Consider the following 449,989-nt stretch of genomic DNA (forward strand, 5'->3'; position numbering starts at 1 on the left):
GGCCGCGACGACCCCGGCGGCGACGGCACGGCCCCTTCCGGCGGGCTCGGGGAGGGACGGCGACGCGGCGGGCGACACGACGCCGAGTCTACGACGCGCTCGCGGCCCACCCGGCACGAACGCGACCACGGCCCCCGGGGCGAAGGAGACCACGGCGCGCGGTCCGCGGCCTCTCCCGGCACGCACGCGCCCGGTCGACCCGCCGGTAGCCTGCGGCCATGGGAGAGAGCCCGCTCGTCGTGGACACCCCGGAGGAGGCCGCGGCGCAGGAGCGCGCGCCGCTGCTCGTCCGCCGGCCGGTCGAGGCGCTCCTCGACGCCGCCGGCATCGGGTCGGGTCCGATCGAGGCGCGGATGATCGGCGACGGGCACTCCAACATCACGTACCTGCTCTCCCGCGACGGTGCCGACGTCGTGCTGCGCCGCCCGCCGCGGCCGCCGCTGCCGCCCAGCGCCCACGACGTCGTCCGCGAGGCGAAGCTGCTCCAGGCGCTCGAGGACCGCCCGGTGCGGACCCCGCGGGTGCTCGTGCTGGAGGAGGACGAGTCCGCGCTCGGCGTCCCGTTCTACGTCATGGAGCAGGTCCACGGCGACGTCATCGGGAGCACGCTGCCGAAGCGCTTCGCCAGCGACGCGGCGAAGGACCGGATCGTCGACGAGCTCGTCGACGGCCTCGTCGAGCTGCACGCCGTCGACTGGCAGGGCGCAGGGCTGGACTGGTTCGGCAAGGGCGACGGGCGCTACCTCGAGCGGCAGCTGCGCCGCTTCGGCGGCCTGTGGGAGCACAACGCCACGCGGGCGCTGCCCGAGGTCGAGGAGGCCGCCGCATGGCTGCGCGACCACCTGCCGGTGCAGCGGGAGTCCACGCTCGTCCACGGCGACTACCGCCTGGGCAACGTCATGTTCGGCGCGGGCCCCGACGCCGGCCCGGGCGGCGACACCGTCCCGCACCTCGCGTCGATCTTCGACTGGGAGCTCTCCACGATCGGCGATCCCCTCGCCGACCTCGGGTACCTGACGGCGAACTACGCCGAGGCGCACCTCGACTCCGGTCCCCTCGCATCGATGTCGGCCGTCACCGCCGAGGACGGGTTCCCGAGCCGCGCCGCGATCGTCGAGCGCTACGCCGCCCGCTCGGGTCGCGACGTCGACGACATCCGCTGGTACCAGGTGCTCGCGGGCTGGAAGGCGTGCGTGTTCCTCGAGGGCTCGTACAAGCGCCACCTCGCGGGCGCGGGCGACGACCCGTTCTTCGCCTCGCTGGACGAGGTCGTCCCGGCGATCGCGCGCTACGCCCTCTCGATCGCGCACGCCTCGTGAGCGGTCCCGAAGGGACGGGCGCGGGGCCCGTCGACACCACAGCCGCGAACCCGGGCGGCGTGAAGCCCGTCGACGCCCCGGGGGCGGACGCGGGCGGCGCACGCCCCGTCGACACCACCGGCGCCCTGCCCGCGACGGACGACGCCGGTCGCGCCGCCGCCGCGGAGGAGGCCGAGCGGGCCGCGGCCGGCGACCGGCCCCGTGGCCTGCTGATCGACTTCGGCGGCGTGTTGACGTCGAACGTCTTCGAGGCGTTCGGCGACTTCGCCGCCGCGGAGGGTCTGGAGCGCGACGCCGTCGCCGACCTCTTCCGCACCGACCGCGAGGCCCGCGGGCTGCTGAAGGACCTGGAATCGGGCGCGATCGACACCGCCGCCTTCGGCCCGCCGTTCGCCGCGAAGGCCGGGCTGGCCCCGGAGCGCGCCGAGGGCATCGTCACGCGGATGTTCTCGGCCCTGCGGCCGGACGAGGCGATGGGCGCGGCCGTCCGCGCCGCGCGCGCCGCCGGGATCCGCACGGGCCTGATCTCGAACTCCTGGGGCGACGGCATGGTCTACGACGACGCGCTGCTGGCCGAGGCCTTCGACGCCGTGGTGCTGAGCCACGAGGTGCGCCTGCGCAAGCCCGCGCCGGAGATCTTCACGATCGGAGCGGAGCGGATCGGCCTGCCGCCGGAGGCCTGCGTGTTCGTCGACGACCTGCCGTTCAACCTGCCGCCCGCCGAGGCGCTGGGCATGCAGACCGTGCTGCACCGCAGTGCGGAGGAGACGGTTCCGGCGCTCGAGGCGCTCTTCGGCGTGCCGCTGCGCTGAGAGCGACGCCGCCGTCCGGACGGCCACGGGCCGCCCGAAGGCGGCCCCAGGCGCTGTACGTCGGGCCGCGCGGGTGACCCGACCGGTCAGTCGCGGGTGCCGCGGCCGTAGAAGAACCGCGCCACGCGGCCCAGCAGGCGGAAGGAGCGGCCGTTGTAGGGGTAGACCTGCGGCTCCTTCTTCAGGTGGTACTTCGAGATCACGATCGTCTGGGCGCGCGCGTACTTGCGGATGCCGGCCGCACCGTGGCGGGCGCCGAGGCCGGAGTCCTTCCACCCGCCCATCGGAGCCTCGAGCGCCGTGTAGCCAATGAGGGCGTCGTTCACGTGGACCGAGCCGGCCTCGATGCGGCGGGCGATCTGCTCGCCCTTCGCGATGTCCTTCGTGAAGACCGACGCCATCAGGCCGTACGGGCTGTCGTTCGCCAGACGGATGGCCTCCTCCGTGTCGGCCACCTTCATGATCGGCAACGTCGGCCCGAACGTCTCCTCCGTCATGCACTCCATGGAGTGGTCCACGTCGGTGAGGACGGTCGGCGGGTACCACCAGCCCTTGCGGTTCGGGTCCGGGTCGCCGCCGGCGACGATCGTGGCGCCCTTGCGCCGCGCGTCCTCGACGTGCTCGGTCACCGTGGCGACCTGGCTCTCGATGGTCAGCGCGCCGACCTCGGTGGCCCCGGGGCCCGTCGGGCGCTCGTTGCGCAGGGCCTTGGCCTTCTTCGCGACCTTCGCGACGAACTCGTCGTACACGGGGGCCTCGACGTACACGCGCTCGACCGAGATGCAGGTCTGGCCGGTGTTGAACATGCCGTAGAAGAGCGCGTGGTTCGCGGCGCGCTCCAGGTCGGCGTCGGCGCAGACGATGAACGCGTCCTTGCCACCGAGCTCGAGCGAGCACGGGATGAGCCGCTCGCCGGCGCGCGCGCCGATCCGCCGGCCGACGGCGGTCGAGCCGGTGAACATGATCATGTCGACGACGTCGAGGATGGCCTCGCCGAGGACGGAGCCCCGGCCGGTCAGGACCTGCATGACGCCGTCCGGCAGCCCGCACTCTTTCAGCGCCCGGGCCATCAGCAGCGAGGTGAGCGGCGTCTTCTCCGCCGGCTTGAGCAGCACGCTGTTGCCGGCCATGAGCGCCGGGATGCAGTCGCCGAAGCCGTTCGTGAACGGGTAGTTCCACGGGGCGATGACACCGACGAGCCCGACGGGCGCGTGGCGCGTGATGACCTTCTTGCCCTTCAGGAGCGGCGAGGAGACCTTGATCTTCTCGTCGGCCAGCAGCCCCTCGGCGTGGTCGGCCCAGTGCCCGAACGCCGCGGCGGCGTACATGACCTCGGCCATCTGGGCGTCCTCCCAGGCCTTGCCGGTCTCGGAGACGATCGTGGCGACGAGCTCGTCGGAGTGCTCCGTCACCCACTTCTGGGCACGCCGCATGACGCGGGCGCGGCCCTCGAACCCGAGCGCCTCCCACGCCGGCTGGACCGCGCGGCCGCGGGCGGCGGCCCGCGCCGCGGCCTCCGCGCCCAGCTCGTCGACCCAGGCGATCGTCTCGCCCGTCGCCGGGTCGATGACCGGCTTCTGCTCCGCCTTCGGGGCGGTCGCGATCGTCGTGGCGGGACCCTCGGCCCCGGCGGACGCCTGCTCCTGGGTGCTCATGGGGCAACACTAGCGCCTACGGGCGGGTAGCGAGCGCAAACGTGACGCCGCCGTCACTATTGGGGCCGGCGAACGCAGTCGGCCCGCACATCGAGGACGCACGGGCCGAAAATGCTGCGGGTGCGGCGGCCGGAGCCGCCGCGGGAGGACTCAGTCCTCGATGGTGACCGAGCGGATCTCGATCGGGGTGACGGGGCGGTCGCCCGGACCCGTCTGCGTCGTGCCGATCTTCTGGACGACGTCCTCACCGCCCGAGACCTGGCCGAAGGCGGTGTGCTTGCCGTCGAGCCACGGGGTGGCGTCGGCCGTGACGATGAAGAACTGCGAGCCGTTCGTGTTCGGGCCGGCGTTCGCCATCGCGAGCGTCCCGCGCACGATCTTGTGCTCGTTGATCTCGTCCTCGAACTGGTAGCCCGGGCCACCGGTGCCGGTGCCGTTGGGGCACCCGCCCTGGATCATGAAGTCCGGGATCACGCGGTGGAAGATCAGGCCGTCGTAGAACCCGTCCTTCGCCAGCTTCTTGAAGTTCTCGACGGTCTTCGGCGCGTCGGCGTCGAAGAGCTCGAAGGCGACGTCGCCCTCGCTGGTGCTGATGGTGGCGGTGCTCACAAGGCTCCTCCAGGGGTCGGTGTGGAAACCACAGCCGTCGACCCTAACGGGCCGCCGGATGCGCCGGGCGTACGCGCGTCTGCGCGACCCCGGCGCGGGTGAGGCGTGCGGCTAGCGCGTAGCCTTGATCTCGCGGATCGTGAGGGCCGCCGGGCTGCCCGGGGTGTCCGTCACGAGCACGAGCACGTGCTTGTACTTGCTGGCGCCGGAGTCCTTCAGGGCGATCACGTTGTCGCCCTCCTTGAGCTTCGTCTCGCCCGCAAGCGGCTCCCAGCCGTCGCTGGCCGCATCGAACGGCAGCGTGGAGCGCTTCGTGCCGAGGACCTTGACGGTCGCGCCCTTCGTGCCGGACACCACGTTCACGTTCTTGAGCTTCGTGGCCGGGTCGAAGTCCAGGACGTAGCCGAACCCGCCGACCTCGCCGGGCTCCAGCTCGACCTTCCAGCTCGAACCGGTGGAGCCGTCGATCGCCTTGGCCTCGTCGCCCTGATCGGCGACGACGTTGTTCGGGTCGTAGATGCTGCCCTGGCCGGCGGCGAAGACGACGGGGCCGGAGACGGGGGCCGTCTCCTCCGCCTTCTTCTTGTCCTCGGCGGCCTTCTTCTCGGCCGCCTTCTTGTCGTCGGCAGCCTTCTTCGCGGCGGCCGCAGCCGCAGAGGCAGCGGCGGCGTCCGCGCCGGCGTCCGTGGCGCCGCCGCCCGAGGGGGCCGGGCTCGGCGTGGCGGCACCCGTGTCGCCCGCGTCCAGGTCGGGGGCCGTGTCGTCCGCCAAGTCGTCCGCACCGGACGTGTCGAGGTCGGACGTGTCGGGCGCCGGAGCCGTGTCGGGGATGCTCGCCGTCGGGGCCGGGTCCGTCGCCGGCGGGGTGGCCGGGGGCGTCGCCGCCGGGGCCTGGGCGACGGGGGCGGGCGTCGTCTCGCTCGGCACGTTGGCCGCCGAGCGCGTGTCACCGCGCAGGGCGGCGTAGGACGCGGCGGCGGCGCCGCCCGCGAGCAGGACCGCGAGGGCCACGACGAGACCCGCGGCGCGCAGGCCCGGTAGGCGCTGGCTGGGCTCCGTCATGCGCACGCCGCAGTTCAGGCACCACTCCTGGTCCGTGGAGCAGACCGTCCCGCAGCGGTCGCACGCGCGGACCATCGTGCCCGCGGCGGCGTCGGGCGTCTCCTGGAGCTGCTTCTCGTCGGGACTTGTCACGAAACGCATGTTACCCGGCCGGCGAGCGCCGATGCGCCACTGCGACCTTCGGTGCACGCCGTATGAACGCCACTCCGGCCCGAGAAGCCCGGGCCGGGGCCCGTCCCCGCCCTCACGGGTGGACCGGGCCGCGACGACGTCCGACGCGCTCCGGCCCGAGAAGCCCGGGCCGGGGCCCGTCCCCGCCCCCTACGCGCCGAGCAGGCGCTCCGCGCGCAGACGCCCGTCGGCCGCGGCGTTGATCGCCTCGACCGCGCCGTCGGCGTCGGACGCCGGGACGGTGGCCAGCGCGAAGTGCTCGAGCACGGAGACGTCGCGGACGGCCTCGCCGTCCAGGCCCGTCGTGCCCGTGATGCCCTCGACCACGTCGCGGATGCGCAGCCCGTCGACGGTGCCCGGCACGAGCACCAGGCGGACGCCAGGCTCGTCGGCGCCGTGGTTGATCTGGGGCTTGCGGCCGCGGCGCGGCTTCTGGCGGCGCGGGCCGTCGTCGACGGCGGGGGCGTCGGCCTCGACGACCGCGGCGGGCTCCTCGACCGCGACCTCGGGCACCGCGGCCTCCGGGGCCTCGGCGGCCGTGACGCCGGCGGCGGCGTCCTTCGCCTTCGCGGCGGCGGCGGCGTGCCGGTCGCCCGTCGGCGTCGTGGCGCCCTCGGCCCACGGGGTCATCGGGATGCCGACGTGCTCCTCGATCGCCTCGCGCTCGCGGGTCTGCTTCGGCTCGACGAACGTGATCGCCCGGCCGGAGGCGCCCGCGCGGCCGGTGCGGCCGATGCGGTGGACGTACGTGTCGGGCGAGCGGGGGACGTCGTAGTTGACGACGTGGGTGACCGTCGAGATGTCGAGACCGCGGGCCGCGACGTCGGTGGCGACGAGGATCGGCACGCGGCCGCCCTTGAACGCGAGCATCACGCCGTCGCGCTGGCCCTGGGAGAGGTCGCCGTGCAGGGCGCGGACGTTGTTGCCGCGGTCCTTCAGCAGGCGGTACAGGCGGTCCGTACCGATCTTCGTGCGGCAGAAGACGATGGCCTGCCGCGGGCGCTCCGCCGCGATGACCTCGGCCAGCATCTCCGGCTTGTCCTTCGTGGCGACCTCGACGTAGAACTGCTCGACGCTGTCGACCGTGAGGTTGTCGGACTTGACCTTCACGTGCTCGGGCTCGTAGAGGAAGTTGTCCGCGAGCTTGCGGATGGGCGGCGCCATCGTGGCCGAGAACAGCGCGGTCTGGCGGCTGGACGGCGTGCGGCGCAGGATCTTCTCGACGTCCTCGAGGAACCCGAGGTCGAGCATCTCGTCGGCCTCGTCCAGCACGACGAAGCGGCACGAGCCGAGCTGCAGCGCGCCGCGGTCGATGAGGTCGAGCACGCGGCCGACGGTGCCGACGACGACGTGGGCGCCGGAGCGCAGGCGCGAGATCTGCTCGCGGATCGGCGCGCCGCCGAACGTGGCGACGACCTCGACGCCCTTGCGCGCCCCGAAGCCGCGGATGGCCTGCGTGACCTGGATGCAGAGCTCGCGCGTCGGCGTGAGGACGAGCGCCTGCGTGTCGCTGTCGGACGGATCGACGTACTCCACGATCGGCACGCCGAACGCGGCGGTCTTGCCGGAGCCGGTCTGGGCCTGGCCGATGACGTCGCGGCCCTCGAGCATCGGCGGCATGCCCTGCGCCTGGATCGGGCTGGGCTTCTCGTAGCCGATGTCCCGCAGGGCCTCGAGGACGGGCTCGGAGAGGCGGAGATCGGCGAACGAGGTCATCAGCCGTGAATCCTAGGGCGTGACGGGGCGCGACACGGAATGCCATGCGCGTGGATCGACGCGGAACGGGTAACGACGCCCGTCGGCCGCCGTCTCGACCCGGGTCGGCGACCGACGGGCGCGGTCGTGGCGACCGGGTCTCCGGGTCGATGGTCGCCGGCTCCTGCCGCCGGTAGCCTGGCCCGCGTGACCGAGGTCCTCACCCCCGACGGCGCCTGGACGCTCGACGACGGCGTCCTGCGGATCGTGCCCGGGCACGGCCGCAAGGTGCACAAGCTGCGCCGGTCCCTCGGGGAGCTCGCCGTCCCCCTCGAGGCGATCTCCGGGATCGCGTTCGAGCAGGGCCGCAAGTCCGGCCGGCTGCGCCTGCGGCTGCGGGACGGCGCCGACCCGTTCGCGCAGGTCACGACGAGCAAGCTGACGGCCGAGAGCGACCCCTACGGCCTCGCGGTGGACCGCGACGCGTTCGCCGCCGCGGGCTACCTCGTGGACGAGGTCCGGCACGACCGCGCCGCGGCCGGGGTGCCCGACGGCCCGGCCCGCGAGTACCTCATGCCCCCGCCGGCCGTGCCCCTGACCGCGACGGCCGGCGACGGTGCGGTCTCGTTCGACGGCACGACCGTGCGCATCGAGTGGACGGAGTGGGCCGAGGACTCGAAGCTCGCTGCCGGCACCCAGGTCCTGGGGATCCATGCCATCGAGGGCGTGGAGTGGACGCCGATCATGGGCCTGACGAACGGCTCGCTGCGGTTCCGCCGCCGGGGCGTCCTGCCGATCGCGGCGAAGAACGACCTCGCGTGCGTCACCTGGGGGATCCTCCGCGAGGGCGGCACGACGTCCCTCGTGGCCGCGGCGATCGCGGCGCGCCTCCCGCATCCCCACACCGCGTCGGCGTCGCCGCCGGCCGAGGAGCCCCCGAACGCCGCGGGGCCCGGCACGGCGCAGGCGACGGAGGACGAGCACGACGCCGTGATGCGCCGGCTGCGTGAGCTCGGCGACCTGCACCGCGGCGGCGTGCTCGACGACGCGGAGTTCGCCATGGCCAAGCAGGCCCTGTTGCGGCGGCTGTAGCCCGGCCCGGGGCGCGGCGTCGTCCTCGGCCGGTCCGCCGGTCGCCGCCGCGCCGCGCGGCGGCGTGTCAGCCGACGTCGAGGACGAGCTTGCCCGTGGTGCGGCGCTCCACCAGCGCGCGGTGGGCCTCCCCCGCCTCGGCCAGCGGCCAGCGCCCGCCCACGTGCACCCGGACCTCGCCGCGCGCGGCACGTTCGAAGAGGTCGAGCAGCGGGGCGCGGAAGCGACGCTCCGGGTCCTCCAGCGTGTGGAAGAGCCAGAACCCGATCACGGAGCGGGAGTGCCGCAGGAGGTGGCCCGTGCGGACCTCGTTCTGCTCCTTGCCCGCGATGCCGCAGACGACGATCCGCCCGAACGGCGCGAGCGCGCGCAGCGACGCCTCGAAGACGGGGCCGCCCGACATGTCGATCACGACGTCGACGCCGCGTCCGCCGTTCGCCTCCCCCAGCCGTTCCGTGAGGCCCTCGGGGTCGGGGTCGACGGCGACGTCCGCGCCGAGGTCGAGCGCGACCTGCCGCTTCTCCGCGCTCGACGCCGTGGCGATCACGCGGCCCGCGCCGAGCGGCTTGGCGAGCTGCACGGCCAGCGACCCGGTGCCGCCCGCCGCGGAGTGCACCACGACCGTCTCGCCGCCCTCGAGCCGCCCGCAGGTGCGGTGCAGGTGCCAGGCGGTGAGGCCCTGGACCAGCAGCCCGAGTGCCTGGTCGTCGGGCAGCCCGTCCGGCAGCGGGACGCAGCGGGCCTCGGGCACGACGGCCCACTCCGCGTAGGCGCCGCCGCCCTGGGTCAGCGCGACGACACGCTCGCCCGAGTCCTCGCGCACGCCCACGACCTCCTGGCCGGGGACGAGGGGCAGGTGCGCCTTCTGCACGTACTTGTTCTCGCGGGTGTGGGTGTCGGCGAAGTTCACGCCGATCGACCGCACGCGCACGAGGACCTCGCCGGGGCCCGCCGTGGGCCGCGGGATCTCCTCGTGGACGAGGACATCCGGCCCGCCGAACTCGTGCTGGCGGATCGCGTGCATCGTCGGCGCCGTCATGGGCGGGAAGCCTAGAGCGCGGACAGCGTCCCCGGCCGGTCGCGGTGATGGCCCGGCCCCACCGTCGCGTGGGCGGACCGGCCGACCTCGTGGAGCCGGCCGCCGCGGAGCTCGAGGACGCGCCCGAACGCGTCGAGCCCCTCGCCCGCGTGGGTGACGACGAGGACCGTGCGGCCCGCCGTCGCGCGCAGCACGTCGTCGAGCACGGCGGCAGCCGTCGGCGGGTCGAGCATCGCCGTCGGCTCGTCCAGGAGCAGCACGTCGGCGGGCGAGGCGACGGCGCGCGCGAGCCCGAGCCGCTGGCGCTCGCCGCCGGAGACCGCGACGCCGTCCTCCCCCACGAGCGTGTCGAGGCCCGCGGGCAGCGCGTCGAGCCAGCGGCCCAGGCCGGCGGTCCGGAGCGCGGCCTCGATGCGGGCGTCGTCGGCGTCGGGCGCCCCGATCCGCACGTTCTCGCGCACGGAGGTCGCGAACAGGTGCGCGTCCTGGCCGGCGAGGCGGACGTGGGCGCGGACGTCCCCGGGATCGGCGTCGGCCAGGGGCACGCCGCCCAGGCGGACGTCGCCCTCGTCGGCGTCGGCCAGGCGGGCCAGCAGCGTGGCGAGCGTCGACTTGCCCGCGCCGCTCGGGCCGATCAGCGCGACCCGCTCCCCGGGTTGGAGCGTGAGGGCCACGTCGTCGAGGACGAGCGGTGTGCCGGGGCCGCCGGGGCGGTGGCGGATCCCGCTGGCTTCGAGGGCGCCCGCGGACGGCAGCGGCACCGGGTGCTCGGGAGCGTCGGCCAACAGCGGCGGCCCGTCGACGACGGCGGCCAGGCGGGCGCGGGCACGGTCGATCGCGACCGCCCGCATCGCCGCCTCGGGCAGCGGCAGCGCGAGGTCGCCGGCCCCGAGCGCCAGGAGCACGAGCGCGCCGAGGAGCACGAGGGACAGCGCGCCGTCCGCCGCCGCCTCCGCACCGAGCAGGAGGACGAGGGCGACCGTCAGGCCCGTGGCGAGGGTGACGGCGGCCTGGCCGACGGCCGCGGCCCGCGCGTGGCGGCGGTCCAGGCGCCCCAACGTCCGCGAGGCCCCGACGAGCCCCCGCTCGCGCTCCGGTCCGCGGCCGCGGACCGCGAGCTCGGCGCCGTGGGCCAGCGCGTCGTCGAGGTCGCGCGCGAGCTCCGCGCGAGCCGCGCCCTGCGGCCCGAGCGCCCCCCGTGCCATGCGCCCCGCGACGGCCGGGGCGGCGACCCCGGCGACGAGCAGCCCGGCGCCGAGCGCCAGCCCGGCGGCCGGGAGCACCGCGGCGGCCCCGAGGACCGCGAGCGCGCCGCCCACGGCCGCGGCCACGCGCGGCAGCACCACCCGGGGCCCCTGGTGCTGCAGCTCGTCCACGTCGGTCGTGAAGCGGGTCAACAGGTCGGCGCTCCCGGGCACCCCCGGCGCCCCGACGCGGCGGGCGATGCGCCGGTACCAGCGCACCCGGGTGTCGCCGAGCTCGCCCAGCGCGCGGGCGTGGGAGGACAGGCGCTCGGCGTAACGCGCGTGCGCCCGGACGAGGCCGAGCGCGCGCACGACGACGATCGCGCAGAGCAGCGCCAGCACGGGCGGGCGCTCGGCCGCGCGGGTCACGAGCCAGCCCGAGGTGGCGAGCACCGCGAGCGCGGCGACGGCACCGAGCACGGCGAAGGCGACGGGGCGCCAGGCCGGCGTGGGCGGCGCGCCGGGCGCCGCGGCCGGCGGTCCGGGCGCAGCGGCGCGCGGCGCCGGCGGGACGACGGTGGCGCCCACGCCCCGATCCTCGGCCGCGGTCGCCGCCCGTCGCTCCGCCCCGAGGTCGACGACGACGTCGCAGCGGGCGGCGAGCTGCGCGTCGTGCGTGGCGACCACGACGGTCCGCCCGGGCGCGGCAGCGAGGATGGCGTCCGTCGCCCGCACGGACGCGGCCGCGTCGAGGTGCGCCGTCGGCTCGTCGAGGAGCAGGAGCGGCGCGCGGGAGGCCAGGACGCCGGCGAGTGCCAGGCGCTGCGTCTGCCCGGCCGAGAGGGGGCGGCCTCCCGGGCCCACCACGGTCGCCAGCCCGTCGGGCATGGTCGCCAGCACCGGCCCGACGCCGACGGCGTCGAGCCACCGGCCCAGGCGCTCCGCCGCGCCCGCGCCGTCCCGCGCGCTCCCGTCCACGAGCGCCTCGTCGAGCCGGCCCGCCGGCAGGCCCGGGCGTTGCGGCAGCCACGCGACGCGTGCCCACCAGGCATCGACCGGGACGTCGCCGAGGTCCGTCGTGCCGCAAGCGACGGCGCCGTCGTCCGGGTCGCGCAGCCGGCCGAGGAGCGCGAGGACCGTCGACTTGCCGACGCCCGACGGCCCCACGAGGGCGACCGTGCGGCCGGCGGGCAGCACGACGTCCAGCGGCGCCAGGGCCGCCGGCCGTCCCGCGCCGCCGGCGACGGTCGCGCCGGACAGGCGCAACGCGCTCGTCGCCGGGTCGGGCGCCGGGAGCGCGCGGCCGTCCGCGGGTCGGCGCGGCTCGGGCTCGTCGAGGAACGCGAGCACCCGCGCGGCGGCGGTCGCCCCGTCCTCGGCCGCGTGGAAGCGCTGGCCCGCGGTGCGCAGGGGCGCGTAGACCTCGGGCGCGAGCAGCAGGACGAACAGGCCCGTCTCGAGCTCCATGTGGCCCTCCGCCAGCAGCACGCCGACGGTGGCGGCGGCGATGGCCGTGCCGAGCATGGCGAGGAACTCGAGGACGTAGGCCGAGAGGAACGCGACGCGCAGCGCGCCCATCGACTCCGCCCGGTGGCGCTCCGAGACCGCGGCGAGGGTGGCGACCTGGGCGTCCTCCCGGCCGTTGGCGCGCAGCGTGGGCAGGCCGCGCACGACCTCGAGGAAGTGCGCGCCGAGGACCGCCGTGGCGTGGCGGCGCTCCCGGGCGTGCTCGGCGCTCGCCCGGCCGACGAGCACCATGAAGACGACGACGACCGGGATCGTCACCGCGAGCAGCGCGCCGACGACGGGTGCGCGCCAGCCGATGACGGCGACCACGGCGACGGGCACGCCGGCGGCCAGGGCGAGCGCCGGCAGGGCTTTGGCGTGGTAGTCCGCGAGCGCGTCGACGCCCTCCACCGCGGCGGCGGCGATCTCGCCGCGACGGGCACCGGGCACCGCGCCCGAGCGCCCCGCGAGCGCCTTGTGGGCGATCCGCGCGCGCAGCTCGTGCGTGGCGTGCTCCGCGGCGCGGCGGCCCAGCAGCTCGGTCCCGCCCGCCAGCGCGGCACGGGCGACCGCGGCGCCGAGGACGAGCAGGAGCGCCCCGTCCCAGGCCGGCGCGCGGCCGTCCGCGACGTCGCCGACGACCGCGGCGATGCCCCATGCCTGGACGACGACGGCGGCGGCCCCGAGCGCGCCGCAGGCCACCGCGAGCGCGACGAACCGGCGGGCGGGCGCGGAGAGCCCGAGCAGCCGCCGGTGCAGGGCCTTCGCCGCGGCGCGGTCGTCGCTCACCGCAACTCTCCGAGGGTCCCCCGGGCGGCGCGGGCCACCGCGGCGGCGATCCCCCGCCGCGGCCCGCCCTCTGGGGCCATGAGGAACCGCAGGTACGCGAACGCGAGGGCGCCGAGCAGCGCGGGCACGAGCACGAGGGCGATCACGAGCATCCACGTCAGCGTCGTGTCGCCCGCGGCGGCGGTCGCCAGGTCGACGCCACCGGGGCCCGCGATCGGCGTGGGGAACAGCACGGCGAGGACCGTCGCCAGGCCGCCGCCGGTGACGGCGGTGCCGGCCAGCAGCGTCCGGCCGGACCAGCCCGCGCGGGCGAGCGGCACCAGCGCCACGAGCCCGAGGACGGTCACGGCCGCGAAGACGACCACGAGCGGGCCGGACGCGTCGAGCCCCGGGGCGGCGTCCAGCAGCAGCGCCCCGGTAGCCGCGAGCACGAGCCCGACCGCCACGAGTGCCCCCGGGAGCAGCGAGAGCCCCTCGCGCGACGCGGGCACGCGCAGCCGCAGGAACGCCATCCCCATCACCCGGCAGAGGGCCACGAGCGCCAGCCCGACCACGACCGTGACGGGCGTGAGCGCACCGAGCCCGGAGCCGCTCGCGTTCCCCAGGTCGCCCGTCAGCGCCGCCGCCCAGAAGACGCCCCACCCGAACGCCGTCACGGCGCTGGCGGCGACGATCGCCCCCGTAGCGCGCCGCTGGGTGGTCGGGCTGGCGTGCTCGATCAGCTCGATGGCGCCGTGGCGCACCATCACCGCGCCGACGAGCACGACGAGCGGCACGTACAGCCCCGACGTCCACGCGGCGTACCAGCCCGGGAAGGCGCCGAGCGTCGCGGCGACGGCCACAATGAGCCACACGTCGTTGGCCGCCCACGTCGGTCCGATCGCCCGCAGCGCGGTGCGGCGGTCCGTGCGACGGACGAGCATGCCGACGCCGAGGTCGGTGCCGCCGAGCACGAGGTAGAGGCCCCAGACGAGGCCGAGGAGGACGAACCAGGTGCTCTGGAGCGCGGAGGGATCCATGGTGCTCATCGCCTAGTAGGTCAGGGCCAGCGAGCCGGTCGAGGTGCTCGCGTTCCGGTCGGGCTCCGCCGGGCGGTCGGACTCGGGCTCCGGCAGGCCGGCGGCGAGCTCCCGCCGCAGGCCGCGCCCGGCCACCGCCACGGTCACGAGGTAGATGCCGAGGAAGACGACGAGGCTGAACGCCACCGCCCCGGCCCCGACGGTCGAGCCGGCGTCCTCCGTCTTGAGCAGCCCCTGGATGATCCACGGCTGCCGGCCGCCCTCGCGCAGGAGCCAGCCCCCCACCTGGGCCACGAACGGGAGCGCGACGGCCACGGTCGCGACCTTCAGGAACCGCGGCGACGTCGCCAGTCGGCCCCGGCGGATCGTCCACAGGCCGAAGCCCATGAGCAGCACGAGCACGGAGCCCGCGCCCACCATCAGCCGGAAGCTCCAGTACATGAGGGGGACGATCGGCGTGTAGTCCCCCGGCCCGTACTCCGCCTCGTACTGGCGCTGCAGGTCGTCGATGCCCTGGAACGTCGAGCTCAGGGAGAGGTCGTTGATGAGCGAGAGCCCGCCGGGCAGCTCGACGTTGAAGAACGGCTCGCCCGGGTCCTTGTGCAGCCGTCCGACCGCGAAGAGCGAGAAGGGCGCCGGCGACGCGGTCTCGTAGAGCGCCTCGGCGGCGGCCATCTTCATCGGCTGGCGCTCCACGGCCCGCACCCCCTGGAAGTGGCCGGCGACGAGCCCGAGCGAGCCGGCCAGCAGGCCGACGGTGCACGCGAGCGTCGCCACCTTCGTGAACGCGGCGGTCTCGCGCCCGCGGCGCAGGTTCAGCGCCGCGATCGCCAGCACGATCACGCTGCCGGTGAGGAGCGCGGTCAACACGACATGGGACACGGTCAGAGCCACGTCGACGTTGAGGAACACGGACGCGACGTCGGTCAGCTCCGCCCGCCCGTCGACGATCTCGTAGCCCCGCGGGCCCTGCATCCACGTGTTGGCCGAGAGGATCGCCCAGGCCGAGATCACGGTCGCCGCCGCGACGATCCAGATGCAGGCCAGGTGGGTCCGGCGGCCGAGGCGGCCCCAACCGAAGATCCACAGGCCGAGGAACACCGACTCGACGAAGAACGCCGCCAGGCCCTCGAGGGCGAGGGGGGCGCCGAAGATGTCGCCCGCGTAGGTCGAAAAGCCCGACCAGTTCATGCCGAACTGGAACGTCTGGAGGATGCCGGTCACGACGCCGACGCCGAAGCAGACGACCATCGCGCGGGCGTAGTACTTCGTGAGCCGCAGCCAGGTCTCGTCGCCCGTGCGGTGCCAGCGCCACTGCATCACGGCGACGAGGAACGTCAGGCCGATCGACGCGGCCACGACGGAGTAGTGGATCAGCGTGGTCAGCGCGAACTGCCAACGCGAGAGGTCGACGGTCATCGCGTCGTCCTGCCGGGGATGTGGAGCACTCGGGTCACCTGTCTGCCGTCCGGCCCCTGGGCAGGGGCGGTGTGCGGGACGGGCGTCGTGACCCTGGTCGCCGAGCGGGAGCGACCACGTGCAATCGTAGCAGTGGATGCCGCTGGCGCCCACCCTTCGCCGGGCCTCGGACGGGCCCGACGCGCCCGCCCTGCTCGAGGCCGTCCGGGCCGCCGCGCTGCTCGGCTGGCTCTCCGTCGTGGCCGTCCTCGTCGGGCTGGCGATCGGGCTGCCCGTGGCGCACGACGAGCTCGTGCTGGGGACGACGGTGCTCGCCGCGGTCGGGCACGCCGGGCTGGGCCTGCTGCCGTGGGCGCGGCTCCTGCCGACCGCCCGCGGGCGCCTGCTCCTGAACCTGTGGTCCGCGGCGCTCGTGGCGGGGGTCTGCGGGCTCGTGCTGACGGCCGGGGGGAGCTCGCGGCTGGACCTCCTGTTCTTCCTCGTGGTCCCGTTCCTCGCGATGGTCCACGACGGCCGGCGACTCGCGCTGTGGCTCGCGGCGGCCGCGGCCACCTACGTCGCCTCGACGCTCCTGACCACCGACCCCCTCCCCCGCTCCGAGCTCGTCCTCCACGCACTGCTGCTCGTGGCCTCCGGGGCGCTCGGGCTGCAGCTCGCGGGGGCGATCCGGCGGCAGACCGTCGCGCGGGTCGAGGCGATCCGCCGGGCGGAGCTCGAGGGGGCGATGCTCGCCGAGGGCCACCACCGGGTGAAGAACTCCCTGCAGGTGGTCGCCGACCTGCTGCTGCTCGGCCGGCCCGACGACACCGACGGGACCGCCGGCGCCGCGGCCGGTGCGGCGTTCGACCACGCCGCGGCCCGCATCCGCTCGATCGCCGCCGTCCACGACGTGCTCGCGGAGCGCCGCGGCGGCCGGGTGCCCGCCGACGAGCTGCTGCGGGCGGTCGTCGACGCCGCGCACCCCGGCGCGACGACGCTCGACGTCGACCCGGTCACCCTCGTCTTCGGGCGCGCGCAGAACCTCGGCGTCGTCGTCAACGAGCTCGTGACGAACGCCCATGAGCACGGCGCGGGGACGGTGGCCGTGCGGCTGCGCCACGACGCGGACGCGGGCCGCGCGACGCTCGAGGTGCAGGACGCCGGGCCGGGCCCGTCCGACGCGGCGTGGGCCGATCCGGGGCTCGGGCTGCGGCTCGTGCGCCAGGTCGTGGAGCAGGGGCTGCGCGGCCGGATCGAGCGGGGCGACGCAGGCGTCGTCACGGTGCGCTTCAGTACGGACGACGATGCGCATCCTGGTCGCTGAGGACGATCCGATCATCGCCCTCGGCCTGGGGCAGCGGCTGCGGCGCCTCGGGCACGAGGTCGTGGGCCCCGCGGGCCGCGGCGCCGACGTGCTGCGCCTGGCCCGCGAGGAGTCCCCCGACGTGCTGCTGATGGACGTGGACCTGGAGGACGCCAACGGCCTGGACCTCGCGGAGCAGCTGACCGCGCAGGGGCCGCGGCGGCCGATCGTCGTGCTCACCGGCCTCGAGGCCCCCGAGCTCGTCGACCGCTCGATCGCCTCGGGCGTCGAGGCGTTCCTCACCAAGCCCGTCGACGACCGCCAGCTCGACGCGGCGCTGCGCCTGGCGCTGGCCCGCCACTCCGAGCACGAGGCCCTCGTGGCGGAGGTCACCGACGCGCGCCAGGCGCTCCTGGACCGCAAGGTCGTCGAGCAGGCCAAGGGCCTCCTGATGCGTGCGATGGAGATCGACGAGCCGACAGCGTTCGCGCGGATCCGCCGCACGGCCCGGGACCGCAACCTGCGGCTGGCCGACGTCGCGCGGTCGATCGTGGAGCAGAAAGCCCTCCTGGAGAAGGAGTAGGCCCGCACCACCGGGGGTACGGTCGGCCCATGCAGAGCTGGGACATCACCGCCCTCGACGGCTTCCCCGGGCCGCCGCAGATCCTGTCGACCACGGACGAGACCCGAGCGATCGCCCTGGGCCTCGCCGCCGGCGAGGTGATGGCGGAGCACCAGGTGCACGAACGGGCCTGGGTCGTCGTGGTCTCCGGCGAGGTCCGCTTCACCGACGCGGAAGGTCGCGAGGTCGCCGGTCGCCCCGGGGTCGTCTTCGAGCTCGAGCCCCGCGAGCGGCACGCGGTGGCCGCGACGAGCGACGCCCGCCTCCTCCTGCTGCTCGCGCCCTGGCCGGGGAAGGGTCACCCGGGGGCCATGACGCTCGACGAGAAGGCGAACGCCCGCGACCGGGCCGCGGAGAAGGCCGCCCCGGACACCCCCGCACCCCCGGCGTGACGCCCCGCGCGCCAAGGCACCGCCGCGCGCCGGGCGTACGCCAGCCCCTAGGGTTCGCCCCATGACCATCACCGTCGTCGGTTCCATCGCGTTCGATGGGCTCGAAACCCCTTCCGGCGTCCGCGAGCGGATCGCCGGCGGCGCCGCCTTCCACTTCGCCCAGGCCGCGTCCTTCTACACGGACGTGCGCGTCGTGGGTCCCGTCGGCGACGACTTCTCCGACGAGGACATGGCCCTCCTGGCCACGCGCGGCACGAACACGGACGACGTCGAGCGGATCGCCGGGGGCAAGACCTTCTTCTGGAAGGGCAAGTACCACGACGACCTCAACACGCGCGACACGATCACGACGGAGCTCAACGTCTTCGAGACGTTCGACCCCAAGCTCTCCGACGCGAGCAAGGCGTCCGAGGTCCTGTTCCTCGCGAACATCGTCCCCGGCCTGCAGCGCGCCGTCCGCGCCCAGTGCGAGGCGGCGAAGTGGGTCGCCCTGGACTCCATGGATCTGTGGATCGACATCATGCGCGCCGACCTCGTCGCCGCGATCGGCGAGGTCGACTGCCTGATCCTCAACGACGGCGAGCTCCAGCAGCTCACCGGCGCCCGCACGACCTACGCCGCCGCACAGGCGATCTTCGGGTGGGAGAAGGCCCCCTCCGCGATCATCGCCAAGCTCGGCTCCTACGGCGCCACGCTCTACACGAACGACGGCGGTGGCTTCACCGTCCCCGTCTTCCCGCTCGAGAACGTCGTCGACCCGACGGGTGCGGGTGACACGTTCGCCGGCGGCGTCGTCGGCTACGTCGCCGCGCGCCTGGCGAAGGACCCGGGGCTGAAGGTCGACCGCGACGTCCTCGCCGCCGCCCTGATCCACGGCACCGCGACCGCGTCCCACAACGTCGAGGCCTTCGGCGCCGAGAAGCTCGCCGACCTGCCGGGCAGCGAGGTCCAGGCCCGCGTCGACCGTCTCGTCGAGCTGACCCGCTCCCCCGACGCCACGATCGAGCTGCGCGCCTAGCGCGCGGCGGCGCCATCGCGCGCCGCCCAGCACGACGAAGGGCCCGCGTCTCGCGGGCCCTTCGTCGTTCCGGGGCCGGCCGCCCCGTGGCGCTCAGCGCTTCGAGCGCGTCGCCGCGGGCTGACCGCGCACCTGCTCGGGCGTGATCGGCCGCAGGCGCGGGTAGGTCGAGGACGAGCCGTTCACGACGAGCGGCTCCTGCGCGACGCACGGCGGCCCGCCGAGGCCCGGCGCGTCGAGCAGCCCCGTGAGCAGGCCGGAGGGGTTGCCCGTGTGGTCGCACGCGAAGGACGGGTTGCGGCCCGTGCCGGCCAGCTCGAGCTCGCCGGGCCGCGGGTACGGGCTGTAGCGGTTGTTCGGGTTGCGCTGGCGGGCACCCGAGATCGTCTCGCCGTTGATCGGCGCGGCGATGCGCAGGTAGGACCGCTGGACGCCCTTGGAGTCCGGCGCCGTCGCCTGCGTGGCGGCCCCCGCGTTGGCGAACGTCACCGCGACCTCGCGGCGGTAGAGCTTGAGGAACTGCGCGATCGGCAGGAGCTCCTCCGACGCCGGCTCGAGGCCGTCGGAGACGGGACCCACGGCGTCGAGGATCCGGCGCAGCGCGGGCATCCCGGTCTGCACCTGACCGAGCACCGGCCCGAGCTCCACGAGCGTGCGCTCGAGCTGCGGGGCGAGCACGCCGAGCTGCTGGAGCGCCGGGCGGACGAGCGGGGTGACGGGGCGCAGGTCGTCGATCGCCGGCTGGGCCGTCCGCGTCGTGACCGTCGCCGTGCGCATGAAGCGCCGCGTCTCCTGAAGGAACGTCGGCAGGACGCGCAGGGTCTCGCGCAGGTCCGGGGTGATCCGCGCCGTCGTCTCGAGGAGCTGGCGCCCGCCCTGGGTGATGCCCTGGATGGCGCCCTCGCGGCGGCCGATCGCGGCGAAGGTCGCCCCGAAGTCGCGGGTGCCGGACTGCACCTCGGCGGACTGGCGGTTGAGGATGTTGAAGAGGTTGTCCGCGGAGTCGGCGGTCGGCGCGAGCTGCGCGATCGTCGTGTTGACGTCCTTGCCGCGGCCGTCCGTGGCCTTCGCGAACGAGGTGATCACGCGGCGCAGGTCGCGGCGGGTCGGCGCGTCGAACGCGTCGAGGATCTGGTCCAGCTCGACGGGATCCGTGACCTGCTTGGCCGGGATCCTGCCGCCGTCGCGGATGAACGCCCCTCGCCGGATCGCGTCCTTGCGCGAGCCGAAGGAGAGCGCGACGAACGTCTCGCCGATCAGGGTCTTCGTGCGGAGCGTCGCCTTCGTGTCCTTCGGCAGCGGCGCGTACTGCGGGTCGATCTTCATCAGCGCGCGGGCGCCTGTGGGGCTGCGCTCGATCTTCGTGACCTTGCCGATCGTCACCCCGCTGACGCGCACGTCGGCGTAGCTGGCGAGCTGCGAGCCCTGACGAAAGACGGTGGTGACCTCGTACGGCTTCGCGCGGATCGGCACGGGACCGCCGAAGCTCGTCCACAGGAACAGCAGCAGCCCGAAGCAGGACAGCGCGAAGCCGACCATGATCGCGATCTGCAGGGGATGCGGGCGGTTCTTGTTCACTTGCAGATCCGCAGTCCGCCGAGGAGGTCGGTGACCGGCCGCAAGAGGTCGATCCCGCTGAGGGAGCTGCAGGAGAGCAGCAGCTGTCCCCGCCACTGGGCGCCGTTGGCGTCCTGCGTGGAGAAGATCGAGTTCGTGTTGTGCGCGAACCACCCGATGTAGTACGAGTAGCCCTTCTGGGGCCCGGGCGGGTCGTAGCCCAGCACGTTCACGACGTGCTGGAGGACCTTCGCGCTGTCGTCGAGGTCGCGCAGCATCGGCCGCAGCGTGTTGACCGACGTGCGGACGCTCGACAGCGGCCGGCGGCCCTCGACCGCGAGGCGGCGGACGGGGCGCAGGTAGCCGGGCAGGTCCCGCAGCAGCGGCTCGAACTCGGGCAGGGCGCGAGTCACATCCTTGATCGCCGGGCGCAGCGCCTTCGACGTGGGGTCGACCTCGTCGAAGAGGTCGCCCGTGTTCTCGATCGCCTCGTCCGTCAGCGCGAGCGTCGAGGGCAGGGCCGCGAGCGACTGCTTCAGCTCGCGGTCCCGCCCGGCGAGAGTGCGCAGGGTGACGGCGGCGCGGTCGAGCGTGTCGCCGACGGCCTGGTCGTGGCGCCCGAGCGTGGTCGACAACCGGCCGAGGCGCGAGACGGTGTCCGACAGGGCCGCGCGGCGCGCGCTCAGCACGCCCAGGACCTCCGTCGTCTGGCGCGCCGTGGGCTCGCCGAGCCGGAGGATCTTCTGGAACGTCTTCGCGTTGCCCTTGAAGCCCGTGGACGTCGCCTGCAGCAGCTGCTGGAAGTACGCCCGCGTGTCGGCGTCCAGCGACTGCAGGACTTCGTCGAACTGCACCTGCGACGTGGACTGAATCTGCGGGAGCGTGCCGCCGTCCTTGACCTTCGGCTTGCGGGGCGAGCCGGGGTCCAGCTCGATCGTCATGTCCTGCAGGCCGGTGCGCGGGCGCAGCATGACGGTCGCGTCGCGGTGCACGGAGGGCAGCTTCTTGCGCTCGATGCGCATGGAGACCTTGGCGTGCCCGTCGACGAGCGTCACCCGGTTGATCTCGCCGACCGAGACACCGGCGACGGCGACGGCCTGTCCCTGCCCCGGCGTCACGGCCTGGGCGGAGGAGAAGTTCGCGTTGACCTCGTAGACGTCGTCCCACGGCAGCGGCAGGCGCTGCTTGTCCAGGATGTAGGAGCCCACCACGACGGAGCCGAGGACGGCCGCGACGATCACGATCACCGTCACCCACTGCTGGCGCAGCGCCATGCGGAGGGTCTTCATCGCTCCGGCTCCCCCGACATCGCGGCCGAGGCGGCGGCCGCGGCCCCGGGGTCGGCGCGGACCGACCCGCCGTCCGGCGCGGCGTCCTTCTTCGGCGCCGGCCGACTCTTCCTCGACGGCGCCGCCGGCTTCGGGGCCGCGTCCTTCTGACCCCGGCCGTCGGGCGCGGCCGCCTCCGCGCGAGCCCGGCGGGCCGCCTCGCGCTTCGCGGCGCCGTCCTTCGCCCGGTCGTCCTTCGCCCGCTCGTCCTGGGCCCGCTCGTCCTGCGCGGCGCCGTCCGTCGCGCTGTCGTCCTTCGCCGCGCCGTCGGCCGGGGCCGCGCCGCCGGCCGGGGCCGCGCCGCCGTCGGCGGCGGTGCGCTCCGGACCGAGCAGCGAGCGCAGCGTCTTCTCGATCTCGCTCAGGCGCCTGCCGCCCTCGTCGAGGCCCTGGACCGTCTCGATGCTCTGATCCGCGACGGCGGTCAGCGCGTCCTTGTCGACGTTCACGGAGCGGGTCGTGCCCTGGAACGGCTGCATGCGGGCGTCCAGGGACGGCACGGGCTGCGTCTCGCACGGCACGTCGGGGCGCAGCGGCGGGTAGGTCGTCGGGGTCGGGGTGGAGCCGACGGGCGGCTTCTCCGCCACGGCCTGCACCGCCCCGCCACCGTCGTTCGTCGTGATGAGCTGGTTGCCCAGGCCGAGCAGGTAGCGGACCCACGGGCCGTTGGCGTCGAAGTTCGTGGTCGACGCGCCAAGCCCGGTGAACGTGTCGCCGAGCTCCTCGTAGACCTTGAGGTTCGTCGTCAGGTCCCCGTCGGGCACGACGGAGTTGAGGATCGGCAGGATGTTGTCGCTCACGCACTTCGCGACGGGCCGCAGGTCGTCGGCGAGGGTGCCGAGCGGATCGGCGACGGCGCTGAGCGCGCCGAGCGTCGGCCGCAGCTCGGCCGTCAGGCCCTGCACGTCGCGGGACTCCGCGAGCGAGAGCAACGAGCGCAGGCCGGGGTTGGCGACATCGAGGAACTGCGGCAGCCGGCGCACGAGCGGGCGGGCGTCGCGGACGAGCGCCCGGGCCTCCGGGATGCCGTCGATGATGCGCGTGAGCTGCGGCATCAGGCTGCGCGTCGTCGTGTCGAGCGCGACGATGGAGGAGCGCAGGTCGGACTGCGCCTCGGCGAACGTGTCGAACGTCCGGCGCCCCTGGCGGATCGTCCCGCGCAGCCCGTTCTCGTGGACCTGCAGGTTCTGGAGGACGCCGCCGGCCTCGCGCACCACCGTGGCGAGGTCGCCGTCCGTGTTGCCGCGCACGGCCTCGGAGACCGTGGTGATCTCCGTCAGCGCGGGCGGTGCCGCCTTCAGCAGGCGGTTGAAGGCCTTCGCGCCCCCGCCCTGCAGCCCCTGACCGAACGCCTTCAGCGTCTGCTGGAAGTTCTCGCGGGTCTCGGCGTCGAACGCGCTGAACACCTCGTCCGAGGCCACGGCGATCGTCACGGCCCCCGGCGGGATCGCCCGGTCGCCGAGCGGCTTCGCGTCGGGGGTCCCGGGCTGCACGTCGAGGAAGAAGTTGCCCTCGAGGAACAGGCGCGGGCGGATCTTGACCGTCGCGTCGCGCCGCAGGACGGGCGCGTTCTCCTTCAGGTCGACCGTGATCCGGGCGAGGCCCGGCCTGTCGGGCACCGTCTCGATGGCCTTGACCGAGCCGATGTCCACGCCGGCCACGCGGACCTTCGTGGCCTCGCCGACGCGCAGGGCGCCGGCGTCGCGTGCCAGCACCTGGAGCTGCGGCGGTCCGCCCCACGGCATCGGCCCGCCGAAGACGAGGTAGAGCGCGAGGAACGCGAGCAGCAGCGTGACGAGGCCCCAGCGGACGTTCTGCCAGACGATCTGCTTGTAGGACTTGTGCCGGACGCGCCGGCGGCGGCCGAAGAGGCTCATCGGGGACCCTTCGGCGTGCCGGCGGGGGCGGACGTGCGCGGCAGCGCGCCCGAGCTCTGGCCCGGGACGCGGCCGATGACCTTGCCCGGCCGGAACGGCTCGGTGCCGACCGCGCAGCCGCCGGCGCCGTTCGGGCCCAGGTCGTTGTCCGGGTACACCTGGTACTTCAGGTTCGGGTCGGCCTCGGGCGACCGCAGCGTCTGCGGCAGCGAGAGCACGAGCCCGATCCGCAGCCAGTTGCCGTTCTCGTCACCCGCGCTGCCGGCGCTCGTGGCGTTGCGGGCGAACAGTCCGACGTAGTTGCACTTCGTCTGCTGGGGCGTGACGAGCTGGAGCGTCGGCACGAGCTCGGCCGCGATCGGCGGGATCATGGTCAGCGAGTCCTGCGTCGTCCGGCGCTGCAGCGCGGCGTCGACGGAGCGCAGGGTGCCCGTCGTCTCGACGCCCAGGACCGGGGCCTGCTGCAGGACGGGGATGCCGCGGACGGCGACGCGATGCAGCGCGCGGACCGTCTCGGGCAGCTGCTCGACCCCAGGGCGCAGCTCCTGGGCCAGGTCGGCGGCGTCCCGCAGCACGGGCGCGACCTCGCGCGAGGCCTCGCGGATCTCCTGCTCCGTGCCCGGCGCCTGGCGGATGATGGACGCCAGGGACGGCGACTCCGCCGCCACGGCGTCGAGGGTGCGGCGCGCGCCCGTGATCAGGCGCCCGAGGTCCGGCGTCGACGGCAGGACCGCCTGCGTCGCGGCGTCGAGCCCCGTGACGAACTGCGCCAGCTCGGTGGTCGGGTCCGAGAGCGTCTTGAGGAACTGCGCCGAGGAGAGCAGGACGGGCGGGAACGCCACGATCGCCTCGTTCAGGTCGGCGCCGCGGCTGGCGACGCCGTTGGCCGACTCCTTCACGACCTGCCGGAACGACTTGCGGAGGTTCGCGTCGAACAGCCCCGTGACCTCGTCGAGGTCGACCGACGCGCTCGTCTGGTCCTCCCGGATGCGTCCGCCGCTGGCGAGCGTGCGCGAGCTGTTCCCCGGGGTCAGCTCGACGAACTTCGACCCGATGATGCTCTTCGGGCGGATGCGCAGCGTGGTGTCGGCCGGCAGCTCGCCGACGGCCTGGTCGAGCTTCATCTCGACCCGGGAGACGAAGCGGCCGCCGGGCTTCTTCACCGCGCTGATCTTCGAGACCTGGCCGACGCGCTTGCCGCCGATGCGGACGTCGACGCTCGTGGTCAGCTTCTTCGCGTCCCGGACCTCGGCCGTCAGGTCGTAGGTCGTGATGAACGGCAGGCCCTTGTTCGCGTTGTACGACAGGACCACCGCCACGAGGGCGATGAGGACGGTCGCGGCGCCGATCAGCACGGGGCTGCCGGCGAGCGACGAGCGGCGGCGCTTCTTCATCGTCCGGCCTCCTTCGGGGCGGCGAGGAGCGGTAGGCCGGCGTCGTTCGCGGGCGCGGCGGGCGTCGCGGTGGGGGCGGCGTCCGGCGTCGCGCCCGTCGAGGCGTCGGCGGAGGAGCCGTCCGGTCCGGCCTTCCGCTCCTGCTCCTCGTCCGCCTCGGCCTGCGCCTTCGCACGCTTCCCGACGAGCCCCTGGTAGCTCTTGAGCTGCGTGGCGCTCAGCGCGTTGTCGCCCGTGGCCTCGGCCGAGAAGGTGGCCTCGCAGCCCTGCTGCGGCACGACCGCGGCCAGCAGGCACGGGGTCAGGATGAGGTTCGCGGGAACGTAGTGCGAGACCTCGTCCTTGCGGGCGGTCGCCATCACGACGTTGAACACGAACCGCGCCAGGTTCTCCGGGACGCCGTTGTCGCTCAGGCTGCGGTTGAGGTCGCCGGCCAGGGGGACGAGCGGCGTCAGCGACGCCACCGCGGTCTGCAGGCGGTCGAGCTCGGGCTGGGAGCGCTGGAGGATCGGCACGCCGATGTTCGCCGTGCGCGCGAGCTGCCGCAGCGCCGGACGGGCGGCGTCGGAGAGCGGGCCGAGGTCACCGGAGAGCGTGCGCAGCGCGGGCGACGCCTGCCGCAGCGAGACGAGCGTCGGGGTCACGTCGCCCGAGAGGTCGCGCAGAGACCGCAGCGCCGGCTCCATCTCCCGGAGCGTGGGAGGCAGGTCGCGGATCGCGCGGTCGAGCTGCACGCGGTAGTCCGAGGTCACCTTGAGCACGTCGGCGCTGGCCTCGAACGTGCCGGTGAGGTCGTCCTCGCGCTCATTGAGCTCCGTGAGGATCTCGTCGCTGGCCTCGACGATGCGCCCGAGCGCCTGACGGTCCTGGTTGAGGACCTCGAGGGTGCGCTTGGCGTACTTCAGCGTCGGGTTGGCCCGGCGGATCGTGTCGTCGAGCTCCTTGCCGCGGGTGGCCAGGCCGGCGCCGAACTCGTTCAGCAACAGCTGGAACCGCACGTTCGTGGGCTGGCCGAGCATCGCCACGACGAGGTCGAGGTCGACCGGGCTGCTCGTGTTCTCGATCGGCAGCGTCGGGGCGTCCTGCCCGCGGCGCTTCGCCAGCACGGGCGCGCTCGGCTTGCCCGGGTCGCACTCGACGTACTTCTCGCCGATGAGGGACTGCGGCAGGATCGTGCAGTCCGCGTCCTTGCGGAAGGGCGCGAAGTCGTTCTCGACCTCCATCGAGATCAGCGCCTTGCGGTCCTTCGTCAGCGTGACCTCGGCGACCGTGCCGACGGTGGCGCCCGCGACGCGCACGTCCTGCCCGGCGTTGACGAAGGACGCGTTGTCGAAGATCGCGTCGATCCGGGTCGTGCCGGACTCGACGCGGCCGTCGTCGCCCCCGCACCCGGCGAGCACGGCGGCGAGGACGCTCCCCGCCAGGAGGCTGCGGCGGACGGGCATCACGGGGTCGCGTCCGCCTTGACCGCGTTGCGACCGCCGAGCGGGACCTGGTTCGGGTCGCAGCGACCGCTGTGGCCGGCCGGGTTCGGGTTCGACCCGTCCGGGTGGGTCTGGGCGCCGGCGCCCGGGCAGCGGTTCGTCATCCCGGTCTGCGGCGCCGAGAGGCCCGTGCCGAGGATCGGGGCGAGCGTGTCGAGCAGGCCGCCGAGGATCGGGCTCAGCAGGTCCGGCAGCGCGGTGGCGTTCAGCGTCGGGGCGATGCGGGCGTAGTGGCCGTTGGCGTCGTAGTAGCCGCCGGCCTTGCCGCCGAATCCGGTGAGCAGGCCAGAGGACAGGTCAGGGGCGTAGCGCCGGATCTCCGTGAGGATCGGCGTGAGGCCGGTCAGCGCGCGGCCGATCTCGCCGAACGCGGGGACGACCTGGTTCGCGAGCCGCGGGGTGCGCCCCAGCGTGTCCGAGAGCGCGGGCAGGCTGGCCCGCACGTCGGTCAGGAGCGGGATGGACTGCCGGGTCAGCGGCTCGGCCAGGCGCAGCGTGCGCGCCAGGCGCGGCGCGACCGGGCGCACCTCGCGCAGCAGCGGCCGGGCCTCGTCCAGCAGCACGCGGGTGCTCGCGAAGGTCGTGTTGGCGCGGCGGAGGAACTCGGGACCGCGCTGGATGGTCCGGCGCAGCGCCTCGCGCTCGGCGGCGGTCGCCTTGAGCGTGACCGCGGTGGACTCCAGGCCCCGCTCGATGTCGTCCGTGTTGTCGGCCAGCGTCGAGGAGACCGCGGCGGAGCTCGTGACGAGCCGCTGCAGCGCGGGCTCGTCGGACTGCAGCTCGTCGATGGTCTGTCGCGTCTGGGCCAGCGCGGGCGAGAGCCGCTCGAGCGTCTGGTTCGTCTCCTTCTCCGCCCCGGACAGCGCGCGGGCGCCGCCGCGGACCAGGGTCTGGAGGTAGCGGCGGCCCTTCTCGTCGATCGCGTTGAGGACCTGGTCGATGTCCGTCGCGGAGCGCGTGTCCGTCGCCTCGATGACCCCGCCCTCCTCGATCCGGGGCGCGTTGTTCGGCCCGGGCTCGAGGACGACGATGCGGTTGGCGATGCTCGAGAGCGCCGTGTTGCGGAGGATCGCCCGGGTGCCGCGGTGCAGCGGCCGGTAAGCCCGCTCGTCGATCTTCAGCACCATCTCGGCCTGGCCGTCGTCGGCGAGCCGGACCGCAGAGACCGTGCCGATGGTGGCGCCGCCGACGCGGACCTGGTTGCCCTTCACCGTCTGGCCGGCGTCCTCGAACCGCGCGACCACCGTGTAGGGGTCGGCGCGGCCGTTGTACAGCACGACGGCCGCCGCGACGGCGGCGACGAGCACGAGCACTGCGGCTATGCGTGGAAGCGATCTCTTCACAGAACAAGCGTGGACCGCGGGAGTGATCCTCCTCACGCTCCTGCCCCTCGGCGCGAGGAATATACGGTCCTGCTCGGCGGCGACGCAACTGGGAACACCGGCCCCGCAGGCCGTTTTCCGACCCGGAGTAGACCGGAACGGCGTGAACCGCTACGCATCCGTAGGTCCAGTGGGGGGCTGGACATGCGTCCGAAGGACTAGTCTCAGCCCCATGCCCGTGCTCTCCGACGTCACGATTCGCCAGTTGGTGACGGACGATCGCCTCCGGATCACCCCGTGGGACGACACCATGGTCCAGCCCGCGTCGGTCGATCTGCGGCTCGGCCGGTCGTTCCGGGTCTTCCATAACCATCGCGTAACGTCGATCGACCTCGCGGACCCGCCGGAGAACCTCACGGAGCAGGTCGTCTGCGAGGGCGACGAGCCGTTCGTCATCCACCCGGGCGAGTTCGCGCTCGGCCGCACGGAGGAGTGGGTCGAGCTCCCGGACGACATCGTCGCCCGCATCGAGGGCAAGAGCTCGCTCGGCCGCCTCGGCCTGATCGTGCACGCCACGGCCGGCTTCTGCGACCCGGGCTGGAAGGGCACGCTGACCCTCGAGCTGGCCAACCTGACGCGCGTGCCGATTCTGCTGCGCCCGGGCCTGCCGATCGCACAGCTCTCCTTCATGACGCTGGACCGCGCGGCGGCACGGCCCTACGGCCACCCCGACCTGGGTAGCCACTACCACGGCCAGGTCGAGGCCACGGAGTCGCGGTACGAGGGCGGGCCCGCCCGCACCCGCTGAGCCGGCGTTCGCCCCGCGCGCGTCAGGCGCCGCGAGGCGAGCCGTTCACGGTGGAGGCGAGGCGATGGACGCCCGCGTCCATCTCGGCCGCGACGATGCGGGTCGGGAGGCCCAGCTCGTCGGCGATCGACCGCGTCGGCAGCCCGCCGTAGATCGCCAGCACCACGACGGCGCACTGGCGATCCGACAGGTCGGGAAGCACCCCGGCGCCCGCGGGCGCGCTTCGGCGGCGGGCGATCGACCGACGCGTCACGGCGCCGAGGAACGCCGTTCCGACCTGACCCGCCCGCGGCCCCTCCGGGCGGGCCCTGCCCGCGAGGGACAACCCGGCGTCCTCGACCGCCCGGGTGGCCGCCGTGCCCGTTCCGAGCACGGCCCGCGCGATCCGTTGCGCCCGGCGGCAGTACCGGTCCGTGAGCTCGCTCAACGCGTCGGGCGTGTTGGCCCGCAGCAGCTCCTCGTCGCTCAGCGCGTCGAGCGGCGGGGTCGTCGAGGAGGGGGAGGGTGGTACCGAAAGGGACATGCGGACCTCTGGTTGCTCGTACTACGCATCACCAGAAGTCACGTCGCGATGCTCGTCGTGCGAAACGAACCGCGCGGGGGCGCCCTCGTGTTGAACGCTACTCCTCCGACACCGGGCTGTCGAGGCCCGGGGGGTCGTCGACGAGGTCCGTGGGCCCGAGGACGAAGACCTCGCACATCATGTCGGGGCTCTGTTGGTTGCCGCTCATGAAGCCGACGACCGGTCGGCCGGTGGCGTCCTCGACGACCTGCTCGAAGCGGTGGCGCATCATGTCCTGGAACGCCACCCGTTGCTCGATCACCGCGGAGCCGCGGCCGCCGGCGAGCAGCGTCTCCTCCACACGACTGAACCCCCCGCGCAGGACGCACACCACGAGGTCGTCGGAGTAGTAGCTCTTCACGCGCGTCGGTCCGCGCCCGTAGAACTCCTTCAGCAGGGCGACGAGACCGTCGGAGATCGCGGTCAGGACGTCGCCGTGCGCCTGCTGGGTGGACGTGGTGTTCATCGGCGGACCTCGCTCGCGGACCTCGGGGGGCGGTGCACGCCGCCCGGAGCGACGCGCGGGCCGGAGCTGGGGCCGGCTTCCCCCGCCCTATACCCCGTCTACCCCTGGTCCTTCAGCTCCCGCTTGAGGACCTTGCCGGTGGGGTTGCGGGGCAGCTCGTCCAGGAAGTGGACGTCGCGCGGCACCTTGTAGCGCGCGAGGTTCTCCTTCGCGTACGTGCGCACGGCCTCCTCGTCGAGCGCCGCGCCCTCCTCCAGGACCACGAACGCGCGGAGGCGCTGGCCGAACTCGTCGTCCTCCACGCCGATCACCGCGGCCTCGGCGATGTGCGCGTGCCCGGCCAGCAGCTCCTCGAGCTCGCCCGGGAAGACGTTCTCGCCGCCCGAGACGATCATGTCGTCGTCGCGGCCGTCGATCGTGAGCAGGCCGTGCTCGTCGAAGTGCCCGACGTCGCCCGACGACATCAGGCCGTCGATGAGCGCCTTCGTGCCGCCGCCGGTGTAGCCCTCGAACGGCATGGCCGTGCCGACGAAGACCCGGCCCGTCTGGCCCGGGGGCACGTCCTTGCCGTGCTCGTCGAGGATCCGCACCCGGGAGCCGGGCACGACGGGGCCGACGGTGTCCGGCGCGCGGCGCAGGTCGTGCGGGCCGGCGATCGTGGCGATCGCGACCTCCGTCGAGCCGTAGAGGTTGTAGAGGACGTCGCCGAGCGTGTCGAGCGTGCGGGTGGCGAGCGCCCCGCCGAGCTGCGAGCCGGCGACGAAGACGATCCGCAGCGACGAGAGGTCGTGCTTGCGACCCGTCTTGTCGTGCGCGTCGAGCAGCCGGCGCAGCATCACGGGGACGACGACGAGCCCCGTCGCGCGGTGCTCCTCGATGTCGCGCAGCGTGCCCTCGGGGTCGAACCGGTGGCGCAGGACGAGCGTGGTGCCCAGGCCGACGGCGATCAGGCCCTGAAGCAGGCCGACGGCGTGGAACATGGGCGTCGGCAGCACCGTGACCTCGCCGCCGCGGAACGGCACGCGGGAGAGCGGGCCGCCGAACGGGGCCAGCGACTTGGGCTGCTGGCGCGCGGCGCCCTTCGGCGTCCCCGTCGTGCCGCTCGTGAGGATGATCAGCGTCGCGTGGCGGCTCGGTGCCGCGGGCGTCGTGCGGGCGCCCGTCGTGGCCAGCCCCCGGAGGGTGTCCTCCCCCGCGTCGTCCGGATCGGTCGTCCACGCACGGAACCGGCCCGCCGGCGCGTCGACGTCCTGCACCACGGACGCGAACTCCTCGTCGTACACGAGGACCTGGACACCCTCGCGCTCGGCGACGGCCTTCAGCTGCGGGCCCGAGAAGGACGTGTTCATGAAGATCGCCTTCGCGCCGAGCTTCACGCACGCGAAGAGGGTCTCGAGGAACCCGACGTGGTTGCGGACCATGATCCCGATGCCGTCACCCGCGGAGACGCCGGCGGCGGCCCAGGCGTTGGCGATGGCGTTCGTCCGCGCCTCGAAGTCGCCGAAGGTCGTGGCACCGCGTTCGTCGATGACGATGTTGCGCTCGGGGGTGCGCGAGACCGAGAGGGCGAGGATGGCGCCGAGCGGTCCGAGCCGGCGGTACGCGGAGAGTCCGGCCTTCGCCGTGGCCGGGCTGTTGATGCGCAGGATGCCCGCGCGGGTGCACGCGGCGAAGAACGCCGCCTCCTCGGCCACGCGGCGGCCGATGACGGTCGGCAGGGTGATGGCGGAGGCCAGGGGACGCGGCGACATCGCGCCAGCGTAACCGGACGGGTGGGGGGTCGTCGCGCGAACGTGACGCGTCGTCACGTTCGGATCGGGAAAAGCGCCGTGAGCAGGCTTGTATACCGGCGCGACGACGGTTGGCGCCGTGGGGCATAGACTGGATCCTGCAAGCGGATTGAGAGATCGAGGAGTCCCATGAGCGAGACCCAGGAGCGCGGCGGCGACGCGGCCGTAGCCACGGACCAGCAGACGCTGACCGTCGTCGACAACCGGACGGGGAAGCAGTACGAGGTCCCGATCAGCGACGGCACGGTCCGCGCCATGGACTTCCGTCAGATCAAGACCGGAGACGACGACTTCGGCCTGATGACGTACGACCCGGCGTACACGAACACCGCGTCGTGTCGGTCGTCGATCACGTTCATCGACGGCGACAAGGGGATCCTCGAGTACCGGGGCTATCCGATCGAGGAGCTCGCCGAGAAGGCCACGTTCCTCGAGGTCGCCTACCTCCTGATCTTCGGCGAGCTGCCGACGACGGACGAGCTCGCGGAGTGGACGCACGCGATCACGACGCACACGTTCGTGCACGAGAACGTGAAGTCGTTCGTCGAGGGCTTCCGCTACGACGCCCACCCGATGGGCATGCTGCTGGCCTCCGTCGGCGCGCTGTCGACGTTCTACCCCGAGGCCAAGGAGATCAAGGACGAGCAGCTGCGCTACGAGCAGATCGTCCGCCTGATCGCCAAGGTCCCGACGCTCGCCGCGTTCGCGTACCGCCACGCGAAGGGCATGCCGTACGTCTACCCGGACAACGACCTGAACTACGCCGAGAACTTCCTCGGCATGCTGTTCAAGATCGCCGAGCTGAAGTACCAGGCCGATCCCCGGATCGCCAAGGCGCTCGACGTCCTCCTCATCCTCCACGCCGACCACGAGCAGAACTGCTCCACGTCGTCCGTGCGCGCGGTGGGCTCCTCGCAGGTCGACCCGTACTCGGCCGTCACGGCCGGCATCGCGGCCCTCTACGGCCCGCTGCATGGCGGCGCCAACCAGGCCGTCCTGGAGATGCTCCAGGAGATCGGGACGGTCGAGAACGTCCCGGCCTACATCGAGTCGGTCAAGTCGGGCGACAAGAAGCTCATGGGCTTCGGTCACCGGGTCTACAAGAACTTCGACCCGCGCGCCAAGATCATCAAGAAGGCCGTGGACGACGTCTTCGAGGTCACGGGCGTCAGCCCGCTGCTCGAGGTCGCCCAGGAGCTCGAGCGGATCGCGCTGGAGGACGACTACTTCGTCAAGCGCAAGCTCTACCCGAACGTCGACTTCTACTCCGGCCTGATCTACGAGGCCCTCGGCCTGCCGGTCGAGATGTTCACGGTTCTGTTCGCCATCGGCCGCACCCCGGGCTGGATCGCCCAGTGGCTCGAGATGGTGCAGGACAAGGAGCAGAAGATCGCCCGCCCGCGGCAGATCTACACGGGCGAGCGCACCCGCTCGTACGTGCCGATCGACGACCGCAGCTGAGGCACCGCCTCCGCAGGACCGGCGCGGCGACCTACGTCGCGCCGCACCGCGCCGCCCGGGACCGCCGGGCGGCGCTGCTGCACCCCGTGCGGATCGCGCCGCGCGTCGCCGGGGCCGCGCTCCTCGCGCTCGTCGCCTGCCCCGCGGGCGTCGTCGCGTGGATCCTGGCCCTCCTCACCGGCCGGCTGCCCTCGCCCCTCGCCCGCCTGCTGACGGCGACGCACCGCCACTACGCCCGACTGAACGGCACGGTCTACCTGCTCACGGACGAGCAGCCCCCGCCGCTGCGCCGCCGGCGGGGTAGGCACGCCGTCGACCTGCACGTGCCCGTCGGGGCCACGCCGCGCGGCCGTCGTGACGCGCTCCGGCGCCTGCGGGCCGTCCCGGGGATGGTCGTCCTCGACGTGGCCCTCGGCGCCCTGGTGCTCCCCTCCGCGCTGCTGGGCTGGCTGCTCGTGCTCGCGACGGGCCGGCTGCCCGCCCGGCTGCACCGCACGATCGCCCTGGGCACCTCGTACCACGCCCGCAGCGGTGCCTACCTCTCGCTGCTGACGACGGTGCGCCCACGGCTGCGTGAGCGCCACCCGCGCACCGGGCGGCGCGTGCCGCCGGGATCCGGCGGCGTCTGACGGGGACGCCGTCGGTGCACGGCCGTGATCGTTTCTGATCGGTATCGGGGTTGTGTGACCCATCCCGACCGTTCGTGTGACCGCGGTTGCCCAGCGGGACGCGCCCGGGGAGGACGATCGGTATGTGCTCGTACCCCTCCACGACGGAACGACCGTGATCGTCCGTTCGATCGCTCCCGAGGACGCCCCGCTGCTGCGGCGCTTCCACGCGACGCTGTCGGAGGACACGGTCCGCAACCGCTTCCTGAGCGCCAAGCCGCAGCTCAGCCGCAGCGACACCCGCTACCTCTGCAACGTCGACGGCCAGGACCACGTCGCGGTCGTCGCCTTGGACCCCCAGCGCCCCGAGGTCATCCTCGGCGTGGCCCGCTGGGTGCGCTACCCCGACCAGCCGGCGCGCGCCGAGGCCGCCTTCGTCGTCGCCGACCGCGCGCAGGGCACCGGCCTGGGCAGCGCCCTGGCGATCACACTCGCCGACCTCGCCGTCGAGCGCGGCGTCGAGGAGCTGACGGGCTCGATGCTCTCCGGCAACCTGCAGTCCGAGGGCCTCTTCCGCCGCATGGGCGGCGACATCACCGTGCGCCGCCAGGGCATCACGAACGACGTCACCACGACGCTGCCGCCCCACACGGGTCGCGTGGAGCGCCTCGTCCACCGGCGCCGCATGCGTCCCGGCCGCCGCACCACCGTCGTGCGCGCGCGGCCCCGCAGCGCCGCCCACGCGGCGTAGGCCGCGGCACCCCCCCTCACGGGCGGGCCGCCCCGCGGGCCATCGGGCGGTCGTAGCGCGCCATGGACCGCGGCGAACCCGCGCCGACGGCCGCGGTCGGCGTGCCGGTCCTACGCCGGGATGAGCAGGCGCAGGTCCGTCCCGCGCGCCCGCAGCCAGGCCGACGGCTCGCGGTAGTCGGGCACGTGCTCCTGCAGCAGCGCCCAGAAGGTGGGGCCGTGGTGCGGGTGGACGAGGTGGCAGGCCTCGTGCCAGACGACGTAGTCCAGGCACGCCTCGGGCGCGAGGACCAGCCGCCACGAGAGGCTGATCGTGCCCGTGCTGGAGCAGGAGCCCCAGCGGGTCCGGGTGTCCGTGATCCGCAGCCGGGAGTAGCGGGCGCCGATCGCCGCGACGGCCGCTTCGAGCCGCGGCGCGGCCTCGGCGCGGGCGCGGGCCCGGTACCAGGCGGTCAGCGCCGCGCCCCGCTGGGCGGCGTCCTCGGGGACGAGCAGCGCGTCGCCGTCGCGGCGGACGCGGGAGCGGCCGGGTTCGGGCCGCAGCTCCAGCACGCGGCCGAGGTACGGCAGCCCGAGGGCGGCGGAGTCGGCCGCGCGTCGGCGTCGGTCCTCGAGCGCCGCGACACGCGGGGCGATCCAGCCGTCGAGCTCGCGCAGCGCGCGCTCGGCCTCGGCGACGGTGCCGCGGGCCGGGATCGTGACGATCAGCCCGCGGTCCGGGTCGACGCGGACCGTGATCCGCCGCGCGCGGCGCGAGCGGCGGAGCGTGTACGGCCGCGGGGCGGAGGGCCGGCCCTGGGGGCCGGCCGCCTGCTGGCTCAGGCGTCGCCCTTCGCGGAGCCGCCCGTGGCCGGGGTGTCGCCGGGCGTGCCGCCCGTGGGGGCGCCCGGGTCGGGGACGGCGCCGCCGGACGCCTGCTCCTGCGTCGGGACGGGCGGCTGGACCGGGTGGGCCTCCGTGGCCGGCGCGTTGCCCGCGGCCGGGCCCGTGCCGGAGGGACGGTCCGCGTCGGTGCGCGCCGGCGCGCCGTGGCCGGCGTCGGCGGCGCGGCCGGCGTTCGTCTCGGCGACGCGGTCGACGGCGCCCTTCAGCTTCTCGGCGCTGCCCGTGAGGCGCTCGCCGTACTTGCCCTTCGTGGCCTTGTCGGCCGCCTGGACGCTCTTGTCGATGGCCTGGTCGATCTTGTCGCCGTGCTGGCCGGCCAGGTTCTTGGCCTTGCCGACGAGCTTGTTGAAGTCCACCATGTCGCGCTCCGGGGGTTCGGGTTCGATTCCAGGGTCCCGCCCGCCAGACCCTAGCGGCCGGCGGTAAGGATCCCCTGTGCTCGGGGACCCCTACCCACCGAGGGTGGGGGCACCACATCGGGCCGCGGATCCGCCTGTGCGACCGGCCGGACGGGGCCGCGACGACACGGGGCAGCGGCCGCGACGACCGCGGGGCCCGCCGGGGGACGCCCCGGCGGACGCGGGCGCGCTCAGGCCTGGGCGGCGACGCCCTGGGGGCCCGCGGGGGCCTCCGGGGTGCGCTCCCACGGGCGGTGCAGGCGCAGCGTGGAGAGGATCGCGCGCGTCGCCGGGCTGCGGTTCATCGTGATGAAGTGGATGCCGGGCGCGCCCTGGGCCAGCAGCTCGGCCGCCTGCAGGGTGGCGTACGAGATGCCGAGGCTCTTGATCGCGTCGGGGTCGTCCTCGCGCGCGTCGAGCTCGCGGCGGTAGCCCTCCGGGATCCGCGCGCCGATCTTCTTCAGGAACCCGCGGGACTGCCCGATCGACGTGATCGGCATCAGGCCCGGGATGACGGGGACGTCGATGCCCTCGTCACGCAGCCGGTTGACGAACGAGAAGTAGTCCGCGTTGTCGTAGAAGATCTGGGTGATCAGGAACTTCGCGCCGGCCTCGACCTTCGCCTTCGCGGTCTGGACGTCGTCGTCGTCGTGGCGGGCGTCGGGGTGCGGCTCGGGGTAGGCCGCGCCGCCGACGGCGAAGGGGAACTCCTCCGCGATCAGCGCCGTGAGCTCGGGCGAGCTGCCGAAGCCGCCGGGGGTGGGCGAGAACTTCTCCTCGCCCCCGGGCGGGTCGCCGCGCAGGGCGAGCACGTTGTCGATGCCCGCGTCGCGCATCTGGGAGAGGACGGTGCGGATCTCGTCCTTCGTGGCGCCGACGCACGTGAGGTGCGCCATGGCCTCGAGCCCGTGCTCCACGCGCAGGTTGCGCACGACGTTGATCGTGCGGTCGCGGGAGGAGCCGCCGGCGCCGTAGGTCACGGAGACGAAGGACGGCTGCATCTCGCGCAGCGTCTCCAGCGCCTCGTGCAGCAGGACCTCGGACTCGTCCGTCTTCGGCGGGAAGAACTCGAACGAGAACGTCGGCTCGTCCGACGTCTCGATGATCTCGTCGATGCGCATCGCCGTGGATGGTATGCGGCCGACGGATCGACGGCGAGCCGGCCCACCCGTCGCGCGAAGACCGCTACGCCCTCCGGCGGACCGCTCTACGCCAGGCGGAAGCGGTCGGGCTCGGCGTCGACCTTCACGACGCGACCCGTGACCTCGAGGTGACGGAGGAAGCAGAGCATCTCCGTCAGCAGCCAGGTGCCGTTCTCCGCCGTGATCTCCGTGCCGAAGACCAGCGGTGCGATCTCGACCGCCGTCAGCGGCTCGCCCGCGGCCAGCGCCTCCTCCGTCGCCCGCAGGCGGTCGGCCACGAGCTCGCGGTTGGCGCGGATGTGCCCCTCGACGTCGGTGAACGTGCGGCCGTGGCCCGAGAGCACGAGGCGGGCGTCGAGATCCTCGACCCGGTTCAGGGACTCCAGGAACTCGCCGACGGGGTCGGGCGTGTAGCCGAAGTCGAAGAACAGCGAGACGCGGCCGAGCAGGTGGTCGCCCGAGATCAGCATCCGCCGCTCGGCGTTGAAGAGGGAGACGTGGGAGGGCGCGTGGCCCGGCGTCTCGACCGCCACGAAGGGCCCGAGGTCCGTCGCGATCTCGACCCCGTCGACGAGGTCGTGGTCGACCTGCAGGCCGCCGGCGATCCCGATGTCCTCCGTGCGCACCTGGTCCGAGGCCTGCCGCACCACCGGCTCGGGCACGCCGGACTGCAGGGCGATCTCGACGCGCCGCTCCCAGTAGCCCTCCGGGTTGGCCAGCCACTTCGTCAGGTGCTCGTGGTCCGGGTGGCACCAGACCTCGGCCCCCGAGCGCAGCACGATCGGCGTCGTCTGCCCGCAGTGGTCGACGTGCGCGTGGGTCAGCACGACCTGCCGGACGAGCTCGAGGCGCAGGTGGACCATGTCCATCGCCCGCTCGAGGTGCGCCAGCGAGCCCGGCTGGTGCATCCCCGTGTCGAAGAGGACCACGCCGTCGCCGGCGGCCACCGCCCACGCGTTGCCGTGCGGCACGCCGGGCCACGGCAAGGGCAGTCGCAGCCGCCACACCCCGGGGATGACCCGCTCGCCGCGGCCGAGCTCCTTCGCTGCGCGCCCGCTGGTCATCGCGGAGACCGGGGCGAGGGGACGTGCTGCGGACGGACCATGGGACGAAGCACGTTACCTCTAGACTCGGCCACGGACCCCACGGCGCGGCGCACCGCCGCGCCTCGCGTCCCGCAGACCGTGGCGAAGAAGCGCAAGCAGAGCAGGAACCGCTCCCCGGCCCCGGCGCTCCCCGAGCTGCCGACGGTGCCGTACACGAGCCCCGACGGGCGGATGACGCTCGACCTGCGCTGCGCGATGACGCCGAAGACGCGCACGCTCTACGCGCAGACCGTCGGCGGCGAGGTCGGCCAGGCCGCCATGACCCGCGAGGACGTCTGGCACCGCGCCGTCGAGTTCCTCTTCGAGCGGCTCGTCGTCGGCTGGAGCGTCGACGACGTCCCCACGACCGGGCAGAAGGCGCTCATCGCCCGCTTCCGGGTGGCGAGCGCCGAGGAGCGGACGTGGATCCGCACCGTCCTGCGCGAGCACCTGACGGAGTGGTTCCCCGAGATGCAGGCGCCCTAGCGGTCCGGCCTCCCGGCCACCGCGCGAAGCGCTCCTGCGCCGCCCAGCACCCCGCGGACCGTCGTCCCCTACCCCACCCGAACCGAGGCCCCCGTTGCCGCACTCCTCCCCCGCCCTCGACGACCAGGACGACGACGCGGTCGTCGCCTCGGAGCTCGACGCGGGAGCGTTCGCCGACCTCCTCGTCGGCTACTGCCTCGAGCCCGAGCCCGGCGACCAGGTGCTCATCCGGTCAACCGACCTGGCGGCCCCGCTGCTCGTCGAGCTGCAGCGTGCCGTGCTCCAGGCCGACGCCTGGCCGCTGCTGCGCGTCGAGCTGCCGGGGCAGACGGAGTCCTTCTACCGCCACGCGAAGGACCGCCACCTCGACGGCGCCTCGCCGCTGGGGCTGGAGGAGGCCCGCCAGGCCGACCGCTCCCTGTCGATCCAGGCGCCGGAGGACACCCGCGCGCTGGCCGACATCGACCCCGAGACGCTCGCCCGCGCCGCCCGCGGTCGCCACGAGTCGCGCGAGCTGACGCTGTCGAGCCGCTGGGCGACGACGCTGTGGCCGACCGCCGCACTGGCGGAGCAGGCCGGCATGTCGCTGCGCGAGCTCGCCGCGTTCGTCAGCCGCGCGACGTTCCTCGACCGCACGGACCCGATCCGCGCGTGGACGGGCCTGCGCGACTTCCAGGCGCGGCTGATCGAGCGCCTCGACGGCGTGGAGGAGCTGCGCATCGTCGCCGAGGGCACCGACCTGACGCTGAACGTGGCCGGCCGCACGTGGGTCAACTCGGACGGGCGGCGCAACATGCCCTCGGGCGAGGTCTTCACCGGGCCGCTCGAGGCCAGCGCCACCGGGACGATCCGCTACACCGTCCCGTCCTCTCCCGCCGGCGTCGACGTCGCGGGGGTCGAGCTGACGTTCCAGGACGGGGTCGTGGTCGCCCACGGTGCCGACACGGGCGCGGACTACCTCGAGCGCGCGCTGGCCACGGACGACGGGGCCCAGCGCCTGGGCGAGGTCGGCATCGGCACGAACTTCGGCATCGACCGCGCGATCGGCGTGATCCTCTTCGACGAGAAGATCGGCGGCACCGTCCACACCGCGCTCGGCCGGTCCTACCCCGAGACGGGCGGGACGAACGAGTCCGCCCTGCACTGGGACCTCATCTGCGACCTGCGCCACGGCGGCAAGCTGCTGGCCGACGGCGAGGTGCTCCAGGAGGACGGGCGCTTCGCGACGCTCTAGGGGCGGCGGTCGCGCCGCTCAGCCGTCGGGGCGCCCCGGCCCGTCCGACGGCCCCGGCGGACCGCCCTCGCGGCCCGCGTCGAGCCGCTCCCCGAGCTCGTCGACGATCAGCAGGTCGCGGCGCAGGCGGCGGGTGCGGTAGGCCGCCCGGCCGACCATGTGGGCGGCGACGGGTGCGGTCGTGAGCTGGAAGACGGCGACGAGGACGAGCGTCGTGATGTCGAACTGGGTGCGCAGGCGCAGCCCCACGCCGATCAGGACGAGCAGCAGGCCGAGGACCTGCGGCTTCGACGCGGCGTGCATCCGCGAGAGGACGTCGGGGAACCGCACGACGCCGACGGCCGCCGCGAGGGAGAGCGCCGCGCCGCCGAGCAGGCAGATCGCCGCGAGCACGTCGAGCACGGTGGTCATCGCGGGCCACCCGCCGGGGTGTTCGTGCCGTCGTCGCGGCGCTCGGGGGTCGGCGTCGTCAACGGGCCGGAGGCCGCGGGCGCCCCGCCGGTGCTCGCCCCGGGCTCGGGGTCGTCGTCGCCCAGGCCCGCGCCGAAGCGCGCGATCGCCACGGAGCCCACGAAGCCCAGGAGCGCCAGGACGGCGAGCACCGGGAGCGTCGTGCCGTGGCGGCCGTAGGCGGCCTCGAGCCCGATGCCGCCGATCGCGCAGGAGAGCAGCACGTCCATCGCCACGGCGCGGTCCAGCGCGGACGGGCCGCGCACGACGCGCACGATCGACAGCACCGCGGCGAGCGCGAGCATCGTGGCGGCGATCCACAGGACGACGGTCATCGCGGAGCCTCCGGGTCGCCGGGTGCGCCGGTGGTCGACGCGGAGGTGACCGCCGCCGAGGCCCCGAGCGGCCGCGCCGCCCGGTCGCGGGCGAGGGCGTCGCGGTCGGCGGGCGAGCCGAACGCCCGGATCATCCGGGCCTCCGTCTCGCGGGCGCGGGCCCGCTCGCGCTCGACGTCGGCCCGGTCGCGTACCCCGATGAGGTGCAGGTAGAGGATCGGTCCGGTGCGGTCGACCTCGACGACGAGGCTGCCGGGGACGAGCGAGAGCACCTCGGCCACCAGGGTGAGCATCAGGTCGGAACGGGTCACGAGCTCGACGCCGATGACGGCCGTCGGGGCCTCCTGGTCGCGGCGGAAGGCGAGGCTCGCGACGCCGACGGACGCGCGGACGATGTCCCACGCGAAGCGCAGCAGGAACCGCAGGACGGGGATCGGCCGGGGACGCCCCTCGATGGCGATCGGCGGCAGCGGGAACAGCGCGATCGCGACGAGGGCCACGACCAGGCCCGACGCCACGAGGCCCGGGCTGATCCGGCCCCAGAGGAGCAGCCACAGGACGACGAGCCAGACGACGCTGACGGGCTGGAGGATCCAGGCGCCCCGGGCGGGACGCCGCTGCACGCGCCGCGTCGGGCTCACGGAGTGCCTCCCTCGGCGGGCTCGAGCACGCGGCCCCGGGCGTCCGTGGGCCGGTCCGTGCCGTCGCGGGGCACGGCGACGGTGCCGCCGTCCGTGCGGACCGTCGCGGCGGGCGCGACGGCGTCGACGTAGCCGTCGCGGTCACGCAGCTCGACGGCGGCGCGATCGGTCAGGTCGGTCAGCGGGCCCGCGACGACGGTGAAGGAGAGCCCGAGCACGACGAGCGCGGCGGTCGCTCCCGTCATGAGCCGCGGCATCGCGCCGCCGCGGCGGATCTCGCGGCCGCCGAGCGTCGCGCCGGGGACCTCGCCGACCGCAGCGGCCGGCACGTGCGCCGGGGCGCTGGCCACCGTGCCCGGCATCGCCACGCGGGGTGCGCGCCAGAACACGCGGCTCCACGCCTTGCCGACCGCGTAGAGCGTGAGGAGACTGGTCAGCACGCTCCCGAAGACGAGGATCCACGCCAGCGCGGTCCCGTCCTCACCACCCGCCTCGATCAGCGCGAGCTTGCCCAGGAACCCGGAGAAGGGTGGGATCCCCGCCAGGTTCATCGCCGGCAGGAAGAACAGCACGGCCAGCAGCGGTGCCGTCTTGGCCAGTCCACCCACCCGCTCCGTCGAGGTGCTGCCCGCGGTCCGCTCGATCATGCCCGCGGTCAGGAAGAGCGTGGTCTGGATCGTGATGTGGTGGATCGCGTAGAAGATCGCCCCGGAGAGCCCGAGCTGGGAGCCCAGGGCGACGCCGAAGATCATGTAGCCGATGTGGCTGACGAGCGTGAAGGACAGCATGCGCTTGACGTCGGTCTGCGCGACCGCGCCGAGGATGCCCACGACCATCGTCAGCAGCGCGACGACCATGAGCGTCGCCGCCACGCGCTGGTCGTCCGGGAAGAGCAGCGTCTCCGTGCGGATCACCGCGTAGACGCCGACCTTCGTCAGCAGGCCGGCGAACACCGCCGTCACCGGGGCGGGGGCCGTCGGGTAGGAGTCCGGCAGCCACGCCGACATCGGGAAGACGGCCGCCTTGATGCCGAACGCGAGCAGCAGCGCCAGCTCGAGGACGAGCTTCACGTTCTGGTCGAGATCGCGCAGCCGCAGCGACAGGTCCGCCAGGTTCAGGGTGCCCGTGGCGCCGTAGACCAGCCCGATCGCGGCGAGGAACAGCAGCGAGGAGAGCAGGCTGACGACGACGTACGTCGTGCCGGAGCGGATGCGCGAGGCGGTGCCGCCCAGCGTGATCAGCACGTAGCTCGAGACAAGCAGGATCTCGAAGCCGACGTAGAGGTTGAACAGGTCGCCCGCCAGGAACGCGTTCGAGATCCCGGCCGCCAGCACGAGGTACGTCGGGTGGAAGACCGCGAGCGGGAGCCCGCGCTCGTCGTCGGCGGTGCCCTGGCCGTAGGAGTAGATGAGGACGCAGAGCGTGACCGCGGCGGAGATCGCGAGCATCAGCGCCGACAGGCGATCGGCCACGAGCACGATGCCCACGGGCGGCTGCCAGCCGCCGATCGCGGCGACCTGCGGCCCGTGCCGGTCCGCCGCGACCAGGAGGATCACCGCGATCGCCAGGACGGCGGTGAGGGTGGTGACGCTGATCGCGCGGTTCAGGCGCGGCAGGCGGGTGCCGATCGCGAACTTCGCGCCCGCCGCGAGCAGCGGCAGGACGACGGGCAGCGGGACGAGGCCCGAGACGTCGCTCATGCGTGCTCCCGCCCGATCGCGGCGTCGTCGGCCTTCGACGGGGTCTCCTCGACCGCGGCCTGGGCGTCCTGCGCGGCCTCGAGGTCGGCGTCGGCGCCCGTGTCCTCGGGCTCGGACTCGCGACGGTTGGCGACGAGCCGGTCCTCGACGTCGTCCTGGACCTCGTCGTTGCCCTGCAGCTGCCAGGAGCGGTACGCGAGGGCGAGGAGGAAGGCCGTCATCGCGAACGTGATGACGATCGACGTCAGGATCATGACCTGCGGGATCGGGTCGGCCATCTCGTCCTTCGGCCCCTGCCCGATGATCGGCGCCTCGCCGGCCGCGCCGCCCATCGCCAGGATCATCACGTTGATGCCGTTGCCCAGCAGCGCGGCGCCCAGCAGCACGCGGGTGAGGCTGCGCTCGAGCAGCAGCACGACGCCGCCGGCGACGAGGACCCCGACCACGACGGCGAGGACGGCGCTGACGCTCATGCGCGCTCCTCTCGCGTCGGGGCGGAGGCCGCGGCCGGGGCGGCGGTCGCGGACGCCGGGGCGCGCTCGACGGTCGGGCGGGGCGTGTGGGTCTCCTCGTCGACCTGGCGGTCGATCTCGGACCCGAAGCTGCGCAGCACGTCGAGGACCACGCCGACCACGACGAGGTAGACGCCGACGTCGAAGAGCGTCGAGCTGTAGAGCTTGAGCGTGCCCAGCACGGGGATGTCGAGGTACCAGGAGCCGCCCTGGAGGACCGCGTCGCCCACCACCGCACCCGCCAGGGCGGTGCCCGTGGTGACGACGAGGCCGATCCCGATGAGCAGGCCGGCGCCGACCGGGGCGGCCTCGCCGAGCTCGTAGCGCCCGCCGGCGAGGTAGCGCACGGTGAAGGCGAGGCCCGCGACGATGCCGCCGGCGAACCCGCCGCCCGCCAGGTCGTGCCCGGCCCACAGCAGGTAGACCGACAGCACCAGGATGGTGTGGAAGATCAGCCGGACGACGACCTCGAGCAGCAGGGAGCGCCGCTCGGGAGCCAGCGTGTTCTCCGCCACGAGCCAGCCCTGCGCCCGGCGGGCGACGCCGGCCCCGCGGGCGGGGTGCTGGCGGACGGCCAGCGGCGAGCCAGGGGTGGCGGCCGCGGGCGAGGCGAGCGCCTCGGCGTGCGGGATCGCCCAGACGGGGGAGTCGGACGACGGGTCCGACAACCGCGGCGCGCCGCGCGAGCGGCGGCGCAGGAAGATCAGGCTCGTCACCCCGGTGGCCGCGACGACGAGCACGGCGATCTCGCCCATCGTGTCCCAGGCGCGCAGGTCGACGAGGGTCACGTTGACGATGTTGTTCCCGCCCGCCAGCGCCGAGGCGGCGGCGAAGAGCTCGGAGACGGGGACCGCCTCGCGGGCGCCGGCGACGACGAGCGTCAGCAGCGCCATCAGCGTGCCGACGGCGATGCCGACCGCGAGGTGCACGCGCCGGCGCCCGAGCCCGGAGACCGTGCCCGTGAAGTGCGTGGGCAGCCGCCGCAGCACGAGGACGACGACCACGAGCGTGAGCGTCTCGACGAGGAACTGCGTCAGCGCCAGGTCGGGCGCCCCGTGCAGCGCGAACAGCGTCGCGACGCCGTAGCCGACGACGCCGCTGAGGACGACGGCCTTCAGCCGCCGGCGGGAGCGGAGCGTCAGGATCGCACCGGCGACGATCAGGAGCGCGATCGCGCCCTGCTGCGGCCCGTCCCACAGGCGCACGTCGACGTCCCACGGCCGGCCCAGGATGAGCGCCGTGATCATCGCCGCGCAGAGCACGACGAGGATCGTCATGAGGTACACCGGCAGCGAGCCGGACTGCGTGGCGCGCGCGGCCCCGACGGAGACGCGCTCCGTGCCGCGGACGAGGCCGACGTAGACCGTGCGCGCCTCCGGGATCCGCAGCCGCGGCGCGGCGACGGCCGGGCCACCCGCCCCTCCGCCGCCCACGGCGACGCCCGTGGCGGCGGCACCCGTCGTCACGGCACCGGTGAGGGCCGCGTCGCCCGCCGCCCGCGCGGCCGCCAGGATCCGCCGCTGCCCGAGCACGATCGCCGCGCCACCGGCGAGGGCCAGGAGCGAGAGCCCAAGCGCCGGGCCGAACCCGTGCCACGCCGCGAGGTGGAGCTTCTCGGGCAGCGCCGAAGGGACCGTGTCGGCGTAGCGGCCGACGAGCGGGTCGATGGCCGAGAAGGCCAGGCCGAGCACGAGACCGCCGGCGGCCAGGAGCGCCGGGGCCGCCTCGAAGCCGAGGTCGCCGCCCGCGCAGCGACGGTCGGGCACGTCGGCCTTCGTGGCGAACGCGCCCCACCAGAACCGCCACGCGTACGCGGCGGTCAGCGCGACGCCGACCACGATCAGGACGAGCACCGCCACGTCGACGCCGTCGCCGTGCAGCAGCGCGTCGAACGCCGTCTCCTTCGCCGCGAAGCCCGCGAACAGCGGCACGCCGGCCATGGAGGCCGCGGCGAGCCCGCCGATCACCGCGAGCCGTGGCCGGGCCCGGCCGAGCCCGGAGAGCACCCGCAGGTCGCGGGTCCCCGTGGAGCGGTCGACGATCCCCACGACGAGGAACAGCGCCGACTTGTAGAGCGCGTGGGCGAGCAGCAACCCGATCCCGGCGAGCGCGACGTCGCGCGAGCCGTGGCCCACCAGCACCATCAGCAACCCCAGTTGCGAGACCGTCCCGTACGCGAGCAGGAGCTTGAGGTCGTGCTGGCGCAGCGCGCGGGCCGCCCCGAGCAGCAGCGTGCCGCAGCCGAGGACGAGGAGGGCGATCCGCCACGCCGCGAGGTCGGCGAAGGCGGGCGCCAGGCGCGCGACGAGGTAGACGCCGGCCTTCACCATCGCCGCGGCGTGGAGGTAGGCCGAGACGGGCGTCGGGGCCGCCATCGCGCCGGGGAGCCAGAAGTGGAACGGCACGAGCGCCGACTTCGACAGTGCCCCGACCAGCAGCAGCACCACGCCGACGGAGACCGCGGTGCCGCCGGGCGGGTTCGCCACGATCTCCGAGATCCGGTAGGTGCCGGCCGCCTGGCCGACGATCACGGCGCCGACGAGCATCGCGAGCCCGCCGAAGGTCGTGACCATCAGGGCGTCCATCGCCGCGCGGCGCGCGCCCTGCCGGTCGGCCGCGTGGCCGACGAGCAGGAAGGAGAGCACCGTCGTGAGCTCCCAGAACACGTAGAGGAGCAGCAGGTCGTCGGCCAGGACGAGGCCGAGCATCGCCCCCGCGAAGGCGACGAGCACCCCCGCGAAGCGCCCGAGGCCCGCCTCGCCCGCCCCGAAGTACCGCGAGCAGTAGACGAGGACGAGACCACCCACGCCGGCGGCGACCAGGGCCATCAGGAGCGACAGCGCGTCGAGGCGGAAGGCGAGGTCCAGGCCGAGCGTCGGCACCCAGGAGTGCACCTGCTCCACCGTGCCGCCGCCCGTCACCCCGGACGTCTGCGTCGCCGCCCACGCCGCGGCGCCGAAGGGCACGAGCGCGAGCAGCAGGAAGGCGCGCCGACCGAGCGCCGAGACGAGCCACGGGGCCAGGAGGGCCGCGACGCCGTGCGCCGCCAGGACCGCGATCACCGGGGCCCCCACGCGTCCGGGCAGGGGGATCCGCGGCGTCCGTACGGGCGTCGCTGGAGGGCCTGCACCAAGAGGCCATGGTCGCAGACGCCGACGCCCCGGCGCGGCCCCGCGGGCCCGCCGTCCACCCTCGCACGAGGTGCCGGGAGCCGAGACGGACGGCGTGGCGAGGGCTATCGTGCCCGCATGGATCCCGCGCTCGGCACCGTCCGCTCCCTGCACCGGTTCCCGGTCAAGTCCATGCGCGGCGAGACGCTGGGGCGCGCGGCCCTGGACGAAGCGGGCCTCGAGGGCGATCGCGCCTGGGCGCTCCTGGACCGCCTGCGCAACTGGGCGTCGGCGAAGACGAACCGCGGCCGCTGGCGGCTCGTCGACGGCATGCTCGACCTGCGCGCCGAGACCGCCGGGGACGGGGCCGTCGTCGTCACGCTCCCCGACGGCCGCACCGCCGTCGCCGGCACTGCGGACGGCGACGCGCTGCTCTCGGAGCACCTGGGCCGCGAGCTGCGGTTCGACCGGGGCGACCGCGGCTACCGCTGGGGCCGCCACCACGACGCCGCGCCCCTGCACCTCGTCACGTCCTCGACGCTGGGGGCGCTGGCCGACGACGACGGCACGCCGCTGGACCCCCTGCGCCTGCGCGCGAACGTCGTGCTCGACACCCCGCCCGGCGCGCCGGAGTTCGCGGAGGACGGCTGGGTCGGCCGGCGGCTGCGGCTCGGCGGGGCGCTGCTCCAGGTCGCCGAGGCGACGGGGCGCTGCGTGATGACGACGCGGGCGCAGGGCGACGAGGTGCCGGCCGGGCCGACGGTCCTGCGGCGCATCGGGGCACGCAACGGCGCGAACGCCGGCGTCTACCTCGCGGTCGTCCGGCCGGGCGAGGTCGCCGTCGGCGACGCGCTGGTGCCCGCCGACGCCTGAGCCGGGCCGCCCGTCGCGCCCGCGGACGCCTGAGCCGGGCCCGCTGGGATACTCGCCCCGATGCCTCCCGTCGGTCGCACACGACTCACCCACGCCGAGCGCCGGGCCACGATCCTCGACGCGGCGGCGCGCGTGATCGTCGACCGCGGCGTGCAGGGCTTCCGCCTGCAGGACGTGGCGGACGCGGCCGGCGTCTCCCAGCCCCTCGTCTCGTCCCACGTCTCCTCCCGCGACGAGCTCGTCGCCGAGGCGTTCGTGCGGGCCGACGAGCGCGAGCTGCAGGACGTGGAGGACGACGTCAGCGCCGCGGCACCGGGCCGGGACGCCGTCGTGCTCTTCCTCCGCCGCGCCACGATCCCGGATCAGCAGTCGAACTCCGACGGGCGTGAGCTGTGGAGCCAGGTGACGAGCCGCTCGCGGTTCTCCCCCGTCGTCCGCGAGGCGGTGCGCGCCCGACAGGGCGCGTGGGTCGCGGCGCTGGCCGCGACGCTGCGCGCCGGTCGCGGCCGGGACGTCCCCGACGGCCTGGACGTCGACGCCGTGGCCACGCTGCTGATCACGATCTCCGACGGCCTGGGCCCGGCGCTGAACGGCGGTCTCGTCGACGCCGACGCCGCCACCCGGGTGCTCGACGACGCGCTCGACGCCGTCCTGCGCTGAGCCGCGTCGACGCCGTCGGCTGCGTGCGCGCTCGCACGCCTAACTGATGCGCGCATCAGTAACGTGATCGTCATGTCCACGACCACGGCGATACCCAGCAGCCCAGCGGTCGCCGCGCTGCGCAGCCCCGGCGTGGCCCGGCTCCTCCTGCTGTCCCTGGTGGCCCGCGCGCCAGAGGCCGTGATCGGCCTGCTGTTCCTCCTCCGCGCCCGCGACCTGGGCGGCTCCTACGCCCTGGCCGGCGGGGTCTCCGCCGTCGCCGGCGTCGGCATGGCCTTCGGCGCTCCGCTGCTCGGCAAGGCGATCGACCGCCTCGGCCAGCCCGTGGTGCTCGTCTGCAGCGTCACGATCGCCAGCGTCACCGCGCTGGTCGCCGGCCTGCTGCCGAACTCGAGCCCCGCCTGGATCCTGCTCCCCTTCGCGCTCGTCTCGGGCGCGTTCCAGCCGCCGATCGCGCCCTGCCTGCGTGCCCTCTTCGGCCACATCGTGCCCGACCCGACGGTCCGCCACGCCGCGCTCGCGGTCGAGGCGTCGACGCAGGAGATCACCTTCATGGTCGGCCCGCTGGTCTTCATCAGCCTGATCGCCGCGCACGACCCGGCGCTCGGCCTGATCGCCGCCAGCGTCGCCCTCTTCCTCGCCACCGTGCTCTTCGCCCGCTCGCCCGAGTCCCGCGCGATGCCCGCGACCCGCGAGCGGCGCTCCGCCGGGGCGAGCCCGCTCAAGCGCGCGTCGATCCGCACGCTCCTCGCCATCACCACGGGCATCGGCTTCACCTTCGGCGCGGCCGAGGTCGCGATCAGCGCGAGCGCGGAGGAGGCCGGCCGCCCCGCCGCCCTCGGCCTGCTGCTCGCCGCGTACTGCATCGGCAGCCTCGTGGCGGGCCTGTGGTCCGCGCATCACGGCCCCGCGGCGTCGCCGATCCGCACGCTGCTCGTGCTGCTCGCCGCCAGCACCGTCGGCCACGGCCTGCTGGCCGTCGCACCGAACCTGTGGACCGTCGGCGCCGTCCTCGTCGTCGCCGGCGCGGCCATCGCCCCGCTGTTCGCGACGGTCTACGGCCTGTGCGGCAAGCTCGCCGCGGAGGGCACCGTGACTGAGGCCTTCACGTGGCTCGGCTCCGGCATGTTCGCGGGCGCGGCGTTCGGTGCCGCGGCCGCCGGCGGGCTCGTGAGCCTGACCTCCCCCGCCGCCGCGTTCGCGGCCGCGGCTGCGGCCACCGGCCTCGCACTGCTGGCCGTCACCGTCACCCGGGACGCGCTGCGCCCGGGCGCCGACGCGGCACGCGCGGCCGCCTAGGCGTTCCGCCGGCCCCGCCCCGCACCCGGGGCTGGGCCGGCCGCGCGGGCCCGGCCCCCGGCCGGCCCGTGGCTCAGCGGCCGCGCCCGGCCAGCCAGGCCCGCTCGATCCGCCCGAGCTCGCTGTCGGGCTCGCCGTCCATGAGCCACTCCCGCACGATGCGGTGGTAGTTCAGGCGGGCATCGAGCTGCGCGCAGACGGCGATCGCCATGCCGCCGAGGCGGAGGCTCCAGACGTACTCCGCGGGCACGGTGGCCCGGCGGACCTTCGCCCAGTGCGGGGCGCGCGGGTCCGAGACCTCGAAGACCATCGTCGCGACGTCCTCGGGCACGAGGTGGGCGACCTCGTCGTCCATCGCGAACCACACGAGCTTCTCGGCGATCTCCATCGCGTCCTGCGCGGTGAAGCCGATGCTCGGCGGGATCCAGCGCACGTCGATCATGTGCTGCAGGAGCGCCTCGCCGTCACGGGCCATGCAGAGCCGGATCGTCTCGGCCTGCAGCTCGACCATCTCGCGCGAGATGCGGTGGAAGAGCCCGAAGTCGAGGAACGCGACGCGGCCGTCGGCGAGCAGGATCGAGTTGCCCGGGTGCGGGTCGGCGGAGAACTGCCCGTCACGCCACACGCTGCCGTAGTAGAAGCGGAAGACGATCTCCGCGAGGCGGTTGCGCTCCTCCTGGTCCTTGCCCTGCCAGGCCTCGAAGCCCTCGCCCTGCACGAACTCGGTGACGGTCACGCGCTTGCCGCACAGCTCGGTGGCGACGCCGGGGACGACAACGAACGGGTGGCCGCGGTAGAGCCGCGCCATCGAGCGCTGGTTCTGCGCCTCGAGCTCGTAGTCGAGCTCCTCGATCGTGCGCTCGCGGATCTCGTCGCCCACCGCCTGCACGTCCATGCCGGGCGCCACCGCCTTCGCCAGCCGCAGGATCAGGCCGAGGTTCTGCAGGTCGGAGCGGACGGCGACGTCGATCCCGGGGTACTGCACCTTGACCGCGGCGACGTCCGTCTCCCAGCCGCGCGGCTTTTCGTGCAGCCGGGCACGGTAGACCTGACCGATGGACGCGGCACCGATCGGCGTCTCGTCGAACTCGGCGAAGACGTCCGTGAGCCCCTGCCCCATGTCGGCCTCGATGACCCGCTTCATGTCGCGGAACGCGACGCTCGGGGCCATGTCGCGCAGCTTCGCGAGCTTGCGCTGGAACTCCTCGCGGTGCTCCGGCGGCACCAGCCCGACGTCCATGAAGCTCAGGACCTGGCCGACCTTCATGGCCGCGCCCTTCATCGTCCCGAGCACGTCGACGATCTGGTCCGCCGTGCGGAACTGCTGCTCCGACATGCGCTGGGAGCGCTCCTCGTCCGTGCGGCCGAGGTTCGTCACGCGCGTCGCACCCTCGCGCGCCGCGACGCCGGCGGCGAGGCGGCCGAGGGACGCCGCCCGGCGGTAGCGCCCGGTCGGCATCACCTCGGTGCGCTCGTCGCCCTCGACGCCGGCCTCGTCGGGTCGCCGGCGCCGGCTGCGTCGTTCGGCCATGGAGCGATCGTACTCCGGGTCGGACCGGGCCCCCTTCGCCCTACACCTGCTACTGCTCGTAGTGCTCGACGGTGTCCGCGTCGCGGACGTTCGCCTCGTCGGGGTCGCGGCCGGCCTCGCGCAGCGCGCGGCGCTGGCGCAGCAGGTCCCAGAGCTGGTCCAGGCGCACCTGCACGCGCTCGAGCTCGGCCTGCTCGTCGTCGGTGAGGCCGCGCCCGCCGTGGTCGGCGTGCTCGCGCAGCTCCTTCTCGCGCGCGACGAGCTGCTCGATGCGGTCTTCCTGCGGCTGATCGGGGTCCTGGGCCATGGGGGTCTCCTACGTGGGGTGGGGCGGGTGCTGAAGCGGGCGGCGCCGCGTCTCAGGGGCGGCGAACCTTGCTGCCGGGGACGAGATCGTCAGCCCCCGAACGTGGCGGTGACGATCTCGACCCGGCCACAGGTCTCAGGGGCGGCGAACCTTGCTGCCGGGGACGAGATCGTCAGCCCCGTCCGGCCAGCGGATCCAGCACTTCGTGCCGCCGTCGTAGTCGGCGGCCTCGAGGACGAGGCGCACGTCGTGCTCCTGGGTGATGCCGTCGTCGTCGGGCAGCGACACGATCACGGGCGCGTCGCCCTCGGGGTCGAGGCCGCGCCAGACGCGCACGAACGGGTTGTGCTCGCGCTCGTGACCGATGGTCGACGGGCGGTTGTGCCCCGAGACGACGACGGTCTCGTCCGGCAGCTCCAGCAGCGTGTCCATGATGGACGAGCGCAGGTCCTCGAAGGTCGTGTGGCCCGGGGCGCGCACGCCGGCGACGGACTCGCGGAAGAGCGTGTCGCCCGTGAAGACGTGGCCGTGGCCGACGAAGCTCAGCATGCCGGCGGTGTGGCCGGGCGTCGCCACGGCCTTGAGCTCGAGGTCGTCGCCGATGCGGATGACCTCGCCGTCCTCGATGTTCTGGGTGAAGCCCGTGACGAACTCCTCGGCCAGGGGCTGCTCGAACGCGTGGATCATCACGTCGACGCGGCCGACGCGGTCGAGGATCTCCTCGAGCTCGGAGACGTGGTCGTAGTGGTGGTGCGTGAGGAGCACCGCCGCGGGCGTCATCCCGTGGCGCGCCGCGGCCTCCATCATCTTCGCGGCGTCGGCGCCCGCGTCGACGAAGGCGCAGGGCCCGCCGGGGAACCCCACGACGTAGGAGTTGCCCACGAAAGCGGGGATCTCGATGCGTTCGACGACGAGGTCGGCCATGCCCCGATGCTCGCATACGCCGGGGGTCGGTCCGTGGCGACCGCGGTCGGCCGGCGCAGGGGTCGAGCGCCGCGGCCGAGCGCCGGCCCGCCGGCGAGGCGTGACGGGTGCCGGCGGTTGCGCTGGGTACTCTCGCCCCATGGCCAGCCTGCTGCACACCTGTTACCGCATCGGCGACATCGATCGGTCCGTGGCGTTCTACTCCGCGCTGGGCTTCGAGGAGATCCGCCGCTCGCCCGTCGGCGACTCGGCGACGAACGTCTTCATGGGCCTGCCCGGTGACGGGCCGCGGCTCGAGCTCACCTACAACCACGGCGTCTCGGAGTACGAGATCGGCACGGGCTACGGCCACATCGCCGTCTCGTCCGCCGACCTCGACGCCACGCTCGCCGAGCTGGCGGAGCAGGGCATCACCCCGGAGAAGCCGCCCTACCGCGTGAAGCAGGGCGGCTCGCGCCTGTGCTTCGTCCGCGATCCCGACGGGTACCGCATCGAGCTGCTCGAGCGCACGAACGACTGATGGCGACGCCGTCGCGGGACCTCGCCGCGCGCCGCGCGGTCGTCGACCTGGGCTCGAACACGTTCCGCATGGTCGTCTTCGCGGTCGACCCGACCCGCGAGGTCGCGGCCCTGCCCGGCGGCGCGTGGCGCCAGACGGCCGAGCTGTACGAGCCCGTGCGCATCGGGGCCGAGCTCGGCCCTGACGGCGCGCTGCAGCCCCGCGCGCTCGGCCGGGCGTTCACCGCGATCCAGCTGTTCGACCACTTCTGCCGGGCCCACGGCCTGACGTCGGAGCGCATCGACGCCGTCGCCACGAGCGCGATCCGCGAGGCGCCGAACCAGGCCGAGATCCTGGAGGACGGCCGCGCGCAGGCGCTGCTGAAGCCCCGGGTCATCAGCCAGGCGCAGGAGGCCGCCTACGGCCACCTCGCGGCGGTGAACTCCACGACGCTCTCGGACGGCGGCGTGCTCGACATCGGCGGCGGCTCGATGCAGCTCGTCCGCACCCGCGACCGCCGCGCGGCCGACGCCCGCTCGTGGCGGCTGGGCGCGGTGCGCACGACGGAGACGTTCCTGCCGGGCGACGGCCCCGCGAGCAAGCACGGCCTCAAGGCGCTGCGCAAGCACGTGGAGGACGAGCTGCTGCAGGCCCCGTGGGTGGAGGACGTCGGGGACCGGCTCGTGGGCGTCGGGGGCGCCGTGCGCAACCTCGCCACCGCGGTCCAGCACCGCCACGGCTCGACCGACCTGGGCGTGCAGGGCGTCCGCGTCTCGCGCGACACCCTCGAGGCGCTCGTCGACGACCTCGCCGCGATGTCGCCGAAGGAGCGCGGCCAGGTCGACGGCATCAAGCCCTCCCGCGGCGACGTCATCCTCGGTGCCGCAGTCACGATCGCCACCGTCCTGCGGGTCACAGGCATCGAGGCGGTCGAGGCCACGGAGTTCGGCCTGCGCGAGGGCGTGTTCCTCGACCGCCAGCTCGAGGGCGTGCACGGCGACACCGGGCTCGCCGCCTACCCCGACGTGCGCGAGGCGTCCGTGCGCAACCTCGCCGCGCGCTACGACGACGACGTCGCGCACTCCGCGCACGTGGAGCGCCTGGCGCTCGAGCTCTTCGACGGCTTCGCCGCCGCGGGCGTCGGCGACGGCGACCCCACGGAGCGCGGGCTGCTCTCCGCCGCCGCGGCGCTGCACGACATCGGCATGGCCATCGGCTACGACGACCACCACAAGCACGGCCGCTACCTCGTCGTGACGAACGGCCTGCCCGGGTTCTCGCCCGCCGAGACCGCCCTCGTGGGTCAGGGCATCCGCTACCACCGCAAGGGCAACCCGACGATGGGGCCGTTCCGCGCGCTGACGGAGAAGGACGACGAGGCCCGCCTGGGCCGGATGGCCGCGCTCCTGCGGCTGGCCGAGGGCATGGACCGCGGGCACGACGGGGCCGTCCGCTCCGTCACCGTCCGGCGCGAGGGCGACGACGTCGTGCTCCACATGGCCTGCGGCCCCGACGGCGCCCCCGTCGCGCGCTGGGCGGCCGAGGGGCAGGCCGGGCTCGTGCGCCGGGCGTTCGGCGTCGGGCTGACCGTCACGGAGTCGGGCGCCTGAGGCACCTAGAATGGACCCGATGAGCCCGGGTCCCACCATCCTCGCGCGCGGCCCGTGGGCCCCGGACGAGGTGCGCTACACCTGGGCCGCCGAGCCGTTCGTCGCAGACCGCGAGCAGACGGACGCCGCCGACGCCGCGATCCAGGCGCTGAAGGACCACGACTCGCCCAGCCACGACGGGGTCTCGACCCGGCTGGCCGCGCACCACGTCGACGCGGAGGGCCGCCTGCACCTGGAGCTCGAGCCCGTCCGCTGGGCGCTGCGGCTGCTCCCGGAGGGTGCATCCCGCTCCATGACCGGGCAGTGCGTCGTCCGCGACCACGACGGCCGCTGGCTCGCCGGCCGCCGCGCCGACTGGGTGGCCACGTGGGCGGGACGCTGGACGCTCGGGGCCGGCGGCGCCGTCGACCCCGACGAGTCGCCCATGCACACGCTCGAGCGCGAGCTGCAGGAGGAGTGGAGCGTGCGCGCCGAGCGCCTGCAGGGGCTGTCCCTCGTGCTCCTGCCCAGCGACATGGTGATGTTCGTCGGCGTCGCCTGGCTGCCCGCGGGCGCCGAGGTCACGCGCGACCCGGAGCACGACCTGCACGAGTGGTGGCCCGCCGACGTCGACGCCTGGCCCGACCACGCCGAGCCGACGCTGCGCGGCATGGCCCGTGCCGTCCAGGACCTCTCGTGAACAGCCTCGGCCGCATCCCCGAGGGCTCGACCGGTGGGCGCCTGCGCACCCTCGCGCCGTCGTTCCGGACGATGAAGTGGCTGTCGTTCCTGCACTCCGCGATCTACCTCGGCCTGCTGGCCTGCTGGCTCACGGGCTCGGCCCCGGGCCTGAAGACCGCGCTGGGCTGGGGCCACGGGTGGGGCTGGATCCTCATGTGCGTCCTGACCCTCGCCGCCCTGCGGGCCCGCGTGATCCCGCTCTGGCTCGCGGGCTGCGTCGCGGTCATCGGCGCGGTCGGCCCGTTCGTCGGCTCGATCGGCTTCGTGGTCGAGCAGCGCCGCCGCGAGCGCGCGGCGGCGGCGTAGCGCGGGAGCCGGCCGAGGCGGGCCGTGCACGGCCCGTTTCGTGTGGTAGCGGGGCGACTCCGCGCCAGAACCGAGGTGCTAGGTTCGATGTCTCATGGCAACAGGCACCACGGTCCAGGTCATCCTCCCGCAGATGGGCGAGTCCGTCGCTGAGGGGACGGTGCTGGAGTGGCTGAAGCAGCCCGGTGAGCAGGTCTCCGAGGGCGAGGACCTCGTCGTCATCTCGACGGACAAGGTCGACGCCGAGATCCCCGCCCCCGCCTCCGGCGTGCTCGTCGCGGTCCACGCGAACGAGGGCGAGACCGTGCAGTCCGGCTCCGTCGTCGGCGAGATCGACGTGAGCGGTGCAGGTGGCGGCGACGCGGGCGGCAGCGCGGGCGGCGATGCCCCGTCCGCGGGCGACGGCGGTCCGAGCGAGACCGCTCCGAACGACGCCTCGGAGGCCGGCGCGGTCAGCGACGGCGACCAGAAGCGCGACGACACGAGCGCCCCCGGCGGCGGCGAGCTCGTCAACGTCGTCACGCCGTCGGCGGGCGACTCCGTCACCGAGGCGACGCTGCTGGAGTGGCTCGTCGAGGAGGGCGCCGAGGTCAACGAGGGCGACGACCTGCTCGTCGTGTCGACGGACAAGGTCGACATGGAGCTGCCCTCCCCCGCGTCCGGCGTGCTGGAGAAGAAGCTCTTCGGCGACGGCGACACGATCCACCCGCAGGAGGTCATCGGCCACGTCCGCGCCGGCGCCCCCGCCGCGGCGTCCGCCGACGCGAGCAAGGGCCCCGACAAGCCCGCCGCGGTCCCCGTCACCGAGTCGGCCAGCGGCAACGGCACGTCGAACGGCGCCGCCACCGTCCCGGACGACCTGAAGATCACCCCCGTCGCGGCCCGCGCGGCCGGCGTCGAAGGCGTCGACCTCTCCGGCGTGCGCGGCACGGGCCCGCAGGGGCGGATCACGAAGGACGACGTCCTCACCGCCAAGGCCAACGGCGGCCGCTCCTCCGCCGAGGTCAAGAAGACCCCGATCCGCGGCGGCGCCTCCGCGCTGGCCCGCGGGATGGAGGAGTCGCTGACCGTCCCGACGGCCACGTCCTTCCGCACCATCACGATCACGACGCTCGACGGCCGCCGCAAGCAGCTCAAGGCCGCCGGCGAGAAGGTCTCCTTCACCCACCTCATCGGCTACGCCATCGCCCGCGCGGCGACGGAGCAGATGCCGGTGATGGCCCACACGTACGAGAAGGACGAGGACGGCAACCCCGTCCTGATCGACGCCGGGCAGGTCAACCTCGGCATCGCCGTCGACGTCGAGCGGCGCGGCAAGCGCACGCTGATGGTCCCCGTCATCAAGGACGCGGGGCGCCTGAGCTTCCGCGGGTTCCTCGACGCGTTCAACGACCTGATCGCCAAGGCGCGCGACAACAAGCTCACGGGCGACGACCTGCAGGGCGCGAACGTCCAGCTCACGAACCCGGGCGGCATCGGCACGATCGCCTCCGTCCCGCGCCTCATGGCCGGCAACGGCACGATCGTCGCGACCGGCTCCATCGCCTACCCCGTCGGCCTCGGCGAGGTCGGCGAGCTCATCGGCGCCGAGAAGGTCATGTCGATGACCTCGACCTACGACCACCGCATCATCCAGGGCGCCCAGTCGGGGCAGTTCCTGAAGACCGTCGAGGAGTACCTGCAGGGCGAGCACGAGTTCTACGAGCGCGCGTTCGCCGACCTCGGCGCCGCGCTCGGCCCCGCGATCGAGAAGCCGCAGCCCAAGCTCGAGGGCCTCGTCGGCTCCGGCGCCGGCCAGGCCGCGACGCAGGTCGCCCAGGGCGGCGCGCCGTCGATCGAGCTGCTGCAGGCCGTCCAGGCCGCGACGTCGCTCATCCGCGCCGTCCGCTCGCACGGCCACCTGCTCGCGCACCTCGACCCGCTCGAGGCGCCGTCGGACAAGACCCCGGAAGAGGTCGCGCGCCAGGTCGGCATCGACCTCGAGCAGCTCGGCCTGTCCGAGGAGCTCATGCGCCAGATCCCGGCGTCGATCCTCCGCACCTTCGTGCAGGGGGACACGCTCGCCGACGTGCTCCCGCAGCTGCGCGACACGTACTGCGGCACGGTCGCCTACGAGGTCGAGCACATCTCGGACAACGACCAGCGCGTCTGGCTGCGCGAGAAGATCGAGTCCGGCGAGTTCAGCCAGCCGCTCTCCGCCGAGAGCAAGAAGGGCCTGCTCTCCCGCCTGATCCAGGTCGACACGTTCGAGCGCTTCATGCAGAAGGCCTACCTCGGCCAGAAGCGCTTCTCCATCGAGGGCCTCGACATCACCGTCCCGGTCATCGACGAGCTGATCCACCTCGCGGGCGCCCGCGCCGGCGCCCAGGAGGTCATCATCGGCATGGCCCACCGTGGCCGCCTCAACGTGCTGGCCCACAACCTCGGCCGCCCGTACGACGCGCTCTTCACGGAGTTCGAGGGTGGCTCGGTCATCGCCGCCGCGAAGACCGTCACGCAGGACCTGCAGGGCGGCACCGGCGACGTGAAGTACCACCACGGCGCGTCGGGCCGCTACGAGCTGCCGAACGGCAAGTCCATCGGCGTGGTCCTCGAGTCCAACCCGTCGCACCTCGAGTTCGTCAACCCCGTCGTCCTCGGCGCCGCCCGCGCGGTGCAGACGGACCGCGGCCAGGCCCACGGTCCGCGCGACGAGGACGTCGCGCTGCCGATCATCCTCCACGGCGACGCGGCCTTCCCGGGCCAGGGCGTCGTCGCCGAGTCGCTGAACCTGCAGGCGCTCGAGGGCTACCGCGTCGGCGGCTCCGTGCACCTCATCTGCAACAACCAGGTCGGCTTCACCACCGACCCGACGGACTCCCGCTCCACGCGCTGGTCGTCCGACCTGGCCAAGGGCTTCGACGTGCCGATCATCCACGTCAACGCCGACGACGTCGAGGCGTGCATCAACGCCACGCGCCTCGCCTTCGCGTTCCGCCAGGAGTTCGGCCACGACGTCCTCATCGACCTCATCGGCTACCGCCGCTACGGGCACAACGAGTCCGACGAGCCGGCCTACACCCAGCCGCTCATGGCCGAGACGATCAAGCAGCACCCGCGCGTCTCCGAGATGTACGCGGAGCGCCTCGTGTCCGAGGGCGTCCTCACGAAGGACGACGCGGACGGCCGCCGCCAGGCCGTCAACGACAACCTCACCGAGCTGCACCAGAGCGTGAAGCGCAAGGTGAAGGAGTGGCAGGAGGCCGGCGGCACGATCGACACCTCCGCCACCGGCACGTACCTCATGGACCGCTCGCGGTCCGAGGAGCCCGTCACGAAGGTCGACAAGGCGACGCTGCTCGAGCTGAACGAGGCGCTCCTGACGGTGCCCGAGGGCTTCGAGTGGAACCAGAAGCTCAAGCGCCAGCTCGACAAGCGCCGCGAGGCGCTCGGGCCCGACGGCGGCATCGAGTGGGCCCACGCCGAGGCGCTGGCCTACGCCTCGCTCGTGAAGGAGGGCGTGCCCGTCCGCCTGACGGGTCAGGACTCCGAGCGCGGCACGTTCTCGCAGCGCCACCTCGTCCTGCACGACGCGAAGACCGGCGAGGGCTACGGCCCGATCCGCCACATCCCCGGTGCGCAGGCGCCAATGGAGCTCTATAACTCGCCGCTCTCGGAGATCGCCTGCCTGGGCTTCGAGTACGGCTACTCGCAGGAGGCCCCCGAGGCCCTCGTCCTGTGGGAGGCCCAGTTCGGCGACTTCGTCAACGGCGCCCAGGTCATCATCGACCAGTTCATCGTCTCGGGCCTGGCGAAGTGGGGGCAGACGTCGCGCCTGACGATGCTCCTGCCGCACGGCTACGAGGGCGCCGGCCCGGAGCACTCGTCCGGCCGCGTCGAGCGCCTGCTGCAGCTGGCCGCCGAGGGCAACATCCGCGTCGCGAACGTCACGACGCCGGCGCAGTACTTCCACCTGCTGCGTCGCCAGGCGCTCATCGAGAAGCCGCGCCCGCTGGCCGTCATGACGCCGAAGTCGCTGCTGCGCCTGCCCCAGGCCCGCAACCGCATCGAGCACCTGTCCGAGACCCGGTTCTTCCCGGTCCTGGGCGAGCCGGGCGTCGACGCCAACGCGGTCACCCGCCTCATCCTCTGCACCGGCAAGGTCTTCTACGACCTGCGCCAGCACGAGATGCGGCAGAACAACCCGCAGGTCGCGATCGGCCGCATCGAGCTGCTGTACCCCTTCCCGGAGGAGGGCCTGCGCGACCTGATCGGCGCGTACCCGAACCTGCGCGAGGTCGTGTGGGTCCAGGAGGAGCCGCGCAACATGGGCGCCCGCGCGTTCATGTCCCCGCGCCTGCAGCAGATCCTGCCCGACCACCTGGCCATCGGCTACGTCGGTCGCCCGGAGCGCGCCTCCCCGTCCGAGGGCTACCCGGCCGCCCACACGATCGAGCAGAACCGGATCGTCAAGACCGCGCTCGACGTCTCGGCACCGGTGTCGCAGTTCCCGAAGCGGAGCCCCGGCAACCGCTAGGAGCCCGGGCGGCGCACGCCCGGCCGATTCGCAGGACCTTCGAACGCCCGGCCCCGCCGGGCGTTCGGCGTTGCGGGGAGCGCCGGCGGCGCCAGGCCTTCGCGCGTTCAGTCGGCGGCGCGGCCTGCCGGCCGCTCGAGCGCGGTCAGCTCCCGGTCGAACGCCTCGATGCGGGCGGTGTCGGCGTAGAAGTCGTCGTGGTCGACGATCCGACCCCACCGCGTCCGGAGGACCAGCACCGTGCGGTTCTCGTAGATCCGCCGCCCGTCGGGTGCGTCGGCGTGGTCGTCGAAGCGGACCATCAGGGTCATCGCCCACGGCGGCCCGCTGAGCGCGAGGCCTTTGATCTCCCCCTGGATCCCCGCGGCCGTGAAGGCCCGCAGGAACCGGTCGATCTCGTCCCGGCCGACCCAGTCGCCCGCCCACCGGTGCGTCCCCGGGGCGAAGTGCAGCGTCGCGCCGGGCGCGTACGCGGCCAGGAGCCGCGAGTGGTCCCCGGCGTTCAGGGCCGCGACGTCGCGCCGGAACTTCACGAGCAGCAGCCGGGGCAGCACGGCGCGCGCCGCCACGGCAGCAGCGGCTCCGGCGGCGAACCTCTTGCGGGACATACGGACTCCTCGTGGGTCGCAGACCGGCGCAGCGTACAGTGCATCCGTCTTGATGGGCAATGGCCGCCAACGACGGGGCGGCCCCGCCACCGTGCCGCCCGCCCCGCCGTGCGACGATCGCTCCATGGTTTGGGTCCAGCGCACGGTCAGCCTCCGCCCCCGCCCCCGGGGGTTCCACCTCGTGACGGACGAGATCGAGGGCGGGATGCCCGAGCTTGCGGAGGTGCGCGTCGGGCTGCTGCACGTGTTCCTCCGCCACACCTCCGCGGGGCTGACGCTGAACGAGAACGCCAGCCCGGACGTGCGGCGCGACCTGCGCACGTGGTTCGACGGCGCGGTGCCCGAGGACTACGCGTGGACGCACACGCTCGAGGGCCCGGACGACATGCCCGCGCACGTGAAGGCGACGCTCGTGGGGCCCGACCTCACGATCCCCGTGAGCGACGGGCAGCTGGCGCTCGGCACCTGGCAGGGCATCACGCTCTGCGAGCACCGCGACCGCGGCGGCTCGCGCGAGGTCGTGCTGACGCTGACAGGGACCGACGAGGACTGACGACGCGCCGCCGGCGCTGACGGGCACCGGCCGGGCGGAGGGACCGCCAGACGAACCCACCGCAACCCCGACGCCACCCCTGCGTCGCGCCGGCGGGCCGCTTCCGCCGCTACCCCTTCGTCGCAGCGGCCAGGTACTTCACGAGCGCGTCGAGGTCCTCCGCCGGGAGCTCGTCGTAGCGGTCGGGCATCTGGGCGCCGGTGAACCCGGGCGTCGCCTCGGCCTGGGGGTCGACGATGCCCTCGCGGATCTTCGCCTCGTCCTGGTCGGTCAGGACCGCGTCGAGGTCCGGGCCGATGCGGCCCGTCGCGCCGGCGTCGGCCAGGCGGTGGCAGCCCGCGCAGCCCTCGTCCTCGAACGTCTTGCGGCCTCGCCCGCCGAGCACGCCGAGCGCCTGCACGGCGGATGCGCCATCCGCCCCGCCGCCCCCGTCGGCGTCGCCCGAGCCGCCCTCTCCACCCGAGCCGTTCGCCTCACCCGAGCCGCCGTCCCCGCCCGCGCCGGACTGCGTCGCCGCGGTCGTCCCCGAGCCGGACCCGGCGTCGTCGCCGCCCTGGCCGACGCCGAGGATCGCCCCGCCGAGGACGAGCGTCACGAGGACGGCGAGCAGCGCCCGCACGCGCCCGCCGGTCATGCGGCCACCCCCGCGCGGTCGTCCGTCGCGGGTCGCGAGGGAGGAGGCGAGAACAGCCGGTCCCGGGCGACCCAGGCGCCCGCGAGCGTCAGCACGACGGCGAGCACCTCGGCGACCACCGTGAGGATGGCGCGGGAGTCGTAGCCCGACTCGAGGAACCCGAACAGTCCGGTCGTGCGCGTGAGGACGATCGCGACGAGCGAGCCGACGCTGATCGCCAGGGACGAGAGGACGAACGCCGCCGGCCGGCGCGCGAGGAGGATCAGGACGCACGCCAGCGAGGCGACCGCGTTGACGAGGAAGAGCGGCCCGATGACGTCGATCTCGGAGTAGCCCCGGTGGTACAGGTGGGCGTGCTCGTAGCCGCCGACGGCGACCGCGAGCGCAGCCGCGCCGAGCAGCGCGGTCGCCGCGACGGGCAGGTCGCGGGCGGCGAGCCAGGGGGCGGGTCGGAGGAGCGGGCTCGTCATCGACGCCTACGCTAGCCGCGCCGCGGGCCGACGACCAGGGACCATCGTCGTAGTCCTTGCCCGCCGGCCGCTCCCCCGGGGCCGCGCCGCACCGCGCCACGCGGGCGATGCGGCCCGGCCGCGTCGCCGCCCCCGACCTCGGCCGGTCCCCGTCCGACGGAGGCGCGTCGCGGCCCGGCACCGCGTAGCATCCGGCAGCCCATGGCTCCCGACGCTGATTCCTCCCAGACGACGACCGCCACGGTCCTTCGCGCCACCGAGCGCCAGGTGCGGCTGCAGCTCGAGGGCGGCCGCGAGGTCACCAAGCGCGTGACCGTCCCCGCCGACGTCCGTGAGTCCATCGCGGGCAAGTCCGTCCCCGTCGTGGTGACCGGGACCGGCGAGCGCGCCCGCGTCGAGCTCGGCGAGGACTGGCTCGAGGCCGCGGGCGGCAAGGCCCCCGCGAAGCGCAGCCGCTCCCGCGCTGCCGCCAAGAAGGACGCGCCCGCCGCGAAGCCGGCCGCGAAGCAGGACGACGCGCCCGCCGAGAAGGCGCCCGCGAAGACGTCGACCCGTCGCCGCGGCGCGAAGAAGGACGACGCCCCGAAGGCCGACGACGCGCCCGCCGCCAAGGCCGACGCCGCCGCGAAGACGGACGACGCCGCGAAGGCCGACGACGCGCCGAAGAAGCGCACCCGCAGCCGCAGCAAGGCCGCCGCGCCGCAGGCCGCCGTCGCCCCGCCGGCCGAGCCGGAGGCCGCCGAGGTCGTCGCCGTCGAGGCCGAGGCCGCGCCCGCCCAGGACGCGCCGAAGGACGACGCCCCGAAGAAGCGTTCCCGCTCGCGGTCCCGTGGCCGCGGCAAGGCCAAGACCGCCGCCGAGCCGAACACGGACGACGCCCCGCAGGCCGACGCCCCCGCCGCAGACGCCGCGCCGGCCGCGCCGTCCGCCGGCGAGGTGCCGACCATCGCCGAGACGGCCGCCCAGGCGCCGCCGGCCCCCGCCGTCGCGGTCATCGACCCGGCCACGGTGCGCGAGCGCATCGCCGGCGCGGTCGAGCTCGTCCGCGCCGCCCGTCGCTAGCCGCCCCGCCGCCGCCTCGCGCGGCGGCACCTGGCCCGGCGGCGTGCGCTCGCGCGGCGTCGTCCGGGTCCGACCCGGGTGCGGTCAGGTCCGTCAGCTCGCGCGGCGCGCCCGCGCCGCGCTCCGCCCGCGGCCCGCGATCGCGCGGTCGCGGATGCGCCGCACGAGCCGCAGCTCGTCGCGGACGTCCATGCCCCCGTGGCTGCTCTCCCCGGTGTGCCGCAGGACGGCGTCGTCGACCTGCTCCGACGTGACCGGCTCCAGGCGCCGCACCGGCAGCGGGGTCTCGACGAGCTCGCCGTCGCGGCGGCGCTGGATCTGCACCACCCCGGCGCCCTCGCGACAGGCGACCGCCTCCTCGAGCACGCCGTCGACGAAGAGCAGCCCGGCGTAGTCGTCCGCCGTCCAGCCGTCCGAGAGGCGGCCGCTGCGGATCGCCTCGCGGTAGACGACGCCGCGCTCAGGCTGCTGGCGGGCGTGGACGGAGAGGGTGCCCGGGACGAGCCCGAGGCCGTCGATCGGCTCCGGGCGGCCGGACGACGTCGAGACGCCGCCGTCCATCCAGCACATCGCCCCGGCGCTCAGGCCCGCCAGGACCGTGCCGCGGCGGTTGGCCTGCAGCAGCAGCTCGGCGACCCCGTGGGCCCGCCACAGCGCGAGCAGGTTGCGCATGGAGCCGCCGCCGACGTAGACGATGTCCTGGCTCAGGATGAGCCGGTCCAGCGGCTCCTCCAGCTCGTCGAGGTGGAAGAGCGAGAGGATTCGCGGGCGGCACGGCCACGAACCGAACACACGGCCGAAGCGCACGATCTGGTCCTGCGGGTCGCCGCTGGCGGTCGGCAGGAAGAGGATCCGCGGGCGGGCCACGGAGGCGAGGGAGAGGATGTAGGCGTCGAGCTCCGGACGCCCCGGCTCCATGGTGAAGCCGCCCCCGCCCATGCAGAAGACGGGGCCCGCGGGACCGCTCACGCCGCCACGGCGCGCGCGGCCGCCCCGGGGTCCTCGCCGACGAGCGGGCCGTCCGTCGCGCCCGACGCGGCGAACGGGTCGGGCGCGGCCCGCAGGAGACTCGGCCCGTCGTCGTCCGCCCGGTCCCCCGTGCGCTGCTCGCCGAGGTAGCGGGCCTCCATGCGGCGCTCGTGCACCTGGCCGCGCCGGCCGAGGCGCACCTCGTAGGCGGTGGCCTTCGGCTTCGACGTGATGACCTCGTCGAGGCGGTCGCCGACGAAGCTCAGCGCCGCGCCGTCGTCCACCCCGAAGCCCGCCTGCAGGCCCGTGGAGACCATCCCCCGGTAGGCCGCGCGCCGCTCGGGCTCGCCGTCGTAGTGCACGCAGTTCGAGTACGGCAGCAGGCCCAGGCCGCGGACGCGCTCGCTCGGGCCGTGGAACGCCGTCACGGAGTCCGTGAACCAGCACAGCGAGCCCGCCGACAGGCCACAGAGCACGACGCCCTGCTGCCACGCCCGCCGCAGCGTGCGATCGAGCCCGTGGGCCCGCCACGCGCCGAGCAGGCTCTTGAGCGAGCCGCCGCCGACGTAGATGACGTCCTGCGAGAGGAGGTGACGCTCGAGGTCGCCCTCGACGGAGCCGGCGCTCGTGTCCCGCCGGAAGAGCGAGACGTGCGACGGTTCGCTCCGCCCCGCCCCGAATCGTCGGTAGAAACGGACGACGTAGTGGTCGGCGTCGCCCGAGGCCGTGGGCAGGAAGCAGATCTTCGGACGTTCGGCGCCGGAGAGCTCCAGCACGTAGTCGTCCATGAGCGGGTTCTTCGGTTCCATCGAGAACCCGCCGCCTCCGAGAGCGACGATGCGTGGGGGTCGGTCGGTCACACCCGGAGCATGCTCCGGCGCGACGGCCGCCGGGGGGTCCAGTTGTACGAGGTCCACGCGCCGGACCCCTCCCGCGTGGAGGGTGCTGTACACGCGGGCGAACGGGCGGGGCGGCGTGCTGTCCGAACGGCGGCGCCCTCGAGCGGCCCTAGCCCGTGACCTCCGCTGGCCCCTCGGGACCGAGGCCGCCGAGCAGCAGGTCGATCTGCCGGCGCGCCAGGCCGTCCCAATCGCCCGTGGGCAGGAGGGGCCGGGAGAGCAGCGAGGCCGCGACGATCAGGTCCTCGGGGGTCAGATCCGCCCGCAGCTCGCCGGCCGTCGTGCCCCGCTCGAGGAGCTCCCGCAGCGCCGTGCGCACCCCGGCCTGACGCTCGCGCGTGGCCGCGGTGAACACGGCGGGCCCGCCGTGGAGCGGGAGCACGAACCGCTCGCGGTCGCGGAGCGTGGCCAGGAAGAAGCCCCGGATGCCTGCGAGCGCCGGACCCGGGTGAGCGGCGGCCGCCCGCGCGTTGTCGAGGGCGATGCCGAAGGAGCGGTGGACGAGCGCGCCCAGCAGCTCCTCCCGGGTGGCGAAGTGCCGGTAGAGCGTCCCGACCCCCACGCCCGCGTGCTCCGCGATGGCGGCCATCGGGACCTTCTCGCCGTCGCGCCGGACGAGCTCGGTGGCCGCGTCGAGCACCCGCTCGCGGTTGCGGAGCGCGTCCCTGCGCGGTGGGCGGGGTGTGTCCGACACGTGACCGCATCATCGCAGCGGCTTGCGCCGGGCTCCCGTCCGGAGTACGGTCCGTTTAAGCGGACGAATTCGTCCGCAACGACACCGAGGACGACGAGTGGCTACCACCCCGGGCAGGACCGACACGACCGACGCGCGGCGCGACGCGACCCACGACGGGCGCGACCGGACGGCCGGCCGATGAGCACGCTCCCCCAGGACGACGGCGTGCGTGGGCTGGAGATCGCCCGGCCCGACGACCCCACGCTGCCGCACCTGGCCGTCGTGGGCGACACCTACACCGTGCTGCTCTCGGGCGAGCAGACCGACGGGCGCTTCGCGATGATCGACATGCTCGTGCCCCCGGGTGCCGGCCCGCCGCCGCACCGCCACGCCTTCGAGGAGTGCTTCCGCGTCCTCGAGGGGACGATCGAGGTGCGATTCCGCGACGAGCCGCCGGTGGAGCTGCAGACCGGCGAGTCGGCCAACGTGCCGGCGAACGCCCCGCACAGCTTCCGCAACGCCGGGGACGTCCCCGCGCGCCTGCTGTGCACCGTGGCCCCCGCGGGCCTCGAGCGGTTCTTCGCGGAGTTCGGGGATCCCGTCCCGACCCGCACGTCGCCGGCGCCCGAGCTCAGCGCGGAGGAGCGCCAGGAGCGGCTGCAGCGAGCCGTCACGCGTGCCCCGGACTACGGGATGGAGCTCCTGCCCCCGCGCACCCCGGAGGAGGCCTAGCGGCGGCGGCGCCGGGCGGCCGAGCGCGGCGGCGTCGATCGCATGTGCTCGCGCACCGGCTGCAGCAGCCCCGCCAGCGTCTCGACGTCCTTCCCCGAGAGCGGCTGGAACAGCATGCGGCTGACGACCTCGGCGTGACCAGGCAGCACGCGCTGCACCCGTTCGCGGCCGGCGTCGGTGATCGTGACCGTGACGCTCCGCTCGTCCTCGGGGGACGGCGCCCGGGTGACGAGACCGGCCTTCTCGAGGAGGCCCGCCTGGTAGGTCAGGCCGCTGCGGCTGTAGACGACGCCGTCGGCGAGGTCGGTCATCCGGTGGCTGCCCTCCGGCGCGCCGTTCAGGCGCGCCAGGAGCTGGAACTGCACGTAGCTGAGGTCGCCCGCCTCGCGGAGCTGCTGCTCGATCGCGTGGCGCAGCAGGTCGACGACCTCGATCAGCGCGAAGTAGGCACCGAGCTGGACGGGGTCGAGGAGTGGCGGCGATTCGGCCATGCCCGCAGTCTACGTACTTCGAATTCGATCTACTTGCTTCAACATCAAAGCAGTGCTACGGTTCCCACCAGGTGCTTCGAACTCGAAGCACAAGGACCCCACCACGAGAGCAGGCTCCCCATGAAGGCAGTGCGATTCCACGACTTCGGCGACACCGAGGTCCTCCGCTACGAGGACGCGGAGCGGCCGACCCCCGGTCCCGGTGAGGTGCTGCTGCGGGTCGCCGGCTCGGCGTTCAACCCCGTCGACGACGGCATCCGGGGCGGCTACCTGCGCGAGGTCTTCCCCGTCACGCTCCCCCACACCCCCGGCATCGAGGCCAGCGGCACGGTCGACGCGCTCGGCGAGGGCGTGACCGGCGTGGCCGTGGGCGACGCCGTCGTCGCGTTCCTGCCCATGACGGCCGCCGGCTCCGCCGCGGAGTACGTCGTGGCCCCGGCCGACGCCCTGGCCCCGGCGCCCACGAGCATCCCGCTCGCCGACGCCGCGGCCCTGCCGATGGTCGGCCTCACCGCGTGGCAGGCGCTCTTCGACGACGCCGGGCTGACCGCGGGGCAGCGCGTGCTGATCAACGGCGCGGGCGGTGCCGTCGGCGGCTACGCCGTGCAGCTGGCCAAGGGGGCGGGTGCGCACGTGATCGCCACCGCCAGCCCCCGCAGCGCCGAGCGCGTCCGCTCCGCCGGGGCCGACGAGGTCATCGACCACACCGCCAGCGAGGTCACGACGGACGAGCCCGTCGACGTGCTGCTGAACCTCGCGCGCATCGCCCCCGAGGAGCTCACGGCGCTCGCCGCCCTCGTCCGCGACGGCGGCGTCGTCGTCAACACCGTGCCGACGATCCCGACCCCGGCCGACGAGGCCCGCGGCGTGCGCGGCGTCGGCGTGTTCGTCCGCGGCGACGCGGAGCGGCTCGCGCGGCTCACGGCGATGGTCGACCGCGGCGAGCTGCGCGTCAACGTGGCCGAGCGGGTGCCGCTGGCCGAGCTGCCGGGGGTCCACGCCCGGGCGGCCGCCGGCACGCTGCCCGGCAAGGTCGTCGTCGTGCCGCCCACGGCCTGAACCGCGCGCGGACCGACAGGACCGGTGGGCCCGGCGCTCGCGTCGTGCGAGCGCCGGGCCCCCTGGGCTCAGCCCGCCTGCGAGATCCGGTCGCGCTTGGCGAGCCGGCGCTGCAGGAGCACGTTGCCGAGCATGAGCAGCAGCACGAGCACCAGCAGCATCGTCGAGAGCACGTTGACCTGCGGCGGCACGCCCTGACGGGTGGCGCCGAAGATGAACAGCGGGAACGTCTGGGTCTGCCCGGCGTTGAAGCTCGTGATGACGTAGTCGTCGATCGAGAGCGCGAACGCCAGGACCGCCGCCGCCGCGACACCCGGGGCGATCATCGGCAGGGTCACGCGGAAGAACGTCGTGACCTCGTTCGCCCCGAGGTCCCGTGCGGCCTCCTCGATGTGCGGGTCCATCCCCTCCAGCCGCGACTTCACGGTCACGACCACGTAGGAGATCGAGAACATGATGTGCGCGAGCAGGATCGTCACGTAGCCCGTGCCGATGCCGAGCACGAGGAACATCGCGAGGAGCGAGGCGCCCATGACGACCTCGGGCGAGGCCATCGGCAGGAAGACGAAGAAGTCCGCCGAGGTGCGGCCGCGGAAGCGGTGACGCACCAGGGCGATCGCCAGCAGCGTGCCGAGCATCGTCGCGGCGATCGTCGTCAGGACGGCGATCGAGAGCGAGTTCTGCAGCGCCTTCGCCAGGTCCGGGTTCTGGAACGGATCCCCCCAGTGCTTCAGCGTGAAGCCCTGCCACTCGAAGTTGAACCGTCCCTGGTTGTCGTTGAACGAGAAGACGATCATGAACAGGATCGGCGCGAGCAGGAACGTCAGCGCCAGGGCCGTCCACAGCCCGAGCGCGAGGTTCCGGCCGCGGCCGGTGTCGCCGCGCGGGGAGCGCGGCGTGGCGGAGTCGTCGACGCCCGGGACGTGCGGCGTCACCGGGTCGGTCGGCTTCTGCGGGAGTGCCTCGGTCGACATGCCTCAGCCCGCCAGTTCCGTCAGGTTCTTCGTACCGAGCACTCGGCCGTACAACGCGATGCCCAGCAGGATCACGCCCATGAGGATGAAGCTCAGCGCCGCCGCGGACGGGTAGTCCAGGACGTTGAGGAACTTCGATTGGATGACGTTGCCGATCATCGTGGTGTTCGAGGAGCCCAGGATCGACGAGTTGATGTAGTCGCCGCACGCCGGGATGAACACGAGCAGCGAGCCGGCGAAGATGCCCGGCACCGCCAGGGGCAGCGTGACCTTGCGGAACGCCGTGAAGCGGCTGCAGTACAGGTCGCTCGCGGCCTCGATCAGTCGGCGGTCGATGCGGTCCAAGGTCGCGTAGAGCGGGAGGACCATGAACGGCAGGAAGTTGTAGGCGATGCCGAAGACGACCGCCTTGCCCGTGGCGAGGAACTGCCCGCCGTCCGAGACGATGCCGAGGTCCTGCATGCGGGCCACGGCCCAGCCCTGGTCGTTCAGGATCAGCTGCCACGACGCCGTGCGCATGACCTGCGAGACGAAGAAGGGCAGGATCACCAGCAGCAGCAGCAGGCCCTTGAAGCGGCCAGCCTTGTAGGCGATGAAGTACGCCAGCGGGAAGGCGATGATCAGGTCGATGATCGTCGCGAGGCCCGCGTAGCCGATCGAGCGCAGGAACTGCGTGTGGTAATCGCGGACCGCGTCCGCGTAGGTGGAGAAGCTCCACGTGAGCTCGAAGCCGACCTCTGGGTCACCGGACATCAGCGAGACGCTGATCTGGTTGAAGATCGGGACGGCGAAGAAGACGATGAGCCAGACGAGGCCCGGGGCGGCGAACCACCACGGGATCATCTTGCGGCGCAGGGAGAGCGACACGGTCAGCCCCCCGTGACCTTGGCCATGGCTTCGTACATCGTCTGTTCCTCGCTGGTGGAGAGGGAGGGGTAGAGCTTGAGCCGCTTCCGGACGTCGTCCGGCGGGAAGATCAGCTCGTTCTCGGCGATCTCCGGATCGCTCTTCTCGAGGATCGGGCGGATGCCGTCGACCGGGCTGATGTAGTTGATGTACGCGCAGAGCTTCGCGGCGATCTCCGGCTCGTAGAGGAAGTTCATCATCGTCTCGGCGGCGTACGGGTGCGCGACCTTGGCGGGCAGCATCAAGTTGTCCGTGAACGTGATGCAGCCCTCCTCGGCGTAGGCGAACCGCAGGTTCGGGTTGTCCGCCTGCAGCTGCACCATGTCGCCCGAGTAGGCGAGCACGATCGCGACGTTGCCCTTCGTCAGGTCCGTCGTGAAGTCGTTGCCGGTGAAGCGCCGGAACTGGCCCTTCTCGTTCTGCTCCGCGATGTACTCGATCGCGCCGAGCATGTCGTCGAGCGTGGCCTTCGCCGGGTCCTTGCCCTGCATGATCAGCACGGTCGACGCGCTGTCGTAGGGCTCGGTGAGCATCGTCGTCTTGCCCTTGTACTTCGGGTTGAAGAGCTCCTTGATGCTCTTGATCTCGCCCCCCGTCGCCCGGATGTCGTAGCCGAGCGAGACGGCGCCGGACTGGAAGGGCAGCGTGAACTGCCGCTCCGGGTCGTAGCCGATCGACTGCAGGTTCGGGACGAGGTTCTTCGCGTTGGGGACGTTCTTCTTGTCGTACGGCGAGACGAACCCGGAGCGCACCCACTTCGCGGCCATCGGGTCCGTGAGGACGACGATGTCGCGGCCGATGTTGCGGCCCTGCGTGAGCTGCTGGCGGACCTTCCCGAAGAACTCGTTGTTGTCGTTGATCTCCTCGACGTACTTGACCTTGCCGCCGAACTCGCGGTCGAAGTCCTTCAGCACGCTCTTGTCCATGTAGAGCGGCCAGTTCGCGAAGACCCAGTTCCCGATCGGGACTTTCGGGTGGTTGACCCGCTCCGCCTCGGCCCGGAGGGCCTCGACGTTCTTCGTGGCGGTGCCCGTGATGCCGCAGGCCGAGAGGAAGGAGCCGAGGCCGCCGGCCAGGAGCATCGCGCCGGCGGAGCGGCCGACGAAGCTGCGCCGCGAGCTGCGCTGCGCGAACGCCGTCTCGAGCGACTCCTCGAGCGCGCGCTCGGCGCGGGCTCGATCCTCACGCACCGGCCGTCTCCCCTTCCACGACGAACGTCTGACGGGCGTCCCACGAGACCTGGACGTCCTGGCCCGGGCCGAACGTGCCCTTGGAGTTGCCGACGAGGTTGGGCTCGATGACCGTGAGCTCCTGGCCGCCGGCCGTCTTCAGCGCGTACTGGAGCGAGACGCCGAGGAACGTCGCCTGCAGCACCTTCGCCGGGAGGACGTTGTCGTGCTCCGGCGGGGTCTGGTCGGCACCCCACAGGCGGACCTTCTCCGGGCGCACGCCGATCGCGACGGGCTGCTCGCCCTTCAGGTTCCACATCCGGTTGCGCAGCAGGCGCAGGGCGTGGCCGTCGCTCGTGCGAACGGTCGAGAACTCGTCGGCACCACCCTGCTCGACGGTCACGGGGATGAGGTTCGAGGTCCCGAGGAAGTTCGCGACGAACGGGCTCTCGGGGCGCTCGTAGAGGTCCTCGGCGGAGCCGGCCTGCTCGATGGCGCCCTTGTTCATCACGGCGATGGTGTCGGCCATGCTCATGGCCTCCTCCTGGTCGTGCGTGACGTGCACGAACGTGATGCCGATGTCGCGCTGGATCCGCTTGAGCTCGTCCTGCAACTGGCGGCGCAGGCGCAGGTCGAGCGCGCCGAGCGGCTCGTCCAGCAGCAGGGCGCGCGGGCGGTTGACGAGCGCGCGGGCGAGCGCGACGCGCTGCGCCTGGCCGCCGGAGAGCTGGCCCGGCTTGCGCTTGGCGAGGTGGCCGAGCTGCACGAGCTCGAGCATCTCCTTCGCGCGCTTCTTCGTCTCGTGCTTGTCGACCCCGCGGCGCTCGAGGCCGAAGGCCACGTTCTTCTCGACCGTGAGGTGCGGGAACAGCGCGTAGGACTGGAAGACCGTGTTGACCTCGCGCTTGTGCGGCGGGAGCTGGGTGACGTCGTCACCGGCGAGCAGCACACGCCCGCTCGTCGGCAGCTCGAAGCCGCCGATCATGCGCAGCGTCGTCGTCTTGCCGCAGCCCGACGGCCCGAGCAGCGCGTAGAACTTGCCCTGCTCGATGTCGAGCGAGAGGTCGCCGATCACGACGTGGTCGCCGTAGCGCTTGTGCACGCGTTCGAGGCAGATGTCGCGCTGCTCGACGCTGCCGGTCGCGGCGGGATGTTGGGTGGTCTCGGGGACCGTCGTCATGGGACCTCCTCGGCACGGGGGCCGGTCGATGGTGCGGATCCGGAGGGGAGCTTCGTGGAACGACCTCGCTCCCGGACCTGCCATGCGGATAAACCTCGGGTCGCCCCTCTGGACGTTGCCCGCAGGCTCTCGCGCAACCTACGGGGCGTGCGACGTGCAGGGCGTCAGAGGGTTGACGCGGCCGTGCGACACACCGTCGCGCGCACGGGGTACAGGGCCCCACGCCCCGTCGAGGGAGCCGACGGCGGGGCCGCCGTCCGCACCCCGCGGGACCCGCGCCGAACGGGACCCGCAACGCGAGCGCTGCTCGCGGCGGACCGGGCTCGCCGGGGCCGGGGGGCCCGAGCCCTAGAGGGCGCGGTGGACGATCTCGCCGTCCACCACGGTCAGCAGCACCTCGTCGGCGAGCAGCTCCGCCGCCGGCACGTCGGCGGGGTCGTGCGCAAAGACGGCGATGTCGGCGTCGAGGCCGGCGCGGAGGACGCCGCGGCGGTCCTCGTCGGCGGTGGCCCGGGCGGCGTCGACCGTGTAGCCGCGCAGGGCCTGCAGGCCCGTGAGCGCCTGGTCGTCGTAGGGTGCGCGGCCCGGCTCGTGCGGGTTCGCGCGCAGGCGGGCGCTCGCCATGCCCTCGCGGGCGTCGCAGCGGGCGACGGGCCAGTCCGAGCCCAGGGTCACGAGCGCCCCCGACTCGAGCAGCTCGCGGGTGCGGAACGCACGGTCGCAGCGATCGTCGCCCAGGCGGCGCGACCAGTTGTCGGAGCGGTCGGGCGCCAGGTCCATCATGTGCTGCGTCTGCATCGAGGCCGTGACGCCCTCGGCGGCGAACCGCGGCAGGTCGTCGGGCTGGATCGTCTCGACGTGCTCGATGCGGTGCTGCGCCACGCCGGCCGGGCGCGGGCCCGCCTCGCGGTAGGCCTCGAGCGCCTCGTGCACCGCGCGGTCGCCGCACGCGTGCGTGACGCACTGGAACCCGGCGTTCGAGAAGAACTTCACCGCGTCGCGGTAGAGCTGCGGGTCGGGCCAGAACGGAGCGGTGCCGTCGCCGTTCACGTCCGGCTCGAACAGCCAGGCGGTACCCGAGTCGATGACGCCGTCGATGAAGAACTTCGCCACGCCGCCGCGCCAGCGCCGGCCGCGGCCGTCGCGGTGGGCGGCGAGCGACTCCCACTCCTCGCGCGGGGTGTCGGGGTGGATCCAGAGCGGCGCGATGATCCGCGTGACGAGGTCGCCGCCCGCCTCGAGATCGCGCAGCGTGGCGTGGGTGGCGGGCGAGCCGTCCATCGCGTGGGTCGTCGTGATGCCGAGCGTCGCCAGGCGGCGCAGGTGGGCGACGTAGAGCGCGCGGCGGCCCTCGTCGGCGAGCGGCGGCATGGCGCCGCGGACGATGTCGACGGCGGGCCACTCGCGCAGCTCGCCCGTCGGGGTGCCGTCGGGGTCGCAGACGATCTCGGCCTGCTCGGCGAACGTGCGCGGACCGTCGACGCCGGCGATCTCCAGCGCCTTCGGGGTGGCGACGGCGGTATGCAGGTCCATCATCAGGAAGAACCCGGGCGCGCCGCCCGTGGCCTCGACGAGTAGGTCGCCGCGCACCCCCGCCTCGCCGAAGACGTCGTAGCCCAGACCGAAGCCCAGGACCCACTCGCCGGGCGCGCAGCGCTCCGCCTCGGCCGCGATCAGCCGGCGGACCTCGTCGAGGCTGGTGACGCCGAGGAGGTCGGCGCCGCGCGCCTGCTCCGCCCCCATGAACGGGTGCATGTGGCTGTCGATCAGCCCGGGCACGACCGCCGCGCCGCCGAGGTCGACGACCTCCGTCTGGGAGCCGACCAGCGCGCGGATCTCCGCGTCGTCGCCGACCTGGACGATGCGCCCGTCGGCGATCGCGATCGCGGTGGCGGTGGGGCGCGCGTCGTCGAGCGTGCGGACGCGGCCGGAGACGAGGGCGAGGTCGATCTGGGTCATGGGGCTCCGGGGGTGGGTGTTCGTGGGGGGGGGACGGTCAGTCGGCCGGGCGCGGCGGATCGTCCGCCGGGTCCTGCGACACCGGGTAGTACGCGGTGATGTTCCCGGTCTGCGACCACACGCCGGGCGGCAGCGGGCGCTCCTCGGTCGGGGTCGTCGCGACGTAGACCTTGCGCAGGGTCTCGTGGACCCGCCAGACGGTGCGGTCGCCCGCGCGCAGCGTGCCGACCGTGCCGGGGGCCAGCTCGAGCGTCGGGCCGCCCTCGTTCTCCACCGTCGCGCGGCCGGAGACGACGACGAACACCTCGTCGACCTCGACGTCCGTGGCGACGCCCGGGGTGATCTGCCAGATCCCGTGCTCGACGAGGACGCCGCCGGCGTGGAGGTGCTCCTCGAGCGTCAGGGCCGACGTCTCCGGCGTGCCCTCGACGACCTGCTCCGGGTCGAGCGCGAGCGGCTCGAGGACCGCGGTGGCGACGTCCACGGCGAACGCCGGGTCCTCGCCCCGGACGTAGCGCACGTCCACCTCCCCCGTCTCGACGCCCTCCCCGAGGTCACCGAAGAGAGGCTCGTCGCCCGCGCTCACGAGTCGAACCCCAGCCCGAGGCGGTCGAGGGTCCGGAGCCACAGGCCGCGCTTGCCGCTGCGGTCCTCGGCGGCCATGCGGTTGCGGGTGATGGCGATGCCGACGCTGCGCAGCGGCTCGGGCGGGAACGGCGTGGGCTTCTCCCGCACGTACCGCAGACGGGTGGCCTCGGTGTCGCGGCCGTCGACGAGGTCGAGCGCCACCCGGCCGCCGAAGCGGGTCGCCGCCACACCCAGGCCGGTGTAGCCCGCGGCGTACGCGACCTTCCCTCCGTGGGTCGTGCCGAAGAACACGGAGAAGCGGCTGCAGGTGTCGATCGCCCCGCCCCAGCGGTGCGAGAAGCGCACGCCCTCGAGCTGGGGAAAGGCCGTGACGAAGTGCTGGGCGAGGCGGCCGAAGGTCTCGTCGCTCTCGTCGTGGCGCGCGGCGACGGGGCCGCCGAAGCGGTAGACGGCGTCGTAGCCGCCCCACAGGATCCGGTCGTCGGCCGTCAGCCGGTAGTAGTGGAACTGGTTCGCGTCGTCACCGATGCCCTGGCGCCCCTCCCAGCCGATCGACGCGCGTTGCTCCGGGGTCAGCGGCTCCGTCATCAGCACGTAGTCGTAGACGGGGACGATGTAGCGGCGCAGCTCGCGCACGATCGGGGCGAACGCGTTCGTGCCCAGGACGACGCGCCGCGCACGGACGCGGCCCTGCGCGCAGAGCACCTCGACGCCGTCGGGCGTCTCGCGCAGGTCCTCCGCGCGGGTGTGCTCGTGGATCCGCACGCCGGCGTCGAGCGCCGCACGGCGCAGGCCGAGCGCGAGCTTGCCCGGGTGCACGAGGGACGCGCCAGTGCGGTCCCAGACCGCGCCCTGCACGACGGGCGAGTGCAGCTGGGCGCGCGCAGCCTCGCGGTCGAGGACCTGCACCTCGTGGCCGTGGGCCCGCAGCAGCTCTGCGTGCTCCTCGAGCTCGTCCGTGCCGGTGGTCGGGTCGAGGATCACGTCCATCTCGCCCGTGTGCTCGAGCTCGCAGTCGATGCCGAGCCGCTCCACGTCGGCGCAGAGGTCCGCGTGGTTCTCCAGGCCGAGGCGCTCCAGCGTCGCGAGCTCCTCCGGGAATCGCGCCAGCCCGTTGGGGAGCCCATGGGTGAGGGACGCGACGCAGAAGCCGCCGTTGCGGCCCGAGCCGCCGAAGCCGCAGGTCTCGCCCTCGACCAGGACGACGTCGCGGGTGGGGTCGTCGCGCTTGGCGTGCAGCGCCGCCCAGAGCCCGGTGAACCCGCCGCCGACGATGCAGAGGTCCGCCGTGACGTCGCCGACCAGCGCGGGCTCCGGGGTCGGCCGCTCGATCCCGCCGTGCTCCTCGTCGAGCCAGAACGACCGGGGGATCGCGTCCGCGAAGGAGGCGCGGTGGGCGGCCGTCGGGGCGGAGCGGGGCCAGGGACTCATCGCCCGGGACGCTAGTGGGCCGCGACGGCCTGTCCGCCGCACCTGCGACAGGGCGTCCGTACGCCCCGGGGGCACGCGACGCCCTGTCGCACCTTGCAGAGGATCTCCACCCGCCCCCGGCCGTGCCTTACGCTTTTTCAACCATGCGCGTGATCACCGCCACGACCCCTCCCCCGTCGCCCGCGCGCGTCAACGCGCCGCGCCGGGCCCCGCTGCGCGTCGGCGCCGTCCAGCACCGCTGGCACGCCGACCCGGCCGACCACCGCGCTGCGCTCAAGGGGGGCATCTCGCTCGCCGCCGCCGAGGGCGCGCAGGTCGTGTTCCTCCAGGAGCTGACGATGGCGCGCTACTTCGCCGACGTCCGCCCCGACGGTGCGCCGGACGCGACCGCGGAGGAGCTGCCGGGCGGCCCGACGCACCAGTTCGCCCAGATGGCGGCGCAGAAGCACGGCATCCACGTGCACGCCTCGGTCTTCGAGCGCGCGCCCGGCGAGGACGGCCGCGGCTACAACACCGCCTTCCTCGTGGCCCCGGACGGCTCGCTCGTCGCCCGCACGCGCAAGCTCCACATCCCCGTCACGGCCGGCTACTACGAGGACGAGTACTTCCGCCCCGGCCCCTCCGACGGCGACCCGTACCCCGTCGTCGCGCTCGGCGACGAGCTCTCGGACGCCCACGTCGGCCTGCCCACCTGCTGGGACCAGTGGTTCCCCGAGGTCGCGCGCGCCTACTCCCTGAACGGCGCCGAGATCGTGGTCTACCCGACCGCGATCGGCTCGGAGCCCGACCACCCGGACTTCGACACGCAGCCGCTGTGGCAGCAGGTCATCGTCGCCAACGGCATCAGCAACGGCACCTTCATGGTCGTCGTCAACCGCATCGGCGACGAGCGCGTCACCCGCGCCGACGGCACCACCACGGGCAACGTCTTCTACGGCTCGTCCTTCATCTCGGACCCCTACGGCCGCGTGCTCGCCCAGGCGCCGCGCGACGAGCCGGCCGTGCTCGTCGCCGACCTGGACCTGGACCAGCGCCAGGACTGGCTCGACCTCTTCCCGTTCCTCGCCACGCGCCGCCCGGACACGTACACCGAGCTGACGGCGCCGGTCGTCGAGCCCGCGTCGGAGAAGGCCGCGGGATGAGCACGGGCGGCGCCGCCGGCGCAGCGGCCACCCCCGCGTGGCGGATGCCCGCCGAGTGGGCGCCCCACGAGCGCACCTGGATGGCCTGGCCGTCGTCGGGCTACACGCTGGGCGAGACGGAGGCCGACGCCGAGGAGGCCCGCGCCGCCTGGACCGCCGTGGCCCACGCCGTGCTCGAGTTCGAGCCCGTGAGCATGGTCGTCGACCCGACCGCCGCCGCGCTGGCGGCCGAGCGGCTCGGCCCGAAGGTCCCGCTCGTGCAGGCTCCGCTGGACGACGCCTGGATCCGCGACATGGGCCCGACCTTCGTGCTCGGCGCCGACGGGCAGCTGGGCGCCGTGGACTGGACCTTCAACGGCTGGGGCGGCCAGGGGTGGGCGTCGTGGGAGCACGACGCGCGCGTGGCCGCCGTGGTCGCGGACGCCGCGGGCGCCGAGCTCGTCGACTCGCCCCTGGTCAACGAGGGCGGCGGCATCCACGTCGACGGCGAGGGCACGATCCTGCTCACCCGCACCGTGCAGCTCGACGAGGGCCGCAACCCGGGCTGGGACGAGGCGCGCGTCGAGGCCGAGCTGCGCCGCACCCTCGGGATCGAGAAGGCGATCTGGGTCCCCCGCGGCCTGGCCCGCGACTACGAGGAGTTCGGCACCCGCGGCCACGTCGACATCGTCGCCACGTTCGCGTCGCCCGGCGTCGTCCTCGTGCACCACCAGACCGATCCGCGGCACCCCGACCATGCGGTGACGGCCGAGGTGGCGGCGCTGCTGCGCGAGGAGACGGACGCCCGCGGCCGCCGCCTCGAGGTGATCGAGGTCCCCGCTCCCGCGTTCCTCGCCGACGAGGAGGGCCCGGTCGACTACAGCTACATCAACCACCTCGTCGTCAACGGCGGCGTGATCCTCTGCGGGTTCGGCGAGCCCGAGGCCGACGCCCGGGCGAGCGCGATCATGGAGCGGGCGTACCCGGGCCGGCGGATCGTCCTCGTCGACGCCCGCCCGCTGTTCGCGCGCGGCGGCGGCATCCACTGCATCACCCAGCAGCAGCCGCGGGCCTGAGGGCCGCGGTCGCGTCGAGGCGGGCTACCCTGCCGACCGTGACCGCGAGCCCCGCCGGCGCGCCCGGGGATGTGCTCCCGCAGGCGCGCATCCTCGCCGCGGCGACCGGGCAGATCCGCCGGGGCGGGGTCCGCGAGGTGCGCGTGCAGGCGGTCGCGGCCGAGGCGGGCGTGTCGACCCCGCTCGTCTACCACTACTTCGGCAACCGGGCGGGGCTCGTGCGGGCCGCGCTGACGGCGGCCGTGGCGGACGCGCCCGACCCGGCCGCGTCGGCGAACGCATCGCCGCGGGAGCGCCTCGTCGCGCTGCTCGCGGGCGGGGTCGACGACGCTCCCGAGCGGCGCGAGGCGGCAGCGATGCGGAACGAGCTGGCGGCGTCGGCGCTGTTCGACCCGGAGCTCGGCGCGCTGCTCGCGACGGACACGGCGAGGCGGGAGGCCTCGGTCGTGGCCGCGCTGCGCGACCACGCGACGGCGAGCCACGAGGGCGACGAGGCAGCCGTCGTCGCCCGGGGGCTGGTGGGTCTGGCCGACGGGCTCGTCGAGCGGTGGCTCGGCGGCCTGCTCGCCGCCGACCGCCTCCGTGCGCTCGTGGGGCGGGCGGTCGACGCCGTGGTCGCGCGATGAGCGCCCCGGCGCCCGACCGGCAGCCCGAGGGGCGCCGCGCGTTGCTCGACGCCACCGCGGCGCTCGTGGCGGAGCAGGGCGTCCGCGGGTTGTCTCCCCGGGCCGTCGCTCGTCGTGCCGGCACGACGGCGGCGCTCGTCTACTACCACTTCGGCTCGCCCGCCGGCCTCGTCTCCGCCGCGCTGCACCACGCGAACGAGCAGGCCCCGTCCGTCACGCGCCTGCCCGGCCCCCCGGCGGGCCGGCACGGCCGCGACGCCCTGGTCGACGCGCTGGAGGCCGAGTTCGACGACGACCCGCGGGTGCGGAGCCTCAACGCGATCTGGAACGAGGTGGGCGCGCTCGCCGCGTTCGAGCCCGCGCTTCGCGACGACCTGCGTGCGGTCACCGACGCGTGGAAGGCGACGGTCGCCGCGGCGATCCGACGCGGCGTGGCCGACGGCTCGGTCGCCCCCGACGTCGACGCCGACGAGGCGGCCGAACTGCTGACGGGCGCGGTTGACGGCCTGAGCCAGCGGTGGCTCGCCGGCGCGCTGACGGCCGACGAGGCGCGCGTGGCGCTGCGGCCGCTGCTCGACGCGTTGGTCCCGGCGGGCTGAGCCGACGGATCGACGGGAGCGCGGGCGGGGCCGGTGAGGGCGGTGCGGCACGTGGGCGCGCCGGAGCCACACCGTGTCCGGGACCGGTACGACACCGTGTCGCGCCCATTCGGGTGGGCAGCGGACGATCTGCCCTTTACGCGGCTTGCTGATGCGGGCATCATGTGCGCGTGACCACGGCAGACGCGTTCCACGCCAGCCCCCCGCCGCTCGCCGCGCCCGCCGTCCGGATCACCGTGCGCCAGGCGCTCGACCTGCCCGTCCTGCGGCGCGGGCTGCCCGACGTCGTCGCGGGCGAGGCCGGGCTCGACGGCCCGATCCGCTGGGTCCACGCCGGCGAGGTCGCCTACATCGCCTCGCAGCTGCGCGGCGGCGAGCTGCTGCTCACCACGGGCATGGGCATCGGGCGCAAGGCCGTCGACCAGCGGCGCTTCGTCGCCACGCTCGCGGACCTGGGGCTCGCCGCGCTCGTCATCGAGCTGGGGTCGACCTTCGGCGAGCTCCCCGACGCGCTGGTCCAGGCCGCCCGGCACCACGGCCTCACGCTCGTCGCCCTCACCCGCGAGGTCCCCTTCATCCTCGTGACGGAGGCGATCCACACCGAGATCGTCAACGCCCAGTACGCGATGCTGCGCCGCGGCGACGACGTGCAACAGCGCCTGACGGAGCTGCTGCTCGCCGGGCAGGGGATCCCCGACGTGCTGCGCGCGACGGCCGAGATCATCGGCAACCCCGTGTTCCTCGAGGACGGTGACGGGCGCCTGCTCTACCACGCGGGCGCGGTCACGGAGGGCATCGACGCACTCGACGCGTGGAAGGCGTCGAGCCGGCCGGGCGGCCGTGCGCCGTGGCGGGCCGGGCTCGCCTCGCCCGTGCCGATGGGGCCCCACGGGCCGGCGGGACGCCTGCTGGTGCTGCCCGTCGCCGGCCCGATGGACGAGATCGCCGAGGTCGCCCTGCAGCGGGCCGCCGGCATCGTCGCCCTGGCGCTCCTGCGCGCGCGGCAGGAGGAGGAGCTCGTCGCCCGCGAGCGGGGGAACTTCCTCGCCGACCTGGCCGAGGGCCGGATCGCGGGGGCGCACGCGGAGCGACAGGCGGTGTCCATCGGCTTCCGGGCCTCGGGCGAGCTCGTGCTCCCCTTCGCCGCCGAGACGGCCGGCGCCGCCCGCGACGCGACCTGGGGTCTCGTGCTGCGCGACGTCGGCAACGAGCTCGAGGCCCACGGCCACTCGGTCCTCACAGGCCAGAACGAGCGCGCCGGGCAGCTGCTCGCCCTCGTCGGCCTGCGTGAGGCCGGCGCGCGCGAGGCGGTCGCCGACGCGTTCGCCCGCGCCCTGCGGACCGCCACGGACCGCCGGCTCGGCACGGACGAGGCGCGGATCGCGGTGGGCGAGCCCACCGCGTGGCGCGACGTCGGCCCGGCCCTGCGCCTGGCCGCGGAGACGGCCGCGAGCGCCGTGGCCCTGCCCCCGGCCACGTGGCACGACGTCCGCACGCTCGAGCTGCAGCGCCTGCTCTGGCACTGGCGCGACGACCGTGAGCTGCGCGACTTCGTGCGCCGCCGCCTGGGGCCCGTCCTCGAGCACGACCGGCGGCGCAAGCACCAGCTGCTGCCGACGCTCGAGGCGCTCTGCGCCGGCGGCTGGCGCAAGGCCGAGGCCGCCCGGATGCTGCACCTCAACCGGCAGGCGCTGTACAACCGCCTGGCCCGGATCGAGGAGCTGCTCGACGTCGACCTGGCCGACCCCGAGCAGACGCTGACGTTGCACCTCGCGCTGCGGGCGCTGCCGCACGTCGACCCCGAGGCGTAGTCGAACTCTCAGGAAGCTCTCAGCGTCCTCTTCGGTCCCTCCGATGGTCCGTGGGCATGCTGGGGTCATGATCCGCTCGTTCAAGACCAAGACCGCCGCGCTCGCGACGATCGGCGTCCTCGGCATCGGCGGTGGGGCGTACGCCGCCACGTCCGCCTCGAAGGCCCCGACCCCGCTCACCGGCTCCATCACCGACAGGGCGTCCGCCGCCGCCGTGGCGAAGTACCCGGGCAGCACGCTCGTCGGCATCCAGAGCCGCCCCGACGGCACGTACGTCGCGCAGGTCCGCAAGACGGACGGCACCCAGGCCGTCGTCGCGCTCGACAAGGAGTTCAAGGTCACCGCCGCCCGCGAGGGCGGCCGCAGCTTCGGCGGGACGGGCGGCTTCGGCGGGCGCGGCGGCGGCCCCGGCCACGGCGGCCCGGGCCGCGGCCTCGACACGGCTGCACTGGCCAAGACGCTCGGCGTGACCGAGGACAAGCTGCAGGCCGCGATCGCCAAGGTCCGCCCTGCCGCCAAGGCCGACCGGAGGGACGAGCTCGTCGCCGCGTTCGCCAAGGCGCTCGACGCGAGCGAGGCCGACGTGCAGGCCGTCTTCGACGACGCCGCGAAGAACGGCGGCCCCGGCCGCGGCTTCGGCGCCCGGGGCGGCGGGTCGGACATGATCGCCGCGCTCGCGACGAAGACCGGCAAGTCCGAGGACGACGTGCGCAAGGCGCTCCAGGCCGCGCGCCCCGACAAGGGCGAGCGCCTCGAGGAGCTCTCCGCCGCGCTGACGAAGGAGCTCGGCCTCGACGCCGCCAAGGTGCAGGACGCCCTCGAGGCCGCCCGCCCCGCCGGGCGCCCGTAACGCCCCCGGGTGGCCGGCGCAGCGCGTCGCCGGCCACCCGTCCGGACCGCAGAGTGGACACCTCTGCCTAATGCCTATAGGCTGTGCCCTATGAGCAATAGCGCACCGTCTCCCGCCGGCATCGTCCGCGTCTCCCTCTGGGGCGCTGTCAACGCCTACCTCGTGCCCGAGGACGACGGACTGACCCTCGTCGACACGACCATGAAGGCGGGCGCGGCGCGCCTCGTCGCGGCGTCCGAGCAGCTCGGTCAGCCGATCCGGCGCGTCGTGCTCACCCACGCGCACGACGACCACGTAGGCGGGCTCGACGCGCTCGTCGAGCGGCTCGGCGACGTCGAGGTCCTCATCTCGACGCGCGATGCGCGACTGCTCGCCGGCGACCGCACGCTGGACCCGGACGAGCCGCAGTCGAAGCTCCGCGGCGGCCTGCACGGCGCGAAGACCGCGCCGACCCGCACCCTGGAGCACGGCGACCGTGTGGGCTCGCTGCGTGCCGTCGCCGCTCCGGGGCACACGCCGGGCCAGCTGGCGTTCCTCGGCGAGCGCGACGGCACGCTGCTGTGCGGCGACGCCTACGCGACGATGTTCACCGTCGCCACCTGCGCCCGGGCCGCCAAGCGGTTCCCCCTCCCGGGCCTGGCGACGTGGCACAAGCCCACGGCGCTGGAGTCCGCCCGCGCCCTGCTCGCCCTCGCCCCCGAGCGGCTCGCGCCGGGGCACGGTCCCGTCGTCGAGGGGCCGGTCGCCGCCATGGAACACGCCGTCGCGCGGGGATGCTGAGATGGCCGAGCGGATCAAGGGCCGGGTCACGCTGGACGCGGGGCGGGTGGTCGACGCCGCGGTGGCCGTAGCCGACGCGGACGGGTTCGACGCGGTCTCGCTGTCGGGCGTCGCGGCGGCGCTCGGCGTCCGCACGCCATCCCTCTACCACCACGTCGACGGGCTGGGCGGGCTCCGCCGCGGGATCGCGCTGCGGGGGATCGAGGGACTCGGCACGGCGTTGCGGGACGCCACGATCGGCCGCTCGGGGGCCGATGCGCTCACGGCCTTCGCCGACGCCTACCGCGACTACGCCGCCCGGCACCCCGGGTCCTACGCCGCCGCCCAACGCACCGACCTGGTGGACGACGGCGAGCTGCACGCCGCCGTGGACCGTGGCCTGCAGGTGCTCCGCGCCGTGGTGCGCCCCTGGGAGGAGGACGAGGAGCGGCAGGTCCACCTCGTCCGCACCGTCCGCAGCGCCCTGCACGGGTTCGTGATGCTCGAGGCCGGCCACGGGTTCGGCATGCCGGCGTCGCGCGACGAGTCCTTCGCGCTCCTCGTGCGCCTGCAGGTCGCGGCGCTCGACGCCTACGCGGCGGCGGGCGGAGCCTGAGGGCGACCCGTCACTTCCGCGCCACCGTCCGCACGCCGCCCTCCGGCGTCCACACCGTCACCACGATGCCGTCGCGGGCGTCGTTCAACCGGACCGTCGACACCTCGCGCAGGTCGAGGCGGAAGACGTGCGCCGGACCGGGCGGGCCGTCAGGGCCCACGACGCGGGCCACCGTTTCGGGGTCCTCGACCTCGACAGCGACGCCCGCGAGCTTGGCGTCGCCCGTCCACCCGCCGGCACCGCCGTCCGGCGCCGGGTCGTCCGAGCCGCTGTGGAGGGCGAAGCGCGGGTCGCGGCGCAGGTCGAGGGCCTTGCGCGCCTGCCACATCGAGCCGATCCACAGGTCGTCCTCCCGCCACGCCGTCTCCGTGCCGGAGATGCGCGGGGCGCCGTCGCGGCGCAGGGTCGCGAGGGTCTTGTGGACGTGGGCGTCGAGGCGCATCCGGACCTCGGCGGCGAGCTCGGGAGCGGCGGCGGCGAAGACGGACCAGGAGGGCATGCGGCCACGGTGGCCGCCGGGCACCCCGGCGTCGAGCGGGACGTCGAAGGCGATCAAGCCGGGGTCCGACGAGGTCGAATCCGATCAACCGCGCGCCGTCGCCACGCGGCAGGATGGGCGGGTGCCCGACCGGCTGCGCGACCTGCTCGACCTCGTGGTCGGCACCCTGGACGACCCTGCCGCGGACGGCCGCGAGCTGGCGCGCCGGGCCGCGTTCTCCCGCGATCACCTCGACCGGCTGCTCAGCGCGGCGACGGGCGAGACGCCGGTGACACTGCGCCGTCGCCTGCTGCTCGAGCGCGCGGCGTGGAGTCTCCGGGCGGGCGAGGCGACCCCGACGGACGCCGCCGCGCCGGCCGGCTACGCGTCGCTCCCGGCGTTCTCGCGCGCGTTCTCCCGCGCCTACGGCGTGTCGCCCGCCTCCTTCGCGACGTCGGGGCGGCCCGTCGAGTTGTCGGCGCCGAACGGCATCCACTTCCTCGCGCCGGCGGGCTTCGTCGTGCCGGGGCGTCGGAGCGTCCCCTCGCCGGCGGGGTCCGACCTGACCGAGCGGCTCGTGCGCCACCACCTCGACCGGGTGCGCGAGCTGCTGGCGGCCGCCGCGGCCCTGCCCGCCGACGCGCTCGCGCAGCCCCTGCGCCCGGGGTTCGTGGTCGTCTGGTTCGAGGGCGAGGAGCCGTCGGCCGCGCTGATGGCGGAGCGGCTCGTGGGCACGCTCGAGGTCTGGACCGCGGCGCTCCTCGGCGAGCCGGCACCCGAGCACGGCGGCGACGACCTCGCCGCCCGCCTGGACCGCGTGGCTCCGCGGTTCGCCGCCTTCGCCCGGCGGGTGCGCGACGCGGGCGGTTGGGACGACGCGTTCGTCGACGCCCTCTGCGAGCCGCCGCAGGCGTTCACGCACGGCGGCGTCCTCGCGCACGTCGTGACCTACGGCGCCATCCGCCGCGAGGCGCTCGCCTCCGTTCTGGCCGAGCTGGGTGCGGCCGTCCCCGACACGGCGGACCCCATCCTGTGGGAGGCGGGACGACGGGGGTGACCCTCGCCGCCTTCGCTGGGCACTAGGCGTTTCGTCTCCTTCCGGGCCACGAGGCCCCCCGGCCGGGGCGCTCCACACGACAGTCCGTCTGCCTCTCAGGGGCGAGTCACGACGGCCTGACCGTCGATCCGCCCTGGGGCCTCGGGCACGCTGGAAGGGCGGTCGGGTCCGGTGTGTGCCGGTGCTCCCCGGCCTTCTCTTCCCCCTCCGCCGGAGCCCGCATGACCGACACCGTCGCCCCCTCCGCCGTCCGCACGCTGCAGCAGTACATCGGTGGCAGCTGGACCCCGTCGACCGCCACCGAGGCGATCGACGACCGTGATCCCGCGACGGGCGACCTGCTCGCCCGCGTGCCCCTCGGCACCGCCGCGGACGTCGACGCCGCCGTCGCCTCCGCCCGCAAGGCGCAGGCCGGCTGGCGCCGCACCGCGCCGCAGATCCGCGCCCGCGCCCTCTACCGCCTGCGCGACGTGCTCGACCAGCACCGGGAGGAGCTCGCGCAGCTCGTCACGCAGGACATGGGCAAGACGCTCGACGACGCGCTGGCGGAGGTCGGCCGCGGCATCGAGTCCGTCGAGGCCGCGATGGGCGCCCCGCACATGCTCAAGGGCCAGAACCTCGAAGGCATCGGCACGGGCGTCGACGTCGAGACGTTCCGCCAGCCCGTCGGCGTGGTCGCGGCGATCACGCCCTTCAACTTCCCGGCGATGATCCCGATGTGGTTCCTGCCCTTCGCGCTCGCGACGGGCAACGGGTTCGTGCTCAAGCCCTCGGAGCAGGTTCCCCTGACCTCGGAGCGCTACGTCGAGCTCATCGAGGGCATCGAGGAGATCCCGAAGGGCCTCGTCAACATCGTCCACGGCGCCCACGACGTGGTCAACGCGATCCTCGACCACCCCGGGATCGACGCCGTCTCCTTCGTCGGCTCCGCCTCGACCGCCCGCTACGTCGCGACCCGCGCGACCGAGAACGGCAAGCGCGTCCAGGCCCTCGGCGGCGCGAAGAACGCGTTCATCGTCCTCCCCGACGCCGACCCGGCGACGGTGTCCAGCGGCGTCTGCGGCTCCGCCTTCGGCGCGGCCGGCCAGCGCTGCATGGCGGGCTCCGTGCTCGTCCTCGCCGGCACGCCGGAGCAGCAGGACGCGGCCCTGGAGCGCATCGTCGCCGCCGCCGCCGAGCTCACGAGCGGTCCCGGCAACGACCCGACCACCGACGTCTGCCCCGTGATCTCCTCCGACGCCCGCACGCGGCTCGTGGGCGACATCGAGGCCGCCGAGCAGGACGGTCTGAAGATCGTCCTCGACGGCCGGAAGGCCGACGCCGGCCAGGGCGGGGCGAACCTCGGCCCGACGATCATCGACGGCGTCCCGCAGGACCACCGCGTCGCGACGGAGGAGCTCTTCGGCCCGATCCTCGCGGTCGTCCGCGTCGCCGACCTCGACGAGGCGCTGCAGTTCACGAACGCCTCCCGCTACGGCAACTCGACGATCCTCTTCACCGAGTCCGGCGGCGCCGCGCGCGAGTTCCGCTACTCGGCCGAGAGCGGCATGCTCGGCGTGAACGTGGGCGTCGCCGCCCCGATCGCCTGGATGCCGTTCGGCGGCTGGAAGGACTCCATCGACGCCGACCTGCACGCCAACGGCGACGACGGCTTCCGCTTCTACACCCGCAACAAGGTCGTGACGACGCGGTGGGCCTCGAAGTCCGCCGCGCCCACGGCCGGCGGCATGCGCTTCTAAGGAGACCACGATGGCCACCACCCTGAACAACGACCACGCGGACCTGCAGCGCTCCGCCCGGGAGCACCTGCTCCTGCACTTCACGAAGCTCGCCGCCGCCTACGGCGACGCTCCGGGCGACCAGGAGGAGCAGGACGGCATCGGCGGCCCGGCCGCCGGGACCGCCACGGACGAGCTGCTCGTGCTCGAGCGCGGCGAGGGCTCCTACGTCTTCGACACCACCGGCAAGCGCCACATCGACGCGCTGTCGAGCCTGTACTGCTCGCAGATCGGCTACTCCTACGGCGAGGAGTTCACCGCCGCGATCGCCGGCCAGCTCGCGACGCTCCCGTTCAACACGAACTGGAACACCGCGCACCCCGCCGCGATCCGCCTGGCCGAGGCGCTCGCCGAGCGCGCCCCGGGCGACCTCAACCACGTCTTCTTCACGAACGGCGGCTCGGAGTCCGTCGAGTCGATGTGGAAGATGGCCTGCGAGTACTTCCGCTCGATCGGCCAGCCCGAGCGCACGAAGGCGATCGCCCGCAAGAACGCGTACCACGGCGTGACCCTCGGAGCCCTGTCGTTCACGGGCGTCCCGGGCTACAAGGACGGCTTCGGCACCCCGCCGATCGACGTCACGCACGTCTCGAACACGAACGCCTTCCGCGGCATGGAGGCCGGCGAGGACGAGGCCGCGTTCTGCGCCCGTCTGCTCGACGAGGTCCGCGACGCGATCGCCGCCGCGGGCCCCGGCGAGACCGCCGTGATCATCGCCGAGCCCGTCCAGAACGCCGGCGGCTGCATCACGCCCCCCGCCGGCTACTGGAAGGGCCTGCGCGAGATCTGCGACGAGCACGGCATCCTGCTCGTCGCCGACTCCGTCATCTGCGGCTTCGGCCGGATGGGCAACTGGCTCGGCATCGAGCAGGAGGACGTCGTCCCGGACATGGTCACGACGGCGAAGGGCATCACCTCCGCCTACGTTCCCGGCGGCGCCGTCTTCGTCTCGGACAAGATCGCCGACGGCCTCTTCGGCTCGATGACGCCGCTGCGCCACGGCATCACCTTCGGCGGCCACCCCGTGATGGCGGCGGTCGCCCTGAAGAACATCGAGATCTTCGAGCGCGACGGGGTGCTGCAGAACGTGCAGGCCCTGTCGCCGCACCTCGAGGCACGGATGAAGACCCTGCTGGACCTGCCGATCGTCGGCGACGTCCGCGGCAAGGGCTTCTTCTGGGCCGTCGAGCTCGTGAAGGACGCGGAGAACGCGACCTTCGACCTCGACGAGCGCAACGACCTGCTGCGGGGCTTCCTCCCCGCCGCCATGCGGGAGGCCGGGATCATCGCCCGCGCCGACGACCGCGGCGACAGCGTCGTGCAGATCGCCCCGCCGCTCATCGCGGACGAGGCGCTGCTGGACGAGATCGTCGACACCCTGCGGACCGTCCTCACGGCCGCCGGGGAGCACATGGGCCTCGCGTCCACCCCTCACACCCCCCTCACCACCACGGAGAACAGCTGATGCGCGTTGGCGTCGTCACCGAGATCAAGCCGGCCGAGAAGCGGGTCGCACTGACCCCCGCCGGAGCCCACGAGCTGGCGGACGCCGGCCACGACGTCCTCGTCCAGGCCGGCGCCGGCGTCGGCTCCGGCTTCGACGACCAGGCGTACGTCGCCGCGGGCGCCCGCATCGTCGGGGACGCCCCCACGGTCTGGGGCGAGAGCGAGCTGCTCCTGAAGGTCAAGGAGCCGATCGCCGAGGAGTACGAGCGCCTGAACAAGGACGCGACGCTCTTCACCTACCTGCACCTCGCGGCCGACCCGAAGCTGACCGACGCGCTCGTCGCCTCCGGCACCAACGCGATCGCGTACGAGACGGTCACCGGCCCCGGCGGCAAGGGCCTGCCCCTGCTCGCCCCGATGTCCGAGGTCGCGGGTCGCCTCGCCGCCCAGGCCGGCGCGTACTTCCTGCAGGATCCGTTCGGCGGACGCGGCGTGCTGATCGGCGGCGTCCCGGGCGTCGCCCCGGCGCGCGTCGTCGTCATCGGCGGCGGCGTGGTCGGCACGAACGCCGCCCGCGTCGCGGTCGGCATGGGCGCCGAGGTCACGATCCTCGAGCGCTCCATCGCCCGCCTCGCCGAGCTCGAGCTGCTGTTCGACGGCCGCGCCCGCGTGCTGATGAGCGACCCGATCACGCTCCGCGACGAGGTCTCCCACGCCGACGTCGTCGTCGGCGCCGTGCTCGTCGCCGGTGCCGCCGCGCCGAAGCTCATCACCCGCGAGATGCTCGCCGACATGCGCCCGAAGGCCGTCATCGTCGACGTCGCCATCGACCAGGGTGGTTGCGCCGAGACGTCGACCCCGACCACGCACGGCGACCCGACCTACGTCGTCGACGGCGTCCTGCACTACTGCGTCGCCAACATGCCCGGTGGCGTGCCCGCGACGTCGACCCGCGCGCTCACGAACGCGACCCTCCCGTACGTCAAGGCCCTGGCCGGCGGCATCGACCAGGCCCTCGCGGCCGACCCGGGCCTGCAGTCCGGCGTGAACGTCCGCGGCGGCGAGATCCTCGTCCCGGCCGTCGCCGAGGCGCTGGCCGCCTCGCGCTCCGCCGCCTGAGCCGAGCCCACATCGCCCGTCCCGCGCGCCGCGCGGGACGGGTCGTCGCAGACCCCACCGGAGCCCCATCCGCATGAGCACCACCGAGGTCATCACCCTCAAGAACCTCGTCGACGGCGAGCTCGTCGACGCCACCACCGGCGAGTACGAGGACGTCCTCGACCCGGCGACGGAGGAGGTCATCGCGCGCATGCCCCTGGGCGGCCCGGAGGACGTGACCCGCGCCGTCGACGCCGCCTCGCGTGCCGCCCGCGCCTGGGGCCGCACGACGCCCGGCGAGCGCGCCCTGGCGATGCTCAAGCTCGCCGACCTGCTCGACCAGAACGCGGACGAGCTGACCGACCTCGAGTCCCGCGACGCCGGCAAGCCGCGCGCCGCGGCGGCCGAGGAGGTCGCCTCGTGCTCCGACCACCTGCGGTTCTTCGCGGGCGCCGCCCGGACCCTGACGGGCCAGGCCACGGGCGAGTACACCGAGGGCTACACCTCGATGATCCGCCGCGAGCCGATCGGTGTCGTCGGCCAGATCACCCCCTGGAACTACCCGCTCGCGATGGCGATGTGGAAGATCGGCCCGGCCCTGGCCGGCGGCAACACGATCGTCCTCAAGCCGTCCGAGCTGACGCCGCTGACGACGATCCGCCTCGCCGAACTCGCCAACGAGGTGCTGCCGAAGGGCGTCCTGAACGTCATCACCGGCCACGGCGTGCCCGTCGGCTCCGGCATCGTCACCGACCCGCGCGTGCGCCTGATCTCGCTCACCGGCTCCGTCGGCACCGGCAAGAAGATCGCCGCCGCCGCGGCCGAGACGCTCGCCATCACCCACCTCGAGCTCGGCGGCAAGGCCCCCGTCGTCGTGCTGGACGACGCCGACGTCGAAAAGGTCGTCGAGGGCCTCATGGTCGGCGGCCTCTACAACGCCGGCCAGGACTGCACCGCCGCCTGCCGCATCATCGCCACCCCCGGCGTGCACGACCGGCTCGTCGCCGCGCTCGTCCCCGCGATGGAGGCCCTGAAGATCGGCGAGCCGCTGTCGGCGGACGACATCGAGCTCGGCCCCGTCATCTCCGCCGCCCAGCGCGAGCGGGTCCTCGGCTTCGTGCAGCGCGCCAAGGACGCCGGCGCCCAGGTCCTCACGGGCGGCGAGGCCGTCGGCGAGCGCGGCTACTTCGTCCAGCCGACGCTCATCGGCGGCGCCGCCCAGGACAGCGAGATCGTGCAGCGCGAGGTCTTCGGCCCGCTCATGACGATCCAGCAGGCCGCCGACGCCGAGCAGGCGCTCGAGTGGGCCAACGACACCGTCTACGGCCTCGCCGCCTCGGTCTGGACCCGCGACGTCGGCACCTCGATGCGCTTCGCCCGCGAGCTGCACTTCGGCTGCGTCTGGGTCAACGAGCACATGCCCTACATGTCCGAGATGCCCCACGGCGGCTTCGGCGAGTCCGGCCACGGCAAGGACCTCTCGGTCTACTCGCTCGAGGAGTACACGCGCATCAAGCACGTCATGGTGAATTTGACGTAACGGGGGTCGGGCCCCGGCAGGGGGCCCGGCCTGCGCTGCGGTTCGGGGTTCGCCGGTGCAGCTCCCGCTGCGGTCCGTCGACCGCGGCCGCCGGGGCCCTTCCGGGGACGCCGTCCGGTTCGGGGGTCGCCGGTGCGGCTCCCACTGCCGTCCGCCGACCGCGACCACCCGAACCCTCCCGGGCGGCCTTCCCCGTCGACCCGGGGCGTTGGCCGGCGGTCGCAGGCGGCCCGCGAAGGCGGGGCCTGTTTCCCTACCGGGTCTCGCCGATCCCCACCGTGCCGCCGCTCAGATCGCGCTCGAAGTCGTCGAGCAGCGCGAACAGGCCGACGGACTCCCACGCGCGGTTGCGGCGGCCGAGGGTGACCTGCCGCAGGACGCCGTCCCCCGCCAGCCCGTTCAGCGCGCGCTCGACCGCCGCGCGGGAGCGGCCCGTGATGCGCTCCGCCGTCCGGGCGTCGATCACCGGGGCCGAGACGAGGGCGCCCAGCAGCAGGTCCGCGGCCGAGCCGCGGCGGCCGACGGTCGCCGTCTCCCGCCACTCCTCCTGCAGGGCCACGACGCGGTCGGCCAGGCGCTTCGTGGCCAGCGCGGCCTCCTCCAGCGCGCGAGCCAGCAGGGTGATCCACGTGTCGGGCCCGTCGTCCGCGAACCGCCAGCGCGTGAGCGCCTCGACGTAGCGCCCGCGCTCGCGGGAGAGGACGAGGCTGACGGGCGGGACCACGTCGCCGGCGAGCCCGCCGCGGGCCAGGGTCATGCCGATGAGCATCCGCCCGACGCGGCCGTTGCCGTCGGGGAACGGGTGGATCGTCTCGAACTGCGCGTGCGCCACCGCGGCCTGGACGACCGGGGGCAGGTCGCCCCGCTCGAGGTAGGCGACGAGGTCGCCGATCAGTCCGGCCACGTGCCCAGGCGGCGGGGGGACGAAGTCGGCGCCGTGCGGCGTGTGCGGGTCGGGCCCGATCCAGTTCTGCCGGTCGCGGAAGACTCCGGCGTGCGCGGCCAGGCGCCGGTCGCTGCGGGCGATCGCCGCGTGCAGCCGCAGGAGGACGTCGGGTGTGAACGGCTCCTGCGTGCCCGACGCCCACGCGTAGGCGTCGCTCACCGCGTCGACAGCCTCGAGCGCGGCGGCCGCGTTCTCGTGGTGCCGGCCGGAGACGGCGACCTTCGCGATCGTGCGGTTCGACGGCACCGCGACGCCCTCCATCTGGGAGGAGGCGATCGCCTCGGACCGCAGCAGCTGGGCGGACAGGGAGCGCACCCCCACGACGTCGGCGTGCCCCTGCGCGGCGGCGACCTCGCGCTCGGCGTCGGCCACCGCGGCCGTCGTCTCGGCGCGCAGCCGCAGGTCCAGGTCGGCGAGCGGCGCCGGCACGTACGCCCGGATCGGCACGGGGCGGCGCGCGCGGCGGGGGCCGTGGGCGTCGGGGTCGGGCGTCCACAGCGCCTCGACGAGGGCGTACGTCTTCACGGGTCCAGCATATCGTCGGTTGGAGGCACAACTGCGGCTATGGCTGCTTCACGGGCCCGTCGAGGCCGTGCCGAGGCCCTAATGGCGTGCCCGCGGAAGGAGGCCGGTGATCGGACCGTCGCACGGTACGCTCGGCCCCATGGCGCTCTGGCGTGTGTGGTGGCGGTTCGGTGCGCTCCCCGCGCTGGCGGTCGTCACGCTCTTCTTCGCCCTCGCGGGCGCCGCCGCGTTGCTCCTCGACGAGGCGACCGCCGGCGTGATCGGCGGGGCGTTGTTCGCGGGCTTCGTCGCCTACTGCGTGGCACGCCCAGCCCAGGGGTGGGACGTCTTCTCGGCCGCGGCCGCGCCGAACGCCTTCACCTACATGGCCCACGAGCTCCTCGGCGCGCCGCCGTGGCTCTTCCTGGTGCTGCTGCCCATCGCGCTCGTCTGGGTGTGGTCCATCGACCGGGACGGCGACCCCGAGGGTGAGGATGGCACGCCCGTCGACGCCGCCCGCTCCGACGCCACACCGCCGGCGGCGCCGCTCTGACCACGACGAGGCGCGCCGCCCCCTCGCCCCTGGGATCCTGGGCGTGTGACCTACTCCATCGTCGCGCGAGACCTCGAGACCGGCGCCCTGGGCGTGGCGGTCCAGACGCACTGGTTCAACGTCGGCGGGCTCGTGCCGTGGGCCGAGGCCGGCGTGGGGGCCGTCGCCACCCAGGCCAACGTCGACGTCGCCTACGGGCCGCGCGGACTCGACCTGCTGCGGGAGGGGCGCTCGGCCCGAGAGGCCCTGGATCAACTCGTCGCCGCGGACCCGCACGCCGGCGTGCGGCAGGTGGCGATCGTCGACGCGCGGGGCGGCGTCGCCGTCCATACGGGCGACGCCTGCATGGCCTACGCGGGTCACGAGGCCGGAGACGGCCACACCGCGCAGGCGAACATGATGGCCACGTCCGAGGTGTGGGGCGCGATGTCGCGGGCGTTCGCCGCGTCGACGGGCCCCCTCCCCCGCCGGCTGCTCGACGCGCTCGACGCGGGCGAGGCCGCCGGCGGCGACGTCCGCGGGCGCCAGGCCGCGGCGATCCTCGTCGTCCCCGGCGAGGGTGAGCGGTGGGCCAAGACCGCCGACCTGCGGGTGGAGGACCACCCCGAGCCACTGGAGGAGCTGCGCCGCCTGGTGCTGCTGCAGGAGGCCTACCTCGAGGCCGGGGAGGGCGACCGCCTGACAGGCGAGGGCGACCACGCCGCGGCCGCCGCCGCGTACGTGCGGGCCGCCGACCTCGCGCCGCAGAACGCCGAGCTCTCGTTCTGGGCCGGCCTGGGCCTGATCGGCTCGGGCGACGAGGACGCCGGGCTGGGGCGGCTGCGCGCCGTCATCGCCGACCACGCCGGCTGGGGCGACCTGCTCGCACGTCTGACCGCGGGGGATGCGCCGGCCGCTCCGCGGGCGCGGGAGGCGCTGGGGATCGCCGCGGCCTGAGCGGCGGGGCAGGTCTCCGGGGGAGGCCGCCGGGGCAAGCGGCCGCCGGGGCAGGCCGCCGCGCGCGGCGGAACCACGCCCGTCAAGGACGAAGGTGTCTTTTGCCCGCTCCAGGCGGGCAAAAGGCATCCTCGATCCATAGGCCCCCTGCGACAGGCACCCCGCGGGCCCTCTTCCCCCGCAACCCACCCGGCCGGCGCGATTCGGCGGATCCCCGGCCCCTGGGATCATCCGCCGGGTGCGCCGCCTCCGCCCTGTCCCCGCCGCGCAGGCCGTCGCGGCCGCCGTCCTGGCCGGCCGTCTCGCGCGCGGCCGGCGCCGGCGTCCGCCGCTGGCCGCCGGCGCACCGGAGCCCGCGGGCGGAGTGACCGTCGTCGTGCCCGCGCGCGACGAGGAGGACCGGCTCGGGCCGTGCCTCGCGGGGCTGGCCGGCCGCGACGTGCTCGTCGTCGACGACCGCTCGACCGACGGCACCGCCGCCCTGGCCGCGTCGCTGGGCGCCCGCGTCCTGGCGGGCGCCCCGCTCCCGGACGGGTGGCGCGGCAAGGCGTGGGCGCTGCAGCAGGGCCTCGAGGCCGCAACGGGCGACTGGGTCGTCTTCCTCGACGCCGATACCCGGCCGGCGCCCGGGCTGATCCCGGCGGTCGTCGCGGCGGCCGAGGACTTCGATCTGCTGAGCGTGGGGCCACGGTTCCGCTGCGAGGGCCCGGCGGAGCGGCTGCTGCACCCCGCGATGGCCGTGACGCTGCCGCTGCGGTTCGGCCCGGGCGACGTGCCCGGCTGGCAGCCGCGGCCCAGCCGCGCGATCGCCAACGGGCAGTGCGTGGTCGTGCGACGGGAGCCGTTCCTCCGCGCCGGCGGGTGGGCGCGGGTGCGCGGGCACCTGACGGAGGACGTCGCCCTGGCCCGCGCCGTGCGCCGAGCCGGCGGCACGGTCGGGTTCGCGGACGGCGCGGACGTGCTCGAGGTCCGCATGTACGGCTCGGCCGCCGAGACCTGGCGCGGCTGGGGCCGCTCCCTCATGGCCCCCGACGCCACGACGCCCGCGGCGCAGGCCGGCGACGTCGCGCTCCTCTGGCTCGCGATGGCCCTGCCCCTCCCCCGGCTGCTGCTGCGCCGCGGCACCCGCCTCGACGCGCTGCTGCTGTTGATCCGCCTGGCGCTCCACGGGGCGCTCGCGCGGTCCTATCGGCCGCGCGGGCTCGCCTACTGGCTCGCGCCGCTGAGCGACGTCCCCGTCGTCGGCTGGCTCACCTGGCGCGCGCTGCGGCCGGACCGCACCTGGCGGGGCCGCACCTACGAGGAGTGACGCTCAGCCGGCCGTGACGGCGCGAAGCTCGGCGAGCGCGTCGCGCAGGACGTGATCCATCGGCGCCGTGTTGCCATCGGCCACCCAGCGCCCGAAGCCGATCCGGAAGACGGCGACCCCCGCCTCGGCGGCGAGGCCCGCTGCCGGGTCGGCGACGCCGCGGGTCCGCAGCGCCCCCGTCACGGCGCCGGCCAACGACGCCATCTTGATCAGCTCGCGCTCCTGCAGCTCCGGCGTCTCGGCCACGATCCGCTGGCGCCGGGCGGCGTACTCGCGCCGCCCCGTGAACCACTCCGCGGTCGCGTCGAGGCCCGCCGCCACCGCGTCGAGCGGCGCGGCGGCCTCCGGGGCGGCGAGCACCGCGGCGACGAAGTGCTCCTCGAGGTCCTTCGAGCCGTCGAACAGCACCTCGCGCTTGTCGGCGAAGTGGCGGAAGAACGTGCGCTTGGTCAGGCCGGCCCGCTCGGCGATGTCGGCCACCGTCGTGGCCTCGAAGCCGTGCTCGGCGTAGAGCGCCATCGCGGCCGCCTGCAGGCGGCCGCGGGCGTCTGGTTCCCATCGGCTCACGCCTCGAGTCTACGACCCGGCCTCCTGATGACACTCAGTGACATGCCTGCTACGGTGATGACACCAAGCGACATCACCTGGACCGGCGCACCCCGCGACGGCCCGGGCGCCGCCCCACCTGGAGATCCTCCATGCGCGTTCTCGTCACCGGTGCGTCCGGTCACATCGGCTCCGCCGTCGTCCCCGAGCTGCTCGGTGCGGGCCACGAGGTCGTCGGCCTCGCTCGCTCCGACCGCTCCGCCGCCGCCCTGGAGGCCGCGGGCGCCGAGGTCCTGCGGGGCGACCTCGACGACCTCGACGGGCTCGGCGCCGCGGCGGCCCGGGCCGACGGCGTCATCCACCTGGCCTTCAAGCACGAGGCGATGTTCGCCGGCGACTACGCCGGGGCGATCGACGCCGACCTGCGGGCGATCGAGGCGATCGGGGGCGCACTGGCGGGGTCGGACAAGGCGTTCGTCAACACGGCGGGCTCGCTGTCCCTGGGCCTCGCGGGCATCACCGACCGCGCGGCCACGGAGGACGATGTGCTCCAGGCCGGCCCGCGGATCGAGGCGGAGAACGCGGTGATCGCCCTGGCGGACCGTGGCGTGCGCTCCGTGGTGATCCGCCTGGCCCCGCTCGTCCACAGCACGCTCGACACCCAGGGCTTCGGCCCGACGCTCATCCGCCTGGCGCGGGAGCAGGGTGCGGCCGCGTACGTCGGCGACGGCGCCAACCGGTGGCCCGCGGTCCACACGCGCGACGCCGCGCGGCTCTACCGCCTGGCCGTGGAGTCGGCGCCCGCCGGCTCGCGGCTCCATGGCGTCGCCGACGAGGGCATCGCCTTCCGCGAGATCGCGGAGACGATCGGCCGGCAGCTCGGGCTGCCGGCGCAGAGCGTCGCCCCGGAGGAGGCCGGCGGGCGGTTCTCGTTCCTCGCCGGCTTCGCGCAGGTGGACAACCCGATGTCGAGCGCGCGAACGCAGGAGCTGACGGGCTGGAGGCCGACCCACCCGGGCCTCATCGCCGACCTCGAGGAGGGCCACTACTTCGCGGCGCCCGCCGGCGCCGAGGCCTAGCGGACCGGGAACGCCCGGACGGCCGGGTTAGCCCGCCTGCGCCCCCACCCGCCCGAGCAGGAACCGCGCGCCGATCAGGCACATGAGCCCGCCCGTGGCGATCACCGCGTCGACCGGTTCGAACGCGAGCTGGAGCGCCGGGAACCCGAAGACCGCCACGCGCGCCCCCAGCCCGAAGGACCGCGCGACCACGGCGATCGCGACGCAGGCGGCCAGCGCGATCGCCGCGGCGGGCAGGCAGAGGGCGAACGCGCCGCCCGCGAACGTCATGACGGACTTCCCCCCGCGGAACCGCGCGAAGACGGGGAAGGCGTGGCCGACCATCGCACCGGCCACGCCGACGTAGGCACCCACGAGCCCGGCGGACTCGAGCCCGCCGCCCGACCCGCCCGCCAGGTCGCCCAAGAGCCAGCCGGCACCGCCGGCGAGGGTGCCCTTCAACCCGTCGCCGACGAACGCGGGCCACGCGCGGCGGGCGCCGAGGTGCTCCAGCGCGTTCCAGGCCCCGGGGTTGCGGTCGCCGACGGCGCGCAGGTCGACCCCGTGGGCCCGGCCCACGAGCAAGGCTGCTGGAATGGACCCCAAGAGGTAGCCCACGAGGGCGGCCAGAACGAACTCCATCCGTGCTCGCATCCTTCCACCTCGTCCGCTACCGGCGGGACTCCGCGCCCGAGGGCCTCTCCCGCATGGGCCTCGACCGCCCCGAACTCGGGCGCACGGACGGGCTCGACTTCTGGCGGATGCTCGGCACCGGGAAGGGCCGGACGATGACCCTGTCGGCCGACCTGCGTCGCTGGGCGCTGTTCGCGGTGTGGCGCGACGAGGCCGCGCTCGACGCGTTCCTGGCCACCTCGCCGATCGTCGCCCGCTGGGACGCGCTGGCCGCCGAGCGCTACGACGTGCGGCTGCGCCCGCTGCGCGCCCACGGCTCGTGGGGCGGCCGCGAGCTCTTCGCCGGCGCGCGCGAGCAGGCCGATCCCGACGCGCCGATCGCCGTCCTCACGCGCGCCGCGATCCGGCCGCGCCGGCTCGTGCCGTTCTACCGCGCGATCGCCTCCCCCGCGAGCGACCTGCTCGGCCAGCCGGGGCTCCTGGCGTCGGTCGGCGTGGGCGAGTGGCCCGTCGCCCGGCAGGCCACGTTCTCGCTGTGGCGCACGCTCGACGACGTGCAGGGCTACGCCTACCGCCGTCCGGACCACCGCGAGGTCGTCCGCCGCACCCGCGACGAGGGCTGGTACTCCGAGGAGCTCTTCGCGCGCTTCGCCCCCTACGGCGCGGCGGGCACGTGGAACGGGACGGACCCGCTGGACGCCGGGACCGGGGCCCCCGCCGGCCCGCCGTCCGCGGCCTGATGCTGGGCCTGGGGCTGCTGCGGCCCGTCCGCACGGCGCGCCGCTGCGCGGGCCGACTCGCGCTGCTCGCCGTCCTGGTCGTCGTCGGCGCGACGCTGCTCGGGGGCAAGCTCGGTCCGCTCGACGTGGGGGGCCTGACGACGGGCGCCCTCGCCGACCGTGCGCTCGACGCGGGGCGCGACGTGCTCGGTACCGAGGACCGTGGCGGGGGACGAGGCCGCGACGGCCGCGGGACGAGCGCCGACCCCGAGGGCTGCCGCCGGGTCGACCGCGTCGTGTCCGTCGGACTGTCGTCGACGCGCTACCCCGAGGTCCGGTCCCACTGGGAGGCGGCGATCGAACGCGGTCGCCCGCGGGTCCTCACCGTCCATCGAGCGGGCGCCGCCTCGCGCCGCGCGCGCCTGCTGCGGGGCATCCCGACGCGGCCGGGCCTCGACCGCGACGAGTACCCCATGGCGATGGCGCGGACGACGGTCTCGGCCGACGTGGCCTACGTCGACGCGGCGCAGAACCGCGGTTCTGGCTCCGTGCAGGGCGCCAAGCTCCGGCGGTACTGCTCGGGCCAGCGGTTCCGGGTCGTCTGGTACTGACCGCTCGCCCCGGTCGTGGGGTCGCGCCGGTGGCCCGGTCCGTTCTACGCCGCGCCGATCTCCCGCGCAACCGTCCGGCCGCTGAGCAGCACGAGCGGGAGCCCGCCGCCCGGGTGCGTGGTCCCGCCGACCCGCCACAGGCCGTCGACGCCGGGGACCGCGTTGGGCGGGCGGCGCATCGTGCCGAGCCGGCCGTGGGGGGCCAGGCCGTAGATCGCGCCGCCGACGGCGCCCGTCTCGCGCTCGAGGTCGGCCGGGGTGCGGCGGGCGCGGACGGCGATCCGCGCCGGGTCGATGGCCAGACGATCGAGGATCTGGGCCTCGTAGGCGTCGGCCTGCGCGTCCCAGTCCGGACCGCCGGCCACGCGGTGCAGCGGCGCGTTGGCGAGGACGAACAGATTCTCGCCGCCCGCGGGCGCCTCGCCGGGGTCCGTCACGGAGGACGCCGCCAGGTAGAGCGTCGGGTCCCGCACGGGACGCCGGGCGCGGAAGACGTCGTCGAACTCGGCGTCGTAGTCCGCGGGGAAGCGGATCTCGTGGTGCCGGCGGCCCGGCTCGGCGTCGCGCAGGCCCAGCATGAGGGCGAAGCCCGAGAGCGAGCGCTCGCCGCGGCCGGCGGCGTCGCCGTTGTGGACGACGACGTCGGCGGGCACGAATCCCGACGAGGTCGCCACCCCGTCGACCCGCCCGCGGCCGCGAAGCGGTCCGCGGCCCAGCGGCAGCAGACCGCCGCCGGCCAGCCGCACGCCCTCGGCGCGCACGCCCACACGCACGTCGACCTCGTGCTCCCCCAGGGCGGCCACGAGGCCCTCGACGATCCGGTAGATGCCGCCGCGCACGTGCCACGCTCCGAAGGCGTGCTCCACGTAGCCGGCGACCGCCAGCGCCGCCGGGGCGCGGCGGGGGTCGGCGCCCGCGTAGGTGGCGGCGCGCTCGGCGATCAGCCGCAGGCGCGGGTCGCGCAGCGTGGCGCGGGCCAGCGTGCGCAACGTGTGCCACGGGCGCACGCGCAGCAGGTCGCGCGGATCCGGCGGCGGCGCGCCCGGAGCGGGTTTGCGCGGAGGCCACGGCGGCGGGCCGGTCAGCACCCCGACGGAGCCGCGCCACATCGCCGCGCAGATCCCGAGGTAGCGCATCCAGTCGTCGCCGGCCCCCGGCGACCACGCTTCGAGCGCGGCGTGCGCGGTCGGGGCGTCGGCCGAGAGCTCGACGGAGGAGCCGTCCGCGAACCGGTACCGGGTGACGGGCTCGACGCGCTGCAGGTCGACGCGGTCCCCGAGCAGCTCGGTCACGAGGGAGGGAATCGTCAGGAGGGAGGGGCCGGCGTCGAAGCGGTAGCCGCCGCGGTCGATCCGCGCGCACTTGCCGCCCGCAGCCGGGCCCTGCTCGAGGACGGTGACCGCGTGCCCCGCGCGGGCCAGGTGCAGCGCGCAGGCGAGCCCGCCGACCCCCGCGCCCACGACGACGACGCGGCTCACGCGGCCATCCGCCGCCGGGCCACGAGGGCGGGAACCGCGATCGCGCCCATCGCCGTGCCCCCCGCGACGGCGACGACGGGCTTGTTCCAGATCGCGGCGTGGGCGAAGGTCTCGCCGATCCAGGTCCAGGCGTAGAGCGCGAGCGCCCCGTCGTCGGCGGGCCCCGCGTCCTCGTCGTCCAGCAGGGACCAGACCGCGAAGACCGCGGTCGAGGTCACGAACCAGCCCGCGAAGTTCGTCGCCGGGATGCCCTCGTAGCGTCCGCCGCCCGGCCACGACCAGTAGCCGTCGCGGGCCATGCGGGGATCGAGGAAGACGTCCCACGCCGTGAGCGCGCCCGCGGCGAGCAGGACGCGACGCAGGCGATGCCGCCCCGCGACGAGGCCGGCGACCGTCCACGACGGGCGGGCCATCATGGCCCAGGCCGCCGAGGCCGCCACGGGGACGCCCGCGACGCGGGGACCGAGCTGCCCGGAGTAGCTGTAGTGCCCGAACGGCTTGCCCGTGGACACGCCGACGAGCTCCGCGGCGAAGCCCAGCGCGCCCGCACTGCCGACGAGGGCGGCGCCACGCCCGCGGCCGCGCGAGGCCATCGCCTCGGCCGTCGAGGTGGTGAGCATGAGGCCGACGATCCCGCGGGTGGCGGGGATCAGCCGGTGCGCGGGCAGGCGCGAGTAGGCGACCTGCGAGGCGACGAGGGAGCCGAAGAGCGCCCCGAACGCCGAGACGCGGCGGCGGTCGGCCGACCGCCCACGCCGCCTCACGGGCGTCCCGCCGGCAGGCCGTGCGGGCGGCCCGGACCCGGGCGCCCACCCGACCCCGGGTTGCCGGCCGCACGCTGCGGACGGGCGAGCGCGGAGGCACCGACGACGACCTTGCGGCGGCCGGAGACGACGGCCCGGCCGGGTGACCGGCCGTAGCCGTCGCGCTCGATCTGGCGCAGGATCTCGCGGTACATCGCGGCCGCGGCGGTGATCGCGCGGCCCCCGGAACGCAGGTACGTAACGCCGACCAGGCCCTCCTCGTAGAGGGCGTCGGCGCGGGCGATCTGGTCGCGCAGGACGGGCTCCCGGCGGCCGGGCTCGAGCGATCCCAGGCGCTCGACGGTCCGGCGCGGCACGTAGACGCGGCCGTTCGCGCCGTCCTCGTCGATGTCGCGCAGGACGTTCGTGCGCTGCATCGCCTTGCCGAGCGCAGCCGCCGCGGGCAGCGCGCGCTCGTCGTCCGTGGTGCCGAGCACGCGGGCCATCACGATGCCGACGGTGCCGGCGACCCGGTAGCAGTAGCGGTCGAGGTCCTCCTCCGTCTCCACCCGGCGGCCGTCCAGGTCGTCGCGCATGCCGGCGCAGAAGTCGGCGAGCGCCTCGCGCGGGATGGGGTGTCGCGTCGCGAGGTCGGCGAGGATCGTGGCCTCGCGCCCCCGTGGCGCCCCTCCCGCGCACCACGCCTCGACGGCGGCGAGCCGCTCGGGCGCATCCGCATGGCCGTCGTCGACGGCGTCGTCGAGGTTGCGGAAGACGAGGTACAGCAGGTAGACGTCGTCGCGCACGGCCCGCGGCAGCAGTCGGCACGCGAGCGCGAACGTCCGCGCCACGCGGCGGGTGGTGGCCCGAGCCTCGGGCAGCTCGCTGGCGCGCACGCTTACCACCGTATCCACCACCGGGCGCTACACCCCCACCCGTCGGGGGGCGGGATGGTCGGCGGCGATCAGACCGCTCGTGACCTCGGCGCCGAGGAGCACGCCCGGGATGCCGGCCCCCGGGTGCGTTCCGCCGCCGACGTAGTAGAGGTTGTTGAAGCCGCGGTCGCGGTTGGGCTGGCGGAACCAGGCCGACTGATGCAGCGTCGGCTCCACGGCGAACGCGTTGCCGTACGCCGCGCCGAGGTCACGCTCGAAGTCCAGCGGGGTCATCCGGTGCTCGACGCGGACGCTGGCGTCGAGGCCGTCCAGCCCGAACGTCCTCTCCATGTCGGCGACGAGCGCGTCGCGCAGCCCGTCGGCCTGGTGCTCCCAGTCGATCTTGGCACCCGTGCGCAGGTTGGGCACCGGCAGCAGCACGGCGATCGAGTCCCCGCCCTCGGGCGCCATCCCCGCCTCCGTCCGCGCCGGGGCATGGACGTAGGTCGAGTAGGTCGAGGGCAGGTCGCCCCCGCGGGTGACGTCGTGGATGAACTTCTTGTAGCCGTCGCCCACCAGCAGCGTGTGGTGGTGCAGCCGGTCGAAGACGCGGTCCGTGCCGAGGTACAGCAGGAAGCACGACATCGTCGGCACGAGCTTGCGCAGCGGCGGCTTGCGGCCCACGAGCTCGTGCGTCTTGAGCACGTCGCCGTTGGAGATCACGACGTCGGCCTTGATCCGCTCGCCGCCCTCCAGCACGACGCCCGTGACGCGGTCGCCGGAGTGCTCGATCCGGGTGACGTGCTCGCCGCAGCGGACGTCGAGCGTGCGGGCCATCGCCTCGATCAGCGCGTAGACGCCGCCGTCGGCGTACCAGACGTCGTCGAGGAACTGCAGGTAGACGAGCGCCCCGTAGATCGCCGGCACGCGGAACGGATCCCCGCCGATGAACAGCGAGTGGAACGAGAACGCCTCGCGGATCCGCGGGTGCTCGAAGTACTTGGCGACCATCCGCCACAGGGGGACCGCGGCGCCCATCCCGACCATCTTGGGCACGAACTTCGCCAGGTCGAGCGGGCTGAGGAACGGGCGCCGGCCCGCCCCGACGATGCCGTCCTCGTAGATCGGGCGCAGCGCCTCCATGAACGGGTCGAAGTTCGCGGCGTCCTTCGTGGAGAACTTCGCGATCTCCGCCTTCATCCGCTCGCGGTCCGACACGAAGTCGAGGTGGTTCTCCTCCCCACCCCAGAAGATCCGGTAGAAGGGATCGAGCTTGCGCAGGGACACCTCGGAGTGCAGGTCGAGTCCCGCGGCCGCGAACGTGTCCTCCAGCACCCAGGGCATCGTGATCAGCGACGGGCCCGTGTCCCACGTGAAGCCCTGGTCCTGCAGCTGGTAGGCGCGACCCCCCGGGCGGTCGCGGCCCTCGAGCACGACCACGTCGTGGCCGGCGCCCTGGAGCCGCAGCGCGGCACCCAGACCGCCGAGACCGGCACCGATGATCGCGATCCTCATGACGTCCCTGTACCCAAGCGGTATGCCCTCCGAATCCGCGGGTATCGGGCGCGGGCGCCCGTCGACCCGCTCGACCACTGCATCGACGCGACGAACTGCCGACCTTTTCGCGTCAGGACACGACGCATCCGCGCTGGCGCTCCGCCGCAACTGATGCGAGTATCAGTTGCATGAGCACCACCCCGATGCCCTCCCACGCCGGGGCCGCCGAGCTCCGCAAGTCGGCCCAGGACCACCTGTGGCTGCACTTCACCCAGATGGCCGACTTCAACGAGCGGCCGCTCCCCGTCATCGTCTCGGGCGACGGCTGCCACCTGACCGACGTCGAGGGCCGCCGCTACCTCGACGGCCTGGCCGGCCTCTTCGCCGTCCAGATCGGCTACTCGCACGGCGCCGAGATCGGCGAGGCCGCTGCGGCGCAGATGCGCGAGCTGCCGTTCTACACGAACTGGAACTACGCCCACCCGCGCGCGATCGAGCTCGCGGAGAAGGTCGCGTCGCTGGCGCCCGAGAACCTCAACCGCGTGTTCTTCACCTCCGGCGGCGCCGAGTCCGTCGAGTCCGCGTGGAAGATCGCGCGCCAGTACCACGCCCTGCGCGGCGAGCGGCGCTGGAAGGCCATCGGCCGCGACGTCGCCTACCACGGCACCACGATGGGCGCCCTGTCCATCACGGGCGTCGAGTCCATCCGTTCCCCCTTCGAGCCGCTCGTGCCGCAGGTCGGCCACGTCCGCAACACGGACCGCTTCCACCGCCCCGAGGGCGAGACCGAGGAGCAGTTCACCGCCCTGCTGCTCGAGGACATGGAGCACCGGATCCTCTCCGAGGGCCCCGAGACCATCGCCATGGTCATCCTCGAGCCCGTCCAGAACTCGGGTGGTGCGTTCACGCCCCCGAAGGGCTACTTCCAGGGCGTCCGCGCGCTCTGCGACGAGTACGGGATCCTGCTCTGCGCCGACGAGGTCATCTGCGGCTTCGGGCGCCTGGGCAACTGGTTCGGCTCGGAGAAGTACGACATCCAGCCCGACCTCCTGACCTCGGCGAAGGGCCTGTCCTCGGCCTACGCCTCGATCGGCGCGCTGCTGATCTCGGACAAGGTCGCCGAGCCGTTCATGGAGGCCGACGTGATGTTCAAGCACGGCATCACCTTCGGCGGCCACCCGGTCCAGGCCGCGATCGCGCTGAAGAACATCGAGATCATGGAGCGCCTCGACGTCGTCGGGCACGTGCACCGCGAGCAGGACCAGTTCCGCAAGACGCTCGAGCCGCTGCTCGACATCCCGATCGTCGGCGACCTCCGCGGCACGGGCTTCTTCTACGCGCTCGAGCTCGTGAAGGACAAGGACACGAAGCAGGGCTTCTCGGGCGAGGAGGGCAAGGATCTGCTCCAGAACTTCCTCTCCGACCGCCTCTTCGACGCCGGCCTGATCTGCCGCGCCGACGACCGCGGCGAGCCGGTCATCCAGGTCTCCCCGCCGCTCGTCGCCGACCAGGCCATCTTCGACGAGATGACGGGGATCCTCGGCGAGGTCCTGACCGAGGCCACCGAGCGCGTGCACAGCTCGACGTCCTCGACCGCGGGCCACGACGTCCGCGCCGGCACCGTCTCCGCGCTGGGCTAGAGCCCACCCGAAGCACCCCGAGTCACCCGCCGCCCGCGCATCCCGCGGGCGGCGACCGTTCAGGCCCCCGCCGGCGGGTTCTTGCGCAGCTCGAACTTGGCGATCGTGCGCTTGTGGACCTCGTCCGGGCCGTCCGCCAGGCGCAGGGTCCGCTGGTGGGCCCACATCATCGCCAGGGGGAAGTCGTCCGAGACGCCCCCGCCACCGTGGACCTGGATCGCCCGGTCGATGATCTTCAGCGCGACCTGCGGGGCCGCGACCTTGATCGCCGCGATCTCCGTACGAGCGTGCTTGTTGCCCACGGTGTCCATGAGCCACGCCGTCTTCATCGCCAGCAGGCGGATCATCTCGATCTCGATCCGGCCCTCCGCGATCCAGTCCTGCACGTTGGCGTTGTCCGCGACCGGCTTCCCGAAGGTCACCCGCTCCTGCGCGCGGCGGCAGAGCAGCTCGAGCGCACGCTCGGCCGCGCCGATGGAGCGCATGCAGTGGTGGATGCGGCCCGGACCGAGCCGCGCCTGGGCAATCGCGAAGCCCTCCCCCTCGCCCTTCAGGATCGCCGAGGCGGGCACGCGGACGTCGTCGAAGCGCACCTCGGCGTGGCCCTCACGGTCCTGGTAGCCGAAGACGGGCAGGCCGCGGACGACGGTGATGCCGGGGGTGTCCATCGGCACCACCAGCATGCTCTGCTGCTTGTGCGGCGCGGCGTCGGGGGCGGTCTTGCCCATGACGATCATCACCTGGCAGTTCTGGTGCAGCGCGTTGCTCGTCCACCACTTGCGGCCGTTGAGCACGTACTCGTCGCCGTCGCGCTCGATCCGCATCGCGATGTTCGTGGCGTCGGACGAGGCCACATCGGGCTCCGTCATCGCGAACGCGGAGCGAACCTCGCCGAGCAGCAGCGGCGTGAGCCAGCGCTCGCGGTGCTCCTCGGTGCCGAAGAGCTCGAGGACCTCCATGTTGCCGGTGTCCGGGGCGTTGCAGTTGAAGACCTCGGGCGCGAAGTGGACGCGGCCCATGATCTCGGCCAGCGGCGCGTACTCGCCGTTGCTCAGGCCCGGGCCCCACTCCGTGTCGTGCGGGTGGAAGAGGTTCCACAGCCCCGCGGCCTTGGCCTCGGCCTTCAGCTCCTCGAGGATCGCGGGCTGGTGGTGCGGATCGCCCGCCGCGTGCATCTGCTCGTCGTAGACGCGCTCGGCGGGGTAGACCCGCTCGTCCATGAACGCCTGCAGCCGCTCCTGGTACTCGACGGAGCGGGCGGTCGGTGCGAAGTCCATGGCCCGACGCTATCGCCCACGCCCCGCCACCGGGGCAAGCGGCGCCTCAGCGCCCCTTCCAGACCGGCTCCCGCTTCTCCTTGAACGCCCGGGCACCCTCGCGCGCGTCCTCCGACATCAGGACGGGGCCAGCGATGGGGCCCTGCTGCTCCCAGAACTCGTCCTCCGCCCAGTCGCCCTGCGCCTGGAGGATCCGCTTGCTCGCCGCCACGCCGAGGGGGCCGTTGCCGGCGATGCGCTCCGCCAGCGCGAGGGCCGCGTCGAGCGCCTCGCCCGGCTCCGTCACGCGGTTGACGAGCCCCACCTCGTAGCCCCGCTCCGCCGTGATCGGGTCGCCCGTGAGCGCCATCTCCATCGCCACGCCCATGGGGATCCGCTCCGGCAGCCGTCGCAACGCGCCGCCCGCCGCGACCAAGGAGCGCTTGACCTCGGGGATGCCGAGCTTCGCGTCGCGCGCCGCCACGAGCAGGTCGGCGCAGAGCGCGATCTCGAGCCCGCCCGCCACGGCGAACCCCTCGACGGCCGCGATCACCGGCTTGGCGGGCCGCTGCTGCGCCATCCCGGCGAACCCGCGCTCGGGGTCGAACGGCAGCTCGCCCTGGGCAAAGGCCGCCAGGTCCATCCCGGCGCAGAAGCCCTTCCCCGCCCCCGTCAGCACGCCGAGCGTCAGCCCGTCGTCGCCCTCGAGTTCGCGGATCGCGGCGCCGATGCCGTCGGACATCGCCTTGTTGACGGCGTTGCGCTGGTCCGGGCGGTTCATCGTGATGACGAGCACCGCGCCGCGGCGATCGACGAGGACGGGGTCTTCGGCGGTCATGGGCGCAGCGTAGACCGACGGTAGGGTGACGTCATGCGCGAGGTCGCCGTGGACGTCTTCCACCTCCCACTCGCCCCCCGTTCGGCCGTCAACGCCTACCTCGTGGGCCCCGTGCTCGTCGACGCCGGCTTCGCCTGGCAGGGGTCGCGGGTGCTCTCGGCCGTGCGCGGGCGGGTCGTGACGGAGCACGTCATCACCCACGCGCACGTCGACCACGCCGGCGGGACCCGCAAGGTCGTCGACGCGCTGCGCGTGCCCGTCCGGGCCGGCGCCCGCGACCTGCCCGACCTGCACTCCGGGGACGTCGCCATGGAGGTCCCCAAGGCGCTGCGCCGGGCGAGCAAGACGTACGCGTCGTTCGACGCCGTCCCCGAGGCCGCCGCGCTGACCGTCGGCGAGGAGGTCGGCCCCGGCTTCGTCGTCCTCGACACCCCGGGGCACAGCGCGGGCCACATCAGCCTCTGGCGCGAGGACGACGGCGTGCTGATCTGCGGCGACGTCATCAACAGCATGAGCCTGGCCACCACCCGGCCCGGCCTGCAGGAGCCGCCGAAGATGTTCACGCCCGACCCGGTGGAGAACCGCCGGTCCATCCGCCGCATCGCCGACCTGGAACCGCGCCTCGTACTCGTAGGCCACGGACCGCCCGTGACCAACGCGGCGTCCAAGCTGCGGACGCTCGCCGGGCGGCTGCCGCAGGACTGAGGGCCCGCCGCCCCCTCAGTGCAGGAGGACGATGAGGGCAACCGCCCCACAGAGCGCCGGACGCCGGCCAGGTGACCGGGGGGCACCGCCCCGGACGCAGGACGGGCGGCCTCTCGGCCGCCCGTCGGTGGCGCGGGCCTCACCGCCCGCGAAGTCTGGGTGCGCCGCGGGGCGGCGACGCGGTAACGGGCAGCCGGAGGAGACCTTGACCCGCCACCAGCCGCCGAGCAGTCCGATCAGGCCGAAGCGGGGCCGCACTTCGTAGACGCGGCAGCCGCGCTCGGCCAGGTCCGCCGTCTCCAGGCGCACGCCGCGGTGCGCCTGCGGGTCGCGGTACATCGCGGCGAGCAGCTCACGGTTCTCGCGCTCCCGCTCCCGCCGGCCGTCGACCTCGGCCAGGCGGGCGACGAGCTCGTCGCGGCGCCGTTCGAGCGCTCCGAGTCCGAGGAGCCGCGGCAGGGCGTGACGCTCTGGCTCCACGACGTCGCTGACCGTGCGTCCGCGGGCCCCGCGGGAGAGGTCCAGGGCGACCGCCTCGGCGAGCCGCAGCTCGAGCCGGGCGATCTGCCGGCGGAGCGCCTGACGCGCCTGGCGCTCGTCCCGGTCCAGGCCGCTGCCCGGGGCGGGAGCCGTCGGGGTCAGGGCGCGCGCGAGCGGATCGGCGGCACCGGGGTGGGCCGGGGACTGCGTGCTCTGCCGCTCGTCGGTCGTCCGCATCGTCGCTCCGGGGGTGCGCCGCCCGGAGCCCGACCGTACCAGCGTGTACGGGCCACGCCAAGCGGGACCCGTCGTCAGGCGATCCGCAGCAGGTCCCTTGCGGTGTTCAGCGCCTCCTGCACGGCCATCGCCGGAACGCCCGGGACCTGCAGCACGTAGAGCACGGCGCGGCGCGTGTCGGGCGTCACCGCGAACGTGGCCGGCGGCGGCACGAGCAGGCGGGCGAGGGGCCGGGACGCGTCGGCGACGATCAGCTCACCCTCCCCCAGCGCCGTCGCCGCCCGGCCGACGCCGAGCGTCTCGCCGGCCGTGCTCGTCCGCACGCCGAGCTCGCCCTCGACGTGCGCGGCGTCGACCGCCCACACCCCGACGCCCGTCTCGAGCAGCGCGATCAGCAGGGCGTCGGCGGGCATCCCGGCGGGGACGAACCCGCCCGTCCACAGCCGCCGGAAGACCGCCTCCTCGAGCGGCGGGCGGTCGACGTCGGGATCCAGGCCGAGCTGGCGGTGGAACGCCCGGTGCGCGGCCGGCACGGGCAGGGTCCGCACGCGCAGCGCGTAGGCACCGGTCATCCGGTTGGCGAGCTGCGTGAGCCGGTGGACGACCCAGGGCGCGGTGCGCACCGCGCGGCAGGGCACGTCGACCGTGACGAGGGCGAGCTCGGGGAACTCGTCCTCGACGTCCGCGGCGATCCAGCCCAGCGCCGGCGCGCCCTCGGGCTCGGGCTCCTCCCCCGAGTCGCCCCGCGACGTCACGCGGGAGGGCGATCGTCAGGGGCGGGGCGCATCGGCGGGAGGGGGCTAGAGGTCGAAGAGCCGGAGTGCCGGCTCACGGTCGCCGCGGAGCACGTCGAGGTCGACCTCGACCCAGCCGAGCCCCCGCGACTCCGCCAGCACACGGGCCTGGGGCTTGATGGACTGCGCCGCCAGCACGCCCTTGATGTCGCCCATCCCGGGGTCGTCGCGCATCCGCTCGAGGTAGCGCGAGAGCTGCTCGACGGCGTCGATCGTGCCGACGCGCTTGATCTCGACCGCGACCCAGCCGTCCTCGTCGTCGCGGCACATGAGGTCGACGGGACCGATGTCCGTCGGCCACTCGCGGCGGACGAGCCGGAAGCCCTCGCCGCAGTGGTGCGGCGCGTCGGCCAGGAGCTCCTGCAGCTCGCGCTCGACGCCCGACTTCTCGAGCGCCGCGGCCTCGCCCATGTCGTGGAAGACGTCCGAGACGACCTCGGAGATGACGATGTCGAGCCGGTCCTCCGTGGACCCCGCGCGCTTGCGGACGACGATCTTCGTGAGCGGTTCGTCGACGACCGCGGCCGCGGCGGCGCGGGCTGCGGCGTCCGTCGAAGCGGGAACAGCGTCCGGATCGACGGCGTCCGTCCGAGCGAGCACGTCGGCCGGAGCGGGCGCGTCGATCAGGGTCGCGGAGTCGACGGGGCCGACGGACGGCATGGCGGACGGACCGCCCGCGGCGGCGGCCAGCGCCTCTTCGACCGTCGGCAGGCCCAGGTCCGGGTAGCCCGAGGCCACCTCGTCCGGGACGGGCACCCCGCCGCGCTCGAGCTCGATGACCGTGGGCGGCGTCATCCAGTTCTGCGGCTTGAAGCCGCCGGTGTCCGCGTGGACCATCACGGACCCGTCGGACTTGATCATCAGGAGTCGGAGGGCTTCGGGCAGCAGGGCCTCGAGGCGGCCGGAGTACCGGACCTCGCAGCGGGCGACGATCAGACGCATGGACTCCGGCACGCTACGCCCGAGGTCGGACGGTCGGGTCCCCGACGGTCCCGCCGCCCGTGCGGGCGGCGGACCGGGGCCGTGACGCTCAGCGGGCCGCCGACGCGGCGGCGACCTCCGCGGCGAGCCGGTCGGCCACGTCGGCCGGGTCGGGCATGGCGGCGATCTCGTCGCGCACCGCCCACGCGGCCCGTGCGTACCGCGGCTCCTCGAGGACGTCGCGGACGGCCTGGCGCAACCGCGCGGCGTCGGGACGGCCGGGCGCCAGGGCGATGCCGGCACCGGCCCGCTCCACGGCTGCCGCCTGCACCGGCTGGTCGGCCCCCTGCGGGAGGACGACGAGCGGGATGCCGCGCGCCAGGGTCCCCAGCGTGGTACCCGCACCACCGTGGGTCACGACGGCGTCGACCCCCTCGAGCAGGTCGGCGAGCGGCGCGAAGGGGACGACGCGCGCGCCGCTCGAGGCCAGGAAGGACTCCGGCGCGGGCGCCAGGCCCGCGGTCACGGCGATCTCGGCGTCGAGGCCCTCCGGCCCCTCGAGCAAGCCCGCGACGATGGTCTCGAGGAGGTCGGCATCCCCGAAGAACGAGCCGAAGGTCACGAGCACCCGCGGGCGCGCGCCGGGCGCGAGCTTTGCCCCGTCGCGCGCCGGCGAACCGCCCGCGGCCCGGTGGGGCTCGGGCCGCAGGGCGAGGCGCGTGGTCCCGGCCGGGGGCACCGTGGTCCCGAACGCCTGCGGGCTCGTGTCGAGCAGCCACCGCCCCGCGGCCAGCGTCGCCGGCGCCGTCAGCCCGCGAGCGGCGAACCGCGGGGCGGCCGTCGCGACGATCGCGTCGAGGAGCGGGGCCGGCAACGGCGGGCCGAAGGCCAGGGTGGCCAAGGGCGTCCCTGCGGTCGCGGCCACGAGCGGCGCGATCACGTCGACCATCTCGCCGACGACGAGATCGGGCTTCCACGAGGTCGCCCGCTCGATCGCCTCGTCGGCCCCGAGGTCGAGGCGGGCTCCGGCGAAGAACTCGCCGACGCCCTCGGGCGTGGGGTTGCCGGCGGGGTCGGTGCCGTTGCGCCGCGCCACCTCCTCGAACAGCACGTCGGGCATCGGCCCGGCGGCGAGGTGGGTGACCGGCTCGGACGCGAGGAGGCCCGCCATGCCGGCGGAGGTGAGGACGGCGACGTCGTAGCCGCGGCGGGCGAAGGCCCGGGCGAGCGGGAGCAGGGGGAAGAGGTGCCCGACCGCGGGGTTGGTGGAGAAGAGGATCCGCATACTCACCAGAATAACGTTCTGATGGTTAGGTCATTCGACTAGGGAATGGCGGTAGCCACATCGACGGAGGCCGGTCAGGGGCGGAGCAACGCCGCCTCCGCCGCCGAGACGAGCCACTCCTCGGCCCGGTCGTACGACCAGCCGATGTCTTCGGTGAGCCGCGGCCAGGACCCGAGCCCGAAGAGGAACCACAGCGCGGCGGACGCCTCCTGGGCCCCCACCCCGTCCCGGAGGACGTCGAGCTCGACCAGGCGGGTGGCGCAGGTGTCCAGGGCGCCGCGGTAGGCCGCGCGCACCTCCACGAGCAGCGCGCCGATGCGCGGCTCGGCGCTGGCGCTGTCGAGCAGCACCGCCACGATGTCCTCCTGCGACTCCGTGACCGTGCGCGTGCCGTGCGCCGCTGCCCGCAGCACGGCCGCACCGGACGTCGCCTGCGCCACCGCCTCCAGCGTCTCGCGCACGCGCGTGTCGGCCACCCCCTCGCGCACCAGGGTCTCGAGCAGGTCGGGCTTGCCGCCGACGCTCGTGTAGACGGTGGCGACGGAGACGCCGGCCGCCGCGGCGATGTCGTTCGCGGTCGCTCGGGCGTACCCGGAGCGGCGGAACTCCCCCAGCGCCGCGGCCAGAACCAGGCGACGCGTCTCCGCGGCCGCCTGGGCACGCCGGGTCCCTCGTGGCCGCGTCACGATCGCGATGGTATCCGGGGAGCCGAACCGCTCAGCCGGCCGTCGCCGGGTGGCGCTCCATCGTGCGGTCGTAGTTCAGGCGCAGGAGCGCGATGACGTCGCGCACGTCGTCCTCGCCGCGGATGTCGCGCGCCGCCCAGCCCTCGCTGCCGGGGAAGACCGGGTGGTGGCCGACGCGGCCGGCTTCGTGCAGCTCCCGCCACACGGCCTTGGGGAAGGCGGCGTGCATCACGCGGTCCCCGTGGAGGTGACCGATCTCGCGGCGGTCGATCCGGAAGGACCACTCCCCGCGCTCGCCCGTCGCCGTGTGCACGCCGGGCCACGAGGTCACCTCGGCGGTGATGGTGTCGCTGGCGCCGGGCACGCCGAGGCGCGCACGGGCGGCGTCGCTCGGGTCCGGGGTCGGGGTGGCGGGGGCGTTCATGGCGGGGTCCTTCGTGGCTCGTCGGTCGAGGACGACCGTAGGCCTTCCAGCGTGGTCGAAGTCAAGGGCGCGCGCGTAGCGCCCAGGCGCGGCGAACCACCTCTGCGCGACGGGGACGCAGCCGCGTCGCCTCCGCAACGCCAAGCCGAGAGAACCGCCCGGGGGCGCGACGGGCCCGAGCCGCGTCGCGCCCCGGTCCGTCAGCCGACGAGGGCGGCGGCCCGCTCGCCGCCGCGGCCCTTGCCGCCGGCCTCGCCCTTGCCGCCGCGGTCGTCGCCGTCGCGGTCCTTGCCGCCGTGGCCGTGCCCGTGGCCGCCGCCGTGCCCGTGGCCGCCGCCGTGCCCGTGGCCGCCGCCCTGGCGCGCCTCGAACGCCCGGATCGCCGACGCGGCGATGTCGGGGTTGTCGGAGAAGATGCCGTCCACGCCGAGCTCGAGGAACTGCGTGATGTAGCCCTGCAGGTCACCCTGCGCGGCGGGGTCGGTGCCGTTGCGGCGCTCCGGGGGCAGGAAGGAGTTCTCGCCGCGGAAGGTCCACACCACGACGGGCAGGCCGGCGCGGTGGGCGTCGCGCACGAAGCTCGTCGGGGCCTGCGAGGCGCCCGTCGCCGGGTCGCGCGGGATCACCCAGTTCGTGTTCGGGGCGACGGCGTCGGCGTAGGTGGCGATCTTGCGCAGGCCGGCCGGCGTGACCATGTCGGCGTAGGTCGTCGTGCCGCCCGCGGCCTGGACGTCAGCCGGCGCGCCCGTGGCGTTGAGCAGCTGGACCGTGTGGACGCGCGAGGTGCGGTGGAGCTCCTTGAGGTTGGCGACCTCGAAGGACTGCACGATCACCGGCGCGCGGCGATGGTCCAGGCGGTTCTGGCGCAGGACCTTGAGCAGCGCCGACTCCTGGTTCAGGCCGATCGTGCGGAAGTACGTCGAGTGCTTGATCTCGGGCACCAGGCCGATCGTGCGGCCGGTCTGCCGGCTGGCCTTGCGGGCGTAGTCCACGACCTCCTGGAGCGTGGGCACCTGGTACTTGCCGTCGTAGGCGACGCTGCCGGGCCGCAGGGCGGGCAGGCGCTCCTTCGCGCGCAGCGAGCGCAGCTCGGCGAGGGTGAAGTCCTCGGTGAACCAGCCGGTGGTGGCGACGCCGTCGATGGTCTTCGTCGTCTTGCGGGCGGCGAACTCGGGGCGCGTCGCCACGTCGGTCGTGCCGGAGATTTCGTTCTCGTGGCGGTCGACGAGCACGCCGTCCTTCGTGGAGACGAGGTCGGGCTCGATGAAGTCCGCACCCTGCTCCACGGCCAGGCGGTAGGCCTCGATCGTGTGCTCGGGGCGGTAGGCGCTGGCGCCGCGGTGGGCGTAGACGGCGCGGTTGCGTGCGCTGCCGAAGTCCGGGGCGCTGCGCTCCCAGGAGCGAGCGCCGTGACCGTGGCCCGGGCCGTGGCCGTGGCCGTGGCCGTGGCCGTGGCTGCCCTTGGCGTCGGCCGCCGCCGGGACGGCGAGGCTGAGGAGGGCGACGCCGACCGCGAATGTGCGGCGACGGTGGCGCTGGGGGGAGGAAGGAGTGGTGAGGGGGATCACCCCCGCCACTCAAGCCCCCGCAGGGTCCGGCGGTGTCACCGTCCCGTGAACGGCGCGGCGGTGCCACTCCCGCCCGCGGGTGGCGGAGCGACGCGACGAAGGGTGCGCAGGCGTCGGCGGCGGACGCCGGCGACCCCGGCTCAGCCCGTGGCCTGCAGCTCGCGCGGCACCCGCTCGCGCAGGCGGTCGCGCAGCTCACGGACCTCGCGGTCCTTCGGCGCCAGCTCGAGCGCGCGGTCCGTGGCCTCGAGCGCGTCCGTCGTGCGGTCCGTGCGGGCCAAGGCGTGGGCGTAGCGCGACCATGCGCGGGCCCGCAACGGCCCGGCCGTCGCGGGGACCTCGCTGTCGGGGTCCTCCCCCGCGTCGGCGAGCTCCGCCGCCTGGCGGCAGGCCTCGACCTGCCGGCCGAGGTCGCCCGCGAGGTGCGCCGCGAGCGCCAGGTCGAGCAGGCCCTCGACGGTCGGCTCGAGCTTCATGCCCCGCTCGAGGGCGTCGAGCGCCCCGGCCCGGTCGTGCAGGCGCAGCCGCAGGCGGCCGAGGCGGGCCCACGCGGCGCCGTCCGTCGGGGTCAGGCGCACGACGCGCTGGGCGGACTCCTCCGCCTGCAGGTTCGCGCCCTGCGCCTCGTAGATGCGGGCGGCGAAGCGGTGCGGCGCGGGCCGCTCGCCCTCGACGCGCAGCCAGTCGCGCACCGCGCGGGCGGCGGCCGGCAGGTCCTCGGCCTGGAGCAGCGCGACGGTCAGCATCCGCAGCACGGCCGGGTCGGTCGGGTCGGCGTCGCGGGCGTAGAGCAGGCGCTTGGCGGCGATCGCGAACTCGCCCTCGGCCATCGCGTGCTGCGCCGCGGTCATGAACCGCTGCACGCGCTCGGCACCCGGGTCGGGCTTGGAGAAGTCGACGAACTGCAACGTGCCGGCCGGGACGGTGCGCACGCCCAGGTGGAACGAGACGCGGGCGAACTGCAGGATCTCGTCGCCCTCGCCCGTGAAGTACACGCCGGTGACGTTGCCGACGCCCCACTCGGGGTAGCTCACGCAGCGCGCGTAGCGGTGCACGACGGAGTGGTCCGGCGTGCGGCTGCCGAACGGGTCGTGCTGCGCGCGCTCGCGGGTCTGCTGCTCGGCCTCGTACGCGCGGCGTCCGGCCTCCTCGCGCGCGGCACGGGCCGCGGCGGCGTTGACCTTGACGGCGTTGGCCGTGACCTCGCCGCCGCGGGAGTCCTCGGCCAGACGCTCGAGCCGGTCGGCCGCCTCGTTGATGCCCTTGAGGTGCCGCTCGTGCTCGAACTGCTTCCCGGCCGGGGCCAGGTCGGGATGCCAGCGCTTGGCCAGCGACCGGCGTGCCTGCTGCACGTCGCGCTTGCCGAAGGGCGGCCTGAGCTCGAGCAGTCCGAGCGCGTGCTCGATGTCGAAGACGGAACCAGCCACTCCATCGAGGGTACCGCTCCGCGACCCCCGGCCCGGCCGGTCGGGTGACCCGCCGGGAACCCCCGCGGCCGGGCGATCCGTGGTACGGGGGCGAGGCCCCGCGCGCCGGACGCGGGGCCGTTTGACCGTGCTCGTCACGGAGCATCGACGACGGATGCGTCAACGGTCCCTCTTCCTCGCCGTCGTGCTGCTCTCGTTCGTCCCGGAGCAGGCATGGGCACTGGCCGGCCGCGGCTCGGGCCGCTACTCCTCGCCGTCGTCGGGCTACGGCGGGGGCCGGTATCGCGGGGGTGGCTACGGCACCGGGTACGGCGGCGGCACCTACGGCACCCGGCGCAGCGGGAACACGTTCATCTTCTTCGGCGGGGGCGGGTTCGGCGGCGGGGGCGGCGGGATCCTGTTGCTGCTCCTCCTGCTCGTGCTCGTGCTGTTCCTGGTCTCGCGGATGCGGCGCGCGCGCCGCTGAGGTTCCGCGGCGGGCCGCACCGGCATGCCACGGCGGCCCGGCCCGGCCAGTCCGCCGCCGGACGAGGCGGCCGGGCCCGGCCGCACCCCCGACCCGCGCGGCCGTCGGCGGGTCGCGCCGGCATGCCACGGCCGCCCGGCCCGGCCAGTCCTCCACCGGACGAAACGGCCGGGCCCGGCTGCACCCCTGGCGCGACCCGCCCCCCCCATCACTCCACGCGGCGGCGCAGGCGCTCCAGACGGTCGTCCCAGCGGGCGCCCGCGTCGACCATCCAGCCCACGGCGTCGTCGAGCGCCCCGGGCACCGCCCGGTAGTGCGTCTCGCGCCCGGACCGGGTCGCGACGACGAGCCCGGCGTCCGCCAGGGCGCGCAGGTGCTTCGTCAGCGCCTGTCGGGTCATGGGCATCCCCTCCGCCATCGCGGAGGCCGTCACGGTCGACGCGGAGCCCAGCTCGCGCAGCACGGCGCGCCGGGTCGGATCGGCGAGCGCGGCGAAGACGGCGCCGACCGCGGCGTCGCGCCCCGTGCCCGCGTCCGTCCGTCCGGGGCTCGGCGCGGACGTCATCGCACGCCGGCGAGCACCCGGCCCGCCGACGCGGAGGCGGTGGCCGACGGCGCGCCCCCGCCCGGGGCGCCGACCAGGACGCGGGCGGCCTGCACGGACACGGCCGAGACCGCGACGACCGGCAGCTCGACGACCACGACCCGCGTGCGTCCACGACCGGCGCCGGGCGCGTCGTCCGGCGTCAGCGCGATGTCGACGAGCGTCTCCACGTCGGCCTCGTCGGACCACACGAGGGACAGCCCCCGGCCCTCGCGGACCTCGTCGACGCGGACGGGACGGAGCGGGCCGCCGGCGTCGCGCACGGTGCCCGTCGCCCCGGGCGCCACGTCGAGGTCGACCTCGTCGGCGAGCCACCCCGTCAGGCCGGCGTCGTCGGCCAGCGCGCGCCAGACGTCGTCGACGGGGGCGTCGAGCAGCACCTCGCGGCGCACGGCGGGCTCGGGGTGGTCGGTGCAGGGCTGCGGGCTCATGGGTCCTCCGGGGCGGTCCGTCCCCGCCACCCTACCCGCAACTCGCCGGTTGCGTGTATGGTCGCCATCGAAGCGCAACCTCTAAGTTGCGCATTACGAACCCGAACCGGAGCCACCCCATGCCCCTCGTCCCCATGGTCATCGAGCAGCACGCCCGCGGCGAGCGATCGTTCGACGTCTACTCCCGCCTGCTCAACGCCCGCACGATCTTCCTCGGCACCGAGATCGACAGCGCGGTCGCCAACCTCGTCGTCGCGCAGCTCCTGCACCTCGAGGCCGACGACGACGAGAAGGACATCCACCTCTACGTGAACTGCCCCGGTGGCGAGGTCTACGCCGGCCTCGCGATCTACGACGCCATGCGGTACGTCAAGCCCGACGTCACGACGGTCTGCTGCGGCATCGCGATGTCGATGGGCGCCACGATCCTCTGCGCGGGCACCCCGGGCAAGCGGGCGGCGCTGCCGAACTCCCGCGTCCTGATCCATCAGCCCAGCGGCGGGTTCCGCGGCCAGGCGACCGACATCGAGATCCACGCGCGGGAGGCGCTCTTCCTGCGCGAGCGGATCGAGGACATCTACGTGGAGCACACGGGCCAGGACCGCGAGCGGGTCAACCGCGACATCGAGCGCGACCGCTTCATGTCGCCGGCGGAGGCCCGGGAGTACGGACTCGTCGACCACGTGCTGGAGCAGCGGGGAGGGGCGCCGCGGCGGACGCCGGTGCTCGCCTGAGGCGCCCGTGGGGGGTCCCGTCCACCGGGCCCCCGCCCGCCAACCCCGCCCGCGGTTCCCGCCCGTCGCTCGCCGGCCGGGCGGACCGGAGGCGATGCACGCACGGGAACGGCGCACACGTCGGTACCGTTGGAGGCATGTCCTCGCAGTTCGTCTACTCGATGTACCAGCTCACCAAGGTGCATCCCCCGGACAAGACGGTCTTCAAGGAGCTGTCCCTGTCCTTCCTGCCGGGCGCCAAGATCGGCGTCCTCGGCATCAATGGCTCGGGCAAGTCGTCCCTGCTGAAGATCATGTCCGGGCAGGACACGGAGTTCGAGGGCGAGGCGACCCTCGCCGCCGGCGCGTCCGTCGGGATCCTCGAGCAGGAGCCGAACCTCGACGAGTCCAAGACCGTCCACGAGAACGTCATGCTCGGCCTGGCCGAGCTCAAGGGCCTCGTCGAGAAGTTCAACGAGCTCGCGATGAACTACTCCGACGAGACGGCCGCCGAGTTCGCGCGCCTGCAGGCGGAGATCGACGCGGCCGACGCGTGGGACCTCGACTCGAAGGTCGAGTACGCGATGGACGCCCTGCGCTGCCCGCCCGGCGACTGGAACGTCGTCGACCTCTCCGGCGGCGAGAAGCGCCGCGTGGCGCTCGCCCGCCTGCTGCTCTCGGCCCCCGACCTGCTGCTGCTGGACGAGCCGACCAACCACCTCGACGCCGAGTCCGTCGCCTGGCTGGAGCGCCACCTCGAGGCGTACAAGGGCACCGTCGTCGCGGTGACCCACGATCGCTACTTCCTGGACAACGTCGCGGGCTGGATCCTCGAGCTCGACCGCGGCCGCGGGATCCCGTTCGAGGGCAACTACTCGGGGTGGCTCGACAACAAGGCCAAGCGGATGGCCATGGAGAAGCGCACCGACGTGGCCCGCCAGAAGCGGATCAACGAGGAGCTCGACTGGTCGCGCAAGAACCCCAAGGGCCGCCAGGTCAAGCAGAAGGCCCGCCTGAACAACCTCGACGAGCTGATGAAGGAGCAGTCGGCGATGCGCCTGGACGAGACGCGCATCACGATCCCGCCCGGACCCCGGCTCGGCGATACCGTCATCGAGGCCAAGGGCCTGTCCAAGGCGTTCGGCGACAAGCTCCTGTTCGAGGACCTCTCCTTCACGCTGCCCCCGGGCGGCATGGTCGGCGTCATCGGCCCCAACGGCGCCGGCAAGTCGACGCTCTTCAAGCTCCTCACCGGCATCGAGAAGCCCGACGCCGGCGAGATCAAGCTCGGCGAGACCGTCGACCTCTCCTACGTCGACCAGTCGCGCGACAACCTCGACCCGAACAACAACGTCTGGGAGGAGATCTCGGAGAAGCTCGACTACGTCAAGGTCGGCGACCGCGAGATGAACTCCCGGCAGTACGTCGCGTCGTTCAACTTCAAGAAGGGCGACCAGCAGAAGAAGGTCGGCAACCTCTCCGGCGGTGAGCGCAACCGCGTCCACCTCGCCAAGCTCCTGCGCCGCGGCGGCAACGTCCTGCTGCTGGACGAGCCGACCAACGACCTCGACGTCGAGACGCTGCAGGCGCTCGAGGACGGGCTCCTCGCGTTCCCGGGCTGCGCGGTGGTCATCTCCCACGATCGCTGGTTCCTGGACCGCATCGCGACCCACATCCTCGCCTTCGAGGGCAACTCGACCGCGACGTGGTTCGAGGGCAACCTCCAGGCCTACGAGGCCTACCGCCGCGACCAGCTCGGCGACGAGGCCGACCGCCCGCACCGCCTGAGCTACAAGAAGCTGGCCAGGTGAGGCAGGGCCTCGGGCGCGCCAGCGCGCTGTCCGGGGCCAGCCGGCGCTTCCGGCGTCGGCACTGACCGGCACCCAGGCCGTGCTGCGCCGGCGCGCCCGAGGCGGGGCGCCGTCCGGGTTTGTGGGCGTTCCGGGCCATTGGGCGACCTGGGTCGGTAGGCGACCCGGGTTCGTGGCGGCGTCGGACGTGCGGAGCTGGATCGGCGCGTCAGACGATGCCGGGCAGACCAGCCGGTGCGTCTCGGAGTGCCGCTGGCCGGCATCCCGTGACGCGGGAGCGAGCATGACCGGCACTGCGTGCCACGCCGGCCACCCCGGCGTCGTCCGCCGCCCGAACGTGTTGCCGTCGGCGGTCACGCGCCCGCCTGCCTGGGCCGCGCCGGCAGCCGATGCGAATGGCCCCGGTCAGTCGCCCCGGGCAAACCCAAACGGCCCCGGCCAGACCCCCGGACCCGCAGTGCCGCCCGCCGGGGCCGCGCCGGCGGTCACCGCGAGAAGCCCCGGTCAGTCGCCCCGCCGGCCACCCCGGCCGGGCCCGGCCAGCCCCCTGGCGCGGCCCAGGCCCCCCATCAACCCCTGGCGCGGCCCAGGCCCCCCAACAACCTTTCCCGCAACCGCTCGGACTTGACCCGCACGTCGCCGAACCACGTGCCGCCCGTCAGGACCACGACGGTGGCGCCTGGAGGTCCGCTCAGGCCCGCCTTCTGTCGGCTGTCGCCGAAGAACGTCTTCGTGCGGACCTCCACGACGACGCCCTCGGGCACGAGGAGCGTGACGTCGCCGAAGACGGTGCCGGCGTCGATCTCGACCCGCGCCTGCCCGACAACGGCCTCGCGCAGGTCGAGCTCGATGTCGCCGAACAGTGTGGAGAAGCGGCTGCTGTCCGGCACCCGCCACGGGCCCGAGCGGCGCACGTCACCGAACACGGTCGACTCGTTCACCGGCGCGACGACCGCGGCACCGCCGGCCGCGCCCGATCCGCGGGGAATCGGGTGGGCATCGACGGGGAGGTCGGCGGTCAACCGCTCGAGCTCGCCGCGCGTCGTCGCGGTCGTGGCGGCCTCGATGCGGTCGGCCAGCTCCTCGAAGGTCAGCCGTCCCTCGGCCGACGCATCACGCAGCACGTCGATGGTGCCATCGCGCTCGGCGTCGGACGCGCGAATCGGGGCACCGGTTGGGTCGTCCTGGCTCGCCATGGGCCGATCGTATCCCGGGTGAAGCCTCCCCTCCCCGCGCCTCCCCGCCGAGTCGCGTTCGCCCGGGTCTCACCGCGGCGGGGCCATGGTCGCCGGTGCGCGCGGGGGGCCCGGCCGCCGGTGCGACACTTCGAGGAGGAGTAGTCCCAAGGGCGTACGGAACGAGGTGCAGCATGCAGGCAGTGGTGTTCGAGCAGTGGAAGACCTTCCCGACGCTGAAGGACGTCGAGCGGCCGAGCCCCGGCCCCGGCGAGGTCCTGTTGAAGGTCGCGGGCGCAGGCGCGTGCCACTCGGACGTCGCGGTCTTCCGCGAGTTCGACGCCGAGCACGGCCCGGCGCAGCTCCAGCCGAGCTACGTGCTGGGCCACGAGAACTCGGGCTGGGTCGAGGAGCTCGGCGAGGGCGTCGACGGGATCGCGATCGGGGACGCGTTCCTCGTCTACGGCCCCGTCGGCTGCCAGCACTGCGCCGCGTGCTCGCGCGGCCAGGACACGTACTGCCAGAACGCGGCCGAGATGCCGTACCTGGCCTCCGGTCTGGGCCGCGACGGCGGGATGGCCGAGTACGTCGCCGTCCCGGCGCGCAACCTCGTGCCGCTGGGCGACGCGGATCCGGTCGCCGCCGCGCCGCTGTCGGATGCGGGCCTGACGCCGTACCACGCCATCAAGCTGGCGCTGCCGCACCTCGCGGGCGGCGGTCGGCACGCGCTGGTGATCGGTCTCGGCGGCCTGGGGCAGATCGCCGTGCAGATCCTCACGGCCATCACGGGGGCGACGGTGATCGCGACGGACACGAAGCCCGACGCGATGGCCCGCGCCGAACGTGCCGGCGCCCTCACGGTCCCCGGCGGCGAGGGGCAGGCCGCGGCGATCCGCGAGCTGACCGGCGGCAAGGGCGTGGATGCGGTCTTCGACTTCGTCGGGGCCGCCCCCACGATCCAGCTCTCGGCGGCCGTCGCCGCGCTGCGCTCGCGCATCACCGTCGTCGGCATCGCCGGTGGCCATTACGACTGGAACTTCTACGGCGTCCCGTACGAGACCGAGCTCACCAGCACCTACTGGGGCACGATCGAGGAGCTGCACGAGGTGGTGGCGCTCTACCGCGCGGGGAAGATCGTCCCGGAGAACGAGTACTACGCCCTCGACGACGCGCTCGAGGCCTACCGGCGCCTCGAGGCCGGCGAGCTCTCGGGCCGCGCGGTGATCACGCCCCACGGGCGATAGGGGACGACCTCGGTCACGATCCTGACGTCCGGCCGCCACTCGCCTCGACGTGTGCGTGCGTGGGCGGACGGCCGGGTAGGGGTCGTGTAGGGCACGCAGCGACGAGGTCGCCGCCACGCCCCGCACACGACCGAGGAGAACCGCATGACCGACGGCAAGACGGACAAGCTCAAGGGCCAGGTCAAGGAGACCGCGGGCGCCGCCACCGACAACGACGAGCTCCGCAACGAGGGCCGCACGGACCAGAACGCCGGCAAGGTGAAGGACAAGGTCGGCGACGCCGTCGACGGCGTCAAGGACAAGCTCACCGGCAAGTAGCCGGCGCGCGCCGCCCCACGGGCGGCGCCGCACCGAAGCGGGGCGAGGGGGCCGGGCGGACGTCCGGCCCCCTCGCCGTTTCGGGACCCTGCCCTCCGCCCTCGCGCTGGCGTGCGCGCGCTCACACGACGGCGGTCAGGAGGTACTTCGCGACGACCCCCCGAACGGTCGTCGGTGAAACCCCGGTGTTTGCTGGGATTTTCGCGGGGGTAGGCGAGATGCAGAGGGCGTTGCGGTCGCAGCGCCCGAACTCCAGCAAGGGATCCCCCATGGGCATCATCAGCTTCATCGTCATCGGTCTCATCGCCGGACTTATCGCTCGCGCCATCAACAACGGCCCCGAGCCGGGCGGCCTCATCGGCACGCTCATCGTGGGCGTCGTCGGCGCGATCATCGGTGGCCTCATCGCCTCCGCCATCGGCTTCGGCGAGCTCGACGGCATCTTCGACATCAAGACGTGGATCATCGCCATCGTCGGCGCCCTGCTCTTCCTCTTCGTCTACGGCATGGTCGTCGGCGGTCGCAAGCGCAACCACGCGTAGCACCCGGCCGGCGCCCGTCGCCGGCCCCCTCGCTCCCGGCGACCATCGCCGGACAGCGGCATGACACGGCCCGCCCCTCCCCGGGGCGGGCCGTTCGCGTTCCGGGGGCCCAGAGGGCGGGTACCGTCCGAGGATGACCACCGTGGATGTCGTCGAGTTCACCGACCCGGCGTGCCCGTTCGCCTACAGCGCGGAGCCGGTGCGCTGGCAGCTCGCGTGGCGGTTCGGCGAGGCGCTGGACTGGACGACCCGGGTCGTCGGCCTGGCGCGCGACGCCGCCGCGCAGGAGGCCAAGGGTTTCGACGCGCAGCGGAACGCGGCGATCCTCCGGCACTTCGACAGCTACGGCATGCCCCTGGCGGACGCCGAGCGCCGGGATCCTGCCGGCACGTGGGACGCCTGCCGCCTCTACGTCGCCGCGCGCGGGCTCGACCCGGACGGCGCCCTGCGGCTCATGCGCGCTCTGCGGATCGCGGGCCTGGCCGAGGCGCGGTCGATCGACCACCCCGACGTGCTCTCCGACGCCGTGCGTACGGCCGGACTGCCCACGGACGAGCTCGACGCGCGCCTCGCCGACGACGCGACGGAGCAGGCGTTCCTCGACGACCTGGCCGCCGCGCGCACGCCGGGCCGGGTGGCGCTCGCGCTCGACCACAAGCTCGCCGACGTCGAGCCGGACTGGGACGGCCCGCAGGGGGATTCCGGCCGCCGCTACACCTGCCCGAGCTACCGGTTCACGGTCGACGGCCGCACGGCCGAGGTCCCCGGGTTCCAGCCCTGGAACGCCGTCGAGGCCGTGCTCGCCAACCTGGCACCGCAGCTCGAGCGGCGCCCGTGGCCGACGGACCCGATCGAGGCCCTGCGCTGGGCGCCGGTCCCCCTGGCCACGCAGGAGGTCGCCGCGCTGCTCGGCGAGGACCGAGACGCCGCCCGCGAACGCCTGCAGCAGGGCGGCGCCACGGAGCACCAGGTCGGCACGGACGCCTTCTGGACCGCCGCCTGACCGGTCCCCCAGCCCCCGGCGGTCTCAGGTCCACCCAGCGCCGCGATACCGCGGCGTTCCGGGCCAGCGGCGGGGCCGGCCGGCCGGGCCCTCAGGCGCGGCTGGTGGCCGGCGTCCAGCCGATGGCCGGGGCCACGTCGCGCGCGATCGTCTCGAGCAGCCGGGCGTTGTACTCCACCCCGAGTTGGTTGGGGACGGTCAGGAGCAGCGTGTCGGCCTCGCGCACCGCGCGGTCCCGGGAGAGCTCCTCCGCGATGCGGTCCGGCTCGCCCGTGTAGGTCCGTCCGAACCGCGCCTGCACGCCTTCGAGGATCCCCACCTGGTCGCTGCCGGAGTCGCGGCCGAACAGACGCCGGTCCAGGTCGCTCGTGATCGGGATGACGCTGCGCGAGACGGAGACCCGCGGCTCGCGCTCCCACCCCGCGCCGCTCCACGCGTCGCGGAAGAGGGCGATCTGCTCGGCCTGCAGCTCGTCGAACGGCACGCCCGTGTCCTCGACGAGCAGCGTCGAGCTCATGAGGTTCATGCCCTGCTGGCCCGCCCACTGCGCGGTCTCGCGGGTGCCGGAGCCCCACCAGATGCGGTCGGCAAGGCCCGGGGCCTGCGGCTGGACCGCGAGGGTCGCCTGCGACGGGCCACCGCGGCCGTCGGCGTGGACGACGCCCGCGCCGGCGATCGCCTGGCGCATCATCGCCGTCTTGTCGCGGGCGAGATCGGCCGCGGTGCGGCCCTCCGGCGGCACGTAGCCGAACGCCTCGGCCCCGCGCCACGCCGGCTCGGGGGACCCGCGGCTCACGCCGATCTGCAGCCGGCCGTCGCTGAGCAGGTCGGCGACCGCGGCCTCCTCGGCCATGTAGAGCGGGTTCTCGTACCGCATGTCGATGACCCCGGTGCCGAGCTCGATGCGGCTGGTGCGGGCGGCCATCGCCGCCAGCAGCGGGAACGGGGCGGAGAGCTGCCGGGCGAAGTGGTGCACGCGCACGTACGCCCCGTCGATGCCGAGCTCCTCGGCCGCGACCGCCAGCTCGACGGTCTGCTGCAGGGCCTCGCGGGCCGTCGGCGTCTGCGACCCGGGCGCCGCCTGCCAATGACCGAAGCTGAGGAATCCGATGCGCTTGTCGTGCACTGCGTCGCCCCTTGCGCCGCGTTTCGGACCGTGGTCCGCTTACGTCCTCCACGGTAGCACCCGGGCGGCCCGGGATCCACCGCTCCTCCGACCCGCGGCACGACGGGAATCCCCGGACAGGACGAGCACGCGCTCTCGCCGCGCTACCGTCGCTCGGTGCCCACCGTCGACGTCACGACCTTCACCGACCCGGCCTGCCCCTGGGCCTTCAGCGCCGAACCCATCCGGTTCCGGCTCTCCTGGCGTTACGGCGACCAGCTCACCTGGCACCTCCGCATGGCCGGCCTCTCCGAGGACGGCTCGAGCTACGCGCGGATGGACTTCACCCCGGAGCGGGCCGCCAGCATCCTGCGCGGGTTCGACCGGCTCGGCCAGCCCCTGTTCACGGGCCAGAGCCGCCCCGTCGGCGGCACGTGGGCCGCCTGCCGGGCGATCGTCGCCGTCCGCGAGCACCTCGGGGTCGACGCCGCCGTCAAGCTGCTGCGCGGGCTGCACGTCTCGGCGCTCGCCGAGGGCAAGGCCGTCGGCGCCACCGAGACGATCGACGAGGCCGCCCGCCGTCTGGAGATCGACGTGGACGCGCTGCGCGGCTGGGTCGCCGAGGAGGCCGTCGAGGCGGCGTTCCAGCGCGACCTGCACGACACGCGCCACCCCAGCCCCGCGGCGCTCGCGCTCGACTCCAAGCTGGCCAACTCGGGCGAGGACTGGAAGCCGGCCGACGGCGAGGACGCCGGCCCGGGCCGGCGCTACACGTGCCCGAGCTACGTCCTCTCCGCCGACGGCCGCACGCTCGAGGCGCCGGGCTTCCACACCGCCCTCACCATCGAGACCCTGGTGGCGAACCTGGCCCCCGAGCTCGAGCAGCGCCCCTGGGCTGACGACCCGCTCGAGGTCCTGCGCTGGGCCGGCCAGCCGCTCTCGACCCAGGAGGTCGCAGGCGTGCTGGACCTCGTCGACGACCGCGAGGAGGCCCGCCGCCGCCTGCAGGAGGCCGGCGCCACGGAGCACCCGGTCGGCAACGACGCGTACTGGACCGCCGTCTGAGGTCGACGTCAACCTGAGTTGACAGGCGCGCGGTCCGTCAACTACGGTTGACAGCGCATGGCCGCCGAGCTCCCCCCGCCGACCGATCCCGCCGCCGCGCTCGCCGCGGTGGTGGCCCTGCGCCGACGGGCGGAGCAGCTCGAGTACGCCGCCGTCGACGAGGCGGTGCGCCAGGGTTGGACGTGGGCGCAGGTCGCCCAGGCGCTCGGCGTGAGCCGTCAGGCGGCGCACAAGCGTCACGCCGGCCGTGCGACCCACCGCCCCACCGACGAAGGTCCCCGATGAGCCTCAGGTCCCCGTTCCGCGACATGCGGACGATCAAGCAGCTGCTCGAGTCCGCCGAGCGCCACGCCCACACCGCCGGCGAGCCCGAGCCGGGCGCGGAGCACCTGCTCCTCGCCGCGCTCGACCTGCCCGACGGCGGCGCTCGCCGCGCGTTCGCGCGGGTCGGCGCCGACCCGGACGCCCTGGCCGCCGCCGTCGAGGCCCACCACGCCGAGGCGCTGGCGAGCGTCGGCGTCGCCCCGGGCGGACCGGCCGTCGCGGCCCCGCCGGCCCGCGGGGCGTTCCGGAGCACGGGCGCGGCCCAGGAGGTCTTCCAGGCCGCGGGCCGTCTGGCCCGGGAGCGCCGGGTGCCGCTGGGCGGCGCGCACGTCGTCGAGGCCGTCGCCGCCACGGAGCACGGCACCGCCGCCGCCACCCTGGCCCGGCTCGGGCTCGACCGCGGGGCGCTGGCCGACGCGGCGCGCGCCGAGGGATCCCCCGCCCGCTGACCTACGGCGTGGCCCCGAGATGCCGCAGCTTCTCGGGGTTGCGCACGACCCGGATCGCCGCGATGCGCCCGTCGACGACGTCGAAGGCGAAGACCGCGTCGACGGTGCCGTCGCCGTGGCGGAGGATGCGGCCGGGCTGCCCGTTGACCCGCGCCGGCGCGAACGTCGCGTCGGCGCGGCCGCGGCGGCTCGGGTGCGTGTGGACGAGGAACCGCGCGACCGCCGCGGCGCCGTGGACGGGGATCTTCGCCGCGACGACGACACCGCCCCCGTCCCCCCAGAGCACGACGTCCTCGGCGAGCACGTCCTCGAGCCCGCGCAGGTCGCCGCCGTCCACCGCGGCCAGGAAGCGACCGACGAGGCGGTCCCGCGCCTCGTCGTCGGGATCGAAGCGCGGGCGACCGGCGGTGACGTGGCGCTTGGCCCGCGAGACGAGCTGGCGCGCGTTGTCCTCCGAGCGGTCGACGATCTCGGCGATGCGCCCGTAGTCGTAGTCGAAGACCTCGCGCAGCAGGAACGCGGCGCGCTCGACGGGCGTGAGGCGCTCGAGCGCGACCAGCAGCGCCTGCGAGATCGTGTCGGCGAGCGCGACCCGCTCGGCGGGGCCGGGACCGGGATCCTCCAGCACCGGCTCCGGCAGCCACGGCCCCGGGTAGGTCTCGCGCCGCACGCGGGCCGAGCGCAGCACGTCGATCGAGAGCCGCGTGGCCACCGTCGTGGCCCACGCGGCCGGGTTCTCGACCGCGCCGTCCTCGGCGGTCAGCCGGAGCGCGACCTCCTGGGCGACGTCCTCCGCCTCGGCGACGCTCCCCAGCATGCGGTACGCGACGGCGAAGGCCACGCGGTGGGGGTCTTCGTGCCGGTCGTGCTGCATCGTCGGCTCCGCCGGAGTGTCGCGCATCGGGTCGCGCTCTCCGTCCTAGGCCTGCGCCGACCAGCTCGCGGGCACCATCCGGGTCGAGACCGCCAGCCGGTTCCAGGCGTTGATCATGCCGATCTGGAGCAGGACGTTCGCGAGCTCGACGTCGTCGAGCTGGGCCGCGGCCGCCGCCCAGACGTCGTCGGGCACGTGCGTCTCCGCGACGAGGGTGACGGCGTCCGTGAGCGCGAGGACGGCGCGCTCCTTCGCGTCGAAGTACGGGCTCTCGGCGTGCGCGGCGAGCTGGGCGAGGCGCACGTCGCTCTCCCCCGCCGCCTTCGCGTCCGTCCAGTGCATGTCGAGGCAGAACGCGCAGCCGTTGATCTGCGAGGCGCGCAGCTTGATCAGCTCGCGGAGGACGGGGTTGAGGTCGATCCGCTCCTCGACCCGCGCCATCGCCGCGTAGGCGGGCTTGGCGTGGGCGAAGGCGTCGAGGCGGGGCTCGTGGGTGGGGTGGTTGGTCGTGGTGCTCATGCCTCCCCGACGAGACGGCCCCCGCCGCTGTGACACCGGCCCCGTGCTAGACCCGGACCGCGCCCAGCGCCTGGAGGAACGCGACCTCGGCCACGGCGGCGCGCTGCAGGTCGGCGAGGTCGACGGACTCGTCGCCCGCGTGGATGCGGGAGCGCTCGTCGCCCGGGCCCCAGAGGACGAAGGCGGCGTCGGGGTAGATCGTCGCCAGGTCGGCGCAGAGCGGGATCGCCCCGCCCGTGCCGATGCGGACCGCCGGCGCGCCGTAGCCCTGCTCGAGCGCGGCGGCGGCCGCCTCGGCGACCGGGCCCTCGCCCGCGAGCACCGCACCGGGGGCGCCCGGGCCCTCCTCGACCTTGACCTGCACGCCCCACGGGGCGTGCTCCATCACGTGGGCGATGATCGCCTGGGCCGCGGCCGCCGGGTCCTGGGTCGGGGCCAGACGCGCGCTCAGGCGGGCGCGGGCCGACGGGATCAGCGCGTTGGCGGCGACGTCGACGGCCGGGGCGTCGATGCCGATGGCGGTGATGGACGGGCGGGTGAAGATCTGGTCCGCGACGGGTCCGTCGCCGAGCAGGTCGACGCCCTCGAGCACGCCGTTCTCCGCGCGGAACGCCTCGGGCTCGACGGCCACGCCGTCCCACGGGATCGTGTCGAGACCCTTCACGGCGACGTTGCCGCGGTCGTCGTGCAGCGAGGCGATGACGCGGGCGAGCGCGAGCAGCGCGTCCGGACCGGGGCCGCCGGCGACGCCGGAGTGGACGGGCCGCTCGAGCGTGTCGACCGTGACGTCGACGACGGCCATCCCGCGCAGCGACGTGGTCAGGGTCGGGGTGCCCGTCGCGACGTTCGAGCCGTCCGCGATGACGAACGCGTCGGCGCGGTAGCGGTCCGGGTCGGCCTCGACGAGCTTGGAGAGCGTGCCCTGGCCCGTCTCCTCCTCGCCCTCGATCAGGACCTTGACGTGCACGGGGAGCCCCTCGCCCGTCGCGCTCAGCGCCGCGAGCGCGGCCACGTGCAGCGCGATGCCGCACTTGTCGTCGGCGGTGCCGCGCCCGTAGAGGCGGCCGTCGCGCTCCGTCGGCTCCCACGCGGGGGTCGTCCAGCTCTCGTCGGGGCCGGCGGGCTGCACGTCGTAGTGGGCGTAGAGCAGCACGGTCGGCGCGTCCGGGTCGGCGGCCGGGATGTCGGCGTAGATCGCCTGCGGCCCGCCGGGCACGTCGACGCGCTGCACGTCCTGCACGCCGGCCTCCTGGAGCAGCGCGGCCGTCAGGTCCGCGGCCTCGCGCACCGGCGCCTCGGGGAACCCGGGGAACGCCACGGACGGGATGCGCACGAGGCGCTCGAGGGCGTCGCGCAGGCGCGTGGGGTCGACGTCGGGGAGGGGGCTCATGCGGGGACCTCGGGGTCGGGGGATCGGGAGGGGTCGGCGGACGGCTCGCGGCCGTCGATCACGGCGAGCAGCGCGGCGCGGAGCTCCTCCGCGTCGGTGGCGACGGCGTCGGCGTCCTGCAGCTCGTCGGCGGGGTGGCCGCCGGTGGCGACGGCGATCACGTGCACGCCGTCGTGGCGGGCGCAGGCGATGTCGCGCGGGGTGTCGCCGATGACGATGGTGCGCTCGGGCGGCCAGGGCGTGCCGTCGGCACGCAGGGCCTCGCCGGCGCGGCGGCGGGCGAACCCGGGCAGGTGCCGGCGCTCCTCGTGGTCCGAGCCGAACCCGCCGCCGATCTCCGGGGCGAACCAGCCACCCAGGCCGGCGGCGTCGAGCTTGCGCCGGGCGATCGGCTCGAAGTTGCCCGTGACGAGCGACTGCACGACGTCGTCGCGGTCGTGCAGCTCGGCCAGGAGGACGTCGACGCCGGGCGAGACGTGGCCCTGCAGGTCGCCGGGCTCGTAGGTCTCGCAGGTGCGCGCGGCGACCGTGTCCGCGTGGGCGTCGATCTGCGGATGGTCGACGCCCGCCGCGACGAGGATGTCGCGCGCGATCTGCCCGTCGGTCATCCCGGCCATCGGCTGGTTCTTCAGCAGCCGCTCGTCGCCGATGCCGTGGACCTCGCGCAGCGCGTCCCAGACGGCGGCCGCGTGCGAACCCGACGCCTTCAGGAGCAGGGTCCCGTCGATGTCCCAGAGCAGCAGCCAGCGGTCGTCGGGCGCGCGGCTCACCGCAGCAGGTCGACGTCGGCGGAGAGGCGCTGCGCGAAGGCGGCCAGCAGCTTGGCGGTGTTGAGGATGTCCTCGACCTGCGCCGTCTCCACGACGGAGTGCATGTAGCGCAGCGGCACGGAGACCACCGCGGTCGCGATGCCATCGGCGGCGATCTGGATCGCGTCGGCGTCCGTACCCGTGGCGCGGCCCGTGGCGCTGAGCGTGTGCGGGATGCCCTCGGCCTCGGCCGTCTCGATCAGCGCGTCGGTCACCCACGGGTGCAGCGGGGTGCCGCGCTCGATGACGGGGCCGGAGCCCAGCGGGTGCTCGCCGATGTCGTTGACGTCGACCCCGGGGTGGTCGCTCGCGAACGTCACGTCGACGGCGACCGCGATGTCGGGGCGCACGCGGTGGGCGGTGGTCGCCGCACCGGCGAGGCCGGTCTCCTCCTGCGTGACGGCCCAGCCCATGACCTCGCCCGGCGCGCCGCCGGCCTCGGCGACGAGGCGTGCGGTTTCGTACGCCACGAACGAGCCGATGCGGTTGTCCATCGACCGCGACGCGAAGCGCCCCTGGCGCAGCTCGATCGGCTCGGCGTCGATCACGGCGACGTCGCCGACGCGCACGACCTCGAGGGCGTCGGCCTTGTCGGCGGCGCCGATGTCGATCGTCAGCTCCTTGATCTTCGCCGCGCGCGAGCGCTCGTCCGCCTCGATGAGGTGGATCGGCTTCTTGCCGATGACGCCACGGACCTCGCCGTCGCGGGCGAGGATGCGCACCCGCTGGCCCACGAGCTGCTGCGGGTCCTGGCCGCCGACGGAGGCGATGCGCAGGAAGCCCTTGTCGTCGATGTGGGTGACGATGAGGCCGATCTCGTCGATGTGCCCGACGATGGCCAGCGACGGGACGCCGCCCTCGGCGGTGCCCGACGACGTGCCGGTCGCGGTCGACGTGCCGGCGACCCGCGCGACGCTCGAGCCGAAGGTGTCCTTCTCGACCTCGGCGAACTTCTCGGCGTGGGCGCGCCACACGTTCGCAGCGGCGGCCTCCCGGCCGGACGGGCCCGGGGTCGTCAGGAGGTCGCGCAGGACGTCGGGGAGGCTCATGCCCTGACGGTATCGCGCGAGCGTGCGCCGGCCGGTCCGGCGGGACACGCGCGGCATACTCCGGGCATGACCGACCAGGCCGCCGGCTCGACCACGTTCTCCCTGCGGCGCTCCAGCAAGCTGCGGAAGACCTTCTCCGTCGAGGACGGCGCGGGCAACGAGCTCGGCACGCTGGAGTGGACGAGTCGCCTGAAGGACAGCGCCGAGGTGCGCGGACCGGACCTCGCGTTGGACCTGCGGACGCACGGCATGTCCCGCACGGAGCACACCGCCACGAGCCCCGAGGGGCCGGAGCTGGTGACGATCGACGGCGACGCCAGCACGGTGGCGGGGGTCGACGGCGCAGTGGCATGGAGCGCGTCCGGGCGGTGGAAGGGCATCGAGGGACGCCTGACGGCCGACGAGGGGCGCTCCGTGCGCGTGCAGACCCGTCCCGGACACAAGCGACGGGCGACCGTCGAGGTGCACGGCGACTGGCCCGACCCGACGGCGGTCGCGGTCGCCGCGGCGTTCGCGGCGCTCGTGGCGGAGAGCCAGAGCGTCGTCGTGACGACCTGAGGGACCGCGCCCGCCGGCCGCCTGTCCGGTCGACGCTCCGCGCGGCGTCCTGGGGCCGTGGCCGTGCTCAGCCGCGAGGCGGAGTACCCCGGCGGACCTGACGGCTGATGCCCCCCGTCTGCAGACCCCAGAGCACCCAGCCCGCGCGGCCCGCCGTCGCGCCGCGCACGCCGCCCGGCGGCAGCTCGCGCGCCCGGCGCAGGTCGCCCGAGGTGAGGATCTCCAGCACCGTGGCGGGCCCGGCATCGCCGTCGCCCGCCAGCCGCCGGCCCGCGCGGTCGGCGATGACGTCGCCGACCTGCTGCGCGCCCGCCATCCAGGGCGCGGACTCGTCGCGCGAGCGGGTGCTCACCGGGCCGAGCACGTAGGCCTCGACCTGGATGCCGAAGCCGGACTCCTCCGCCGCCAGGACCTGCGCGGCCATGAGCTCGCCGGCCGCGACCGTCGAGACCGCGCCCGAGCCGGGCACGGGGTAGCGGGCCGCCGCGCCGTTGATGAGGACGTAGCCCGCGCCGGGGCGATCCCGCAGGAGCGGCACGAACGCGTGCATCGCCAGGTGATGGGCCCGCAGGCCGTCGTGGACGGTGCGCTCCCAGTCCTCGAGCGGGAGCTCCGCCAGCGGCGGGCCGGCGTCCCAGCCGCCCAGCGCCGCGACGACCAGGTCGGGCGGGCCGGCCAGGCGGGCGACGTCGGCCGCCAACCGGCGCGCCGCGCCGTCGCCGTCGGACAGGTCGCCGATGACGGGCACGAGCCGTTCGACGGGCGCGCCGGCCTCGCGCAGGCGGGACTCGAGGGCGCCGAGCCGGTCGGACCGGCGCGACGGCACCGCCACACGGGCGCCGGCGTGCAGGAGCGCCGTGACGATCCCCTCGCCGACCTCGCCGGCCCCGCCGCAGACGACCGTGGTCCGCCCGTCGAGACGGGCGACGGGCTCGGGAGCGCTGCGGCCGGGGAGGCGATCGAGGAGGGCCATGCGGCGAGGCTATCGCCCCTCCGTGTGAAAGCCGTGGCCTCCGCGCGGGTGAGGCCGCCACGGCTGGGTACACGACCGTGCAGGTGAGCGGGCGGCGTCCTAACCGGGCGCCGCCCGACGCCTGTCTACGCCCGGCCGTCAGCCCGCCGCCGCCACCGGCTCCCCGGCCCGCGCCGCCTCGGCCATCCCGCGGGAGTCCCGGGACGAGATCAGCAGGGCCGCGGCCAGCGCGCCGAGCAGCGCAAAGCCGGCGCCGACCAGGAACGCGGTGCCGAAGCCGTCCGTGAGGCTCGCGAGCTGGTCGGGCGACAGCCGCCCGCGGGGGTCGATCGCCCCGGAGACGGAGGACGCGACGGCCGCGAGGATCGCCACGCCCAACGCGCCGCCGACCTGCTGCGACGTGTTGATCAGGCCCGACGCCAGGCCTGCCTGGTCCGGACGCGTGCCGGTCACCGCGGCGATCGTCACCGGGACGAACGAGCAGCCCAGGCCGACCGCCGCCAGCAGCGACGGCCCGAGGACGTCGGCCGCATACGAGCCGTCCGGCGAGACGCGGGAGAACCACAGCAGGCCGGCGGCCACGAGCAGCATGCCCGTGACCAGGACGGGCTTGAAGCCGACGCGGGTGACCAGCTGCGACGCGACGCCCGCCGAGACGATGATCGCCACGGACAGCGGGAGGTACGAGAGCCCGGCCTCGAGCGCGTCGAAGCCCAGCACCTGCTGCAGGTAGAGGGAGACGAAGTAGAACATCGAGAAGAGCGACATCCCGATCAGCAGGCCGACGACGTTGGCGCCGCGCAGCGTCCGCAGGCGGAACGTCCCCAGCGGCACGAGCGGCTTGCGGGCCTTGAGCTCGACGACGATGAACGCCGCGATCAGGCCGATGCCCGCGGCGAGCAGGCCGACCGTCTGCGTGGACCCCCAGCCGGCGCGCTCGGCGTCGACGATCGCGAAGACCACGACCGCGAGGCCCGCGGTGACCGCGAAGGCGCCGGGGAGGTCGAACGAGCGGTCCTCGTGGTGGTCGCGGCTCTCGGGCAGGAGCCGGGGCGCGAGCGCGACGGCGGCGAGGCCGATTGGCACGTTGACCCACAGGACCCACTCCCAGCCGGCGAACTCCGTCAGCACGCCGCCGAGCAGCACACCGGCGGCGCCGCCGGCACCCGCGACGGCCCCCCAGACCCCGAGCGCCTTGTTGCGCTCGGCGCCCTCGGCGAACGTCGTCGTGACGATGGACAGCGCCGCGGGCGAGACCAGCGCGGCCCCGAGGCCCTGGAAGGCCCTGGCGACGATCAGCGCGGTGTCCGACCCCGCCAGCCCACCGGCCAGCGACGCGGCGGAGAAGACGAGCAGGCCCGTCATGAACAGGCGCCGTCGGCCGAGCAGGTCGGCGAGCCGCCCGCCGAGCAGCAGGCAGCCGCCGAAGACGAGCGTGTAGGAGTTGATGACCCACGACAGGTCGTCCTGGGAGAACTGCAGCGCCGAGCCGATGCTCGGCAGCGCGACGTTCACGATCGAGGCGTCGACGACGACCATGAACTGCGTCATGGCGAGGAGGAGCAGCGCGAGCGTCTTCGCGCGTGGTGTGTCGAGGGTGCCGGTCATCGGGATCCCTCGGCGGGGGTGCGTGGCTGGGTGATGGGCATGGCGGCAGCGTCCCTCTCAACGCGGTCACCTGATGTCCGCATGGGACAGGCCGTCTCAGCTCGCCGCGCAGACGCAGCCCACGAGGTGGTCGTCCACCAGCCCCGCCGACTGCATGAACGCGTACGCGACCGTCGGCCCCACGAACGCGAACCCGGCAGCGCGAAAGGCCTTGGCCATCGCCTTCGACGTCGGCGTGAACGACGGGACGTCGGCCATCCCCGCCGGCCGCCAGTCCGGCGCGGGGCGCTCCTCCCGCGCCTGGTCGGCGAACGACCAGAAGAACGCGTCGAGCCCGCCGTGCTCACGCAGGGCCACGGTGGCGCGCGCGTTCGTCACGGCCGCGGCGACCTTCAGCCGGTTGCGCACGATGCCCGCGTCGCCGAGCAGCCGCGCGACGTCCTCCTCGCCGTAGCGCGCCACGCGCTCGGGGTCGAAGTCGTCGAACGCCGCCTGGAACGCCGGGCGCTTGCGCAGGATCGTCAGCCACGAGAGGCCGCTCTGGAACGTCTCGAGCGTCAGCAGGCCGTAGAGCTCGCGCTCGCCGTGCAGGGGTCGGCCCCAGTCCTCGTCGTGGTAAGCCCGGTAGACATCGGGCTCGGACCCCCACCGGCAGCGGGTGCGTCCGTCGTCGCCGGTGATGAGGTCCTCGGGCATGGGGCGGAGCCTACGGGCGGGCCCCGGCGGACTCCCGCCCACGACGGGTTCGGCGCGACGAGGCGCCGAGACCGGCACGCGTCGGCACACCTTCCGCACGCCCCGGCACCGCCCGCGGGCCGGTCGGGCGGGGCGCTCAGCCCACGCCCAGCCGGCGCAGCAGCGCTCGCGCCTGGGCCAGCCCGTCCCGGAGCGGCGCGATCTCGATCCACTCGCTCTCGCGGTGCATGTCGCCGCCGCGGGTCAGGCCGATGCAGACCGTCGGCACGTCGAGCGGGAAGGCCGCGTTGCACTCCGTCGAGCCGATGTCCTCGCGGGCCGGACGCAGGCCGGCGTCGGCGCGGGCGGCGCGGGCCGCGCGGACGAGCGGGTCGCGGTCGGACGTGCGGCCCGCGGGGCGATGGCCGATCCGCTCGACCGTCGCCGCGATCCCGGCCGGCGCGTGTTCGAGGGCGCCGATGACGAGCCGCGTCGTCTCCTCCAGACGCGCCTCGTCCTCGTCACGCAGGTCGACGACGAGGCTCGCCTCGCCCGCGATCGCGTTCACGGCCGTCCCGCCGCGCGCCACGCCGACGTTGACGTGCCGCGCCTCGGGCACCGCGTCGACGGCCGCGGCGCCCGCGGTCAGCAGGGCGTGGACGGCGCTCGGGGTCCCCCGGTCGCCCCACGAGTGCCCCCCGGGACCGGCGTACCGGGCGCGCAGCCGGACGGATCCGATCCCGCCCACCACGAGCTCGTCGAGCAGATGCCCCTCGAGCGAGACGAAGGCGCTCGTGGCGACGGTGCGCAACAGGTGCTTCGCCCCGCGCAGGTCGCCGAGGCCCTCCTCGCCGACGGTGGCGGCGAGGACGACGGGGGTGCCGCTCGCGGGTCGCGCCGCGAGCTCGCGCGCGAGGACGATCAGGGTGGCGACCGCGACGGTGTTGTCGCCCACGCCCGGGCAGAGCAGGCGCCCGGCGTGCTCGCGGGGGTTGAGCGCCACCTCGCGGCCGAAGACGGTGTCGAGGTGGCCCGAGACCACGACGGCCGGCGCCGACGGGTCGTCGCCGGGCCGCCGGGCCAGCACGTTGCCGACCTCGTCGCGGCCGACGACCATGCCCGCGTCGGCGAAGAGCTCGGCCACCACGGCGCCGCGTTCCCCCTCGTCCCCCGTCGGGGCGGGCACGGCGGAGAGCCGCAGCGTGAGGGCGACGAGCGCGTCGAGCGCGTCGTCGGGAGCGGCGGGGGCGGTTCTGCGGGTCACGGACAGGGCGCGGGCGGTAGGGGACCCAAGCCCCCGCACCCTCGCAGGTGCCCGGCGCCGGCGGCCCCGAACCCCACCGGCCCGGTTCTGCGCGACGGGCCGGCCCCGGGGAGCGGGCAGTGCCGGAGTTGCGGTGGCCGGACGCACGTCCCCCGTGGGAGGGCCCGACGTTCGTCCGGCCCCCTGGACCTCGACCACCGACCCGCCGATGGCCCGGGAGTGACCCGACGCCTCGTGCTCGCCTCCACCGCCGTGATCGCCCTGCTGGGAACGCCCGCCGTCGCCTCGGCCGAACGCCCGCACTGGCACCACCCCGACGGCCCGGAGATGCAGGCCGCGCCGAGCACGCCGTCCATGCCGCCCGTCGCGCCGAGCGCGCCTTCCATGCCCCCGGCCGTGCCCAGCGCGCCGTCCATGCCGGTGACGGCGCCGGCTCCGGCGCCGAAGCCCGCCCCGGCCCCGCAGCCGTCCGGCGATCGGGAGGACGGCCGCGAGGACCGCCGGGGGGACCGCGACGACCGCCGCGGAGATCGCGACGAGCGTCGCCAGGACCCCCTGCTCGTCCCCGTCCCGAGCTCCCGCCGCACCGTGCCGGGCCGCGTCGCCCGCCTCCGCACGGACGGCCGGGCCGCCATCCCGCGCTCCGCCCCCGCGACGGTCAAGCAGGCCATCGCCGCGGCGAACATCATCATCGGCAAGCCCTACAAGTGGGGCGGCGGACACGCGCGCCTCGTCGACAGCGGCTACGACTGCTCCGGGGCCGTCGGCTACTCCCTGATCCGCTCCGGCCTGCTCGGCGGCTCGATGACCAGCGGCATGCTCGCGCGCTGGGCCCGGGCCGGCGACGGACGCTGGATCTCGGTCTACGCCAACCGCGGCCACGTCTACATGGAGATCGCCGGACTGCGCCTCGACACGAGCCGCGTCGGCGACCCGGCCGGTCGCTCCGGCGTGCGCTGGCGCCCGGTCATCGGCCGACGCACGGGCTTCCACGCGCGCCACCCCGCGGGGCTCTGACGACGGGGCGGCCGCCCTTGGTCGACGGCCACGCGCGGCCCTGCGCCGGGACGCACCCCGGTGTTGGAGGCCCGGTAGCCGACGAGGCCGATCCGGGCCGGACGCGTGCGCCCCGCCGCGTACGATCGGCCGGTGACCACCGCGCCCACCCTCACCCTCATGCACAACCCGCACTGCCCGACGTCGGTGCACGCGCTCGACGCCCTGCAGGCCGCGGGCCACGAGGTCGCTATCCGCAAGTACCTGCTCGTCGCCGAGCGGCTGTCCGAGGCCGAGGTCCGCTCGCTCGCCGAGCGCGTGAAGGGGGATCCGGTCGACGCGCTGATCCGGCGCGACAAGAAGTACAAGGACCTCGGCCTGCAGGCCGACGGCCTGGGGGTGGACGAGGTCGTGGCGATCCTCGTGGAGCACCCGGCGCTGCTGCAGCGCCCGATCCTCGACGACGGCACCGACGTCGTCGTCGGCCGCCCGCGGGACCGCCAGACGGCCTGGGCGTCGGCGGGACGTGCGGTGACGGAGTAGCGCCGGAGGCGCCCCGAACGTTCGGGGCGGCGGAAACGGCCTCCGACGAACGTCCCGTCGCGGCCACTCGCTGGGCATAGGGCGCCCTAATGAGGTACACCTAACGGCAAACCTCGTCAGAAGGAACCCTCGTGTCATCAGCTCGCACCAGTCTCGTCGCCCTCGGCGCCGTGGCCACGGTGGCCGCCAGCGCCGCATCAGCCGGCGCCGCCACCGCCGATGTCGGCGCCTCGTCGTCCAGCGCCACCTCCATCCGCCTCGACGCGACGTTCACGAAGAGCCTGCGCGCGAAGGGCATCCGCCTGACCGCCGGTCGCCCCGCCACGCTGCGCGGCTCGACGCTGCGCCTGCCGGTCTCGCGCACTCGCGTCACGGCGTCCCAGACGCGGCTGACGCACAAGGGCACGCTGCGCCTGCGCACGTCGAAGCGCTCCGTGACCCTGAAGGGCTGGCGCACGACGGTGACGCCGTCCGGTCTGAGCATGAGCGCCGTCGTCGGGAAGAAGCGCCGCACGCTCTTCTCCGTCAAGGGCGGGAAGATCGCCACGGACGCCACGACGGGCCGCACCACGATCACCGGCTCCACGGTCCGCCTGACGGGCGCCGGCGCCTCCGCGTTGCGCTCCTCACTGCGTGTCAACGGCCTGCGCGCCGGCATCGTCGGCCGTGCGACCACGAAGGCGACCCCGGCCACGCCGCTGCCCACACCGGCGACGCCGCCCCCCGCTCCCGCCCCCGCCCCGGCCCCCGCCCCGGCCCCCGCTCCGCCGGCGCCGACCCCGCCCGCCCCCGTCGACCCTGGTCCCGCCGTACCCGGCGATCCCTGCGCGACGGACGTGAACGCTCAGACCGCCGGCCTCACCTGGGCCGTCCGCACGTCGTTCATGAACTACGTGCAGAGCCCGGTCGCCAAGGGCACCGTGACGACCTGCGACGGTGCCGCCGCGGAGCGCGACGCTGCCGGCAAGGCCACGTTGGCGTACTTCTCGCCGACGGGCACCGCCGCATACCAGCCCGACACCGGCGAGGTCTCCGTCGCGGTCGCGGGCAGCATCCACTTCCAGGGCCACGACACCGGCAAGGGCCCGCAGCTCGACATGCGGTTCGAGAACCTGCGGATCCGCAGCCTCGACGGCCAGACCGGTCAGCTCATCGGCGACGTGATCAGCCGGGAGTTCGGCGGCATGAACCCGGGTGCCGAGCCGCCGACGGCGACCGCGGAGAAGGACGTCACGCTCGCCGAGCTCGACCTGGCCGATCGCGCTACGACCGCACCCGACGGCGTGCGCACCTGGAAGGACGTCCCGGCCACGCTGACCGATGAGGGCGCGGCCGCGTTCGGCGGCTTCTACCCCGCGGGCGACCCGCTCGCGCCGCTGACGTTCCGGGCCTACGCCGCGACGCTGGACTGGACGCAGACCAACGTCTACGGGTCGGCCCCGCCCGCCGGCCAGCCGGTCACGAACCGGACCTGGCTCGGGTACGTCACGAACCCGACGCCGTTCTCCGGCGCCCAGGGCACGTTCACGCCGAGCGCCGGCGCGTCGGGCCCCACGGTCACGAAGACGAGCCCGCGCACGACCGACAACGTCTTCACGACGCGGTTCGCCGTCGTCTCGAACACGGTGTCGGCCGCCACGAAGACCGGCGTGGTCCGCCTCCGCGGCCTCGTGACGTTCTTCTCGCCCGGGCCCGCGCCGACCGCTGGCCACGACTTCACCGTCACGGTCAAGGACCCGCGGATCGTCTTCGACGGCAGCGCGGCGGCGAAGCTCTACGCGACGGGCACGAAGTCGCCGGGTACGGCCCAGTACGACGAATCCAAGGCGCTCTTCGACCTCGCCGTAGGCGCCGTCACGGACAACGGCAACGGCACATCGACGTTCGCCGGGCTGGCCCCGTCGATCGTCGAGACCGCGTACGCCTTCCCGGAGAACTACGCCACCGGCGCCGGCCCCGAGCGCACGCCGAACACGTTCGGTTCCTTCGCGCTGACGGTCCCGACGGCCGCGCGGTAACCGGGCGCGAGGACGGGTGCCCCGGCCAGCCGGGGCACCCCGCCCGCCCCTCAGCAGGGCACGAGCGCCAGGGAGCCGCCCGAGTCGCCGAAGAGGTCCGGGACGTAGCGCGTGCAGGTGCGGGGACCGCCGGTGTCCGCACCTCCGCCTCCCCCGCCGCCCCCGCCGCTCGCCGGCCGGCGGAGAGCGATCTCCCCCTCCGCGCGCGCCCGCTGGTCGCCGGCGGTGGCGGTGACGCGCAGTGCCGTGGTCGGGCGCGCCCGTGAGGTCAGCGACACGCGCAGGGTCACGGTGCGGGATCCGCCCGCGCGGATGGGCTTCACGCGCGGCACGCGGGGCGTGACCTGCAGGCCGCGCGCTCCGGCCACGCGGATGCGACCGGCCCGGGTCGCCGCGTCGCCCTCGTTGCGGAGGACGAGCCGGACGCGACGGCTGCTCCCGGCCGACAGCGTCTTCGGCACGCCGCGCAGGCCGGCGGCGAGCACGGGGATCGGCTTCAGCGCGATCGGGCCCGTCGTGTCCCAGACGACGCTGGAGTCGCCCGGGTCCGTCAGCGTCGCGACAGCGCAGTCGGGGCGCTGGCCCTTCAGCCGCGCGTCGACGATCTGGAACCGCTGCAGGGTGGTCTGCCCACCGCGCTTCGTGGCCGGGTGCGTCGTCACGGACGTGCCCGGGGCCGTCAGCAGCGACCAACGGGCGTCGAACGCGGCGGTGGACGAGGCGAAGCCCGCGGCCGGGTAGCCGTCGCAGCCCGTGGCGGTGCGCGTTCCGGCGAAGAGGGTGACGAAACCGGCGGTCTCCCTCGTCGGCTCCGCGCGGAACCCGACGACACCCACCAGCGCGCCGCGACGTCGGTCGTACGCCAGGCCCGCGCCGGTCAGATCGCGTTCCGGGGCGGGGTCCGCTGCGTTGCCGGTGGGCGAGTCAGCACCCCCCACCAGGTTCGCCGAGGCCGGGCCCGCCCCGCCGACCACGAGGCACGCGGCGATCATCCCGGCCGCCGCGGGCCCGACGATCCGGCGCCTCCGTCGCGGCGGCGTCCCCGCCGAGGGGCGGGACGACACGGGCGGGACGGGGCGGGACATGGGGACTCCTCGGGCGGGGGCGGCGGGCGGGACCCTTCCGCGCCAGGCTAGCCGACGACGGAGAGGCGGCCCACCGCGGACGGGCCGCAGCCCACCGACGGGGCGCGGTCCGCGGACGGCGCACGGCCGACCGGGGACGGGGCCCGGCCCTCGGACGACGGACGCCCCGGCAAGCCGGGGCGTCGTGCACCTCATGCGGCTGGTCGCCGCGCGGGTCCGGGGGCGCGCCGCGCCCCCGGGCCCGGTCCTCAGCCCGCCGCGACGAGCTGGCGCAGCACGTACCGCAGGATGCCGCCGTGGCGGTAGTAGTCCGCCTCCTTCGGCGTGTCGATGCGCACGCGCGCCTCGAACGTCTTGTCGTCGGCGGTCACCGTGACCGTCTTCGGCAGCTCGCCGGCGTTCAGCGCGTCGGCCAGGCCGGAGATGGAGAACGTCTCCTCGCCCGTCAGGCCGAGCGACTCGGCGCTCTCGCCCTCCGGGAACTGCAGGGGCAGGACGCCCATGCCGACGAGGTTCGAGCGGTGGATGCGCTCGAAGCTCTCCGTGATCACGGCGCGGACACCGAGCAGGTTCGTGCCCTTCGCGGCCCAGTCGCGCGAGGAGCCCGAGCCGTACTCCTTGCCGCCGAGGACGACGAGCGGGACGCCGGCCTCCTGGTAGGCCATGGACGCCTCGTAGATCGAGGTGACGGCGTCCTTCTCGAGCCGGCCGTCGTCGAGCAGGTAGCGGGTGAACCCGCCCTCCGTGCCCGGCGCCATCTGGTTGCGCAGGCGGATGTTGGCGAACGTGCCGCGCACCATCACGTCGTGCGAGCCGCGGCGGGAGCCGTAGGAGTTGAAGTCCTTCGGCTGGACCCCACGACCCTCGAGGTACTTGCCGGCCGGGGCGTCGCGCTTGATCGCGCCGGCGGGCGAGATGTGGTCCGTCGTGACGGAGTCGCCGAGCTTCGCCATCACGCGGGCGCCCTCGATGTCGACGACGGGCTCCGGCTCGGCGGGCATGCCGTCGAAGTACGGGGCCTTCTGCACGTACGTCGAGTCGTCGTTCCAGGCGTAGGTGTCGCCCTTGGGGACGTCGAGGTTCTGCCAGTTCTCGTCACCGTCGAAGACCGTGGCGTAGCTCGTGCGGAACATGTCCGCCTGCAGGCACTCCTCGACGGTCTGCGCGACCTCGGCCGTGGTCGGCCAGACGTCCTTGAGGTACACGTCCTGGCCGTCGGAGCCCTGGCCGAGCGGGTCGGACTCCATGTCGAAGTCCATCGTGCCGGCCAGCGCGTAGGCGACCACCAGCGGCGGCGAGGCCAGGTAGTTCATCTTCACGTCGGGGCTGATGCGGCCCTCGAAGTTGCGGTTGCCCGAGAGGACGGACGTGACCGCGAGGTCGTGCTCGTTGATCGCGGCGGAGATCTCGTCCTGCAGCGGACCGGAGTTGCCGATGCAGGTGGTGCAGCCGTAGCCCACGAGGTTGAAGCCCAGGGCGTCGAGGTCGACGTTCAGGCCGGCGCGCTCGAGGTAGTCCGTCACGACGAGCGAGCCCGGCGCGAGCGAGGTCTTGACCCACGGCTTGCGGTTCAGGCCCAGGGCCTTGGCCTTGCGGGCGACGAGGCCGGCGGCCACCATGACCGACGGGTTCGACGTGTTCGTGCAGGACGTGATCGCGGCGATCACGACGTGGCCGTGGTCGAGCTCGAACGTCTGACCGTCCATCGCGACCTCGACCTTCGTCGACAGGCGGGTCGCCACGTGGGAGTGGTCGTGCTCGCGCGGCGCGTCCTTGTCGGAGCTGTGGCCGTTGCCGGGCACCTGCGAGGAGGGCGGGTCGGAGGAGGGGAAGCTCATCGCGGAGCCCTCGTCCTCGTAGTTCGCCTTCGACGTCTCCGCCGGCGGCACGCCGGGCTTGCGGTCGTCGCCGGCGCCGCCCGCGTCGTCCGTGGTGACGTAGTTCGTGAGCGCCTCGCGGAACTCCGTCTTGGACTCCGAGAGGGAGACGCGGTCCTGCGGGCGCTTCGGGCCGGCGATGGACGGGACGACGTCGCCGAGGTCGAGCTCGACGACCTGCGAGAAGGTCGGCTCCTCGGACGGGTCGTGCCAGAGGCCCTGGGCCTTGGCGTAGGCCTCGACGAGCTCGAGCTGCTCCTTCGGGCGGCCCGTGAAGGCGAGGTAGCGGATCGTCTCGGCGTCGATCGGGAAGATCGCCGCGGTCGAGCCGAACTCCGGGCTCATGTTGCCGATCGTCGCGCGGTCGGCCAGCGGCAGGCGCGTCACGCCCTCGCCGAAGAACTCGACGAACTTGCCGACCACGCCGGTCTGGCGCAGCAGCTCGGTGACGGTGAGGACGAGGTCGGTCGCCGTGGCGCCCTCGGGCAGCTCGCCCGTGAGCTTGAAGCCGACGACGTTCGGGATCAGCATCGGGATGGGCTGGCCGAGCATCGCGGCCTCGGCCTCGATGCCGCCGACGCCCCAGCCGAGCACGCCGAGGCCGTTGACCATCGTCGTGTGGGAGTCCGTGCCGACGAGCGTGTCGGGGTAGGCCTGGCCGGTCTTGTCGTTCACGAAGACCGCGCGCGACAGGTACTCCAGGTTGACCTGGTGGACGATGCCGGTGTCCGGCGGGACGACCTTGAACGAGTCGAAGGCGTCCTGGCCCCAGCGCAGGAACTGGTAGCGCTCCTCGTTGCGCTCGAACTCCTTGGCGGCGTTGTGCGCGAACGCCTGGGCGTTGCCGAAGGCGTCGACCTGCACGGAGTGGTCGATGACGAGCTCGGCCGGGACGAGCGGCTCGATCTTCGACGGGTCGCCGCCGAGGTCGGCCATCGCGTCACGCATGGCGGCGAGGTCGACGACGGCCGGCACGCCGGTGAAGTCCTGCAGCACCACGCGGGCGGGCGTGTAGGCGATCTCCTCCGAGGGCTCCGCCTTGGCGTCCCACGTCGCCAGCGCCTCGATCTGGGCCTTCGTGACCGAGCCGTTGCCCTCGGTGCGAAGCAGGTTCTCGAGCAGGATCTTCAGCGAGTACGGCAGTCGGGCGACGTCGTACTTCGACTGCAGGGCGTCGAGCCGGAAGATCTCGAGGTCGCGGCCACCGACGGACAGGGTGTCCTTGGCGCCGAAGCTGTTGGGGTGGTCGGTCATGCGGTGGGTCCTTCGGATTCGGTGAGGGACTGGTGCGGCGCGTCGGCGGGCAGCAGCACGAACGGCTGCCCGTCGCGGGTCTGCAGGGTGCGGAAGCGGTGGTGGTCCAGCGTGGCGATGCGGCGGGTGCGCAGGCGGGCGGCGAGGGCGACGAGCGAGGCATCGGTCATGCCGATGCCGTTCCCGCGCCGGACGGCGTCGAGCGTGTCCTCTACCCCGTCCGCCCACCAACGCACCGTGTAGACCCCGGCCTCGAGGTCGTGCCACAGGGCGCGCTGGGCGTCGAGGCCGCCGTGGAGGCCGACGACGCGGTCCATCTCGGCGACGGCGAGGGGACTCGTGAAGATGTCCTCGTCGACCGTCATCAGCCAGTCGCGGACGGCCTCGTGGGCCTCGTCGGCGGCGTTCAGCGCGGCCACGACGACGGAGGTGTCGACGACGAGACTCACCCGGGCGCGCCCGCCTTCGGCTGCGCGGCCGGGCGCCTCGCGGCGGCGGCCTCGGTCGACGGGTGCGTCGCGTCGATGCCCGCCGACAGGTGCCGATCGACGTTCGCCGCCAGGTCCACGGGACCCCGGAAGACGCCGATGGACGGCTTGGGCCGCGAGGGCCGGCCGACGGCGCCGGTGAGGGTGCGGCGGATGAACTCCGCCTTCGTCACGCCTTCCTCGGCGGCACGGAGGGCGAGCGCTTCGTCCAACTGCTCCTCGAGATAGACGCTCGTCTTCTTCACCCCACGTAGGGTACCACCCTACGTATCCGAGCTTCAGGGTCGGAATGGGTTCGGGTGCCCTCAGACCACGCCCGACGCGGGCACACCGCACCCGAGCCCGCACCGTCCGCCTAGGCCGTGAGAGCCCGCCCCAGGAAGCCGGCCGTCGCGGCCGCGAACGCCTCGGGCTCGTCGTCGACGACGAAGTGCCCGGCCTCCAGGACGAGCAGCTCGCTGCCGCGCAGCTCGGCGTGGAACCGCTCCGCGTTGGCGACGGGCAGGAACGGGTCGCCGGCGCCCCAGACGATCAGCGCCGGCACGCCGAGCTCGGCGAGCCGCCCCGCGTAGGGCTCGAGCTCCGCGAACTCGCCCGAGCGGTACAGATCGAGCTGCGCCAGGCGCCCCTCGTCCGTGGCGAAGGCCCGGAAGTACTCGTCGAGCGCGGCGTCGTCCATGCCGGTCGAGACGCCGCCCAGGACGGCTCCGAACCCGTCGCGGTCGAACCCCCGGACGACCATCTCTCCCTGGTCCGGGGTGCGGAGCGCCTGCGCGAAGTCGTGCCAGACCTCGTCGGCGAAGAACGTCGTGCCGGAGATCACGAGCGCCGCCACACGGGACGGGTGGTCGCAGGCCCAGCGCAGGCCGATCAGGCCACCCCAGTCGTGCACGACGAGGGCGACGGGTGCATCCGGCGACACCGCGTCGACGAACCGGCCGAGCGCCTCGACGTGGCGAGCCCAGGTCCCGGGGCGATCGACGGGCGAGTCCCCGTAGCCGGCGAGGTCGGGCGCCACCGCGCGCACGCCCGTCGCGGCCAGCGCGTCCAGGGTCGGACGCCACATCCAGGAGGACGACGGCCAGCCGTGGACGCAGACGGCCACGGGCCCGTCCTCCGGCCCGGCGGCGCGGTAGGCCAGCCCCTCGACGACGGGCAGGGACGGGGCGGTGTCGGACACCCCGCGAATCTATGGGCTCCGCCGCTCGGGCCGTTCCCGGGTGGCCGATCGTCGAGGATCGGGCCGCATCGGAGGCCCTCAGCGTCCCGGGACGTCCGCGACCGCGTCGGCGATCCGGTCGGACTGGTCGGCCAGCGGACCGCCGCGGCCCACCTCGGCGTAGGACGCCTTCGCCGACGCGTCCGCGCCGCGGGCGCGCACGAAGAACGACGGCGTGCGGTCCACGCCGAGGCTGGCCCGCAGCGCGTCGGTCTCGGCCGACAGCCGGCGCGACCCCGGGGTCTCCCGGGTGCTCGGCACGGTGCCGCGCAGCTCGGGCGACGGCCCGGCCAGCTTGCGCAGGAGCGTGTCGTCGATCCAGCGCTCGCGCTCCTCGCCCTGGTTCCAGTAGAGGAGCTCCACCAGCGGCCACATCCGGTCCTGCTCCGCCAGCGCGTAGGCCGCGTTCCGCCCGGTCAGGTTGTCGGGCTCGAACCCCTTCAGGCCGATCAGGCGCAGCTCGAGGTTCGCCTTGCCCGTGCGGACGAGGTCACGCACCACGTCGCCCTGCTCCTTCAGGGCGAAGCGGCGGCAGGCGGAGCACTTCAGGTCGGCGAACACGACGACGGTGGCCGGGGCGTCGGCGCGGCCGAGCCGGATGCCGTCCTGCTCCACGCCCCGCAGCAGCGCCGTGGTCTCGCGGACGCCCCGCACGCCGTCGACGTACGAGGCGTCGCGCGCGGGGTCGCCCCCGCCGCCGAACGCGCCGGAGGCGACGAGCGCCCCGACCACGATCACGGCGAGGAAGAAGATCCCGCCGACGAGCTGCCCGCGGCGGCCCGCCCGGACCGCCGCGTCGAGGTCGTCGCCGCTCACTCGGCCGTGGCGCCGCGCGGGCCGTCGGCCGCGAGGGCCGAGGTGCCCGGCCCGGGCCCCTCGGGCCCGGGGCCGAGCACGAACCGCACCGTGCTGATGATCGCGAGCAGCGTCATCATCACCGCGCTCGTCGTGCAGAACGGGCAGAACGCCTCGAGCGTCACGTACGCGCGGTACATGAGGAACATCGAGAAGAGGAACCCGACGCCCGTGCCCACCACGAGCAGCAGGCGCACGATCTCGTTGCGCTGGGGCGCCAGCAGGAGCAGCCCCAGGAAGGCGACGTAGCCCAGGATGCCGAGGACCGAGACGGGAATGCCGAAGAGCTCGGACCACTCCGACTGCTGCACCGTGGTGCACCCCGAGCTGACCCCGCAGACGCCGTCGTGGGCGTACTTGGAGTACGTCAGGTAGCCCGCCGACGCCAGCCCGATGAGGGCCAGGACGACGGAGACGATGCGCAGTCGCTGGTCGCGCATCAGCGGGTGGCGGGAGCCTTGGCCTTCTTCGCCGCGGCGTCGACCGCCGCGGCCATGCCGCCGGCCGGGTCCTCCACCGGCGTGTACTCGCGGGTGCCGCGCGGCTGCACGAAGAAGGCGGGGGTGCCCTGAACGTTGAGGCTCGCGGCGAGCTTGTCGGCGTCGGCCGCGAGCTGACGGCTCTGCGGCGTCTCACGCGTGTTCAGCGCCTCGGCGCCGACGCCCGGGGCGCCCGTGGCGAGCTCCTTCAGGCGCTTGTCCGTCGCCCAGGTGTCGTTCTCGAGGCCCTGGTTGTAGTAGACGGTGCTCACGAACGGCCAGAACTTGTCCGACGCGACGAGGTTGTGGGCGGCGATGCGGGCCTTCGCGCCGTCCTCGGTGCCCATGTTCGGGTCGATGATGTTGATGAGCCGGAGCTGCAGGTTCGCCTTCTTCGTGCGGACGAGCTCGTCGACGTTCTTCTTCTGCTGCGTGACCTCGTACTGCTGGCACGCCGGGCACTTGAGGTCGGCGAACTCGATGATCGTCACCGGGGCGTTCGGGTCGCCGAGGATCGTGCCGTCCTGCGGCAGGCCGGCGACGAGGTCCTTCGTCTCCTGGATGCCGCTGAGCTCGACGCCGTTGACCTTCGTCTTCTCCGCGCCGCCCGTCGTGTCCTTGAAGGCGCCGGTGGCGAGGACGATCGCGATGATGACCACGACGACCGCCGCGGCACCGCCGAGGAGCTTCAGGCGTTTGCTGCGCTCGGCCGCTGCACGCTCGGCCGCCTCACGCTCGAGACGGGCCTTCTGGGCCGCGTCCTTCTTCTTGTTCGCTCCGGACATGCCGAGCATTGTGGCGCATACGGGACCGTCGGCACTGAACGTGCCCTAAACCCCGCATCAACAGGCGGACCGCGGTCCGCTCTCGGTCGTCGTGGGCGCGTGCGCCGTCCACCCGCGACCGCGCGGATCAGCCGTCCCCACCGGGCGATCATCCGCCCCCACGGGGCTCGCGTCCGGCGCCCCGGCCCGCATCTCTCCGGCTACGGCCGACGCTTCCCGGCCTCGTCGACCGCAGCCGCCACGGTGTCCGCGTCCAAGTCGGGGACCGGCGTGTACGCGCGTGTTCCCCGCCGGCGGACGAACACCGCCGGCGTGCCCGTGGGGCGCAGCGCGGCCATCAGCTCGTCCGCCCGCGCCGCGGCCGCCCGGCTCGTTGCGGTCTCCCGCACGTTCAGGCGGCCCGGCCCGACCCCTGGGGCGGCCGCGGCGATCGCGCGGAGCATGTCGGGCGTCGCCCACTCGTCGGACTCGGCGCCCTGCCGGAAGTACGCCGCGTGCACGAACGACCAGAACCCGCCTTGCGACGTGAGGTTCAGCGCGGCCCGGCGCGCCGCCGCGCCGTCCGTCGTCCCCATCCCGGGATCGATGATGTTCACGAGCTGCATGTCGAGGTTCGCCTTGCCCGTACGGACGAGGCGATCGACGATCTCGAGCTGCGCCCCGAGCTCGTGCTGCTTGCAGAACGGGCACTTCAGGTCGGCGAGCTCGACGATCGTCACAGGGGCGTCGGGGTCGCCCAGGACCGTCCCGCGCTGTTCCAGGCCGCGCACGAACGCGCGGGTCTCGGCGAGGCCGACCACGGTCACCCCGCCGTTCTGCTGCCGTGACGCGTCGTCGGCGGGGTCGTCCTTGAACGCCCCGAACGCCACGGCGACGGCTACCACCACGACGACCAGGACCGCCGCGCCGCCGAGGAGCCGGAGCCGCCGGCGGCGGTCCCGCCCGGCGCGCTCCTCCCCTTCGTGTGCGTGGCGGGCGGCGGTGACCTGGTGCTTCCGGGGACTCTGGGACATGCCCGCGATCCTCTCCCGGGGTCTGCCGCCGCTGCGAAAGACGGCGTAAGCTCGCGGTAACGCCGCCAGCCCGCGTGACGCGCTCCGGGAAACGCCCGCCGCCGGGCCGTCAGCCCGCCCGGCGACGCGAGGCCAGCGCGATGCCCAGCCCGGCCAGCCCGGCCAGCAGGCCACCGGCGCCGAGGACGATCGCGGCCGTGTCGTTGCCGCCGGCCTCCTGTGTGTCCTCGTCCTCAGCCGCGTCCGCGTCGGCGCCCGCCGGGGCGGCGGCGTCGTGCGAGCCGGCGTGGTCGTGGTCGTCGGCCTCCTCGAGCGTGAGCGCCGGGGCGGGAGCCTCGGAGTCCTCCGCGCCGATCCAGCGCACGACCTCTCCGCCCTCGTACGTCTGCAGCGCCTTGAAGGCGACCTTGGAGCCCTCGGCGCCGTCGGGGACGCGGATCGAGACCGGGAACTGGAGGAACTGCCCGGGGGCGATGACGCCCTCGCGGCCCTTGCCGGTGAAGGTGATCGTGTCGATCTCCTCCTTCACGGGCTCGCCCTGCACGGAGAACGGCTTGGCCGGCGCGCGGGTGGTGATCTTCGCCGTCCAGTTCGGGACGGGCTGGTACGCGGCGTACGAGACGCCGGGCGGCACCTGCACCTCGACCTTCGTGGTGCCGCGGTCGTCCTTCTCGTTCGGCACGCGCACGTTCACGACGGCGTAGGTGCCGGCCGCGGCCTCGGGGGGCTGCACGGTGACGTGGGCGTCGGCGGCCGCCGGAAGGGCGACGGCGAGGGTGGTCGCCAGGGCGGCGACGGTGGTGGTCCTGCGCATGGTGGGGTGCTCCTGCTGGATGGTCTTCGGGTCGGTGGTGGGACCCCGGGCGGCGACGGGCCGCGGCGGGGAGGCAGGAGCGCGGTGGCGGGCGGGACGCGACGCCGGCGCCGATCAGCCGGCCGCCGCGAGGCGGGACGACGTGGCCGGCGCAACGCGCGCCGAGCCGGGAGCGCGGACGACGCCGCGCGCGGGGAGCCCGTCGCGCGCGCAACCGGGCGAGCGTGCGCTCGCCCGGGTAGCGGCCCAGGAGGAGGGTCGCGAGCAGCAGGAGGGCCGGGGCGAGCCCCAGCAACACGTGGGCGACGTCGATCACCGCACGCGCACCGGGAGCTTCGCCTCGACCTGGTTGAACGCCGAGGTGCGCAGGGTGACCTCGACGGTCCAGCCGCCCGCGGTGCCGAGGGGGACGGACGCGGCCGTCCAGTGCCCGGGGCCCGAGATCACGAAGGGCACGTCGACGGGGACGTCGCTGCCCCCGGCGCGCCCCGGCGGCACGGCCCGCACCTTCAGGTCCTCGGCCGAGCGCAGGGGCTGGCCGTCCGGGCCGATGGCGTAGAGGTGCATCGCGTTCGGCCCGCGCCGGGCGGGGCCGACGGTGAGCTGCAGCTGGATCCGGCCGACGTCCCGCGTGACGGAGACGGGGCCGTTCGACAGGGACTTCGGCGGCGCGTACCCCGCGAGCGCACCGGTGGCGACCAGGACGGCCAGCAGGAGGGCCAGCTCGGAGCGCAGCGCCAGTCGCACGTGCCGGCCGGTGGCGGCCGGGGGCGCGTCCGGCTCCTCCCCCGCCGCCAACCGCTTCAGCCGCGGCAGCAACAGCTCGCGCTGGATCACGGCGATGCCGATGATCACCACGAGCAGCACGACCTTCACGAGGATCGCCCGCCCGTAGGCGGTGTCCGTCAGGTCGTAGAGCGTGGTCAGGTGCAGGAGTGCGAGGCCCGTCCCCGCGACCGTCAGGGCGGCGACGGACACCAGGGCGATCGGCGAGAAGCGCAGGAGGACGGCGGACAACAGCGCCATGCGCGGGCGTCCCGGCGGCAGGGCACGCGTGGCGCGCGGCAGCACCAGGACGAGGCCGAGCAGCCCGCCGACCCAGGCCCCCATCGCCGCCACGTGGATCGTCTGGATGGGGACGAGCGCCCACGCCGGCGACGACGACGCCGCGTGCCCGCCGACGGCCGGCGCGAGCACGAGCAGGACGAGGAGCGCGAGCGCGACGACCGGCAGCGGCGCGCGCAGGCGGTCCGTGGCGCGGGCGAGCCGGCCCGCGAGCCCGGCGAGGGCGAGCAGGGCCACCAGCGAGATGGCGAACCACGCGCCGGTGCGCGTGCCGAGGACGTCGCCGATCGGGCCCGGGCGCAGCGCGTCGCCGATCCCCGTGCCCCCGGCGTTCGCGGTCTGCAGCACCAGCGCGGCGGCCGCGCCGACGGCACCGAGCAGGGCCACGGCACGCAGCACACGGGTGGTCCCGCGGGAGAACGCGTCGTCGGCCGGCGCGTCGACGGCGCCGCGCCGGCGCAGGGGCGCCCAGACGGCGAAGAGCAGCGTCAGCACGCCGACCGCACCGCCGATGCCGACGTACCGCACGGCGCGGGCGCCGGACAGCGCGGTGCCGATCCCGGCGGGCGCGGCCTGCGCCTCGGTCAGCTCGCGGACGTCGGGCGGGGCGGCGGTGACGTCGCGGCCGACGACGAAGGTGACGCCGCCCGCGACGGGATGCCCGTCGGCCGAGACCACGCGGTAGGTGGCGGCGAACGCGCCCTTCGGGGTGCCGGGCCGCAGGCCGACGGCCAGCGCGTCGCGACGGCCGTCCGGCCGCGTGACCTCGCCGTCGTCCACGCGCCGCCCGCGCTCGTCGACGACGCGCAGCGCCCCGAACGAGCCCTCGACGCTCTCGGAGAACCGGAACACGACGCGCTCCGGCGCCGCGTCGAGCACCGCGCCGTTCTGGGGCGCGGCGGCCTTCAGCGACGCGTGCGCCCCCGCGGCCGCGGGGACGAGCGCCGCCAGGCCCAGGAGCAGGGCCAGCAGCGTGAGGAGCCGGCGCCTCACCACACGTCCTCGCCCGCGACCCGCGGGCCCCGGCGTCGGCGCACGAGCAGCACCACGGCGCCCGCGAGCAGCACGACGGCGCCGAGGCCGATCCCGGCGGCGAGCGGGAACCCGGCCTCCTGGGGGGTCCAGAACAGCGTGCCCTCGATCGTGGCGGCCTTGCCGCCGACGCGGATCGGCACCTGCCAGTCGACGACCTTCTGCCGCTTCGAGGCGTCCCGCACCTGCGGCGCCGGCTTGCCCGTCTCGCCCATCCAATGGATGCGGTGGTCGTGGAAGTCGACGCGCGAGGAACGGTCGATCGTGCGCCACTCCGGCGGCGAGTCGGGGCCCGAGGCCGTCGCGGTCGCGGGCGCCGGCGTCGTCCCCTTCGGGTCGCGGTTGGTGAACGTCGCCTGGCTCTTCAGGTTCTCCCGCACCGTGCCGTCGGCGAGCACCTGCAGGTAGGGCTCGTTGCGGTAGCCCGGGATCTCGAGGGCCTTCCCCGTGCGGTTGACGATCGCCAGCTCGTCGCCGCGGGCGAGGATCGAGACCTCGAGACCGGGCACCTGCGGGACGACGCCGCGCAGGACCGAGTCGTAGTTCGGGTCGGCCTGGTGGGCCGACACGGGGGCGGCGGCCAGAAGGCACGCGGTGATCGCCGTCAGCAGGACGACGAGTCGGCGGGGGATGGAGCGGTGCACGGCGGGTCCTTCGGATCACGCGGTCGGGAGCGGCACGCCGCGACGGCGCGCCACGCGGCGACGACGCGGACCGGGGCCGGCGACGTCGCTCTAGGCGGTGGAGGGCACCGTCCACACGGGGGGACCGCGATCGGCGCGAGGACCGGAACCGGCGCGCCCGACGACGCGGGCGACGCGGGGGCCGCGCAGCCGCACGACGGGCGGACGACCCGTGAGCCGCCGAACCCGGCGACGCATGGCGCGGACGAGGCGCTCCTCGCCGGGCATCCACCCCAGGGCGACGAGCGCGAGGAGGCCGAGGGCAGGCGCGAGCTCGAGGGCCACGCCACGGTCCAGGACCACCAGCAGCGCGAGGAGCCCGAGCGCGGCGACCAGGATCGCGACGCGGCGTCGCGTGGTGTGGCGTGGGCCCCGCACCGCATGGACGGTACCGACCGTCTCGCCCCCTCGTCCGTCGGGGTATCGTCCCTCCCATGACGACGGGCTACGCGACGCGCACGCCCCGGGCCCGGCGCCGGGGTGCCGCCTGGGGGGCGGCCGGCCTCGTCGTGCTCGCGGCCGGCGGCGCGCTCGTCGGCACCGCCGGTGGCGCCGACGCACGCGATCCGCAGCTGCGGGCGTGGAGCATCGAGTCGCGCGCCCCGGCCCTCCCGATCCCGGACGACGCCTCTCCGCTCGTGGCGGCGGCCCCGGAGGACGACGCGGGCGACGCGGGACGCACCGACGACGCCGTGCAGCCGACCCCCGCGCCCGCTGCACCCACCCCGGAGACGTTGCCTTCGGGCGCCCCCACGGACGAGCAGGTCGAGGCCGAGCTGCGCCGCGCCCTGCGGTCGTCGGGCGAGAAGAGCGGCGACGCGCGCTCGCTCGTCTCCGCCGCCACGGTGACTGCCGACGGCATGGCGACGATCCCGCCGGACGCGCCGGCGAAGGTCGCCGAGATCATCCGCGCCGGCAACCAGGTCGCCCGCAAGCCCTACGTCTACGGTGGCGGCCACGGCCGGCTGGCCGGCGAGATCTGGAACGACTCGGCCTACGACTGCTCGGGCTCCATCTCGTTCACCCTCGCCGCGGCGGGCATGATCGACAGCCCGATGACCTCGGGCACGCTCGCCAGCTGGGGCAAGCGGGGCCCGGGCGAGTGGGTGACGATCTACGCCAACGACGGCCACACGTTCATGTACGTCGCGGGCCTGCGGTTCGACACGAGCGGCCGGGCGCAGACGGGCTCCCGCTGGCAGACCGCGCCGCGCAGCACGGCGGGCTTCACCGTCGTGCACCCGCCGGGCCTGTAGCCGACCGCCTGGCCCGGAGTCACGCCGCCCGGCCGGCAGGCCACCTGGGCCCAGAGCCCGGTCGCCTCGTCCGGCCGCTCAACGCCGCGGCGGGTCGCGCAGCTCCCAGATCGTGCCGCCGAGCACGCTGACCAGCAGGCGCCCGTCGCGGTCCACGAGGTACCCCGTCTGCAGCGGCAGCCGCTCACCCTCGCGGCGCATCGTCACGCCGGGGCCGGCGTCCACAGGCACGGACCAGATCAGCCCGGAGCAGACGTCCCCGAAGACGTAGCGGTCGCGCAGCGCGCGGACCCGGGGGGCGTCGTCGCCGCGCAGCACCACGCCGCCGGTGGCCGCGCAGCCGTCGCGCTGGGTGTAGGACGCGACGGGCCACGCCAGCGGCGACCCGGGCGTGAGCCGCCGGTTGGTCTGGTCGCGCGCGCCCTCGAACGCCGCCCAGCCGAAGTTCACGGGCGGGTCGACGTCCCGCAGCCGGGCCGCGGGCACGCGGTCGACCTCCTCCGTCTGCTGCTCAGCGGAGTCGCGGCCGGCGTCCGCGACCCACAGTGCGCCCGTCCGGCGGTCGAAGGTCATCCGCCACGGATTGCGCAGGCCGAACGCCACGATCTCGATCCGCGGACGCCGGGCCTTCGGGTCCCAGCGCAGCACCTTGCCGAGCTTGGAGTCCAGGTCCTGCGCCTGCTGGCGCGGGTCGTAGGCGGAGCCGCCGTCGCCCAGCCCCAGGTACACGCGGCCGTCGGGGCCGAGCACGACCGCGCCGCCGTTGTGGTTCGCGTACGGCTGGGCGACGGTGAGCACCGGCCGCGCGCTCAGGGGGTCGACGCGGCCCGCCCGCAGTCCGTAGGAGACGACGCTCGTGTCGCCGTCGAGGTTCGTCGCGTGGACGATCACCCGTCGCTCGCCGTCGGGCCCCGGGGCGAACGCCAGGCCCATGAGTCCCTGCTCCTCGCCCACCTTCACCGCGCCCCGCAGGTCCAGGAACGGCGGCCCGGCGGCCGGGCCCGTCCCGTCGAGCCAGCGCGCGGTCCCGGCCTGCTCGAGGACGAGTGTACGCCCACGCGCCCCCGGATCGCGCACGAGCCCGACGGGCCGGTCGAACCCGACGGCCACGCGCCGACGTACGACGGTCGCGCGCGCCGTCACCCGCTGCGGGGAGAGCTGGGCGGTCACGGGCGGGCGGGGCCGCGGCGGCTCCTCGGGGTCGTCGCCGCCGCCGCAACCGGCCACGGCGACGGCCGCGGCGGCCGCGACGAGCCCCCGGAGCACCGTCACCGCACGCATCGCGGTCGAGCATACGACGCGGGTCGTAGGGGCCGCCGGGCGGGGGGACAGGCCCCTGCGCAGGGGCCGAGGGACGACGGCGGGCGGCCTCTACCATCCGCCCGTGCCCCTGCCGCCCCCGCCGTTGCCCCCCGCCGACCTGCGCGTGCAGGACCTCGCGGGCCGGCGCGTCGGCGTGTGGGGGGCGGGACGGGAGGGCGGCGCGGCGCTGCGGGCGCTGGCCCGCCACGCCCCGGGCGCCACGGCGCTGGTCGCCACCTCCGGACCCCGACCGGACGGGGCCGCGCTCCCCGCCGGTCCGGACGGTGGCGAGGTCGCGTGGTTCTCCGGCGACGGGGGCCTCGACGCGCTCGCGGGCTGCGACGTCGTGATCCGCTCCCCCGGCGTGCCGGTGCGCGGCGCCGACGCCGACCGGGTGCGGGCGCACGGTGCCCTCATGACGACGGGCACCGCGCTGTGGCTGGCCGAGCGCGGCGACCGCGAGACGGTGGTGGGCGTCACCGGCACGAAGGGCAAGAGCACCACGAGCTCGCTGCTGCACCACCTCTTCGCCAAGGCCGGCGTGGAGAGCCGCCTGGCGGGGAACATCGGCGCCCCGCTGCTCGACCAGCTGGACCCGGAGCACCCGCCCGAGGCGTGGGTCGTCGAGCTCTCGAGCTACCAGCTCGCCGACCTGCCCCGATCCCCCACCGTCGCGGTCGTCACGAACCTGCTGCGCGACCACCTGCCCTGGCACGGCGACGAGGCCACGTACCACGCCGACAAGCTGCGGATCCTGACCGCCGAGGCCGACCGCGCCGCCCAGCACCCCGGCGACGCGGCGCCCGGCCGCCCGGCCACGCCGCGCCTGGCCGTCCTCTCCCACGCCGACCCGCTGCTGCGCGCTGCGGCGGCCGAGCTGCCCGTGCCCGTCCTGTGGGTCGACGAGGAGCACGGCCTGCACGTGGCCGGCGGCCAGGTGCTCGACGGCCCGCACGTCCTGTGCCGGGTCGACGAGCTGCCCGTCCGCGGCGTGATCGGTGCCCGCAACGTCTGCGCCGCGCTCGAGTGCGTCCGCGCGCTGGGCCACGAGATCCCCGACCTCGCCGGCGCGCTGCGCGACTTCGCGACGCTTCCCCACCGCCAGGAGGTCGTGGCCCGTCGCGGCGGGCGCGTCTGGGTCGACGACTCCATCTCGACCACCCCGGAGGCCGCGATGGCCGCGATGGCCGCGTTCGCCCCCGGTCCCGTCGTGCTGCTCGCGGGCGGGTTGGACCGCCACCAGGAGTACGAGGGACTCGTCGAGGCGCTGGCCACGGGTCTCGTGCCGACGGGCGCGGTCGGCGAACCCCCGGCGCGCCTCCAGGTGGCCGGCCTGGTGGCGCTCCCGGGAACGGGACCGGCGCTGGCCGACGCCGTCCGGGCCGCCGCGCCGGCTCTCCCCGTCGAGACGATCGAGGGGGACGACCCCGACGCGGTGACCGCCGCGGCCGTCGCGGCCGCGGACCGCCTGGCGCCCGCCGGGGCTACGGTCCTCCTCTCCCCCGCGGCCCCGAGCCACAACGTGTTCCGCGACTTCGAGGACCGCGGCGAGCGCTACGCCGCGGCGGTGGCGGCGCTGCCGGAGTGAGGTATGACGGGGGCCGGAGCGAGGCGCCGGCGCGCCGACGCGTCAGCCGGATCGCCAGGCGAAGGACGTCAGGACGAGCGACACGGCCGCGGCGAACGCCGCCGCCGCGGCGCGAACAATCACGAACCGCACGTTGTAGATCGCGCAGGCGCCGGGCTGGTCGTCGGGTGTCGAACGGGGCCCGGCACAGCAGGCCCGTATCGGTCTGGGCGATGACCCGCACCACCACCCCGAGCAGGCCGACGAACCTCGGCGGGCCGTCCGGGACGGAAGCGTTCGGAGTCATTCGGACCCCGACACCCCGGGCCGGGGCCCGGGTTCGCGTGGAGCGGCCGATCGCGCGGGCAGCGCCGCAACACCGACGGCCATCACCCCGAGCCCGGCGAGGGCGTCCGCCGCTCTCGCGTTGGAGGTCTCCATCGCGAGCGCCGTCGCGAGCGCGAAGCCGACGAGCAGCGCGGTGAGCAGGGGGGCCAGCCCCGACGGGGTCCGGCGCACGGCGTCGACCCCGTGGGCGGCCGCGAGGGCCAGGGCCACCAGGACGATGCCGACCGCCAACGGGGTGCTGACGTCCCAGACGTTGCCGCCGACCGTGGCCACCCCGGCGTACGCCCGTGAGCCGATCGAGACCACGCGCCAGTCCGTCGGCAGGGTGCTCGCGACGATCAGGAGCGCCCCGACCATCCCGAGCGCAGCACGCGCGACGACGGGGACGGTCCACACGCGCGACACGGCGCGAGCGTACCGGCCGTGACGGGGTCGGCCGAACTCTCGCCCTAGAGCGCCCGCGCGAGCCCTTCCGCCAGGTCGCCCCGCGGCACGACCGTCACGTCGTCGAGCCCCAGCCAGCCGGCCATCGCCCGCAGCTCCTCCGCCAGCTCCCGCGCCACGTGGCCGCGGTCGATGCCGTCCTCGCCGTGGGTGGCCTGCACGAGCAGGGTGCCGGCCGCGCGGTCCGCCTTCAGGTCGACCCGCGCCACGAGCCGGTCGCCGAGCAGGAAGGGCAGCACGTAGTAGCCGTGCACCCGCTTCTCCCTCGGCACGTAGATCTCGAGCCGGTAGCGGAACCCGAAGAGCCGCTCCGTGCGGGTGCGCTCGAAGATCAGCGGGTCGAACGGGGCCAGCAGCGCGCGGGCCTCTACGCGCCGGGGACGGCGGGCGTCGACGTGCAGGTACGCGGGGCGCGCCCAGCCGTCGATGACGACCGGCTCGAGCTCCCCCTCCTCGACGAGCTGCGCGATCGCGGGCTTGACCTGGGCCGGGGACAGCCGGAAGTAGTCGCGCAGGCACTGCTCCGTGCCGACGCCGTGGGCGCGCGCCGCGATCCGCACGAGCTCACGGATCGCGTCGGCCGGCTCCGGGTCCGGCGCGTCGTGGACGGCCGGGGGAAGCACGCGCGACGGCACGTCGTAGCGGCGCTCGAACTGCGACGTGCGGCCGGCCGAGGTCACCTCGCCGACGAAGAACAGGTACTCCAGCGCCCGCTTGACGGCCGACCAGTTCCACGCGTAGCCGTTGCCCTGACGCTCGACGGCGAGCACGGGGTGCGCCTCGTCCTCCTCGCGCAGCCGGCGCTCGAGCTCGACCGCGGTGAGCGGCCCGTGCGCGGCGACGGTGGCACGGACGAGCTCGAGGGTCTCCGGGGTGTTCTCCGCGCGGCGGATCATCCCCCAGCCCTCGTCGTGGATCCGCGCCATCCGCCAGCGCAGCAGGCGGTGCGTCTCGGGCGGGACGAAGGAGGCCTCGTGCGCCCAGTACTCCACGAGCCGTCGGGGCCGGCGAGCGGTGGCGCGCTCCAACAGCTCGAGGTCGTAGGGCCCGAGGCGGCTGAACAGCGGGAGCAGGTGCGCGCGGGCGACGACGTTGACGGAGTCGATCTGCAGCAGCCCGACCCGGTCGAGCGCGCGCCCGACGTGGGCCATCGTCAGCCGCTCGGGCGGATGACGGTGCACCCGGTCGGCGAACCCCTGCGCCGCCAGGGCGATCCGCCGGGCGGCCGGAACGCCCAGCCGCCGCGGGGTGGCGGCAGCCCCGCTCACGACGGGGCGGGGGCGTCCGCCGACGCGCGCAGCGCAGCGATGCCGCGGGCCCACAGGGCGTCGAGGTCGTAGCAGTCGGGCACGCGGTCCTTGAGCTCCAGGTCGACGAGCCCGTGCCCGAAGGCCCAGATGCTGACGCCGGCGATGGCGTCGTTCTGGACGGCCTCGCGCAGCGCGATGCTGCCGTAGAGCTCGGCGGAGCGCACGTGCGGCCCGCGGTCCAGCGGCCCCGACATGTTCAGCCGGTAGAGCTCGGGGTGGTCGAGCGCCCACTGCCGGTACGCGCCCATGACCGCGGCGACGGGATCCTCGGCGCCCTTGACGGCGGTGCGCGCGAGGTCGCCCTGCTCGCGCAGGGCGTCCGCCAGCATGGCGTTGATGAGCGCCTGCTTGTCCGGCAGGTGCTTGTAGAGGGAGGGCGCCGCGACGCCGAGCTCGCCCGCGATGACGCGCATCGACATCGCCTCGACCCCCCGCTCCTCGAGGATCTTGCGCGCCACGGCGACGATCTCGCGGGCCCGGGGCGTGAGCGGGACGACGACCCCGCCGTACTCGAGCGGGTTGGGGTCGATCGAGTCCGGGTCGACCGGCGGCACGGGGCGCCGGTCCTCGCGCCGGCGCAGGCGCGCGACGCCGCCCTCCCAGATCACGTCGGCCGGGAACGCGGGCGGGAGCCGGCCCTTGATCTCGAGGTCGACGAGCCCACGGGCGAAGGCCCACACGACGATCGCGCCCTCGTAGTCGTCCTGCATCGCCCGGCGCAGCGGGTCGCCGGAGTAGAGGACCGCGGCCTGCACGAGCGGGCCGGGGTCCAGGCGCTCCGCCGTGCACAGCTCGTGGAGGGCCGGGTGCTCGAGCGCCCACACGCGGTACTCGGTGACGAGGGCAACGAGCGGATCCTCGGCGCCCTCCACGGCCGCGCGCAGGAGGTCGCCCTGCTCGCGCAGCGCCTCGGCGATCAGGGCGTCGAGCAGCGCCTGCTTGTCGGCGAGGTGCTTGTAGAGGGAGGGCGCGCGCACGCCCAGCCGGGTGGCCAGGCGGCGCATCGACAGCGCCTCGAGGCCGTCCTCCTCGACGAGCACGCGTGCCTCGGCCAGGATCTCCCGGACCCGCGGCTTGAGCTCCGGGACGGCGGCGTCGATCTCGGCGCGCTCGTCGGCGGTCACGCCCCGCGGCAGCGCGTCGTCGTAGGACCCGGGGACCATCTCGGCCCCCCGCGGTGAGCTTCCTGACGGCATCAGCCCAGCACCTCTCGCGCGGCGGCGCGCAGGTCGTGGGGCAGCTCGCCCAGGGCGTCCTCGTCCAGCACGAACGGGGCCGAACCCGTCAGGTCCTCGGCGGGCAGGCCCGCGAGGTGCTCCTCGCGCAGCCGGTGCACCACCGCGTGATCGCTCCACGCGGTGCGTCCCGGGGTCCCGTCCTGGGCGATGCCGTCGGCGATCAGGCGCATCGCGACGAGCGACTCCGCCTCCTCGCCGACGCACTCGAACGGCTTGTGCTCGCGCAGCCCCGCCAGGTCGGCGAAGCCGTCGTACTGCTCCGGCTGGTCCAGCATGTCGACCCCGAAGATCGGCCGGAGATCGTCCGGCTCGAGGAACGGGGCGAGCGCGAGGAAGACGAACCGGCACTTCGGGCAGTCCCCGCACCAGTTCGAACGACGCCGCGCCGGGTCGAGCCGGAAGACGGTGTTGCACGAGGTGAAGTGCGGATGGAAGCGCGTGAGCCGGCTGAACGCCCGGGCGATCGCGAGCTCGCTGGCGGGTCGCAGCACGGAGCGGTAGTCCAGGCCGGTGGCGATCTCGGCGCCCAGCAGCTCGCGCAACGCGCGCTCGAACGCCTGGCCCTTGCTCCACTGGTGGTTCACGTCGAGGCCGTCCCAGACGAGGTTGCCCTCCGAGGCGGAGCGCTCGTTGGCCATCGCCACCGCGTCGGCGCCGTGGAGCACCGCGGTCATGAGCGCGATCGTCGAAACGACGGCGGTGACGGGCACGTGGCCGTTCAGCGCGCCGGAGGCGTTGACCTCGCCGATGTTCGGGGAGAGGCTGCGCAGCGCGACGGCGTGCGGCAGCCCCGTGACCTCGACGCAGCGCACGATCGGCGTGGCACGCCCGACGGAGAAGGGCAGCGCCTCGCGCCCCGCGCGCTGCACGATCTCGAGCGCGACGACGGAGTCCTTGCCCCCGCCGATCGGCACGAGCGTGCGGCCCGTCGCCGGCAGCGCGACGGCGGGCGCGGGGGCGTCGGCGTCGGCCGCGGGGAACGCCACGCGCTCCCGCACGTCGATCTGGTTGCGGTAGGCGAACTCGCCCAGACCGAGGGTGTAGACGTCCTGCAGCAGCGCGCGCAGCCGTGGCGAGAACGCCGTGCCCCGGCCGTCGGTGCCCGGCTCGAGCACCATCCGGCGCGGCACCGCGGTCTTGTAGTACGAGACCCCGGCGAGCAGGTGCAGCAGCCGGGCCAGGCGGCGTAGCGTCTCGCGGCGCTCGTCGTCCTGCGGCCACGTCACGCCCTCGAAGCGCACGGTCTCCGTGAAGGTGACCGCATCGTCGAGCGCGTACTCGAGCGCCACGGTGCAGGCGGCCTCGTCGATCGTCGCGTCGACGAACCGGAAGGATCCGAACGACGATGGATCGAAGGCGGCCGACGGCGGGACCAAGGTCGAGGATGCGGGGGATTCGGGGGATCCGTCGCTCACCTATCCAGGGTAACGGCCCTACTCGCCGGTCCGCGCCAGAACGGGTGTACGCCTGGACGGGGCCTGGACGCCGGAGACGAAAGCGACGTGCTGGCGCCGGGTCAGTCCGTCGCGAGCTCCCGCGTGCGCACCTTGCCCGTCGCGCCCCGCGGCAGCTCGTCGCGGAAGACGACGTCGCGGGGGACCTCGAACCGCGGGCGGTGCGCCCGGACGTGGTCCCGGACGGCGCGGGCGGAGAGCCGCGACCCGGGCCGCCGCACCACGTAGGCGGCGAGTCGCTGACCGTAGACGTCGTCGTCGACCCCGACCACCGCGACCTCGCGCACGTCGGGGTGGGCGGTGAGCAGCTCCTCCACCGGCCGGGGGAACACGTTCTCGCCGCCGGTGACGACCATGTCGTCCTCCCGCCCGAGCACGAACAGCCGGCCCAGGTCGTCGAGGTACCCGACGTCGCCCGTCTCGGTCAGCCCGTCGCGGCGGGGCAGCCGCGTCCCGTCGGTGTAGCGGTCGTTCGCCAGCCCGCCGCCGACGTGGATCAGCCCCGTCCGGTGCGTCGGCAGCGGCACGCCGTCGCGGTCGAAGATGCGGACCGCGGCGCCCAGCGGCACCCGGCCGGCGGTCGTGGGCGCCGCGCGCAGGTCCTCCGGGCCGGCGATCGCGCCCCAGCCGACCTCCGTCGCCCCGTAGAGGCTGTAGAGCCCGTCGCCGAAGAGGTCCATCCAGCGCGTGGCGAGGTCGCCCGGCAACGCCGACCCGGACGACGCCGTCACGCGCAGGCTCGACACGTCGAGGGCCTCACGCACGTCCGGGTCGAGCTCGAGGATCCGCCGCAGCATCACGGGCACGGCGACGAGCACGTCGACGTCGTGGCGGGCCACGGACCGCAGCACGTCCTCAGGCTCGAACTCGCCGCGCAGCACGACGGTCCCCCCGAGCAGCATCGCCATCATCAGGTTCGCGAAGCCCCACGCGTGGAACAGCGGCGGGGCGATGAGGAACCGTCCCCCGTCGCGGTAGGGCATGCGGTCCAACAGCGAGACGGGCGCGTCGAGCGCGATGCGGCTGCGCCGCGTGCCCTTCGGCACCCCCGTCGTGCCCGAGGTGAGGAGGACCACGCGGCCGGGCGAGCCGGGGAACGACAGCGGCCGCTCCGCGCCCTCGACGATCAGCTCCTCCAGCGCGCGCACGCCGCTGCGGGGCGGATGCGCGTCGTTCCACGCCGAGACGACCCGCGAGATCGAGCGGCCCGTCCCGGCGTCGGACGCCCGGCGCGGCCCCAGGGCGTCGTCCATGAGGTCGAGCAGGTCGGCGTCGCAGACGAGCGCGGTCGGGCGCTCGCGGTCGAAGACGGCGCGCACCTGCGGCGTCGCGAACGCCGTGTTGACGAGCAGCGCGTCGGCCCCCGCCTTGCCCACGGCGATGAGCGCCTCGACGAACCCCCGGTGGTTGCGGCACGCGATCGCGACGCGGTGCCCCTCCCCCACCCCGCGGTCGCGCAGGGCGACGGCGAGCGCGGTCGTGCGCCGGTCGAGCTCGGCGTAGGTCAGCGCGCGGTGACCGTCGACGATGGCCAGGCGGTGCGGGTCCCGCGCCGCGGCCGCCGCGTAGGCGCCCGCGGGGGTGGCGCCCCAGCGGGCGAGCTGACGCGCGATCGTCACGTAGCGGTCGGGCCGCAGCGGACGCAGCAGCCCGGCGCGCGCGAAGACCTCGGCCCCGCGCGCGGTGCGGGCCACCACGGCCCGCGGCCCCGGCAGCCGCGGCGGCGGGTCCTCCGCCAGCAGCAGGCGCTCGACGGCGCGCAGCGTCTCGCGCAGGCGCCGGCGCATCTCGGGCAGGGCGACGAGTCCCGCGACCGCCCCGGAGACGCCGCCGGGCGGGTTGTAGCGGGCCCGCAGCGTGATCCGCGTGCCGTCGCCGAACGGCCGCACGCGCAGGGCGACGTGCAGGTCGACCCCCGTCACGCCGCTGGCCACGACGTCGCGGCCGTCGGCGAAGACCGTCACCTCGAGCTCGCTCCCGAGCTCGGCCGCGCCCACGCGCAGGACGGACCGCAGGCGGGTGCCGCGGCCGAGGGGTCCGTCCCCGAGGACCTCGAGGGTCTCGAGCCCCGGCATCGCCCGCACGGCGACCCGCGGGTCGACCATCGTGCGCCACGCGCGCTCGGGGGCGACGGGCAGGTCGATGCGCTCCGTGATCCGCACGGCTCAGCCCACCACCGGCAGGCGGCGCCTGCGACCGAGCTCGGTGAGCATCTCCTGCATCGTCGCCGCCAAGTGGTCCAGGACGGCCCGCTCGTCCGGGTCCGGCCCGAACTCCGCGCGCACGTCGACCGGCGGCAGCACCTGCACCACGAGCTTCGCGGGCAGCGGCAGGTGCCCGAGGACGTCGCCGACGTTCAGCCCCCACGGCGGGGCGACCGAGAGCGGGACCGCCCCGATCCCGAACCGCCGGTCGAGCCCGAGCCGGCGGGCCAGCGCCTCGCCCCGGCCGAGGAACAGCGCCGTCTCCTGCCCGCCGATCGACACCACGGGCACGATCGGCACCCCGGCGTCGAGCGCGAGCCGGACCACGCCCGGGTCGTCCCCCAGGTCGATCCGGGCGGACTCCCAGCTCGGCCGGTGCGCCTCGCGGTGACCGCCCGGGTAGACGAGCACGCAGGACCCGGCGGACAGCGCCTCGCGGGCCGCCGCGTCGTCCCCCGGCAGCGCCCCGAGCCGCCGCAGGATCCCGAGCCCGGGCAACGAGGTCAGCACCGTGTCGACGAGCACGTGGAGCGGCCGCTCCGGGCCGAAGAAGCTCGTGAACCCGAGCGCGAAGACGAACGAGTCGGGCGTCATCGCCCCACCCGAGTGGTTGCCGACGAACAGCACCGGGCGCTCGCGGGGGATGTGGTGCAGCCCGCGCACCTCGGCCCGGAACCAGAGGCTCGCGACCGTCCAGGCGATCGGGAGGGCGTCGCGGACGAGCAGGCTGTCGCGATCGTCGAGGTCGGCCGGTCGCACCCGGGAGCGCACGGCGGCCTGCGCCGCGCTCGCGGCCGTGCGGGCCGGCGTGGCGACGGCTTCCGTGGCGGTGCGGCGCAGCCCGCCGGCCGCCCCGGCGAGCTGGCCGAGCAGCCCCCGCGCCGCCCGGGCGGCCAGCGGCCGTGCCGGACGGTCGGCCACGGCGACGGGCTCGCGGGGGTGGTCGGTCGGCGGAGCGGTGCGGGGCATGCGGAAGACGGCCGGGCGCCCCCGGCCCGCACGGGCACCGGCGGCGCGGTGACCGCCAGCGTATCCCGCATGCCGGGCACCGTCGAGCGCCTGCCGGGCGTGGCGAGACCGGGCGCGGCTCAGCCGCGACGCATGAGGCGTCCGACGGCGGCCATCAGCTCCTCCGTGCGCTCCTCGGCCAGTCCGGGCTCGGCGCCGAGCACGCAGTGGCGGGCGTGGTCGTCCAGCAGCCCGAGCGCCACCTTGTCGAGCGCCGCCTGCACCGCCGCGATCTGGGTCAACACGTCGATGCAGTAGCGGTCGTCGGCGACCATCCCGTCGATGCCGCGGACCTGGCCCTCGATCCGCCGCAGCCGCTTGCGCAGTCCGTCCTTGCTGGCCGCATAGCCGCGGGCCGGCGCGGCGGACGCGGCGGAGGGCGTCGCGCCCGAGGCGTCCGCGGGCGCCGCGCCGGCGGGCGGGGCGTCGGTGGGCGCGGCGTCGGTGGCGGGCGGGGCGTCGGTGGATGCGGGAAGGTCGGTCGGCTGCGTCATGCTGGGCACCTGGTCGGCGGCGTGCCGTCCTATGATACCCCCAGGGGGTGTCGCAGGCAGCGGCACCGTCCCCCGACCCGTCCGCACCGCCACCGCAGGAGCACCAGCCCATGAGCACCGCCGAGACCCACCAGTACGTCGTCCAGGGCATGACGTGCCAGCACTGCGTCGCCTCCGTGACCGAGGAGGTCTCCGAGGTCGGGGGCGTGACGGGCGTGGACGTCGACCTGGCGTCGGGTCGCGTCGCGGTGCACGGCACCGGCGTCGACGAGGAGGCGGTCGTCGCGGCGGTCTCCGAGGCCGGCTACAAGGTCATCGACTGACCCGCGGGCGCGCCCGGGTGCGCCGACGCGACGCGGAACGCGCGCCGGGGCGGACACGGCGGTGTCCAACTGCCCTCGACGCGCGCGGGCGTCGGGCGTATGCTGGCGCGCACCGGCCACCTCCCTCCCCGGCCGGGCCCTCGCCATGCCCTTCTCCCTCGCCGCACGATGACCGCGCCATCCGCCACCGCACCGGCGCGCGACCGCGTCGACATCCGCCCGACCGCCGCGCTGCTCCGGGACTCCGTGGAACGTCACGGCGTCGACGTCACCTGCAGCCGCTTCCGCCTGTGCCGCCGCCGCCTCGGCGCGATCGTCGCGATGCGCACGACCCGCGGCCAGCACGCCCACTTCCTCGACCGCGGCTGCGTCGAGGACATGATCACTCACGGTCCCGAGACGTTCGGCGTCCTCCACGTCCCGCTCGCGGGCACGCTCCAGGCCCGCCTTGGGGATCTGCTCCTCGAGCGCGGCGCCGAGACCCTCGCCCGCGACCTCCAGGTGGACCTGCCCCGCGGGGCGCGGTTCGTCGAGCAGATCACGATGGGCCGCGCCGGCAACGGCGCCCGCGTCACCCACGTCTGCGCGTCGATCGCCGAGCACGCCGGCATCGACCCGTCGAGCCTCGAGGACTTCGCCATCGAGCGCGGTTGGTGCGGGACCTGCACGGAGCACGTGCTGGTGGCGGGCGACCGCCGCTGCCCGTGGTGCGACGCCGCCGTGGCGCTCGACGAGCGCGTCTCCTCCGCCGTGATCGCGGCCCACGCCCCCGCGCGCATCAGCGCCGTCGCTCGCGCGAGCTGACACCCTGGCGGGGTGGCCCGCCGTCGCCTCGCCGCGCTCCTCGTCGTCGTGGCCACCCTGCTCGTGGTCGTGGGCCTGCCCCTCGATCACGCGCACCGCACCACCCGGCCCGCGCAGATCGGCGCCCACGCCGAGGCGCTGCTGGAGGAGCCGGTTGTCCGGACCGCCCTCATCGCAGACGCCACCGACAGCGTCACGGGTGCCGTGGCCGACGCCTCCGGCGCCCCCGACGCCACGGTGCGCCCCGCTGTGTCGCCCCTCGTCCCGCGCGTGGTGGACGCCCCTGCGTTCCGCCCGGCCTGGCGGGCCGCCGCCCGGCGCGCCGTGCGCGACCTGCGCGACCCCGACCGCCGGCGCATCGCGTTTCGCGTCACCGACCTCGCCGCGGTGACGACGGCCGCGACGGGCCCGCTGCCGGCCGTGATCGGCACCGGGCTGCAGGCGGCCGGCGACGTCGACCTGGCGGGCTTCACGCGGTCGCGGGCCGACGCCGAGCGGACCGCGCGGGCCGACGAGCTCAGCGCGCTCGGCCGGCCGGCGCTCGGCGCCGCGGTGCTGCTCGTCCTGCTGGCGCTCGTCCTCTCCTCCCGGCGCCGCTCCACCCTCGTGGGCGTGGGCGTGGGGGCGGTCGTCGCGGGCGTGGCCGTCGTGGTCGTCGAGCTCGTCGGGCGCTCCGCCCTGCTCTCGGGCGTGTCCGACGTCTCCGACCGCCGGGTCACCGCCGCCGTCTGGGACGAGCTGCTCGGCGGGCTGCGGACCGAGGCGGTCGTGCTCGCCGCCGTCGGCGTCGCGGTCGCGGGGATCGCCGCAGCGCTGCGACCGCAGGCGCCGCCCGTCAGGGGGCCACGGGGTCCCGTGGCGCCGGGGGGACCGCTGCATCCGGCGGCACCGTCGGGCCCACGCCGGCCCCGCCGAGCCGCCCGGTGACGACGGAGATGGCCGCCTCGAGCGTGCCGGGCGCCACCGTGCGGGCGAGCGCGAGCGCGGCCCCCTCGCGCGGCGTCACGGCGTAGGGCCGCGCCGCGATCGCCTCGAGCACGAGCGCCGCACCCTCGTGCGGGCGCAGGGCGGGTACCCGCCGGTACGCGGCCGTCGGCGCGATCATCGGTGTGCGCACGAGCGGCATGTGGACCCCGGTGACGCGCACCCCGTCCGCCCGCACCTCGTTGGCGACGCAGCGGGAGAACGTGTCCAGCGCCGACTTCGACGCCAGGTAGGCGGCGAACCGCGGCGTCTGGAGCAGCAGGCCCTCCGAGAGCACGTTGACGATGTGCCCGCGACCCTGCTCCCGCATCGCCGGCAGCAGCCCGAGCACGAGCCGCACGGGGCCGTAGTAATTGACCTGCATCGTCCGCTCGAAGTCGTGCATCCGGTCGTAGGACTCGGCGATCGGCCGACGGATGGAGCGCCCCGCGTTGTTGACGAGCACGTCGACCGCTCCGTGGTCGCGCAGCACACCCTCCGCCAGCCGGCCGACGGCGTCGAGGTCCGTCAGGTCGCACGGGTGGACGAACGCCCGCCCGCCCTCCGCGACGATCCGCCCGGCGACGGCCTCGAGCTCGTCGGTCGAACGGGCGACGAGGAGGACCCGCGCCCCGGCACGACCGAGCGTGACGGCCGTCTCCTCCCCGATCCCCGAGCTGGCGCCCGTGACCAGAACGGTGCGGTCGCGGACGGCCGCGGTGAGGCCCGGGCCGGTCGCGCGGCGTACCAGGCGAGCCGGTGTGTTCGGGAGTCGCGAACCGAGGGTGAGAACGACGTGGCGCGCCTCGTCGGCGCGACGACGGATGCCGCGCATCACCGGTCGTGGTGGGGGTCTGAACGCATGGCGCGACGCTACCTACGGCCGGTAGCAAACGCAATAGGCGCGGCGTGTCCGAACGTTCGGACACCCGATCGGGGGGCACCGGACACGAAATTGCGCCTGCCGTCCCGGCCAAGAGGTACATTCGCATGCGCTTTGGCCCTCATCGACGACTTCCAACGCCAGATCGACGCTCGCCTGGCCGAGCTGCAGCCCGCGTTCGCGGAGTACACCGCGCTGCAGCAGCTGCGCGAGGCGATCAACAGCCTGGACCCCGAGGCCGCCGCAGCGCACGTGAGCCTGTTCCCGTTCCCCGTCGCCACCGGCGCGGCCCCGAACGGCCAGCCCGATGCCCCCACTGCGCGTCCGACCCGCACGACCGACGGCGCCAGCACCGCCCGCCGACGCCGGGCCCGCGCGGCACAGGAGCAGCCGCAGGGCCCGACGGTCGAGGAGCAGAACGCCGCCTACGCCGATGCGGCCATCGAGCTCGTCGGACAGGAGCCGGGCCTCACCGCCGGCCAGCTTGCCGAGCGGATGGGCGTCCCCGCGAGCGTCCTCTTCCGCCTGCTCCCCACGCTCCAGCGCGAGGGCCGACTCCGCAAGCAGGGCAAGGGCTACCGCCCGGCCTGAGATGAACAGTTGTCCGTTCGATGTGCACCTGCGAAGGTGGGCCGGACGGCGAACCGAGAGAGCCTCCGTGCACCGCCTACGCCCCGCCCATCACTCCGACACCACGCATCGCGTCCCCCACCGTGCTCGATAACGAGGGACGTACCCGCCGCCCGGACCAGCTGCCCCCCGGGCGCCACGGCATCCCGCGCGAGGCGGTCGTCCAGAACCAGCGCGAGCGCATCCTCCGCGCCGTCGTCGACGTCGCCAGCGTCGCGGGCTACGGCACGATGGTCGTCGAGGACATCATCTCGACCGCCGGCGTCTCCCGCCGCACCTTCTACGACTACTTCCCGAACAAGGAAGCGGCGTTCCTCGAGGCCTACGACCAGGCCGTCGACCAGCTCAAGGAGCAGGTCGGCAGCGCGTACGCGATCGAGGGCGACATCTTCCAGAAGACGACGTCGGCCGTCTCCGCCCTGATCAACACGCTCGCGGACGACCCCGCGATGGCCGAGATGGGTGTCGTCGAGGTCCTCGCCGCCGGCGCCGAGGCGATCGAGCGCCGCGGGCGCGCCATGCAGCGCCTCTCGACCCTGATCACGGACGGCGTCGAGTCCACGGGCGGCGCGCCCACGATGCCGCCCCTGACGGCCGAGACCATCACCGGCGGCATCCACGAGGTCATCTACTCCCGGGTCCTGCGGGGCGAGCTCGAGGAGCTGCGCGACATGGTCCCCGACCTCGTCTACGCGATCTTCCTGCCCTACATGGGCACGGACGGCGCCGACCACGCCCGCACGAAGGCCGTCGAGTTCCTCACGGCCCGCGACGGCGACGCGGCCGCCGCTGGCGGCCGCGCGGGCTGAGAGACCCGCCGCGGGCGCGCGGCGGCCTGCGTGGCCTCAGGCGGCGGTCGCCCGCGGAGCCTCGGGCCGGCGGCCCGCTGCGGACGGCTCCTGACCCCACAGGGACACGGCCTCGTCCGGAAGGTCCGAGAATGACCCACCGTCGTCGAGGCAGTCCTGCAGGAGGGTGCAGACCTCGCCGAGGAACATCTCGAAGCTCAGCTCGGGCACGCGGGCGCCGCCGCAGCGGTACCAGTGGGCGGTGAGGGTGCGGAGCACGCGGCCTCGCGTCAGCTCGCGGTGCCAGACCACGGGCCCGTCGACCGAGGCCGGGAGGCGCGCCAGGACGCACGCATCGCAGACCTGCGGGTCGGCCTCCAGGGTCTCCACGAGGGCGGTCATGCCCGCGTGCAGGGCCTCCCGCCAGACGGTCGGGCGCAGGAACGCCTGCTCCCACACCTGGATCAACGGCACCGTGCGGTCCGGGACGGGACCAGTCTCGAGCACCTTCATCGCCACACACTCGTTTCGCCGGGGGACGCGACCTGCCGGGCGAAGCTACAGGCGCCGGAGGGCCGCGACAACCGGCCGTGGACGCACGCGCCAAACGGGCGCGAGCGGCATGGCCGGACGTTGGAAACGCCCGCTGGACGCGGGCGTGCGGCCGGACCCGGAGGGCGCGGAGGTGCCCCACTTCCCCGCCTCCGCGGGAGCGGGGTAGCGGCGCATCCGCGGCCTGCCGGGGCCGCGGATGCGCCGCGGGTTACTTGTCCTTCTTGGCGCGCTTCGTCTTCAGCGCGTACTTCGAGACCTTCGTCGGCACGTCGGGGTTCTCGATCTTCCCGAGCTGCGCGATCAGGTCGTCCCACTGGGCGGGCTTGAGCGCCGACGCGAGCTGCTGGCCCAGCTGGGCGGTGCCGTTGTCCTCGACGTGGAAGCCCACGTGGATGTGGTCTGCGTGGTCGGGGAGCGGGAGGATGTTGCCCGCCCCGCCGAAGTCCGACGCCGTCATCAGGCTGATGATCTGGTGCGGCTTCATCGTGCCCTGCAGCTGCAGGAGCAGGCGGATGGTGCGCTCCGTGACCGTGCCGGCGCCCTGGGTCTTCGCGGAGATGACCTGGCCGTCGACGGTCGAGATGTCGATCGCGTTGCCGGAGTCGTGCTCGGAGACGTTGCCGGCGCTCGTGATCGAGCCCGGGCGCCGCAGCGACGACACGCCGATGCGGTGGCCGTTGGCCGAGAGGAACGCGAGCGTGGCGAGCACGCGGCGGTCGATCTGCCCGGCCTGGATCTGCTGCCGGCCGACGGGGTAGATGTCGAGCCGGTCGTCGGCGAGCACCCGGCGCTCGAGCTGCGCCTTGCTCATCAGCAGGACCTGCCCGGCCGAGGCGGTCGAGCCGCCGGAGCCGAAGAGCGGGTTCTCGCCCTTGGCCCGGTAGACCTCGGTCGAGGCGAGCAGCTTCCAGCCGTCGAGCAGCGGCTTCGGGTCGACCTGCGGGGCGCCCTTGCCGGCCGGGCGCACGCCGAAGGTCATCTTCGCGCGCTCCTCCTCCGGCTCCGTCTCGGTCTTGGTGGCGTCGGGCTTGCGGCCGACGGTGCCGAGCACCGTGCCGCCGACGACGCGCGCGCCGCGCTTCAGCGGGCGGTCGACGAGACCCTCGCGGGAGACCGGCTGCTCCTCCTCCGTGGCGGGCGCGGGCTTCGGCGCCGCCGGCGGCGTGGCGGACGGATCCGTGGCGGACAGGTCGCCGGGGGCCGGCGTCTTGGCCGTCGTCGCCGGACGCTCGGCGGTGCCCCAGCGCGAGCCGTCGCGGCGCGGGTTGGCGAAGAGCGGCTTGTCGGCGAGCTGCGGGCCGGCGGATGCCGTGGGCGCGGCCGGGGCGGTGGCCTCGGCGGTGCCGTCCTCGGTCAGCGCGCCGTGCTTGACGGTGTCGGCCTTGCCGGGGCCGGCCTTGGCGGTGCCCTTCGCGTCGGTGGACGTCGCGTCGCCCGACGTCGCGTCGGTCCGGCTGGACCCGCTGCCGGTGCTCTTGGCGTCCTCGCCGGCGCGGCGCTGGCGGCCAGCCGTGGCGGGCGCGGACGGGGCCGGGTCCTTCGGCACGTCCAGCGCCTCGGTCGCCGCGGCGTCGCCCTCGGGGGCGTCGTCGGCGGGCGCGGGGTACGTCTCCGCGACCTCGTCGAGGTGCGCGTACGTGTAGCGGTTGCCGAACACGTCGCGCAGCTGCACGTAGCGGCCGAGCCGCTCGCTCTCGCCGAGCGCCGTGACGGTGCCGTCCTGCACCGCGACGGCGTCGGAGCCGGCCTTCGCGTCGATCGTGATGCTGCGACGCGGGCCGGACTTCCCGCCCTGCGTGTCCTTTCCGGACGCGTCGTCCGCAGCGTCGTCCGTGGTCTCCAGCGCGGTCGAGCCGTCGTCGGCGTCGTCGTCCTTCGGCTCGTCCGTCTTCGGCGCCCCGGCGTACGTGGCGTCGCCCGAGACGGGGAAGACGCCCTGCGTCAGCCCCGTCAGCGAGCCCACCAGGTCGGTGGGCAGGCCGCTGATGAGGCGGGCCCGCATCATCACCGAGTCGACGTACCAGTCCGCGTGGTTGTACGCGAAGATCGCCTTGCGGATGTCGGTCTCGGCGCCGGCGGCCTTGAGGTACCGGGCGGCGGCGAAGATCGCGTCGACCGGGTTGTAGGGGTCCGCCTGCTCGTCGCCGTTCGCGTCGACGCCGTAGGCCGCCCACGTGGGCGGCATGAACTGCATCCAGCCGAGCGCGCCGGCGGTGGAGACGTTCAGGTTGCGCCCGTAGTTCGTCTCGATCTCGTTGATCGCGGCGAGGATCTCCCACCGCACGCCGTACTGCACGCCGGCAGCCTGGTAGATCGGCAGCAGGAACGGCGGGATCTGGAACTTGTCGAGGAAGAAGTTCGGGACGGCCGTCGGCGCCTTCAGCAGCGCGTCGGCGTCGAGACCGCTCGTGGTGAGTCCGGCGGCCGTCGTCGTGCCGCCGGCGGCTGCGCCGTTCGCGTCGCCCCCGGCGTCCTCGCCGGCGCTCCGCGCCTCGCGGGCCTCGGCCTCGCGCTTGGCGCGGGCCTCGCGGCGCTTCTCGCGCCGGTCGGCGCGGGCCTCGCGCCGCTCCTTCGCGACGCGGTCCCGCTCGGCCGCGCGCTGCCGCCGCTCACGGGCGGCCTTCGCGTTGTCGCGGCCCTGACCGCCGCTGTCGTCGCCGACCGAGGGGTCCTTCGGGTCCGACGGCTTCGCCGGCGTGGTGCCGGTGGTCGCCGGGGCGGGCTTGGTCGGGGCGGGCTTGGTCGGCGCCGGCGCGGTGGCCGTCGTCGTCGGGGCCGCGTTCGTCGTCGTCGGCGCGGGCGCCGGGGCCGGGGCCTCGGTCGTCGGTGCCGCCGCCTTCGGCGTCGTCACCGCGTCCAGCACGTCGGTCAGCGTCGGCGGGGTGACCGCCGTCGTGGCGTTCGTGGCAGCACCATCCGCCGCGCTGGCCGGCGTGGCGATGAGTCCTGCGGCGACGACCGCCAGGACGCCGCTCGTCGTGCGGGGTGCGCTCACTTGTTGGCTCCTTGTGCGACGGGTGCGTCGGCACCGAGTCGCGGGAAAATGGTGGGGAAGCCGGGGTAGTTGCCCTGTGCCTGGCAACCCGGGCGGGCCACGTTGCGGCCGTCCGTGTGGAACACGTTATCGATGAGCAGCCGGCGCTGCGCCTCGTCGACGTCGGCCGGAACAGCCGGGTCGCCGTTGCCGCAGTTGCTCGGGTCCAGCACCTTCAGGCCCGAAATGAGGTCCCCGCCGGCGCCCGGAGCGACGTACGGGTTCCTGCGGTTCTGGCCGAGCAGGCGCTTCTGGTACGCGAGGCCCTGGGGGGAAAAGCCGACGCCGATGCGGAGGTAGTTCGCCTCCTGACCGGGATCCTTCGGGTTCGTCGCGGCAGAGATGTTCCCGAGGAACGAGGTGAACTCTCGGCGGTTCGTGCCGATCTGGCGCAGGATCGGGTTCGCCGTCCGGGTGAACGGGACGAACGCGTCGAGCACCGGCGTGAGCTGGTCGAGCACACGGTTGAACGCGGGCAGGCCCTTCTCCGACGCCGTGACGACGGGTCCGAGCCGGCGCATGAACGCCTCGAGGTCGGGGCTCAGGCGGTCAAGCGCGTCGAACGTCGGAGCGAGCTCCGTCGCCGCGGGCTGCAGTCGCTCGACGACCGGCACGGCGCGGTTGCCGAGGCTCGTGACCTGCGGCAGCGTCGCGGCGACCTCGCGCTCGAAGCGCGGGAACTCCTCGAAGACCGCGGCGAGCTGCTCGTTGCGCTCACCGAGCGCGGAGAAGACCTTGTCGCCCTGGGCGACGAGGTTGCGCAGGTCGCCCTGGCGCCGCGCGAGCGCCTCGAAGACGGTCGCGGTGCCGGAGACGGACTGCTTGACGGCGGAGCCCTGGGCGTCGAGCGTGGCCGACAGCTCGCCGAGCTCGTCCACCATCTTCGGCAGCTCGCCGAGGGTCTCGTTGAAGTCGCCCCCGCGCCCGCGGGTCGCGTTGGCCTGCGTCTGCTGCCAGACGCGGAAGGCCGCGCGCGTCTTCGGGTCGAAGACGCGCAGGATGTCGTCCAGCTCGACCGTCGGCTCGACGGCGTTCTTCGCGAGGATGCCCTCCTCGGGGAGCGGGCCGGTGCCCTTCGCACGGTTCGGCGCGAGCTCGACGTACGTCTCGCCGAGCAGCGTCTTCGCGCGCAGCATGGCCTTGGCGGCCTTCGGGATCGGGGCGTACTTCGCCTCGAGCTCGATGGTGGCCCGCGTCGAGTTGTCGCGCAACGACTCGAGCGCGACCACCTTGCCCACCGTGACGCCGGAGATCCGGACGTCGGCCTGCCGGGTCAGCTGCGCCGCCTTCGGGAAGTCGACGTTGAACTGGTAGCCCTTGGCGTGCAGCGGCACGGGGCCGCCGAACGAGACCCAGAGGAACAGCAGGCCGCCGAAGCTCGCGAGCGCGAATCCGATCATCGCGAGGAGCCGCGGGATCGTGGGGATCGTCTTGATCACTTGGGCTTCCAGGTCCCGTTGTTGTTCACGCAGTTCTCGGCCTGCTGCGGGGGGTTCAGCAGGCTGATGAGCGTCAGCATGTACGGGTTGAAGGAGTTGCCGGTCGGCTTGTAGTTCTCGAGCAGCGTCTGCGTGCCACAGGTCATGAGCACCATCCCGCGGCGAAGCGGCCCCAATGCGTCCTGCGTCGAAAGCGCCGAGTTCGTGTTGTGCCCGGCCCACGGCAGGTAGAAGAGGTAGCTCTCCTTGCCCCGGCCCTTTCCGGGCGGGTCGTACGCCATCGCGTCGAAGAGGTGGTTGAGCACGTCGGTGAAGCGCTCGAGCTGCGGCGCGGCCTTCGCGACGTTCGCCACGGCCGGAGACAGGTCGCGCACCGTCGGCTGCGCCTCGCGGGCGAACGGTCGGAGCTGGTTCTGCAGCACCGGACGCGTCTTCTCGAGGAGCGGCCGGGTGTCGCGCAGGCTGCCGGCGAGCGCCCTGGTCGCCGGACGGATCTTCGGCAGCCCGGTCGCGAGGGTCGTCGACAGGCGGCCGGCCTTCTGCAGGGCGGTCGTCGTCGCGGCCAGCGTCTCCGGGAGCAGGCGGATGGTCTCGCCCAGGTTCTCGTTCTGGTTCGCGAACCGGCGGAAGACCGCGTCGTTGCTCTTGACGAAGGACGCGAGCTGGGCGTCGGACGAGCCGAGCTCGCCGGTGATCTGCCCGAGGTTGGTGATCAGCCGCTTCGTGAGCTGTCCGCGCTTGGCCAGGAGTGCGTTGGCCTTCGCCGCGTTGCGGGAGAGCGGTTCGAACCGGCGCAGGTCGCGGGCGAGCGCCCGGCCACCGGGGCCGCCGATGGCGGTGCCGGCGTCACCGAGCAGCGCGGCCAGCTGGGCACGCGTGTCGGTGTCGAGGCTCGCCAGGATCTCGTCGAAGTTCACGTCGGGCTGGGTCGAGCCGACGCCGAGCGTCGCCCCGTCCTTCAGCGCCGGACCGCTGGCGCGGGTACCCGGCTCGACCTCGACGATCATGTCCTTCAGCGCCGTCTTCGGACGCAGGAGCAGCGTGGCGTCGGGGTGGATGCGGTCCTTGTACTTCTCCTCGAGCCGCAGGCCGATGACGGCCTGCCCCTTGTCGAGCCGGACGTTCTCCACCTTGCCCACGTTGACGCCGGCGATCGTGACCGCCTGTCCCTGCCCCGGCATGACGCCGGCGGCGCTCGTGAAGCGCGCGTCGATCCGGTAGTAGTCCTTGCCGACGATCGGCGTCCAGCTCGGCGGCGTCAGGTTCTGGTTGCCCAGGATGTAGCCGCCCACGGCGATGCCCAGAACCGTGATGAGCAGGATGAAGAACACCTGCCCGAGATGGGCCTTGAGGCTGCGGATCATCGGTTCGTCCCCGGAATGGCGGGGACCCGGTCGCGTGCAGGCGCCGCCGAGTTGGGGTTCGCGCCGTCCGCCTCGCCGACGGACGCGGGACCGTTGATGTCCGGCACGCCGTTCGTCGCGCACGGCACATCGGTGCGAATGGGCGGCAGGACGGGGCTGAAGGACGGGCTGGTCGCACCGGGCTGCTGGGTCACGTTGCCGAACAGCGACTCGCTGTTGACCACGCTCGTCCCCCGACCGGTGCGGAGCTTCTGTCCTCCGCCGACGGTCTGCAGCCGCAGCTTGAAGCCGTTGCCGTCGAACGTCTGGCCCTCACCGGCCTGGCCGACCATGGCGTACCAGAACTCCTTGTAGTTCTCGACGCCCGCCGAGAGCGGTCCGTCGTCGACCTTGATCTTGGCCGTCGGCAGGAAGACCTTGTTCAGGCACTGCGAGAACGCGCCGATCTTCGGGATCCACGTGCGGGAGGCGCTCGTGAGCCGCGCCGTGTTGGTCAGCGTGGGCTGCAGGTCGTCGAGCAGTCCGCCGAGCTCGGCGTTGCTCAGCAGCGGCTTCGCCTGCCGGAGCCACGGGCGCGCCGCGTCGATCGTCGCCGGCAGCTCCTCCATCGCCTCGGTCGTGTCCCGCGCGAACGCCCGCGTCGGCGGAAGCGCGGTGTTGAGCAGGGCGAACGTCGACTTCGCGGTCGTCGCAGTCGTCGCAAGCCCGCGGACGGCGGCTGTCAGCGCCGAGGCGTTGTCCGCGGTCGCCGTGACGGTGGTGTCGAAGTTGCGCACGAGGCCGCGCAGGGCTCCCTCGTCCTCCGCGAGCGCCGAGGTCACGTCGCCGAGACCCTCGATCGCCTTCGACAGGTCACCCCGGTTGCGGCCGCGGAGCGATTCGAGCACGGTGGCGCCGTCGCGCAGGGCGGCGGGCGAGGTCTCGAGGGTCCGGTTCAAGGCCTCACCACCGGTGACGCCCCGCACGCGCGGGTCCTGGGACTCGTCCTCCTCGGCGGTCGGGGTCGAGCCGAAGCTGTCGCCCAAGCCCTGGACCGTCTGCTGCAGCGCCTTGCGGGTGTCCGTCTGCAGTGTCGCGAGGACCTGGTCGAGCTGCACCGGCACGGCGGTGCGCGACACCGGGATGACGCCCTTGTCGGGCATCTCCGGGGCGTCCGGGGTGCCGGGCTGCAGGTCGACGTAGAAGTTGCCCTCGAGGAACAGGCGGGGACGGATCTTGATCGTCGCGTCCTTGCGGATCGGCCGACCCTCGTCCGTGAGCTCCATGCGGACCTCGGCGTAGTCGCTGTGGCGATAGCGACCCGTGCCGACGACCTTGCCGACGTTGACGCCGGCGATGCGCACGGGCGAGTTCTTGCCGAGCATGTTCGACGTCTTCACGACCGCCGTCACGGTGTACCGGTGCGCGAGCGGGTTGCGCTTCGTGAACCCGAAGAACAGCCCCACGGCGATGAGCGCGAGGAACAGGAGGCCCGCCGCGACGGGTCCGATGCGCGGGCCGCGGCGCCGCGGCCGACCGGGAGTGGTCACTTTGCGCCCACCTTCTGGTCCTCGGTGATGACGCCCTCGTCGGCGGGGGTGTTGCCGATGACCTGCTTGCCGGGCACGTAGACCTCGTTGCCGGCCTCGCACTCGTTGGGCTGGCCGGGGGCCGCCGTGTACGGGTACGGGTTGCTGTGCAGGAAGCTGTCGATGAGGCGGCCGGTCGGCGCGCGCGGCGGCTCCGGCGGGCCCTTCACGGGGCCGTTCGCCGGCTTGGCCGCCGGTCCGCCCTCGCTGTCGGGCACCTCGGGGAGGATCACGGGGCCGGTGAACAGCGAGCTGCCGTTCTGCGTCGTGACCGAGAGCACCTTCGCCAGGTTTCGCGTGAGCAGCGTGATGTAGTTGCAGGTCGTCTGTGCGGGCTTGATGTACTCGACCGTCGGCTTCAGGATCCGCGCGGTGCCCCCCAGCTGGGCGAGGCCCTGCAGGGTGCGGTCGTCCGTGCCGAAGTCCTCGAGCGTGCGCAACGTCGTGACGAGGCGCCGGTTCAACGCGGGCGAGCGCCGCAACGCGGGCGTGCCCGCCTCGAAGGCGCCGGCCAGGCCCGGGGAGGCGTTCGCCAGCGAGGCGAAGGCCGGCCGAAGGCGACGGAAGAGCTCCGTGGACGACCGCATGAACCGCGCCTGCTGCGGGAACTCGGTGATCCCGGCCTGCAGCGCCTCGGGCCCGTAGGCGATCGTCTCCTGCAGTGGCCCGCGAACGCGGTCGAGCGCGGTGAACGTCTGCCGCAGGCCCGTGATGAGGTTGGCCTGGCTCTGAGCGACCGGAGCGACCTCGGCGGCGACCCGCTCGAGCGCGGGGAACAGTCGCGCGAACCCGGTCGACGGGTCGGTCAGGTTGCGCAGCGCCGGCTCGGCGCTGATGAGCAGCGGCCGCAGGCCCGCGATGGTCTCGTTGAGCTCGTCGCCCCGGCCGGCCAGCGCCGTGCCGAACTCGTTGAGGTTCTCGGCCGAGGCCTTGCGGGTGGGCTCGTCGAACGTGTTGAAGAGGTCGTCGAGCTCGACCGGCTTGCCCCCGGCGTACCGGAGGGGGATGGTCCTCCCCGCCTGAAGCATCCGCTCCGAGCGCCCCGACGTGAGCTGCACGTACTTCAGGCCGAGCACGGACTTCGGGCGCACCTCGATGCGGGAGTCGGCCGGGATCGGGCCGTTCTTCTGGTCGAGCTTGATGTCGATCGTGGCCCCGGTGCTGCCGTCGGTGCCCTCGCGCGGCGTGATGGCGCTGACGAAGCCGACGCGGCTGCCGCCCTTCCGGACGTCGTTACCCACGATGAGTCCCGAGGCGTCGGGGATCTCGGCCTTGAAGTTGTAGGTCTTGACGAACGGCAGGCCGGAGTTCGCGTTGTACGCGAGCACGACGGCCACGAGCGCGATCAGCACCGTCGCGGCGCCGATCAGCACCGGGTTGGCCGCCAGCGAGCTGCGCTTGGAGCGGGGGCTCACTTCGTCGCCTCCGGCCCGAGCAGCGTGTCCAGGGTGGCCTTCGTCCGCTCGGCGGTTCCGCCGGCCGGAGCCGCGCGGCTCACCGAGCGCGTGTCGGCGTCTTCGTCCGTGGCGTCCGCACCCGTGTCGTCCGGGTTGAACTGACCGTTGCAGGCGTCGATCTCGGTCGTGAGCTTGCGGTCCACGCAGTTGCTGGTGAAGACGGTCGTGCGCTGGTAGTGCGCCATGCCGTCCTTCCCGTTCAGCGACCCCGTGTAGTAGTAGAGGAGCCGCATGAGGTTGGCGATGCCGCCCGTGCGGTCGAAGTCGCTGCCGAGCTCGGCCAGGTCCTTCGCCAGCGGGGCCAGCGGTGTGCCCGCCCGGTCGAGCTGCGTGACGAGGCGGTCGATGCGGGTGAAGGTCTTGCGCCCGCGCTCGGCTACGTCGCCGAGGCTCAGGAGCGCCGGCGTCGCCGCCCGCGAGAACGGCCCGAGCTGCGTCACCGCCGCGTTGATCGACGTCGACTGCGCGGAGAGGTTGGCCACGGACGGGCCGATCTGGTCGGACAGGGCGCCGATGCGCTTCGCGGCCGGCTTGAGCTCGCGCAGGAACGTCGGGAGCAGCACGAAGTTCCTCTCGAGGTCCTCACCCTGCTCGGCGGCCGCAGCCGCCGTGCGGCCGGAGGTCCGGATGAACCCGGCCAGGTCGCCGCGCCGCTCCGCCAGCGGCGCCAGCGCCTGGTCGGACTGCTCGACCAGGGAGGCAATCGTCCGGTTCTGGTTCGCCAGGATTTCGACGAGACGGTTGGCCTGCTGGAGCGTCGGGTTCGCGCGCTGGATGACGTCGCGCAGCTCCGGGCCGTTACCCGCGAGGCCGGTGCCGAGCTCGGCGACGATCAGCCGCAGGCGCTCGCGCTGGGGCACGCGCATGATGTTGGCCAGCAGGTCGGGGCCGACCGGGCTGCTCGTGCGCTCCACCGGGATGAGGTGCTGACCCTTGCCGGGGCCCGAGGCGATCGGCTTGATCGTGGGCGCGACCGTCACACCCTCGCCGCGCTTCTGCGTCGGCTGGCACTCGACGAACTGCTCGCCGATGAGCGACTGCAGGCCGACCTCGCAGGTCGCGTCCTGACGGAAGTCCTGGAAGCCGGGGTCCGTGATGTTCAGGACCACGACCGCCTTGTTGTCCCGGTCGAGCTCGACCTCGGCGATCTTGCCGACGATCACGCCGCCGACCTTCACGTCCTCCCCGGGGATGAGGAAGCTCGCGTTGTCGAAGATCGCCCGGACGCGGTAGCCCTGCCCGTCGTCGTCTCCGCCACCGGCCGCGACGGCGGTGACCGCCACGACGAGCACGAGTACGACGACGGTGAAGGCGAGCCATGCGCGGCGCATCACTTGCCCCCCGGGATCTGGGTCGGGTCGCAGTCGGCGTTGGCCAGGTCACCCTGGTCGACGAAGGCGTTGGAGCCGTCGGGCAGCCGGCTGGTCGAGGCGCCCGGGCAGCGCTTGAGGTTGCCCGTGGTGAGGCCGTCGCCCTTGCCCCGCTCGGCCGGCGGCTTCTGCGTGAGCTTGCCGCCCTCGGCGTCGTCCTCGAAGCGGAAGGCGTCGAACACCGGCATCGCGGACAGGTAGTGCCCGTTGCCGTCGTAGTTCGCGGCGGCCTGCCCGAAGCTGCGGAACCACGCCATCAGGTCGGGTGCGTACGGGCGGATGAAGGAGAGCATCGGCGTCGAGGTCTTGAGCGCCTTGGTGCCGGCGGGGAACGCCGTGCGCGTCGAGCGCTCGAGCGGCGGCAGATCGCGCAGGCCGTCGAGCAGGTCGTTGCCCGCACCCGGGCGGTCGACGACCGTGCGCAGCTGCTGGAACACCGGCACCGCGTCGTTCACGACGGGACGCAGCTCGCGCAGGAACGGCACCAGCTCGCGGGAGGGCTCGTCGGAGGCGTCGACCAGGCGGCGCAGGTCACCGAGCGCGGGACGCAGCGCGGCCAGCGCCGTGCTGCCCTGGCGGAGCGCCGGAGGCAGATCCGTGATCGCGGTCGTCAGCGCCTGCGTGTCCTCGCCCAACGCCTCCACGGTGCGACCCGCGTTGCTGACCAGGCTCGTGATCCGGCCCTGCTCGCTGGCCAGGGCGTTCATGGCGCGGCTGCTGGTCTTCACGAGCCGCTCGAAGTCGGCGCTCTGCGCGTTGACCTCCTCCGCGAAGCCGGTCAGCGCGCGGACGGCCCGCGGGAACTGCTTCGCGGACGCCTGCCCCTCGGCCTCGCGGCCGGCGTACCACTGGGCGAAACCGCCGATGGTCTTCTGCAGCCCCTCGCGCGTGCGCCCGTCGAACGCCGCGAACAGCTGGTCGAGCTCGACCTGCGAGGTCGTCTGCTCGACCGGGATCGTCGCGTCGTCCGCCAGCGGCTCGGCCAGGCCGGAGCCCGGGCTGATGTCGATGTAGCGGCTGGCCACGCCGGCCTGGCCCTGCGTGCGGACGACGGCCGTCGCGCCCTTGCGCAGCGGGGCGAACTCGCCCGAGACGGAGACGGTGAGCTCGGCCTGGTCGTTCTTCGTGAGGTCGAGCTTCTTGATCGTGCCGACCTGCGTGCCGCCGATCCGCACGGTGCCGCCCTCGACCACCTGGCTCGAGTTCGCGAACACGAGCCGGTACTGGTGCCCTGGTTCGGGCAGCAACACGACGACGAGCACCGCCACCAGGGCGACGAGCAGCGCGACGGGCGCCCAGCGCCGGGCGCGGCGCGCAATGTGGGGTGAACGAGGCAGAGGGATCTTCCTAGGGCACGGACGGAGGCACGGGAGGTGCGCACCGTCCGGTGTGACCACCGGCACTATACAGCGGGTTCGACAGGTAGAACCGGTTGTGTTTTCGTTACGACGACCCCCACGATCCGGGGGCCGGGGGTTCAAAGCGGACCGCGATCCTAAAGGGCGGCGGAGGACCCTGCGCCGGTTGGGATCGACGTTGCCGTCCGAGGCCACGCCGCGGGCCGACCTCGGGCCGACGGCGACACCTTAGTGCTCGCGCTCACAGAGCGCACTCAGGGCTAGACGAACGTCCGGGACGGTGCCGCGGTTCGTTCCTACCGCCGTTCCGTTCGGTGGCACCGCGAGGCGCAGCCAGCGCCCCCGCTGGAGATGAGGCTTCCATGAGGCTTCGGAGGTGACCTGCGTCACATCCCGGATCAACCGTGTACGTTGATGCACCTAGGTCGCCTCGCCGGTCCCCCGTCGCCCCGTGCGACGGCCCGGAGAAGTGGCCTCCACCAACCCCCGAGGAGAATCAGGATCCACATGCGCAAGCGGAACCTCGCCATCCCAACCGCCGCCATCGCGGCCCTGTCCTTCGCCGCCGTCGCCCCCGCGGTCGCCCAGTCGCCGATCACGACCGACATCTCCGGCACCGCCAAGGTGTCGCCGAGCAAGGCCGGCACGAAGAAGAAGCCGAAGACGGTCGGCCTCAACGTCAACATGAAGTGGACGACCAACGGCCCCGACGGCGAGAACAAGCCGGTCGTGGACAAGGTCGTCATCGACTTCCCGAAGGGCTCGCTCTACAACGGCGGCAAGGTCGCGAAGTGCTCGGCCACCCAGCTCCAGCGCAAGACGCCGCAGCAGGCCTGCCCGAAGGCCATCATGGGCGGCGGCTCCGGTAGCGCCTGGGCGGACACCGCCGAGGCCGGCCCGAAGTTCGTGCTCGTCAACGGCGGCGCGAAGGACGTCTTCCTCTACACGACGCTGCAGAACCCGGCCACGGTCTCGGCCGCGGTCCCCGGCAAGGTCGTCAAGCGCAACGGCGGCTACCGCCTGACGCTCACCGTTCCGCAGTCGCTGAAGGAGGTCGGTGGCACGCCGATCTCGCTGCGCAGCGTGAAGGTCACCACGAACGCCGCCGCCAAGAAGGCCGGCTGGCTCCAGACGACCTCCTGCCCCAAGAGCAAGAAGTGGGACTTCCAGGTGCAGTCCTTCCAGGACTCCTCCTTCGAGCCCGCCACGCCCGTGGCGACGTTCTCGTCCTCGGTGAAGTGCTCCTGATCGACCGCTGAGAACACCCCGCGCCACGAGGCGCACCGGTGGTCTCGAGGCCCCCGCTCCGGCGGGGGCCTCGGTCGTTCTCGGGGAGCCGAGCGCGAGCGGGGCCCCGGAACGACGAAACCCCCGCGGTGCGGGGGCTTCGGATCCTTCGGGAGCGGGAGCGACGGGACTCGAACCCGCGACCTCTGCCGTGACAGGGCAGCGCTCTAACCAACTGAGCTACGCCCCCTTGGGATCGAGAAGTATGCACGATTCGCGCGCGGCGCGTCGGCTCCCCTGTTCGCGCGACCAAGCGGGCCCGGGAACGGGCCAGAGCAGCGGCCGAACGGCCGCCAGCCAGACCTCAGCCGACGTAGGGGCGGCGCCGCCCCACGCGGGCACGCACGCCTGGCACGCTCAGCACGGCGCTGCGCAGGCGGTCGCCCAACAGCGGCGGCAGGAGCTCGTCGGCCTCGGCGTACTGGGCGCGGGCCTCGTCGTAGCGGCCCAGGCGGGTCAGCCCCGCGGCGCGGCCGCGCAGGTCCGCGGCCTCCGCACGACGGGCGACGGACTCGCGCACGTGCGCCGCGTGGGCGCGGTGCACCTTGAGGAGGTCCTCGGCCAGGCCCACGAGGTCGTGGGTGAGACCCGAGGGGTGGCGCCGGTAGCGGACGGTCGCCCCCAGGACGCAGACGAGCTGCTCATCCTGCTCCAGCAGCCGCAGCCACAGGTCGAGGTCCTCGGCCTGCCCGAGCTCCTCGTCGAACCCGTCGACGCCGTCGAAGGCCTCGCGCCGGACGATCGTCGCCGAGGTGCAGAGCGGGTGACGCTCGTAGATCGTGGGCAGCACGAGGGCCGGGCGGTGTCCGCCGGGGTGCAGGCCCTCCCAGTGCTCGCCCGTCGGCCGGTCGTCCGGCCCGACGACGACGGCCTCGCCCGAGAGGATCGTCGCGTGCGGGTGGTGCGCCACGGCGCGCTCGTGGGCGGCGAGGTACCCCGGCTGCCAGACGTCGTCGTGGTCGCAGAACGCGACGTGGTCCACCTCGGCGGAGAATGCGGCGACGCCGGCGTTGCGGGCGCCACCGGGGCCGCGGCGCTGCTCGAGCCGCAGCAGGCGGACGTCGTCCTCCAGGCCGTCGGGGAGGACGACGGGACGGGGCGAGCCGTCGTCGACGACGACCACCTCGACCGGCCCGCCCTCCTGCCCGAGGACGGCGTCCAGGGTCTGGACGAGGTACGGGCTGAACCCGTGCACGGGGATGACGACGCCGACCTGCACTGCGTCGCACCCTACCCCAGGCGCGTCGCGGGCCAGCGCGGGTGCGCGCGAGCGGGAGGCGCGGTAGCGTTCGGGGCCCGTGGCTCTTCCCGAAGACTCTCTGCCGCAGGTCGACCAGGACGCGTCCGTGGGTTCCAGCCCCGACGCCCCCGACCAGCAGGCCCCCGCCCCCGCCCCCTCGACGCCCGAGGGCGCCGCTCCGGAGGCCTCCGGTGACGACGTCGCCGCGCGGGCCGCCGAGGGCGCCGCGCCGCCGGCCGCCGACGAGGCCGCCCCGGCGAGCGCGCCCGACGTGCCCGCCGCCGACGGTCCGGCCTCGCAGGGCGACGCGCCGCAGACGGACGCCACGACCGAGTCCGCTGAGAGCGACGCCTCCGCCGCCCCGGGCGACGAGTCCGGCCAGCAGGACCAGGCCGCGGACGGCGTCGAGGGCGGTCAGCCCTCCGAGAGTGGCCAGCCCACCGACGGCGCCTCGGGCGACGGCGCCGACGGCGCGGCCGCCGAGGGCGCCGAGGCGTCCGACGGCTCCGCCGAGGGCCAGGCTTCCGAGGACAGCGAGGGCTCCGCCGAGGGTGGTGAAGGCCAGCCCAAGAAGCGCCGCCGCTCCCGCGGTCGCCGCGCGAACCGCGGTGGTGGCGGGGCCGGCGGTCCCGGCGGCCGGCGCCGGTTCGCGTGGGACGAGGTCTTCCTCCGTCAGCGCCTCGAGATCCTGCGGGCGATGGACCCCGACGCCGAGGCGATCGCCTGGGCCGTCGACACCGCGGGCCGCTTCGACGTGGCCGACATCCTCGCCGGCGAGGGCTCGTCGGGCCGCGAGTTCGGCCGCCGCGCCTACGGTGCGACGCCGGAGACGGACGACCAGGCCGCCTGGATCGTCCTCGCCGCCGTCCGCGCCCGCGACATCGTCCCCGTCGTCCGCCGCGCCGTCAGCGGCGCCACGGACGGCCGCGAGCAGATCAAGAAGTCGATCGAGACGCTCGGCATCGCCCGCGTGAACCCGGCCCTGCAGGGCGAGCGCCCGGCCCAGCAGGTGTTCGCGGAGCGGGCCCGCCGCGTCGACCTCACCGTCGAGGGCGGCGAGGATCAGAAGGCCGCGTGGGCGCTGCTCTCGCTCGCCAAGCCGCAGGACGTGCAGTACGCGGCCGCGCCGCCGCGCCCGGCGCAGGCCCGCCGCCCCGGCGGCCCGGGTGGTCCCGGCGGCCCCGGTGGTCGTGGTGGCGGGGGCTACGGCGGCGACGACCGGAAGCGCAAGCGCGAGCCCGGCATCCCGGGCGGCGTCTTCTCCGTCGGCGAGTCCGGCATCGGCGGCGAGCTCGGCGCGAAGCTGCGTGCGGCGCTGGCGGCGGCCGAGGGCAAGGACGAAGACGGAGACGCGTAGCCGCGCCCATTCTCTAGTTGCGCCCGAGTCCGACCCAAAGGGGAGGGGCTGGAAACGGAGCCGGACCGAGGCCCACGGGTACGAGCATCACGGCGCTCTCTTAGTGTCCACCATGCCTCTGCCCCAAGGTATGACGATGCCACGGTGTCACACAGGACGGCACCGACTTTTTGGCCCCGTAGGTATTAGCAACCCGCCCCGGCTCGCTGCCCGCGCCGACCGCGCGCCGATCCTCCCACGCGCACATGAGCCCGATCCAATGGGCGACGTTGACCACTCACCCATAGTGGTGTATGCTGTACGCCACTATGACACGCACCATCCAGACGAAGACAGTTGGTCGCTTTGCAGTTGCCGCCCTCTGTGCGGCAGCTGCAGCAATGTCCGCCGCCCCGTCGACGCAAGCAGCACAAATCGGCCAACAGTGCCAAGTCCCCCTCACAATCCAGGGCGCAAGCGTTTACAGCGGCGAGCGGTTCTCGGGGAACTTTCTCTACCACATCTTCCGGCTCGATTGGTTCCGCATTGAGGGCTGGGGGTCGACGGGCGATTACTACTTCGGTCACGCAGCCGGCAAGGCGAACGGCTACGTTTCCCGCGGAGCCTTCGACCAGAGCACCTGTAAGTTCTGATGAGCTGGCACGGCCAATCCGCAGGAACGTGGCGCGATTAGCCGGAACTCTTGGACGGACGGGCCGAGCGCGTCGACCTGACCGTCGAGGGTGGCGAGGACCAGAGGCCCGCGTGGGCCCCCTACTCGCCCGCCGAGCCGCAGGACGTGCAGTACGCGGCCGCCCCGCGCGGGCCCGTCGCCCCGCCGCCGGGTGGTCGCGGTGGATAAGGATGCGGTGGCGAGCGCGGCGTGAAGCTCCGCGCGGCGCTGGCGGCCACAAAGGGCAAGGGCCCGGACGGCCACGCCCCCCCCCCGGGCGAGGGCTCCGACTCCGGGGACCACGCCTTATGACCGGCCCCCGGCCCCCGGCCGCGCCCGCCGGCCATCCCGCAGGGCCCGTCGCGGCGGGGCGCTCGACGCTTCAAGCGCGGGCGGTCGCCCGCGCCCCTCACCACTCCGACGGCGGCGGGACGTCGCGGAGGCGACCGTCGTCGAGGTCGGAGCTGCCGGAGCGGACGCCGATGGCCTCGACCACCTCGGTCTCCTCCTCGGACTCCTCGAGGTCCTCGTCGTGATCCCCGTCGCAGAGGACGCGGAAGTTGCCCGTCACGCCGGCGTCGCAGTGGATCGTGATGCCGGGGAGGATCTGCTCGCCCTCGTCAAGGCCGAGGCGATCCATGTCGAACGCCGACAGACCGATCCCGTACGCGTTGTGCGTCGGGTTCTCCCGGTCGTGGGCGTTGATCGCCATCTGAAAGGCCTGGAGGTTCTTCGCGATCTTCGACGTGTCAGACATGGCCTCGGTTCAGCGTAGCGCGCATGCCCGGTACCCTCCACCTGGCTCGGGGCGCGTAGCTCAGCTGGTCAGAGCATCCGGTTTACACCCGGGAGGTCGCCCGTTCGAATCGGGCCGCGCCCACTGCCCCCTCCGCGCTCGGTTGTCGACGACTCCCCCGCATCCCGACCGTCGCGCCGCGCTGTTGCGCCTCGGGAGCCTCGTCGTCGGCCTGGCGTGCCTGTTCTCCGTCTTCGTCCTCGGCGGGTTCGTCGGGGCGGACGCGATCCGGGACTGGATCAGGCCGGCCGGGGCGTTCGCGCCCCTCGCCTACGTGCTGATCGGGGGACTGCTCGGCGCCATGCTCGTGCCCGGTGCCGCGCTCGCCGCCGCCGCGGGTCTGCTGTTCGGCGCGGTCGGCGGGGCGTTCCTGGCCCTGCCGTCGGCCGTGGTCAGCGCCGTGGTCGCCCGCTCGTTCTCCGCGCGCACCGGCGGCGACGCGCTCGAGGCGGTCTCAGGGGAACGACTGAACGCGCTCGTCGGGTTCGCGCGCCGGCACGGGTTCGCCGCGGTCGTCGTCCAGCGCCTGCTGCCCGTCGTGCCGGACGGGCCCCTCTCCCACGCGTTCGGCCTGGCGGGCGTGCGGGCGCGGGACGTCGCACTGGGGACGCTCGTCGCATCGGGGCCCCGCGCGCTCTCCTACGCGCTGCTGGGCGCGAACGCGGACGACCTCACCGGCACGGGCGCCATCGTCGGACTGACCCTGAACGTGGGGACCGGGGCGCTCGGGCTGCTCCTCGCCGCAGTGGTCGTGCGGCAGGAGCGCCGCCGGGTGGCGGCCGAGGCACGAGCGACCGCTGCCGGCGACGGACCGCGCGCCGTCGCGGATCCGACGGCGACGTAGGAGCTCGGGGGCACGGTCGAGATCCCCCATCGCCGACCGTGCCCTCGATGCCTGTCCCGCCGGGTGCGAGCACCCGGCGTGGCGCCCACCGCAGCGGGCGCTTGAACAGGTAGACGCTCACTGTCCAGGCATTCGACGGCAGTTGCACACGAAACTACAATGGGCCGGGGGCCACGCCGCGGCGCGATTCGTGGGCCGTCGCCCCGCGAACCGGCGGGTGCGGGCTTGTAGCCTGGGCCGATGTCGCTCGATCCGCCCATCGCCGCCCTCCTCGACCAGATGCAGGCCAACGGTGCCGCCGGGGGCCTGATGGCCAGCGGCTCCATCGATGACGCCCGCGCGCTCATGGGGCAGATGCTCGGCGGCCTGGCCATGGCCGAGGCCCGCACGGACGTCGGCGAGCCGACGCAGATCCAGATCCCGTCCGACGCCGGCCCGATCGACGCGCGCGTCTACCGCCCGGCGTCCGAAGGTCCGCACGCCACGCTCGCGTTCTTCCACGGCGGCGGCTTCGCGCTGGGCGACATCGCCAGCTACGACGGGCAGGTCAAGGCGATCACGCAGACCCTCGACGCCGTCGTGGTCTCGTCGGAGTACCGGCTGGCGCCCGAGAACCCGTTCCCGGCCGCCGTCGAGGACGCGATCGCCGCGGCGACGTGGGTCGGCGAGCACCTGGCGGAGCTCGGCGGCCGCGAGGACCGGTTCGCCGTCGCGGGCGACAGCGCCGGCGGCAACCTCGCAGCGGTCGTCGCCCAGCAGCGCCGCGACGCCGGCCTGCCCCTGACCGCCCAGCTGCTCTTCTACCCGATCACCGACCCGGGGACGAAGCACCCGTCGCTCGAGGAGCACGGCGAGGGCAAGCTCCTCACGCTGACCGACATGCAGTGGTTCGAGCAGGCCTACGCCGGAGACCAGGACATCGAGACCGGTCTCTCGGACCCGCGGGCGTCGCCGGCCCTCGGCAACCTCGAGGGCCTGGCCCCCGCCGTCATCACCACGGGCGGCCACGACCCGCTGCGCGACGACGGCAACGCCTACGCGGCGAAGCTGCAGGCGGCGGGCGTGCAGGTCGTCCACCAGGAGAACCCGTCCCTCATCCACGGCTGGCTCGCGCTGGCGCCGCTCAGCCCCGCCGCGGCGCAGGCGCGGACGGAGGCCGTGCTGGCGCTGAAGGAGCTGCTGGCCTAGAGGTCGGGGCGGCGCCGGCCGACGCGGCTGGCGCCGCCGCAACGACGACGGGCGGCCAGTGGCCGCCCGTCGTGTGCTGAATCGGATTCCGAGATGACTCGGGAAGCGTGGCCCCGGTGCGGGGCCGGCGCGGCCCGGCGATGTCGCCGGGCCGGCTGGGTGGCCCCGCGGAGTGCGGGGCCGGGCCGCTAGTAGCGGGGACCGCTGCTGATCTGGCGAAGGTATCGCCGTCCCTGAGTAGGAGCGGGTCCGAGAGCTGTACACACGTACTGCCGAGGACCCGGCGACACCCTCAGGGGCGGTGAGACCGAGTCAGATTAGTAGCGGTAGTGGTCGGGCTTGTACGGGCCCTCGACCGGCACGCCGATGTAGTCGGCCTGCTCCTGGGACAGCTTCGTCAGGCGGACGCCGAGGGCGTCGAGGTGCAGACGGGCGACCTTCTCGTCGAGGTGCTTCGGGAGCACGTAGACCTGGTTCTCGTACTTGCCGTCCTTGTTGTTCGCCCACAGCTCGATCTGGGCGATCGTCTGGTTGGTGAACGAGTTGGACATCACGAAGGACGGGTGGCCCGTCGCGTTGCCCAGGTTCAGCAGGCGGCCCTCGGAGAGGACGATGATCGAGTGGCCGTCGGGGAAGACCCACTCGTGGACCTGCGGCTTGACCTCGACGCGCTCGATGCCCGGGACCGACGCCAGACCGGCGATGTCGATCTCGTTGTCGAAGTGGCCGATGTTGCCGACGATGGCCTTGTTCTTCATCCGCACCAGGTGGTCCTTGGTGAGGATGTCCTTGTTGCCGGTCGTCGTGATGAAGATGTCGGCGGTCTCGACGACGTCTTCGACGGTGGCGACCTGGTAGCCCTCCATCGCGGCCTGGAGCGCGTTGATCGGGTCGATCTCGGTGATGATGACGCGGGCGCCCTGGCCACGGAGCGAGTCCGCGGAGCCCTTGCCGACGTCGCCGAAGCCGCAGATCACGGCGGTCTTGCCGGCGATCATGACGTCCGTCGCGCGGAAGATGCCGTCGATGAGGGAGTGACGGCAGCCGTAGAGGTTGTCGAACTTCGACTTCGTGACGGAGTCGTTGACGTTGATCGCCGGGAAGAGCAGCTTGCCGTCCTTGGCGAGCTCGTACAGGCGGTGCACGCCCGTCGTCGTCTCCTCGGTGACGCCCTTGATCTCGCCGGCGATCTTCGTGTAGCGGTCGGGGTGCGCGGCGACCGAGTCGGTCAGCAGCTGCAGGAAGATCTGGAACTCCTCGGACTCACCGGTCGAGGGGTCCGGCACGGCGCCGGCGAGCTCGAACTCGCGGCCCTTGTGGATGAGCATGGTGGCGTCGCCACCGTCGTCCAGGATCATGTTGGCGGGCGCGTCCTCGGCCCAGCCGGCGACGACCTGCTCCGTGCACCACCAGTACTCCTCGAGCGTCTCGCCCTTCCAGGCGAAGACGGGGACGCCCTGCGGGTTCTCCGGGGTGCCGTTCGGGCCGACGGCAACGGCCGCGGCGGCCTGGTCGTCCGTCGAGAAGATGTTGCAGGAGCACCAACGGACCTCGGCGCCCAGCGCCGTGAGGGTCTCGATGAGGACGGCGGTCTGCGTCGTCATGTGCAGGGAGCCGATGATGCGGGCACCCTTGAGCGGCTGGGAGTCGGCGAACTCGCGACGGGTCGACATGAGGCCGGGCATCTCGTGCTCGGCGAGGTCGATCTGCTTGCGGCCGGCGGCGGCCAGGGAGAGGTCGCGGACCTTGAAGTCGTGCTGCTGAAGAACGGTGCTCATAGGGTCTCCGTGAGGTTCGTGGTGGCGGTGGTGTCGGCGCGACGTGCGGCCTCTGCCACCAGTCGCTCGTGCTTGTCCTGCTCCCACTGCAGCCAGTCGTCGACTGGCACGTGGGCGGGGCGCGCCGGCTCAGCCTCGAGCCATCCCTCGACCGTCTGACGCAGCTCGTCGTTCTGCTGCATCCGGCGGGCAAAACCGACTTCTCCGAGAGCCAACCCGTGGCGGTCCAAGAGCTCGCGCAGCGTGCGCAGGCGTTGGAGCTCACCGGGGCCGTAGAGGCGATAGCCGCCCCTCGAGCGCTCGGGCTCGACGAGCCCCATGCGTTCGATGTAGCGGAGCATCCGCGGGCTCCAGCCCGTGGTCTCCGCCGCCTCGTTGATCGTCAGTGCGTCCATGCGGGACTTCGTAACCTTACCACGATCGTGTCAAGGTTGTGAAGGGGTGGACGTTCGGCGAGCGAGGACTCCGACGGCCGCTTGCGATGATGCGGCGATGGAAGACGCCCTCCCCGATCCCGAGCTCGAGGCCCCGGAGACGACCGCCTACCGCGGGCTCATCGACGGCGAGGAGGTCGGCACCGGCACGCTGACCCTGCGCCCCGAGGGCGAGCGGGAGCTCGTCCAGCACGTCGAGGGGGAGGCGTTCGGCCGGCTCTCGGGCTCGGTCGAGACGCGCTTCCGCCGCCGCGGGGGCGAGCTGCTCGCGGCCGCCCAGGCGATCGAGCTGCGCGACCGCGACCGCGACGTGTTCCACGAGTCTGCCGCGTTCCGCGACGTGCAGGTGCCGCAGATGGGCGGCGAGCTCTCGGCCTACCCGCGCGAGATGGTTCCCGCCCCCGCGCTCGCCCTCGCGCTCCGGGTGCTGACGCTGGAGGAGAAGGCGCGGTTCGTGCCCCGCGCGTGGCTGACCGCGATCGTCCACTGGCCCATCGACATCCGGGTGGAGAAGCGCGAGAAGATCGAGGTGCCGGCCGGCAAGTTCGACGCCTGGCGCGTGCGGCTGCGCCCCAGCCTCGTCGACGTCGCGCAGGCGCTCGACGAGCTCTCCGCGTCGCTCGTCCCGCCGGTGATCGCCCACGTCGCGGTCGACGGGCAGCGGCTGGTGCGCCTGGCGTTCCCGACCGGCCCCGGGCGCAACGACCCGCCCGGGCTGCTCGAGGCGACCGAGCTGCGGTAGGCCGTCGGCCGCGCCCGATGGGCGCGGCGCGGTCCGGGCCGCGCGCCGGCTCTGCCACCCTCCGCTCCGTGATGTCCCCCGACCCGTCCCCCGTGCTCGACGTCGTCCTCGGTGTCGACGTCGGCACCACGGCGGTCAAGACCACGGGGTTCGCCACGGACGGGCGGGCCATCGCCGGTGCCCAGCGCGCGTACGGGCTCGAGCACCCGCATCCGGGCCACGCGGTGCAGGACCCCGCCGCGGTCGTCGGCGCGACCATGGAGGCCATCCGGGAGGCCGCGGCGGCCGTCCTCCGCGCCGAGCCGGGCGCGCGGATCGCGGGGATCGGCGTGTCGACCGCCCAGCACGGACTGCTCGGCCTGGACGCGGAGGACCGGCCGCTCACGCCGCTGATCACGTGGGCGGACACCCGGGCGACGGAGCAGGCGGAGCGCCTGCGGGCCGAGCACCCCGAGCTGCACGACCGCACGGGCACGCCGCTGCACCCGATGTCGCCCCTGCCGAAGCTCGTCTGGTTCCGCGAGGAGGATCCGGCGACGTTCGCGGCCGTGCGACGCTGGGTCGGGCGCAAGGAGCTCGTGCTGCACCGGTTGACGGACGAGTGGGTCGTCGACCACTCCATCGCCTCGGGCACCGGGCTCTTCTCGCTGGCCGCGCTCGACTGGGACCCCGAGGCGCTCGCGGTCGCAGGGATCACCCCCGACCGTCTCGCGCGGCCCGTCCCCACCACCGCCGCGCTGGCGCTGTCGGCCGCGGCGGCGCGCGAGACGGGCCTGCGCGTGGGCACGCCCGTCGTCGTGGGCGCGGGCGACGGGCCGCTGGCGAACCTCGGCGTCGGCGCGGTCCGGCCGGGTGTGGCGGCGTGCTCCATCGGCACCAGCGGCGCGCTGCGGCTGACCGTGGAGCACCCCGTCGTCGACCCGCACCGGCGGCTCTTCGCCTACGCGCTGGACGCCGACCGCTGGGTCACCGGCGGGGCGATCAACAACGGCGGGGTCGTGCTGGCGTGGGTGGGCGAGGCGCTGGCGCCCGACCTGGGCCCGCACGCCGAGGAGGAGCTGCTGGCGCTCGCCGCCACGGTGCCCGCGGGGAGCGACGGGCTGCTGATGCTGCCCCACCTGCTGAGCGAGCGGGCGCCGACCTGGACCGGCACGTCGCGCGGCGCGTACGTCGGCCTGACCCGGGCCCACGGTCGCGGCCACCTGGTCCGCGCGGCGATCGAGGGCGTCTGCCTGCAGCTCGCGCTCGTGCTCGCCTCGCTGCGGGACGCCGGCCACGAGGTTCACGAGATCCGCGCCACGGGGGGATTCGCCCGCAGCCCGTTCTGGCGCCAGGTGCTGGCCGACGCGCTCGGCATGCCGGTCGCGTTCCCCGCGAGCCACGAGGGCTCCGGGTTCGGGGCGGCGCTGCTGGCCATGGAGGCGCTCGGGCTCGTCGCGTCGATCGACACCGCGGCCGACCTCGTCGCGATCGCGGAGACGGTGGAGCCCGACCCCGGGGCCGCGGCCCACTACGCCGCGCTGCTCCCGGTCTTCGCCACGCTCGTCGACGCGCTGCAGCCGGCCTTTCGCGAGCTGCGGCGGATCGCCCCGCGGGGCTGACTGCGACGCGACGTCCTTCACGCCTGAGAGGATCGCGGCGCGCCGTACGCGGCCGCGCCCCGCGCGCGCCCGTTCCTCGATCTCCACCGGAGCCCCTGTGCCCTCATCACCCGCCCCCGTCCGCACCGCCCGTCGATCACGACGCGTCCCGGTCCTCACCGTCGGCCTCGTCGCGCTGGCGAGCGCCGCCGTCGCGGCCCCGTCCGCGTCAGCCGCGCAGTCGTTCGTCTCGCGTCCGGACCTGAAGCCGACGAAGATCTCGGTCACCACGAAGGCGCAGGACACCGCGCCGGGCCTGATCTTCACCGCCCCCAAGAACGGCGGCGTGCAACGCGGGTCGATGATCTTCGACGACGCCGGCAGCCTGGTCTGGTTCCGTGCCGCCGCGAAGGGCAAGTCGGTCATCGACACCCGCCGCGCGATCCTCGACGGCAAGCCCGTGATCACGTTCTGGGAGGGCAACGGCCTGCGCGGCTACGGGTACGGCGAGACGGTCATCCTCGACACGGCCTACAACGAGATCGCCCGGGTCAGCCCGGACGGCAAGAAGCAGATGGACTTCCACGAGTTCACGGTCACGCCCCGCAACACGGCGCTCCTGATCTCGTACAAGCCCGTCCGCGGCAGCACCGCGGGGATGAAGGGCGGTTCGCGCAACGACCTGATCATGCGCAACCTGATCCAGGAGGTCGACATCAAGACCAACAAGGTCCTCTGGGAGTGGGACGCCACGAAGGCCGTCTCGCCCAAGGAGTCGTACCTGCCGCTGCCGGCGCGTCCCGAGGTCGCCTACGACTTCATCCACGCCAACTCGGTCACCGAGGACACGGACGGCAACATCCTCGTCTCGTCGCGCCACACCCACACGATCTACAAGGTCAACAAGAAGACCAAGAAGATCACCTGGAAGCTCGGCGGCAAGAAGTCGACCTTCAAGATGGGCAAGGGCGCGCGCTTCGCCTGGCAGCACGACGCGCAGCGGCGTGAGGACGGCACGATCTCGCTGTTCGACAACGCATCCGCCGACCTCGCCGACCTGAAGAAGCGCGGCATCGAGTCGCGTGGGCTGAAGCTCAAGCTCGACGAGAAGAAGAAGACCGCGAGCGTCGCCCGCGAGTACGAGAACCCGAAGCCGCAGCTCAACAACACGCAGGGCAACATGCAGGGGCTGACCAACGGCAACGAGTTCGTCGGCTGGGGCGGCGTCGGCAACAACGTCTCCGAGTTCTCCGCCGGCGGCAAGCAGCTGTTCGAGGCGAAGTACGAGAAGCGGCTGACCGAGTCCTACCGCGCCTACCGCTACGAGTGGTCGGGCCAGCCGACCTCGCCGCCGAAGGCCGTCGCGCGCAAGGGCGGCGCCGGCACGCAGGTCTGGGTCTCGTGGAACGGCGCGACGACCGTCGCCACGTGGCGCGTCCTCGGCGGCGCGTCCGCCGAGACGCTGCAGCCCCGCCAGGACATCGGCCGCCAGGGCTTCGAGACGACGGGCAGCTACGCAGCCGCCGACCAGGTCGTCGCGGTCCAGGCGCTCGACGCCTCCGGCGCCGTCCTGAGCCAGTCGAAGCCGGTCCCGGTCGCCGCCACGCGCTGACGCGCACCCCGCGGGTCCGCCGGCGCACGCCGGCGGCCCCCGGGACCGGGCCTCAGCCCCAGGACCGCCCGTAGGCCGCCTGGGCCTCGCTCAGGCGGTCGATCCCGATCCCCAGGCTCGCGAGCTTGAGGCGGGCCATCTCGGCGTCCATCTCCTGCGGGACCCGGTGGACGCCGGGCGCGAAGCGGTCGTTCTGGAGGACGAGGGCCTCGACGGCGAGGGCCTGGTTCGTGAACGAGAGGTCCATGACCGAGGCCGGGTAGCCCTCGGCCGCGGCCAGGTTGACGACGCGACCCCCGGCGAGCAGGTGCAGGCGGCGGCCGCCGACCATGTAGCGCTCGACGAGCGGGCGGACCTCGACGGGCGGGCCCTCCGCGGCGGCGTGCAGGTCGGCCAACGAGATCTCGACATCGAAGTGCCCGGCGTTGGCGAGGATCGTGCCGTCGTGCATGAGGTCGAAGTGCTCGCGGGTGAGCACGTCGCGGTTGCCCGTGACGGTGATGAAGATGTCGCCCTTCGCGGCGGCCTCGGCTGCGGGGGCGACGTCGAAGCCCTCGAGCTTCGCCTCGAGCGCCCGGATCGGCTCGACCTCGCAGACCGTCACGGCCGCGCCCATGCCGCGCGCGCGGTCGGCGACGCCGCGGCCGCACGAGCCGTAGCCCAACACGACGACGCGCCGGCCGGCGAGCAGGACGTTCGTGGCGCGGAGGATCCCGTCGAGCGCGGACTGGCCGGTGCCGTGGCGGTTCTCGACGACCCGGTGGGTGTCGGCCTCGTGCACCGCGAGGACGGGGACGGGGAGCTCGCCGCGGGCGGCCATGCCGCGCAGGCGGATCGCCCCGGCGGTGGTCTCCTCCGTGCCGCCGAGGAGGTCGGCGGCGGGGATCGTCGGCCGGCCCTCCGGGTTCTCGCCCGGGTGCAGGAGGGCGAGCAGGTCGCCGCCGTCGTCCATCGTCAGGTGCGGGCCCGGGCCGCCGCAGGCCGCGACGGTCTCCTGGTGGCGCGCGTAGGTGGCGCGGTCTACGCGGCGGCGCGCGTGCACGGCCACGCCGTCGGCGAGCACGAGCGCGGCGGCGACCTCGTCCTGGGTCGACAGCGGGTTGGCGGCCGCGAGCCACACCTCGGCCCCGCCGGCGCGGAGCGTGCGGACGAGGTTGCCGGTCTCCGCCGTCACGTGCAGGCAGGCCGCGACGCGCAGGCCCTCGAGGGGCCGCTGGTCCCGGAACCGCGCCCGGACCTGGGCGAGCACGGGCATCTGGGCGTCCGCCCAGTCGATCCGCGCCTCGCCGGCGGGGGCCAGCGAGAGGTCCGCGACGTCGTGGGGCGGGCGCCGTCGGCTCGGGGCTTTCGCGCGCGTCGGCATCCCGTCGATGCTAGAGGGACGACCGGGGCGCCCGCCGACGGCTCCGGGGGCCGAGCCCGTTCGGAGCGCCGCCGAGCCCGGCCGCGAGCCCGCAACCGCGCCGTCGGCCCGCGAGGGTGTCGTCCGACCGTCCGCCCCGCGTCCACCCGGCGTCCGCCCACGGCCCCACCCCCGTACCTCTCGCGATGCGCATCGACGTCCTGCACCGCACCCAGCGCCTCGACGACACGCCGGAGCAGGTCTTCCCGTTCTTCGCCGACGCCGCGAACCTCGACGCGATCACGCCGCCGCTGCTGCGGTTCTCCACCCTCACGCCGGGGCCCATCGTCATGCGGACGGGCACCGTCATCCAGTACGCCCTGCGGCTCCACGGGGTGCCCATGCGGTGGACGAGCGTGATCCAGGCATGGGAGCCGCCGTACCGGTTCATCGACGTGCAGCTGCGCGGCCCGTTCGGCCTGTGGCACCACGAGCACCGCTTCGCGCCCACCGGGGACGGCGGGACGCTGATGACCGACCACGTGCACCACGGCGTGGGCTGGGGACCGGCGGGGGCCCTGGCGCGGCGGCTGTTCGTGCTCGGCGACGTCGAGCGGATCTTCGACCACCGGGCCCGGGTCATCCCGGGGCTGCTGGCGGCGGACGTCGCGGCGCGGGCGGCGGGCGACGCCGCCGACCACCCTGGGATCGATGACGGCCGTGCTGGGGCAGGCGACACGGCCGACGTTGCCGGCTCTGCCCGGCCCCGCTAGTCTCGAACGAGGCCCTCGGGGCCTCCTTATGCGCAACGCCAGCTAGACCGCCGCCACGACCGACCGACCGGATCCCTCCGGTCGCTCGCCGCGGTCCGTCCGCCGCTGACCCGCCGCCGGGCCGGGTCCTCGCACCCGCCCCGCCGCGCATCCCCGAGGAGTACCCCGTGCCGTCGATCCTGCTCGACGCCCGGAACGTCGTCCGCCACCACGGTCCCCGAGCCGTGCTGGCGGGCGTCGACGTCCGCGTCCACACCACCTCCAAGATCGGCCTCATCGGCCCCAACGGGTCCGGCAAGACCACGCTGCTGCGCGTCCTCGCCGGGCTCGAGGCCCCCGACGCCGGCCGCGTGGCCCGCCACGGCACCGTCGGCCACCTGCCCCAGCTCGCCGGGGACGACGACCCGCGCCCCGCGATCGATGTCGCCCTGGAGCGGCTCGGGGTCGCCGCCGCCGGTCGCGACGTCGACCGCCTGGCCGGCCGTCTGGCCGCCGGCGACCTCGACGCCATCGAGCCGCACGGCGCCGCGCTGGAGCGGTGGCTCGCGCTCGGGGGCGCCGACGCGCCGGAGCGACTCGCCGCGGCGGCCGTCGACGTGGGCCTGGACCCCGCGTTGCTGGGGCGGCCGCTCAACACGCTCTCCGGCGGGCAGGCGGCGCGGCTCGGCCTCGCCGCCCTGACCGCCAGCCGCCACGACGTGGTGCTGCTCGACGAACCGACGAACCACCTCGACGACGACGGCCTCGCCGCCCTGGTGCGGGTCGTGCGCGCGCACCGCGGAGGCCTCGTGGTCGTCTCGCACGACCGGGCGTTCCTCGGCGAGACCGTCGACGAACTCGTCGTCCTCGGCGACTCCGACGCCCCGGTCGACACGGCGTTGCACCACCACGGCGACTTCGCCTCCTGGGAGCGCGCCCGCGCCGACCGCCGCCGTCGTGCCCGCGCGGAGCACGACGAGGCCGTCGCCACCCGCGACGCCCTGCGCTCGGCGGCGGAGGAGACCCGACGGCGCGCGGCCGCGAGCGTGCGCAAGGCGGGCGCCAAGACCCACGACGGCGACAAGAACGCCCGGGAGTGGGTGCGCATGCGCGCCGAGGGGATGCAGCACCGCGCCCGCGTGGTCGGCGCTCGCGCGGACCGGCCCGTACCCGACGCACCGCGGGAGGAGGCCCGCCTGACGCTGACGCTCACCCCCGCGGAGCGCCACGCCGCCTGGGTCGTCGCACTCGAAGGGGCCGTCGTCGCCCGCCGCGGCTGGCGGCTCGGGCCCGTCGACCTGCAGGTCGGTGCCGGTGAGCGGGTGCTGCTCGCCGGACGCAACGGGAGCGGCAAGTCGACGCTGCTGGGCGCGCTGGCCGGGACGCTCGCTCTGACCGCGGGGCGGCGGACGGTGGCGCCCGGGGCGGAGATCGCGATGCTGGGGCAGGCCCGCGGCGCGCTGCTGGCGGGCGGGTCCGCGGGTGCCGCGGTGGACTCGGCGGGCCGTCCTCCCGCTCTCGCAACGGCCTGGGCGTCCGCCGAGGACGGGGCGCCCGACACGGACGGGGTGCCCGGGGACGCCGCGGTCGCCGTCCGCGTCGCCGGCCTCGCCGGGGTCGACGTGGTGGAGGCCCGGACCGCGCTGGCGACGTTCGGGCTCGGCGCCGAGGTCGTGGTGCGCCCGCCGGTGTCGCTCTCCCCCGGCGAGGCCACGCGGGCCGAGCTGGCGGTGCTCGCGCTGCGGCGCACGACGGCGCTGCTGCTCGACGAGCCGACCAACCACCTCGACCTGGCGTCGCTCGAGGCGCTCGAGGCGGCGCTGCAGGGGTGGCCGGGCGCGCTCGTCGTCGCCTCGCACGACGCACGGTTCCGCGAGGCGCTGGCGATCACTCGGACCGTCGCCCTGTAGCGCACGGGCACGGCGCCGGCCAGCGGGTGCCGCTCCCGCGGGCCGGGGTCGGCGCCGCGGGATACTCGGGCCATGGACCTCGGCATCGAAGGACGGACGGCGATCGTCGGCGGCGCGTCGGCGGGCATCGGCCACGCGATCGCGCAGGCGCTGACCGCGGAGGGCGTGCGCGTCGTGCTGTCCTCGCGCGACCCAGAGCGCACCCGCGCGGCGGCCGAGGAGGTCGGCGCCGCGGCCGGGATCGCGTGGGACACCTCCGACGTGGCGGGCGCGGAGCGGCTGGTGGACGAGGCCGAAGCCGCCGTCGGGCCGATCGACATCGTCGTCGTCAACACGGGCGGGCCGCCCGCCGGGCCCGACCCGCTCGCCTTCGACGACGCGCAGTGGGAGGAGGCGCACCGCAACCTCGTCCGCGCGCCGATGGCGCTCCTGCGGCGCGTGCTGCCGGGGATGCGCGAGCGCGGCTGGGGCCGCGTCGTCGGCGTGGCGTCGACGTCGGTGCGCGAGCCGATCGCCAACCTCATGCTCTCGAACGCCGAGCGCTCCGCCGCGCTCGCCGCCTTCAAGACGCTCTCCCGCGAGGTCGCCGCCGACGGGGTCACCGTCAACACGTTGCTGACCGGCCGCATCGCGACGCGGCGGATGGAGGCGATCTACGGGTCGATGGACGAGGCCGAGGAGGCGGCCCGCGACGCCGTCCCCGCCGCCCGGCTGGGCCGGCCGGAGGAGATGGCGTGGGCCGCGGCGTTCCTGTGCTCGGACCGCGCCGCGTACGTCACCGGCGCGGCGCTCCCGGTCGACGGCGGGTTCCTGCGCGGGGTCTGAGCCCTACCCCAGCGCCCGGGCGTTGCGCAGGTTCGACCGCGCGAGCTCGACCATCTTGCCGACGCCGCCGCCGAGCACCGTCTTGCCGGCGGCCATCGCGAAGCCGCGGATCTGCTGGGCACTGACGTGCGGCGGCATCGAGAGCGCGTTGGGGTCGGTGACAACGTCCACGAGGTACGGGCCGTCGGCCGCCAGCGCCTCGGCCAGGCCGGCGCGGAGGTCGCCCGGCTGCTCGATCCGCACGGACGGGATCCCCACGCCGCGGGCGATCATCGCGTAGTCCACCGGGTCGTGGTCGGTGCCGTAGGACGGCAGGCCCTCCACGAGCATCTCGAGCTTGACCATGCCGAGGGTGGAGTTATTGAAGACGACGATCTTGACCGGCAGGCGCTGCTGGCGGACGGTCAAGAGCTCGCCCATCAGCATCGCCAGGCCGCCGTCGCCGGACATCGAGACGACCTGCCGGCCGGGCTGCGCGAGCTGCGCGCCGATCGCGTGCGGCAGCGCGTTGGCCATCGAGCCGTGCCAGAAGCTGCCCATGACCCGGCGACGGCCGTTCGGCGTCAGGTAGCGGGCGGCCCAGACGTTGTTCATCCCCGTCTCGACGGTGAAGATCGCGTCGTCGGCGGCCAGCTCGTCGAGCGTGTCGGCCACGTACTCGGGGTGGATCGGCGTGCGCTGCTTGCCGTCGCCCGTGTAGGCCTCGATGACCTTCTCGAGCGTCTTCGCGTGCCGCTCGAGCATGCCGTCGAGGAACGAGCGGTCGGCCTTCGCGTGGAGCATCGGGCGCAGCAGGCGCAACGTCTCGCGCACGTCGCCGTGGACGCCGACGGCGACCGGCACGCGGCGCCCGATCCGGCCGCGGTCGTGGTCGACCTGCGCCGTCGTCTTGCCCGGCAGGAAGTCCTTGTAGGGGAAGTCCGTGCCGAGGAGGACGACGAGGTCGGCCTCGCGCATCGCGTCGAAGCAGGCGCCGTAGCCGAGCAGACCGCTCATGCCGACGTCGTAGGGGTTGTCGAACTGGATCGACTCCTTGCCGCGGAGCGTGTGGCCGATCGGGGCCTTCACCGTCAGCGCGAGGTCGAAGAGCTCCTCGCGCGCGTCCTTCGCGCCCGAGCCGCAGAAGAGCGCCACCTTGTCCGCCGCGTTGATCGCCTCGGCCAGGTCCTGCACCTGCGACATCGGGGGCGTCAGGGTCGCCTGCTCCTCGACGTACCGGAACTCGCCCGTCGGGTGCGCGGTCTCCAGGTCGGCGACGTCGCCGGCGATGACGAGGACGGACACGCCGCGGTCGCCCAGCGCGCGCTGGATCGCCACGTGCAGCAGCCGCGGCATCTGCTCGGCGTTCTGGATCGTCTCGCAGTACGTGCTCGCGTCGACGAACACCCGCTCGGGGTGCGTCTCCTGGAAGAACGCGGTGCCCTTCTCCGTCGACGGGATGTCCGACGCGATCGCCAGCACCGGAGCGCCGGAGCGCTGCGCGTCGTAGAGGCCCTGGATCAGGTGCGTGTTGCCCGGCCCGCACGAGCCCGCGCAGACCGCCAGGCGGCCGGTGACCTGCGCCTCGGCGGAGGCCGCGAACGCCCCGGCCTCTTCGTTCTGCACGTGCACCCAGTCGATCCCGTCCGTGCGCCGGATCGCGTCGACGACCGGGTTGAGCGAGTCGCCGACCACCCCGTAGACGCGCTCGACACCGGCCTGACGGAGGACGTGGACGAACTGCTCGGCGACGTTCATACGGGTGCTGCTCCTGCCTGCGGGGTACGGAGAATCCAGGTTCGCACAGGGCCGCGGGCGGGCGCTAGCGTCGGGTGACGGTGGGGATGACCGTGCACGTCGCCGCGGCCCGGGGGAGACGCCCGGGGCTCCTCGGTCGTCCTCCGGTAGCGTCGCCCCGATGTTCGGCCGCCGCCAGGACGACCCGGCGCGCCCCGTTCCCGCCCTGCTGGCCGAGGTCGCCCGTCGCCGCGACGCGCTGGCCGAGGCGCAGGCCGTCGTCGACGAGGGGGCGGTCTACAAGTCGCAGTTCTACCAACGGGCCGGCCTGCGGGACGGAGCGCGACGCGCGCTCCACGCCGCGATCGTGCTGGCGTCGCTGGACCCGGCGCCTCCGCGCGACCGCGACCTGGCGGCCGCGGCAGGGATGACCGTCGCGGAGCTCGACGAGGTGCGGGCCGGCTACGCGGCGTCGTCGTGACGGCGTACCGCGTCCTTGAACAGCGGCCTGTGGCCGACGGGTGCCGTCGAGTGCGCATCCTTGAGGCCGGCCACGTCGCCGCCGGCCAACGCCCCTCACGATCCCGCCCCCGCGCCGTCTCCTCAACCGCCCACGCCGCCATGCCCCGAACAGGCACCGGGGCGGCCGCCTGACTGCGAGTACAGGCCGTCCTCGCACTGCACGACCTCGCCCGTACCCTCGTCGAAGTTGGGGATCCGCTGCGCGATCGGCGGCCAGGCGTCGTCATCCGCGTCGGTTGCGGCCGACCCGCTGGACTCCTCGGAGGCTCCAGCCGCCGACGAGGCGCCCGAGCCGGTGTCGTGCGTCGACGCGTAGGCGTTGGCCTGATCGGACGAGTAGGCATCAAGTGCCGCCAGCGTGAACCTGACGCGCCCACCGTCCCCCGTCCGGCAGGTGACGGTCGACGACCCCTTCACGCATCGGGTCGAGAGTGACGCGCCGAGCGCCGGGCTGTAGACCTGCAGGCGGGTCGCGGCGCCGCTGACCCAGTACTCGTAGAAGGCGTTCTGCGCGAAGGCGCAGGAGGTGTCGGGCCGCACGACGGCCACGTTCGGGTCGCACGGGGTCCACGTCACGGAAGACGCCCGCGCTTTCCGAGGAGCCGCAGTAGAAGCCGGGGTGGTCCCCGTCGTCGAGGTCGTCGTCGGGACGACCGTCGTGGCGGCTGCAGCCTCCGCCACCGTCTTGGTGACGGTTTCGGTCGTCGTCCCCCCGCACGCCGCGAGGAGCAGCACCGTCGAGGCGAGAACCGCCGTTCGCAACGTCGACGCGAACCCCCGCCGAGCAGTGACTGGTCGTCGACCCACGGGTGCACGCATGCACGTTCCCTCGACGCCACCCGGACTCGCCGGGACACATCGTCACGTCTCTGGACGGGTGGCTGACGCAGACCGGTGACCCGTGAGGCCCACGCCGCCGCTGGGCGGGCGGTCCCACCCCGCCATGCAGTACCCCCAGAGAGAATCGAACTCTCGCTACCAGCGTGAAAGGCTGGCGTGCTAACCGCTACACCATGAGGGCGGGTACGCCCCGTCAGTGTAGAACGCCCGGCCCCGCCCGGGCCGGGCGGGGTTCAGACCTGCTCGCCGCCGTCCTGGCCCTCGTCGGGCTTCGCCTCGGAGTCGGCCTCGCCGTAGAGCTCGCCGTCCGGAGCGTCGAAGAGGTCCTCGCCCGTCCGCGCGTCGCGGATGATCGGCGTCGTGCCGTGCTGGTCGCCGTGGGACGCGTGGTCGATGAGCTCCTGCTCCGCGAGCTCGAAGCCCTCGGACTCGCCCTCGCCGGCCTCGTCCAGCGGCGCCTGCTCCTCGCGGCGGCGCTGCATGAGGCGGATCTCGGCGTCGTCGCCGGCGGGAATGTCGTCGCTGCCCATGCCTGACTTCTACCCCATCGCGCCACGGGCATGCCGGGGCGCGGGGATCGCGGCGCCCCGACCCGTCGACCCGACGCCGGTGAAGACACCATCCGCAGGACACGGGCCGCGGAGGCTGCGCGCGGGACGGTCCGTGGATACCCTCCCGGATGCGCGGGCCGCTAGCTCAATCGGTAGAGCAAGGGCCTTTTAAGCCCGGGGTTCTGGGTTCGAGTCCCAGGCGGCCCACCTCCCGCGATCCCCCGTCGATCCGCCCGCAGCCCGTTGCCATGACGCGCGCCCCGTCACGCCACCACGTCGTCCACTGCGTGGCGTTCGCCTCGTCCCCGGAGGGCGGCAACCCGTGTCCCGTCGTCCTCGACGCCGACGGCCTGTCGGGCGAGCAGATGCAGGCGCTCGCGGCCGAGCTGGGGCACGAGACCGCCTTCGTGCTCACGCCGACGGACGACGGGGACGCCCGCCTGCGGTTCTTCGTCCCCCGGCACGAGATGGAGATGTGCGTGCATGCGAGCGCCGCGAGCGCCGTCGTGCTGGCTCGGGCGGGCCGTGCCCCGCGCACCATCGAGACGCCGCTCGGGCTGCGCCGGGTCGAGGTCGACCGCTCCGCGACCAGCGCCATGGTCGAGCAGTCCGTGCCGACGTTCGGCCCGGTGGTGGCGGACCCGTCCGCGGTCCTCGAGGCGCTGGGCGCCGACGCGGACGCCGTCGTCGGCCCGGTCCGCGCCGCCTCGACGGCGCGGGCAAAGCTGCTCGTCCCGCTGCGGGACGAGGCCGCCCTCGACCGCCTGCGCCCCGATCCCCCGCGGCTCTGGCGCCTCTGCGACGAGCTCGGGGTCACCGGGTTCTACCCGTACACCCGTGCGGCCCGGGACGCCGATGCCGCCGCCCGCCAATTCCCGCGCGACGCCGGCTACGACGAGGATCCGGCCACGGGCCTGGCGGCGTGCGCGCTCGGGGCGCACCTCAGCAGCGGCGCCCCGACCGGCGGGCGGTCGACGTGGACGATCGCCCAAGGCCGGGCCATGGGCCGCCCGTCACGCATGACCGTGGAGACCCGCGACGACGGCGAGCGGGTCCTCGCCACCCGGGTCGGCGGACCCGTGACCGTCCTGCCGGACTGACGGCCCGGCGACTCAGCCGCGCACCACGCGCCAGCGCCGCAGGACCGTCCGGCTGCGGTTGCCCGCGGCGTCCGTGGCGTAGACCCGCAGGACGTGGGCCCCGCGCGTCACGGTCACCGCGTACCGGCTCGTGCAGCGCCGGGCCTTGCGGCGGTCTAGACGGCACGTGAGCCGGGCGCCCCGCTCGGTCCTGAAGCGGAAGACCGCGCGGCGCTTCGTGGTGCGGGACCGGGGGCCCGACAGAACGCGGACGCGCGGGGCCGTGCGGTCCGCGGCGGGCGTCGGGGCGACGGGGACCACGGAGACCGGCGCGGGCGTCGGCGCGGGTGCGGGCGTCGGGGCCGGAGCCGGGGCTGCCGGCGGCGTCGGCGTCGGCGTCGGCGTCGGCGTCGGGACCGGGTCCGCCGGCGGCGGCGGGCCGGCCAGGGTCCTGGCCGCCGAGACGGCCGAGACCGCGTCAATGAGCCCCGATCCGACGGCGGTCGGGCCGAAGGTTCCGACGGGACGACCGCTGGCGCGGACCATCTCCACGATCTGGTCATCCGTGGCCGCGGGCGCCGCCTGGCGGGCCAGCGCGTCGACCGCAGCGGCGTGCGGCGCCGCGGCCGAGGTGCCGCAGAAGAAGTTGTTGGCGGCCCCGGAGAAGAACGTCGTCGAGACGCAGTCCGTGGCGGCGATGTCCGGCTTGGCGAGCGTGACCGGCGCAGGCAGCGTCGGGGCGGGCCCCGTGGCGGGTGTCGGCCCGAAGAGCTGGGTCACGGGGCCGCGCGAGGAGTACGTCTCGGGCCGCGTGGTCGTCGTCGGGGCCACCGCGGCGACGGAGACCGTGTCGGCGCCGCCGCTGTGGCCGAAGATCGTCGGACCGACGCGGTCGGTCGCGGTGCTGGTCGGGTACTCGATCCCCGTCGGATTCCCGCCGGCCAGCGTGGTGATCTGGAACCGCAGGCGCGGAGTCCCGGCGTCGCCGTAGCCGGGCTTGGCAACGCGGCCGACCGACAGCTGCACGGTCTTCGCCGCGCCCGTGGCGTTCTTCCACACGAGCAGCTCGGCCGGGCGCCCGGTGACGACCGGGTTCCCGGTGCCGGCCGGGCCCACGTTGCGGTCGTTCGACGTCTCCAGCACCGTTCCCGCGCCGTCGTGGAGGTAGGCGTCGAGGTCGGTGCTCACGCCCTCCCACGGCTGCGCCCACTGCAGGTCGATGAGGATCTCGGTGCCCGGCGGCACCGTGATGCCGAAGCCGGTGTCCGTCGCGGGCCCCGGGTTGAAGTCCTCGTACGCGGTCGTGTCGGCGTTGGCCCCGGGGAGGCCCTGCGGCACCACGCCCGGGGCGGCGCCGGCGGTGGCGACGGGCCGGAAGGCGTCGCTCTCCCACGAGCCGATCGGGCGGCCCTGGCCGTCGAAGACGTTGCCGTTGCCCGCGGCGGAGTAGTACGAGGCTCCGCGCTGACGCACCGTCGTGATCGCCTGGTCGATCGGGCCGGGCTGGAAGAACGGCTCGCCGAAGTAGCCGACGTCGTCCGTGATGACCTGGGCGCCGGCCTGCTGCAGCCGCACGATGTTGGTGGCGAAGCGGGTCTGGCTGACGAACGCCGTGGCGAAGGAGAGCGTCGCGCCCGGCGCCAGGTCGTGGACCAGCTGCGCCATGGCGCGACCCTCGTCGGAGGGCACGGTCGTGGGGTCGTCCTTCACGGCGGTGTCGTCCAGGACCTCGACGGGGTTCGTGCGGCCGCACGCGTTGCCCGGACCGGGCAGGTCGCCCGAGGCGATGTCGTCGGCCGCCGAGGTACCGTCGTCCGTCGCCAGGTCGTAGGTGTCGGAGAGGATCCCGACCTTCAGGCCAGTGCCGTCGACCCCGAACTGCGCGCGTGCGTCGACGGCGCGCAGGGCGGCGTCGGCCTGCGACGTGGCGATCCCGCACTCGCCCGCGGCCCGCGCGGAGGGCGTCTCGCGAGCGGTCGCGTCGCGCAGGATCGGCCGCAGGACCTCGCGGGCGATCCGCACGCCGTCGACGGCACCGATGCGCTCGAGGGCGGACGGGGCCACCGCCGCGGTGATCGTGCGCCAGCGGGCGCTCGTGTCGAGCACCTCGGCCCCCGCCGCGCGCAGCGCGCGGGCGCGCTCGGCGACGTCCCCGTCGACGGTGATCTCGGTCAGCACGCGGCCTCCGGCGCGCGAGAGGCTCGCCGCGCCCGAGGACGGCAGGCCCGCGCGGCGGGCCTGCGTGGCCGGGGAGGACGAGGCCGCCTGGGCGACCGCGGTCAGGCGGGGCGTGAGGCCCTCGCTCGTGACGGGGTCCGCCGCCCCCGCCGCGGCGGGCAGGGCGAGAACGACGGCCGACACCGCGACGAGGCGCGCGGTCGACAAGAGGGGGCGTGAGAGCACGGGGAGCCGGAGCGTTTCAGGGGGTGAGGAAGCAGGGCGGCGGCGCCGTGGCGGACCACGGGCCGGGGGATGCAGGGGGGTCGACCGGGGACGCCCGGCTCGGAGGCCGCAGGTCGACGGCGCCTGATCTTAGGGCACCCTCATGATACGTACGTCGGCCCTCTGTGGATGCCTGGATGGACGTTCGGCGGGCCTCCCCTGCGGGCACCCCGGTGGCGGCCCGGGCGTATCCTCGGGCCTTCATGAGCACGCAGACGGACCACACGAACCTGTACGCGATGTACGCGGGCTTCAAGGCGGCCCGCGGCCACCGCCGCGTGGCCCAGGCCGAGCGCGAGCAGCTCGCCGCCGACGCGGAGGCTGCGCTCACCGGCGGCGACGCCATCCTGCGCGGCGCGTACTCCACGGTCGGGTTCCGGGCCGAGGTCGACCTCATGCTCTGGTTGATCGGCCCGAGCGCCGACGCCCTGCAGGACGCACTCGTCCAGTTCAACCGCACGAAGCTCGGCCAGTCCGTCGATCCGTGGTGGACGTCGATCGGCGTGCACCGCGAGGCCGAGTTCAACAAGGGCCACATCCCGGCGTACCTCGAGGGCACGCCGGCGAAGAAGTACCTCTCGGTCTACCCCTTCGTCCGCTCGTACGACTGGTACCTGCTCGACCCGCAGCAGCGCTCGAAGCTGCTGCGCGAGCACGGCATGATGGCCGCCGGCTACAAGGACGTCCGCGCGAACACGATCAGCGCGTTCGCCCTGGGCGACTACGAGTGGCTGCTGGCGTTCGAGGCCGACGAGCTCGAGCGGATCGTGGACCTGATGCGCGAGCTGCGCGGCGCCGAGGCGCGCCGGCACACGCGCGAGGAGCTCCCGTTCCTGACGGGGATCCAGAAGCCGTTGGTCGACGTGGTCGCCGACCTGCCGTAGGCGCTCGGGCCGGCGCGGGTCCGGCGACGGCGCGGGGGTCGGTCAGGTGCCCAGCGCCATCGCGAGCAGCGCGGCGGCGTAGGGGAAGACGATGCAGAGGGCGATGCGGGGGCGCACGGGCCGCACCCTACGCCACGGCGGGCAGCACGGCGACCCGCACCGCCCGGCGACGCAGCAGCGCCTCCCACTGCCCGACGACGTGCCGGTCGCGGTAGGCGATCGCCCGGTGCGACACGGTCGCCAGCACCGCGTCGGGGCGGTCGTCCTCGAGGATCCAGCGGTAGAGCGCCAGGACCGTCGCGTGCAGCGCCGCGTACGACGGGCCGGCAGGGCGCACCAGCACGCCGCTCGGCGCGGCGCCCTCGCGCAGCAGCAGCCCGGCGCGGGCGAGCGTGTCGAGCGCGGCGCGGACCGTCTTGCGGTGGTCGTGGCCCGCCAGGCCGAACACCGACGCGTAGCCCCCGGAGAGCGCGGACACGGTCATGGGCGGCCGGGCGACGACGCCCCCGGTGGCGTGGGCAAGCATCGTCCAGACCGCGGTGGCGCGGAGGGCGAGCGAGACCGCGTTGCGGCTGTAGCCGCCGGGGCCGAGCAGGAGTGCCCCGATCTCGACGGGGCCGACGAGCAGCGGGGCACCTGGCTCCGCGGTCGCCGTGAAGGCGTCGCCGGGGATGCCGGAGCGCACGTCGATGAGCATCTGCGCCGTTCCCGCCTCCGCCACGCGCGGCCGCAGCTGCGCCGGGCCGACGTCCCAGTGCGGGTCCTCGTCGTCGGGCCCGCGGGCCGGGTCGACCGTGGCCTGCAGGCGCGACTCGGCGGCGAGCGTCCGCCAGCGCCGCTGGCCGATCCCCCGGTCGAACGTGCGGTGCGTCTCGCGGCGGACGTCCCGCCCGAACCCGCCGACCACGTCACCGTCGAGCACGGATCGCTCGTAGCGGCCCAGGGCCGCGAGCAGCGCCGCGTCCGCCAGCGGGCGCGGGCGCAGCAGGACGATGCCGTCCCCCGTGGCGCGCAGGGCACCCGCGGCCTCGACCGCCTCGAGCGCTGCCACGAACGGGAGGGCGTCGCCCGGGTGGCGCGCCGCCACCGCGTCGTACTCCGCGCGGGCCGCGGCGGGGTCCGACGGCAACCACGCGTGGTAGCCGCCCGTGGCGCGGAGCAGCACGGTCCAGGCGAGCGCGGCCGCGCGCAGCGTCTCGGGGGGCGCGCCGTCGCGGGCCAGCGGCAGGACGACGTCGAGCGGGTCGACGATCGCCGGGGTCGCCGGCGAGCCGTCCCGGAGTGGGCCGCGCCGCGCGTCGCCCGGGGCGACGGTGACGTCGAGCTCGCCCGGGACGAGCCCGCCCCGCCAGGCGAACAGATCGCGGACGAGGGTGCGCAGCGGGCCGCTCACCGTCGGCCTCGAGCGGTGCGGTCCCCGATCGGAGACGTCCGTGTACCACGCACGCGTCGAACATAGCGGCTCCCGCCGACGGGTCCGCGCGCGGGCGGCGGGACTACGCCCGGCCGAGCAGCGCGCGCTCGATCAGGTCGATGGACTGCTCGAGCTGCTCCACGGTCGCGTCCTGCACCCGCGTGATGCCGATCTGCTTGTTCACCCACGCGTTGACTTCGCGCTGGGTGGCGCGGCGCGTCCGGCCGAGCTCGCCGACGAGGCGGTGCCGGGTCTCGCGCAGGCGCTGCCGCTGCTGCCAGAGGGGCACCTCGACGGCCTGCCCCGGGATCCCGCCCCCGCCGCCGGGGATCGCCGTCGGGACGGCACCGACGGGCTGGATCTGGGCGCCCATCCGCACGCCGGCGGGCTCGGGCTCCTTCAGCGGCGTCGACCCGCCGAAGAGGTCGAGCTGCGCGGCGGGCGCCATGTCGGCGTTCAGCGCCTTGAACTCGGCGACGAGGCCCATCTCGTCCTCCGGCTTCTCGTTCGGCTCGTCCAGCATCGCGTCCATCGCGTCCGGGTCGATCTCCTCCTTCTTGCGCAGGAAGGGCACGAGCTCGCGGTGGATCTCCCCCGCGTGGGCGCGCAGCGTCGGCTCGGCGGGGATGTAGAGCCAGGAGCCCTCGATGGGCCGGTTGGGGATCGTGCGGACGAAGCGGCCGACGATCTGGCGGAAGATCATGGCCGTCTTCGCCGCGGTGGCGTAGACGCCGACGCGCAGGCGCGGGATGTCGACGCCCTCCGAGACCATGTTGACGGCCACGATCCACGGCTCGCCGCTGTGCGTGAACGCCTCGAGCTTCTGGTGCGCCTGCGGGTCCGTGTGCATCACCACCACGGGGGGCGTGCCCGTGATGCGGTGCAGCGACGCGGCGACGGCCCGCGCGTGCTCGCCGTCGGCGGCGACGACCAGGCCGCCGGCCTCGGGGTGCGAGGTCTCGCGCAGCCCCGCGAGGCGCCGGTGGGCGTCGCGCAGGATCTTCGGCAGCGCGCCCTCGAGGTCCGTCGAGATCGCCGTGCGGTAGCGCCGCGCCCGCTGGTCGCTCGAGACCGCGTCGGCGAAGGACGCCTCGATCGTGTCGTCGCCGGACTGCCACGACATCGTGCCGTCGAACGGGATGAACGAGACGGGACGGCAGACGCCGTCGCGGACCGCGTCGGCGTACCCGTAGGCGTAGTCGGGCTGCGTGACGCCGTCGGAGTCGTAGTCCACGCCCGGGATGGCCGAGGCATCCGAGCGGAACGGGGTGCCCGAGAGCAGCAGCCAGCGGCGTGCGCGGCCGAGGGCGAGCGCGAAGCCCTTGCCCCACGCGAGCTCCTCGCCGAGGTGGTGGGCCTCGTCCGCGATCACGATCGTCGACTCCGTGCACTGGCTCGCCCAGCGCTCGGCGGACTGCGCCACGCGGGCGTAGGTGACCGCCACGCCGTGGAACCCGGCCGGCGGCGTGAGCTCCGGGGCGTCCGGCGCGAGGTGCACGCCCAGCCGCGCCGCGGCCTCGGCCCACTGGCGCGTGAGCGGGGCCGTCGGGCAGACCAGGGCGATGCGATCCGCCTCGCGGGCGTAGAGCATCCGCACGGCCTGCTCGAGGGCAGGCCGCGTCTTGCCGGCGCCTGGGGCGGCGGCGATGAGGAACGTGCCGCGCTCCCACGCGGACATCTTCTCGAGGACCTCCTGCTGCCATACGCGGAGGCCGGGGGGAAGGGGCATGGAGGTGCTCAACCGACGACCCATCTTGGGGGACGTCGCGGACGGCAGGACAACCCCTGCTCAGGCCCGGTTTTCGCGGTCGGGGCGCCCGGACCGCGCGCGACCCGGGCCCCGCCGCGCCCCCACGGACCCTCCGCCGTTCCGTCACGGGATGGACACCGTCACGGGGTGGTGCGATGTGGCGCCCGAACGCTAGGGTCCCGACCATGACGACGATCCTCGTGCTCGTGGTGGTGGTGCTGCTGATCGCGGCCGCCGCCGTCTGGTGGACCCGCCGCTCCGCGGCCGAGCGCGCGGACCGGGGCATCGAGGGCCCCGTCGACCCGCTGGCCGACGGCCCGGGCGGCCCCCTCGAGGGCCTGGGCGTCGGCGCGGTCGTCTCGCACGGCGGCCACGACTACGTCGTCCGCGGCGAGGTCCGCTTCGACGAGGACGGCTACGTGTGGACGGAGTACCACCTCGACGCGGGCGGCGGCGTGCGCACCTGGCTCTCCGTCGACCTCTCCGACGGCACCGAGGTCGCGTTCTGGCAGGCCCTCGAGGCGCCGGGCGACCTCTCCCCCGACGGCGGCACCGTCACCCACGACGGCGTGACGTACCGCAAGGTCGAGTCGGGCCGCGCGAGCTTCACCTCCACGGGCACGACGGGTCTGCCCGCCTCTGGCCGCTCCTGGTACGCGGACTACGAGTCCGACGACGACCGCCTGCTCGGCTTCGAGCGCTGGTCGCAGGACGGCTCGTGGGAGGTCTCCACGGGCACCGAGGTCGAGGCCCACCTGCTCGAGGTCTATCCCGCCGGCCGCACCGCCGGGGGCACGCTGTGAGCACGTCCGGCCCCGGACCCGTCGACCCGACCCCCGACGACGGCTCCGAGGTCGACGTCGCCCTGACGTCGGCGAAGGAGGCGCTCGACGCCGCCCGCGAGACCGTCGCCGCGCTGGTCACCGTGCGCGCGAAGGCGCTGCAGGAGGCCGCGCGGCTGCGCGCCCGCTCCGCCGCCCCGGAGCACGGCGAGCTGCGCGAGCCGGCGGCGCTGCACGAGGCGCGCGCCACGGCGCTGGAGGAGCGGATCGAGCAGATGCGCGACCTCGCCCGCCGCGCCGAGATCGCCTACGAGCACCTGCGCGCCGACCACGACGCGGCCGACGAGGACGACCTGCACGGCTCCGACGGGGTCGGCGGGACGGGCTGATCGTGCTGCGCCGCCTCGACATCCCGTTCCGCGACGCCGCCGCCTCCGACCTGGCGTGGTCGCTGCTGCCCGGCGCCGTCGCCCCCGAGGCGCTCGCGCACCTGCGGGCGTCAGGCACCGGGACTGCGACGCTCGACCTGCACGTCCTGGGCGCGTCGCACGCCGTCGAGGTGGCGGTGGGCGGCGTCGTCCTGACCGAGGTCGTCGCCTACGGCGCCCCGGAGGGCCGCACCCTGCAGCAGGCCCCGACCGAGCTCGTGCGGGACGGCCTCTCCTACCGCTTCGCCTCGACCGTCGAGCACCACGCGCCCGAGGCGATGGAGGGCATCGCCCGCACGCTGCAGGACCGGCTCGAAGGCCAGCCAGACGCGCTCTTCGCGACCTTCCCCGGCGCCCCCGGGGCCGTCACGGCCCTGCGCGCCACGTCCGTCGCCGATGGCGCGGGCTGGGAGACCTGGCACCTCTACCCCGAGCGCGGCGAGGTCGTACGCACGTCGACCTCGGTCGCGCCCGTCGGGGCCCCCTCCGTGCCCGCGTCCGCCCCGCTCCCGCTCGCAGGGGCCGTCTCGTGAGCCCCCGCGGCAAGTCCACGGCGACGATCGTCATCGGTGCGGTCGTCGCGCTCGTCGCCCTGATCCTGCTCGTCACGACGCTCAGCTCGTGCGGGTCCTCGCCCCGCAGCTACGTCCGCGACCACTACACCGCGGCGGGCAAGCGCAACGGCACCGAGCTCTTCCGCTCGAAGGACCGGACGGAGAAGGTCGTGAAGGACATCACGAACAAGTGGAAGCCCGCCGACCGCCTGACGGACACCGGAGGCGTGTTCCTGCGCTACCGCAACGAGCTCATCGCCGTCCGTCCGCGCAAGGGTGGCGGGTCCGACATCAGCGTGGACGACCCGGAGCGCGGCTACGCGCACTGGTACCCGTTCGTCGGCGGCTACTTCGGGTCCTACTCCGGGCGAGCCGAGGGCTTCCGCGGCGGCGGACCGGGGACGGGCAAGTGAGCCGCGCCCTTCCGCTCCTGCGCCGCCTGGGCGCCGCGGCGGCGTGCGCCTGCGCGCTGAGCGTCGCCGTCGCCGGTCCCGCCGCGGGCCAGACCTCGACGGCCCCCGCGGCGCCGGCCACCGCGGCCGGCCCCGGGGCCGTCGTCGACGGGGCCGACCGCACCGAGATCGCCCAGAGCCTCGCCGAGGCCACGGCCGACACCGGCGTCTGCTTCGGCTACAGCCTGCGGGTGCTCGGCGCGGCGTTCGGCACCACGGCCGAGCAGGTCTCGAACGGCGGACCCGACGCCGAGCCCGGCGCCGGCGCCTCATGCCCCAAGGGCACCGTCGCCGCCCGGATCACCCTGATCTACACGAGCGAGAGCAGCGAGAGCGAGGACTCCGCGCGCATCAGCATCGAGTCGAGCGTGCCGGGGCTGCCGTCCTCCGTCGTGCAGCAGCGCCTGAAGGACCTCGAACTGCTCGACGAGGGCGCACTGCTCGGCGACCAGGATGACGTGGCCGTCCGCAACCTCGCCGTCGCGCTCCCCCTGACGCTGGACGACGCGGTCCCCGCCGAGGAGAGCCCGGAGACCGTCACGGCCGCCGCGGCCCCGAACGGCGACCGGCTCACGGGCTCGCCCGGCGACGACTGGATGCGGGCGCACCTCGTCACCGTCCTCGTCGGCGCGGTGCTCCTGATCGGCGCCCTGATCGCCATCGTCGTCGGCTGGTTCGGCCGCCGCGCCACCGGGCCGCGCCGGCCCGGGCGCAGCGATCCGCCCTCCACCTTCCCGTCCTCCTCCGACTCCCCGAGCACCTGACCTCCATGACCGATCACCTCAACGACCTCGCGACCGGCATCGGGGCGGCCGCGGCGTACTCCGTCGTCGGCCTGCTCATCCTCCTCGCGGGCTTCGTGACCGTCGACCTCGCGACGCCGGGCAACCTCCGCCGGCAGATCTGGGACGACCGCAACAAGGACCTGACGCTCGTCCTCGCCTCGGGCCTGGTCGCCAACGCCACGACCGTCGTGGTGGCGATCCTCTCCTCCTCCGACGACCTCGGCAAGGGCCTGATCGACTCCTTCGGCTACGGCCTGCTGGGCGTGCTGCTGATCGGGCTCGTGTTCCGCGTCGTCGACGCCCTCACCCCCGGGGATCTCGGCGCGATGGTCGCGCACGACGACCACCACCCCGCGGTGTGGATCACCGTGGTGACCCACCTCGCGGTGGGGGCCGTGGTGGCCGCGTCGATCTCGTGAGCGTCGCGCCGGCCGCGGACGACCACGCGCCGGCGCCCGACGCCCCCGCGGACGCGGCCCCCGCGGACGGGGCGTCCGCGGGCCCGGGCCGGCACCTGCGGGCGGTCCTGCTGCTCGCGGCCGGCGCGTGCGCGGCCTGCGCCCTCGTCTACGAGCTGGCGCTGATCGCGCTGGGCGGCGTCCTCGTCGGGGCGTCCGTCACGCAGACCTCGCTGGTCATCTCGCTGTTCGTCTTCGCCCTCGGCCTCGGCGCGCTCGCCGCCAAGCCGCTGCTGCGGTGGCCGCTGCCGGCGTTCGTCGTCGTCGAGACCGGGGTCGCCGTGGCGGGCGGGTTCTCCGTCCTCGCGTGCTACGCCGCGTTCGCCTACGCCGGGGTCTACACCCCGGCCGTCGTCGTGGCCTCGCTCGTCTGCGGGGGCCTCGTCGGCGCCGAGCTCCCGCTCCTGATGGAGCTGCTGCAGCGGGTGCGCCGGCAGGCCGCCGCCCGCGCGCTGGCCGACCTGACCGCCGCGGACTACGTCGGGGCGCTCGTCGGCGGCCTCGCGTTCCCGTTCCTGTTGCTCCCGCTACTCGGCCAGATGCGGGGGGCCCTCGCCGCCGGGCTCGTCAACCTGGCGTGCGCGGCGATCATCGTCTTCGTCGTCTTCCGCGAGGACCTCTCGCGTCGCGCGCGGCTGGGGTCCCTCGCCGCGATCCTCGTGGGCGCCGTCCTCGTCGTCGGCGGCCTGGCCTACGCGGGGCGCTTCGAGGTCTCCGCCCGGCAGCAGCTCTACGACGACCCCATCGTCGTCTCGCAGCGCACGCCCTACCAGGAGATCGACGTGACCGAGAGCCTCTCGCTGCGCGGCACGAGCGACGTGCGGCTCTACCTCAACGGCGACCTGCAGCTCTCGAGCCGCGACGAGTACCGCTACCACGAGGCGCTCGTACACCCCGCCCTCGCGGCGGCCCCCGCGGACGCCCGGCGGCGCGGGCTCCGGGTCCTCGTGCTCGGCGGCGGCGACGGGATGGCGGTGCGCGAGGTGGTGCGCCACACGGACGTCGCCGCCGTGGAGCTCGTCGACCTGGACCCCGCGATGACGCGCCTGGCGCGCCGAGACCCGCGGTTGCGGCGGATGAACGGCGGGGCGCTCGAGGACCGCCGGGTCACCGTCACGAACGCCGACGCGTTCGGCTGGGTCCGCGACCACCCGGCGGGGAGGGGCGACTGGGACGTCGTCATCGTCGACTTCCCGGACCCGGACGACCAGGGCCTCGCCCGGCTCTACAGCGCCGAGCTCTACGGCATGGTCCGCACCCGCGTGCTCGCCCCCGGCGGCGTGGCCGTCGTGCAGGCGGGCTCCCCGTACTTCGCCCCGGACGCCTTCTGGTCGGTGGGCAAGACGCTGGACCTGGCGGGCTGGCGGGCTCGCCCGTACCACGTGGACGTGCCGACCTTCGGGGACTGGGGCTACTGGATCGCCTCCCCCGCCGGGACCACCGATACGCCGCCCGCACTCTCCGTCGGCGACCCGCCGCCGCCCGGCCTGCGGTTCCTCGACGACGCCACGCTGCGCGCCGGCGCCACGTTCCCGCGCGACCGCGGCCCCCGCGACGTCCGCCCGACGACGCTCGACCGCCCGGTGATCCTGGACTACACCCGCAAGGGCTGGGGCGACTACTAAGACCGGCGGGCAGGGCCTCGGGGGGACCCTCGCCGCCCGCTTGCCTGCGCCCGACCTATCCTCGACGCGATGGTGACCGCGATCGTCCTGGTGGTGCTCGGCGCCTGCATGGTCGCCGCCTTCGGCATGACCCTCCGGCTCGCCCGCCGCACGCCGCACGCCGCCGCCCGGCGCGGCCGCCCGTCCGCGCCGCCCGCGGGGATCGACCGGCTCGGGGTCGGCGCCGAGCTCGTGTACGACGACCAGCGGTGGGACGTGATCGGCGTGCAGCACGTCCGTCCCGCCGACGGCGTCGCCTGGGCGGCGTGGCACCTCGACGACCGTGGCCAGTCGGGCTGGATGGCGACCTCGCCCGGGGTCGACCACGTCGTCTTCGCCGTGCGCGCCGAGCGGCCCGAGACGCTGGACCCCGCGGCCGAGCGCCTGACCTGGCGCGACCACGAGTGGGTGCGGATCGAGGACGGCTCCTCCCCCGCCCGCGCCGAGGGCGAGCGCAGGCTACCGCGTGCGGCCCGGGTGCCGCTGCCCGACGCGGACGTGTTCCGCACCGTCCTCACCCGCCAGGACCTGCGCGCGCGCCGGCTCGTGCTCGAGTGGTCGGCGGGCGAGGAGCGCCCCCACACGTGGATCGGGAACGTCGTCCCCGCGCAGATGATCGACGTGTGGCCCCTGGACGGCGCCTCGACGACGGACGCAGGCGACGCCGACGAACCGGGCGCGGAGCCGCGCCCGCCCGCTCAGCCCTCGTAGACCGCGCCCGCCCCGACGATCGCCTCGACCTCGATCTCGACGAGCAGCCGCGGGTCCACGAGCGCGGCCACGCCGAGCGTCGAGATCGTCGGCCGCGCGCCACGGAGCGCCCGGCCGTAGGCGGCGAGGACGGCGTCGCCGTTGTGGGCGAGGTCGACGACGAAGATGCGGCTGCGGACGACGTCGCGCATCTCGGACCCCGCCTGTTCGAGGACGAACTCGATCGTCTCGAGCGCGATCCGCGCCTGCTCGCCCGCGCCGCCGGGGATGGGCTCCTCGCCGCGCGCGGCGGTCGTGCCGGAGACGAGCACGCGGTCGCCCACGCGGATGGCGCGGGAGTAGCCGACCTCGGTCTCCCAGGGGCCGCCGGAGTGGAAGCGTTGGACGCGGTCCTGATCCCGACTCATCCCCCCAGGCTATGGCGTCGGTCCGCCGGGCGTCCTGTCCGCCGGGAGGGGATGCGGGGCGGCGGGCGTTCCCGACGGCCTGCACCCCGGGGTGCGTCGGGGGCAGGCCGTCGACCGGTGCGCACCGCCGGGTGACGGACGCGGGCGCGCCGCGTGACGGGCGCCGAGCGGCCGGGTAGGGGCAGAGGACCCCACCGGAGGTGCCCCGTGCCCCAGCCCCATTCCCCCACCGACCGCGCCGGCTCGCGGCGCGACGCCGGATCCGCCCGCATCGCGCGCGTCGGCATCCCCGGCGTGCTGCTGGCGCTCGGGGTGATCGCCGCGGTCGTCGTGTCGACGGAGCTCGCCGTCGTGTTCGTCGGGGCCGCCGTGGTCGCCGTCGTGGCGGACCTGTGGATCCGCCTGGGCATCTCGAGCCAGGGCGACCGCGACCGCGAGCAGGGCGCCCGCGACGCGTTCCGCCGCCGCGGCCGCTGGCCCGACGAGCGGTAGGGGCGGCCCAGGCCGAACCCCCGGCCGGGCGCGCACGGTCGAGGTGGGTTGCCGTCGCATGACGACAGCGATCCACCTCACCAGCCGCCCGCCCGGTCACGGCGGCACAGTCGAGGCGGATCGTCGTCGCCCGAGGACGGTGATCCGCCTCGCCACGCGACCGGGCTTCCTGATCGCGCCCGGCGTCCCGGCCCGCCCCTCCGGCCGCCCCTAGTGGCGGAAGTGCCGGCGGCCCGTGAACACCATCGTCGCGTCCACCGCGTCGACAGCGGCCACGACCTCGTCGTCGCGGACGGAGCCGCCGGGCTGGATGACGGCCGTGACGCCGGCCGCCAGGCCGACCTCCACGCCGTCGGCGAACGGGAAGAACGCGTCGGAGGCCATGGCGGCGCCCCGCAGGTCGAGGCCGTTCTCGCGCGCCTTGTCGATGGCGATGCGGGCGGAGTCCACGCGGCTCATCTGGCCGGCGCCGATGCCGACGGTGGCGCCGTCCTTCGCGTAGACGATGGCGTTGGACTTGACGTGGCGCATGACGCGCCAGGCGAAGAGCATGTCGCGCCACTGGTCGTCCGTCGGCTGGGCGGACGTCGGGACCGTCATCGTAGAGCGGTCCGTCACGACGGTGTCGTGATCCTGGACGAGCACGCCACCGGCGACGGAGCGGACGTCGAGCCGCTCCAGGCCCTTGAGCGGGGCGTCGTCGCCGCGCAGCAGGCGCACGTTGGGCTTCTGGGTGAGGATCTCGAGCGCGTCGTCGTCGAACGCCGGGGCGAAGAGGACCTCGACGAACAGGCGCGAGAGCGCCTCGGCCGCGGCCTTGTCGACGGGGCGGGTCAGCGAGACGATGCCGCCGAACGCCGAGACGGGGTCGCACGCGAGCGCGCGCTGGAACGCTTCGACGCTGGAGCCGCCGATGGCCGCCCCGCACGGGTTGTTGTGCTTGACGATGACGGCGGCCGGCTCGTCGAACTCGCGGGCGATGGCGCGCGAGGCCTCGAGGTCGAGCAGGTTGTTGAAGGAGAGCTCCTTGCCGTGGAGCTGCTCGACGCCGGAGAGCAGGTGCGCCGGGGCGCCCGCGCGGCGGTAGTACGCGCCGCGCTGGTGCGGGTTCTCGCCGTAGCGCAGCGTGTGCTCGCGGACGTAGCCGTGCGAGAAGGTGGGCGGGAACGGGACGCGGCCGCCCGAGGCCAGCCGACCGGCGGGGTGCCCGAGGGGCAGCTCGGTGCCGTCGAACTCCTCGCGGCCCTGCAGGAAGCCCGAGATCGCGGCGTCGTAGCGGGCGGTCGTCGCGTAGGCCTGCAGCGCGAGGTTGCGGCGCGTGGCGAGGCAGAGGGACGCGTCGTCCGAGGCCTGGAGCTCGTCGATCACGGCGGCGTACTGCGCCGGGTCGGTGAGAATCGTCGCGTAGCCGTGGTTCTTCGCGGCCGCGCGGATGAGGGAGGGCCCGCCGATGTCGATGTTCTCGATGGCGGCGGCCATCGTCACGCCCTCGCGGGCGATCGTCTCCTCGAAGGGGTAGAGGTTCACGACGACGAGGTCGATCCAGCCGATCTCGTGCTGGGCCGCCGCCTGGGCGTGGGTGTCGAGCCCGCGGACGCCGAGGATGCCGGCGAAGAGGCGCGGGTGCAGCGTCTTCACGCGCCCGTCCATCATCTCGGGGAAGCCCGTGACGTCGTCGACGGCGACGACGGGAATCCCGGCGTCGGCGATCGCCTTCGCGGTGCCGCCGGTGGAGATCAGCTCGGTGCCCGCGTCATGCAGGGCCTTGGCGAGCTCGGCCAGCCCCGTCTTGTCCGACACCGAGAGCAGTGCTCGGCGGATCGGGACGCGGTCGGGGGTGGGTGTCTCGAGCGGATCCGGCACGGGGACGAGGATAGAGGGCACGTCCGTGGCTCACCCGGCCGCCGCGGGCTCGCCGGCGTCCGCGGACCGTCGCCCCGCCCCGTGGGGCGAGGCGCCGCAGCCCCGGCGCGGCCGTCGGCCCGGCACGAGGCCGGGCCGACGGGGTGCGTCAGGCCACCCGCACCGTGCGCTTCGCCGCCCGGGTCAGGTTGCCCGCCCGGTCGTACGTCGCGACGGTGACGGTGTAGCGGCCCTTCGGCAGTGTCGTCCGGAGCGTCAGGCCGTAGGCCGTGGTGCCCTTGGCGTAGAGGACCACCGGGCTGTCGCAGGCGGCCTTCTCGCCGAGCGTGCCGCGGCGGGTGACGAACCGGCACGCCGTGCCGGCGCGACGGCTGACGGAGACGACCGTGCGCCGCACGCCGCCGCCGTTCCTGCCCGCGACCGCCTTGCCCGTGGCCGTGCTGCAACCCCGGTCCGACGCCCGGCCCAGCACCTTCAGGCCCGTGCGGGTGAGCCGCAGGGACGAGACGCGGCTGCGCGGCGCGCTCGCGTCGACGCAGGCCTTCGCGCCCGGCGCGGTCTTCGTACCCGGAGCGGACGGCGTGGCCGGCGCCGCGCTGCCCGTGCCGGCGGTGCCGGCCTGCGCGGGGGTGGACACGAGCGTGCCGACCGCCGAGGGCGGGCCGTCCGGCGCGGGGACGGACGGCTCGACCGCCGTCGGGGCGGCGGCCTTGGCCTGCTCCTGGAACGCCACGTCGGCGAGCTGGATCGAACCCATCGGCGTGCGCTGGCCGAAGCCGAGCTCCACCGTCCGGATCCGCGTCAGGTCGACGCCCGAGAACGCCGCGAGCGGGATCCGCGCGCCGTTGAGGACCACGTGCTTGTAGGCCGTGCCGATCGACGGCTCCAGCGAGGTCGTCCAGCGGGCCACCGACGTGGTCGCGCGGGCGCCGTCAGCGTCCACAAGCGTCACGTCGAAGTCCTGCGTGGCCGACGCCGGGTTGGCGTCGTCCCCCACCGGGTTGCGGGCGTCGCCGCGGTTGGTGGCGACGCGCATGCTGAGCGTGCCGAAGCGGGAGACGTCCTTCGTCACCGTGCCGGCGGGACCCATCTCGGCCTTGATCGACGCGGGACCGTTCCAGGCGACGGTGAACTGGCTGCCCCAGGAGCGGTTGAAGACGCCGGGGACGGCCGGAACCGCCGGCGAGGTGCCCGTGGCCGGCACGCCGGGGACTGTGGCGATCTGCGGGCACAGCGGGTAGTCGGACGGCGTGGGCGGACCACCGGGGAACAGCGTCGTCGCGGGACGGCAGACCTCGAACGCCGTCAGGCCCGTCTTCGTGATCGGACCGCCCGTGGCGGCCGTCGTCGTCGCGGCGGGGTCGACCGGCCCGGCCGTGCCGTCCGCCGTCGACGGGTCGGCGGCCGGCTTGGGCTGGAGCACGTCGAGGCGTCCGGCCTTCGGGCCGACGTAGCTCGTCTTGACCTGCTCGGCGCAGCCCTTGCCGCTCGTGGCGGGGCAGGCCGCGGACGGCAGGGTGACCTCGCCCGTCATGAGCGGGTCGAACGCCTTCTCGCCGCCGACGTAGCGCCGGAGGAACCCGTTCATGAGCGCCGTGCCGACGTTGCGCTGGTCCGCCGGGGACAGGCGAGCGGTCGAGGCGGCGTCGCGCGAGCAGGCCGGGTCGCCCGGCACGCGGAAGTCGTCGCCGGTCCAAACGGAGTTGAAGAAGTTGTGGTTCGTGCCCTGCACGTACCACTGGACCTTCGCCACGGCGTCGTTGCCGGGCGCGTACTTCGCGTTCTCGTACAGCCGCGCGCCGTGCAGGGGCGAGACGTCGCCGTCGCAGGCCGGCAGAAGGGACGCGTAGTTCGTGCCCTCGGGGGTGCGGCGGTTCGTGAAGTACGTCGGGGCCAGGGCGACCACGCCGGCCAGCGGCCAGGCGGTCCGCAGGTTGCGGTTGTAGGTGACGAAGTCGGTGACCGCGTCGCCGCCGCGGGAGTGGCCCATGAGCCCCACGCCGCTGGAGAGCTCGAGCCGGCCGACGAGCTTGAGCCCGACGGTCGTGGACGGGTCGCTCGTGACGGGGCCGCGGCCGTTGTTCCAGCGGTCCAGCAGGCTGAGGGAGGCGTTGATGATCTGCGAGCGGGCGTCCGCGCCGCGGTCGACGTAGCCCTGGTCGAAGCCCGTCACGTTCGCCTCGATGCTCATCACGGCGTAGCCGTGGCTGGCGAGGTTCTCCGACATGTGGTCGTAGCCGCCGTAGTTGCGGATGTCGGTCGAGATCGGCGTGCCGTCGGGTGCGGTGCCGTCGGCGCACTGGCCGGGCGCGGGACCGGGCACCGGGGTGGTGCCGGTGGGGCCCCCGATGCACACGGCGTGCCGGCCGTGCACGAACACGATGACCTTCGCGGGATGACCCTTCGTGCCCGTCGGGTGGACGATCGAGCCCTTCATCGGCACGCTCGTGGTCTGCCCGGCGGTCGGGAGGTTGAGGAGCAGGGTGCCGGCGTCGTACTCGAGCTTCTGGGTGCCGTAGGGCCCGGGGGCCAGCGGATCCGGCACGCCGGCGTCGCCGGCGGCCAGGGCCGGCGTGGCGGCACCGAGCAGCACCAACAGGGCGGCCAGCAGCGTGGTCAGGGTGCGCCGCGGGCCGCCGCGCGCGGTGCGCGTGGGGGGCTGCGTGGCGCCGGATGAGCGTCGTCCGTGGATGGTCACGGGGTCCTTCCGAGGAGTGGGGTGCGGTGCCGCGCGGTCCGTTCACACGCGGCCCGACCACGCTAGGAGCACCCGCCTCGGCCGCCGCTGTGCGCCTGGCCAAGAGCCGCGGGGGCCGGGCTGTCCCGCCGCACACCCCCTCCACCGCACGCGGCCCCTCCGCGCCTACGGGGTGGCCGGATACACCGCAGACGCCTCGGGGACGTGGGACGGGGCGTCCCGGCGGGGGCGCGTAAGGCGGCGCGCCTCAGGCCGACGCCCGCCTCAGGACGTCAGGTCGCGGACCGGCCGCAGCTCGCCGCGGGCCGCCAGCCGCACGGCCTCGGGCAGCAGGCGGTGCTCCATCGGGCGCAGCGCGTCGTGGACCTGCTCCGGCGTCGGGCGGCCAGGGATCCGCAGCGCGTCCTGGAGCAGGATCGCGCCGGTGTCGACGCCGTCGTCCACGAGGTGGACGGTGACGCCGAAGACCTCGACGCCGTGCTCCACGGCCTGCTCGATCGCGCGGATGCCGGGGAACGCGGGGAGCAGCGAGGGGTGCACGTTGACGATGCGCCCGGCGTAGGCCGCGATGAAGACCGGAGTGAGAATCGCCATGTAGCCCGCGAGGACGACGAGCTCGACGTCCTGCTCCTGGAGCCACGCGGCGATCGCGGCGTCGCGGTCCTCGCGGGTCGTGTGCTCGCCGCGGGGGAAGACGCGGGTCGGGACGCCGGCGCCCGCGGCCCGCTCGAGGGCCCGCGCGCCCGGCTTGTCGCACGCGAGGGCGACGACGGTGGCCTCGCGCCCGTGGACCGTGTCGAGGAGCGCCTGCAGGTTCGTGCCCTGCCCCGAGGCGAGGACGCCGACCCGGAGGGCGCGGCGGGAGGACTCGGGGGACTCGGACGGCGCGGGCATGCGCGGAGCAGGATACGTCGCCCCGGCCCCGCGACCCTGGCCGCCGCGACGACCACCCGCGCTCGAGGGGCCGAGCGGCGCGCGAGCCCCGTCCTAGTCCCCGGCGAGCCCCGCTCGGTCCCCCGCGAGCTCCAGCACGGGGTACGCCCCCGCCGTCGACCGGATCGTGCCCGCCTCGAGCAGCCCGTCGACCCGCTCGAGGACGTCGGCCGCGCGCAGGTCGGCGTGGCGGGCGTAGGCGGGCAGGCCGTCCCAGCCGTGGTCGATCAGGCGCTGCGAGCGGCCGCCGCGCAGGACCTCGGCCACGCGGGTACGGCCCAGCGGCGGCTGCGCGTCGCGGATGACCTCGACGATCGAGGCGTCGACCGCCGCGGCGAGGTCCTCGTCCAGCCGGCGCGCGCCGCCCGTCAGTCGTCGTGCCGCCGACCGGGCGCCCGCGGACTCGCGGCGCCCGGCGTCTCGCCCCCGGCCCGGTGGCACCCCCGCGTCGGGCAGGAGCCCGGGATCGCAGGAGTCGCAGCAGGCGACCGTCGGATGGCCGCCGACACGGGCCTCGGGGTCGCCGAAGTGCCGCAGCACCGCCGCGCGGCGGCAGGTGTCGCTCTCGACGAACTCCCAGAGCGTGCGGTACTGGGCCCAGCGCTTGCCCTGCGCCTCGCGCGCGAGCTCCCGCACCTCGGTGCGGATGACGTCGTCGTAGGGGCCGAGGAGCCGGCCGCGGATGCGGTCGGGCGGGCCCGGCGCGGGCTGCACCATGCCCGCCTGCGTCAGGTGGCCGAAGACCGCGCGGACCGACTCGGCGTCGACCCCGAGGTCGCCCACGCCCAGGTCGAACCGGCCCTCGGGCGCGCCGCGGACGACGGCGGCGGCGATGCGGTCGAGGTCGCGCTCGTCGACCTCGCCGCGCTCGATGAAGTAGCGGTGCAGGCCCTTGTCGCGGCCGTCGGCGAGCAGCAGCGCCTTGCCCGGCTGGCCGTCGCGGCCGGCGCGGCCGGCCTCCTGGTACCACGCCTCGATCGACGGCGGCGCGGAGTCGTGGACGACGGTGCGCACGTCGGCCTTGTCGACGCCCATGCCGAACGCGTTCGTCGCGCAGACCAGCGGGACCTCGCCGCTCATGAACCGGCGCTGCGCCTCGTCGCGGCGGTCCCGGTCCAGACCCGCGTGGTAGCTGACGGCCTCGACGCCGAGCGCCTGGCCGAGGTCGGCCGCGAGGCGGTCGGCGTTGTCGCGGGTGCCGGCGTAGACGATGGCCGGCAGCGCGGCCGGCTCGCGCAGGGCGGCCAGCAGCCGGCCGCGGCGCTCGACCTGGCCGGCGCAGCGGCGGACGACGAAGGACAGCGCGGGACGGTCGAAGCCCGTGCGCACGTGCACCGGGTCGTCCAGGAGCAAACGCCGCTCGATGTCGAGGGCGACCTGCGGCGTCGCGGTCGCCGTGGCGGCCAGGAGCGACGTGGCGCCGAGCCAGCGGGCCGCGTCAGCCAGGCGGAAGTAGTCCGGCCGGAAGTCGTGACCCCACTGGGACACGCAGTGCGCCTCGTCGACGACGAACAGGCCCACGCGGGCGTGGCGGATGCGCTCGAGGAACGCCTTCGAGCCGAACCGCTCCGGGGCGACGTAGAGGAGCTTGACCTCGCCGGAGACCGCACGCTCGACCGTCCGCGCGTTGGCCGCCGGGTCCTGCTGGCCCGAGAGCAGCGCGGCGGGCGGGGTCGGGTAGAGCACGTGCTGCGGGTCGGCCCGGCCGACGCGCCCGTTGAGCTGGTCGACCTGGTCCCGCATGAGGGAGACCAGCGGCGAGACGACGATCGTCAGCTCGTCCCGGCAGAGCGCGGGCAGCTGGTAGGTGAGCGACTTGCCGGCGCCCGTGGGCATGACGACGAGCGCGTCGCGGCCCTCGAACGCGGCGCGCGCGGCGTCCTCCTGTCCCGGCCGGAAACCGGAGAACCCGAAGATGCCGCTGAGGGTGTCGAGGAGCGGATCCTCCGAGGTGACGGCCGGCGACATCGACCCTCCACGGTAGAGCCGCGGGGGGACGAAAGGCCGAGGTGCACGGTTCCGGCACGCCTGCGGCACAGGGCCCCGGGGGCGAGGCCCGACCGCCGGGTATCTCCTCCCCTGAGTTCTCCGCGCGTTCGTGGTGGCGGTGCCCCGGCCGTGCGAGCGGTCCTCGCACCGCTGACGAACGCGCCGAAGGAGGCGGGGTTCCACGTGGCTGACGGAGTGCGGTGGGAGGAGGACCCGGGAGGGGCGGCCGCGGCCGCCCCGCCTCAGAGCTGCTCCCGCAGCGTGTCGCGCAGCCGCCGGACGACCGCGTGCGCGCCCTCGAGCTCGTCGAGGTCGGGGTCGGGCAGCCATCGGCGGCGCGTCACCGTAGCCGCCTCCGAAATGCGGGTGAGGACGGCCCGGCCCTCCTCGGTGAGCCGGATGAAGGGCGACGTGCGGTGGTCCGGGTTGGGCTCCACGGTGGCCAGTCCCCGGTCCACCAGGTCGTCCGCGGTGCGCTGGAGCCCCTGACGGGTGGTGCCGAGGCGCCGCGCGGCCTGCGAGACCGTGAGTGGCTCGGCGGAGAAGACGCTCAGCGCGTACCACCGCGCCTGCGTCTGCCCCTCCTCCCGGGCGATGCCGTCCGCACCGCGGCGAAACAGACCGGCGAGCTCGAGGACATCGGCGATGAACGCCGCCACCGCTTCGTCGGGTCCGCCGTCCTCGTAATTGACAACACGTTGTCGCTTTGTCACGGTGTGGTCAGTCTAGTGCCCACGGCGGACGTCTCCGGACGCCCGCCCCCACCCGTCCGGAGACCCCACCGTGCACCTCGCCTCGCTGCGCATCATCACCGACGACCTCGACGGTCTCGTCGCCTTCTACGAGGCCGTCACCGGCGTGACGGCGCAGCGGCCCGCGCCGCCGTTCGCCGAGTTCGTGCTGCCCACCGCGACCCTCGCGATCGGGCACACGCAGACCGTGGCGCTGTTCGGCGCGGGCGCGGCCCGCGCCGCCGACAACCGCAGCGTGATCGTCGAGTTCCGGGTCGACGACGTGGACGCCGAGCACGCCCGGCTCCGGCCCCTGGTCTCGGACTGGGTGCAGGAGCCCACCACGATGCCGTGGGGCAACCGCTCCGTGCTGTTCCGCGACCCCGACGGGAACCTCGTGAACCTCTTCAGCCCCGTCACGGACGAGGCCATCCGTCGGTTCGCGGGACGCTGACGGGCTCACGCCGGATCGCGTCGGGTGTGCGCGTGTTCGGCCCGAGCACCCGTCGAAGGAGCCGCGACGGATCCGCCGGAGGCCGACCGCCGTACGGCGGTCGATCTCCGGGAGGAACTCCTCCTACGTCGCGGCGCCGCCCGGGGCGCCCCCACCCGTGAGCATCGGGTAGAGCGCCCGGTGCCCGGCCAGCAGCCCCGCGTAGGCCGCGACCCACTCCGGGTCGGGCTCGACGCGCGAGACGGGGTGCACGCACGCGTCGATCGCCGCCTCCACGTCGTCGAACGTCCCCGCCGCAACGCCGCCGAGCAGCGCCGCGCCGAACGCCGCGCCCGTGGCCACCGCGGTGCGCTCCAGGGGCAGATCCAGGACCGAGGCGAGGATCCGCAGCCACAGCTCGGACTCGGCGCCGCCGCCCGACACGCGGCCGACGGGCGGCCGGGGGCCGACCTCGGCGATCAGGTCGAGCGAGTCGCGCAGCCCGAACGCCACGCCCTCGAGCACGCTGCGCACGAGCGCGCCGCGGTCGTGGCGCAGGCCCAGGCCGACGAACGCCGCGCGCACGTCGGCGTCGGGGTAGGGCGTGCGCTCGCCCGCGAGGTACGGGGCGAACCGCAGCCCCTCGGCGCCGGGCGCCCAGGCCTCCGCCTCGGCCACCAGCGCGTCGAAGCCGACGTCGGTCCCGCAGGCGTCGCGCAGCCAGCGCAGGGAGCCGGCGGCGGAGAGCATCACGCCCATCACGTGCCAGCCGCCGGGCACCGCGTGGCAGAACGCGTGCAGCCGCCCCTCGGGGTCGGGCGAGAAGGCGCGGCGCCCGGCGAAGACGACGCCCGAGGTGCCCAGCACGACCGAGGCGGGACCGCCGTCGCCGACGACCCCCATCCCGACCGCGCCCGCAGCCTGATCCCCCGCCCCCGCCGCGACGGGCACGCCCGCCGCGGTGCGACCGGAGACCGCGGCGCTCTCCAGCAGCTCCGGCAGCCACGCCGGGTCGACCCGAAGCGCCTCGGCCAGCGCCGGGCTCCACGCCCGCTCCCCCACGTCGAGCAGCAGCGTGCCCGAGGCGTCGGAGACGTCCGTCGCCAGGACCCCGCAGAGCTGCAGCCGCACGTAGTCCTTCGGGAGCAGCACGTGCGCGATCCGCGCGTGAACGTCGGGCTCGTGCTCGGCCAGCCAGCGCAGCTTGGGGGCGGTGAAGCCCGCCAGCGGCCGGTTGCCCGACAGCGCCACGAGCCGCTCCAGACCCAGCTCCTCCACCAGCGCATCGCACTGCGGCTGGCTGCGCCCGTCGTTCCAGAGGATCGCCGGCCGTAGCGGCCGCTGGTCCGCGTCGAGCACGACGAGGCCGTGCATCTGCCCCGTCAGGCCGATCCCGTCGACCTCGTCGGCCCCGAGCTCCTCGAGCACCTCGGAGGCCGCGCGCCACCAGTCCTCGGGGTCCTGCTCGGCCCAGCCCGGGTGCGGGGTCGAGAGGGGGTACGCGCGCTCGGCCTCGGCCAGCACGCGTCCCTCCTCGTCGACCACGACGCCCTTGGCGGACGACGTGCCGACGTCGAGGCCGAGCAGGCGCACCCCGCTCACCCGCGGCCCGATCCGGCGAGGTTGCGGCGGGCGACGGAGTCGACGGTGACGGCGGCGAGGAGCACGAGACCCGTGATGATGAACTTCGTCCCCGACGCCAGGCCGAGCAGCCCCAGCCCGTTGTCGATCGACGCGATGACGATCGCCCCGAGGACGGCCGCGCGGATGGACCCGCGCCCGCCGAACAGCGAGGTGCCGCCGATGACGGCCGCGGCGATGGAGTAGAGGAGGATCGTCCCGCCGCCCGCGCCGGTGTCGACCGACGTGAGGCGCGAGGCGAGCACGACGCCGCCGAGCGTGGCCATCATCGACGCGATCGCGAAGCACGCGATCCGCACGCGGTCGACGGGGATGCCCGCCCGCCGCGCGGCCTCGATGTTGCCGCCGATCGCCATCACGTGGCGCCCGAAGCGGCTGCGCGTCAGGACCCACGAGCCGACGACGAACAGCACCGCCAGCATCAGCACGACGTACGGCACGCCGCGGTCCTCGTTCATGACCCACACGGCCGCGATCAGCGCGACGGCCAGGACGCCGATGCGCAACGCGAGCAGCGACACGGGGTCGACCGGCAGGCCCTTGCTCGTCCGCGTCCGCCGGCGGGCGAGCTGGTTCAGCGCGTAGCCGCCGATCCCCACCGCGACGAGGACCCACGAGGCCGCCGCCGAGATGAAGCCGTTGGCCAGGTCGATGATCGTCTGGCTCTGGATGACGACGGTGCCCTGGTCGCCGATGAGGACGAGGACCGCGCCGTTCCACGCCAGCAGGCCGGCGAGGGTGACCACGAAGGAGGGGATGCCGACCTTCGTGAACAGGAGCCCGTTGAGCGTGCCGATGAGCAGGCCGACGACGAGCACCACGGCGATCGCCGGGAGCCCCGCGAACTCCCAGTTGCCGCCCGGGAGCGTGAGGAGCGCGGCGATGGCCCCGCCGACGCCCGAGACGAAGCCGACGGAGAGGTCGATCTCGCCCAGCAGCAGGACGAAGACCACCCCCATGGCGATCGTCATGATCCCCGCCGCCTGGATGACCAGGTTGAGGAAGTTGCCCGCCGTCAGGAAGTTGTCGTTCTGCGACTGGAAGACGACGACGATGATCACCATCCCGATCAGGATCGGGAGGGCCCCGAGCTCGCCCCCCTTCACGTCGGCCCACCAGCGGACGGCGGCGTCGCGGAGCGAGCGCGGCTCGCCGGGCGCCGGCGCGGCGGTGGTCGGGTGCAGCGTCGGGTCGACGGTGGACGAGCTCATGCGCTGACCTCCTGGAGCTGACCGGGCACGGTGTCGAGCGCCCCGGCGGTGATGGCCTCGACGACGGCGGCCTGCGTCGTGTCGGCGACGGTGAACCGGGCGACGTCCTGGCCGAGGCGCAGGACGGACACGGAGTCCGCGACCTCGAAGACGTCGTGGAGGTTGTGCGAGATGAGGATCACGCCGAGGCCCTTCTCCGCCAGGCGCCGCACGAGGTCGAGCACCTGCCGGGTCTGGGCGACGCCGAGCGCGGCGGTCGGCTCGTCGAGGATCACGACCTTCGAGTTCCACATCACCGCCTTCGCGACGGCGACGGACTGCCGCTGGCCGCCGGAGAGGCCGGCGACCGTCTGCCGCACGGAGCGGATCGTGGTGACGGAGAGCCCCGCGAGGGTCTCGCGAGCGCGCTGCTCCATGTCGGTCTCGTCCAGGCCCCGGAGCGGGCCGCTCGTCTCCTCGCGGCCCAGGAACATGTTCTGCACCACGTCGAGGTTGTCGGCGAGCGCGAGGTCCTGGTAGACGACCTCGATGCCGAGCTGCGCGGCGTCCTTCGGGCCGCCGATCGAGACGGGCTTCCCCGCGAACCGGATCTCGCCCTCGTCGATCGAGTGGATGCCGGCGATCGACTTGATCAGCGTGGACTTGCCCGCGCCGTTGTCCCCGACGAGCGCGAGCACCTCCCCCGCGTGGACGGCGAGGTCCACGCGGTAGAGGGCCTGCACGGCGCCGAAGGACTTCGACACGCCGCGCAGCTCGAGCAGCGGCTCGCCGCCGAAGGGCGATCCGCCGGGGGCCGGGGCCGGGGCCCCGCCGGCCGCCGGGGCCGGAGCCCCGGTGGCGTCCGGGGCCACGGGCGCCGCCGACCCGGGCGGACGCTCCGGAGCGTCCGCCATCGTCAGATCCCCTCCTTGTCGCAGACGGCCGCGAGCTTGCCGGCGCACAGCTCGTCGCGCTTGACGAACTCGTCGGCCAGTACCGTCTCCTTCAGGTTCTCCTTCGTCACCGCGACGGGATCCAGCAGGACGGACGGCACCTTGCGGGCGCCGTCGTCGGACTCGCCGTTGACGAGGCCGGCGGGCGGCTGCTCGCCCTTCGAGAGCGCGATCGCGAGCTTCGACGCCGCGTCGGCCTCCTTCTTGATGGCCTTGTAGACCGTCATGCACTGGTCGCCCGTGAGGATGTTCTGCAGCCCCTGGATCGTGGCGTCCTGCCCCGTGACCGGCACCGGCGGCAGCTTGCGCGAGCGCATGGCGGAGACGACGGAGTTGGCCAGGCCGTCGTTCGCGGCCAGCACGCCGTCGATCTTGCCGTCCGTCTTCTGCAGCATCTGCTCGAAGATGGTCAGCGCCTGCTGGTTGTCCCACTCCGGGACGGACTGGTCGGCGACCTTCTCCGCCTTGCCCTCCGCGTAGAGCGGGTCGAGCACGCTGTTGTAGCCCTGTGCGAAGAGCGTCGCGTTGTTGTCGTCGGGCGAGCCGTTGAGCTGCGCGATCCGCGGCTTGGTCTTCGAGCCCAGGCAGGAGACGAGCCCCTGGCCCTGCAGCTTGCCGACCTCGACGTTGTTGAAGGAGACGTAGTAGTCGGCCTTGCCCTTCAGCGTGAGCCGGTCGTAGTCGATGACCTTCACGCCCTTGGCCGCGGCCTGCGTCTCGATCGCCGCGCCGGAGCCCGAGTCGAGGTTCGTCAGCAGCAGGATCTTCGCCCCGTTGGTGATCGCCTGCTCGGCCTGCTGCTGCTGGGTCGACTTGTCGCCCTGCGCGTTCTGGATCTCGACCGGCACGCCGGCGGCCTTGAACGCCGCCTCGAGCAGCGGCCGGTCCGCGGTCTCCCAGCGCACCGAGCTCTGCGTGTCGGGCAGCAGCACGGCGACCTTCTGGGCCTTGGCCTCGCCGCCCCCGCCCCCGCCCCCGCCGGAGCCCTCGTCGTCGCTGGAGCCGCAGGCCGTCAGCCCGAGCGCCGCCACCATCGTCGCCGCACCGGCCAGTACCCGGCGGGTCGTCATCTGGGTCCTCATCGCTCTCTCCTCTGCCGCGCTCGTCGCCGCCGGGACATCCGGTGGTCGCGTACCGCGTCCTCGTAGCGGGGCGGCAATCTCTCACCACCGGAGGAATAAAGTCAAGAGCGCGGACAAAAGAATTGGCAGACGCCCCGACTTACGAACAGATTTGCCCGGAAGACCGGCGGGGCTGGTAGGACTCCCCGTCATGACGACCCCCTCCTCCTCCGCGCCGAAGCCGCGGTTCACCTTCGGCCTCTGGACCGTCGGCAACCCCGGGCGCGACCCGTTCGGTGACCCCACGCGCTCCCCCGTCGACCCGGTCGACTCCGTCGGACTGCTGGCCGAGCTCGGCGCCTGGGGCGTGTCCCTGCACGACGACGACCTCGTGCCGTGGGGCTCGTCCGCCGCCGAGCGCGACCGGATCGTCGCCCGCTTCGGCGCGGCGCTGAAGGAGCACGGCCTGGGCGTCGGCATGGCCACGACGAACCTCTTCACCCACCCCGCGTTCAAGGACGGGGCGTTCACGTCGAACGACCGCGGCGTGCGGCGCGCGGCGATCGGCAAGGCCATGCGCTCCATCGACCTGGGTGCCGAGCTGGGCGCCGAGGTCTACGTGTTCTGGGGCGGCCGCGAGGGTACGGAGGTCGGCGTGGCGAAGGACCCCCGCGACGCGCTGGACCGGTACCGCGAGGCCATCGACGTGCTGGGCGACTACGTCGACGAGCAGGGCTACGACCTGCGCTTCGCCATCGAGCCGAAGCCGAACGAGCCCCGCGGCGACCTGTGGCTGCCGACCGTCGGCCACGCGCTGCACTTCATCTCGACCCTCGCCCGCCCCGACCGCGTCGGCGTCAACCCCGAGGTCGCCCACGAGACGATGGCCGGGCTGTCCTTCCAGCACGGCGTCGGGCAGGCGCTGTGGGCCGGCAAGCTCTTCCACATCGACCTCAACGCCCAGCGGATCGGCCGCTACGACCAGGACTACCGGTTCGGCGCGGAGGACCTGAAGGAGGCCTTCCACCTCGTCCGCCTGCTCGACCGGGCCGGCTACGACGGGCCGCTGCACTTCGACGCCCACGCCTACCGCAACGCCGACGCGGCCGACGTGCGCGCGTTCGCCGAAGGCTGCATGTCGACCTACGCCGCGCTGCTCGAGAAGGCCCGCCACTTCGACGCGCTGCCCGAGGTGCAGGAGGCGATGGAGGCCGCGTCCGTTGCCGAGCTCGGCCTGTCGACCACCACGGGCGTCGGCGAGGCCGCGGAGCTGCGCGCCGCGGCCGACGACCTCGAGGCGCTGGCCGTGCGCGGCTACGGCAACGAGCGCCTGGACCAGCTGGCGGTCGACGTGCTCATGGGCGTGCGGTGACCACGACCACCCCTGCGGGCGCCGCGCTGCGGTGCGGCGCCCTCACCGCCCTGGTGCGCGGCGGGCCGGTCCTCGAGATCGCCTCCCTCACCGACCGCGGGGAGGAGCTGCTCGTCCCCGGCGCCGAGCTCCCCGCCGCCGCCGCGGTCCACGGGGCCCACGGCGGGATCACGTTCCTGCACCCGTGGGCCAACCGGCTGGGCAGCGACACGTATGCGCTCGCCGGGCGGCAGGGCGTCGTGGCCCCGGGCGAGCCCGGGATCACCCGCGACGACGGCGGCCTGGCCATCCACGGGGTGACCGCGGCCGGGACGGGATGGACCGTGACGCGGGAGGGGGACGCCCTGGCCCGGGCGCACCTCGCCCACGAGGGGGCGGACGGCACCCCGTTCCCGTTCCCCCATGAGGTCGACGTGCAGATCGCGCTCGCCGCGGACGGGCTCACCGCCACGGCGCGGATCACCGCGACGACGGCCCAGCCCGTCCCCGTCGTCGTGGGCTGGCACCCGTACCTGCGGCTCCCCGGCACCCCGCGGGCCGACTGGCGGCTGGGCGCCCCGCCGCGCGACCGCCTGACGGCCACGCCTGACGGGCTGCCCGACGGCGGCGAACGGGCCGAACCCGCGGAGGACGCGCCGCTCGGGGACCGCACGTTCGACGACGGCTACCGCACGGGCGAGGGGGCGGCGTGGACGCTCGCCCACGACCGCCGCACGCTGCGGGTCCGCATGGCCGGCGGCTACCCCGTCAGCCAGCTCTTCGCCCCGGACGAGGTCGACGTCGTATCGATCGAGCCGATGGCGGCCGCCACGGACGCGCTGCGCGACGGGCGTGGGCTGGCGTGGGCGCGGTGTGGCGAGCCGGCCGTGGTCACCTTCGCGCTCGACGTCGAGCCGCGGGGTGCCCCCGGCTATCGTCTCCCCGGATGAGCTCGTCGCCCGGAACGCTCGGCTCCCTCAAGGACCGCAACCGGCTGCGCATCGTCGACGTGCTCCGCCGCTCGGGCACGGCCAGCCGGGTCGAGCTCGTGCGGGCCACCGGGCTCTCCCGCACGACGGTCTCCAAGCTCGTCGGCGAGCTGCAGGCGTCCGGGCTGATCGTCGAGCGTCAAGCGGCGAGTGGCGACGGCGGCCAGGTCGGCCGGCCCGCCATCGCGCTGGCCCTGAACCCCCGCAGCGGCGGGGTCGTCGGGATCGACTTCGGCCACGACCTCGTGCGCGTGGCCGTGGCCGACCTCTCGGGCGGCGTGCTGGCCGAGGGTCGCAGCGCCTTCGACGTCGACGGCGACCCCGCGGGGGCGATCGACGTGGCCGTCGAGCTCGTGCACGCGGCGCTCGGCGACGCCGAGAGCGACCTGGACCGCACCGTCGGCGTCGGCGTCGCGGTCTCCGCGCCGATCGTCCGCACCCCGGAGGCGCCCGCCGGCGCGCACATCCTGCCGGGCTGGCCCGAGCTCCCACCGCTGGAGGAGCTCGAGGCGCGTCTCGGCCGCCCCGTCATCGTCGACAACGACGCCAACCTCGGGGCGCTGGCCGAGGTCCGCGACGGCGCCGCCCGCGGCGCCCGCAACGTCCTCTACGTGATGCTCTCCGGCGGCATCGGCGCCGGCCTGATCCTCGACGGGCGCCTGGTCCGCGGGCACCGCGGGATCACGGGCGAGCTCGGCCACGTCGTGCTCGACCCGAACGGCCCGATCTGCCGCTGCGGCAATCGGGGGTGCATCGAGACGGTCGCCTCCGGCCCCGCGCTGCTGGCCGCCATGCGCCCGCTGCGCGGCCCGGCGTTCACCGTCGAGGACGCCACGCGCGCCGCCCGCGACGGCGACGACGGCGCCCGCCGGCTCTTCGCCGACGCCGGGCGCACCGTCGGCCAGGCCGTCGGCGCGATCTGCAACCTCGTCAACCCCGAGCTCGTGGTGGTCGGCGGCGACATGGCGCTCGCCGGCGACGTGCTCGTCGACGCGGTCCGCGACGGGATCGCGCTGGCGGCGATCCCGGCGATCCGCGACGACGCCCGCGTGATCCCGGCGCAGCTCGGCGACCGCGCCGAGGTGCTCGGCGCGATCGGCCTGGTGCTGGCGGAGACCGAGACGGAGGCGCTGGCCGTGATGGCGCCGGCGTCCTGACCCGGACGACCCCGGACGACGGAGGTGCCGACCGGCCAGGGCCTGCGAAGGCCGGCCGCGACCGGCCGGGCGCCTAGCGCAGGCGCCGCTCGAAGCAGCGCACGAGCTCGACGCCGACGTACGGGCCGAACGGCTCGATCTCCGCGTAGCCCGCGCGGGCGTAGAAGCGGATGGCGTCGGGCTGGCGGTCCCCCGTGGCCAACCGCAGCGTGCGCCAGCCGTTCTGGGCGGCCTGGTCCTCGAGCGCCTTCAGGACGATCTCGGCGACGCCCGTGCCCCGCGACTCCGGCACCACGTACATGCGCTTGAGCTCGGCGCCCGCGGGCTCGAGCGGGCCCATGTCGAGGCGACGCAGGCCACCGCAGCCGACGGCCGTGCCGGCCTCGTCGCGCGCGAGCACGAAGACGGCCATGTCGGCCGCCGACGGCGGGGCGCCCGGCTCGCCGTGCTCCATGTACCGGGCGAGCAGCTCGGCTTCCTGACGCTCGCGGAGGGCGACCGCCTCGGCGTCGTCCCACGGGACCACCGACACCCGGACGCGCAGAGCGCGCTCGGGCCGGCGGCGGTGCGTGGTCAGCTCGTCACCATCGGCAGACGGTTCTCGAGGGCGAACTTGCCGAGGTGCGACTCCGTGCCGGCCAGCGGGTAGTCGCCCGTGAAGCAGGCGTCGCAGTGGTTGGAGCGCTTGCCCTTGACGGACTCGTACACGCCCTCGAGCGAGAGGTACGCCAGCGAGTCGCAGCCGATGTGCTCGCGGATCTCCTCGACCGTGCGCTCGTAGGCGACCATCTCCTCGCGGGAGGACATGTCGACCCCGTAGTGACAGGGGTTGCGGATCGGCGGCGCGGTGATCCGGAAGTGGACCTCCTTCGCGCCGGCGTCCTTCAGCATCTTCACGAGCTGGCGCGTCGTGTTGCCGCGGACGATGGAATCGTCGACGACCACGAGCGACTTGCCGCCCACGACCTCGGGCAGCGGGTTGAACTTGAGCCGCAGGCCCTGCTGGCGCAGCTCGTTGCCCGGCTGGATGAACGTGCGCTGGACGTAGCGGTTCTTCACGAAGCCGTCGTCCATCGGGATGCCGCTGGCCTGGGAGAACCCGCGGGCCGCCGGGATCCCGGAGTCCGGCACGGGGACGACGAGGTCGGCGCCGGGGACCGGGGACTCGCGGGCGAGCGCCTCGCCCATCCGCACCCGGCTGCGCTGCAGCAGGTTGCCGTTCATCCGCGAGTCGGGGCGCGCGAAGTAGATGTACTCGAAGAGGCAGAACGACTCGCGCGCACCCTCGACGACCATCCGGCTCGTGACGCCCCGCTCGTCGAGGATCACGAGCTCGCCGGGCTTGACGTCGCGGACGAACTCGGCGCCGATGATGTCGAGCGCGCAGGTCTCGGAGGCCACGACCCAGGCGTCCTCGGAGAGCTTGCCCAGCACCATCGGGCGGATGCCCTGCGGGTCGCGGAACGCGTGGACGCGGTCGCGGTCCATGACGACGGTGGAGTACGCGCCGTTCATCCGCGGCATCGCGTCGGCGATCGCGTCCGCCAGGCTGTCGGCCTCGGCGGTGGCCAGCAGCGCGGCCATGATCTCGGAGTCGGTCGTGGCGCGGAAGGTGACGCCCTTCTGCGCCAGCTCCGTGTGCAGCTCGACGGCGTTGACGAGGTTGCCGTTGTGGGCCAGTGCGAGCTCGCGACGGTCGTTGCGGTGCACGGGCTGGGAGTTCTCCCAGTCGTTGCCGCCCGTCGTGGAGTAGCGCGTGTGGCCGACGGCGACGTCGCCGGAGAGCGCTCGCAGGTCGTGCTCGTTGAAGACCTGCGAGACGAGACCCAGCGCACGCTGGGTGATGATGTAGCCGCCGAGGTCGGCGGCGGCGATGCCTGCGGACTCCTGTCCGCGGTGCTGCAGCGCGTAGAGCGCGTAGTAAGCCAACTTCGAGACGTCGTGCCCGGGGGCGTAGACGCCGAAGACGCCGCACTCGTCGCGCGGGCCCTCTCGGTGATCGAGCTGTTCAGGAACCATGGGCCGGCGCCGGGAGTAGGGAGCGGGGTTTCACCGCGACACCTCCACCGAGGGTAACAGCCGGGTAACCGGACTCCGTCACGCAGCGGACGGAGGGGCCGGACGTCCCGCCCGCGCCGTCCGCGCCGCCCGGGCCGCGCCGGGCCCGACTCGCCCGCGGCGTACCCTGGAGGGTGATGTCTCGCCCGCAGCTCCTGCCCGGCCCGCTGTCCCCGCGGCGCAAGGTCCCCAAGACCATCACGCGCCCGTCCTACGCCCTGCTCGGCGAGCCGGGACCGACGCACCCGCCACGCGCCCGCACCGCCGAGGAGCTGGCGAACATGCGCGTCGCCAGCGACATCGCGTCGGAGGCCCTGGCCGCCGCGGCCGCCGCGATCGCCCCCGGCGTCACCACGGACGAGCTCGACCGGATCGCCCACGAGGTCATGGTCGACCGCGGCGCGTACCCGTCGACGCTGAACTACCGCGGCTACCCCAAGTCGACGTGCATCTCGATCAACGAGGTGATCTGCCACGGGATCCCCGATCTGCAGACGGAGCTCTTCGAGGGCGACATCCTCACGATCGACGTGACCGCCTACTACGGGGGCGTGCACGGCGACCTGAACCAGACGTTCGCCGTCGGCGAGATCGACCAGCACTCGCGGGACCTCATGGCCGCCACCCGCCGCGCGCTCGAGGTCGGCATCGAGGCGATCAGGCCCGGCGGTCAGGTGCGCGACATCGGCCGGGCGATCGAGAAGTTCGTGCGCGGCCGCTACGGGATCGTCCACCAGTTCGGCGGCCACGGCATCGGCCCGGACTTCCACGACGGCCTGCACGTGCAGCACAACTACGACCGCCGCGGCACCGAGCGGTTCTTCCCCGGCCAGACGCTGACGGTCGAGCCGATGCTGACGCTGGGCAGCGCCGAGGCCCGGATATGGGAGTCCGACGGCTGGACCGCCGTGACCGTCGACGGCTCGCGCTGCGCCCAGGAGGAGCACACGCTGCTGGTGACGGAGGACGGGGCCGAGGTCCTCACGACCCACGTGCCCGTGTAGGGCGTCCCCACGAGCCGGCGAAGGACTGCGACGGGGGCGCGTCCGGCCGTCTACCGTGGGGGATCGACCGCGTCGACGCGCGGGAGGACCGCGCGCCCCGCGCCAGGAGGATCCGCCGCATGACCCGTGAACCCCGTCGAGCCCGCCGCGCCGTCGCGTCGCTGCTCGCGATCGCCACGACGCTCGTCACCGCCCTTGTCGTGGCCGCCCCCGCCGGGGCCACGGGCGCCGGGTTCGCGCTGACCGGCCAGGACGCCGCCGCCCCGGGCCGTCAGGCGTCACCGCGGATCACGGGCGGCGACGTCGTGGGCGACACCTCCGCCGCCTACACCGTGGCGATCCAGACGCGGTTCGGGCCGGAGGAGACGGGCGCCTGCAGCGGGACCGTGCTGGATCCCACGCACGTGCTCACCGCCGCCCACTGCGTCGTCACGAAGAACGCCCGCGCCACCCCGGCCGACGTGCTCGTCGCGGTCGGCGCGAACGACATCCGCACCGCCGCCTCCCGCGCGTCGGGCCTCGTGGTCGGCGTCGCCGCGATCCGCGTCCACCCCCGGTACCGGACGGACCGCTACCCCGACGACGTCGCGATGCTGACCCTCGCCACGCCGCTGGACCTCACCACGGGCCGCGTCTCCGCGCTGCCGCTGTCGGATCCGGGCGCGTTCATCCCCGCCGGCCGCAGCCTGCAGATCACGGGCTTCGGCATCACGGGGACGGACAAGAACGACTTCGGGGTCCTCCGCCGCGTGCGGATGACGAACCTGACCTCGGGACAGTGCGGGGCGACGGCCCCCGCGACGATGCTCTGCAGCTACCGCCGCGGCCACGCGGCGTGCTCGGGCGACAGCGGCGGCACCGCCGTCTACGGCGGCCGGCTCGTCGGCGTCACCAACCTCGCGGCCCAGCGCTGCGAGGACGGCCAGAACATCTTCGCCAACCTCGCGGCCCCCGAGATCCGCACCTTCGTGGACGCCGCGCTGCGCGAGCAGGACGTGACCGCGGAGCAGACCCCGCTCTCGCCCCGCGGCCGCGAGGTCAAGATCGCGGGCGCCGCCCGGGTCGGCCGGACGTTGACCTGCCGCCGCGGCGCCTGGTCGAGCGGCGTGCGGTTCCGCTACACGTTCTTCCGCGTCCGCCGTGGCAACGAGGTCGCCACGCCGCTGCGCACGAAGCGCACCTACAAGCTGCGCTCCTCCGACCGCGGCAAGACGGTCGGCTGCGCGATCCAGGTGAGCAACGCCGGCGGCACCGGCTTCGCGATCTCCACGAACGAGCGGGTCGTGCGGCGCTAGGGAGAACTTGAGGGCGTTTGGACGCCTCGGTGCCGCCTTGGACGATCGTCGGGCGCCGAACGCCGGTCACCCGTCCGCGACCGCCGTCCGGCCCCGAGGGCGTGCGTACGGTCGTCCCATGCCTTCCTCCGTCTCCCTCCGTCCCGGCCGGCCGTCCGCCGGCTCCCGCGGCGGCCGTCTCCTCGCCCTCGTCGCGGTGCTCGTCGCCGCGCTCGCCCTGGCCGTCGTGCCCTTCCCGGGCCTCGCCCGCGCCGCGGCCGCCGACGCCCCGGCCGCCGTCCGTCAAGCCCCGCTCGAGGACGACGGCTCCGACGTCGCCGACGAGGAGTCCGAGGACGACGGCTCCGTGACCGACGGCGAGGACGACGGCTCCGGTCTCGAGGAGGACGACGACCTCGGCGACGACCTGGGCGACGACCTGGACGACGACCTGGGCGATGAGGAGGACGTCGAGGAGATCCTGCCCGTCGTCATCGACCGCGGCGGCCGCGCCACGTCGAGCCCGAAGGCGTTCGTCGCCTCGCGCACCGTCAAGGGCACCAAGCTGCGCTGGAAGTCCTGGGGCTCCCCCACCGCCACGGGTTCCGGCCGCCTCGCCTTCCGCACCGCCGGCCGCAAGGGCAAGGGCGTGAAGGGCACCGGCACCGTCCGCCTCTCCCGTCTGGTCACGTGCGACGACGACACCGCCGTGTACCGCAAGGCGACCTTCGCGGTCCCGCGCCGCGGCCGGGTCGTCGTGACCCTGCCGGGCTGCCCGGCCTCGCGGTGAGGGCCGGGCGGCGGCCTCGCCGTCGTCGCCCGGGATCCCGCTGCCGCGCCGTCCGGACCGCGGCCGGGGCCTCGTGCCCTACGCCGCGGCGGGCGTCGCGGACCCCGCGCGCCGTGCGGGCACGCCGGCGCTGAAGCGGCCCGGGACGCTCACCACGCCCCGACGCCGCCGGCCCCGGAGTACCGCATCCCGACCTGCCGCCCGGCGCAGCCCCTGCGGGGGTCGGCGGCGCGGAACGGCAGCCGCACGATCACGCGGGCCACGTTGTTGTCCTCGTCGGACTCGCGGATGCCGTCGTCCGGGTCGGCGGTGTGGACGTACGCGAAGCAGCCGCGCAGCCCGGTGACGTCGATGAACTGCTCGGGGTAGCGCGGCGGGTAGACGTCGGACCACCCCGTCGACGTGCCGAGCGTGACCCGACGCCGGCCCCCGTCCGTGCTGCACGGCGGGTACACCTCGCGCCGCGGGCCACCGAGCTCGCGGTGCGCCAGCTCGAGGTCGCGCAGGCAGTAGGAGACCTTCGGGCCGGTGCGGACCCGGCGGACCGGCGCGCCGGCGAGGTCCGTGCTCCAGAGCTCGAAGCGCGCGGCGGCGTGGAACTTCCACCACGAGCGGTTCTGGTGCGCGCGCTTGAACTCCAGCCGGGCCCCGGTGTCGACGCGCAGCACGCCGCCGTCGACCCGGCGGATCACCTGCTGCGCCCGCATCCACCGCGCCGACGTGCGGGTGCCGCGCAGCTCCGCGGGCCCGGGACCGATGCTGTCGATCGCGTTGCCGGCACGCAGCAGCACGCGGCCGGCCGGGGTCCGCTGGACCTGCAGCCCGAAGGGACGGCGCATCATGAGGTCGGGGCACCGCAGCCCGGCGGCCCCCTCCCCGACGCACGGGTTCGGCGCGTCCCGCGGCAGGGCGCGGACGGGCGCGACCCCGTCCCGCGCCGCGGCCCCCGACGGGGTGCCGCGATCACCCGCGGCGGAGGGCACGCCGCCCAGCAGCTGCCCCGTGGCGAGCACGAGGGGGACGGCGAGTGCGGCGGGCCAGGAGAGACGCACGACGCGGACGGTACCCCGAGACGCCCCGTCGGTCACGGCCGGTGGCCGACCGGTCGGTCGCCGGCGTGACGGGCGGGCCCTCACGGTCCTCTCGTGATGGGTGCGCGGCCGGTGGGAGGCCCGTCCCGTCGCCCCGGAGCGCGGCGGGGGTCGCCGCAGGCGCTCCGTAGCCTGTGGCCCATGCCTCGCCCTCCCGCCGCGCCCAGTTCCGGGCACCGCGGTCACCGCACGAACTGGCTGCGGGCCGCGGTCCTCGGCGCGAACGACGGGATCGTCTCGACCGCCGGGCTCGTGCTCGGCGTCGTCGCCTCCGGTGCCGGCGCCACCGCGATCCTCACCGCCGGCATCGCGGGCCTCGTCGCCGGCGCGCTCTCCATGGCCGCCGGCGAGTACGTCTCCGTCTCGTCGCAGCGCGACGTGGAGCGGGCGGATCTCGAGCTCGAACGGCGCGAGCTCGAGGTCGACCCCGCGGGCGAGCTGGCCGAGCTGACGGCGATCTACGAGCGCCGCGGCCTGCCGACCCGCCTGGCGCAGGAGGTCGCGGTCACGCTCTCGGAGGACGACGCGCTCGCCGCCCACGTCCGCGACGAGCTCGGGATCGAGGACGACCGCCGCGCCCGGCCGCTGCAGGCCGCGATCTCGTCGGCCGTGGCGTTCTCCGCCGGCGCGCTCCTCCCCCTGCTGGCGGCCGAGCTCGCCCCGGTTTCGGCGCGCACGGCCGCCATCGTCGTCGTCAGCCTGGCGGCCCTCGTGCTGCTGGGCGCCGCGGGCGCCCGGCTCGGCGGCGCGCCGCGGACCCCCGCCGCCCTGCGCGTCCTGGGCTGGGGGTCCGCAGCGATGGCGATCACCTACGGCATCGGTGCGCTCGTCGGCACGGCGGTCTGAGCGACGGCCCTACCCCTGGGCGGGGAGCTGCTGCACCGACCAGCGGTTGCCGTCGGGATCGGCGAAGTGCACGAACCCGCCCCACGGCTGCTGATCGACGTCGCTCACCTCGACCCCGCGGCGGGTGAGCTCGGCGTGGGCCTCCTCGATGTCCTCCACCACGACCTGCAGCCCGCCCCCCGCTCCCGGCGCGGCCTCGGTGATGCCCTCGCCGATCACGATGGAGCACGCCGACCCGGGAGGGGTGAGCTGCACGAAGCGCAGCCCCTCGTGCACGCGGTGGTCGTGGTCGGCGACGAACCCGGCCCGCTCGTAGAACGCCTTCGCGCGGTCGACGTCGGTGACGGCGACCGCCACCAGCTCCAGCTTCATGTCCATCTCGTGCTCCCCGTCGTGGTGCCGGCGACGCCCCTGGTGGACGCCGTAGATGCACTCTGCCGGGGCACGCGGTCAGGGACGGTCCGCGTCGGGGTCGCGCTCGACGGGCAAGCCCGCCGCCGCCCAGGCCTCGAACCCGCCCTCGAGGTCGGTGGCACGCGCGAAGCCGAGCCCCTGCAGGTCGCGGGCGGCCAGGCTCGAGGAGTAGCCGTGGTCGCAGACGAGCACCACGCGTGCGTCCAGTCCGGGCGCGCGGGGGTCGCGCCACGGGCAGTCCGGGTCCAGCCGCCACTCGAGCACCGTGCGGGGGAACCGCAGCGCGCCGGGGATCGCCCCGCCGCGCGCCACGTGGTCCTCGGCGCGCACGTCGACCAGGACGGCGTCTCCGGCCGCCACCGCGTCGTGGGCCTGCCGCGCGCTCAGGCGCTCGAGGCCCGCCCGCGCGGCTTCCAGGCGGGCGGCGATGGTCGTCCGCGGCTCGGACGCTCCTGGGGCGCCGTCGTCCGAGCGCGACCCGGCGGGTCGGGTGGCGCCGAGGTCCGGCCCGTCCATCTCAGATCCCGAGGCGCGGGTACTCGATGGCCGGGCAGCGGTCCATGACGACGGTCAGCCCGGCGGCGCGCCCGCGCTCCGCGGCCGCCACGTCGATCACGCCGAGCTGGAGCCACGCCGCCGACGCCCCGATCCCGATCGCCTCGTCGACGTGCACCCCGGCCTGGTCGGAGCGCCGGAAGACGTCGACCACGTCGATCTCGTGGTCCTCCCGCGCCGCCGCGAGGGTCGGGTACGCCCGCTCGCCCAGGATCTCGTCCTCGGCGGGGTGGATCGGCACGATCGTGTTGCCGCGGGAGCGCAGGAGCGCCGCGATCCGGTGGCTGTCGCGCTCGGGCCGCGGGGAGCAGCCGACGACGGCCCAGACGCGAGGCGCACCCAGGAGCGCCCGGATCTCGTCGTCCGTGGCGGTGGACGGTCCGAAGGAGGACATGGGTCGACCGTAGCGCGCGAGGAGAGGGGCGGGCCCCGGCCCGTGCGTCTCGGGCCGGACCGCGTCGGACGTCGCCACGGCACGGCCCACCCGCGGGGGGGGGCGGGCCCCGGCCCGTGCGTCTCGGGCCGGACCGCGTCGGACGTCGCCACGGCACGGCCCACCCGCGGGACGGTTCCCTGGCGCGCAGGACCCCGACGGGCTAGCGTGCGGCGCATGCCCTCCGTCCGCCTTCCCGGTCCGCTGAAGAAGCTCGCCGGCGGCCGCGCCGAGCACCGCCTGCCGGGCGCCACCGTGACCGAGGTGTTGCGGGCCCTGGCGGAGGAGGAGCCGGCGACGGACGGCTGGCTGCTCGACGAGCGCGGGCACCTGCGGCCCCACATCTCGGTCTTCGTCAACGGCGAGCGGTCGACGCCCGAGGCCCCCGTGGGCGAGGCCGACCGGGTCGACGTGCTCCAGGCGATCTCGGGCGGCTGAGGTCCGCGGGACGGCGGCAGCGCACCGATCGCGCCCGGCCGCCGCGCCGATGAGTCTCGCGCCCACGAGCAGTCCGAAGCACGACGGCCCGCTGCGGCGCCGCCGACCACGACCGAGGAGACCGCGATGAGCGACGTGCTGGTGGGGACGAAGAAGGGCCTGTTCGTGCTGGAGGGCCGGCCGGGGGCGCCGTTCGGGGTCCGGGCGCGCGCGTTCGCCGGCGACCCGGTCGAGTACGCGGTGCGGGACCCGCGCACGGGCCGGACCTTCGCCGGCGTGGCCTCCCCCTTCTACGGCCCCAAGCTGTTCTGGACGGACGACCTCGACGGGGAGTGGACCCAGGCGACGGGCCTCGAGCTGCCGGCCGGGAGCGGCCAGGCGTTCCAGCGGCTGTGGACGCTCGTGCCGGGCGAGGCCGAGGGCCAGCTGTGGGCGGGCGGCGACCCCGGGGTGCTCTTCGAGAGCCGCGACGGCGGGGCGAGCTGGACGCTGAACCGCGCGCTGTGGGACGAACCGTCGCGGCCGGACTGGCAGCCGGGCGGGGGCGGCCTGTGCCTGCACTCGGTCGTCCCGTGGCCCGGCGAGCCCGACCGCCTGGCGATCGCGATCTCGGCCGCCGGGGTGTGGCTGACGGACGACGGTGGTGCGAGCTGGCGGCGCGGCAACCAGGGCCTCGTCCCGAAGTACCTGCCCGAGGACGTGCCCGACGACGAGATCGCCCTCTGCGTGCACGCCCTGCAACGCGCCCCGCTGCGCCCGGAGCGCGTGTTCATGCAGTTCCACGGCGGCGTGTACCGCTCCGACGACGGCGGCGAGACGTGGACGGACATCGGCGCGGGCACCGCGCTGCCATCCGAGTTCGGGTTCCCCATCGCCGTCGATCCCACCGACCCCGACAGCGCGTTCCTGCTCCCGCTCGCCGGCGACTTCGACCGCGTGACGCCCGACGGCCGCGTGCGCGTCTTCGAGACGCGCGACGCCGGCGCGAGCTGGGCCGCCCGCGGTGACGGACTCCCGCAGGAGCACGCCTACCTGACGATCCTCCGCAAGGCGTTCGCGCGCAGCGGCGACGACGCCGGGTTCGAGTTGTACTTCGGCGCGACGTCGGGCGACGTCTACGGCTCGGGCGACGCCGGGGCCACGTGGAGCCACGTGGCCGCGCAGCTGCCGCCGGTGTATTCGGTCAGCGCGACGGGCTGAGCGGGTCCGGGGCGGGCGGCCGACTGAGGCGGATTCCCGTCGAATGACGAGCGGAACCCGCCTCGACCGCAGCGCGACGCACACGACGGCGGGGTCGAGGCGGATCGTCGTCGCCGGACGACCGGAATCCGCCTCGACCCGCCCGGTCCCGCCGGACGCCCGCCCTACGCGAAGAGGCGAGCCAGTGCGGCGTGGGCCGTCGAGAGGTCCTCGAGGCCGGCGTCGGCGTGCTGGGCGCCGCAGCGGACGTCGAGGCGGCTGCCCCCGACGGTGCCGATGACGGTGACGGAGGACGTCTCGGCGAGCTCGGCGAGCGTCTCGGCGGAGCCCGTGACGACGAAGCCGCCCGGGGCCTCGCCGAAGAGCGACACGCGGCCGTCCTCGTCGCCCACGGCGAACGGGTCGAGGTCGACCGTGGCGCCGATGCCGCCGGCCAGCGCCGACTCGGCGAGGGCGACGAGCAGGCCGCCCTCCGCGACGTCGTGGCAGCTCGCGAGCAGGCCCTTGCGGACCGCCTCGCGCACCGCGACGATCGCGGCGACGGTGTGGTCGAGGTCCCAGTCCGGCAGGCCGTCGGGCAGCGCGCGACCCTCGAGCTTCGACAGCTCGGAGAGCGCGAGCTGCGGGGCGAAGGAGCCGACGAGGGCGATCAGGTCGCCGTCGCCGCCGAAGCCCATCGGCACCGTGCGCTGCACGTCGGGGACCTTGCCGACCATGCCGACGACCGGCGTCGGGTAGATCGGGCCCGTGGTGCCCTCGTTGTAGAGGGACACGTTGCCGCCGACCACCGGGGAGCCGACCGCGCGGCAGGCGTCGCCGAGGCCGCGCACGGCCTCGGTCAGCTGCCAGGCGATGTGCGGCTTCTCGGGGTTGCCGAAGTTCAGGTTGTTCGTCAGGCCCAGCGGCTCGGCGCCGACGCAGGCGAGGTTCGCGGCGCACTCCAGGACGTTCCAGATCGTCCCGCGGTACGGGTCGGCGGCGACGCGCCGGCCGGAGCCGTCGATGGCCACGCCGACACCCGGGATCGGGGCGCCGTGCAGGTCGTCCACGCCGGGACCGCTCGTCACGTCGCCGGGCTGGGCCGGCGTGCCCGCCGTGCCCGTGGCGCCGACGGAGCCGGCGGGGCCGGGGATCTGCAGGACGGCGGCGTCCGTCTGGCCCGGGCGGCGGACCGTCCGCGACTGGACGATGGAGTCGTACTGCTCGAACAGCGGGCGACGGTCGGCGATGTTCGCCGAGGCCAGCAGGCGCAGGAGCGCGTCGGAGGCGTCCGTGCCGTCCGGGATCCGCCGCTCCGGCGCCGGGTAGATCGGCTCCGTCGGCTTCTCGGGGTAGATGTCGTAGAGCGGGCAGTCGTCGACGAGCGCCGGCACCGGCATGTCGCCGACGAGGTCCTCGCCGTCCCACACCCGGAAGCGGCCCGTGTCCGTCACGACGCCGATCGCGGTGCCGTGGACGTCCCACTTGTCCGTGATCGCGATGACGTCGGCGACCTTGTCGGGCGTCACGACGCAGAGCATGCGCTCCTGCGACTCGGAGACCATGACCTCGAACGGCTCGAGGCCCTCCATGCGGCGCGGGACGAGCTGGACGTCGAGGTCGAGGCCCACCTCGCCCTTGCTCGCCATCTCGGAGGCGGCGGAAGTGAGGCCGGCGGCGCCGAGGTCCTGGAGCGAGACGAGCAGGTCCCGGTCGAGCAGCTCGAGCGAGCACTCGACGAGCTTGGACTCCTCGAACGGATCCCCGACCTGCACCGTGGGGCGCTTGGAGGCGTCGTCCTCGCCGAGCTCGGCCGAGGCCAGGACGGACGCGCCGCCGATGCCGTCCGCCCCCGTGGCGGCGCCGAAGAGCACGACGACGTTGCCCACGCCGGTGGCGGCGGAGCGGATCATCCGCTCCTCGCGCGCCAGCCCGAGCGCCATCGCGTTGACGAGGCAGTTCGTCTCGTACGGGGCCTCGAAGTAGACGTCGCCGCCGATGTTCGGCACGCCGATGGAGTTGCCGTAGTGGCCGATGCCGCGCACGGCCCCGTCCAGCAGGAACTTCGAGCGGGCGATGCCGGGCGTGTCGGCCGCGGCCTCGTCGACGGAGTCGACCTCGCCGAAGCGCAGCGCGTCGAGCACCGCGATCGGCCGGGCGCCGAGGGCGAAGATGTCGCGCAGGATGCCGCCGACGCCGGTCGCGGCACCCTGGAACGGCTCGACCGCCGAGGGGTGGTTGTGCGACTCGACCTTGAACGCCACGGTCCAGCCGTCGCCGACGTCGACCGCGCCGGCGTTCTCGCCCGGGCCGAGGACGACCGCGGGGCCCTCCGTCGGGAGCGTCCCCAGCAGCTTCTTCGAGTGCTTGTACGAGCAGTGCTCGCTCCACATGAGCGAGAACATCGCCAGCTCGACCTGCACGGGCTCGCGGCCCATCTTCTCCACGACGAGGTCGTACTCCGACTCCGTCAGGCCGAGGGCCTTGGCCCGCTCGAGGCCGGGCGCGTCGCCAATCGGGGTGGTCCCGTCGGGCAGCTCGCGGGCGGCGGGGCGAAAGGTCTGGTCTGCGCTCATATGTCTGGGTCAGCCGCACAAGAGATCTCGCGCCGGCCGCCGTGGCATTCTAGCCGGGCTAGTCCGGCCGCCGAGATACGCAAGACCGGTTTCAGCCGACCACCGCATTCGAATATTCTGCACGAACCTTTACACGGACGCCATCTGAACATACGGTGGCGATGTGGAATACGAGCTCTCACGACTCTCATCGCGCTCGTTCGAGCAGCTGATTCAAGCACTTGCCCTACGCCACCTAGGCGAGGGAGTTGTCATCTTCGGAGACGGCCCAGACGGTGGCCGAGAAGCGACATATACCGGAACCTCAGGCTATTCACCATCCGGCGAACCGTGGAGCGGGTACATAGTTGCCCAAGCCAAGTTTAGACAGCGGCCCCTCGGAACGGAAGCCGACGGCCCTTGGGCTCTTAAGAACCTACAGTCCGAACTAGCGAAGTTTGCCGCGGCCGAAGACGGACGGCCCCGCCCAGAGTATTACCTCTTCGCAACAAATGCCGTCTTGAGTCCAACCACGGGGGGACTCAAGGACCAGGCCGAATCTACGCTCGCTCAAGCGCAGGCGGATTGGGGCCTCAAAGGCTACGACATCTGGGACTACGACAAGCTAGTCGCGCTGATTAACAACGACGCCGAAGTGAGAACCCGTTTCGGGTGGATTACGGCGGGGGACGTCCTGGCAGCGATGCTTGATCGTATTGAGGACCGCGAGCCAGACTTCGCTCGAACGATCAGCAACTTCCTCCAGAAGGAACTCATCAGCGACCGGTTCGTGCGCCTTGAAGAGGCGGGCCACACAACCCAAGAACCGACGCACTTGAGTCGTGTCTTTGTTGACCTGCCCGTGAAAGGCGACGCTTTCGCGGGCCCCGACATGTTTCTCCGACACCTCCTCGACGAGACGTCTGTCATCGCGGCAGCGCCGGGTGAACTGGAACCGACCAGGGCTCCTCGAGTCGTCTTGAAGGGCGGTCCAGGGCAGGGAAAGACGACCCTCGGCCAGTTCGCGTGCCAGGTGTTTCGAGCGGGCCTGCTGCGGGATTCGGGGGCTCTGACCACCGAAGGGCGAGCCGCCGTCGAAGCTACCCGCAGCCGCCTCGAAGAAATGCAGCTTCCCTTCGGAGTCGGCCCCCGCTTTCCGATACGAGTGGTCCTCACCGACTTTGCACGAGCACTCACCGCATCCCCGCCCCCAACGCTCCTCCAGTGGATCTGCGGGCGCGTCGGACAGCGGGTCGGCACGGAGATCTCGACAGAGACATTCCGTCGATGGCTCTCGACTTACCCGTGGTTCCTCGTGCTCGACGGCTTGGACGAAGTTCCTGCGAACGCCGGTCGAGGCCTAGTGATGGACGCTATCCAGGACTTCTGGGTGGACGTTGCGCAAAGTCAAGGCGACGTGGCTGTCCTAGCAACGACACGCCCCCAAGGCTACAACCGCGAGTTCTCGCCCGACCACTTCGAGCACCGGGATCTAGCCGATTTGCCGAGCGAACTGGCACTTAACTACGGATCCATGCTCGCCGAGGCGCGGTATGGGAAAGATGGGGACCGAGCTCGTATCGTGATCGGACGACTCGAACGGGCGGTGGCTGACAACACTACGGCTCATCTGATGCGCAGCCCCCTCCAAGTGGCCATTATGGTGGCGCTTGTTGATCGCCTTGGCCAACCCCCGCACGAACGCTGGAGCCTGTTCCACGAGTACTACGAGATCATCTACCAGCGCGAGCGCGAGCGCGACACTGACGCATCGCCGATACTCAGAGACTACAAGCCCGACATCGACGTCATCCACGAGCGGGTAGGCCTTACGCTGCAGGTCTTGACCACATTTCAGGGCCATTCAGACCCGCGAATCTCAACCGCACAACTTACGTCGATTGTTGATTCTCGCCTGGAACAAGAAGGCCATACCTCCACGGATAGCGACGCAATCTCCGCAGAGATCAAGCTGGCAGCAGAACTCCGCCTCGTGTTCCTGGTTGGGGCAGAGCAGGACCGCGTTGGCTTCGAGATTCGAAGCCTTCAGGAGTTCATGGCGGCAGGCGCTCTCACTACGGGGGAGGGCGACAAGGTCGTTGAACGACTCCGTCGGATCGCGCACCTACCGAGTTGGCGAAACGTAGTTCTATTCGGATTCGGACGGTGCTTCGTCGAACGTCAGCATCTCCGGCCGTTGCTTCTGTCGATGTGCCGAGAGCTCGACATCGATGAGACGGAACCTTTCCTGGGCCGGACCCGCGCGGGGGCCCGGCTCGCCGCAGATCTGTTGACCGAGCGCATCGGGCAGCACCAGCCGAAATACCGGCGACTTATCGGGCAGCACGCCCTCGACGCCCTCAGGTGCGCTGACTCCGACCTGCCTACTCAGCTCGCTGCGGGCTACTCGCCGGATCTTAGAAGTGTGTTCGAGCCCCGGGTGCTGGAACTCCTACACTCGGCGGTTCCAACTTGGCAAACCAGTGCCCGCCGTTGCCTTGCCGACCTAGCCCGCGGCGGGGCTGAATGGGCGGCGGCGGCACTCGTCTCGCACATCACTGAAGTTGCGTCTCGGGGCGCGACCTTTCCGGACCTCGGGTGGCTTTCCGAACTTGACCTCCCCATCGATGCAGTGACGCGAGCACTCGACTGCGGCACCCCCGCTGCGCTTGCACGGATAGCAGACGATGAAGATCTCGGCACCCTGGTTCCCGAGCTGGCCTGGGTCCGGGCCGCCGACGGCGCCGCGCGGGTCATGTACCCAACCAAGGAACCAGATCTGCGTCTGCGACTCGCGTCGGTTGGGAAAGCCGGGGCCGACGCAATCCGATCGTACGACAACGAGCTCGATGCTTCGCGAGCTTGGTCCTCCCCGTCGCTCATTCTCTTGCGCGAGGCGGTCCGCTTCGTAGAGACGGCCAATGCCGAGTCGCTCGCGGCTTGCCTTCGACGCATCGCGAGTTCTTTCGATCCGAGCGTTTACGCGGCGTGGCGGTCCCGCTTGCCCTGGCCGATGGCTCTCGCCCTCGGCTCGGCGCAAACCGAAGCGGACGTCCTCCGGTCCTCCGATGCAGCGGGCCACGCCGCCTTCGGCGACGCTGCCGATTGGGTTGAGGCTGAGGCTCGCTGGAAGGACGGAAGCGATCTCGTCACGGAACTTGCTCAACCACACGCCTTTCCGTTTTCGATTGCCGGCGCTCGCTTCTCGCACGGCCGTGACAAGACCGAAACCGCATCTGACCTTCTCGATGTCTGCGAGGCCCTGCACCAAGACGAACGGTTTGACGCAGCCGCCACGCTCGCCGGCATCGCCTTGTGGCGTGAAGGATTGAGGCCGATGTCCACGGCTACCCGCCTGCCGGCGGCGGCGCTGCTACGGCTGATGGATATTGCCGCTGGGCACGCGTTCTTCGTAGGCTTCGGCGTCTTCACCGCTCCGATGGCTGAGGACCGCCTCGCCGACGCGATCCGGTGTCTTCCCAAGGGCGCCAAACTCACATTCCACATCGCCCGCGGAGGGTCTCTGTCCCGAGCCGCGCTCGATTCGGTGTGCGGGACCGTCCTCAATGAGCCAACGCCGCGTGGCGTCGAGGTCCTGGCCACGGCGCTCGCAAACGTGGAGCATCCGCTCGCCGACATCCCCAACGTCTCCGCGCTGACGAGCGACCGCTACGGAGCCCACGGCGCACTCGTAGCGTTGCTTAGTCGACAGACCAACGGGGCCTCCCGTGCATTCGGGAGGCAGTGTGCCGCCAGCATCACCGACTCGGTAGTCACCCTGCTCAACGCCGACGCGGTGCAGGCCAGCGAGGGCTGGGATGACTTCCTGCTCGGGCTAGCGGAGGGTTTGCCAGCCGACTCGGCCCACGAGTACTGGGTGCAGGACGCGATGAACGAAGCCCTGTCCCGCCGAGTGACTCCGTTGGCGGACGAGAGCTTGTGGACCAAGCTCGATCTCTTCGAGCCACATCCGCTTTCGATCGATTCGGAGGCTTAGCTGATCACCCACGAACGCCCCCACAGGCGTAGCCGCAGCCTAGAGCACGTCAGGCCGCGACGCCGCTCAGCAGCGAGCGGAAGAGCACGAGGCCGTCGGCGGAGCCCGTGAGCGGGTCGACGGCATGCTCGGGGTGCGGCATCAGGCCGACGACGTTGCGGCTCTGGTTGCAGACGCCGGCGACGTCGTCGAGCGAGCCGTTGAAGTTGCCTCCCGCGGCGTAGCGGAAGACGACCTGGTCGTTCTCCCGGACCTCGGCGAGCATCTCCTCCGGCGCGTACCAGCGGCCGGACTGGTGCTTGGCCGGGATCGAGAGCAGCTGGCCCGGCTCGGCCGCGGCCGTCCAGGGGGTCGAGGTGGTCTCGACGGAGAGCTCGACCTGGCGGCAGACGAAGCGGCGGTTCGCGTTCTGCAGCAGCGCGCCCGGGAGCAGGCCGGCGGCGCAGAGGACCTGGAAGCCGTTGCAGATGCCGAGCACCGGACCGCCCTCGCGGGCGAAGTCGGCGACGGCGTCCATGACGGGGCTCAGCCCGGCGATGGCGCCGGCGCGGAGGTAGTCGCCGTAGGAGAAGCCACCCGGGATGACGACGGCGTCGACGCCCTTGAGGTCGCGGTCGCGGTGCCAGAGCAGCTCGGCGTCGCCGACGGAGCCGGCGGCGAGGAGCGCGTCGACCTCGTCACACGAGCCCGGAAACTGCGGAACGCCGATGCGGAGGGCCATGACTCGAGGCCCCCTACGACGCCGCGGGGACGTCGGTCTGGATCTCGTAGTCCTCGACGAGCGGGTTCACGAGGAGCTTCTCGCACATGGCCTCGAGCTCGTCCGTGTTCTCCACGTCGAGCTCGACGAGGCGACCGATGCGCACGTTGGACGCCCCGCCGAAGCCGAGCTGCGGCAGCGCCTGCTCGACGGCGGTGCCCTGCGGATCGAGGATCCCGGCCTTGGGCCGGATGAGGATGCGGACGTGGGGCATCGAAAAGCTCGTGTTCGCGGCGGGGGCGGCGCCCGGAGGGGCGGCGCGACGACGCCACGGAGGGTACCGGGCCGGTCCGGCGATTCGGCCCCCGGCACCCGACACGGCGCTCCGCGCCGCCGCCGGGCCGGCGGCGCGTGCGCCCGCCGGGCGTCCTCGAGCCCTGGCGCGAGCCCAGTGACACGGGCGGGCCACCCTGGCGCCGGCCGGCCCCACCAGGCATGATCCGGCCCGCGTGTCCGGGACATCCCGGAGGTGACGCCGGGGCATCCCGTCTAGGCGGGGACGTGCGCCTGAAGCAGGATCGTCCCCATGTCCCAGGAACCCTTCGACCGTCCCCCCTCCGAGCCCGCCGGGCCGCCCCGCGCGGACCGGCCCGGCGCCGACGCCGCCTCTCCAGCCGGCGGTACCGCCCCGACGGACTCCCCCGGCGCCGCGGGCGGGCCCACGCCCGCGGCGGGGTCGGCACAGGCGGCCGGCCGGCGGATGTCCACCGTGGTACCCCAGGTCGCCGTCGGCGTGGTCGCGCTCGTCGCCGCCGCCTGGCTCGCCGTCGCCTCGGCGGTGGTCACCCTCTTCGGCGGCATCGCGGCCGTCGCCATCGCGCTCGTCGTCCTCGCCGTCGTGCTGCTCCGGTGGCACGGGCGCGGCAGGGGGTGGTTGGCCCTGCCGTTGCTGGCCATCGCCATCCCCGCCGTGGCGGTCGCGGCGACGGGCGAGCGGATCGCCGCGCAGTCCGGGGTCGAGGTCCACGTACCGCTGACCCCGGAGGAGGTCCCGCGGGATGGCTATCGGACGGGACTCGGCGAGCAGCTCGTCGACCTCCGCCGCCTGACGATCCCGGCCGGCACCACCGTGGGCGTCAAGGCCCGCTCCGACCTGAGCCGCACGGTCGTCGCCCTCCCCCGCGGCGCCTGCTGGAACCTGGACGTCCGGTGGCGCACGGGGCGTCTGTGGCTGCCCGGGATCGACGAGCAGCAGTGGGTCGGGGGGCTCGACGCACGGGGCCGCTACGTCGACGCGTGGGCCCGGCGGCGTCGCGGCGCCTGGTCGCAGGCGTTCGAGGGACGCATCGCGCTCCTGGGTCGCGTCCGGCGGGCGTCGAGCGGCCGATGGGTGTCCCGGGTCGCCGACCCCGGCGCCCCGACGCTGCGCGTCGAGCTGCGCTCCGCCGGCAGCTCCTTCGTCGTCCGCGACTTCCCCGACGATGTCGAACCGCTCCTGACCCCCACGTGGCCCATGACGCTCTCGGCGCCCCTTACCCCGGCGCAGCGCCGCGGGGGCTTCACGACACCGCGCGAGAGCCCGGCGGCGGCACGGGCATGGGAGCGCTACGAGGTGCGGCGATCGGCGTTCGCCGAGCGTTCGCGGGCGCTGCTCGACGGGGGCTGCGAGCGGAAGGTGGTGACCCCGTGAGCGCGTCCGTGCACCCGGGGCCCGGCTCCCGCCAGGCGCGGCTCGTCGGTCCGGCGCACCGTCTGCGGGCGGACCCGGTGGCGGCGCTCGCCCTCGTGCTCGCAGGGACCGTCGCCCTCACGGCGCTCGGCTCGCTCGGCCACACGCTGGCTCTCAGCGCGCTGCTCGCCACCACGGGCGTGGTCGTGGCCCGCGCGCTGGCCGTCGCGTGGCGGCGTCGCGTCACCATCGTCGGGCCCGCTGTGGGCCTCTCCGTCTACCTCCTCGCCGCGTTCCTCTTCGCGCGCCCGTCCTACGGGACCTGGGCCCAGATGCTCACCCACGAGCGGATGACGATGGACAAGGCGTTCGGGGGCACCGTGGTGACCCTCGCGCTCGCCGCGCCGGTGCTCGTCTTCGCGGGGACGCGACGGGTCGCCGGCTGGCGTCGTGCGAGCGTCGGGACGCCGTGGCGCAGCCTCGTTGCCAGTCCCGAGCCCGCCGCGGGGGGCGCGGGTTCCGGTGGGCGACGGAGCACCGGAACGGAGGCACGACGTGGCGCCGCCGAGGCCGCGACCGGTGCGCTCGCCGCCCTCGTGATCATGATGGCGTACGTCAGCACCGAATCGGCGCAGCGCGGCGCGTCCGTCGGCACGGTCGTCTTGAGCCCGGTCGTCGGCCTGCTCGCCCTCGTCGGCGCCCCGGCCCTCCTCGCCCTGGTCGTCGTCGGCCGACGCGACCGCGCGGAGCGCGAGCTGGCGGTGCACCGGCAGGCGGTCGCCGCGCACCTCCACGACTCCGTGCTGCAGACGTTCGCCCTGATCCAGCGCAACCTCCACGACCCCGAGCGGGTGCGGCGGCTCGTGCGGACCCAGGAGCGCGAGCTGCGGACCTGGCTGTCGGGCCGCGAGGTCGACGCGCTCGAGGCCACCCTCGCCGGCGCGCTGCGCGCCACCGCCGACCTCGTGGAGGAGGAGCACGGCGTGACCATCGAGGTCGAGATCCTGGACGACGCCGACGTGCTCGAACGCGACCGTCCCCTGCTCGACGCCACGCGCGAGGCCCTGCGCAACGCCGCGCGTCACGGCGGCGGCGCGGCGATCCGCGTCCTGGCGGAGCGCACCGGACCGCCACACCCGGCGACGGTCGTCTACGTCCGCGACGACGGCCCCGGGTTCGTGCCCGACGCCGTGGCCCCGGAGCGGCGCGGCGTGCGCGACTCCATCGTCGGGCGGATGGAGGCGGCCGGCGGCACCGCACGGATCGACACCGCGCCCGGCGCCGGGACCGAGATCGTGCTGACCCTGCCCGACGAGCCCCGGGAGCCCCGATGAGCGCCCCGAACCCGAACCCCGACCCGTCCACGCCGCCGCGGGTCGTCCTGGTCGACGACCACGAGCTGTTCCGCTCCGGCGTCCGCGGCGAGCTGCGGGACGCGTGCGAGATCGTCGGCGAGGCCGGCGACGTCGCCGAGGCCATCGCCACCGTGCTGCGCACCGCCCCCGACGTCGTCCTGCTCGACGTCCACCTGCCGGGGGGCGGCGCCGTCGAGGTCCTGCGCGCGCTGCGGGCGGCGCGCTGCACCGCGCAGGTCCTGGCGCTCTCCGTCTCGGACGCGCCCGACGACGTGGTGGCGGTCATCCGGGCCGGGGCGAGCGGCTACGTCACGAAGACCATCAGCCCGGCGGACCTCGTCGACGCGATCCGCACCACCCGCGCCGGCGAGCCGGTCTTCGGGCCGCGGCTGGCGGCCTTCGTCCTGCGGGCGTTCGCGGACGGCCCGGTCGTCGCGGGCCCCGATGACCTCGAAGGTCTGACGCCCCGCGAGCGCGAGGTCCTCCACCACCTCGCCCGGGGCTACGCCTACAAGCAGATCGGGTTGCGGATGGACATCAGTCCCCGCACGGTGGAGTCGCACGTGAGCGCCGTCCTGCGCAAGCTCCAGCTCACGAGCCGACACGAGGTCAGCCGGTGGGCGGCAGAGCGCGGCCTGCTCGAGTGAGGCCGGCGGGTCGGCGGCGCGCCCGGACGGGCGTCTCCCGCCCAACCGCCCGAACCCCCCGTTCGGACGGCCCCGACGGGTGACGGGACGCACCCCAGCGGGCACCGACCCCTGCGAGCATGGTTGTCGGTCGCACGCAGGTTCGGTCCGATCGACCGCGCCGCCACTCCGTCCCACGACCGCCTCGCCCATGAGTACCTCCTCCGCCCCCACGGCCGACGCCGCCCCGTCCTCGGACGCCGCCGCATCGCGCCGCCTACCGATCGCCATCCTCGCGCTGGCGATCGCCGCGTTCGCGATCGGCTCGACGGAGTTCACGATCATCGGGCTGCTGCCCGAGGTCGCGGAGGACCTCGAGGTCTCCATCCCGACCGCCGGCCTGCTCGTCTCGGGCTACGCGATCGGCGTGGTGATCGGCGCGCCGCTGATGACGGCCGCGGGCACGAAGGTGCGTCGCCACCGGCTGCTCCTGATCCTCATGGCGATCTTCACCGTCGGCAACGTGCTGTCGGCGATCGCCCCCTCCTACGGGCTGCTGCTCGTCAGCCGCGTGCTCTCCGCGCTGCCCCACGGCGCGTTCTTCGGCGTCGCCTCCGTCGTGGCCGCCGAGCTCGTCCCGCCGCACCAGCGCCACAAGGCCGTGGCCACGATGTTCACGGGCCTGGCGATGTCGAACGTCGTCGGCGTCCCCCTCGGCACCCTGCTGGGCCAGGAGCTCGGCTGGCGCGTGTCCTTCTGGGTGATCGCGCTGCTCGGCGTGCTCTCCGCCGTGGCGATCCTGCGCCTGATCCCACCGATGTCCGCCGGATCGTCGCTGCGCAACGAGCTCGCCGCGTTCCGCCGTGTGCGCGTGTGGCTCGTGCTCGCGATCATCGTCTTCGGCTTCGGCGGGCTGTTCACGATCGTCGGCTACATCAAGCCGCTGATGACGGACGAGGCCGGACTCTCGGCCAACGCGGTGCTCCCCGTGCTCGCCGTCCTGGGCCTCGGCATGGTCCTCGGCACGCGCCTCGTCGACCCGATCACCCGCGGCCGTCGGTTGTCCCACGTCGTCCCGGTGATGCTGACGCTGATGGTCGGCGTGCTGCTGCTCTTCGTCGTCGGCTCGTCGAGCGCCCCGGTGGCGATCCTCCTCGTGTTCCTCCTCGGGGCCGTCGCCTTCGCCGGGGCGACGCCGATGCAGGCGATGGCGATGGACGTCGCCCGCGAAGCCCCGACCCTCACCTCGGCCGCCGCCCAGGGCGCGTTCAACCTGGGCAACGCGCTGGGCCCAGCGCTCGGTGGCCTGGCGATCAACGCCGGCTTCGGCTACGCGGCGCTGGGCTGGGTCGGCGCGGCGATCGGCGCCGTCGGCGTGGCGCTGGCGCTGCTCTTCGTGCGCCTGCAGACGCGGGACGCGGCGGCCGCCGCCGCGGTCCCGCCGCGCGCGGCCGGCTGCCCCGCGGACTGAGCGTCCCCCGCCGTGTCAGTCGTACGCGGGACTGGTACAACCCGGGAGTGTCCTCCCCCATGCAGCGCCTGCGCATCGCCTTCGGCCGCCCGAGCCTGAACGTTCCCCCCGACGGCCGACCGCTGCCTGCGATCGTGCTGGACGCGGTCGTGCGAGGCGCGGTCGCCGGAGCCCTCTTCTTCCTGTTCGGCGTGCTGTTCGGCGGCATCGGTCTGCGTCAGGCCATCATCTTCGGCGTCTTCATGGCGATCTTCTGGCTCGCCATGGGCCTCTGGGCCCGCCGGAAGGCGTCGACGCCGGGAGCCGGCGGGCGGAACGACGCGTCGGCCCCGTAGGACGCCGCCCGCGGACGACAGGCCCCGAGCCTTCCCGGTCCGTCGGACCGCAGACGCCGACCAGTCCCGGGCCTGAGGCGGCCGGCGCCCGCCTCAGGCCGTGCGCCGCCGGCGCAGGAACGGGTCCTCGAGCGCCGGGGCGACGTAGCCCGTGTCCTCGCGGTCGACCGTGACGCCGGGCGGGACGATCTCGTCGATCCGGTCCAGCACGTCGGGGGTCAGCGTCACGTCGACCGCGCCGAGCTGGGTCTCGAGCTGCTCCATCGTGCGCGGGCCGACGATCGGGGCGGTCACCGCGGGGTGCTGGAGGACGAAGGCGATCGCCATGTGGACGAGGGTGATGCCTGCCTCCTCGGCCAGCACCGCCAGGGCGTCGGCGGCGTCGAGCTTGGCGGCCTTCGCGGGGTCCGAGGTGTCGTAGCGCTCGGGCGTCCACTGGTTGCGGTGCGACGTCGGCGCCTCCTGGCCCTTGCGGTACTTGCCCGTGAGCCAGCCGCCGGCCAGGGGGCTCCACGGGATCACGCCCATGTCGTGCTGCTGGGCGACGGGGAGGACGTCGGCCTCGATGCCGCGGACGAGGATGGAGTAGGGCGGCTGCTCCGTCACGAACCGGCTCAGGCCGCGCTTCTCCGCGACCCACTGCGCCTCGACCATCTCGTGCGCCGGGAACGTCGAGGAGCCGAACGCGCGGATCTTGCCCTCGCGCTGCAGGTCGGTCAGCGCGGCGAGGGTCTCCCCCACCTCGGTCTCGGGCTCGGGACGGTGCACCTGGTAGAGGTCGATCCAGTCCGTGCCGAGGCGGCGCAGGCTGTTCTCGAGCTCCTTCACGATCCAGCGGCGCGAGTTGCCGCGGTGGTTGGGGTCGCCGTCCTTCGCGCCGGGCGCCACGTCCATCTGGCCGTGGAACTTCGTCGCGAGGATCACGTCGTCGCGGCGACCTTGGGAAAGCGCCTTGCCGACGATGATCTCCGACTCGCCCTGGGAGTAGATGTCGGCGGTGTCGATGAAGTTGATGCCGGCGTCGAGCGCGCGGTGGATGATCCCGATGGAGACGTCGTGGTCGGGCTCTCCCCACGCGCCGAACATCATGCTGCCGAGGCAGAGGGGGCTGACCTGCATGCCGGTGCGACCGAGGGTGCGGTGGTCCATGCGCCCACGCTACCCCGCGGCCGGGCGGGGTCAACCGTGACGGGGCATGGGCCGCCTCGACGCGTGGGGCCTGCCCCGCCCGGCCGCGGTCACCCGTGGCGGTCGAAGCGTCGCAACGCGTCGCGCACCGGCGCCGAGGCGTGGGCGGGGTCGAAGACGACAACCCCCGTCGGCACGCTCCGTCCGGCGACGACCTGCCCGTCGACCGCCGCGACGACGACCGGCTGCTCGGGCACGGGCTCGCCGACGCGGTGGGCGAGATCGCGCAGCTCGAGCTGGTCCATGGCGGTGGGCGTGCGGACGGCGATGTCGCCGGGCGACGGCTCGGCGGGGGCCTCGGTGGCGCGGGTGGTCTGGGTGCTCACGGGTGCTCCTCGGGTCTGGGTGCCCCACGCTGACGGCGTGCGGACACGTTCTCCAGCGCGATCCCGCACCCCCATGCCGAGCCGGCATGCGACGGGGCCGGCCCGAGCAGGTACGGTCGTCCGGATGGATCTCCTCGGCCTGCGGGTCCTTCGCGAGGTCGCCCGGTGCGGCTCGATCTCCGCCGCCGCGGACGCCCTGGACTACACCCAGCCCGCGATCTCGCGGCAGCTCGCCGCGCTCGAGCGCTCCGCGGGCCGACCCCTCGTCGAGCGCACGGCGCGCGGCACCAGGCTGACCCGCCCCGGCGAGGTCCTGCTGCGGCGGGCCGAGGCCGTCCTGACCGAGCTCGAGGGCGCGCGCGCCGATCTCGACAGCCTGGGCGACGACGAGGAGCGCCCCCTGCGGATCCTCGGGTTCCAGACCGCGATCGCGTCGTTCGTGCCCGACGCGATCGGCGCGCTGCGGCGGCGGATCCCGGACGTCGGGGTGGAGCTGCGCCTCGGCGAGGCCCGGGTCGGTGACGCCGCGCTGCGCGGCGACCGCCTCGACGTCGCGCTCACCAACGCGACGACCTGGACGTTTCCCGACGCCCGCGTGCACCCGTTGCGCGAGGACCCGATGTGGTGCGTGCTGCCGGCGGGCCACCGCCTGGCCGGCCGCGACGAGGTCGCGTTCGAGGCGCTGCGGGAGGAGCCGTTCGTGTTGACGTCGACCACGCTCTGCGCCGACCGCGAGCTCGTGCTCGACGCGTGCGCCGCGCACGGGTTCGTCCCCCGCGTGGCCGCGCACTGCGACGACCCGAACACCACCCAGGGGCTCGTCGCCGCCGGCGTGGGCGTGGCGGCGCTGCCGGAGATGGGGCTGCCGGCGCTGCGGGACGACGTCGTGCTGCGGCCCTTCGCCCACCCGCTGAAGCGGCGGGTGGTGGCCCTCGTGCCGCGCGACGCCCCGGCGCGACCGGCGCGCGACGCGCTGCTCGAGGAGCTGGCGACCACGGCCGGGGCGTGGCGCTCGCCCGTCGTACCGGTCGGCCCGGGCGAGTCGGCCGGCGTGGGCGGGTCGTCCGGCGTGGGCGGGTCGGCCGGCGTCGACCGGTCGTCCGGCGCGCGTCCGGGGTCCGGCGCGGCGAGGACCACCGCCGCGTCGCAGCGCCGGACTCAGACGGCGGTGACGCCCGTGCGCTCGTACCAGGCGGACAGCGGCTCGCCCGTGATCCGCTCGTAGGCCTCGGCGTAGCGCTCGCGGGTGCCCGCGACGACGTCGTCCGGGATCGCGGGCGCCGGCGGGGTCTTGTCCCAGCCGGAGGCGACGGCCCAGTCGCGGACGAACTGCTTGTCGAAGGAGGGCGGCGTCGACCCGACCGCGAAGCTGTCCGCCGGCCAGTAGCGGGAGGAGTCGGGCGTGAGCGCCTCGTCGCCGAGCAGCAGCTGGCCCGTCTCGGGATCGAGGCCGAACTCGAACTTCGTGTCGGCCAGGATGACGCCGCGCGAGCGGGCGTGCTCGTGGGCGTGGCGGTAGAGCGCGACGGACGCCTCGCGCACGCGGGTGGCCAGCGCGTCGCCGTCGCCGTCCGGCGCGAACGGGTTCAGCAGCTCGGCGGCGGTGGCGAAGTCGATCGCCTCGTCGTGCCCCTCGGCCGCCTTCGTCGACGGGGTGAAGATCGGGACGGGCAGCTCCTGGCTCTCCTTCAGGCCGGCCGGCAGCTCGATGCCCGAGACGCTCCCCGTCTCCTGGTAGTCCTTCCAGCCGCCACCGGTGATGTGCCCGCGGACGACGGCCTCGAGCGGGAGCATCCGCAGCCGCTTGACGACGACGCCGCGGCCGCGGGCCTCGTCCGGCACGCCGTCCGTGTAGGAGATGACGTGGTTGGGCACGATGTGGCCCGTCTGCCCGAACCAGAACGCGGAGAGCCCCGTCAGCACGGCGCCCTTCCCCGGGATGCTGTTGGGGTGGACCACGTCGTAGGTCGACACGCGGTCGCTCGCGACGAGCAGCAGGCGATCGGGCCCCAGGTCGTAGAGATCGCGGACCTTGCCGCGGGCGACGAGGGGCAGGGTGTCCAGCGTGCTCACGCGCAGGAGGGTACCCGAGGGGTGCTCGCCCGGCCGGTCCCGGAAGGAACCGCCGGCGGCGCGGGAGGTGCGATCGCGACCCTCCCGCGCCGCCGGGGCGGCGGTCGCAACGTTCCCAGCGACGCGACCGCCTTCCCGTCGTCCGCGCGGACGCGGGCGACGGGAACGCGGCCGCACGCCCGGACGTGCGCGGTGGTCGTCGGTGCCGACCACCACGGGGTCGGCACCGACCGCGACGGGACGGCTCGTCCGGCTCGCCCGTCGCCGCCCGCTCGCTCGGGGCGCGGGGGCCGTTCGCGGCCGCGCTCACGGACGGGCCGACGCCCGCGCCTGGCGACGGGCGGGCCGGGTCGCCCCGAGCGCGGTGCGCAGCCGCGCCAGGCGCGAGGGCCACGGGCTGTGCTCGGCCGCCGCGGCCTGCAGCGCGTCCACGGCCCGGGCCGTCGGCCAGAACGGGTCCGCGACGACGCGCCGGTTCTCCAGGCCGATCGCCGCGATGACGATGCCGGCGACCTCGGCGAGCAGCAGCGGGCCGTCGGGCACGACGGAGCTGTCGCGCCCGGCGACGCCGCGGACGGCGGCCAGGTCGGCCTCGGTCGCGGGCCGCAGCTCGAACGGGGCGTGCGGATCCTGCGGCCGGCCGGTCAGGAGCGCTGCCCGCAGCTCGCTGCGGCGGTCGACGCCGCGCAGGTAGGCGTCGACGGGGGCCGACGGCGGGGCGGGATGACGGTGGTCGGGGGTGGGGCTCATGGTGGGGTCCTTTCGCCGGGTGATCCGGTGACCGCAACCCTGGCCCCTGCGGCCTCGATTCTCCATCGCACCTGGACATGGGGGGCATGCACGGAGCGGGGTCCCCGTCCAGCGCATGGCGGCCATGCGATCCGCGCATGGACGGGGCCCCCCGGGGGGTCTAGCCTCGAAGGGCCCATGGAACTCCTCCACCTCCGCGTCCTCCGCGAAGTCGCCCGCCGGGGATCGATCTCCGCCGCGGCCGACGCCTTGGACTACACGCAGCCCGCCGTGTCGCGCCAGCTCGCGATGCTCGAGCGTCAAGCGGCCCAGCCGCTCGTGGAGCGCACGCCGCGCGGGGCCCGGCTGACGGCGGCCGGAGAGGCGCTGCTGCGCCACGCCGAGGACATCCTCGCCCGCGTCGACGCGGCCCACGCCGAGATGGAGGCCATCGCGACGCTCCGCGGCGGCCGGGTGCGGATCTCCGCCTTCCCGAGCACCGTGGCGTCGTTCGTCCCGTCGGGCCTGCGGGCGTTCGGCGATCGGCACCCGGACGTGCAGGTGAAGTTCGAGCTCGTCGAGCCGGGGCCCGCCGTCGAGCTGCTCCGCCAGGGCACCCTGGACGTCGCCGTCACCAGCCTCAGCCTGGCGCCCGGGCCGCCCGCCGGCTTCCGCGCACACCCGCTCGTCGACGACCCGTTCCTCATCGCCCTGCCGCCGGACCACCCGCTGGCCGACCTGGACGAGGTGCCCGTCGCCGCGCTGGCCGGCGAGCCGCTCATCATCGGCTCGCCCCAGACCTGCCCGGACTGCGAGGTCATGCTCATGGCCTGCGAGATGCGGGGCTTCACGCCCAACCGCGCCTACGTCGTCGACGACTACGGCGCCGCGCTCGGCCTCGTCGCCGCCGGCCTGGCCGCGGCGATGATCCCCGAGCTGGCCCTGAGCGGCAAGCGTGCCGACGTCGTGATCCGCCCCCTCGACGCCCGCCCGGTGCGGCGGATCGTCGCCATGACGCTCGACACGCAGTCGGGCTCGGCCGTCAACGACGCGATGGTCACGGCGCTGGCCGACGCCGCGTCGGCCTACGGCGCGGTGCGCGGCACCGCGAGCTTCGCGCGCGGCTGAGTCCGACGCCGTGGCCGCCACGGCCCCTGGCGCGTGAGCCACGCCCCAGGGGCCCATTCCGGCCAGGCATATGATGGTCGGGATGGAGCGCCCTCTCCTGCCCTCGACGCACGACCTGGAGGCCTTCGTCGCCGCCATCGAGGCGGGGACGATGGGCGGCGCCGCCGACGCGCTGGACCTGACCCAGTCCGCGGTCACGAAGCGCATCGCGCGGCTGGAGTCGCAGCTCGGCAGCCTGCTGCTCGAGCGCGGGCGGTTCGGCGTGCGCCCGACGCCGGCGGGCGGCGCACTGTACCCCGAGGCGCGCCGGGCGCTCGAGACGCTGCGCCGGGCGACGGAGCTCGTCCGGGCCGAGCGCGCCGCGCGCCACGAGACGCTGCGGATCACCGCCAGCCACACCGTCGGCGAGTACCTGCTGCCGGACTGGCTCGCGGCGTACCGGCGGTCGGGCGGGGCGAGCCACGCGACGATGCGGATCGCGAACTCCCCCGCCGTCCTCGAGGCGGTGCGCGAGGGCGAGGCCGACCTCGGGTTCGTGGAGCACGGCGGCGACGTCCACGGCGTCGAGAGCCTGCTCGTCGGCCGCGACGAGCTCGTCGTGGTCGTCGCGACGTCGCACCGCTGGGCCTCGCGACGGACGATCTCGGCCCGTGAGCTGCCCCGCGAGCCGTACCTCACGCGCGAGCCGGCGTCGGGCACGCGCACCGTGGCCGAGGACGCCCTGGCCGCAGTAGGCGTGACGCTCGACCCGGCACTCGAGGCGCAGAGCCTGGAGACGGTGAAGCGCTCCGTGGCCGGCGGCGACGGCTTCTCGCTGCTCTCCCCCCTCGCGGTCGCGCACGAGGTCGAGGCCGGCTCGCTCGCGATCCGCCCCGTGCGCGGCGCGGACCTGCGCCGCGAGCTGCGGGCCGTCCGCCGTCGGCCGCGTGGGTCCGTGCCGGGCGGCGGGCGTGAGCCGGCCCGGCAGCTGTGGCGCTGGCTGGCCGAGGAGGTCACGCCGGCGGCCGAGGCTGCGGGTGCCGCCGCGGGTGCGGTCGGCGAGGCCACCGACGTGGCCCAGGCCGGCACGACCTCCGGGTAGCGCCGGCGCCGATCCCGCCGACCTCCTCCCCCGGCTGGGTGGACAGGCACCCATCATCTGTCCTCTTCGGCGCATGGGGCCCCCGTGGCCGGGGTATCGATCGGAGGTGCCGCGTCCCTTCGCGCCCCTTCCCCCTGGGCGCTGCTCTCGTCCATGACCCGCCCGCCCCTTCCCGACGGTGACCCCACGGTCGCCGTCCTCCGCGATGCGCTGGACGCCATGGACGACCACGTGACGCTGCTCGACCCCGAAGGTCGGCTCCTGCACGTCAACCGCGCCTGGCGCACGTTCGCGGCGCAGAACGGCTGGGCGGGCGGCGCCTGGCCCGGCATGGACTACATCGCCGCGACCGAGGCCGGCGAGGACCCGGAGGCGCGGCGGATCGCCGCGGGCCTGCGCGCGGTGCTGCGGGGCGAGCAGGACGTCTTCCGCGCGGAGTACCCGTGCCACTCGCCTGACGAGCTGCGGTGGTTCGACATGCGTGCGACGGCGCTGCAGATGGACGGCGTCGGAGCCCTCATCGTGCACACCGACATCACGCAGCGTCGGCTCGCGGAACGGGCGCTCGAGCACGCCGCCAGCCACGACGAGGTCACGGGCCTCGCCAACCGGCGGCTGCTGCAGCGGCGGCTCGAGGAGCTGCTCGTCGCCCACAGCGTCGGCGTGCTCGTCGTCCGGCTCCACGGCCACGACCCGGCGACCGCGCCGCGGCTCTCCGGCGCCCGCGACAGCGTGCTGCGCCAGACGGCGACCCTGGTGGACCAGCTCTTCGCCGCCCCGGCGGTCACGGGCCGCTACGGCCTGGATCACTTCGTCGTCCTGCTGCCCGACCACGACGCCGCCGCCCTCGCGCGCCTGGCCGTCACCGTGACGGCGGGCTGGCGGGCCCGTCTGGGGGACCACGACGGGGTCGACGTCTCCGTCGGCCGCACGATCGCGGGCCCGGGCGACGACGCCCGGCGCGTGCTCGCCCGGGCGGCGCTCGACGCCCGGCCCGCCCGGCGCCTGGCCGCGACGCCCGTCGGCCTGGACGGCCTGGCGGGCCGCCCCGCTGACGACGTGCCGCCCTCCGACGGCCTCGCCGGTCCCCCGCCGCGGGACGCCGTAGTGCCGCCGCCGCTCGACGCCCCCGTGCGCGTGGACGGGCGGAGCGGCGTCGGCCGCCGACCCGTTCGCGATCGCGCGCAGGCTTCGGACGCGGATCCCGCGCCGGCCTGAGCGCGGGCGGGTCCCGGACCCGGGCCGTCCGACCGCGACGCCGCTGCCGACGGCGGCTCCGCGGGTCCACACCCGCGGGTCCACACCCGCGGGTCGACGCCCGGCGCCTCGGCGCGTCGCACCCCGGCGGCGCGCCCGCGCCCTCAGGCCGCGGGGACGTTCCCCGCGACGACCTGCCCCGCCACGCGCCGGCGGTGGTGTCCCGCGCCGCCGAGCAGTGCCGCGTCGATCTGGGCGCGCTTCATGAGCCAGTGGACGTCGGCCTCCCACGTGAACCCGATGCCGCCGTGCAGCTGGATCGCGGCCGAGGTGACCGTGCGGCCGGCCTCGGAGGCCGCGGCCTTCGCCATCGACGCGGCCACGCGGACCTCGGCGGGGTCGCCGTGGTCGGCGACCCACGCGGCGTTGTAGGTCAGGACGCGCGCCATCGTGACGTCGCGGAGCATCTGCGCGGCGCCGTGCTGGACGGCCTGGAAGGAACCGACGGGCACACCGAACTGCTTGCGGTCCTTCACGTAGGACACGGTCATGTCGAGCGCGCGCTGCATGACGCCCACGAGCTCGGCCGCCACGACGATCGCGGCGCGGTCGAAGCCGGGGCCGGCCGGGGTGACGGTGCCGCCGAGCCACTCGCCGCGGCCGTCGAGCTCCTCCTCCGGGTCCAGGCCGGCGATCGGCACGCGACCGTGGCCGCGCGTCGGGTCGATGGCCGTCACGGGCTCGACGACGCCGGAGCCCGGGCCGTAGAGCGCCGCCGGGCCGCCGTGGGCGTCGGCGACGACGACCAGGCTGCCCTCGGCCGCGCCGGGGACGGGGACCTTGTCGCCGGTGAGCGTCGTCGCGCCGCGCAGCTCGCCCGACGCGAGGTGGCCGAGCCAGTCCTCCCGCTGCTCGTCCGAGCCCTCGTGCTGGATCACGAGCGCCGCCGTCGTCGAGCCGAGGAACGGGACGGCGGCCACGGCGTAGCCGAGCTCCTCCGTGATCGTCACGAGCTCGATGAGGCCGAGCCCCTGGCCGCCGTGGTCCTCCGGGACGGCGATGCCGGTCCAGCCCAGCTCGCCGAGCTCCTTCCAGAGGCCGGCGTCCTCGCCGGGCACCTTCGAGAGGTCGGGCATGCCCGTCGGCTCGGCGTCCTGCTCCTCCACGACCGCGCGCACCTGCGCGAAGCTCGAGCGCCCCGCGAGCAGCTCGCGCGCCGCGCCCTGGATCTCCTGCTGGTCCTCGGACAGTTCGAATCGCATCTGGCTGGCTCCTAGCGGGCGCGGGGAAGGCCGAGCACGCGCTCGGCGATGATGTTCTTCTGGATCTCGGTGGTGCCGCCCTCGATGGAGTTGCCCCGGGCGCGCAGCAGCTCGAAGCCCCACGAGTCCTCCATCGTCAGGGCGTCCGCGCCCACGACGTCGACGGCGAGCTGCACGAGCAGCTGGTTCGTCTCGCTCCACAGCCACTTCGTCAGGGACCCCTCGGGGCCGGGCTGGCCGTACTGCTCGATCGCGGTCAAGCCCTTCCAGGCCATGAGCCGCAGCGCCTCGGTGCGCACGTGCAGGTCGGCGAGGCGGTCGGCCACGATCGGGTCGTCGACCGAGCCGTTCCTCTTTGCCGCGGCGACGAGCTTGTCGAGCTGCTGGCGCAGGCGGACCTGGAGGAAGAACGCCAGGCCGGCGCGCTCGTTCATGAGCGTGGTGAGCGCGACCTTCCAGCCGTTGCCGACGCCGCCGACCACCATGGAGTTCGGGATCCGGGCGTCGTCGAGGAAGAGCTCGTTGAACTCCGGCGAGCCCGTGATCTGCACGAGCGGGCGGACGTCGACGGCGGCCTGCTCCATGTCGAGCACGAAGTACGTGAGACCCGCGTGCTTCTTCGCGCCCGCCGTGTCGTCCGTGCGGGCGACGAGCATGCACCACTTCGCGTACTGGGCACCCGAGGTCCAGACCTTCTGGCCCGTGACGAGCCAGTCCGACTCGGGGTCGTCCGGGTTCTCGCGCACCGCGCGCGTCTTCACGGCGCCGAAGTCCGAGCCGGCGTCGGGCTCGGAGAAGCCCTGGCACCACGTCTCGTCGGCCGACAGGATCGTGGGCAGCAGGCGGTCCTTCTGCGCGTCGTCGCCCCAGACCATGAGGGTCGGGCCGGCGAGGAGGATGCCCAGCACGTCGGCGGGCAGCGGCGCGCCGGAGCGGCCGAGCTCCTCGAAGAAGATCGCGGTCTCGGAGAGCGTCGCGCCGCGGCCGCCGACCTCGGTCGGCCAGTGCACGCCGGCCCAGCGGCCGGCGTGGAGCGTGCGCTGCCACGCGCGGCGCCACTCCCACTGCTCGTCCTCGTCTCGGGGCTCGGGCGTCAGGGCGCCCTCCGGGCCGTGCTCGCGCAGCCAGGTGCGCAGCTCGTCGCGGAAGGCGAGCTGCTCAGGGGTGAAGGTCAGGTCCACGGCGCTGCTCCTCGTCGTCGGTTCTCGGGGTGAAGGGGGTGGGCGTCGCGCCGGCGGCGGCCACGGCGGGCGACGCGGTGGCCGCCACGGGCGACGTGGTCGCGGCGGCGGGCGGCACGTCCTCGCCCGCGCGCAGGAGCGCCACGGCGCACGCCACGAAGACGTCGGCCAGCTCGGGCAGCGCGGCGGTGCGGCCCGCGCGGACGCGCTCGGCGGCGAGCTGCTCCGTGCCGAAGCAGAGCAGGCGCAGGGCGTCCTGCGGCGGCTCCGGCAGCGACGGGTCCTCACGGCGGGCGTGCCGGAAGGTCGCCCGGTAGCGCTCGGCGTAGGCGGCGATGGTCGCGTCGCGGGCGGCGAGGGCCGCCGCGCCGGCGAGGGGCACCTCGAGGAGGTACGCGCGGGCGAGGTCCGGATCCGCCGCCAGCGCGCCGAGGTAGGCCTCCATCCCGGTGCGCAGCTCCTCCCGCCAGCCCGAGGCGGCGGCGACGGCCGCGTCGATCCGGGCGGCGAGGACCTCGCCGTGGTGGCGGTAGCTCTGCACGAAGAGCTCCTCCTTGCCGGCGAACTCCGCGTAGAAGGTCGAGCGCGACACGCCGGCGGCCCGGACGACGTCGGCCACCGTCGTACGCGCGAAGCCCTCGCGCCCGACCACGCGGGCGGCGGCGTCGAGCAGGCGGACCCGCCCCGGGGCGGCCGCGGGGCCCGCCGCGAGCGCGGGGTGGTCGGCGAGGAGGGACCGGACGACGATGGCCGTACCCTATGGGTACGGACGGATACCCCGCAAGTACGGCTCCCGTCATCCACAGGTCGTACTCGCGTACACCCGGCCGCCACTCCGTGACCGACGCCGCACGCGAACCCGTGGCGATCGTGTGAACATGGCGTGATGGTCGCCGACGCCCCCACGAACGACCTCCCGGCCCTCGCCGACGTGGAGCAGGCCCTCCGCGCGTCGTGGTCCATGGAGACCTCCGACGATCCCGAGGGGTGGACACCCGAGAATCCCGCGCTGGGCCAGTGCGCGGTCTCGGCGCTCGTCATCCGCGCGCTCTACGGCGGCGACATCGTCATCGCGACGGTGCTCGACCGGGACGGCGAGCGCACGCCGGACGGCCACGCGTGGAACGTGCTGCCCTCGGGTGAGCAGGTGGACTTCGCGTTCGACCAGTTCCTCGACGGCGAGCAGCTCGGCCCCGAGATCGTCACGGAGCCCGTCATCGACGGTGATCCCCGCCGCGCGCACCTCCTGGCGGAGCGGGTCTCGCGTCTGCTCGGCGTGCCGATCGAGCTGCCCGAGCCGCCCTCCGCACCGGGGCAGGACGCCGTCGCGCCCGAGGGCCACTGGCGTTAGGCGCTAGGTGCGGGGCGCCGGCTGCACGCCGATCCGCAGCGCCTCGATGAACCCGCGGTAGAGCTCGTCGGCCTCGAGCAGCTCCGCGTGGGTGCCGCGCGCCCGCACCCGACCGGCGTCGAGCACGACGATCTCGTCGGCGTCGACGACCGTGGAGAGCCGGTGGGCGATCGTCAGCACCGCGCCGCGGCCCGCCCGGTCCTGGATGCAGCGGTGGATCGCCGCCTCCGTCAGCGCGTCGACCTGGGCCGTCGCCTCGTCGAGCAGCAGCAGCTCCGGGGCGCCGAGGATCGCGCGGGCCAAGGCGATCCGCTGCCGCTGGCCGCCGGAGACCGAGGTGGCCGAGAGCGGCGTGTCGAGGCCGTCGGGCAGCTCGGCCACCAGGCCGTCGAGCTGGACCTCGGCGAGCACCCGGTGCAGGTCCTCGTCGCTCGTGCCCGGCTCGGAGAACGTCAGGTTCTCGCGGATCGTGCCCGGCACCACCGGGGACTCCTGCTCGACGTAGGCCATCCGACGCCGCACGTCGTCGTGGGTCAGCGCGGAGTACGGCACGCCGTCCAGCAGGATCTCGCCCGCCTGGGGCTCGAGGAACCGCAGCACGAGCGACATCACCGTCGTCTTGCCTGCGCCCGACGGGCCGACCACGGCGACGTGGCCGCGCCGCGGGATCGTCAGGTCGACGCCCGAGACGGCGGGCGCGGCGTCCGGGCCGTAGGCCGCGGTCACGCCCCGCAGCCGCAGGATCGGCCCGGTCCCGTCGTCGACGCCGGTCCGCGCGGGCGCCGGGACGAGGGCATGCTCCTCGACCTCGAGCGCCTCGACCTCGCGGATCCGCTCCGCCGCGGCGAACCCCGACTGCAGCGCCGTGATGTTCTGCGTCAGCTCCATGATCGGCCCCATCAGGCCGAACGCGTAGAGCAGAAACGCGATCAGGCTCGAGACCTCCATCGTCCCCTCGCTCACGCGCCACGCGCCGAGGCCGAGGATCGTGATGATCGCGACCTGCAGGCCGCCCCAGGCGATCGTCCAGGCGATGGCCTCGCGGCGCACCGCCCGGATGCCGAACTCCGCGGAGATGTCGGCGTCCGCGCCGATGCGCGCGGCGATCCGGGCCTCCGCGCGGCTCGCCTTGACCGTGCGGACCGCGCGCAGCGCCCCCTCGAGGGTGCCCCCGAGGTGCCCCACGTGCTCCTGCGCCTGCTGCTGCGCCCGGGCGATCCCCGGCATCAGGACGAGGAACAGCACGGTGACGATCGAGAGCGCGACGAACGTGGTGCTGAGCAGCACGAGGTCGAGCACCCCCATCAGGATCAGGCTGCCGACGAGCACCACCAGACCGTTGACGATGCCGATGAGGCTGGAGGACGCGGCCTGCCGCAACAGCAGCGTGTCCGAGGTGACGCGCGTGACGAGCTCGCCCGCCGGCCGGGCCGTGATCGCCCCGATGCGCGCCCGCACGTAGCGGTCGACGATCGAGCGCCGGGCCTCGAGCACGATCTGCTCCCCGACCGTGCCGAGCACCACCCACTGGCCGAAGGACAGGCCGGCCCCGACGACGGTCATGGCGGCGAGCACGAGGACGGGCTGCAGCAGCGACCCCGAGGTCGCGAGCGCGTCGAGCACCCACTTCGTCACGAGCGGGCTGGCCAACGCCGTCGCCGACCCGCCGAGGGCCAGCAGGAACCCGAGCCCGAGCGCCCGGCGGTGGGGCACCGCGAAGCTCCAGAGCACCGCGAGACGGGGGAAGCGGCCGCCGGACCGCCCGCCGGAGCCCTCCTGAACCGCGGCGGCCTGCTGTGGAGCGCTCATGGTCCGCAATGTAACACCGGTGTCACATCCTGTGGGGGCGAGTACCATCGTGGCGATGACCACGACGGAGTCCGGGGCCCGCGCCCGCACGCGACGCGAGATCGTGTCCGCGGCGGTCGTGGCCCTCGCACAGGACCCCGGCGCGTCGCTCGCCGACGTCGCCGCCGCCGCGCAGGTCAGCCGGACGACGGTCCACCGCTACTTCGGCGAGCGTTCCGAGCTGCTCGCGGCGGTGACGGTCGCCGTGATGGACGAGATCCTTGCCGCCACCCGCCGGGCCGGGCTCGACCGCGGGCCCGCGCAGGACGCGCTCGCCCGGCTCTGCCGCGAGTACTTCGAGCTCGGGCCCGCGCTGACGCTCCTCTTCTCCGGGATCGTCGAGATCCGGGAGGAGGACTGGGCGTGCATGGACGAGGACGCCGGGCGCGGGCTGTCCGACACCGTCGCGCGCGGGCAGGCGGACGGCAGCATCGGCGCCGACCTCACGAGCGCCTGGATCGAGCACCTGCTGTGGACGGTCCTCTACGCGGCCTGGAGCTTCGCGCGCGAGCGCGACGTCCCGCGGCACGAGGCCCTCGACCTCTGCCTGCTGAGCCTGCGCAAGGCGATCTCCCCCTAGGTCCCCGCTCCCCCCGCCCCGACGCGCCCACGCGCGAGGGCGGCAGACCGTTCCGAGAGAGGGGGGGGCGGCGCGGGGCCTGCGGGGGGTCAGCGCCAGCGGGCGAGCAGCTCGCGGGTGTGGTCCGCGAGGGCCGCCTGGAGCAGCGGCCCGTAGGTCACGCGGCCGACGCCGAGCCCCCGGAGCCGCTCGAGCGTGTGCTTCTCGGGGTGCGCGGTGATGTTGACGGGGACGGACAGGGCACCGACGACGGCGGCGATCAGGTCGTCGTCGTCCTGGATCCTGACGGGGTAGACCGTGTCGGCGCCGGCTGCGACGAGGGCCTGGAGCCGCGCGATCGCCTCGTCGAGTGCGCCCGCGCGGTCCTCGCCGGCGTGTGCGAACAGGTCGGTCCGCCCGTTGACGACGATCGGCACGCTGGCGTCGTCCGCCGCGGCGCGGAGCCCGCCGACGTACGCCGCGTGCTCCTCCGTGGTGCGCAGCCGGCCGCCCTCGGAGTGCACCGTGTCCTCGATGTTCAGGCCCGCGCCGCCGGCCTCGATCAGCCCGGCCATGAGCTCCGCGGGGTCGGCGCCGTAGCCGGCCTCGAGGTCGACGGAGACCGGGACGTCCACGGCCGCGATGATCGGCCGGACGGCCGTGAGGACCTCGTCGAGCGTCTGGCCCTCGTGGTCCTCGGCGCCGCGCGACTCCGCGAGCGGGTGGCTGCCGATCGTGAGCGCGGAGAACCCGGCGTCGGCAGCGAGGCGGGCGGACCACGCGTCCCACACCGTGGGGAGGACGAGCGGTCGCTCGCCCCCGTGCAGGTCCTTCAGGCGCTGCGCGCGCCGGATCGTCTCGTCGTGGGCCATGGGGACTCCTCGGGGTGGGGTGCGGTCCCCAGTCTGTCACCGGGCCGCTTCGACCCCGGCCGCAGGGCCGCTGACCGGGCCGCCCGCCGCGTCCTCCCAGCGCGGCGGACGGCCGGGTCAGCGGCGCCGGGCCGGCGGGGCCGCCCCGGCGGCGCCGGGGCGACGCCCGTCGGCCGGGAGTCCCCGGCCGACGGAGCCCGCCCCTACGAGGGGCGCGGGGTGGCGACGGGCGAGCCCGTGCCGTTCTTGCGCGGATCGCCCGGGAACGTGAAGAACGCGCCCGGCGCGTCGGACTTCTCGCCGAAGCCGACGCCGAGCGCCTCGGTGGCCCGCAGGGCCGAGCGGGCGCTCTTCTGCTTGAACGCCTCGAAGCCCCGGTTGTTCGGGACCTCCTTCGTCCCGTCGATCGTGTCGCGGGCGAAGCGGGCGAGCACACGGTGCTCGGCCTCGGTGCCCAGCGCCTCGGCGTACAGACGGGCACCCTTCGCGTCGCGATTGCGCGTCGCCTCGGTCACGCCTACGAGGTAGGCCGAGATCTCGACCTCCTCCTGCATCGCCACGGCGTTGAACAGCGCCGCGCCGCCGTCGAGGACCGCGCTGGGGATCCAGAACTTCGTCGTCAGCGGCCGTGCGCCGCGGCCCCGGAGCGCCTGAAGGTGGACGAACTCCGTGGTGTTCGCGGCCTTCACGACGTCCGCGAACTGCGCGGACGGGGTGCCCGGGGCGCGCTTGACGGCCTCGGTCAGGAGCGTGACGCCGAACGCCTCGAAGGTCGCGAGGACCGAGGCGATCGAGCTGCGGCTGGACGGCGCGGCCTGCGCCACGCCGGGAACGGCGAGGGCGGTGCCCGCGGCCACCAGGCCGCCGGCCTTGGCCATCAGCGCGCGCCGGCTCTGGCGGGCGGGGGAGTCCTCGAGGACCTGCTCCATGCTGTCGAGCAGGTCGGAGTCGGTACGCGTGTCGTGCGTGTGGGTCATGTCAGTCCTTCGGGTGTCCGACGGGGGTGTGGGGCCGTCGATACCCCCGGTAGGACGCAGGAAACGCGTGTCCAGGTTCTGTCTCGATACTCGTGCGGACGGCGCTTCCGGAACCGGGGCGCGGCACCGTGACGGGCGGCGGTGGGCCGCCGCCGGGCCGCCGCCGGGCCGCGCCTACACGCCGATCGCGCGGTGGTGGGCGTCGAGGCGGCGCTGGAAGTCGACCATCTCGCGCCGCGCCCCCATCGCCGCGGGCACCGCGCCGAACACGGGGATGGCGCGCAGGCCGCGGGAGCGCAGGCCGCGGGCGGAGAAGCGCTCGCGCAGGCCGGGCAGCTGGCGGGCGCGCCAGAGCAGGCGCAGGGTGCTCCACGGGGTCCACTTCGCCGGCACGTAGCCGCGGAGGGTCTGACCGCCGCGGACCACCAGCGCGTCGAGCAGGGAGCGTTCGCCTTCGCCGCGGGTGATCGTCGTCGCCTGCTCGGCGTCGTCGAGCAGCGCCCAGCCGATCAGCAGGTCGGCCGCGATCTCCTCGTTCGTGCGCTCGGGGGCGCGGGCCAGCGTGGCGGCCACGCCCGCGCGCGCCTGCTCCACGAGCCCCACGACCTCGGTCGGCAGCAGTCCCGGCGCGCCGAACGCGCCGGTCATCGCGGAGCGGATGAGCACGCGCTTGCGGGCGTGCCCGGCGGAGCGGTCGGCCTCGTCCTCCTGGCGCAGGATGCCGACGAGCGCGACGAGGACCTGCTCGGGCACGCGCGGCAGGCGGTCGGAGTTCGCCCGCGGCCGCCAGGCGGCGGAGGCCGACGCCGACGCCGCCGCGAGCGCGGCGACCTGGCGGGGCGAGAGGGGCAGGAGCGGATCGTCGGCCATGGCCGCGCAATCTACGTGGCGTGGCCCTCGAGGCGACGCAGCACGGGGCGCGCCACGACCAGCAGCCCCAGGATCAGGGCCACGACGCCCCAGAGGACCGGATCGCCCAGGGAGAGGTGCTCGAGCCGGCCGCCGAGCAGCACCACGGCGCAGGTCAGGGGGATGTAGCCGACGACCGTCGTCCACGCGAACCGCACGACGGGCACGTGCAGCGCGCCGGCGACCACGCTGGCGAGCGTGAACGGCACGACGGGCAGCAGCCGCGAGGCCAGGAGCGGGAACGCACCGGCGCGGTTGAGCAGGCTCTCCATCCGCACCATGCGCTCCGTTCCGAACAGGCGCCGCGCGGCCGGGAACCCGACGGACCGCCCCAGGGCGTAGCCGAGCAGGCCCGTCCCGAGCCACGAGACGAGCATGAGCGGGACGCCGACCCAGAACCCGTAGACGTAGCCCGCGACGGCCAGCGCGAGCTCCGCCGGGTAGGGCACGACGGTGTGGACGAGGACGAGGACGAAGAGCACCAGCGCGCCCCACACGCCGAGATCGCGCAGCTGCTCGCGGAGCGCCGACGTGTCGCCGTCGAGGATGTGGCCCAGCGCGTCGTGCAGCGCGGGGACCTGCAGCGCGAGGACGAGCAGCAGCGCCGTGACGCCGACCGACCCCAGAGCGAACGCCCACCGCCTGCTCCGCCCGCCGTCCATCCACCGACGGTACGGCGCGCCGTGCGCCCATCGGGTGCACGACCGGTGAACCTCGGCGGCCGGCTACGCGTCGTCGTCGCGCAGCGTCGAGGCGAACGCCGCGACGAAGATGCCGGCGGACGTCAGCCAGAACGGGTTGTCGATGACGCCCACCGCCAGCAGCACGAGGCCGACGAGGGTTCCGAAGAGCGCGCCGACCAGCGCTTCGACGGTGAGCCGGGCCAGGAAGTTCGACGTGTTCATGGCCCGTCCGACAGTACGGAACGCCCTCCGGCGCGACAACCCCCGCCGAGCGGAAGCCGGGGCCTAGAGTCCCGCGGCGGCCAGGCGGCCGACGATCTCGTCGGCGTGGCGGGTGTAGAAGCCCATGTCGAAGACGCGGTCGAGGTCGAGGCCCTCGCAGCGCTCGTCCTGCGCGGCGAGCTGCTTGAGCGGCGTGCGGGTGTCCCACGCGCGCTGGGCGAGCTCCTGCGCCGTGCGGTACGCCTCGTCGCGGACCAGTTCCTTGTCCTCGATCAGCGCGAGCAGCAGGCGCTGGGAGAAGAGGGCGCCCGAGGTCAGCTCGATGTTCTCGAGCATCCGGTCCTCGTGGACGACGAGGCCGGAGACGACGCGCACGGCGAGCGCCTGCATGTAGTCCAGGGCGATCGTGGCGTCGGGCAGGATCACGCGCTCGGCGCCCGAGTGCGAGATGTCGCGCTCGTGCCAGAGGGCCACGTTCTCCACGCCCGCCTGGGCGTAGCCGCGCAGCACGCGGGCCAGGCCGGTGATGCGCTCCGTCGTGATCGGGTTGCGCTTGTGCGGCATCGCGGAGGAGCCCTTCTGCCCCTTCCGGAACGGCTCCTCCGCCTCGCGCACCTCGGTGCGCTGCAGGTGGCGGATCTCGGTCGCCAGGCGCTCGAGGCCGGCGCCGGCCAGGCTGATGGCCTGCAGCAGCTCGGCGTGGCGGTCGCGCGGGATGACCTGGGTCGACATCGGCTCGGCGGCGAGGTCCAGGCGCTTCAGGACGCGCGCCTCGAACTCCGGCGACGTGGCGGAGTACGTGCCGACGGCACCGGAGAGCGCGCCGACGGCGACCTGCTCGAACGCGGCCTGCAGGCGCTTGTGGTTGCGGTCGGCCTCGAGCGCGAAGCCGGCGAGCTTGATGCCGAACGTCGTCGGCTCGGCGTGCACGCCGTGGGTGCGGCCCACGCAGACGGTGTGAACGTGCTCGCGGGCCTTCGCCGCGAGGGTCTCGGCGACCTCGCGCGCGCCGCGCAGCAGGATCACGCCGGCCTTCTGGATCTGCAGGGCCAGCGCGGTGTCGAGCACGTCGGACGACGTCAGCCCGTAGTGGATCCAGCGGCCCCCCTGGCCGGCGTCGGCGGAGAGCACGTCGACGAACGCGGCGACGTCGTGGTCGGTGATCTTCTCCCGCTCGTGGACGGCCTCGGCGGTGAACGTCGCGGCACGAATGGCGACGAGGTCGTCCTCAGTGGGGCCGTCCATCTCCTCGCAGGCGGCGACCTCGACCTCCCGCCAGGACTCGAACTTCGCGTCGTCGGTCCAGACGGCACCGATCTCGGGGCGGGTGTAGCGCGGGATCATCGCGGGGGATTGTCGCGGATCGGCAGGCGGGGCGGACGGTCAGAGGAGCGAGGAGGCCCATACCCGCGCTCGCGCGGCGACCACTACGACCCGAACCACCCCCGTCCGGGTGGCGTATCCCCCGGAGCACCCCTGTCCGCACCGGCCACGCCCGGGCGGGTACTAGGGTCGGGTCATGGCCCCGCTGCAGTTCCCGCAGATCCTGGAGGACCCGCTCCGCAACCGCGGCACGGCGTTCACCGCAGAGCAGCGCCGGGTGCTCGGGCTCGACGGGCTGCTGCCGCCCGCGATCGAGACGCTGGAGCAGCAGGTCACGCGGTCCTACGAGGTGTTCCGCCGACGGGGGACCGACCTCGACAAGTACGTGAACCTGCGGACGCTGCAGGACACGAACATCGTCCTCTACTACCGGCTCCTGATCGACCACCTCGAGGAGGTCCTGCCGATCGTCTACACGCCGACGGTCGGTCTGGCGTGCCAGCGGTTCCACCGGATCTTCCGCCGCCCGCGCGGCCTCACGCTCTCCTACCCCATGCGGGATCGCCTCCCGGAGCTGCTGCGCAACCGGCGGCAGAAGGACGTCGACGTCATCGTCGTCACGGACGGCGAGCGCATCCTCGGCCTCGGCGACCAGGGCGCCGGAGGCCTCGGCATCCCCATCGGCAAGCTGGCGCTCTACACCGCGATCGGCGGGCTCGACCCGGGCCGCACGCTGCCGATCGTGCTCGATGTCGGCACGAACAACCAGGAGCGGATCGACGACCCCGGCTACCTCGGCTGGCGTCACGAGCGCATCGCGGGTCAGGAGTACGACGACTTCGTGGAGCAGTTCGTCCTGGCGGTGGAGCAGGAGCTGCCCGACACGCTCGTGCAGTGGGAGGACTTCGCGTCGCACAACGCCCGGCCGATCCTCGACCGCTACCGCGACCGGATCTGCACCTTCAACGACGACATCCAGGGCACCGCGGCCGTGGCGCTCGGTGCGCTGATCGGGGCCGTGAAGGTCGCCGGCACGCCGCTCACGGAGCAGCGGATCGTGATGCTGGGCGCCGGCTCCGCCGCGATCGGGGTGGCCGACGAGATCCGCCAGGCGATGGTCGACGAGGGCCTGTCCGAGGACGACGCGCGCCGCCGGTTCTGGGTCGTCGACATCGACGGGCTTCTGACGAAGGGCCGCGCCGGGCTGTCGGACGCCCAGGAGGTCTACGCCCGCGAGGACGCCGCGGAGCTCGCCGACGCGCCGCTGGCCGACGTCGTCCGCGCCGTCCGCCCGACCGCCCTCATCGGCCTGTCGACGGCCCGCGGGGCGTTCACGGAGGGGGTCGTCCGCGAGATGGCCGCGCACGTCGAGCGGCCGATCGTCCTGCCCCTGTCGAACCCGACGAACCGCTCCGAGGCCGACCCGCGCGACCTCATGCGCTGGACGGGCGGCCGCGTCCTGACCGCGACGGGCTCGCCGTTCCCGCAGGTCGAGTACGAGGGCCGCACGATGCGCGTCGCGCAGTCCAACAACGTCTACGTGTTCCCCGCCGTCGGCATGGGCGTCGTCGCCGCCCAGGCCGCGCGCGTGACCGATCCGATGATGCGCGCCGCCGCCCGCGCGGTGGGCGCCCTCTCCCCCGCCCTGACCGATCCCCACGGTGCCCTGCTGCCGCCGATCGGCGAGCTGCGGGCGGTCTCGGACCACGTGGCCCTGGCGGTCGCGTCGGCCGCGGTCGCCGACGGCGTGGCGCCGCACCGCAGCGACGACGACCTGCGGGAGCGGATCCGGCGGGCGCGCTGGACCCCGGAGTACCGGGACTGAGGCCGGCGGAGTACCGGGGCCGGGGACCGCGATACGTGCGACGCTGCCGCGGTGCGCGCGCGTCGTGACCGGTCGAGACGCCGAGCCGTCGCAGCTGCGTTCTGGTGCGCCTGCCTGATCGCCGCGGTCGTCTTCGTGCTGCACGAAGGGCGCGAGGGCGAGGTCCGAACGCCGGCGGGGTGGTCGCTGGAGGGGGTCGCCGACGGCGGGCACACGCTGCTCGCGCGAGGACCGGATCACGGCTCCTGCGAGGAGCCGCAACTGCGGGTCCGGGAGCTGCGCGACGGGCGGATCCTCGTGACGGCCGAGCTCGTATCGCCCCTCGGCACGTACGCGTGCAACGCGATGGGCCACGCCGGACAGACCGTGCGCCTGCCGTTGGGCCGTCCCGTCGCGGGACGCCCGGTCGTCGGGACGGGGCGACGGCTGCCGGATCCCCGCGACTTCCAGGGGCCCCAGGTGCGGTCGCGTGCCGACCCCGGCTCCCCGCCGCCGGACGTCGTCGGTCTGCGGTTCCGCGACGCCCGTCATGCGCTGTGCGTGGCCGGCTTCGGCACGCGGCTGACCACCGGGAGCGAGGACGGCACCGTCACGACGCAGGGGGCACCGGCGCTTCCCCGGCGCCGCCCGCGCTGGACGACGTTCCCGCGCTGCCGGACCGGCAAGCTGCCTCCCGTCGTCGTGACGGCGACGGGCTGAGGACCGATCGCCGGGCGTCGACACTCCGACGCCCACGACGTCTCGCCGCCTGCCGGAGAGGGGCCAGCGTTCAGGCTCCGAGGACGTGGCGCCGCCTGGCGCGGAGGGGACGTCGTTCAGCCACCGAATGACGCCGCCTGGCGCGGAGGGGTCGTCGTTCAGCCACCGAATACGTGACGCCGCGCCAGGTGCCACGTCGCGACGGTCGCCGCGTCGATCATGCCGCCGGTGCCGACGAGCTCGTCGAGCTCGTGCGGGGTGACCTTCCGGTGGCGGAGCATGCCCTCCTCCTCCGCGTCCGGCGCGGTGGCGCCCTCCTGCAGGTCGGTCGCCAGCCAGGCCGTGAACGTCTGGTCGGACATCCCGGGCGCGAAGGCCAGGTCGCCCAGGCGGCGCAGCGAGCCGGCGGTGAAGCCCGTCTCCTCGCGCAGCTCGCCGCGGGCGATCGCCTCGGGGTCCTCGTCGGCACCCTCGTCGTGGTGGGCGCCCTGCGGGAACTCCCACGACCAGCGGTCGATGGGATAGCGGTGCTGGCCGACGAGGTGCACGTGGTCCCCGTCGAACGGCACGACGACGGCGGCGTGCGGCTTGACGATCACGGCGTAGAGGCCGGGGCGCGGCGTGCCGTCCGGGTGCGGGCGCTCGATGATGTCCTCCCGCACCGTCATCCACGGGTTGCGGTACGCCTCGCGGGAGGAGACGCGCCGGACGCGGGGCTGGTCGTCGGGGGTGCTCACCGGCGGGAGTCTGCCGCAGGCGCCGGGCGTCGGCCGGTCCCGGGTCGATGCCCGTCGGAGCGGTTGAGGCGGATCGCACCCCCGCCCGGGCTCAGGCCACCCCGACCGCCACCGGCGCGGCGTCGTCCTCGACGCTCGTCAGGGGCAGGCGGATCGTGAACGTCGTGCCGTGGCCCGGCTCGCTGTCGACCGCCAGGGTGCCGTGGTGCTGGTCGACCACGATCGTGCGCGAGATCGCCAGGCCCTGGCCCGTGCCCTTGCCGACCTCCTTCGTGGTGAAGAACGGGTCGAAGATGCGGTCGCGGATCTCGGGCGGGATGCCGCCGCCGGTGTCCGCGATCTCGATCGTCGCCTCGCGCTCGTCGTGCCGCGTGCGCACCGAGATCGTGCCGCGCCCCTCCGGGTGGGCATCGGCGATGGCGTGCGCCGCGTTGACGACGAGGTTCAGGAAGACCTGGTTCAGCTCGCCGACGTTGCAGACCACGGGCGGCAGGTCCTGCAGGTCCGTCTGCAGCTCGGCGCAGTACTTGTACTCGTTCTGGGCGACCACGAGCGTCGAGCGGATCGCCTCGTTGAGGTCGGCCGGCGTGTGCTCGCTGCCCTGCGGCGCGCCGAACTGCCGCATCGCACCGACGATCGTGCTGACGCGGCCCAGCCCGCCGTTCGCCCGCTCGAGGGCCGCGGGCACCCGCTCCCGCAGGTACTCCAGGTCGACGCGTTCCGCGGCGTCGCGGACGCGCTCGGGCGTGTCGGGCGTGCGCTCGGCCAGGCACAGCTCCTCGAGCTCGCCGACGTACTCCGCGATGTCCTCCCACGCCCCGGTGACGAAGCTCAGGCTGTCGCCGACGAACTGCACGGGCGTGTTGATCTCGTGGGCGATGCCGGAGGCGAGCTGGCCGATCGACTCGAGCCGCTGGGAGAGCCGGAGCTCCGCCTCGATGCGCTCGCGTTCCTCCTCGAGCCCCTTCATCACCGTGATGTCGGAGAGGGTGCCGTCAAGCTGGACGACCTCGCCGTCGGCGTCACGGACCACGCGCCCCTCCTCGAGCACCCAGCGGGTCTCGCCGCTCGCGTGGCGGATCGGGTACCGCGCGGCGAAGGCGCTGTCGTCCTCGTCCTTGCCGACCTCCTGGATCACCGGCTCCCGGAGCTCGGGGATGATGAGGTCCGCGAAGTCGCGCGCGCCGGTCAGGAACTCCTCGGCCGGATGGCCCGTGAGCCGCTCGATGCGCTCCGACACGAACCGGACCTGGCCCTGCCCCCCGACCGTGCGGCGGTAGACCGCGCACGGCAGGTTGGCCATCAGCTCGCGGAGCTCCTGCTCGCTGGCCAGCGCGTGGGCCTCCTGCTCCCGCGCACGGGCCTCCTGCTCTCGCGCACGGGCCTCCTGCTCCAGCGCGCGGGAGTGGGCTCGCCGGGCACGCCGGTACAGCAGGCCGAGGGCGCCCACCAGCGCCAGGATCACGGCGGCCGAGCCGACCGTCGCCTGCCGGTGCGCGCGCACGCCGCGGGCCTCGTAGTCCTCTCCCGCCTCGCGGAACAGGCGGCTCGCCGACTGCTGCCGGCTGCCGGCCGACACGAGCAGCGGCGGGAGCGAGGGCTGCACCTCCTGCGTGAACGCCTCGGAGGACGTGATCTCGAGGATGGCCCAGCTGTCCTCGAAGTTCGCCTGGAGCGGGGAGCGGACGAGGCGGAGCGCCGCCGGGGGGTCCGCCGCCTCCAGGCCGCGCAGCACCGACTCGATGGTGGCGACGTCCGCGAGCATCTCCGCCTTGGCGGCCTCCGGCGAGCCACCCGCCTCGTACGGCGCACGGAACGGCCCGCCCTGCAGGTGGTTCAGGGCCGCGACGGCCCTCCCGATCTCCGTCTGCGCCCGGTAGCTGTCCGCCACGCGCTCCTGGAGCCCCGTGATCACGGCGATCGCGACCAGGGCCAGGGCCACGACGAGCGCCGGGACGGCGAGCGCCCCGGCCCGGCAGGCGAAGGGCCCTCTCCGGTGCCGGCGGCCGCGGCGGGCGGCGAGGTCGACGGGGCGATCCATGCCCTGGAGATCGGCGTGACGGCGGTCACGTTGAGGCACGTCACCGCCCCGTGGACGCTCAGGCATGGGCCAGAGGGGCCGTCTGCAGGGGCAGGCGGATCGTGAACGTCGTCCCGTGCCCGGGCTCGCTGTCGACCGCCAGCGTGCCGCCGTGCTGGTCGACCACGATGGACCGCGAGATCGCCAGGCCCTGCCCCGTGCCCTTGCCGACCTCCTTCGTGGTGAAGAACGGGTCGAAGATGCGGTCGCGGATCTCGGGCGCGATTCCGGCACCCGTGTCACGCACGGTGATCACGACGTCGTGGTCCTCGCGCCGGCTGCGCACGGTGATCGCGCCGCGTTCCGTCCCGTCCCGCTCCTCGATCGCGTGGGCCGCGTTGACGATGAGGTTGAGGAAGACCTGGTTCAGCTCGCCGACGTTGCAGACGACGGCGGGCAGCTCGGCTAGGTCCACCTCGAGCTCGGCGGCGTACTTGTACTCGTTCTGGGCGACGATGAACGTGGAGCGCAGCGCCTCGTTGAGGTCCGCCGGGGCGTGCTCTGCCTGCGGGGGCCGCCCGAACTGCCGCATCGCGCCGACGATGGCGCCGACCCGTCCCAGCCCGTCGTGCACGCGCTGCAGCGCGGCGGGGACGCGCTCGCGCAGGTACTCCAGGTCGACGTCCTCGGCCGCGTCCCGCACGCGGGCGCGCCGCTCGTCCGTCGCGTCCTGCAGGGACAGCGCCTCGAGCTCGGCGATCAGGGCGTCGGCGTCCGTCCAGGCGTCCGAGACGAAGCTGATGGAGTCGCCGACGAACTGCACCGGCGTGTTGATCTCGTGGGCGATCCCCGACGCGAGCTGGCCGATGGACTCGAGCCGTTGGGACAGCCGCAGCTCCTGCTCGATGCGCTCGCGCTCCACCTCGAGCGCCACGAGATCCGTGATGTCGGAGAACGTGCCGTCGACACGGACCACCCGGCCGTGGGCGTCGCGCACGAGGTGGCCTTCGTCCATCACCCAACGGACGTGCCCGTCGGCGTGCGTGATGGGATAGCGCGTGACGAGCGTGCCGCCCGAGCCCTCGAGCACGGTCAGGTGCTCGGCGACCTCGCCCCGGTGGTGGTCCGAGAGGAGACCCGCGTACGTGCGCTCCCCGTCGACGAAGTCGCTCGCCGGGTACCCCGTGATGTCGAGGATGCGGTCCGACACGAACTCCATGGGCCAGCCCTCGCCCACCCGACGCCGGTAGACGGCGCAGGGGATGTTGGTCACGAGCTCGCGGAACTCCCGCTCGCTGCGGCGGACCCGCCGCTCCTCGGAGCGCGTGCGCCGCAGGAGCAGGCCGAACGCGGCACCGAGCAGCAGCAGGACGCCGGCGGATCCGTAGGTCGACACGGCCTGGGAGCGCCGTGCCCGCGCGTCGTACACCTCGGCCGCGCGGGCGAGGACCAGCCGGGCCACGCCCTCCGTCGCCTCGGCGGCCTGGAGCAGGGCGAGGATGCCGGCCTGCTCCCGGTCGGCGGACGTCGTCTGCGTCATCGCCTGGAGCAGGGCCTCGTTCACCGCGAGGTTCGAGTCGATCTGCAGCCGGGCCGCCGCCAGCCCCGGCGGTGGATCGTGGGCCTGCAGCGCGTCGAGTGCCTCATCCACCCGGCGCGCGTTGGCCGTCATGAAGGCGCGGGCGCGCTGCGGGGTGCCGTCCGCCGTCGTGCGCGCGCGGAACGCGTCGCCCTGCAGGCGGCTGAGGGCCGCGAGGGCGTCACCCGTCCGTCCGCGGGCGTCGAGGTCGGCCTCCACGCGGCGCTGGAACGCGGTGATGGCCACGATCGCGACGACCGGCAGCACGAGGACGAGGACCGCCATGCGGGTCGTTCCTGACGACCGCCGGGGACGCCACGACCACCACCGCCGGGTGGGCGCGAGCGGACGCTCGCGGCGCGCGGCGCGGCCGCCTCGAGGCTCGGGCATGGCCTGATCGTCGGCGCGGACCGGCGCCCCTGTAGCTCTCGGGGCTGCGCACCCCACGTTCGTCGAGCCGCTCAAGGACGCCGTACGTGACGCCGATCACGAGGCCATGTCGACGGTCTCTCCTCCGCGCGCCCCCCGGGAGCACAAGCCGCGCGTCCTCTGCGTGGACGACGAGGTGCAGGTCCTCGAGGGGCTGAAGGACACGCTGCGGCGGAGCTTCGACGTGCGCGTCGCCGCGAGTGGCGCGGAGGGCCTCGAGCTGCTGCGCCGCGACCCCGAGTCCTTCTCCATCGTCATCTCCGACATGCGCATGCCGGTGATGCCGGGGTGGGCGTTCCTCCGCGAGGTCCGGCGCATCGCTCCGGACGCCGCCCGGATCCTGCTCACGGGCTACTCCGACGTCGACTCCGCCGCCCGCGCGGTCAACGACGGCCAGCTGTTCCGCTTCCTCACCAAGCCGTGCGGCCACGACGACCTGATGCGGGCGTGCGCAGCGGGCCTCGGCCACCACCGCGTCAGCTCCGCCGAGCGCGTGCTGCTCGAGGAGACGCTCCGCGGCAGCGTGCAGGCGCTCTCCGACGTCCTCGCGCTCTCCAGCCCCCTCGCCTTCGGCCGCTCGAACCGCGTCAAGCCCGTGCTCGCCCGGTTCGCCGACGCGATCCGCATGGACGACCGCTGGGAGCTCGAGGTCGCCGCGATGCTCGCCCCGATCGGGGCGATCACCCTGCCCGACGCCGTGGCCGAGAAGCTCTACGCCGGCCACCCGCTGAGCGCCGACGAGGAGACGATGGTCGCCCGGCTGCCCGAGGTGACCCGCGGCATCCTCGGCAACATCCCGCGGCTCGAGGGCGTGCTGAAGATCCTCGACGACGTCTACCTGCCCTTCGACGCCGAGGCCCAGGAGCGCCTGCCCGGCACCGCCGCCCGGCTGTTGCGCATCGTCTTCGACCACGACGTCCTCGAGAGCGCCGGGATGACCACGCAGGCCGCGCTCGACACCATGCGCGACCGCGACCGCAGCTACGACCCTGCGCTGCTCGAGACCTTCGGGCGCCTGTGCGGCGCCGCGGAGCGCGTCGGCATCCGCGACATCACGCTGGACGAGCTGCGCTCCGGCATGGTGCTCCTGCAGGACGTGCGCTCCGTCTCGGACGTGCTGCTCATCAGCCGCGGCCAGTCCGCCACGCCGGAGCTGCTGCTGCGGCTGCGCAACTTCCCGCAGGGCTACGTCCAGGAACCGATGCGGGTCGACACCCGGGCGCTGATGTCATGAAGCACGTCACCTTCGTCGACGACGACCCCGCCCTGCTCGAGGGTCTGCGCGACGCGCTGCGCTCGCGGCGGCGCGAGTGGCGGATGGATTTCGTCGACTCGGGCCCCGCCGCGCTGGCCGCGCTGGAGTCCCGCCCGTGCGACGTCATCGTCTCCGACCTCCAGATGCCGGGGATGGACGGCGCGGACCTGCTCAGCACCGTGGCCGAGCGGCTCCCGGACAGCGTCCGGATCGTGCTCTCGGGCGCCGCGTCGGAGTCGACCGTGGCGCGCGCCGCCGCCGTGGCTCACCGCCTGGTGGCCAAGCCGTGCGAGACCGCCGACCTCGTGCGGATCATCGAGCGGGCGTGCGCACTGCACGAGACGGCGGAGCGCGTCGGCCTGCGCCGGACGGCCGCCGGCGCCTCCGAGCTGCCCTCGGCCCCGCGGCTCTACACCGAGCTCACCGCGCTGCTCTCGGACCCCAACGCCTCCGTGGCCGACGCCGCCGAGATCGCCGCGCAGGACGTCGGGATCTCGGCCAAGGTGCTGCAGCTCGCGAACTCCTCCGTCTTCGGCACGCGCCGCCCGATCACGAGCGTGCGCGACGCGATCGCACTCGTCGGCCTGACCACGCTGCGCGTGCTCGCGCTGTCGGCGGGGGCGCTCATCGCCCTGGGCCAGGGCCGGGCGACACACGTTCCGGGGTTCTCGGTCGACGCGCTCCAGCGCCGCTCACTCCAGGTCGCGACCGTCGCCCAGCTCGTCCGCGGACGAGTGCCGGACGCCGACGACGCGTTCTCCGCCGGGCTGCTGCTCGACGTCGGGCTGCTCGTCTTCGCCACCCGGGAGCGGGCGCATCTCGCCGAGATCGTCGCGTCCGCCGCCGCCGAGGGCCACCCCGTCGGCGACGTGGAGCGGGGGCACGGGGACATCACCCACGCCGACGTCGGCGCGCACCTCCTGGCGCTGTGGGGGTTGCCGCCGGCCGTCGTCGACGCGGTCGCGCATCACGACGACCCGTGCGCGATCCCATCCCCGTCCTTCGACGTCGCCGCCGCCGCGCACCTGGCCGACGCGATCGTCGACACGCTCCACCCGGACCCGCTGCTGGGCAACGGCGGGCTCGCGGCCCTCAGCGACGACTACCTCGACGCGCTCGGCGTCCGCGACCGGCTGGACGGCTGGCTGGTCGAGGCCGAGGCGCTGCTCGGCCCGGCCTGCGGGACCGACGCGGCCCCGGCCGCGGCCTGAACCCGACTCAGCCCCCGAAGCGCTCCACCGCGCGCAGGGCGATGTCGCGGCGCAGCTGGCGGCCGTCGAACCCGATGCCCTGCGCCGCCGCGTAGGCGGCCTGGCGCGCTGCCGCGGGCGACTCGCCCAGTGCGGTGACGTTCAGCACGCGACCGCCGGCGGTGATCGGCCGGCCCTGGTCGTCCAGGCCCGTGCCCGCGTGCGTGACCTCGGCGCTCGACGGCACGCCGCCCAGGCCCTTGATGACGTCGCCCTTCGACGCGGACGCGGGGTAGCCGCGCGACGCGAGCACGAGCGTGACGGCCCAGCGGGGGTCCCACTCCAGGGGTGCCTCGGGCAGGCCGCCGTCCTCGGCGTCGGGGCCGCCGGCCGCGGCCGTCATCAGGGTCAGCAGGTCGCTCCGCAGGCGCGGCAGCACGGCCTGCGTCTCCGGGTCGCCGAAGCGGGTGTTGTACTCCAGCACCTGCACACCGCCCGTCTCCGCGTCGACCATGAGGCCGGCGTAGAGCACCCCGGTGAAGGGGGTGCCGCGGCGGGCGAGCTCGTCGACGATGGGCTGGTGGACCAGGGCCGAGATCGCGGCCACGCGCTCCGCGTCGACGCCGACGACGGGCGAGTAGCTGCCCATGCCGCCGGTGTTGGGGCCCTCGTCGCCCTCGAAGATCCGCTTGTAGTCCTGGGCCGGGGCCAGCGGAACGGCGCGCCGGCCGTCGCAGACCGCCAGCAGCGAGACCTCCTCGCCGCGGAGGAACTCCTCCACGACCACCGCGGCGTCGCCGAACTGGCCCTCCTCCAGCATGTCGACGAGGGTGGCGCGCGCCGTCTGCTCGTCCTCGGCGATCACGACGCCCTTGCCGGCGGCGAGGCCGTCGTACTTCAGGACGACGGGGTAGCCCGTGATCGCGGCCATGCCGGCGTCGACGGTGGTGACCGTCTCGTAGCCCGCGGTCGGCACGCCGGCGGCGAGCATGACCTCCTTGGCGAAGGCCTTCGAGCCCTCGAGCCGGGCGGCCGCGGCCGTCGGCCCGAACGCCGGGATCGCGGCCTCCTGCAGCGCGTCGACCAGGCCCGCCACCAGCGGCACCTCGGGGCCGACGACGACGAGGTCGACCGCCAGCTCCTGCGCCAGCCCGACGAGGGCGGCGACGTCCTCGACCGGCACGGCGTGCGTCTCGGCGTCCCGTGCGATCCCCGGGTTGCCGGGCGCGACGTGGACCTCCGGGCGCTCGGCGGACGTGCGGAGGAGGGCGCGGACGATCGCGTGCTCGCGACCCCCGGCCCCGACGACGAGAACCTTCGGCATGGGGGGCACGGTACCGGCCCCGCGCCCCGCCCTACGGCGCGGCGGTGCGGTCGCTGAAGAGCGCCGAGCTGCGGAGCTTGCCGTTCGCGATCACCGCGCGGGTCCAGGCGACGGTGTAGCGGCCGTCGGGCAACGCACCGATCGACGCGGAGCCGTAGGCGTTCGAGCGGTCCAGGAGCTGCGCGTCCGTGAACTGGTCGATCGTCTCGGGCGCGCCGAGCGGACCGGTGGCGGGCCGGAACGCGGCCTGCACGGCGACGCCGCGGTCGCCGTTGGAGCCGCCGATCGGGCGCTCCTGCTCGCGCACGAGGACGACGCCGGTCGTGGCGCCCGAGGCGTTGGCGACGGCGCCGTGGACCCGGCCGGCGGCCGCGATGTCGCGGATCGGGCTCAGGCCGCCCGTGGCCTCGGTCTCGGCCACGCGCGGGATGTCGTGCGCGGTGCCGTCGGCGACGCTGCCGACGGTCTGGTTCCACGCGAGGGTGACGCGGTTCTGCGTGTCGATCGCGGAGACGAGCGCGCCGCCGGGGGAGCGGACGGCGACCGTGCCCTTGTCGATCGGCTTGGGCACCGCGAAGCGCACGCGGTCGGTGTCGCGGGTGGTGGCGCGGACGACGTAGGGCTTCTCGTGCTCCGTGGCGACGTCCTGCTCGCCCCACGCCACGACGGCGCGGCCCTTCGCGCCGACGGCGACGGTGGCGCTGGGGAACCCGGGGCCGCCGCGGCGCAGCGTCTGCGGCTTGCCGAGCGTGCCCCGGCCCATGCTGAGCGAGCGGACGTAGAGCCGACGCGTCTTCTCGCTCGCGCCGGTCTGGTAGACGACGAGCGTGCGGCCACCCGGGCCGGTGGTGAGCGCGAGCAGGCGGCTGGACTGCGAGCCGCTGACCTGCAGGGGCTTGCCGAGGCGCACGCTGCTCGTGCCGCCCTTGCCCTCGCGCCACGCGACGTAGACGCGGACGACGCCGTCGTCGCCGACGTCGCTCCAGCCCATCGCCACGCTGCCCTTGACGTTGCCCGTGATCTTCGCCGGCTCGTCGAGCACGGCGTACCCGGACGAGCGCTGGCTGCCGAGCGTCGCGTCGCTCGTCTTGCCGACCGAGACGCCGAGGCGGTAGCGCGTGAGGGTGATCGTCCGCATGCCGCCCTTGCCGTCCGGCACGGTGCGGGAGACGGTGCCCAGCGACTTCTGGCGCGGGTAGACGACGCCGTCGCCGTTGAACGGCACGGGGTCCTCCGTCAGACCCGTCAGGGTGCGCAGCGCCCCCGCGGCGCCGTCGGCGCCGATGCCCATCAGGCGGGTGTTGACCGTCTTCTTGGCCCCGGCGCGGCGCGCGTTGACGAGCCGTGCACCGGTGCTGTCGACGGTCAGCCCCGTCACGCCGGCGTCCGTGTCCAGCTCGACCGCCGGGGTCCAGTCCGCCGACGCGAGAGTCGGGAGCGCGAGGGTCAGCGTCACGGTCGCCGTGGCGACGGCGGCTGAGCGCAGGGAGAGGACGGGGAACTGCTGCGGCACGAAGGCTCCAGGTGGGACGCGACTCGGGGGCGGGGCGGATGCCTCGCAACGGTCGACGGTAACGCACGTACCCGGGGGGCCACGCCGGTCGGCACCGCTGCCGCGGGCGCCACGCCGGTCCCGGTCGGCCCCACGCGGAGGGCCGACCGGCGGCCGCGGCTAGATGCCGGCGATGAAGTCGTCGACCGGGATCGCGGTCAGCGTCTCGAAGCTGCCGGTGCCGCGGGAGGACAGCTCGAGCGAGATCCGGGAGATCGTCTGCTCGTCCGGCGCCTCGACGACGTTGACGAAGTCGTACTGGCCGAGCACCGCCCACTGGGCCGTGACCTGGCCGCCGAGCGCCTCGACCTCCTTGTTGACCTCGCGAATGCGCTGCGGGTTGTTCTTGATCGTCTGCACGCCGTCGGGGGAGAGGCGGGTCAAGAGGACGTAGGTGGGCACCGGGGATCCCTCCAGGATCGATGGGTCGGGCCGCCGCGGGCGGACCGGGGACTCCCTCCCTTCTACCCGATCGGGTCGGCGGTGTGGGCACGACCGGTCCACCGGCCCGCCCCGCGACGTCGGCGACGTACGCCCCGGTCCCCTACGATCCGCCGCATGTGGAGCCGGAGCGCGTGGACGCGGCCGCGGATCGCGCTGCTCGCGGCCGCGATCGTGCTCGCCCTCCTGGCGCTCGGCCAGCTCGTGCTGCCGAGCATCGCGGCCGACCGCGTGCGGGCCGAGCTCGGCGACGACCGCGCCCAGGTCGACATCGCGGCGTTCCCGGCCTGGAAGCTCGTGCTCGGCCAGGCCGACCGCCTGGACGTGTCGACGCCGACGGTCGCCGCGAAGGGCCCGACGCCGCTCGGCGACCTGCTCGAGCGGGCGAAGGACGTGGGCCGAACGGACGCCCGCATCGGCACGATCGCCATCGACGAGCTGCGGCTGCGCGACGTGCGCGTGCGCATCGCCGACGGGCAGGTGCGGACGGACGCCTCCCTGTCGGTCCGGGCGCTGGCGGCGATGGTCCCCGGCGGCGGCGACCTGACGCCCCTGCCCCCGGGAACCGACGGCCGTCCCCGGTTCTCCGCGCGCGTCGGCGTGCTCGGGGTCTCGGCCGAGATCCCGGTCGCCGTCGGCGCGGTCGACGGGCGGGTCGAGGTCCGCCCGGAGGAGGGCCTGGCCTCGGCCGTGGCCGTCACCGTGTTCGAGGATCCCGGCCTGCGCGTGGAGTCCGTCACCGGCTCCGTCGCGGGCGACACCCTCCGCATCGCCTTCTCCGGCGTGCTGACCTGAGGACCGGCATGGCCCGCGACCGCACCCCTCGGGACGCCTTCGGGCGCCCGCTCGATCCCGACGCGGACTTCGGCCTGGGCCGGGTCGCGCCGGACACCGCGCCCGCCGCGACCCCGGCTGCGGCGACCGGGACGGACGCCGCGCGCCCGACGCCCTCCGCGGCGACGGAGGGCATCGAGCGGCCGCGCCGCTGGGAGGAGCGGGCGGCAGACCCGGCGGACGCCCACGCCGGCAACCCGCAGGCGACGGTCGCCCTCGTCCTCGGGGTGTTGGGCGTCGTCGCCCTCCCGTACGTGCTCTCGATCCTGGCGATCGTCCTCGCGAACCGGGCGGACCAGGTGGCCGACGCGCTGCCCGGCGCGCCGGGACGGTCCAGCGCCCGGACCGGTCGCGTCCTGGGCTACGTCGGCCTGGGGCTGTGGACCATCGTCCCGCTGCTGGCGCTCCTCCTCGCGGCGTCCGCGGTGAGCGGCGCGGTCTGACCCGTCGCCTGCGGCGACGGCGACCACCCGGACCGTCGCAGCGTCACCCGGCCAAGCCGGACGGCCTCGGCTGCGCCATGCGGCCAATCACGACAGGCCCCGACAGGCGTACGCTGCACGGCAGTGATCGAGAAGTCCTTCGACCCCGCCACCGAGCTCACGCGGACCGTGCCGATGCCGGCCGAGCACCGCCTGTGTCCCGGTGCGGGCGCCTCCCTCCTGCTGGACGGGTTCCGCATCGTCGGCGTCGCCGCCGACCTGCCCGTGCGCCACGGCCGCCGCGCGACCGTCCGCGGCCGGCAGATCGCGGTCTTCCGGCTCGGCGAGCGCTACGCCGCCATCGAGCGCACGTGCCCGCACGACCACATCGACCCGTTCGACGGCCGCGTCGTCGACGGGCACCTCACCTGCCCGACCCACGGCTGGAGCGTCGACTCGTGGTCCGGCGCCGACGCCCACGGTGGCCCGCCGGTGCGGGTGCACACCGCCGTCGAGCGCGACGGCCTGCTCTACGTGCGGCTGACCGAGGGCTGAGGGCGGCGCGGGCCGAGCGCCGGCAGGCGACGCCCGGTCCCCGCCCGCGGCCGCCGGCAGCACTGTCCACGGGCGGACGGCGGAAGGCCGCTCAGCGGCGCACGACGCGGACGACGTGGCCGTCGGCCGCGCGCCACACCGTCCGGGACGCGAACGCGTCCCCGGCACCGCGGGGCACCCGGACGGAGAACACGCCCTCCTGCACCGGGGCCGTGACGACCTCGCGGCGGGGGAAGACCGTCGGCTTGTAGTACGCGCCGCGGCTCACGCGCTTGGGGAACGTCATCTCGACCGACGCGACACCGTCCGGGACGAGGCCGGTGACCTGGGAGCGGTCGTCGCCACCGGTCGACATGACGTTGCCGTGCGTCAGGAAGAACCCGAAACGCCCTCCGCCGCCACCGCCGCCCAGCCCGCCGTCCGCGGCCCGGGCGAAGAGGAACACCTCGTCGTACGGCTCCCGCGGCTCCTCCGCGAACCGCCGCTCCTGCCGCCGGACGGCGGCGTACGTCTTCAGCGTCCGCGAGCGCAGGCGCCTGCTCGACGTCGCCGTCGTGCGCAGCAGCCGCGCGTGCACCGCGTCGGCGCACGAGGCCGGCCGCGGCGTCGGCGGCGTCGCCCGCGCCGGCACGATCACGAACTGCTTGCCGTTCGGCGCGGTGACTGTCCGGGTGTGGTCGACGTAGATGTCGTCCCCCATGCCCGGGAGGCGCCCGTCCTCGGGGATCCGGTCCGCGTCGGTCTGCGGGCGGCGGAGCGCCGCGATCGCCCCGGTGACCTCCGCGCCGGGGGCATCGTGGGTGATCCGCGATCCGCGATCGGGCGAGGGCCAGCGACACGCCTTCCGCGCGGCCCGGACGGCCGCGTCCGCGCGGTTGATCAGGTCGAGCGCCTGCTGACTCTCCTCCAGGGCGCGCGCCGCGGCAGGGCTCTTCGGCTCGAGCCGGCCGCTCTGCGCAGCGGCGACGCCGGGAGCGACGGTGCAGGCGAGCACCGCGGAGACGACGAGGGCACGGCGCGGTGCGCCGGGGAACTGGGACATGGGGACCTCTCCTGGGACGTGCGGCCGTCACGCGCGACCGCGTGGACGTTGTACCCCATCCGTCCCCGCTCCGGCGCACCCTGCCGGACACCGTCCGGCATCACTGCACCCCGCGACGCGCGGCTGGACGCCCGCCGCGCCGCCCAACGCGACGCCGCCCAACGCGACGCCGCCCAACGCGACGCCGCCAGCGCGACGCCGTTCAGCGCGACGCCGTTCAGCGGCGCAGCAGGCGAACGGCGTGCGTGAGCACCGGAGAGAGGACCGGCAGCGCCTCGGCCGCGGCCTTCGGCGTGCCCGGCAGGTTGACCACGAGCGTGCGGCCGCGGATCGCCGCGACGCCACGCGACAGCGGCCACGCGTGCGTGTGCTCGCGGGACTCGAGCCGCAGGGCCTCGGCGATGCCGGGCACCTGGCGGTCGCAGGCGGCGAGGGTGGCCTCGGGCGTCACGTCGTCGACGGTGCAGCCCGTGCCGCCGGCGGTGAGCACGAGGTCGCAGCCGTGCTCGTCGGCGAACCGCCGCAGCGCGCCCGCGATGGCGTCGTGCTCGTCACGCACGCGCTCCTCCACGATCGCCGTGGCGCCGAGGTCCGACGCGAGGGCGCGTAGGGCGAGGGTGCCCGGGTCGTCCGGCGGCCCGTCGGCGCGCGAGGTGCTGACCGTGAGCAGCCCGGCCCGGACCGGCGGATCGAGCGGCTTGGCCTTGTCGCGCGCGCCCGGGGCGGCCTGCGCGGGGGACGCCGGCGACGCGGCCGCGTCGGCCTGCGCCTGCGTGGCGTGGGGGGCGGACGCGGCAGCGACGGCGGACGACGACGCGCCGGACGACGCGGGACCCGCGGGGTCCGTGGACGCCTCGGGGTCCGTGGACGCCGCGGCCTGGTGGGCGAGGCCGGCCGAGGTCCCGTCGCCCGCCCGGAAGCCCGGCTCCCACGGCGCCGGGCCGGTGAAGTCGCCCGTGCGCCCGCCGCTCTTGTGGACCAGGCCGACGGGGCCGACGGCGATGCCCCGCTCGACGCCCTTGACCATGTCGTAGACGTTGATCGCGGCGACGAGCGCGGCGGTCATCGCCTCGATCTCGACGCCGGTGGTGCCGACCGTCCGGGCCTCGGCGGTGATCCGCACCTGGCCGGCCTCGGGGACGACCTCGGCGCGGACGTCGACCTTCGTCAGCGGCAGCGGGTGCGCGAGGGGGACGAGGTCGGGGACGCGCTTGGCGGCCGTGATGCCGGCGATCCGCGCGACGCCGAGGACGTCGCCCTTCGGCAGGTCGCCGCGCTGGATCAGCGCCGCGGTCTCCGGCGTCGTGGAGAGCAGCGCTGCCGCAACGGCCCGGCGCTCGGTGACGGCCTTCCCGCCGACGTCGACCATCGTCGCGCCGCCGTCCGGGCGCAGGTGGGGCAGCAGGCCGCCGGGGTGCCGCTCGCCGGCCTCACCCGACGCGCCTCCCGTGGTCGGGGCGTCGGCCGGCGCGGTCTCGGGTGAGGACCCGGCCGTCGCGGCGTCCCCGGACGCGGTGTCCGCGGAGGGGGCGGCGGCCGGCCCCGGCAGCGTCCCCGCGACCCAGGCGCGCTCCTCGCCGTCGACCTCCTGCTTCCAGATCGGCGCCTCGGCCTTGATGCGGTCCAGCGCCTCGCGGGCGGCGGCGAACGCCTCGCCGCGGTGCGGGGCGGAGACCGCGACGACCACGGCGGCCTCGGGCCACGGCACCTCGCCCACACGGTGCTCGGCGGCGGCGGCGCAGGCCCCGTGCTTCTCGAGCACCTCGACCAGGATCGCGGCCATCCGCTCGCGGGCCATCTCCTCGTGCGCCTCGTAGTCGAGCTGCGGCACGTCGCGCGCCATGCCCGAGAACGTCACGATGCCGCCGGCCTCGCGGCGGGCGACGCGCGCGTGCAGCGCCGCCTGGTCGATCGGGGTGGCCGTCACGTCGGCGTGGATCGGGGCCCCCGCGTCGCGGCCTCCGGCGTGCGTCGCGTCGGTCAGGTCGGCCGGACTCGCCGCGCCCTCCGCATCCGGGCCCGCGCCGCCGCTCACGGGCGGGATCAGGGCGAGCTCGTCGCCGTCGCCGAGAACCGTCTCCGGCGCGGAGTACTCCCGGTTGACGGCCAGCACCATCGCAGCGTCCCCGCCGGGCCCGTCCACGCCGAGCGCCGCCCACAGCGCGTCGCGGGCCGCCCCCGCGGTCGCGCCGGCGGGCACCTCGAGCGTCGTGCGCGCCGTCCCCGCGTGTTCGCGCAGGCCGGCGAAGAGCCGCACGTCGATCCGGATGGTGTCGGCGCTCATCGGGGGCGGCGGTCCTCGGTCGGGGTCATCGCGGCGGATGGTCGTGGACGGAGCCCCACGCGTGCGCCCAGCCGTCGGAGGGGTCCAGCGGCACGACGTCGACGACCGTCCCGGCCTGGAGCTCCTCCTCCGGCGGCACGATCGCCAGGGCGTTGGCCTGCCCCAGCGAGCCGAGCAGGTGCGAGCCCTGGCCCTCGAGGATCGACACCGCCAGCGTGCCCTCGGTGTAGACCGAGACGCAGGCGCGGCGGGCGGCGGTGCGGCCCGGCAGGCCCGTCGTCGGCGCGGTCAGGCGCCCGCGGAGCGGCGCTACCGGCGGGCGGCCCAGCGCGGCGTCGAGCGCGGCGCGTACGAGCAGGGTGGCGGTGACGAAGACGGACGCCGGGTTGCCGGGCAGGCCGAAGACGACCCGCTCACGGCGGTCCCCGGCGGCGGAGCCCTCGCCCGCCGGCAGCGCCCCCAGCCACGTCGGCTTGCCCGGCTGCAGGGCGATGCGGAACGCGTCCTGCCGCGCGCCGAGGGCCTCCAGCGCCGGGCGCACGTGGTCGTGCGGGCCCATGGACAGGCCGCCGCCGATGACGAGGATGTCGCCGGTGGCGGCGGCGATGGCGGCGCGCGTGGCCTCGCGGTCGTCGGGCAGGCCGATCGTCTCGCACACCTCGCCGCCCCAGGCGCGGACGAGCGCCGGGACGACGACGCCGTTGACGTCGTGCACCGCACCCGGCGGCAGCTCGGCGTCGGGTCCGGCGCCGCGCACGACCTCGTCGCCCGTCATCAGCACCGAGACCCGCGGACGACGGCGGACGGGCACGTGGACGAACCCCGAGCCGGAGAGCGGCGCCAGGTGGTGCGGCTCGATCCGCGTGCCCGCGAGGACGATGACGGCGCCCGCGCGCAGGTCGGTGCCGGCGTCGCGGATCGCGGCGCCCACGGCGACGGGGGCGGCGAAGCGGGCGGTGGGGCCGTCCTCCTCCACCACCTCGTAGGGGACGACCGCGTCGGCCCCGGCGGGGATGACGCCGCCCGTCGCGATGCGGATGGTCTGCCCGGGGCGCAGCTCGCGGTCCGCGGGCTCGCCGGCGCGGGACTCCGCCACGATCTCGAGCTCGGCGGGCGCCTCGGCGCTCGCCCCCTCGAGGTCGGCGGCGCGGAGCGCGAAGCCGTCCATCGCCGAGCTGGCGAAGGCGGGGAGCGCGCGCGGGGCGACCACGTCGGCGTGGAGCGTGCGGCCGACGGCGTCGAGCAGCGGCACGTCCTCGCCCGGCAGGCGCAGCCCCTCGCCGAGGCGGCGGGCGACCCGTATCGCGTCGTCCAGGGGCGTGAGCGGGGTGCGGGACGCCGCCGCGGCGGCCGCGGCGCTCGTCGGCGCGGGCGTCCCCGGGGCGGGCGTCCCCGGGCTCGGTGCCCCCGGGGTGGGCGGTCCGGCGGTCACGACCTCAGCCGCCGATGGCGCTCATGGGCCGCTCGGGCGGCCGGAATCCGGGCTTGTGCATCTCGTGGCCCCACTGCTTCGCCGCCACCGCGCCGCGGATCATCGCGACGAGGTCGTCGTCCGATGCGCCGGCGCGCAGGGCGCCGCGCAGGTCGGTCTCGTCGTGGGCGAAGAGGCAGGTGCGCAGCTGGCCGTCGGCGGTCAGCCGGATGCGGTCGCAGTCGCCGCAGAAGGACTCGGTGACGGAGGAGACGAAGCCGATCTCGCCGCCGCCGTCGCGGAACCGCCACACCCGGGCGGTCGAGGAGCGCTCGCGGGGCAGGGCGTCGACGGGCCACTGCTCGTGGATGATCGCCCGGACCTCCTCCCCCGTGAGCACGTGGTCCTCGGTCCACGCGCCGTCGGCGTCGAGCGGCATGACCTCGATGAACCGCAGCTGCAGGTCCCGCTCGCGGGCGAAGGCGACGAGGTCGACGGCCTCGTGCTCCGTGATCCCGCGCAGCGCGACGGCGTTGAGCTTGATCTTGATCCGGTCGCGGTACGGGTCCAGCGCCGCCAGGCCGTTCAGGACCGCCGGCAGGACATCGCGGCGCGTCAGCTCGGCGAAGCGCCGCGCGTGGACGGAGTCGATGGAGACGTTGAAGCGCTTGACCCCCGCGGCGACGAGCGCGTCGGCGTGGCGGTTGAGCAGCACGCCGTTCGTGGTCATCGAGATCTCGTCGATGCCCGGCACGGCGTCGATCCGCTCGATCAACGCGGGGAGATGCGACCGGGCGAGCGGCTCGCCGCCCGTGATGCGGACGGTCGTGACGCCCAGGCCGGCCAGCACCTCGACCAGGCGCACGGTCTCGTCGTCGTCGAGCCGCTCGTCCTTCGGCAGCCACGCGATCCCCGACTCGGGCAGGCAGTAGGTGCAGCGCAGGTTGCAGACGTCCGTGACCGACACGCGGAGGTCGCGGATCGCGCGGCCGAAGCCGTCGACGAGCGGGGCGGCGGAGGGCGTGGCGGCGGGTTCGGTCATGCGGGGCTCCGGGGACGGACGGACGCGGCCGTCGTGCCGAGGCCCGATTCTCGCAGACGCCCCTACCCGCTCCGGGCGGATTCGTCGCGACCCTTCGGCGGGGACGCTTCGCGCGGTGCGTCCTCGCGCAGCGCGCCGTCCCGCAGCACCAGCGTGCGCGCGCCGAGCCGGGTCGCGTCGTGGGGGTCGTGCGAGACCACGACCGCCGGGATGCGCAGCGTGGCGACGGCGCGGGCCAGCACGACCGCCGCCGCGTCGTGGGTCGCCGCGTCGAGCGCCGAGAACGGCTCGTCGAGGAGCAGCACCGTGGGACGCCGGGCCAGCGCGCGCGCCAGGGCGACCCGCTGCCGCTCGCCCCCGGAGAGGGCGGCGGGCCGGGCCTCCGCCCGGTGTCCCAGACCGAGCTCGTCGAGCAGGCCGAGCGCCGTCGCCCGCCGCGCCGCCCGCGGGCCCTCGTCGATCGCGAACGCCACGTTCCGCCAGGCGCTCAGGTGCGGCAGCAGCGCGCCCTCCTGCACGACGACGCCGACCCGCCGGTCGCGAGGGCGGCGGTCGACCCGGCGCTCGGCGTCGAACCACGCGGTCTCGCCGCACGAGATCCGGCCCCCCGTCGGGCGCAGCAGGCCGGCGAGCGCCCGCACCGCGGTGGTCTTCCCCGCGCCGGAGGGCCCCACGATCAGCACGGTCTCGCCGGGGGCCACCTCGAGCGCGACGTCGAGCTGCAGGGCACCGCGCGCCAGCCGCACGTCAGCCCGCAGCACCGGCCACCTCCCCCCGCGTCGCGAGCAGCCGGGCGACCACGAGCAGGAGCGCCGAGACGAGGACGAGGACCGCCGAGAGCGCGAGCGCGCCGGGGAAGTCCGTGCCGAACCGCGTGTAGACCTCGAGGGACGCCGTGCGCGTGACGCCCTGGAGCGAGCCGGCGAACATCAGCGTGGCGCCGAACTCGCCGAGCGCGCGCGCCAGCGTGAGCGTCGCCCCGGCGCCGAGGCCGGGGGCCGCAACCGGCACGGCGACGCGCAGGAACACCCCGGACTCGCGGGCCCCGGACAGGCGCGCCGCGTCGAGCACCGCGGGGTCGACCGCGCCGAACGCGGCCTGCGCCTGGCGCAGGTGGAACGGCCCGGCCACGAAGACGAGCGCGACCACGACGGCGGCGAAGGTCAGCGGCAACCGCAGCCCCGCGTCGTCGAGCGCCCCGCCCAGCAGCCCCTGCGGGCCGAACGCCGCGAGCAGCCCGATCCCGGCCACGGCCGGGGGCAGGACGAGGGGGAGCTCGAGCAGGCCGCTCAGCACCGTGCTCCCCCGGAACCGGGTCGTGGCCAGCAGGTACGCCGCCGGCGTGCCGACGACGACCACCAGGACGGTGGCGATCGCGGCGCCGGCGAGGCTGAGCGCGAGCGCCGTCAGCGACGACTCCGTGGTCAGCCCGTCCCACAGCCGCCCCGGTGCGGTGTCCGTGAGGATCGCGACGACGGGCAGGCCGAGCAGGAGCACGACGACGAGCAGCGCCGCACCGGTGACCGCGCCGAACGGCGATGGGCGCCGCCCGCGCACGGTCAACCGGCGTCCGCGGCGAGGAAGCCCGCCGTCCGCAACGCCGTCCCGCACGTCCCGGAGCGCAGGTCGCGGAGCAGCGCCCGTGCCGCCGCCGCGTGCTCCGTGCCGGACACCACCGCGCCCGCGTAGGACACGCGCGGGCGGAGCGCGGCGGGCAGCGCGACCGCCCGCACGGCGCCCTTCGTCGCGGCGACGTCGGTGCGGTAGACGAACGCGGCGTCGACCACGCCCTGCTGCAGCTTGGCCAGCACGCTCTTCACGTCGGGCTCCTCCGTGCGCACGTGCGCGAGGACGGCCCGGCGCTGGCGCTCCGGCAGGCGCTCGAGGGCGGTGCGCGTGTAAGCCCCGACGGGCACGGACGGCGCGCCGACGGCGAGGGTGAGGTCGCCGGGACGCTCGAGGTCGGCGAGGCCCGCGACCGCGGCGTCCCCCTCGGGAACGGCGAGGACGAGCTCGTTGCCGGCGAAGATCTCGGGGGCCTCCACCCGGCCCTCCTTCGCGAGCTCCGCCGGGAGCGCGGCGTTCGCGGCGGCGAAGAGATCGCCGCCGGCGCCCTGGCGGATCTGGGCGGCCAGCTCGTCGGAGCCGGCGAACGAGAGCCGCACCTTCGCGGGGGCGTAGTCGGCGGTGCACCGGGTCAGGGCGTCGGTCAGCGACGCGGCGGCCTGGACGGTGAGGGTCGGGCGGGAGCCGGCCGACCCGCCGGGCGCCGTGCCGCCGTCGTCGGACCCGCAGGCGCTCAGCCCGAGGGCCGCCACGGCGGTGAGGGCCAGGCCCCCCACGCGGTGGGCCGGCCGGGAGCCGGGCGCGGGGCCGGAAGCGGCCGGACGCCCGGCGGGGGTCGCTGGGCGCTGGCGCCTCACGCCCCGTCCCCCCGCTCGATCATCACGGAGGTCGACTTGACCATCGCCGTGGCGGGTACGCCCGGCGCCAGGCCGAGCTCCTCGACGGCGTCGCGCGTGACGACGGAGGTGATGCGGTGCGGGCCGGCCTCGATCTCGACGAGCGCCATGATGCCGTCGACCTCGACGGACAGGACCGTGCCGGGGAAGCGGTTGCGGGCCGAGACCGCGTCGCCCGTGCGGTGGCGCTCCGGCCGCGCGCTCAGCCGCGTGACCTCGTCGACCGGCACGCGCCGCCGGTTGCGCTCGTCGCGGGTGGTCGCGATCCGCCCCGCGGCGTCCCACCGCCGGAGCGTGTCGGGGCTGACGCCGAGCGCCTTCGCGGCCTCGCCGAGGGAGAGATCGTCGGCCATCGGTGCCTAAGCATTGCATAGGTACCGATGGGCTTGGCCTAGCGCAGCACGATCCCCGTCCAGCCGACGCTGGGCTGCCCGGCCTCGTCCGGGCCGAAGGCGAGGATCCGCTCGATGGCTGCGTCGTAGGAGGGCGACTGGAGCGCGGCCTGGGCCGCGTCGCCGAGCCGCAGCCGCTGCACCTTGCCCTTGCCCATGGGCACCCGCAGCGCGAGTGGCGCGCCGCGCTGCTGGTCCTGCGCGGTGATGACGGCCTTGCGGTCGCGCGAGAAGCCGAGGACGGTGACGGGGCGGGAGCCACCCTCGCTCGGGTGGGTCAGTCCCGTGCGGGTCCACGGGCCCCGAAGGGTGCCGAAGGCCAGCTCCTCGCGGGCGAAGATCGACGACGGATCGCCCTTCTCCGGCGCCCGGCTGGTGACCGCGATGCGGTGCACGTCGGCGTCGACGCCGAACCACGTCTCGCCCCGCGCCGACGTCCGGACCTTCGTCGCCCGCCCGACCGAGGTGCCCGCCAGCGGCGCGCGCCACAGGCTCGAGGTGTTCCGCGGCCCGACCCTCGCCGGGTGGACGACGGAGCACAGCCGCCCCGCGTCGATCGCCATGGCGCCGACCTGCAGGCCACGGCGGACGCTCGCCACCTTGCGCACCTGACCCGTGTTCAGCGCGACGAGCCGGAACTCGGTGCCGCCCGCGGCCGCCGCGGACGCGACGACGAGGACCGGGTCGCCCGCGGCGTCCTCGCCGAGCTCGACGTCGCGCAGACCCGACGCCTGCACGGGGAACTCGGCGACCTTGGCCGCCTGGCCGTCGCGGGGCGTCCACACCTCGGCGACGGGCGCCTGGGCGTCCGCGGGCGCGCCGAAGGTCACCCCGCGGACCACGACCCACGCGACGTGCCCGTTGCCCGCGGCGGTCGCCGCGAGGGTGTTCGGATCGGCCAGGCGGTCCGGGCCCGCCTGGGCCGCGAGGGGCTCGACGATCGTGCGCACCGCACCGTCGGCGGCGTGGGCGGAGGTGGCGAGGGCGCAGGACGCGACGAGCGCGCCGGCGACCGCGGCGGCGCGCGCCGCCCGGCGGGGCGCGCCCGTGGGACGGACCGGGCGGACGGCGGTGGCAGGGACGGGGGTGCTGACGGGACGGGACATGCCAGCAGGAACCCCGGGGGATCGCGAAAGTTGCTGCCCCACTCGTACACCGTTCACCCCGGGCCGCCGGGCGATCGGTGGGCGGCTCGGCGGGCGGGCCGGCCAGCGCCGCCGCCCGTCAGGCGGCCGCGCGCGCCGGGATCATCGGCGCGATCCCGTGGTGCTCGGCCAGGACGTCGCCGTTGAGCACGGCCGCGACGCGGGAGCCCTCGGCGACGGCCGTGGCCACCTGCGGCATCAGGGTCGAGACGTCGCCGGCCGCGTAGAGCCCCGGGACGGTGGTGCGGCCGAACCCGTCGACGTCGACCGCGCCGCGCTCGTCCAGCACCGCCCCGAGCTCCTCCGCCAGCCCGGTCCGCTGCGCCAGCGGCGTGAAGACGAGCAGGCCGTCGCGGGGCAGCTCGCCGCCGTCGGCGAAGACGACGGCGGACAGCTTGCCGTCCCGCGCCGTGACCCCGGCGACGGGGCGCTCGACGACCGGGATGCCCGCGGACCAGAGGACGGAGCGCTCCGCGTCGTCGAGCTCGGCCGGGCCGTCCGTGAGCAGCACGACGTCGCGGCTCCAGCCCTGCAGCAGCAGCGCGCGGTGCACGCCGTGGTCGGCGCCGAGCACGGCCAGCGCGCCGTCGCGGGCCTCCCAGCCGTGGCAGTACGGGCAGTGGAAGGCGGTGTCGCCCCAGAGCGGCGCCAGGCCGGGCAGGTCGGGTACGGCGTAGGTCATCCCCGTCGCGAGCACGACCCGCTCCGCGCGCACGACGTCGCCGTCGGCCGTGGAGAGGACGAACCCGCCGCCCTCCTCGGGGGCGCCGCCCGTGACCCGCGCGTCCCGCACCTCGACGGAGGGGTAGGCGCGCAGCTCCTCGCGGCCCTTGCGGTACAGCTCGGCGGGCGGCAGGCCGTCGTGGCCGAGCAGCCCGCCGATGCCGTGCGCCGGCCGGTTGCTCTGCTCACCCGCGTCGAGCACGAGGGTCCAGCGCCGCGCGCGGCCGAGCACGAGTGCGGCGCTGAGCCCGGCGGCGCCGCCCCCGACGATCACCACCTCCCAGCGCTCGTCGGCGGGTGCGTCCTGGCGATCGGTGTGCTCCATGACTCCATGGTGCTCCAGCGACCACATCCTGACAAGCAGGGTTGCCAAGCGGGCAAACGGATGGCCGCGAAAGCTGAGACTCCATCTCGCGGGCCAGGGTGGGACGCTCCTTCCCATGCGGTCACCCCGACCCACGACGCCCCGATGAGCGCCGCGTCGCACGCGCACGGCGGCGGGCACGCCCACGACCACGGCGGTGGGGGCCACGGGCACGACCACGGCGTCTCCGCCGACGCGAACGTGCCGAAGCTAGTCGTCGCGCTCGCGCTGATCCTCGGATTCATGGCCGTCGAGGTCGTCGCCGGCCTCCTCATCGGCTCCCTCGCGCTGCTCTCGGACGCGGCGCACATGCTCACGGACGCCGCGGCGATCGCCCTCTCCCTCGTGGCCGCGCGGTTGGCGCGGCGGCCGGCGAAGGGGGCGATGACCTTCGGGCTCAAGCGCGTCGAGATCCTCGCGGCGCAGATCAACGGCGTGACGCTGCTCGTGCTCGCCGCCGTGATCGCGTTCGAGGGCGTGCGGCGCCTCTTCGATCCACCGCCCGTCGAGGGCGGCCTGATCCTCGTCGTCGCGATCGCGGGCATCGGCGTCAACCTCGCCGCCACCTGGGTGCTGGCGCAGGCCGACCGGCGCAGCCTGAACGTCGAGGGCTCCTACCAGCACGTGCTGACCGACCTCTACGCGTTCATCGGCACCGCGGTGGCGGCCGCGGTGATCATGCTGACCGGGTTCGTGCGCGCCGACCCGCTGATCTCGCTGGTCATCGCCGGGCTCATGGTCCGCTCGGGCTACGGCCTCGTGAAGGCGTCGGGGCGCGTGTTCCTCGAGGCCGCCCCGCGGGGCATCGACCCGGACGAGATCGGCCGCAGGCTCGCCGGCCAGCCGGGCGTCGCCGAGGTCCACGACCTCCACGTGTGGGAGCTGACCTCGGGGTTCCCGATGCTCTCCGCCCACGTCCTCGTCCGCGACGGCCAGGACTGCCACGGCACCCGGCGCGACCTCGAGCACCTGATCCACGCGGACTTCGGGATCGAGCACACCACCCTGCAGGTCGACCACGAGCGCGGCGACCTGCTCACGATCCAACCGCTACGGGGGTAGGGTCCCGCGGCGTGGGCGCGACGCCACCCGATCCCGCCCGACCACCCGCCGAGAGGCCGACGACCGGCGACGGGCCGACGCCGGACGACGCGCACCGGGCGTCGCCGGGCGGCGCGCCCGGGCGGGCGCCGGCCGACGACGGACGCGCCGGCCCCGCGGGAGTCGTCGCGGCGCTCGTCGGGTTCGTCGGGTCCGTCACCGTCGTGCTCGCCGGCCTGCGGGCGGTCGGCGCCGACGCGGACCAGGCGGCCTCGGGCGTCCTCCTCCTCAGCCTCGCGCTCGGCGTCGTCGGCGCCGGCCTGGCCTGGCGCACGCGGTTGCCGCTGAGCGTCGCGTGGTCCACGCCCGGCGCCGCGCTGCTCGTCGCCGCCGGCGAGCCCTCCGGCGGCTTCGCGGCCGCCGTCGGCGCGTTCGTCGTCTGCGGCGTGCTGCTCGCGGCGGCGGGCCTGTGGGACGCCCTGACCCGGGCCGTCATTGCGATCCCGGTGCCGCTGGCCGCCGCGATGACCGCCGGGATCCTCCTGCCCGTCTGCTTCGGCCCGGCCCGTGCGGTGGCGGAGCTGCCCGCGCAGGCGCTGCCCGTGATCGCCGTCTGGGGCCTCCTCATGCTGGTAGCCCGGCGGCTCGCGGTCCCGGGGGCGCTGGTCGCGCTCGTGGTGGTCGTCGCCGTCTCGGGCGACCTGCAGCTCGGCCCCGCGTCCGGGCTGTGGCCGCGGCCGGAGGTCGTCGCGCCGCGGTTCGAGGTCGGCGCGATCGTCGGCATCGCGATCCCCCTCTTCCTCGTCACGATGGCGTCCCAGAACGTGGCGGGCATCGGCGTGCTGGCGAGCTTCGGCTACCGCACGCCCGTCCGCCCCGTGCTGCTCTCCACCGGCGTCGGTTCGACGGTCGCCGCGTTCTTCGGCGGCCACGCGATCAACCTCGCGGCGATCTCGGCCGCGCTCGTCGCGGGGCCAGACGCCGGGCCCCACGAGCGTCGCTGGTTCGCCGCCTTCACGGCCGGGCTGACGTACCTGCTGCTCGGCCTGCTCGCCGGGGTGGTCGTCGCGTTCGTCGCCGCCGCGCCGCCCGTGCTCGTCGAGGCCGTCGCCGGCCTGGCGCTGCTCGGCGCGCTCGAGTCGTCCCTCGGCTCGGCGCTGAACGAGGCCGACCACCGCCCCGCGGCCGTCGCGACGATCGTGGTGGCGGCCTCCGGGGTCTCCACGCTGGGGATCGGCGGGGCGTTCTGGGGGCTGGTGACGGGGCTGGTCGTGCACCTCGTGCGGCGGGAACGGGCGCGGCGGACGACGACGGCCTGAGGGCCGCCGGGGCGACGCGGCCGGCCCCTACGCCCGCACCCAGCGCCGCACGAGGTCGACGACGGCCGCCTCGCCGTCCGGCCGCCCCAGCGCGTCGTCCAGCGTGAGCACCCCGCGGTCCGGCGTCGCCCACGCGACCAGGCCGGTCGGGTCGTCGAAGGAGAACGCGTCGGCGTCGGCGCGCACCTTCGCGCCGCGATGGAGGACGAGCTGGAACCGGCCGCCCGGGTGCAGGCGGAACGTCGCGCGGTCCTCGCCGGCGTAGCGCAGGTTCGGCGCGTTCCACTTCACGGACTCCGACAGCCCGGGGTCCGCGTCGAGCAGCGTCGCGCGCAGCGCCGCCACGTCGTCGCGGCGCGGGTGATCGAGGCCGGCCAGGTACGTGTCGACGGCGGGGCTGCGGTTGTCGCTCATGCGTCCTGGGACCGCGCGCCGGGCCGCGACTCATCGGTCCCGGGCGAGCCGGTCGCGCCGCACCACCCGCACCCTACGCCGTCCACCGGCCCGCGCGTACGTCGACTCACCGCCGCCACTGGTCCGGGAAAAGGCCCGCTGTGCAGGGAGAACCGCACGCCTTGTCCAGCGGGACACCCGACCCCGTCCACCCGTCCAAGAACGACGGGACAACCCTGCCCACCCAACCTCTCCCGTCGGGACAAGGGCGCGGCGGCGGACCACTCCTAGCCTCGTTCGTGTCGTCCCCACCCACAGGAACGCACGCCATGAGCACCACCACCTCCGCCCCCACCGACCTGCACGAGCGCGAGCTCACCCCCGCCGACGGGCCCGGCACGCCGCCGTCGGCCACGCGCCCACCGGACCACACGCGGCGTGGCCGCTGGATCGAGGACTGGGACCCCGACGACGAGGCGTTCTGGGAGGGCGGCGGCAAGCGCATCGCCCGCAAGAACCTCGCGTTCTCGATCTTCGCCGAGCACATCGGCTTCTCGCTCTGGGTCGTCTGGGGCGTCGTCGCCATCAACCTCGCCAACGTCGGGATCGCGCTCAGCCTGTCCGAGCTGTTCTGGCTGACGGCGCTGCCGAACCTCGTCGGCTCGTTCCTGCGCATTCCCTACACCTTCGCGGTCCCGCGCTTCGGTGGCCGGGCGTGGACGGTGATCAGCGCGTCGCTCCTGTTCGTCCCGGCGCTGCTGCTGGCGATCGTCGTGCCCAGCGGCTGGCTCGCGGACCAGAGCCACGACACGCAGCTCTGGGTGCTCATGCTCTGCGCCGCGACGGCCGGCGTCGGCGGAGGCAACTTCTCCTCCTCCATGGCCAACATCTCCTACTTCTACCCCGAGAAGCACAAGGGTGCGGCGCTCGGCCTGAACGCCGCCGGCGGCAACCTCGGCGTCGCGGTCGCCCAGCTCGTCGTCCCGCTCGTGATCATCGTGGGCGTCCCCGCGGCGGCCGTGAAGGCCACCCCGCACGAGGTCCACCTGGCCTACGCCGGCCTGATCTGGATCCCGTTCATCGTGATCGCGGCGCTGGGCGCGTACCTCTACATGGACAGCCTCACGCAGGCGAAGTCCGACAAGGCCTCGTACGTCCGGGCCGCGAAGCAGCCGCACGCCTGGATCATGTCGGTGCTCTACATCGGCACGTTCGGCAGCTTCATCGGCTACTCCTTCGCGCTGCCGCTGGTCATCAAGAACACGTTCCCGGAGTTCCTGGCCGGGCACCCGTTCATCGCCACCTACCTGGCGGGGCTCGGCTTCGTCGGCGCGCTGATCGGCTCGATCGCGCGACCCATCGGCGGCTGGCTGTCGGACCGGCTGGGCGGCGCCCGCGTCACCCTCGCCTGCTTCCTCGGCATGGCGGTCTTCACGATCCTCGCGATCGTCGGCGTCAACGAGCGCTCCTTCGGCCTCTTCTTCGGCGCGTTCTGCGTGATCTTCTTCCTCGCCGGCGCCGGCAACGGCTCGACGTACCGGATGATCCCCGCGATCTTCGCGACGCTCGGCCGTCAGCAGGGCACGGACGCCGCGACGACGCTCAGCTTCAAGCGTCAGGCTGCGGCCGTGATCGGCATCGCCGGCGCGATCGGCGCGCTCGGCGGGTTCCTCATCCAGCTCGCCTTCCGCCAGGCCAGCCTCGGCGTCACCGCCGCGGTCAAGGCGGCCGAGACGCCCGCCGAGAAGGTCCAGGTCGCCGCGGCCAACGCGGACTGGTCGACCGGCGCGCTCTGGGTCTTCCTCGGCGCCTACCTCGTCATGGCCGGCATGACCTGGGCCTTCTACCTCCGCCGCTCCGGCGCGACCGGCCGCGTGCCGAGCCTCGCCGGCGCGTCCGTCTAGTCCCCGCCGCCCCGCCCTCCTCCCGAGAACGAGACGCACATGACCGACACCCTCACCACCCACACCGACGTCCTGGTGATCGGCGGCGGCATCGCCGGCCAGGCCGTCTGCGAGGCCGTCCGCGACCGCAGCGCCGAGCTCTCGATCGCGATGGTCTGCGAGGAGCCCCGGCTGCCGTTCGACCGCGTGTCCCTCTCCCACCTGCTCGTGGACGGGAAGGACCCGGCCGAGCTGCAGCTCCGGCCGGAGGAGTGGTACACCGACCAGGCGGTCGACGCGATCGTCGGCGACCGTGTCACGGCGCTCGACGCCGACGCCGGCACAGCCGTCCTGGCGTCGGGCCGCGCGCTGAGCTTCGGGCGCGCCGTCCTCTGCACGGGCTCCGCGCCGCTGATGCCGCCGCTGCCGGGGATCGACCTGCCGGGCGTGATCCCGTTCCGCGGCCCGGAGGACTGCCAGACGATCCGCCGCGCGGCGGCCGAGGGCACCGAGGTCGCGGTCATCGGCGGCGGCCTGCTGGGCCTCGAGGCCGCCTACGGCGTCGCGTCCCAGGGCGCGAGCGCCACGGTCGTCCACCTCATGGACCGGCTCATGGAGCGCCAGCTCGACGACCCCGCCGCCGAGCTGCTCGAGCCGGCGCTCGAGGGCCTGGGCGTGAAGGTGCTGCTCGAGCGCCAGACGCGCCTGATCCTCGGTCCCGACCGCGTGCGCGGCCTGCGCTTCGCCGACGACACCCAGATCGAGTGCGGCCTGGTCGTCGTCGCGATCGGCATCCGCTCGCGCACCGACCTGGCGAAGGCGTCCGGCCTGGACGTCGAGCGCGGGATCGTCGTCGACGACCGCATGATCACCTCGCACCCGCGGGTGCTGTCCGTCGGCGAGTGCGCCCAGCACCGCGGCCACGTCTACGGCATCGTCGCGCCGATCCACGAGCAGGCGGAGGTCGCGGCGCAGACGGTGCTGATGCTCGACGCGGCCGGCGAGGACACCGAAGTGCTCGGCCACCCCGCGCCGTACGAGGGCTCGATCCTCTCCGCGAAGCTCAAGGTCATGGGCGTCGACCTCGTGTCGATCGGCGACGCCGACGCCTCGGGCGGCGGGGGCGCCACGCCCGCGATGGGCCACGCGACGTCGGCCGCCGTCCACGACCGCGAGAGCGGTGTCTACCGCAAGCTCGTGGTCCGCGACGGCAAGCTCGCCGGCGCGATCCTCATGGGCGACACCCGCGGCCACGAGCTGCTGCTCGACGGCGTGAAGCACGCCATCGACGTGCCCGATCCGCTCGCGCTGCTGGCCGAGGCGTCGCAGGCCTCCCCCGCCGACCTGCCCGACACCGCACAGGTCTGCAACTGCAACGGGGTCTGCAAGGGCGAGATCGTGAAGGCGATCCAGGAGCACGACCTCGGCTCGACCCAGGAGGTCGTGGCGAAGACGCGCGCCGGCGCCGGCTGCGGCTCGTGCAAGCCGACCGTGTCCGAGATCCTCAAGGTCGTCCGCGGCGGGAAGGTCGACGAGGCCACGTACCTCTGCCCGTGCCGCAAGCAGACCCGCGAGGACCTCGCCGCCGTCGTCCGCGAGCAGGGCATCGACTCCGTCTCCGAGCTCTCGAAGACGTGCGGCGCCGGGCGCGAGTGCGGCGCCTGCAAGCCGGGCCTCGCCTACCTCGTCTCCGAGGTCAACCACAACCAGCACCGCGAGGAGCGGCACGCCCGGTTCATCAACGACCGGGTGCACGGCAACATCCAGAAGGACGGCACGTTCTCCGTCGTCCCGCGGATGCGCGGCGGCGTCACCACCCCGTCCGAGCTGCGCCGGATCGCCGACGTGGCGGAGAAGTTCGACGTCCCCTGCGTCAAGGTCACCGGCGGCCAGCGGATCGACCTGCTCGGCATCAAGAAGGAGGACCTCCCCGCCGTCTGGGAGGCGCTGGACATGCCGTCGGGCTACGCCTACGCCAAGTCGGTCCGCACCGTCAAGACCTGCGTCGGCAACCAGTTCTGCCGCTTCGGCCTCGGCGACTCCATGAACGCGGGGGTCGAGCTCGAGCAGATGATCGAGGGGCTCTACACCCCCCACAAGGTCAAGCTCGCGGTCTCGGGCTGCCCCCGCAACTGCGCCGAGTCGCTCATCAAGGACATCGGGATCGTGGCGATCGAGGGCGGCTGGGAGGTGTCGATCGGCGGCGCCGGCGCCGGCACGGTACGTCAGACGCAGCTCCTGGCCCGCGTCGATACGAAGGACCGCGCGCTCGACGTGGCAATCGTGTTCCTCCAGTACTACCGCGAGCACGGCGAGTACCTCGAGCGCACCGCCCCCTTCGTCGACCGCGTCGGCCTCGACACGATCAAGGAGGCCGTCCTGAACGAGGAGTCCGGCGAGCCCGACCGGCTGCGCGAGCGGTTCCGGATCGCGAAGGCCGCGTGCGACCCCGACCCGTGGCGCGAGCGCCGTGCCCCCGCCGTTCCGAAGCAGTTCTCCGAGCTCGACACGGAGGTCACCGCGATGGTCGGCCCGCCGCCCGGCGCCGAGAAGCCCGAGATCGCGAGCGTCGAGGGCGAGGATGCCGGCGGCCAGGGCGCGCGCCTCTCGATCCAGCGCGTCGTCGGCGCCACGACCCGGAAGGCCACCGATGCTTGACGTCGCCACCCCCTGCACCGCCGACGAGCTGCGCGAGGAGGGGTTCGTCGACGTCGGTGCCGCGGCCGACGTGCCGCGCCTGGAGGGCCGCCGCGCCACGGTCGACGGCCGGCGCGTGGCCGTCTTCCGCCTGCCCGACCGGTTCGCCGCCACCGACGCCGCGTGCCCGCACAAGGGAGGGCCGCTCTCCGACGGCATCGTCGCCGACGACTGCGTGACGTGCCCGCTGCACAACTGGCGCCTGAACCTGCGCACGGGCGAGGTCGCGGGGCAGGACGCCACGATGCCGATCCACCACGTCGTCGAGCAGGGCGGGCGGCTGTGGGTGCGGCTCGCCGGCGCGTGCGACGGCCACCGGGAGCCCGAGCGCGCCGCGTCGCGGGCGGCCGCTCCCGGTCCCACCCCGGTCCGGCCGGCGGCGCCCGCGTGACCGGCGCCGAGCGCACGGTCCGCACCGGCTGCCCGTACTGCGGCGTCGGCTGTGGCCTGCAGGCGACCGTCGCCGACGGGCGGCTCGTGCGCGTCGAGGGCGACCCGGAGCACCCCGTCAACCGCGGCCGCACGTGCGCCAAGCCGCTCGCGCTCCCCTCCGCGATCCACGCGCGCGACCGAGCAACCGTCCCCCAGCGCCGCGACCGCCCCGACGGCCCGTGGCGCGACGTCTCGTGGGACGAGGGCATCGGCTGGGCGGCGGGGCGCCTGCGGGCGATCGTCGACGAGCACGGCCCCGAGGCCGTCGCGTTCTACGTCTCTGGCCAGCTGCTGACGGAGGACTACTACGTCGTCAACAAGCTGGCGAAGGGGTTCCTCGGCACGAACACCGTGGACTCGAACTCGCGGCTCTGCATGAGCTCGGCGGTCGCGGGCTACAAGGCGACGTTCGGCACGGACGGCCCACTGCCGAGCTACGACGACCTCGACCAGGCCGACTGCATCCTGCTGCTCGGCTCGAACACCGCCGCCTGCCACCCCATCGTGTGGCAGCGCATCAAGGCCGCGCAACGCCGCACGGACCGCCCGGGCTGCCAGGTCATCGTCGTCGACCCGCGCCGCACGACGACCGCGGCCGAGGCCGATCTGCACCTGCCCGTCCTGCCCGGCGGCGACGTCCCGCTCCTGCTCGGGATGCTCCACGTCATCGAGCGCGACGGCCTGACGGACGACGTCTACCTCGCCGACCACGTCGAGGGCTGGGACGAGCTGCGGGCCCAGGTCGCGGAGTGGCCGCCCGAGCGCGCCGCACAGGTTTCCGGCGTGGACGAGACGCTGCTCGTCGACGCCGCGCGCCGGTTCGCCACCGCCGGCGCCGCGATGACGTGCTGGACGATGGGCGCCAACCAGTCCACGGTCGGCACGGACAAGAACCGCGCCCTGCACGCGCTCTGCCTCGCGACGGGCCAGATCGGCCGGCCCGGCGCGGGCCCCCTCTCGCTCACGGGCCAGCCCAACGCGATGGGCGGCCGCGAGGTCGGCGGCCTCGCCGGGATGCTGCCCGGCTACCGCGACGCGCGCTCGGCGGAGGACCGCGAGGCCGTCAACACCTACTGGCGCCTGCCCCCGACCGCCGCGGGCGTCAGCGAGCGGCCCGGTCTCGTCGCCACCGACCTGGTCGACGCACTCCACGACGGCACCGTCAAGGCCGTCTGGATCATGGCCACGAACCCCGCGGTCTCCCTCCCGGACTCGGCGAAGGTCGCCGAGGCGCTGCGCCGGGCCGAGCTCGTCGTCGTCCAGGACGCGTACCACCCGACCGAGACCACGGCGCTCGCCCACCTGGTGCTGCCTGCCGCCCAGTGGCCGGAGAAGGCGGGCACCACCACCAGCTCGGAGCGCCGGATCACGCTGATGCGCCAGGCGCTGCAGCCGCCCGGCGAGGCGCTGCCGGACTGGCGGATCCTGGCGAAGCTCGCCGCCGCGCTCGGCTGGGAGGAGCAGTTCGCCTGGCCGGACGCCGCGGCGGTGCACGCGGAGTTCGTCGGCCTGACCGCGGGGCGCACGTGCGACCAGACCGGCGTGACCCACGCGCGGCTCGCGCACGGGGGGAGCGTGCGCTGGCCCTACACGGAGGAGGATGCGCGCCGCGAGGCCGACGCCCGTGACCCGCTGCTCGCCGCCGAGGCCCGCGCCGCGAGGGCCGAGCCGCCCGCCGGCGTCGACCGTGCCACCCACAGCCCGCGGCTCTACGCCGAGAACCGCTTCCCCACCCCGTCGGGCCGGGCGCGGCTCGGCCGGCTCGACACCGGCGGGATCGCCGAGGCCCCCGACGACGACCACCCCCTGATCCTCACCACGGGCCGCACCGGCGGCCAGTGGCACACGATGACCCGCACGGGCAAGGCGCCCGAGCTGCTGGCCGGCGACCCGGAGCCGTTCGTCGAGCTCCACCCCGACGACGCGGAGCGCGCCGGCGTGACCGACGGCGAGCGGGTGCGGATCGTCTCGCGCCGCGGCAGCGTGCTCGTGCGTGCTCGGGTCGACGACGGCGACGACGGGAGCGCGAGCGGCGACGGGCGCGGCGATCGCGGGCCCGGCGGCAACGGGCCCCTCCGCGGCGCGCGGATCCGCCGCGGCGTGGCGTTCGCGCCCTTCCACTGGGGGTTGCTCCACGCCCCGGCGGGCGCGGGCCAGCTCAACGCGTTGAGCCACGACGCGACGGACCCCGTGTCGCGCCAGCCCGAGCTCAAGGCCATCGCCGTGCGCGTCGAGGCGCTCGTCGCGCCCCCGGCCGCGGACGACGAGGGCCGCGACCGCCGGGGCGCCGGGGCCGCCGGCACGCCGCGGCCGGTCGCGTCGCCCGTGTCCGCGTCGCCGTCGCCCGCCCGCCGCCGGGAGCGGCTCGTGATCGTCGGCGGGGGCATGGCCTCGGTCGCCGTCCTCGAGGCCGTCTTCGCCCACCGCGGGTCCGCCCACTGGGACACCACGATCCTCGCCGGTGAGGACGCCCCGCCCTACGACCGCGTGCGGATCTCGCACCTCGTGCGGCCCGGCGCCGACGACGACGTCGACCTGCGTCCCGCCGAGTGGTACGCCGCGCACGACGTCGACCTGCGCCTGGGCGCGTGGGTCCACCGGCTCGACACGGACGCGAAGGAGGTCGTGCTCGAGAACGGCGAGCGCGTGCCCTACGACAAGGCCGTCGTCTGCACGGGTTCCCAGCCCGCGATGCCGCCGATCCTCGGACTCGACCTGCCCGGCGTGGTGCCGTTCCGCACCCGCGCGGACGCCGCCGCGCTGAACGCCGCGGTGCGCCCCGGCGCGCTGGCGACCGTCATCGGCGGCGGCCTGCTCGGCCTCGAGGCCGCGGCCGGCCTGGCGGAGCACGGCGCGAGCGTCACGATCGTCCACCTGGGCGACCGGCTCATGGACCGCCAGCTCGACCGGGGCGCCGCGCGCCTGCTCGAGCGGCGGATCCGCGAGCTCGGGATCCAGCTCCTGCTCGAGCAGCAGACGGAGCGGATCGTCGGCGGTGCCGCCGTCTCGGGCGTGCGCTTCGCCGACGGGGACGAGCTGGCCTCCGACCTCGTCGTGATGGCCACGGGCATCCGACCCGAGATCCGCGTCGGCAAGCGCTCGGGACTGGCGTGCGACCACGCCATCACGGTCGACGACGAGCTGCGCACGAGCGCCCCGGACGTCTGGGCCGTCGGCGAGTGCGCGCAGCACCGCGGGGTCGTCTACGGCCTGTGGCCGCCGATCGCGGCCCAGGCCCGCACCGCCGGGGCCACGATCGCGGGGGCACCCGCGGGCTACCAGGGCAGCCCGCTGGCGACGACGCTGAAGATCGTCGGCATCGACCTCTTCGCCTGCGGCCACCCGTGGGCGAACACGGACGAGGACGACGTCGACGAGGTGATCTCCGTCGACACCCGCCGCGGCGCCTACCGGCGGCTCTCGCTGCGCGACGGCCGCCTCGCGGGCGCCGTGCTGCTGGGCGACCTCGCCCTCGCCCCCGACCTGACGGAGCTGACGGCCGGCGGCCCCCAGGGCGTGGGCGGCGCGACGGTCCCGGAGGAGCTGCTGGACGCGCTCGTCGGCGGCGAGACATCCTCCCGGCCGGTGCCGGACACCCAGCTCGTCTGCTCGTGCAACCAGGTCACGGCGGGCACGATCCGCGGTGCGATCGCCGACGGCTGCGCCACCGTCCGCGAGGTCCGCGACGCCACCGGGGCATCAGGCGGCTGCGGTGGGTGCGCGACGCGGGTCGAGGGGCTGCTGGCGGTCGAGCGGACGACGGCGGTCGCGGGCGACTGAGGGGGCGGTGCCGGCGCCGCGCCGGTCGGCGCTCCTGCGCCCCGGGCGCCGGCCCGGCCGGCCGGGCGGCGCGCCGGTGCGCTCGCCCGCTCGACGGCGTGCCCCCGCCGTGGTACCCATGGGGAGGCCACCCGCCCGCGCCATCACCCGTCCCGAGGCCCGACCCATGACCGCCACCACGCCCCCGGGCCGCACCATCGCCGAGGACGGCGGGCTGCGACTCGAGTTCGTCCGCACCTTCGACGCCCCGATCGACCAGGTGTGGTCGGCCCTGACGGAGTCGACCCGCACCGCGCACTGGATCGGCGCGTGGACCGGCGATCCCGCGTCCGGGTCGGTCGACCTGGTGATGAGCGCCGAGGAGGGTGCCCCCGCCGCGCCCGTCGCAATCGAGGCGTGCGACCCGCCGACCCGCCTCGTCGTCGACTTCCCCAGCCCCGACGGCGCGTGGAGCCTCGAGGTCGTCCTCGAGGCCGACGGCGACGGCACCCGCCTCACGCTTACCCAGCCCCTCGGCGACGAGGACGACCCCACGAGCATCGGCCCGGGCTGGCACTACTACCTCGACCGGCTCGCCGCGGAGGTCGCGTTCACGCAGCCGACGGACGCGTGGGATGACTACTACCCGGCGTTGAAGGACGTCTACGCGGCGCCGTAGGGGGAGCGGGGCGCCCGCCTCAGCCGCAGAGGCGGGATGGGTGCTCGCCGAGCGTGCGGACCATCCGGCGCGCAGCCGCGCCGGACAGCTCGCGTCCCCCTTCGCCGTAGACGGTGACGCACGTCCGTTCGGTGTCGGGCCGACCGTCCTCCTGCGTGATCACGGTGCGCACGCGCATCTCGCCAGTGACGACCGTCTCCTCGTCGTCGCGAACGGTCGTCCCCTGGTCGTCGCCTGGCGTCACGTTGCCGGCGCCCAGCATCACCGCCGTGAGGGCGGCGACGATCAGCAGCACGGCAGCGATCGGCCACTCCTCGGCCAGCGCCCGCCCCCACGAGCGCCCGTGGCGGCGGCCCCGAAACACCCCGACGGCGAGCGCCAGCACGACGAAGGGCAGCGGAGCGAGCACGAGCTCCAGGACCCCATGGTCGTCCGGCAGGGCCGCGCTGACCGCAGCGCCCGCCAGGAGGGCGGCCGCGACGAGGCCGTCCCGCGCCGGCTCGCACAGGACGGGACGCGGCTCGTCCTCGTCAACCGGCGGCGCGTCGGGCTCCCGCCACGCGAGGACGGCCGTCGGCAGGAACACCGCCCACGCGACGAACCAGGCGACGAGCGTCGTCACGGCGTCCGAGCCCAGCACGACACCCTCGAGCGCCCGCCCCTCCGCAGAGCGCGTCGCGTGCGGGAGGATCGAGTCCAGCGACCACAACGTCACGACGACCACGACGAGGAAGAGGGCGAACGCCGGGCGGAACGCCCGGTCGCGCGCCGCCGTGTCGCGCTCGTCCAGCGCACCGAGCTGGCTGCTGCGCAGCCGGCCCAGGCGACGGGTCCCACGCCGCAGCAGCCCGAAGACGATGAACAGCAGCAGGCCGTAGAGGACGAACCGCCCCCCGGGCCCGTCCCGCAGCAGCGCGTCGTGGATGCGGTCGTCGAGCGCGGCGGCGCCGAGCGCGAGGAGCAGCGCGGCGAGGACGACCGTCCATCGCCGGCGACTCGCCTGGCTGCGGGGGGTCAGCTCCTCGCGCCAGGGGTCCGTCGGGGTATCCGTCGAACGGCTCATCGGTCCTGCTCCTGGGTCTGGGCGCCGGGCGCGCCGTACATCTGCTGGGACATCGGCGGGAACGGCTGCCGCGAGAAGATCGCCTCGATCGGCAGGCCGAAGAAGTCGGCGAGCCGAAACGCAAGGTCCAGGCTGGGGCTGTAGTCACCGCGTTCGAGGTACCCGACGGTCTGATAGTTGACGTCGATCGCCTCGGCGAGGTCCTTGCGCGTGAGCCCGCGCTCCGCACGCAGGACGGGCAGCCGGTTGTGGAGGGGTGCGTCCTCGGTCTTCGGCTTGCGCCCCATGTCGTCAGCGTAGACGACGTGTTGTATTTCTACAACAAGCAGATCGATTGATCCGCCGGCGCTTCGTGAGTACGCTCGCCGGCATGCCCTCCCGCCCCGGCGACTCGACCACGGCGCGCATCGAGGCGTTCGGCGCGCTGCGGTGGACGGTGGCGATCGTCGGCGGCCTGGCGCTGACCGCAGGCGGGTTCGTCGCCGTCGCGGTGAGCGACCGGGAGGGTGAGCCCTGGCTCTCGCCTGGGGCGGTGGGCCTCTATCTCGCGATGCTCGCCGCCTACGCGGCTGTGACCTGGACGGTGCGGGGCCTGCGGACGCCGCGGCGTGGCCCGGGCGAGCGGATCCAGGGCGCGCTCGTGGAGACCCTGATCGTGGGCGTCGGCGCCGCGCCGGCGCTCGCGCTCCTCGTCGTCCTCGTCGCGTTCTTCGCGGGCGGCGGACCGCAGTGACCGTGCGCCGCGGCCCTCAGAGCGCCCGCTCGAACCAGTGGCTCGCCAGGCCGTTCTGGTTGTAGTCGTCGATCTCGCGATACCCGAGCGAGGTGTACAGGCGGTAGGCCTCGGGCTGGGCGCTGCCGGTGTCGAGACGCAGCACGCGGTAGCCCAGGCCGCGAGCGCGGTCCTCGAGGTGGGCCATGAGCCGGCGCGCGAGTCCCCCGCCGCGGGCCTCGGGTGCCAGGTACACGCGCTTGACCTCGCCCGTCGCGTCGTCCAGCGGCTTGATCCCGGCGCACCCGACGGGCACGCCGTCCCGGCGGACGACGATCCACGCCCCGCGGGGCGGGACGAGCTCGTCGGGGTCGACGGGCGGCGGCGACGCGTCCTCCCGCTCGGGGTAGCGTCGCCGCAGCTCGGCGAAGAACGCCTCCTGCATCGCCACGGCGTCCGGGCTGTCGGAGCGCTCGAGGTCGAAGGAGATGCTCTCGGCCGTCATGCCCCCATGATCGCCGTCGCGGCCGATCGAGGCGGGGCGCCGTGCGCCGCGGGCGTCTCCGCGGGTCAGGCGCGGCGCGGCTCAGTCCGCCGCCCCTGGCAACGGCACCACCTCGACCACGGCCCCCGCCTCCAGCGGCCCCGCCGACGGCGGCACGAGCGCAAGCGCCTCCGTCCGGGCGAGCGAGCCGAGCCGGTGCGGCTGCTGGCCGTCGAGGACCGTGGCCGTCCAGCCGCCGTCGGCGTCCGGGCGCAACGTCGCGCGGAGCGCCCGCACGCGTCGCGCGTCCCCGTGGGTCCCCGCGGCGAGCCGCGCGTAGCGGGCCGGCGCGGGCGGCCGCCCCTCGCAGGCGCGCAGGAGCGGGACGACGAGCAGCGTCGCGCAGACCACGGCGGCCCCGGGATTGCCGGGCAGCGCGACGACGGGCCGCAGGCCATCCGGGCCGGGCAACGCCCCCATCCACGTCGGCTTCCCGGGCTGGAGCGCCACAGCGCCGACGTGCTCCTCGGCTCCGAGGGCCGCGAGGGCGGGGCGGACGTGGTCGTGCGGGCCCACGGAGACCCCGCCGCACGAGACGACGACGTCGCCGCCCGCCTGCGCGAACGCCCGCCGCGTCGCCTCGCGGTCGTCGCCGACGCGCACCGTCGCGACGACCTCCGCGCCCGCCGCCGTCAGGAGCGCCGCGAGCGCGGGGCCGTTCACGTCGTGGACCTCGCCGTCGCCGACGGCCCCGGCGGCGACCTCGTCGCCCGTGACGATCAGGGTCACCCGCGGTCGGCGGCGGCAGCGCACGCGGGCGATCCCGGTGCCCGCGAGGAGCGCGATCCGCCCGGGATGGAGGAGCTCGCCCGCGGCGACCGCCGGATCGCCGAGGGCGACGTCCTCGCCCGCGCGGCGGACGTCGGCGCCGGGGCCGACCGCCACGCGCACGGCCACGACCCCGTCCCGGTGCTCGGCGTCCTCCGCCCGGACCACCGCGTCGGCGCCGGCCGGGAGCCGGGCCCCCGTGCTGATCCGCGCCGCGGTGCCCGGCGCGAGGACCGACGCCGCGGGGTGGCCGGCGCGGGCCTCGTCCGTCACCGGCAGCCGGACGGGGGCGTCGTCCCTGGCCGCGGCCACGTCCGCCGCACGAACCGCCCAGCCGTCCATCGCGGAGCCGGCGAAGAGCGGGAGCGCGATCCGCACCGGCACGTCCTCGGCGGCGACGCGTCCCGCGGCCTCGGCCAACGGCAGCGTCTCGGCCGACGTCGGTGCCGCGGCCCCGAGGGCGACGGCGGCGGCCCGGGCGTCCGCGAGGCTCGAGGGCTGCGCCATGGCCGCATCGTACGGGCGGCACCGCCGGGGGCGGCGACACCACCCGTCCCGGGCGTCCCGTCAGACTGGGGTCGTGGCCGCCCCCCGCCCCCCGGTGCCCGGCACCGCCTCCGCGCCCGACGCCGCACCGCCCGCCGCGCCCGACGCCGTCCCGCCCCGCGCGCCCGCCGCGACACCGCCCGCCGCGGTCGTGGCGATCCTCGCCGGTGGCCGCAGCCGCCGGATGGGCACGCCGAAGGCCGGCGTGCTCCTCGACGGCCGGCCGCTGCTGGAGCACGCCGTCGCCGCCGTGCGGTCGGCGGGCCTGATCCCGGTCGTCGTCGCGAAGGACGACTCTCTCCTGCCCCGGACGGACGCGGAGCGGTGGGGCGAGCCGGCCGAGCCGCGCCATCCGCTCGCCGGGGTCGCGGCGGCGTTGGGCCGTGCCGGGGTCCCCGTGGTCGTCCTGCCCGTCGACCTGCCCCGCGTGCCGCCCGGGCTGCTCGCCCACCTCGCAGCCCGTCCCGAGCCGCTCGTCGTCGTGGAGGGCGCCGGCCGGCTGCATCCGCTGCTCGGCCGGTTCGACCCCCGGCACGCGCCGGCGCTCGCCCAGGCCGCGGCCGAGGGCGCGCCGGTGGTCCGCACCGTGCGGGCGCTCGGCGCCGTGACGGTCGACGGCGACGTCCTGGCCGCGTTCGGCGACCCGGCCGCCTACCTCGTCAACGTGAACCGTCCCGAGGACCTCGACAGCGCACGGGACACCGCACCTCCGGACTCGGGCGCGGCCGGGGCCGCCGCGCCCCCGGGCTGACCCGCCAAGGGGACACGCCCGGGCGACCCGGCCGCAGCGTCTACCACTCCGTCCCGACCTCCACGGCCTTCGAACGCGTGAGGGTCCGGCCCTGGGCGTCGATCGCCTCGACGGCGACGGTCTCGTCGGCGACGGGCGAGCGGACCATCGTCTCGAAGCCCGTGCGGGTGCGCTCGGCGCGGGGCGTCAGGGCGCCGCCGGCCGGGCCCCCGACGACCCGCCAGGCGGCGACGGTCGTCGCGCCGTTCCACGACACGCGCACGGCGGTGCCCCGGCCGCTGCGCTTCGCGGCGAGCTTCGGCGCCGAGGTCGGCTGGCCCGTCCACGGCGCCTTGTAGCCGCGGTAGGACTCGACCGCGCGGTTCGTGAAGCGCGCCTCGAAGCGGACGGTGCCGCCCTTGCTGAACTCGGTGACGTTGGTGGCCGTGCCGCCCCAGCCGATGAAGACGTTGCCGTTCGGGAGGAACTGCATGTTGGCCTGGCTCGGCGAGAGCTGGGCCTTCGGGTTCGTCCACTGCCGCACGAACGAGGCCGTCTTGTCCGCTTCGTCGATCCGCACCTGCAGGCCGCGGGACTCCCGGCCCTTCGCGGGCTCGTCGGCGTTGTTGTCGAACGTCGTGATCGTGCCGTCGAGCTGACGGTGGGCGTCGTGCTGCCAGGCGGTGCGCGTGCCCTTCGCCATCCGGAACGTCGACTTCTTCCCGCCGAGGCGCCAGATGATCGCCCCCGTCCGGCGGTCGACCTTGTAGACCGTGTGCGTCGCGCGGGCCGAGATCAGCAGGTGACCGTCGGCGTCCACGTTGACCGAGTTCGCGTGGATGTAGTCGTAGGGGAACCCGTCGCGCTTCGGGACGACCTCGTAGGACTCCGTCGGCGGGATGTCCTCGTTCATCACCCACTGCAGCAGCAGCTCGCCCGTGGCGATGTCGACCTCCTGCACCACGTTGCGCATCGCGAGGTCGCGCTTCTCCCCGCCCTTCACGGTCGACAGGTCCTGCGTGACCGGCTTGTAGGCGAGGAACAGCGCCGTACCCTGCGGCGTGATCGTGAACTCGTGGAAGTCCATCTGGTAGCCGTTCTGGGCCTTCACCGTGGCGATCTGGTGGTAGGCGGCGTCCATGATCACGGCCTGCCCGAAGCCGTACCCGCGCTTGGCCTTGCCGTGCCACCACGTCAGGACGGGCTGGCCCCGGTACTGCTGCGGCTTGAAGTCCAGCACCGTCGTTCCCGGCTTCACGGGCTGGAAGAACACGAGCTGCCCGGACTCGTCGTAGATCATCGGCCCGCGCTGCTCGTCGCCGCCCTTCGGGGCCACGAAGACGTATCCGGGCGCCGTCGAACGGGCCTTCGTCGTGACCTGCACGCTCGGCGGCCGCAAGTCCGGACGGCTCGGGAACGCCTGCGACGCGGAGGCGCCGGAGGCCAGCACGCCCGATCCGGCGACGAGTCCGAGCCCGACGACGACGGCGCGGCGGGTGCGTCGGGCGTGGCGGGCGAGCCGGGCGGCTGGGGCGCCGCCGTCCTCGAGGGAGGCTGACGGCGAGAGGGGAGAGGGTGAGGGCATGGGGTCCTTCGACGGGTCCGAGGCCGGCGACGTCGATCGCCGGTCCTCCCCGTACGACCGCCGCCGGCCCCGAAAGTTGCGGTCTACCGACAAACACCTGGCGGAACCGCCGTCCCGCGGGTGCGCCGGGTCCCTTCCCCCGCGACGCCGCGGCGGGATCCCACGTTCTCCCCCGCCGCCCGGGCCCCGGGACCTACCGCTCGGGCGGTCCGGGCTGCGCGGCGGGCGGGACGTCGCCGCCCTCCGACGGGATCCCGCCGCCGAGCGCGCCGCCGTCGCCGGCGGGTCCGGCGTCAGCGTCCTCGCCCGGCTCGCACAGGCGGGGATCCGCCTCGACGAGCGCGAGCACCTCGGCGACCGGCCGTCCGCTGCGCCCCGCGATCCAGGTCGCGATCGGCGCCGCCTGCCGCTGCGAGCGGTGCGCGGCGTGGCGGGCCACGTCGAGCAGGTCCTGGAGCTCCTCGGGCGTCGGCGGTTCGCCGCCGAGCTCCGCGGCGAACGTCGCCAGCCAGCCCTGGATGGTGCTCGTGTCGTCGGCCATGGGCGCAGCCTACGCGGCAGCGACCACCGCCCGGTCGGTCTCGAGCGTGATCTCGCCGTCCGCGGCGCCGACCCGCGCGGTGTCGCCGTCCTTGATCTCGCCCTTGAGCAGGGCGAGCGCGAGGCGGTCGGTCAGGTGCTTCTGGATCGTGCGCTTGAGCGGGCGCGCGCCGTACGTCGGGTCGTAGCCCAGGTTGCCCAGCAGCTCGGCCGCGTCGTCCGTCAGCTCCACGGTCACGCCGCGCTCGGCCGCCCGGTCGATCACGCGCTGGGTCTGCAGCGTCACGATCGGCCCGAGCTGCTGCCGGTCCAGGGCGTGGAACTCGATGATGTCGTCGAGCCGGTTGATGAACTCCGGACGGAAGTGCCCCTCGGCGCCGGCCCGGCCGCCGGGGATGTTGGAGGTCAGGATCAGCACGGTGTTCGTGAAGTCCACCGTGCGGCCCTGGCCGTCCGTGAGCCGGCCGTCGTCGAGCAGCTGCAGCAGGATGTTGAACACGTCGGGGTGGGCCTTCTCGACCTCGTCGAGCAGCACCACGGAGTACGGCTTGCGGCGCACGGCCTCCGTCAGCTGCCCGCCCTCGTCGTAGCCGACGTATCCGGGGGGCGCACCGACCAGCCGCGAGACCGCGTGCTTCTCCATGTACTCCGACATGTCGATGCGGATCATCGCGTCGACGGAGTCGAACATGAACAGGGCCAGCGCGCGGGCCAGCTCCGTCTTGCCGACGCCGGTCGGGCCGAGGAACAGGAACGAGCCGATCGGCCGGTCGGGGTCACCCAGGCCCGCGCGGCTGCGGCGGATCGCGGCGGACACGGCGTCGATGGCCTCGTCCTGGCCGATGACCCGGTCGTGGAGGCGGTCCTCCATGTGCACGAGCTTCTCGATCTCGCCCTCCATGAGGCGGGCGACCGGGATGCCGGTCCAGTTGCCGACGACCTCGGCGATGTGCTCGGCCGTCACGCGGTTCTCGAGGTACTTGAACTCCTTCGCCCCCGCGTCGACCTCGGCGGCCTGCGCCTCGAGCTCCTGGATCCGCCGCTCGAGCGCCGGGATCTCGCCGTAGGTCAGCTCGCCGGCGCGCTGCAGGTCGCCGGCGCGCTGCGCCCGCTCGGCCTCCATGCGCTTGTGGTCGAGCTCCTCCTTCGCCTGCCCGACGGCGTCGACGGACTCCTTCTCGCGCTGCCACTCCGCGGTCATCGTCGCGGAGCGCTCGCGCTCGTCGGCCAGCTCGCGGTCCAGGGCGGCGAGGCGCTCCTTCGAGGCCTCGTCCTCCTCCTTCTCCAGCGAGAGCCGCTCGATCTCGAGCTGCATGATGTGCCGGTCGACCTCGTCGATCTCGGTCGGCTTGGAGTCGATCTCGATCTTCAGCCGCGACGCGGCCTCGTCGATCAGGTCGATCGCCTTGTCGGGCAGCTGCCGGTCGGCGATGTGGCGGTGCGACAGCGTGGCCGCCGCGATCAGCGCGGCGTCCTGGATGTCGACGTTGTGGTGGCTCTCGTACTTCTCCTTGAGCCCGCGGAGGATCGCGATCGTGTCCTCCACCGTCGGCTCCTCCACGAGCACGGGCTGGAACCGCCGCTCGAGCGCCGCGTCCTTCTCGATGTACTTGCGGTACTCGTCGAGCGTGGTGGCGCCGACCGCGCGCAGCTCGCCACGGGCCAGCATCGGCTTGAGCAGGTTGGCGGCGTCGACCGCGCCCTCGCTCGCGCCCGCCCCGACGATGGTGTGGAGCTCGTCGAGGAACATGACGATCTGGCCCTTGGCGTCCGCGACCTCCTTGAGGACGGCCTTCAGGCGGTCCTCGAACTCGCCGCGGTACTTCGCGCCGGCGATCATCGAGCCCATGTCGAGCGAGATCACCTTGCGGTCGCGCAGGCTCTCGGGCACGTCGCCGTCGACGATGCGCTGGGCCAGGCCCTCGGCGATCGCCGTCTTGCCGACGCCCGGCTCGCCGATCAGCACCGGGTTGTTCTTCCGGCGGCGGGAGAGCACCTGGATGACCCGGCGGATCTCCTCGTCGCGGCCGATGACCGGGTCGAGCTTGCCCTCGCGGGCGGCCTCGGTCAGGTCCTGGCCGTACTTCTCGAGCGCCTCGAACTTGTCCTCCGGGCTCTGGTCCGAGACCTGGTGCCCGCCGCGGACGTCGGAGACGGCCTTCGTGAGGGCGTCGCCGGTCACGCCGGTACCGCGCAGCGCGTCGCCCGCCTTCGAGGGGTGCGCGGCGAGCGCCAGCAGCACGTGCTCCGTGGAGAGGTAGTCGTCCCCCATGGTGCGCATCTGCTCCTCGCCGGCGCGCAGCACGGCGACGAGCTCGGACGACGGACCGGAGGCCTGGCCGCCCGAGGTGACCTTGGGCAGGTTCTCGAGCGCCGCGTCCACGGGGCGGCGGACCTCGTCGAGCGGGGTGCCGAGCTTGCGCAGGACGGACGGGACGAGGCCACCGTCCTGGTCCAGGAGGGCGAGCAGCAGGTGCTCGGGCGTGACCTGGGGGTTGCGGGCGGTCTCGGCCAGCCGCCCGGCCTCCGTGACGGCTTCCTGCGTCTTGATGGTGAAGCGATCGAACTGCATGGGCCTTCTCCGTGAGGTGAGGGGGGCGGACGGGAGGGTTCCGGCGCCGGACCCGGCTCGCGATCGGCGAGTCCGGTCCGGCGTCGTGCTCCGCGGGCAACATCTCAGTCACCCGCACTGAGATTTTGCGCTTCGTGGGCCCTGATGTCAAGCGCCGTGGGAGCGGCGTCGGACACACCCATGATGCCGCCTGGCCGCGCGCGCCCGCGGCAGTGGCGGCCCCGAACGCGACGCGGCCGGCCGGGTCGTCCCGGCCGGCCGCGTCGCCGGGTCCTGCTGGGTACCGCCCGCGCCTACTTCCGGGCGGCGGGCTTGTCGTAGGTCTTCTTCGGCACGACGAGCCAGATCAGCGGGCCGATCACCAGGAGGATCAGGCCGCTGGCCAGGCCCCAGCGCTCGGGGTAGCCCTTGCGGTCGGCCAGCCATCCCGCCAGCGCGGCGGAGCCGAGCCAGACGAAGATGATGTAGAGGGACTTCGCTCCGAGGAGCGCGAGGATCGTCATACGCCGAGGTACGCCTTCTGGACGTCGGTGTTGGTGCGCAGGCTCTCCGACGTGTCGGTCAGGGCGACCTCGCCCGTCTCGAGCACGTAGCCCCGGTGGGCCACCGCGAGCGCGTGGGTGGCGGACTGCTCCACGAGGAGGATGGTGGTCCCCGCCTCGTTGATCTCGCGGATCGTGTCGTAGATCCGGTCGACGAACAGCGGCGCCAGGCCCATGGACGGCTCGTCGAGCAGCAGCAGCTTCGGGCGGGCCATCATCGCGCGGCCGATGGCGAGCATCTGCTGCTCACCGCCGGACATCGTGCCCGCCTTCTGCTTCTCCCGCTCCTGCAGACGCGGGAAGAGCTCGAAGATCCGGTCGATGTCCGACGAGATCTCGCTCTTGTCCTTGCGCAGGTAGGCCCCCAGGTCCAGGTTCTCGCGCACGGTCATGCGCGGGAAGCACCGCCGGCCCTCGGGCACCATGCTGATCCCGCGGGCCACGATGTCCGCGGGCTGGCTCGCCGTGATCTCCTGGTCCAGGAACCGGACGGAACCGGTCCGGGCCGGCGTCAGCGCCGTGATCGAACGCAGGGTCGTCGACTTGCCCGCACCGTTGCCGCCGATGAGGGTGACGATCTCACCCTCCTCCACCGTCAGCGAGATGCCGCGGAGCGCCGAGACGTTGCCGTAGTAGGTGTGGATGTCCTCTACCTCGAGCAGCGCCATGTCAGCCCTGCTTCCCGAGGTAGGCCTCGACGACGCGCGGATCCGCGCGCACCGCCAGGGGCTCGCCCTCGGCGATCTTCTCGCCGTGGTCGAAGACGGTCACCCGGTCGCTGATGTTCATGACGACCTTCATGTCGTGCTCGATGAGGAGGATCGCCAGCCCACGGTCGTCCCGCAGACGGCGGATGAGGGCGCTGAGCGCGTCGGACTCCGACGGGTTCATGCCGGCGGCCGGCTCGTCCAGCAGCAGCAGGGACGGGTCGGACGCCAGCGCCCGGGCGATCTCCACCCGGCGCTGATCTCCGTAGGACAGGTTGATCGCGAGGTGGTCGTGCCAGCGGGTGTCGATCCCGACCTCCGTCAGCAGCTCCCGCGCCCGGTCGCGCCCGGCCTTCTCCTCCGCCCGCACCTTCGGCGTGCGGAAGATCGAGCCGACGACCCCGCCCTTCATCCGCGCGTGCGCGCCGACGAGGACGTTCTCGACGGCGGTCATCGTGCCGAAGAGCCGGATGTTCTGGAACGTGCGCGACATCCCCATGGCGGAGATGACGTCCGGGCGGGCCCGGCTGACGTCCTGGCCGCGGAACGTGATCGAGCCCGACGACGGCTTGTACAGGCCGGTCAGCATGTTGAAGAACGTCGTCTTCCCGGCGCCGTTCGGGCCGATGATGGCCGCGATCGCGTTCGGGCGGACGACGAAGTCGACCTCCGCGATGGCCTGCAGGCCGCCGAAGCGCTTCGACACGCCGAGCGCCGCCAGCAGCGCGTCGTCGGCGACCTCCGTCGTCCCCGCGCCCACGGCGGTCGCGCCGCCGGTGCCCGCGCCCTGGGGCGCGGCTCCGGTCGTGGCGTCCGCGGCGGGCCGCGGGGCGCCCTCGCCGCCGGTCATGCCGCCGGCGGCCTCGGTGTTCTCGCTGGGCTGGTCGCTCATGCCTCGCCCCTCGTCGTGGTGGGTGCCGGCGTCGCGCCCATCGGCGGGCCGCCGGGCGGTCCGTCCAGGCCCTCGGTCAGCTCGATCGCCCGCCGGCGCTCCGGGAAGAGCCCCTGCGGCCGCAGGATCATGACGATCACGAGCAGGAACCCGAACACGCCGAACCCGAGATCCGAGAACTGGAAGTCGAGCCCGAGCGCGCCCGGCACGCCGTTGAGGACGTCCGGGATGAGGTAGTTGTTGACGAACGTCAGGACGAGCGCCCCGATCACCGCGCCCCAGACCGATCCGAGCCCGCCGAGGATGACCATGGCGAGGATGAAGATCGAGAAGGAGAACGCGAACTGGTCGGCGTTGACGACCTGGATGAAGGGGCCGAGGAACGCGCCCGAGAGCCCGCCCATCGCGCCGCCGACGAGGTACGCCAGGAGCTTCGTCTTCACGAGCGGGATGCCCATGGAAGCGGCGGCGACCTCGTCCTCGCGCAGCGCGATCCACGCCCGGCCGATGCGCGAGTCGCGCAGCCGCAGGACGACGAACAGGCACACGAGGACGATCCCGAGGATGACCCAGTAGTAGCCCCGGAGACTCAGGATCGAGTTCAGAGGTTCGAGGAATGGCAAGTCGATCTGGTCGATCGGCGTGATGCTCTGCTTGCCCTGCGTGAGCGGGTAGTTCTCGCCGAACGGGCGGATCTCGGGCCCGTTGATCGCGAACACGCGGATGATCTCGCCGAAGGCCAGGGTCACGATCGCGATGTAGTCGCCGCGCAGGCGCAGCGTCGGCAGGCCGATGACCACGCCGGCGACGGCGCACAAGAGCGCCGCGATCACGAGGACCAGCAGGAAGTTCATGTGGATGCCCGGGAGGGCCTCCACCGTGCTGGTGACGAACACGTGGATGTTCGCCTCGCCGTAGAAGCCCGACATGACCCAGCCCGTCGTGTACGCGCCGATGGCGAAGAACGCGACGTAACCGAGGTCGAGGAGGCCCGCGAAGCCGACCACGACGTTCAGGCCGAGGGCCATCACGACGTAGGCCAGCGCCTGGATCGAGGTGCCCAGGAACCCGGAGAGCGGGTCGAAGAACAGCGGGAACACGATCGCGAAGGCCACGATCGCGATCGCGGCGATCGTGGAGACCGTCATGCCACGAGGGCCGACGGGCCGCTGCATGACCGAGTCGAACGTGGCCATCAGCCGGCCTCCCTCGTCTGCTCGCCGAACAGCCCGCGCGGGCGGAACACCATGATCAGGATGAGGTAGGCGAACACGATCGCCGGCGTCCACTGGGTGCCGATGCGGTTGTCCGCGATCTGCTGGATGCAGCCGATGATCAGACCACCCGCGACGGCGCCGCGGAGGTTGCCGATGCCGCCCATGACCGCGGCGGTGAACGCGAGCAGGCCCGCCTGGAAGCCCTGGAAGTACCAGACGTTGGTCTGGTACAGGGCGTAGAGCAGACCGGCGGCGCCGGCCAGCATGCCGCCGAGCATGAACGTCAGCGAGATCGTGGAGTCGACCTTGATGCCCATGAGGCGCGCCGCGTCGGGGTCCTGCGCGGTGGCGCGCATCGCCTTGCCCATCCGCGAGCGCGAGATGAACAGGGTGATCGCGATCATCAGCGGCACCGCGACGGCGATCGCCACGATGTCGGCGCGGCTGATCTCGACGCCGAGGACGGTCGCGATCGTCTCCTGCGCCCGGATCAGGTCCGGGATGCTCTTGGGGGAGCCGCCGAGCCACAGCAGGCCGACGTTCTGCAGGATGAAGCTGAACCCGACCGCGGTGATGAGCGGCGCGAGCTTGGGCGCGTCGCGCAGCGGCCGGTAGGCCACCCGTTCGATCAAGACGTTGAGCGAGCCCGTGACGACCATCGCCACGATCAGGCAGACCAGCAGGCCGACGACGACGCCGAGCGGCCCCGTCGCGAGCGTCAGGCCGAGCGTGCCGAAGAGCCCGACGGAGACGAACGAGCCGATCATGAACACGTCGCCGTGGGCGAAGTTGATCAGCTCGATGATGCCGTAGACCAGCGTGTAGCCGACGGCGATGAGGGCGAGGATCGTGCCGTTGGACACGCCCTCGAAGAGGTTGGTGGCGAGGCGCGACAGGTTGCCCTGGTCGCCCGTCAGGTCGCTGATGCCGTAGTAGACCGGCAGCGCGAGGAGCAGGATGATGAGCGCCCACTGTCCTGCGCGCTCACGACCCTGGTCGTTGAGAAGGGGAAACCGCCGGGCCCGAGGGCCCGCGGCGGGTGTGTTCGTAGCCATGGAGAGCGTCGGCGACGAGGCGCGGGGCCGAGGCCCCGCGCCGCGTCGTCAGGGCGCCTAGCGCGTGGCCGTGGCCTCGATCTGCTCGGCGAACTTGGGGTTGCCGTCGTCCCCGACCTCGTAGAGGCCGTATGCCGTCAGCGTCGTGTCGCCGTTCTCGTCGAAGCCGTACTTGCCGAGGGCCGAGTCGCGGTCCTTCGTGGCCAGCAGGCCCTCGAGGACGCCGGCGCGGTTGGCCTTCTCCGGGCCGCCCTTCTCGATCGTGTCGAGGATGAGCTTCATGGCCTCGTAGCCGTAGATGGCGTACGGGTCCGGCGCGTCGTCGTTGTAGGCCTTCGTGTAGGCCGTCAGGAACTCGTTGCCGCCCGGGTAGCTCTTCAGCTCGAGCGTCGCGACGGTGCACTTGAACCGCTCGGCCAGGGCCTTCGGCAGGCCGCCCTTGCCGGGGTTGGTGAGGCCCGACTCGCACACGCCGTCCGGGCCGTAGAGCTTGACGCCCGGGATCGCCGCGTCGACGTCCTTGTAGATCTGCGCCGCGCCGTTGGCCGTCACGCCGGAGAACACGAAGCAGTCCGCGCCCTCGCCCTTGATCTTCGCCGCGTAGGCGCGGAAGTTCGCCGCGTCGGGCTGCACGCCGGTGTTCGACGTGATCGTGATGCCCGCCTCCTGCGCCTTCAGGCCCATGACCTTCGCGAGGCCCGCGCCGTAGGTCTCCTGGTCGTTGGCGACCGCGACCTTGGTGCAGCCCTCCTTCTTGAGGGTGGCGAGCAGCGCCTGGCCCTGGATCGTGTCGCGCGGCACGATGCGCATGTAGGTCTTCTTGCCCGTCGGGGCGTACTTCTGCGGCTCGCCGGACTCGGCACCCGGCTCGTCCGTGGTCAGGCCGACGGCGGTGTTGGCCGGCGAGACCTGGGCGATCCCGGCCTGGTTGAGCACCGGCATCGAGATCTGGGAGGCGCCCGAGTTGAACTCGCCGATGTAGGCGACCACGGACTTGTCCGACACGGCCTTGCGCGCGTTGGCGCCGGTCTGCGTCGGGTCCCACTTGCCCGCCTGGGCGGTCGAGTCGTCGAGCGACTGGTACTTCACGCTGACGCTGCCGGCCTTGCCGCCGTTCTCGTCCAGGGCGAGCTTGATGCCGTTGACCATCGCGGCCAGCTGATCCTTCGAGGCGCCCTGCAGCGGAAGACTCGAGAGCACGGTCACGGAGGACGCGGACTCGCCGCCGCCCCCGCCGCCGGAGCCTTCGTCGTCGCTGCCGCCGCAGGCGGCCAGGCCCACGGCCGCGGTCGCTACCGCGGCCGTCGAGGCCAGAATGCGCATTCTTGAGTTCATCGGTTCCTACCTACTCGCTGGGACGTACGGCGCGAGCCTAGAGCCGCGGTGGGATCCCAATCTCCGACGAGGGGCGAAACGCGGACGGTGCACGTGCGACAACGGGATACGCCGTCAGTGATGGCGTGCCCCGTGGCCGAGCTGCGCCTCGTGCGCGCAGGCCCGTGAGCTCGTGCGCGCGGGCGGTACACCGGGCGCGCCACCTGTCCAGATCGGCGTGTCGCCCCACGCCGGGTGGGTACGGTGAGTCGGTCGGTCCCGCCCCTCCCGCGGTGCGTCCGGCGGGCGACCATGGAACCTTCGAGCCTCAGCACCCGTCCATCGTCTCCCTCCTCCTGGCGTGGCGGGGGCGACAGCCGCCTCGTCCGGCAGGCCGCGCGCGGCGACGAAGCGGCCTTCGCGGCCATCTTCAGTCGGCACCACGAGGCGCTCTTCCGGTACTGCCGCTCCATCGTCGGCAACGAGCACGACGCCACCGACGCGCTGCAGAGCACGATGGTCAAGGCGCTCGAGAAGCTGCCGGGCGAGACGCGACGCATCGCCCTGCGCCCCTGGCTGTTCCGGATCGCCCACAACGAGTCGATCGACCTGCTGCGGGCCCGCCGGCCCCACGCCGACCTGGACGCGGCGATCGACGTCTCCGACCGCGTGTCGAGCACGGAGCTCGAGACCCGCGAGCGGCTGCACGCCCTCGAGGCCGACCTGCAGCGCCTGACGCAGCAGCAGCGCAGCGCCCTGCTGCTGCGCGAGCTCGTCGGCCTGTCGTTCGCCGAGACCTCCGCCGCCCTCGGCATCACCCCGTCGGCCGCCAAGCAGAGCGTCTACGAGGCCCGCCAGGCGCTCCACACCCGCGAGGAGGGCCGCGCGATGGACTGCGACGCGCTCTGTCGCTCGCTGTCCGACGGCGACCGCCGCACCCTGCGCGGCAAGGCCGTCAAGGCGCACCTCGAGTCCTGCGGGGGCTGCCGCGCGTTCGAGGCCGCGCTCCGGCGGCGGCCGACGGACCTCGGGCTGCTCGCGCCGCTGCCGGCGGCGGGCGGGCTTGGCGGGCTGGGGTTCCTCGGTGCCTCGGCCGCCGGGACGGCCGGCGTCGGTGCGGGGACCGCCGCCGGCGGGGGCTTCCTCAGCGGCGTGCTGCCCGGCCTCTCGGCCACGGTCGGCACGAAGGTCGCGGCCGCCCTGGCCGTCGGCGCCGTGGCGATCGGCGGCGTGACCGTCGCCGAGCGCGGCGGGGACGGCGCCGGCGCGGGCCCGGAGGCGGCCCAGGCGGCGCAGGAGGGCGCGGGCGGACCGACGGGCGGCACGGGCGGCGCGGGCGGCGGTGGCACAGGCGCGTCCGGCGAGACGCGGGACGAGCGCGGCGTGACGGGCGAGTCGGGCGAGCGCCCGAAGCTGCGCGGTGCCGCGGACCGCCGCGAGGGCGCCGGCGCCGGTGGCGACGACCCCGACCCCTCCGCGGGCGAGCCCCGCAGCGCCACGCCCAACGCCGACACCCGCTCGGACGCTCCGCCGGCGGCCGACGCGCCGACCCGCGACCGCTCTGGCGCGGGCTCCGGCCGGTCCCGCGAGGGCGGCCGCGACGCCGCGGCCGACGCCCGCGACGACGATGCTCCCCGGGAGACCGCGCCGAGCGACCGCGCCCCGAAGCCCGACAGCTCCCCGGCCGACAAGGCCAAGGCCGACAAGGCGAAGGCCGACAAGGCGAAGGCCGACAGGGCCAAGGCCGACAAGGCGAAGGCGGACAGGGCGAAGGCCGAGAAGGCCAAGCCGGAGAGGCCGAAGGACCCGGCGCCCGGTCCCGATGCGCCGAAGGACGGCGCCGCCCCCGCGCCCAAACCCCCGACGCCGAACGGGCAGGCCCCGACCCCGGGCCCCGGTGCGGCCGGCTCCGCGCCGGCCGGCCGGCCGGAGTCCCCCGGCAGGCCCGAGTCCGCCGGCAGCGGCCGGCCCAAGGGCGGCGACGAGGACGAGGACGAGGACGAAGACGACGGGGACGACGACGAGGACGACGACCGCGACGACGACTAGCGGCCGTTCCTGCCCCGCGACGGGTTCGCGAACTACCTCCTGACCTTTCCGCCCGTCCGTGCGTTGTAGAGGCGAGGGACACACACCTCCCGCGATCTCGGCGCCCTGATCCCCCGGCGCCTGGGTCACGGCCGCGCTCGGGACGGAGCGCGGGGACAGGGTCCGGCCGCGGGACGGCGGACGGACTCGAGCGCCCGGTCGCGGGGACGGCGGCCGGGCGCTCACCTCTTCTCCCCCGGTCGCCCGACGCCGGTCGCGCGTCGGTCGGCGCGGAACCTCCTGACCTCCGGCGCGCCCGCCCGTTGTAGGAGCACCGGACCAGGACAGCGGTGGCCGCGACGGCCGCCGCGCGACGCCGACGGTCCCACCGTCCGCAGGAGGAGTCATCCATGCAGCACCGCATCCCGAGTGCCCCCGTCACCCACCCGTCCCCCGCCACCCCGAAGGGGGCGTCGGCATGACCTACGGCACCTCCCTCGCCCTGATCGCGATCGGGGCCATCCTCCGCTTCGCCGTCACCGCCAGCACCTCCGGCTTCAGCATCCACACCGCCGGCACGATCCTCATGGTCATCGGCGTGGTCGGCCTGGTCATCAGCCTGCTCTACGGCCTGACCTACGCCCGTCGTCGCGACGCGCTCGTCGAGCGGCCGGTCGTCTACGAGAACGACCCGCGTGTCCGCCGCTAGGAGCCTCGGGGGCGGCGTCGGCCGTCGCCCCCAGGACGGCGTGCTGCTGCGGGCGCTGCACGGCGAGCTCCCGGGCGGGACGCCCGCGCTCCGCCGGCGGCTGTTCGCGGTGATCTGCGTCGTGGTCGTCTGCGAGCTGCTCGTGATCCTCGCCGTGGGCACCCACCACGCCGGGGACGCACGGCCATCCGCCCGCTCCGGGGAGCTGCCCGCGCAGACCCCGGTGGCCGCGCCGGCCGTCGGGGCGGACCGCCCCCGGCCGTAACGGGTTGGACGGCCACGGGCTCGCGATGCGATGCTCGGTGGCCGTGCCCCGAGTCCTGCGCCGTCCGCTGCCCCTGCTGCTCGCCTGCGCGCTCCTGATCGCCGTCCTCGGCGTGGTGGTCCGCGGGCGGAACGCCGTCACGGACTGGGACGCCGACGTCGTCAGCTCCGTGGCCGCCGGGCGCTCGCCGTTCCTCGTCGACCTGGCGCGCGCCGTCACGAACCTCGGCGACGCGCTGTGGGCCGGGATCGCGCTGATCGTGATCGGGATCGCGCTGGTGGCCGCCCACTGGCTGCGGCCCGCCGCCGCGGCCGTGCCCGTCGTCGCGCTGCTGGTCGGCGCCGCGCTCGCCCCGCTGATCAAGCTGGTCGTCGAGCGGCCGCGGCCACCACTCGCCCTCCGCGAGGTCGTCGAGCGTTCGACCGCGTTCCCGTCGGGGCACTCCACGCAGTCCGCGGCGGGCTGGATCGCGCTCGGGCTCGTCCTGGCGCTGACCGCGCGCACCGCCCGCCACGGCCATCCCGCCTGGCGGTGGGTGCTCGCGGGGGCATGCGTCGCCGTCGTCGTCGGGATCAGCCGGGTGGTCCTGAGCGTCCACAGCCCGACGGACGTCGTCGGCGGCTGGACGCTGGGCGTGGCGTGCGCGGTGGCGGTGGTGGCCGGCGCCCGGCGGGCGGGCGTGCTCGGCGGGACGCTGGACTAGACGGCCGGGCTTGACGCCGCGACGTCGCGTTCAGCCGCGCAGGCTCGCGCCGCGGGCGACCGCCAGGACGAGCGCCTCGTCGCCGACGCCGGGCGGCACGCCGCCGAGCCGGGCGCGCAGGGCCGCGGCGATCGCCGCCGCGAGGGCGCGGCGCTCCTCCGGGTCCAGGGTGGCGTGGCGCGCCGCGAACGCGCGAGCCGTGGAGCGGTCGTGGTCCGTCAGGCCCGCGGTGTCGAGCCGCAGGTCGTCCGCCGCGTCCGTCCCGGCGCCCTCCGCGGCCGCCGCGAGCGCCCGCGACGTCCGCCGCGGCTCGCGGACGACGAGCGTGCCGCCGACCAGGTCACCGAGCCGCTGGTGGCGGCGCGTGAGCGTGACCATCACGATCCCGGGCGCGTAGGCCAGCGGCAGCTCCACGAGCCGCAGCAGGTTGCGCACCGCGCTGGACGCGCCGTCGACCCTTCGCCCGTCGTCACGCACGACCCGCAGGCCCAGGAGCGCCTTCCCGGGCGTGCGGCCGTCGTTGAGGAGCTCCCACGCGACGTCGTAGACGAAGAGCAGCGCGAAGCCCCCGATCGCCGCGAGGACCGCCGACCAGTCGGGGCCGAGCGGGTCGGCGAGCGCGTGGAGCGCCAGCGCGCCCAGGCCGCCGAGCAGGAGCTGCCCCGCCAGGTCGATCGCCCCGCTCGAGATCCGCGTGCCGGGACCGGCCAGGTCGAGGACCACGTCGACGGCCTCCGGGGTGGAGATCGCGAGGTGGTCGTGATAGTCCTGCACGGCCGTGACCCTATCCCGCTTCCTGGCCGATCGCACCCCGTCGTGGGACGCGCTCGAGGCCCAGCTGCGTCGCGCGGGATCCCGGCCAGAGCGCCTGGGGGCCGACGGCGTCCTCGAGCTCGGCGCCGCGTACCGCTCCGTGGCCGCCGACCTCGCGCACGCCCGCCGCGCCTACCCCGGCGACCCGGTCGTCGCACGGCTCGAGCTGCTCGTCCGGCGGGCCCGGGCGCTCGTCTACGGCCGCGCCGGTGCGCGCCGCTCGCTGCGCGACTTCGTGCGCCGCGAGTACTGGGCGCAGGTCCACGCGCTCGGCCGCTGGCTCGGGGTCGCGGCACTCGCCCTGCTCGTCCCCGCGCTCCTCGTGGGGATCTGGGGCGCCGTGGACCCCGCGGCCGCCGCGACGCTCGTCCCCGGCGACTTCATCGACGGCGCGGCGCCGCCCACGCTCGACCGCGGGCTGGCGTCGTCGGAGTCGGCGGCGTTCTCGTCGCAGCTGTTCACGAACAACATCCGCGTCACGCTGATCGCGTTCGTCGCGGGGCTCGGCTGCGTCGCCCCGGCGGTGTTGCTCGTCGCGTTCAACGGGGCGATCCTCGGCGCGGTGCTGGGGGTCGCGGCGGCCAACGGCAACCTCGACCGCGTGCTGCACCTCGTCGTGGCCCACGGCGTGCTCGAGCTGAGCTGCATCGTGGTCGGCGCCGCCGCCGGCATGCGCGTGGGCTGGGCCGTCGTCGACCCGGGTGACCGGCCGCGGCGGCTGGCGATCCGCGACGCGGCGCGGCCGACCGTGCTCGTGGTCGTCGGCACCGCGCCCTTCCTCGTGGTCTGCGGGATCGTCGAGGGCTTCGTCTCCCCCGCCGGCTGGTCCGCCCTCGCCGTCACGGCGCTCGGCCTCGGCCTGGGCGGGGCGTACTGGGCGCTCGTGGCGATCCGGGGCCGCACGCCGCGCGGCACGGTGACGTCCGGGACGGCGCCGTCCGCCGCGGCGCCCGCGGCACGCCCCGCCGGCTAGCCCCGGCCCGACTCGCCCCCGACCCGCGCCCCGCGCGGGGCGAACGGGAGCAGCAGCAGGTCCACGAGCTGCGGCACCTGCTCCGGCAGCTCGTCGACCGCGCCCGCCACGAGCTGCCGGTGGATCGTCTCGTGCGCACCGCCGAGCGCCATCCGGATCACCAGCTCGTCCGTCGGCGCCTCGGGATCCACCAGGGGCGCCGTGAGCTCCCGGAGGTGGTCGGCAAACCGCGTCATCGTCGTGTCGCGCGCCTGCGCGATCTCGGTCCCGCCGGCGGGACCGTGCACGAGCAGCGCCTCGGCCCGCACGGGGTCGTCGGTCAGGAAGCCGACGATCGCCTCCACGCACGCCCGCACCCGCTCGCGCGGCTCGACGTCGGCCGACGCCCGCAACGCGACGGCCGCCGTCGCCCGCAGCCCCCGGTCGATGTCGAGGCACGCCTCGACGAACGCCGAGCGCACGTCGGCGAAGTGGCGGTAGAACCCACGCCGGGCGCTGACGTCCGCGGCCTCGCAGATCCCGCGGACCGTGATCTCGTCGTAGCCGACGGTGACGACCGCGTCGACCACCGCCTGCAGCAGCCGTCGTCGCTCGTCCTCCAACAGGCGGCGCCGACGCGGGGTCAGCTCGCGGCCGGGTACGCGATCACGCGGTACGGACATCGGAGGCTCCTGGTGGAGGGACCGGCGGGACGGCCGGCGGGGACGACGCCAGAACGGCGTACGCACGCCGGGGCGCGGCTACCCTACCGCGGGGTGCGACGACCCCGGGCTGCGGGGCCCGCGGCCGCGGCGACGCGCACCACGGCGCGCCAGGACGGCGCTCACATCACGCCGCGACGCTTCGCCCGCAGGTAGGCGTCGACGCTCGCGGCGGCCAGCCCGCGCGGCGGGACGGAGAGCACCTGGGCGCCCAGCGCCCGCAGGCGGGCCGCGACGGCGTCGCGCTCCCGGCGGACGTCGACGGCGACGGCCTGGGCGAGCGCGCCGAGCTCGTCGTCCGGCGCCGTGGTCGCCAGCGCGCGCAGGCGCGGCTCCTCCACGGTCGCGACGCAGAGCGCGTGGCGGCGCGCGAGCAGCGGCGCCGCGGCGAGCAGCGGGGCGGCCGCCGCCTCGTCGAGCAGGTCGGTCAGGACGAGGACGAACGCGCGGCGGGCGCCGCCGACGGCCCGGAACGCGCGCTCGTGGTCGCTGTCGACCGGCGCCGGCTCGAGGTCGTGCAGCGCGCGGACGACGGCGTCGCCCCCGGCGCGACGCGGCGCCAGCCGGGTCCGCACGTGCGCGTCGTAGGCGACGGCGCCCACGTGGTCCTCGAGCGCGTCGGCGGTCGCGGCGACCGCCGCGGCGGCGTCGAGCCACACGTCGAGCAGGCGCGTCGCCCCGCCCGGCGAGGCGGCGTCGCCGGCGGCGTCCGCGGGGGCGGCGCCGAGCCGGCCAGCGTCGACGAGCAGCACGACATCGCGGTCGGACTCCACCCGGCGCTGGTTGCTCATCGGCCGCCCCGCACGGGCGGTGGCGCGCCAGTTGACCTGCCGGATGTCGTCCTCCGGCGCGTAGTCGCGCACGTGGTCGAACTCCGTGCCCAGCCCGTAGGGCCCACGCGTACGCAGCCCGGTCGCCGCGCCGCCGGTGCGCACGACGGCCGCGAGCGCGTGCGCCGCGCGGTAGTCCGGCAGCGCCCGCAGCTCGGCGCCGTCCGTCGCGCGGTGGTCCCAGCGCCCGAGGGCGAGCGGCCCGGTGCGCCGGGCGACGGGCGGCGGCAGCACGTGGCGGCCGCGGCGCTCGGCGGTCACCCGCGCCGTCACCCGGCCGAGGCCCTCGCCCTCCTCCACCCGCAGGCCGGGGATACCCGTCAGGCGGATCCGCAGGCCCGGCTCGGCCGTCTCGGGCTCCACCACCACGTCGACGGTCCCGCCGCGCGGCGCGATCCCCGGCGCGTCGACCCGCAGCACCGGCGGCCGGCGGCGGGCGAGGAACCCGTCGAGCACCGCGAGCAGCACGACGAGCACGGCCGCGAGCACGCCCACGGTCGGGGGCAGCAGCACGGCCAGGGCCGCGCAGGCGCAGAGCAGCGCCGCAACGCGGGGCGTCGGGCTCACCGCGCCGCCGGCACCGGGACGGAGGAGAGCGCGGCGGCCACGGCGTCGACGTCGCGCGTGCCCTCGAGCGCCGCCTCCGGGCTCAGCACGAGCCGGTGGGCGAGCACGGGCTCGGCGACCGCGCGCACGTCGTCCGGGGTCACGAAGTCGCGCCCGGCGATGCGGGCCGTGGCCTGCGCGGCAGCGAGCAGGTGCACCCCGGCGCGGGGGCTGGCGCCGAGCGTGACGCTCGGCAGCCCCCGGGTCGCCCGCACCAAGGCGACGACGTAGGCGGCGACGTCGTCGTGGACGAACGTGTCGCCCACCGTCGCCCGCGCGTCCCGCAGCGCGGCCGCGTCGACCACGGGCCGCACGTCGTGCAGCGCCGCCGGGCGCAGGCCCTCGCGCGCGGCCACGACGACCTCGCGCTCCGCCGCCTCGTCGGGATAGCCGACGTGCACGCGGAAGAGGAAGCGGTCGAGCTGCGCCTCGGGCAGCGGGTAGGTCCCCTCCTGCTCGATCGGGTTCTGGGTCGCCACGAGCAGGAACGGCTCGGGGAGCGGGTGGCGCTCGCCGTCGACGGAGACCGCGCCCTCCTGCATCGCCTCGAGCAGCGCGGACTGCGTCTTCGGCGGGGTGCGGTTGATCTCGTCCGCGATCAGCAGGTTCGTGAACACCGGGCCGGGGCGGAACACGAGCTCGCCGCCGCGGAGCGCGACGGTGCCGGTGACGTCGCTGGGCAGCATGTCCGGGGTGAGCTGGATCCGCGAGCTCTCGACGTCGAGCGCCCGCGCGAGCGCGGTGGCGGTCAGCGTCTTGGCCACGCCGGGCGGACCCTCGAGCAGCACGTGGCCGCCCAGCGTCGCGGCGGCGACGAGCAGGTCGACGGTCGCGTCGGCTCCGCGCACGACACGGCCGACCTCCTCGCGCAGTGCGGTGACGATCTCGATCATGCGGGGTCTCCTTCCAGGCGGGCGAGGGCCCGCCCGACGGCTCGGACATCGACGGGGGTGGCGGACGACGGTCCCGTGCCGGCCAGCGCGGCGGCGTCGGCGTCGTCCAGGCCCGCACGCCGCGCGGCGGCGCGCACGTCGTCGGGCGTGGGGTCGGGCGGCAGGCCGACGCGGCGGGCCAGGACGGTGCGGCCGCGGGCCCGCAGCCGCTCCGCGGCCCGGCCCCGGTCGGGGGTCCGGGCGAGCAGCGCGGCCAGCGCGTCGACGTAGGCGGAGCGGCCCGGGCTCGGGGGCTCGTCCGGCTCCGTCGGCGGCCCGAGACGGCGACCGCGCGAGAGCATCGCCGCCCCTGCCGCGAGCACGAGCAGCAACACCACCGTGACCCCGCGGGCCGGCACGCCGCCGAACGCCGTCGCCTCCTCGCGCGGCCGCAGCGCGACGACGCGTCCGCGGCCCGCCAGGGCGACGGCGAACGCGGCGTTGTCGGCCCGCACGAGGCCGGCGTTCTCGACGATCCCGCGGTCAGGCACGAGGACGACCCGCCCCCGGCCGACCGGCACGGCGACGGCGACGGCGCGCGCCCCGACCGCGAGCAGCGGCCGGGTGCGGGACGGCGTCGACGGCCAGACCGCGCCGTCGCGGGCGACGGCGACCACCGCCGCGGTCTCGGGCTCGCGCGCGACCCGCACGGCGTCCCCCTGGGCCTCGCCGCCCGGGGCGTCCAGGCGCAGGACGCGCGCGATCCGCCACGCGTCGCGGCCCACGGCGACGACGCGGGCGCCGCGCCGTGCCTCGCGGGCCACGCGCCGGGCGTCCGCGTCGTCGAGCGCGTCCTCGCCGAACAGGTAGGTCGTGCCCGGCAGGAGCCGCAGGTCCGCCGGGTCGACGTCCCGCACGCGCAGCCGCACCCCCTCGCGGGACAGCACGGCCGCCCAGCCGCCGACGCCGCCGGGCTCGCCGCTCGTCCACCCGTCGGGCGTCGGCGGGGCGGGCTCGGGGCGGGCGTTCAGCGCGGTCAGGACCATGCCCAGGGCGACGAGCGCCGAGAGCAGGCCCAGGACGATGCGGCGGCTCACGTCGCGGCCCCGGGGTCGTGCGAGGCGTCGGGATCGGCCGGCGCGGCGGCGCCGGGCCCAGGGGCGCGCAGCACGGCCGTCCAGCCCTCGCGCGCGCCGGCGCTCGCCGCGGGGCCGACGGGCGCGGGGCCGTAGGCGGCCCGGTCGTAGCCGGCGGCCAGCGCGGTCACGCGTGGGTCGCCGGCCGCGCGCGCGACCTGTCCCGCGGTGGCGAGGGCGGGGACCCGCAAACCGCGACGGTCGGTGAGGCGGCGCGCGCCCGCACGGAACCAGAGCAGGACGGCCTCGCGGTGCGCGCCGCGCGCCTCGGCGTCGCGGGCCGCCCGCTCCAGCGCGGCCAGGTCGTCGGCGGAGGCCGCCGCCGGGGCGAGCGCCGCCGCCCGCCGCCGCGGTCCGCGACGGGCGAGCCGCACCGCCACCAGCACCAACACGGCGACGAGCAGGACGAGCAGCACGCGCCACACGACACCGCCGGCGCCCTGCAGATCGAGGTCGTCCCCCGCCTCGTCCGGGTCGCGCAGGACATCGCGGGCGACGCCGCGCAGCCGGTCGGCCGTGGCGCGCTCGCCCGGCGTGGGCGGGACCGCGGTGGTCTGCGCGGCGGCGCGTGCCGGGCCGGGCCACGTCCCCGCGGCCCACCCCGGGGACGTGCCGCCCGGCGCCGGCAGCGCCGAGACGAGCAGGGCCAGCGCGACCACCAGGGCGGCGCGGCACGCCGGGGCGACGCGGAGCGCGGGCCGGACCCGCGCGCGGCGCCCGTGACTCAGGCCCGCTCCCCGTCGTCCGCGCCGCGCTTCCAGCGGTCCATGCCGGGGTCGGCGGGCGCGTCGGCGGCGGGCAGGCCGCCCGGCCGGTCGGCCGCGCCCTCGGGCCGCTCGGCCGCGTCGCCGGACCACAGCCGCTCCGAGCTCCCGCCCGCCGCGGACCCGCTCGACACGCCACCGGCGCCGCCAGAGCCCGCCCCGGCGATGGGCGGCTCGTCGGACGCCCAGCGCCGCACGCCGGGCTCGGCCGGCGGGCCCGCCGCGGCGTCGCCCGCGTCGCGGCCCGGGCCGCCCATCGCCTCGGCCGCCTGCCACAGCTCGGCGGTGTCGCGGCCGGCGAGCGTGCGGTAGGCGACGACGACCGGGGCGATGAAGCCGGCGGTCGTGATCACGCTGAGGCCGACGAGGAGCACGACGTAGGGGATGACGCTGACCGCGCCGACGGTCTCGTCGAGGGCGAAGAGGCCGCCGACCACGAGCTGGAGCCCGAGCGAGAGCACCGTGGAGACCACGCTGACGACGATGCCCACGAGCAGCAGCACACCGAAGACCGACCAGAAGCGGCCCCGGGTCAGGTCCCACGCCCGGCGGTAGCTCCGGACCCCCGTCGCCTCGCTCAGGTGCACGACGGGCCACAGCAGCACGCGGACCACGAGGTACACGAGGGCCAGGAAGGCGGCGAGCCCGACGAGGACGGCCAGGGCGCCCGCGAGCTGCGCCGCGAGCACCACGACGAGCGCCAGGCCCGCGAAGACGACGACCATCCCGAGGTAGAAGACGATGCCCAGGCCGAAGAGCTTGGGCGTGGCCGTCAGCGACTCGCGCATCGCACGGCCCAGCGGCAGGTGCGGGCGACCCTCGACGGCCCGGTCGGCTCCGCGCACGACGGAGACGTAGGCGGCGAGCAGGAACCACACGAAGACGAGCGCGCCGATCGCGATCAGCACGCCGAGCAGCACCTGCTGGCCCGAGGAGTAGTCCGCGACCTCGCGGGTGACGAGCCGGCTGTCGCCGAGGAACGTCGACTCGCGGACCTGCTCCGTCCGCGTCCGCACGTCGCCCAGGAGCAGGTAGCCCACCCCCACCAGCACGAGCCCGAACAGCGCCGGCAGCACGTTGAGCACGAGCTGCGGCAGCAGCAGCGCCCGTGGATGGCGGCGCAGAAGCGCGAATCCGCGGTCGAGGGTCAGGCCGACCGGCAGGGCCGGCCTCGGGGACTCAGGGGTGCTCACAGCGGGACGTCCTCCACGCGGACTCGGGTGCCCGGCACCCTAGCCGCTGGTCCGTCGACCCGCGAACGCCCTACTCGTCGCCCTCGTGGACCTCGTGGACGTCCTGCGGCTCCGGCGGTGCCGGGCGGAAGTGCACGATCGCCGTCGTGCGGGTGCCGTGGTAGGGCACGAGCTCGTTGCGCTTGCGCAGCTTGTCGATCTCGGCCTCCATCTCGGCGCGCAGGCGGTCGCGCATCTCGACGGTCTCGCGCTGCAGCTGCTCGAGCCGTTCGGCCGCGCGGGCGTAGCGGCGCTTCTCGCGCTCGAGCTGGTTCTCGAGCTCGAGCACCTGCTCGACCCCGGCCAGGTTCAGGCCCAGGTCGTTCGTCATCTGCTGGATCCGGCGCAGACGATCGACGTCGCTGTGGCTGTAGAGCCGGGTGCCCTTCGGCGAGCGCTTCGGCTCGATCAGGCCGCGCTGCTCGTACATCCGCAGGGTCTGCGGGTGCATCTCGGCCAGCTCGGCGGCGACGGAGATCATGAAGACGCCGCGGTCGGCGTCGACCTCGATCGTGGTCGTCGTCGTGGTGGTCGTGGTGACCCGGGCCGTCCGGCGACGCCCCGGGGACCGCCCGCCCGCCGGGGCGGACGCGTCGGCCTCGCCGGGGGTCGGGCCGTCGGTGTCGGGGTGGATGTCGTGGTCGGCCATGGGGTCACTCCTCGGCGAAGAGGCGCTCGCGTCCGGCGGACGGGAAGAGGTCGGCGAGCTTGCCGACGGCCTCGCGCTGCTCGTCCGTGGACGGCTGCGGCACCTCGATGACGAACCGGTAGCGGATGTCGCCCCGCGGCGGCGTGCCCGAGCCGAGCTTCGGCGGGCCCTCGCCGCGCAGGCGCTGCACCGTGCCGTGCTTCGTGCCCGGCGCGACGCGCAGCTTCTTGCGACCGTCGAGCGTCGGGACGTCGACGTCGGCGCCCTGGACGGCCTCGGCGATGGAGAGCGGGACGGTCACCTCGACGTCGTCCCCGTGACGCTCGAAGATCTGCGACGGCGTCACGTGCGTGACGACGAAGAGGTCACCGGGAGGACCGCCGCCGCGGCCCGCCTCGCCCTTGCCGGCCAGGCGCACGCGCGAGCCCTCCTTGACCCCGGCGGGCACGTTCACGCGGTAGCGCTTCGTCGCGTGGATCGCCCCCTCGCCGTGGCAGGTGTGGCAGGGCTTCTCGATGATCGTGCCGGCGCCGTGGCAGCGCGAGCACGGCTGGCTGATGGAGAAGAGGCCCTGGCCCTGGGACTCGACGCCCCGGCCCTGGCAGCGTGGGCAGACCGTCGGGCTCGTGCCCGGCTCGGCCCCCGTCCCCGCGCAGGTGCCGCAGGTCGCGGTCGTCCGCACGCTCAGGGGCACCTGGGCGCCGTCCATCGCCTGGCGGAAGGAGAGCGTGACGCCGGCCTCGAGGTCGCGACCCCGCTGCTGGTTGGACCGCGTCCGCCCGCCCGCACCGGTGCCCGGCCGGGTCCCCGCGCCCGTGGCCCGCCCGAAGACGTTGCCCAGGATGTCGCCGATCCCGGAGTCGCCGAAGTCGAACCCGCTCGGAGCGCCGCCCCCGCCGGAGAACGCGCCGCCCAGGCCGCCGAACGCGCGGGCCTTGTCGTACTCCTTGCGCTTGTCGGCGTCGGACAGGATGTCGTGGGCCGCCGAGACCTGCTTGAACCGCTCCTCCGCCGCCTCGTCCCCGGGGTTGCGGTCCGGGTGGTACTCGCGGGCGAGCTTGCGGTACGCCTTCTTGATCTCGTCGGCGGACGCCTTTTTGTCGACCCCGAGGACCGCGTAGAGGTCCGGGCCGTTGTCCTGTCGTGTCGCCATCGCTGCGTCTTCGGGTCAGAGGGGAAGGGAAGGGGGAACCGCGGGTGGCCGGTGGGCGAGCGCCCACCGGCCGCGCGGTCAGCCCGCGACGACGACCTTGGCCGCCCGCAGCACGTCGTCGCCCCGGCGGTAGCCCGCCTGGTAGACGGTGACGATCGTGCCCGGCGTGACGTCGTCGCCCGCCGGCTGCTGCGTGAGCGCCTCGTGGAGGCGCGGGTCGAACTGCTCGCCCGTCGGGTCGAACGCCTCGATCCCGGCGGAGGACAGCGCGGCGTGCAGCTCGCGGTGCACGATCCGCAGGCCCTCGACGAGCTGCGCGTCGTGCTCGGCGTCGCCGACGTGCGCGAGCGCGCGGTCGAGGTTGTCCAGCGCGGGCAGGAGCTCGCGCGCCAGGCGGGAGACCCCGCGGGCCTCGCCCATCGCGGCGTCGCGACGGGCGCGCTTGCGCACGTTGTCGAGCTCCGCGACGGACCGCAGGTAGCGGTCCTTCCAGTCCGGCTCCTCCTCGACGGGCGCCGCCGCCTCGGCGGGTGCCTCCGGGGAGGCCCCGCCGGTGGCAGGGTCGGCGTCCTCGTCGTCCTCGGCGTCGTCGCCCTTCGTGGTGGCGTTGACGTCGGCGGGGGTCGACGCGGCGCCCTCGCCCTCGGGACGACCGTCCGGCTTCACGCCCGGCGCCGAGTCACCGGCGCGGTTGGGCTGGAAGTCGTTGTCGACGTCACCCGAGGTGGCGCCGTCCTCCGGGGCGTTGTTGTTCGCCGCGGAGGAGACGTCGGGACGACGCTTGTCCGCCGGGATCGGGCGATCCGTCTCGGCGCCCTGACCGCCGCCCCCACCGGATCCGGTGGGGGCGGGGGTCGGACGGCCGTCCGGCGTGCCCGGGTGCTCGTTCTTCTCGCTCATGGCGTGCTCCTCGATGTCCGGACGGTCGCGGGCCGGGGCCTACTTCTCGTCCACGACCTCGGCGTCGACGACGTCCTCCTCGTCGGAGGACGAGGCCCCGGAGGGACCGGCGCCGTTGCCGTCGGCCGCGTCGCCCTGCTGCTCCTGGGCGCGCTGGTAGAGCTGCTCGGAGACCTTGTGGAAGGCCTGCTCGAGCGCCTCGCGCTTCGCGGTGATCGCGGCCGCGTCGTCACCCTCGAGGGCCGTGCGGACCTCGGTGATCGCGTCCTCGATCTCCTTGCGGGAGGTCTCGTCGACCTGGTCGCCCAGGTCGGCCAGCTGCTTCTCCGCCTGGTACGCGCCCTGCTCGGCCACGTTGCGGGCCTCGGCCAGCTCGCGCGCCTTCTTGTCGGCCTCGGCGTTCGTCTCGGCGTCGGAGACCATGGACTGGATCTCCTCGTCGGTCAGGCCACCGCCGGCCTTGATCTCGATCTTCTGCTCCTTGCCCGTGCCCAGGTCCTTCGCCGACACGTTGAGGATGCCGTTCGCGTCGATGTCGAACGTCACCTCGATCTGCGGCACGCCACGGGGCGCCGGCGGGATGCCGGTGAGCTGGAACTTGCCGAGCGACTTGTTGTAGCTCGCCATCTCGCGCTCGCCCTGGAGCACGTGGATCTCGACGGACGGCTGGTTGTCGTCCGCGGTCGAGAAGACCTCGCTCTTGCGGGTCGGGATCGTGGTGTTGCGCTCGATGAGCTTCGTCATGACGCCGCCCTTGGTCTCGATGCCGACCGTCAGCGGGGTCACGTCGAGGAGCAGGACGTCCTTGACGTCACCGGCGAGCACGCCGGCCTGGACGGCCGCGCCGACGGCGACGACCTCGTCCGGGTTGACCCCGCGGTGCGGCTCCTTGCCCGTGAGCTCCTTGACCTTCTCCTGCACCGCCGGCATGCGGGTCATGCCGCCGACGAGCACGATGTGGTCGATCTTGGAGGCGCCCTTGTCCTTGGCGTCGTCCATGGCCTGGCGGACCGGCGCGACGAGGCGGTCGAGCAGGTCGCCGGCGAGCTCGGTGAGCTTCGCGCGGGTCAGGCGGACGTCGAGGTGCTTCGGGCCCGAGGCGTCGGCCGTGATGAAGGGCAGGTTGATCTGCGTCTCCTGCGCGGAGGACAGCTCGATCTTCGCCTTCTCGGACGCCTCGAACAGGCGCTGGAGCGCCATCGGGTCGTTCTTGAGGTCGATGCCCTGGTCGCGCTTGAACTCGCCCGCGAGCCAGTCGACGATCGTCTTGTCGAAGTTGTCGCCGCCGAGGTGGTTGTCACCCGCGGTCGACTTGACCTCGAACACGCCGTCGCCGATCTCGAGCACGGACACGTCGAACGTGCCGCCGCCGAGGTCGAAGACGAGGATCGTCTGGTCGGCCTCCTTGTCGAGGCCGTAGGCCAGCGAGGCCGCGGTCGGCTCGTTGATGATGCGCTTGACGTCGAGGCCGGCGATCTTGCCGGCGTCCTTCGTCGCCTGCCGCTGGTCGTCGTTGAAGTACGCCGGGACGGTGATGACCGCGCCGTCGACCGTCTCGCCCAGGTACGCCTCGGCGTCGGCCTTCAGCTTCGCCAGGGTGATCGCGGAGACCTCCGGCGGGGAGTACTGCTTGCCCTCGGCCTCGATGCGCGCGTCGCCGTTCGGGCCGGCCACGACCTTGTACGGGACCATCGACTCCTCCTCACGGACCTCCGCCTCCTTGCGGCCCATGAAGCGCTTGACCGACGAGATGGTGTTCGTCGGGTTCGTGACGGCCTGCCGCTTGGCGACGGCGCCGACGAGACGCTCGCCCTTCGCGAACGCCACCACGGACGGGGTCGTGCGACCACCCTCCGCGTTCTCGATGACGGTCGGCTCACCGCCCTCGAGGACGGCCATGCACGAGTTGGTCGTGCCCAGGTCGATACCGATGATCTTGCCCATGTGGCGCTCCTAGCTTCCAAACGGTCCTGCGTGAAATCTGAGTGCGAGTATGGCAGATCTTCGGCGATCGACCAAGGGGCTTCTCCTCTCTGTGCCCACAACCACGGACGGCGAACACGGACGGATGGGCCGTCCGGCGGGCGCAGGTTCGCGGCGGCCCGGCCGATGACCCGGGCGTGCGCTCTCGTCCAGAAGCCAACCGCCGTGTCCGTGCCGCGCTGGTGCTGCTCGTGCTCGCCGCGATGATCGCGACGCTGACGATCGTGGCCGTGCTCGCGCCCGTCGGGGCGGCCGTGACCAGCGTGCTGACCCCGCGGGCGGTCACCACCGACGCCGCGGGGCTCCGCGACGTCGTGGTGGAGGTGCGGGACCGCCGCTGAGCGGCGGCCCCGGGGGCCGAGGGGCCCCGTGGGCGAAGCGGGCGTCAGGAACCGTTCGACCACGAGGGCCGAACGGGCGGCGCGGGCGGCGCCGGAGCCCCGCTCACCACCCGGCGGCGGCGCCGTCCTTGCGGTGGTCCGAGCCGGCGCGGTAGACCCCGCCCAGCGGCTTCGTGCCCGTCGTGGCGGTCCGCCCGCGCCGGGTCACGTGGATCGCCTGGTAGCCGCCGGCGACGAGGTCCCCGCCGCGGGCGCTCACGACCTTGTGCCCCATCGCGCGCATCCCCTTGCCCACGAGGTCGTAGAGCTCGGGCTCGAGGCTGAGCGTGTTCGAGTCCTGGTCGTGACTGAAGCGGGCGGCGTCTCCCGCGGCCTGGACGTTCATGCCGAGGTCGAGCATGTTGACCAGCTCCGTGGTCTGCGCCTGCGCCTGGACGGGACCGCCCATGTTGCCGAAGGCGAGCGTCGGCTTGCCGTCCTTCGTCACGAAGCCCGGGATGATCGTGTTGAAGGGCCGCTTGCGGGGCGCGACCACGTTCGGGCTGGACGGATCGAGCGAGAAGCCGTTGCCGCGGTTCTGCAGCAGGAAGCCGTAGCCCGGGACCGTCACGGCCGACCCGAACGGGTAGTAGACGCTGTTGATGAAGGAGACCATGTTGCCCCAGCGGTCGCCGACGGTGAGGTAGACCGTCCCGCCCTTCTGCTCGGGCGCGGGCGCCGGGGCGGGCACGGAGGCGCGCTTGGGGTCGATGCGCCCGCAGAGCGACGCCGCGTAGGACTTCGAGATCAGACGGTCGACGGGGACCGGCGTGGTGCGCGGGTCGGCGTTGTAGCGCTCGAGGTCGGCGAAGGCCAGCTTCTTGGCCTCGACGATCATGTGCCAGAAGCGCGGGGAGCGCGGGCCGGCCTTCTTCAGGTCGATCCCGAGCCGCGGGGCGCACTGGTCCAGGATGTTCAGCGTCTCCAGCACGGCGAAGCCCTGCGAGTTCGGCGGCATCTCGTGGATGGTGTGGCCGCGGTACTCCGTGCTGATCGGCTTCACCCACTCCGAGCGGAACGCGGAGAGGTCCTCCTTCGTCATCGCCCCGCCGCCCGCCCGGACCTTGCGCACGATGGCGTCGGCGATCCGGCCCTCGTAGAAGGCGTCGCGGCCCTCCCGGCGCAGGGTGTTGAGCGCCCGGGCCATGCCCGGGTTGCGGAACGTGCCGTACAGCGGCGGGGCCTGTCCGCGCCGCAGGTAGACGCGGGCCGTCTCGCGGTCCTTCTTGAGGTCGTCGACCCAGGGCAGCCAGTCGCCCCGCTCGCGCTCGGTCATCCCGAAGCCCTGCCCGGCCACCTCGGCCGCGGGCTTCAGCACCTCGTCGAAGCCCTTCGTGCCGAAGCGCTTGAGCAGGCGGTCCCATCCGTCGACGCTGCCGGGCACCGTGACGGAGTCGGCGCCGCGCAGCGGCACGCCGCTCTCCGCGTCGGCGCCCTTGGCGCGGAAGTACTCCGGGGTCCACGCCTTCGGCGACCAGCCGCTGGCGTTCAGCCCGTAGAGCTGCTTCTTCTTCGCGGACCAGTAGAGGACGAAGGTATCCGAGCCGAGGTTCGTGCTCAGCGGCTCCACCACCGAGGCCACGCCCGCGGCGGCGACGGCCGCGTCCGCCGCGTTGCCTCCCTCCTGGAGGATCCGGAGGCCGGCCTGGGTCGCCAGGGGCTGGCTCGTCGCGACCATGCCGTTGCGGGCGAGCACCTCCGAGCGCTTCTGCCCGGCCCAACCCGTCGCCCGGTCGCCCGCGACGGCGGTGATGCCCTCCCCCGGGTCGGTGTTGCGGGCCGTCGGCTCCCCGAACGGGGCGGCGGCCGGCCGCCGGGAGTCGCCGGACTGCGCGAGGCCCGCCGCCGCCCCCGCGAGCGACAGGACCACCACCCCGGCGGCCGCCCCGGCCTTCAGGCCGGGTCGGGTGCGGGGGCTCTTCGAACGGAGGGGATCACGCGTCATGGGCGAGCATCCTCGGCCTCGCCGGCCGGCCGGCACAACGCCGAGTCGCGCTCAGTCGAGCGTCCTGCGCGCACAATCGGCGGCCGCACCCGTCGGACGCCCCACGATCGTCCCCGTGACGAGCGCTCGTGCGCACCCGCGGCACCCCGACGCCCTAGGTTGGAACGCATGGAGCTGCGTCAGCTGCGCTATTTCGTCGCGGTCGCCGAGGAGCTCCACTTCACCCGGGCCGCCGCGCGCCTGAACCTCGCGCAGTCCGCGCTCAGCTCGCAGATCCGGCACCTCGAGGCCGAGGTCGGCGGGCCGCTGTTCGTCCGCAGCACCCGTCGGGTCCGGCTGACGCCCGGGGGCGAGGCCCTCCTGACCGACGTGCGGGAGCAGCTCGCCGCGCTCGACGTCACGCTGGACCGGGTCCGGGCGCTCTGCCGCGGCGAGGCCGGGAGGCTCACGATCGGGACGCTCGGGCCGGCGCCCGGCAACCTGCTCGCCGCCCTCCTGGGCCGGATGGGCAGCCGCCGCCCCGACGTGCGGGTCGAGGTGCGGGCGTTCGACTTCACCGACGTCTTCGACGGCCTGCTGCACGGCCTCGCGGACCTCGCGTTCGTCTACCTGCCGCTGAAGCACCCCGACATCGAGTTCGTCCCGCTCCTGCGGGAGCCGCGCGTCGTCGTGCTGGCAGCGGACCACCCCCTCGCCCGCCGGGCGAGCCTGCGCCCGCGCGACCTCGCCGCCGAGACGTTCATCACCCAGCCCCACGAGGTGCAGGAGCCGTGGCGCGACTTCTGGGCCCTCACGGACGAGCTCGGCGCACGCCCGCGGCTCAGCCCGCACCACGGCGACAAGCTCGAGGACTGGCTGCTCCTCATCGCCCACGGGGAGGGCATCGACACCGCGCCGGCGGTGGTCACGCGCTACTACGCCTGGCCCGAGATCGCCTTCGTGCCGCTCGTCGACGCCGCCCCCGCGACCCTGGCGCTGGCCCGTCGGCGCGACGTCGAGCACCCCCTCGCCGACGAGGTCGTCGCGCTCGTCCTCGACATCGTGCGGCACGTCGACGTGACCGGCGCGACCGTCGTCGCCCCGCCGGCGGCCGGCCGTCCGCGCGTGGCGGCCGGCGGGCCCGGCGCCCCGAGGGACGCCCCTACCAGGGCGCGGCGGAGTAGTCCTTGAGGAAGACGCCGTGGACGTCCTCCCCGGCCTCGCCGCGGACGATCGGGTCGTAGACGCGCGCCGCGCCGTCGACCAGGTCGAGCGGGGCGTGGAAGCCGATGTCGGCCAGCCGCATCTTCTGCGGGTGCGGCCGCTCGTCCGTGATCCAGCCCGTGTCGACGGCGGTCATGAGGATGCCGTCCTCCTCGAGCATCTCCCGCGCGCTCGTGCGCGTCAGCATGTTCAGCGCGGCCTTCGCCATGTTCGTGTGGGGGTGCCCGGCGCCCTTGTACCACCGGCCGCCGAACTGCCCCTCCATCGCGGAGACGTTCACCACGTAGGTGCGGCGGGCCGGGGACGCCCGGAGTGCCGCGCGCAGGCGGCTGATGAGGATGAAGGGCGCCGTGGCGTTGCAGAGCTGCACCTCGAGCATCTCCATCGCGTCGACCTCGCCGAGCGTCTGCACCCAGCTATTCGTGTCGTGCAGGTCGGGCACCAGGCCGCCGGCGTCGATCGCGGTGCCGGCGGCGATCCGCGCCGGGGTCGCGGCGCGGGCCTCGAGCGCCATCGCGGCGACGGCCTGCGGCGTCGGGCTCCAGTGGTCACCCGCGGACTCCGAGAGGCTCGTCGGCCGCACGTCGCCGGGGCGGCCGAGCGTCATGACCTCGGGGATCGTGCCGCCCGGCAGGGGCGCGGCCTCCGCGTCGGCCAGGAGCGCGTAGGACTCCGCGGAGCGCCGCACGGTCTGGGCCGCGTTGTTGATGAGGATGTCGAGCGGTCCGCGAGAGGCCACGTCGTCGGCCAGCGCCGTCACCTGGGCGGGATCGCGCAGGTCGAGACCGACGATGCGCAGGCGGTCGATCCACTCCGCGCTGTCCTCCATCGCGGAGAAGCGGCGGACGGCGTCGCGCGGGAACCGCGTCGTGATCGTCAGGTCGGCGCCGTCGCGCAGCAGGCGCAGCGCGATGTACATGCCGATCTTCGCCCGGCCGCCGGTGAGCAGCGCGCGCTTGCCCGTCAGGTCGGTGCGCTGGTCGCGGCGGGCGTGGTTGAACGCCGCGCACTCCGGGCAGAGCTGGTGGTAGAAGGCGTCGACCTCCCGGTAGCCCGTCTTGCAGACGTAGCAGGAGCGGTCCTCCAGCAGGACGCCCGCGATCGCGCCCTTCGCCTGCGAGACGAGGGGCAGGCCCTGGGTCTCGTCGTCGATCCGTCCCGCGGCGCCGGTGGCCGTGAGGTTCGTGACCGCTTCGTCGTGCGCGGTGATCGCCTGGCGGCGCTCGGAGCGCCGGCGGCGGCGGGCGGTCTTGTAGAGGGACGACGTCGCCCGCTGCAGCGTGACGGCGTCGGGGTGCTCCGACGGCAGGGCGTCCGCCTGGGCGAGCACGCGCAGGGCGACCTCGAGGTCCCGCGGGTCGATGCCCGGGGTCGCCTCGTCGCGGCCCGGCGTCGCCTCGTCGCCCTCCGCGGTTCCCTGCTGCTCCGTCGTGCTCATGCGCCTGCCGTTCCCGTCCTGCCGCTTGCGGCCAGGCAGCCTACGGCGCCCGGCGAGTCCCGGTCGACCCTGCCCGTGCGTCCCCGAACGTCCGTCCGCGGGCCCGGGTGGACGGCCACGACCCCCGGCGTCGCACGCGGCGGTGGGGTGGGCGTCGGAGGAGGACCGACTGCTCATGGTCGCAGCCGGGGCGGCGAAGCGTCGTGCGTGCGCGCACAGGCGTGGAACGGGCGCGTCGGGCACCGTGCCGATCTCGAACGGGCGCGTCGGGCACCCGTGCCGATCTCGAACCGCACACCCGTCACGGGGACATGTCTCTCACGACATGGAACATGTCCCCAGGGACATACCCCCGCGATGCGTCTGTGCTTCCGGCGCGGCCGGCGCCCCCTGTCGCGGTTCGCCGTCCCGGGGGCCGGCCGCGCCCGACGTGGCGCCGCGCCGCTATGGTCCCCCGCGACCCGCGCCGTCGCGGGGCCGGAGCCGCCGGCCCGCCGCGCGCGTCCCCGCTCCCGACGCCCGAGGAACCGCTCCCCCGTGACCTTCGACGCCCTCGTTCGCCGCGCCGGCGACCGCCTGGCCCGCCCCGCCTCCCGCCGCCAGTTCGTCGGGGCCGTCGGCCTCGGCACCGCCGCGGTCTCCGCCGGCGGCCTCATCGGCTGCGGCGACGACTCCAAGGCGACGAGCGAGCCGCGGATCCCGTGGCCGGAGGAGAACTTCCGCACCGTCCCGAACGACCGGGTCCCGAAGGGCGCCGTCGGCCAGGACGAGGTGGCCGTCTGCTACTCGCCCTACGTCGTCGTGGGCACGGAGCCGAACACGAAGAAGCTCGGTCGCACCGGCGTGGCCGTCCGCAAGGGCCCGCACCCCGACGCCGAGATCGTGCTGACGAACGCGGGCGACGAGGTCTTCGTCCACGAGGGCGCCCACTTCGCCCGCCAGAGCGCCCGCGAGGCCCCGAACTGCGGGGCGCCGCCGATGCGTCCGGCGATCAACGGGTGGATCTGGGGCTACCCCGGCGACGACGTCCGCTCGAAGAAGAGCGGCTGGATCCCGCTCGAGATCGACGGCACGACGTACTCGAAGGCGGCCCCGGACTACGAGGACAAGCCGAAGAACGACGGGTTCCTGTGCGGCCCCGCCCGCAAGGACTTCGACTGTCGCGACCCCGCGGCCTCGCAGAAGGCGTGCGGCCACGACGACTGCGGCGGGCCGCCGCTGGACGACATCCGCTGCCGCACGAAGCCGCTGCGCCGGCGGATCCGCAAGGCCGCCAACCGCAAGGCCTCGAACTTCGAGGACTACTACCTGCGGCTCTCCTTCAACTCGACCGCGTTCGGCTGGGTCGAGCCGGGCGACGTCGTCGACGAGATCTGCCGCCGCTGGGCGCCCTCCTACGGCCGCTGCTGCGTCGAGTGGAGCTTCGTCGAGATCGTGCGCTCCGAGGCGCTGCCGAAGGGCACCCGCGGCTGGATGCTCGAGACGGGCCTGCACCGCGACACCCGCAAGCCGCTCTCCCGCACCGGCCCGCCGCCGCGGCGCAAGAAGCGCTGAGGCCGCGGCCGGGGCGCCGCCCCGGCCGCGTGCGGCGTCCCGGCCCCTGGGCCCGGCGTCGCCGCGGACGTCAGGCGGCCGAGGTCGCCTGCGCCGCACGGCGCAGGCCGTCGACCCCGTCGGGCCGACCGAGCAGGGCGATCGTGCCGTCGCGCGACAGCCCCAGCATCGACGGGGTCGACGGACGGCGCAGCTCCCGCGGCAGGTCGTCGATCGAGACGGTCGGCACGCCCGGGAGCGGCCGACGGCGCAGGTGCGCCGCCGCGTCGTCGCGCCGGAGCGCCAGCACGCTGACGATCCGCGCGTCGGGGGCCTCCGTCGCGAGCTCCTCGACCGCTTCCTCGACACCGACGCAGCCGTGGCACCCCGGCGAGTGGAACACGAGCAGCGCGGGGCGGTCCTGCAGGCCGCCGAGGGTCAGCACGGGCGGGTCGGCGGCCGTGGTCCCGTCGACCGCGGGCGCCGGGACCACCGGCACGGCCACCGCGGTCACCGCCTCGTGCAGCCGCGCGTCGTCGTCCGGCGCCTCGAAGAGCTCGCCGCCGTCGAACTCGTCGAGGCGCAGCCGCAGCTCGGAGGTCTGCCGGAGCAGGGAGAGCACGACCGCCACGAGCAGGGCGATGACGACCCAGGCGAGGACGGACGAGACGACCCAGACAGTGCTCACGCCAGCGCCCCCGGACGCAGGCGCCAGGCCAGCGTCGCGAGCTGCCAGAGGCACGTCAGCCCGATCGCGACCGTCGCCGCGCCGGCCAGCTCGTCGGCCGCGACGGACCACGGCGCGCCGGGCGGCGTCAGGGCGACGACGACCGCGGCGACGATCAGGCCGGCGTTGCGCAGGAGCGCCTGGCCCGCGGGCGCGTCGCCGGCGGCACCGAAGCAGTTGCAGGCGGCGAGGGCCTGCGGAGCGCGGTCGTCCGCGACGCGGAGCGCCACGGAGAACGCGACGAGCAGGACCGCCGTCGCCGCAGCGGGGACCGGCGACCCGGCGGCGAGAACCAGCGCGACGCCCAACGCGATCTCCACCGCGGCGAGGGAGCGCGCCAGGGCACGCCCGGGCACGCGGTGGCCGACCACCCGACGCAGCACCACGACCAGGCCGTCCGGGTCGCGGAGCTTCGCGATCCCGGCCAGCACCATCGTGCCGGCCAGCAGCAGCGTGAGGGCCAGGGACATGCGATCGAGGGTAGCTGGCGCGCTCGCCGCGCCCGTCCCTGCGCCCGCCCGACGGCGCGCCGGGTCGGCGGCGTCCGTCGCCCCGCGGCTACAGTCCAGCGCGATGCAGACTGGTGGCGATCGTCCCGGCCCCACGCCGTCGGAGGACCCGGAGGCGGGGCCCGCGGACACGACCGACGGCGGCGCCTCCCCGGGAGCCGCGTCATCCGGCGCCTCCCCGGCGTCGTCCGGCGCGTCCCCCGCGTCGTCCGACGGCTCCCCCGCGACATCCGACGGCTCCCCCGCGACGCCCGGCGCCTCCCCCGCGGCCCCCGACGGCGCGGACCGCGAGACCGCGCCCGCCGGCCCGAAGGCGCCCACCCGCCGCGTCGCGGGCGGCCGCTCCGCGCTCCCCTGGCTGATCGCGCTGGCCGTCGTCGTCCTCGCCGGCCTGGCGCTGCGCCTGTGGGGCATCCGCTGGGGCCTGCCCTACGCCTACAACCTCGACGAGCGCTCGCACTTCGTCCCCCGGGCGGTGGCGTTCTTCCAGGAGAACTCCCTCGACCCGGACTACCAGCTGAACCCGTCGGGCCTCATCGAGTGGTTCGCGGCGGTCCTGTGGGTCCTCAAGGGTGGGAGCGACGGGGTCGTCCGCGCCTGGAACACCGACCCGGAGTCCGTGTGGGCCATCGCGCGGATCTCGGCCGCGGTGCTGTCGACCGCCGCGATCGCGCTGCTCTACGCCGCCGGCGCGCGGCTCTTCGACCGCCGCGTCGGCCTGGTCGCCGCCGCGATCCTCGCGTTCGCGTTCCTGCCCACCCACTACGGGCACCTCGCGCTGAACGACGGGCCCTCGCTGGCGCCGACCGCCCTGGCGCTGTGGGCGATCGCGGGCGTGGTGCGGTTCGGCCGACGCCGCGACTACCTCATCGCGGGCGCCGCGATCGGCGTCGCGTTCGGGCTGAAGTACAACGCCGCGTTCGTCGGCCTGCCCCTGCTCACCGCCGCCGCGATCCACGCGCTCGGCTGGCGGCCCGCCACGCTGCGGGCCCGCGACGTCGACGTGACCGCGGACGACCGCCGCGAGCGCGCCTCCGCCACCACGCGCCTGGTCGGCGCGGCCGAGTCCGGCGGCACGTCCGCCAAGCCGCGGCGCGTCCCGCACGTCGGCGCCGCCGTCGGCGGGCTCGTGCTCGCCGCGATCGCCGGGTTCGTCTGCTTCTTCGTCCTCGATCCCTACGCCGTGCTGCGGCCGGGCTTCTTCCTGGACGAGGTCGAGCACCTCTCGGACTACACGAAGGGCGGTCTGCTGCTCGGCGAGACGCAGCGCTCGGGCTACCGCTACTACGCCTGGACGCTGCTCTGGGGCTTCGGCGTCCTGCCCCTCGTGCTGGCCGTCGTCGGCGGGGTCCGCGGCGTGCTCCGCGACCGCTGGCAGGCGCTGCTGCTGATCCCCGCCCCGCTGATCTTCTTCGCCTACGTCGGTGCCCAGGGCCGCTACTTCGCCCGCTACGGCATGCCGGTGTACCCCCTCCTGGCGATCCTGGCCGCCGCCGGCGCCGTGTGGCTCGGGACCTGGCTGCTGAACCGGGCAGGAACCCGCGGCGGCCGGGTGCGGGTGGCGCTCGGGACCGTCGGCGTCCTCGTCGTGCTCGCCCAGGGCCTCGTGCTCGTCGTCCACAACGACGTCGTCCTCACCCGCGAGGACACCCGCACCACCGCCCGCAAGTGGATGGTGGAGAACATCCCCGCCCGCACGACGATCGTGGTCGAGCCCGTCGTGCCGCGCGAGTGGTACGCCGACGCCGCCGTCCTGCAGAGCAAGTACTCCCGCGCCGGCTACCGCTGGGAGCGCCTGACCCGCACGGGCGACGACAAGCGCGCGCTGATCAAGAAGCACCCCGAGCTGGCGAGCAAGATCCGCCGCGCCGCCGACTTCGCCAACCACGGCTTCACGCTCTTCCCCGGGATGCTCGACTTCTACCGCGAGAAGGGCGCCTGCTGGATCGTCTCCGGCTCGCTCCAATCCGGCCGCGTGATGAACAACCCGAGGCGCGTGCCCGAGGCCGTCAAGTACTACCGCGCCCTCGAGCAGCAGTCCGACCTGCGCTTCGAGATCGACCCCTTCGACGGGCCCGAGGCGAAGCACTACTTCCAGTACGACATGGCCTTCAACTTCGGCCAGCTCCGCTACGAGCGCCCCGGCCCGTCCATGCGGGTCTACCGCCTGCGGGACTGCACGCCGAGGGTGGTCCCGGAGCAGTCGTAAGGCGTCAGGGGCGGCGCGCTCGGCGACGCCGCCCGCGGCCCGCTCGGCACCGGCCCGGTCGCCGCGGCCGGCCCGGGCTCGTCCGCGCGGGCCGGGCGCGACGCGCGGCCTCAGTGGATGTAGACCGACCCGAGGAACAGCGCGACCCACGCCAGGCCGATGAGGCGCAGGCCGGGGTCGCGGATGACGAGCTCCTCCGGGGCGCCGCCACGGCCCTGGTCGACGAGCAGCGCGTAGCGCATGATGCCCATGACGAAGGGCACGATCGACAGGCCCCACCACGGGATGTCGCTCGTCTTGGGGTGCTCGAACGCCCACAGGCAGTAGGTCAGGACGGTCACGGACGCGGCCATCGTCACCACGAAGCGCAGGTACTCCACCGTGTACTGGGTGAGCGCCTTGCGGGTCCCCCCGCCCTCGCCGACCTGCAGCAGCTCGCCGTGGCGCTTGCCGGCGACCATGAACAGCGAGCCGAAGCACGTGACGGCGAGGAACCACTCCGACAGCTCGATGTCGACCGCCACGCCGCCCGAGACCGCGCGGACCACGAACCCGGTGGCCACGACCACGATGTCGACGATCGCCGTGTGCTTCAGGCGGAACGTGTAGGCGATCGTCAGCGCCTTGTAGGCCGTGAGCAGCAGCCCCAGCTGCCACGAGATCGCGTAGGCGAGCCCGAGGCCGGCCGCGAGCAGCACGACGACCGCGGCCAGCGCGATCGGGACGGGCACGGCGCCGGAGGCGATCGGCCGGTGGCGCTTCGTCGGGTGGTTGCGGTCCGCGGCGACGTCGCCCGCGTCGTTGAGCACGTACGTCGCGCTCGAGACGAGGCAGAACGCCACGAAGGTCAGGAGGGCGTCGCGGACGACCCCGCCGTCGCTGAGGCCCGCGCCGGCCGCCGGGGCCGCGAAGACCAGGACGTTCTTGATCCACTGCTTCGGCCGCGCGGTGCGGACGAGCCCGCGGGCGACGGAGCCGGCGGTCCGCACCGGCGGGTCGGCGGGCGGCCCCGGATCGGAGGCAGCGGAGTCGGGCGTCGCGCCCGGGCCGGGCGCCGCGGCGGCCCCGGGCACGGGCACGTCGCTCAGGGACCCTGGTGCTTCGCCGGACACGCCGGTCAGTCTGCCCGATCCGGCCCGCGACCGCCCCGGCCGACGGTCCTCGGCCGCCCCGGCCGACGGCCCGAGACCGCCCTGGACGACGGCCCGCACCCGTCCCCGACGACGGTCCCCGACCGCCCCGGCCGACGGCCCGCGGTCCCCCCGATCGACGGCCCACGACCGCCCTGGACGACGGCCCACGCCACCCCCGCCCGGCGGCCGTCGGGTCTTCGTCGTACGCTCTCCCCGCCCCATGAGCACCCCCGCCGACACGCAGAGCCCCGACCGCACGAAGTTCCAGCAGTGGCTGGTGGACCTGCCGCTGACGCCGAACGCGATCTCGATCGCCGGCCTGATCGGCAACATCATCGCCGCGGTCCTCGTGTGGCAGGAGCACTACGTCCTGGCGGGCGTGGCGTTCATCCTCGGCTCCGTGATGGACACCCTCGACGGCCGCTACTCGCGGATGTCGGGCAAGGGCACCCGCTTCGGCGCGTTCCTCGACTCCACGCTGGACCGCATGGAGGAGGGCATCGTCCTCGCCGCCATCGTCATGGTCTTCGCGAAGCACGCCGACGACGTCAACGCCGGCATCGCCGCCCTGGCCGCCGTCTTCTCGCTGCTCGTCTCCTACACCCGCGCCCGCGCCGAGGGCCTGGGCCTGGACGGCAAGGCCGGCATCGGCAGCCGCGCCGTCCGCGTCGTGATCCTCTCGATCGGCCTCGTCCTCGGAGGGAACGAGCTCATCGACGGCCTCGACCTGCTCCCCGCCTCGATCTGGCTCCTCGCGGGCCTGGGCATCTTCACGACGCTGCAGCGCATGTGGCACGTGCGCCAGCAGCTGAACACGCCCGGCCAGGGCTGAGCGCCCGCGGGCCGGGTCCGGCTACCCGGGGTTGTAACCGGCTCGTCCGAGCGGGGTTCATGGCTCTAGCCTCCCGCCGGCGGGACGGCCGACCCGGCAACGATCGCCCTGCGGCGGTCCGCTCTCGGGGCCCGAGCCGCCGGCTTCCCCGAGACCTAGGACTTCGAGAATCACCGTGAGCACGAGCACCACAAACGGGACCGCTGCGGCCCAGAACGACACCGGCCGCTACCAGCGCGACAAGGTGCGCGTCGCGATCATCGGCGTCGGCAACTGCGCCAACTCCTTCGTCCAGGGCGTCGAGTTCTACAAGAACGCCAAGGGCGACGAGGCCGTTCCGGGTCTCATGCACGTCGACCTCGGCGGCTACCACGTCTCCGACATCGAGTTCACCGCCGCCTTCGACATCAACGAGACGAAGGTCGGCAAGGACCTGTCCGAGGCCATCTGGGCCTTTCCGAACGACACGATCAAGTTCGCGGACGTCCCCCACCAGGACGTGCCCGTCTACCGCGGCACCACGAACGACGGCCTCGGCAAGTACCTGAAGCAGAAGGTCACCGAGGCCGACGGCGAGCCCGCCGACATGGTGCAGATCCTCAAGGACACGAAGACCGACGTCGTCGTCTCGTACCTGCCCGTCGGGTCCGAGATCGCCACGCGGCACTACGTCGAGCAGGTCCTCGAGGCCGGCTGTGGCTTCGTGAACTGCATCCCCGTCTTCATCGCTCGCGAGGAGTACTGGGACAAGCGCTTCCAGGAGAAGGGCCTGCCGATCATCGGCGACGACATCAAGTCGCAGGTCGGCGCCACGATCGTCCACCGCGCGCTGGCCCGCCTCTTCCACGAGCGCGGCGTGAAGCTGCAGAACACGTCGCAGCTCAACGTCGGCGGCAACATGGACTTCTTCAACATGCTCGAGCGCGAGCGCCTCGAGTCGAAGAAGATCTCCAAGACGAACGCCGTGACCTCGGTCGCCGGCATCGAGATCCCCGCGGACCAGGTCCACGTCGGCCCGTCGGACTACGTGCCGTGGCTGACGGACCGCAAGTGGGCGCACATCCGCCTCGAGGGCAAGGCCTTCGGCGAGGTCCCGCTCAACCTGGAGCTCAAGCTCGAGGTCTGGGACTCCCCGAACTCCGCCGGCGTCATCATCGACGCCGCCCGCCTGATCAAGCTCGGCCTGAACAACGGCGTCGCGGGCCAGCTCGACGGCCCGTCGTCCTACCTCATGAAGTCGCCGCAGAACCAGCGCCCGGACGACATTGCCCGGAACGACACGGAGCAGTTCATCGCCGACAACCACCGCAACGGTGGCGGCGCGCAGGCCCCGAAGGTTCCCGCCGGCGAGACCGCGGAGTCCGCCGCCACGGCCTAGTCACTCACCCGGTCGGCCGTCCCGCGGGACGGTCGACCGCACGCCCCGCGCGCCCGTCGGGTGGCGCGGGACCCGGACGGCCCGGGGCGCCTTCGCGCCCCGGGCCGTCGTGCGTCGTGGGGCTACTTGCCGCCGACGTAGTGGAGGTACAGGCCGCCGCCGGTGCAGCTGAAGGCGAGGTAGTTGTAGCGGGTGCTCACGCCGACGTCGGAGACGTCACCCGTCGGGCACTGACCCTGCGGGATGGCGTAGCCGCCCTTCTTGCCCGAGTCGAGCACCTGCACGATGAGGCAGGCGAACGTGCCGTTGCCGAAGGCGGTGGCGCTGCCGCCGCCGTTGATCGACGTCGGCGTGTCCGCGCGGCCCAGGCGCTTCTCGCCCTTCGCCGACCTCGTGGCGATGATCCCGTACTTGTAGGCGTTGCCGCCGCGGGTGTAGGACACCGCGCGCACCGCGCCCTGCTGCGGGCCGCCGTTCGGGAAGCCGCCGTCGGCCTGGGGGTCCTGGCCCGAGACGATCTTCTTCCGCTTGCCCTTCTCGGTGATCGTGTAGATGACGCCGTTCTGGCCGTACGCCGCCTGCTTGCCGTTCAGCGTGGTCGTCGGCGAGCTCATGCCGCCACCGGCCGCGAGCCGCTTGCCCGCGCCGCTGCCCTTGACGATGTAGATGCCCGTCGTCGTCGTGACGTAGAAGACCTTCGAGTCGCCCGAGATGCCGACGCCCGTGGCCTCGCCCGGGACCTTCAGGCGCTTGATGCCGCCCCCCGCGGAGCCCGCGACGTACGCGCTCACGCCGCCCGGGTTGCCCCCGGGAAGGTTGGTCGCCTTGGACAGGAACGCCATCTTGGCCGGGCCGGCCGCGCGGTCGCCGCGCGCCGTGAAGCCGGAGAGCGACGGCGCGAAGGAGTCACCGTTGGCCGGGCCACCCTGTCCCTGCGAGACGAGGGTCGTGGCGCCCTTCAGCCACGGCGCGCCCTCGTTGCCCGCCTTGCCGGTGCGGCTCGTCACGTAGACGTTGCGCACGCCGGGCTGGATCGCGCCGGGCGCGACGTTCTCGCCCGTGGAGACGAACGCGAGACGCTTGTTCGTGCGGCCGTCGAGCGAGAACTCGGGCTCGGTCACCTGGCCGTCGGGAACGATCGTCTGCTGCTTGGCGCCGTACTTGTTGAAGTAGTTCGGGTTGTTGTAGCTCGACGCGCAGGAGCCGGAGTTGACCCGTGGAGTGGCCTGGTTGTCCGGCTCCGCGGCCGTCGAGGACGCCGCCGAGACGCCCAGGGCGCCGACCGTCGCCACGACGCCCAGGGACGCCGCCGTCTTCGTCAGGGAGCGGTGTACACCGCGCGTCTTGATGTTCATGACGCCAAGGTAGCGGCATCCCGCCACGGCAGGACCCGGTTCTCCACCAATAGGGGACGGACGTCGTCCCCCGATCGGATGACCCGGCCGCAACCGGGTCGCGGCGTCCCGGAACGGGGCACGCCTCGCGCGCCGCGGCCACGGAACGCCCCGGGCACTGGCCTATGCTCCCGGGGTGTCCGTCATCGAGTCGCTGGCGATCGCCCAGGTCACGCCGTACCCGCTCGAGGCGGAGCATCCGGTGACCGCGCACGTGCTGCGCCTGGCGGACGAGCTGGCCGCCCACGGGCACCGGATCGTCGTCCTCGCCGCCTCGCGCGACCACGTCCGCGTGGCCGAGACGCGCCGCCTGCTGCAGGCGGACGCCGCCGGCCTCGTGCCGGCTCCGGGCGCGCCGCCCGTGGTGCTGGCCGTCGGCGAGGCGTGGGTCGGCGGCCTCGGCATCCCCGGCGTCGACCGCGCGCCGACGCTCGCCGTCGACGCGGCCCGCACCGTCGAGGACGCGCTGAGCGGGATGCCGCTGGACCTCGTGCACGTGCACGAGCCGTTCGGCCCCTCGGTGTCGACCGCCGCGCTGCGCCACAGCCGCACGCTGAACATCGGCACCTTCCACCTGCCCGCTGAGCGGTTCATCGCGGGCATGGGCGTCGGCAGCGGCGGCGGGGTGGGCGGCAGCGACATGCTGCGCAAGCGCTCCGAGCGGCTGCTGGGCCGCCTCGACGACCGCCTGGCCACGAGCTCGGCCACCGCGGCCCTCGTCGCCCGCTCCTTCCCCATCGGCCGCGGCTACGCGCCCCGGGTCCCGCCGCCGCCGGGCGCCACGCGCGCCGGCGCGCGCGACGCCGAGGCCCCCGCTGCCGACGCCGCGACGGCCACCGACCCCGCCGCGACCCCGGCGACGGACGCCGTCCCCACCGCCGCCACGACCCCCGAGGTCGACGCCACCGAGGCGCCCTCCCCCGCGCCCGTCCACCTCGTCCTCCCGCTCGACGAGGAGCGTCCCGCCCGTCGGCTGACGCTGCGGGCCGTGCGGCGGCTCGACCTGGCGCTGCCGTGGCGGGCGACGATCGTCGTGCCCGACCACGAGACGATCGCGCCGGGCCCGGGGACGAGCAGCCTGACGCCGGAGCAGCGGGCGCGGGTGACGTTCGCCCCCGCCGGGCCGCTGCCGGAGGACGCCGACGTGGTCGTGCTCGCGTCGAGCGGCACGCGGCCCGCCCCGCACCTGCTGGTCGAGGCGCTCGAGCTCGGGGCGGTGCCCGTCGCCAGCCGGATCGACGTGCACGACGAGCTGACGGAGGGCGGCCGTCGCGGGCCGCTGTTCGAGCCGGGCGACGTGGACGTGCTCGTCGCGCAGCTCGAGCGGCTGATCGCGCGGCCGGAGGAGCTCGCGGCCCTGCGGGCGACGGAGCGGGAGGACCCGGCCGTCGCGGAGGACTGGGACGACTACGCGGGCTGGGTGCTCGACCGCTACACCGGCCTGCGCGCCCGCCGGCACGACCCCGACCGGTTCGACCCGGCGGTGATCGCCCGGCTGCGCGAGCGGCCGCTGATCGACGTCGACCTGCACATGCACACGGACCACAGCGGCGACTGCGCCACGCCCGTCGAGGTGCTGCTGGACGCCGCCCGCAAGCAGGGCCTCGGGGCGATCGCGGTCACGGACCACAACGAGGTCTCCGGCGCGCACGAGGCCGCCGCGAAGGCCGCGGAGTACGGCGTGAAGATCATCATCGGCGAGGAGGTCAAGACCGCCGACCAGGGCGAGGTCATCGGCCTGTTCATCGAGGAGAAGATCCCCAAGGGCGTGACGCTGCAGGAGGCGATCGCCGACATCCGCCGCCAGGGCGGGCTCGTCTACGTGCCGCACCCGTTCGACCGGATGCACTCCGTGCCCGACTACGAGCACATGCTCGACATCGTCGACGACATCGACGCGGTCGAGGTCTTCAACCCACGCGTGGCGATCGGGGCCTTCAACGAGGAGGCCGCGCGGTTCGCCCACAAGTACCGGATGGTCGCGGGCGCCGGCTCCGACAGCCACGTGGCGCAGGGCCTCGGCTCCGTGCGGCTGCGGATGCACGACTTCGACGGCCCGGAGGAGTTCCTGGCCTCGCTCTCCCGCGCCGAGATCTCCACGAAGTCGGGCACGCTCGTCTACGTGCAGGCGCTGAAGTTCCTCGAGACCGTCGCCGTGCCGGCCCCGGCGCGCAAGCTCGTGCGCGAGCGCCGCGTGCGCCGGGCGACCCGCGGCTGACGTCCCCGGGTCGGGCACCGACCGCCTGCGCCCCGGAGGCCGCCGACCGCCCCGCCCGCGGCGCCGACGGCCTGCGGCCGACGCGACGGCCCGCCACCGCGGGCCCCCGCCGTATCCTGGGCCGGGTGCGGCGGCGACTTCCCCCGCCGTGGGCGCTGACCGCGCTCCTGGCGCTCCTGTACGTCGCGACCGCGCCGCCGACGACCGACCTCGCCGCGCAGGAGCACCGGATCCAGGTCGCCCGCGACGGGGTCTGGCTCTTCGACCTCTCATGGTTCGGCGGCCATCACCTGCCGGGCTACAGCGTGCTGATGCCGCTGCTCGGGCTCGTCCTGGGCGCGACCCTCATCGGCGCCGGCGCGGCCGTCGTCGCGTCCTGGGCGTTCGCCCGCCTCGCCGGGGCGGCGTGGCCCGGCCGCGGCGGCACCGTGGCGGCGTGGTGGTTCGCCGCGGGCGTCGGCGGACTGCTGTTCACGGGGCGGATCACGTTCGTGCTGGGGACGGCGGTCGCGCTGCTGACGCTCGTGGCGGTGCGACCGTCCGCCGTGCGGCCCGCCGGCGACCGCGGCGACGCCCCGGAGGCGGCCTCCGCCGGCCGCGCCCCGGTGCCGGCCTCTGCCCCGGTACCGCCCTCGGCCGGCCTCTCCCCCCGGCGCGTCGCCGCGGGCGCGGTCGGCGCCGTCCTCACGGCCCTGGCGTCGCCGGTGGCCGCGCTCTTCCTCGCGCTGGTCGCGGGCGCGTGGTGGTTGGGCGGCGTGGCGGCACCCGACCGGCGCACCGACCCCGTCGCGCTCGTGACCGCCGGCGCCGCGTTCGCGGCCGCCCTCGCGCTCGCGCTCGGGTTCCCGACGGGCGGCTCGGAGCCGTTCGTCGCCTCGGCCCTGTGGCCCGGCGTCGCGGTCCTCGCCCTGGCCCTGGTGGCGCTGCCCCGCGACGCCCGGACGCTGCGCATCGGCGTCGCGCTGTACCTCGTCGCCGTCCTGCTCTCCGGGCTGCTCGCAACCCCCATGGGCGGCAACGCGACCCGGCTGGCCGCGCTCGCCGGCGGACCGCTGCTCGCCGGCGCGCTCTGGGGGCGGCGGCCCGTCGCGCTCGCCCTCCTGGCGCTCCCGCTCCTCTACTGGCAGTGGTATCCGCCGGTGCGCGACGCCACGCAGGCGTGGGGCGACCCGAGCGCCGGCGTGGCGTACTGGGCGCCGGCCCGTGCGGCGCTCGACGCCCGGCTGGCCCGGGAGCCCGGACGGGTCGAGGTCCCGCCGACCGCCCGTCGCGGCGAGGCGCGGTGGCTGCCGCCGGAGATCCCGATCGCCCGCGGGTGGATCCGGCAGCTCGACCGCGACCGCAACGCGCGCTTCTACGCCGACCTGCGCCCGGACGGCCCGCCGCTCTCCCCCGCCGAGTACCGGCGGTGGCTCGACGACCACGCCGTCGCGTGGGTCGCCCTGCCCGACGCCCCGACCGACGAGGCCTCGCGCGACGAGGTGGCGCTCCTGCGCGCCGGGCGCGTCCCCGGTCTGCAGCGCGCGTGGTCGAACGCGCACTGGACCCTGTGGCGGGTGGAGGGCGCGCGGCCCCTGGCGACGTGGGTCGGGACGGGGAGCGGCGCGGGGGACACGGACGGCCCGCGCCCCGCGGACGACGGCCCGGCGCCGCAGACGGGCACTCCGGCGGCCCCCGCTTCGCCGGACGCCACCCCGCGTCCCGCGTCTCGCCCGGGCCGCGCCAGGCCGCGGAACAGCCCGGACCCCCGGGTCGTCCGGCTCACCGCCGGCGAAGCCGTCGTCGCCGTTCCCCGCGCCGGGCTCGTCGACCTGCGGGTGCGCTGGAGCCCGTTCCTGCGCGCGAGCACGACGGCGCCCGGCGCGCGGGCGTGCGTGGCGCGGGGATCCGGAGGGTGGGCACGGATCCGAACCGATGCACCCGGTACCGTTTCGGTGGGTACCGGTCCCTCGGTGCCCTGGCGAGCGCCCTCGCGGTCGGACTGCACCCCGTAGTCCTCCCGGTGGAGACGGTCGCCCCGACCGATCGTCCCCCCGATGCCCGTCGCCCTGACCCGCCCCCGCCGCTTCCTCCCCAACGGGATCGTCGATGCGCTCGTGCAGCTCGTCGTCGTCGCCGTGGCCTACGTGCTCTACCAGAGCACCCGCGGGGCGGTGGGCGACCAGATCGGTGCGAGCCAGGCGTTCGCCAACGCCGACTGGATCGTCTCGACGGAGCAGGCGCTGCACCTGGACATGGAGGCGGGGGTCCAGTCCTTCGCCCAGAGCGTGCCGGGCCTGATGGACCTGTCGAGCCTGATGTACGTCAACGCCCAGTTCTCCGTGACGTTCGGGGCGATGATCTACATCTACATCCGGCACAACCAGGCGTTCGGGTTCGTGCGCAACATGTTCCTCGGCGCGTGGGTGCTCGCCCTCGTGGGGTACATCGCGATGCCGACGGCGCCGCCGCGGCTCGTCCCGGGCCTGGGCATCCACGACGCGGTCGCCGAGCTCACGAACGTGGATCCGTCCGACCAGAACTCCAACGTCGGCAAGCTCTACAACCCGTACGCGGCGGTCCCGTCGATGCACGTCGGGTTCGCGCTCATGATCGGCGTCCCGCTCGCGCGGCTGTCGAAGCGTCGGGTCAGCCGGGTGCTGTGGGCGCTCTACCCGCTGCTCGTGCTGTTCGTCGTGATGGCGACGGGCAACCACTTCTTCCTCGACGGCGTCTTCGGCGCGCTCGCCGTCGCGATCTCGGCCCTCGTCGCGCGGCGGCTCGGCATGCTGCGGCCGCACGCGTGGCAGTTCTCGAGGCGGGCCGTGCCCGAGGGCGCGGCCTCCTAGAACCCGCGCGCGAGGGGGTGTCCGCCGTGCAGTCCGGAACTCCTCCCCGCGAGCGCGTGCAGCATGACTTGCTGCATCCGGCAACGGGGGCTGCACTCGCGAGGACGCGGGACACCGTGGGTCAATCCAAGCGGCGATGCCCGTGACCGACGACGAGATCCACGAGAAGTACCTCGAGCGTGCGATCCGTGAGATCAACGCTCTCAACCACGACGTGCAGGACGCGCGTCCCGACGGGGAGACCGTGTCCGTCATCGGCTCGGGGCACCCCCAGGCGGACGTCATGCTCCTCAAGCACCACCCCTCACGGGAGGAGCTCGACGAGGGGGTCGCGTTCTACGGCCGTACCGGCCAGGCGCTCCTGAAGAGCTTCGGCCGCCTCGGGATCGACCCGTCGACCGTCTACGGCACGGTCTGCGTGAAGTGGCCCGCCGAGGACGCCGACGCCGCCCCCGCCCACCGCGGCGGCGCGGAGTTCGTGCTCGACGAGATCGCCATCGTGCAACCACGGATCATCGTGGTGATGGGTTCCGACGCGGTCGAGGTCCTCAACGGCCTGGGCGTGCCGCTCGCGGAGCACGTCCGCGACACGCCCGGTGTCGTCCAACGCTTCACGCCCGCCTGCCAGGTGCTCGTGACGCCCCCGCTCGACGGCGCGCTCGACGAGCTGGGCGCGAAGCAGGCGTTCTGGACCGCGTTCCGGGAGCTCGGCGCGTGGCACGACGCGCTGCCGCCGTACTAGCCCGCACCTCCCCGGCCCGGCTGCGTGCCGTCGCCGGGGTCCTGCTCGCACTCGGGGTCCTGACGGTGCTGGCGCGGAGCCTCCCCGAGCTGCAGCCGCCCGCGCGGGCGTCGCTCGTCGCGGCCGTCCCGCCGCTCGCGCTGCTCGGCGCGCTGACCTACGCGCTCGGACCGCTCGTGCGGTCCCCCGTCGGCCTCGGCGTCCTGGCCGGCGTCGGCCTGGTGCTGACCGCCGCCGCCGCGGCCGCCGGCGCCCACGGCACGGGCACGGTGCCGGAGGCCCTGCTGGGCATCGCGCTCGGCCTCGTGTTCGCCCGGGTCTTCGACCTCGGCGCGTTCGTCCTCGGCCTGCCCGTCGTCGTCGGGGTGGTCGACGCGTGGACGACGCTGGCGAGCGGGGCGGCCCGGTCGTGGCCGCAGCCGCTCTCCGGCGGCGACCCGCTGCTGCTCGAGCTGCCCTCGTGGAGCGCCGAGACCGCCGCGGGCCAGGTGACGATCGCCACCGTCCTCTTCCTGGCCGCGCTCCAGGGTTACGCCGTGCGGGAGCGCCTGCGTCCCGCCGGCGCCGCGCTCGGCATGACGGCCGGCCTGCTGCTCGCCTACCTGCTCGAGTGGCGCACGGACCGGGCCATGCCCGCCACGGCGTTCGTCGCGGCGGGATTCCTGCTCGCCGAGCTCGACGCCCTGCCGCGGTGGTGGCGCGCCGGCGGACTCGAGGGGCGCGGGGCCGGGCGCCGCGACGGGTGAGGCGGGCGACCGCGCCCACCGCCGCGCCCAGGCGCCGCCTGCCGGTCCTCAGTCCATCGTGAGGACGATCTTCCCGAGCTTGCCGCCCTCGGCGAACCGCGCGTAGGCCGCCGCGGCGTCGTCCAGGCCGAAGGTCGCCGCCACCGGCACGGTGATCGCGCCGCGCTCCACGAGGGGCAGCACCTCGCGCTCGACGTGGCGGGCGGCGATCGCCTTCTCCTCCAGCGGACGGGCGCGGAGGGTCGAGCCCATGATGCGCGCGCGGGCGCTCATCAGGCGCATGAGGTTCAGCTCGCCCTTGACCCCCGCGCCGACGCCGATCACCACGATCCGGCCGCCCACGGCCACGCGGCGCAGATTCGTGTCGAGGTTCGGGGCGCCCACGAGCTCGAGGATCACGTCGAAGGGGTCGACCTCGCGCTCGGGGTCGGCCAGCAGCGCCGGCTCGACGACCTCGTCGGCGCCGAGCGTCGCGACCCGCTCGTGCAGCGCCCCGTTGCGGACCGAGGCGGTGACGTGGGCCCCGAGGGCGTGGCCGAGCTGGACCGCCGCGGTGCCGACGCCGCCGGCTGCGCCGTGGACGAGCAGGCGCTCGCCGGGACGCAGCCCCGCCTGGGTGACGATGGCGTCGTGCGCGGTCGTGAAGACCTCGGAGAACCCGCCGGCCTGGGCCCAGTCCAGCCCGTGCGGCACCGGCGTGATCTGGCGCTCGTGGACCTTGAGCAGCTCGGCCTGCCCGCCGCCGCCGGTGATCCCCGTCACGCGGGCCCCCTCGGCGAACCGCCCGGCCGCCGGGCCGCGAGCCACGACCTCGCCGGCGAACTCGAGACCCGGGATGTCCTGCGGGTGGCCGGGCGGCGCGGGGTAGTGCCCCTTGACCTGGAGCAGGTCGGCCCCGTTGAGACCCGCCGCGCGGACGCGGACGAGGACCTCGCCCGGGCCCGGGGTCGGGTCGGCCTGCTCGGCGACGGCGATCTCGCCGTTCTGGATGGTGGCGGCGCGCATCACCCCAACCTACCCCCTGCCGACGGGCATCCCGCGGGACACGCCCGAGCACCGGTTCGACGGTCACGGCGGGCCCCGGTGGGCCTGATGCCCTCGCGCCGCGGGGAGGGCCCGGGGCGCCGACCCGTCGCACCAGGGGGACCGTCGTCGTGGCGCGTTGCCGCTCCTCCGTGACCCTTGCATCGTGCACGTGCAGTACGCTGCGGGGCCACGATGGCCGCCGAGAACCCGAGGGACCCCTTCGACCATCTCCAGCTCGAGCTGGCGATCCTGGCGCGCCGCTCCGAACGGGTGCGCGTCGCGGCCCTCGACAACGCGCGCTCCCCGCTGGACCGCTCGGGCTACCTCCTGCTCGCGCTGCTCGAGAACCGCGGCGACCAGACGATGAGCCAGCTCGCGGTCGCCTTCGACCTGGACGCATCGACGGTCACCCGCCAGATCGCCCCGCTCGAGCGCCGCGGCTTCGTCCGCCGGGAGCGCTCCACGGAGGACCGACGCGCCACGATCGTCTCGATCACGGACCGCGGGCGCGAGGAGCGCCAGCTCGTCCGGCAGGCCCGCATCGAGTACCTCGACGACCGCCTGGCCGACTGGGACCGCGCCGACGTCGCGCGCCTCGCCGAGCTCATCGACCGCTTCAACCACACGCTCGCCACGGCCGGCGGCCAGGACGAGCAGGCGCTCGAGCACGACCAGCCGACGGACTGACCGCGGGACCGCGCGGGGCTCAGCCCACGCGGTCCAGCACCGCCACGCACTCCACGTGCGGGGTCTGCGGGAAGAGGTCGACCGGGCGAACCTTGCGCAGGACGTAGCCAGCCTCGACCAGGCGGGCGGCGTCCGGCGCCAGCGTCGTCGGGTTGCAGGACACGTAGACCACGCGCTTCGGCGCCGCCTCGATGATCCGGCGGCACACGCGCGGCCCCAGGCCGGCGCGGGGCGGGTCGACGATGAGGACGTCGGGGCGCCCGGCGAGCTCGATCGCGTCGGGCAGGCCCGTGCGGGCGTCCGAGGCGAGGAACTTCGCGTTGCGGATGTCGTTGAGCTGCGCGTTCGTGGCGGCGTCCTGAACCGACTCCTCCACGATCTCGACGCCGATCAGCTCGCCGACGCGTGAGGCCATCGTGAGGCCGAGCGAGCCCGAGCCGCAGTAGAGGTCGAACAACCGCTCCCAGCCCTCGAGCCCCGCGTACTCCGCGGCGAGCTCGTAGAGCCGCTCGGCCATCACGGTGTTCGTCTGGAAGAAGCCCTCCGGGCTGATCCGCAGGCGCAGGCCGCGGATCTCCTCGTGGAGGTAGGCCTCGCCCGCGATCAGACTCGTCTCGCCGCCCTGCGTCGTCTCGCCGAGCTGCGTCATCTGCGTCCAGAGCAGGCCGGTGAGCGGGCGGCTCATGTGCTCGTCGAGGTACGTCGCGAGGCCCATGACGTCGAACTCGCCGACGGAGGTCACGATGCGGGCCTGCACCTCGCCCGTGCGGACGCCCTCGCGCACCACGAGGTTGCGCAGCAGCCCCTGGTGGATCTTGCGGTCGTAGCTCGACAGGCCCTGCTCCACGCACCACGCGTAGATGCGGTCCCGGACCTCGTTGCCCAGCTCGGACGCCAGCAGGCAGTCCTCGATGTGGACGATCTTCTCCCACGACCCGGCCGCGTGGAAGCCCAGCTGCAGCGTCCCGTCGGCGGTCTCGCCGAAGGAGTACTCGAGCTTGTTGCGGTACCGCCACTGGTCCACGGCGGGGATGATCGGCTCGATCTCGACGTCGTGGTGCCCGCCGAGCCGGCGCAGGGCGTCCTCGACCTGCTCGGCCTTGATCTCGAGCTGGCGCTCGTAGGGCAACACCTGCCACGGGGCCCCCGGATGGTCGGCCACCGGGTCGATGCGCTCGGGCGACGCCTCGAGCAGCTCCTCGATGATCGCCTCGCCGTAGTCCTTCTTGCGCTTCGTGACCATCGCGCGCACGCGGTCGCCCGGGATGCCGCCGCGCACGAAGACGACCCAGCCACCCTCGGTCCGCGCGACGCCGTTGCCGCCGTGGGCGAGCGACTCGACGGACAGCTCGAGGATCGCCCCCCGGTGCGGGCGGGCGGGGCGCTGGCGCTTCGCGGGGGCCTCGCCGCCGGCGGGGGCCTCCGTGCCGGTGTCGGCCGCGGCGGACGCATCGGCCGGGGCCTCCTCCGTCGCCACGGGGGCCCCGGCCGCGACGGCGGCCTCGTCCGTCTCCGGGGCGTCCTCGAGCACGTCGGCGACCGCGGCCTGCGCCACCGGACCCGTCTCGGGCGAGTCCTCGGGGGTGGCGGCCGCGGAGGAGGACGCGTCCGCGGCGGTCACGGGATCGGTGCGGGGCGTCTCGTCGTCCATCCTCCAAGGGTCGCACGAACCCGCGCCGCCGCGCGGGTCGCGCCCGGAAGCCGGTCCGCGCGGCGCGCCGTCCCCCGGTGGTCCTTGCCGCCCGGCCGGCGCGCGCCGCGGGTCGGACGCCTAGAGCTGATCGGTCGGGAGCGGCGAGCGCACGAACCCCGTCGCCTGCACGCGCCTGAGGATCGTGCGCTCGCCCCTGCCGGTGTCGAACGCCCGCGGCGCGGGCAGGGCCCCCTCGTCCGCCGCCTGCAGGCCGTACGGGGTCGTCGAGACGTTCAGGCTGCGGATCCACGAGGCGTGGCGGGCCTCGACGGACTGCATCGCCAGCGCCACCTTGAGCGCGCCGCGCCGGTGGATCCGGGCGCCCTGCCCGGCGAACGCCTCGACCGCGGTGTCCTCGAGGAGCTGGGCCACGGCGGGGAAGCGCGCGCGGGACACGGCGTCGCCGAAGTCGAACGCCGGGGCGGCGACGGCCTGGGCGCCCAGCAGCGCCTGCAGCGTCGTGACGTGCTGGGCCTCGTGTGCCCGGGCGACCTGGGCGAAGCGCACGTAGGCCGCGTTCGGCAGGTCGTTCGCCGCGAGGGCCGCGGTGTAGAACGCGGTGTCGAGGTGCTCCAGCGTCAGCGCGAAGTTCAGGATCCGCACGTCGTTGCGGCGCGACGGCCGCGAGGAGATCGCGGCGTCGGCGAGCGTCGGCAGGCCGAGGACCGCGCCGGCCGCGCCCGCCCCCACGGCGCCGGCGCGGCCGAGGAACACGCGGCGGTCGACGCCGGCGGCCTCCGCGGCCTCGCGCAGCCCGCCGCTGCGGTCCAGCTCGTCGATGGTCACGGGACGGTGCTCGGTCGACACGATCAGATCCGGTCGGTCGGGATGGCGGACGTGACGAACCCGGTGGCGCCGACCGTGGCGAGGACCGTCGCCTGGTCGCGCGGGGCCTCGAGCGCGGCCGGGGCGGGGAGCGCGGCGTCCGGCGCGTCCGCGGCCGAGCCGCCGGCGAGGAACCGCGCCCAGGAGGCGTGGCGCGATTCGACGGTGAGGATGCGGTCGACCGCCGTGATCAGCTCGCGCGAACGCAGCCGCGGCCCCTGCGCGAGGTACGCGCCGACGCCGGTGTCCTCGAGCGCCACCGCGACGGTGAGGAACCGCGCCGGGGAGATCGCGTCGCCGAAGGCGAACGTCGGCTTCGCGACGCGCCTGCCGTCGAGGGTCGCCTGGAGGAACGCGACGTGCTGCGCCTCGTGGTCCCCCGCCGCCTGGGCGAACCGGGTGACGTCCGGGCGCTCGAAGTCGTTGACGAACAGGGCCGCCTGGTAGAAGGACGCCTCGAGGTACTCGAGCAGCAGGGCGAAGTTCAGGATCCGCAGGTCGTTCCTGCGCGAGGCGCGGCTCGAGATCCGGGCGTCGGCCAGCGTCGGGAGGCCGAAGATGCCGGCGCCGAGGGCCGTGCCCGCGGCCGTGCGGACGAACACGCGGCGGTCGACGCCCGCCGCCTCCGCCGCGTCCCGCAGGGCGCCCTCGCGATCGATCTGCTCGAGGGTCGGTGGTTCCGTCATGGGGGCTCCTGCGTCGGGTGACTGCGGTCCGCCGCGCCGGGGGACGCCGCTCCTGCGCGAGCGTACCCGCCGACGGGGTGGCCCCGGGCCACTTCCGGGGTTGGCGCGCGCGTCGACCTCGTATAGGGTCAGCCAGGCCCCGTCCTTCGGGGTGCCGAAGATCGTCGACGTGCCCCGCGGGTGCGGCCGACGCCAAGGACTTCCCCGCGTATTACGACGTCATCGCCCGTGTGAGGGCTGGCGGTGACGAGGGACCCGAACGCCCCCGCGCATTGAGGGATGCGCGGACGTGGGGCCCGGCGCTTCGGCACCGGGCCCCACGAGGGCGACGGGCCGCGCGCTCAGCGCGCGGCGAGCAGCCGGTCGACCGCCTGCAGCACGGTCTTGCGGTTCGCGTGCGCGGCCTCGTGGTCGCGCACCGCCCGCAGCTCGGCGGCCGAGAGGCCCGCGAGGCTCTTGCGGACGAGGACCGCGGTCAGGTCGTCGTAGCCCGTGATCGGCAGGGGGACGGACGGGGCGGGGGCGCTCGCCACGGTCGTGCCCGCGGCGTCCTCGTGCTCGATCGGGATGCTCACGGACTCGGCGTCCTCGCCGTCGCGACGGACGAGCCGCGGCCCGCGCTCCAGGAGCGCCTCGAGCTGCTGGCGGATCTCGTCCGTCTGCCGGCGGCTCGCGGCGAGGATGGCCGAGGCGAGCTCCTGCGCGTCGCGCCGCGTCATCCGGCCCCGACGGACGGCGTCCTCCACCGTCTCCTGCACCCGCTCGCCCGTCACGACCACGCTCTGGGCCAGCGCCTTGCGCAAGCTGGCGAGCTGGGAGAGCAGCGCCTCGTCGCGCTCCTCCCGGCCGCCGACGCCTGCCGGGTCCTCTTGGGTGCCGTCGTTCATCGCTCCACCGCGTCGCAGGGTGTGGGACCGCCGGGGCGAGCCTATCCCACCGCCCGGGCCGGATCCGGTCGACGACCGGTCCGACCGCGGGCCGGCGTTCAGGCGTCGTCGGCGAACGGCCCCGCGCGCAGGACCCACTCCAGCAGGGCCTTCTGGGCGTGGCGGCGGTTCTCGACCTGGTCCCAGATGCGCTGGCGTGCCCCGTAGAGGACGTCCTCGGTGATCTCCTCCCCCGGGTGGGCGGGCAGGCAGTGCAGCGCGATCGCTCCCGGCGCGGCGGCGTCGAGCAGGGCGTCGTCGATGCCGTAGCCCTGCAGCGCGGCGCGGCGCTCGTCGCTGTCCTCGTCGCCCATGGAGACCCAGACGTCGGCGTAGAGCACGTCCGCCCCCGCGACGCCCGTCTGCGGGTCGCTGCTCAGCGTGGCCGTCGTCTCGCCCGGCCCCAACGTGTAGCCCTCGGGCGAGACGACGGTGACCCGCAGCCCGCCGATCGCGCCCATGAGCGCCAGGGAGCGGGCCATGTTGTTGCCGTCGCCGACGTAGGCCAGGTGCAGGTCGTCGAACCCGCCGTCGTCGGCCAGGCGGTCCGGGAACGCCTCCTGCAGCGTCATGAGGTCGGCCGCGACCTGGCAGGGGTGGTGGCCGTCCGTGAGCAGGTTGACCACCGGGATCGTGCCCTCCGCGGCGAGCTCCTCGAGCAGCGCGTCGGCGGTCGTGCGGATCCCGACCGCCGCGACGTGGCGCGAGAGCACGCGCGCGGTGTCCTTCACCGACTCGCCGCGGGACAGCTGCATCTCGTCCGGGCGCAGGATGAGCGGGTGCGCCCCGAGCTCGCGCACGCCGACCTCCATCGAGATGCGCGTGCGCGTCGACGGCTTGTGGAAGATGAGCGCGACGGAGCGCCCGTCCAGGCTGTGGGGGTGCGGCAGACCGTCGGCGGGGGCCTGCGCCTTCAGCTCGTGCGCACGTCGCAGGACCGCCAGGAGCTCGGGGCGGGACAGCTCGGTCCCCGTCAGCAGGTGGCGCGTGGTGGTCACCCGCGCGAATCTATCCGTCCGTCCGCCGAGGGGCCGGCGCCGCAACGGGGCGACCGGACGGGCGACGTCGCCGCCTCGACCGGTGGCTCGCGCGGACGTACCGCGAGGCGTGGGACCGCGCCGACGCCGCGCCGGGTGGCCCCGCGGAGTGACCGCGGCCCGCCCGTGCGTCAGGATCGGGTCGTGCGCGTCGTCTCCTGGAACCTCTTCCACGGTCGTGCGGTCCCGCCGGCGGGTCGGCCGCTGCTCCACGAGTTCGCCACCACGCTCGCGGGCTGGGAGTGGGACGTCGCGCTGCTCCAGGAGGTTCCGCCGTGGTGGCCCCCGCTGCTGGCCCGCGCCTGCGGTGACGACGTGGTGTTCGCCCGGGTGCGCACCTCGCGCAACGGGCTGCTGCCCGTCCGCCGGGCGCTGTCGTCGCGGCGCCCCGACCTGCTGAAGGCCAACGGCGGTGGCGCCAACGCGATCCTGCTGCGCGGCGGGCTGAGCTACGACGCCCACGCCCGCCGGCGTCTGCGGCTGCGACCCGAGCGCCGCTGGGTGCACGCGGTGCGGCTCGTCGACCCTGCGCGTGGGCCGTTCCACGGCGCGTGGATCGGCAACGTGCACGGGCAGAAGGGGGCCTGGGACGGCGGTCCCGGGCTCGTCCACCCGCTCACCGACCTGCACGCGTCGGCCGACGCGCTCGACCGCTGGGCGGCCGACGGACGGCGCCACGGGCCGGACGGCGCCGACGACGGCCGGGGCGGAGCAGCCGGGGTGGACGCGCGGACGGGGACGGCGGGTGCCGTCCCGCCGCTGCTCCTCGGCGGCGACCTCAACCTCCCCCGCGAGGCGGTTCCCCCCGCGCTGCCCGCGGGCTGGAGCCGGATCGCTTCGAGCGGGCCGGACCACGTGACCGGTCGGGGGATCGTCGCCGCGGGCGACTCCCGACGGCCCGAGCGCGGGGCGCTCTCCGACCACGCCGCCCTCGCGGTCGCCGTCACGCCGGCGGCTACCATCGCCCCATGAGCGCCCCGCAGCCCGATCCCACCACCCGTCGGTCTTTCCTCGGCCTGGCGGCGGTGGGCGTCCTCGGCCTGACGCTCGTCGGCTGCGGCTCGGACGACGGCGGCGCGGCGACGACGGCACCGGCCACCTCGGCCGTCGAGCCGGAGGAGACGACGACGGAGACCGAGACGCAGCCGACGACGACGGCAGCCGACGCCGACGCCGTCGCGGTGGCGATGAAGGACATCCAGTTCGTGCCGAAGGTCGTGACCGTGAAGGTCGGGCAGACCGTCGTGTGGACGAACGCCGAGAGCATCCAGCACGACGTGCGGGCACTCGAGGGCGCGAAGTTCCAGTCCGCCCTGTTCGGCGAGGGCGGGACCTACGAGTACACGCCGAAGACCGCCGGGACGGTGGAGTACGACTGCTCCGTCCATCCCGGCATGGTCGGCACGCTCGAGGTCGTGGCCTGAGTCAGGCCACGACCCCCGCCGGGACCGCCCGCAGCACGGGGACGGACGCCGACCGGGAGGACGCCCCGGCGGGCGGCGCCACGCCCCCCACCGGCGAGTAGGGCTGCAGCAGCAGGCCGACCATGCGGTCGACGTCGCCGGGCAGGTCGTGCGGCCGCCCCGCCGCCAGGCGCGAGAGGACGATCTCGTTGATGCCGCCGAGCGCCATCTGCGTCACCAGCTCGCGGCCGGCCGTGGGGGCCGGCAGCCGCCGGGTGGCGTGCTGCACCAGCGCACCCAGCCAGCGCATCGTGCGCTCCCGCGCGATCGCCAGGTCCGGCCCGGCCGCGTGGCCGTGGAGGACGAGCGCCTCGGCGCGTCGCGGGTCCTCCGTCACGAACCGCACGATCGCGGCGACGCAGGCCCGGGCCCGCGCGGTCGCGTTGCCGCCGGGCGTCTGGACGTAGGCCTGCTCGATGCGCGTCCGCAGCGCGGCGTCGGCCTCGAGGCACGCGGCCAGGAACGCGTCCTGCCGGCCGGCGAACCACACGTAGAACGCCCGCCGCTCCGACAGCCCCGCGTCGCGGCACAGCTCGACCACCGACGTGCGGTGCAGCCGGCCGGCGACGGCCGCGTCGACGACGGCCTGCAGGATGCGGGCCCGCCCGTCGGCGCCCGCGCCCCGGCGCGGCGTCGGCGGCGCGAGGTCCGGGGGCGGCGGCGGCACCGCCTCGGCGGCGCGATCCGTCGATGGGGTCAGGACCGCCAGGGACCCCGGGGCGGGGGCGGGTGTGACGGGTCGACCATGCTGGCTGGGGGGCGCGGTCACGGATCCTCCGAGGGTGCGGAAGCGGGCGGGGAGACCAGCTTCGGGACGGGAACCGGTACGACTGTGCACCGGCGCGTGGGCAACGTACACCGACCGTGGACGGAGGGGGGACGGAATCGCCCCGCTGGACGGATGTGCGTGAACGGTCGTCCACCCGATAGAACGGGCGGCCGCGCCTTCCGGCTGGAGGCGCCGGGCCGGCTCAGCGGCCCCAGAGCAGCCCGAAGCCCTGGATCGCCCGGACCGCACGGTCGCCGACCGTCCCCGACTCGGGCAGCACGCCCAGCTGCACGGACGCGGCGTAGCGGTCGGCGAAGAGCCGCGCCCGGTGCACCCGGTGGGCGGTCGCGTCGAGCTCGAGCACGAGCATCCCGTGGACGTGGAGGAACCGCTCGCTCGCCGGGATCGCCCCGAGGGAGGCCGTGTGGTTGCCCGTCACCCGCAACGGGATCGCGACGATGCGCGAGCCGTCGTGGAGCAGCGGACCCGTCGCCTCGAAGCGGGCGTCGGGGAACGCGCTCCACAACGCCGTGAGGTGGTCGGCCAGCCGGTCGGGCCCGAGGAGCGGCGCGTCGGCGAACGCGTCCTCGTAGTGGACGTCGTGGGTGACGAGCGCCGCGACCGCCTGGCGGTCCCGGCTGCCCAGCGTGCGCAGGACCCTTCCGAGGAGGGCCTCGCCGTCGATCTCCATGCGCCCCATCATCCCGCCTCGGCCGCTCCGCGCTCCCGCTCGCGGTCCGAGGCGCCGCGTCGCCGCCAGCGCCGAGCCCGCGCCTCCGTCGTCGGCCGGGTCGCCAGGCCGCGGTAGACGGCCAGCAGGCGCAGGCCGACGGTGAGCACGATCGCGATGGCGATCGCCGCGACGCCGCTGCCCCAGATGCGGTCGACCGCGACGTAGGACGCGCTCCCCGCCGCGGCCGCCAGCCCGTAGATCGGTCCCGGACCGAAGATGTAGGGCCGCTGGCCGCTGAGGACGTCGCAGAGCACGCCGCCCGCGGTGGCCGCGATCACGCCGACGGCCGCCCCGGCGACCGGGCCGACGCCCGCCTCGATCCCCTTCGACGCGCCGACGACGGCGAACAGCCCGAGCGCGATGGCGTCGAAGACGTCCAGCACGTCGTCGAGCCGGCGGGCCTGCGGGTGCGCGACGACCATCACCGCAGCCGTGGCGATCGCCATCGGCAGGTAGTAGGAGCTGGTCAGCGCGATCGGCGGCGTCTGCCCGATCAGCAGGTCGCGGACCACGCCGCCGCCGAGGCCGCCGGTCACGCCCAGACCGAGCACGCCCGTGACGTCGAGGTCGCGGCGGACGGCCACGAGCGCGCCGAAGACCGTGCCGACGGCCACGGCGGCGAGGTCGAGCCACAGCGGGACGGCGACGGTCGTCGCGAGCAGGGCGGTCATCGCCGTGGTCGGCCCGCGACCGGGGTGCGGCCTGCGGCCCGGGCGCAACCCACGACCGGAACACGGGCGGCGGGACGAACGCACCCCACGACCGGAACGTGGGCGACGGGACGGATCACAGCTCGGGGGTGCCCGCGACGGGGGTGGACGGCAGCGCGTGGGTGCGGCGTGGGATGCGGCCGGCGGTGCGCGCCAGGCGGCCGGCCTCGACGCCCAGGCGGATCGCGCGCGCCATCCGCGCCGGGTCCTCGGCGCGACTGATGGCGGTGGCGCAGAGGACGGCGTCGCAGCCCAGCTCGAGCGCCAGGGCGGCCTCGGAGGCGGTGCCGATCCCCGCGTCGAGGATCACGGGCACCTCGGCGCGCTCCACGATCAGCTCGATGTTGTGCGGGTTGCGGATACCTAGCCCGGAGCCGATCGGCGACCCCAGCGGCATCACGGCCGCGCAGCCGACGTCCTGCAGCCGGCGGGCCAGGATCGGGTCGTCGTTCGTGTAGGGCAGGACGACGAACCCGTCGGCGACGAGCTCCTCGGCCGCCGCGAGCAGCTCGACGGCGTCGGGCAGCAGCGTGCGGTCGTCGCCGATGACCTCGAGCTTGATCCACTCCGTGCCGAACGCCTCGCGGGCGAGCTTGGCCGTCAGCACCGCGTCGCGCGCGGTGAAGCAGCCCGCGGTGTTCGGCAGCAGGGCGACGCCGGCGCGGTTGAGCGCGTCGACGAGCGAGCCCTCGATGTCCGTCCCGCCCGATCCCGCGCGTCGCAGCGCGAGCGTGACGAGCTCCGTACCGGACGCCGCGACGGCCTCCTCGAGCGTGCGCATCCGGCTGAACCCGCCCGTACCGAGCAGCAGCCGTGAGGCGAACGTGCGGTCGGCGATCGTGAGCGGATCGGCGGCCGGGGCGAGCCGGTCGGTGGGCGCGGCCGACGGAGCGGTGGGCGCGTGCGGGGCGGAGGCGGCGTCGACGGACGAGGACATCACGGTCAGGGTAGACGGCGGCGCGATGCCGACCGGCGCGTTGCGCTCGCCGCGCGCGGTCCGCGGCGCCGCGCCGCGCCGCCGCTACGCGAGCCCGAGCCGCTCCGGCAGGGTCGCCACGGGCGGCTCGAGGAACGCGAGGCCGGCGGCGGCCGCGCCGTCGCGGTCGACGTCCTCGTCGCCCAGGTGCGCGACCTGCGCGGCCGGGAGGCCCAGGATCTCGAGCGCGGGGACGAAGATCCGCGGGTCCGGCTTGGCCACGCCCACGCCGCCCGAGGTGACGACGCCCGCGAAGTACCTCGCGAGCCCGAGTGGCTCGAGGTGGGCGGGCAGCCCCCAGTCCCAGTTCGACACGACGACGGCGGGGATCCCGGCGGCTCGCACCACCTCGAGCGCGTCGACCACCCCGGGGAGGACGCGGAAGGCGAGGCACGCGAGGAAGCCGTCCACGAACGCGTCGTCCACCGCGGTACCCAGTGCGAGCTCGTCCGCCACGAGCCGGGCGCACGTCTCCTGCAGCGCCCGCATCTGCGCGGCGTCCCGCGCCCCGGCGTGGTGGGCGCGGTAGTAGGTGATCTCCGCCTTCAGCGCCGCCTTGAGCGCCGCGGGCTCGCGCGGCTCCCCGCGCCCCGCGACAAGCCGACCCAGGGCGGGCACGGGATCGTCCAGCGTGACGAGGCAGCCCATGGCGTCGATGGTGAGCCCGCGGATCTCGCGGCCGTCGAGGGTCGGCACGGGCCCATGGTGGCGGACGGGTCGGCGGGCGGGCCGTCCCGGGACCGCACGGGCCATGCCGCAGCCGAAGCGCACACGCGTTGCGGCGGTATGTCCTGAGAGACATGGACTATGTCCCTGAGACATACCGCCCAGAAGCGTGTGCGCTTCGGGCGCAGAGACCTACGCGACGCGAGCTTCGCGACCGGTTCGAGCGCAGCGGCTGGCACGACGGCGTCTGACACCCGTCCCGTCGGGCATCCTGGGAGGCGCCGCGGCCCTCACCGTGGCGGCCCGTCCGGCCAGGACGGCAACCCTGCGGGCTGCGGACCACGTTCTCGCCCGCAGCGCGCCTCGGCCCTCACCCGCACCACCCCTCACGCCATGACCGACTCCCCGCCCGCCGATCCGCAGCCCGTCGCCCCCTACCTCGATGCCGTCGTCGCCTACGGGCTGCGCGGCCCGTCGCGGTTCCACGTCCCCGGCCACAAGGGCGGGAGCGGCGCCGATCCCGCGCTGCGGTACGGCATCGGGGAGCGGGCGCTGGCGCTCGACATCCCGCAGGACATCCACGGCGTCGACGCCGGCCCCTCCCCCACGCCGTACGAGCGGGCGGAGACGCTGGCCGCCGAGGCCCACGGCGCCGCGCGCACGTTCTTCCTCACGAACGGCGCCACGCAGGGCAACCACGCGCTGACGCTCGCGCTCGCGCCGCAGGGCGCGCACGTCGTGGTGCAGCGCAACTCGCACGCGTCCATCGTCGACGGCCTGGTGCTCTCGGGCGGCACGCCGAGCTTCGTCGCCCCGGAGTACGACGAGGATCTCGGCATGGCGCTGGCGGTGCACCCGCACGCGCTGCGAGCCGCGCTGGCCGCGACGCCCGACGCCGCCGCGGCGTTCGTCGTCTCCCCCACCTACTACGGCATCGCGGCCGACGTGACCGCACTGGCCGAGGTCGCCCACGAGGCCGGGGTCCCGCTGGTCGTCGACCAGTCGTGGGGCCCGCACTTCGGGTTCCACCCGGGGGTCCCCGAGAGCGCGCTGCGCCTGGGCGCCGACGCCGTCCTGACCAGCACCCACAAGATCGCCGGCTCGCTCACCCAGAGCGCGATGCTCCACATCGCCGACACGGGGCGGGTGTCCGTCGCCGACGTCGCGCGCACGCTGCGCCTGCTGCGCTCGACCTCGCCGTCGTCGCTGCTGATGGGCTCGCTCGACGCCGCGCGCCGCCAGATCGCCGTGCACGGCGAGGCGCTCCTGCACGAGACGATCGCCTCCATCGCCACGCTGCACGCGAAGATCCGCCGCACGCAGGGGCTCGACGTCCTCGACGGCGACGTGCGGGACATGCCCAGCGTCGGCGGCTGGGACCCGTTGCGGGTCGTGGTCGACGTCCGAGGCATCGGCCGCACGGGCTACGACGTCGCCGACGCGCTGCGTCAGCGCTACGACGTCAACGTCGAGCTCGCCACCCACGCGGTCGTCGTGCTGCTGATCGGCATGGGCGAGGACCCCGTCGCGCTCGAGCGGATCGGCGGCGACCTCGACGAGATCGCCGCCCGCCTGCGCCGCCCCGCCGGCGAGGGCGAGACGCTGCAGGCCCCGCGCGTGCCCGACGCGGAGCCCGTCGTGCCGCCGCGCGACGCGTTCCTCGGCCGCGGTGAGACCGTCGACGCCGACCAGGCCGCCCGCGAGGGCCGGATCGCCGCGGAGTCCATCGCCGGCTACCCGCCCGGGATCCCCGCGCTGCTGCCCGGCGAGCGGGTCACGGAGCCGATCGTGGCGTACCTGCGTGCGCTCGTCGACGCGGGCGCCCGCCTGCACGGCGCGGCCGACCCGGAGCTGCGCACGATCCGGGTCCTGCCGGCCGGATTCGACACGGGGGATAGCCTGCGGGCATGAGCGACGACCTCCCCGTCCTCGGCTACCGGCTGAAGCAGATCGACGAGCGGGTGCTGCGGCACCCCGCCGATCGCGCCGCGACCGCCGCGCTGAAGACCATCCCCGGCGTGAACACCGTCGCCCGCAAGCTCATCGAGCTGGGCTACGAGCGGGCGCTGCGCCAGAGCCTGCTGGCCTCCTCCGTGCGGCTCTCGCTGCACCAGCTGCCCGAGGTCTACGACCGGCACCGCAGCGCGTACACGATCCTCGACATCCCGAAGACGCCCGAGCTGTACCTCGCCGCGTTCCCGGTGGCCAACGCGTCGACGATCGGCTCGCAGGACCCGCTCGTGCTCGTCAACTCGAGCCTGCTGGACCAGCTCGACGCGGACCAGCAGCGGGTCGTCTTCGCCCACGAGGCCGCGCACGTGCTGAGCGACCACGTCCTCTACGGCACCGTCCTGCAGATCCTGCTGAACATGGGCGGTGGCATGCTCGGCCGCACGCTGCCGACCGCGCTCCCCCTGATGGCGGTGCAGAACGCGCTGCTCGAGTGGTCCCGCGCCGCCGAGCTGACGTGCGACCGGATCGCGGCGCTCGTCGTCCGCGACCCGCTGCTCGTGTGCCGCACGCTGATGTCGATCTCGGCCGGCACGGCCGCCAGCCGGCTCGACCTGGGCGCGTTCCTGGCCCAGGCCGACGACTACGGGAAGGCCAGCCGCAGCCTGCCGGGCCGCTGGACCCGCATGAACCTCGAGATGAGCACGACGCACCCGCTCTCCGTGCGCCGCGCCCACGAGCTGATGGACTGGGTCAAGGGCGGCGACTACGAGCGCATCCGCGACGGCGAGTACCCGCGCCGCGGCGAGGAGGACCCGGACGTGAAGGCCGAGGCCAAGGCCGCCGCCGAGCACTACAAGGAGCGCTTCCAGGGCGCGTTCAAGGACGTCGTCGGCCAGGCCGAGGACGCCACGAAGAGCGTCTCGGACTGGCTCCAGAAGAACCTGGGCTGAGCCGCCGGCGGCCCGCGCGGGACGCCCCCGGGTCAGCCGCCCTGCATGGCGGTGAGCACCTCGACGTGCTCGCCGGCCTGCAGCGTGCGGGACGACCAGGCCCCGCGCGGGACGACCTCGCCCCCGATCGCGACGGCCACGCCGCGGCCGTCCTCGGGCAGGCCGAGGTCGGCCACGAGGCCGATCACCGTGCTCCCCGCCGCGGGGCGCTCCTCGCCGTTCACCGTCACCAGCTCAGCCATGGGGGGTCTCCGTCGTCGTGTTCGTTCGTCGTGCGGGTGAACCGCGCCGGGTCCACCAGGGTTGCGAGATCGTCGCGCGGGGCGTCCGCCCCGGTCAGCGCGTCCGCCCTGACCGTCGCATCGGTCCCGACCGTCGTGTCGGCCCCGGTCAGCGCGTCCGCCAGCAGTGCGCCCGTCAGCGACGCGAGCAGCACGCCGTTGCGGTGGTGGCCCGTCGCCCACCACAGGCCCCCGACCCCGGGGGCGGCGCCGATCGCCGGCAGCCCGTCCGGGGTCGTCGGGCGCAGGCCCGCCAGGGTCTCCTCCACCGCCAGGTCGAGCAGCCCGGGCACGAGCTCCGCGCCGTCGCGCAGCAGGTCGTGGAGCGCCCACGCCGTGACCTGGGTGTCGAAGCCCTGCTCCTCCGTCGTCGCGCCCAGGACGTAGCGGCCGTCGTCCCGCGGGACGACGTAGCCCGTGCCGAACCGCAGCACGCGTTCGACCAGCCCGGGACCCGACGGGTCGCGCAGCACGAGGAGCTGCCCCTTCACCGGCCGCACCGGCACGCGTGCCGCCGCCGGCAGGCCCTCGAGGCCCCAGGCGCCCGTCGCCAGCACCACCTCGCCGGCGCGGAGCTCGGTGCCGTCGGCGAGGCCGACGCCCGTCGCCCGGGAGCCCGAGCCGATCGCGTCCCCGCCGTCGAGGGTCACGCGCGCCACGTCCCCGACCGTCGTCGCGACACCCGCAGCGCCGAGCGCGGCCACGAGCGCCTCGACGACCCGCCGGGGGTCGACCGCCGCGTCGCCGGGGACGGACAGCGCGCCGCGCAGGGTGGGCGCGAGAGCGGGCTCGAGCCGGCGCGCCGCGGACGGCAGCAGGCGTTCGACCGCGACGCCGAAGCCGGTACAGACGCGGGCGAAGCGGTCGAGCGCCTCGGCCTCGTCGCGGTCGCGCGCCAGCGCGAGCGTGCCGCGGCGGTGCAGCGGGACGGCGATCCCGGAGGCGTCCTCCAGACCCGCGGCGAAGGCCGGCCAGCGCTCCACGGCGGCGGTGCCGAGCAGCAGGTGATCGGGGTCGTCGGGCTCGGCCTCGGTGACGGGCGCGAGCATCCCGGCGGCGACGCGGCTCGTCGCCTGCCCCGGCGTGGCGCGGTCGACGATCCGCACCGTCGCCCCGCGGCGGACGAGCTCCCACGCCACGGGCAGTCCGGCGAGGCCGGCGCCCACCACGAGCACGTCGGGGGCGGGGTCGGATGCGGGGGCGGGCGGAGAGGTCACGGGCGTCTGGCGCCCCGGCACGACCCGGGGGCTCGTCGGCGGTCGGGGACGACGGTCCCCCTCTCAACCCCCTCCGGGGCTCCCGCGGCTCACGGCCCATCCTAGCTCGCGACCGCGTTCAGGCCTCCCGACGCGGGGCGCCGTACTCGTCGTCCTCGACGTGCCGGCCCCAGGTGACCGGGCTGCCCGCGTCGTCGTGCTGCTGCAGCGCCACGTGCGCCATGAACCGGTTCGGGGCGGCGCCGTGCCAGTGGTTCTCGCCCGGCTCGAAGAACACGCGGTCGCCGGCGCGGAGCGTCTCGACCTCGCCCCCCTCGCGCTGGCAGAGCCCGACGCCCTCGGTGACGAAGATCGTCTGCCCGTGGGGATGCGTGTGCCACGCCGTCCGTGCGCCCGGCGTGAAATGCACGAGCGCGGCGGCGAAGGTCGAGGTCGCCTCCGGCGCGGCGACGCCGTCGATGTAGACGTCGCCGGTGAACCAGTCGGCCGGACCCTTCTGGGTGTCGACGGTGGTGCGGGTGATCTTCATGGTGCTCTCCGTGGTCGGTTTCCAGGACACTGCCCGACCATGACCCCCGAGGAGCGCCGCGCGCGGTTCGCCGCCGTCCACCTGTATCTCGTCGCGCCCCTGACGCCGCACGGGCGGACGCTGCTCGACGTGGCGACGCACGCGATCGCCGGCGGCGTCGACGCGCTGCAGGTGCGCGACAAGACCGCGACGGACGACGAACTCGTCACCGCGCTGCGGATCCTGCGCCCGCTGTGCGACCTGACGGGCACGCTGCTCGTGCTGAACGACCGCCCCGACCTGGCCGTGGCCGGCGGGGCCGACGCGGTGCACGTCGGCCAGGGCGACATGCCGGTCGAGGAGGCGCGGGCGATCGTGGGCGACGACCTGCTGATCGGCCTGTCGACGCACACCGTCGAGCAGGTCGACCTCGCCCACGCCGGGGGGCCGACCGGCAACGTCCTCGCGATCCCCGACCACATCGGCGTCGGCCCGATCCACGCGACGCCGACGAAGGCCGAGGCCGCACCGATCGGTACGGCACTCGTGCAGCACGCCGCGGGTGCCCCGAGCCGCGACGACGTCCGAAGCGATCCGGCCCGAGACGCTCGGGGTGGGGCCCGCACGCTCTCCACCGGCGGGCTCCCCTTCGTGGCCATCGGCGGGATCGACACCACCACGATCGGCGCGGTCCTCGACGCCGGCGCCCCGCGCGTCGCGGTCGTGCGCGCCATCGCCGACGCCGACGACCCCCGCGCCGCCGCCGCCCTCCTGCGGCATGCGGTCGACGCCCGCCGCCGCTGAGCCGCCGGGGGCACCCCCTGCCACGGTCCGGAGCCGCCCGCGGGGGCGGACGCGGGCGCCGGGGTCAGGCCATGCCCGTCCCCGCGCGCAGTATGAGAATGCTCGGTCTGCTTGTCATTCTCATACTGCCCCGCGCGGCCCGTGCGTCGTCCCGGCCGCACGCACGGCATGATGGGGCCGATGGCCGACCGCAAGCGCAAGAGGAAGCAGCGTCCGACCGCCCCGGCGGCCCGGCCCGCGGCCTCGGCCCCGGAGTCCGGCGCCTCCCCCGCCGCCGCTCCCGAGCGTTCAGCCGAGGAGGCCGGCGGCCGCGACGCCATGCGCCGCGGCTACGCGAAGGCGGAGCAGAAGAACATCGCCGCCCGCGAGGCACTCCAGCCGATCTCGACGGCGAACCGCCCCGGCATCGTGCTCGTCGCGTGCGCGTGGCTGCTCGTCGCGTGCGCCAGCATCGTCTACTCGCTCATCACCGCCGACGGCAAGGGCGTCGCCGCCCAGCGGGGCTCGAACGCGCTCGTCCTCGTGATCATCGTGATGGCGATCGTCGGCACCTGGCAGCTCAAGGCCTGGGCGATCCTCGGCACGCAGACGATCCTCGCGCTCGCGTGCGTGTTCACGATCCTCGCCGCCGCGCTCATGCCCGACCTGCTCGTCGCGCTGCTGCTGGTCGCCAGCGCGCTGGTCAGCGGCGCGATCTTCTACCGCATGATCAACGTGCTGGCCCGCGTGCAGAAGGCGGAGCACATCCGCCGCGGCACGCTCCCCGTCGACGTCCCGCCCGACGTCGACGGCCGCTGAGCCCCGCCGCGCGGCCGCGGCCCCGGCCCGCAGGGTCCGCCGCGTGGGCCACCGGCCGTGGCCGGCCGCGCGTCGCGTTGCACGCCGTCGTGCGCAAACCCCCCACCGCAACGGCCGATCCGGGGCGGATCGGTAGGGTCGCAAGGGCGACTTCGTAAGCGACGCAGGAAGACGTCACCAATGGCTCAGTACGACACCATCGTCATCGGCTCCGGACCCGGCGGCTACGTCGCCGCCATCCGTGCGGCGCAGCTCGGTCAGAAGACCGCGGTGGTGGAGAAGGACACCGTCGGCGGGCGGTGCCTGAACTACGCGTGCATCCCGGCGAAGGCCGTCCTGCGCACCGCGGACGTCCTCACGGAGGCGAAGGACGGCGACGAGTTCGGCCTCGTCATCCCCGAGGTCTCCGTCGACTTCCCGAAGGTCGCCGCGCGCCGCCGCAAGGTCATCGACCAGCTGACCTCCGGCGTCGCCGGGCTGTTCAAGAAGAACGGCATCGAGTACCTCGAGGGCGAGGGCAAGCTCGACGCGGACGGCAACGTCGTCGTGAACGGTGAGACCCACACGGCCAGCAAGGGCGTGATCATCGCGACGGGCTCCGTCCGCCGCGCGATCCCCGGCGTGGAGTACGGCGGGAACGTCATCGGCACGGAGGAGGCCTGGGCGCTCGACACGCTGCCGGGCTCCATCGCCGTCGTGGGCGCGGGCGCGTCGGGCACCGAGATCGCCTCGGCCTACGTGCGCCTGGGCTCGCAGGTCCAGCTCTTCGAGTTCCTCGACCGCGTGCTCCCCTCGGAGGACGTCGACATCTCCCGCGTCGCCAACCGCGAGTTCAAGAAGCAGGGCATCGACGTCCACGTCGGCACGAAGGTCTCGAACGTCCAGACCACGGAGAGCGGCGTCACGTTCTCCTACGCCAAGGGCGACGCCGAGCCGACGCAGGGCCAGGCGGACTACCTCGTGATCGCCACGGGCCGCGCCCCCGACGTCGAGGCGCTCGGCCTCGACGCCGCCGGCATCGAGCTCGACGACAAGGGCCTGATCAAGGTCGACGGGCGCCTGCGCACGTCGAAGAAGGGCGTCTGGGCCATCGGCGACCTCGTCCCGGGCCCCGCGCTCGCGCACAAGTCCTCCGACGAGGGCGTCATCGCGGCCGAGGACATCGCGGGCCAGGAGACGCACCCGATCTCCTACATCGACATCCCCCGCGCGACCTTCTGCAAGCCGAACGTCGGCTCCTTCGGCCTGACGGAGCAGCAGGCGAAGGACGCCGGCTACGACGTCGTCGTCGGCAAGGTCCCCTACGGCGCCGTCGGTGGCGCCACGGTCTACGGCGAGTCCGGCACGATCAAGATCATCGGCGACAAGAAGTACGGCGAGCTGCTCGGCGGCCACATCGTCGGCGCGAAGGCGACCGAGATGATCCAGGAGCTCGTGAACGTGAAGGCGCTCGAGGGCGGCTACGCCGAGGTCGCCCGCACGATCCACGGGCACCCGACGCTCTCCGAGGCCGTCATGGAGGCCGCGCGCGCGGCCGACGGCTGGCTCATCCACGGCTGAGCGCACGCCGTGTCCGACCGCCCCGCCGAGGACCTGCCGCTGACGCGGTGGCCCGGCGGGGCGCCGGAGCCCCCGCCCGCGCCGGCCGACGAGGGCCCGCCCGCCTTCTTCTTCGACTTCCGCGACCCGGAGTCGTACCTCGCGGCCGAGCGCGTCCTGCGGACGCTGCCCGTGGCCACTCCCTGGGTGCCGATCGACTCGGCGCGCCTGCCCTCCTCGTCGTGGGACGGGTTCCGCTGCGAGACGGACGAGGCCGCGGCCCGCGAGCGGATCGCCCGCACCGCCGCCGACCGCGGGCTGCAGCCCCTGCGCTGGCCGGCCCAGGTCCCCTTCGACAGCCGGCTGGCACTTCTGGCCGCGTGGTACGCCAAGGGCATCGGCCGCGTGGTCTCCTTCGCGCTGCCCGCGTTCCGCCAGGCCTACGCGGGCGGCCACGATCTGAGCACGGAGACCCCGGTGCTGCTCGCGGCCTCGGCGTGCGAGATGCACCCGCGTGCGGTCCTCCAGGCCTTCGAGCGGCCCGTGATCGCCCGCGCGCTGGACGACGCCACGGACCGTGCGATCGCCGCGGGCGTCCTGCGAACGCCGGCGGTCTGGACGGGCGACGCGGTCTTCCACGGCGACGACGGCCTGGACGACGCCGCGGCGCACCTGGCGCCGCGGGCGGCCGGCGACTGAGCGCCCGCCCGGGCAGGCCTCCTCCGCGGCGGCAGGGCGGCGGTGGAGCGCCGGTAGGGCGTCGGTGCGACGGACCCGCCGGTCAGTCCAGGTCCAGCCCGAGGTCGAGCTGCTCCTCGTGCTCGTCCGGGTCGGCCTGGCGGCGGCGGCGTGCCGCCTTCTTCCAGTGGCGGACGAGCTCGCGCGAGGTCGCCGAGCGCCAGGAGACGCCGCGGCAGACCGGCTCGATGCGCACGTCGCCGCCGGTCTCGACGCCGATGACGAGCGCCATGAACCGGCGACCCTTCTTGTCGACCTCGACGATGTCCCCGGTCTCGATGGGCGCCCGACGCACGGAGCCGAGGCTAGCCCATCTGCCCCCCGGCACCGGCTCGGGCGGGACGTGGCGTGTGCGCCATCTCGCGGTGTCGTTCACACCGCAACAACTTCCGTGCAGGTACCTTCGAGCACCGTGTCCGAGGTGCCCTCCCCTTCCGTCGCCGAGCGGACGCCCGATGCGCGCGTCGCGATCATCAGCGACACGCACTTCCCCCGCCGCGGCATCCGGCTGGCCGACGAGATCGTCGCCCGCATGCGCGACGCCACGGCGATCATCCACGGCGGCGACATCACGAGCCGCGAGGGCCTCGACGAGCTGCGGGCGATCGGTCCGCCGGTGCACGCCGTGCTCGGCAACAACGACGGCGAGCTCGCGGGGCTGCTGCCCGAGGAGCTCACCGTCACGATCGCGGGCGTGCGGATCGGGATGATCCACGACGCCGGCGCGCGCGCCGGCCGCCTGAACCGCATGCGACGCCGGTTCCCGGAGGCCGACGCCGTCGTCTTCGGCCACAGCCACATCCCGCTGCACGAGCAGGCGGACGACGGGTTCCAGATCTTCAACCCCGGCAGCGCGACGGACCACCGCGGACGGTGGCCGGTGCACACCATGGGCGAGCTGCTCGTGGTCGGCGGTGAGGCCCGCTTCGGGCTCATCGACCTCGAGTCCTGAGCCCGTCGGGACGTTCTCCCTGCACCGGACGGGGTTGCCGTTCGGCGTCCGATTCGCGTTTCGAATCGCGCGATACGAACCCTCAAGGTTTCTGACACGAAACCGATACAGAGAGTGCGGCCCGCCCCCGGGGCCGCGACGCAGCGAAGGCAGAACCCCGTGCTACGACTCTTCCGCACCAACCGCGGCCCCCGGTCCACCCCCTCCCAGGCCCCGACGGACCTCGACGCGGTCACGCCGTCCCCCGGCGGCTCCGCGTCCGAGACCCTGGCCGGCACGCCGATCGGCCCGGCAGGCCCCCTGCTCGACCGTCTCGAGCGCAGCGGCGTGCGCACCCGCGTGAGCGTGCGCGGCACGCTCGACGACGTGCCCGAGGCCACCGGCTCCGCCGCCCTGCTGGTCGTCCGCCACGCCCTCGACGACGCGAAGCACGACGGCACCATCGACCTCCGCGTCCGCGAGGACCACGGCGAGCTCGCCGTCACGATCTACAGCCTCCCCCGTCCCGGGCGCGGCGTCGACGCGGACCGGCCCGACACCTCGACGTGCGCGCTGCGCGAGCCCGTCGCCCGCGTGAACGGCACCGTCGTCTCCCGCTGCACCTCCGCCGGCTGGATCGTCACCGCCCGGTTCCCGCGGGTCGCCGTCGCCGCCTAGAGCGGTCGCCCCGACCCCGGCCGTCGCCGCGCGGAGCCGTCGCGACCGCCTCGCCGGCGCGACGGGCCCTTCCCCCCGTCCGGCGCTCCCACCCCGGCCGTCGCCGCGCGGCGCCGTCGGGGCCGCGTCCCCGGCACGGCCTGCACTTCCCCCCGTCCGGCGCCCCCTCGGCCGTCCGGTTCTTCCCGCGTGCCGACCCGCGCGCGCGGGCAGGCCGCCTAGCGTGGAGCGGGTGCCCGAGGTCCTGATGCCGCGCCTCTCCGACGCGACGGAGGAAGCCACGATCGTCGCCTGGCTCGTCGACGACGGGGCCACGGTCTCCCCCGGCGACGAGATCGTCGAGATCGAGACGGACAAGGCGACAACGTCGTACGGCGCCGAGGCCGCCGGCACGCTGCGCATCGTCGCCCCGATCGGCCACACCGTCCGGGCCGGGACGGCCATCGCCCGCATCGAGACCGGGAACGGTCGCGGCTCGGGCGTCGACGTCGTGGCGGGCGACGGGCCCGGCGCCCCCGAGCCGGGCCTCACGAGCCGGTCGGAGGCCGGGACCCCCGAACCCGGGCCCTCCCCGGAGCCGTCCCCCGCTCCGGAGCCGACCCCGTCGCCGTCGCCGGAGCCCACGCCCGAGCCGGGCCCGGCTCCCGAGCCCTCCGGCGCGGCCTCCGCGGCGGCGACGGACGCGCCTGTCGCCGCAGCGACCCCCGTCGCGGCGCTCGTCCCCGAGGGTGCCACCCGCCGGGTCCCGAGTCGCGTCGAGCGCCTCGTCGCCGACCGGATGACGCAGAGCCGCACCACGATCCCCGACTTCGCGGTGGCCGTCGACATCGACATGGGCCGCGCGCTCGAGCTGCGCGCCGAGCTCAAGACGGTCGGCGCCATCGGGGGCAGCGGTCGCACGCCGTCGGTGAACGACCTCGTGGTCAAGGCCTGCGCCCTGGCGCTCCGCGAGCACCCGCGGATCCGCTCCGCCTGGGACGACGACGGCACGGTCGTCGAGCACGAGGCCGTCCACGTGGGCGTGGCCGTGGCGACCGACGACGGCGGGCTCGTCGTCCCCGTCGTGCGCGACGCCGACCGGCTCGGCCTCGGCGCGCTGGCCGCCACGACCCGCGACCTGGCGAGCCGGGCGCGCGCGGGGCGGGTCACGCCGCGCGAGCTCTCCGGCGGCACCTTCACGATCAGCAACCTCGGGGCGCTCGGCGTCGCGCACTTCACCGCCATCGTCTCGCCCGGCCAGGGCGCGATCCTCGCCGTCGGCGCGGTGGCGGACCGGCTCGTGGCCGTCGACGGGGCGCCCGCGGTGCGGCCCGTGATGACGGCGACGCTGTGCAGCGACCACCGGGTGATCTACGGGGCGCACGCCGCCGCGTTCCTCGACCGGCTGCGCACGCTGCTCGAGCACCCCGGCTCCCTCGCCCTGTAGGCGGCGTCGCGGCCGGGCCCGGCGGCCAGGGCCGGCCTGCGACGCGACGGGCCTCGACGGCCGCGACCGCGCGCCCGCCGCGCCGTCCTGGCGTCCCACGGCCCACCGGCGGCGACGTGCCATGCTCGAAGGCCATGAGCGAGCCCACCGACCTCGTCACCCCGCCCTCCGACGTCACCGTCGCGGAGGGCACGAAGCGCGGCACCGCGACGTCCCGCATCCCGACGCGCGTGCAGACCGCGATCGCGCGGCGCATGGCCGAGGTCCGCGCCACGGTGCCGACCTGGACGGCCACGATCGACGCCGACGTCGAGGAGCTGACCGTCGCGCTGAGCGGGGACGTCGAGCTCGTGGACGCCGTGGCGCGCGCCACCGGCATCGCCCTCGTCGAGCACGAGCGCGTCAACGGCGCGTGGCGCGACGGCCGGCTCGAGACGTGGACGCAGGCGAACATCGCGCTCGCCGTCGACCTCGAGGGCGCCTCCATCGTGCTGCCGACGCTGCCGGATGCCGGGACGCAGCCCCTGGCCGCGCTCTCCGCGCGCCGCCGCAGCGTGGTCCAGAAGGCGCACGAGGGGACGCTGCGCGCGCCCGACAGCGCGGGCGCCACCTTCGCCCTGATCGACGGCGGTGCCGCGGGCCCCGACCGCTTCGACGCGATCATGCCCCCCGGCACCGGCGCGTGCCTGGCGCTCGGTGCACCTCGGCGCCGCCCCTGGGTGATCGGCGAGCAGATCGTGCCCCGCCACGTCGTCTCGCTCACCCTGACGGCCGACCACCGGGTGATCTACCCCTCGCACGGCGGCGCGTTCCTCCGCCGCGTCGCGGACCTCCTCGAGGACCCGACGACGGTCCTGCGCGACTAGGAGCGCCGCCGCCCCGCCCCGCCGGTCCCGCCCCGCCGGTCCCGCCCCCGCCCCGCCGGCCTCCACGGCGTGCGGCACGGGCGGCGAGTCCCGCCGGCTCCACCCCTACGGCGTGCGGCGGACCATCGGCCGCGGCGGACCGGCCGTCCCGCCGGCCTGGTCGTTCGGCCGCGTGTCGTCGTCCTTGCGGGCGCGGTAGCCGCCGCGGTCGGGACGCACGACGGTGCACCACGCGCGCTCGGGCGAGCGCGTCGGGAAGCAGACCCGCAGGATGCTCGGCGCCAGGCGGCGCGCGTCGTAGGTGCGCAGCCGCGCCTTCGTGTACTCCGGTGCGCGGCGCGCGGCCACGCGCTTGGCCTCGGCGACCATCCGCTCGACCTTCTCCCGCTCGGCGGTGAGCGCCGGCCGGTGCACGATCCCGCCCACGAGCACCGCGACGACGCCGGCGACGAGCGCGAAGGTGGCCGCGCGGTCCCGGGCCACGATGCGCGGGAGCGACGGATCGCGCCGACGCAGGCTGCGCGCGCCCAGCGCCCCGCCGACCACGGCGAGCACCAGGTCGAACGCCACGAGCTGCGCGATCGTCGTCCACGACACGCCTCCGTCGCCCTTCACCGGCAGGAGCGCGAGCAGCCCCGCCTGCGCGAGGACCGCCAGCACGAACGCGAGCCGCGCGCTCTCCCCGCGCAGGCGCCAGCGCAGGCGGGCCAGCCACAGCGGCGGCTCGCGAGCGAGGGTGGATCCGGGGCGCCACATCGCCCTGAGAGTAGCCGTGCGCGAGTCGCCGACCTCGTCCTCTACGGTGAGATGCGTGGCCCCCTCCGGACCCCCCACCGGCCCCGCCGAGCACTCCGATCCGTCCGACGGACCCCGACGCCGGGAGGCCGCCGACTGGGATTGGGGCGGCGGCTGGGAGTCCCCGGCCGAGCGCCGTCCGCTCCACGAGGACGGGGGCGAGGACGGTCCGCCGGACCCCGTCGCGACCGACCACGTCGCGGACGACGGCGCCCGCGGCGCGCAGGACGACGGCCGCTCCCGGGAGGACGCCGCCCAGAGGGACGACGCACACGGCGGCCACGCCGCGCGCGAAGCCGACCTGGGGCCCGCGGACGACGCCGACGGGTCCGCATCTGCGCCGGGCGACACCGGTACCCGGCCCCGCCGGAGGCCCGTGGCCGCAGCCGGCGACCGACGCCGTCGCGGCGCCGCGGTCGCCGCGGCCCTTGCCGTGCTCGCGGTCGTCGCCGGGGCCGTCTTCGCCCTGACCGGCGGCGGCGACGGACCGGCCGCCGCGGGGGCCGACGGACAAGGCCTGCGGGCCGACGCCTCGGCGGCCTCCGCCGCCGCGGCCGACCGCATCGAGCAGGCCGCGGCGCTCGAGCGCTACGCCCGGATCGGTCGGCCGATCTACTGCGGCGCGGGACGGAAGCCGTGGGTCGCGCTGACCTTCGACGACGGCCCCGGCGAGCTCTCGCCCCGGTTCATCACGCTGCTCTCGAAGGAGCGGGTGCCCGCCACGATGTTCCGGATCGGCCGCAACGTGCCGGGCCACGAGGAGTACGTGAAGGTCCAGCGCAACCTGGGCTGGGACTCCGGCACCCACACGCAGAACCACCCGTTCCTCGCGAGGCTGAGCGCAAAGGAGCAGCGCGCCGAGATCGAGGCCGGCAACCGCGCGAGCGAGGTCGTGCTCGGCCGTCCCGCCGCGCTGTTCCGCCCCCCGTACGAGTCGCACGACCGCGACACGGACCGCATCGTCGAGGAGCACGGCATGGTCGAGGTGCTCTGGAACGTCGACACGCAGGACGCGCTGGGCACCACGAGCGCGGACGAGATCGTCGAGACCGCGAAGAAGGGCATGCGGCCCGGCTCGATCATCCTCATGCACGAGGTCAAGCCGAACACGCTGGCCGCGATGCCGCGGATCATCGCCGCGCTGCGCGAGAAGGGCCTGGAGCCCGTGACCGTGAGCCGCATGCTGGCCGAGGACGGCCCCACCGAGCGCCAGCTCCAGCAGGGCTACGACGGCTGCAGCGTCGACCTGACCCCGGGGAAGGCGGCCTCGTGAGCGACCCGCACGCGACCCCGGGGCCGACGGACGCCCCCGCTCCCGCCGCCGTGCGCCCCGACGACGCGCCCGCTCGCGTCGCGCTCGCCGACGGCGGCCCGATCGGCGTGGCCTGGCTCGGGACGGTCCCCTACGCCGAGGCGCTCGACCTGCAGGAGCGGCTGCGCGACGCGCGCATCGCCGGCGCGATCGGCGACACCGTCCTGCTGCTCCAGCACCCGCCGGTCTACACCCGCGGCCGGCGCGCCAGCCCGGAGGAGCTGCCCATGGGGAGCGATTGGTACGCCGCCCGGGGGATCGAGATCGTCGACGTGCGGCGCGGCGGCAAGGTCACCTTCCACGGCCCCGGCCAGCTCGTGGGCTACGTCCTCGTCCGCACGGGCGACGTGATCGCGATCGTCCGCGCGCTGGAGCGGGCGATGGTCGCCGTCGCCCGCGCCCACGGCGTCGACGCCCGCGGCCGCAACGACGAGGGCATCGAGTACACCGGCGTGTGGGTGGAGGGCCGCAAGGTCGGCTCGATCGGCCTGCACCTCTCCCGCGGCGTGACGACCCACGGCGTCGGCCTGAACGTCGTCACCGACCTCGACCCGTTCGGCTGGATCGTCCCCTGCGGCCTGACGGAGCCGATGACCTCGATCGCCCGCGAGACGTCGGCCCCGGACCTGGGGTCGGACCCGGCGCTCGACGCCGCGGCGGTCGTCCGCTCCGTCGGCGAGGAGTTCGCCGCGGCGCTCGGCCGCGAGCTCGGGGCGGCGACGGAGCCTGCGGACGCGGACGCGCTGCGCGCCGCGGCCGACGCCGTGCGCCCCGCGGGCGCCTGAGCGCCCCTTTCGAGCGGGCTGGAACCCCGTCCGTCGGCCACGCGGACGCGCCCACGGGCGCTCCTCGCGGACCACTACGAATATGCACAGCCGGCTTGTCATATCCAGACTGCCGCGCGGGCTCGGCCACCCCGTCCGCCGAGGCACGTCCGGGCCGCCTGCCCGGGCCCGCGCGGCCCGGGCGCCGTGAGACCCGACACGCGACCGGTCAACACCCCCCATCCTGGTCGGGTTTCGGGGCGTGCGCGCTACGCTGGAAGGCGTGTCCGAGTCCCCGAACGCGCAGCTCCCGGTCCGGCAGACGCGGTCCCGCGCCAAACCGGGCGGGATGGACGTCGCGAAGGTCCTCGGGACCAACACGATCGCCTACCGCGAGCGCAAGCCGGCCTGGTTCAAGGTCCCCGCGCCCGGCTCCCCGAAGTACCGGGAGCTGAAGGAGACGATCAAGGCCAACAACCTCAACACGGTCTGCTCCGAGGCCGCGTGCCCGAACATCGGCGAGTGCTGGGAGCGCGGCACTGCGACGTTCATGATCCTCGGCGACACCTGCACGCGCCGCTGCGGGTTCTGCCACGTCATGACCGGCACGCCGACGTGGAACGACCCGCTCGAGCCCGCCCGCGTGGCGCGCTCGATCTCGATGATGGGCCTGCGCCACGCCGTCGTCACGTCCGTCGACCGCGACGACCTGCCCGACTACGGCTCGCGCATCTGGGCCGCCACGATCAACCAGATCCGGCGCCAGTCGCCGGACACGAAGATCGAGACGCTGACCCCGGACTTCCGCGGCGAGGAGATGCCGCTGGCCACCGTGATCAACGCGGGGCCGGACGTCTTCAACCACAACGTCGAGGTCGTCCCGCGGCTCTACCAGATCGCCCGTCGCGGCTCGACGTTCATCCGCTCCTGCCGGGTGCTGAAGAACGCGTCCGACATGAACGCCGCCGGCATGGGCTCCCCCGGGATGAAGACGAAGTCGGGGCTGATGGTCGGCCTGGGCGAGAGCTTCGCCGAGGTCGTCGAGACGATGAAGATGCTGCGCGCCGTCGACGTGCAGATCATGACCATCGGCCAGTACCTGCGGCCGACGGAGAACCACCTGCCGATCGTGCGCTACTGGCACCCGGACGAGTTCGACGAGCTCGCCCGCATCGGCATGGAGGAGCTGGGCTTCGAGCACGTCGCCGCCGGTCCGCTCGTGCGCTCGAGCTACCACGCCGACGAGCACGTCAAGCAGGACCAGCCGGGCGTCGGCCCGCTCGCCGCCCCCGCGACGTCCGAGCCCGTTGTCGCCGCCTGAGCCCGACGCGCCGGCGCTGGGCGGCGATCCGCCGGCGTTCGCGCCGGCGGACGACGCCGTCGCCACGGGGCCGATCGAGCTGCCCGTCCGGGTGCGGTTCCTCGAGTGCGACCCGCAGGGCGTGCTCGCGCACCCGCGGTACCTCGACCTGTTCGACGACACCTACATGCGGCTGAACACGACCCGCCTGGGCGGGTTCGCGGCACTCATGCAGGGCGGGATCGAGACGCTCGTCGTCAAGACCGAGGTCGAGTTCGCCAAGTCCGCCCGCGCCGAGGAGGAGCTGCTCGTGACGCTCGACCTCGAGCGCCTCGGCCGCTCCTCCGTCACCCTCCGCTACCGCGCGACGGGCCAGGACGACGGCGAGCTGCGCGCGCAGGCGAAGACGACCTACGTCTGCGCGCTCGTCGGCCAGGGGAGGTCGGCCCCGTTCCCCCGCTGGATGCGCGAGCGCTATCTCGCGCTCGGCGGGCCGGGCTCCGACGCGCAGGCCTAGTACTCGCGGCCGCGCCAGGACCGGTCGGGCACGAACACCGCGCGGGTGAACGCCGCCACGACGGGGACGTCGAGCAGCGGTGCGAGCCACGCGGGGTCCGGGGCTCGCCGCGGCGCGAGGCCCCGGACCGTCCGCCGGAGCACCACGGCCCGGGCTATCAACAACGCGGCGTCGACCGCGTCGGCGCGGCCCACCGCCAGCCGCAGCCAGGGCAGGGCCTGGGCGACCCAGAGCACCGTCAGGTCCACCGCCATCCAGCCGCGCCCGGTGACGTCGGCGCCGGTGATCGCCCGCCGCTGCACCCGCCAGGAGGAGGCCCGGCCGGGGGACGGCCGCACGTCGGCCAGCGCGGTGGCGTCGGCACCCGCCACGAGCCACCCGCGGCCGGCCAGGGCCCGGGCGAGCGCGATGTCGTCCGTCAGGCCCCCCGCCCCGAGCGCGAACCCGCCGGCCTCGCGCAACGGCCGGGCGCGGGCGCAGAGCAGCCGGCCGTTCGCCGTCGCCCGCGACGGCTGGGGCTCCGGCCCGCGCACGTCGGTCGGCCCGAACCGCAGAGGCACCGTCGCGGCGAATCCGGCGTGGACCGCGCGATCCACCCCGTGCGGCGGATCGACCCGCGGAGCGGCGCTCAGCAGGACCGGACGACGCCCCTCGGCCTCGCGCCGGCGCAGCTCGCCCACGAGGGCCGCCACGAGGCCGGGTCGGGGGCGCACGTCGGCGTCGACCGCGACGACCACCTCGCCCGCGGCGGCACGCAGGCCCTGCTCGAGCGCCCACGGCTTCCCGATCCGCCCCGGCGGCGGCTCCTGGCCCGCGATCACCGTCGCCCCGTGCGCCCGGGCGACCGCGGCGGTGTCGTCCGTGGAGCGGTCGTCGATCACGAGCAACTCGTCGGTCCACCCGTCCGCCGCGAGTGCGTCGAGGCACGGGCCGATCCGGGCCGCCTCGTTGCGTGCGGGGACGAGGACGGTGACCCGAGGGCGGTCCGCCGCGCGGGCGCCGTCCGCCGCACGGGGGCCGTCCGCCGCACGGGGGCCGTCCGCCGCACGGGGGCCGTCCCCGGGGGCCAGAGGCGCGTCGTCGCCCGTCCCCACCGGCGCCGTCAGCCGCGCGGACGGGCCGAGCGTGCGGGCCGCGCGGGCCAGGACGATGGCGGCGACGGCGATGCGGAGCGGGTGGGCCACGCGTCCCACGCTAGAGCGCGCGGGGCGGCGTCCGGGCAAGAGCCGGTGAACGTGGCGCCGGGTTCCCTTCGGCCCGCGCACGCGGTACGGTGCCGTTGACTGGCTGGCCAGCCAGGAACGACGGACGACGCCCCCAGGGGCGCGGAGGAGCAGCACATGGACCTCAACGACGATCCCGAGCAGGGCGCGTTCCGCCAGCGCGTGCGCGGCTGGCTCGCCGAGCACGCGGCCGAGGCGCCCGTGGTGATGGGCGAGGGCGCCATCGCCGACGAGCACGAGCGGATCGACGCCTGGCGCGCGTGGCAGCGCAAGCTCGCCGACGCCGGCCTGTGCGGCGTCACCTGGCCCGAGGAGTTCGGCGGCCAGGGCAAGGGCCCGATCGAGCAGGTCATCGTCAACCAGGAGCTCGAGCGCGCCGGCGTCCCCGGGCCGCTGGACTTCATCGGCCTGGGCATGATGGGCCCGGCGATCATCGTCCACGGCACGCAGGAGCAGAAGACCCGCCACCTCGGGCCGATGCTCCACGGCGACGAGGTCTTCTGCCAGCTCTTCTCCGAGCCCGCCGCCGGCTCCGACCTCGCCGGCGTCACGACGCGCGCGGTGCAGGCGGACGACGGCTCGTTCCGGATCACGGGCCAGAAGGTCTGGACGACGAACGCGCAGTTCTCCGCCTACGGCGTGCTCTTGGCCCGCACGGACGCCGACGTGCCGAAGCACAAGGGCCTGACGATGTTCCTCGTGCCGATGGACGCGCCGGGGATCACGATCCGTGGCCTGCGGCAGATCTCGGGCGAGGCGGAGTTCAACGAGGTCTTCCTCGACGACGTCGCCGTGCCTGCCGATGCGGTCCTCGGCGACGTCGGCGGCGGCTGGACGACGGCGCTGACCGTCCTGATGTTCGAGCGCCTCTCGCTGGGCACGACCTCCGTCGGCTACAGCGCCGAGCGGTTCGCCCAGGCGATCGCCGCCGCCCCGGGCGCCCGGGAGGACGCCGACGTGCGCCAGCGCCTCGGCGCGCTGGGCACGGAGCTCATCGCCGGGCGCTTCGCCGGCCACCGGCTGCTCTCCGACCTGGCGGGCGGGCGCCTGCCCGGGCCCGAGTTCGGCCTGGGCAAGGTCACCGTGGTGCGCTCCGCCATCGACGCAGGCGACCTGATCGCCGACGTCCTCGGCCCGGACGCGCTGGACGCGGACTCGGAGTGGGCGTACATGATCTCGTTCCTCCCCGGCCTGAAGTCGGCGGGCGGCACGGAGGAGATCCTCCGCAACACGATCGGCGAGCGCGTGCTGGGCCTCCCGCCCGAGCCGCGACGCGACAAGGGCGTGCCGTTCTCCGAGCTGCAGGCGCGCCAGACCGAAGGGACGGTGGCCTGATGGACCTCTCGCTGACCGACGAGCAGGTCTTCCTGCGCGACGCCGCCCGCGGCGCACTCAGCCGCGTCGACACGGTGGCCGCGGCCCGCGAGGCGCTCGAGGACGACGCCGCGCGCCCCGACCTCTGGCCCACGACGGTCGAGGCGGGCTGGACGGGGCTGTTGACCTCCGAGGCCAACGGCGGGGCCGAGCTCGGGCTCTACGACGCCCTGCTCGTGGCGCAGGAGGCCGGACGCGCGCTGGCCCCCGTCCCCCTCGTCTCGACCCTCGCGGCGGCGACGATCCTCGACGCCGGGAACGACGCGGCGGCCGAGCCCGCCGCCGCCGGCGAGCTGCGCGTGGCGTGGCTGCCGGCCGCGCCCCCGACCGACGTCGAGCCGCGCTGGACGGTCGACCCGCGCGGCGGGCTGCTGCGCGGCGACCTGCCGACCGCGACGGTCGACGGCGACGAGGCCACGCTGACCGGCGAGGTCTCGTGGGTCCCCGACGCCGCACAGGCCGACGCGCTCGTCGCGGTCGGGCGTACCGAGGACGGGCGGATCGTCGCGGTCCTGCTCGACGTGGAGGCGGCAGGCGTGAGCACCGAGGGCCTCTGGCGCTACGACCCGACGCGGCCGCTCGGCCACGTGCGGCTCGACGGCGCCCGCGGCCGGACGATCGCGGCCGACGAGGACGCGGTCGCCCGCGCCTGGCACGTCGCCCAGGCCGTGCTCGCGGCCGAGGCCGTCGGCACCGTCGACGCGATCCTCCCGATCGCCGTGGCGTACGCGAAGGAGCGCCACACGTTCGGCCGGCCGATCGGGTCCTACCAGGCCGTGAAGCACGGGCTCGTCGAGATCCTGCGCCAACTCGAGAACGCCCGCTCGCTCCTGATGTACGTCGCGTGGGCGGCCGAGAACGACCACGCGCAGCTGCCCCTCGCGGCGGCCGCGGCGCGCTCCGGCGCCGAGCACGCGCTCGACGTCGCGACGCGCCAGAACATCTCGGTCCACGGCGGCACGGGCGCGACGTGGGAGCACGACGCGCCCCTGTACTTCCGCCGCGCCCAGCTCTCCCGCCGCCTGCTGGGCGGCGCCGCCGGGGCCACGGACCGCGTCGCCGGCGAGCTGATGGCGGGGGTCACGCCGGCCTGAGGGGTGGAGGTCCGGGCGGCGCGTCCGCCCGGACCGCGGGGTGCCCCGGGCGGACCGTCGCGTCCGCCCGGGAATGCCCGGGCCCCGGACACGGGCCTGTCGCGGGCCGGACACCCGGCCGTCCCGGGTTTCGCCCCGCCCCGGGACGGAGAGAGGAAGATCGGTCCTTACGCGCGTCTGACGCGTCGTGCGCGACCCTTCATCGGCCGGCACATACGCAGGCCCCTCCGATCGCTGCCTCTCCCATGCCTCCCGAACACCGCTCCCTCTGGTCCGACGGTCCTTCCGAGGACGACCACCACGGCTGGCTCGAACCCGAACCGGAGCGCCCGGCGGAGGAGCCCACGCGCGAGCACCGCGCGGACGAGACGTCGAAGGGCCGGCGCACGCCGCGGGACTCCGACGCCCCGTCGGCCTGGAGCCGGCTGCGCCGTCGGCTGGTCACCCCGCTCGTCGCCCTCTGCGTCGTCGCGTTGCTCGTGTCGGGCATCGCGATCGGCATGCAGCTCGTCGGCACCCGCGACGTCGAGCGCACCGTGGTCCAGTCCTCCGGCGGCGCCGCGAACGCCGCGGCCGTCAAGGCGGCGTACGAGGCCACGCACGACGGCGTCGTGCGCGTGTCGACGAACTCCGGCAACGGCACGGGCTGGGTCTACGACGCGCGGGGGACGATCGTGACGAACAACCACGTCGTCTCCGGCGGCGGTGACTCCATCAAGGTGCGCTTCGGCGACCGCGGCGAGGACGTGCCCGCGCGGCTGCTCGGCACGGACGTGTCGTCCGACCTCGCCGTGCTGCGCGTCGACCCGGCCGACGTGCAGAAGCTCGTGCCCCTGAAGGTCGCGGACTCCGACAGCGTCCAGACCGGCGACCCCGTCATCGCCATCGGCTACCCCCTCGGGCTCGACCAGACGACGACCGCGGGCATCATCTCGGGCGTCGGCCGGCAGATCCGGGCGCAGAACAGCTTCTCGATCGACCGCGTCCTGCAGACGGACGCGCCGATCAACCCGGGCAACTCGGGTGGTCCGCTGCTCGACATGAAGGGCCGCGTCGTCGGCGTGAACTCGCAGATCGCCACCACCGGCGGGGGCGGCGGGAGCGTCGGCATCGGCTTCGCCGTCCCCTCGAACACCGTCAAGAGCGTGGTGCCCGTCCTGGAGCGCGGCGGCACGGTCAAGCACGCCTACCTCGGCGTGCAGGTCGCGGAGCTGACGGGCACGGACGGCGCCGCCGTCGCAGCCGTCACGCCGGGTGGCCCCGCCGCCCGCGCCGACCTGCGGGCCAGCTCGAACACCGCGACGCTCAGCGGCCGACCCGACGGCGACGTCATCGTCGAGATGGACGGTGAGCGGGTCGACCGCGCCGACGACGTGACGCGCATCGTCAACTCGCACCAGCCGGGCGACAAGCTCAAGCTCCAGGTCGAGCGCGACGGCGACCGCCGCACGGTCGAGGTCACCCTCGGGGACCGCCCCGCGACGACCGGCAGCACGAGCGGCGGCAGCGGCCCGGGCGGAGGCATCACCCCGACCCCGACGACACCCACGAACCCGACGACGCCCCCCAACCCCCTGGCCCCCTCGATCCCGTGAGCTTCGCGGCGCCGCTCTTCCTGCTCGCGCTGCTGCTCGTCGCGGCGGCCGCTGCGCTCTACGCGTGGACCGAGCGACGCCGCGGGACCGGACGCGAGGCGTTCGCCACGCCGGCGCTGATGCCGTCCGTCGCCCCCCGGCGCGTCGGCTGGCGCCGGCACGTCGGCCCGGCCGTCTACCTCCTGGCCGCCGCGGCGCTCGTCGTGGCCCTCGCCCGCCCCGAGCACACCGTCGCAGTGCCGGTGGAGCAGGCGTCCGTGATGCTCGTGACGGACCGGTCCGGCTCCATGCGCGCCACCGACGTCGCGCCGAACCGGATGGAGGCCGCGAAGCGGGCGGCGGGCGAGTTCCTCGACGACGTGCCGCGCGAGATCCGCGTCGGGGCGCTGGCGTTCAACCACCGCGTCCGCCTGCTGGCCTCCCCCACGACCGACCGCGCCCGCGTGCGCCGCGTGACGAACGCGCTCACCGCCCGCGGGTCGACGGCCGCCGGCGACGCGCTCGACGCCGCCCTGCGCTCCCTCCGCCCCCAGGGTGCGCAGCCCGACCAGACGCCCGCCGCGATCGTGCTGCTCTCGGACGGCGAGACCGTCCGCGGCCAGGATCCGCTGCCGGTCGCGGAGCGCGCGAAGGAGCTCGGCGTGCGCATCTTCACCGTCGCCGTCGGCACCGACGCGGGCACGTTGACCAGCCGCAACCCCGACGGCACGCTGAAGACGGAGAACGTCCCGCCCGACCGCGACGCGCTGCGCCAGATCGCGGAGGCGTCCGGGGGCACGTTCTCCGACGCGCCGAGCGCCGCGCAGCTCGAGGCGGTCTACCGCGACCTCGGCTCGAAGGTCTCCACCCAGCCGGGCCAGGAGGAGACGACCGCGGCGGCCGTCGGCCTGGCGACGGTGTTGCTCGTGCTCGGCGCGGGTCTCTCGCTCCGCCTCACCGGCCGCATCGTTTAACCCCGGGTTTCCCCGGAGCCGGAGTCCTTACGTTGTCCCCGCGCCCGCGTTTACGCGGGACTCAGCCCCGTGGGAGACGCTTGTTCGCGCAATGGTCGTCCCCCGCAGTGCCCTCGGGCTGCTCCTCGCCGGCTCGACCGGTCTGACGCTCGTAGGCGTCGGCGTCACCGGCCTGTCGGCCCTCGACCCCACCCTGCAACAGGCCGCGGCCGACGTGCAGCGGCAACAGCAGCACCAGCGCGTCGTCCCGGACGTCGCGCCCGACGTGCCCCGGACGCCCGCCGTCGACGCGCGCCCGCAGCTCGTGGACTGCCCCGAGGACCGCACGCCCGCCACCACGCCCGGGAAGGTCTGACCGTGCGCGTGCTGGTGGCCGAGGACCACGCGCGGGTCGCCGACGCCGTCGCCCGGGGCCTGCGCCGCACGGGCGTGGCGGTCGACGTGGCACCCGACGGCGAGCAGGCGCTCTACAAGGCGCGGGTCAATCCCTACGACGTCGTGGTCCTCGACCGCGACCTGCCCGCCCTGCACGGCGACGAGGTGTGCCGCACGCTGAACGCCGAGCAGCCGGGGACGAAGGTCCTCATGCTCACCGCCGCCGGCGGGCTCGACGACATGGTCGAGGGTCTCGCGCTCGGCGCCGACGACTACCTGACGAAGCCGTTCCGCTTCGCCGAGCTCGTCGCCCGCGTCGACGCGCTCGGGCGCCGCAGCGGCCGGGTGCGCCCCAGCGTGCTGCGCCACGGCGACCTCGAGCTCGACCCCGCCCGCCACGTGGCCACCCGCGGCGGCCGCACGCTCGACCTCTCGCCGAAGGAGTTCGGCGTGCTGCAGGAGCTGCTCGCCGCCGACGGCCAGGTCGTCACGACGGAGGGCCTGCTCGAGCGGGTCTGGGACGAGAACGTCGACCCGTTCACGAACACCGTGCGGATGGTCCTCGTGACCCTGCGCCGCAAGCTCGGCGAGCCCGGCGTGATCGAGACCGTGCGCGGCGCCGGCTACCGGATCTGACCGTGGGCGGGCGGGCGGACGTCGGACCGCGGGAGCGCGCACGACGGTCGCCCGTGCAGGGCGCCCGCCGGTGGGTCGCCCGCTCGCCGATGACGCGGCTGCCCCTGCGCGCGCGGCTGACGGCCCTCTACGCCACGCTCTTCGCCGGCACGACCGCGGTCGTGCTGGCCGTGGCCTACGGCGTGCTCTCCCGGCACCTGCACCGCACGCTGCCGGACCCGGTGGCCGACCCGATCCTCGACCGCGTCGTCCTGCAGCTCGTGCTCGTGCTCCTGGGCACGACGCTCCTGGCGGTCGTCCTGGGCTGGGTGGCCGCGCGCCGCGCGCTGCGCCCGATCGAGGACGTCACCGCGGCGGCCCGCCGGGTCTCGGACGACCGGCTGGACGAGCGGCTGGCGCTCGACGGCCCCCACGACGAGGTGCGGGAGCTGGCGGACACGTTCGACGCCATGCTCGACCGGCTGGCGGAGGGCATCGGCGCCCAGCGGCGGTTCGTCGCCAACGCCAGCCACGAGCTGCGCACCCCGCTGACGGCGATCCGCACCGAGGTCGACGTGACGCTGACCGACCCCGACGCGAGCCGCGAGGAGCTGCGGGCGATGGGCGAGAGCGTGCTGGCCGGCGCGGACGAGCTCGACGACCTGCTCGAGGCGCTGCTCGTCCTGGCCCGCAGCCAGCGCGGGGTGGCGCGCCACGGCCCCGTCGACCTGACCGACGCCGCCCGCCGAGCCGTCGCCGACGCGCCCGCGTGCCCGTCCCTCACGATCTCGGTCCACCCGCGCACCGACGGCGTCGTCGCCCGCGGCGACGCCGCGCTGCTACGGCGCGTGGCGGCCAACCTCGTCGACAACGCCGTGCGCTACAACGCCGACGGCGGCCTGGTGCGGATCGAGACCGCCCGCGGCCGTCACGAGGGTCGCGACTGGGCCACGCTGCGGGTCGTCAACACCGGCCCGCGGGTGCCGCCGGAGGACGTCGCGCGGATCTCGGAGCCGTTCGAGCGCCTGGGGCGCCACGGCAGCGGCTCGGGGCTCGGGCTCTCCATCGTGCGGGCCGCCGTCGAGGCCCACGGCGGCACCACCCGCATCGAGGCGCCCGCGACGGGCGGCCTCGACGTGACGGTCAGCCTGCCGGCGTGAGCGCGTCGTCCTCGGACTCGAGGACGAACAGCTCCGTGACGACGTCGCCCTGGACGTCGATGCCCGTGATCCCCTGGCGGACCGGCCGGCCGGCGAGCGCGCCGACGGCGGCCACCAGCGCCGCCTGGACCGCGTGCTGCTCCAGGGTGCGGAAGCTGCGCACCGTCTCCGCGTGACCGTCCTCCACCAGGCGCGTCTCGGCCGGCGTCATCGTGCCCTCGAGGATGACCAGCACGGCGTCGCGGCCGGCGAAGTGCGCCTTGCAGCGGACGGGCCCGCGGCCGAACTGCTCCTTGTAGTGCCGGGCGGCCGCGTCGGCGATGCCCTGCAGCGGGCTGCGGGACGGTGACGCGGGCGGGGCCCCGGAGGGGCTGTCGAGCTGCTGCATGGCGGGGAGCAAGGGGGACGGCGGCGCAAACGGCGTAAGCGAGACACGGTGTCTCGTCGCGGGCCACGGTCGGCGCTGCGGATGTCTCACTTTACCGTTCGCGAGGCCCGACGGCCAAATCGGGGTAACCCGTTAGGATCGACGTCCGTTCCCGAGACACGCCGTCTCGGGACCCCGCCTCCGGCGGGTCATCCAGGAAGCGTGCACCGTGTCGAGCGACCAGCACCAGGATCCGAGCCCCGTGGCCGAGGGTCGGCCCGCCCCCCGCAAGCAGCGCAGCGATGCCGCGCTGAACTACACGCGGCTGGTCGCGGCCGCGATGCGCGTGCTCCGGGAGGATCGCGACGCGAGCATGGAGCGCATCGCCGAGGTCGCCCAGGTCGGGCGGGCCACGGCGTACCGACACTTCCCCCGGCGCAGCGACCTCGTCGCCGCCGCCGCGCAGCAGGCCCGCGACGATGCCGAGGCCAACGAGCGCGACGTCCTGCGCCCGGCGGGCGAGCTCGCCTCGACGACCCCGGCGGTCCTCGACGTGGCCGACGTCCTCAACAAGGTTCCGCCCTACCTGCTCGGCGAGCAGATCGTGGCCGAGGCCAAGCGCCTCGCGGGCGTCCCGACCGTGGCGCTCTACGTCGTGGACATCGACGGCTCGCGGCTGCTGCGACTGAGCGGCTCGCCCGAGTTCCCGGACGAGTTCCCCGTGTCGCTCGGCGTGGGCCCCGAGTTGCCGCGCAGCGCAATCGCCAGCCTGCGCCACGTCGTCGGCAGCCGCATGCCGGGCGCCGCGATCGTCCCGATGTACCTGCGCGGGCGGGCGCTCGGCGTCCTGATGGCGGTGGACGCCCGCGAGGAGGACCTCCAGGACCTGGCGCGGCAGAGCGCCGCGGCCCTGCAGCTGGCCAACCACTACACCGACGTCTACGAGCAGGCCATGCGCCGCCAGCGGATCTCGCCGGCGTCCGAGATGCAGCAGAACCTGCTGCCGCCCCGCGTGGCGCGCATCGGCGGCGCGGCCCTCGCGGGCAACGTCCTGCCGTCCTACGACGTCGGCGGCGATTGGTTCGACTACGCCGAGAACGCCGACGGCGCCTGGATCGGCATCGCGGACTCGCTCGGCAACGGCCCCCGGGCGGCCGGCCTCGCTGCGGTGCTCCTCGGCGCGTTCCGGGCCGGGCGGCGCAACGACCGCGACCTCCCCGAGACGGTCGACCTGATGCACCGCACGATGGTCGAGCTCGAGACCCCCGGCTCGACGGCCACGGCGGTCATCGGCCGGTGGCACGCCCCGACCTCGACGTTCACCTGGATCAACCGCGCGCACCCCGCGCCGATCCTCATCACGGCCGACGGCCGCGTCGAGCTGCTCGACGAGCCGACGGGCGAGGCCCTGGGCGCGGACCCGGAGGCGACGTCGCCGCCGCCCGCCTCGCGGCGGCTGGAGCCCGAGGACCGGGTCGTCCTCTACTCCAACGGGATCTCGGACCGCATCACGGAGGACGGCAGCCCGTTCGGCGTGGACGGCATCATCGCCGCCGCGCGGACCGCGGCCAACCCGACGGCGCCCAACACGGTCAACGCGATCGAGGAGGCCGTCCTCAACGCGTCGACCGAGGGCCTGACGGACGACGCGACCCTCGTGGTGCTCGCCCCCACGGGCAACGACATGCCGGTCGCCTCGAGCTGACCACGGCCACGGGCTCGCGAGGCGTGGGCCGACGGCCCCGGAGCGTGGCGCGGCCGCAGTCCCGACGGACCGGCGCGGCGGGGGTCGTGCTGCGCCACGCTGGGTACCTGTCTCCCCGTCGTCCCCGCTCCGCGACCCGTCCTTATGGGCAGGTGACGGTCCGTCTCCTACCGTCCCTGAGGACGTCCTCGCCCGCCCGCCGAAAGACCGCCCCGTGAGCACCCCGATCCCGCCCTCCGCCGATCCCCAGCAGGCCGACGCCCCGACGAGCACGATCGAGGACGCCGCGCGCGACCTCGAGGCGGTGCTGCACGAGGTCAAGCGCGTCGTCATCGGCCAGGACGCGATGCTCGAGCGCGTCCTCGTGGCGCTGCTCGCCGGTGGCCACGTGCTGCTCGAGGGCGTTCCGGGACTCGCGAAGACGCTGACGGTCAAGACGCTCTCCTCCGTGCTCGGCGGCCAGTTCCGCCGCGTGCAGTTCACGCCGGACCTCGTCCCGGCCGACCTCGTCGGCACCCGCATCTGGCGGCCGGACACGGGCACGTTCGAGACGCAGCTCGGCCCGGTCTTCGGCAACCTGCTGCTCGCGGACGAGATCAACCGCGCGCCCGCCAAGGTGCAGTCCGCGCTGCTCGAGGTCATGCAGGAGCGCCAGGTGACGCTCGGCGGCGAGACGTTCCCGCTGCCCTCCCCGTTCCTCGTGCTCGCCACGCAGAACCCGATCGAGTCCGAGGGCACCTACCCGCTGCCCGAGGCGCAGGTCGACCGCTTCCTGCTGAAGGTCGTCGTCGGCTACCCGTCGATCGAGGACGAGGCGTCCGTCGTGCACGCGTCCGTCGGCGGCGGCGACGAGGTGCGGGAGATCATCACGCCCGACCGCCTGCTGGCCCACCGGCGCACGGTGCGCGCGGCCCACGTCGACCCGCAGGTCGTGCGCTTCGCCGTCGCGCTCGCCGACGCGACCCGCCACCCCGAGCGCTACGGCCTCGGCGACCTGCGCGGCGTGATCGACATCGGCGCGAGCCCCCGCGGTCCGATCGGCATGGTGCAGGCGGCCCAGGCCCTGGCCGTCCTGCGCGGCCGCGACTACGTGACGACCCGCGACGTGCGCGCGCTGGCGCCCGACGTCCTGCGCCACCGGCTCGTGCTCTCCTACGAGGCCCACGCCGACGGCACGAGCGCCGACGACGTCCTCGCCCGCGTGCTGCGCGCCGTCGACCCGAACGCCGGGGAGCCGGCGTCGCTCGTCGGTGACGCGGGTGCCGGGGCCGCCCCGCCGGCCGCCCCGCGGCAGGGTGCGTCGACCGAGGGTTCCCGGGGTGCCTACGTCGAGCAGCCGCCCCTCGGCACGCTCGGCCCCGACGCCCCGACGGCCGTGACGGGCGACGGCCGCGGGGCCGCGGCGGGCGCGGGTCCGGGCGGCGGCGCGAACGACCACGACGCCGACGCGGGCGCGTCGGACTCGCGGTGGACGCGCTGAGGACCGCGTGAGCGACCTGCTGATCGACCCGCCGGGCCGTCAGGGCCCGGGGCGCGTGGGCGGCCCCGTCGTGGGTGCCCTCGACCTCGCGCTCGCGCGGCGCAGCGGCGGCGTCCTGCCCGGCGAGCACCGGGCGGTCGGCCTCGGCAGCGGCACGGAGCTCAGCCAGCTGCGGCCCTACGTCGAGGGCGACGACGTGCGCCACCTCGACCCCGCGGCGAGCGCCCGCACCGGCGAGCCGCACGTCCGCCTGCACGTCCCGGAACGCGCACTGACGACCTGGATCGCGCTCGACGTCTCGGCGTCCATGGCCTTCGGCACCGCCGACCGGCTCAAGTCCGACGTCGCCGAGGGCGTCACCCGCGTGGTCTCGCAGCTCGGCGTGCGTCGCGGCGGCCGCGTCGCGCTCGTCCGCTGGGGCGCGGACCCCAAGGCGACGCGCGTGCTGCCGCCCCGCGGCGGCCGTCCGGCGATCGGCGCGATCGACCGCGCGCTGCGTGAGGGCGTGGCCCCGGACGGAGCTACCGGCGCCGAGGACCTGGCCACGGCGCTGGGCCGTCTGCACCGCGTCGCCCGCCGACCCGGTCTCGTCGTCGTGGTCTCCGACCTGCGCGACCCCTCCGCCTGGGAGCGTCCGATGGCGATCCTCGCCCGGCAGCACCGCGTGCTGGCCGTCGAGGTCGCCGACCGGCGCGAGTCGGCGTTGCCCGACGCCGGGCTCGTCGTGATGATCGACCCGGAGACCGGCGAGGACGTCGAGGTCGACACCGGCTCGCCGCGGGTCCGCGAGGCGTTCGCGGCGGCCGAGGCGGAGCGGCAGGCCACCGTGCACGCCGCGCTGCGTCGCGCCCGCGCCGGCCACGTGCGGCTCGATACCGACGGCGACTGGCTCCGCGAGCTCGGGCGGGCGCTGCGATGACGCGCGCCGATCACCCCGTCGCGCCGCCCGTCGCCCGTCCCGCTCCGCCCGTGCTCCCCGAACGGTGCCGCCGATGACCCTCGAGGCCCCGCTCTTCCTGCTCGCGCTGCTGCTGCTGCCCGCCGGATGGTTCGCGATCCGCGCCGCGCAGAGGCGCCGCAAGCGCCACGCGATCCGGATGCCGGCCGTGGCGACGCTGCGCGCCGTCGTGGCCGCTCAGCCGTCGTACCGCCGCTGGCTGCCCGCGGCGCTGCTCGGCCTCGCCGTCGCGCTCATGGCCTTCGCGCTCACACGCCCGGAGGTCACGGTCTCCAAGCCGGTCGAGCGCGCCACGGTGATGCTGGTGACGGACGCGTCGGGGTCGATGAACGCCACCGACGTGCAGCCGACCCGCATGGACGCGGCGAAGAACGCCGCGAAGACGTTCGTCGACGGCGTGCCGAAGCAGACCCGCGTCGGACTGGTCGGCTACTCGACCTCGCCCTCGACGGTGCAGGAGCCGACAACGGACCGCGGCGTCCTGACCCGGGTGCTCGACGGCCTGCAGGCCAACGGCGGGACCGCCACGGGCGACGCGCTCGCCGTCGCCCTCGACGCCGTGCAGGCCGAGGGCGACCCCGCGAAGAACGCCGGCCAGAAGCCGCCGGGCGCGATCCTCCTGCTCTCGGACGGCGCCTCGGACCCGGCGTCGCTCGACCCCCGCGACGTCGCGCGCCAGGCCAAGCAGGCCAACGTGCCGATCTACACCGTGGCGCTGGGCACCCCGGACGGCGTGGTCACGAACGGCTTCGGCCGCCCGACGCCCGTGCCGCCCGACCCGCAGACGATGCGCGAGATCGCCCAGATCTCCGGCGGCCAGTCGTTCACCGTCGACGACGCCGACCGCCTCGACGAGATCTACCAGCAGGTCGGCGCGCGCGTGGCCTCCGAGGCCGAGCAGCGCGAGATCACCTCCGCCTTCGCCGGCGGGGCGCTGGTCGCGCTCGTCATCGCGCTCGGGTTCGGGCTGCGCTGGCGGGGGCGCGTGGCGTAGGGGCGGAACGGCCGGGGCGTCGCGCCGGGTGGGCGGCCGATGGCCGGCGCTCGGCCCGCGACCGGCCACCCGGCACCCGGCACCCGGCACCCGGCGCAGGCCGTTCAGCCCGAGTCGCGTCCCGTCTCGCGCGCCACGCGGGCGTCCTTCTCGTGCGACGCCGCCAGCAGCTCCTGCTGGGCCTTCAGGATCGCCGCGGTCCGCTCCGCGTCGCCCGTCGCCAGGATCCGCGCCGCCAGCAGCCCCGCGTTGCGGGCGTTGCCGATGCCGACGGTCGCGACGGGGACGCCCGCGGGCATCTGGACGATGGAGAGCAGGGAGTCCATGCCGTCGAGGTGCTTCAGCGGCACCGGGACGCCGATGACGGGGAGCGGCGTGGTCGACGCGAGCATGCCCGGCAGGTGGGCGGCGCCGCCGGCGCCGGCGATGATCACCTGCAGGCCGCGCTCGTGGGCGCCCGTGCCGTAGGCGACCATGTCGTGGGGGGCCCGGTGGGCGGAGACGACGCGGACCTCGTGCGCGATCCCGAACTCGTCGAGCGCCTCGGCGGCCGCGCGCATGGTCGGCAGGTCCGAGTCGCTGCCCATGACGATCCCGACGACGGGCTGGCTCATGCGGTGCTCCTGGGGGTGGTGGTCGGGGCGGCGCTCACGCGGCCGTTCCCTCGAGGATGTTGGCGGCGCGCCAGGCCGTCGCGCGGGCGGTCGCTACGCCCGGGCCGAGCGCCGTGACGTGCCCGAGCTTGCGGCCGGGGCGGGCCGTCTTGCCGTAGAGGTGCACGTGCGCGCCGGGGACGGCCAGGGCTTCCTGCAGACGCGCGCGGGGGTCGCTGCCGTCCTCCGGGCCGACGACGTTCACGGTCACGGCCGCCGGGGCGACGAGCTCCGTGGCGCCCAGCGGCCAGTCCAGTGCGGCGCGGACGTGCTGCTCGAACTGCGACGTGACCGCCGCCTCGATCGTGTGGTGGCCCGAGTTGTGGGGGCGCATCGCCAGCTCGTTGATGAGCACGCCGTCGGGGGTGACGAACAGCTCGACGGCGACGAGGCCCGTCGCGCCGATGTGGTCGACGATGCGGACGGCCAGGTCGACGGCCTCGCGCGCCAGGGCGTCGTCGACCTCGGCGGGCGCGATCAGCTCGCGCAGCATCGCGTCCTGCTGCACCGTCTCGACCACCGGGTAGGCGGCCGTGGTGCCGTCGCTCGTGCGGGCGACCTGGACGGCGAGCTCGCGCTCGATGCTCAGCGCCGGCTCGACGAGCGCCCCGTCGGCCAGCGGCTCGAGGAACGCCGCCGCCTCGACCGGGGTCGAGACGACGGCGACGCCGCGGCCGTCGTAGCCGCCGCGCGGGGCCTTCAGGACGACGGGCCAGCCGAAGCGCGCGGCGAACTCCGCCACGTCGATCGCGACGCGCGCGTGCTCGAAGGGCGGCACCGGGAACCCGGCGCGGCCGAGCTCGCGGCGCTGGTGGAGCTTGTCCTGGGCGAAGAGCTTCGCGGCCGGGGTCGGCACGAGACGGTGGCCGTCGTCCTCGAGCGCGCGCAGGTGCGCGGGGTCGACGCCCTCGAACTCGAACGTCACGACGTCGACGTCCTGCGCGAACACCCGCAGCGTCTCGAGGTCGTGGTGGTCGCCGACGATCGCCTCGGCCCCGGCGAGCACCGCGGCGTCGGTCGGGCCGCCGGCGAGCACCCGCAGGTCGACGTCGAGCGGGATCGCCGCCTGCTGGTCCATGCGCGCCAGCTGTCCGGCGCCGAGGATCCCGACGCGCGGCCGCCGCGGCGCGTCGCCGGACTGGTCGGGGCGGGGGTTCAGGAGGTCGGTCATGCGGGGGACAGGGTAGTTCGTGGAGCGCACCTGCACGAGCGCGACCGGCTCGGCCGATCCCCCCGCTCCGGCTCGACGTCGCGTGACGGTCGCCCAGTACGAGGGCGCCCGCCACGGCGACCTCCACGAGGACCGCGCCCACGCCCACGGTAGCCTGCCGTGACCGTGTCGACCGATCACGACGCCTACATCGCTGAGGCTCCCGAGCACCTTCGCGCTTCCCTCGTGCAGTTGCGCGCGCAGCTCGCGCGCACGCTGCCCGACGCCGAAGAGGTCATCGCCTACAAGATGCCCGGGTTCAGGCTCGGGGAGTCGATCGTCGCGGGCTACGCGGCGTTCAGCAAGCAGTGCGGCTTGTATCTGTTCCCGTCGGCCATCGCGTCGCATGCCGACGACATCGCGGCGGCCGGGCTCAAGTCCACCAAGACCGGCGTGACCTTCTCCCCGAGCCGGCCGATCCCTGACGGGCTCGTCGAGAAGCTCGCTCTGGCTTCCCGGAGGGACCAGAGCCTCTGAGCCGGGGTGGTTTGCCTCATCGGCACCAGGCGACGGGACCGGCGCGCCCCGCGGCTACCTTCGCCCCATGACCGCCGAGCACTTCTCCGACCCCGCGTCCGTGGCCCAGTACGGCGAGAACGCGCGTCGCATGGTGCCCGGCCTGACACTCGTGCACGAGCTCGCCGACGCGCTGCTGTCCGAGGCGGTCCCCGAGCAGAGCCGGGTGCTCGTGGTCGGCGCGGGCGGTGGGCTCGAGCTCGCCCACCTCGCGGAGCACCACGCGGGATGGACGTTCGACGGCGTGGACCCGTCGGCCGAGATGCTGCGGCTGGCCGTCTCGACGCTGGGCCCCCACGCCGACCGCGTCGCCCTGCACGAGGGCTACGTCGACGACGCCCCGGAGGGCCCGTTCGACGCGGCGGTCTGCCTGCTCACGCTCCACTTCCTCGACGCCGAGGAGCGCGGCCGGACGTTGCGCGAGATCCGCCGCCGCCTCCACCCAGGGGCACCGCTGGTCACCTTCCACCACAGCGTCCCGGCGGGCGACGTGCGCACGACGTGGCTGCAGCGCTGGGCGCGCTTCACGGCCGCGCCGGGCACGGACGACGAGCGGATCGCCTCGACCGTCGCCACGATGGCGACCCGCCTGCCGATCCTCAGCCCCGAGGAGGACGAGGCGCTGCTGCGCGACGCGGGGTTCCGCGACGTCGGGGTCTTCTACGGGGCGCTGACGTTCCGGGGGTGGGTGGGGACGGCCTGACCGTCGGGTCCCCACGGGCCCGCGTCGGAGCCGAACGGTGCGATGTCGACCCGTTCTGGGCCGCCGGCGGGGCGGGATGCGGCGTCCGCCGCGTCGCCGAGCACCGAGGCGCCGACTTCGCGTTCGACCGATGAGTTCCGGATGGGGACGGCGTCCAAGTGGCACCCACCACCCACCCGACCCCGGAACGGAGTCCGCATGGACGCTCCCGCACACCCCTCCCGCTCGCTGATCGTGAACATGCCCGTCGCCGACGTCGAGCGCAGCAAGGCGTTCTTCCTGAAGCTCGGCTTCGGGCTCGACCCGCGGGCCAGCGACGCGGGCAACAACGCCCTGATCGTCTTCGGCGACGAGGCGTCGGTGATGCTGTCGAGCCGGGAGACCTTCGCGAAGTACTCCAAGCTGCCGGCCGCCGACCCGGCCACCCATGCGCTGGCGCTCTACTCGTTCACCGTCGCGTCCCGGGACGAGGTCGACACGATCTCCGCGACGGCGCTCGCCGAAGGCGCCACCGAGGCCGACGGGGCCGAGGACTTCGGCTTCATGTACACGCGCAGCTTCTTCGATCTCGACGGCCACGGCTGGCAGATCATGTGGATCGCCCCGGAGGAGGCTGCGGACGAGCAGCCCGCGGAAGCCTCGACCGCCGCGTAGGCCGCGGCGCCCGACGCCCGCTCGTGCGGCGGGCTCAGCAGACGGGTGCCGCGCGTACCGGGGCGGGCGCCGCCGACTCAGAAGAGCGAACCCGGATGGCGCGGCGGAACCCGCGCGACCCGGCGGAGGAGGCCGGCCGGCGGGCTGCCCGCTGCCACCACCGCCGCGGGGATCTGACTGCGCAACGTCGGCCGACGCCCCCAGTCGATCGCCCGCTTGGCACCGAAGATCGTCAGGTTCGTGTGCCCCTCGAGCGCCGCACTGGGCGACAGGATCCCCGGACACCCCTCCCCGCGCAGGCGCGAGGCGAGGCGCTGACACGGCGCCCAGTCGGCGGCGGTGAGCGCGTCGGGTTCGACGCCGTAGGACACGCAAGTCTCCGGATCCCGCAGGTCCACGAACGCGCCCCGGGGAACGCGGCAGGACCAGATCGCCCGCCGGACGAGGGTGACCGTCGCCTCGTCCGTGACCTCCTCCTGCCGGAGGAACTCGGCCCACGCGGCGGCGGGGTGCAGCGCCCAGTACTGCGTGGGCGGGTCGCCCGCCGCGTTCCACCGGGCCGCGAAGCTGTTGTCGCGCGCCCAGAACGGCACGTCGTAGTCCGTCTGCCGGAAGGCGATGAGCTCCGCGGGCGCGTGCTCGACGAGCCCGGGCAGCTCAGCCTGCGCGCTGGGTCCGGCCACGGCGCGCGAGGTCGGTGAGGTCCTGCTCGGCGCTGCGGTCGCCGAGCAGCTCCAGGGGCGTGCGGCCCTCCAGCTCGATGCGGGGCCGCACGAACCACGCCATGACGCCCTCGTCGGTCCAGCTCCGGTGCAGCAGCGCCACGAGCCGCCACACGAGCTCGAGACGGGCCGAGGGCGGCCCGGCGTCGGCCCGCATCCGCGTCACCGTACGGCGGTCGACACCGAGCAACCCGGCCATCTGCGTCACCGGCACCCGGGGGAGCCAAGCGCCCAGCTGCTCCACCTGGTCCTTCGTGGTGGTGCCGGTGGCGGGCCTGCCGTCGAGGACGTCGCGCACGATGTGGCGCACCGCCTCGGCCTCCATCAGCGCCTCGTCCGCGACGTCCAGCGGTGCGCGCGAGTCGTCACCGTCGATCGTCACCAGCCTGAGCAGCCGGCGGCGGAGCTCGTTCGACGTCTCCGCGTCCAACGGCGGCATCAGCCCGTCGTTGGCCGTCGCGACGACCTGCCGGAGCGACTCCGACAGCCGCTGGAGGAACTCCGGGTCACTCGCCCCCTGCTCCGCGGCGTCCTCGACCGTGCTCTGCCACCGCGCCAGATCGCCCTCCACCTGTTGGAGCGTCGCGCGCTGCGCGGGCTCGAGTGTCGCCGTCATCGCCCCTCCGCTGGTCGCTCGATGTCCCATCCATGGGACACCTGTGTCCATCGATCGTACTCGCGACCCTGGAGGACGGCAAGGCCAGGCCGAGCGCGAACCCTCGCCCCGCTGGGAGATACTGCGTACATGTGCGACTTCATGTCGGTGTTCGCGGAGGCGGCGGGCCCGAGCGACACGTCCCACCGCATCTATCGCGCGATCTTCTGGCTCGTCATGGCCGCGATCTTCTTCGGCGGGATGTACTACGCCTACACGACGGGCGCATTCGGGTAGGGCGACCCAGCCCTCCAGACGCGGCGGGCGGCTCCAGGCCCGAAACGACGAAACGCCGGTCGTCGACCGGCGTTCCACGATGGAGCCTAGGGGATTCGAACCCCTGACCCTCTGCTTGCAAAGCAGATGCTCTACCAACTGAGCTAAGGCCCCGTGGCCCCCAGGGTAGCGGGCGCGGGCGGTGCGTCGGCGTGCCGTTCAGCCGTCGGCCGGCGGCCGGCGGGCTCCGCGCTCCGCAGCCACGGAGTTCAGGACCGAGGTCGGTGCCGGTCGGCCGAGCGACTCGGGCTTGTACAGGCCGTCCGGCAGCGCCAGGTACTGCACGGCCAGGAGCAGCACGCCGAAGAGCACCGACTGCGCCACCCACCACGCCGTTCCGTCGGGCGCGAACACCCAGCCCGCGATCGTGCGGGACAGCACCCCGCTGGGGATGGCCCCCACAGCGCCACCGACGAGGTGCGCTGCGAACGTTGGCTCACGCCCGACTCGGCGGGTGAGCTCCGCCAACAGCGGCGTCCGTGGTCGATGACGAAGGGATCCGCCGGGGCTGTCGCTCACCAGCCGGAGTATTCCGGGCAGTCCCGCGACTGCCAACCCGGCCGGACGGTCAGACCGCCCTGGGCGTCGGCGGGGCCCGGGTGGGGTACCACCGCCTCGGTCGCGTGGTCACGTGCGCCGCGCGAGCACGTTGAGGCGGACGAAGTCGATGCGCGGCTCCGCGAGCCGGTCGGCGACCGCCTCCGCGATCTCGCGCTGCTCTGCGGCCCGCCGGGCCGCAAGGTAGGGGGCGAGCACGCCGGCCAGGAGATACTCGACGGCCGCCTCGCGCCCGCCGAGCTCGACCGGTTCCGGCGTCAGCCACACCCACGCGTCGCGGAAGCCGGCCGCGCGCAACCAGCCCGCCGTCTCGTCCGGGCTCGGGTAGTGGTTGAGGTGCGCCCACTCAACGCCGAGGTGGTCCAGGATCTCGCGGACCTCCGCCACGCTGCCCGCGCCGCCGCACTGGGCCACCAGTGCACCGCCGGGTCGCAGGACCGCGGCCAGCCGCCGGTACATCGCTCGGTGGTCGCGCACCCAGTGGAACGCGCCCGTGGACAGCACCGCGTCGAACGGGCGGCCACCGTTCACCCCCAGCATCGCGTCGTCCTCGAGGTCGAGGTCGACGACCCGCACGCGCTCGCCGTAGGGGGCGAGCCGCACGCGGGCCTGCTGGCGCATGCTCTCCGCCGGGTCGCCGGCGACGACCGTGGCGTCCGGGAGGCCGTCGAGCAGCGTCGCCGTCACGCGCCCGGAGCCGCAGCCGGCGTCCAGGACGGCCGCCGCCGACGCATGACGCCCGCCGCCGAGCTCGGAGACCAACCGTCGCACGATCTCCTCGCCCCACGCCGTCTGGGGCATCGCGACGGCGTCGTACGAGGGTCCGTCCCACGCGCTCATGCCGGCCACCCTCGACCGTGGCGTTGCCGGGACGGACGACGTGCTGCCCCCCCGGCGGTCACGGGCTTCCCTCCTCGGTGCCGGACCCGGCCGGCAGCCGCACCGTCACGCGCAGCCCCCCGCCGTCCCGCGGCTCCAGCATCAACGTCCCGTCGTGGGCCTCCGCAATCCGCCGGACGATCGCCAGGCCCAGGCCGACCCCGGTGTGCGCGGTGTGCACCCGGCCGGTGCCGCGGAGGAACGGCTCGGTGAGGGTCGAGGCCAGGGCCTGCGTGAGCGGCGCGCCGGTGTTCTCGACCGTCAGCGTGACGTTCGGGTGCCCCGCGCCGCTGGATCCCGCGGCGGTCGTCACCCGCACGGTGCCGCCCTCCCCCACGTTGTGGACGATCGCGTTGTGGACGAGGTTCGTGCCGAGCTGCAGCAGCAGCGCGGGCGAGCCGACCGTCGGGGCCGGGTCCGCCGTCGTCTCGATCGCGATCCCGCGCTCCTCGGCGAGCGGGAGCAGGGTCTCCGTGGCCTCCTCCGCCACGAGCGAGACGTCGACGGGCTCGCGCACGAACGAGCGCTGGTCCGCGCGGCTGAGGACGAGGAGCGCCTCGGTCAGCTCGATCGCGCGGCGGTTGACGAAGTGCAGGCGGTCCACGAGCTCGTCCTCGCCGCGGCGCTCGTCGCCCTTCGCGACGTCGAGCAGCGTTTGGGTGATCGCCAGCGGGGTGCGCAGCTCGTGGGAGGCGTTGGCGGCGAACCGGCGTTGCTCGTCGACGTGGGCCTGCAGCCGAGCGAGCATGGTGTCGAAGGCGTCGGCGAGCTCGCGGAACTCGTCGTTGCGGCCCGGCAGCGCGATGCGGTGGGCGAGCGAGCCCCCGGCGGCCGTGCGGGTGGCGTCGGTGATGCGGGTCAGCGGGGCGAGCATCCGGCCGGCGAGCACCCACCCGCCCGCCAGACCGAAGACGACGAGAACCACCAGGGCGATCGCCGCCGGCACGCCGAAGCCGTTGAACGGGTCGGAGCGGATCGGCGGCAGCCACGGTAGGCCGAAGGTGACCTCGTCCGGGATGTAGCGCAGGACCGACACCCACACGACCACGAACAGCAGGCCGCTCGCGAGCACGAGGAAGCCGGCGTAGCTCAACGTCAGCTTCATGCGGACGCTCAGCCCGGGCGCCCTATCCACGCTCGGGCTCCTCGCGCGAGGCGTCGGCGGCGCCGCGCCCGTCGCCGGTCTGCGCGTCGATCCGGTAGCCCACCCCCGGCACCGTCGCGATCAGCCACGGCTCGCCCAGGCGCTTGCGCAACGCCGACACGGTGATCCGCACGGCGTTCGTGAACGGGTCGGCGTTCTCGTCCCACGCGCGGTGCAGCAGCTCCTCGGCGGACACGACGCCGCCCTCGGCCGCGACGAGCTCCTCGAGCACCGCGAACTGCTTGCGGGTGAGGGCGACGTATCGACCGTCGCGGTAGACCTCGCGGCGGAACGGGTCCAGCCGCAGGCCCGCGATCTCGCGCACCGGGGGACGGTGGTGCGCGCGGCGACGGTCGAGCGCCCGGATCCGGAGGACGAGCTCCTGCAGCGCGAACGGCTTGGTCAGGTAGTCGTCGGCGCCGAGCTCGAAGCCCGACGCCTTGTCGTTGAGCCGGTCCGCCGCGGTGAGCATGAGGATCGGCATGCCGCTGCCGGAGGCGACGATCCGCCGGGCGATCTCGTCGCCGGTCGGCGCCGGGACGTCGCGGTCGAGCACCGCGATGTCGTAGGCGTTGACGTCCAGCAGCGTCAGCGCGGTGGCGCCGTCGGGGGCGATGTCCGACGCGATCGCCTCGAGGCGCAGACCATCGCGGATGGCCTCGGCCATGTACGGCTCGTCCTCCACGATCAGCACTCGCACGGGTTCGAGGCTAACGCCGGTGCGTATCGCCGCCGTATGGAAAACCGCATACGGGCCGGTGACGCCGCCCCACCTTCACTGGAGGCATGCTCACGAGCGATCCCTCCATCCATCCGGCGCGTCGGCGGCTGGCCGTCGTCGCCGCCGCCGCCGCGATCGGCCTCACCGGGACCGGTTGCTCGAACACCCCGTCCGAGTCCGGCGGCGGCCACGGCGCCACGGCGACCGGCTCGAGCGCCGGCGGCAGCACCTTCGGCTCCCCGAGCACGTCCGGCCGTGACAAGGCCGTGCGGTTCTCGGGCTGCATGCGCGACAACGGCGTGCGGGACTTCCCCGACCCCGACGCGTCGGGCGAGCTGACCCTCGACGGCGTCGTCAACGGGTCCTCCCTCGACGCCGACAGCGCGGCGTGGAAGGCGGCCATCGCCACGTGCAAGGACCTGCAGCCCTCGGGGTTCGCGGGCCGCAAGCGCGGCACCGCGCAGCAGGAGGCCGCCCTGGCGTTCGCGCGATGCATGCGCGAGAACGGCGTCCGGGACTTCCCCGACCCCACCGAGGGCGGCGCGCTCATCGACACGACACGCATCCCGTCGGCCAAGGGACGCGGGGCGCTCGAGATCCCCGGGTTCCAGGCGGCACAGGACGCGTGCGAGAAGCACGCCGCGACCGCGCTGGAGGGCCAGTGATGCGGAAGCTCTGGCCCGTGACCGCTGCCGTCGTCGCGATCGCCGCGTGCATCGGCGGTGTGGTGGCCGCGGCCGGTCCGGATGGCACGGCCTCGGCCGCCTCGGGCTCGCCCACGCCCGCCACCGCGAAGGTCACGCGGGGTCGCCTCTCCGACAGCGTCGCCCTCGACGGCACGCTGACCTACCGCGCGCGTCCCGACGGCGCGCCCCACGCCGTGATCAACCGGGCGGGCGGGACCTACACCGCGTTGCCCGACGTCGGCGACCGGATCGGCTGCGGCGCGGCGCTCTACCGGGTGGACGACGACCCGGTGCTGCTGCTCTGCGGCACCGTCCCGGGCTATCGCGACCTGGAGGAGGGTGACGAGGGCCGCGACGTGCGCCAGCTCAACCGCAATCTGCGCCGACTCGGCCATGACCATGCCGCGGGCGTGCGGCTGCGCCGCGACGACGACGCCCGCTTCACCTGGCGGACGACGGCGGCGCTGCGGCACCTCCAGCGCGCGCGGGGCCTCGGCCGGTCGGGGCAGCTCGACGCCGCCGACGTGGTGGTCCTCCCGCGGTCCGTGCGCGTGGCGGCGGTACGCGCCCCTCTGGGCGGCGCCGCCCGGCCGGGGGCCACCGTCGCACAGGCGACGTCCGACGCGCTCGAGGTGCAGGCGTCGCTGGCCGGTGCGCAGCAGGGCCTGGTCCGGCGCGGCGCCCGCGCGCAGGTCACGCTCCCGGGCAACCGTCCGGCCGCGGCCCGGGTCGACCGGATCGGCCGGGTGGCGCGCACCGCGGAGGAGGACGACCCGGGCGCCGAGGCCACGATCCCCGTCTTCCTGCGGCTCGACGACCCCCGCGAGGCCCGCGGGCTCGACGCCGCCCCGGTCGGCGTGGAGATCACGACGGAGGGCGAGGAGGACGCGCTGAGCGTGCCCGTCACCGCGCTCGTCGGACGGCCCGGGGGCGGCTTCGCGGTCGAGGTGGTGCGTCCGGGCGGCGGGCGGGCGTCCGTCGCCGTGCGACTGGGCCTGTTCGACGCCACCGGAGGGCGCGTCGCGGTGCGGGGGCCGTTGCGGGCGGGCGACGACGTGGTGGTGCCCGCCTCATGAAGGGCGACCACGTCCTGGAGCTCGACGGCGTGACCAAGCTGTACGGCGAGGAGCGCGCCGGCTCCTCGCCGGTGCCCGCCCTGCGGGGCGTCCGCTTCGCCGTCCAACGCGGCGAGCTGGTGGCGATCGTCGGGCCCTCGGGGTCCGGCAAGTCCACGCTCCTGCACGTCATGGGCACGCTCGAGCCGCCCACCACGGGCGTCGTCCGCATCGACGGGATCGACCCCGCGGGCCTGGGTGACCGCGAGCTCTCGTGCCTGCGCGCACGGTCCATCGGGTTCGTCTTCCAGCAGTTCTTCCTGGCGGAGCACGCGACCGTGCGCGAGAACGTCGCCGACGGGCTGCTCTACGCCGGCGTCCCGGCGACGGAGCGCAACGCGCGGGCCGACGAGGCGCTGCACCGCGTCGGCCTGGCCGACCGCGCGGGCTTCCGACCCCCGCAGCTCTCGGGCGGCCAGCGCCAGCGCGTAGCGATCGCCCGCGCCCTCGTCGGACGTCCGGCGATCGTGCTCGCCGACGAACCGACCGGCAACCTCGACAGCACCACGGGGGCGTCGATCATGGCGCTGCTGCGCGAGCTCCACGCCGAGGGCGCCACCATCGTCCTCATTACCCACGACCCGGGCCTCGCCGACGCCCTGCCGCGCCGCATCCGGATGCTGGACGGGCGGGTGGTCGACGACACGGCGTGGCCCCCGACCGCGGGGACCTCGACTGCCGATGCCGCGCGCGCGAACGGCGCTCCCGCATGACGCCGCATCCCGGACGCCTCTCCCCCCGCGACGTCGTGCGGACCGCGAGCGTCGGCCTGCGCGCCCGGCCGCTGCGCGCCGCGCTCTCCGCGCTCGGGATCGCGATCGGCACGGCGGCGATCGTCGCGATCCTCGGGTTGTCGTCCTCGTCCCAGGCGGGGCTGCTGGCGGAGATCGACCGGCTCGGGACGAACCTGCTGACGGTCGAGGCCGGGCAGCGCCTGACGGGCGGCGAGGCCCGCCTGCCGCTCGAGGCGCCGGCCCGGATCGGGCGACTGACCGGCGTCCACCGGGCCGCGCACACGGGACTCCTCAAGGACACGAACGTCTACCGCAGTCCCCTCGTCCCCGAGGCGAACTCCGGCGGCCTGCAGGTGCGCGCCGCCAGCCTCGACCTGCCCGTCGTGCTCGGCACGTCCGTCGCGCACGGCCGCTGGCTCAACGCGGGGACGGCCCGCGTGCCGGTGACGGTGCTGGGGTCGGCCGCGGCGCGCCGGCTGGGCGTCGACCGCGTCCGGCCCGGACAGCGGATCTGGCTGGGCGAGCGGTGGTTCGCGGTCGTCGGCATGCTCACGCCCTCGCCGCTCGCGCCCGAGGTCGACAGCTCCGCCCTCGTCGGCTACCCCGCGGCCGAGCGCTACCTCGGCTACGTCGCGGTCGCCCGCGGCGCGCAGCACCCCGGCCCGCCGAGCACGATCCACGTACGCACCGCCACCGGGCGCGAGGCGGCGACACAGGCGCTACTCGCCCCCACCGCCAACCCGTTCGCACCGAACGAGGTGAACGTGAGCCAGCCGTCCGACGCGCTGACCGCCCGGGCCGCCGCGGCGGGGGCGTTCGACAGCCTCTTCCTCGGGCTCGGCGTCGTCGCCGTGATCGTCGGCGCCGTCGGCGTGGCGAACATCATGGTCATCTCCGTCCTGGAGCGCCGGTCGGAGATCGGCCTGCGGCGCGCGCTCGGGGCGACGAAGGGCCAGATCCGCACCCAGTTCCTCGGCGAGGCAACCCTGCTGGGGCTGCTCGGCGGCGTCGTCGGCGTGCTGGCCGGGGTCGCGGCAACCGTCGTCTACGCCGGCACGAAGGGCTGGGCCGTCGTGGTGCCCGTCGAGGCGTGGGCGGGCGGGATCGCCGCGGCGCTCCTCATCGGCGCGATCGCGGGGCTGGTGCCGGCCGTCCGGGCGTCGCGGATGCCGCCGACGGTGGCGCTGCGGACGGCGTGAGGGAGGGGAGCCGTCGGCCGCAGTGGGACAGCACGCTCAGGGCGCGGACGTGCCCGACGAGGGCGCGCATGTCCTCCGCGTCGCCCGTCACCAACGGGAGCCCGAGGTCCGCCGCGGTCGCCGCGCTGATCGCGTCCAGCGGCGTCGCCCGACGGCCCCCACCGCCACCCTCAACGCCCGCCCGGCGTCACCAGCCCGCTCTCGTAGGCCAGGATCACGGCCTGCACGCGGCTGCGCAGGCCGAGCTTGGCCAGCACCGCGCTGACGTGGCTCTTCACGGTCGACTCCTCCACGTGGAGCGAGGCCGCGATCTCCGCGTTCGAGCGCCCCGTGGCCAGCTGGAGCAGGACGGCGCGCTCGCGCTCGCTGAGCATCTCGAGCGCACGGCCGCGCTCGGGGTCCGGGGCGATCTCGGCGAAGCGAGCGATCAGCCGCCGGGTGACCTCGGGGTCGACGAGGCCCTTACCGCCCGCGACCGCACGGAGCGCCTCTACGAGCACCTCGGGCTGCGCGTCCTTCAGGAGGAACCCCGCGGCGCCGGCGCGCAGGGCGCCGAACACGTACTCGTCGAGGTCGAACGTCGTGACGACGAGGACGTCGATCCGCTCGGCCGGCGGCACGTCGGGGCCGGCCAGGGCACGCGTGGCCTCGAGGCCGTCCATCCGCGGCATGCGGACGTCCATGAGGACGACGTCGGCGTCGCGACGCCGCGCGAGCGCGACGGCCTGCATCCCGTCCTCGGCCTCGCCCACGATCTCGATGTCGGGCTCGGACTCCAGAAGCACGCGGAAGCCGCCGCGCACGATGGCCTGGTCGTCGGCGATCAGGACGCGGATCATGTGCCCGGCGTCGCCGGCGCTCGTCGCGGTACTCACGCGCGCCTCGCGATCGGCAGGCGCGCCTGGACCCGCCAGCCGCCGCCCGCAGCCGGACCGGCGGTGAGCGAGCCGCCGAACTGCGCCGCGCGCTCGCGCATCCCGCCGAGCCCGTGCCCCCGGCCGTCGTCGACCGGGGTGCGTCGGCCGTCGTCACGTACATCGACCTCGAGTTCCGCGGGGGTCGCCGCCACGCGGACGGCCACGTGCGCCGGACCGGCGTGCTTGACGACGTTGCTCAGCGCCTCCTGCACGATCCGGAACGCCGCGGTCTGCACGAGCGGGGGGACCGCGGCCGCATCGCCCTCGCGCACCAGGTCGACGTGCAGGTCGCCCTCGCGCAGCCGACCGACGAGCTCGTCGAGGTCGTCCAGGCGCGGCTGCGGGCGCAGGTCGGCCTGCTCGTCGGCGGAGCGGATCCGGCCGATCGCCTCCCGCGTCTCCCCCAGCGCTCGGGTCGCGAGCTCGTCGATCTCGCGCAGCGCCTCGCCGGCCCGCGGCGGGTCGCGCTCCAGCAGCCGCCGGCCGGCGCGGGCCTGCAGGGCGATGCCGGCCAGGGCGTGGCCGACGACGTCGTGGACCTCGCGGGCGATCCGCACCCGGTCCTGCGCGACGGCCTCGCGGGCCTCGACGGCGCGCAGGGCGTCGAGCTCGCGGTTGCGCCCGTGGAGCGTGCGCAGGGTGTCACCGATCGCGGCGGCCAGTCCGCCGAGGACGATCGAGGTCGAGAGCTGCACGGACATCCCGGGCTCGCCCTGGAAGGCCAGCACCGTCGACGCCCCGGCCAGGACTGCGAACAGCACCCCGGCGGCCACGGCGCCGCGGCGGTCCGTCAGGTACGCCATCGACGTGGCCGCGAAGACGAGGCCGAGACCCGCCGCCGCCGCCGCGTAGCCGATGCCCGCCGCGACGACCAGCGCGACGCCGGTGACCAGTACGACACCGAGCGGGGAGCTGCGGCGCAGCGCGATCGGGGCCGTCGAGAGCAGCGCGAGCAGCACGGCCCAGCCGTCGGGGTCGTGCTGCACGCCCACGCCCGGCGACGGCGCCGTCCCCAGCACGGTCGCGACGCCGAACAGCGTGACGACGGCGGCGAGGAGCAGATCGCCGCGTGTGGGACGGACCCATCTCATCGGTCGAGCCTACGGCCGGCGGCGCGCGGACGCCTCCAACTTTCGAGGGATCGACGACTCCCCTCGCGGCCGATGACCAACGGCCCCCGTGGGCCCAGGATGAAGAGGCCCCTTCCCCCGTCCCCGCCCGGTTGCCCCGGACCTCGACTCCCGACCCGCAAGGTCTCCCATGCTCGCCCGCATCGTCCGCTACTCCACCAGTCGCCCCAAGCGCGTGATCGTCGCCTGGCTCGCCGTCTGCATCGCGCTCGGCGTGCTCGGAGGCTTCAAGGCCTACAGCGTCACGACCGACGACACGGCGCAGTTCCTCCCGAAGGGCTCCGAGTCCGCGCAGGCCGTGAAGTACGGGCAGTCCGCGTTCGGCGTGCAGAAGGGCACGGCCACGGTGACCGTCCTCGTCAAGCGCGAGGACGGCGCGGCGCTCACGCGGGGAGACCGCGCCGAGGTCACCGCGCTGACCGGGCAGATGCGCCGGTTCAAGCCCGACCTCGAGCCCCTGAAGAGCGAGACGGAGGGCATGGACCCGGCCGAGCGCGCCGGCGGGGTCGTCGACGCGGTCGCCGGACCCGTCGCCGGCGAGGGCCGGTTCCAGCTCGTGGCGGTGCAGTGGAAGGCCAACACGACGGACCCCGTCGCGCAGAAGGCCTACGAGCAGTTCCGCGACCGGATCGGCGACGCGGCCGCGGAGCGCGACCTGCGGGTCGGGCTGACCGGCGGGATCGCGACCGTCACGGACGCCCTGAAGGCGGGCGAGGTCCGCACCTACATCGGCCAGGGCCTGCTCTTCGGCTCCGTCCTCGTGCTGTCGTTCCTGTTCCTCCGCGGCGTCCTCGCGGCGATCCTGCCGCTGCTGACGATCCTCGTCGTGGCCGGCGGCGCGACGGGCCTCATCGTGGGCTCCGCGCTCGTCTTCGGCTTCCAGCTCGACCAGAGCACGCCGCAGCTCATCACCGTCGTGCTGCTCGGCATCGGCGTGGACTACTTCCTGTTCCTGCTCTTCCGCGTGCGGGAGCGGCTGCGTGCCGGCGACGACCGCCGCACGGCGGCCACCAACGCCGGCGTGCGCGTGGCCCCGGTCATCGCCTCGGCGGCGCTGGCGATCGTCGCCGCGTTCGCCACCCTCGGCCTCGCCGAGTTCGGGCAGTTCCGCGTGCTCGGCCCGTCCGTCGCGATCGCGGTGCTCGTGATGCTCGCCGCCGGCCTGACGCTCATGCCCGCCATCACCGCGGTCACGGGACCCAAGATGTTCTGGCCGTCGAAGACGTGGCGGCAGGAGCCGGCCGCCGGCCCCGCCGCACGCCTGGGCACCGGCATCGCCCGCCGACCCGCCCGCACGGCGCTGATCGTGACGGCCCTGCTCGTCGCCCTCGCCGGCGCGGCCCTGGGCACGAAGATGGACTACGACCTGAGCTCGGGCGGCCCCGACACCGCCGCCACGCGGACCGCCGACGAGATCTCGGCCTCGCTCCCCGAGGGCGCCAGCGACCTGCAGCAGGTCTACGTGCGGTCGGACGCGCCGCTGACGCCGGCCGCGCTGCAGCCGCTGCGCCGCAGCCTGGCGGGCGTGGAGGACGTCGGCACCGTCGCCGAGCCGGTGCTCACGGAGGACGGGCGCGGCGCGCGGATCGACGTCGCCCTCGACGTGCCGTCGACGACCGCCGAGGGCATGGCGATCGCCCGCGGACCGCTGCGCGAGGCGGCCCGCGACGCGACCCCGCCGTCGGCGACGGTCCTGGTCGGCGGCACCGCCGCGGTCTTCGCCGACGTCAGCGACTCCATCGACCGGGACCTGAAGCTCGTCTTCCCGATCGCCGCGGGCCTGATCTTCCTGATCCTCGTGGTGGTGCTCCGCAGCGCGCTGGCCCCGGTGTACCTGCTGGTCGCCGTCGCGCTCGAGTTCGCCGCCAGCCTCGGCGCCGCGACCCTGGTGTTCCAGACCATCGGCGGCGCGAGCGGCGTCGCGTTCACCCTGCCGCTCGTCCTGTTCCTGTTCGTCGTCGCCCTCGGCACGGACTACAACATCCTCATCACCCACCGCCTGCGCGAGGAGCTGCTCGCCGGCCGCTCGCCCCGCCAGGCCGTCGCCGAGGCCGTGCGCCGCACCGCGCCGACGATCGCCGCCGCGGGCCTCGTCCTCGCCGCCTGCTTCGGCACCCTGATGCTCGAGTCCGACGAGAGCGCCAAGCAGATGGGCTTCGCGATGGCGTTCGGCATCCTCCTCGCCTCGCTCGTGGTCTCGACGATCCTCGTGCCGGCGATCACCGCGCTGGTGGGGACGCGAGCGTTCTGGCCGTCGCGGGCGGGCGAGGGCTCCGCGGACGGCCGGGGGCGCGGGGACGGCGGTCGCACGCCGAGCGCGACGACCAGCGCCGACGGACGGCCGCGTGAGGCCACCCCGGCCACGACGATGTACACCTCGACGACCCCGCAGGATCGAGACGTGGATCGACCGCGCTCCAGGCGGACGATGTAGGTCTCGTCCCGGAACGGTCCGACGAGACGTACATCGTCGGGCCCGCGCGGGCTCCGCCCCTACCGCAGCCCGCCGGCCACGTGGAACCCCGCGGCCTGCACCGTGTTCTCCAGCAGGCAGGCGATCGTCATCGGGCCCACGCCGCCGGGCACGGGCGTCAGGTGGCTCGCGACGGCGAGCGCCTCCTCGTGCGCGACGTCGCCGACGAGGCCGTCGGGGGTGCGGGTGATGCCGACGTCGATGACCACCGCCCCCGGCTTGATCCAGTCACCGCGCACGAGGCCCGGGACGCCGGTGGCGACGATGAGGACGTCGGCGCTGCGGCACGCACCGGGCACGTCGACCGTCTCGTGGTGGCAGGACGTGACCGTGGCGTTGGCCGCGAGCAGCATCTGCGCCATCGGCTTGCCGAAGAGGTTCGAGCGGCCGACGACCGTCGCCTCGAGGCCCTCGAGCTCGACGCCGACCTCCTGCAGCAGCAGCATCACGCCGCTCGGGGTGCACGGGCGCAGGCCCTCCATGCCGAGCGCCAGGCGGCCGGCGGAGGGGACGGTCAGGCCGTCGACGTCCTTGCCCACGGCCACCGCGTTGGCCAGCTCGACGCCGTCGAGGTGCGCCGGCACCGGCAGCTGGCAGATGATCCCCGACACGCGCTCGTCGGCGTTGAGCTCGGCGATGAGCGCCAGGACGTCCTCGCGGGACACGTCGGCCGGCAGGCGGTGGTCGAAGCCCTGGATGCCGACCTCGGCGCACGCGCGCTGCTTGCCGCCGACGTAGACCTGCGAGGCGGGGTCGTCGCCGATGAGGATCGTGGCCAGTCCGGGCGGGTGGCCGTGCTCGTTCCGGAACGCCGCGACCTCCTCCGCCACCTGCGCCCGCAGCCGCGCCGCGATCGCCTTGCCGTCGATGAGCTGCGCCGTGCCGGTGGTCCCCGCCGTGGTGCCCGTGCCGGGGGTCGCGGAGGTGTCTGCTGCCATGGGGAAAGAGTGCCGCATCGGGGGCCGCGGGGCCGGGTGGCCGCCGGCCGCAACGTCGGCTCGGCGGCGCCCACACCCAGCAGGAGTGCCCGTCGGCCGCGAAGGACACGTCCATGCCCGGGGGGACGCTCCCCCGGGACCGGCGCGGCGCCGCTTGTCCCCCGGCCCCGTGCCCGGGAGGATCGCGGGATGCCGTCGTTCTTCGAGATGCCGCCCCCGCCGGTCCTGGGTCACGTCGCCAAGCAGCCGCGTTACAAGCGGCCGGGCTGGCAGGGCCGACCGACGGGCGAGATGCCCGGGGTGGTGCCGGTCGAGGCGGTCATCGCCGCTACGGAGCGCGTCGCGGTCGCCGTCTCGGCGGTCTTCGTCTACGCCGACGGCCTGTCCTTCGACGTCGTCGTGATGTCGTCCCTCGACGAGCCCGACGACGGGCCCGACGTGGACCCGATGCTCTACACCCACCACCACGAGCCGATCTCGGGTGCGATCCCGGACGAGATGCTGCGCATCGGCGTGGCGCTCTCCGACGGCCGCAAGGCGACGAACCTGACGCCGCCCCCGTTCCGGCCCGTCGGCGACGACGTCGTCGTGCTCCGCCCCGGCGGGGGCGGCGGGTCGAGCGAGCGGTACGAGCAGACCTACTGGGTGTGGCCGCTGCCCGCCGACGGCGCCCTGACGATCGTCTGCGAGTGGCCCGCCCACGGCGTCCCGGAGACGGCCTACGACCTCGACGGTGCCGCGGTGCTGGCGGCGGCCAATCGGTCCCGGGTCGTCTTCTCCGACGACCACCTGCCGGAGTTCCCGGAGCCGGGCACCGGTGGCGGTGGGTGGGCGTCCTACTCCTGAGGGGCGCGGAGACCGCACGGGCCTCCGGCTCTCCGGCGATCGCCGAGCAGCCGCCGACCCGTCGGGTCGGCCCCGGACCACTCCGTCGACCCGCGACCCGGGTTACGGTGGACACCGTCCCGCGAGCACCAGGAGTCCCGATGCACCCGACACGACGTTCCGGCGTCCCCGCCGCAGCCCTCGTGCTGCTGGCCGCCGGCCTGGGGGCCGCCGCGCCCGCCACCGCCGCGGGACCCCCGACCTGGGCGGGAACGACGAAGGCGGCGTTCGGCGGGGACTCCTTCGTCGTCGGGCCGGTCTCGGACGGCCGGCGCCTCTGGACACTCGAGCTCGCGGCCCAGCACCCCGCGCTGCTGCGCTCCCGCTCGATCCGCACCGGCCGGCTCGTGAGCAGCGTCCGCGTCGAGGTCCCGCGCAACGCGAGCGCGACGGTCGTCGGGCAGTCCGAGGAGGCCCCGGCCCCCCAGCTCGTGATCGGCAGGAACGTCGGCGCCGTCACCGGCACCTGGTGCGACGTCGAGGAGGACGAGCGCGGCGGCGGGGCCTGATGCGTCGGTGCGCGCTCGTTCTACGCCCGGTTCTCGCTGCGCACCGGCCGGGCCCGGGACGGGAAGCTGACCGCCGCGCCGCGGGAACTCGTCGGCGGCGACCGGCCCACGGAGCTCGTCCGTCGTCCCGGCCGCACGACGGCCCTTCGCGACGTCGTGACCCGCAGGACGGTGCTCACCGCGCCGGGGAACGCGGACGACTTCGAGGGCGCCGGCCGGTTCGTCGCGTGGAAGGTCGGTTCTTCCCGCTGGGGCTGGGACGCCATGCGGGTCGTCGAGCGCGACACCGGACGCCGGCGCTACAGCCTGCCCCTCCGACGGATCATGGACGCGGTGGGCCGGAAGACCGGGGACGACGCGCCCTGGCCGGACGTCGCGACGCTGACCCCGGGCGGCACCGTCGACCTGCACGTCTTCTACTACGCGCGCCGCCTGCGCCCGGTGTTCGTCGATGAGCGCGGGCGCGTCCGTCGCCTCGAGGCGACGTTCCGGGACGCCACCGCGTTCACGACCCGCGTACGAGGCGGGCGCGTGCTGGTCAGCGCCGAGAGCGACGGCGATCCCAGGGACGGGTGCGTCCGCACGTCCTCCTGGCTGACCGATCGCACCGGACGGGTCGGCACGACCTTCCGGACGGTGCGCGCCACGAAGCGCCTGCGCCTGTCCAACGATCCCGTGTTCGTCTCCCCCACGGCGATCCTGTGGGGCGAGCAGAACGACAACGGCGGCCCCTTCCCGTACCGCTACCGCGTGCTCCCCGACGCCCGCGACCTGCCGCTGACGACGGGCGGCCGCCCCGCCTGCTGACCGGTCGGTGCCCCCGGCGGTGGCCCGCAGGGGGCGGCGACGCGTGCCCGAACATCCGCTGTTGCCGCACGGAACTCGACCGGAATCGTGCCGAAGCAGCGGAGTGGGTGCAACGTGCACCCACCAGCGCTACCGTGGACCGATGAGCACGATCATCCAGGTGCGTGGCGTCCCCGACGACGTTCGAGACGCCCTGGCGGCCGCCGCCGCGGAGGAGGGGCTCTCGCTCACGAGCTACGTGCGCCGGGAGCTCGAGCACGTCGCCCGTCGCTCGGAGCGCGTGCGGAGCAACAAGGCGGTCGTGCGGGCCACGAAGGACCGCGTCGGCACGGTCGTCGACCGGGAGACGATCCTCGAGACCCTGCGCGCGGGACGCCCCGGGTGAACGTCGTCGACGCGGGCGTCGTCGTCGAGCTCCTCGTCGGCTCCCTCGACGGCGACGCCTTGGGCGCCGAGGACCTCGCGGCCCCGCACCTCATCGACAGCGAGGTGACCAACGTGCTGCGCGCTCTTGCTCGCCGGGGCGCCTTGGACGACGTGGCGGCCGCCGCGGCCCTGGACGGCTTCGCCGCTCTAGACATGGATCGGTTCGGTGCTGAGGCCCTACGTCCGCGGATGTGGGACCTGCGCCACAACCTGAGCGCGTACGACGCCACCTACGTCGCGCTCGCCGAGGCGGCGGACGCGACGGCCCTGCTGACGACCGACCGGCGACTCGCCGCGGCGACGGGCATCCGCTGCGCGGTGCGCGTGCTCTGAGGCGCGCACTGGCGCCCCGCCCCCAGATCCGGCAGATTGCCCCCATGGTCCGCGTCGCGTCCCTCGCCCTGGCCCCCGTGAAGGGCATGCGCCTGGTGTCGGCCGACGCGCTCGAGCTGACGCCGGGCGGGGTGACGGGCGACCGGGCGTTCCTGCCCGTCGACCCGGACGGCGCGCTGCTGTCGACGGAGCGCACGCCCGGGCTGCTCCAGGTCGTCCCGGAGTTCGACGCGGCCCGCGGGGTGCTCACGCTCAGCTTCCCCGACGGCCGGAGCGTGGCGGCCGAGACGGCGGGCGGCGAGCGCGGGCAGACCGCGCTCTACAACGGGCGGGTGGTCCCGGGGACGTTCGTCGGAGGCGACCTCGCGGCCGCGCTCTCCGACCACCTGGGCCGGCCCGTGCGGCTGCTGGCCCGCGACCTCGCGCACCCCGGGGCGGACGACGCGCCCGTCTCGCTCGTCTCGCGGGCGTCCTGCGCCGCTCTGGCCCCGGAGCTCGGCGGCACGGAGCCCGACGCCCGCCGGTACCGCATGGCGATCACCGTCGAGGGCCCGCAGGCGTGGGAGGAGGACGGCTGGGTCGGCGGCGAGCTGCGCGTCGGGGAGGCCACGCTGCGCGTGTCCGGCCGCATCCCCCGCTGCGTCGTGACCACGCACCACCCGGAGGACGGCCACCGCGACGTGCCGGCGCTGAAGGCCCTGGCCACCGTGCGCGGCAAGAAGGACGTGTACCTCGGCGTCTGGTGCGAGGTCGTCGCACCGGGCACCGTGGCGGTGGGCGACCAGGTCTCCGTCGCGGTGCCGGTGGGCGCCTCGGCCTGAACGGCCGGGCCGCCGTCCCGGTCTACGGCGCCGCGACGGGCGGCGAGACCACGGTGCGGTCGGGGCCGGCGGCCTTCGCGGTGCAGAGCGCGGTGTCGGCGGCGAGGAACGTGGTGCGGACGTCGCCCGCGACGAGCGCCACGCCCACGCACGCGGTCAGCGGGGGCACCGCCACAGCGATCTCGCCCCGCACGCGCCGGGCCAGCGCGACGGCCTCGGTCCGGGTCGCGCCGGGCAGGACGACGGCGAACGCGTCGCCCCCCACCCGCGCGAGCGTGTCTTCCGGGCCGACGCACGCCGCCATCGACTCGGCGGCCCGGCGCAGCAGGTCGTCGCCGACGGCGGTCCCGTGCAGGGCGTTGCGGCGCGCGAAGCCGTCCAGGTCGACGAGCAGCAGCGCACCGCAGGGGGCGGGCCGCTCGGCGATCAGCCGGCGTAGGGCGTGCTCGGCCACCCGGCGGTCCACGGTGTGGGTCAGCGGGTCGCGGAAGGCGAGCTCGCGGTAGGCCGCCGACCGCCGGACGTGCGTGCGCGCGAGGTGTGCGACCTCGTCGGCCACCCGCGCGAGCCGCTCGACGACGGGGTCGGGCTGCTCCGAATCTTCGAGGGGGATCGGCGGATCCTCGTCGTCGCGGACGAGGATCCCGGCGCCGGGAGGGGGCACCTGGGGCGGGTCGGCCAGCAACGCCTCGACCTGGTCCACGACCTCCATCGTGGACCGCACGTGGGGGTAGCCCGCGGCGTGCAGCCGCGGCGGTACGGCCCGGCCGCCCAGCATGATCCGGGCGTCCGGCGCCTCGAGGTGGACGGCCTGCAGCGCCTGGAGGAGCAGCCCGCCCCCGTCCTGGGTCCCGTACGCCAGGCCGACCACCGCCGGCCCGTGGCGCGCAACGAACCCGCGCAGGCTCTCGACCGGCACGTCGTCACCGAGGTAGAGCACTTCGAACCCCGCGCCCTCGAGCACGTCCGAGGCCATCTGCAGCCCGAGGACGTGGCGCTGCCCCTCGACCGCCGCGAGCAGCACCCGCTCCCGGGCGTGCCCGCGCGGGCGGCGGGCGGTCATCGCGTCGAACAGCCGCACGAGCACGCGCTGGCTGATCGACGTCGCGAGGTGCTCCTCCGCCACGCCGATGACGCCGGACTCCCACAGGTCGCCGATCCGCTCCATCGCGGGCGCGATCACGCGGGCCTGGACCGCCTCGGGCGCCATCCCCTCGGCGAGCGCGTCGGCGACCACGCGCTCGGCGGCCCGGCCGTCGCCGACCCGCAGCACGTCGCCGTAGCGGCGGGCCAGGACGACGTGCCGGCGCTCGGTGGTCACCGCGGGTGAGGGGTCGGGGGCGTCATGGGGCCACGCCCGCCCCGCGCCGGCCGGCGGGGCGAGGGCCCGACCCTACGCACCGTCGCGCGTGCCTCTCGGCGAAACGACGACGTCGGGTGATGTATCTCCTGACCACCGGCGGCCCCGGACGTTGTGCAGGTGCGGACCCGATCGGAATCCCCGATCGCGCGAACCACGCCCCCTCACCCTCACCGACCCCCAGCGCAACGAGACCGCAATGGCCACCCACCCGAAGCTCGAGGATGCGACGCGTCGAGAGCAGCACGACCTCGACCTGCTGCACCGCTACCACGACCACCACGACCTGGGAGCACGCGACGAGCTCGTCGAGCGCTGCCTGCCCCTGGTGGCCTCGATCGCCCGGCGCTACGCCACGGGCACGAAGGGCGAGCCGCTCGAGGACCTGATCCAGGCCGGCTCGATCGGCCTCGTCAAGGCGATCGACCGGTTCGACCCGTCCGTCGGCGCGAGCTTCGTCGCCTTCGCCGTGCCGACGATCCGCGGCGAGATCCGCCGCCACTTCCGCGACCACACGTGGGCGGTGCACGTCCCCCGCTCCGTGCAGGAGCTCGACGCCCGGATCCACGCCCACCGCCGCACGGTGCAGGCCGAGACGGGCCGCGACGCCACGCCGGACGAGCTGTGCGAGGCGCTGGGCGCCACGCCGGACGAGGTCGCCGAGGCGCTCGCCGCCGGCGACGCGTACTCCGCGCTGTCCCTCGACCAGCCCGACGACGAGGGCCGCGAGCTCCTGGCGGGCTACGGCGAGGCCGAGCCGGGCTACCGCCGGGTGGACGACCACAGCGTGATCGTGCAGGCGCTCGACGTGCTGGACCAGCGCTCACGCGCCGTCATCGAGGCGCGGTTCTACGACGAGGAGCTGCAGCGCGACATCGGCGAGCGCATCGGCGTCTCACAGGTCCAGGTGTCGCGGATCATCGCCACCTCGATCGACCGGATGCACCGGACCGTGGCCGAGCGCTCGGGGCCGGTCGCGGCCTGAGCGGGCGGGCGACGGGCGGCGAGGCGTCGGTAGCGGCGGTCGGCGCGCGCCGACCGCCGTCCCGCCACCGCCCGGGCGCGACCCCGGCGACCGGCGCCGGGGCCTGCGGCCTCAGCTCTGGGGCTGGGGAACGATGCGGATGTAGGGCTTGGGGGACTCCCAGCCCTCCGGGTACTGCTCCTTCGCGGCCTCGTCCGAGACGGAGCCGGCGATGATCACGTCGTCGCCGTTCTGCCACTGCGCCGGAGTGGCGACCTTGTGGTTCGCGGTCAGCTGCAGCGAGTCGATGACGCGCAGGACCTCGTCGAAGTTGCGACCCGTGGTCATCGGGTAGATCAGGACGAGCTTGACCTTCTTGTCCGGGCCGATGACGAAGACGTTGCGCAGCGTCTGGTTCTGCGCGGCGGTGCGGTCCGTCGGGTCGCCCGAGACGTCGGCGCCGAGCATGCCGTAGGCCTTCGAGACCTCGTGGTCCGTGTCGCCGATGATCGGGTAGTTCGGCGCGGTGCCCTGCGTCTCGCCGATGTCCTTGCCCCACTCCGCGCTGCCCTCGACCGGATCCGTCGACAGCCCGATGATCTTCACGCCGCGGCGGTCGAACTCCGGCTTGATCGACGCCATGTAGCCGAGCTCGGTGGTGCAGACCGGCGTGAAGGCGCGCGGGTGCGAGAAGAGGACGGCCCAGGAGTCGCCGATCCACTCGTGAAAGCGGATGCGGCCCTCGGTCGTGTCGACCTCGAAGTCCGGTGCGGTGTCGCCGATGGTCAGTGCCATGTGGGGTTTCCCTCTCGTGGACGCGCAATGACGTATTGCGGATACGGTTTCGAACCATACCCGCTGACTCGGCCCTTCGGAACCCCTGGCGCGGGGGCGGCCGGCAGCCGTGGCGGGCGAAACATGGCCCCTAGGTCGTACCGCCGGACGTCCGCGTCGCCCGATCGGCCGATGCCCGACCCGGACGAATGGCCAGAGCGCGTACGCGGTCGCCCCCGGGGCCCTAGGATCGCCGACGACCCGCTTCGCTGGTCACCAGGGAGCTCTGGGCACGGTCGACGATTGGGGGATCACGACCGTGCCCCGAGCCCTCGTTTGCTCCTCCGGGCTCCGGGTACGCACGACGCGCCAGCGTCGTCCCCCGGAGGTCCGCCATGTCACCCACGCGGCCGAGTGCCCGCCCTACCGTCGATGTCCGCCGCTCCACGCTCGTGGGCGTGCTGCTCGGCCTGGGCACCGTGGCGTTCGTGGACGAGGCGGTCTTCCACCAGATCCTCCACTGGCACCACTTCTACGACCGGTCCACCCCGGACTGGGGCCTCGTCTCCGACGGCCTGTTCCACGCGTTCAGCGTCGCGTGCCTCGTCGGCGGGTTCTTCCTCTTCTCCGACCTGCGCCGGCGTGACGCGGTGTCCAAGCTGCACCAGGCCGCGGGCTACTGTCTCGGCGTCGGCGGGTTCCAGCTCTACGACGGGCTGGTCCAGCACAAGTGGTGGGGCCTGCACCAGATCCGCTACGGCGTCGAGATCACGCCCTACGACGTGGCGTGGAACGTCGTCGCCGGGGCCGTCCTGGTCCTTGGGGTCGTCCTGCTGCTCCGCGCCCGTCGACGGACCGCCGCACCGGCGTGAGCGCCGCGGGTCCCGTCCTGCTGGTCGGCCTGCTGGCCGGCCTCTACCTCGCCGGGCTGCGGTCGCTCCGCCGTCGGGGTCGGCCGTGGGACCACCGCCGCACGGTCGCCTTCGTCGCGGGTTGCGCGACGCTGCTCGTGGCGCTCGCCTCGCCGCTGGCCGCGCGCGACGACGAGTTCCCGGTCCACATGGCCCAGCACCTGCTCTCCGGCATGCTGGCCCCGGCGCTCCTGGCGCTGTCGGCCCCGGTATCGCTCGCGCTGCGCACGGCGCCCCGCCCGGTACGCGCCCGCCTGCTCGTCCTGCTCCGCTCGCGCGTCGTCGGCGTCCTCACGCGTCCCGTCGTCGCGGGCACGCTCAACGTCGCCGGGCTGTGGGTGCTGTACCTGACCCCGCTCTACGCCGCCACGCTCGAGCATCCGCTGCTCCACGAGGCCGTGCACGTCCACGTCGTCCTGGCCGGCTGCCTGCTCGCGTGGCCGCTGATCAGCCCGGATCCCGTCCTTTCCCGCGGGGCGTTCGGGACGCGCCTGACGGTGCTGATCGTGACCGCCGGGCTGCACGCGGCGCTGGCCAAGCTGCTCTACGCCGGGCACCTCGGCGGCGGGCTCGGCGCCACGATGGCCGCCGACGAGCTGCACACGGGGGCACTCGTCATGTCCTACGGCGGCGACCTCGTCGACGTGCTGCTCCTGATCGCCCTCTTCTCGGGCTGGCACGCCGACCGCGGGCGGGCCTGGGCCCGGGAGCAGCGGCGGGCCGCGGCGGTCGCCGTCAGGCCGAGCTGACGCGCGCGCCGAGCAGGAAGTTCTCGACGGCGACGTCCGGCTCGGTGCCGCCTGCGGACGTCCCCGCGGCCGGGATCGACCACCGCTACGCCGTTTCGATCACCACCCATGGCGACTCGCGCATGCTCGACCACGCGAACCGCCCGGTGTCGTGGGCGGGTTGACGTAACCCAGAACCGAGACGTGGTGTTTCGATCATGAGAGCGTGTTGACGCCGTCATCCGAATGGTTGATGCTGGGCCCCTGATGATGCGTACGTCGGTCGCCCAGGAGCCCACGGCTCCTGCCGGCGTCACCCCTGAGCTCCTGTCCTCCGATCCGGAGGAGCTGCGGGCCGAGATCGAGGCCCTGCGGAGCGAACTCTCCACGCTGCGGGCGCTGCGCCAGCGCGACCAGGCCACCGCTCGCGGGCTGGGCGTCTCGCTCCAGCAGCTCCGGCGCGGCGCCCTGGCGCTGCGGGCCGAGAACGAGGAGCTCCGCCGGGCGCTCCACGCCGCCCGCGGCACGAAGCGCCGCTGAGCGGCGCTACATCCGAAACAGCGGTCGCGAGACGGGCTCGAGCGGGGCGTTCGCGCACGCGTCGAGCGCCAGGCCGACGACGCGCCGGGTGTCGCGCGGGTCGATGACGCCGTCGTCCCACAACCGCGCCGAGGCGTAGATCGGGTTGCCCTGCTCCTCGAACTGCGCGCGCAGGCGGTCGCCGAACGCCCGGCGGTCCTCCTCGGGCCACGTTTCCCCCCGCGCGGCGAGCTGGTCGTCGCGGACGGTGGTCAGGACCGTCGCGGCCTGCTCGCCGCCCATCACCGAGATCCGCGCGTTGGGCCACATCCAGAGGAACCGCGGCGAGTACGCGCGGCCGCACATGCCGTAGTTGCCCGCCCCGTACGAGCCGCCGATGACGACGGTCAGCTTCGGCACCCGCGCCGTCGACACCGCGGCGACCATCTTCGCGCCGTCCTTCGCAATCCCGCCCGCCTCGTACTCCCGACCGACCATGAAGCCCGCGACGTTCTGGAGGAACAGCAGCGGGATGCCGCGCTCGTCGCACAGCTCGACGAAGTGCGCGCCCTTCAGGGCGCTCTCGCGGAAGAGGATCCCCTGGTTGGCGAGGATCCCGACGGGGTGGCCGTGCACGTGCGCGAACCCGCAGACGAGCGTCTCGCCGTAGAGCGGCTTGAACTCGTGGAACTCCCCACCGTCGACGATCCGGCCGATCGCCTCGCGCACCTCGTACGGCTCGCGCGGGTCGGTCGGGACGACGTCCAGGATCGTGTCGGGGTGGTGCGCCGGAGGGACGGTCGGGCGGACCTCCCACGGCGCGACCGTGCCGGCGGGAGCGACGGTAGACGCCGGCGCCGGCCCTGCGGACGTCGAACCGTCGGACGGGGACGGACCGGACGCCGCGACGCGCGCCGGCCCCGCCTGACGTCCGCGCGGCAACGTGTCGACGATCCGCCGCACGAGCTGGAGTGCGTGCGCGTCGTCCTCGGCCAGGTGGTCGACGACGCCCGAGGTGGTGGCGTGCAGCTCGCCGCCGCCGAGTTCCTCCGCCGTCACGGTCTCGCCCGTCGCCGCCTTCACGAGCGGGGGACCGCCGAGGAAGATCGTCCCCTGCCCCCGCACGATCACGGTTTCGTCGCTCATCGCCGGCACGTACGCCCCGCCCGCGGTGCAGGAGCCCATGACGGCCGCGATCTGGGCGATGCCGGCGCGGGACAGGTGCGCCTGGTTGAAGAAGATCCGTCCGAAGTGCTCCTTGTCCGGGAACACCTCGTCCTGTCGCGGCAGGAACGCGCCGCCGGAGTCCACGAGGTAGACGCAGGGCAGCCGGTTCTCGAGCGCGATCTCCTGCGCGCGCAGGTGCTTCTTGACCGTCAACGGGTAGTAGCTGCCGCCCTTGACGGTGGCGTCGTTGGCGACGATCACCACCTCGCGACCGTGCACCCGGCCGATCCCGGCGACGACGCCCGCGGCGGGCACGTCGTCGTCGTAGACCTCCTCGGCGGCCAGCGGCGCGAGCTCGAGGAACGGCGAGAACGGGTCGATCAGCCGGTCGATCCGCTCGCGCGCCAGGAGCTTGCCGCGCGCGGTGTGGCGGTCGCGGGCGCGCGGCCCGCCGCCGCCCGCGATGCGCGTGAGCCGCGCCTGCAGGTCGTCGATCAGCGCGAGGTGCCGCTCCCGGTTCGTCGCCGGGGCGGCCGGGGACGGCGTGGCATCGGCCGGGGTCGGATGGTGGTCCGCCGCCGGGCCCGCCGGCGTGGTCGCCTCGTCCGTCATGCGCCTTCCTCCTCGACCGCCGCGAGCGTCTGCCCGCGCGCGACGTGCTCCCCGACCGCGACGTGGATCGCGCCGACGACGCCGTCGTGCGGCGCCGCGACGTCGAGCTCCATCTTCATCGACTCCAGGACCACGAGCGACTGGCCCGCGACGACGCGGTCGCCCGGGGCGGCGCGCACCGCGAGAACCACACCGGGCAGCGGCGCCGCGAGCCCGCCGGCGGCGGCGGACGGGCCGCCCGTGGCCTCGGGGGCGTCGCGCCAGGACCACGCGTCGCCGCCCGTGTGCAGCCACGTCCACGGGCCGTCGTGGGCGACGGTCGCGCGCGGGTCCGGGGCGGCCACGGTGGGAGCGCCCGATCCGTCGTCCCCCACCACGACCTCCACGCCGCCGGGGACCGCGCGGGCGCGCACCGCCACCGGCGCGTCGTCCGGGTCGAGCAGGTCGAGGTGCGTCCAGCCCGGCACCCCGGAGCGCCAGGAGTCCGCCAGGCCGAAGGGGCCGGGGTCGGCCGCGGCGACCTCGGCGTGCCGCGCGGCCACGAGGGCCCGGAGCGCCGCGTCGCGCGCGTCGGCGGGGGGCGCCGCCAGGGCGGCCGCGGCGTCCGGGTCGGCGAGCAGCTCCTCGACGAGCGTCGTGGTCAGCGCGTCGTCGGCGACCTCGGGCCGGGCGAGCAGGCGGCGGAGGAACCCCACGTTCGTCTCGACCCCCAGCAGCACGAGGCCCGCCAGCGCCCGGTCCAGCCGGGTCAGCGCCTGGGCCCGGTCGCGGCCGTGGGCGATGACCTTCAGGAGCATCGGGTCGAACGCCGTGGTGACGGCCGTGCCCGCGGCGATGCCGCTGTCGACGCGCACCCCCGCCCCGGCCGGCTCCGCGTAGGCCAGCACGGGGCCGACCGCCGGGAGGAACCGGGCGGACGATCTGGTGCCGGGGGACGCGGCCCTCGCGGGGCCGTGGGCTGCAGACCCCGCGGCGCCGGAGGGCGCAGCCGCCGTGCCACCGGGGGACGTGGACGCCACCGGGCCGGAGGGCGGCGCCAGCGCGACGCGCTCCGCCGTGATCCGCGCCTCGATCGCGTGGCCGACGGGCTCGGGCGGCCCCGCGGACGGGTCGTCGTCCAGCGGCTCCCCGTCGGCGATCCGCAGCTGCAGCGCGACGAGGTCCAGGCCGTGCACCAGCTCGGTGACGGGGTGCTCCACCTGCAGCCGGGCGTTCATCTCGAGGAAGAAGAACGGGCGGTCGCCGGCGCCGTCCGACGCGCCGCCCCGGCCGTCGCCCTCCGTGCTCGCCGCGCCACCCGAGACGTCGAGCAGGAACTCCACCGTGCCGAGGTTGCGGTAGCCCGCGGCCCGCGCCAGGCGCACCGCCGCGTCGTGCAGCGCGCGGCGCTCTCCGGGCGAGAGGCACGCGGCGGGCGACTCCTCGAGCAGCTTCTGGTGGCGGCGCTGCAGGCTGCACTCGCGCTCGCCGATCGCCCACGCGCCGCCGTGCTCGTCGAGGGCGACCTGCACCTCGACGTGCCGGGCGGGGGCGATCAGCCGCTCCACGAGCAGCTCGCCGCGCCCGAACGCGGCGGTGGCCTCGCGCCGTGCGGCGTCGACCGCGGCCGGGATCGCGGCGGCGTCGTCGACCCGCCGCATGCCCTTGCCGCCGCCGCCCGCCGAGGCCTTGAGCAGCAGCGGGAGCCCGGCCTCGTCGGCGAACCGCGCGACGGCGTCGGCATCCACGTCCGTGCCGCGCAGACCGGGCACGACGGGCACGCCGGCCTCGCCCGCCGTCGCCTTCGACGCGATCTTGTCGCCGAGCAGCTCGATGGCGGCCGGCGGCGGGCCGATCCACGTGATCCCGGCGTCGACGAACGCCTGCGCCGCGTCGGCCCGCTCGGCCAGGAACCCGTAGCCGGGGTGCACGGCGTCGCAGCCCTGGTCGGTTGCCACGCGCGCGAGCTGCGCGACGTCGAGGTACGGCGAGCCGCCGCCGGGCGGGGGCGCCAGCGCCACGGCGACGTCGCACGCGTGCACGTGCGGCGCCCCGGCGTCCTCCGGCGCGTGGACGGCGACGGACGCGACCCCCAGGCGGGTCAGCGTGCGCGCGATGCGCACGGCGATCTCGCCGCGGTTGGCGATCAGGACGCGCTCGGGCACGGGTTCCTCGGGTCGCCGGCCGGCCTACGCCAGGACCGCGCGCGAGATCACGAGCTGCTGGACCTCGTCCGTGCCCTCGCCGATCGTGAGGATCTTCGCGTCGCGGTAGTGGCGGCACACGGGGTACTCCTCCATGTAGCCGTAGCCCCCGTGGATCTGCACCGCCTCCTCCGCGGCGCGCACCGCTAGGCGCCCCGTCTTGAGCTTCGCCTGCGCGGCGGTGAGCGAGAAGTCGCGGCCCGCGTCCTTCAGCGCCGCGGCGCGGTAGACGAGCAGCCGGGCGGCCTCGATCTCGGTCGCCATGTCCGCGATCTTCTGCTGGATCTGGCCGAAGCGGGCGATCGGGCCGCCGAACGCGTTGCGGCTCTTGGCGTAGGACGCGGCCTCGTCGAGGCACCCCTGCGCCAGGCCGAGGCCCATAGCGGCGACGCCGATCCGGCCGCCGTCGAGGATCTTCATGAACTGCCTGAAGCCCTGGCCTCGCGGGCCCAGGAGCTGATCTTCCGGCACCTGCACGCCGGCGAAGCTCAACGGGCGCGTGTCGGACGCGTTCCATCCCATCTTGCGGTAGGGCTCGCCGGGCTCGTAGCCGGGCGTGCCGTTCTCGACGATGAGGTTCGAGATCTCGGGGCGGCCGTCCTCGCGCGTGCCGGTGATCGCGGTGATCGCGACGTGGCCCGAGATGTCGGTGCCCGCGTTGGTGATGAACTGCTTCGTGCCGTCGATCGTCCACGTGCCGTCCTGCAGCGTCGCGCGCGTCGACAGCGCAGCGGCGTCGGAACCCGCGCCCGGCTCGGTCAGGCCGAACGCGCCGAGCTTGCGGCCGGCACAGAGGTCGGGCATCCAGCGCTGCTTCTGCTCCTCCGTGCCGAAGGCGTTGATGGGCTGCACGCCGAGCGAGGTGTGCGCGCACATCGTGATCGCGACGGACGAGTCGATCCGCGTGAGCTCCTCGACCGCCACGGCGTACTGCAGCGTCGTGCCGCCCGAGCCGCCGTGCTCCTCGGCGAACGGGATGCCCATCCACCCCAGCTCGCCCATCTTCGCCACCAGCGCGTAGGGGAACGCCTTCGTGCGGTCGAGCTCCTCGGCCACCGGGGCGACCTCGTTGACGGCGAAGTCGCGGACCGTCCGCTGCAGCTCGCGGACGTCCTCGGGCAGGTCCAGGTCCATGGAGATGCTTATACCGACTGGACGGTCGAAGTTTCAAGCGGGATGATGTCGCCCGATGCCCGCCCCGCCCAAGAGCCCCGCCCTCCGCGAGCGCTACGACGCCCGCCAGCGCGACGTCATCGACGCGTGCGCCCGCGTCTTCGCGGAGCGCGGCTACGACGGCACCTCGGTCGACGACCTCGTCGCGGCGACGGGCCTGGCGCGCGGCGGGCTCTACCACTACATCGGGTCGAAGTCGCAGCTCCTGACGCGCATCCTGGAGGACCTGATGGCGCCGCTGCTCGAGCGCGCCGCCGCGATTGCCGAGGGGCCGGACGCGCCGGCCACGGCCGAGGAGCGCCTGCGCGAGCTGACCCGCGTCTGGATGCGCCGGGTCGAGTCGCACCGCCACCACGTCCAGGTGTTCCACCGCGAGCGCCGCACCCTGGAGCGCGAGCCCGGCTGGGACGCCGTGCGCGGCGACCGCGACCGCTTCGAGCGCCTGCTCACCGGGGTGCTGCGGCAGGGCGCCGACGCCGGCGAGTTCGTCGTCCCCGACCCGGCGCTGGCCGCCCTCGGCCTGCTGGGCATGGTCAACCACACCGCCCTGTGGTTCACCCCGGGCGGGCGGCTGAGCGCCGACGAGGTGGCCGACGGCTTCGTCGACCTGCTGCTCGACGGCATCCGCCGGGGTTGACGGCGACCTCACCCGTTCCCGCCGCCGGCCGCCACGCTGGTAGAACGCCCGCATGCCGGACGCCGCCCCCGCCCCGCCGCTCGTCCGCACCACGGTGCTCGACGGGATCGCCACGATCGCGATGGACGACCCCGGCACCCGCAACGCGCTCTCCGACGAGATGCTCGACGCGCTCATCGCCGCCTTCGAGACCGCGCGCGACGACGAGCACGTGCGCTGCGTCGTCCTGTCCTCGACCCACGACCGCACGTTCTCCTCCGGCGGCAACCTCGGCGGGTTCGCGGAGCAGCTGCCCCTCGCCCACAAGCACGCGGGGATCGCCCGGTTCCCCCGGCTCTTCCGCCTGATCATCGACCTGGGCAAGCCGACGATCTGCCGCGCGAACGGCCACGTGCTGGCGGGCGCGCTGGGCATCGCGCTGGCCTGCGACCTCGTCGTCGCGAGCGAGGACGCGACGTTCGGCACCCCCGAGATCAACGTCGGGGTCTTCCCGTTCATGATCATGGCGCTGATCTACCGCGACGTCGGCCGCAAGAAGGCGACGGAGCTGCTGCTCCTGGGCGAGCGGATCGACGCCCGAGAGGCCGAGCGGATCGGCATCGTCAACCGCGTCGTCCCCGCCGCCGAGCTCGACGACGCCGTCGGGGCGTGGGCCGCCAAGCTCGCACGCTCCTCCCCGCTGCTCCTGCGCATGGGCAAGGACGCCATCTCGCGCCAGATGGACATGCCCCTCGACGACGCCCTGGACTACCTCCGCGCCCAGCTCGCGATCGCCTTCTCGACGGAGGACATCCAGGAGGGCGTGGCCGCGTTCTTCGCCAAGCGGGATCCCGTGTGGCGCGGGCGGTGAGGGTCGAAGGCGATCTGGCCGCTGCTACCGCGGACCTGCCGTGTGGCCGGCCGGACTCGCGTACAACTCACTGATGGGCCCGTCGACCGCCGATCCCGCCCCGCGCCCGCAGACCGCCCCGCGCCGCCGCCACGGCGGCCGACGCGGCGCGCTCCCCGCGGTCGCCGCCGTGGCCCTGGCCGTGGCCCTCGCCGGCTGCGGCGGACAGGGCGCCGAGCAGGAGCACGGCGAGGCCGGTGGGACGACGGCGAAGCCCGCCGCCACGGCCACCGTCCCGACGCAGACGTCGCAGGCCGGGCTCGTCGACCGGGCGTTCGTCGCCCAGATGATCCCCCACCACGAGATGGCCGTCGACATGGCCCGCGAGGCACCGGAACGGGCCGAGCACGTCCAGCTCCGGACGCTCGCGCGGTCGATCACGACGGACCAGGAGCGGGAGATCGACGCCCTCCGCGCCGCCGCCAAGCGCCTCGGCGTGCAGCCCGCAGCGGGGCACGGTGCGCACGCCACGATGGAGGCCGACGCCAAGACGCTGGGCCTCGCCATGGACGACATGGGGATGAGCATGGAGGGCCCGGACCTGGCGACCGCGAAGCCGTTCGACCGGGCGTTCATCGACGCGATGGTGCCCCACCACCAGGGCGCGATCCGCATGGCGCGCGCCCAGCTGGCGCGGGGCGAGGACCCCGAGCTGCGGAAGCTCGCCACCGCGATCGTGACCGCCCAGGAGCGCGAGATCCGCCGCATGAACGCCTGGCGGACCCAGTGGCACGGCGCGGCGTCTCCGGCGGGTGGCGTCCCGCCGGCCTGAGACCGGCGATGGCCGCCGGGGCCGACCGGCCCCGCGACGCCCGCGGGGCGCGGTCTAGAGCCCGAAGCGCGCCCAGGTGGCGCGCTCCTCGAGGGCGCGCAGCGCCTCCGGGACGAGGTCGGGACCCAGCGCCGCGGCGGGGCCGAAGGCCGTCGACGAGCCCTGGCCCAGCAGCCGGCTCGCCAGGCCCTTGCTCGACGAGACGGGCACGATCTTCGCCTTCGGCCAGCGCTCGGAGAGCACGCCCCGGAGGGTGCCCAGGCCGTCGACGAGGCCGAGCTCCTTCGCCCGGCCGCCCGTCCAGACCTCGCCGCTGAACGCCTTCGCCTCGTCGTCCGACAGCCGGTCGCCGCGGCGCTCGCGCACCCAGTCGGTGAACAGACGGTGGAGCTCCTCGAGCTCGCCGCGCAGCCACGCGACGTCGTCGGGGTCCTCGGGACGGAACGGGTCGAGGCGGGCCTTGTTCTCGCCCGCGGTGTAGAGGCGCCGCTCGATCCCGTAGCGCTCGATCGCCTCGTCGAGACCGAAGCCGCCGCTGACCACGCCGATGGAGCCGACGAGCGACGTCGGGTGGGCGATGATCTCGTCGGCCGCGCAGGCCAGCCAGTAGCCGCCGGAGGCCGCGACGTCCTCGCAGAAGGCGATGACGGGCACGCCCTTCTCGGCCGCCAGGCCCCGGATGCGGTCGGCGACCAGGGCGGACTGCGTCGGCGCACCGCCCGGCGAGTTGATGGCGAGGGCGACCGCCTGCAGGCCGGGCAGGCCGAACGCCTTCTTCAACGGCGACTCGAGCCGCTCGAGCGAGATCCCCGTGCGCCGCATCCCGCCCGACGCCGAGATGACGCCCTCCAGCCGGACCACCGCGATCTGGCGCTCCGGCAGCGGCAGGCGGCTGCGCACCTCGTCGGGGATCGGGAGGCGACCGGCGATGTCCGCGAGGTTCATCCGCGGATCGTAGTGCGGGCAGGACGGGGCCCCCGCCGGCGCCCGCGATCGGTGCGGGCTCGGAATCGGGCTGGGTCCGTGGTCCGGCACGGACCGTGACGGTTTCGCAACACCTGTCCACCAGGGTGATGTCCGCTCGGCGCGACCGGCGGGGGCGCCGATGGGTCGGCGAGTCCACACCACACCAGGAGCACTCCATGCGTCGATCCGTCCTCACCCTGCTGGCCCTTGCCGGCGCCACCGCTGTCCCCGTCTCGTCCGCCGTCGCGCAATCCGGCCCCTCCGCCTCGGGCGCCGCGAAGGCCGCGATCGCGAAGAAGCGCACGAAGTGCGACCGCAACTACAGCGGCCGGTGCCTCAAGCCCAACGTCTCGGACTACGACTGCGCCGGCGGCAGCGGAAACGGCCCGTACTACGTCAAGGGGCCCGTGCGGATCGTCGGCAACGATCACTACCGCCTGGACGCCGACGGCGACGGCGTCGCCTGCGAGTAGCCCGGACCACCGGCGGGCGCGGTGCCGGTGCAACGCGCGCCGGGACGACCGACGGAGCGCGGTGCCGGCCGCGCCGGAGCACCACCCGCATCGCGGATGTATGTCCTGAGAGACATGTTCCATGCGTGTGGGGACATACGCCCACGTGACGTGTGTCCTTCCGGCGCGGCGTCGGCCCGGTGACGCCGACCGGGTCGGCACAATGCGCCGGTGCCCGCCCCCGACCCAGACGCGCCGCGGACGGTCGCTCCGACCGCCGGCCCCGGTGCCGCCCACCCCGCGGCCGGGACCGATCCGGACACCGCCGCGCCGCCACCCCACGAGCCGCTCGACCGCGCCGTGTTCCTGCGCGGCGTGCGGGCCGGGGTGCCGTTCTCCGTCGCGTCCGGGTTGGTCGCGCTCTCGTTCGGCACGCTCGCCGTCGACGTCGGGTTCCCCGTCCTGGCGGCAATCGCCATGTCGGCCGTCGTCTTCGCAGGGTCGGCGCAGTTCGCGACGCTGACGATCGTTGCGGGCGGCGGCGGGCTCGGGGCGGCCGTGCTGGCGGCGGTGCTCGTCAACTCGCGGTTCCTGCCGATGGGCGTGGCGCTCGCGCCCTCGCTGCCCGGCGGGCCCGTCGCCCGTGCCCTCCAGGGGCAGGCCGTCATCGACGCGTCGTGGGCGATGGCGTCACGGCCCGATGGCAGCTTCGACCGCTCGTTCCTCTTCGGCTTCACCGCGCTGCAGTACGCGACCTGGGTGGCCGGGACGGCGCTCGGGGCGTTCGGCGGCAACCTCCTTGGCGACACGGACCGGTTCGGGTTCGACGCGATCTTCCCGACGTTCTTCCTCGTGCTGCTCATCACCGAGCTACGCGAGGGACGGGGGCGCGGCGTCGCGGCGGCCGGCGCGCTCATCGCCCTCGCGCTGATCCCGTTCACCCCGACCGGCGTGCCGGTGCTGGCCGCGAGCGCCGCCGCCCTCGTCGGGCTGCGGCGGCGGGGCCTGCCCGACCCGTCCGGCACGCAGGGAGACGCGTCGTGAGCGTCGACGTCTGGGCGCTCATCGCCCTCTGCGCCGTGACCACGGTGATCATCAAGAGCATCGGGCCCGTCGCCTTCGGGGGGCGTGCCCTGCCGCCGCGGGCCGGCGCGGTGATCGCGCTCCTGGCGCCGGCCGTCCTCGCCGCGCTCGTCGTCGTGGGGATCGCGGACCACGACGGCAGCATCGGGCTCGGCGAGGAGGCCGCCGGGGTCGCGGTCGGCGGGGCGATCGCCCTGCGCGGCGGGTCGGTCCTGGTCTGCGTCCTCGCGGCCGCGGTGGTCACGGCCGTCCTGCGGCTCGTCCTCTGACGGCCGACAGGGCGGCCGTCGGGCGCCCTACCCCACGGGCGCCAGCTGCGGCAGCGGCACCGACGGCGTCCGGGCCACCAGGGCGGCGGTCAGAAGGACGTCGAACGCCGGGGTGCGCAGGGGTCGCAGCGGGTCGGGCTCCGTGATGCCGTCGGCGATCTCGAGCAGCGCCGACACGTTGTCCATCACCGCCGCGTGGCGGTCGCTGGGCGCGCGCACCGCGGCCTTCGCGAGCTCGAGCCCCTGGCCGGGCGGGTCGCCGCCGAGCATCGGGACGACCGCGCTGCAGAGGGTGACGTAGAGCCGCTCGAGCTCCGGCGCCAGCACCGGGACCTCGTCGGGCACCGGGCCCAGGTCGGGCAGGTCGTCACCGTCGAGGATCGCCCCGAGCGTGCCGCCCAGGACGCCCCGCACCTGCTCCGGCGACAGACCGGCCTCGAGCGCCAGGCGTCCCGTCATCACCGCCGCCTGGGTCGGGCTGTTGAACGGGATGTCGCTGCCGTGCAGCACCTGCCCGGGCGGGACCAGGCGGAACAGCGCCCAGATGTCGGAGACGTTCCACCACGAGGTGTCGAAGAACAGGTTCGGCGTGTCGTGCGCCTCCGGGACCACGTCCTCGAACGCCCCGATCGCGCAGTGGGCCAGGATGATCCGCGACCCGGGGTTCGCCCGCGCGCGGTCGCAGGCGTGCGCGCCCACCTCGGGCGTGCCGACCCCGGCGTGAACCATCACGGGCAGGCGACGCTCGTCCGCCAGCGCGAAGACGGCGTCGAGCCGCCGGTCGTCGAGCGCGAAGTCCTCGCCACGCGGGTGCAGCTTGATGCCGCGGGCGCCGCGGTCGACGCACCGCTGTGCCTCGCGCGCCGCGTCCGCGTGCGGGTCGACCCGGCAGAGGGGGACGAAGCGGTCGGGGTGCTCCTCGGCCAGCGCGATCATCCGGTCGTTCGCCGCGGGGTAGCCGTCCGGCTCCTTCAGCGGGAAGACGAGCGCCCGGGCGTCGGCGCGCTCCAAGGCCTCGCGGGCCTCGTCGGCCGTCGCCTCCAGGCCCGCCGGGTCGGCGATCCCGACGTGGACGTGGGCGTCGAGGATCTCGGCGTCGGGGACCTCCTCCCGGAGGGCGTCGAGCCAGGGCTGCAGCTGTCGATCGGCGTACATCGCCGCCGCCGTTACCCGCGCGTAGCCCGCGGCACCCGTCGGTGCGTCGTAGCCTCCGAAGGCGATGCGCGTGCCGTCCCCCGCCGCCACGTCCCGGGCGCACCGGGCGATCGTCGTCGCGTTCCTGCTCCACGGGCTCGCGAGCGCCAGCTGGTTCACCCGGATTCCCGACCTGCGCGATCGCGCAGCGCTCGGCGACGGCGGTCTCGGGCTCGTGCTCGCGGCGCTCGGCGTCGGCGCGGTGGTGTCGATGCCCGTGGCGGGGGCCGTCATCGGGCGGTACGGCAGCGCGCCCGTCATGCGGATCACGGTGCCGCTCATGGCCCTGGCACTGGCCCTCGCCGCCCAGGCCGGGGTCCCCTTGACCCTCGCCCTCGGCTCGTTCGCCCTGGGCGCGACGCTCGGCCTGCACGACGTCGCGATGAACACCCACGCGGTCACGGTCGAGCGGGCCGCGGGCCGGCCGCTGCTCTCCGGCGTGCACGCCGCGTTCTCCATCGGCGGGCTGACGGGCGCGGGGATCGGCGCGGCCGCCACCGCGCTCGGCGTCTCGCCCCGCGTGCACCTGCTCGTCGTCGCGGGCCTCATCGCCCTCGGGCTCGTCGCCTACCGCGCCCTGCTGCCCGCCGAGGCGGACCGCACGGAGCAGCGCGCCGAGCACGCACCCCGACCCACGCTGGCGGAGCGCGTCGCGCCGCTGCGCCACGGGTGGCTGCTGGCGTGCGCGGTCGTGGCGCTCGCGAGCTTCGTCGCCGAGAACGCCGTGGCCGAGTGGAGCGGCGTGCTGCTGCGCGACCACCGGGACGCGACCCCGGGCGTGGCGGCGCTCGCGTTCTTCGTGTTCTCCGCCGCGATGACCGTCGGCCGGCTGACGGGGGACCGCACCGTCGCGCTGCTCGGCGACCGGCGCACGCTGCTGTTCGGCGGCACCGTCGCCGCGCTGGCGTGGACGACGGTGGCGCTCGTCGACTCCACCTGGGTGGCCATGGCCGCGTGGGTCGTGGCCGGCCTGGCCCTCGCCAACACGGTGCCGGTCGTCTTCCGCGCCGCCGGCAGCCGCCGTCCCGGTCGTGACGGCAGCCCCGGCCCGAGCGCCGCGCAGGGCCTCGCCGTCGTCTCCGGCCTGGGCTACGCGGGCGGGCTGGTCGGCCCCGCCGTCGTCGGCGGGGTGGCCGAGCTCACGAGCCTGCCCAGCGCGCTGCTCGTGCCCGCGTTCCTCGCCGCGCTGCTCGCGCTGCTGTCGGGCGCGGCGGCGGGGCGGGCCCCGGTGCGGACGGCGCCGCAGCCCGCGGACTGAGCCGGGGCCGCGGACGAACGGCCCGCTGACGGCCGCGAGGTGCGCCGGTTAGCTTCCGCGCATGCGGAAGCGCACGTACACCGAGGACGAGATCGCCGCCGAGGAGCAGCGTTTCGGCGGCGCTCTGCCGGAGGAACTCCGGCGGCGCTACCTCGAGGGCATCCACCAAGAGATCGTCGTGCGGTTCCCGGAGGACGGCCGCGGC

433 protein-coding genes and 5 tRNA genes (2 of these 438 only partly in view) are annotated in these 449,989 nt (G+C 74.7%); 202 read left to right on the forward strand and 236 right to left on the reverse strand.

The features are described from left to right. Positions 1-78: the 5' end (the start) of a hypothetical protein gene (locus tag F593_RS0100530; RefSeq protein WP_022926811.1), read on the reverse strand. 105 nt of this gene lie to the left of the window's left edge; 78 of the gene's 183 nt are visible here — the first part of the coding sequence; its start codon is at positions 76-78; its stop codon lies beyond the left edge, outside the window. 140 nt (positions 79-218) lie between these two features. Here F593_RS0100530 and F593_RS0100535 point away from each other — a divergent pair, with 140 nt between their 5' ends. Continuing rightward, positions 219-1,319, forward strand: a complete 1,101-nt coding sequence (locus tag F593_RS0100535; protein ID WP_022926812.1) for a phosphotransferase family protein — start codon at positions 219-221, stop codon at positions 1,317-1,319. Beyond that, positions 1,316-2,131, forward strand: a complete 816-nt coding sequence (locus F593_RS0100545) for an HAD-IA family hydrolase (protein ID WP_022926813.1) — start codon at positions 1,316-1,318, stop codon at positions 2,129-2,131. The genes F593_RS0100535 and F593_RS0100545 overlap by 4 nt, the downstream gene beginning before the upstream one ends. 86 nt (positions 2,132-2,217) lie before the next feature. Here the strand turns inward: F593_RS0100545 and F593_RS0100550 are convergent, their stop codons facing one another. From F593_RS0100550 to F593_RS0100565, 4 genes are all read right to left on the reverse strand, one after another. Next, positions 2,218-3,786, reverse strand: a complete 1,569-nt coding sequence (locus tag F593_RS0100550) for a succinic semialdehyde dehydrogenase (RefSeq protein ID WP_022926814.1) — start codon at positions 3,784-3,786, stop codon at positions 2,218-2,220. A 150-nt stretch (positions 3,787-3,936) separates the two neighbouring features. Further along, entirely contained in the window at positions 3,937-4,395 is a 459-nt protein-coding gene (locus tag F593_RS0100555; RefSeq protein WP_022926815.1) for a peptidylprolyl isomerase, read from the reverse strand. A gap of 111 nt (positions 4,396-4,506) precedes the next feature. Then, positions 4,507-5,589: a hypothetical protein gene (locus F593_RS0100560; protein ID WP_022926816.1), complete on the reverse strand. Its 1,083-nt coding sequence runs from the start codon at positions 5,587-5,589 to the stop codon at positions 4,507-4,509. A gap of 189 nt (positions 5,590-5,778) precedes the next feature. Beyond that, positions 5,779-7,344: a DEAD/DEAH box helicase gene (locus tag F593_RS0100565; RefSeq protein ID WP_022926817.1), complete on the reverse strand. Its 1,566-nt coding sequence runs from the start codon at positions 7,342-7,344 to the stop codon at positions 5,779-5,781. A 186-nt stretch (positions 7,345-7,530) separates the two neighbouring features. Here F593_RS0100565 and F593_RS0100570 point away from each other — a divergent pair, with 186 nt between their 5' ends. Next, entirely contained in the window at positions 7,531-8,415 is an 885-nt protein-coding gene (locus F593_RS0100570) for a DUF4429 domain-containing protein (protein WP_022926818.1), read from the forward strand. Between the two features lie 67 nt (positions 8,416-8,482). Here the strand turns inward: F593_RS0100570 and F593_RS0100575 are convergent, their stop codons facing one another. Genes F593_RS0100575 through F593_RS0100590 form a run of 4 tightly spaced genes read right to left on the reverse strand, consistent with a single transcriptional unit; the run spans position 8,483 to position 15,371 of the window. Next, positions 8,483-9,454 (reverse strand): quinone oxidoreductase family protein, encoded by a 972-nt coding sequence (locus tag F593_RS0100575; RefSeq protein ID WP_022926819.1) that lies wholly within the window; start codon positions 9,452-9,454, stop codon positions 8,483-8,485. Between the two features lie 11 nt (positions 9,455-9,465). Then, positions 9,466-12,933, reverse strand: a complete 3,468-nt coding sequence (gene cydD / locus F593_RS21265) for a thiol reductant ABC exporter subunit CydD (RefSeq protein WP_022926820.1) — start codon at positions 12,931-12,933, stop codon at positions 9,466-9,468. After that, on the reverse strand, positions 12,930-13,961 hold the full coding sequence (locus tag F593_RS0100585; protein ID WP_028721314.1) for a cytochrome d ubiquinol oxidase subunit II: 1,032 nt from the start codon (positions 13,959-13,961) through the stop codon (positions 12,930-12,932). The genes cydD and F593_RS0100585 overlap by 4 nt, the downstream gene beginning before the upstream one ends. Before the next feature lie 3 nt (positions 13,962-13,964). Continuing rightward, complete coding sequence (locus F593_RS0100590) at positions 13,965-15,371, reverse strand: cytochrome ubiquinol oxidase subunit I (RefSeq protein ID WP_022926822.1); 1,407 nt, start codon at positions 15,369-15,371, stop codon at positions 13,965-13,967. A 136-nt stretch (positions 15,372-15,507) separates the two neighbouring features. Here F593_RS0100590 and F593_RS0100595 point away from each other — a divergent pair, with 136 nt between their 5' ends. The 4 genes from F593_RS0100595 to F593_RS0100610 all read left to right on the forward strand — a co-directional run bounded on the left by F593_RS0100595 (position 15,508) and on the right by F593_RS0100610 (position 18,685). Continuing rightward, positions 15,508-16,674 carry a histidine kinase dimerization/phosphoacceptor domain -containing protein gene (locus F593_RS0100595; protein WP_022926823.1) on the forward strand — a complete coding sequence of 389 codons (1,167 nt, stop codon included), beginning with the start codon at positions 15,508-15,510 and terminating at the stop codon, positions 16,672-16,674. Continuing rightward, entirely contained in the window at positions 16,655-17,236 is a 582-nt protein-coding gene (locus F593_RS21270; RefSeq protein ID WP_033205215.1) for an ANTAR domain-containing response regulator, read from the forward strand. The genes F593_RS0100595 and F593_RS21270 overlap by 20 nt, the downstream gene beginning before the upstream one ends. A 29-nt stretch (positions 17,237-17,265) precedes the next feature. Beyond that, entirely contained in the window at positions 17,266-17,667 is a 402-nt protein-coding gene (locus F593_RS21275) for a cupin domain-containing protein (protein WP_022926825.1), read from the forward strand. Between the two features lie 61 nt (positions 17,668-17,728). Continuing rightward, positions 17,729-18,685, forward strand: a complete 957-nt coding sequence (locus F593_RS0100610) for a PfkB family carbohydrate kinase (protein ID WP_022926826.1) — start codon at positions 17,729-17,731, stop codon at positions 18,683-18,685. Positions 18,686-18,778: 93 nt separating this feature from the next. On the opposite strand, the gene F593_RS0100615 is transcribed toward F593_RS0100610, so the two are convergent. From F593_RS0100615 to F593_RS0100640, 6 genes are read right to left on the reverse strand one after another with little or no spacing between them, the layout of a single operon-like run. Further along, on the reverse strand, positions 18,779-20,263 hold the full coding sequence (locus tag F593_RS0100615) for an MlaD family protein (protein ID WP_022926827.1): 1,485 nt from the start codon (positions 20,261-20,263) through the stop codon (positions 18,779-18,781). Further along, positions 20,260-21,531 (reverse strand): MlaD family protein, encoded by a 1,272-nt coding sequence (locus F593_RS0100620; protein WP_022926828.1) that lies wholly within the window; start codon positions 21,529-21,531, stop codon positions 20,260-20,262. Before F593_RS0100620 ends, F593_RS0100615 begins: the two co-directional genes overlap by 4 nt. Further along, positions 21,528-23,447 (reverse strand): MlaD family protein, encoded by a 1,920-nt coding sequence (locus tag F593_RS0100625; RefSeq protein WP_022926829.1) that lies wholly within the window; start codon positions 23,445-23,447, stop codon positions 21,528-21,530. Before F593_RS0100625 ends, F593_RS0100620 begins: the two co-directional genes overlap by 4 nt. Beyond that, the gene (locus F593_RS0100630) at positions 23,444-24,841 is read right to left on the reverse strand and encodes an MlaD family protein (RefSeq protein ID WP_022926830.1); all 1,398 of its coding nucleotides are present in this window, start codon (positions 24,839-24,841) and stop codon (positions 23,444-23,446) included. The genes F593_RS0100625 and F593_RS0100630 overlap by 4 nt, the downstream gene beginning before the upstream one ends. After that, positions 24,838-26,286, reverse strand: coding sequence for an MlaD family protein (locus tag F593_RS0100635; protein WP_022926831.1), 1,449 nt, complete (start codon positions 26,284-26,286; stop codon positions 24,838-24,840). Before F593_RS0100635 ends, F593_RS0100630 begins: the two co-directional genes overlap by 4 nt. After that, complete coding sequence (locus tag F593_RS0100640; RefSeq protein WP_245540761.1) at positions 26,286-27,668, reverse strand: MlaD family protein; 1,383 nt, start codon at positions 27,666-27,668, stop codon at positions 26,286-26,288. Before F593_RS0100640 ends, F593_RS0100635 begins: the two co-directional genes overlap by 1 nt. A 211-nt stretch (positions 27,669-27,879) precedes the next feature. On the opposite strand from F593_RS0100640, the gene dcd reads away from it, so the two are divergent. Beyond that, positions 27,880-28,455: a dCTP deaminase gene (gene dcd, locus F593_RS0100645; RefSeq protein WP_022926833.1), complete on the forward strand. Its 576-nt coding sequence runs from the start codon at positions 27,880-27,882 to the stop codon at positions 28,453-28,455. Between the two features lie 22 nt (positions 28,456-28,477). On the opposite strand, the gene F593_RS0100650 is transcribed toward dcd, so the two are convergent. The 3 genes from F593_RS0100650 to F593_RS21285 form a co-directional block, all read right to left on the reverse strand. Continuing rightward, complete coding sequence (locus F593_RS0100650; protein WP_022926834.1) at positions 28,478-28,978, reverse strand: hypothetical protein; 501 nt, start codon at positions 28,976-28,978, stop codon at positions 28,478-28,480. A 97-nt stretch (positions 28,979-29,075) separates the two neighbouring features. Further along, entirely contained in the window at positions 29,076-29,483 is a 408-nt protein-coding gene (locus F593_RS21280; protein WP_022926835.1) for a Na-translocating system protein MpsC family protein, read from the reverse strand. Positions 29,484-29,581: 98 nt separating this feature from the next. After that, positions 29,582-31,234, reverse strand: a complete 1,653-nt coding sequence (locus tag F593_RS21285; protein WP_022926836.1) for an AMP-binding protein — start codon at positions 31,232-31,234, stop codon at positions 29,582-29,584. A 168-nt stretch (positions 31,235-31,402) separates the two neighbouring features. Between F593_RS21285 and F593_RS0100665 the strand changes: the two genes are divergently transcribed. From F593_RS0100665 to F593_RS27500, 3 genes are all read left to right on the forward strand, one after another. Continuing rightward, the gene (locus tag F593_RS0100665) at positions 31,403-32,734 is read left to right on the forward strand and encodes a citrate synthase (RefSeq protein WP_022926837.1); all 1,332 of its coding nucleotides are present in this window, start codon (positions 31,403-31,405) and stop codon (positions 32,732-32,734) included. 86 nt (positions 32,735-32,820) lie between these two features. Next, positions 32,821-33,363, forward strand: coding sequence for a DUF4389 domain-containing protein (locus F593_RS0100670; protein ID WP_022926838.1), 543 nt, complete (start codon positions 32,821-32,823; stop codon positions 33,361-33,363). 124 nt (positions 33,364-33,487) lie between these two features. Continuing rightward, complete coding sequence (locus tag F593_RS27500; RefSeq protein WP_022926839.1) at positions 33,488-34,093, forward strand: GNAT family N-acetyltransferase; 606 nt, start codon at positions 33,488-33,490, stop codon at positions 34,091-34,093. A gap of 110 nt (positions 34,094-34,203) precedes the next feature. On the opposite strand, the gene F593_RS29030 is transcribed toward F593_RS27500, so the two are convergent. From F593_RS29030 to F593_RS0100695, 4 genes are all read right to left on the reverse strand, one after another. Further along, the gene (locus F593_RS29030; RefSeq protein ID WP_084629349.1) at positions 34,204-34,914 is read right to left on the reverse strand and encodes a M48 family metallopeptidase; all 711 of its coding nucleotides are present in this window, start codon (positions 34,912-34,914) and stop codon (positions 34,204-34,206) included. Next, positions 34,911-35,336: an antitoxin gene (locus F593_RS30505; RefSeq protein WP_022926840.1), complete on the reverse strand. Its 426-nt coding sequence runs from the start codon at positions 35,334-35,336 to the stop codon at positions 34,911-34,913. Before F593_RS30505 ends, F593_RS29030 begins: the two co-directional genes overlap by 4 nt. Before the next feature lie 230 nt (positions 35,337-35,566). Beyond that, on the reverse strand, positions 35,567-36,496 hold the full coding sequence (gene metF, locus F593_RS0100690) for a methylenetetrahydrofolate reductase [NAD(P)H] (protein ID WP_022926841.1): 930 nt from the start codon (positions 36,494-36,496) through the stop codon (positions 35,567-35,569). Positions 36,497-36,582: 86 nt separating this feature from the next. Beyond that, positions 36,583-37,581 (reverse strand): MBL fold metallo-hydrolase, encoded by a 999-nt coding sequence (locus tag F593_RS0100695; protein ID WP_022926842.1) that lies wholly within the window; start codon positions 37,579-37,581, stop codon positions 36,583-36,585. Positions 37,582-37,620: 39 nt separating this feature from the next. Here F593_RS0100695 and F593_RS0100705 point away from each other — a divergent pair, with 39 nt between their 5' ends. Continuing rightward, entirely contained in the window at positions 37,621-38,088 is a 468-nt protein-coding gene (locus tag F593_RS0100705) for a hypothetical protein (protein WP_157251446.1), read from the forward strand. A gap of 94 nt (positions 38,089-38,182) precedes the next feature. Beyond that, positions 38,183-39,322 (forward strand): aminopeptidase, encoded by a 1,140-nt coding sequence (locus tag F593_RS21305; protein WP_022926844.1) that lies wholly within the window; start codon positions 38,183-38,185, stop codon positions 39,320-39,322. Positions 39,323-39,340: 18 nt separating this feature from the next. Here the strand turns inward: F593_RS21305 and mnhG are convergent, their stop codons facing one another. From mnhG to mbhE, 6 genes are read right to left on the reverse strand one after another with little or no spacing between them, the layout of a single operon-like run. Beyond that, on the reverse strand, positions 39,341-39,733 hold the full coding sequence (gene mnhG, locus F593_RS0100715; protein ID WP_022926845.1) for a monovalent cation/H(+) antiporter subunit G: 393 nt from the start codon (positions 39,731-39,733) through the stop codon (positions 39,341-39,343). Then, entirely contained in the window at positions 39,730-40,107 is a 378-nt protein-coding gene (locus tag F593_RS21310; RefSeq protein ID WP_022926846.1) for an MrpF/PhaF family protein, read from the reverse strand. Before F593_RS21310 ends, mnhG begins: the two co-directional genes overlap by 4 nt. Continuing rightward, complete coding sequence (locus tag F593_RS21315) at positions 40,104-40,748, reverse strand: Na+/H+ antiporter subunit E (RefSeq protein WP_022926847.1); 645 nt, start codon at positions 40,746-40,748, stop codon at positions 40,104-40,106. The genes F593_RS21310 and F593_RS21315 overlap by 4 nt, the downstream gene beginning before the upstream one ends. Further along, positions 40,745-42,448: a Na+/H+ antiporter subunit D gene (locus F593_RS21320; protein ID WP_022926848.1), complete on the reverse strand. Its 1,704-nt coding sequence runs from the start codon at positions 42,446-42,448 to the stop codon at positions 40,745-40,747. The genes F593_RS21315 and F593_RS21320 overlap by 4 nt, the downstream gene beginning before the upstream one ends. Beyond that, entirely contained in the window at positions 42,445-42,921 is a 477-nt protein-coding gene (locus tag F593_RS0100735; RefSeq protein WP_022926849.1) for a Na(+)/H(+) antiporter subunit C, read from the reverse strand. Before F593_RS0100735 ends, F593_RS21320 begins: the two co-directional genes overlap by 4 nt. Next, complete coding sequence (gene mbhE / locus F593_RS27505) at positions 42,918-46,022, reverse strand: hydrogen gas-evolving membrane-bound hydrogenase subunit E (protein ID WP_051160401.1); 3,105 nt, start codon at positions 46,020-46,022, stop codon at positions 42,918-42,920. The genes F593_RS0100735 and mbhE overlap by 4 nt, the downstream gene beginning before the upstream one ends. A gap of 186 nt (positions 46,023-46,208) precedes the next feature. Between mbhE and F593_RS0100745 the strand changes: the two genes are divergently transcribed. The 3 genes from F593_RS0100745 (at position 46,209) to F593_RS0100755 (ending at position 48,902) form a co-directional block, all read left to right on the forward strand. Beyond that, entirely contained in the window at positions 46,209-46,943 is a 735-nt protein-coding gene (locus F593_RS0100745; protein WP_022926851.1) for an MOSC domain-containing protein, read from the forward strand. 60 nt (positions 46,944-47,003) lie between these two features. Then, a complete protein-coding gene (locus F593_RS27510; protein ID WP_022926852.1) occupies positions 47,004-47,603 on the forward strand; it encodes a TetR/AcrR family transcriptional regulator in 600 nt (199 codons plus the stop codon). 72 nt (positions 47,604-47,675) lie between these two features. Further along, complete coding sequence (locus tag F593_RS0100755) at positions 47,676-48,902, forward strand: MFS transporter (protein WP_022926853.1); 1,227 nt, start codon at positions 47,676-47,678, stop codon at positions 48,900-48,902. Between the two features lie 73 nt (positions 48,903-48,975). Here the strand turns inward: F593_RS0100755 and F593_RS0100760 are convergent, their stop codons facing one another. The 3 genes from F593_RS0100760 to F593_RS27515 all read right to left on the reverse strand — a co-directional run bounded on the left by F593_RS0100760 (position 48,976) and on the right by F593_RS27515 (position 51,664). Next, positions 48,976-50,433 (reverse strand): ABC1 kinase family protein, encoded by a 1,458-nt coding sequence (locus F593_RS0100760; RefSeq protein WP_022926854.1) that lies wholly within the window; start codon positions 50,431-50,433, stop codon positions 48,976-48,978. A 49-nt stretch (positions 50,434-50,482) separates the two neighbouring features. Beyond that, a complete protein-coding gene (locus tag F593_RS0100765; protein WP_022926855.1) occupies positions 50,483-50,740 on the reverse strand; it encodes a DUF2630 family protein in 258 nt (85 codons plus the stop codon). A 135-nt stretch (positions 50,741-50,875) separates the two neighbouring features. After that, positions 50,876-51,664: an MBL fold metallo-hydrolase gene (locus tag F593_RS27515; RefSeq protein ID WP_022926856.1), complete on the reverse strand. Its 789-nt coding sequence runs from the start codon at positions 51,662-51,664 to the stop codon at positions 50,876-50,878. A gap of 139 nt (positions 51,665-51,803) precedes the next feature. Here F593_RS27515 and F593_RS0100775 point away from each other — a divergent pair, with 139 nt between their 5' ends. The 5 genes from F593_RS0100775 to F593_RS0100795 all read left to right on the forward strand — a co-directional run bounded on the left by F593_RS0100775 (position 51,804) and on the right by F593_RS0100795 (position 59,315). Next, positions 51,804-52,184: a VOC family protein gene (locus F593_RS0100775; protein ID WP_022926857.1), complete on the forward strand. Its 381-nt coding sequence runs from the start codon at positions 51,804-51,806 to the stop codon at positions 52,182-52,184. Further along, a complete protein-coding gene (locus F593_RS0100780; RefSeq protein WP_022926858.1) occupies positions 52,184-53,773 on the forward strand; it encodes a Ppx/GppA phosphatase family protein in 1,590 nt (529 codons plus the stop codon). Before F593_RS0100775 ends, F593_RS0100780 begins: the two co-directional genes overlap by 1 nt. 19 nt (positions 53,774-53,792) lie before the next feature. Beyond that, positions 53,793-54,452: an NUDIX hydrolase gene (locus F593_RS27520; protein WP_022926859.1), complete on the forward strand. Its 660-nt coding sequence runs from the start codon at positions 53,793-53,795 to the stop codon at positions 54,450-54,452. Then, positions 54,449-54,799, forward strand: a complete 351-nt coding sequence (locus F593_RS0100790) for a hypothetical protein (RefSeq protein ID WP_022926860.1) — start codon at positions 54,449-54,451, stop codon at positions 54,797-54,799. Before F593_RS27520 ends, F593_RS0100790 begins: the two co-directional genes overlap by 4 nt. 94 nt (positions 54,800-54,893) lie before the next feature. Beyond that, positions 54,894-59,315 (forward strand): multifunctional oxoglutarate decarboxylase/oxoglutarate dehydrogenase thiamine pyrophosphate-binding subunit/dihydrolipoyllysine-residue succinyltransferase subunit, encoded by a 4,422-nt coding sequence (locus F593_RS0100795; RefSeq protein ID WP_022926861.1) that lies wholly within the window; start codon positions 54,894-54,896, stop codon positions 59,313-59,315. A 107-nt stretch (positions 59,316-59,422) separates the two neighbouring features. On the opposite strand, the gene F593_RS29040 is transcribed toward F593_RS0100795, so the two are convergent. Continuing rightward, on the reverse strand, positions 59,423-59,923 hold the full coding sequence (locus tag F593_RS29040) for a nuclear transport factor 2 family protein (RefSeq protein ID WP_022926862.1): 501 nt from the start codon (positions 59,921-59,923) through the stop codon (positions 59,423-59,425). 124 nt (positions 59,924-60,047) lie between these two features. Between F593_RS29040 and F593_RS0100805 the strand changes: the two genes are divergently transcribed. Then, entirely contained in the window at positions 60,048-60,476 is a 429-nt protein-coding gene (locus F593_RS0100805) for a secondary thiamine-phosphate synthase enzyme YjbQ (protein ID WP_022926863.1), read from the forward strand. A 109-nt stretch (positions 60,477-60,585) separates the two neighbouring features. Here F593_RS0100805 and F593_RS0100810 read toward each other — a convergent pair whose 3' ends face one another. Both F593_RS0100810 and F593_RS0100815 read right to left on the reverse strand, forming a co-directional pair. Next, positions 60,586-61,110, reverse strand: coding sequence for a c-type cytochrome (locus F593_RS0100810; protein ID WP_022926864.1), 525 nt, complete (start codon positions 61,108-61,110; stop codon positions 60,586-60,588). Then, complete coding sequence (locus F593_RS0100815) at positions 61,107-61,580, reverse strand: hypothetical protein (protein ID WP_022926865.1); 474 nt, start codon at positions 61,578-61,580, stop codon at positions 61,107-61,109. The genes F593_RS0100810 and F593_RS0100815 overlap by 4 nt, the downstream gene beginning before the upstream one ends. A gap of 201 nt (positions 61,581-61,781) precedes the next feature. Here F593_RS0100815 and F593_RS27525 point away from each other — a divergent pair, with 201 nt between their 5' ends. Then, positions 61,782-62,642, forward strand: a complete 861-nt coding sequence (locus F593_RS27525; RefSeq protein WP_051160366.1) for a hypothetical protein — start codon at positions 61,782-61,784, stop codon at positions 62,640-62,642. Positions 62,643-62,735: 93 nt separating this feature from the next. Here the strand turns inward: F593_RS27525 and F593_RS21350 are convergent, their stop codons facing one another. The 3 genes from F593_RS21350 to F593_RS0100840 form a co-directional block, all read right to left on the reverse strand. Then, entirely contained in the window at positions 62,736-63,611 is an 876-nt protein-coding gene (locus F593_RS21350; RefSeq protein WP_051160367.1) for a Type 1 glutamine amidotransferase-like domain-containing protein, read from the reverse strand. Continuing rightward, entirely contained in the window at positions 63,608-64,471 is an 864-nt protein-coding gene (locus F593_RS21355; protein ID WP_022926867.1) for a Type 1 glutamine amidotransferase-like domain-containing protein, read from the reverse strand. The genes F593_RS21350 and F593_RS21355 overlap by 4 nt, the downstream gene beginning before the upstream one ends. Positions 64,472-64,619: 148 nt before the next feature. Continuing rightward, positions 64,620-65,204 carry a TetR/AcrR family transcriptional regulator gene (locus F593_RS0100840; protein WP_022926868.1) on the reverse strand — a complete coding sequence of 195 codons (585 nt, stop codon included), beginning with the start codon at positions 65,202-65,204 and terminating at the stop codon, positions 64,620-64,622. 180 nt (positions 65,205-65,384) lie between these two features. Here F593_RS0100840 and F593_RS0100845 point away from each other — a divergent pair, with 180 nt between their 5' ends. Continuing rightward, positions 65,385-65,918: a cupin domain-containing protein gene (locus F593_RS0100845; protein ID WP_022926869.1), complete on the forward strand. Its 534-nt coding sequence runs from the start codon at positions 65,385-65,387 to the stop codon at positions 65,916-65,918. Here the strand turns inward: F593_RS0100845 and F593_RS0100850 are convergent. Continuing rightward, entirely contained in the window at positions 65,915-66,409 is a 495-nt protein-coding gene (locus tag F593_RS0100850; protein WP_022926870.1) for a MarR family winged helix-turn-helix transcriptional regulator, read from the reverse strand. The genes F593_RS0100845 and F593_RS0100850 overlap by 4 nt on opposite strands. Positions 66,410-66,529: 120 nt before the next feature. On the opposite strand from F593_RS0100850, the gene F593_RS0100855 reads away from it, so the two are divergent. Beyond that, the gene (locus F593_RS0100855; protein WP_022926871.1) at positions 66,530-67,468 is read left to right on the forward strand and encodes an NADP-dependent oxidoreductase; all 939 of its coding nucleotides are present in this window, start codon (positions 66,530-66,532) and stop codon (positions 67,466-67,468) included. A gap of 68 nt (positions 67,469-67,536) precedes the next feature. On the opposite strand, the gene F593_RS0100860 is transcribed toward F593_RS0100855, so the two are convergent. The 7 genes from F593_RS0100860 to F593_RS0100890 all read right to left on the reverse strand — a co-directional run bounded on the left by F593_RS0100860 (position 67,537) and on the right by F593_RS0100890 (position 75,675). Continuing rightward, entirely contained in the window at positions 67,537-68,442 is a 906-nt protein-coding gene (locus tag F593_RS0100860) for an ABC transporter permease (protein ID WP_022926872.1), read from the reverse strand. A 3-nt stretch (positions 68,443-68,445) separates the two neighbouring features. Beyond that, a complete protein-coding gene (locus F593_RS0100865; RefSeq protein ID WP_022926873.1) occupies positions 68,446-69,309 on the reverse strand; it encodes an ABC transporter permease in 864 nt (287 codons plus the stop codon). Positions 69,310-69,311: 2 nt separating this feature from the next. Then, positions 69,312-70,538 carry a polyamine ABC transporter substrate-binding protein gene (locus F593_RS0100870; protein WP_022926874.1) on the reverse strand — a complete coding sequence of 409 codons (1,227 nt, stop codon included), beginning with the start codon at positions 70,536-70,538 and terminating at the stop codon, positions 69,312-69,314. After that, the gene (locus F593_RS0100875; RefSeq protein ID WP_022926875.1) at positions 70,531-71,697 is read right to left on the reverse strand and encodes an ABC transporter ATP-binding protein; all 1,167 of its coding nucleotides are present in this window, start codon (positions 71,695-71,697) and stop codon (positions 70,531-70,533) included. Before F593_RS0100875 ends, F593_RS0100870 begins: the two co-directional genes overlap by 8 nt. A gap of 348 nt (positions 71,698-72,045) precedes the next feature. Beyond that, the gene (locus F593_RS0100880; protein WP_022926876.1) at positions 72,046-73,656 is read right to left on the reverse strand and encodes an amidohydrolase; all 1,611 of its coding nucleotides are present in this window, start codon (positions 73,654-73,656) and stop codon (positions 72,046-72,048) included. 37 nt (positions 73,657-73,693) lie between these two features. Next, positions 73,694-74,242, reverse strand: a complete 549-nt coding sequence (locus F593_RS21360; protein ID WP_022926877.1) for a cupin domain-containing protein — start codon at positions 74,240-74,242, stop codon at positions 73,694-73,696. Continuing rightward, entirely contained in the window at positions 74,239-75,675 is a 1,437-nt protein-coding gene (locus tag F593_RS0100890; RefSeq protein WP_022926878.1) for an NAD(P)/FAD-dependent oxidoreductase, read from the reverse strand. The genes F593_RS21360 and F593_RS0100890 overlap by 4 nt, the downstream gene beginning before the upstream one ends. Positions 75,676-75,818: 143 nt before the next feature. Between F593_RS0100890 and F593_RS0100895 the strand changes: the two genes are divergently transcribed. The 8 genes from F593_RS0100895 (at position 75,819) to F593_RS21370 (ending at position 83,133) form a co-directional block, all read left to right on the forward strand. After that, positions 75,819-76,817 carry a nitrilase-related carbon-nitrogen hydrolase gene (locus tag F593_RS0100895; protein WP_022926879.1) on the forward strand — a complete coding sequence of 333 codons (999 nt, stop codon included), beginning with the start codon at positions 75,819-75,821 and terminating at the stop codon, positions 76,815-76,817. After that, positions 76,814-77,872 (forward strand): agmatine deiminase family protein, encoded by a 1,059-nt coding sequence (locus F593_RS0100900; protein ID WP_022926880.1) that lies wholly within the window; start codon positions 76,814-76,816, stop codon positions 77,870-77,872. The genes F593_RS0100895 and F593_RS0100900 overlap by 4 nt, the downstream gene beginning before the upstream one ends. Before the next feature lie 38 nt (positions 77,873-77,910). After that, a complete protein-coding gene (locus tag F593_RS29625) occupies positions 77,911-78,498 on the forward strand; it encodes a TetR family transcriptional regulator (RefSeq protein WP_022926881.1) in 588 nt (195 codons plus the stop codon). Continuing rightward, entirely contained in the window at positions 78,495-79,097 is a 603-nt protein-coding gene (locus F593_RS0100910) for a TetR/AcrR family transcriptional regulator (RefSeq protein WP_022926882.1), read from the forward strand. The genes F593_RS29625 and F593_RS0100910 overlap by 4 nt, the downstream gene beginning before the upstream one ends. 170 nt (positions 79,098-79,267) lie before the next feature. Then, positions 79,268-80,908, forward strand: a complete 1,641-nt coding sequence (locus F593_RS0100915) for a PucR family transcriptional regulator (RefSeq protein WP_022926883.1) — start codon at positions 79,268-79,270, stop codon at positions 80,906-80,908. A 67-nt stretch (positions 80,909-80,975) separates the two neighbouring features. Beyond that, positions 80,976-81,758 (forward strand): hypothetical protein, encoded by a 783-nt coding sequence (locus F593_RS27530; RefSeq protein WP_022926884.1) that lies wholly within the window; start codon positions 80,976-80,978, stop codon positions 81,756-81,758. Between the two features lie 90 nt (positions 81,759-81,848). Next, positions 81,849-82,538 (forward strand): MBL fold metallo-hydrolase, encoded by a 690-nt coding sequence (locus F593_RS0100925; RefSeq protein WP_022926885.1) that lies wholly within the window; start codon positions 81,849-81,851, stop codon positions 82,536-82,538. Position 82,539: 1 nt separating this feature from the next. Next, positions 82,540-83,133, forward strand: a complete 594-nt coding sequence (locus tag F593_RS21370; protein WP_022926886.1) for a TetR-like C-terminal domain-containing protein — start codon at positions 82,540-82,542, stop codon at positions 83,131-83,133. Between the two features lie 10 nt (positions 83,134-83,143). Here the strand turns inward: F593_RS21370 and F593_RS0100935 are convergent, their stop codons facing one another. Next, the gene (locus F593_RS0100935) at positions 83,144-83,632 is read right to left on the reverse strand and encodes a pyridoxamine 5'-phosphate oxidase family protein (RefSeq protein WP_028721328.1); all 489 of its coding nucleotides are present in this window, start codon (positions 83,630-83,632) and stop codon (positions 83,144-83,146) included. Between the two features lie 121 nt (positions 83,633-83,753). Here F593_RS0100935 and F593_RS21375 point away from each other — a divergent pair, with 121 nt between their 5' ends. The 5 genes from F593_RS21375 to F593_RS0100960 all read left to right on the forward strand — a co-directional run bounded on the left by F593_RS21375 (position 83,754) and on the right by F593_RS0100960 (position 90,530). Next, the gene (locus F593_RS21375) at positions 83,754-84,668 is read left to right on the forward strand and encodes a helix-turn-helix domain-containing protein (RefSeq protein WP_022926888.1); all 915 of its coding nucleotides are present in this window, start codon (positions 83,754-83,756) and stop codon (positions 84,666-84,668) included. Positions 84,669-84,889: 221 nt separating this feature from the next. Next, complete coding sequence (gene mmsA, locus F593_RS21380) at positions 84,890-86,407, forward strand: CoA-acylating methylmalonate-semialdehyde dehydrogenase (RefSeq protein ID WP_022926889.1); 1,518 nt, start codon at positions 84,890-84,892, stop codon at positions 86,405-86,407. 10 nt (positions 86,408-86,417) lie between these two features. After that, positions 86,418-87,911: an aminotransferase class III-fold pyridoxal phosphate-dependent enzyme gene (locus F593_RS21385; protein WP_022926890.1), complete on the forward strand. Its 1,494-nt coding sequence runs from the start codon at positions 86,418-86,420 to the stop codon at positions 87,909-87,911. After that, the gene (gene ald / locus F593_RS0100955; protein WP_022926891.1) at positions 87,911-89,011 is read left to right on the forward strand and encodes an alanine dehydrogenase; all 1,101 of its coding nucleotides are present in this window, start codon (positions 87,911-87,913) and stop codon (positions 89,009-89,011) included. Before F593_RS21385 ends, ald begins: the two co-directional genes overlap by 1 nt. 73 nt (positions 89,012-89,084) lie before the next feature. Further along, the gene (locus F593_RS0100960; protein WP_022926892.1) at positions 89,085-90,530 is read left to right on the forward strand and encodes a gamma-aminobutyraldehyde dehydrogenase; all 1,446 of its coding nucleotides are present in this window, start codon (positions 89,085-89,087) and stop codon (positions 90,528-90,530) included. A 253-nt stretch (positions 90,531-90,783) separates the two neighbouring features. Here F593_RS0100960 and F593_RS0100965 read toward each other — a convergent pair whose 3' ends face one another. Then, complete coding sequence (locus tag F593_RS0100965; RefSeq protein WP_022926893.1) at positions 90,784-92,001, reverse strand: Fic family protein; 1,218 nt, start codon at positions 91,999-92,001, stop codon at positions 90,784-90,786. A gap of 139 nt (positions 92,002-92,140) precedes the next feature. Between F593_RS0100965 and F593_RS0100970 the strand changes: the two genes are divergently transcribed. The 3 genes from F593_RS0100970 to F593_RS21395 all read left to right on the forward strand — a co-directional run bounded on the left by F593_RS0100970 (position 92,141) and on the right by F593_RS21395 (position 94,778). Further along, positions 92,141-92,533 (forward strand): hypothetical protein, encoded by a 393-nt coding sequence (locus tag F593_RS0100970; protein ID WP_022926894.1) that lies wholly within the window; start codon positions 92,141-92,143, stop codon positions 92,531-92,533. Positions 92,534-92,578: 45 nt separating this feature from the next. Further along, the gene (locus F593_RS21390) at positions 92,579-93,469 is read left to right on the forward strand and encodes a DUF1028 domain-containing protein (RefSeq protein ID WP_022926895.1); all 891 of its coding nucleotides are present in this window, start codon (positions 92,579-92,581) and stop codon (positions 93,467-93,469) included. 238 nt (positions 93,470-93,707) lie between these two features. Then, positions 93,708-94,778, forward strand: coding sequence for a glycosyltransferase family 2 protein (locus F593_RS21395; RefSeq protein WP_022926896.1), 1,071 nt, complete (start codon positions 93,708-93,710; stop codon positions 94,776-94,778). A 3-nt stretch (positions 94,779-94,781) separates the two neighbouring features. Here the strand turns inward: F593_RS21395 and F593_RS0100985 are convergent, their stop codons facing one another. Continuing rightward, positions 94,782-95,345 carry a TetR/AcrR family transcriptional regulator gene (locus tag F593_RS0100985; RefSeq protein ID WP_022926897.1) on the reverse strand — a complete coding sequence of 188 codons (564 nt, stop codon included), beginning with the start codon at positions 95,343-95,345 and terminating at the stop codon, positions 94,782-94,784. A 131-nt stretch (positions 95,346-95,476) separates the two neighbouring features. Here F593_RS0100985 and F593_RS0100990 point away from each other — a divergent pair, with 131 nt between their 5' ends. Continuing rightward, entirely contained in the window at positions 95,477-96,403 is a 927-nt protein-coding gene (locus F593_RS0100990) for an SDR family oxidoreductase (RefSeq protein WP_022926898.1), read from the forward strand. A 27-nt stretch (positions 96,404-96,430) separates the two neighbouring features. Here F593_RS0100990 and F593_RS0100995 read toward each other — a convergent pair whose 3' ends face one another. Then, positions 96,431-97,024, reverse strand: coding sequence for a glycerol-3-phosphate acyltransferase (locus tag F593_RS0100995; RefSeq protein WP_022926899.1), 594 nt, complete (start codon positions 97,022-97,024; stop codon positions 96,431-96,433). Between the two features lie 2 nt (positions 97,025-97,026). Between F593_RS0100995 and F593_RS21400 the strand changes: the two genes are divergently transcribed. Beyond that, positions 97,027-97,755 (forward strand): hypothetical protein, encoded by a 729-nt coding sequence (locus tag F593_RS21400; RefSeq protein WP_022926900.1) that lies wholly within the window; start codon positions 97,027-97,029, stop codon positions 97,753-97,755. Continuing rightward, positions 97,755-98,345 carry a hypothetical protein gene (locus F593_RS27535; RefSeq protein WP_157251451.1) on the forward strand — a complete coding sequence of 197 codons (591 nt, stop codon included), beginning with the start codon at positions 97,755-97,757 and terminating at the stop codon, positions 98,343-98,345. Before F593_RS21400 ends, F593_RS27535 begins: the two co-directional genes overlap by 1 nt. A 44-nt stretch (positions 98,346-98,389) precedes the next feature. Here F593_RS27535 and F593_RS0101010 read toward each other — a convergent pair whose 3' ends face one another. The 4 genes from F593_RS0101010 to crtI are packed head-to-tail and all read right to left on the reverse strand — an operon-like array spanning position 98,390 to position 102,956. After that, the gene (locus F593_RS0101010) at positions 98,390-99,823 is read right to left on the reverse strand and encodes a phytoene desaturase family protein (RefSeq protein ID WP_022926902.1); all 1,434 of its coding nucleotides are present in this window, start codon (positions 99,821-99,823) and stop codon (positions 98,390-98,392) included. After that, complete coding sequence (locus tag F593_RS21410) at positions 99,820-100,587, reverse strand: carotenoid biosynthesis protein (protein WP_022926903.1); 768 nt, start codon at positions 100,585-100,587, stop codon at positions 99,820-99,822. The genes F593_RS0101010 and F593_RS21410 overlap by 4 nt, the downstream gene beginning before the upstream one ends. Then, entirely contained in the window at positions 100,584-101,462 is an 879-nt protein-coding gene (locus F593_RS27540; RefSeq protein ID WP_022926904.1) for a phytoene/squalene synthase family protein, read from the reverse strand. The genes F593_RS21410 and F593_RS27540 overlap by 4 nt, the downstream gene beginning before the upstream one ends. Positions 101,463-101,489: 27 nt before the next feature. Next, positions 101,490-102,956, reverse strand: coding sequence for a phytoene desaturase family protein (crtI, locus tag F593_RS0101025; RefSeq protein WP_022926905.1), 1,467 nt, complete (start codon positions 102,954-102,956; stop codon positions 101,490-101,492). Positions 102,957-103,126: 170 nt separating this feature from the next. Between crtI and F593_RS21420 the strand changes: the two genes are divergently transcribed. Further along, positions 103,127-104,578: an aspartate aminotransferase family protein gene (locus F593_RS21420; protein ID WP_084629216.1), complete on the forward strand. Its 1,452-nt coding sequence runs from the start codon at positions 103,127-103,129 to the stop codon at positions 104,576-104,578. 59 nt (positions 104,579-104,637) lie between these two features. Here F593_RS21420 and F593_RS0101035 read toward each other — a convergent pair whose 3' ends face one another. Then, a complete protein-coding gene (locus F593_RS0101035) occupies positions 104,638-105,855 on the reverse strand; it encodes an acyl-CoA dehydrogenase family protein (protein ID WP_022926907.1) in 1,218 nt (405 codons plus the stop codon). 46 nt (positions 105,856-105,901) lie between these two features. Continuing rightward, entirely contained in the window at positions 105,902-106,672 is a 771-nt protein-coding gene (locus F593_RS0101040) for a crotonase/enoyl-CoA hydratase family protein (RefSeq protein WP_022926908.1), read from the reverse strand. A 33-nt stretch (positions 106,673-106,705) separates the two neighbouring features. On the opposite strand from F593_RS0101040, the gene F593_RS0101045 reads away from it, so the two are divergent. Next, complete coding sequence (locus F593_RS0101045) at positions 106,706-107,377, forward strand: MBL fold metallo-hydrolase (protein ID WP_022926909.1); 672 nt, start codon at positions 106,706-106,708, stop codon at positions 107,375-107,377. A 15-nt stretch (positions 107,378-107,392) separates the two neighbouring features. Here F593_RS0101045 and F593_RS0101050 read toward each other — a convergent pair whose 3' ends face one another. The 8 genes from F593_RS0101050 to F593_RS0101085 form a co-directional block, all read right to left on the reverse strand. Continuing rightward, on the reverse strand, positions 107,393-108,094 hold the full coding sequence (locus F593_RS0101050; protein ID WP_022926910.1) for a hypothetical protein: 702 nt from the start codon (positions 108,092-108,094) through the stop codon (positions 107,393-107,395). A gap of 74 nt (positions 108,095-108,168) precedes the next feature. Beyond that, complete coding sequence (locus F593_RS0101055) at positions 108,169-108,849, reverse strand: phenylalanine--tRNA ligase beta subunit-related protein (RefSeq protein ID WP_022926911.1); 681 nt, start codon at positions 108,847-108,849, stop codon at positions 108,169-108,171. Between the two features lie 45 nt (positions 108,850-108,894). Beyond that, positions 108,895-109,830, reverse strand: coding sequence for an endonuclease NucS domain-containing protein (locus F593_RS30710; RefSeq protein ID WP_022926912.1), 936 nt, complete (start codon positions 109,828-109,830; stop codon positions 108,895-108,897). A gap of 88 nt (positions 109,831-109,918) precedes the next feature. Beyond that, positions 109,919-111,094 (reverse strand): glycosyltransferase, encoded by a 1,176-nt coding sequence (locus F593_RS0101065; protein ID WP_022926913.1) that lies wholly within the window; start codon positions 111,092-111,094, stop codon positions 109,919-109,921. 74 nt (positions 111,095-111,168) lie between these two features. Further along, on the reverse strand, positions 111,169-111,780 hold the full coding sequence (locus F593_RS21425; protein ID WP_022926914.1) for a TetR/AcrR family transcriptional regulator: 612 nt from the start codon (positions 111,778-111,780) through the stop codon (positions 111,169-111,171). 31 nt (positions 111,781-111,811) lie between these two features. Continuing rightward, positions 111,812-112,204: a luciferase domain-containing protein gene (locus tag F593_RS0101075; protein ID WP_022926915.1), complete on the reverse strand. Its 393-nt coding sequence runs from the start codon at positions 112,202-112,204 to the stop codon at positions 111,812-111,814. 200 nt (positions 112,205-112,404) lie between these two features. Next, entirely contained in the window at positions 112,405-113,772 is a 1,368-nt protein-coding gene (locus F593_RS21430) for a glycerophosphodiester phosphodiesterase (protein WP_245540762.1), read from the reverse strand. A gap of 140 nt (positions 113,773-113,912) precedes the next feature. After that, positions 113,913-115,199, reverse strand: coding sequence for a tetratricopeptide repeat protein (locus F593_RS0101085; protein WP_022926917.1), 1,287 nt, complete (start codon positions 115,197-115,199; stop codon positions 113,913-113,915). A 154-nt stretch (positions 115,200-115,353) separates the two neighbouring features. Between F593_RS0101085 and F593_RS30510 the strand changes: the two genes are divergently transcribed. Beyond that, positions 115,354-115,665 carry a hypothetical protein gene (locus F593_RS30510; RefSeq protein ID WP_022926918.1) on the forward strand — a complete coding sequence of 104 codons (312 nt, stop codon included), beginning with the start codon at positions 115,354-115,356 and terminating at the stop codon, positions 115,663-115,665. 208 nt (positions 115,666-115,873) lie between these two features. Here the strand turns inward: F593_RS30510 and F593_RS0101095 are convergent, their stop codons facing one another. Together F593_RS0101095 and F593_RS0101100 are read right to left on the reverse strand one after the other, a co-directional pair. Then, complete coding sequence (locus tag F593_RS0101095) at positions 115,874-116,230, reverse strand: ArsR/SmtB family transcription factor (RefSeq protein WP_022926919.1); 357 nt, start codon at positions 116,228-116,230, stop codon at positions 115,874-115,876. Then, positions 116,227-116,700 (reverse strand): SRPBCC family protein, encoded by a 474-nt coding sequence (locus F593_RS0101100; RefSeq protein ID WP_022926920.1) that lies wholly within the window; start codon positions 116,698-116,700, stop codon positions 116,227-116,229. The genes F593_RS0101095 and F593_RS0101100 overlap by 4 nt, the downstream gene beginning before the upstream one ends. A 119-nt stretch (positions 116,701-116,819) precedes the next feature. Between F593_RS0101100 and F593_RS0101105 the strand changes: the two genes are divergently transcribed. Continuing rightward, positions 116,820-117,434, forward strand: a complete 615-nt coding sequence (locus F593_RS0101105; protein ID WP_022926921.1) for an ATP-dependent Clp protease proteolytic subunit — start codon at positions 116,820-116,822, stop codon at positions 117,432-117,434. A gap of 137 nt (positions 117,435-117,571) precedes the next feature. After that, a complete protein-coding gene (ettA, locus tag F593_RS0101110) occupies positions 117,572-119,224 on the forward strand; it encodes an energy-dependent translational throttle protein EttA (RefSeq protein ID WP_022926922.1) in 1,653 nt (550 codons plus the stop codon). 569 nt (positions 119,225-119,793) lie between these two features. Here the strand turns inward: ettA and F593_RS21435 are convergent. Further along, the gene (locus F593_RS21435; protein WP_022926923.1) at positions 119,794-120,420 is read right to left on the reverse strand and encodes a DUF1707 SHOCT-like domain-containing protein; all 627 of its coding nucleotides are present in this window, start codon (positions 120,418-120,420) and stop codon (positions 119,794-119,796) included. A gap of 173 nt (positions 120,421-120,593) precedes the next feature. Between F593_RS21435 and F593_RS0101120 the strand changes: the two genes are divergently transcribed. The 4 genes from F593_RS0101120 (at position 120,594) to F593_RS0101140 (ending at position 123,506) form a co-directional block, all read left to right on the forward strand. Then, the gene (locus tag F593_RS0101120) at positions 120,594-121,643 is read left to right on the forward strand and encodes an NAD(P)-dependent alcohol dehydrogenase (protein WP_022926924.1); all 1,050 of its coding nucleotides are present in this window, start codon (positions 120,594-120,596) and stop codon (positions 121,641-121,643) included. Positions 121,644-121,787: 144 nt separating this feature from the next. Continuing rightward, positions 121,788-121,961 carry a CsbD family protein gene (locus F593_RS29060; RefSeq protein ID WP_022926925.1) on the forward strand — a complete coding sequence of 58 codons (174 nt, stop codon included), beginning with the start codon at positions 121,788-121,790 and terminating at the stop codon, positions 121,959-121,961. A gap of 269 nt (positions 121,962-122,230) precedes the next feature. Then, positions 122,231-122,503: a GlsB/YeaQ/YmgE family stress response membrane protein gene (locus tag F593_RS0101135; RefSeq protein ID WP_022926927.1), complete on the forward strand. Its 273-nt coding sequence runs from the start codon at positions 122,231-122,233 to the stop codon at positions 122,501-122,503. Between the two features lie 133 nt (positions 122,504-122,636). After that, a complete protein-coding gene (locus tag F593_RS0101140; protein WP_022926928.1) occupies positions 122,637-123,506 on the forward strand; it encodes a DsbA family oxidoreductase in 870 nt (289 codons plus the stop codon). A gap of 91 nt (positions 123,507-123,597) precedes the next feature. Here the strand turns inward: F593_RS0101140 and F593_RS0101145 are convergent, their stop codons facing one another. After that, positions 123,598-124,632, reverse strand: coding sequence for an LLM class flavin-dependent oxidoreductase (locus tag F593_RS0101145; protein ID WP_022926929.1), 1,035 nt, complete (start codon positions 124,630-124,632; stop codon positions 123,598-123,600). A gap of 156 nt (positions 124,633-124,788) precedes the next feature. Between F593_RS0101145 and F593_RS0101150 the strand changes: the two genes are divergently transcribed. The 3 genes from F593_RS0101150 to F593_RS0101160 are packed head-to-tail and all read left to right on the forward strand — an operon-like array spanning position 124,789 to position 126,449. Continuing rightward, positions 124,789-125,676, forward strand: coding sequence for a DsbA family oxidoreductase (locus tag F593_RS0101150; RefSeq protein ID WP_022926930.1), 888 nt, complete (start codon positions 124,789-124,791; stop codon positions 125,674-125,676). Between the two features lie 57 nt (positions 125,677-125,733). After that, entirely contained in the window at positions 125,734-125,961 is a 228-nt protein-coding gene (locus tag F593_RS29635; protein ID WP_022926931.1) for a hypothetical protein, read from the forward strand. Next, on the forward strand, positions 125,958-126,449 hold the full coding sequence (locus tag F593_RS0101160; RefSeq protein WP_022926932.1) for a Clp protease N-terminal domain-containing protein: 492 nt from the start codon (positions 125,958-125,960) through the stop codon (positions 126,447-126,449). The genes F593_RS29635 and F593_RS0101160 overlap by 4 nt, the downstream gene beginning before the upstream one ends. A 1-nt stretch (position 126,450) precedes the next feature. On the opposite strand, the gene F593_RS0101165 is transcribed toward F593_RS0101160, so the two are convergent. Genes F593_RS0101165 through F593_RS0101185 form a run of 5 tightly spaced genes read right to left on the reverse strand, consistent with a single transcriptional unit; the run spans position 126,451 to position 131,090 of the window. Next, on the reverse strand, positions 126,451-127,350 hold the full coding sequence (locus F593_RS0101165) for an RNA polymerase sigma-70 factor (protein WP_022926933.1): 900 nt from the start codon (positions 127,348-127,350) through the stop codon (positions 126,451-126,453). 18 nt (positions 127,351-127,368) lie between these two features. After that, positions 127,369-127,842, reverse strand: a complete 474-nt coding sequence (locus F593_RS0101170; protein ID WP_022926934.1) for a carboxymuconolactone decarboxylase family protein — start codon at positions 127,840-127,842, stop codon at positions 127,369-127,371. Between the two features lie 46 nt (positions 127,843-127,888). Then, a complete protein-coding gene (locus F593_RS0101175; RefSeq protein WP_022926935.1) occupies positions 127,889-129,232 on the reverse strand; it encodes a M20/M25/M40 family metallo-hydrolase in 1,344 nt (447 codons plus the stop codon). Then, positions 129,229-130,002 carry an HAD family hydrolase gene (locus F593_RS27545; RefSeq protein ID WP_022926936.1) on the reverse strand — a complete coding sequence of 258 codons (774 nt, stop codon included), beginning with the start codon at positions 130,000-130,002 and terminating at the stop codon, positions 129,229-129,231. The genes F593_RS0101175 and F593_RS27545 overlap by 4 nt, the downstream gene beginning before the upstream one ends. Beyond that, the gene (locus tag F593_RS0101185; RefSeq protein WP_022926937.1) at positions 129,999-131,090 is read right to left on the reverse strand and encodes a zinc-binding metallopeptidase family protein; all 1,092 of its coding nucleotides are present in this window, start codon (positions 131,088-131,090) and stop codon (positions 129,999-130,001) included. The genes F593_RS27545 and F593_RS0101185 overlap by 4 nt, the downstream gene beginning before the upstream one ends. 66 nt (positions 131,091-131,156) lie before the next feature. On the opposite strand from F593_RS0101185, the gene F593_RS0101190 reads away from it, so the two are divergent. Then, positions 131,157-131,648, forward strand: coding sequence for a hypothetical protein (locus tag F593_RS0101190; RefSeq protein WP_022926938.1), 492 nt, complete (start codon positions 131,157-131,159; stop codon positions 131,646-131,648). Positions 131,649-131,715: 67 nt separating this feature from the next. On the opposite strand, the gene F593_RS27550 is transcribed toward F593_RS0101190, so the two are convergent. From F593_RS27550 to F593_RS0101210, 4 genes are all read right to left on the reverse strand, one after another. After that, complete coding sequence (locus F593_RS27550; RefSeq protein ID WP_022926939.1) at positions 131,716-132,621, reverse strand: SDR family NAD(P)-dependent oxidoreductase; 906 nt, start codon at positions 132,619-132,621, stop codon at positions 131,716-131,718. A 138-nt stretch (positions 132,622-132,759) separates the two neighbouring features. Next, complete coding sequence (locus tag F593_RS0101200) at positions 132,760-134,229, reverse strand: DHA2 family efflux MFS transporter permease subunit (RefSeq protein WP_022926940.1); 1,470 nt, start codon at positions 134,227-134,229, stop codon at positions 132,760-132,762. Between the two features lie 96 nt (positions 134,230-134,325). Then, a complete protein-coding gene (locus F593_RS0101205; protein ID WP_022926941.1) occupies positions 134,326-134,925 on the reverse strand; it encodes a DNA-3-methyladenine glycosylase I in 600 nt (199 codons plus the stop codon). Positions 134,926-135,061: 136 nt separating this feature from the next. Further along, positions 135,062-136,168 carry a M20/M25/M40 family metallo-hydrolase gene (locus tag F593_RS0101210; RefSeq protein ID WP_022926942.1) on the reverse strand — a complete coding sequence of 369 codons (1,107 nt, stop codon included), beginning with the start codon at positions 136,166-136,168 and terminating at the stop codon, positions 135,062-135,064. Between the two features lie 219 nt (positions 136,169-136,387). Here F593_RS0101210 and F593_RS27555 point away from each other — a divergent pair, with 219 nt between their 5' ends. The 3 genes from F593_RS27555 (at position 136,388) to F593_RS0101225 (ending at position 139,725) form a co-directional block, all read left to right on the forward strand. Then, complete coding sequence (locus F593_RS27555; RefSeq protein ID WP_022926943.1) at positions 136,388-137,185, forward strand: C40 family peptidase; 798 nt, start codon at positions 136,388-136,390, stop codon at positions 137,183-137,185. A 132-nt stretch (positions 137,186-137,317) separates the two neighbouring features. Further along, complete coding sequence (locus tag F593_RS21455) at positions 137,318-137,707, forward strand: arsenate reductase family protein (RefSeq protein ID WP_022926944.1); 390 nt, start codon at positions 137,318-137,320, stop codon at positions 137,705-137,707. Positions 137,708-137,838: 131 nt separating this feature from the next. Continuing rightward, positions 137,839-139,725, forward strand: a complete 1,887-nt coding sequence (locus F593_RS0101225; RefSeq protein ID WP_157251453.1) for an HtaA domain-containing protein — start codon at positions 137,839-137,841, stop codon at positions 139,723-139,725. A gap of 50 nt (positions 139,726-139,775) precedes the next feature. Here F593_RS0101225 and F593_RS0101230 read toward each other — a convergent pair whose 3' ends face one another. The 13 genes from F593_RS0101230 to F593_RS0101290 all read right to left on the reverse strand — a co-directional run bounded on the left by F593_RS0101230 (position 139,776) and on the right by F593_RS0101290 (position 152,752). Continuing rightward, positions 139,776-140,810, reverse strand: coding sequence for a hypothetical protein (locus F593_RS0101230; protein WP_157251455.1), 1,035 nt, complete (start codon positions 140,808-140,810; stop codon positions 139,776-139,778). A 248-nt stretch (positions 140,811-141,058) separates the two neighbouring features. Beyond that, the gene (acnA, locus tag F593_RS0101235) at positions 141,059-143,941 is read right to left on the reverse strand and encodes an aconitate hydratase (RefSeq protein ID WP_022926947.1); all 2,883 of its coding nucleotides are present in this window, start codon (positions 143,939-143,941) and stop codon (positions 141,059-141,061) included. Beyond that, positions 143,938-144,390, reverse strand: coding sequence for a PIN domain-containing protein (locus F593_RS0101240; RefSeq protein ID WP_022926948.1), 453 nt, complete (start codon positions 144,388-144,390; stop codon positions 143,938-143,940). The genes acnA and F593_RS0101240 overlap by 4 nt, the downstream gene beginning before the upstream one ends. Then, positions 144,387-144,674: a ribbon-helix-helix domain-containing protein gene (locus F593_RS0101245; protein ID WP_022926949.1), complete on the reverse strand. Its 288-nt coding sequence runs from the start codon at positions 144,672-144,674 to the stop codon at positions 144,387-144,389. The genes F593_RS0101240 and F593_RS0101245 overlap by 4 nt, the downstream gene beginning before the upstream one ends. 110 nt (positions 144,675-144,784) lie before the next feature. Next, positions 144,785-145,609 carry an alpha/beta fold hydrolase gene (locus F593_RS27560; RefSeq protein ID WP_022926950.1) on the reverse strand — a complete coding sequence of 275 codons (825 nt, stop codon included), beginning with the start codon at positions 145,607-145,609 and terminating at the stop codon, positions 144,785-144,787. 78 nt (positions 145,610-145,687) lie between these two features. Next, the gene (locus F593_RS0101255; RefSeq protein WP_022926951.1) at positions 145,688-146,464 is read right to left on the reverse strand and encodes a DsbA family protein; all 777 of its coding nucleotides are present in this window, start codon (positions 146,462-146,464) and stop codon (positions 145,688-145,690) included. Then, positions 146,461-146,943: a vitamin K epoxide reductase family protein gene (locus tag F593_RS0101260; RefSeq protein WP_022926952.1), complete on the reverse strand. Its 483-nt coding sequence runs from the start codon at positions 146,941-146,943 to the stop codon at positions 146,461-146,463. The genes F593_RS0101255 and F593_RS0101260 overlap by 4 nt, the downstream gene beginning before the upstream one ends. Continuing rightward, entirely contained in the window at positions 146,943-147,767 is an 825-nt protein-coding gene (locus F593_RS0101265) for a DsbA family protein (protein WP_169449139.1), read from the reverse strand. Before F593_RS0101265 ends, F593_RS0101260 begins: the two co-directional genes overlap by 1 nt. A 200-nt stretch (positions 147,768-147,967) precedes the next feature. After that, positions 147,968-148,780 (reverse strand): DsbA family protein, encoded by an 813-nt coding sequence (locus F593_RS0101270; RefSeq protein WP_022926954.1) that lies wholly within the window; start codon positions 148,778-148,780, stop codon positions 147,968-147,970. Positions 148,781-148,889: 109 nt separating this feature from the next. Beyond that, a complete protein-coding gene (locus tag F593_RS0101275) occupies positions 148,890-149,594 on the reverse strand; it encodes a YcnI family copper-binding membrane protein (protein WP_022926955.1) in 705 nt (234 codons plus the stop codon). A gap of 312 nt (positions 149,595-149,906) precedes the next feature. Beyond that, entirely contained in the window at positions 149,907-151,652 is a 1,746-nt protein-coding gene (locus F593_RS0101280) for a copper resistance CopC/CopD family protein (protein WP_022926956.1), read from the reverse strand. Continuing rightward, positions 151,649-152,335 (reverse strand): hypothetical protein, encoded by a 687-nt coding sequence (locus tag F593_RS29640; protein WP_022926957.1) that lies wholly within the window; start codon positions 152,333-152,335, stop codon positions 151,649-151,651. Before F593_RS29640 ends, F593_RS0101280 begins: the two co-directional genes overlap by 4 nt. A 90-nt stretch (positions 152,336-152,425) precedes the next feature. Then, positions 152,426-152,752, reverse strand: coding sequence for a hypothetical protein (locus tag F593_RS0101290; RefSeq protein ID WP_022926958.1), 327 nt, complete (start codon positions 152,750-152,752; stop codon positions 152,426-152,428). Between the two features lie 56 nt (positions 152,753-152,808). Here F593_RS0101290 and F593_RS27565 point away from each other — a divergent pair, with 56 nt between their 5' ends. Beyond that, positions 152,809-153,630 carry an NlpC/P60 family protein gene (locus F593_RS27565; protein ID WP_022926959.1) on the forward strand — a complete coding sequence of 274 codons (822 nt, stop codon included), beginning with the start codon at positions 152,809-152,811 and terminating at the stop codon, positions 153,628-153,630. Between the two features lie 78 nt (positions 153,631-153,708). On the opposite strand, the gene F593_RS21480 is transcribed toward F593_RS27565, so the two are convergent. Beyond that, the gene (locus F593_RS21480; protein WP_022926960.1) at positions 153,709-154,911 is read right to left on the reverse strand and encodes a PQQ-dependent sugar dehydrogenase; all 1,203 of its coding nucleotides are present in this window, start codon (positions 154,909-154,911) and stop codon (positions 153,709-153,711) included. A 103-nt stretch (positions 154,912-155,014) separates the two neighbouring features. Between F593_RS21480 and murD the strand changes: the two genes are divergently transcribed. After that, on the forward strand, positions 155,015-156,520 hold the full coding sequence (gene murD, locus F593_RS0101305; RefSeq protein ID WP_022926961.1) for a UDP-N-acetylmuramoyl-L-alanine--D-glutamate ligase: 1,506 nt from the start codon (positions 155,015-155,017) through the stop codon (positions 156,518-156,520). A gap of 282 nt (positions 156,521-156,802) precedes the next feature. Here the strand turns inward: murD and F593_RS21485 are convergent, their stop codons facing one another. From F593_RS21485 to F593_RS31170, 7 genes are all read right to left on the reverse strand, one after another. Next, positions 156,803-157,252, reverse strand: a complete 450-nt coding sequence (locus F593_RS21485) for a hypothetical protein (RefSeq protein ID WP_022926962.1) — start codon at positions 157,250-157,252, stop codon at positions 156,803-156,805. Positions 157,253-157,296: 44 nt separating this feature from the next. Then, complete coding sequence (locus F593_RS0101315) at positions 157,297-158,559, reverse strand: winged helix-turn-helix domain-containing protein (RefSeq protein ID WP_033205455.1); 1,263 nt, start codon at positions 158,557-158,559, stop codon at positions 157,297-157,299. Next, positions 158,556-159,764 carry a TetR/AcrR family transcriptional regulator gene (locus tag F593_RS27570; RefSeq protein ID WP_022926963.1) on the reverse strand — a complete coding sequence of 403 codons (1,209 nt, stop codon included), beginning with the start codon at positions 159,762-159,764 and terminating at the stop codon, positions 158,556-158,558. The genes F593_RS0101315 and F593_RS27570 overlap by 4 nt, the downstream gene beginning before the upstream one ends. A gap of 32 nt (positions 159,765-159,796) precedes the next feature. Beyond that, positions 159,797-161,254, reverse strand: coding sequence for a MurL-like N-terminal domain-containing (locus F593_RS21500; protein ID WP_157251466.1), 1,458 nt, complete (start codon positions 161,252-161,254; stop codon positions 159,797-159,799). 101 nt (positions 161,255-161,355) lie between these two features. Then, positions 161,356-163,455, reverse strand: coding sequence for an AMP-binding protein (locus F593_RS0101335; protein WP_022926965.1), 2,100 nt, complete (start codon positions 163,453-163,455; stop codon positions 161,356-161,358). Between the two features lie 3 nt (positions 163,456-163,458). Further along, positions 163,459-164,466 (reverse strand): lysophospholipid acyltransferase family protein, encoded by a 1,008-nt coding sequence (locus F593_RS0101340; RefSeq protein WP_022926966.1) that lies wholly within the window; start codon positions 164,464-164,466, stop codon positions 163,459-163,461. Between the two features lie 119 nt (positions 164,467-164,585). Next, positions 164,586-164,831, reverse strand: a complete 246-nt coding sequence (locus F593_RS31170) for a metal-sensing transcriptional repressor (RefSeq protein WP_051160405.1) — start codon at positions 164,829-164,831, stop codon at positions 164,586-164,588. A 278-nt stretch (positions 164,832-165,109) separates the two neighbouring features. On the opposite strand from F593_RS31170, the gene F593_RS0101350 reads away from it, so the two are divergent. The 3 genes from F593_RS0101350 to F593_RS0101360 all read left to right on the forward strand — a co-directional run bounded on the left by F593_RS0101350 (position 165,110) and on the right by F593_RS0101360 (position 167,053). Continuing rightward, complete coding sequence (locus F593_RS0101350; RefSeq protein WP_028721334.1) at positions 165,110-165,322, forward strand: heavy-metal-associated domain-containing protein; 213 nt, start codon at positions 165,110-165,112, stop codon at positions 165,320-165,322. A 168-nt stretch (positions 165,323-165,490) separates the two neighbouring features. Then, the gene (locus F593_RS0101355; protein WP_022926969.1) at positions 165,491-166,126 is read left to right on the forward strand and encodes a hypothetical protein; all 636 of its coding nucleotides are present in this window, start codon (positions 165,491-165,493) and stop codon (positions 166,124-166,126) included. A 12-nt stretch (positions 166,127-166,138) separates the two neighbouring features. Next, entirely contained in the window at positions 166,139-167,053 is a 915-nt protein-coding gene (locus F593_RS0101360) for a hypothetical protein (RefSeq protein WP_022926970.1), read from the forward strand. Here the strand turns inward: F593_RS0101360 and F593_RS21510 are convergent. Beyond that, a complete protein-coding gene (locus tag F593_RS21510; protein WP_084629374.1) occupies positions 166,962-167,924 on the reverse strand; it encodes an SDR family NAD(P)-dependent oxidoreductase in 963 nt (320 codons plus the stop codon). The two genes, F593_RS0101360 and F593_RS21510, sit on opposite strands and share 92 nt — an antisense overlap. 162 nt (positions 167,925-168,086) lie before the next feature. Between F593_RS21510 and F593_RS0101370 the strand changes: the two genes are divergently transcribed. After that, positions 168,087-168,563: a helix-turn-helix domain-containing protein gene (locus F593_RS0101370; RefSeq protein WP_022926971.1), complete on the forward strand. Its 477-nt coding sequence runs from the start codon at positions 168,087-168,089 to the stop codon at positions 168,561-168,563. A gap of 122 nt (positions 168,564-168,685) precedes the next feature. Then, positions 168,686-169,411, forward strand: a complete 726-nt coding sequence (locus tag F593_RS21515; protein ID WP_022926972.1) for a TetR/AcrR family transcriptional regulator — start codon at positions 168,686-168,688, stop codon at positions 169,409-169,411. A 36-nt stretch (positions 169,412-169,447) separates the two neighbouring features. On the opposite strand, the gene F593_RS0101380 is transcribed toward F593_RS21515, so the two are convergent. The 8 genes from F593_RS0101380 to F593_RS21525 all read right to left on the reverse strand — a co-directional run bounded on the left by F593_RS0101380 (position 169,448) and on the right by F593_RS21525 (position 181,445). After that, positions 169,448-169,903 carry a hypothetical protein gene (locus F593_RS0101380; RefSeq protein WP_022926973.1) on the reverse strand — a complete coding sequence of 152 codons (456 nt, stop codon included), beginning with the start codon at positions 169,901-169,903 and terminating at the stop codon, positions 169,448-169,450. Between the two features lie 250 nt (positions 169,904-170,153). Next, positions 170,154-172,940, reverse strand: a complete 2,787-nt coding sequence (locus tag F593_RS27575; RefSeq protein ID WP_022926974.1) for a lytic murein transglycosylase — start codon at positions 172,938-172,940, stop codon at positions 170,154-170,156. Then, positions 172,937-174,418, reverse strand: a complete 1,482-nt coding sequence (locus F593_RS0101390) for an MlaD family protein (RefSeq protein ID WP_022926975.1) — start codon at positions 174,416-174,418, stop codon at positions 172,937-172,939. Before F593_RS0101390 ends, F593_RS27575 begins: the two co-directional genes overlap by 4 nt. Further along, complete coding sequence (locus F593_RS0101395) at positions 174,415-175,782, reverse strand: MlaD family protein (RefSeq protein ID WP_022926976.1); 1,368 nt, start codon at positions 175,780-175,782, stop codon at positions 174,415-174,417. Before F593_RS0101395 ends, F593_RS0101390 begins: the two co-directional genes overlap by 4 nt. Beyond that, positions 175,779-177,311 carry an MlaD family protein gene (locus F593_RS0101400; RefSeq protein WP_022926977.1) on the reverse strand — a complete coding sequence of 511 codons (1,533 nt, stop codon included), beginning with the start codon at positions 177,309-177,311 and terminating at the stop codon, positions 175,779-175,781. Before F593_RS0101400 ends, F593_RS0101395 begins: the two co-directional genes overlap by 4 nt. After that, a complete protein-coding gene (locus F593_RS0101405) occupies positions 177,308-178,765 on the reverse strand; it encodes an MlaD family protein (protein ID WP_022926978.1) in 1,458 nt (485 codons plus the stop codon). Before F593_RS0101405 ends, F593_RS0101400 begins: the two co-directional genes overlap by 4 nt. Next, positions 178,762-180,138 carry an MlaD family protein gene (locus F593_RS0101410; protein ID WP_022926979.1) on the reverse strand — a complete coding sequence of 459 codons (1,377 nt, stop codon included), beginning with the start codon at positions 180,136-180,138 and terminating at the stop codon, positions 178,762-178,764. Before F593_RS0101410 ends, F593_RS0101405 begins: the two co-directional genes overlap by 4 nt. Continuing rightward, the gene (locus tag F593_RS21525) at positions 180,138-181,445 is read right to left on the reverse strand and encodes an MlaD family protein (protein ID WP_022926980.1); all 1,308 of its coding nucleotides are present in this window, start codon (positions 181,443-181,445) and stop codon (positions 180,138-180,140) included. The genes F593_RS0101410 and F593_RS21525 overlap by 1 nt, the downstream gene beginning before the upstream one ends. Positions 181,446-182,042: 597 nt before the next feature. Between F593_RS21525 and F593_RS0101420 the strand changes: the two genes are divergently transcribed. Next, positions 182,043-182,783, forward strand: coding sequence for a hypothetical protein (locus F593_RS0101420; RefSeq protein WP_022926981.1), 741 nt, complete (start codon positions 182,043-182,045; stop codon positions 182,781-182,783). Between the two features lie 155 nt (positions 182,784-182,938). Here F593_RS0101420 and F593_RS0101425 read toward each other — a convergent pair. Then, positions 182,939-183,012, reverse strand: a tRNA-Asp gene (locus tag F593_RS0101425). A gap of 114 nt (positions 183,013-183,126) precedes the next feature. Continuing rightward, complete coding sequence (locus tag F593_RS0101430) at positions 183,127-184,041, reverse strand: glycosyltransferase family 2 protein (RefSeq protein ID WP_022926982.1); 915 nt, start codon at positions 184,039-184,041, stop codon at positions 183,127-183,129. 79 nt (positions 184,042-184,120) lie between these two features. Between F593_RS0101430 and F593_RS0101435 the strand changes: the two genes are divergently transcribed. After that, positions 184,121-185,419, forward strand: coding sequence for a hypothetical protein (locus tag F593_RS0101435; RefSeq protein WP_022926983.1), 1,299 nt, complete (start codon positions 184,121-184,123; stop codon positions 185,417-185,419). A gap of 308 nt (positions 185,420-185,727) precedes the next feature. Next, on the forward strand, positions 185,728-186,051 hold the full coding sequence (locus F593_RS0101440; protein ID WP_157251468.1) for a hypothetical protein: 324 nt from the start codon (positions 185,728-185,730) through the stop codon (positions 186,049-186,051). A 429-nt stretch (positions 186,052-186,480) separates the two neighbouring features. Here the strand turns inward: F593_RS0101440 and F593_RS0101450 are convergent, their stop codons facing one another. Next, on the reverse strand, positions 186,481-186,828 hold the full coding sequence (locus tag F593_RS0101450; RefSeq protein ID WP_022926986.1) for a hypothetical protein: 348 nt from the start codon (positions 186,826-186,828) through the stop codon (positions 186,481-186,483). A gap of 49 nt (positions 186,829-186,877) precedes the next feature. On the opposite strand from F593_RS0101450, the gene F593_RS0101455 reads away from it, so the two are divergent. From F593_RS0101455 to F593_RS0101465, 3 genes are all read left to right on the forward strand, one after another. Further along, a tRNA-Val gene (locus F593_RS0101455) sits at positions 186,878-186,951 on the forward strand. 61 nt (positions 186,952-187,012) lie between these two features. After that, the gene (locus F593_RS21530) at positions 187,013-187,711 is read left to right on the forward strand and encodes a TVP38/TMEM64 family protein (RefSeq protein ID WP_084629235.1); all 699 of its coding nucleotides are present in this window, start codon (positions 187,013-187,015) and stop codon (positions 187,709-187,711) included. Positions 187,712-187,951: 240 nt separating this feature from the next. After that, positions 187,952-188,899 (forward strand): alpha/beta hydrolase, encoded by a 948-nt coding sequence (locus F593_RS0101465; RefSeq protein WP_022926988.1) that lies wholly within the window; start codon positions 187,952-187,954, stop codon positions 188,897-188,899. Between the two features lie 317 nt (positions 188,900-189,216). On the opposite strand, the gene ahcY is transcribed toward F593_RS0101465, so the two are convergent. Both ahcY and F593_RS27580 read right to left on the reverse strand, forming a co-directional pair. Continuing rightward, complete coding sequence (gene ahcY, locus F593_RS0101470; RefSeq protein WP_022926989.1) at positions 189,217-190,677, reverse strand: adenosylhomocysteinase; 1,461 nt, start codon at positions 190,675-190,677, stop codon at positions 189,217-189,219. Then, positions 190,674-191,072, reverse strand: a complete 399-nt coding sequence (locus tag F593_RS27580) for a MerR family transcriptional regulator (protein WP_022926990.1) — start codon at positions 191,070-191,072, stop codon at positions 190,674-190,676. Before F593_RS27580 ends, ahcY begins: the two co-directional genes overlap by 4 nt. Before the next feature lie 97 nt (positions 191,073-191,169). Here F593_RS27580 and F593_RS27585 point away from each other — a divergent pair, with 97 nt between their 5' ends. The 3 genes from F593_RS27585 to F593_RS21545 all read left to right on the forward strand — a co-directional run bounded on the left by F593_RS27585 (position 191,170) and on the right by F593_RS21545 (position 195,045). Then, on the forward strand, positions 191,170-191,853 hold the full coding sequence (locus F593_RS27585; RefSeq protein ID WP_022926991.1) for a hypothetical protein: 684 nt from the start codon (positions 191,170-191,172) through the stop codon (positions 191,851-191,853). A 71-nt stretch (positions 191,854-191,924) separates the two neighbouring features. Continuing rightward, a complete protein-coding gene (locus F593_RS0101485) occupies positions 191,925-193,454 on the forward strand; it encodes a gluconokinase (RefSeq protein ID WP_022926992.1) in 1,530 nt (509 codons plus the stop codon). A 97-nt stretch (positions 193,455-193,551) separates the two neighbouring features. Beyond that, a complete protein-coding gene (locus F593_RS21545) occupies positions 193,552-195,045 on the forward strand; it encodes an arylsulfotransferase family protein (protein WP_022926993.1) in 1,494 nt (497 codons plus the stop codon). Positions 195,046-195,097: 52 nt separating this feature from the next. Here F593_RS21545 and F593_RS0101495 read toward each other — a convergent pair whose 3' ends face one another. After that, entirely contained in the window at positions 195,098-196,408 is a 1,311-nt protein-coding gene (locus F593_RS0101495) for an adenosylhomocysteinase (protein ID WP_022926994.1), read from the reverse strand. Between the two features lie 185 nt (positions 196,409-196,593). Here F593_RS0101495 and F593_RS21550 point away from each other — a divergent pair, with 185 nt between their 5' ends. The 3 genes from F593_RS21550 (at position 196,594) to F593_RS0101510 (ending at position 199,874) form a co-directional block, all read left to right on the forward strand. After that, positions 196,594-197,160: an SRPBCC family protein gene (locus F593_RS21550; RefSeq protein ID WP_022926995.1), complete on the forward strand. Its 567-nt coding sequence runs from the start codon at positions 196,594-196,596 to the stop codon at positions 197,158-197,160. 167 nt (positions 197,161-197,327) lie between these two features. Further along, positions 197,328-199,049 (forward strand): ATP-binding cassette domain-containing protein, encoded by a 1,722-nt coding sequence (locus F593_RS0101505; RefSeq protein ID WP_022926996.1) that lies wholly within the window; start codon positions 197,328-197,330, stop codon positions 199,047-199,049. 72 nt (positions 199,050-199,121) lie between these two features. Continuing rightward, a complete protein-coding gene (locus F593_RS0101510) occupies positions 199,122-199,874 on the forward strand; it encodes an SDR family oxidoreductase (protein WP_022926997.1) in 753 nt (250 codons plus the stop codon). Positions 199,875-199,877: 3 nt separating this feature from the next. On the opposite strand, the gene F593_RS0101515 is transcribed toward F593_RS0101510, so the two are convergent. Continuing rightward, positions 199,878-201,611 carry a pyruvate dehydrogenase gene (locus F593_RS0101515; RefSeq protein WP_022926998.1) on the reverse strand — a complete coding sequence of 578 codons (1,734 nt, stop codon included), beginning with the start codon at positions 201,609-201,611 and terminating at the stop codon, positions 199,878-199,880. 160 nt (positions 201,612-201,771) lie between these two features. Here F593_RS0101515 and F593_RS0101520 point away from each other — a divergent pair, with 160 nt between their 5' ends. Further along, positions 201,772-202,071, forward strand: a complete 300-nt coding sequence (locus F593_RS0101520; protein WP_022926999.1) for a hypothetical protein — start codon at positions 201,772-201,774, stop codon at positions 202,069-202,071. 122 nt (positions 202,072-202,193) lie between these two features. Here the strand turns inward: F593_RS0101520 and F593_RS0101530 are convergent, their stop codons facing one another. From F593_RS0101530 to F593_RS0101540, 3 genes are all read right to left on the reverse strand, one after another. Next, positions 202,194-202,652 (reverse strand): hypothetical protein, encoded by a 459-nt coding sequence (locus F593_RS0101530; RefSeq protein WP_157251470.1) that lies wholly within the window; start codon positions 202,650-202,652, stop codon positions 202,194-202,196. A 409-nt stretch (positions 202,653-203,061) separates the two neighbouring features. After that, positions 203,062-203,133: transfer RNA gene (locus tag F593_RS0101535), tRNA-Glu, on the reverse strand. A 52-nt stretch (positions 203,134-203,185) separates the two neighbouring features. Further along, complete coding sequence (locus F593_RS0101540; protein WP_022927002.1) at positions 203,186-203,482, reverse strand: hypothetical protein; 297 nt, start codon at positions 203,480-203,482, stop codon at positions 203,186-203,188. Positions 203,483-203,637: 155 nt separating this feature from the next. Here F593_RS0101540 and F593_RS0101545 point away from each other — a divergent pair. Both F593_RS0101545 and F593_RS21555 read left to right on the forward strand, forming a co-directional pair. Further along, positions 203,638-203,710: transfer RNA gene (locus F593_RS0101545), tRNA-Lys, on the forward strand. 41 nt (positions 203,711-203,751) lie between these two features. Continuing rightward, a complete protein-coding gene (locus F593_RS21555; protein ID WP_051160369.1) occupies positions 203,752-204,603 on the forward strand; it encodes a PhzF family phenazine biosynthesis protein in 852 nt (283 codons plus the stop codon). Between the two features lie 12 nt (positions 204,604-204,615). Here the strand turns inward: F593_RS21555 and F593_RS30515 are convergent, their stop codons facing one another. Then, complete coding sequence (locus tag F593_RS30515; RefSeq protein WP_157251473.1) at positions 204,616-206,985, reverse strand: S8 family serine peptidase; 2,370 nt, start codon at positions 206,983-206,985, stop codon at positions 204,616-204,618. 242 nt (positions 206,986-207,227) lie between these two features. Here F593_RS30515 and hemQ point away from each other — a divergent pair, with 242 nt between their 5' ends. After that, complete coding sequence (gene hemQ / locus F593_RS0101560) at positions 207,228-207,908, forward strand: hydrogen peroxide-dependent heme synthase (RefSeq protein WP_022927004.1); 681 nt, start codon at positions 207,228-207,230, stop codon at positions 207,906-207,908. A gap of 127 nt (positions 207,909-208,035) precedes the next feature. Here the strand turns inward: hemQ and F593_RS0101570 are convergent, their stop codons facing one another. Continuing rightward, the gene (locus F593_RS0101570) at positions 208,036-209,301 is read right to left on the reverse strand and encodes a hypothetical protein (protein ID WP_022927005.1); all 1,266 of its coding nucleotides are present in this window, start codon (positions 209,299-209,301) and stop codon (positions 208,036-208,038) included. 103 nt (positions 209,302-209,404) lie between these two features. Beyond that, positions 209,405-211,051 (reverse strand): DEAD/DEAH box helicase, encoded by a 1,647-nt coding sequence (locus F593_RS21560; protein WP_022927006.1) that lies wholly within the window; start codon positions 211,049-211,051, stop codon positions 209,405-209,407. Positions 211,052-211,257: 206 nt separating this feature from the next. On the opposite strand from F593_RS21560, the gene F593_RS0101580 reads away from it, so the two are divergent. From F593_RS0101580 to F593_RS0101615, 8 genes are all read left to right on the forward strand, one after another. Next, a complete protein-coding gene (locus tag F593_RS0101580; RefSeq protein ID WP_028721335.1) occupies positions 211,258-211,875 on the forward strand; it encodes a DUF4178 domain-containing protein in 618 nt (205 codons plus the stop codon). Further along, positions 211,872-212,243, forward strand: a complete 372-nt coding sequence (locus tag F593_RS29645) for a GreA/GreB family elongation factor (RefSeq protein ID WP_022927007.1) — start codon at positions 211,872-211,874, stop codon at positions 212,241-212,243. The genes F593_RS0101580 and F593_RS29645 overlap by 4 nt, the downstream gene beginning before the upstream one ends. A gap of 2 nt (positions 212,244-212,245) precedes the next feature. Beyond that, the gene (locus tag F593_RS29650; protein ID WP_022927008.1) at positions 212,246-212,815 is read left to right on the forward strand and encodes a DUF2617 family protein; all 570 of its coding nucleotides are present in this window, start codon (positions 212,246-212,248) and stop codon (positions 212,813-212,815) included. Beyond that, positions 212,812-213,249, forward strand: coding sequence for a DUF4247 domain-containing protein (locus tag F593_RS0101595; protein WP_022927009.1), 438 nt, complete (start codon positions 212,812-212,814; stop codon positions 213,247-213,249). Before F593_RS29650 ends, F593_RS0101595 begins: the two co-directional genes overlap by 4 nt. Further along, positions 213,246-214,052, forward strand: a complete 807-nt coding sequence (locus F593_RS0101600) for a hypothetical protein (protein ID WP_022927010.1) — start codon at positions 213,246-213,248, stop codon at positions 214,050-214,052. The genes F593_RS0101595 and F593_RS0101600 overlap by 4 nt, the downstream gene beginning before the upstream one ends. Positions 214,053-214,057: 5 nt before the next feature. Further along, complete coding sequence (locus F593_RS0101605) at positions 214,058-214,492, forward strand: DUF350 domain-containing protein (RefSeq protein WP_022927011.1); 435 nt, start codon at positions 214,058-214,060, stop codon at positions 214,490-214,492. Further along, positions 214,489-216,156, forward strand: coding sequence for a polyamine aminopropyltransferase (locus F593_RS0101610; protein WP_022927012.1), 1,668 nt, complete (start codon positions 214,489-214,491; stop codon positions 216,154-216,156). Before F593_RS0101605 ends, F593_RS0101610 begins: the two co-directional genes overlap by 4 nt. Before the next feature lie 69 nt (positions 216,157-216,225). Beyond that, the gene (locus F593_RS0101615; RefSeq protein WP_022927013.1) at positions 216,226-216,906 is read left to right on the forward strand and encodes a DUF4178 domain-containing protein; all 681 of its coding nucleotides are present in this window, start codon (positions 216,226-216,228) and stop codon (positions 216,904-216,906) included. Here the strand turns inward: F593_RS0101615 and F593_RS0101620 are convergent. After that, positions 216,894-217,313 carry a Rid family hydrolase gene (locus tag F593_RS0101620; protein ID WP_022927014.1) on the reverse strand — a complete coding sequence of 140 codons (420 nt, stop codon included), beginning with the start codon at positions 217,311-217,313 and terminating at the stop codon, positions 216,894-216,896. The genes F593_RS0101615 and F593_RS0101620 overlap by 13 nt on opposite strands. A gap of 207 nt (positions 217,314-217,520) precedes the next feature. Between F593_RS0101620 and F593_RS0101625 the strand changes: the two genes are divergently transcribed. Then, complete coding sequence (locus F593_RS0101625; protein ID WP_022927015.1) at positions 217,521-217,805, forward strand: hypothetical protein; 285 nt, start codon at positions 217,521-217,523, stop codon at positions 217,803-217,805. Positions 217,806-218,015: 210 nt separating this feature from the next. Here F593_RS0101625 and purH read toward each other — a convergent pair whose 3' ends face one another. The 5 genes from purH to F593_RS21575 all read right to left on the reverse strand — a co-directional run bounded on the left by purH (position 218,016) and on the right by F593_RS21575 (position 225,947). Beyond that, positions 218,016-219,668, reverse strand: coding sequence for a bifunctional phosphoribosylaminoimidazolecarboxamide formyltransferase/IMP cyclohydrolase (gene purH / locus F593_RS0101630; protein WP_022927016.1), 1,653 nt, complete (start codon positions 219,666-219,668; stop codon positions 218,016-218,018). Between the two features lie 148 nt (positions 219,669-219,816). Beyond that, the gene (locus F593_RS0101635) at positions 219,817-222,366 is read right to left on the reverse strand and encodes an alpha/beta hydrolase (protein ID WP_022927017.1); all 2,550 of its coding nucleotides are present in this window, start codon (positions 222,364-222,366) and stop codon (positions 219,817-219,819) included. A gap of 264 nt (positions 222,367-222,630) precedes the next feature. Beyond that, positions 222,631-223,260, reverse strand: coding sequence for a phosphoribosylglycinamide formyltransferase (purN, locus tag F593_RS21570; RefSeq protein ID WP_022927018.1), 630 nt, complete (start codon positions 223,258-223,260; stop codon positions 222,631-222,633). Positions 223,261-223,353: 93 nt separating this feature from the next. Next, on the reverse strand, positions 223,354-225,267 hold the full coding sequence (locus tag F593_RS0101645; protein ID WP_022927019.1) for a RecQ family ATP-dependent DNA helicase: 1,914 nt from the start codon (positions 225,265-225,267) through the stop codon (positions 223,354-223,356). Between the two features lie 263 nt (positions 225,268-225,530). Further along, a complete protein-coding gene (locus tag F593_RS21575; RefSeq protein WP_033205235.1) occupies positions 225,531-225,947 on the reverse strand; it encodes a MarR family winged helix-turn-helix transcriptional regulator in 417 nt (138 codons plus the stop codon). Positions 225,948-226,071: 124 nt separating this feature from the next. On the opposite strand from F593_RS21575, the gene F593_RS0101655 reads away from it, so the two are divergent. Beyond that, positions 226,072-226,473, forward strand: a complete 402-nt coding sequence (locus F593_RS0101655; RefSeq protein ID WP_022927021.1) for a VOC family protein — start codon at positions 226,072-226,074, stop codon at positions 226,471-226,473. Between the two features lie 123 nt (positions 226,474-226,596). Here F593_RS0101655 and xylB read toward each other — a convergent pair whose 3' ends face one another. The 4 genes from xylB to F593_RS0101675 are packed head-to-tail and all read right to left on the reverse strand — an operon-like array spanning position 226,597 to position 231,318. Continuing rightward, a complete protein-coding gene (xylB, locus tag F593_RS21580) occupies positions 226,597-228,054 on the reverse strand; it encodes a xylulokinase (RefSeq protein WP_211216138.1) in 1,458 nt (485 codons plus the stop codon). Beyond that, entirely contained in the window at positions 228,051-229,304 is a 1,254-nt protein-coding gene (locus F593_RS0101665; protein ID WP_022927023.1) for a sugar ABC transporter permease, read from the reverse strand. The genes xylB and F593_RS0101665 overlap by 4 nt, the downstream gene beginning before the upstream one ends. Then, on the reverse strand, positions 229,301-230,197 hold the full coding sequence (locus F593_RS21585) for an ATP-binding cassette domain-containing protein (protein WP_084629242.1): 897 nt from the start codon (positions 230,195-230,197) through the stop codon (positions 229,301-229,303). The genes F593_RS0101665 and F593_RS21585 overlap by 4 nt, the downstream gene beginning before the upstream one ends. 2 nt (positions 230,198-230,199) lie before the next feature. After that, a complete protein-coding gene (locus F593_RS0101675) occupies positions 230,200-231,318 on the reverse strand; it encodes a sugar ABC transporter substrate-binding protein (RefSeq protein ID WP_157251477.1) in 1,119 nt (372 codons plus the stop codon). Between the two features lie 190 nt (positions 231,319-231,508). On the opposite strand from F593_RS0101675, the gene xylA reads away from it, so the two are divergent. Genes xylA through F593_RS0101690 form a run of 3 tightly spaced genes read left to right on the forward strand, consistent with a single transcriptional unit; the run spans position 231,509 to position 234,794 of the window. Continuing rightward, positions 231,509-232,669, forward strand: coding sequence for a xylose isomerase (gene xylA, locus F593_RS0101680; protein ID WP_022927026.1), 1,161 nt, complete (start codon positions 231,509-231,511; stop codon positions 232,667-232,669). Further along, a complete protein-coding gene (locus tag F593_RS21590) occupies positions 232,666-233,598 on the forward strand; it encodes an aldose 1-epimerase (RefSeq protein ID WP_022927027.1) in 933 nt (310 codons plus the stop codon). Before xylA ends, F593_RS21590 begins: the two co-directional genes overlap by 4 nt. Continuing rightward, positions 233,595-234,794: an ROK family transcriptional regulator gene (locus F593_RS0101690; protein ID WP_028721338.1), complete on the forward strand. Its 1,200-nt coding sequence runs from the start codon at positions 233,595-233,597 to the stop codon at positions 234,792-234,794. Before F593_RS21590 ends, F593_RS0101690 begins: the two co-directional genes overlap by 4 nt. 73 nt (positions 234,795-234,867) lie before the next feature. Here the strand turns inward: F593_RS0101690 and F593_RS0101695 are convergent, their stop codons facing one another. Continuing rightward, a complete protein-coding gene (locus F593_RS0101695) occupies positions 234,868-235,326 on the reverse strand; it encodes a GNAT family N-acetyltransferase (RefSeq protein ID WP_022927029.1) in 459 nt (152 codons plus the stop codon). A 41-nt stretch (positions 235,327-235,367) separates the two neighbouring features. Continuing rightward, the gene (gene purF / locus F593_RS0101700; protein WP_022927030.1) at positions 235,368-236,813 is read right to left on the reverse strand and encodes an amidophosphoribosyltransferase; all 1,446 of its coding nucleotides are present in this window, start codon (positions 236,811-236,813) and stop codon (positions 235,368-235,370) included. A 176-nt stretch (positions 236,814-236,989) separates the two neighbouring features. Between purF and map the strand changes: the two genes are divergently transcribed. From map to F593_RS27590, 3 genes are all read left to right on the forward strand, one after another. After that, entirely contained in the window at positions 236,990-237,856 is an 867-nt protein-coding gene (gene map, locus F593_RS0101705; RefSeq protein ID WP_022927031.1) for a type I methionyl aminopeptidase, read from the forward strand. A 119-nt stretch (positions 237,857-237,975) separates the two neighbouring features. Further along, positions 237,976-239,151, forward strand: a complete 1,176-nt coding sequence (locus tag F593_RS0101710; protein WP_022927032.1) for a S1 family peptidase — start codon at positions 237,976-237,978, stop codon at positions 239,149-239,151. A gap of 118 nt (positions 239,152-239,269) precedes the next feature. Then, entirely contained in the window at positions 239,270-239,920 is a 651-nt protein-coding gene (locus F593_RS27590) for a hypothetical protein (protein WP_022927033.1), read from the forward strand. Between the two features lie 149 nt (positions 239,921-240,069). Here F593_RS27590 and F593_RS0101720 read toward each other — a convergent pair whose 3' ends face one another. Then, entirely contained in the window at positions 240,070-240,972 is a 903-nt protein-coding gene (locus tag F593_RS0101720) for a lysyl oxidase family protein (RefSeq protein WP_022927034.1), read from the reverse strand. 180 nt (positions 240,973-241,152) lie between these two features. Here F593_RS0101720 and F593_RS0101725 point away from each other — a divergent pair, with 180 nt between their 5' ends. Then, the gene (locus tag F593_RS0101725) at positions 241,153-241,857 is read left to right on the forward strand and encodes a VIT1/CCC1 transporter family protein (protein ID WP_022927035.1); all 705 of its coding nucleotides are present in this window, start codon (positions 241,153-241,155) and stop codon (positions 241,855-241,857) included. Positions 241,858-241,866: 9 nt separating this feature from the next. Here F593_RS0101725 and F593_RS0101730 read toward each other — a convergent pair whose 3' ends face one another. From F593_RS0101730 to F593_RS0101740, 3 genes are all read right to left on the reverse strand, one after another. Next, complete coding sequence (locus tag F593_RS0101730) at positions 241,867-242,235, reverse strand: VOC family protein (protein ID WP_022927036.1); 369 nt, start codon at positions 242,233-242,235, stop codon at positions 241,867-241,869. Positions 242,236-242,307: 72 nt separating this feature from the next. Then, on the reverse strand, positions 242,308-242,787 hold the full coding sequence (locus F593_RS0101735; RefSeq protein WP_084629246.1) for a rhodanese-like domain-containing protein: 480 nt from the start codon (positions 242,785-242,787) through the stop codon (positions 242,308-242,310). Position 242,788: 1 nt separating this feature from the next. Continuing rightward, the gene (locus tag F593_RS0101740; protein WP_022927037.1) at positions 242,789-243,220 is read right to left on the reverse strand and encodes a CoA-binding protein; all 432 of its coding nucleotides are present in this window, start codon (positions 243,218-243,220) and stop codon (positions 242,789-242,791) included. A gap of 216 nt (positions 243,221-243,436) precedes the next feature. Between F593_RS0101740 and F593_RS0101745 the strand changes: the two genes are divergently transcribed. Both F593_RS0101745 and F593_RS0101750 read left to right on the forward strand, forming a co-directional pair. Further along, positions 243,437-243,697, forward strand: coding sequence for a MoaD/ThiS family protein (locus tag F593_RS0101745; protein WP_022927038.1), 261 nt, complete (start codon positions 243,437-243,439; stop codon positions 243,695-243,697). 126 nt (positions 243,698-243,823) lie between these two features. Beyond that, positions 243,824-244,897: a WD40/YVTN/BNR-like repeat-containing protein gene (locus F593_RS0101750; protein WP_022927039.1), complete on the forward strand. Its 1,074-nt coding sequence runs from the start codon at positions 243,824-243,826 to the stop codon at positions 244,895-244,897. A gap of 164 nt (positions 244,898-245,061) precedes the next feature. Here the strand turns inward: F593_RS0101750 and purL are convergent, their stop codons facing one another. Beyond that, a complete protein-coding gene (purL, locus tag F593_RS0101755; protein WP_022927040.1) occupies positions 245,062-247,452 on the reverse strand; it encodes a phosphoribosylformylglycinamidine synthase subunit PurL in 2,391 nt (796 codons plus the stop codon). Between the two features lie 163 nt (positions 247,453-247,615). Here purL and F593_RS0101760 point away from each other — a divergent pair, with 163 nt between their 5' ends. Next, entirely contained in the window at positions 247,616-251,428 is a 3,813-nt protein-coding gene (locus F593_RS0101760; RefSeq protein WP_157251479.1) for an NACHT domain-containing protein, read from the forward strand. Between the two features lie 49 nt (positions 251,429-251,477). Here the strand turns inward: F593_RS0101760 and purQ are convergent, their stop codons facing one another. Together purQ and purS are read right to left on the reverse strand one after the other, a co-directional pair. Continuing rightward, positions 251,478-252,149: a phosphoribosylformylglycinamidine synthase subunit PurQ gene (purQ, locus tag F593_RS0101765; protein WP_022927042.1), complete on the reverse strand. Its 672-nt coding sequence runs from the start codon at positions 252,147-252,149 to the stop codon at positions 251,478-251,480. A 13-nt stretch (positions 252,150-252,162) separates the two neighbouring features. After that, positions 252,163-252,402 (reverse strand): phosphoribosylformylglycinamidine synthase subunit PurS, encoded by a 240-nt coding sequence (gene purS / locus F593_RS0101770; RefSeq protein ID WP_022927043.1) that lies wholly within the window; start codon positions 252,400-252,402, stop codon positions 252,163-252,165. A gap of 312 nt (positions 252,403-252,714) precedes the next feature. On the opposite strand from purS, the gene F593_RS0101775 reads away from it, so the two are divergent. The 5 genes from F593_RS0101775 (at position 252,715) to F593_RS0101795 (ending at position 257,584) form a co-directional block, all read left to right on the forward strand. After that, the gene (locus F593_RS0101775; protein WP_022927044.1) at positions 252,715-253,818 is read left to right on the forward strand and encodes a hypothetical protein; all 1,104 of its coding nucleotides are present in this window, start codon (positions 252,715-252,717) and stop codon (positions 253,816-253,818) included. Continuing rightward, on the forward strand, positions 253,815-255,131 hold the full coding sequence (locus tag F593_RS27595; protein ID WP_022927045.1) for a sensor histidine kinase: 1,317 nt from the start codon (positions 253,815-253,817) through the stop codon (positions 255,129-255,131). The genes F593_RS0101775 and F593_RS27595 overlap by 4 nt, the downstream gene beginning before the upstream one ends. Continuing rightward, positions 255,128-255,799: a response regulator gene (locus F593_RS0101785; protein WP_022927046.1), complete on the forward strand. Its 672-nt coding sequence runs from the start codon at positions 255,128-255,130 to the stop codon at positions 255,797-255,799. The genes F593_RS27595 and F593_RS0101785 overlap by 4 nt, the downstream gene beginning before the upstream one ends. Positions 255,800-255,989: 190 nt before the next feature. Further along, the gene (locus tag F593_RS0101790; protein ID WP_022927047.1) at positions 255,990-257,249 is read left to right on the forward strand and encodes an MFS transporter; all 1,260 of its coding nucleotides are present in this window, start codon (positions 255,990-255,992) and stop codon (positions 257,247-257,249) included. Between the two features lie 47 nt (positions 257,250-257,296). Beyond that, the gene (locus tag F593_RS0101795; RefSeq protein ID WP_022927048.1) at positions 257,297-257,584 is read left to right on the forward strand and encodes a hypothetical protein; all 288 of its coding nucleotides are present in this window, start codon (positions 257,297-257,299) and stop codon (positions 257,582-257,584) included. Between the two features lie 93 nt (positions 257,585-257,677). Here the strand turns inward: F593_RS0101795 and F593_RS0101800 are convergent, their stop codons facing one another. Further along, positions 257,678-258,733, reverse strand: coding sequence for an aldo/keto reductase (locus tag F593_RS0101800; protein ID WP_022927049.1), 1,056 nt, complete (start codon positions 258,731-258,733; stop codon positions 257,678-257,680). An 89-nt stretch (positions 258,734-258,822) separates the two neighbouring features. Continuing rightward, a complete protein-coding gene (locus F593_RS21605; RefSeq protein ID WP_028721344.1) occupies positions 258,823-259,098 on the reverse strand; it encodes a hypothetical protein in 276 nt (91 codons plus the stop codon). A 124-nt stretch (positions 259,099-259,222) separates the two neighbouring features. On the opposite strand from F593_RS21605, the gene F593_RS21610 reads away from it, so the two are divergent. Beyond that, positions 259,223-260,323 (forward strand): LysR family transcriptional regulator, encoded by a 1,101-nt coding sequence (locus tag F593_RS21610; protein WP_022927051.1) that lies wholly within the window; start codon positions 259,223-259,225, stop codon positions 260,321-260,323. Here the strand turns inward: F593_RS21610 and F593_RS0101815 are convergent. Beyond that, entirely contained in the window at positions 260,257-261,171 is a 915-nt protein-coding gene (locus F593_RS0101815) for a phosphoribosylaminoimidazolesuccinocarboxamide synthase (RefSeq protein WP_022927052.1), read from the reverse strand. The two genes, F593_RS21610 and F593_RS0101815, sit on opposite strands and share 67 nt — an antisense overlap. Before the next feature lie 306 nt (positions 261,172-261,477). Continuing rightward, positions 261,478-261,921 (reverse strand): hypothetical protein, encoded by a 444-nt coding sequence (locus tag F593_RS0101820; protein ID WP_022927053.1) that lies wholly within the window; start codon positions 261,919-261,921, stop codon positions 261,478-261,480. Between the two features lie 177 nt (positions 261,922-262,098). Here F593_RS0101820 and F593_RS21615 point away from each other — a divergent pair, with 177 nt between their 5' ends. From F593_RS21615 to F593_RS31025, 3 genes are all read left to right on the forward strand, one after another. Beyond that, a complete protein-coding gene (locus F593_RS21615) occupies positions 262,099-263,028 on the forward strand; it encodes a LysR family transcriptional regulator (RefSeq protein WP_022927054.1) in 930 nt (309 codons plus the stop codon). 82 nt (positions 263,029-263,110) lie between these two features. Further along, on the forward strand, positions 263,111-264,109 hold the full coding sequence (locus F593_RS21620) for a LysR family transcriptional regulator (RefSeq protein WP_022927055.1): 999 nt from the start codon (positions 263,111-263,113) through the stop codon (positions 264,107-264,109). Between the two features lie 153 nt (positions 264,110-264,262). After that, entirely contained in the window at positions 264,263-265,327 is a 1,065-nt protein-coding gene (locus F593_RS31025; protein WP_022927056.1) for a GGDEF domain-containing protein, read from the forward strand. 143 nt (positions 265,328-265,470) lie between these two features. Here F593_RS31025 and F593_RS21630 read toward each other — a convergent pair whose 3' ends face one another. From F593_RS21630 to F593_RS27605, 3 genes are read right to left on the reverse strand one after another with little or no spacing between them, the layout of a single operon-like run. After that, a complete protein-coding gene (locus tag F593_RS21630; protein ID WP_022927057.1) occupies positions 265,471-266,568 on the reverse strand; it encodes an acyl-CoA dehydrogenase family protein in 1,098 nt (365 codons plus the stop codon). 11 nt (positions 266,569-266,579) lie between these two features. Next, positions 266,580-267,749 carry an acyl-CoA dehydrogenase family protein gene (locus F593_RS0101845; protein ID WP_022927058.1) on the reverse strand — a complete coding sequence of 390 codons (1,170 nt, stop codon included), beginning with the start codon at positions 267,747-267,749 and terminating at the stop codon, positions 266,580-266,582. Beyond that, positions 267,727-268,497 (reverse strand): TetR/AcrR family transcriptional regulator, encoded by a 771-nt coding sequence (locus F593_RS27605; protein ID WP_342672884.1) that lies wholly within the window; start codon positions 268,495-268,497, stop codon positions 267,727-267,729. The genes F593_RS0101845 and F593_RS27605 overlap by 23 nt, the downstream gene beginning before the upstream one ends. A 138-nt stretch (positions 268,498-268,635) precedes the next feature. On the opposite strand from F593_RS27605, the gene F593_RS21640 reads away from it, so the two are divergent. Beyond that, positions 268,636-269,100, forward strand: a complete 465-nt coding sequence (locus F593_RS21640) for a YunG family protein (RefSeq protein WP_022927060.1) — start codon at positions 268,636-268,638, stop codon at positions 269,098-269,100. Positions 269,101-269,103: 3 nt separating this feature from the next. Here the strand turns inward: F593_RS21640 and F593_RS21645 are convergent, their stop codons facing one another. Then, positions 269,104-270,909: an ABC transporter ATP-binding protein gene (locus tag F593_RS21645; RefSeq protein ID WP_022927061.1), complete on the reverse strand. Its 1,806-nt coding sequence runs from the start codon at positions 270,907-270,909 to the stop codon at positions 269,104-269,106. A gap of 55 nt (positions 270,910-270,964) precedes the next feature. On the opposite strand from F593_RS21645, the gene F593_RS0101865 reads away from it, so the two are divergent. Then, positions 270,965-271,528 (forward strand): TetR/AcrR family transcriptional regulator, encoded by a 564-nt coding sequence (locus F593_RS0101865; protein ID WP_157251484.1) that lies wholly within the window; start codon positions 270,965-270,967, stop codon positions 271,526-271,528. Positions 271,529-271,617: 89 nt separating this feature from the next. On the opposite strand, the gene F593_RS0101870 is transcribed toward F593_RS0101865, so the two are convergent. The 6 genes from F593_RS0101870 to purB all read right to left on the reverse strand — a co-directional run bounded on the left by F593_RS0101870 (position 271,618) and on the right by purB (position 276,514). Further along, on the reverse strand, positions 271,618-272,379 hold the full coding sequence (locus F593_RS0101870; protein WP_022927063.1) for an isocitrate lyase/PEP mutase family protein: 762 nt from the start codon (positions 272,377-272,379) through the stop codon (positions 271,618-271,620). A 203-nt stretch (positions 272,380-272,582) separates the two neighbouring features. Next, positions 272,583-273,356, reverse strand: a complete 774-nt coding sequence (locus tag F593_RS0101875) for a hypothetical protein (protein ID WP_022927064.1) — start codon at positions 273,354-273,356, stop codon at positions 272,583-272,585. Positions 273,357-273,530: 174 nt separating this feature from the next. Next, the gene (locus F593_RS0101880; RefSeq protein ID WP_022927065.1) at positions 273,531-274,226 is read right to left on the reverse strand and encodes a hypothetical protein; all 696 of its coding nucleotides are present in this window, start codon (positions 274,224-274,226) and stop codon (positions 273,531-273,533) included. 11 nt (positions 274,227-274,237) lie between these two features. Further along, positions 274,238-274,927 (reverse strand): TVP38/TMEM64 family protein, encoded by a 690-nt coding sequence (locus F593_RS0101885; RefSeq protein ID WP_022927066.1) that lies wholly within the window; start codon positions 274,925-274,927, stop codon positions 274,238-274,240. A gap of 63 nt (positions 274,928-274,990) precedes the next feature. Next, complete coding sequence (locus F593_RS0101890; protein ID WP_022927067.1) at positions 274,991-275,170, reverse strand: hypothetical protein; 180 nt, start codon at positions 275,168-275,170, stop codon at positions 274,991-274,993. A gap of 63 nt (positions 275,171-275,233) precedes the next feature. After that, positions 275,234-276,514: an adenylosuccinate lyase gene (gene purB / locus F593_RS0101895; protein ID WP_022927068.1), complete on the reverse strand. Its 1,281-nt coding sequence runs from the start codon at positions 276,512-276,514 to the stop codon at positions 275,234-275,236. Positions 276,515-276,689: 175 nt separating this feature from the next. Here purB and F593_RS0101900 point away from each other — a divergent pair, with 175 nt between their 5' ends. Together F593_RS0101900 and F593_RS0101905 are read left to right on the forward strand one after the other, a co-directional pair. Continuing rightward, on the forward strand, positions 276,690-278,318 hold the full coding sequence (locus F593_RS0101900) for an NAD-dependent malic enzyme (RefSeq protein ID WP_022927069.1): 1,629 nt from the start codon (positions 276,690-276,692) through the stop codon (positions 278,316-278,318). 51 nt (positions 278,319-278,369) lie between these two features. Further along, a complete protein-coding gene (locus F593_RS0101905) occupies positions 278,370-279,017 on the forward strand; it encodes a hypothetical protein (protein WP_022927070.1) in 648 nt (215 codons plus the stop codon). Positions 279,018-279,175: 158 nt separating this feature from the next. Here the strand turns inward: F593_RS0101905 and F593_RS0101910 are convergent, their stop codons facing one another. From F593_RS0101910 to F593_RS27615, 3 genes are all read right to left on the reverse strand, one after another. Continuing rightward, complete coding sequence (locus F593_RS0101910) at positions 279,176-279,754, reverse strand: NUDIX domain-containing protein (protein ID WP_022927071.1); 579 nt, start codon at positions 279,752-279,754, stop codon at positions 279,176-279,178. A 91-nt stretch (positions 279,755-279,845) separates the two neighbouring features. Then, positions 279,846-281,795, reverse strand: coding sequence for a sensor histidine kinase (locus tag F593_RS27610; RefSeq protein WP_022927072.1), 1,950 nt, complete (start codon positions 281,793-281,795; stop codon positions 279,846-279,848). 58 nt (positions 281,796-281,853) lie between these two features. After that, a complete protein-coding gene (locus tag F593_RS27615) occupies positions 281,854-283,638 on the reverse strand; it encodes a sensor histidine kinase (RefSeq protein WP_022927073.1) in 1,785 nt (594 codons plus the stop codon). 211 nt (positions 283,639-283,849) lie between these two features. Here F593_RS27615 and F593_RS0101925 point away from each other — a divergent pair, with 211 nt between their 5' ends. Further along, entirely contained in the window at positions 283,850-285,016 is a 1,167-nt protein-coding gene (locus tag F593_RS0101925) for a response regulator (RefSeq protein ID WP_022927074.1), read from the forward strand. Beyond that, positions 285,013-286,248, forward strand: coding sequence for an HDOD domain-containing protein (locus F593_RS29655; RefSeq protein ID WP_022927075.1), 1,236 nt, complete (start codon positions 285,013-285,015; stop codon positions 286,246-286,248). Before F593_RS0101925 ends, F593_RS29655 begins: the two co-directional genes overlap by 4 nt. A gap of 7 nt (positions 286,249-286,255) precedes the next feature. Here the strand turns inward: F593_RS29655 and purD are convergent, their stop codons facing one another. The 3 genes from purD to F593_RS0101945 form a co-directional block, all read right to left on the reverse strand. After that, complete coding sequence (gene purD, locus F593_RS0101935; RefSeq protein ID WP_022927076.1) at positions 286,256-287,551, reverse strand: phosphoribosylamine--glycine ligase; 1,296 nt, start codon at positions 287,549-287,551, stop codon at positions 286,256-286,258. Between the two features lie 31 nt (positions 287,552-287,582). After that, positions 287,583-289,064: a hypothetical protein gene (locus F593_RS0101940; protein ID WP_022927077.1), complete on the reverse strand. Its 1,482-nt coding sequence runs from the start codon at positions 289,062-289,064 to the stop codon at positions 287,583-287,585. Between the two features lie 159 nt (positions 289,065-289,223). After that, positions 289,224-289,505: a GYD domain-containing protein gene (locus F593_RS0101945; protein ID WP_022927078.1), complete on the reverse strand. Its 282-nt coding sequence runs from the start codon at positions 289,503-289,505 to the stop codon at positions 289,224-289,226. Positions 289,506-289,661: 156 nt separating this feature from the next. Between F593_RS0101945 and F593_RS0101950 the strand changes: the two genes are divergently transcribed. The 3 genes from F593_RS0101950 to F593_RS0101960 all read left to right on the forward strand — a co-directional run bounded on the left by F593_RS0101950 (position 289,662) and on the right by F593_RS0101960 (position 291,355). After that, complete coding sequence (locus F593_RS0101950; RefSeq protein WP_022927079.1) at positions 289,662-290,339, forward strand: AsmA family protein; 678 nt, start codon at positions 289,662-289,664, stop codon at positions 290,337-290,339. Between the two features lie 8 nt (positions 290,340-290,347). Beyond that, positions 290,348-290,821, forward strand: coding sequence for a DUF4190 domain-containing protein (locus tag F593_RS27620; protein ID WP_022927080.1), 474 nt, complete (start codon positions 290,348-290,350; stop codon positions 290,819-290,821). A 123-nt stretch (positions 290,822-290,944) separates the two neighbouring features. Beyond that, positions 290,945-291,355: a Rieske (2Fe-2S) protein gene (locus tag F593_RS0101960; protein WP_022927081.1), complete on the forward strand. Its 411-nt coding sequence runs from the start codon at positions 290,945-290,947 to the stop codon at positions 291,353-291,355. Positions 291,356-291,446: 91 nt separating this feature from the next. On the opposite strand, the gene F593_RS0101965 is transcribed toward F593_RS0101960, so the two are convergent. From F593_RS0101965 to F593_RS0102010, 10 genes are all read right to left on the reverse strand, one after another. Beyond that, positions 291,447-292,397, reverse strand: a complete 951-nt coding sequence (locus tag F593_RS0101965) for a hypothetical protein (RefSeq protein ID WP_022927082.1) — start codon at positions 292,395-292,397, stop codon at positions 291,447-291,449. A gap of 217 nt (positions 292,398-292,614) precedes the next feature. After that, positions 292,615-294,681: a cyclic pyranopterin monophosphate synthase MoaC gene (moaC, locus tag F593_RS29090; protein WP_022927083.1), complete on the reverse strand. Its 2,067-nt coding sequence runs from the start codon at positions 294,679-294,681 to the stop codon at positions 292,615-292,617. Positions 294,682-294,706: 25 nt separating this feature from the next. Then, positions 294,707-296,113, reverse strand: a complete 1,407-nt coding sequence (locus tag F593_RS21675; RefSeq protein WP_022927084.1) for a molybdopterin molybdotransferase MoeA — start codon at positions 296,111-296,113, stop codon at positions 294,707-294,709. 4 nt (positions 296,114-296,117) lie between these two features. Beyond that, positions 296,118-297,134, reverse strand: a complete 1,017-nt coding sequence (gene moaA, locus F593_RS0101980; protein WP_022927085.1) for a GTP 3',8-cyclase MoaA — start codon at positions 297,132-297,134, stop codon at positions 296,118-296,120. Between the two features lie 62 nt (positions 297,135-297,196). After that, positions 297,197-297,895 carry an ATP-binding cassette domain-containing protein gene (locus F593_RS21680; RefSeq protein ID WP_022927086.1) on the reverse strand — a complete coding sequence of 233 codons (699 nt, stop codon included), beginning with the start codon at positions 297,893-297,895 and terminating at the stop codon, positions 297,197-297,199. Then, complete coding sequence (locus F593_RS21685) at positions 297,882-298,691, reverse strand: molybdate ABC transporter permease subunit (protein WP_022927087.1); 810 nt, start codon at positions 298,689-298,691, stop codon at positions 297,882-297,884. The genes F593_RS21680 and F593_RS21685 overlap by 14 nt, the downstream gene beginning before the upstream one ends. Positions 298,692-298,693: 2 nt before the next feature. Next, positions 298,694-299,476: a molybdate ABC transporter substrate-binding protein gene (gene modA, locus F593_RS21690; RefSeq protein WP_022927088.1), complete on the reverse strand. Its 783-nt coding sequence runs from the start codon at positions 299,474-299,476 to the stop codon at positions 298,694-298,696. Positions 299,477-299,553: 77 nt separating this feature from the next. Continuing rightward, the gene (locus tag F593_RS0102000; RefSeq protein ID WP_022927089.1) at positions 299,554-299,949 is read right to left on the reverse strand and encodes a TOBE domain-containing protein; all 396 of its coding nucleotides are present in this window, start codon (positions 299,947-299,949) and stop codon (positions 299,554-299,556) included. Positions 299,950-299,987: 38 nt separating this feature from the next. Then, positions 299,988-301,094: a hypothetical protein gene (locus tag F593_RS0102005; RefSeq protein ID WP_022927090.1), complete on the reverse strand. Its 1,107-nt coding sequence runs from the start codon at positions 301,092-301,094 to the stop codon at positions 299,988-299,990. Positions 301,095-301,212: 118 nt separating this feature from the next. Continuing rightward, the gene (locus F593_RS0102010; protein WP_022927091.1) at positions 301,213-302,181 is read right to left on the reverse strand and encodes an NAD(P)/FAD-dependent oxidoreductase; all 969 of its coding nucleotides are present in this window, start codon (positions 302,179-302,181) and stop codon (positions 301,213-301,215) included. Positions 302,182-302,325: 144 nt separating this feature from the next. Here F593_RS0102010 and F593_RS21695 point away from each other — a divergent pair, with 144 nt between their 5' ends. Together F593_RS21695 and F593_RS21700 are read left to right on the forward strand one after the other, a co-directional pair. Next, complete coding sequence (locus F593_RS21695) at positions 302,326-303,282, forward strand: cation diffusion facilitator family transporter (protein WP_022927092.1); 957 nt, start codon at positions 302,326-302,328, stop codon at positions 303,280-303,282. A gap of 11 nt (positions 303,283-303,293) precedes the next feature. After that, positions 303,294-304,580, forward strand: coding sequence for a benzoate/H(+) symporter BenE family transporter (locus tag F593_RS21700; protein ID WP_022927093.1), 1,287 nt, complete (start codon positions 303,294-303,296; stop codon positions 304,578-304,580). A 27-nt stretch (positions 304,581-304,607) separates the two neighbouring features. Here the strand turns inward: F593_RS21700 and F593_RS0102025 are convergent, their stop codons facing one another. After that, positions 304,608-304,994, reverse strand: a complete 387-nt coding sequence (locus F593_RS0102025) for a DUF1801 domain-containing protein (protein ID WP_022927094.1) — start codon at positions 304,992-304,994, stop codon at positions 304,608-304,610. Positions 304,995-305,302: 308 nt separating this feature from the next. On the opposite strand from F593_RS0102025, the gene F593_RS21705 reads away from it, so the two are divergent. The 5 genes from F593_RS21705 (at position 305,303) to F593_RS0102050 (ending at position 314,423) form a co-directional block, all read left to right on the forward strand. Further along, complete coding sequence (locus F593_RS21705) at positions 305,303-306,877, forward strand: MFS transporter (RefSeq protein ID WP_022927095.1); 1,575 nt, start codon at positions 305,303-305,305, stop codon at positions 306,875-306,877. 39 nt (positions 306,878-306,916) lie between these two features. Continuing rightward, complete coding sequence (gene nirB / locus F593_RS21710) at positions 306,917-309,514, forward strand: nitrite reductase large subunit NirB (protein WP_022927096.1); 2,598 nt, start codon at positions 306,917-306,919, stop codon at positions 309,512-309,514. Continuing rightward, positions 309,507-309,944 carry a Rieske 2Fe-2S domain-containing protein gene (locus F593_RS21715; protein WP_022927097.1) on the forward strand — a complete coding sequence of 146 codons (438 nt, stop codon included), beginning with the start codon at positions 309,507-309,509 and terminating at the stop codon, positions 309,942-309,944. The genes nirB and F593_RS21715 overlap by 8 nt, the downstream gene beginning before the upstream one ends. Next, positions 309,941-313,765 (forward strand): nitrate reductase, encoded by a 3,825-nt coding sequence (locus tag F593_RS27625; RefSeq protein ID WP_169449140.1) that lies wholly within the window; start codon positions 309,941-309,943, stop codon positions 313,763-313,765. Before F593_RS21715 ends, F593_RS27625 begins: the two co-directional genes overlap by 4 nt. Positions 313,766-313,931: 166 nt before the next feature. Then, positions 313,932-314,423 (forward strand): SRPBCC family protein, encoded by a 492-nt coding sequence (locus F593_RS0102050; protein ID WP_022927099.1) that lies wholly within the window; start codon positions 313,932-313,934, stop codon positions 314,421-314,423. A 19-nt stretch (positions 314,424-314,442) separates the two neighbouring features. Here the strand turns inward: F593_RS0102050 and F593_RS0102055 are convergent, their stop codons facing one another. Both F593_RS0102055 and F593_RS0102060 read right to left on the reverse strand, forming a co-directional pair. Continuing rightward, entirely contained in the window at positions 314,443-315,486 is a 1,044-nt protein-coding gene (locus F593_RS0102055) for a hypothetical protein (protein WP_022927100.1), read from the reverse strand. Further along, entirely contained in the window at positions 315,483-315,773 is a 291-nt protein-coding gene (locus tag F593_RS0102060) for a helix-turn-helix transcriptional regulator (protein ID WP_022927101.1), read from the reverse strand. Before F593_RS0102060 ends, F593_RS0102055 begins: the two co-directional genes overlap by 4 nt. An 83-nt stretch (positions 315,774-315,856) precedes the next feature. Between F593_RS0102060 and F593_RS0102065 the strand changes: the two genes are divergently transcribed. After that, positions 315,857-316,219, forward strand: coding sequence for a hypothetical protein (locus F593_RS0102065; RefSeq protein WP_022927102.1), 363 nt, complete (start codon positions 315,857-315,859; stop codon positions 316,217-316,219). Positions 316,220-316,235: 16 nt separating this feature from the next. On the opposite strand, the gene F593_RS0102070 is transcribed toward F593_RS0102065, so the two are convergent. Both F593_RS0102070 and F593_RS0102075 read right to left on the reverse strand, forming a co-directional pair. Beyond that, positions 316,236-316,703, reverse strand: a complete 468-nt coding sequence (locus F593_RS0102070) for a GNAT family N-acetyltransferase (RefSeq protein WP_022927103.1) — start codon at positions 316,701-316,703, stop codon at positions 316,236-316,238. Positions 316,704-316,784: 81 nt separating this feature from the next. Next, positions 316,785-318,017, reverse strand: a complete 1,233-nt coding sequence (locus F593_RS0102075; protein WP_022927104.1) for a molybdopterin molybdotransferase MoeA — start codon at positions 318,015-318,017, stop codon at positions 316,785-316,787. A gap of 73 nt (positions 318,018-318,090) precedes the next feature. On the opposite strand from F593_RS0102075, the gene mobA reads away from it, so the two are divergent. Next, entirely contained in the window at positions 318,091-318,807 is a 717-nt protein-coding gene (gene mobA / locus F593_RS27630; protein ID WP_022927105.1) for a molybdenum cofactor guanylyltransferase, read from the forward strand. 40 nt (positions 318,808-318,847) lie between these two features. Here the strand turns inward: mobA and F593_RS21730 are convergent, their stop codons facing one another. The 9 genes from F593_RS21730 to F593_RS21755 all read right to left on the reverse strand — a co-directional run bounded on the left by F593_RS21730 (position 318,848) and on the right by F593_RS21755 (position 329,219). Continuing rightward, positions 318,848-320,371 (reverse strand): arylsulfotransferase family protein, encoded by a 1,524-nt coding sequence (locus F593_RS21730; RefSeq protein WP_022927106.1) that lies wholly within the window; start codon positions 320,369-320,371, stop codon positions 318,848-318,850. A gap of 193 nt (positions 320,372-320,564) precedes the next feature. After that, positions 320,565-320,912, reverse strand: a complete 348-nt coding sequence (locus F593_RS21735; RefSeq protein WP_022927107.1) for a DUF6457 domain-containing protein — start codon at positions 320,910-320,912, stop codon at positions 320,565-320,567. Positions 320,913-320,921: 9 nt separating this feature from the next. Next, positions 320,922-323,483 carry an ATP-dependent chaperone ClpB gene (gene clpB / locus F593_RS21740; protein WP_022927108.1) on the reverse strand — a complete coding sequence of 854 codons (2,562 nt, stop codon included), beginning with the start codon at positions 323,481-323,483 and terminating at the stop codon, positions 320,922-320,924. A 293-nt stretch (positions 323,484-323,776) separates the two neighbouring features. Next, positions 323,777-323,986, reverse strand: a complete 210-nt coding sequence (locus tag F593_RS0102100) for a hypothetical protein (protein ID WP_028721349.1) — start codon at positions 323,984-323,986, stop codon at positions 323,777-323,779. Then, a complete protein-coding gene (locus F593_RS0102105; protein ID WP_022927109.1) occupies positions 323,983-324,693 on the reverse strand; it encodes an ABC transporter ATP-binding protein in 711 nt (236 codons plus the stop codon). The genes F593_RS0102100 and F593_RS0102105 overlap by 4 nt, the downstream gene beginning before the upstream one ends. A gap of 1 nt (position 324,694) precedes the next feature. Further along, positions 324,695-325,624 (reverse strand): ABC transporter ATP-binding protein, encoded by a 930-nt coding sequence (locus tag F593_RS0102110; protein ID WP_022927110.1) that lies wholly within the window; start codon positions 325,622-325,624, stop codon positions 324,695-324,697. Then, the gene (locus F593_RS21745; protein ID WP_022927111.1) at positions 325,621-326,820 is read right to left on the reverse strand and encodes a branched-chain amino acid ABC transporter permease; all 1,200 of its coding nucleotides are present in this window, start codon (positions 326,818-326,820) and stop codon (positions 325,621-325,623) included. The genes F593_RS0102110 and F593_RS21745 overlap by 4 nt, the downstream gene beginning before the upstream one ends. Further along, complete coding sequence (locus F593_RS21750) at positions 326,820-327,896, reverse strand: branched-chain amino acid ABC transporter permease (RefSeq protein WP_022927112.1); 1,077 nt, start codon at positions 327,894-327,896, stop codon at positions 326,820-326,822. The genes F593_RS21745 and F593_RS21750 overlap by 1 nt, the downstream gene beginning before the upstream one ends. 57 nt (positions 327,897-327,953) lie before the next feature. Beyond that, positions 327,954-329,219: a branched-chain amino acid ABC transporter substrate-binding protein gene (locus F593_RS21755; protein ID WP_022927113.1), complete on the reverse strand. Its 1,266-nt coding sequence runs from the start codon at positions 329,217-329,219 to the stop codon at positions 327,954-327,956. 303 nt (positions 329,220-329,522) lie between these two features. On the opposite strand from F593_RS21755, the gene F593_RS0102130 reads away from it, so the two are divergent. The 4 genes from F593_RS0102130 to F593_RS21765 all read left to right on the forward strand — a co-directional run bounded on the left by F593_RS0102130 (position 329,523) and on the right by F593_RS21765 (position 332,915). Next, on the forward strand, positions 329,523-331,259 hold the full coding sequence (locus F593_RS0102130; RefSeq protein WP_022927114.1) for a sigma-70 family RNA polymerase sigma factor: 1,737 nt from the start codon (positions 329,523-329,525) through the stop codon (positions 331,257-331,259). A 457-nt stretch (positions 331,260-331,716) separates the two neighbouring features. Beyond that, positions 331,717-331,947 (forward strand): hypothetical protein, encoded by a 231-nt coding sequence (locus tag F593_RS27370; protein WP_051160371.1) that lies wholly within the window; start codon positions 331,717-331,719, stop codon positions 331,945-331,947. Beyond that, positions 331,934-332,212, forward strand: coding sequence for a hypothetical protein (locus F593_RS27635; protein WP_157251490.1), 279 nt, complete (start codon positions 331,934-331,936; stop codon positions 332,210-332,212). Before F593_RS27370 ends, F593_RS27635 begins: the two co-directional genes overlap by 14 nt. Positions 332,213-332,255: 43 nt before the next feature. After that, positions 332,256-332,915 (forward strand): phosphatase PAP2 family protein, encoded by a 660-nt coding sequence (locus F593_RS21765; protein ID WP_022927115.1) that lies wholly within the window; start codon positions 332,256-332,258, stop codon positions 332,913-332,915. 30 nt (positions 332,916-332,945) lie between these two features. Here F593_RS21765 and F593_RS21770 read toward each other — a convergent pair whose 3' ends face one another. Continuing rightward, positions 332,946-333,689, reverse strand: a complete 744-nt coding sequence (locus tag F593_RS21770; protein WP_022927116.1) for an RDD family protein — start codon at positions 333,687-333,689, stop codon at positions 332,946-332,948. A gap of 4 nt (positions 333,690-333,693) precedes the next feature. On the opposite strand from F593_RS21770, the gene F593_RS0102155 reads away from it, so the two are divergent. After that, on the forward strand, positions 333,694-334,701 hold the full coding sequence (locus tag F593_RS0102155; RefSeq protein ID WP_022927117.1) for a stage II sporulation protein M: 1,008 nt from the start codon (positions 333,694-333,696) through the stop codon (positions 334,699-334,701). On the opposite strand, the gene F593_RS27640 is transcribed toward F593_RS0102155, so the two are convergent. From F593_RS27640 to dnaK, 10 genes are all read right to left on the reverse strand, one after another. Further along, on the reverse strand, positions 334,698-335,363 hold the full coding sequence (locus F593_RS27640) for a TetR/AcrR family transcriptional regulator (protein ID WP_022927118.1): 666 nt from the start codon (positions 335,361-335,363) through the stop codon (positions 334,698-334,700). The two genes, F593_RS0102155 and F593_RS27640, sit on opposite strands and share 4 nt — an antisense overlap. Positions 335,364-335,524: 161 nt before the next feature. Further along, complete coding sequence (locus F593_RS27645) at positions 335,525-336,799, reverse strand: DUF58 domain-containing protein (protein WP_022927119.1); 1,275 nt, start codon at positions 336,797-336,799, stop codon at positions 335,525-335,527. Next, positions 336,796-337,731, reverse strand: a complete 936-nt coding sequence (locus tag F593_RS0102170) for an AAA family ATPase (RefSeq protein WP_022927120.1) — start codon at positions 337,729-337,731, stop codon at positions 336,796-336,798. The genes F593_RS27645 and F593_RS0102170 overlap by 4 nt, the downstream gene beginning before the upstream one ends. Beyond that, entirely contained in the window at positions 337,728-338,807 is a 1,080-nt protein-coding gene (locus tag F593_RS29660) for a DUF4350 domain-containing protein (protein WP_022927121.1), read from the reverse strand. The genes F593_RS0102170 and F593_RS29660 overlap by 4 nt, the downstream gene beginning before the upstream one ends. Continuing rightward, positions 338,804-339,505: a hypothetical protein gene (locus F593_RS0102180; protein ID WP_022927122.1), complete on the reverse strand. Its 702-nt coding sequence runs from the start codon at positions 339,503-339,505 to the stop codon at positions 338,804-338,806. The genes F593_RS29660 and F593_RS0102180 overlap by 4 nt, the downstream gene beginning before the upstream one ends. 65 nt (positions 339,506-339,570) lie before the next feature. Further along, positions 339,571-340,803, reverse strand: coding sequence for a glycerophosphoryl diester phosphodiesterase membrane domain-containing protein (locus F593_RS0102185; RefSeq protein WP_022927123.1), 1,233 nt, complete (start codon positions 340,801-340,803; stop codon positions 339,571-339,573). Between the two features lie 70 nt (positions 340,804-340,873). Then, a complete protein-coding gene (locus tag F593_RS21785) occupies positions 340,874-341,491 on the reverse strand; it encodes a heat shock protein transcriptional repressor HspR (protein WP_022927124.1) in 618 nt (205 codons plus the stop codon). Positions 341,492-341,495: 4 nt separating this feature from the next. After that, positions 341,496-342,644 (reverse strand): molecular chaperone DnaJ, encoded by a 1,149-nt coding sequence (dnaJ, locus tag F593_RS0102195; protein WP_022927125.1) that lies wholly within the window; start codon positions 342,642-342,644, stop codon positions 341,496-341,498. A gap of 78 nt (positions 342,645-342,722) precedes the next feature. Then, positions 342,723-343,544: a nucleotide exchange factor GrpE gene (locus F593_RS29100; RefSeq protein WP_022927126.1), complete on the reverse strand. Its 822-nt coding sequence runs from the start codon at positions 343,542-343,544 to the stop codon at positions 342,723-342,725. Positions 343,545-343,583: 39 nt separating this feature from the next. After that, the gene (gene dnaK, locus F593_RS0102205; RefSeq protein ID WP_022927127.1) at positions 343,584-345,488 is read right to left on the reverse strand and encodes a molecular chaperone DnaK; all 1,905 of its coding nucleotides are present in this window, start codon (positions 345,486-345,488) and stop codon (positions 343,584-343,586) included. 176 nt (positions 345,489-345,664) lie between these two features. Here dnaK and F593_RS29665 point away from each other — a divergent pair, with 176 nt between their 5' ends. After that, positions 345,665-345,868: a hypothetical protein gene (locus F593_RS29665; RefSeq protein WP_157251492.1), complete on the forward strand. Its 204-nt coding sequence runs from the start codon at positions 345,665-345,667 to the stop codon at positions 345,866-345,868. Positions 345,869-345,971: 103 nt separating this feature from the next. Here F593_RS29665 and ggt read toward each other — a convergent pair whose 3' ends face one another. Beyond that, a complete protein-coding gene (gene ggt, locus F593_RS0102215) occupies positions 345,972-347,852 on the reverse strand; it encodes a gamma-glutamyltransferase (protein ID WP_022927129.1) in 1,881 nt (626 codons plus the stop codon). Positions 347,853-348,020: 168 nt separating this feature from the next. Here ggt and F593_RS21795 point away from each other — a divergent pair, with 168 nt between their 5' ends. Beyond that, positions 348,021-349,022 (forward strand): LysR family transcriptional regulator, encoded by a 1,002-nt coding sequence (locus F593_RS21795; protein WP_022927130.1) that lies wholly within the window; start codon positions 348,021-348,023, stop codon positions 349,020-349,022. Here F593_RS21795 and F593_RS0102225 read toward each other — a convergent pair. Further along, positions 348,994-350,493 (reverse strand): SDR family oxidoreductase, encoded by a 1,500-nt coding sequence (locus F593_RS0102225; RefSeq protein WP_022927131.1) that lies wholly within the window; start codon positions 350,491-350,493, stop codon positions 348,994-348,996. The genes F593_RS21795 and F593_RS0102225 overlap by 29 nt on opposite strands. Before the next feature lie 537 nt (positions 350,494-351,030). Here F593_RS0102225 and F593_RS0102230 point away from each other — a divergent pair. Continuing rightward, complete coding sequence (locus F593_RS0102230; protein ID WP_022927132.1) at positions 351,031-352,047, forward strand: hypothetical protein; 1,017 nt, start codon at positions 351,031-351,033, stop codon at positions 352,045-352,047. 70 nt (positions 352,048-352,117) lie between these two features. Here the strand turns inward: F593_RS0102230 and F593_RS0102235 are convergent, their stop codons facing one another. Together F593_RS0102235 and F593_RS0102240 are read right to left on the reverse strand one after the other, a co-directional pair. Further along, positions 352,118-352,714 carry a thioredoxin family protein gene (locus F593_RS0102235; RefSeq protein ID WP_022927133.1) on the reverse strand — a complete coding sequence of 199 codons (597 nt, stop codon included), beginning with the start codon at positions 352,712-352,714 and terminating at the stop codon, positions 352,118-352,120. Beyond that, positions 352,711-353,223, reverse strand: coding sequence for a MauE/DoxX family redox-associated membrane protein (locus F593_RS0102240; RefSeq protein WP_022927134.1), 513 nt, complete (start codon positions 353,221-353,223; stop codon positions 352,711-352,713). The genes F593_RS0102235 and F593_RS0102240 overlap by 4 nt, the downstream gene beginning before the upstream one ends. A 103-nt stretch (positions 353,224-353,326) precedes the next feature. Here F593_RS0102240 and F593_RS0102245 point away from each other — a divergent pair, with 103 nt between their 5' ends. After that, a complete protein-coding gene (locus F593_RS0102245; protein ID WP_022927135.1) occupies positions 353,327-355,471 on the forward strand; it encodes a glycosyltransferase family 39 protein in 2,145 nt (714 codons plus the stop codon). 110 nt (positions 355,472-355,581) lie between these two features. Here F593_RS0102245 and F593_RS21800 read toward each other — a convergent pair whose 3' ends face one another. Continuing rightward, on the reverse strand, positions 355,582-356,583 hold the full coding sequence (locus F593_RS21800) for a decaprenyl-phosphate phosphoribosyltransferase (protein ID WP_245540764.1): 1,002 nt from the start codon (positions 356,581-356,583) through the stop codon (positions 355,582-355,584). A gap of 241 nt (positions 356,584-356,824) precedes the next feature. Between F593_RS21800 and F593_RS0102255 the strand changes: the two genes are divergently transcribed. Further along, a complete protein-coding gene (locus tag F593_RS0102255; RefSeq protein ID WP_022927137.1) occupies positions 356,825-357,436 on the forward strand; it encodes a CDP-alcohol phosphatidyltransferase family protein in 612 nt (203 codons plus the stop codon). Positions 357,437-357,680: 244 nt separating this feature from the next. Continuing rightward, a complete protein-coding gene (locus F593_RS21805) occupies positions 357,681-358,814 on the forward strand; it encodes an inositol-3-phosphate synthase (protein WP_033205613.1) in 1,134 nt (377 codons plus the stop codon). A 122-nt stretch (positions 358,815-358,936) separates the two neighbouring features. Here the strand turns inward: F593_RS21805 and F593_RS0102265 are convergent, their stop codons facing one another. Beyond that, positions 358,937-360,169 (reverse strand): hypothetical protein, encoded by a 1,233-nt coding sequence (locus F593_RS0102265; protein WP_022927139.1) that lies wholly within the window; start codon positions 360,167-360,169, stop codon positions 358,937-358,939. Between the two features lie 175 nt (positions 360,170-360,344). Here F593_RS0102265 and F593_RS27650 point away from each other — a divergent pair, with 175 nt between their 5' ends. The 5 genes from F593_RS27650 (at position 360,345) to F593_RS0102290 (ending at position 366,742) form a co-directional block, all read left to right on the forward strand. Further along, the gene (locus F593_RS27650; RefSeq protein ID WP_022927140.1) at positions 360,345-362,426 is read left to right on the forward strand and encodes a PHP domain-containing protein; all 2,082 of its coding nucleotides are present in this window, start codon (positions 360,345-360,347) and stop codon (positions 362,424-362,426) included. A 125-nt stretch (positions 362,427-362,551) separates the two neighbouring features. Then, a complete protein-coding gene (locus tag F593_RS27655; RefSeq protein WP_022927141.1) occupies positions 362,552-364,420 on the forward strand; it encodes a hypothetical protein in 1,869 nt (622 codons plus the stop codon). Positions 364,421-364,462: 42 nt separating this feature from the next. After that, positions 364,463-365,254, forward strand: a complete 792-nt coding sequence (locus F593_RS0102280; RefSeq protein WP_022927142.1) for a phosphatase PAP2 family protein — start codon at positions 364,463-364,465, stop codon at positions 365,252-365,254. A 136-nt stretch (positions 365,255-365,390) separates the two neighbouring features. Then, positions 365,391-365,996, forward strand: a complete 606-nt coding sequence (locus F593_RS0102285) for a uracil-DNA glycosylase family protein (protein ID WP_022927143.1) — start codon at positions 365,391-365,393, stop codon at positions 365,994-365,996. Continuing rightward, entirely contained in the window at positions 365,969-366,742 is a 774-nt protein-coding gene (locus tag F593_RS0102290) for a hypothetical protein (RefSeq protein WP_022927144.1), read from the forward strand. Before F593_RS0102285 ends, F593_RS0102290 begins: the two co-directional genes overlap by 28 nt. A 48-nt stretch (positions 366,743-366,790) precedes the next feature. On the opposite strand, the gene F593_RS0102295 is transcribed toward F593_RS0102290, so the two are convergent. Further along, positions 366,791-367,747 (reverse strand): zinc-binding dehydrogenase, encoded by a 957-nt coding sequence (locus F593_RS0102295; protein WP_022927145.1) that lies wholly within the window; start codon positions 367,745-367,747, stop codon positions 366,791-366,793. Positions 367,748-367,960: 213 nt separating this feature from the next. Between F593_RS0102295 and F593_RS0102300 the strand changes: the two genes are divergently transcribed. Continuing rightward, on the forward strand, positions 367,961-368,455 hold the full coding sequence (locus F593_RS0102300; protein ID WP_022927146.1) for a MarR family winged helix-turn-helix transcriptional regulator: 495 nt from the start codon (positions 367,961-367,963) through the stop codon (positions 368,453-368,455). 19 nt (positions 368,456-368,474) lie between these two features. On the opposite strand, the gene rlmD is transcribed toward F593_RS0102300, so the two are convergent. The 5 genes from rlmD to argF form a co-directional block, all read right to left on the reverse strand. Continuing rightward, on the reverse strand, positions 368,475-370,106 hold the full coding sequence (gene rlmD / locus F593_RS21820) for a 23S rRNA (uracil(1939)-C(5))-methyltransferase RlmD (protein WP_022927147.1): 1,632 nt from the start codon (positions 370,104-370,106) through the stop codon (positions 368,475-368,477). Positions 370,107-370,226: 120 nt separating this feature from the next. Further along, positions 370,227-370,955, reverse strand: coding sequence for a ferritin-like domain-containing protein (locus F593_RS21825; protein ID WP_051160372.1), 729 nt, complete (start codon positions 370,953-370,955; stop codon positions 370,227-370,229). A 2-nt stretch (positions 370,956-370,957) separates the two neighbouring features. Continuing rightward, positions 370,958-371,659: a ferritin-like domain-containing protein gene (locus F593_RS27660; RefSeq protein WP_022927149.1), complete on the reverse strand. Its 702-nt coding sequence runs from the start codon at positions 371,657-371,659 to the stop codon at positions 370,958-370,960. A gap of 341 nt (positions 371,660-372,000) precedes the next feature. After that, a complete protein-coding gene (locus F593_RS0102320) occupies positions 372,001-372,546 on the reverse strand; it encodes a hypothetical protein (protein WP_022927150.1) in 546 nt (181 codons plus the stop codon). Positions 372,547-372,644: 98 nt separating this feature from the next. Further along, complete coding sequence (gene argF / locus F593_RS0102325; RefSeq protein WP_022927151.1) at positions 372,645-373,583, reverse strand: ornithine carbamoyltransferase; 939 nt, start codon at positions 373,581-373,583, stop codon at positions 372,645-372,647. Between the two features lie 183 nt (positions 373,584-373,766). Between argF and F593_RS0102330 the strand changes: the two genes are divergently transcribed. Both F593_RS0102330 and F593_RS27665 read left to right on the forward strand, forming a co-directional pair. After that, positions 373,767-374,594 (forward strand): endonuclease/exonuclease/phosphatase family protein, encoded by an 828-nt coding sequence (locus F593_RS0102330; RefSeq protein ID WP_022927152.1) that lies wholly within the window; start codon positions 373,767-373,769, stop codon positions 374,592-374,594. Next, a complete protein-coding gene (locus F593_RS27665) occupies positions 374,591-375,046 on the forward strand; it encodes a cupredoxin domain-containing protein (protein ID WP_051160373.1) in 456 nt (151 codons plus the stop codon). The genes F593_RS0102330 and F593_RS27665 overlap by 4 nt, the downstream gene beginning before the upstream one ends. A gap of 1 nt (position 375,047) precedes the next feature. Here F593_RS27665 and F593_RS0102340 read toward each other — a convergent pair whose 3' ends face one another. From F593_RS0102340 to F593_RS27670, 5 genes are all read right to left on the reverse strand, one after another. Further along, entirely contained in the window at positions 375,048-375,854 is an 807-nt protein-coding gene (locus F593_RS0102340) for a TetR/AcrR family transcriptional regulator (RefSeq protein WP_157251493.1), read from the reverse strand. Positions 375,855-376,056: 202 nt separating this feature from the next. After that, on the reverse strand, positions 376,057-376,545 hold the full coding sequence (locus F593_RS0102345; RefSeq protein ID WP_022927154.1) for an ester cyclase: 489 nt from the start codon (positions 376,543-376,545) through the stop codon (positions 376,057-376,059). Positions 376,546-376,553: 8 nt separating this feature from the next. Further along, the gene (locus F593_RS21840; RefSeq protein WP_022927155.1) at positions 376,554-377,258 is read right to left on the reverse strand and encodes a trimeric intracellular cation channel family protein; all 705 of its coding nucleotides are present in this window, start codon (positions 377,256-377,258) and stop codon (positions 376,554-376,556) included. A 115-nt stretch (positions 377,259-377,373) separates the two neighbouring features. Further along, on the reverse strand, positions 377,374-378,234 hold the full coding sequence (locus F593_RS0102355; protein ID WP_022927156.1) for a thiazole synthase: 861 nt from the start codon (positions 378,232-378,234) through the stop codon (positions 377,374-377,376). Between the two features lie 84 nt (positions 378,235-378,318). Continuing rightward, entirely contained in the window at positions 378,319-378,969 is a 651-nt protein-coding gene (locus F593_RS27670; RefSeq protein ID WP_022927157.1) for an HAD family hydrolase, read from the reverse strand. Between the two features lie 363 nt (positions 378,970-379,332). On the opposite strand from F593_RS27670, the gene F593_RS21850 reads away from it, so the two are divergent. Both F593_RS21850 and F593_RS21855 read left to right on the forward strand, forming a co-directional pair. Continuing rightward, positions 379,333-380,850, forward strand: a complete 1,518-nt coding sequence (locus F593_RS21850; protein ID WP_022927158.1) for an aminotransferase class I/II-fold pyridoxal phosphate-dependent enzyme — start codon at positions 379,333-379,335, stop codon at positions 380,848-380,850. Continuing rightward, the gene (locus F593_RS21855) at positions 380,847-381,842 is read left to right on the forward strand and encodes a M48 family metallopeptidase (protein WP_022927159.1); all 996 of its coding nucleotides are present in this window, start codon (positions 380,847-380,849) and stop codon (positions 381,840-381,842) included. Before F593_RS21850 ends, F593_RS21855 begins: the two co-directional genes overlap by 4 nt. Before the next feature lie 32 nt (positions 381,843-381,874). On the opposite strand, the gene thiS is transcribed toward F593_RS21855, so the two are convergent. The 3 genes from thiS to F593_RS0102385 all read right to left on the reverse strand — a co-directional run bounded on the left by thiS (position 381,875) and on the right by F593_RS0102385 (position 383,869). Beyond that, positions 381,875-382,084, reverse strand: a complete 210-nt coding sequence (gene thiS / locus F593_RS0102375) for a sulfur carrier protein ThiS (RefSeq protein WP_022927160.1) — start codon at positions 382,082-382,084, stop codon at positions 381,875-381,877. Continuing rightward, a complete protein-coding gene (gene thiO, locus F593_RS21860; RefSeq protein WP_084629395.1) occupies positions 382,069-383,340 on the reverse strand; it encodes a glycine oxidase ThiO in 1,272 nt (423 codons plus the stop codon). Before thiO ends, thiS begins: the two co-directional genes overlap by 16 nt. Positions 383,341-383,458: 118 nt before the next feature. Continuing rightward, positions 383,459-383,869: a (R)-mandelonitrile lyase gene (locus F593_RS0102385; RefSeq protein ID WP_022927162.1), complete on the reverse strand. Its 411-nt coding sequence runs from the start codon at positions 383,867-383,869 to the stop codon at positions 383,459-383,461. Between the two features lie 39 nt (positions 383,870-383,908). On the opposite strand from F593_RS0102385, the gene F593_RS0102390 reads away from it, so the two are divergent. The 4 genes from F593_RS0102390 (at position 383,909) to F593_RS0102405 (ending at position 387,688) form a co-directional block, all read left to right on the forward strand. After that, complete coding sequence (locus tag F593_RS0102390; RefSeq protein ID WP_022927163.1) at positions 383,909-384,652, forward strand: thiamine phosphate synthase; 744 nt, start codon at positions 383,909-383,911, stop codon at positions 384,650-384,652. Positions 384,653-384,832: 180 nt separating this feature from the next. Beyond that, the gene (locus F593_RS0102395; RefSeq protein ID WP_022927164.1) at positions 384,833-385,450 is read left to right on the forward strand and encodes a hypothetical protein; all 618 of its coding nucleotides are present in this window, start codon (positions 384,833-384,835) and stop codon (positions 385,448-385,450) included. Positions 385,451-385,630: 180 nt separating this feature from the next. Further along, positions 385,631-387,010, forward strand: coding sequence for a dihydrolipoyl dehydrogenase (gene lpdA / locus F593_RS0102400; RefSeq protein WP_022927165.1), 1,380 nt, complete (start codon positions 385,631-385,633; stop codon positions 387,008-387,010). A 9-nt stretch (positions 387,011-387,019) separates the two neighbouring features. Next, positions 387,020-387,688 (forward strand): DsbA family protein, encoded by a 669-nt coding sequence (locus tag F593_RS0102405; RefSeq protein WP_022927166.1) that lies wholly within the window; start codon positions 387,020-387,022, stop codon positions 387,686-387,688. Positions 387,689-387,770: 82 nt separating this feature from the next. On the opposite strand, the gene F593_RS0102410 is transcribed toward F593_RS0102405, so the two are convergent. Next, a complete protein-coding gene (locus F593_RS0102410; RefSeq protein ID WP_022927167.1) occupies positions 387,771-388,022 on the reverse strand; it encodes a hypothetical protein in 252 nt (83 codons plus the stop codon). A gap of 117 nt (positions 388,023-388,139) precedes the next feature. On the opposite strand from F593_RS0102410, the gene F593_RS0102415 reads away from it, so the two are divergent. The 4 genes from F593_RS0102415 to F593_RS0102430 all read left to right on the forward strand — a co-directional run bounded on the left by F593_RS0102415 (position 388,140) and on the right by F593_RS0102430 (position 391,628). Next, positions 388,140-388,679: a YfcE family phosphodiesterase gene (locus F593_RS0102415; protein WP_022927168.1), complete on the forward strand. Its 540-nt coding sequence runs from the start codon at positions 388,140-388,142 to the stop codon at positions 388,677-388,679. A 159-nt stretch (positions 388,680-388,838) separates the two neighbouring features. After that, positions 388,839-389,336, forward strand: a complete 498-nt coding sequence (locus tag F593_RS0102420) for a hypothetical protein (protein ID WP_022927169.1) — start codon at positions 388,839-388,841, stop codon at positions 389,334-389,336. Positions 389,337-389,568: 232 nt separating this feature from the next. Beyond that, the gene (locus tag F593_RS27675) at positions 389,569-390,762 is read left to right on the forward strand and encodes a dihydrolipoamide acetyltransferase family protein (protein WP_022927170.1); all 1,194 of its coding nucleotides are present in this window, start codon (positions 389,569-389,571) and stop codon (positions 390,760-390,762) included. Positions 390,763-390,896: 134 nt separating this feature from the next. Then, positions 390,897-391,628 (forward strand): 2-oxo acid dehydrogenase subunit E2, encoded by a 732-nt coding sequence (locus tag F593_RS0102430; protein ID WP_022927171.1) that lies wholly within the window; start codon positions 390,897-390,899, stop codon positions 391,626-391,628. A gap of 105 nt (positions 391,629-391,733) precedes the next feature. Here the strand turns inward: F593_RS0102430 and F593_RS30195 are convergent, their stop codons facing one another. Further along, positions 391,734-392,384 carry a hypothetical protein gene (locus F593_RS30195; protein ID WP_022927172.1) on the reverse strand — a complete coding sequence of 217 codons (651 nt, stop codon included), beginning with the start codon at positions 392,382-392,384 and terminating at the stop codon, positions 391,734-391,736. A gap of 55 nt (positions 392,385-392,439) precedes the next feature. On the opposite strand from F593_RS30195, the gene F593_RS27680 reads away from it, so the two are divergent. From F593_RS27680 to F593_RS0102455, 4 genes are all read left to right on the forward strand, one after another. Next, entirely contained in the window at positions 392,440-393,696 is a 1,257-nt protein-coding gene (locus F593_RS27680; protein WP_022927173.1) for a polysaccharide deacetylase family protein, read from the forward strand. Further along, positions 393,693-394,520, forward strand: a complete 828-nt coding sequence (gene lipB / locus F593_RS21875) for a lipoyl(octanoyl) transferase LipB (RefSeq protein WP_022927174.1) — start codon at positions 393,693-393,695, stop codon at positions 394,518-394,520. Before F593_RS27680 ends, lipB begins: the two co-directional genes overlap by 4 nt. Positions 394,521-394,782: 262 nt before the next feature. Next, entirely contained in the window at positions 394,783-395,820 is a 1,038-nt protein-coding gene (gene lipA / locus F593_RS21880) for a lipoyl synthase (protein ID WP_022927175.1), read from the forward strand. Beyond that, on the forward strand, positions 395,807-396,316 hold the full coding sequence (locus tag F593_RS0102455; RefSeq protein WP_022927176.1) for an acyl-CoA thioesterase: 510 nt from the start codon (positions 395,807-395,809) through the stop codon (positions 396,314-396,316). The genes lipA and F593_RS0102455 overlap by 14 nt, the downstream gene beginning before the upstream one ends. Here the strand turns inward: F593_RS0102455 and F593_RS21885 are convergent. Continuing rightward, positions 396,313-397,500, reverse strand: coding sequence for a glycosyltransferase (locus F593_RS21885; RefSeq protein ID WP_022927177.1), 1,188 nt, complete (start codon positions 397,498-397,500; stop codon positions 396,313-396,315). The two genes, F593_RS0102455 and F593_RS21885, sit on opposite strands and share 4 nt — an antisense overlap. A gap of 156 nt (positions 397,501-397,656) precedes the next feature. On the opposite strand from F593_RS21885, the gene F593_RS0102465 reads away from it, so the two are divergent. The 7 genes from F593_RS0102465 to F593_RS0102495 all read left to right on the forward strand — a co-directional run bounded on the left by F593_RS0102465 (position 397,657) and on the right by F593_RS0102495 (position 404,705). Beyond that, positions 397,657-398,874, forward strand: coding sequence for an acyl-CoA dehydrogenase family protein (locus F593_RS0102465; protein ID WP_022927178.1), 1,218 nt, complete (start codon positions 397,657-397,659; stop codon positions 398,872-398,874). Next, positions 398,874-400,007, forward strand: coding sequence for an acyl-CoA dehydrogenase family protein (locus F593_RS0102470; protein WP_022927179.1), 1,134 nt, complete (start codon positions 398,874-398,876; stop codon positions 400,005-400,007). Before F593_RS0102465 ends, F593_RS0102470 begins: the two co-directional genes overlap by 1 nt. A 245-nt stretch (positions 400,008-400,252) precedes the next feature. Then, positions 400,253-401,602, forward strand: a complete 1,350-nt coding sequence (locus tag F593_RS27685) for a S1C family serine protease (protein ID WP_022927180.1) — start codon at positions 400,253-400,255, stop codon at positions 401,600-401,602. Further along, positions 401,599-402,555 carry a VWA domain-containing protein gene (locus tag F593_RS0102480; RefSeq protein WP_022927181.1) on the forward strand — a complete coding sequence of 319 codons (957 nt, stop codon included), beginning with the start codon at positions 401,599-401,601 and terminating at the stop codon, positions 402,553-402,555. Before F593_RS27685 ends, F593_RS0102480 begins: the two co-directional genes overlap by 4 nt. Positions 402,556-402,646: 91 nt before the next feature. Continuing rightward, positions 402,647-402,910, forward strand: a complete 264-nt coding sequence (locus F593_RS0102485; RefSeq protein ID WP_022927182.1) for a hypothetical protein — start codon at positions 402,647-402,649, stop codon at positions 402,908-402,910. Positions 402,911-402,912: 2 nt separating this feature from the next. Then, entirely contained in the window at positions 402,913-403,566 is a 654-nt protein-coding gene (locus F593_RS0102490; RefSeq protein ID WP_022927183.1) for a response regulator transcription factor, read from the forward strand. A gap of 53 nt (positions 403,567-403,619) precedes the next feature. Continuing rightward, positions 403,620-404,705 carry a sensor histidine kinase gene (locus tag F593_RS0102495; RefSeq protein ID WP_051160374.1) on the forward strand — a complete coding sequence of 362 codons (1,086 nt, stop codon included), beginning with the start codon at positions 403,620-403,622 and terminating at the stop codon, positions 404,703-404,705. Here F593_RS0102495 and F593_RS0102500 read toward each other — a convergent pair. After that, positions 404,689-405,093, reverse strand: a complete 405-nt coding sequence (locus tag F593_RS0102500) for a Na-translocating system protein MpsC family protein (protein ID WP_022927186.1) — start codon at positions 405,091-405,093, stop codon at positions 404,689-404,691. The two genes, F593_RS0102495 and F593_RS0102500, sit on opposite strands and share 17 nt — an antisense overlap. Before the next feature lie 208 nt (positions 405,094-405,301). Here F593_RS0102500 and F593_RS0102505 point away from each other — a divergent pair, with 208 nt between their 5' ends. From F593_RS0102505 to F593_RS0102520, 4 genes are all read left to right on the forward strand, one after another. Next, positions 405,302-406,777, forward strand: coding sequence for a PP2C family protein-serine/threonine phosphatase (locus F593_RS0102505; RefSeq protein WP_157251497.1), 1,476 nt, complete (start codon positions 405,302-405,304; stop codon positions 406,775-406,777). A 214-nt stretch (positions 406,778-406,991) separates the two neighbouring features. Further along, complete coding sequence (locus tag F593_RS21895) at positions 406,992-408,257, forward strand: AAA family ATPase (protein WP_022927188.1); 1,266 nt, start codon at positions 406,992-406,994, stop codon at positions 408,255-408,257. 7 nt (positions 408,258-408,264) lie between these two features. After that, positions 408,265-409,176, forward strand: a complete 912-nt coding sequence (locus F593_RS0102515) for a DUF58 domain-containing protein (RefSeq protein ID WP_051160375.1) — start codon at positions 408,265-408,267, stop codon at positions 409,174-409,176. Positions 409,177-409,249: 73 nt separating this feature from the next. After that, the gene (locus F593_RS0102520; protein WP_028721358.1) at positions 409,250-410,209 is read left to right on the forward strand and encodes a VWA domain-containing protein; all 960 of its coding nucleotides are present in this window, start codon (positions 409,250-409,252) and stop codon (positions 410,207-410,209) included. 104 nt (positions 410,210-410,313) lie between these two features. Here the strand turns inward: F593_RS0102520 and purE are convergent, their stop codons facing one another. Both purE and F593_RS0102530 read right to left on the reverse strand, forming a co-directional pair. After that, positions 410,314-410,823 carry a 5-(carboxyamino)imidazole ribonucleotide mutase gene (gene purE / locus F593_RS0102525; protein WP_022927190.1) on the reverse strand — a complete coding sequence of 170 codons (510 nt, stop codon included), beginning with the start codon at positions 410,821-410,823 and terminating at the stop codon, positions 410,314-410,316. A gap of 34 nt (positions 410,824-410,857) precedes the next feature. Next, positions 410,858-412,033 carry a 5-(carboxyamino)imidazole ribonucleotide synthase gene (locus F593_RS0102530; protein ID WP_022927191.1) on the reverse strand — a complete coding sequence of 392 codons (1,176 nt, stop codon included), beginning with the start codon at positions 412,031-412,033 and terminating at the stop codon, positions 410,858-410,860. 19 nt (positions 412,034-412,052) lie between these two features. Between F593_RS0102530 and F593_RS29670 the strand changes: the two genes are divergently transcribed. The 4 genes from F593_RS29670 to F593_RS0102555 all read left to right on the forward strand — a co-directional run bounded on the left by F593_RS29670 (position 412,053) and on the right by F593_RS0102555 (position 413,945). After that, positions 412,053-412,196: a hypothetical protein gene (locus tag F593_RS29670; RefSeq protein ID WP_022927192.1), complete on the forward strand. Its 144-nt coding sequence runs from the start codon at positions 412,053-412,055 to the stop codon at positions 412,194-412,196. Then, positions 412,193-412,549 carry a DUF1801 domain-containing protein gene (locus F593_RS0102540; RefSeq protein ID WP_022927193.1) on the forward strand — a complete coding sequence of 119 codons (357 nt, stop codon included), beginning with the start codon at positions 412,193-412,195 and terminating at the stop codon, positions 412,547-412,549. Before F593_RS29670 ends, F593_RS0102540 begins: the two co-directional genes overlap by 4 nt. Before the next feature lie 67 nt (positions 412,550-412,616). Next, entirely contained in the window at positions 412,617-413,291 is a 675-nt protein-coding gene (locus F593_RS0102545) for a class I SAM-dependent methyltransferase (RefSeq protein WP_022927194.1), read from the forward strand. 198 nt (positions 413,292-413,489) lie between these two features. Beyond that, positions 413,490-413,945 (forward strand): VOC family protein, encoded by a 456-nt coding sequence (locus tag F593_RS0102555; RefSeq protein ID WP_022927196.1) that lies wholly within the window; start codon positions 413,490-413,492, stop codon positions 413,943-413,945. A 77-nt stretch (positions 413,946-414,022) separates the two neighbouring features. On the opposite strand, the gene F593_RS0102560 is transcribed toward F593_RS0102555, so the two are convergent. Next, positions 414,023-414,628: an RES family NAD+ phosphorylase gene (locus F593_RS0102560; protein ID WP_022927197.1), complete on the reverse strand. Its 606-nt coding sequence runs from the start codon at positions 414,626-414,628 to the stop codon at positions 414,023-414,025. After that, positions 414,603-415,283 carry a hypothetical protein gene (locus tag F593_RS0102565; RefSeq protein WP_157251498.1) on the reverse strand — a complete coding sequence of 227 codons (681 nt, stop codon included), beginning with the start codon at positions 415,281-415,283 and terminating at the stop codon, positions 414,603-414,605. The genes F593_RS0102560 and F593_RS0102565 overlap by 26 nt, the downstream gene beginning before the upstream one ends. Positions 415,284-415,412: 129 nt before the next feature. Between F593_RS0102565 and F593_RS29675 the strand changes: the two genes are divergently transcribed. Beyond that, complete coding sequence (locus F593_RS29675; RefSeq protein WP_022927199.1) at positions 415,413-415,559, forward strand: hypothetical protein; 147 nt, start codon at positions 415,413-415,415, stop codon at positions 415,557-415,559. Between the two features lie 80 nt (positions 415,560-415,639). On the opposite strand, the gene F593_RS0102575 is transcribed toward F593_RS29675, so the two are convergent. The 5 genes from F593_RS0102575 to F593_RS21900 form a co-directional block, all read right to left on the reverse strand. After that, positions 415,640-415,712 (reverse strand) — tRNA-Ala (locus tag F593_RS0102575). A 45-nt stretch (positions 415,713-415,757) separates the two neighbouring features. Then, on the reverse strand, positions 415,758-415,979 hold the full coding sequence (locus F593_RS0102580; protein ID WP_022927200.1) for a hypothetical protein: 222 nt from the start codon (positions 415,977-415,979) through the stop codon (positions 415,758-415,760). 246 nt (positions 415,980-416,225) lie between these two features. After that, positions 416,226-416,996, reverse strand: coding sequence for a class I SAM-dependent methyltransferase (locus F593_RS0102585; RefSeq protein WP_022927201.1), 771 nt, complete (start codon positions 416,994-416,996; stop codon positions 416,226-416,228). Between the two features lie 58 nt (positions 416,997-417,054). After that, positions 417,055-418,170 carry an ATP-binding protein gene (locus F593_RS0102590; RefSeq protein ID WP_022927202.1) on the reverse strand — a complete coding sequence of 372 codons (1,116 nt, stop codon included), beginning with the start codon at positions 418,168-418,170 and terminating at the stop codon, positions 417,055-417,057. After that, positions 418,163-418,879 (reverse strand): response regulator transcription factor, encoded by a 717-nt coding sequence (locus tag F593_RS21900; protein ID WP_051160376.1) that lies wholly within the window; start codon positions 418,877-418,879, stop codon positions 418,163-418,165. Before F593_RS21900 ends, F593_RS0102590 begins: the two co-directional genes overlap by 8 nt. Positions 418,880-418,965: 86 nt before the next feature. Here F593_RS21900 and F593_RS30200 point away from each other — a divergent pair, with 86 nt between their 5' ends. The 4 genes from F593_RS30200 to F593_RS0102615 are packed head-to-tail and all read left to right on the forward strand — an operon-like array spanning position 418,966 to position 422,634. Next, positions 418,966-419,565 carry a hypothetical protein gene (locus F593_RS30200; RefSeq protein ID WP_022927204.1) on the forward strand — a complete coding sequence of 200 codons (600 nt, stop codon included), beginning with the start codon at positions 418,966-418,968 and terminating at the stop codon, positions 419,563-419,565. 17 nt (positions 419,566-419,582) lie between these two features. Continuing rightward, on the forward strand, positions 419,583-420,662 hold the full coding sequence (locus F593_RS0102605; protein WP_169449141.1) for a peptidoglycan-binding protein: 1,080 nt from the start codon (positions 419,583-419,585) through the stop codon (positions 420,660-420,662). Beyond that, positions 420,659-421,414 carry an ABC transporter ATP-binding protein gene (locus tag F593_RS0102610; RefSeq protein WP_022927206.1) on the forward strand — a complete coding sequence of 252 codons (756 nt, stop codon included), beginning with the start codon at positions 420,659-420,661 and terminating at the stop codon, positions 421,412-421,414. Before F593_RS0102605 ends, F593_RS0102610 begins: the two co-directional genes overlap by 4 nt. Beyond that, positions 421,411-422,634 carry an ABC transporter permease gene (locus F593_RS0102615; RefSeq protein WP_028721362.1) on the forward strand — a complete coding sequence of 408 codons (1,224 nt, stop codon included), beginning with the start codon at positions 421,411-421,413 and terminating at the stop codon, positions 422,632-422,634. The genes F593_RS0102610 and F593_RS0102615 overlap by 4 nt, the downstream gene beginning before the upstream one ends. A gap of 170 nt (positions 422,635-422,804) precedes the next feature. Here the strand turns inward: F593_RS0102615 and F593_RS0102620 are convergent, their stop codons facing one another. Both F593_RS0102620 and F593_RS21905 read right to left on the reverse strand, forming a co-directional pair. Next, on the reverse strand, positions 422,805-423,473 hold the full coding sequence (locus F593_RS0102620) for a response regulator (RefSeq protein WP_022927209.1): 669 nt from the start codon (positions 423,471-423,473) through the stop codon (positions 422,805-422,807). 32 nt (positions 423,474-423,505) lie between these two features. Further along, entirely contained in the window at positions 423,506-424,642 is a 1,137-nt protein-coding gene (locus F593_RS21905) for a sensor histidine kinase (RefSeq protein WP_022927210.1), read from the reverse strand. A 169-nt stretch (positions 424,643-424,811) separates the two neighbouring features. On the opposite strand from F593_RS21905, the gene F593_RS21910 reads away from it, so the two are divergent. Beyond that, positions 424,812-427,115 (forward strand): MMPL family transporter, encoded by a 2,304-nt coding sequence (locus tag F593_RS21910; RefSeq protein WP_022927211.1) that lies wholly within the window; start codon positions 424,812-424,814, stop codon positions 427,113-427,115. Between the two features lie 59 nt (positions 427,116-427,174). Here F593_RS21910 and F593_RS0102635 read toward each other — a convergent pair whose 3' ends face one another. Further along, positions 427,175-428,092, reverse strand: coding sequence for a bifunctional 5,10-methylenetetrahydrofolate dehydrogenase/5,10-methenyltetrahydrofolate cyclohydrolase (locus F593_RS0102635; protein ID WP_022927212.1), 918 nt, complete (start codon positions 428,090-428,092; stop codon positions 427,175-427,177). Positions 428,093-428,281: 189 nt separating this feature from the next. On the opposite strand from F593_RS0102635, the gene F593_RS0102640 reads away from it, so the two are divergent. From F593_RS0102640 to F593_RS27690, 6 genes are all read left to right on the forward strand, one after another. Continuing rightward, complete coding sequence (locus F593_RS0102640; RefSeq protein WP_022927213.1) at positions 428,282-428,938, forward strand: hypothetical protein; 657 nt, start codon at positions 428,282-428,284, stop codon at positions 428,936-428,938. Positions 428,939-429,078: 140 nt separating this feature from the next. Further along, positions 429,079-429,486 (forward strand): hypothetical protein, encoded by a 408-nt coding sequence (locus F593_RS0102645; RefSeq protein ID WP_022927214.1) that lies wholly within the window; start codon positions 429,079-429,081, stop codon positions 429,484-429,486. Positions 429,487-429,642: 156 nt separating this feature from the next. Beyond that, positions 429,643-430,293: a hypothetical protein gene (locus F593_RS0102650; RefSeq protein ID WP_157251500.1), complete on the forward strand. Its 651-nt coding sequence runs from the start codon at positions 429,643-429,645 to the stop codon at positions 430,291-430,293. A gap of 142 nt (positions 430,294-430,435) precedes the next feature. Beyond that, positions 430,436-430,678, forward strand: coding sequence for a FitA-like ribbon-helix-helix domain-containing protein (locus F593_RS0102655; protein ID WP_022927216.1), 243 nt, complete (start codon positions 430,436-430,438; stop codon positions 430,676-430,678). Further along, positions 430,675-431,052, forward strand: a complete 378-nt coding sequence (locus F593_RS0102660; protein WP_022927217.1) for a type II toxin-antitoxin system VapC family toxin — start codon at positions 430,675-430,677, stop codon at positions 431,050-431,052. The genes F593_RS0102655 and F593_RS0102660 overlap by 4 nt, the downstream gene beginning before the upstream one ends. 44 nt (positions 431,053-431,096) lie before the next feature. After that, positions 431,097-431,873, forward strand: coding sequence for an MOSC domain-containing protein (locus F593_RS27690; protein WP_022927218.1), 777 nt, complete (start codon positions 431,097-431,099; stop codon positions 431,871-431,873). 22 nt (positions 431,874-431,895) lie between these two features. Here F593_RS27690 and F593_RS27695 read toward each other — a convergent pair whose 3' ends face one another. Then, positions 431,896-433,194 (reverse strand): diguanylate cyclase domain-containing protein, encoded by a 1,299-nt coding sequence (locus F593_RS27695; protein WP_051160377.1) that lies wholly within the window; start codon positions 433,192-433,194, stop codon positions 431,896-431,898. Positions 433,195-433,432: 238 nt separating this feature from the next. On the opposite strand from F593_RS27695, the gene F593_RS0102680 reads away from it, so the two are divergent. Next, entirely contained in the window at positions 433,433-434,218 is a 786-nt protein-coding gene (locus F593_RS0102680; RefSeq protein ID WP_028721364.1) for a SigB/SigF/SigG family RNA polymerase sigma factor, read from the forward strand. A gap of 111 nt (positions 434,219-434,329) precedes the next feature. Here F593_RS0102680 and F593_RS0102685 read toward each other — a convergent pair whose 3' ends face one another. Next, positions 434,330-434,992 (reverse strand): peroxiredoxin, encoded by a 663-nt coding sequence (locus F593_RS0102685; RefSeq protein ID WP_022927220.1) that lies wholly within the window; start codon positions 434,990-434,992, stop codon positions 434,330-434,332. Between the two features lie 374 nt (positions 434,993-435,366). On the opposite strand from F593_RS0102685, the gene F593_RS0102690 reads away from it, so the two are divergent. The 3 genes from F593_RS0102690 to F593_RS0102700 all read left to right on the forward strand — a co-directional run bounded on the left by F593_RS0102690 (position 435,367) and on the right by F593_RS0102700 (position 437,150). After that, a complete protein-coding gene (locus tag F593_RS0102690) occupies positions 435,367-435,843 on the forward strand; it encodes a DUF2243 domain-containing protein (RefSeq protein WP_022927221.1) in 477 nt (158 codons plus the stop codon). Further along, positions 435,840-436,631, forward strand: coding sequence for a cytochrome c oxidase assembly protein (locus tag F593_RS21930; RefSeq protein ID WP_022927222.1), 792 nt, complete (start codon positions 435,840-435,842; stop codon positions 436,629-436,631). The genes F593_RS0102690 and F593_RS21930 overlap by 4 nt, the downstream gene beginning before the upstream one ends. A 246-nt stretch (positions 436,632-436,877) precedes the next feature. Beyond that, on the forward strand, positions 436,878-437,150 hold the full coding sequence (locus F593_RS0102700) for a hypothetical protein (protein WP_022927223.1): 273 nt from the start codon (positions 436,878-436,880) through the stop codon (positions 437,148-437,150). Between the two features lie 6 nt (positions 437,151-437,156). Here the strand turns inward: F593_RS0102700 and F593_RS21935 are convergent, their stop codons facing one another. From F593_RS21935 to F593_RS0102715, 3 genes are read right to left on the reverse strand one after another with little or no spacing between them, the layout of a single operon-like run. Continuing rightward, the gene (locus tag F593_RS21935) at positions 437,157-438,908 is read right to left on the reverse strand and encodes a carboxyl transferase domain-containing protein (RefSeq protein ID WP_022927224.1); all 1,752 of its coding nucleotides are present in this window, start codon (positions 438,906-438,908) and stop codon (positions 437,157-437,159) included. Then, positions 438,905-441,052, reverse strand: coding sequence for an acetyl/propionyl/methylcrotonyl-CoA carboxylase subunit alpha (locus F593_RS0102710; protein ID WP_022927225.1), 2,148 nt, complete (start codon positions 441,050-441,052; stop codon positions 438,905-438,907). The genes F593_RS21935 and F593_RS0102710 overlap by 4 nt, the downstream gene beginning before the upstream one ends. 24 nt (positions 441,053-441,076) lie before the next feature. Beyond that, positions 441,077-442,225, reverse strand: a complete 1,149-nt coding sequence (locus F593_RS0102715; protein ID WP_022927226.1) for an acyl-CoA dehydrogenase family protein — start codon at positions 442,223-442,225, stop codon at positions 441,077-441,079. A 55-nt stretch (positions 442,226-442,280) separates the two neighbouring features. On the opposite strand from F593_RS0102715, the gene F593_RS0102720 reads away from it, so the two are divergent. The 3 genes from F593_RS0102720 (at position 442,281) to F593_RS21940 (ending at position 444,562) form a co-directional block, all read left to right on the forward strand. Further along, the gene (locus F593_RS0102720; protein WP_022927227.1) at positions 442,281-442,901 is read left to right on the forward strand and encodes a TetR/AcrR family transcriptional regulator; all 621 of its coding nucleotides are present in this window, start codon (positions 442,281-442,283) and stop codon (positions 442,899-442,901) included. A 52-nt stretch (positions 442,902-442,953) separates the two neighbouring features. Next, positions 442,954-443,751, forward strand: coding sequence for an enoyl-CoA hydratase/isomerase family protein (locus tag F593_RS0102725; protein WP_022927228.1), 798 nt, complete (start codon positions 442,954-442,956; stop codon positions 443,749-443,751). A 73-nt stretch (positions 443,752-443,824) separates the two neighbouring features. Next, positions 443,825-444,562 (forward strand): DUF305 domain-containing protein, encoded by a 738-nt coding sequence (locus tag F593_RS21940; RefSeq protein WP_022927229.1) that lies wholly within the window; start codon positions 443,825-443,827, stop codon positions 444,560-444,562. Between the two features lie 54 nt (positions 444,563-444,616). Here the strand turns inward: F593_RS21940 and F593_RS0102735 are convergent, their stop codons facing one another. After that, complete coding sequence (locus F593_RS0102735) at positions 444,617-445,507, reverse strand: S49 family peptidase (protein ID WP_022927230.1); 891 nt, start codon at positions 445,505-445,507, stop codon at positions 444,617-444,619. Between the two features lie 197 nt (positions 445,508-445,704). Between F593_RS0102735 and F593_RS0102740 the strand changes: the two genes are divergently transcribed. From F593_RS0102740 to F593_RS21950, 3 genes are all read left to right on the forward strand, one after another. Then, positions 445,705-446,001, forward strand: a complete 297-nt coding sequence (locus F593_RS0102740; protein WP_022927231.1) for an excalibur calcium-binding domain-containing protein — start codon at positions 445,705-445,707, stop codon at positions 445,999-446,001. A 210-nt stretch (positions 446,002-446,211) separates the two neighbouring features. Next, positions 446,212-447,024 (forward strand): AzlC family ABC transporter permease, encoded by an 813-nt coding sequence (locus F593_RS21945; RefSeq protein WP_022927232.1) that lies wholly within the window; start codon positions 446,212-446,214, stop codon positions 447,022-447,024. Next, positions 447,021-447,332, forward strand: coding sequence for an AzlD domain-containing protein (locus tag F593_RS21950; protein ID WP_022927233.1), 312 nt, complete (start codon positions 447,021-447,023; stop codon positions 447,330-447,332). Before F593_RS21945 ends, F593_RS21950 begins: the two co-directional genes overlap by 4 nt. Positions 447,333-447,359: 27 nt before the next feature. Here the strand turns inward: F593_RS21950 and F593_RS0102760 are convergent, their stop codons facing one another. Beyond that, complete coding sequence (locus F593_RS0102760; RefSeq protein WP_022927234.1) at positions 447,360-448,487, reverse strand: amidohydrolase family protein; 1,128 nt, start codon at positions 448,485-448,487, stop codon at positions 447,360-447,362. 64 nt (positions 448,488-448,551) lie between these two features. Between F593_RS0102760 and F593_RS0102765 the strand changes: the two genes are divergently transcribed. Then, on the forward strand, positions 448,552-449,784 hold the full coding sequence (locus tag F593_RS0102765) for an MFS transporter (RefSeq protein WP_022927235.1): 1,233 nt from the start codon (positions 448,552-448,554) through the stop codon (positions 449,782-449,784). A 61-nt stretch (positions 449,785-449,845) separates the two neighbouring features. After that, positions 449,846-449,989 carry the 5' end (the start) of a hypothetical protein gene (locus tag F593_RS0102770; protein ID WP_022927236.1) on the forward strand. Its footprint extends 297 nt past the window's final position, so only the first 144 of its 441 coding nucleotides appear in the window; its start codon is at positions 449,846-449,848; its stop codon lies beyond the right edge, outside the window.

Origin of the sequence: Patulibacter americanus DSM 16676, assembly GCF_000420025.1 — a bacterium.
GTDB classification, from domain to species: domain Bacteria; phylum Actinomycetota; class Thermoleophilia; order Solirubrobacterales; family Solirubrobacteraceae; genus Patulibacter; species Patulibacter americanus.

Bases quoted from the DNA above. Each gene is read 5' to 3' on its own strand.
- F593_RS21385 (WP_022926890.1), top strand. From the start codon at position 86,418: ATGGCCACCACCCTGAACAACGACCACGCGGACCTGCAGCGCTCCGCC.
- purD (WP_022927076.1), bottom strand. From the start codon at position 287,551: ATGCCGAAGGTTCTCGTCGTCGGGGCCGGGGGTCGCGAGCACGCGATC.
- F593_RS0102740 (WP_022927231.1), top strand. From the start codon at position 445,705: ATGCGTCGATCCGTCCTCACCCTGCTGGCCCTTGCCGGCGCCACCGCT.
- F593_RS0101510 (WP_022926997.1), top strand. From the start codon at position 199,122: ATGGACCTCGGCATCGAAGGACGGACGGCGATCGTCGGCGGCGCGTCG.
- F593_RS0102320 (WP_022927150.1), bottom strand. From the start codon at position 372,546: ATGAACGACGGCACCCAAGAGGACCCGGCAGGCGTCGGCGGCCGGGAG.
- clpB (WP_022927108.1), bottom strand. From the start codon at position 323,483: ATGCAGTTCGATCGCTTCACCATCAAGACGCAGGAAGCCGTCACGGAG.
- F593_RS0100635 (WP_022926831.1), bottom strand. From the start codon at position 26,286: ATGCCCGTCCGCCGCAGCCTCCTGGCGGGGAGCGTCCTCGCCGCCGTG.
- F593_RS0100610 (WP_022926826.1), top strand. From the start codon at position 17,729: ATGACCATCACCGTCGTCGGTTCCATCGCGTTCGATGGGCTCGAAACC.
- F593_RS0101355 (WP_022926969.1), top strand. From the start codon at position 165,491: ATGACCGCGCCATCCGCCACCGCACCGGCGCGCGACCGCGTCGACATC.
- F593_RS0100795 (WP_022926861.1), top strand. From the start codon at position 54,894: ATGGCAACAGGCACCACGGTCCAGGTCATCCTCCCGCAGATGGGCGAG.
- F593_RS0102655 (WP_022927216.1), top strand. From the start codon at position 430,436: ATGAGCACGATCATCCAGGTGCGTGGCGTCCCCGACGACGTTCGAGAC.
- F593_RS0101135 (WP_022926927.1), top strand. From the start codon at position 122,231: ATGGGCATCATCAGCTTCATCGTCATCGGTCTCATCGCCGGACTTATC.
- F593_RS30505 (WP_022926840.1), bottom strand. From the start codon at position 35,336: ATGGTGGACTTCAACAAGCTCGTCGGCAAGGCCAAGAACCTGGCCGGC.
- F593_RS21935 (WP_022927224.1), bottom strand. From the start codon at position 438,908: ATGACGGACGAGGCGACCACGCCGGCGGGCCCGGCGGCGGACCACCAT.
- F593_RS0102720 (WP_022927227.1), top strand. From the start codon at position 442,281: ATGCCCGCCCCGCCCAAGAGCCCCGCCCTCCGCGAGCGCTACGACGCC.
- F593_RS0102105 (WP_022927109.1), bottom strand. From the start codon at position 324,693: ATGGCGCTGCTCGAGGTAGAGGACATCCACACCTACTACGGCAACGTC.
- F593_RS0100810 (WP_022926864.1), bottom strand. From the start codon at position 61,110: ATGACCGGCGGGCGCGTGCGGGCGCTGCTCGCCGTCCTCGTGACGCTC.
- F593_RS0101800 (WP_022927049.1), bottom strand. From the start codon at position 258,733: ATGGACCACCGCACCCTCGGTCGCACCGGCATGCAGGTCAGCCCCCTC.
- F593_RS0102700 (WP_022927223.1), top strand. From the start codon at position 436,878: ATGATGCGTACGTCGGTCGCCCAGGAGCCCACGGCTCCTGCCGGCGTC.
- F593_RS29060 (WP_022926925.1), top strand. From the start codon at position 121,788: ATGACCGACGGCAAGACGGACAAGCTCAAGGGCCAGGTCAAGGAGACC.
- purE (WP_022927190.1), bottom strand. From the start codon at position 410,823: ATGAGCCAGCCCGTCGTCGGGATCGTCATGGGCAGCGACTCGGACCTG.
- F593_RS0101485 (WP_022926992.1), top strand. From the start codon at position 191,925: ATGTCCCCCGACCCGTCCCCCGTGCTCGACGTCGTCCTCGGTGTCGAC.
- F593_RS0100910 (WP_022926882.1), top strand. From the start codon at position 78,495: ATGAGCGCCCCGGCGCCCGACCGGCAGCCCGAGGGGCGCCGCGCGTTG.
- F593_RS0102585 (WP_022927201.1), bottom strand. From the start codon at position 416,996: ATGAGCGCGTGGGACGGACCCTCGTACGACGCCGTCGCGATGCCCCAG.
- F593_RS0101730 (WP_022927036.1), bottom strand. From the start codon at position 242,235: ATGGACATGAAGCTGGAGCTGGTGGCGGTCGCCGTCACCGACGTCGAC.
- F593_RS0101040 (WP_022926908.1), bottom strand. From the start codon at position 106,672: ATGACCGCCGAAGACCCCGTCCTCGTCGATCGCCGCGGCGCGGTGCTC.
- F593_RS0101450 (WP_022926986.1), bottom strand. From the start codon at position 186,828: ATGTCTGACACGTCGAAGATCGCGAAGAACCTCCAGGCCTTTCAGATG.
- F593_RS0101260 (WP_022926952.1), bottom strand. From the start codon at position 146,943: ATGCGCGACCAGCGACTGCGCATCGTCTCCGTCGTCCTGGCCCTCATC.
- F593_RS0102240 (WP_022927134.1), bottom strand. From the start codon at position 353,223: ATGTCCCTGGCCCTCACGCTGCTGCTGGCCGGCACGATGGTGCTGGCC.
- F593_RS21610 (WP_022927051.1), top strand. From the start codon at position 259,223: ATGGATCTCCTCGGCCTGCGGGTCCTTCGCGAGGTCGCCCGGTGCGGC.
- F593_RS0102610 (WP_022927206.1), top strand. From the start codon at position 420,659: ATGAAGGGCGACCACGTCCTGGAGCTCGACGGCGTGACCAAGCTGTAC.
- F593_RS0101740 (WP_022927037.1), bottom strand. From the start codon at position 243,220: ATGTCCTCCTTCGGACCGTCCACCGCCACGGACGACGAGATCCGGGCG.
- F593_RS0101120 (WP_022926924.1), top strand. From the start codon at position 120,594: ATGCAGGCAGTGGTGTTCGAGCAGTGGAAGACCTTCCCGACGCTGAAG.
- F593_RS21310 (WP_022926846.1), bottom strand. From the start codon at position 40,107: ATGACCGTCGTCCTGTGGATCGCCGCCACGATGCTCGCGCTCGCCGCG.
- F593_RS29675 (WP_022927199.1), top strand. From the start codon at position 415,413: ATGTGCGACTTCATGTCGGTGTTCGCGGAGGCGGCGGGCCCGAGCGAC.
- F593_RS0101265 (WP_169449139.1), bottom strand. From the start codon at position 147,767: ATGTCCGGAGCGAACAAGAAGAAGGACGCGGCCCAGAAGGCCCGTCTC.
- F593_RS0101790 (WP_022927047.1), top strand. From the start codon at position 255,990: ATGAGTACCTCCTCCGCCCCCACGGCCGACGCCGCCCCGTCCTCGGAC.
- F593_RS0101230 (WP_157251455.1), bottom strand. From the start codon at position 140,810: ATGTCCCGCCCCGTCCCGCCCGTGTCGTCCCGCCCCTCGGCGGGGACG.
- F593_RS0100695 (WP_022926842.1), bottom strand. From the start codon at position 37,581: ATGACCAGCGGGCGCGCAGCGAAGGAGCTCGGCCGCGGCGAGCGGGTC.
- F593_RS0100995 (WP_022926899.1), bottom strand. From the start codon at position 97,024: ATGGAGTTCGTTCTGGCCGCCCTCGTGGGCTACCTCTTGGGGTCCATT.
- F593_RS0101100 (WP_022926920.1), bottom strand. From the start codon at position 116,700: ATGAGCCCGCAGCCCTGCACCGACCACCCCGAGCCCGCCGTGCGCCGC.
- F593_RS0100755 (WP_022926853.1), top strand. From the start codon at position 47,676: ATGTCCACGACCACGGCGATACCCAGCAGCCCAGCGGTCGCCGCGCTG.
- ald (WP_022926891.1), top strand. From the start codon at position 87,911: ATGCGCGTTGGCGTCGTCACCGAGATCAAGCCGGCCGAGAAGCGGGTC.
- F593_RS0100880 (WP_022926876.1), bottom strand. From the start codon at position 73,656: ATGACCCAGATCGACCTCGCCCTCGTCTCCGGCCGCGTCCGCACGCTC.
- F593_RS0102735 (WP_022927230.1), bottom strand. From the start codon at position 445,507: ATGAACCTCGCGGACATCGCCGGTCGCCTCCCGATCCCCGACGAGGTG.
- F593_RS0102065 (WP_022927102.1), top strand. From the start codon at position 315,857: ATGCCCTCCCGCCCCGGCGACTCGACCACGGCGCGCATCGAGGCGTTC.
- F593_RS27640 (WP_022927118.1), bottom strand. From the start codon at position 335,363: ATGTCCGTACCGCGTGATCGCGTACCCGGCCGCGAGCTGACCCCGCGT.
- F593_RS27690 (WP_022927218.1), top strand. From the start codon at position 431,097: ATGGTCCGCGTCGCGTCCCTCGCCCTGGCCCCCGTGAAGGGCATGCGC.
- F593_RS0101645 (WP_022927019.1), bottom strand. From the start codon at position 225,267: ATGTCGCCGGCCGTCACCTCGGAGGATCCGCTCCTCGACACCCTCAGC.
- hemQ (WP_022927004.1), top strand. From the start codon at position 207,228: ATGAGCACGCAGACGGACCACACGAACCTGTACGCGATGTACGCGGGC.
- F593_RS0101495 (WP_022926994.1), bottom strand. From the start codon at position 196,408: ATGCCGACGCGCGCGAAAGCCCCGAGCCGACGGCGCCCGCCCCACGAC.
- F593_RS0101340 (WP_022926966.1), bottom strand. From the start codon at position 164,466: ATGCCCCGCACCGCTCCGCCGACCGACCACCCCCGCGAGCCCGTCGCC.
- F593_RS0100845 (WP_022926869.1), top strand. From the start codon at position 65,385: ATGAGCACGCTCCCCCAGGACGACGGCGTGCGTGGGCTGGAGATCGCC.
- F593_RS21840 (WP_022927155.1), bottom strand. From the start codon at position 377,258: ATGACCGCCCTGCTCGCGACGACCGTCGCCGTCCCGCTGTGGCTCGAC.
- F593_RS0101170 (WP_022926934.1), bottom strand. From the start codon at position 127,842: ATGAGCACCACGACCAACCACCCCACCCACGAGCCCCGCCTCGACGCC.
- F593_RS0101140 (WP_022926928.1), top strand. From the start codon at position 122,637: ATGACCACCGTGGATGTCGTCGAGTTCACCGACCCGGCGTGCCCGTTC.
- F593_RS27660 (WP_022927149.1), bottom strand. From the start codon at position 371,659: ATGACGGAACCACCGACCCTCGAGCAGATCGATCGCGAGGGCGCCCTG.
- F593_RS0101690 (WP_028721338.1), top strand. From the start codon at position 233,595: ATGAGCTCGTCGCCCGGAACGCTCGGCTCCCTCAAGGACCGCAACCGG.
- F593_RS0100565 (WP_022926817.1), bottom strand. From the start codon at position 7,344: ATGACCTCGTTCGCCGATCTCCGCCTCTCCGAGCCCGTCCTCGAGGCC.
- F593_RS0102280 (WP_022927142.1), top strand. From the start codon at position 364,463: ATGCCCGTCGCCCTGACCCGCCCCCGCCGCTTCCTCCCCAACGGGATC.
- F593_RS27510 (WP_022926852.1), top strand. From the start codon at position 47,004: ATGCCTCCCGTCGGTCGCACACGACTCACCCACGCCGAGCGCCGGGCC.
- F593_RS0101165 (WP_022926933.1), bottom strand. From the start codon at position 127,350: ATGCGCGACACTCCGGCGGAGCCGACGATGCAGCACGACCGGCACGAA.
- F593_RS21620 (WP_022927055.1), top strand. From the start codon at position 263,111: ATGGAGCGCCCTCTCCTGCCCTCGACGCACGACCTGGAGGCCTTCGTC.
- F593_RS0101675 (WP_157251477.1), bottom strand. From the start codon at position 231,318: ATGAGGACCCAGATGACGACCCGCCGGGTACTGGCCGGTGCGGCGACG.
- F593_RS0100665 (WP_022926837.1), top strand. From the start codon at position 31,403: ATGAGCGAGACCCAGGAGCGCGGCGGCGACGCGGCCGTAGCCACGGAC.
- purQ (WP_022927042.1), bottom strand. From the start codon at position 252,149: ATGGCCCTCCGCATCGGCGTTCCGCAGTTTCCGGGCTCGTGTGACGAG.
- F593_RS21910 (WP_022927211.1), top strand. From the start codon at position 424,812: ATGCTCGCCCGCATCGTCCGCTACTCCACCAGTCGCCCCAAGCGCGTG.
- F593_RS0100935 (WP_028721328.1), bottom strand. From the start codon at position 83,632: ATGCCCTCCTGGTCCGTCTTCGCCGCCGCCGCTCCCGAGCTCGCCGCC.
- F593_RS0102110 (WP_022927110.1), bottom strand. From the start codon at position 325,624: ATGAGCGACCAGCCCAGCGAGAACACCGAGGCCGCCGGCGGCATGACC.
- F593_RS0100650 (WP_022926834.1), bottom strand. From the start codon at position 28,978: ATGTCCCTTTCGGTACCACCCTCCCCCTCCTCGACGACCCCGCCGCTC.
- F593_RS0102500 (WP_022927186.1), bottom strand. From the start codon at position 405,093: ATGCAGCAGCTCGACAGCCCCTCCGGGGCCCCGCCCGCGTCACCGTCC.
- F593_RS27620 (WP_022927080.1), top strand. From the start codon at position 290,348: ATGGCCCGCGACCGCACCCCTCGGGACGCCTTCGGGCGCCCGCTCGAT.
- F593_RS21560 (WP_022927006.1), bottom strand. From the start codon at position 211,051: ATGCCCCTTCCCCCCGGCCTCCGCGTATGGCAGCAGGAGGTCCTCGAG.
- F593_RS0101175 (WP_022926935.1), bottom strand. From the start codon at position 129,232: ATGAGCCCCCTCCCCGACGTCGACCCCACGCGCCTGCGCGACGCCCTC.
- F593_RS0101095 (WP_022926919.1), bottom strand. From the start codon at position 116,230: ATGACGTCCGCGCCGAGCCCCGGACGGACGGACGCGGGCACGGGGCGC.
- F593_RS27515 (WP_022926856.1), bottom strand. From the start codon at position 51,664: ATGGCCGACCTCGTCGTCGAACGCATCGAGATCCCCGCTTTCGTGGGC.
- F593_RS21855 (WP_022927159.1), top strand. From the start codon at position 380,847: ATGAGCGACGACCTCCCCGTCCTCGGCTACCGGCTGAAGCAGATCGAC.
- metF (WP_022926841.1), bottom strand. From the start codon at position 36,496: ATGCGCATCGACGAGATCATCGAGACGTCGGACGAGCCGACGTTCTCG.
- F593_RS29100 (WP_022927126.1), bottom strand. From the start codon at position 343,544: ATGAGCGAGAAGAACGAGCACCCGGGCACGCCGGACGGCCGTCCGACC.
- F593_RS0101870 (WP_022927063.1), bottom strand. From the start codon at position 272,379: ATGGCCCACGACGAGACGATCCGGCGCGCGCAGCGCCTGAAGGACCTG.
- F593_RS0102465 (WP_022927178.1), top strand. From the start codon at position 397,657: ATGGACCTCAACGACGATCCCGAGCAGGGCGCGTTCCGCCAGCGCGTG.
- F593_RS21730 (WP_022927106.1), bottom strand. From the start codon at position 320,371: ATGCCCTCACCCTCTCCCCTCTCGCCGTCAGCCTCCCTCGAGGACGGC.
- F593_RS0102635 (WP_022927212.1), bottom strand. From the start codon at position 428,092: ATGGCAGCAGACACCTCCGCGACCCCCGGCACGGGCACCACGGCGGGG.
- F593_RS0101515 (WP_022926998.1), bottom strand. From the start codon at position 201,611: ATGAACGTCGCCGAGCAGTTCGTCCACGTCCTCCGTCAGGCCGGTGTC.
- F593_RS0100890 (WP_022926878.1), bottom strand. From the start codon at position 75,675: ATGAGTCCCTGGCCCCGCTCCGCCCCGACGGCCGCCCACCGCGCCTCC.
- F593_RS0102545 (WP_022927194.1), top strand. From the start codon at position 412,617: ATGACCGCCGAGCACTTCTCCGACCCCGCGTCCGTGGCCCAGTACGGC.
- F593_RS0101665 (WP_022927023.1), bottom strand. From the start codon at position 229,304: ATGAGCTCGTCCACCGTCGACCCGACGCTGCACCCGACCACCGCCGCG.
- F593_RS0101065 (WP_022926913.1), bottom strand. From the start codon at position 111,094: ATGCGGATCCTCTTCTCCACCAACCCCGCGGTCGGGCACCTCTTCCCC.
- F593_RS0102620 (WP_022927209.1), bottom strand. From the start codon at position 423,473: ATGATCCGCGTCCTGATCGCCGACGACCAGGCCATCGTGCGCGGCGGC.
- F593_RS0100760 (WP_022926854.1), bottom strand. From the start codon at position 50,433: ATGGCCGAACGACGCAGCCGGCGCCGGCGACCCGACGAGGCCGGCGTC.
- F593_RS0100970 (WP_022926894.1), top strand. From the start codon at position 92,141: ATGGCGCTCTGGCGTGTGTGGTGGCGGTTCGGTGCGCTCCCCGCGCTG.
- F593_RS0101275 (WP_022926955.1), bottom strand. From the start codon at position 149,594: ATGCGCAGGACCACCACCGTCGCCGCCCTGGCGACCACCCTCGCCGTC.
- F593_RS21905 (WP_022927210.1), bottom strand. From the start codon at position 424,642: ATGAGATGGGTCCGTCCCACACGCGGCGATCTGCTCCTCGCCGCCGTC.
- F593_RS0101465 (WP_022926988.1), top strand. From the start codon at position 187,952: ATGTCGCTCGATCCGCCCATCGCCGCCCTCCTCGACCAGATGCAGGCC.
- F593_RS27610 (WP_022927072.1), bottom strand. From the start codon at position 281,795: ATGGATCGCCCCGTCGACCTCGCCGCCCGCCGCGGCCGCCGGCACCGG.
- F593_RS21785 (WP_022927124.1), bottom strand. From the start codon at position 341,491: ATGGCCGACCACGACATCCACCCCGACACCGACGGCCCGACCCCCGGC.
- F593_RS0102715 (WP_022927226.1), bottom strand. From the start codon at position 442,225: ATGGACCTGGACCTGCCCGAGGACGTCCGCGAGCTGCAGCGGACGGTC.
- mnhG (WP_022926845.1), bottom strand. From the start codon at position 39,733: ATGACCACCGTGCTCGACGTGCTCGCGGCGATCTGCCTGCTCGGCGGC.
- F593_RS21510 (WP_084629374.1), bottom strand. From the start codon at position 167,924: ATGCGCGGCATCCGTCGTCGCGCCGACGAGGCGCGCCACGTCGTTCTC.
- purB (WP_022927068.1), bottom strand. From the start codon at position 276,514: ATGATCCCGCGCTACACCCGCCCCGAGATCGGTGCCGTCTGGACCGAC.
- F593_RS27665 (WP_051160373.1), top strand. From the start codon at position 374,591: ATGAGCGCCCCGCAGCCCGATCCCACCACCCGTCGGTCTTTCCTCGGC.
- F593_RS0102170 (WP_022927120.1), bottom strand. From the start codon at position 337,731: ATGATCGAGATCGTCACCGCACTGCGCGAGGAGGTCGGCCGTGTCGTG.
- F593_RS27585 (WP_022926991.1), top strand. From the start codon at position 191,170: ATGGAAGACGCCCTCCCCGATCCCGAGCTCGAGGCCCCGGAGACGACC.
- F593_RS0102725 (WP_022927228.1), top strand. From the start codon at position 442,954: ATGCCGGACGCCGCCCCCGCCCCGCCGCTCGTCCGCACCACGGTGCTC.
- F593_RS0102565 (WP_157251498.1), bottom strand. From the start codon at position 415,283: ATGACGGCGACACTCGAGCCCGCGCAGCGCGCGACGCTCCAACAGGTG.
- F593_RS0100595 (WP_022926823.1), top strand. From the start codon at position 15,508: ATGCCGCTGGCGCCCACCCTTCGCCGGGCCTCGGACGGGCCCGACGCG.
- F593_RS21745 (WP_022927111.1), bottom strand. From the start codon at position 326,820: ATGGCCACGTTCGACTCGGTCATGCAGCGGCCCGTCGGCCCTCGTGGC.
- purF (WP_022927030.1), bottom strand. From the start codon at position 236,813: ATGGTTCCTGAACAGCTCGATCACCGAGAGGGCCCGCGCGACGAGTGC.
- F593_RS0102615 (WP_028721362.1), top strand. From the start codon at position 421,411: ATGACGCCGCATCCCGGACGCCTCTCCCCCCGCGACGTCGTGCGGACC.
- F593_RS0100805 (WP_022926863.1), top strand. From the start codon at position 60,048: ATGGTTTGGGTCCAGCGCACGGTCAGCCTCCGCCCCCGCCCCCGGGGG.
- F593_RS0100745 (WP_022926851.1), top strand. From the start codon at position 46,209: ATGGATCCCGCGCTCGGCACCGTCCGCTCCCTGCACCGGTTCCCGGTC.
- F593_RS0101865 (WP_157251484.1), top strand. From the start codon at position 270,965: ATGACCACGACGGAGTCCGGGGCCCGCGCCCGCACGCGACGCGAGATC.
- F593_RS0102385 (WP_022927162.1), bottom strand. From the start codon at position 383,869: ATGAAGATCACCCGCACCACCGTCGACACCCAGAAGGGTCCGGCCGAC.
- F593_RS0102025 (WP_022927094.1), bottom strand. From the start codon at position 304,994: ATGAGCGACAACCGCAGCCCCGCCGTCGACACGTACCTGGCCGGCCTC.
- F593_RS0100855 (WP_022926871.1), top strand. From the start codon at position 66,530: ATGAAGGCAGTGCGATTCCACGACTTCGGCGACACCGAGGTCCTCCGC.
- purS (WP_022927043.1), bottom strand. From the start codon at position 252,402: ATGCCCCACGTCCGCATCCTCATCCGGCCCAAGGCCGGGATCCTCGAT.
- F593_RS21320 (WP_022926848.1), bottom strand. From the start codon at position 42,448: ATGAGCGACGTCTCGGGCCTCGTCCCGCTGCCCGTCGTCCTGCCGCTG.
- F593_RS0101580 (WP_028721335.1), top strand. From the start codon at position 211,258: ATGACGACGATCCTCGTGCTCGTGGTGGTGGTGCTGCTGATCGCGGCC.
- F593_RS0100550 (WP_022926814.1), bottom strand. From the start codon at position 3,786: ATGAGCACCCAGGAGCAGGCGTCCGCCGGGGCCGAGGGTCCCGCCACG.
- F593_RS29655 (WP_022927075.1), top strand. From the start codon at position 285,013: ATGAAGCACGTCACCTTCGTCGACGACGACCCCGCCCTGCTCGAGGGT.
- F593_RS0102070 (WP_022927103.1), bottom strand. From the start codon at position 316,703: ATGACGGCCGAGAGCATCTCCTTCGACCTCGAGCGCTCCGACAGCCCG.
- lpdA (WP_022927165.1), top strand. From the start codon at position 385,631: ATGGCTCAGTACGACACCATCGTCATCGGCTCCGGACCCGGCGGCTAC.
- F593_RS21755 (WP_022927113.1), bottom strand. From the start codon at position 329,219: ATGCGCATTCTGGCCTCGACGGCCGCGGTAGCGACCGCGGCCGTGGGC.
- nirB (WP_022927096.1), top strand. From the start codon at position 306,917: ATGACCGACACCCTCACCACCCACACCGACGTCCTGGTGATCGGCGGC.
- dcd (WP_022926833.1), top strand. From the start codon at position 27,880: ATGCCCGTGCTCTCCGACGTCACGATTCGCCAGTTGGTGACGGACGAT.
- F593_RS0102520 (WP_028721358.1), top strand. From the start codon at position 409,250: ATGACCCTCGAGGCCCCGCTCTTCCTGCTCGCGCTGCTGCTGCTGCCC.
- F593_RS0102395 (WP_022927164.1), top strand. From the start codon at position 384,833: ATGGCCGACCGCAAGCGCAAGAGGAAGCAGCGTCCGACCGCCCCGGCG.
- F593_RS0102485 (WP_022927182.1), top strand. From the start codon at position 402,647: ATGGTCGTCCCCCGCAGTGCCCTCGGGCTGCTCCTCGCCGGCTCGACC.
- F593_RS0102225 (WP_022927131.1), bottom strand. From the start codon at position 350,493: ATGAGCACGACGGAGCAGCAGGGAACCGCGGAGGGCGACGAGGCGACG.
- F593_RS27520 (WP_022926859.1), top strand. From the start codon at position 53,793: ATGAGCCCGGGTCCCACCATCCTCGCGCGCGGCCCGTGGGCCCCGGAC.
- F593_RS0101750 (WP_022927039.1), top strand. From the start codon at position 243,824: ATGAGCGACGTGCTGGTGGGGACGAAGAAGGGCCTGTTCGTGCTGGAG.
- F593_RS0102000 (WP_022927089.1), bottom strand. From the start codon at position 299,949: ATGGCCGACGATCTCTCCCTCGGCGAGGCCGCGAAGGCGCTCGGCGTC.
- F593_RS0101420 (WP_022926981.1), top strand. From the start codon at position 182,043: ATGCGCAAGCGGAACCTCGCCATCCCAACCGCCGCCATCGCGGCCCTG.
- F593_RS0100630 (WP_022926830.1), bottom strand. From the start codon at position 24,841: ATGAAGAAGCGCCGCCGCTCGTCGCTCGCCGGCAGCCCCGTGCTGATC.
- mmsA (WP_022926889.1), top strand. From the start codon at position 84,890: ATGACCGACACCGTCGCCCCCTCCGCCGTCCGCACGCTGCAGCAGTAC.
- purL (WP_022927040.1), bottom strand. From the start codon at position 247,452: ATGAGCGCAGACCAGACCTTTCGCCCCGCCGCCCGCGAGCTGCCCGAC.
- F593_RS0101045 (WP_022926909.1), top strand. From the start codon at position 106,706: ATGCGCGAGGTCGCCGTGGACGTCTTCCACCTCCCACTCGCCCCCCGT.
- F593_RS21420 (WP_084629216.1), top strand. From the start codon at position 103,127: ATGAGCACCACCCCGATGCCCTCCCACGCCGGGGCCGCCGAGCTCCGC.
- ggt (WP_022927129.1), bottom strand. From the start codon at position 347,852: ATGACGCGTGATCCCCTCCGTTCGAAGAGCCCCCGCACCCGACCCGGC.
- F593_RS0102645 (WP_022927214.1), top strand. From the start codon at position 429,079: ATGCACCCGACACGACGTTCCGGCGTCCCCGCCGCAGCCCTCGTGCTG.
- thiS (WP_022927160.1), bottom strand. From the start codon at position 382,084: ATGGCTGAGCTGGTGACGGTGAACGGCGAGGAGCGCCCCGCGGCGGGG.
- F593_RS0100990 (WP_022926898.1), top strand. From the start codon at position 95,477: ATGCGCGTTCTCGTCACCGGTGCGTCCGGTCACATCGGCTCCGCCGTC.
- F593_RS0100775 (WP_022926857.1), top strand. From the start codon at position 51,804: ATGGCCAGCCTGCTGCACACCTGTTACCGCATCGGCGACATCGATCGG.
- ettA (WP_022926922.1), top strand. From the start codon at position 117,572: ATGTCCTCGCAGTTCGTCTACTCGATGTACCAGCTCACCAAGGTGCAT.
- F593_RS0100575 (WP_022926819.1), bottom strand. From the start codon at position 9,454: ATGACGGCGCCGACGATGCACGCGATCCGCCAGCACGAGTTCGGCGGG.
- ahcY (WP_022926989.1), bottom strand. From the start codon at position 190,677: ATGAGCACCGTTCTTCAGCAGCACGACTTCAAGGTCCGCGACCTCTCC.
- F593_RS0101775 (WP_022927044.1), top strand. From the start codon at position 252,715: ATGTCCCAGGAACCCTTCGACCGTCCCCCCTCCGAGCCCGCCGGGCCG.
- acnA (WP_022926947.1), bottom strand. From the start codon at position 143,941: ATGACCGACCACCCCAACAGCTTCGGCGCCAAGGACACCCTGTCCGTC.
- F593_RS0102530 (WP_022927191.1), bottom strand. From the start codon at position 412,033: ATGACCGACCTCCTGAACCCCCGCCCCGACCAGTCCGGCGACGCGCCG.
- F593_RS21285 (WP_022926836.1), bottom strand. From the start codon at position 31,234: ATGTCGCCGCGTCCCCTGGCCTCCGCCATCACCCTGCCGACCGTCATC.
- F593_RS0102245 (WP_022927135.1), top strand. From the start codon at position 353,327: ATGCAGACTGGTGGCGATCGTCCCGGCCCCACGCCGTCGGAGGACCCG.
- F593_RS0101350 (WP_028721334.1), top strand. From the start codon at position 165,110: ATGAGCACCGCCGAGACCCACCAGTACGTCGTCCAGGGCATGACGTGC.
- F593_RS30195 (WP_022927172.1), bottom strand. From the start codon at position 392,384: ATGTGGCGCCCCGGATCCACCCTCGCTCGCGAGCCGCCGCTGTGGCTG.
- F593_RS0101820 (WP_022927053.1), bottom strand. From the start codon at position 261,921: ATGAGCCCCACCCCCGACCACCGTCATCCCGCCCCGCCGTCGGCCCCC.
- dnaJ (WP_022927125.1), bottom strand. From the start codon at position 342,644: ATGGCGACACGACAGGACAACGGCCCGGACCTCTACGCGGTCCTCGGG.
- F593_RS0100765 (WP_022926855.1), bottom strand. From the start codon at position 50,740: ATGGCCCAGGACCCCGATCAGCCGCAGGAAGACCGCATCGAGCAGCTC.
- F593_RS0102760 (WP_022927234.1), bottom strand. From the start codon at position 448,487: ATGTACGCCGATCGACAGCTGCAGCCCTGGCTCGACGCCCTCCGGGAG.
- F593_RS0102050 (WP_022927099.1), top strand. From the start codon at position 313,932: ATGACCGCCACCACGCCCCCGGGCCGCACCATCGCCGAGGACGGCGGG.
- F593_RS0101200 (WP_022926940.1), bottom strand. From the start codon at position 134,229: ATGACCGGCACCCTCGACACACCACGCGCGAAGACGCTCGCGCTGCTC.
- F593_RS21270 (WP_033205215.1), top strand. From the start codon at position 16,655: ATGCGCATCCTGGTCGCTGAGGACGATCCGATCATCGCCCTCGGCCTG.
- F593_RS21850 (WP_022927158.1), top strand. From the start codon at position 379,333: ATGACCGACTCCCCGCCCGCCGATCCGCAGCCCGTCGCCCCCTACCTC.
- F593_RS0102640 (WP_022927213.1), top strand. From the start codon at position 428,282: ATGCCGTCGTTCTTCGAGATGCCGCCCCCGCCGGTCCTGGGTCACGTC.
- F593_RS0102355 (WP_022927156.1), bottom strand. From the start codon at position 378,234: ATGTCCTCGTCCGTCGACGCCGCCTCCGCCCCGCACGCGCCCACCGCT.
- map (WP_022927031.1), top strand. From the start codon at position 236,990: ATGTCTCGCCCGCAGCTCCTGCCCGGCCCGCTGTCCCCGCGGCGCAAG.
- F593_RS21795 (WP_022927130.1), top strand. From the start codon at position 348,021: ATGGAGCTGCGTCAGCTGCGCTATTTCGTCGCGGTCGCCGAGGAGCTC.
- F593_RS0101710 (WP_022927032.1), top strand. From the start codon at position 237,976: ATGACCCGTGAACCCCGTCGAGCCCGCCGCGCCGTCGCGTCGCTGCTC.
- F593_RS0100925 (WP_022926885.1), top strand. From the start codon at position 81,849: ATGAGCAATAGCGCACCGTCTCCCGCCGGCATCGTCCGCGTCTCCCTC.
- F593_RS0102680 (WP_028721364.1), top strand. From the start codon at position 433,433: ATGGCCACCCACCCGAAGCTCGAGGATGCGACGCGTCGAGAGCAGCAC.
- F593_RS21555 (WP_051160369.1), top strand. From the start codon at position 203,752: ATGACGCGCGCCCCGTCACGCCACCACGTCGTCCACTGCGTGGCGTTC.
- F593_RS27570 (WP_022926963.1), bottom strand. From the start codon at position 159,764: ATGGTCCCCGGGTCCTACGACGACGCGCTGCCGCGGGGCGTGACCGCC.
- F593_RS0100780 (WP_022926858.1), top strand. From the start codon at position 52,184: ATGGCGACGCCGTCGCGGGACCTCGCCGCGCGCCGCGCGGTCGTCGAC.
- F593_RS21370 (WP_022926886.1), top strand. From the start codon at position 82,540: ATGGCCGAGCGGATCAAGGGCCGGGTCACGCTGGACGCGGGGCGGGTG.
- F593_RS0100735 (WP_022926849.1), bottom strand. From the start codon at position 42,921: ATGAGCGTCAGCGCCGTCCTCGCCGTCGTGGTCGGGGTCCTCGTCGCC.
- xylA (WP_022927026.1), top strand. From the start codon at position 231,509: ATGACGACCCCCTCCTCCTCCGCGCCGAAGCCGCGGTTCACCTTCGGC.
- F593_RS0101880 (WP_022927065.1), bottom strand. From the start codon at position 274,226: ATGGCCGACGATCCGCTCCTGCCCCTCTCGCCCCGCCAGGTCGCCGCG.
- F593_RS21715 (WP_022927097.1), top strand. From the start codon at position 309,507: ATGCTTGACGTCGCCACCCCCTGCACCGCCGACGAGCTGCGCGAGGAG.
- F593_RS0100875 (WP_022926875.1), bottom strand. From the start codon at position 71,697: ATGACGACGGTCCCCGAGACCACCCAACATCCCGCCGCGACCGGCAGC.
- F593_RS30510 (WP_022926918.1), top strand. From the start codon at position 115,354: ATGCGTCAACGGTCCCTCTTCCTCGCCGTCGTGCTGCTCTCGTTCGTC.
- F593_RS0101620 (WP_022927014.1), bottom strand. From the start codon at position 217,313: ATGAGTCGGGATCAGGACCGCGTCCAACGCTTCCACTCCGGCGGCCCC.
- F593_RS0100900 (WP_022926880.1), top strand. From the start codon at position 76,814: ATGAGCACGGGCGGCGCCGCCGGCGCAGCGGCCACCCCCGCGTGGCGG.
- F593_RS0101745 (WP_022927038.1), top strand. From the start codon at position 243,437: ATGCCCTCCGTCCGCCTTCCCGGTCCGCTGAAGAAGCTCGCCGGCGGC.
- rlmD (WP_022927147.1), bottom strand. From the start codon at position 370,106: ATGGACGACGAGACGCCCCGCACCGATCCCGTGACCGCCGCGGACGCG.
- F593_RS0102390 (WP_022927163.1), top strand. From the start codon at position 383,909: ATGACCCCCGAGGAGCGCCGCGCGCGGTTCGCCGCCGTCCACCTGTAT.
- F593_RS0100585 (WP_028721314.1), bottom strand. From the start codon at position 13,961: ATGAGCACCATGGATCCCTCCGCGCTCCAGAGCACCTGGTTCGTCCTC.
- F593_RS0102130 (WP_022927114.1), top strand. From the start codon at position 329,523: ATGGAACCTTCGAGCCTCAGCACCCGTCCATCGTCTCCCTCCTCCTGG.
- F593_RS0100815 (WP_022926865.1), bottom strand. From the start codon at position 61,580: ATGACGAGCCCGCTCCTCCGACCCGCCCCCTGGCTCGCCGCCCGCGAC.
- F593_RS0102345 (WP_022927154.1), bottom strand. From the start codon at position 376,545: ATGGAGATCGACGGCGAGGCCCTCCTCGGAAGGGTCCTGCGCACGCTG.
- F593_RS27530 (WP_022926884.1), top strand. From the start codon at position 80,976: ATGATCCGCTCGTTCAAGACCAAGACCGCCGCGCTCGCGACGATCGGC.
- F593_RS27370 (WP_051160371.1), top strand. From the start codon at position 331,717: ATGACCTACGGCACCTCCCTCGCCCTGATCGCGATCGGGGCCATCCTC.
- F593_RS0101925 (WP_022927074.1), top strand. From the start codon at position 283,850: ATGTCGACGGTCTCTCCTCCGCGCGCCCCCCGGGAGCACAAGCCGCGC.
- F593_RS0102555 (WP_022927196.1), top strand. From the start codon at position 413,490: ATGGACGCTCCCGCACACCCCTCCCGCTCGCTGATCGTGAACATGCCC.
- F593_RS0102060 (WP_022927101.1), bottom strand. From the start codon at position 315,773: ATGGGGCGCAAGCCGAAGACCGAGGACGCACCCCTCCACAACCGGCTG.
- F593_RS0101395 (WP_022926976.1), bottom strand. From the start codon at position 175,782: ATGATCCGCAGCCTCAAGGCCCATCTCGGGCAGGTGTTCTTCATCCTG.
- F593_RS0100850 (WP_022926870.1), bottom strand. From the start codon at position 66,409: ATGGCCGAATCGCCGCCACTCCTCGACCCCGTCCAGCTCGGTGCCTAC.
- F593_RS21640 (WP_022927060.1), top strand. From the start codon at position 268,636: ATGGTCGCCGACGCCCCCACGAACGACCTCCCGGCCCTCGCCGACGTG.
- F593_RS0102690 (WP_022927221.1), top strand. From the start codon at position 435,367: ATGTCACCCACGCGGCCGAGTGCCCGCCCTACCGTCGATGTCCGCCGC.
- F593_RS30710 (WP_022926912.1), bottom strand. From the start codon at position 109,830: ATGCGTCTGATCGTCGCCCGCTGCGAGGTCCGGTACTCCGGCCGCCTC.
- F593_RS0101875 (WP_022927064.1), bottom strand. From the start codon at position 273,356: ATGACCCACACGCACGACACGCGTACCGACTCCGACCTGCTCGACAGC.
- F593_RS0100960 (WP_022926892.1), top strand. From the start codon at position 89,085: ATGAGCACCACCGAGGTCATCACCCTCAAGAACCTCGTCGACGGCGAG.
- F593_RS0101270 (WP_022926954.1), bottom strand. From the start codon at position 148,780: ATGTCCCAGAGTCCCCGGAAGCACCAGGTCACCGCCGCCCGCCACGCA.
- F593_RS0101035 (WP_022926907.1), bottom strand. From the start codon at position 105,855: ATGGACTTCGCACCGACCGCCCGCTCCGTCGAGTACCAGGAGCGGCTG.
- F593_RS0101735 (WP_084629246.1), bottom strand. From the start codon at position 242,787: ATGGACGGGCCGGACCTCGGCGCCACCCGACCCGCCGGGTCGCGCTCG.
- F593_RS0101050 (WP_022926910.1), bottom strand. From the start codon at position 108,094: ATGCGGACGACCGACGAGCGGCAGAGCACGCAGTCCCCGGCCCACCCC.
- F593_RS21705 (WP_022927095.1), top strand. From the start codon at position 305,303: ATGAGCACCACCACCTCCGCCCCCACCGACCTGCACGAGCGCGAGCTC.
- F593_RS0101205 (WP_022926941.1), bottom strand. From the start codon at position 134,925: ATGCCCGAGGACCTCATCACCGGCGACGACGGACGCACCCGCTGCCGG.
- F593_RS0101440 (WP_157251468.1), top strand. From the start codon at position 185,728: ATGACACGCACCATCCAGACGAAGACAGTTGGTCGCTTTGCAGTTGCC.
- F593_RS21615 (WP_022927054.1), top strand. From the start codon at position 262,099: ATGGAACTCCTCCACCTCCGCGTCCTCCGCGAAGTCGCCCGCCGGGGA.
- F593_RS0101885 (WP_022927066.1), bottom strand. From the start codon at position 274,927: ATGGACGGCGGGCGGAGCAGGCGGTGGGCGTTCGCTCTGGGGTCGGTC.
- moaC (WP_022927083.1), bottom strand. From the start codon at position 294,681: ATGAGCGCCGACACCATCCGGATCGACGTGCGGCTCTTCGCCGGCCTG.
- F593_RS0102265 (WP_022927139.1), bottom strand. From the start codon at position 360,169: ATGAACATCAAGACGCGCGGTGTACACCGCTCCCTGACGAAGACGGCG.
- F593_RS0102255 (WP_022927137.1), top strand. From the start codon at position 356,825: ATGAGCACCCCCGCCGACACGCAGAGCCCCGACCGCACGAAGTTCCAG.
- F593_RS27525 (WP_051160366.1), top strand. From the start codon at position 61,782: ATGGCTCCCGACGCTGATTCCTCCCAGACGACGACCGCCACGGTCCTT.
- F593_RS21480 (WP_022926960.1), bottom strand. From the start codon at position 154,911: ATGCGTGCGGTGACGGTGCTCCGGGGGCTCGTCGCGGCCGCCGCGGCC.
- dnaK (WP_022927127.1), bottom strand. From the start codon at position 345,488: ATGGGCAAGATCATCGGTATCGACCTGGGCACGACCAACTCGTGCATG.
- F593_RS0102285 (WP_022927143.1), top strand. From the start codon at position 365,391: ATGCCCGTGACCGACGACGAGATCCACGAGAAGTACCTCGAGCGTGCG.
- F593_RS0100590 (WP_022926822.1), bottom strand. From the start codon at position 15,371: ATGACCGTCGACCTCTCGCGTTGGCAGTTCGCGCTGACCACGCTGATC.
- F593_RS27535 (WP_157251451.1), top strand. From the start codon at position 97,755: ATGCTGGGCCTGGGGCTGCTGCGGCCCGTCCGCACGGCGCGCCGCTGC.
- F593_RS0101540 (WP_022927002.1), bottom strand. From the start codon at position 203,482: ATGGGCAGCGACGACATTCCCGCCGGCGACGACGCCGAGATCCGCCTC.
- F593_RS0100620 (WP_022926828.1), bottom strand. From the start codon at position 21,531: ATGAAGACCCTCCGCATGGCGCTGCGCCAGCAGTGGGTGACGGTGATC.
- F593_RS21275 (WP_022926825.1), top strand. From the start codon at position 17,266: ATGCAGAGCTGGGACATCACCGCCCTCGACGGCTTCCCCGGGCCGCCG.
- F593_RS30200 (WP_022927204.1), top strand. From the start codon at position 418,966: ATGCTCACGAGCGATCCCTCCATCCATCCGGCGCGTCGGCGGCTGGCC.
- F593_RS0102295 (WP_022927145.1), bottom strand. From the start codon at position 367,747: ATGCGCGCCGCCACCATCCAGAACGGCGAGATCGCCGTCGCCGAGCAG.
- F593_RS0102075 (WP_022927104.1), bottom strand. From the start codon at position 318,017: ATGGCGCAGCCCTCGAGCCTCGCGGACGCCCGGGCCGCCGCCGTCGCC.
- F593_RS0101185 (WP_022926937.1), bottom strand. From the start codon at position 131,090: ATGAGCCTCCCCGACGTCCTGCGCGACCTCCTGACGACCCCGGGCCCG.
- F593_RS0101965 (WP_022927082.1), bottom strand. From the start codon at position 292,397: ATGTCCCAGTTCCCCGGCGCACCGCGCCGTGCCCTCGTCGTCTCCGCG.
- F593_RS0102685 (WP_022927220.1), bottom strand. From the start codon at position 434,992: ATGGCACTGACCATCGGCGACACCGCACCGGACTTCGAGGTCGACACG.
- F593_RS0102100 (WP_028721349.1), bottom strand. From the start codon at position 323,986: ATGACGATCCTCGCGCTCCTCGGAGCGAAGTCCCTCTACATCATCTTC.
- F593_RS27590 (WP_022927033.1), top strand. From the start codon at position 239,270: ATGCCTTCCTCCGTCTCCCTCCGTCCCGGCCGGCCGTCCGCCGGCTCC.
- F593_RS0101160 (WP_022926932.1), top strand. From the start codon at position 125,958: ATGAGCCTCAGGTCCCCGTTCCGCGACATGCGGACGATCAAGCAGCTG.
- F593_RS0101075 (WP_022926915.1), bottom strand. From the start codon at position 112,204: ATGAACGCCCCCGCCACCCCGACCCCGGACCCGAGCGACGCCGCCCGT.
- F593_RS0101785 (WP_022927046.1), top strand. From the start codon at position 255,128: ATGAGCGCCCCGAACCCGAACCCCGACCCGTCCACGCCGCCGCGGGTC.
- F593_RS0101190 (WP_022926938.1), top strand. From the start codon at position 131,157: ATGACCGACCAGGCCGCCGGCTCGACCACGTTCTCCCTGCGGCGCTCC.
- F593_RS21585 (WP_084629242.1), bottom strand. From the start codon at position 230,197: ATGGCGGACGCTCCGGAGCGTCCGCCCGGGTCGGCGGCGCCCGTGGCC.
- F593_RS0102430 (WP_022927171.1), top strand. From the start codon at position 390,897: ATGAGCGAGCCCACCGACCTCGTCACCCCGCCCTCCGACGTCACCGTC.
- F593_RS0100705 (WP_157251446.1), top strand. From the start codon at position 37,621: ATGGGACGAAGCACGTTACCTCTAGACTCGGCCACGGACCCCACGGCG.
- F593_RS27685 (WP_022927180.1), top strand. From the start codon at position 400,253: ATGCCTCCCGAACACCGCTCCCTCTGGTCCGACGGTCCTTCCGAGGAC.
- F593_RS0101615 (WP_022927013.1), top strand. From the start codon at position 216,226: ATGGTGACCGCGATCGTCCTGGTGGTGCTCGGCGCCTGCATGGTCGCC.
- F593_RS0101605 (WP_022927011.1), top strand. From the start codon at position 214,058: ATGACCGATCACCTCAACGACCTCGCGACCGGCATCGGGGCGGCCGCG.
- F593_RS0100860 (WP_022926872.1), bottom strand. From the start codon at position 68,442: ATGTCGACCGAGGCACTCCCGCAGAAGCCGACCGACCCGGTGACGCCG.
- F593_RS21940 (WP_022927229.1), top strand. From the start codon at position 443,825: ATGGGCCCGTCGACCGCCGATCCCGCCCCGCGCCCGCAGACCGCCCCG.
- F593_RS0100895 (WP_022926879.1), top strand. From the start codon at position 75,819: ATGCGCGTGATCACCGCCACGACCCCTCCCCCGTCGCCCGCGCGCGTC.
- F593_RS0101105 (WP_022926921.1), top strand. From the start codon at position 116,820: ATGCCCCTCGTCCCCATGGTCATCGAGCAGCACGCCCGCGGCGAGCGA.
- F593_RS0101520 (WP_022926999.1), top strand. From the start codon at position 201,772: ATGTTCGGCCGCCGCCAGGACGACCCGGCGCGCCCCGTTCCCGCCCTG.
- F593_RS0101900 (WP_022927069.1), top strand. From the start codon at position 276,690: ATGGCCCCGCTGCAGTTCCCGCAGATCCTGGAGGACCCGCTCCGCAAC.
- F593_RS0102765 (WP_022927235.1), top strand. From the start codon at position 448,552: ATGCGCGTGCCGTCCCCCGCCGCCACGTCCCGGGCGCACCGGGCGATC.
- F593_RS31025 (WP_022927056.1), top strand. From the start codon at position 264,263: ATGACCCGCCCGCCCCTTCCCGACGGTGACCCCACGGTCGCCGTCCTC.
- F593_RS0102005 (WP_022927090.1), bottom strand. From the start codon at position 301,094: ATGTCCCGTCCCGTCAGCACCCCCGTCCCTGCCACCGCCGTCCGCCCG.
- F593_RS21280 (WP_022926835.1), bottom strand. From the start codon at position 29,483: ATGAACACCACGTCCACCCAGCAGGCGCACGGCGACGTCCTGACCGCG.
- F593_RS0102010 (WP_022927091.1), bottom strand. From the start codon at position 302,181: ATGGAGCACACCGATCGCCAGGACGCACCCGCCGACGAGCGCTGGGAG.
- F593_RS21630 (WP_022927057.1), bottom strand. From the start codon at position 266,568: ATGCGATTCGAACTGTCCGAGGACCAGCAGGAGATCCAGGGCGCGGCG.
- F593_RS21645 (WP_022927061.1), bottom strand. From the start codon at position 270,909: ATGAGCGCTCCACAGCAGGCCGCCGCGGTTCAGGAGGGCTCCGGCGGG.
- F593_RS21750 (WP_022927112.1), bottom strand. From the start codon at position 327,896: ATGGCTACGAACACACCCGCCGCGGGCCCTCGGGCCCGGCGGTTTCCC.
- crtI (WP_022926905.1), bottom strand. From the start codon at position 102,956: ATGAGGATCGCGATCATCGGTGCCGGTCTCGGCGGTCTGGGTGCCGCG.
- moaA (WP_022927085.1), bottom strand. From the start codon at position 297,134: ATGACCGAACCCGCCGCCACGCCCTCCGCCGCCCCGCTCGTCGACGGC.
- F593_RS29635 (WP_022926931.1), top strand. From the start codon at position 125,734: ATGGCCGCCGAGCTCCCCCCGCCGACCGATCCCGCCGCCGCGCTCGCC.
- F593_RS27615 (WP_022927073.1), bottom strand. From the start codon at position 283,638: ATGGCGGTCCTCGTCCTCGTGCTGCCGGTCGTCGCGATCGTGGCCATC.
- F593_RS21550 (WP_022926995.1), top strand. From the start codon at position 196,594: ATGCGCATCGACGTCCTGCACCGCACCCAGCGCCTCGACGACACGCCG.
- F593_RS0101410 (WP_022926979.1), bottom strand. From the start codon at position 180,138: ATGCGCCGCGCATGGCTCGCCTTCACCGTCGTCGTACTCGTGCTCGTC.
- F593_RS0101950 (WP_022927079.1), top strand. From the start codon at position 289,662: ATGTGGAGCCGGAGCGCGTGGACGCGGCCGCGGATCGCGCTGCTCGCG.
- F593_RS21435 (WP_022926923.1), bottom strand. From the start codon at position 120,420: ATGGCGAGCCAGGACGACCCAACCGGTGCCCCGATTCGCGCGTCCGAC.
- F593_RS27550 (WP_022926939.1), bottom strand. From the start codon at position 132,621: ATGGCCCTCCTCGATCGCCTCCCCGGCCGCAGCGCTCCCGAGCCCGTC.
- F593_RS0102055 (WP_022927100.1), bottom strand. From the start codon at position 315,486: ATGAGCCGTTCGACGGATACCCCGACGGACCCCTGGCGCGAGGAGCTG.
- F593_RS27580 (WP_022926990.1), bottom strand. From the start codon at position 191,072: ATGGACGCACTGACGATCAACGAGGCGGCGGAGACCACGGGCTGGAGC.
- F593_RS0100535 (WP_022926812.1), top strand. From the start codon at position 219: ATGGGAGAGAGCCCGCTCGTCGTGGACACCCCGGAGGAGGCCGCGGCG.
- F593_RS0101380 (WP_022926973.1), bottom strand. From the start codon at position 169,903: ATGAAGGTGCTCGAGACTGGTCCCGTCCCGGACCGCACGGTGCCGTTG.
- F593_RS29040 (WP_022926862.1), bottom strand. From the start codon at position 59,923: ATGTCCCGCAAGAGGTTCGCCGCCGGAGCCGCTGCTGCCGTGGCGGCG.
- purN (WP_022927018.1), bottom strand. From the start codon at position 223,260: ATGCCCGCGCCGTCCGAGTCCCCCGAGTCCTCCCGCCGCGCCCTCCGG.
- F593_RS27565 (WP_022926959.1), top strand. From the start codon at position 152,809: ATGACGACGGGCTACGCGACGCGCACGCCCCGGGCCCGGCGCCGGGGT.
- F593_RS0102300 (WP_022927146.1), top strand. From the start codon at position 367,961: ATGGCCGCCGAGAACCCGAGGGACCCCTTCGACCATCTCCAGCTCGAG.
- F593_RS0102470 (WP_022927179.1), top strand. From the start codon at position 398,874: ATGGACCTCTCGCTGACCGACGAGCAGGTCTTCCTGCGCGACGCCGCC.
- F593_RS0101725 (WP_022927035.1), top strand. From the start codon at position 241,153: ATGCCTCGCCCTCCCGCCGCGCCCAGTTCCGGGCACCGCGGTCACCGC.
- F593_RS21735 (WP_022927107.1), bottom strand. From the start codon at position 320,912: ATGGCCGACGACACGAGCACCATCCAGGGCTGGCTGGCGACGTTCGCC.
- F593_RS0101890 (WP_022927067.1), bottom strand. From the start codon at position 275,170: ATGAACACGTCGAACTTCCTGGCCCGGCTCACCGTCGAAGCGCTGGTC.
- F593_RS21695 (WP_022927092.1), top strand. From the start codon at position 302,326: ATGAGCGCCGCGTCGCACGCGCACGGCGGCGGGCACGCCCACGACCAC.
- F593_RS0100625 (WP_022926829.1), bottom strand. From the start codon at position 23,447: ATGAGCCTCTTCGGCCGCCGCCGGCGCGTCCGGCACAAGTCCTACAAG.